We start from the raw sequence: 354,778 nt of genomic DNA, 5'->3' as shown, positions 1-354,778 counted from the left end.
TCACTTTATGGGGCCGAAACGTTTGGCTTCATTGTTTTGCTGCTCGTTGTTCAGTTTTCAAGGAGCTCTCATCCAGTGCTTTAAAACTTTATCACATCGGCTCTGTCATTGCAAGTATTATTTTTCAAATTCATGCAGCTTTTTGTCGATGTTGCCGCTTGTTTTGGCGGCGAAATCTAATTTATCATGTTTTGCCAAAGAAAACAAGAGTAATTAAGTGCCTAATTTGTGACATAACCGTTTCGTTCCAAGTCCCATTTCGCCAGCGTTCGCAGCCGCAGTCGTTATTCATCGAGTTATGCGCTCGCCCGGGAAATGAACATTTCCCTTTCTTCATTTCCCAATTGTATCGATTACATAAACAAGCAAAATCATGACGCCCCCGCCAACAGCCGAACTGATCAGATTCACCGCATCGTTGTTCATCCACCTCCACCCGCGGATCAGAACAGTATTGCGGGAGCAATGGCGGCGCCCTTCCACCTCAAGCCCGCACGCCGGACAACGGTACAGTGCTTGAAGGCTGGCCCCAAGCAATGAATCCGCATTGGAGGCAATCCAGCCTGCAATCATCGCTGCCGGAATGACAGCCCAGCCATATGCTCCTTCCCCAGCCCCCCACGGCCCTGGCGCGGAAACAAATACAGCCAGAACCATGCCTAGAGCGCCGATAAACAGCCCGCCGGCCAAAGATGCTGCCCAGCCTAATCCGCTGACGGCGCCGGAGGTGCCTGTGCTGACCTTTCTGCCAGTCAGAATCGAACGGGGAAGCTGCTTGCTCAAGCCGCCTATTTCGGTAGCCCAGGTATCCGCCGTGACAGCCGCCATGACGCCAATAAACGCTGCCGGCCAGATCCACATATCCGGCTGCCATGCAGCCAACAGACACAATAGCGCCCCCAAACCTCCGTTTGCGGCAACCTGTCCACCGTCGCGCCGGCCTGATTTTTCATATTTGTGTTCCGCTTGCTCCTTCTTGTGCCTCTTCCACTTAGTCAATGCCGAAGAGGAAACGAAGAACCCGATCATCAGTCCGAACCATGGCAAGCTTCCCAACGCATAGAGAACCGTACCGATGCCAACGGCCGCAATTGCCCCGGAGAGAGACAAGGATTTCTTCCAGTAAGCCGCAGCCGCAACCAGAATGCTCCCGGCCAGCCCAAGCAACCAGCCCATCAGCTTCGTCCCCCCAGTCCCCCCAAGCGCTTCCCGGGCGCGGCCGTCAAAAATATAGCTTTTGACAAAAGCGGCAAGCTCCCGGGTATAGGCCTTGGGCACTGTAAATTCCGGAGTCCGCGAGGAGTATCCGGTTACTTTGAAGCCGGCCCGTTTGGCCAGCATTTTGGCCCGGAGCATATGAAAATCATTGGTAATCACAGTTACGGAAACTGCATTCAGGTCCACACCCTGTTCATTCAGAACTTCTTTGCTGAACCACATATTCTCATAGGTATCCGTAGAATATTGCTCCAGAATAAGCCGATTCTCCGCAATCCCGCGGCCAACCATATACCTTCTCATGGTTTCCGCCTCTGTCATTTCCTCTCCTGGGCCTTGGCCTCCGGATAATACTGCCTTGGCCTCCGGGTAGCGGTTCATATACTCGACTCCACGGTCAAGGCGGCTTTTTAAAGACAGGGTAACCGTCTCTCCCTTGACCCTTGCCCCGAGAATAAGCAAATAATCCGACTTCACCGGCTCCTGGGTCCGTCCGGTGATCCAAATGGCGGCCAGCAGAACGGCGCAGGCCAACCCGCCCGCAACCACCGCTGTCTGTGAAAGGCGCAGCAAAATCAATGCCTTGCCGGTCCACTTCCGGTATCGCCAGCGGAAAATCCAGTATCCGATCCCGGCCATAACCAGTCCGGCCAATACCTGAAGCAAATTCCAGGCATCCCGCTCCCAGCCGCGAGTGAATCCCCAAATATAATAGAGACTATGGAACAAACCTGCGGCAATAATGACCCAACCGGCAATTGCAAGAAAAGCGGCTCTCCGATTTTGGCGTACCATGAACGTGTTCCTCCAACTAAACATAATGTCATTTAATTAATCACATAAATCATTAATTCCATAAACACAATGCCGCATCAACTGCAAGAAAAGACGGCACAACGCAAGGCTACTTAACCAGTATAGAAAAACCTGGTGGACTAGGCAACCTCCTTCTTTCGGCACAGCGGCCAATGCAATGAAAAAGAAGGGCGGATAGCCACCTCGCGGCCAATCGTCCTTCTTCACCAGGCAAGCATTATAAGACAAAGACAATCAATATACAACCTCCGGACAAGTCCGTTCCAGCAATCCCTTCAAATAAGCGCTGACAAGCCCGTAATTGGTGAAAGGCACATGTTGGGCTTCCGATTTGGCCATCCGCGCCATAAGCTGCTTGCGGCTGAAGGAGCATGCATTGCAGTGCAGAATCATCTTGTAGGGCGTCAAGTCCACGGGAAAATCCAGGCCGGAAACAACGTCGATCAACAAATCCCCTCCCGCTTTCCGCTGAAGCTGCTCCGGCAGCAGGCCCCGAACAGATTCCCCCTGGGATTCGTGGGCTTTGCATGCCTCGGCAATGAGAACACGGTCCCCGGGCTTTAAGGCGTCCACCGCTTTGGCCCCTTTGATCAGCAGCTCCAGATTGCCCTTGTGCCTGGCCAGCAAAAGTGAAAAGGTTGTCACCATACTGGATGCCGGAACAGCCGCGCAGACGGCCTCCAGAAGCTCGGGATCGGTAATGATCAGATCCGGCGCCCGGTTCAGATAACCCAGGGTGTGAACAAGCTCTTTTTCCGTAACACACAGAGAGGAAGCCCCTTGGTCGAGGATGTCCCGGACTATCTGGCCGTGAATGTTGGGCAGGCGGAACCGCGGCGCTTTAAGCTCCTCGGGAGTCACCAAAAGAACCAAATCCCGCGGCTTAATCAGATCGCCGACAATGGTGGCGCGCTCGAACTCAAGGGGAGCCGTCCGCCGGATGGATTGTCTGACCCGGTTAATATTGACCCGGTTGGAGGCGCTGATTTTGACCAGCGGTATTTCGTCGAATTGAACCCGAATGGGTTCGGCATCCACATACCGGTCATCAATCCGGTTGATGATTCCCAAAACAGGGATATGACGGCTGGTCAATTCCTTGTACCAGCGTTTCTCCAATGAATAGTCTTCATTGGTATCCATAAACATCAACAGCGCCAGGTCGGTCTGATCCATAACCTCCAACAGCCTCTGACCGCGGAGCTCCCCCAGCTCAGAATGCTCATGATCTTCAAATCCGGCAGTATCGATGAGTACAACGGGACCTACAGAATCAAGCTCCATCGGATAAAACAAGGGTTCCCGGGTGGTGCCCGGAGAATCGGCAACTGCAGAAGCATTCACTCCTGCAAGCGCATTCAATAATGTGGACTTGCCGATGTTCTTCCGGCCAAACAAGGCAACATGCAGCCGATTGCCTGAGGGCGTCATACTCATAACTCTCACTCCTTATCTGGGATAAAATCAACAGCTCACCGACAGGATTCGTGAATGTTTTCACATTCAGGAGTGCAAAATCCGCCGTGAATTGTAAACGGGGCAATTGCTCAGATTGCCAACCGCCCCGTGTTCCACTTCCGTTAATAAGCTAAAATCTCAAATCCCGCTCTCCCGCCTCAATGCGCTCCATACGGGATAAAGCCGCCTTCCGGGCCGCTTCCTTGGGGATGCCCTTCAGGCTTTCTTCAATGACCCGGTTGCCCAGCTCCTTGGCTTCCTCATCGCCGTAATCGATCAGAAACTCCTTAAAGGTCAATAAGGCATTGGGCTCGCAGACATTCTGGATCTGCCCGGTTTTGGCCAAACGCATGAACCGGTCCCCAGTACGCCCCTCTCTGTAGCAGGCGGTGCAATAGCTGGGCAGATAACCGCCTTGGCACAGGCTCTTCACAATCTCCATAGGCGAACGGTGGTCGCCGATTTCAAACTGGGGCTTCTCGTCCTGGTTATGCAGCCTGTACTCCTCCACATAGCCGCCAACTCCCGTACAGGAGCCGGCGCTGATTTGGGAAACGCCCAAGGCCAGCACCTCATCCCGGAAGGCCGACTCCTCTCTGGTGGAGAGAATCATGCCGGCATAAGGGACGGCAAGCCGGAGGACAGCGACGATCTGCTTAAACTCTTCATCGGACACCAGATGGGGATACGTATCCAGATTGACCCCTTCCGCAGCGCGCATCCGTGGCACTGATACAGTATGCGGCCCAACGCCGAAGGATGCCTCCAAATGCTCGGCATGCATCAGCATAGCGATGGTTTCATATTTATAGTCGTACAACCCATACAGAACGCCGACGCCTACATCGTCAATGCCGCCCTGCATCGCCCGGTGCATAGCGGTGGTATGCCAGTTGTAGTCATGCTTGGGTCCTTGGGGATGATGTTTTTCATAGGTTGGTTTATGGTAGGACTCTTGAAATAAGATATAGGTGCCGATTTCGGCGTCCCGCAGCTTCCGGTAGTCCTCCACTGTAGTAGCGGCAATATTCACGTTGATTCTGCGGATGCTTCCATTGTTGACCTTCACGGAATAGATTTTGCGGATACATTCCAGGATATACTCCATGGAGCAATTCTTCGGGTCCTCCCCTACCTCCAGGGCAATCCGCTTATGGCCCAGAGATTGGAGCACCTCCACTTCCTTCTCCAGCTCCTCCATGGTCAGCTTGCGCCGTTTGAAGTCGGTATTGGAATGCTTGTAGCCACAATAATCGCAGTTGTTGACACAGTAATTGCTCACATACAGGGGCGCAAAAATAACGATGCGCTTGCCGTAAATCTTCTCTTTGATTTCCTTGGCCGCCGCAAAAATACGGCTCCAGATCTCTTCATCCTGCACATGCAGCAGCACGGCCGCCTCTTGATGGCTCAAGCCGGTACAGCTGCTGGCCTTTTCCAATAGCCGGTTGATATAAGCGCTGTCGGCGGCAAGCGCCGAACCCTTTTCGATGGCATCCGCAATCTCGTGGTCACGGATTACTTCATCGGCGTGAAAAACACGCAGCTCTTCCGTTTTTGCCTCTCCCATTTAAAACCCTCCCGTCTATAAAGAAACACACTCCGCCTTTTTCAACAAACGCCTTGTGGGAACAATGTGACGGTGGACAACCTGCTATAGCTTATTCATAACCGACTTGACATTGATGCCTTCAATTTTGCCCAGCTTGCCGGTTAATGAACTGATCTCGTCTGATGTCGCATCCACAACAAGGGTGATGACGGCGGAAATACCGCGTTCTTTATAGGGAAGGCCCAGTCTGCCGATGATAACGTCCATACTGTCATGCAGAATGGCATTGACCTTGGCAACCCCATCAAATTCCTGAACAATGATATTTATGACACCGATTCTCTTGCTCATGCAAGAACCTCCCCCTCATGCTTAGACTCATCCTTGCAATTAGGTATGAACTTATCCGCCGGCCCCGGAATGCTCCAGGACCGGCCGATGATCAAACTTGGGTATTAATGCTTCGCCCGCTTCACATAGTGGGTGTGCAGCAGCTCATGGGCCAGATGTCCGTTCGGCTTGCCCAAAAATTCGGAGTACAGCATTTGGATATACGGATTCTTATGGGATTTGCGGAATTGCAGGGATTGATCCTCTTCGTAGATGGCCTTGGCGCGCTCCTGCTTCACATTGACGGCAGTCTGCGTCTTGGCGTTCACAATGGGCTGTCCGCCGCCGGTGACACAGCCGCCGGGGCAAGCCATCACTTCGATAAAATCATAATGCTTCTCGCCGGATTGGATCAGCTCCATCACCTGGCGGGCATTGCCCAAGCCGTGGATAACGGCGGTTTTGATCTTCTTGCCGTTAGGCAGCTCCAGCTCGTTCTCCTTGATGCCGTCCAGACCGCGGACTGCGGAATATTCGATGGCGTCCAGATCCTTGCCGGCCAGAACCTCATAAACGGTACGCAGAGCCGCTTCGGCTACGCCGCCGGTTGCGCCGAAGATAGCGCCTGCGCCGGAACCAAGGCCCAGCGGGTTATCGAAGTTGTCTCCGGCCAGATTGCGGAAGTCGATGCCGGCTTCCTTGATCATTTGGGCCAGCTCCCGGGTAGTCAGGACATAATCCACATCCTGCAAGCCCTCATTGGACATCTCCTCACGCTCGCCCTCGAATTTCTTGGCGGTGCAGGGCATGATGGATACGGTCACCATGGACTTGGGATCGATGCCTTCCTTTTGGGCAAAGTAGGACTTGATCATCGCCCCTTCCATCTGGTGGGGGGATTTGCAGGTGGACAGGTTATCCAGCATATCCGGGAAGTTATGCTCCATAAATTTCACCCAGCCCGGACAGCAGGAGGTCATCAAAGGCAGCTTCTCGCCGGAGGTTAACCGGGAGATCAGCTCGGTGCCTTCCTCCATGATGGTCAGGTCGGCGGCAAAGTTGGTATCGAATACCTTGTCGAAGCCCAGCTTGCGGAGAGCGGCCACCATTTTGCCGGTAACCCGGGTGCCCATGGGATAGCCGAATTCCTCACCCAGCGCCACGCGGATAGCAGGAGCAGCCTGAACCACCACATACTTGGTCGGGTCGGAGAGAGCTTTCCAGACATCGCGGGTATTGTCGCGCTCAGTCAACGCCCCTACAGGGCAAGCGGCGATGCATTGCCCGCAGTTGACGCAGCTGGTTTCCCCAATGGGACGATCATAAGCGGTGGTCACCTTGGTCTCAAAGCCGCGGTGGGTAAAGCCGATGGCATGTACGGTTTGGATATTGCTGCAGGCGCCGATACAGCGTCCGCAAAGGATGCACTTCTCGGAATCCCGGACAATGGACGCAGAGGAATGGTCAATGCCGGTTTTGGATTTTGCTCCTTCAAAGCGGATGGTACGGACGTTCAGGTCCTTGGATACGGATTGCAGCTCGCAGTTTTCGCTGCGGTTGCAGGTGGTGCATTCCCGGTTATGGTCGGAGAGCAAAAGCTCCACAACGGTTCTGCGGGCATCCCGCACCTTCTTGGTATTGGTTTGAATCTTCATGTTGGGTTCGGCCTTCAGCGTACAGGACGCGATGAGCCGTGGACCAACCTCCACCACGCAAACGCGGCAGCTGGAGGATTCGCAGACGCCCTTCAGGTGACAAAGGGTCGGAATTTCGATTCCTACGCCACGCGCCGCTTCCAGCACGGTTGTGCCTTTGTCCACTTCCATCTCGATGCCGTCTATTGTCAGTTTTACTTTTTCCACCATAGTCACCTCTTCCCTTCCTTATCCTCTCAGGATGGCTTTGAACTTACAGGAATCGAAGCAGAGTCCGCACTTGATACATACGGAAGCATCCAGCAGATACGGCTCCTTCACCTTGCCGGAAATAGCGCTCACCGGGCACTTTCTGGCGCAGAGGCTGCAGCCCTTGCACAGGTTGGGATCGATGGAGTAAGTCAGAAGATCCTTGCAGACGCCGGAAGGACATTTGTGATCCACTACGTGAGCCAGATATTCATTGCGGAAATATTTCAATGTGGAAATAACCGGGTTGGGAGCAGTGCCGCCCAAGGCGCACAAGGAAGCATTCTTGATATTCTCGGAGAGATCCTCGAGAATGACCAGATCATCCTCTGTCCCCTTGCCCTGAGTGATCTTCTCCAGGATTTCCAACAGACGTTTGGTGCCCACACGGCAGGGCGTACACTTGCCGCAGGATTCGTCCCGGGTGAAATCCAGATAGAAGCGGGCTACGTCCACCATACAGTTGTCTTCGTCCATGATGATCATGCCGCCGGAGCCCATCATGGAGCCTAGGCTGTTCAAGGTATCGAAGTCGATGGTGCAATCCAGATGCTCTTCCGTCAGACAGCCGCCGGAAGGTCCGCCGGTTTGGACAGCCTTGAACTTCTTGCCGTTGGGGATGCCACCGCCGATTTCGAAGATAACCTCCCGCAGGGTGATGCCCATGGGAACTTCCACAAGGCCGGTGTTGACAATTTTGCCGCCCAAAGCGAATACCTTGGTGCCCTTGGACTTCTCGGTGCCGATGCTGGAATACCATTCGGCGCCCTTCAGAATAATCATCGGGATGTTGGCGTAGGTTTCCACGTTGTTGATAACGGACGGCTTCTTCCACAGTCCCTCAACTGCCGGGAACGGAGGCTTCGGATTGGGCATGCCGCGCTTGCCTTCGATGGAGTTCATCAGTGCGGTTTCTTCGCCGCACACGAATGCGCCTGCGCCAAGGCGGACTTCAATATCAAAATCAAAGCCGGTTCCGAACAAATCCTTGCCCAGAAGACCATGCTTGCGGGCTTCATGAATGGCAACGAACAAGCGTTGGACCGCAATAGGGTACTCGGCGCGGACATAGATGAAGCCTTGGTTGGCCCCGATGGCATAACCGCCGATGGCCATCGCTTCCAGCACGCTGTGGGGGTCTCCCTCCAGAATGGAGCGGTCCATAAATGCGCCAGGGTCGCCTTCGTCGGCGTTGCAGATCATGTATTTCTGCTCATTGACCTGCTTGGCGGCAAATTCCCACTTCATACCGGTGGAGAAGCCGCCGCCCCCGCGTCCGCGAAGACCGGATTGCTTCATAGTGGCGATAACTTCTTCCGGAGTCATGGTGGACAGCACCTTGTGAAGCGCTTTATAACCGTCGCGGGCAATGTATTCCTCAATCTTCTCCGGGTCAATTACACCGCAGTTGCGCAGCGCAATCCGCATTTGCTTTTTGAAGAAATTTACATCGTTCAAGGGTTTGATGCTGCCGTCCTTCTCCAATGCTTCCTTGTATACCAGACGCTTCAGCACGTTGCCCTTCAGCAGATGCTCCTCTACCAGCTCCGGAACATCCTTGATTTCAACCCGGGCATAAAAAGCGCCCTCGGGATATACGATCACGACCGGGCCCAACTCGCAAAGACCGAAGCAGCCGGTACGGACAATTTCGATTTCATTTTCGATGCCGTGATTTTTCAGCTCCTGCTCAATCGCATGCAGAATCGGCATGGAATCAGAAGAGGTACAGCCTGTGCCGCCGCAAATCATGACGCTCTTGCGGGTAACGCTGGAACCGCCGTTTTCCTGACGCTGGCCGACGCGGGCGATCGTATTGTCACGGATAAGCTCCAGTTCTTGAATGGATTTCATACGATTCCCTCCTTATTTGTACTCCTTGAGAATTTTCGGCACGTCAACAGCGGAAACCTTGCCGTACACCTTCTCCCCAATGGTCAGAACAGGGGCAAGGCCGCAAGCGCCCAGACAGCGGGTGGCCTCCAGGGTGAACTTGCCGTCTTCCGTAGTTTTGTTAACCTCCACCTTAAGCTCCTTGGCGAAGGTGTCCACAATCGCTTGGGCGCCTTTGATGTAGCAGGCGGTCCCCATGCAGATGCGGATGATGTGCTCGCCCTTGGGCTCCAGCGAGAAGAAGTGGTAGAAGGAAGCCACACCGTAGATTTCGGAGAGCGGAATATTCAATTCGTCGGAGACAATCTCCAGAACATGCTCCGGCAGATAGCCGTAGGAATCCTGCACCTCATGCAGCACCGGGATCAAAGCGCCCTTCATGGGCTTGAAGGTTTCAATGGTCTGCTTGATTTTCTCTAACCGCTCGTCGGCAACCGCAGCACCGCCGCAACAGCATTTTTCTCCCATAGTCGATCCTCCTAATCGTTATCATGAAAGTAAGTTAAAGCTATCTTTGTTATTGTAAGCGTATAGATAGATTCGTGCTAAGCCCAACATCTATTTCGCTCAATCCATTATTTTAAGGGGGCTCCCCCAAAAGTAATCGGAATTTCCTTCGGAGCTTCTCTTCACTTTTGGGGGAAGTTGTTACAGGAGCGGATTTTCGTGTCTAGCCTTCAGGCGCTGCCATCTGCGTTCCACTTCGGCCTCGAATTCAGCCAGCAATTCCTCTTCCTTGGCCAGGTGCTTGGATTTGCCCATGGACTTCAGCCAGTCAAGCACTGGCACCTTGGTTCCCTTGGCTTCGGGATCATACGTAATATTGGTTACGCCGTTTTCGATCTCATACAGCGGGAAGAAGCAGGAATCCACGGCAGTCTTGACAATTTTTTGGCCAAGACGGTCTTCGGTTTTCCAGTTCAGCGGGCAAGTGATGAGAATCTTGCCGTAGGCACAGCCGACGTTTTGAGCATACCAGTGAGCCTTGGCAGCCTTTTGGATCAGGTCCATCGGATAGGCCTCGGAGCCGGTGAACACATAAGGAATATTACATGCAGCCATAATCTGCGGAGTATCCTTGTGATGGTAGCCCTTGCCCTTTTGAGCCTTGCCTACGCCCGAGGTGGAGGTCATATGGCCCAGCGGCGTGGAATAGGACAATTGGGAGCCGGTGTTCATGTAGCCTTCGTTGTCATACTCCAGCATGATCATCTTATGATTCCGCAGCGCTGCGCCGATAGCGGCGCCCATGCCGATGTCCATGCCGCCGTCGCCGGTGACCATTACAAAGGTGATGTTGTCGGAGACATTCACTTCCCCGCGGCGCTTCAGCTCCAGGAAACCCTCCACCATACCGGCTACTGTTGCCCCGCCGTTCTGGAACAGGTTGTGGACAAAGGATTGCTTATGCGAAGTATACGGATAAGATGTGGTGACGACGTATGCGCAGCCGGTTTGGAACAGGGCGACAATATCGCCTTCGATTCCCTTGAAGAACAGCTCCAGAGCAGGCAGTACGCCGCAGCCGGGACATGCGCCATGGCCGGGGGCAAACCGCTTGGGCTTCTTGGTCAAGCTGCGGAGCGGCGGAACCTTGGCCTTCACCTTGCCGGTGGCTTCGTCTACCGTTACCGTAATCAGGCCGGTGTTGTAGGATTCGCCGTGCAGCGGCTCGATGACAACTTGCTCGGCGGCATGGCCCTTCACACCCGGATTATGGCCGAAGTAGTCGAAAGGCTTCTCGGCATATCCCTTGTTGGCCGCATCAATAGCCAGCTTGAAGAATTCTTCCGCATCCTCGGCGTAGAAGTCCTTGCCGCCCAGGCCGTAGATCCGGCTCAGGATGATGGTTTTGTTGTCTTGGTCAACCTGCAGGGCGGAACGGACCTCGTGGGTCATGTTGCCGCCGTGGGCTCCATAAGAGTCGGCGCGTTCGCCAACCAGAAGGGCCTTCACATTCTTCAGCGCCTTGCGGAGCTGCTCGGCCGGGAACGGACGGATAATATTGGGACGGATTACGCCGGCCTTGATGCCTTGGGCGCGGAGCTTATCCACTACGTCCTTGGCGGCTTCGCCTGCGGAGTTGAGCAGGAACAAGGCTACCTCGGCGTCATCCATGCGGTATAGATCAAGAGTCGGGTATTCACGGCCGGACAAGGCGGCATATTCAGCTTGCAGCTGCTCGAATACTTCGCCGGCTTTGTACAGGGATTCGGATTGCTGATAGTGGTTGTTGATCAGGTCGTCGCCGTTCATGTGCGCCCCGACGGAGACAGGATTGCGCGGGTCGCTTATATCCGGGAAGCCGGTGGGGCGTTCGCCTACATAAGCTTGAACCACCTTGCGGTCCTTGAAGAGGCTGACCTTCTTCTTTTGGTGGGAGGTGAAGAAGCCGTCATAAGCCACAATAACCGGCAGGCGGACTTCGGAATGCTCAGCCAGACGGAGAGCCATGATGTTCATGTCGTATACAGCCTGCGGCGTGGAGGCGGTCAGCACTACCCAGCCGGTGTTCAGGGTATAATAGAGGTCGGAGTGGTCGCCGCGGATATCCAGAGGACCGCTGACGGCGCGGCACACCAGGTTCAGCACCATGGGGAAGCGGGTGCCGGCTTGGTTCGGAAGCTGCTCCAGCATGTACAGAAGGCCTTGGGAGCTGGTGGCGTTCAGAACCCGTGCACCGGCTACAGCCGCGCCGTAGCAGATGCCGGCAGCGCCATGCTCGCCGTCGCCTGCAATAAGCTGGATGTCATGCTCGCCGCGGGTTTTCATTTGATCCAGATATTGGGCAACTTCCGTGGAAGGGGTAATCGGGAAATATCCCATAATGTGATAGTTGATTTGCGCAGCGGCGGTTGCCGCCATTTCGTTGCCGGACTCAAAGGTGGTAATCTGCTCGGCGGCAGAATGCTTCAATTCATTCTCCAGAATAGCCATGACTCAAGCTCCTCCCAGTACGAAATTAAATCTGGACGGCACGCGGTGCGCCTCGGCATAGCCCACTTCTTCGCGGAGATCCTGCAGAGCGCCCGTCGGGCAAGCATCCACACATTTCAGACAGCCTTTGCAATATTGATAATCGATTCCCTTCAGCACCATTTGCATAATGCCGCGTTTGTTGGGCTCTTCCTCCCAGACAAAGCACATATCGCCGCACACCACGTCGCACTGGGCGCAGCTGATGCACTTCTCGGCATTGAATTCGGGGATAAAGCCCTGGCGGGAGCCGCTCATATCCTTGAGAATCGTGTTGGCTTGGGCCAGAATCACGCCGCCCAGGGGCTGGGATTCGTAGCCGTACACGGTAACGGAGCGCTTGAAGGCTTTACCTTCCGCATCCGCAGGCACTTCATAGGTCTTAAACTTCACTTCATTATATCCGCGGTCGAAGGTGCGGATGTTCGGCTCTACCAGATGCGGATATTTCTTGCCGAAGGTGTTGCGGATGGTATTGCGCATATCCTCCGGGTCAAGGAAGTCGCAAATGCGGTACAAAGCGCCCAGCATGGACGTATTGACCTTGGTCTTCTCTTCCACGGCAATGCCCATTCCGTCCACTACGGCAAGCGTGCCGTATTCCAGCTTCAGGTCGCGGCGGATTTCATCGAAATCCCGCGTGGAGTTCACCAGTACAATGCCGTCGGCGGGCAAGCCGCTTACAACATTGACGGTTTTGTAAAGCTCTTCATGGAAAATAGCGACAACATGAGGCACCTCAATGGGACTATGATCGCGGATTTCCACTTCCGGGTCGGTGAAGCGAATGAAAGTCTTGATGGGCGAACCCTTCTTCTCGGAGCCGTACGAAGAAAAGTTGGAGCCGTTCAGGCCCATTCCCAATACTCCCGCTTCGGCAAGCATCTTTCCTGCAAGGTTGGCGCCAAGGCCGCCGATGGATTCGAGACGGATCTCAAAAAATCCAAGCTCATTTTTCTTAGGTAAGGTAGACATCTGGTTCCCTCCTATTTATTAATAACAGCCGACAAGACCCGGATGTAAGAAAGCTGGCTGAAATCGTCCGTCCGCTGGTATTGGAGTGCATGCTGCGTTCGCTGTTTCATCTTTGCGCGCGCCTGTAATACCGTTTACATTTCCTTGTGAAATGCTTTGTCCGTTGCTGTGAGAGGGCCTGACCACGGGTTAAAACAACATGATTTCGACATAAAGTCTACACAAATCTTCCACATTCCTGTTTTCAATTCCTATTATAAGATCCAATAGTGAATGATTTCACATGAATTTTGACAATCTGTTGAACTGCCCCAAAAACCTGTTATATTGGTGAAAAATATATGGACTTAGAGAACTGTTCTCAATTATAATTGAATACTTTATGAATCTGGATAATGATTCTCAATGAGAACGCAATCATTTCCTGCCACACATTTGTCACAAACAAAAAGAGAACTCTTACAAAAAGAGTTCTTGTCCGGTGCAAGCCAATTTGATTCCCTCCGGCAGCTCCGGCGGATGATCCAGATCAATGTCGTGGGACATGTGGGTGAAGAGCGTTTCCCCCGGCGCCAGCTCCTTCACCAGCCCGCAGGCCTCTACCATATCGTACACGGACCGGGTATGGAAATCCGCCTCTTCCTTATAAAAGCTGGTTCCCAGGATCAGCAGCCGCAAATCCCGCATATGCCCCTTCTCCCTCTCCCCGAGCGCGATGGAATCGGGACAATATACCCAGCCTGTCTCTTTCCGCTGAAACCGGTAGCCGTAGGAATAGCCGTTTTTGCCGTGGTTGACCCGGAACGGGGTAATCCTCCAGCCCAGCAGCTCCATACCCGGCTTCGCTTCAGTGAAGATCAGCCTGCCCTCCACCCAGGGAAATTGGCGTCGGATGACGGCCAACACCTCTTCGGGCGCGTACAAAACCGGTTGGACGCCTGTCCATCTGCATAGATCCGCCAGCTCCGGAAGCCCGCCGATATGATCAAAGTGGGCGTGGGTGATCAGCACATTGCCAACGGTGCGTTTGCCCAGCCTCTCCATCTGCTCCCGCCAATCGGCGCCGCAGTCCACCAGCAGCTCCTCCTCCCCCCTCCGCAAAAGCAGGGACGAACGCCATCTGCGGTTGCTGCCGGTGGTGCGCGCCTCTTCGCAAACCCTGCAGCCGCAATATACTCGGGGCACCCCCATGGAATCCCCCGTGCCTAAAAAGTGAATGGATGTTTTGACGTTGTGCATGATGCAACCCCCATAGGATGACAATCGCATAACCCTGCCCAGCGGCCCGGATTCGCCATGAAGGCGTTCGCAGGCTGACGAACAGATGCGTTTACGCTATAATGAATCGGTAGACCGGAGAGTCAGAGAAACCTGCTAAGGAGTGTTTTCCATGTATAAGCTGATTGCCGTTGATTTGGACGATACCTTGCTGAACGACCATTTGGATATTTCCGCGGAAACCCGCAAAGCCATCTATGCCGCAATAGAGCAGGGCGCCGTTTTTACCATTGCCACAGGCCGGATGTTCGCCTCCGCCCGCAAAATTGCCGCCAAGCTGGGGCTGGAGGTGCCGCTGATCACCTATCAGGGCGCGCTGGTGAAGCACGCCTCCGACGAAACTGTCATTTATGAGCGGAATGTGCCGCCGGAGGTGGTCCGTTATGTATTCGAATATGCCGCCAAGCACGGCCTGCACCTTCAGGCCTATCACAACGATACGCTGTTGGCCAAGGAAGAAAATGAAAGGCTGATTGACTACGCAAAGCTGAACAACATTGCCTATGAAATCGAACCCGACTTTGACCGGCTGGCCGAAAAAACCGCTCCCAAGCTTCTGATGATCGACGAGCCGGAGACCCTGGACCGTGTGCTGGCAGAGCTGAAGGCTGCCGTAGGGGACAAGGCGCATATCACCAAATCCAAACCCAACTTTCTGGAGATCATGCATCCCGAAGGAACCAAGGGCCACGCCCTGCTCCGGCTGGCGGAGCATTACGGCATCAAGCAGGAGGAAACCATCGGAATCGGCGACAGCTGGAACGACCATGAGCTGGTGGAGCAGGCCGGATTGGGCGTCGCCATGGAAAATGCCGTGGACTCCCTGAAGCAGGTGGCGGACTATGTGACGCGGAGCAACAATGAGGACGGCGTGCGCCATGTTATCGAAAAATTCGTGCTGGATCAGACGGAGTGAGAGCCGGATTTTCCGTCTGTGGCGGAATTGTAATACCGGAGCCAATCGATAAAGTGGTACATCTTCAGAATGTAGTCCGCGGCGCAGGCTGACGGGTCATAAGTGCGGACCAGCCCGTCAATCTCCTGCTCCAGATCCCAGGAGAGCCGGTACAGCTGCTTCAGGAACTCCGCCTCGGTCCGGGGCTTGTACAGGTCGGTTCCGTGGGAAAGCTCCACATTCTCCAGTATGAAGCCTTTATAGTAAGGCAGAATATTCACATAAGTGCCATGGTCGCGGTAGCATAGGCCTGTGTACTCATATGGCAGCCAGAACAGGTGATTTTCCTTGTCCGGGAGCATGACGGTATAAGCGAGGTTTACGTTCAGCGCCACCGGATACGGGGCATTCTGAATCAATCCACGCCGTATATGTTCCCAAATGTTTTCCAAAAAGCTCATTTTGCACCTTCCGATCAATGGTATGTCATCATCCGTTTATAGCATAAGGCGTACATAGGATAGAATCAAGCACAAGAGCCAAAAGGATTTAATAATTTTGGGACAAAAGGAGTGATTTTGTTTATGAAGGAACATATTTTTGCCACCATTGACCGATTGTCCGCCGTTTTGAAGGAAACCTCATTATTCATTGGACGGAATCCGGAGCTGGGCCATGAGGAGTTTAAGGCGGCGGAGAAGCTGACCGGGCTGTTGGCCCAGCTGGGCTTCGATGTGGAGCGGGGCGTATTGGACATCCCCACCTCCTTTATTGCCCGCTACACGTCGCCCAAGCCGGGTCCGGTGATTGCCTTTATGGCGGAATATGATGCCTTGCCGGATATCGGCCATGCCTGCGGCCACCACTTGATCTGCACCATGAGCATCGCGGCGGCCGCAGGGCTGAAGGCTGTCATTGATGAAGCAGGCGGGGAAATCCGTGTTTACGGAACCCCCGCGGAGGAAACCAAGGGCGCCAAGGTGCCTATGTCCAAGGCGGGATTATTCGACGATGTGGATGCCGCGCTGATGGCCCACCCGTATCACACCTATGAGCATTCCGGCACCTCGCTGGCCATGGATGCGGTGCAGTTCGAATATTTTGGCAAAGCCGCCCATGCCGCCGCCAGTCCTCACGAAGGGATCAACGCCCTGGACGCCGTCCTCCAGCTGTTCAACTCCATCAATGCCCTGCGGCAGCAGCTGGAAAGCCATGTGCGCATCCACGGCATCATTACGGAGGGCGGCACGGCGCCCAACATTATTCCCGAATATGCCGTCGCCCAGTTCTATGTCCGTTCGGGCAACCGTCCCTATACGGATGAAACCGTCCGCAAGGTGATCCGCTGCGCCGAAGGAGCCGCCCTCCAGACGGGAGCCAAGCTGACCGTCACCAACTATGAATATTCCTACGATGAGCTGTTGACCAACCAAGAGCTGTCGGACACCTATACCAAAAATCTCGCAGCATTGGGCGTTGATCCGGAAGCAATCGAAACCGGCAAGGATCATGGCTCCCTTGATCTGGGCAATGTCTCCCGCCGCTGTCCGGCCATCCACCCCTACGTGAAGGTGATCGACCGGAAGCACTTGCTGCATACGGTGGAATTCCGCGACCTTGCTCTGGAGGACAGAGCGCTGGATGGTATGCTGCTGGGAGCCAAAGCCCTGGCCGCCACCGCTTATGATGTGCTCACCGTTCCCGGACTGGCGGACAGCATCCGCCAAAGCTTCCGGATGGCGGTGGAGGATAAACGGCTGTCGGCGTCCTTCAAGCAAGAGGGAGACGGACAGTCTTGATAATGGCGCCGATCCGCCTGTAGAGCGTCGGATCGTCATGATCCCGGAACAGCTTGTATTGGGGGCGGGTATTGGCCTCGATGAGCCAAAGCTTCAACTCCTCGTCAATGCCGATATCCAGCCCCAATTCGGCTACAAGGGGATAACGCTTGTTCAGGGCGGCGGCTATTAGCCGGGAAAGCCGCTCTATCCGCTTCTCCAGCTCCCGAATCTCCTCCGGCTGCAGTTCTCTGCTCTCCTTCAAGGCCTCGGCAAAGGTAAGCGAGCTGCCGCCGCGGCAGTGGTTGGTCACAATTTGGTCGCGGACGGCCAGCTTCCCCATTACTCCCATGTAGCGCCATGTTCTGCCTGGCCGGAGCAGCAGGGTCCGGAAGTCTATGGGCCTGTCATCTATCCGGATCAGGGACACTCCCTGCTGCACAATATATTGCTTCGGACCCAGGAAGCTCTTGACCGCGGCGTAGGCTTGCGGGATTTCCGTTTCCACACGGGTTTCGGTGGTTTGAATTTCCACGCGCCCCTCCTCTATGACCGATATTCTGACAACCCCCCTGCCTCCTCCGCCGCAGCTGGGTTTTGCGAACACAACGGGATACCGGCTTAAAAAATCAATCAGGGTCTCTTCCTTCAAAACGGCCGTATCCGGCAAAAACTCCCGAAGAACAGGCTCGCGGGCCAGCACGAGATGCTTTTGCCATTTGCTCCAAGGATATTTTCGTGACAATAAACTCATGGATGCTGCCTCCATTTCAGGTGTGACCTTGCGCCTGCTTCATAGTATGCGTTCACCTAAAAGGCGGTATGGACAAATGCCCCCGCAAAAAAAAGCCGCCGGTCCTGCCAGCCAAACGGCTTCAGGCTCCAACGGCTTTATGCGCTTGCAGTCCCTTATTTCCAGCTTCTGTCGGTCAATTCCGAAATATGCCCCACACCCAGCTTGTCCAACCATTCGCCCAAACCGCCGATAATAGCGGGGCAAGCATAAGGATCAACAAAATTGGCGGTTCCCACCATAACGGCGTCGGCGCCGGCCATGTAGAACTCGATGACATCCTCCGCGCTCATAATCCCGCCCATCCCGACGATGGGAATGCTTACAGCCTGGCTGACCTGGTAGATCATCCGGATGGCCACCGGCTTTACTGCAGGACCGGACAAACCTCCGGTTTTATTGGCCAGAACCGGTTTTCCGGTCTTCAGATCAATGCGCATGCCCAACAGCGTATTGATCATGGTAATGCCGTCTGCTCCCGCTTGCTCCACCGCCTTGGCCATCTCCACAATATCCGTCACATTGGGGGACAGCTTCACATAAACCGGAACCGCGGAGGCGTCCTTCACCTTGCGGGTCAGCTCGGCGGCCGTTTCGGGCACCGTGCCGAAGGCAATGCCCCCGCATTTCACATTGGGACAGGAAATATTCAGCTCTATGGCCTTCACATTGGGCGCGGTGGATATCTTCCGGGCAACCTCTACATATTCCTCGGTGACAGAGCCGGCCACATTGGCGATAATCGGCAGGTCAAACTGCTCCAGCCACGGCAGCTCATGCCGGAGAATTCCGTCAACGCCGGGGTTTTGCAGGCCGATGGCGTTAAGCATCCCCGCCGGTGTCTCCGCTACCCGCGGAGTGGGATTGCCGTAACGGGGCTCGCCGGTGGCCGCTTTAATCGCAATGGACCCCAGCAGATTCAAATCAAAATAATCGGCAAATTCCTTCCCGAAGCCGAAGCAGCCGGATGCCGGAATAATCGGGTTTTTCAGCTTGAGCCCGGGAAGCTCCACTGCCAGCCTGGGATCGGTGGCAGCTGCAAGATTGGCCATCGCGCTCACAGGACCACCTCCCCGATAGGAAAGACCGGACCGTCGCTGCAGATTTTATGATACTTGGTGCCGGTTTCGTCTCCCTGCACCTTGCACACGCAGGCATAGCATGCGCCGATTCCGCAGCCCATCCGCTCCTCCAGGGACAAAAAGCCCTTATGGTCCCGGTACGCCGTATCCAGCGCCTTCAGCATGGGGGTAGGCCCGCAGGCGTACAGCACCTGGAAGGACAAACCATGGCGGAGAATCACATCGGTCACAAAGCCCTGTTCGCCTGCGCTTCCGTCGGCTGTGGCCAGATATGTTTCCCCCAACGCCTCAAACTCTTCTTTATAGAACACATCCGCGCGAGACGCAAAACCCAGGACGTGAATGACCCGCACTCCTTTGGCCAGCAGCTGCTTGGACAGATAATAAAGCGGAGGTACGCCGATCCCGCCGCCCACCAGCAGGGCCGTATCGCCGGGATTGGCCTCATGCACAGGGAAGCCATGGCCCAATGGGCCCACAATATCCACAACCTGTCCGGCCTGCTTGCCGGCCAGCTGCAGCGTTCCCTTCCCTTCCGCCCTGTAAATCATGGTAAACCGGCCCTTCTCCACATCCGCCTCGCAGATGCTGATCGGCCGCCGCAGCAGAGGATCGTTGCCGATTTCCGCCTTCACGTGAACGAACCGTCCGGGCTCGGCCATATCCCGGGCCAGCTCTCCCTCCAGCACCAGCTCGTATACATGGCGCGCCAACTGCCGCTGGCTCACGACGCGCATCATTTCCTTGCCCATTTGTCTCTTCCGCCTTCCCGTTGGCAATATGCCAAGATATCCTGAACATTATAGCACCTGCATACAAGGCGAGTCCATACAGAGGAAGCCATTTTTCCAATATAAAGACCCATTTCCGCCAATTCTTCATTACAGCCAGATTACAGCGGGTTTACATTTTGCGACGGAGATTGACGCCGTTAGACCATCGGATTCATACTATAGATATAGATAGCCGCGACGCTGATACAACCCGTAAGAGGTCAGATTGCTAGCAGACAGCCAAGGGAGGGAACTCACATGAGGGTTATGTCATCCGTTCATACAGCAAGAGGCATTGTAAGCGTTCCCATAAAAAGGCGGAGCATCCTCGCCCGCCCCCGGTTCTGGCTGGCGCTCCTCCTGTCCTTGACGGCGTCGGTTCTCGCCTTGACCGTTGCCTTCCATGCTTACATCGCGTGGCTCCTCGCCCGGCCGATTATTACGCCGCTCTCCTCTAACCCGTTGGAAGCCATCGGCGTTCCCTATGAAGACGTAACCTTTCCCAGCATCAACCAGGCCTCCAAGCTGGACGGGTGGTACTTGCCTGCTGAAGGAGCTACCCGCACCATCATCTTCTCCCATGGCTACGGGGCCAACCGGGAGGAAAGCTGGGTGCCCATGTATGATCTGGCCAAGGCCGCCCATATGCAGAATTTCAACGTCCTGATGTTCGATTACGGCTTTGTCCATCCGGAGCAGATTGTGACCGGCGGCGTACAGGAGACCTTCGAGCTGTTGGGAGCCATCGACTTCATTAAGCAAAAGAACGCCAAGCAAATCTTCATCTGGGGCTTCTCCATGGGAGCCGGGACGGCGCTTGGAGCCGCCCTGCAAAGCGAGGACATTACTGGCATGATCCTGGACAGCGCCTTCATTCTGTCACCGGACACCCTTTATCACAATATCCGGCAGCATGCCGATTTGCCCCGTTTTCCCTCCCTGTCGCTGATCCGGATGTTCTTCCCGGTGATGAACGGAGTGAATATGAACCAGATACCCTACGAGAAAATTCTGCAAAACACCTATAAAATCCCGATGTTTATGATTCATGGCATGATGGACGAAAAAGCGCCTTATGAGCAAGCCCAGAAAATTATGGACAATCAAACCGCCCAGCCCCAGTCCAAGCTTTGGCTGCTGCCCCAGGGCCATCATGAGCTGATCTACAGCGTCAACAAGCGGGAATACCTGCAGAAGACCCTTTCCTTCCTGGAGCAGGTCTCCCGGACCCGCATCCCCCCCGTCCAAAAATAACCTTGTGCAATAAAAAAGCGTACGGCAGGAATTTTCCCGCGGTACGTTTTTTTGTTGCCGGAATATGTTTCAAAGCTTTGCTTCACTTTTGGGGGTTAAATTACGCATAGGAGACCAGGATGCCGCCCTTGCCTGCGTAGGTGCCGATAACCGGTCCCATCTCCGTCACAATAACCTCCTTGAAGGGATACCGCTTCAGAATCATTTCCATCACTTCATGCGCCCGCTCCTCACAATTGCTGTGGGCAATGGCAAGAATTTTCTTCTCGAAATCATGTCCCGCCTCGCCGATCCGTTCAATCAGCTTCTTGATGGCATTTTGGGTGCCGCGGACCTTTTCCACCACTTCCAGAGTGCCTTCCTCACTGGCGCACATCAGGAGCTTGATGTTCAAGACGGAAGCAATGGCTCCGCGGACACGGTCCAGCCGCCCGCCTTTGATCACATTCTCCAGCGTATCCAGCACAAAGTAATTTTTGACCTCGGTGATGCTCCGCTTCATGGTCTGCACCAGCTCATGCATGCTGTGCCCTTCTTTAGCCATGCGGGCCGCCTTGTACACCAGAAGACCCAGCCCCAGAGAAGCATTCTTGCTGTCCAGCACCTCAATGGAAGGCCGCTGGGGATGCTCCTCCTCCACCATCGCTTTGCCCATCATCGCGTGATTGTAAGTGCTGCTGAGTCCCGAGGACAACGAAATGCACAGAATCTCTTCATGTGGCTCCGCACTTAAGAACTTATTGAAGAAGGTGCTGGGCGAAGGACTGCAGGTTTTGGGAAGCGCGCTTACCGAAGCAAGTTTATGGTAAAAGAGCTCCAAATCCATGTTGGAATCGAACTGCTCATCCTCAAAATGAACCGGCAAGGGAATCTGGACGATGCCCAACTGCTCCAGAATGCGCTTTGGCAAATCTGAGCTTCCGTCGGTAAAAATTCGAATAGCCATGTATTCACTCATTTCTAAGAGAGATGCAAGGAATAGCTTTAGTATAACGGAATTTTGGGGAAAATAGAAGGAATTTGTCGAAATATACCGAAATTCGCGAAATTAATCCCACGAGGCATAGTAGTGATGAACCGCTGTTATTTCTCCCTCCCGAATCTCCATGATCCCGTAGGAATAAAGAAGCTGCCTGCGTTTGTCCGTGGGGGAGCCGGGATTAAACAGAAGAATACCCGCTTTCCGCTCCAAGTAGGGGATATGGGAATGGCCGAACACAATGGCCTGGACATCCTGCCCTTCAAAAGCGTCAAAGGCGCGGCGCTCTGTGGTTTTGCCATAACCGTCGCCGTGAATGAGCCCGATGCGCACGCCGGCGGCCTCTACAATCTTTTTGTACCCGAAGCGGCTGACAATGTCCATCCCGTCATTATTCCCCGCTATTCCTTCCACAGGGGCAAGCTTCTCCAGCTCCTCCGCTACCCGCGGAGAAATCCAGTCTCCGGCATGGAGGATCAGCTCCACTCCGGATAAACCTCCCAGCAGCTCTTGGGGAAGCCGAATTTCCCGGCGGTCCGACAAGTGAGTATCTGAAACAACACCGATTTTCATTCCATCACTCCATGCATATGTCTCATATATATGATTATGATGGATGCGGAAGGCAATTTCAACTGTCTCCAGGTGGAGGCAACAGCCCCCTCCGGACGGAAAAACCCGTCCTTCCCGGGACGGGTTTTTGAACAACATTACAGCACCTTGCTGAGGAATTCCCGGGTGCGGGGATGTTTGGGCTCAGCAAACACCTCTGCCGGTACCCCCTCCTCGGCGATGGTTCCTTTATCCATGAAGATAAGCCGGCTCCCCACCTCGCGGGCAAAGCCCATCTCATGGGTCACCACCACCATGGTCATGCCTTCTGCGGCAAGCCGCTTCATAACATCCAGCACCTCGCCTACCATCTCCGGGTCCAGGGCTGAGGTGGGCTCGTCAAACAGGAGCACATCGGGCTGCATAGCCAGCGCCCGGGCAATGGCAATCCGCTGCTTCTGCCCCCCGGACAGCTGCGCCGGGTAACTGGTTGCCTTATCCTCCAGACCGACGGTCCGGAGCAGCTCCATAGCCAGCTTGTCCGCATCCTGCTGGCTCACTCCCTTCAGCTTCCGCGGAGCCAGAGTGATATTCTTCAAAACAGTCAGGTGCGGGAACAGGTTGAATTGCTGAAAGACCATTCCCATCTTCTGCCGGAGGATGTTGATATCCGTCTTCTTATCGGTAATGTTCACGTCCTCAAAAATAACCTCGCCGCTGGATGGCTCCTCCAGAAGGTTCAGACAGCGCAAAAAGGTGCTTTTGCCCGATCCGGACGGGCCGATGACCACCACAACCTCGCCTTTTCCGATATGGATGTTCACATCGTTCAACACATGGTTCTTGCCGAAGCTTTTGTGCAGTTGATTGACCTTGATCATTGGGCGGACAGCCTCCTTTCAACCAGACTGAGGACCTTGGAGAGCGGGAATGTCAATGTAAAGTAAATGACGGCGGCTACCAGGAGCGGCTCCATGGAAAGGTAGGTGGCGCCGCGGATCAGGTTGGCGCTGTACATCAGCTCGGCCATGCCGATAACCATCACCTGGGACGACTCCTTAATAATCACGACAAACTCATTGCCCAGCGCCGGAAGAATGTTGCGGATGGCCTGGGGCAAAATGATATGGGTCATGGCCATGCGCTTGGTCATCCCCAGAGAGCGGGCCGCTTCCATCTGGCCTTTGTCCACCGCCTGGATGCCTGCGCGGAAAATCTCCGCCACATAAGCGGCGCTGTTGATGGACAAGGCAATGACGCAATAAGCAAAATCGGGGAGCGCCAGAAGATCCCCGGGAAGGCCCGTCTTCACCAGCAGCCATTCCACTCCGTTGGGAAGGCTGTAATATACGATAAGCAGCTGCACCAAAAGCGGGGTGCCGCGGATGATTTCAATGTAAGCGGATGCCAAAAAACGGACAAGGCGTTGACCGGACAAACGCATCAAGGCAATAAACATGCCCAGAATGCCGCCGCAAATCACCGTGAAAAAGGCCAGCTTGACGGTTGTCCAAGCGCCTGTCAGATAGTAGCTTCCATATTCGTTCATAAAAGAAAAATTCATGGCCAAAAATCCGGTGCTCATTTTATCCCTCCATATCCTCCCTGGTGGCATGGCGAAGGGGAAAACAGCGAAACAACAGCCGCCGTTTTCCCCCGTTGTTAACCTATTGCATTATTTCTCCGACAATTGGAAAGCTTCATCCACCAGTTTGTCAATGGTCTTGTCTTTGATCAATTTGTCAAGGGACTTGTTGATCTCGGCAGTCAGAGTGTCATTGCCTTTCTTGACGGCAATGGCGGAGCCGGCTTCCTCGGCCTCAGGCTTCACGCTGCTGATCACCAGATCCTTGTTCTTGGTTACATAACCGTTGGCTACGGGAGATTCCATAATGATGGCATCAATCTTCTTGTTCTTCAGCTCCAGAGCCAGATCAGTGATCTTGGCGATGGATTTGATCTTGGCGCCTTGCAGCTGCTCCTTGGCGATGTCTTCCTGGATGGAAGCCGTTTGTACGCCAACAGTGGCTTTCTTCAGATCGTCCATGGACTTGAACTTGTCCTTGTCATCGGCACGGACCATAATAACCTGCTGGGCGGTGTAGTAGATCTTGGAGAAGTCTACGCTCTCCAGACGTTCCTTATTGGGGGTCATGCCGGAAATAACGAAGTCCACCTTGCCGGCGTTCAGAGCAGGCAGCAGGCCGTCAAAACCGATGTCCTTGATCTCCAGCTTCACACCCAGATCAGCGGCGATGGCTTTGGCGATTTCGATATCGAAGCCGACAATGGTGTCCTTGCCGTCAATATTCTTGTGGAACTCATACGGCGCGTAGTCAGCGCTGGTTCCCATGATGACGGTGCCGGCCTTCTTGATATCAGCAAGCTTGTCGGTGGTTGCGGCTGCCGGGGATGCCGGAGCCACGGAAGCTGCGGCGCTAGCTGCTGCAGGAGCGGAAGCGCCCTGGGTTTTGTCGGTTTCCTTGTTTTTCTCGCCGCAGGCGGCTAACATGGCCAGCATCATGACCGCTGCCAGGAGAACTGTCAATTTCTTCATTCGGATATGCACCTCTTCTGTATATTCATTCACTATGCGACTTGTCTAGTATAAGAGGTATTCGCGTAATTGACAACCGGTTAAACGTGACACTTTTATGGAAATCGCGCAGCTTGCCGGCAAATAAACAGCCCTCCTTCCATTTTGCGGAAGAAGGGCACGAGGATTTAAGGGAGAGGAAGTTCGCTGCCGGATAACACCGCCGGGCTGATGATGGAAACCTCCACCCGCCGGTTTTTGGCGCGGCCTTCCGCCGTATCGTTGCTGGCAATAGGCTTGAATTCGCCAAAGCCGGTAGAGCTGAACCGCTGCTGGTTCACATTGGCGTTGCGGAATAGCTCCTTCATAAAGCTCAAGGACCGGGCAGTGCTCAAATCCCAGTTGGAGCTGTAGGTTTTGGTGGTAATGGGCACATTATCCGTATGGCCGGAAACCGTTACCTGATACTCCGGGTAATTGGTGAGAATGGCGGAGATGGCATCGGCCAGCTGCTTCGCCTCCGGCTTCACCTCCGCGCTTCCCGAAGCGAATATCGCCTGGTCGCGGATCGTGATCATGACGTAATGGGAACCCAGCGTCGTGTCCAACTGAGTGCTGAGATTATTCTCTGAAATAAAGGAGTCCATTTGCTGCTTCATTTCATTGAGGCTTTTCTGTTCCTTCAGAGCTTCCTCTGCCTTGGCCGCCTGTTCGGCCTGCTCTTCGGCGCTTTGGCCGCTTTCGCTTTCCTCTTCGCTCCGGTCCGGCTGCTTGTACGCTCCGGAGGTGTCCGCGGGGGTTGTATTCTTCGATTCCGTATCCGCATTGCGCGACGGTTGAACAATCCCGAAGAATTCCATAAACCCCTTGCCGCCGTTAAAGGCGCCCGACATGGATTTGGCCAGCTGATCCAGCTTCTTCTGGTCAGTCTGGGCGGTGGCGAACAAAACGATAAACAAAGCAAGAAGCAGGGTCATCAGGTCGGCATAAGGAATTAGCCAAGACTCATCCGCATGCTCCTCATGCTCCTCATGCCTTTGCTTCTTTGCCAATGGCTGCTACCTCCCCCTTGGAGGATTCCCTGTTCTCCAAATTCCGCTTGTCCGCAGGCAAGAACACCAACAGCTTCTGGCGGATCGAGTTGGCCGAGCCGCCCAAGCCGAAGGTAATGAGACCCTCCACCATCATCAGCTTGATCTCCACTTCCTTCTTGGACATCCGCTTAAGCTTATTGGCAATGGGATGCCACAACACATAGCCGGAGAAGATTCCGAACAAAGTAGCGACAAAAGCGGCCGCCACGGAGTGGCCCAGCTTATCGATATCCTTCAGGTTTCCCAAGGCGGCGATCAGACCGACAACAGCGCCAAGCACACCCAGGGTCGGGGCGTACATGCCTGCCTGGGAAAACAACTGCGCCCCAACCTTGTGACGCTCTTCCATGGCATGTATATCCTCCAGCATGACATCACGGACGAATTCGCTGTCGCTGCCGTCAATCAGCATCTTCATGCCGTTTTTGAGGAAGGGGTCCTCCACACTTTCCGCCGTTGCCTCCAGAGCCAGCAAACCTTCACGGCGGGCGATGGTGCCCCATTCGACAAACTTCAGAATCAGCTCCTCTTTCTCCATGAGCTTGGGTTGCGTGAAGATCAGCTTGAACAGGCCGGGCAGCTTCTTTACATCCGACATGGGGAAGGCCATGGCTACCGCAGCGAAGGTTCCTACGAAAATAATCAGCAGCGCTGCAGGATTCCAAAGCGCCACCGGGCTTACACCCTTCAGGACCATCCCGACTCCGACACCGAATACGGCGCAGACCAATCCCAAAAGCGTTGACTTTTCCATCGTTCCAACTCCCAGCATGTTTTCTTTAGTCTTTAGCTTATATCGGAAAAAACAAAGCAAATGTTGAGGCTTAAAGAGAAAAACACGATTTGTGTCGAATCCATTGTAACCGCGGCGTATCTATAGTATCATATTTAGAATCTCGTTTTTCTAAAAAAACGAGAAGAATTTGTTCAAACAGGAGGCGTTGTTTCGAATGAACGTGCATGAGGCCATTTCACAGCACTCCCGCAAGCAGCACGAGCATCTGCAGGCATTTGAGCAGTTGGACCAACTGCGGGAAGAGCTGATCCAAGAAGCGGTTGACCTCTGTCTGAAAGGAGAAGCTTTCTCCACGGAAGCAATCAACCAGGTTACGGCACGTATTATCGAGCATGCCAAGAACGGCATTTCACCGCTCCGCCAGTTTGTCAATGAGGATATGGTCAGAGATTATGTCGAACAGCTGAAGAGGGAGAAGCTGTAGCCCCTCCCCTCATCACATGTAAGCCCCGCAGAAGCCGGAATGGCCTGCGGGGCTTTGTTTGCTGTTCTGTACAACGGGGAACGCCAGCCTATCTGTCGCCGTCCAGCAAATTGCCCAACCCGCCCAGAATGCTTCCTTCCTCCTTGCGGCCTGCCGCTCCCGCTCCAGAAATCACCCGGTCGGCCAGCCGGCTGAAGGGCAAGGATTGCACCCATACCTTGCCGGGCCCGCGCAGGGTGGCGAAGAACAGACCCTCCCCGCCGAATACGGCGGACTTGATTCCCTTCACGAACTCGATATCGTATTGGACATCGCGGGTCATGGCGACCAGACAGCCGGTGTCCAGCCGGATCAGCTCGCCGGGCTGAAGAATTTTCTCATAGACCATTCCCCCGGCATGGACGAATGCCAGGCCGTCTCCCTCCACCTTCTGCATAATAAAACCCTCGCCGCCGAAGAAACCGGCTCCCAGCCGCCGCTGGAACTCGATGCCTACGGACACGCCTTTGGCTGCGCAGAGGAAGGAATCCTTCTGGCAGATGATTTTTCCGTCCAGCTCGCTTAAGTCCAAGGGAATAATTTTGCCCGGGTAAGGCGAAGCGAAGGAAACCTGCTTCTTGCCGTACCCCGCATTGGTAAACACCGTCATAAACAGGCTTTCCCCCGTCAAAAGCCGCTTGCCCGCCCCCATCAGCTTGCCCATGAAGCCGCGTTGTTCGCCGGACCCGTCGCCGAAAATCGTCTGCATCTGGATGCTGTCATCCATCATCATGAAGCTGCCCGCTTCCGCTACCACACTTTCCTGGGGGTCCAGCTCAATTTGCACAAACTGCATTTCACTGCCGATAATCTGATAATCGATTTCGTGGGCGTTCATGACAAGCCTCCTTGTGGGGAATCAAGATGGGTCTTCCGTTATTGGCTAATCGATTGTTCAATCCGGGAAGCCAGCAGGGTGACGGCGATTTCATTCTCGCCGCCTTCGGGCACAATCAGATCGGCATACCGCTTGGACGGCTCAATAAAAGCCTCGTGCATAGGCTTGACCGTATTCAGATATTGGGCAAACACGGAATCGAAGGTTCTCCCCCGCTCCCGCATATCCCGGTTGATCCGGCGCAGCACCCGCACATCCGCATCCGTATCCACAAACACCTTAATGTCCATTTCCTTGCGGAGCGGCTCATCCGCCAACACCAGAATCCCCTCCAGCACAACCACCGGCGTAGGGGCAAGGGCGATGGTTTTGTCCGTCCGGATATGCTCGGAGAAGGAATAAACCGGAACCCGGATGCTCTCTCCCCGGCGGAGCGCCTGCAGATGCTCAATCAACAGCTCGTTGTCGAAGGAGTTGGGATGGTCGTAATTGACCTGCGCCCGCTCCTCCTTGGTCAGATGCGGCTGGTGTTTGTAGTATGAATCCTGTGATATCAATGCAACATGCTCTGTGCCGATCCGTTTCAGAAGGCGACGGGCGACGGTGGTTTTTCCGGAGCCTGTGCCTCCTGCAATGCCGATGACTAGCATGACTGGCCTCCTCAGAATACAATGTCCTTCTCCCGCTGTGTAAGCTTGCGCGCGGCAATGTCCAGCACGATTTTTCCTCCGGATACTCCCCAGATGCGGCTGGCGTAGCGCTCTGCATGCTCCAGACTGCTGATGGCGCAGATCACGGTAACCTGGTCCCGCTTGCACACATTCCGCAAATCCTCCATCACCCGGTTTTGCGCCTCCGGCTGCAGTCCCTTCAGCGGCTCATCGGCAAAAATCACCTTGGCCCCTTTAATCAGCGACTTGGCAATCCCGACCCGCTGCTTTTCCCCGCCGGACAGCTTGGATACAGGCTCCCTGGCCTTGTCCAAAAGCCCAACCTTCTCCAGAAAATCCATGGCGTACACATGCTCGTCCTGGGACTCCTTGCGGAAAATCCGCCTGACCAGGGACATATGCTGGTAGCGGCTGTCCAATACATTCTTCAATGCGTTTTTGGACGGGTTCACATCCGGATTTTCAGTGAGAAAGCCCCATTCCCTCCGGAGGGCGTACGCCTGAAGGGGGTTCAGCCCGGTAATATCCCGGCTGTTATAGATGTATTGGCCCTGATCCCACTTTTCCTTCAGGGACAGGCAGTTCAGAAGCGTCGTTTTACCGCTGCCGCTGGCCCCGATAACGGCGATAAATTCGCCGTCGTCCACCTGAAAGCTCACCTTATTCAAAATTTCCGTGCCGTCTTTCCACTTCTTCGAAAGATTGCGAACGGTAAGCATGTGCGGTTTTTCCACCTTTCTATCAGTAGCTTGCCTCTCCTTCTTGCCTTCTCCAAATTATAGCACACTTCAAAACGTTCCCCCAAAACAGTCCCCGGATGAAGAGGCGCAACGACGCCTTTTCACAGAAAAAGGGGTAACTGCTCAGCTATTGCCCGTAACACCCCAACTGTCTTGAGCGCTGCGGCATAAGCAATACATTTCCCACCCGCGCTCACCATCGGGCTTGCGGCAAGGACTGGTGTTAGTTCATGGCAGACGATCCCGACATCTTCCAATGCTATCATACAAAAGTGCAGTTACTTTGGGCCGTGAGCCCACTTTTTCGCTCCGATCATGCATAAGTGCAGTTATTTTCGTATAAAACCGCCAAAAAGCTGAAATCCGCGTGAAATAGATGCACTTTTGCATGATGACCCTCCGTTCCAGCAGCTGACTCATGAAATAAATGCACTTTTACATTATGGACACTCCACATCCTTCCATATGCCCAACAACCCATCCGCCAGTTGACATAATAGGAGCTGTTGTCACTAAAAGCAGGCAATTTGGAATCGGGAGCGGAAGGAAGGGGAGCTAAGGCTTCGCTGTCACCCGGCCGTCTCCGGTAATCGGGATTTTGTCCCCCAGGTCCGGCGGCTCCGGCTTCCAGATGCGGGAGAGGAAAAAATCCTTGTTCCGGGCAAGCACCTCCCGCAGCCTGTATTTGTCCATATCCCGGTAAGCGCGTTTATCCGCGGCCACTCCATAGGCGTCCAGTCCCAGGCTGCGGCCCACAAAGACGGCCCGACTGACATGATACTGCTGAGTCACGATAATCACCCGGTCCACATCGAATACCGCCTTGGCCCGGTACATGCTTTCGTAGGTGGAGAAGCCGGCATGATCCATAAAAATGGCGGAAGCGGGAACCTTCCGGTCTGTCAGATACCGCTTCATGGTCCCTACCTCGTCATAATCCACATTGCCATGGTCGCCGCTGACCAGTATCCGGCTGGCCTTCTTGTCCCGGTAGAGCTCCAGCGCCGTATCCAGGCGGTCCTTCAGAATATCCGATACCTGGCCATTGCCGAAGACGGATGCCCCCAGGACCAGGATGGCGGTGGCATCCGGCGCCTCGTCGGATTTCACAATCCTTGATTTGACGCTTATGACTACGAATCTGTCAATGAACAGAACAATCGCCGCGGCAGCGGCCATTATGGCAACAAGAGCGATACCGATTCTGCGGAGCCACTTGAGCATAGGCGGCCTATTCCAGCATCAGCTGGTAAAACAGCACATCCTGCCAAACTCCGAACTTCTTGCCCACTTCACGGAAATTTCCGATATAATCGAAGGAAAATTGCTCATGCAAACGGACGCTTACCTCGTTGCCTGCCGTAATTCCGCTGATGACCGTATGAAAGCCGTTTTGTTTGGCCAGCTTGAGAATTTCCGCCATCAGCGCCTTGCCCAGCCCGCGGCCGCGGCAATCCGGCGCAATATACAAGGACAGCTCCACAGTGGACTTGTAGGCTTCCTTTTCGCGGAATTGGGACAAGGAGCTGTATCCGGCCACCTTGCCGTCCAACTCGGCCACGATAAGGGGATGGGCGCCGCCATAATGGCTGAACCACTCCATTCGTTCCTCCAGCGTCTTCTCCTCCAAATCGAAGGTGGCGGCCAGATTCCGGACGGCATCATTATAAATCTCCAAGATTCCAGGCACATCCGCTTGAACAGCATCCCGAATAATCAACATGGTACATACTCCTTTTTATGCGAAAATAAACGCCTGCCGCCGTCACTCGACGCCGTGCGTTTGTTGTGAAGCTTACGCCTCTTCGGCCTGCTCAACCTTGTAACGGACCTCCGAGCGGTTGCGGATCAATAGCCGCTCCTCCAGCACTTCCTGCGTCCCGGGGTCCAGAACCAGCCGCCAGATTTCATTTTTTCGGTACCACCGCTCCCCTTCCTGCTCGAAGCGGTGGTGACGCTCCTCGATCCGGTACTGCCGGTCCATGGGCCGGGAGCTGCGGATATCCCCCTCCAGAAACTTCTCGGAGAGCCACAGCCGGATCTGAAACTCCATATCCGTGGGGTTATAAAACCGGAGGTCCAGATAATTGTAAAAAATCGTGGTCCCGCTGCCGAAAGGAAGGGTCCGCTGGTTGTCCGGGAACAGGTCAAAGCTGTGGTGATGGCGCTCCGCCACCTCCAAAGGCGTGTGGAGGCCCAGCCAGAAGATCAGGTTTGCCAACTGGCATAACCCGCCTCCGGTTCCCGACCCTACGTTTCCGCCCGATATGGTCAATCCTTCCAGATAGCCTTTGCGGGCCGTAGGCCGACCCACCAGCTTCCACAGGGAAAAGGTTTCCCCCGGCCGGATCACCACTCCGTCAATTTGCTTGATGCTGATGCCCAAATTAACAGCTTTGTTATGCTGCAATTGCGGATCGGTACCCGCCAACGGACGGAAAATCAGGGACTTGTGCTTGAGAATCCGGTGGGAAAATTCGTGCCCGGCACGCTCCCGGGCAAAGCGTATACCCTGGCGCCAATCATTGATGTTTCTCGCCCATTGCAGCTGTCTCGTGCGCAGGGGAGTGACCAGGGGGATGCGGCGAAGGCGTTGCTTCAACCAAACTTGCATCCGATTTGTCTCCTTAGCTTACAGATTGGGAATGGCCCAGTCGATCTCTTCGATTCCCTTGGAACGGAGGAAGGCATTGGTCCGGGAAAAGGGCCTGCTGCCGAAAAAGCCTCTGTTGGCCGCAAAGGGGCTGGGATGGGCGGACTGAATAATCAAATGCCGCGGATTGGTAATAAGCGTCAGCTTTTCCTGGGCGTTTTTGCCCCACAGGATAAAAACAACCGGCTCCTCCCGTTCATTCAGCACGGAAATCACCTTGCCCGTAAACTCCTCCCAGCCGATGCCCCGGTGGGAATTGGGACTACCTTCACGCACCGTAAGGACGGCGTTCAGCATCAATACCCCTTCCTTGGCCCAATGGACCAGATGCCCGTGGTTGGGAATGGGGCAGCCGATATCGTCGTAAAGCTCCTTGTGGATGTTCTGCAGAGAAGGCGGAACGGCGATGCCCGGCTTGACGGAAAAGCTGAGCCCATGGGCTTGTCCGGGACCGTGATAGGGGTCCTGCCCAAGAATCACCGCCTTCACCTGGCTGTAATCCGTCAAGTGAAAGGCGGAATAAATATCGTACATATCGGGATACACAATGGTTCTGCGGTATTCCTCCGCCAGAAACTTCCTCAGCGACAGATAGTAAGGCTTTTCAAATTCCTGCTCCAGCACAGGAAGCCAGTCGTTATGTAATATGGCCACTTGCTTGCACTCCTTTGTCCATTGCTCCTTCTATCTTACATGAAACCGGATGAAATGGCATTAACAATCGAAAACGGGCCGGTACCGCTCCATCAGCGCCCGCGCATCCCGTTCCCGGTGTCGGAAGCCGCCTTCAGAGGGGTTGTTCATCTCTGCAAAAGTGCGAAGCCTCCGGGTGAAATCCTCCAGCTCCGCTATGTCCAGCGGCAGCTCTGCCCGGTTCTGCTGGTCCGCTTCCGGATACTGCTCCCCCAAGGAGGGCCGGATTATATAAGCATCCTGCAGGCTTTGCAGCAGCTCTTCCCTGCGCCGGTCGCATAAGACCAGCACTTCTTCCATAATCCCTTCATCCAGACGCAGTACCGGCGCAAAGGCCAGCAGCGCTTGCCGTGAACCCGAGCATATCCGCAAATACCGGGGCTTCCCGCCAAACTCGCGGCAATGACCGGGATACCACTCCTTGGCGAAATACCGGAAGATGCGCTCTTCGGCGGTTTCTTTGAGCCTTATGCCCAAGAAGCGGGCAATTGTCTCCATGCTCCGGTCCGCGTCGCCAGGGCTCCAGAGCCGGGCAAGCCAAGCCTTCAAGCCGGGAACCCAATCCTTGTCCCGGATCAGGCTGGAGGATGCGCCATCGGTATTTCCTGTTCCGCATGAGTAAGTACCAAACAGACAGCCTGCCGCATACGCCAACAAGGATTCAGCCGCCTCCTTCAAGCTTGGCTGCTTCCTTGCCTCTTGCTCCCCGGCCAGTCCGCCGGAAAGTGGCTTCAGGCCGTAATGGCTGTGAATCAGCCGGTCGATGGTTTCTTCCAGCCGCTTCATCTCCGCCCCCCGCCGGCGGCGCAGCTCCAGGTAATGCCGGAGACTGGCCTCCACTGTTTCCTCCCGGCAAGAATGGGCTGCCGGATGTCCGGCATAATCCCAGGAGCGCTCCGTTTCATCCCACTCCGCCTTGGCCAGCCGCAGACAGGCTTCGCCCAGCTCCTGCAGGCGGGGATGAAGCAGCAGCGCCTCATCCGCCGGAAGCCGTGCCACATCACCCGGCTGAATATTCAGCGTGGGATTCATTTGGGAGAGCAGCACGGCGGCGAATGCCGAGTTGAGGTAAGCCAGCAGCGCAGGAAGCGTCTCCTCCTTCCCCTCCTCCGGAAACAGGCAGGAGCCGCCGTTGTCGAAGAGAAATCCCCTCTCCAGCAGCCGAAAGCCCGGCCTGCCTGTGGAAACCGTGGACCAAGTGATGCCGGGGCGGCCAAAATAGGAGAAATTGCGGAGATTGGAGCGGCTGTCCCTGCGAATCGCTTCGCCGTTATTTTGCCAGAAGATCACATAATAATGGTTGCCGTACCACTTTTGCGGGCCGCCGCCTTTGGCATAGGGAAACCAATGGGCCTGGGACGGCTCGGGGCTGCGGAAGCTTAAGTTCTCAGGGGGCACCTCATGCCACAGCCGGACATAACGCTCATTGCAGCCGGTATCCATGCCTTTTTTCACCGCATAGAACCGATCTAAGGTTGGAAATTTCCGGAACAGCTGCGCCCATTCATCCGGCAGCTCATAAGCAAGCCTCATGCCGGGAATATGGCTGAACATGGCCTGGGGAACACGGTATGGAGCAGGGTCTGCGCTGTGGACACGCTTGTAGGCTTGCTGCTTTTGCCCGGATGCTCCCTCCGTCAGCTTCCAGAAGCTGCCCACAGTCTTGGGTCCCGGCGCCGTTTTGCACAGAATAAAGCTTGCTGTCTGCACAACCTGACCATTGTTATCCTCAAACGCCCTTGCTCCCAAATGCAGAAGACTGATGATGGTTTCACAGGTCAAAATGCCGGTGCGCAGCTCCTCAAATCCGGAAAGAAACATCCATGATTGGGGAGTAATGGCGCCGAAATACCCGTACGGACGCAAAAAATCCAGGCAGCGCTCCAGGAAAGCGGCGAACAAATCGGCGGAGGCCCGGGGATAATTTTGATCCAAAAAATCCCCCAGCTCCTTATCCATGTTTCGCCTTCCCAGATAAGGAGGATTGGTGATTACCGCATGATATTGCCGGGATAACAATACGCTTGGGTCTGTTTGGCCGGGAAGTCCGGCCGTTTCGGAGGCTGCCGCTTCCTGCTCTATTCTGTCCAAGCTGCCGAAGCGGACGCCGGTTTCACGGGTCAGCGCGGCAATCCCCCACTCCACCGCTTCATGAGCGATGGCAGGAGCAACGGCAGCAGCCTTCAGAAGCAGCACAAACCGGCAGATGCGCACCGCAGCGGGATCAATATCCAGCCCGTACAAATGACGGTTCAGAATGGCCCGGGCCGCCTGACCCGGCTCCGCTCCTGCCTCCCGGTACATATCCATCCATACGTCGAAGGCGGCGGCCAGCAGATGCCCGCAGCCGCAGGCCGGATCAAGGACAGTCCAATCCTCCGGCGGGCCGGGGACGGAAGACGCTGCCGCCGGTTCGGCGCTATGGTCATAATAGCTCCATCGGCGATGAAGCCCGGTCTCCGGATAATGATGGCTCCACAGCCTTCCCAGTGTATTCTCCGCCAGATAACGGGCAATCCAATCCGGCGTAAAAAGCTGGGTCACGGCGGGAATGTCGCCGTGGGAGGCCTTGGCTCCGCTTTTGAACCTGCGGAACAGCTGATCCTTTTGGGGGATAAGCCAATATTGATATAACCAGCCCGGCAGCTGCGGGTCCAGACGCCAATCCTGCCGGGGAATCTCATTCAGCAGTTCCAGGGCCGCTTCCTTTAGGCCAGGGGGATACACATGGGGAAAAGCGGGCTGCAGGCTGCTCCACACCGACCATTCGCCTACCGGGAGGTCCGCCGCCCGGGAAGCCGCCTCCATCACAAGGTGGATGAAGGCGTCGGCGGCCAATGCGGGAGGCGCACGCTCTCCATCCTCCAAGAGCCCGCGGATATCGTAAACGACTCTGCGGTGCAGCAGCCTGTTCATAATTCAATGCCCTCGCCCCAAACAGCCTGTCCCAAGGTTTGGCCGATAGGCTCCCGGATCACAAGCTGGGCAAGCCGGTCATACGGCGTTTCGGTTTTGTTGATCAGCACCAGCCTGCTTCCGCGGTAATATTGCACCAGACCGGCGGCAGGATTGACGGTTAGGGAGGTGCCGCCGACAATAAGCAGGTCCGCCTGCCGAATGGCATGTACCGCCTGATGCAGAATATCCGAATCCAATTGCTCCTCATAAAGCACAACATCAGGCTTGATTAGGCCGCCGCAAGCCTTGCAGCGGGGAACGATTCCCGGAATAGCCAACAGTTCCGTCAGGGTATAGCCTGCGCCGCAGAACAAACAACCGTTCCGGTGAACAGAGCCGTGAAGCTCCAGCACCCGTTTACTGCCCCCCAATTGATGCAAGCCGTCAATATTCTGGGTGATCACCGCCTGCAGCTTGCCCCGTCTCTCCAGCTCGGCCAGCGCCTTATGCGCAAGATTGGGCTTGGCCTCCGGATACAGCATCTTGGTTTTATAGAAGGTGTAGAAATCCTCCGGATGGGTGTAGAAAAAGCTTTTGGACAGCATTTCCTCCGGCGAATAGGCCTGCCGGCCTTCCGTATGATACAGGCCCGTAGCCGACCGGAAATCGGGAATCTGGCTCTCCGTAGAGGTGCCTGCCCCGCCAAAAAACACAATCCGGCTGCTTAAGCTGATCCATTCACGCAGAATCTCCAACGTTTGTTTTTCTTCCGGCATGCTGATTCTCCTCCCTGTCCACATATCCAAAGATTGCTATTATTATAGCATAGACTTCCAGCAAAGCGTCTAAAGGCTTTTGCAGGCGCAAATGAAAAACCGCCTTGGCATCAACGGATGTACTCCGTTGCACAAGGCGGTTGTTAAAGGCGCTCCTTAGGATACGCTGGCTGCTGCGGCAAATCCAGATTGAAGCTGATACATGCCGAAGTATTTTCCCTCCAGCGCCATCAGTTGGTCATGATTGCCGCGCTCCGCAATCCTCCCGTGATCCAGCACCAGAATCTGATCCGCTTGCCGGATGGTGGACAGCCGATGGGCAATCACAAAGGTGGTTCTTCCCTGTTTGACCACATCAAGCGCCTTCTGGATCAGGCTTTCCGTCTCCGAATCGATGCTTGCCGTGGCTTCATCCAGGATCAGAATGGCCGGATTAAAGGCCAGCGCCCGGGCAAAGGAAATCAATTGCCGCTGCCCCAGGGACAATGTGCTTCCTTTCTCTACAACCGGCTCGTCAATGCCTTGGGGAAACTTCATGAACATATCGTAAGCGCCCACATCCTTCAACGCCTGAACAACGCTCTCGCGGCTGATGGAAGGGTCATCCAGACTGACATTGGAGGCGATGGTGCCGGTGAACATAAACGGGTCCTGAAGCACAATTCCCATATGGGCCCGCAAATGCTGCCTGGGCCATTCCCGGATGTCCCGGCCGTCGATGGTAATGCTTCCCTGCTGGACATCATAAAACCGGAAAAGCAGATTCATAATGGAGCTTTTCCCCGAGCCCGTATGGCCCACCAACGCCACTGTTTCTCCCTGGGCCGCCTGGAAGCGGATATCCTGCAGCACCCATTCTTGATCCTTGTAGGCAAAGAACACATTGTGGAAGGCCACCTCTCCCTTATACCGGGGAATGGTTCCCTCCGCCACCTCATCCCCTTCTTCGTCCAGCAGCTGAAATACACGCTCCGCGGACACTCTGGCCGATTCCAGATTGGTCAGCTGGTTGACGATGCCCACAATGGGCTGGAACATCCGGTTCATGTAGTCGATAAAGGCATAAAGCACACCCACCGTGACCCCTGTGCCAAAGGAACCGTTCCAGAACGTCAGAATAAGCACCAGAAACAGCACATTCCGCACACAGTTCACCAGATTATGCGTGGTGAAGGCATTCAGATTCAGGAGCTTGCTCTGGTAGGTATACAGCTCTCCGTTATGGGACTCGAACTCCCCGTTAATCGAGGGCTCCCGCCGGAAAGCCTTAATAATCGCCATTCCCTGGATGGATTCGTTAATCATGCCGTTGATGTCGGAAATTTTGGAGCGGATGGCCTTATTGTACCGGCCTGCATAACGGCGGTACAAAGCGATCCAAATGATCAGTATGGGCACAATGGGCAATGCAATCAGCGCCAGCCGCACGTTCAGCAGGAACAAGGCGGTGAGAATGGCCGCAATGTAAATAATCCCGGTAAAAAAGTTCGCCAGCACCGCCACGAACAGCTCCCGGACCGCCTCCGTATCATTGGTGGCTCTGGAGACGATCTTGCCTGCGGGCAGACGGTCAAAGTAGCTGACCGGCAGCCGCTGCAGCCGGGCAAATACATCATCCCGCATCCGCTTGACGATCTTGTTGGCGCTGGTCTGGAGAAACAGCCGCTGGCCGTAGGCGAAGCCTGCGCCAATCAGCAGAAGGCCAAAGTAGGCGGCCGCCGACAGAAGAAGAGCGGGAAACTCCGGGCGGTAGAACGGGTACAGCTCCGCAGCGGACAAGGCTTTTGCCGGATAGCTGGCGCTGCCCCAGTCCCCTTCGACGGTGACGGAACCGGCGGCCGCCGTCCTGCGGCCGTCTGTGCGCACCTGGCCGTCCAGCCAATAGTAGGTCCTGCCGATTTGCAGAATATGCCCGGCAGCCCCCTTGGCTTCCCCTTCTGCAGCATGATCCTGCCGCTTATAATGGGCTCCGTTGTATTCGGCGGTATATGCCCCTGGTCCAGACACCTGATACCAGGTGTTTTCAATGCCCATAATATGGGTATCGATCATCCGTTTGGCGATGATCGGCCCGGCCATTTCCGTGCTTACCGCCAAGGCCAGAAACACGAGGGCCAGAATGATCATTTTCTTATATAGCAGCGCATAACCCAACAATCGCCTGCCTGTGGACTGCATGGAGACTCACCTTCCCGAAAAATTTCCTGGTCCGTGCCGTTACCTTGCCTTGATCCGCAATCTTACCGTGATCGGCAATTCTTACCGTGATCTGCAATCAAACCGCTTCTCCACCGAGAGCCTCCTCCAGCTTCTGGCGGTCAAATTGCTCCTTGTACCATCCGCCCAGCTGAACCAGCTGGTCATGGGTTCCCTCTTCAATCACACAACCGTCCTCCAAAACCAGAATACGGTCGGCATGCTGCACCGCAGACAGCCGGTGCGTGGTGATAAGCGTGGTTTTGCCCCGGCGCTCCTGGCGGATGCCCTCGATAATTTCCGCCTCGGTCCGCCCGTCCACTGCCGAAAGCGCGTCATCCAAAAGCAGAATCTCGGGGTCGGCGATCAGCGCCCGGGCAATGCTTACCCGCTGCTTCTGTCCGCCGGACAAAGCCACCCCTTTTTCCCCCACCAGAGTATCCAGCCCCTGGGGCAAAAACCGGATATCCTTGGCAAAGGATGCCCTGGCCAGTGCCCGTTCCAGAGTTTCTTCCGTGGCGTGCTCCGCTCCGAACAGAATGTTCTCGCGGATGGTTTTGGAGAACAGGATGGGCTCCTGGGACACATAGCCGATCCACCCCAGCAGAGCGGAAAGCCCGATGCGCTGAATCGGCACTCCGGATATGGAAATCTCGCCGTCCCCTGCCGGGTACTCCCGCAGCAGCTGCTTCAGCAGGGTGGTTTTGCCGCTGCCGGTTTTTCCGACGATGCCAAGGGTTTCGCCGGGACGCAGAGAAAAGGTGATCTCCTGCAAATTATCCACAGCCGATGAAGGGTAGCGGAAGGTCACCTTGCGGAATTCGATGGTATCCGGCTTGCTTACTTGATCGGGAGCATCGGCCTCCCGGACATCCGGCGCGTACCCCAGCGTTTCATTGACCCGGTCCAGGGAGGCATTGCCCCGCTGCATAATGTTGATCAGCTCGCCGATGGCAAACATCGGCCAGATGAGCATGCCGAGAAATACGTTGAAGGAAACCAGCTCGCCCAGAGTGATTTCGTTTTTGAACACGAGGAAGCCCCCGTAGCAAATTCCGATGATATAGCTTAGCCCTACCAGAATCTTCAGCGTAGGCTCAAACATGGCGTCAATCCTGGCTACGGCAATGTTCTTATCCAGAACCTCCCCGGTTTTGTCCCGGAAACGGCGGACATCGGCCCCCTCCTGAACGAAGGCGCGGACCACCCGCACTCCCGAGACCGATTCCAGCACCTGATCATTCAACTGGCCGAAGGCATCCTGGGCCTTCATATAACGCTCGTGAATCAGTTTGCCGTAATGCTTCATGGCCCAAGCGATAAACGGCAGCGGCAAAAGCGCCGCCAGAGTCAGCTTCCAGCTGATGACCGCCACCATCATCACCAGAATGGTGCTCATGTAGATGGTGGCGTCCGACAGAGTGAGGATGCCAAAGCCAACGGTGGTGGACACCGCCTTCAAATCGTTGGTGGCCCGGGCCATCAAATCTCCTGTGCGGTTCCGTTCGTAGAAGGTGGGGGTCATTTTTAGAAAATGGCCCATCAGCCTGCTCCGCAGCGTCCGCTCCAGCACGAAGGCCCCGCCGAATAGCTTATACTGCCAGGTGTAGTTCATCCCATATCCGATCACCGTAACGGCCACCCACAACCCGATCATGGAGAAAAACCTGCTTGCGGAGAGGGTCCCCTGCTGGATGCCGTCAATGAACAGGCCGATGAGCCTGGGCGGCAAAACATCCGTCACTCCGGCGAAAGCCAGGATGACAAGGGCAATTGTATATCGCTTCCATTCCAGCCGGAAGAACCAGCCAAGCTTGCGCAGCACAGAAAACATTGTGTGAAGCACCCCGTTTATCCATGTTCGCCTACCGTTCATGCGAACACTTATTCTCTTTTTGAATCTTACCATGAGGCAGGATTTTGCGCAATCCCCATATGAAGGAAAGGAGCGCCTCACGGAACAACAAGTTGAACTCTACCATGCCGGCTGCAAAAGGGTCAACGGAATTGCCCGCTATAATCGTTTTTTCCTGGAGTCTATCGCCTATCCCTGTTCCTCGGAAGAGCAAACGGAACTTAGTTCCGTTAACCGAAAACAGCCGAAAGCCTTCTTTACCTACAGGGCAGATAGCGGAAACAAACTTTCCGCTAATCGTGCTGATGGCCAGGAGGCCAGTCAATAGCGGAAGGGCATTGTCCGCTATTGCCCAATCCAAATACAAGTTAGCTCCTTCTATCCAATCGCCGCCCCTCCCATCCGCCCCCCGATGCTCCCCCAACAAAAAATCCCGCCCGGACAGAGCTTTCGCTCCTCCAAAACGGGATTTCACCTGCTATTCTCCAATATTCTCCGAGGCAGCCAGCGCAGAGTGGGCGGCAATCTCGGGAAGGGTTAACCTGCCGACTGCCCAAACGGCTCGTCAGATCTCGATGCTTTCGCCGGGCAGAAGCGGCGCACAGCGGATGCCTGCTGCTTCGCACGCGGCGGCGAAAGCGTGGCGGTCCTGCCGGATGCCCGGAAACGTATCGTAATGGGCGGGGATGACCACGCCCGGACAAATCCATTGAGCGGCAAGCACAGCCTCCTCCGGCCCCATGGTGTAATTGTCCCCAATGGGCAGAGCCGCGGCATCGATCCGGTGCAGCTCCCCGGCGTACAGCAGCTGGCCGCCGGTGGATACGGAGCTGCTGTGCAGCGCAGGGGTCAGCTTGACGGAGTACCCTTCCGTCCGGCAGGTGCCTCCCAGATTCATGCCGTGGGCGGCCACTCCCTTGCCGGCGCAGAAATGCGCCAGCTCATGAATCGCAATCACCGGGCAGCCGCACCGGGAGGCAATCTCCAGCGCATCGCCGAAATGATCGTCATGGCCATGGGTGAGAATCACAGCGTCCACCTGAACCTGATCCGGCTTCAGCCCCGCGGCCGGATTGCCGGAAAGAAACGGATCAATGATGAGCCGCACTCCATCATGCTCCACCGTAAAGCAGAAATGTCCATAAAATATGATCTTCATGCTCCATTCCTCCCATTTGAACATCATCCCGGCCCCGCTACGGCCGCCGCAGCTGCCTTTCCATATCCGCCGCGGCATGAAGAGCCGCCTGAAAGACGGCCTGTGTATCCGCCGATTTCCCGGACGACATAAATTCCAACCGGCCGCTTCCGCCGCCCGCCAGGCCCGCCTTCTCCAGCGTCGCCCTCAGGTGGCGGACAGTCCCCTCCGCCCCGTCGATGAGATCGGTTCCGGCGGGCAAAAGCTCGGCAAACACAGGGCGAAACAGCGGAAAATGGGTGCAGCCCAGCACAGCCGTGCCATAACGGCCAAGGTCGAAGGGGGCCAGCGCCCTCCGGAGATAGCCCTCCGCCTCCGGGCCGCTGAAGATTCCCCGCTCCGCCAGCTCCACCAGCCCGGGAAGGGCCAAATGGTCGACGATATGACGCTGGTCCACGGCGGACACCAGCTGCTGGAACTTGGCCTCCTTCAGCGTCAGGCTGGTGGCAAACACCAGCACCCGCTTCTCGCTCCCCGCAGTGCGCATTACCGCCGGCTTAACCGCCGGCTCCATGCCGATAATCGGGAAGGAATATCGCTCGCGCAGCTCCTTGGCGGCAATGCTCGTTGCCGTATTGCAGGCAATGACCAGCGCTTTAATGCCTTCGTCCACCATTTGCGCCACCGCATCAAAAATATGGCCCCGCACCTCCTCCTTCGGTTTTTCGCCGTAGGGGACATGCAGGGTGTCCGCATAATACAAAAAGTCCTCTTCGGGCATAGAGCCGAGCGCCTTGGCCAGAACCGTCGCGCCGCCCACACCCGAGTCAAAAAAACCGATGCGCATGTTATCCCACCTGGCTTATTTCAATCACGCAACAACCGTTACTGTTGTGACTGTTTGTTGAGTTGACCACAGTTTTTCTCATTGTAACAGGTTTTTCCCGAAAAAACTATGAATGGAACGGAGCGCCGCCTTGTATGCGCCGCGTATTCGTATTACAATTAGCACGTATTCTTGCATAAATTATTTGAATTTGGAAAGTTAGGTGTCCTCTTGTATGAATGTTATCGTGTATGATCTGGAGTTTACCGTGATCCGCAGGCAGGAATGGCTGGCCGAGATTATAGAGATCGGCGCCGTCCGCGTCCGGGAAGCGGAAGGGCAGCTGAAAATAACGGATTCCTTCCAAACCTTTGTCAAGCCCCTGCGGGACGCATCCTTCAACCAGCACACCACCGCTTTTACCGGCATCACCTACCAGGATATCCAGAATGCGCCGCCGCTTGGCGCAGCCATCGAAGCTTTCCGCAGCTGGATCGGCGCCGAGCCGTACTATATGTGCGCCTGGGGGCCCGATGACAAATACCAGCTGGTAAAAAGCTGCAACGAGCACAAGATTCCGCTGGACTGGATTCGCAACCACAACGATATTCAAAAGCAATTCTCCCGCAAACGCAGCGGCGACGGCACCTACCGCCAGATTGGCCTGAAGAAGGCGCTGGAATTGCTGGAGATCGGTTTTGAAGGCTCCCACCACCGGGCTGTGGACGATGCCGCCAATACCGCCAAGGTGTTTATTGCCGCTTACGGCGATTTTGAGCTGGCGGAGAACAATGCCGCCGACGAATCCATCTATACCACCCATACCGTCTATGAAACCGGCGATTCGGAGCCCAATCTGCCTCTGGGCAATTTGGCGGAGCTGTTGAAGGCAATGCAAAAAAAGGGTTAGGGAGCCATGCTCCTTAACCCTTTTCCTTTTGGGCCATGCCCGCTTCGATCAATGGCTCCACCCATACCCGGAAGAAAATCCACGATGCGGCCAGCATAATTCCGCCGCCCAGGAAGGGCAAGGCATAATTCTTGCCGGCCAGCAGAATGCCTGCCGTATAGATGGCGGCGGAGGCGCCAATGCTGCGGGTGACCTGGCGGATGCCCGCATAAGCATTGCGCTCCGCTTCGGAGGTGACGGACATGGTGTGGGTAAGCACCAGGTTATTGGTGACAATGGAGGCTCCGCCCCGGATCAGCAGCAGAACCGAGAAGGCCGCGGCCGGAACCGCCGCCGCCAGCAGCAGGGTGCCCAGCAGAGTGGTCAGAAACACCAGCCGGTATGTCCGCCGGATGCCGAGCCGCTCCAGCAGGACAGGCATCAGAAACGAGCCGATGAATTGGGCCAGCCCGTTTAGGGTAAGGAGCAGAGAGACCATTCCGTCCGGCCACTCCAGCCGGAATTTGATAATGACATTCAGAAACGGCTCTACAAAACTGGCGAAGGCGGCCAAAAGCAAATTCATCCCGCAAAAAATCCACACCGCCTTGCCGGGAAGCTTCAGCCGGCCGCGGCCCCCGCCGCTTCCGGAGGCAGCCGACTTCTTCCGGGATGCGGCAGGCGGCGCCTGCTCCCGGGGGAAAACCGCCAGCCGGAGGACGCTGCAGGCCAGAATGCACAAGCCGGCCGCCAAGAGCGACCATTGGTAATCCGTCCGGGCGCCGCCCAAGAGCCGGGGCAAAAATCCGCCTGCCAAGGTGCCCACGCCCGTAAATAAGGTGAACACCGCAAACAACATGCTGAAGCCGCGGGTCTCCTCCTGCCGGGAGGTGCTGTAGGAATACAGCAGTTGAATTTCGGTGGTGACCAGAAGGCTCATCCCCACAGATTGCATGATCTGCGCCAGGAACAACAGCCACAGCTCATTTGCGAAGGCAAATCCCCCGTACCCGATCCCCATCAGCCCAACTCCCAGCACCAGCAGCTTCTTGCGGCCGAACCGGTTGGCCAGGAGCCCGCAGGGAATGGAGACTGCGCCCATGCAAATACTGCCCGCCGATGAAATGGCGCCCAACTGTGTTTCCGTCAACCCAAGCGCCAGAAGATGCAGATTGAGCAGCAAGGTGGCCATGCCCAATCCGATCCCCAGCAGTGTCTCCGTCATGAGAAACCGGCGGACGCCGGGGGAAAACTGCAGCATATCCGTTATGTATGTTTTCATAAATCCTCAAAACCTGCCCTTTCTTGATCCGATTCCATGATGGGGGCTGTTATCTGCTGCAGCAACAAACAGCCCGTCCGCTCCCCGGCAGCCGGAGAATGAACGGGCTTGATCAACGAAAGATAAGAACGGGGCTTATGTTACGCGAAAGCAACCTCGGCAACCTTGATGCAGCTGGTGGGACAGCTTTCCACTGCTTCGTCCAGAGCTTCAACCAAGTCGCCTTCGATGGCGGTTACACCCTTGTTGTTGTCGCCTTCATATACCACTTCAGCCAGACCCTCTGCATCAAAGTCGAAAATTTCGGGAGCAGTTGCTCCGCAGGAACCGCAAGCGATGCACTCGCCTTTTTCAACAACTGTATATTTTGCCATTCTGTAACACTCCCTTTTCCAATAGTTATCCTCCACCTAAGTGTATATCATAAAATCGAAAAAAAAATCCCCCTTGACAGGAGGAAGTGTGGCTAAAATGTGTCCAAGCTCTGTATATATTATGATAGTTGAAATCGATTATCAAACAGCCAGGAACAGGTCCAAATCCTCTTGAACGCTGCCGATTCCGGCGATGCCGAAGGTGTTCACCAGGACGTTGGCCACGTTCGGCGACAGGAATGCCGGCAGTGTCGGTCCCAGGTGGATGTTCTTCACGCCCAGGTACAGGAGGGCCAGCAGCACGATGACTGCTTTTTGCTCATACCAGGCAATGTTGTAGGAAATGGGAAGCTCGTTGATGTCATTCAGCTCGAAGACTTCCTTCAGCTTAAGGGCAATCACGGCCAGGGAGTAGGAGTCGTTGCATTGGCCGGCGTCCAGTACCCGCGGAATGCCTCCGATGTCGCCCAGCTCCAGCTTGTTGTACTTGTACTTGGCGCAGCCGGCGGTCAGAATCACCGTATCCTGGGGCAGCGCGGCGGCGAACTCAGTGTAATAGTCGCGGCTCTTCATGCGGCCGTCGCAGCCTGCCATAACGAAGAAACGCTTGATGGCGCCGGATTTCACGGCTCCTACTACAGTGTCCGCCAGGCTCAGCACCGTTTCGTGGGCGAAGCCGCCGACAATCTCGCCGGTTTCGATTTCAACGGGAGGCTGGCAGGTCTTGGCTTGCTCGATCAGCGCGGAGAAATCCTTGGCGCCGCCTTCCTCGCGGTCAGCGATATGCTTCACGCCGGGGAAACCGGCTTGACCGGTGGTGTAAATGCGGTCCTTGTAGCTTTCCTTCGGCGGAACAATGCAGTTGGTGGTCATGAGGATCGGACCGTTGAAGCTATCGAACTCCTTGTCCTGCTTCCACCAGGCGTTGCCGTAGTTGCCGACGAAGTGCTTGTATTTTTTGAAGGCGGGATAGTAGTGGGCTGGCAGCATTTCGCTGTGGGTGTATACATCCACGCCGGTGCCTTCCGTTTGCTTCAGCAGGTCTTCCATATCGCGGAGATCGTGGCCGGAAATCAGGATGCCGGGGTTTTTGCCTGCGCCGATATTGACCTTGGTGATTTCGGGATGGCCGTAGGTGCTGGTGTTGGCGGTGTCAAGAAGGGCCATGACGGATACGCCCACTTGACCGGCTTCCATGTTCAGGGCAATCAGCTCTTCCGCGCCCAGGGTGTCATCCAGCGTTGCCGCCAGCCCCTTGGTGGTGAAGGCAAATACAGCGTTGTCCGTAAACCCAAGCTGGTAGGCATGCTCGGCATAAGCCGCCATCCCCTTCAAGCCGTAGGTCAGCAGCTCGCGGAGGGAACGCACATCCTCGTTGCCGGTGGCCAGCACGCCTACAGTGGCAGCCTTGGCTTCCAGCTCGGCCTCTTCATAAGCCGACCATACGGCAGCTTCCGGAAGCTCGACCGGAAATATGACGCCTGCCGCTTCCGCAGCCTGCTTCACCTCTTGACGCAGCTCCAGCGCCTTGCGAATCCGGTTAATGAATACTTCGCGGTCAAAGTTGGCGTTGGTGATGGTGGCAAACAGGCCGTCCAAAATGGCCTTGTCAGCAGCCTCCAGGTTGACGCCCGCTTTGCGGGCCTTCACGCTATAATAGGAGATTCCCTTCAGCACAAACAGCAGCAGATCCTGAAGATTGGCTACATCGCTGGTTTTGCCGCACACCCCTTGAATGGTGCAGCCTGTACCCTTTGCAGCTTCCTGGCATTGATAACAGAACATATTGGACATTTTCCTGCTCCTCTCAACCTCTGTTTATATTTTACTTTCACTTGCATCGGTTTGGGGATGATTCTGGGTTTAGATCTTCGGGGGCTCCCCCAAAAGTACCCGGAATACACTTCAAAGCTTGGCTTCACTTTTGGGGGTACTTTTAAGATATCAGCTGGCCGTCGATGCCGACGGTGACTTCCCGGTAAGGCACAATGGTCTGGCTCGCCAGCATGGCCTGCTTCACCGCTTGCACAATGCCGCCGCAGCAAGGGACGGACATGCGGACCACGGTGATGCTTTGGATGTTGTTCTGCTTGAGAATAACCGCCAGCTTCTCCGCATAATACGCATTGTCATCCAGCTTGGGACAGCCGATAACGGTAATTCTGCCGCGGATAAAATCCTGATGGAACCGGGCATACGCAAAAGCGGTGCAATCCGCAGCCACCAGAAGGTGAGCGTCCTGGAAGAAGGAGGCGGACGGGTTCACCAGGGAGATTTGAACCGGCCATTGCTGGAGCTCGGAAGCCGGACCTCCTCCCGCTTCAACGGCCTCGGCCTTGGGGGCCTCCTGAACCGGCGTCGAAGCCGGCCGTTCGATCTTCCTCGCCATGGACCCCGGGCAGCCGCCCATCCCCTGGTGACCGTGGTGGTGGGCGTGATGGCCCGCATGTTCATGGTGGCCGTGATGACCACCCGGAGCCATGGCTCCGCGGCTATCGGTCTGCTGCTTCAGCGTTTCCTCCCGCTTCATTCGGGCCAACCGTTCCTCCACCGCCGCCTCGTCAAACGCCTCCGCTTCCCGCTCCAGAATTTCGATGGCGCCTGTAGGGCAGTTGGGAAGGCAGGCCCCCAATCCGTCGCAGTAGATGTCGCTGATCAGCACCGCTTTGCCGTTCACGATTTCAATAGCGCCTTCATGACAGGCATCCACACATAACGCGCAGCCGTTGCACAGCTCTTCATGAATATGAATAATACTCCGCTTCATCGTCGTCACCCTTTCCGGATTCTGCCCGTCTCTCTTTTCAGGCAGACATCTTGTCGTTGCATGTATTACATTCAGTATAGTAGACTGTTTCTAAACAGACGGTAACGGATGTTACCGCTATATTCTTTGTCACAGAGGTGTCACAATTATGAATCCCCATGCCGCCGCTTTGCGGAAGAACATGCTGTTCCGCAACAAAACAGAGCAGGAAATCACCGACATTTTAGCCCGGATCAACCCTTCGGTAAGCAGTTACTCCCGCAATGAGCAGATCGTCCGGGAGGGCGAGCCTGCCGACCGGATAGGCATTGTCATCACCGGAATTATCGAGGTGCAGAAAATGTACTCCACAGGCAAGGTAGTGACGGTATCCCGTTTTTCCACCGGCAGCACCTTCGGGGAAGCGGTGATTTTCTCCAAGACCAATATCTACCCGGCCACCGTGATTGCCGCGGAGTCCGCCAGCATTCTCATGTTCACCAAAAAGGAGCTGTTGGCCCTGTTTGCGCTGGACACGGAAATTATGGCGCTATTTATGCAGAACATGTCCGAGCGGCTTGTTCTGTTGAACCAGCGCATTGAAATTCTCTCCCTGGGAACCCTCCGCCAGCGGATCGCCCATTTCCTGATCAAGGAAATGAAACAGCAAAAAACGGAACGCATTCGCATTCCGTTCAATAAGCGGGTATGGGCGGAGCATCTGAACAGCGCCAGACCCTCCCTGTCACGGGAGCTGTGCTACATGCGGGACCAGGGCTGGATTGCCTTCGACGATGCCACGGTGGACATTCTGAAGGTTGGGGAGCTGGAGGGACTGCTTCAATAGTCCCTGCCATTCCGCCTCCAGCTCCTCGGTTGCATCCCACTCCGCCGCCTCTGCCCCGCTTGTATGGATGACCTCTCCCGTAATCCGGTCCATCCGGTACTCCTCTCCCCAGGTGCGGCCGTGCCGGGCAATGTCCCGGACCGCCCTGCCGATGGCGTCAACCTCTTCTTCCGACATGGCGGGATGAAGGGAAATCCGCACCCAGCCCGGCTTCCATTCCAAATTGCCGCTCAAAATCTGATGGTGGATATAATCCGAAGCATCCGGACCGATGCCGTATAAATAATGGCCGTAGCTGCCCGAGCAGGAGCAGCCGCCTCTGGCCTGAATGCCGAACTTGTCATTTAGGAGCCGCGTCACCAGTTTGTAATGAAGTCCTTCTATATGAAAGGAAACAATGCCAAGCCTGCAGCGGTGCCTTCCTTCCAGCACATGAAGGCCGGGACAGCTGTCCAAATAGGGCCAGAGCCGCTCAAGCAGCCGTTCCTCCCGCCGAAGCATTGCCCCGGTTCCCAGCTCCTCCTTCAGCTTGATGCACAATGCCGCCCGGATCGCCTGCAAAAATCCCGGCGTCCCCCCGTCCTCCCGCTCCTCCGCATTCCCCAGATAGGTCCGCTTTCCCCATGGGTCCGTCCAGATCACTGTCCCTCCGCCCGGTTCATCCGGCACAGAACTGCCCAGCAGTCTGCCGTGCATCACCAGCACGCCGCTGGTGCCCGGCCCCCCCAGGAATTTGTGGGGCGAGAAGTACAGCGCATCCAGCCAGCCTCCCGGCAGCGGCGGATACATATCCATATCCACATAAGGCGCAGACGCGCTGTAATCCGCGAAGGCCAGGCCGCCGTGCCGGTGCATCACTGCCGCCAGCTCGGCAATGGGCGTCATGAGCCCGGTTACATTGGAGCAGGCGGTAAACGCGCCGATCTTAAGCGGCCGGTCCCCATAGCAGGACACCACGCGATCCAGCACTTCCGGACTGACCAGACCCTGTTCGTCCGGAGGCACCATCACCACCTCGCCGGTGGTCTCCAGCCATGAGATATGGTTGGAATGATGCTCCATATGGGTGATGAAAATAACCGGGCGCTCCTCCGCGGGCAGGCATAATCGATCCTGCAGCCCTTTGGGGGCGCGGATTTGCAGAAGCCGCTGGAGCTTGTTCACCGCTCCCGTCATCCCTGTTCCGCAGAACATCAGCACATCCCGGGGCGACGCATGGACGTGGCGCCTGATGATGCTTCCCGCCAGGGAATATGCCATGGTCATGGACGCCCCGGTGGCATTGGAACCCGTATGGGTATTGCCGACCAGCGGCCCTATGTAATGCTTCATGTAATCCTCGATAGGCCCATAGAGTCTTCCGCTTGCGCACCAGTCCGCATAAATCATTTTCCTCGGACCGCCGGGTGTGCGGATGATCCGGTCTCCGCCGATAATATTCCGTCTGACAGCGGCAAATGCAGCCTCTTCATCCTTTATCCCATACGGTATCCCGCCTATGTTCAGCATATGCGACCTTCCTTCCGCTCAAGTCGTTGCCGTAGCCTTCTTCACTTTATGCAGGAAGGAGCAAATGGGCACATGCATAGTCGGGGCAAATGTCAAGACATTTTGACAGTGGAATTCTCATGAGATTCTAATAAACGCTTTCAATCCCAGTGGCGGCAAGGTTTTGCCGGGTCTTTGCCAAATTCATGAAATTTCAGTTCTGGTATACTGGCGTTAGCCCGGTAAGCCAAGGCATTATATCGCTTTCATTACCATCCGGTCCGGACCGCCATTTTTATCGCCTTATCCGGCTCTCGGGCACAAATTCAATCAACAGGAGGCATCATCATGACTATACGTACTCGCATTCTCCGACCTGTGGCTGTTGTAGGACTCAGCTTAGGCCTCGCTTGGACAGGCCTTGGCCTGGCGCATCCGTCCCAGGCCTTCGCAGCCTCCAGCTCCGTGACAATGGAGACGGAAGCGGCGGCCTCCATTTCGGCTACGAAGGCGGATAACGTCATCTCCATCGGCAGACGCTATCTCGGAACTCCATATAAATTCGGATCGCCCTCAGGCGTAACCTCTACCTTCGACTGTTCGTCCTTCACCCAATATGTCTTCAAAAAAGTGGGCATCTCCCTGCCGCGGGAATCCCAGAGCCAAGCCAAGGTCGGCACCTATGTGTCCAAAAGCAATCTTCGCAAAGGAGACCTGGTGTTCTTCTCCACCAGCAAGTCCGGGGGCAAAATCGCCCATGTGGGCATTTATGCCGGCAACGGACAAATCCTGCACACCTACGGCGCAGGCGGAGTCAAATACTCAAGCCTGAACTCCTCCTGGTGGAGCTCCCATTACATTACCGCCCGCCGGGTAATAAAATAATCTCCCCGCCATCTACAGACCGCCCTGCTCCTCAGGGCGGTCTTCTATATGGGACGGCAGCCTGACTGCGGCTGTGGTGCCTTTTCCCCGCTGGCTCTTAAGCTCCACTGTTCCGCCGTGCTCCTTCACAATCCGTTCCACAATGGACAGGCCCAGCCCGCTTCCTCCGGTGCTGCGGGTCCTGGCTTCATCCACCCGGTAAAAGCGCTCGAAAATCCTGGAGAGATGATGCGGCTCAATTCCATCGCCCTGGTCCCGGATATCAAGCATGATCCAACGGCCATCCTGCTCCAAATGGACCTCAACCGGCAGGCTGCTGTATTTGATGGCATTGTCCAGCAGATTGATCAGCATCTGCTTCAGCTGCTGCCCGCTGCCGTACACAAGGAAGGAGACATCCGGCTGGGCGTGCAGAATAATGTCCCGATCAAAGGACAGGCTCATCTCCTCCGCCGTTTTCCCTGCAAGCTCCAGCAAATCCACCTCCGTGTGCGGGGCAGCCCGTTGGCCTCCTTGACTGTCCGCATCCGCCGATTGGAGAAGTCCGGCCACCAGCTCCTTCAGCCTGTCCGCTTCCGCTTGAATGGCGGCCACCGCTTCCCGGCGGATGGCAGGATTCTCGCTTCCCCAACGGTGGAGCATCCCGGCATAGCTCTGGATCACGGTCAGAGGTGTGCGCAGCTCATGGGACGCATCCTCCACAAAATCCCGCTGCCGCCGGTAATTTTCCTCCAGCCTGTCCATCATCCGGTTGAAGGTGCCGCCAAGCCGGCCAAACTCGTCATCCCCTTCCGCAAACAATGGGTCCAGCCGGGTAAAGCTGCCGCTTCGTTCAATTTGCTCCATGGTTTCCGCCAATGCCTCCACAGGCTTGTAAATCCATTTCACATAAAAAAATGCGGCGCAAACGGCCACCAGGATTCCCACCAGGCTTCCGGAGGCTAACGTGATCAGCAGAATGCGCAAATAGCCTCTGGCCAAATGAAAGGATTTGGCCAGCTCCAATACCCCGACCTGGCGTTTGCCCTGCACGGTCAAAATGGGCACCTGGATATAAATCCGCCGTTCAGCCCAAACGGCAACCACCCGCGTATGGTAGGAGGTTCGGTACACGGGGGCAAGGGAGGCCAGCGCCGGATCGCTTACAATCTGGGAGCGGACAATGCCGGCCGGGTCAATGATGCGGATCATCATCCGCTCGCTCAAAAATTCCTGAAGTAGCTCCGGCTCCTGCCAATCCTTCGCATTCCGCACCTCCGGCTTGCGGAGAATGGTCTGGGCTCTGGTCCACAGCAATCTTAATTCGGCGTTGGTGCTGAAGCGGACAAAAAACACATAGATCAAAAGGCTGAAAAAAACCAGGATACAGACCAGTCCGCCGATGGTATACATACGGATTTTCGTTTTCAGCTTCATGGCTTACGGCTCCTGAATGCTGTAGCCCACACCCCGGACTGTGGCGATCAGCTTCTTTTTAAAGCCCTGGTCGATTTTCTGGCGGAGGTAGCGGATATAGACATCCACCAGATTGGTCTGTCCGGCGAAGTCGAAGCCCCAGACCTCGGACAGCAGAGCCTCCCTCCCTACCGGCTGGCCCTTGTGCTTGAGAAGATACGCCAGCAGATCAAACTCCCGGGGGGTTAAATCGATGAGCTTCCCCTCCCGCCGGACCTGTCTGGTTTTCAGGTCGGCAGTCAGCGCATCCAGCTTCAGCAAATCCTCTTCGGCAGGCGCTTCCTCCCTTTGCCTGGCGCGGATCTGGGAGCGGATGCGGGCGGAGAGCTCCAAGAATTCAAAAGGCTTGGTCACATAATCATTGGCTCCCAGATCCAGCCCCTTCACCTTATCCTCCACCGCCTCCCTGGCGGTTAGAATCAGCACCGGCGTCCGGGAATCCTGCTTCCTGATTCCCTCCAGCACCTGAAAGCCGCTTTGCCCCGGCAATTGCAGGTCCAGCAGGATGCAGCTCCATTCCTCCTGAATTGCTCTGGCCAGTCCTTGGACGCCGTCTGCAGCCAGTTCCACGATATACCCCTCATTGATCAGCTCCAGCTCCAGAATTCTGGCAATCCGCTGCTCGTCCTCGATAATCAAAATCCGGCGGTTCATCCCCTTGTCCGCCCTCCGGTTTCTGCGCGGCATATGGCGCTTCGCTTGTTACCCCTAGTGTGTCACCGCCGCGGACAAAAAAAACAGCCCCGCCGAAATGATTTCGACGGGGGCTGTATGCTGATTTGATTATGCTTCCTGTTGGGAAGACCGGTCTTCTCCCTCTTCTTCCGGCGGCGCTTCCTCGTTCCGGGAAACGCCTGTTTTATGCTCCAGCTCGGCAATCTTGGCTTTTATCTCTTCATGGGTAACGGTGCTGAGCAGGGAGGTGGGGTAACCCAAGGCTTTCTCCATCTGCTCCAGCGCTTCCTCTGAACGCCCGAGAGCCTCCAGCACCAGACCGTAGTTATAATAGGCTTCGGGGAAAGTAGGCTTCTGGCCGGCCAACTCCTCGTACATCGCCAGCGCCTCTTCATACTCCCCGCGGAGCAGCCGGGTCTGACCCAGATTGTCGGCAATCACCGCGCTTTTGTTGTTGTAGTCAAAGGCTTCCTGATTATAAGCCAAAGCCTTGTCCAAGTCCCCGGATAAAATATAGAAATACCCCAGGCTTCCATACAGGTTGGTATTCTTGTATTCGCTTTGGGCTTCCTCCAGCATGACTGTCGCTTCATCCAGCCTGCCCTGCTTCCATAACAGCAGCGAGGCATTGGTCAGGTAGGCCATCTTCTCCTCCCGGCTGAGAGACATCCGTTCGGCGCGCACCAGAATCTCCTGGGCCTGCTCCAGCTTGCCCAGCCGCAGCAGAAGGAAGCTGAAGCCCAACAGATGCATCGCCTTGCAGTTTTTCTCGGCAGCGGCCTTATTCAGCCACATCAGAGCTTCCTGCTGCTTGCCCTGCTGGTAGTTCATGTTGCCCAAATAGGCAAAAAATGCGGATTTGTTGCGGATGAAGAAATACACCACGATAGCTACAGCCGCGGCAATTCCCAAGAGGATGTGAACCTTCAGCAAGAGAAAGATCACAACCAGGGGCAAAGCGATTTTAAGCAGACTCGTTACCAGCTTCATGTTACACGGTGCCTCCTAATCGAATGACAATATCTTTTCTTTCGTACGGGGTTCCCCCAAAAAGTACCCGGAATCTGCGTCGCAGCCTGCCGTAACTTTTGGGGCATGACTTTATCATAGCACAATTAGGGAGGCGGAACATCCTTATGGTTCAGGCCTTCAATTGGCGGTGGAGCCAGTAGGAATAGACCGTGGGGATCACCACTATGACAGCGATGGTGGACAAGGTCAGGGGCAGCGACCAGCTGCCCGGGACAAACGCGCCCACAACCATAACAACGCCTGCGGCCATCCAGATCGGCCCGGCCATCCGGTGAGTTTTGCGCCACACTTCCTCATTGGACAGCGTCCATGGGGTCCGGATGCCGAAGGTGTAATTGAAGCGGATTTTGCCCATCACGTTCCCCAGGATCAAAAACAGCAGACCGATGAGCGGGCTGGTGAACAGCTTCACGTTCAAGTCATAGCCCAAATTGTACATCACCAGGAACAGGCCCACCGTCATCATAAAAATGGACATCACCCAGCGGAACATTTCGTAAACGCCCTCGAATTTGGCATAATTGCCTGCCTTGGGATCAACCTTGCGGGCCACCTTCAACAGCAAAGGGACGCCCACCCCCAAAAAAAGAAGCATAACAACCGCCACAGGGCGGGCCATAAAGCCGTCCACCTCATTATTGGCATTAAAGTGAGTGGCCATTTGCGATGGGAGCTTGCTGTAATTGAGTAAAGCAACGATAGCCGGAATCAGCCCGATAAGCAGCATGGCAACATCTTTCCGGTTCCATTTCATACATTGTCCCCTCCTGATTCGTCTGTATTTTCTTTGCCCAGCAGATCCAGAAACCAGCCCATCACTTCCTGGAGCACCGATGTGTTGATGGAATAGATAATATGCTGCCCTTGGCGCTCATCCAGCACCAGTCCGGCCTGCTTCAAGGCATTGAGATGATGGGAAATGCTGGGTTTGGTCATATTGAAAAAGTCGGCAATTTCGCCTGCGGTACGGTCCTTCTCCCGGAGCAGCCGGAGAATCTGGCGCCGGGTCGGATCGGATAAGGCTTTAAAGGAATCGTTCATCCCGGGATTCTCCTTAATTTAATATTTAGCCAATCATCTAAATGTTATTCTGTCTTTATCATAATGTCCTTCGCCGTCTTTGTCAATGCGCCCTCCTCCATCCACAATGCCAAAATAGGATACAAACTGCGCCAGAATGAAAATATCTTTTGAAAGCCACTTTTCATATAATGACTGTGAGCTTGAAACAACAGGACTCTTTCAACCTTAACGAAACAGGGTGTGAACGGCGATGAAGACATATGGCATCATCTTGGTAGGGTGCGGTTACATGGGAGCCGTACATCTGGACAGCCTGTACAGGCACAATCGCGCCCGCATTGTCGGCGTGGCCGATTTGCGGCCGGAGAAGGCGCAGGAATTTGCCCTCAAGTATGGAGCTGAGACCTGGGACACCGATTACCGCAATCTCCTGAAACGGGAAGACGTGGATATCGTCATCATCGCTACATATCCTTCCACCCATCTGGAAATCGCCCGGGCCTCCATTGCGGCAGGCAAACATATTCTCTGCGAGAAGCCCATCGCAGGCAGCATGAAGGAAACCGAGGAATTCATCCGGCTGGCCGGTTCAGCCAAAACCAAGGTGCTGGTGGGGCATATCCTCCGGCATAACTCCACCTATCAGAAGGTGGCGGACATGATCCGCTCCGGAGCCATCGGCGCGCCCCTTGCCATGCGCATGTCCCAGGTCAAGCGCACCCACAATTGGGAGACCCATCTGGCGCTGCTGCATGACGCCTCCCCCATCGTGGACTGCGGCGTCCATTACATCGATGTTATGCGCTGGGTCACAGGAGCGGAAGTGGAATCGGTAAGCGGCGTCGGCCAGCGGCTGGATGCGGGCGTGCCGGAGAACACCTACAATTATGGCATGATCACCATGAAGTTTACCGACGGCTCCATCGGTTATTATGAAGCCGGCTGGGGACATACCATGCCCAGCGATAATCTGAAGGAATTTATCGGCCCCAAGGGCCGTATCCGGATCATCTATAAGGACCAGCGCCCCAAGAGCGAGCAGCATCTGGGCAATCTGATCCAGTTCGAGCATTATCCCAGCGGCACCCGCGAGGAGATCAACGTGGAATATACGCTGAAGCCCACAGGGGTCCAGTTCGAGCATTTCATCGGCATGATCGAAGGAACCAAAACGGCCACGCCTACGCTGGAGGACGTCTACAAGGCCATGCAGATTACCCTGCTGGCGGACCGGGCCATCCACGAAGGACGCACCCTCTCCTTTGCGCAGCCGCCGATTTACGCAGTGAAATAGCAGTGCAAGAGCAAAAGCCGTGCCACAGGGCACGGCTTTTTTGCGGCCGGATTTATACAAAAAATAGGGTGCCATACCCGGCATTTTCGTCTCTGGCGGCGCCATGGCGGGGCTGTGGAGATTCTAACGGCGGCCGGAGCCGCTATTTGCCCCGGATACCCCGGATAAGTGTAACGGAACTATGCGACTCTTGCACCCCTTTTTTCAGCGGATTTGCATTTTAGCGGAACTAAGAAGCGCTTAATCGGAGCCACCAGCCTGATTTCGCCCCATCTCCCCCGAATGGGGGCACATAAGCGTCGCACAGTTCCTTTAACCACCCACATTCCTGTTTTTGCCCCTGTAAGGGTCGCTGGGTTCCGTTGCGATTAAGAAGATTCGTTCAGACTGGCGGCGAGCCGTTCCTCCTCCTCTTGGATGCGGGAGGGATCGATCCGCTGGAACAGCAGCTCCACAGGGCCGATTGAACGCCCTGCCTCAACCCTCTGCACCTGCCACTGCGGAGCGGTCAGAGACAGCATATTCCGCAGCCGGGCGCAGCTGAAGGGCAGAAACGGCTCCAGCAGATTGGCAAAATTGGCAATCCACTGGACACAGACATAGAGTGTTTCCGAGCAATGGTCAGGGTTTTCCTTTAGAGCCGCCCAAGGCTTGCGTCCGTCAAAATATTTGTTAGCCTCCCTAATGCCAGCGAATAAACCCTCCAGCGCCTCCTTCAGCCTGCCCTCTTCCAGACGCTCCCCGGTGATGGCATAGAGCCGTCCCGTCTCCTCCTTCCAGTCATCGGGCAACTCTCCAGGGGGAACCCTGCCGCCGAAGGACTTGGCAATAAACGCCAAGGTCCGGTTGACGAAATTGCCCCAGGCTCCCAGCAGCTCCCCGTTATGGCTGTGGATGAACTCCCGCCAGGTGAAGTTGGCGTCCCGCTTTTCCGGTCCGTTGGCGATAAGATAATAGCGGATGGAATCGGGATCATACCGCTTCAGCAGATCCGGCACCCACACTGCCCAATTGCTGCTGGTGGAGAATTTGCGGCCTTCCAGAGTCAGGTACTCCGATGCAATGATCCTGTCGGGCAAATGCAGCCCACCCGCTCCCAGCAGCAAGGCGGGCCAGATCAACGTGTGAAAAGGCACATTGTCCTTGCCGTGGACGTAGTAGGCCCCATCCGGTCCCGCGCCGTCTGCTTCCGCCCCATCCAGCCAGAAATCCTCCCAGCGTCCGCCTGTCTCCTCCGCCCACTGCCTGCTGGCCGTCCAATACCCGCTGACCGCTTCAATCCAGACATAGATTTTTTTGCCTGCCGTACCGGGCAGGGGCACATCTACTCCCCAATCCAAATCCCGGGTAGCCGCCCTGTCCTGCAGCCCCTCCGTCAGATACCGCCGGGTCAGGCAGACCGCATTTTCCCGCCAATCGGTGCTTTTTGCTGCTGTATATGCCTCCAGCTGTGTCTGAAATTTGGACAAGGCCAGGAAATAATGCTCCGTCTGCCTCCATTGCACCCCCTGACCGCACAGCTTGCAGACAGGCTCCAGCAGCTCCGCCGGGTCCAGCAGGGCGGAGCATTGCTCGCATTGATCCCCTCTGGCTTTGGCGCCGCACACAGGACATCTGCCTTCCACATAACGGTCGGGCAAAAACCGTTGGTCCGCGACGCAATAGGCCTGACTGACGGTTTGGGGATAGAGGTACCCGTTTTCCAGCAGGCGCAGGAACAGCTCCTGTACGCCCTTGTGATGAAAGGCCTGGTCTGTCCGGGTGTACCAATCATAGGAAAATCCCAATTGGCGGAAGCATTCCGCAAATTCCGCGTGGAACCGCCCCGCCACCTCTTCCGGGGCAACCCCCTCCTGCGCCGCCGAAACCGCCACAGGCGTTCCATGGCAATCGCTGCCGGATACATACAGCACCCGGTCCCCCTTTGCCCGATGATACCGGGCCAAAACATCTCCCGGCAGAATGCCGGCTACCCTTCCCAGATGCAGCGAGCCGTTGGCGTAGGGCCATGCCCCGCCGATAAAAATCTGAGCCATGCCAATTCCTCCTTTTAATAGAAATTTCAAGGAAAGCAAAAAAGCCCTTATCCCACAAAGGGACGAGAGCTATGGCTCACGCGGTACCACCCAATTTTCACGAATGCCTCGCGGCACTCACCTTTTCGGGTACGGCGCAAACCATGCGAGTATACCCTAGCACTTGTAACGGATGCAGGCTCCGGCGCAGTCTAATGCCGCATGAGGCTTCGGTGCGCAGCTTCGAGACCATGTTCCCCCGGTTGTTCCATACCCCTTCTCATCTGACGGGGCTCTCTGTAAAAGACGTGACCGCGGTACTCTTTCTCTTCACAGCTGTTCGGTTATGAAATTATTTGAATTATAGAGCGCTGCTCAGTCCGTGTCAAGAGGCGGTGTTAGATCGGTATCGGCATCGGGCAGAGCGGGTTCTTGGTGATGTGTAGTCGAAATTTCATATACAATTTGTTGCGGAACGCTGATTTCGGTGGATAGATATGAAAATTCATACACAATTACCTTACCTATGCCGTTTCCGGGAATTTATACTCCATATTTCATATACAAACCCTTGTTTGCCGCAAATTCCGGAAATTATAATTGAAATTTCATATACGAAGCTCCCGCCGCGCCACTCTGCACTCCTGCCCTGTACTATCCTGCACTTCCCAGAATTCCGGCCAGCTCTGTAAAGGAACGCACCGTATAATCCGGCTTCGGCTCCAGCTCCCAGGACTGCCCGCCGCGGTTGATCCAGCATGCGGCAATCCCTTCCCGCTTGGCGCCCAGGACATCCGCTTTGGAATCGCCGATGTGCAGGATCTCGCCTGGAGGAACCTGGTAATGGCGGATCAAGTCCTTGAATATTTTGTTGCCGCTGTCATTTTTGTAGGAGAGGCATTGTTCGGAGGTGAACAGCCTGGCGCCGTAGCTGCGGTAAAAATCCGGGATCATGGCATCGTCGGCGTCACTTGTGATGCACAGTTGGTATTTCCCCGCAACAGAGGCCAGAAAATCCTGGGTATCCTCGTAAAAATGGGCCAGGCGATGCTCCCGGAACAGAATCTCCGCCGCCTCCCGGTGGCTGCATACAATCCCCCGCTCCCGGAACAGCTGCTCGAAGCTCCTGCCGTAAATCTCCCGCAGCAAAATAAAGGCTGCCGTGTCTCTTGAACGGCTCCACTCCTCCATAAAACGCGCCAGCAAATCAGCCGCATGCCTCCCCGCCGCCTCCGAATGGAAGCGGTCCGCCAGAATCGGCTGCCAGATCTGATCGATTCTGCTGTTCACATTCACAAGAGTCTGGAACATATCCAGACTGATCACCTGAAATCCCACGGCCCTTCCCCCTCATCCTATTCCGTCAATGGGCGGAAGCTGCCGATTGCCGTAAGCATTCCGCCGTCACCGTAGTTCCCCGCTCCATCATCTCCACGGGCGTCCCGGCAAACAACACCTGCCCGCCGTTCCGTCCGCCCTCCGGCCCCAGATCAATGATCCAGTCCGAATCCCGGATCACCTGTTCGTTATGCTCCACCACAATGATCGTGCTTCCCGCATCCACCATTCTATTCAGCAGCTTCAAAAAATTCCCCACATCCGCCGGATGCAGGCCGGTGGTGGGTTCATCCATCAGATAAAGCACCGATTTGCCCTTGTTGGAAATCAGCTCATTGGCCAGCTTCAACCGCTGTCCTTCCCCGCCGGACAGGGTGGTCAAGGTTTGACCCAGCTCCAGATAGTCCAGCCCTACCTCGCAAAGCAGCTTCAGCATAGTTTCCAAACCTGTATGCCCGGCAAACACCTCCAGCGCCTCTTCAACGGACAGGTGAAGCACCTCATTCACATTCAGACCCTTATACTGCACCGACAGTACCTCTTCGTTAAACCGGGCGCCGCCGCATACGGGGCAAGTCACTTCAATATTTTCAAAAAACAGCATATTGCTGGTGATCACGCCAAGACCCTCGCAATTTTCGCAGCGGCCGCCCTTGGTATTGAAGGAAAAATGCTTGGCCGCCAGCCCCTTGGCCTTGGCATCCGGCAATCCGCCGAACAAGCTGCGGATATCCGTGTACATGTCGGTGTAGGTAGCCACGTTGGAGCGCTTCATCCGGGTAATGGCCCCTTGTTCGATGGTAATCATCTGGTCAAAATGGTCCAGTCCGGCTGCCGCCGCATCCCCTACCCGCTCCTTCTCCCACAGCTTGGCCAGCACATCAAAAACCAGGGTAGACTTGCCCGAGCCCGACACGCCCGTTACCGTCACCAAACAGCCTGCCGGGAACCGGACCTCCACATCCTGCAAATTATGCAGGGAGGCATGGCGGATATGGATGTGCGCGCCGCTCCCGGGACGGACCCGGTGGCGGAGGACGCGCTTTTCCTTCAGGAACCTGCCGGTGACAGAATGCTCATTGTCCAATAGCTCCGCCAATGTGCCCAAGGCGATGATTTCGCCGCCGTGTTTGCCCGAGCCGGGGCCGATATCCACAATAAAATCCGCCTCTGCCATCACATCCGGGTCATGCTCAATCACCAGCACCGTATTTCCCAAGTCCCGCAGCTTTTTGAGGACGCTGATCATACCGCGGGTATCCTTGGGATGAAGGCCCACGGTAGGCTCATCCAGAATATAGATGACGCCGGTCAGGTCGGAATCCAGGGCGGCCGCCAGCTTGATCCGCTGCATTTCGCCGCCGGACAGGGTGATGATCTGGCGGTCCAGTGAAAGATAGCCCAGGCCTGTATTGACAATCCGCCGGATTTTGGTGTGAATGTCCGACAGATACAGCTCCGCAAGCCGGTGGTTGGCTGCGCTTAGAGACGCCTCCAGCCCGGCAATCCAGTCATCCAGCTCCTCCAGGGACAGCACCGTCAGCTCCGGCAGCCGAACCCCGTTCACAGTGGCCGATCTGCTTAACGGCCCCAGTCGTTCCCCTTTGCAATCCGGGCAGGTATCCGAGTGGAAGAAGCCATTTAAATTTTTCGCCTCCCCGCCCTTCTCCGACATGCGTCTCCACAGGGTGGACAGAACTCCCTCGAATTTTCCAAGGGCCACTGTTTTGGGCGGGGCTGCATCGGGATAAGCCTCTTTGATTGCATCGCATTCCGAACCATACAGAAGAACGGCCCGCTGCAGCGGCGGATAATCCTTCACCGGCACATTCTCCGGAACCGGCAGCCCATAGTGGCGGAGGGCCTGATACACAGCTGCAGTCTGATATTCCTTGTAGCCCTGGTTCCAATACTCCACGGCTCCCTCCTCCAGGGAGAGCTCCTCATGCAAGGTTGCCTTCATGTTAATTTGCAGCATCTGGCCAAGGCCCTGGCAGGTGGGACATCCCCCTTCCCGGGTGTTGTAGGAAAAGTGGGTTCGGGTCAGTTTGTCCATTTTGTGCCCGCAGAGATGGCAGTACATATACACGTGGAAAACGTTGTCCTTCTTCTCCGTTTCCTCCCGGCAGTCTGCGGCGGATATCGGCTGCCCGCAGTGGGGGCACAGGCGGGTGCTGAGCTTCTCGTATACCATCCGCAGCCCGGTGTACATATCCGTAAGGGTGCCGACGGTGGAGCGGGGGTTGCGGTTGGATTCCGATTGGGTAATCCGGATGGCGGGAGACACATTGCGGATGGAGCCTACGTTCGGCTTGCGGATGCCCTGGTACCCGATGGCCTCCAGATACTGCCGCTGGCATTCCTGATAAAGCACATCCATGGCCAAAGTGGATTTGCCCGAACCCGACAGCCCGGTGAGCACCACCAGCCTGTCCCGCGGAATTTCCAGGGATACATGCTTCAAATTGCCCTCATGCGCATCGATAATGATCATATTCCCCATATATAGCCTCCCGGATATTGGTCTTCTTTTCCAATCTCAATCAAGATGCTTGCGAAAGCCTTCCGCGCCTTCGTCCCGGTAGCCCAGGCTCTCATATAAGCGGTGGGCCTCCACCCGGTGCTTCCCGGATACCAGAATAATGTAATAACAGTTCCGCTTCCTCGCCTGCTCCTCCATAGCCAGCATCAGTTGCCGGCCCAGCCCCAATTTGCGGCGGTTGGCGGACACCACCACATTTTCCACCACCATAAAAGGCCGGCAAGCACCGGTTAGATCCATACAAACAATCCCCATGGCCGTTCCTGCCAGCTCCCCGTTATGGTAAGCGCCAAACAGCACATAATGCTCATTTCGTTGGATCATGCGGAAGGTCCGTTCAAAAACAGCAGGGTCCGCCTTAGCGCCGGTCAGCTCCTCCAGCAGTCTAGACAGCTGCAGCTGGTGCTCCGCTTCAATGGGCTTAATGGCAGTCATCGGCTTTCACTCCTCTCCGGCAAAAAAACCGCGCAGCTCCCCAACGGTTTTCACATAATGCGTAGGCTGGGCCGCCATAAGCTCGGTCTCGCTGCCGTAACCGTATCCCACAGCAATGGAATCCACTCCGTTGGCTTGGGCACCGATAATGTCAAATTTCCGGTCGCCGATCATTACGGTTGTGTGCGGGGCCAACTGATGCTGCTCCAGAATGTGAGCGATGATCTCCCCTTTTTCGGAGAGGGTTCCATCCAGATTGCTGCCGACAATCTCATCAAAGTACGATGCGATCTCGAAGTGCTCCAGAATGGTTTTGGAAAAAACGGTAGGTTTGGAGGTGGCGACAACGAGCTTCCGCCCCTGCGCCCGGAGCAGCTCCAGAAGCTCCCGGATGCCGTCGTACAGGAGATTTTCATAAAGGCCGGTTACGGAATAGTATTCCCGGTAAGCCGCCACCGCAGCCTGCGCATCCGTATCGGAGAAGCCGTAAAATTCGCAGAAAGAGGTCGCCAGCGGCGGTCCGATAAAACACTCCAGCGAATCCAAGTCGTCAACGGAAATCTGCGCTTTGGCCAAGGCATATTGCACGCCTTTGGCAATACCTATCTTCGGGTCGGTCAAGGTGCCGTCTAAATCGAACAGAACGGTGGAATAGCGTGAGCTTGACATGATGCTTTCTCCTTATCTGATGATGTAGTGCATAACCGCTGTGGAGGATTTGAAGGAAACGGTTTTTCTGGGCGGAGACGCCGTTATGCAGGATGACGTGCTTATCCCTACCGTCTCAAGAATGTTCCGCGAGCCTGATTTCAAGCCGGTATGACTGAGGCAGCCAGACTGTGGCTTCCACTGTCCGCAAAGCTGCGCCAGAGGCTCCAGGGTAAGACTGGCCCGTTGGTAGGGGCTGGAGTAAAAGGCTTCGATGCCCTCACCACGCAGATGCTCCGCAATCCGCCGGGCGTCGGCTATCCCTTTTTCCGTTAATCCCCGGTTGCGTTCGCTCCCTTCTTTTTTGGGAGACTGGCCGTGCCTGATCAAATAAACGCTGGTATCCATGCTTCCTCCCGTTCTAGCCTAATTTCATGTACCAGTCTATCACAAAATTCCAGTGTAGCACAGAACAGTTGTTCCTTGGGGGTTGACATTCGCTGGAATTGGATTATAATTCATGTAAACTGTAAGTTTACTTTAATGCACAGCAATGCAATATAAGGCGGTGTGGAATAATGGGCAGTGCGGACCGCAAGGAGCGGGAGAAGGAAATCCGCCGGACGGATATTATTGAAGCGGCGGAGCGGATTATTTTTGCCAAAGGATATGATGCCGCAACCATGGATGATGTGGCCAAGGAGGCCCAGTTCAGCAAACGGACGGTCTACATCTATTTCAACAGCAAGGAGCAAATCTACTTTGAGATTATGGCCCGGGGGTACCGGCGGCTGCTGGAGCTTTTGGAGCAGGATGGCACCGGGTCCCCGGCAGGGAGCGCCCCGGAGGAAATCCGGCGGATCGGATGGCTTTTTTACCGGTTCGGCATTGAATTTCCGGATTATTTTCAAGCCATTATGGAGTATGAGAACGGGGAAATGGATTTTCTCAAGGGTGTTCCCGACTCTTCCAGGGAGGAATGCTACGCGCTGGGGGAAAAAATCATGGAGCGGCTGATTTCCATCTTGGACCGGGGACTGGCGGAGGAAACTCTCCGCTTTGAGGGCGATTCCCGCCGGACCGCGCTGGTGCTGTGGGCTTCCATTGTGGGCATTTTCAATATGGCCCGCAGGAAAAAGCATTATCTGGAGCACTATTACCAAACCACCGGGGAGCAGTTGATTTCGGAGGCGTTTGATCTGCTGCTCCGCTCTATTGCCAGGCCCGCAGGGGGGGAATTCCAATGAAAACAGGGAAGGTGAAGCGAATGTTATGGATGTCGGCGGCAGCCATCGGCAGTATTATCCTGCTTCTGACCGGAGTGCTGTTGGGTGTCAGCGGCATATTCCGTTCTCCCGCTTATTTGGAGCCTTGGGAGAAGGAGTACGCCCGCCAGTTTCAGGACCCGCGGCTTCAGGCGGCGGCGCATGGCTTATTGGCAGCCAACGGCCATAATATGCAGCCTTGGAAAATCCGGTTGGACCGCGGGAACGCCAATGTTTTTTACTTGTACGCCGATTCCTCGCGGCTCACCCCGGAGGTGGACCCGCTGAACCGGCAAATGATGGTCACGCAAGGGGCTTTTCTTGAGTATGTGCGGACCGCCGGCGCAGAGCTTGGATATGCCGTGGACATCGGGCTTTTTCCCAACGGCCCTTATGATGAAGAGAAATTGGCAGAGAGCATGGATCTCAAGGCGGTTGCCAAAATCACCCTCCGCAAGGAAGCCTCCTCTCCTTCACCCTTGTATTCCTTCATGTTCCGGCCGGATACTAACCGGGGGCCTTACCGGGAGGCTGCTTTGACGGACCGTCAAGCTGAGTCGCTGGGTTCGTTGGGAACCGAAAAGCTCGCGGTGGAAGTATTCCGGGATGAGGACAATCTGCGCAGGCTGAGCGGATACGTGATGGAGGCCGCCCAAGCAGAGGCAGGCGTCTCCCGAGTCATGGAGGAGTCGGAGCGGATCTTCCGGGCCAACGAATACGAGAAAAACCGCTACCGCTACGGCTTTTCCATGGAGGGGCAAGGCACAACCGGCTTTTTGAAGCATGTCATGCAGGGCATCGTCACTCTCTTCCCCTCCATGAACCGGGGCCAGGCGGCTTCGGACCGTTTTGTGCAGTCCGCTCAAGCCGCAGCCGACCATACGCCCGCTTACGCCGTCATCCGCAGCCGGGACAACAGCCGGGAGAGTCAGGTGGAGAGCGGCATGCTGTACAGCCGCCTGGTGCTGCAAGCCCATGAACTGGGGTTGGCCGTTCAGCCCCTCAGCCAAGCGCTGGAGGAATACCCGGAAATGGCCGCCGTCTACCAGGCCATCCACCGGGACTACGCGCCGCAAGGAAGCATCTTGCAGATGCTGGTGCGGGTAGGCCAGCCCGTCAAGGAGGCGCCCCTTAGCATGAGGCGGGATGTAACCGAGCTGTTGGGCGAGGATTTGTAGGGAACAGACGCTTGAACGAACAGGCGCATCTGCACGGAACGCCATCGCTGGAGACGCCTGCTGTGTCCGCAGCACCGCGATTGCCATCCGGACCGACGTTCCGTTATTTTCCGAAAATGCGCACTTTTGAGTTTTTCGCGGACACACGATTCGTTATCTGGCCTAATCGCCCATGAAATCGGCTGAACTTTGCCGGATAACGGATTCTCAGTCCGCCTGGATAGGAAAATGCCGTTTTTCCGCAAAATAACGGAACCTGTGTCCGGCTATTTTCGGACAGATGGAACGAGAAACCGATACTCCGCGATGACTAAAACCGCCAGCTTGTTTTCTTCGTCAAACGTTTACCGCCCGGAAAACCCGATGACGCACTTGACTCGCTTTTTTCCTTTTGTCATGCGCTTCACGCCTTCTTTGGCGTCCCAAATCAACACCTTATGCCCTATCCAGATCCGCAGGTACACGGACTCTGCGGCGAAGGGTTTGGCTATGCCCTTGCATTCCTCTTCCGAACCGTCGGGATACTCAATTTCCGTGCGGACAAACCAGCGGTTGCCAAACCCGATTTCCACGTACTTTTTCACCTGCGCGCTTCCGTTTCCCATTCGTCCCTTCTCCGCCTCCATCCGCTACCGGTCCATTACATCCGCATAAAGCTGCGCCTGCTCGTTTTCCTTCCCGGCATAGATGCCCAAATAATCGAATACGGCAAAGGCATAGTCCACAAAAGCCCGGCCTTGGGCTGTGATCACATGACCGTCCCGAACCACACGCTTGTCCAAAAAGTTGGCCCGCGGAAATGGGTCCGCTACCCCCAGCTTGCCGATCCGCTCCGCCGAGCAGGAGGTGGTGAAGCTCCTTTTGTCCAGAATGCCCGACCGTCCCAAATATTGCGGCCCGTTGCAAATGGCGGCAAGCAGCTTTTTCTCCCCATCCAGCTTGCGGATCAGCGCTGTCAGCTCGTTGCGCTGCTCCCGGATAGGTCCTCCCGGAATCAGCAAACCTTCCACATCCTCCAGCTCCATAGCCTCGGCCATTGTCACATCCGGCAGATAGGTCAGCCCGGATTCGCTGGTGACCGCCTGCTTGTCGTAACCGACCGTCAGAATCCTCCGCTTGCCCACATTCCTGATTTTATGCAGCGCCAAAGTTATCTCGAAATCGGCGAAATCCTCCGTGATCAAACATAGAATACTTGCCACTTTTGAACCTCCTTCATCTCTCCCATGTTCTATCCTTGCAGCGGCTTGCTTCCTACAAACAAACCATGGTTGCTTGTGCCCAGAGCGGAAGGCGCCGTGCAGGTCCTCAAATGATAATCCACCCACAGCGCAAACTCATCCGGGGAGAAATCATTTACCGTCTCATCCGCAAAGTCTCCCCCTCATGAAACGGGCCGCGCAGCCGCACATGCTCAAACGGCAAAAGCGGGTTGGCGATGCGCCGCAGCATCAGCTCTGCCGCCCGCTCCCCTGTCTCCCGTTGGAACAGAATCGGCCGGGACAGGTCGGGCAAATGGGGAACCGCCGCATTTTCGATGGAGACCAGGGAAAAATCCTCCGGGATGGAAAGCCCCCGGGATGCCGCGGCCATATACACCCAGGTGGCGGAATCGGGGATGGCGCTCAGAACCGCCGTGAAGGAGCCGGAGCCAAGCAGCTCCCCCAATTCACTCAGCCACCGGGCATGATCCTTGTCCTTCCCGAACAAATTCCCCATATCTCCGGCCACAGTCATACCCAGCCGGTTGGCAGCGGCCAGAAACGCTTGCCAGCGGAGCCGGAACCCCCTGTGCGGGCCTTTGTTGCCCATGTACAGCACACTGCGGTGCCCGTTCCGGTACAATGCCTCCATGGATTGATGCACTGCATGCTCCACATCCCAAATCACACTGTCCACCAAACCCGCATCCGGCGGATAGTTCAACAAAACCTTGGGCAAGGGCGAATCCATCAGCGGCTTCTCCATCCATTCCGGCAGTGTGGCGGTCAGAAAAATCCCGTCCATATACGGCACTCCGCTGGCGGCCAGCCATTGCTCCAATCCTGCCTCCTCCTTCAGCTCCGGCGGAACCAGCAAGGGATGCAAGGCACAGCCCAATTCGTTCAGCCGCTTCTGCGCCCCTTCCAATTGATGACGGTGAAAGCTCAGCGTACCGTCCAATACCATGCCGAAGCGCCGGGGAGGTCCGGCCACCCAGGGCAGACGTTCCGCGGTCAACCCCGCCTCCTGGGCTTTGGTGCGGTAGCCCAGCTCCCGGGCGCGGAGAAAAACCGCCTCCCGGGTTTCTTCAGACATGCCCGGAAGCCCCCGCAGCGCCTTGGAAACGGTATGCACCGTCAGGCCCAAATCCGCTGCCAGCTCCCGCAGCGTCACCTTCTTCTTGCGCGGCATTGCGCCCCTCCCCTCACCCCTGTTCAATAAGATAAATGTAACAAAAATGAAGCTATAATGAAACTGTTTCATTTCATATAATGAGGCTGAAATCAACGGGGAGGGATCAGTAATGACGAATTCGACGATTGGATTGGAACGCCAGGTGCCGCTGTATGCCGAGGCTGAGATACTTGTAGTAGGCGGCGGACCGGCCGGAACGGCGGCGGCCATCAGCGCGGCCAGATGCGGGAAGAAAACCATCCTGCTGGAGCGTTCGGGCCAATTGGGCGGGATGAGCACCTTGGGCAACGTAAGCATTTATATGCCGGTTGGCAATGTAACCGGAATTTACCGGGAGATTGTGGCGGATACGGTGCCCGACTCGCTTCCGGAAACCCATGGCACCTCCATTGCCCCGCAATATTCGCCTTTTGAGCTGCGGCATTATTTGAACAGCCGGCTGGAACGGGAAGGGGTGGAGGTGTTTTACCATACCTCCTTCATCGCCGCGATAAAGGAAGGAGACCGGGTGACCGGCGTGATCGCCCATACCCGGGAGGGGCTGAAGGCTTTTGCCGCCCAAGTGGTGATCGACTGTACAGGCGATGCCGCGGTAGCCATGGAGGCAGGCGTGCCCATCAAAAGCGGCCGGGACGAAGACGGCATGACCCAGCCGATGACGCTGATGTTCATGATGCAGAACACCGGCCAGCCGGTCAAGCCATATTTGCCGGAGGATTGCTACTACTACGAAGCGGTGGCTGATCTGCCCCAGGGGCGGCACTTGTACTGGGAGCGGTGCGGCAACGGAACGCTGTTGGTGAACATGACCCGGGTGAAGGGCAACGGCGGCCTGATCCGGGATACCAACTACGCGGAGAAGGAAGCGCTGAAGCAGGTCTTCTCGGTTGCCAACTACTTGCAGCGCAACGGATTCGAGAACTATATTCTCTCCCATGTGGCAGGACAGACAGGCGTGCGGGAGTCCAACCAGATCGAGGGTTTGTATACCCTGACCGAAGATGACCTGCTGAACGGACGCCGCTTCGCGGATGTGGTGGCACAGACCAATTATGAGATCGACATCCACAGCCCCGACGGCAAAAAAGGAACCGACGAACGCCACATCGACGGCTACGATATCCCCTACCGCTGCATGGTGCCGGTAAATGTGAAGGGCCTGCTGGTGGCCGGACGCTCCATTTCCGCTACCCATGTGGCCATGTCCTCCATGCGGGTGCAGCCCACCTGCTTCGCCCTGGGCCAAGCCGCCGGCATCGCCGCTTCCCTCGCGGTGGAGGAAAAGCTGCCCATTGCCGATATCCCCATGGACGCGCTTCATGAGCGGTTGGCCGGACAAGGCGTGGTATTCCAGAAGTAGCTGTTGGCAAGACATAGAAGCCGCCCGTTGTCCGGGTGGCTTTTAGTTTTGCGCTGGCTTGTATCCAGCTAGGCTCAAGGCATTTCCTACAAATCCGCCACCGGCGGCTCCCCATACAGCCACTTCCATTCGCTGTCATACAAGAATAAATTCGGCCACCTGCGCCCGGTGGTATTCCATTGGCTGAATTCGTCCACCGCCGAATGAAACGCCTCCACCTCGGCCAAGCCTTTCTTCTCCATCAGAGCGTCCAGCTTCTCCATCAGCTGATCGGGCTTCTCCCCGCAGCTGTCCAGCACCCGCAAAAACCATTTTTGATAAGGAAACAGCTTCTCATTGTACGCCAGAATCAGCCTGCCTCCGAACAGGACCAAATTGGAAACCGCATAATCCAGCAGATAGGGATTCCCCTTCTTCAAGGCGTCCTTGCAGTACCAATGCCAGGCCTTGAACTGGCCGTAGAACCGGTTGATCTTGTCCTGCTTCTGCTCCAGGGGATAGGCTTGCGCTTGGGCAAGCAGCTCCTCCAGCCCCTCCACCCGGGAAAAAGTCACGAAAGCGCCTTCAAAAGAGTACCGGGTCGCTTCATTGCCGGAAGCAATCACCTTGCGGATAAACTCCAGACTGATATACTTGCCGTCCACATGAAAAGCCTTATCAAGAAACTGAATCTCCCCGGCCTCCAGCCGCCGCTCAAACTCCTCCTCCGGCACAACCAGCATCACATCAATGTCCGACTTCTCCGTGGCATATCCGTGGGCAATGGAGCCGCCGATGATGACGGCCAGCACCCCGCTGTTCCGGCTGGCTTCCGCCGTGTATTGCCTGATATTTTCCTGGTGGGACAGAAACATTGCAGCACCCCCGCTTTATCGATTCGTTATTGGGCCTATGCCCTCATATTACCTGTTTCCGGGAAAAATGCCAGATGAAAATAAAAAGGGAGCAGAAGACGCCGAACGCCTCATACTCCCCTCCAATCTTATCGGTGAATCCGGAAAACCGTCACCGACTGCCCCGGAAACTTATAGTCGAAGCAGCCTTCCTGAACGTCGAAGCGATGTTCCCGGGGTTTAATCAGCTCCGGCTCCGCGAAGCTGTTCTCAGCCGCAAGCGCATAACCCGCCAGTTCATACACTTGGGCAACGGCAGGCTTTCCGCCGAACCCGTCCAGCACCACACGGGTGCTTACCGCCTGCTCCCGCACATTCACCGCTTTTACAATTACATCCCCGGTGCCATGCTCCCGGCTGGCGGTCAAGTACAGCGGCTCCACAGAGGGAAGACGGTCCTCCGTTTCATGGTCCGGCTGCCCATTCATATACGACCGGATTTTCCGGCCCCGTACCTCCAGCACCAGCTCATAGTCCTTTTGCGTTTCCAGGGTAAAAATATTCTGCGCCAGACAGCTGGAACGCCCGTTCACCCGCGCGCCGATAATGGAGTCCTGGTTCTGCCAGCCGCCCACTTCCCAATAGAGGAAGTTGTCCGCATCGGTTTTGCCGAAGCGGATCACAAAGCCCTTCCGTCCGGCCAGCTTCCTGCACGTGAGACGGAGCGTATAGGCGCTCCAGCCTGTTTCGCCCAAATCCAGCGTACCGGAAAGTCCCTCCGCCTGCGCCCCCGGCAGATTGGACAGCCGTCCGCAGAGATGGTCCAGCTCCAGAACCTCGCCGGTATTGTCATTGGTCAGACTGATGCGGCTGAACATCATGTCCGCCTGATCCGTGACCAACGCCAAGCCGCCGCTGACCGGCTTATCCTCCGGCTTCTCCGGCTGGCCCAGCCCGTCTGCCGCCACTCCCAGCAATTCGTCCCCCTGGTGGTTCATAAACAGCTTTTGCACATAATAATTGGCTGTGCCATAAGCCTGATGATTGTTGAACCAGATCATATCCGGCTTCCAGTTGACATAATCCGCATTGCACAGCATCGGGGCGTAGCAGGCCAGCCCCACCGCATGGGCGTTGCGCTCCAGCCGGGTCATGAAAGCGGCCTCCACCAAAGCATTGTAGTAGGTATTGCCCCATGTGGCGTATTCCCCCAGGAATACCTTGGGCTCATCCGCCTTGAAGCTGTCATACCGGTCCATATTGGCCAGGAACCATTCCGGCGACTGGTAATAATGCTCATCCACCAGATCCGAGCCGTTCTCCCGGGCGGATTTCCATCCGCGGTCATACTCGCTGCCGGCGGCAAAGGGGCCGCTGCTGTTGATGATTTTGATCTCTGGATACCGCTCCCGGATGGCCTCGTGGAAATACTTGTACCGCTCAAAAAAGGCTTCCCCTACCTCTTCGTTGCCGATGGCCAGATATTCCAAGCCGAAGGGCTCCGGATGGCCAAGTGACGCCCGGACGGCGCCCCATTCCGTATCCGCCGCGCCGTTGGCAAATTCGATCAGATCCAGGGCGTCATCAATCCACGGCCCCAGCTCGTCCAGAGGAACCGCAGCCTGATGATGGGGATCATAGCCCGCCGGAAGCACCGGAAGGGGTTTGGCCCCGATATCCTCGCAGAACAGGAAATACTCGTAATAGCCCAAACCCAAGGTCTGGTTGTACCGCCAATTGTTCCGCCTGGCAGGGCGCTGGGCCACATCTCCCAACGTATTTTTCCAACGGTACATGGAATCCCGGTCCTCTGCATTCAGCGAACCATCATGAATCAGACAGCCTCCGGGGAAGCGCATGAACTTCGGTCTCATATCCGCCAGCAGTTGGGCAATATCCGCTCTCATGCCGTTCTCGCGGCCAAGGAAGGTATTCACCGGGAACAGGGACACCATATCCAGATACAGTCTGCCCTCCCCCTCCGCAACAATGGCCAGTCTGCCGCTGAAGTCGGTGGCGTTTGCCTCGAGCACAGTTTCGTACTTCTCCCATCCGGCTCCGGCAACGGCGATTTGCGCCTGGGCGTATACCTCTCCCGCGGCGGATTCCAGCGAAACCGTTACCCGCTCTCCAAGAGCGCCTTCCCTTCTGGCGTAAAAAGAAAACCGGTATTGCTCTCCTTCGCGGACCGGTATTCCGCTGTTAAAGCCTGCGTTTAACAGGCCGCCCGCTCCCGGGCCCTTCAGCTCCAGCACCGCGTAATGGGGATTTCGCCGGTTCAGGGGCTCCACATTTTCCACGGCAAGCTCTACCTGGCCTCCGCGCTCCAATTTCTCCCAAGCAGTCAAGGAATGGTAGGACGGATGATCGATAGGGTCGAACTCGAAGGAACGGTTCTGCACCAGCTCGGCGTACAGCCCCCCGTCGGCGGCATGGTTCAGGTCCTCAAAAAAAATGCCGAACAGATCGTTCAGCGGTGTAAGCGGAGCTCCGCAATCAATACGCAATTCAGGCTTAGACGACATTGGGTTATCCATCTCCTTTTCTCCATTCTATGAAGAGGCCTCCCCCAAAACAATGGTCTATCATGGTCAATTCCTGACCGATTGTGCTTTTTGCTTTAATCGCGCATATGGTTCCGGGCCGATCTGTATTTAAGGGGAGTGACGCCCATCACCTTCCTGAACAAATGGATGAAATAGGAGGGATTATCGTAGCCGATGGCATCGGCGATCATGCCGACCGACAGGTCTGTTGTCTCCAGCAGCCGGCAGGCCTGTTTGATCCGCCTGGCCGTGATGTAATCGCTGATGCTGCCCCCTGTCTCCTCCCGGAAGATCCGGGAAATATAATTGTTGGACAGATGCAGCGCTTCCGCCAATTGGTCCATGGAAATTTTCTCATGATAATGCGCTTCGATCCAGCTCATCACCCGCTCCGAATAGCGGGTTCCCCGCAATGGTTTGGACGGGTTGGCAAGGCTGTTGCCCGCAAAAGCCGCATCAGGCAGATGCTGGAGAAACTGCAGAAAAAACAGGGTCAGCTCCTCCACATCCTCTCCCTTGCCGGTGGAATGGGCATGATGGTAGGTGTCGAACACCCATTCCATCCGCTCCCCCTCCTGCTTGAGATCATAGGCATGGGGATGGCTGCGATCCCGGCATAGAGCTTCGAATCTGGCCCGCCGTGTGGGGAAGGCACGCAGCAGCTCCTCCACCGCCAAAGGGTCCACATAAAAAATCGACCGCTCATACGGCTCCTCCGGGGACACCTCCACATATACCTGATGAAGCTGGTACGGCTGAAAAAAGAAGAGCATCCCTTTGCGCAGCCGGTAGGTCTGCCGGTTAAGGACCACGGTGCCCCTCCCTTCATGGACAAGCATACATTCGCAGCATTGATGCCAATGGTAATACCCTTTGAAATGCTTCTCAATCCTGATCCGGTAATCCCAGAACATGGTGGAATGGTCAAAATAGACAGGCTCAAACAGCTTGTTCATCGCAAACCTCAGATGGATAGAATAGTGATATTTTTTCATAGTATGCCACAATTTCCGCCAATACGGCAATGATATAATCGGGATAAATCCGGTTATTCTACATTCGATAAATGAGGTGTCCATATGGAAAAAGTGGCAAACGGCATTTGGAAAATGAGCTTTGGCGAACCTGAGCCGCATACGCCTGTCCGGTACCGCAGCGCTCCGGCCAAGGAAGCGGCCCTTGACGGCCTGGCTTGCCCCGGCAAAGCCCCCTTTACGGAGGAAGAGGTTTCCATCCGGGCAACGCCCCGGGGAGTCCTCATCGAGCTGCCTTTGGGCGGGGAGGAGCATATTTACGGCTTTGGCCTGCAGCTTCATGCGGTGGATCATACGGGCCGCAAAAAGGTGATCCGGGTCAACAGCGATCCGGTAGCCGATACCGGGGACAGTCATGCGCCCGTTCCCTTTTATGTGTCCACCAAAGGCTACGGGGTGCTGGTGGATACCAACCGGTATGCCGCCTTTTATTGCGGAACGAACCTTCGCAAGGGGGAATCCGAGCACAAGAAGCTGGAGCAGAAGGCCGTTGGCACCTCGGAAATCGAGCTGTACGGCTACCAGAAGTCGGAGGGCAACCGGACGGTCGCTGTGGATGTGCCCGTGGCCCAGGGCATCGAGGTTTATTTCTTCGAGGGCCCCGGTCTCCGGGAAGCGGTGCAGCGCTACAATCTGTTCTCCGGAGGCGGCGCGCTTCCGCCCATGTGGGGCCTGGGCATGTGGTACCGGGCATACAGCGCCGCCAAGAAGGAGGATGTGATGCGGCTGGCCCGCACCTTCCGGGAGGACAACATGCCGGTGGATGTGTTCGGCTTTGAGCCGGGTTGGCAGACCAAGGCCTATTCCTGCTCATTTGTTTGGGATGAAGGGCGTTTTCCCGACCATGAGGCCATGCTCGGGGAGCTGTACGACATGGATTACCGGGTGAACCTGTGGGAGCATCTGTTTGTGCATCCCTCCTCTCCCATGTACGGGGACTTGAAGCCCCATTCCGGGGATTACGAGGTATGGGAAGGGCTGGTGCCCGATTTGTCCGTTGGGGAAGCCCGCGAAACGTTCGCCGGACATCACAGGAAGGCTTTTGTGGACAAGGGCATCGCCGGGTTCAAGCTGGACGAGTGCGACAGCTCCGATTATGTCCATTCCAACTGGTCCTTCCCGGATATCGCCCGGTTCCCCTCCGGCATGGACGGCGAGCAAATGCATAACCAGTTGGGCGCTCTCTACCAGCAAACCATTCTGGCCCCCTTCGAGGAAGCAGGCAAACGGACCCTGTCCCAGGTCAGAGCCTCCGGCGCCATGGCGGCTCCCCTGCCCTTTGTGCTGTACAGCGATTTGTATAACCACAAGGTATTTATCCGCGGCGTTGTCAACTGCGGCTTCTCCGGCTTGTTGTGGTCTCCCGAGGTGCGCCAGGCGGAATCCCCGGAGGATCTGATCCGCCGGATTCAGACCGCCGTCTTTTCACCCATGGCCCTGCTGAACTGCTGGCGGATTCCCAATCCGCCCTGGATGCAGGTGGACCGGGACAAGAATGTGGCCGGGGAGTTCCTGGACAATTATGCGGAGATCCGCGAGCTGTGCCGCTCTCTTTTCCAAACCCGGATGTCTCTGATCCCCTATCTGTATACGGCATACGCCCGCTACAGCGAGGAAGGCTTGCCGCCGTTCCGCGCTTTGGTCATGGACTACCCGGACGATCCCCACACCTACGGCATCGATGACGCCTATATGATGGGGGATTCCCTTCTGGTAGCCCCGATCATTACAGGCACTGCGGAGCGCCAGGTTTATTTGCCGAAGGGCGTCTGGCATTGCTTCTGGACCGGCCGGATCTATGAAGGGAGTCAAAGCTACTTGCTTGCTCCCGGCTTGGAGCAGATTCCCGTATTCGTCAAGGACGGCACCCTTCTGCCGCTGGCCAAACCCCTGCCGTTTGTGGCCGATGATGCGGTGTTCCAGGTGGAGCTGCATCCGTTTGGCGCGGAGGCCCGGAATTGCGTCCTGTATGAGGATGACGGCATATCCTATGGATACCGGGAGGGCCGGCATAATTGGGTCAAGGCGGAGCTGGACAGCCAAAACGGCGTCCGCGTGGAGCGCACGGGGAATTTTCCGGCGCACCGCTACCTGTTCGCAGCCGCCCCCGCCCGGCCATAACGAACAGGCTGCCGTTCCCGCCGCTTAAAAACATTGAACCCCCGAAACCGCCGTCCTGGGACGGTATTTCGGGGGTTTTAGGTGTTAGGAGCGGAGCGCCAGCGGGCTGTTCTGAACCGTCTCGATCCATACCCGGGAGATCAGCTCATGGCCTGCGGCCGTAGGGTGTACGCCGTCGCCTGTCCAGAAGGTTGCCGCGGTCCGTTTGGCCGCTTCGTCGAAGGCCTTCTGCAGCGGAACGAAAACCGCTCCATTTTCCTCAGCCAGCTGCTTCACCACCGTCTGATAAGTCTCGATCAGGCTTTTCCAGCCCTCCCACTGCTCCTGGGTAGCGCCGCAATTCAGAATAAACGGCTCCATCAGGATCAGTCCGGTATCGGGCAAATACTCCTTGGTGATCTGCAGCAAATGGCGGTAGGAGCTTTCGAAACGGTCTCCTGCGCCTTCAGGCAGCCGGTTCATGATCCGCCACGCGTCGTTCACGCCGATCAGAATGCTGAGGCGCTTCGGATTCAGATAGATGGCATCCTCGTTCCAACGGGCGTACAAATCGGAAACCCGGTTGCCGCTGATTCCCCGGTTCAGGAAAAGCGGTGCGGACTCCGCCAGCTCATACCCCAGCTTGCCGCTTATCCGGGCGGCATACCCGTGGCCAAGGCTGTACGTGTCGGCCCGGTTCCGGCCGGTATCGGTAATGGAATCTCCCTGAAACAAAACATCGACCTTTTGTTCAAAACGCATTTTTGGGCTCCCCTTTTACAATGAAATGAGACGAGATTGAGATAAGATCGTACCGGTTTCCATTAGAGTGAGTTACCGGTAACACACAGGGATTATACCACAAGTTGCCGCCAAGGGGGTACAATCTTTCACAATGTTTGGGCCATTATTCCTGCTGTTTGGCGCGCCAGGCGGCAATTTTTTCCAGCCATTCCTTTACCCGGGCCTCGTTGCCCTGCGTGGTGGGCCGGTAATACTGCCGGTCCTGCAGGGATTCGGGCAGGCACTCCATCATGGTCAGCTTGTCCTCCGTATCATGGGCGTACTCGTAGCCCTCCCCGTAGCGAAGCTCCTTCATCAGCTTGGTGGGAGCATTGCGCAGATGCAGCGGCACCGGCTCCGCCAGCATATGGAGGGCATCCTCCTTGGCTTTGCCGTAGGCTTCATACAGCGCGTTGGACTTGGGGGCCAGGGAAAGATGGGTTACCGCATGGGTCAAATGGACGGTGCATTCGGGCATGCCGATAAAATGGCTGGCCTGGTAGGTGCTGACGGCGATGTCCAGCGCTCTGCTGTCGGCCATGCCGATATCCTCGCTGGCAAAGCGGATCAGCCGTCTGGCTACATAGAGGGGGTCCTCCCCCGCCTCCAGCATCCGCGCCAGCCAATAAATGGCCGCGTTCACATCGCTGTTGCGCATGGATTTGTGCAAGGCGGAAATCAGATTGTAATGCTCCTCGCCGTTTTTGTCGTAGAGCAGGGACTTCTTGCTGATGCACTGCTCGATGATTTCCTTGGTGACGGTGATTTTCCCGGCAGCCTGCACGCCATTCAGCACAACCATTTCCAATGTGTTCAAGGCCGTCCGGGCATCCCCGTTGGCAAAGTTGGCAATGAGCAGCAGCAGTTCCTCAGTGATGTCCAGTTGGGTCCAGCCAAAGCCACGGGGATCGGCAACGGCCTGCTTAAGAAGCAGCAGCACATCGGCGGCGGCCAGGGCCTGCATGACAAATACCTTGCAGCGGGACAAAAGCGCCGCGTTGATCTCGAAGGAAGGATTCTCTGTGGTAGCGCCGATGAGGATAATGCTGCCTTTTTCCACGAATGGCAAAAATGCGTCCTGCTGGGCCTTATTGAACCGGTGGATTTCGTCCACGAACAGGATGGTTTTTTCTCCCATCAGCCGGTTATGCTCCGCCCGGGTCATCACTTCCTTGATTTCCTTGATTCCGCTGGTGACTGCGCTGAAATCCACAAAATGAGCCTTGGTCTTATGGGCAATAATCCGCGCCAGGGTTGTTTTTCCCACACCGGGAGGGCCCCAGAAGATCATGGAGGGCACAATATCCTGCTCCACCATCTGCCGGAGCACCATTCCTTCCCCCAGCAAGTGCTGCTGCCCCACATAACCGGACAAGCTGTCCGGCCGCAGCCGGCTGGCCAGGGGGCTGCTCCAGGCCCGGTCGTCAAACAGGGATTGCTCGTCCATCGTCGCCTTCCTCTCTTGCTTCAGACTTCCGTTATTCCATGAGGTACATTCTCTATTGTACAACCTCTGCCGGGCCAGTCAACCGGAGCTTGAGTCGGATTAATGACCGGGGGACGATGCATCTGTTGGAGGATGCGTCTGTTGAGGGATGACCTGCGGAGATACGTCTGTTGGAGGATGCGTCTGCCGGACGTAGCGGAACTGAGCGGCTCTTAAAGCCGTTTTTGCGGCTTATTTCTGTTTTAACGGAAATGAGAAGCGCCTATAGCCCGCAGCAGCCTCATTTTGCCTCCATTTTCGTCGCGCAAGGGTGCGTAAGAGCGTCTTAGTTCCGTAAAACCTACAAATTCCCGTTTTTGCCGCCATAAGAGTCGCTGAGTTCCGCAGCAGAAGGCTTCCCCGCCAAAACGCACCCGCTGCTGCCACAAGTCCGCTGTTTCACCCACCGCCCAATCCCGCCACCATTCTGGTTGCAGGTATCGCATCCTCCCCACAAACTATTGCCCTCCGCAACCAACCATCAATGAAACATCGGTACCGCACATGACAGCCGCATCATGGAAATCTAATATAACAAAGAAAAATACCGCTCCCGGAACCTGCTTTTTCCAAGGAACGGTATGGTTTCAAATCCGCATTCGAGCATCATTCTTCCGCTTTGTACTCCAATATATCGCCGGGCTGGCAGTCCAGCGCCTTGCAAATCGCCTCCAGTGTGGAAAAGCGGATTGCCTTTGCCTTCCCGTTTTTCAAAATGGATAGATTCGCCATAGTAATGCCTACTTGCTCCGAAAGCTCTGTAACGCTCATTTTCCTCTTGGCCAGCATAACATCAATATTGATAATTATCGCCATATGCGTCACCTCAGACCGTTAAATCATTTTCGGATTTTATATCTATGGCGTTTTTCAGCAGCTTTTGGAGGACGGCGGCAAAAACTGCGATCACCGCGGAGGCAAAGATAAAGGCCAGGTTAATCAAAATCACGCCAGGGGCGTCATCCTGCTCCGCCAGCATGTAAAAGAACGGCAGACCAACCACAAACAATATACTGATGACGGCTGCGCAAACTTTGATCCTCTTCAGGGCGTTAACCGATAATTCCGAGAAGGCGTTGTTCTTGTCGATATAGCCAAGCAGCCGCAAGGCTTGGTACAGCGCATAAAAAAACGGTACGGCGGTGGCATACAAATCAATCACAATCGCGTAGACCAAATAAGCCGGATAATGCTCTAACGCTTCCTTTGCAAACAAGGGCAATCCCAAGATGTATACAGCCAGTATCAGAAGCCCGATCAGAACAATCGTGGTCTTCAGGAAAAGTGTTTTTCCCCGTTCCATGACACATTCACTCCAATCCGTTAATGTCATGTTGAGAGTAACATACAATTTATCGTTTATCAATATATATTTTTCGTTTTTAGATATTTTTTTATTCTTATCTCAAATAAAAAACTCTACCCGGAGGTCTTTCGGAAACAGAGGGGGTGTGCCTGCTGCGCGCCCCTCAACGGACAACCCCCAGGCCTCTCTGCATCAAACGTCTCATTAGCCGGACCGTGGTTCCGTTATTTCTCGAAAATCGGCCCTTCTTTCTCCTGAGCGGACCGTGGTTCCGTTAAGTGCGAATAAACGGGGGAGTTCCGTGCTTCTGGAGCGAAATAAAGGATCGTCTGTCCGCGAAAATCCAGAAAAGGGGCAAACGGGGAAAATAGCGGATCGTCTGTCCTCGACCATCAGCCGTTCCGTCTGCTCCCCCTCTGCCCTCGACCATCCGCCGTTCCATCTGCCCTCCTCTGCCCGCGACCCATCAGCCGCTCTGTCTGCCCCCCTCTGTCCGCATACAAAAGGCAGAGTGCCCCTTGAGACACTCTGCCCGGCTATTATTCAATTCCCATGATGCGCGCGATCAACACGGCAGCCTCGGCCCTGGTTGTGCCGGCCTTCGGCGCAAACAACTCTCCCTCCCGGCCTTGAATAACCCCGGCCTCCGTCAAAGCCCTTACCGCATCCGCCGCATAACCGGCAATTTGGGCCGCATCCCGGAACGCCGCTGACGGGCCGCTGTCGGCTTTCGGAAGCTCCATATCCGCGGCTGCCAGAATGCGCATCAGCAGCACCGCCATTTCTTCCCGGGTAATGGATTGCTCCAGCCCGAAGCGGCCGTCCTCATACCCGTCGACAATATGGAGCGCCTGCGCCGTGGCAACAGCGTCGGAATACCACTCGTCCGGCTGCACGTCTGTGAAGGTGGAGACATATCCTTCGTCCACCAAGCCAAAAGCCTCCATCCCCATCTTCAGGAACCCGGCCCGGCTGACGGCAAAACCGGGAGCAAACCGGTCCGTGCTGACTCCGTCGATAATTTGCCGGGCAAACAAAGCGTCTATGCTGTTCCGGGCCCAGGTGTAAGGCTCCAGGTCCGTGAAGGCCGCCGGATTGGAGACCACCCCATATGTGCCGAAATGCCGGACATAAAAGACAAGCTCATTTGTTCCGGCCTCATACCTGGAATTGCGCACTATGACTAACCGGCCTGAATCGTCTGCGTATGCCGCTACCAAACCATACTGGGACTCTCCGGCCCGGCGTGTGTAAGGAATGCGCACCTCCGCCTCCTTGCCTGCCCCGAAGTCTTTCACCGGTTTTCCGTCAACCGCAAGAGCCAGCTCCAACATAGGTTTGTTATTGCCCGCACCGCTGAAAGAGGCGGGCCATTGGGAGGCATCCAGCAACCTTATGGTCAATAGCAGTTCCCCTTGATCTGACAGATCCGGGACAGCATCCATTGGAATTTTCAGGGAGACAAGACCTGTTTCCACCGCGATAGCCTTTATCCCCTCATTTCGGGCTTTGATCCAGGCCTTCGCCGGAAGCTCCAGAGAAATGGAGGAAGCTGGGTCATCCGACCTCAGATGAACCGCCAGCAGCTTCTCCTTATCCTGCGCTGCATTGGCAATCGCCTTGCTCAAGCTTTCTGCGCTCAACGCCGCCTGAGCCATCCCGTCCTTCACGGTGAGCTTCGCCTGAATTCGGGCTCCGTCTACAACCTGCTCCGGTTCTATGGCCGGCACGGCTTCTTCCGCAGCGCCGGACCAGCCTCCAGCAGAGCCGTTTGAGGATGATTCCGTCTTGGCTGTAAAATCGGCGCTTGCTGTCCGGTTCCCCGCCTCGTCAAAGGCAGCCACCTTGAATGTATACGCTGTATCGGGGGCCAGGCCGGTAAAGCTGTAGCTATAGGTTGAGCCGGTTAAGCCGGTTACGGTGCCTGCCAGCAATCCATCCCGGAAAACATCATATCCGGTTACCGCCACATTGTCCGTGGATGCACTCCAGTTCAGCACCAGAGAGGAAGAGGTGATATCGGACGCGCGCAGATTCATGGGAGGCGACGGCGCATCCGGGTCTACAACCGTAACATTGGCGGCAGCCGGAAGCGGTGATCCGTACACCGCGCCTGTGACACTGAAGCTGCCGGGAGCGCTGTACAGGATGGGGTCAACCTCATTCCAGACTACTGCCACCGGCAAAACCGTCCCGTTACTGTAAACGGCCTCGACAACCGTCGGCAATTCAGGAGGGATTCCCACCGCTGTCCACACCTCCACCGGCTTCAGGGCTTCAATGTGCAGCTTGCGCTCCAATTGCTCCAAGGCTTGCCGCAAGCTCCCGGCGGCTTCGTCAATCTGCTGCTGGGTGCTGGAGGCAGCCTCCAGCCGCTCTTGCGCAGAGGCAACTGCAGCCTGTAGAACCGTCCAGGTAGCTTCCGTATAATCCTCCGGGACCGGCAGCGCCGCCGCTTCCGCCAAGAACAGCTCCAGCAGGGAGTTATCCCGCCATATCCCATTGCCACTGTAAAGCGAGAAAATTTCATCGGCGCTCAAGGCCCGGTTGTAAACGGCAAAATCATCAAGCCTGCCATTAAACAACGGGTCCGCAGCAAATTGGCTTTTTCCAATATAATGGATGGCGGGTTTGAAATCCTTCGGTTTGATGGTAACGGGAGCGGAGGCCTTCTCCACCCCATCCACAAACAGCTTGGCGCTGCCGCCGCCAAGGGTTGCCGCCACATGCACCCATTGGTTCAAGGGCAGCTGATCGGTATTTACCGCCTGCTCCGAGCCGCCGTTCTTGATGGCAAACCGCAGAGTGTTATCCCCCGAACGAGGGGTCAGGAACAGGTATTGGGCAGTGCCGTTGCCAAAGTCGAAGATGCGCTGCCACTGGCTGTTGGCGCTCCAATTTACCCACATGGCCACCGTGATTTCATCGTAACCGCCCAGGGCATGATCCTGCGGCAGCTGCACATATTGATTATTCGCCCCGCTCAATTGAATGGCCTGGCCGTTCCTTCCCTCCGCATAAGCAGGGGAGCCGAAAGCGGTTGCGGAAGCTTCGCCGAAGGTATTATTCAGATTCCCCTCAAAGGCATAAACCGACAAGGGATTGGACACCAGCGCCCCTTCAGCCGAAGCCAGCTCCGCCAGCAGCTGCTGCCTGTTTGCTTCCGGCTTGACGATTTCCGCCGCAATCCGCTCCGCTTCTTTTTGGTACACATAGTAGCTGCCTCTGGTGAAATCTCCCGGCGGGAAAAGCTGAAGCCCCACCTGCAAATGCAAGGTTTGGCTGGATGAATATTTCCCGTTGCTGACCACAAAGGTTACGGCATGGCTTCCGTAATCCCCCTGCGCAGGCTTCCAGGTAAACAGGCCGCTGGCCGGATCAAACACCGCCCCCTGGGGCAAATGAACTGCCTGATAAACCAAGGGCTGGCCTGCCGGATCTGAAGCGGCTACCTGATAGGTGTACACCTGTCTGGCCGTCAGCTCCGCCCTTGCCTCCGGTTCAAGCAGCGGCGCTCCCTTCACCGTAATGATAACCGTACCGGAGGCGGAAAAGCCGCCTGCCGTTACAGTAAAGATCAGGCTGTATACACCGCCCTGCTCCCGGGACGGCGTCCAGACAAACTCCCCAGTGGACGAATCTAACGAAGCTCCTGCCGGAAGCGGACTGACGGAATACACGGCGCCTGTCACACTGTTCAGAGTTTGAACCGTAAAGCTGATGCGGGTTTCCGCATCGGCCGTCACATCCGGAAGCGGCGCAAGCAGCGGCACGCCGGTTTTGTATTGAAGCTGGCCCTTGGCCGCCTGCAGCTCCGCAACCGCCTGGTCAACCTCCGCCTGGGTGTGCCCGTTGCCGCTGTTCATGTCAATACCGGCTTCCAGAGCCTGATGAAACGGCAGCAGACTTGAATCTGTATACAATTCGGGGTTCAGCTCCCCGGCCTGCTCAAGCAAATAGGCCAGCAGTGTCTTGTCAACGGTATTCCCGTAATAAAATTCCAGCTCCGCTACATTGGCCCCTCCCGCCGCCGAATAATAGCGCAAATAGCGGAACGGCGCGCTGTTGGCCAGAGGGACTGTATACCATTCCAGAGCGCTGGCGCCGCTTATCGTATGCAAATTGACGTAGGTTATTCTGTCTGCGGAGCCTTGCAGCACCGCCCCGTTGACCCGGCTGACATATTCATTGGCCGGTTTGCCCGATCTGCCTGGCCGCGGATAGAACTTGAAGCCGGTCAACGCCTTCTCATTGCCTGAACCCAGATCCACATCAATCCAGCCGGGATTGCCGTCATTGTCCGTATAGGTGGCCGTGTTCCCGTCGAAGGCCCTCCAGCCGTTTACGGCCCGGTTGTCTGTTGAGCTGCCGTAGGATTTATGGGATGCGGTTACCATATCCGCGGTAAGGGACACCTTTTCCACCGATTCCACCGGCAGGGTTGCCCTGGATACCAGCAGCTTCTCCGCCTCCTTCAGCTCATTTCGCAGCATCAGCTTGTTGGCTCCCGGCTGACTGAAGGCTTCCACAATCCGGTCAGCCGTCTGTTTGTACAGATAATAGCTGAGTCTGGTGTACCCGTCAGGTCCCGGCACCATGGAGGCGATATCCGAAATGTCATATGCGCCGTACAGCTCCGCCTCCGCGATGTTGCCGCTCCATGCCCCGCTGTTGGAAATGCGGAGATAGCGGTACCCGCTGCCATCTCTGATCTGCTCCCCGCCGATGTACGTCCAGGTATTGTCCGCCGCCCCGGATACGGCCGGGGTCAGGTCGGTCCAGGTCGCATTGTCGTTTGAGCCCTTCACCACAACGCCGTTCATCCGCCCGGCATAACCGCTTCGCGGCATCAGGGTCACGCCGCTTAGCCTGACTGACGCGCCCTCCCCAAAGTCTATTGTGTAGAAAGCGCCGGTGCCCGAGGCAAGATCGCCAAAGGTAGCCGTATTGCCGTCAAACAGCAGATAGCCCACCTGATCGGCCGGCAGCCCGCCGCTGCCGTATCCGGCGCTGGAGGCAACCACTGCGGCCAGCTTGGAAACATCCAGGAAAGTGGAACGGTTCATATAATCCAGCGATGAATTGTCCGTGGTAAACATGACCGTATCCGCAGCTATGCCTCCCGCGGTTTTATAATCAATGGCAAACCGGACCTTGCCCGTGGGCATTGCGCCGTCCATGGTCACAAATGCGGTCCAGGTCTGCTGATCCGGCGAAACCGCTGCCGCCTGCCGCCCCTGTATGGTCACCTGCACATCGGAAATCGGCTCGGTGGACTTGAAGGATACGGATACCATATCCCCGGTGTTGACCCGCCCCTGGATACTTTGGGGAGAACGGATGGAGACCGACTCCAGCCTGTTATGGGTTTCATGGCGCTGGCCGTAAATCCGCAGCTCCGACAGCTCAAACATGGTGCTGGTGGGCTCATCATTCATATGCAGTCTCAGAAACCGGTATGGCTTATGCTGCAGCTCTTCGCTGACCTTCAGCTCCTGCATCTCATCGGCTGCAGTTGTCCGTTCCGGCGTGAGGCGGGTCCAATTTTCCTTGTCATTGGAGCCGTACACGGCAGCCCCGCCGATCCGCTCCGGGAACCCGGCTCTGACCTGAAGCTTGACGGCAGTGGCGGACACCTTGTAGTCCGCGCCGAAGTCGAGAATAAAGCTCCGGTCCCCGGTCAGGTAATAACCGGCAAAGCTGTCCGGCGCATTATCCGCCAGATTGGCAATTTGTGTGCCGAAGGTTGAGGTAATGCCCAGGCTGACATAATCCATGCTTCCGTCTTCCATAAGCGGCGTCAGCAGCCGGAGCCCTTGAACCGCGCTGTTCAATTCGGATAATTTGCGGTAGAACTCCTCATCCGTCGCTGTGGGCACCATTTGGAGCGTTTCCGCGTATTTCGCCTGAAAAGCATCCCGTGACGCGGAAATATAAATCGTCTGCGGGTTATACGGCGCAATGGCCGCCGCTACCGCTTCCTGCCGGTCATTGCCCACAGTAATGCTTACCGCCCTGGCGGACACAGAGGTTCCGTCGGTGGCGCTGACCACAATGGAGTACGTCCCCGCCTGCGCCGGTTTCCAGGAGAAGACCCCTGTGCTTTCATCGAACAAGGCTCCCTCCGGCTTGCTGTCGATCTGATAGGCGATATGCTCCCCCATTCCCGCATCCGTTGCCGAGAAATCATAGCTGAGAGTAGCCTGGGAGCCCGTATAAGCATACAGATTCAGGGAAGAGCCTCCGGCTGCAAATACGGGAGGCGTCAGCTGCGCCGCCCCATCCAGAAGAATATGGTCAATGTCCACAAGCGTCCCCTTGCCCGTCACCTTGAAATAAATCAGATCACCCAGACCTTGATATTCATTTATAGTGAGAACGGCATATTTCCACTGGCCCTTGGTATCGGGCAGCACCAGCTCATTATTCTTCCAGCCGTTGATCTCCAGCCGGGCCGTTCCGTTGGTGCGGAATTTCAACCCGACGGTCTTTAAGGCCGTGCCGGAGGCAACCAGGGATACCCGGCTTCCCTCCTCCGCAGCCTGAATCCGGACATAAGAGGTTCCGTCCCCGTCTGTCCCGGCGGCCGCATTGGCCAGACCGTTCAGATCGGTGGCAGTCCGGTACTCCATCTCCTGCAAGCCGCTTGCCGACACCTTCGGCAATGTGGACGCCCCTTCGGCTGCCGCTTCCTGGGGGATAAAGAGCCAATAATCGGCCCCTCCATCCGGCGATTCCCACCAGAACATATGGCGCTTCCTGAACATGTCGGCATAATACGGCGCCGCCTGCTCCACATCCACTCCCATATTGTACTTGTAAAAATAATATTGCCCGTAGACATTGCCGCCGATCCGCCCCCGGTAGTTGCCGGAGAGGATCTGGTAGATCACCGGTACTCCATTGTCGTAACGTGCGATGACAGGTGTCCAGGGGGTATCATGCCCCAGCATGAAACGGGCGAAATAATCGGAGGCGTCCAGAATCCGGTTGCCCAGAAACTGGTAAGCGGATACGGCATTCACCGCTGTGGAAACGGTTCCATATTGCGGATCAACTTTGGTCCCCTGTGCCTCCAGCAGCCGGGCCAAAATCTCCGCGTTGGTGAGATCGCCGGCGCCATGGGCTTGATCCCGTCCCATCTCCACATGCTGGACTCGCGGAGTCTCCAGCGGTTCTCCGGTTGCCTCATTATGCGTCACCAGCCTGAACAGACGTTGGATGGAGCCGTTCTGTCCCTGGTCCGGCGCAGTTTTATTCACCGTAAACCACTCCACGCCCTCCGCATACCGCTCCGTGCTATTCATGAAGATATAGCCGGAAACAGCGCCGATTAGCGGATAAAGATGCTGGTTCATGAATTTATCATTATAATAACAATAGGTGGCAATCATTGGCTTGATCAGATTTTCGGTAAACTGAACGGTATCCGCATCCGTCCACGCCCATTGCGGGTCCTCCCCGTCGGCGCCGGAATAACGCAGAATTTCCGCCGCAGTGACAATTCTGTTCAACGGAATGCCCATATGGATATGGGAGTCGGTGAAGTAAGCATATTGGTTCGGGTCCATCTGGGACCACAACCGGATAATGCGCATGGCATTGGCCCGGTACACCTCCTCCCCGGTAAAATAGTACATCAGAGCTTGCGTATACGCTCTTAATCCGTCGGCAACAAACTCGCCTTTGCTGTTTACGTTGCGCTTCTTCGGATTATCCGTCCCGTCCCCATTAGCGCTGGCGAATATATTGGCGGAGAATGCACTGGACGCATAACCGGATTGGCTCATGGCAGCGTAATAGGTATACCACGGCTCCTGCTTGGCCATAACCTGCGCCCGGGCATTTTCCAGAACCTCCTTGGTCAAGCCGATGCCCGGATGGGTGAAGCCTTCCTCAGAGATGACAGGCGTGATGGTCACCCTGTCCGAGCCGGCAGGTACTCCGGCTGCTGCCACGTCCGCCGCCTCCGCCTTATTTTGCCCAAACGGCAAATATGCTGCAAGTAGAGCTGCAATCAGCAAAGCACTCCATATTTTATTAAAAAGTACATTACGGTTGCTTCTCATCCAAATCCTCCTATTCCTCAAATACAACATGATGCACATGCCTGCCGATGACAAAATGGCCTTCGTCAGGTGTGCGGACCGGCTGCCCGTTCATTCGCAGATTGCGGAATACAACGCCGTCCACTGTACGGGTTTCGTCATACCCCTCAATTACCGAAGGGTTGGAGCATTCGCCTTGGAAGCTGATGGTGTCAAACTCAATATTCCGCACCGCCCGGCCAGGATGGGGATTGTACTTCTCGTTTTGCAGCACACGAATATCGATGGGCCGCCCCAGCTCGAAGGGCTCTACCCGGATATTGCGGAAGCTTGCGTTGCGCACCGTGTTTTTATCCCCAACATTGATGGACATACAGCCCCAATAGCCGTCCTGCGGCTCATGATGCTCCAGAATATCAATCTGGTCAAAATGGATGTCCTCGATCACATCCCCTTCGCCCTCATGATCACCGTGGCAGCCGATATTAATGGGATGGGCCACATCCGCCCACAGAATGGAATTGCGCACCGTAACAGTCCGTGTATCCCCCTTGAACACCCCTCTGCTGCCGTAAATGGCAATGCAGTCGTCGGAGGTGCGCAGGAACACATCGTCAATATGGATGTCTCTGCAGGACATCATGTCGATGCCGTCGCACCAGCCCCGGGTGCTGAAGGATTTGAAATTGCGGATCGCCACCTGCTCCGACTGGCCCAGATGAATGCTGTAATGAGGCGGATCGACGGATATAATATCCTCCACCCTGATGTTCCTGGAGAAGTCGATCTGGACGCTGCGCCAATAGGTGGTTTTCTCTATATCCCGCAAAAAGATGATTCCGCGACCGCGTATGGTGACGTCCTCCACATGTTTGCACAGCAGGGAGCCAACCACCATGGCGCCTCCCGCAAGGTATACCGTTTTCCCCGAAGGAATAGGCAGCAGCCCCTCCTCCAGCCGGTGAAAGCCCGGGGCAAAATAGAGCACGTCAGCAGGCTCCGCTCCATTGTCCCCTCCCTCACCCAGTCTTTGCACCAGATCGGCGCTTTTGTGGGTTCCCGGCATGATGAGAGCAACATTGCTGTCCTCCGGCCGGGGAGCATCCTGCTCCATACTGTTGGCGAAAACATGGAGATTATGGAACCGGTCCCCATCCGCCTCCAAACTCAGCTTGCAGGGGCGGTCCAGCCGGAACAAAACCCGGTCGCCTTCTATCCGGGGGAGAATCCCCAGCGCCTTGGGCCTGATCTCCACATGCCGGGGATTCCCCCGCCTGCAAACTGCCTCTACCTCCACAACCCCCTCAAAATCAAAGGTCACCATAGAGGAATTTCGCACATGATGCATATCCACACGAACCTCATACGTAAACAGCTCCTGCCATTCCCCGTCCGCCAATCTGACCCGTACAGCATAATCCGGATTGGCGGCGGCCTCCGCCGGAGCGGAATAAACCTTCAATTGCCCCTTCATCGCATCCATCCTACCTTCCTTGTGATGTCTGTATACAGGAAGGACCGGAACATCATGCTTATGCTCCAGTCCCTCTGTCTGTGTTATCCTTATTTTTTCTTGCGTTCTTCGTACACCTTGGTTACTTCATTGGTTACCTCTTGGCCGCCGGATTTCAGCCAGTTGGCCTTGTAGGTGTCAAAATCGCCGTCCGTATTGGCCTCGCCCGTAATCGCTTTGATAAAATAGCTGTCCTGCAGCGTCTGCAGATTGGTCCAATATTTCGGTTTGCTGGTTAAAGCAGTGGGTCCAATCAGATCGGTGATCAGCTTAACGTTCAAATCCGTATAATACTTTTTATTCAGGTCCAATATTTCTTTGCGGGTATTGTACTTTTTCTTCGCCATATCTATCCCGCCGAGCATGTTGTAATAACCGGAGGCTCCTGCCTTTGTTCCCGCTTTATTGGGATCTGTGCTTCCAATCGCCAAGCCGGTAGCGGCATCAATGTCATAATTGACGCCCGGCTCGCCATATTGAGTCAACAGCCAGCCTTCGTCATTGGTTGAAACATAATCCAAAAGCTGCATAATTTTGATCCGCTTCGCCTCATCCTTGGCAACCTGGGCGCCAAGCAGAATGGGCTCCTGGCGGGCACCGTATGCAACGGCATAACGATTGCCATCAGTAGCGACCAACGGGCTTGACACATAGCTTAAGCCCTTCTCAAAAGCCGGCTTCCCTACATATCCCCCGGTTTGATAGGTATCACCCGGTTTTACATTGTCCATAACGCCAATTTTCTGATTCGCTATCTTCACATTATTCTCATTGTTATCGGAGGTAATAAACTCCGGATCAATATAGCCTGCTTTATACCATTTGGCCAGAAGCTTCAGCGTAGCGCGGGCCTCCTCGGATACCCCGCCATATTCAGCCTTTCCGTCAGCCCCAAGCTTGAATTGGTAAGGAGCAACCTTGTGTGCGGCGAAGATACTGGGGAACAGCTGGTTGGTCAGCTTGCCTCTGCCTCCCAAGGCATAAGTATCCTTCTTGCCGTTTCCGTCGGGATCATTATTAACGAATTTGTTGAGCACATCTTCAAATTCCGTTAATGTTTTGGGGGGAGTGGTATACCCGATTTTTTGCAGCCATTGTTCATTAATGGCGGGAAGGAATCCGTCCAAACCTCCCGGATATACTCTGGGAATCCCGTAGTTTTGGTTTTTGTAAAGACCGATCTCCCATGCAGTATTGTCTACAGACTCCAATGCTTTTACATAATTGGGCATATACTTCTTGATTTCATCAACCGAGATAGGAGCAATAATGCCTTGATCCGCCCATTGAACCATGTCGGTGATGGTCACATCTACCGGAAACAGATCGGGAATCTCGCCGGAGGCCAGCAAAACACTAAATTTTTCCCGCCAGCTGGAGCGTTCATACTTGATGTTCTTAATTTTGATATTGAACTTTTCCTCCAGCTTCTTCTGGACATAGTTGTCATCCGTCTCCGGAGCATTGTAGTTGTTGGCAATGACAATCTCAATCGGTTTTTCGGTTCCTGCCGTGGAGCCGGGGGCTTGGGATGCGGCTGAATTTTTTTCCCCGCCGCAGCCTGCCATAAGGGATGCCGACAGCAGCACAGCCGTAGTAGCGATTGCATATTTTTTGCTTTGACCCATTGTGTTTGTTCCTCCCGTTTTGAATGCAAGTTTATTTAGACGGGCGTCCATGGAGAGACGCGCCGCTTAAACCGAAAACCGGGAATTATCCCTTAAGCGAACCCACCATAACCCCTTTGACAAAATACCGCTGAAGGAAGGGATACAGGATCAGAATCGGCAAAGCCGTAAACATAATGACCGCCGCCTTTACCGTTTCCGGTTCCATATCCGGTGTGCGGAGGGGCAGAATCGGGTCCCCCTCGGATGTAATCACCAACCGCCGGAGATAAGTTTGCAGCACAATCTTGTCCGGGTCCTGGAGATAGATCAAGGCGTCGAACCAGGCATTCCAATGTCCCACCGCGGACCAGAGCGCCAGAGTGGCCAATACCGGCTTGGAGAGAGGGATAATAACGCTGAACAGAATGCGGATATCATTGGCGCCGTCGATCTTGGCGGAATCCTCCAGCTCGGAGGGGATGCCCATATAGAAATTGCGCAGAATAAACATGGAATAGGTGCTGACGAGACCGGGAATGATGAGCACCCAACGGGAATCCACCAGGCCCAGGGACTTGATCAGCAGATAGCTGGGAATCAGCCCTCCGCTGAAAAACATGGTAATAATAATAAATGTCATATAGATGCTGCGGTGAGGCAGGTACTTGCGGGAAAGCGGATAAGCGGCCAGAGACATGGCAATCAGGGACAGAACCGTGCCGACCACCGTCCGGAAAACCGTATTGCCGAAGGCCAGCCAGACTGTATCGGTGGTAAACACCTTTTTCCAGGCAAACAGCGAGATTTCATGGGGATAAAAATGCAGTCCCATCCGCAGCGCCTCCTTGGCGGTGCTTAAGGAAATGGAGAGAACATGCAAAAACGGATAAACCATGGCTACACACAATACGGTAAAAAACAGGATCAGAAAAAATTGAAACAGCTTTTCTCCTGCCGTCATTTTCATCGTGTCCACACCCTTCTTCCGCTCATTACAGAAGCCCTTCCTGTCCCATTTTTTTGATCACGAAATTGGTGGACAGAACCAGCGCCAGCCCGATGACATTCTTGAACAAGCCTACGGCTGTGGTCATGCCGAATTGCATGCCCTGCAGGCCGACCCGGTACACATAGGTGTCCAGCACATCGGCAACGCCGTAAACCGCCGGTGAATAGAGAGTATAAATCTGATCGAAGCCGGCGTCCAGAATACCGCCTACCCGCATGATCAGAAGAATGGCAATGGTGGGCAAAAGAGCGGGAATGGTGACATGCAGCGTTTGCTTCCAACGGTTGGCTCCATCCAATACGGCCGCCTCATACAATTGGGAATCAACTCCCGCCAAGGCCGCCAGGTAGATGATGGTGCCCCATCCGACCTCTTTCCAGATGGCCGAGGTGACCAGGGTAAAGCGGAAATATTTCTCCTGCCCCAAAAAATAAATGGGATCAAAGCCCAGCATCTTGATGAAATAGTTAATGACGCCGGTGCCCGGGGACAATAAGGAAATCAGAATGCCGCCGATGACGATCCAGGATAAAAAGTGCGGCAAATAGGAGATGGTCTGGGCAATTTTTTTAAACAAGGGAAAGCGGATTTCATTCAGCAAAAGCGCCAGTATAATGGGGGCCGGAAAGCCAAAGATAATGTGATAAGCGCTTATAATCAGCGTATTGCCGATAATATGCCAGAAATCCGGGGACAGGGAAAACAGATATTCGAAATGCTTCAGCCCGACCCAGGGGCTTCCCCATATTCCGTCTCGGATCATATAATCCTTAAAAGCCAATTGAATGCCGTACATGGGACCGTAAGCGAATACCCCATACCAGACCAATATGGGAAACAACATCATGAACAAATATCTGTTCCGCACATATTGTGACCATGTTCCGCCTGTTTTTTTGGATATTTTCTGCTTTGTGGCCCCTTCGATGCTGCCTGCTCCTGTTGCATGCTCCGGGTTCATGCTTCCATTCTCCTTTCAATCCTTTGTGTATGGTTTTACGTTGCCTTCACTCCTCGCTCCTAAATATACAAACGTGAAAGCGTTTTTTCAATTGCAAAACCATTCAAATCATTGCGTTTTCTTTTAATCGGGCTTGCAATTTCTTTTAAATTTCCCGGAGAGGCAGTATAAAGGCCGTTTATAACCGCATTTTCCCTGTAATTTCCAACGCTTAGCCCTTCATGGCCTGCCGGTACTGCACCGGTGTGACCCCATATTTCTGTTTGAACTTGTTATGGAAATACTGCACGTTCTTGTAGCCCACCTGTCCGGCAATTTCGGTTACGGACAGCTCCGTATTCTCCCGCAGCATAGCAGCGGCTTTGTCCAGTCTGACCCGGGTGACATAATCGGTGAAGGACTCCTTCATCACCTCGCCGAACAGTGTGGATACATAGGCGGGGGCAAGCGAAGCCACATCGGATAAAATGTTCAGAGACAGGTTTTCCTCCAGATGCTCGTCAATATAGGTCTTCAGCTTTTGCACAACCTCCGCGTGGGCCTGATTGCCGGTTTCCTTCACATGCGCCGCGATTTGGACAGAGAGGGTGCGGATGTTGTCTACAGTCGCATCCAGCGTATCCTTCTTCAGATCGTCAAACAGATTGGACGGAGGAAGCAGCAGCTGCAGCTCCAGCTCAATCACAACCTGATAAATCGCGGAAGAAATCTGCAATAGCGCCAGCTCCACCGTTTCCAGCTGCATATTCTGCTTTAAGGTTTCCGCGAAGCCGTCAATGAACCGGTTGGTGCCGTTGATGTCCCCTGCCTTGAGAATGTGCTGATATTGCTCGAAGGAAAATATCAGCGGGCGGGGAGTGTAATCCTGCAGGGAGGCATAATGAATGATGGCGTCGGTTCCGAAGAAAAAGCAATAACGGTAAGCCATCCGGGCCGATTGGTAGGACAGCGGAATATTCTCCACCGATTCCACCCAGCTTCCCGTTGCGCCGCCGAACCGGATGTCTCCGCGTATCTCCTGCTGAAGCTGCCGGAGCTCCCCGAGAATCGCCGCAGCATCGTCATGGTCCACGCCGTGATTTTCCCTCGCGTAATAAATAATGGCCGCCTCCGTCTGGTTCAGGGCAATAAAAATGCCGGGAACCGGATGCTCCATCTGCTCATACACCTCTCCCAAAAGCTCGGGACTGCCCTCCAAAATCCGTATATACCCCATCGAATAGCTGTATCCGGCAGGCAGCATGTCCATCTGCTCCAGCTCCATGGGGGCTCCAAGCACCAGATTGCGCAGCTCGCTCCGTTTTGTTTTGGCCTCCAGCACACCGATTTTTTCATCCATATTCTTCAGGGCATTGCTGATGTAAGCGTATTCATTCACCCAGCCCTGAGTTTGTCCTGAACCGGAATGCGGATAGAAGCCGCGAATGTATTGAATCAATCCCTTCAAGGGAGTGTACAGCTGTCTGGACATGAAATACGACATGATAAATCCGAACACCAGAACGGCAAGACCGCAGGCAAAAAGCTGAGTCTGAAACTCCTTGGTAGACAGCGAAAAGGCATTTAGCGGCCTGACTATGACATAGGTCCAGTCATTCTTCGGACTCTGGAGGTGAGCCATCACATACCGGTCATCCCCATTGGAAAATTCATTAACCGGCTTTCCCGAATGCAAGGCAGTGCGGATCATGCTCCATTCCTCTTCGCCGGTGCCGTTGAATACGGGAGCCCCATTCTTGTCCAGGATATACAGCTTGCCCGACGAGTTCATGATCCGGGTGACGGCGTTGTACACATAATCCCGCTCCACATCGATGAAGATATATCCTGCGGGAGGCTCCTTGAGGGTGTAATAAGGGAGCTTGACCGCATAGGTCATCACTTCCTTGCTGTCGCTAAGCGTCCTGTTCAGCCAGACGCCCGCAGGCAGCTCTCCGGCCTGGGCCTGGAGCATGAACTCCTTGTCCGGAGAATTCTCCACTGTAGTATAAAAACTATTGCTGTCCACCACATAATCCCGGTTGCTGAAATAGACGGTTACTGCCGCCGCCCCTTCCAGGGATTGCTTCAGGTACAGAAGCTCCTCCCGGAACTGGAAGATCCGGAACAGATTATTTTCCCACCCATTTTCCAAAAACATGTTCAAATCCGATTTGCCGACAAAATAGTAGGTGGACTTCGCTTTGTTCTCCACACTCTCCTCATATTGGCGGAGCAGCGTCTCCTCGGCATACCTCTGGACGGCCTGGAGCCGGTTGTCGCTTTCCTTGGCGATCTCCTCCAGCATCAGGCGGTTGGCCCTGGAATACAGATATCCTCCAGCCATGCCCACAAGAATAATCGAAAAAACCGTGTACGAAAGAATAAGCCTTGTGAAAACGGTATTGCGATAACGTTTCAACAGCTGCATACCCATCCCCCTTGCAAGATCATTCGGCTGTTCCGCAGTTCCGCCAAAAAACAACCATAAAACGCAAAAAAGCGAGAACTCCTCCTCTCCGCTTCCGATTGTCTACTAAATTATACCATCGCCTTCGCAAATCTACCAGATGAACAGAAAACATAGGAGAGGCATGATGGTGCAGCCTCTCCTTCCTTGCTCCGCGGCTAGGCCTTTGGTCCGCCCTGGGCTTTATATTCCTGAGGCAGCTTGCCGAAGTGCTTTTTGAACATGTCGCTGAATTGCCTGGAGTTGTTATACCCCACCCTCTCGGCGATTTCGTACACCATCAGGTCCGTTTGAAGCAGCAGCTTCACCGCCTCCTTCATCCGGATTTCCGTCAAATACTGCTTGAAATTCATATGGGTATGCTTTTTGAAGAAGCTGCTGAAATAATACGGGTTCATATAGATTTTCGAGGCGACGCCCTCCAGCGTAATGTTCTCCATATAGTGGTTTTCTATATACGTCTTGACGGTCACCAGCTGCTGGGCTTCCTTGCCGCTTCCCGCCGACTCCATCCGCCGGATAATCTGCTCCGCAATATGTCTGATGTACCCCTTCAGCTCCTCATACCGGCGGGCATTGCGCATGGCATTCAGATGCCGCTGCATCTCCGCCTCCCCCTGCTCCAGGGATACGCCAAACCCCTCCAGCTTTTCCACCCATTCCACGATGGTGGCATAACCGGCCATTACGGCCTTGTCCTTGCTGCCGCCGGCATATCTCTCCGTTCGTTCAAATAGAATGTCAAGCCCCGCTTCCAGACGCTCCTGGTCCTTGGTCAGGAAACCCTGCAGCGTTTCCTGCCGCGCATCCGTCATCTCCCGTTCCGAGACACCGTTTTTGTCTGCGTCCTCCCCATCCCAGAGCACCGCTCCTCCCCCTTCACTGGCGAAGAAAATCCGGCTCAGCGCCTCTGCCGCCGTCCGGAAGGAAGCCTTGATTCCCTCGGGGCCGGTGTACTCCCGGCCGATCCCCACGGACAGGTTCACCTTGAGATACTTGGCCGCGTTGCGGATCATATCCCGGGCCAGCGCCGTCAGGCTGGTCCCCTGGGGATGGTTGACGACGGCGCATAACCGGTCCCCCTTGCGGACAACGATGCCCGCCCCCTCCCGGCGCACCAGCTCCTCCGCCATATTGCCTACGGCAAACAGCAGCAGCCGCTTCTCATGCTCACCCCAGCGGGTATCCTCCGCCGGCAGCTCCGACTCCAGCAGAAGCACGGTGTAAGCGTCATGAATGCAGCCCGCATCCAGACTGCGCAGCTTGTCTTCCGCTTCCTCCCTGCGGATATCCCCGTCAAGAAGCCGGTCGAACAGCTCCTCCAGCTGGGTTTTCCTGTCCTTGTGCTCATATACGGCCAGCTTGCTTTTGGAGCGGAGTCCCTCGGATTCCTCCTCCAGCGCGGCTATGGCCCGCTCCACCGCCGCCAGCAGCAGCCCCTTCTCAATGGGCTTCACCAGATAGTCCACCGCCCCCAGTGCCAGCGCATCCTTGGCATAAGAAAACTCCTGGTAGGCGCTGATAAAAATCACCTTGGTCTTGAGCCCGCGGCGCCCGATTTCCTTCAGCACATCAATGCCGGAGCCGTCAGGCATGCTGATATCGGTGATGATCAGGTCCGGCTCCTCCTTCTCCATCAGCTCCAGCAGCCCGCGCCCGGTCCATGCTTCTCCAATCACCCGGATGCCATGCTTCTCCCAGGGGATCAGCTTCTTCAGCCCTTTGATGATTATCGGTTCGTCATCCGCCAGCAATGCCGTTATCACTGTTTGCCGCCTCCTTCTGATAGGGTAGAATCATCCGCACGGATGTACCGATATTAGGTGTGCTGTTGATCCGTATTCCATATTCCGGGCCGTACAGGGCAGTAATCCGGTCATGCACATTCTTGACCCCGATGCCTCCGCCGCCGCTCTGCTCCGCCGGAGCCCGTCCTTTCAACTTATCCCGGAGCTGCTCCAGCCGCTCCTCCGTCATGCCGATACCGTCGTCATCCACGGTGATCACCAGCCTGTCCTCTTCCCGCTCCGCCGTTATGCGGATGGTGCCCTTGCCCGTTTTGGGCATGATCCCGTGATAAATGGCATTTTCCACCAGAGGCTGGAGGGACAGCTTGGGCAGCAGGCAGGCAAGGGCTTCTCCTTCCATCCGCATGTCCATGGCCAGCCGGTGTTCGCCGTAACGCAGCTCCATCAGCCGGTAGTATTGCTCGATATTGGTCTTTTCCTCCAGCAGCGTAACCGTTTCTTCCCCGTAATCCAGCACATACTTCAGCTGACGGGACAAGGCGATGATCATATCCGCCACCTCCTCGTCATCGTTAGCCACTGCGCTCATCCGGATCACTTCCAGGGTATTGTACAAATAATGGGGGCGGATCTGGCTTTTGAGTGCGGTCAGCTCCGCCTGCTTCTGCTTGATCTGGGCCACGTACACCTCATCGATGTAGCTTTGGAGGCGGTCGGTCATTTTGTTGAAGCCTCTGGCCAGCATCCCGATTTCGTCCGCCGTCCGCACCTGCACCTGGGTGTCGAAATCGCCGGATTCCACCCGCGCCATGTGACGGATGATGGTCCGGATGGGGTTGGACAGGTTATTGGAGAACCAGACGGCTACCACCACCAGGGAAAGAATGCAAAGCCCGATTACAATGGCAATGGTGCTTTTGATGGCATTGATCCGGCCGAACAGCTCATTCTTGTTGACCTCCCCCACCACACTCCACGCGGAATTGGGCATCAGATGCCGCACGTAGTGGTATTCCTCCGAGTCGGGAACCGGCTGGAACATCCGGCCGATGGATTCGTGCTTATTGCTGTAGAGAATGCGCCCCGACTCATCCATCACATACATGCCATCCTTCTGGCCGAGGGTCAGGTATTGAAAAATTTCATCAAATGCGCTTAAGGATATATCCATATACAAGCTGCCGACGACAATTCCGTCCAGTCCGGGGCTGCCCACCACATCAATCAGATTGCGGGCAAAGGTCATCACCTGCACTCCGGAGCTCGAATAATAGTCCTGCTGGTGGGTGGGAAACATGCTCAGCTGCTTGGGATTGGCGGCCAGCGTCTCCGCCCAGTCGCGCGGCGGAAATTGGGAGCGGAAATCAATCCGGCTCCCGTCCCGGCTTATATCCTGGTAGCTGCCGTCGGGGAACACAAACGCCGCGCTGCGGATATGGACATCCGTCGCCACCACCGTGTGGAGGAAATCGTCCAAGGTTGCGGTTAGCTGGTAGTCCTTTTGCGTCCCCTGCTCGGCGATCAATCTGCCGAACTGGCCGTAGGTGCCCTGCTGGCCGAAGGTATACATCAGCTTGGAGATATTATTGTATTTGGTGTAAAAGTCATCCACATTTTTGCCCGCATACAGCACCATCTGCTCGAAGCTGTTGATGGAGTAGCGCTCCATGTAATTGCCGAAGGTGTTCAGCGCGAAAAAGCTGAGCACAAGGAGCGGGATCAGGCCAACGGTAATAAAGGAAAAGGCGAATTTGGCAAATATGCTTTTGCGCAAACGGGAAAACCGGAGTGTGTTCAACGTAAGCCCCTCCACAGCAGATGAGTGGTGAGTCGCCTTGCTTGGTAATATCATATCAGGTTGTCGGGCGAAAACCTACCCTGGCGGGTGTGCAAGCGGCGGGTCAGGCCAATTGGCGGCGGATGCACGTGCCGTAGGAGGCCGGGCTAACCGCTGTCAGGCTGGTCGGCAGGCGCTGGCTTCCGACGGGGGTAGCTGGCTGCTGTCAGGCGGCATGTAAGCGCCAACAATTGTACGGAGGCGGCAGGTGCAAGCTTAGCGGAAGGTTTTTTTCCGCTATTGCTTGAGCTGGCGGGCAAACCGGCCAATAGCGGAAGGCGATCTTCCGCTATTGGCCCCTTTTGCCCTGCTCATCCCTGCAATATGCAACAATAGTGGAAAGCAGGCTTCCGCTATCCGGCTGCCGCCTCAGCCCCCGCCCTCGGGGCTCATCGGCCGCAGCCACAAGGCTTGGCCGCCGCTGGGGGCCAGCTGCATCAGCAGCACTGTGTCCGCGTTGACCTCCTTCACCGTCACCGAAACCTGGGTCCGCGAGGCGGTGTTCCACAGATCATCGGCATACACCGACGCAAGATACCGGACGCCCGGCTGGAGGAAATCCAGCCGAACCGCCAGCTCCCGGATCCGCTCATTGGTGATGGCCCCCACAAACCATTGCTCCTCCCGCCGCCGCGCAATCGCCGCCAGCTCCCCGATCTCGCCGGCCAATACCCGGGTATCGCTCCACACAGTAGGCAGCACCCGGAAGAATTCCAGCTCCGGCTCGCCCTGGGCATCCGCCGGCACATCGTACCAGCCGATGGATTGCAGCGGGCTGTAGGCAATGACGGACATAGCCAGCTGGTGGGCATGTGTGGTCCTCAGCCGTTTGTCGAAGTAGCAGATGGTATAGTCCCCGCATCCCGCCAGATAACGGGTGAAGGGCAGGGTGGCATTATGCCGGGCCGTGGGAAAATGCTCATTGCCCCGGATGCCCTCCACCGTCAGCAAATTGGGGTAGGTCCGGCTGTAGCCCGTCGTCCGGTAGGCGTCATGGACATTGACGAACAGCCTATACTCCGCGCATTTGCGGATGCATTCATGCAGCCAACGGGTCCACCGCTGCGGCCCCGTATTGACAAAGCCGAACTTCAACCCGGCGATGCCCCACTCCCGGAACACCGGCAAAAACTCGTCGATCTGCGTCTCCACCGCCCGGCGGTCCAGATACAGAATGATCCCGATGCCCCGTTCCGCCGCATATTGCACCAGCTCCGGCACAGAGAGGGTATGGTTGCCGCTATGCTTGCTGTAGAACCAAACCTCCCCCTCCGGCCGGGTGCACAGGGAGGCATCATCGAAGGGATCGCCGTACCAGCCCCAGTCCAGCATCACATACTGCAAGCCCATGCACGCGGCATAATCCACACATCGGCGGCCGCCTTCCTGCGAGAGGGTCATCTCCCGGATCAGCTTGCCGGGCCGGACCCAGGACACATCCTCAATCCGGCAAGGGGCGTTGAGATTCAATACCAGATCATTGCGCTCCAGCAATTGCCCCGGATTCTCCCCAACAAGCGCCAGCCGCCAGGGAGTGGCGAAGGGAGCTTTGCCAACGGCCCGGTGGCTTTTTTCCTCCTCCGGCAGCCCTTCATCCATCAAGCCGTAGCCGACAAAGCCTGTCAAGAGGCCGCTTAAGGCCGTTTCCACAATCCAGGGCTGCTCCGGATTTACCGTAAACAGCGTCCGCGGATAGTCATCCACCCCCGCCTCAAGGAGCGCCGCATAATAACCGCCGGGATACACCACCGTTAAGGGGCGCTCGCAATCCGGCTTCATATCCTTGATCAAAACCTGGGTGTACTCCCCTTCCGCTCCATGCTCCTCATAAGCCCGGCAGCCTTCGGGAAGATGAAACTGCGACGCCTCCCGCTCAATGGTGAAGCGCTCCAGCCCCGCCTGCTCCGGTATCACATAGCGGAAAGCCAAACCGCCGGCATATGCCCGAAACTCCAGCACCAGACGGCGGCCGGCTTCATCCTGCTGCACCAGTTCTACCTTCAGCGACCGGTAATGGTCCGTAATCTGCTCCCGTTCCCCATATACCGGCCTCCACTCCTCATAGCTCTCCTCTGTCTCCACATGATTGACCCGGAATCCCTCCATCAGCGGAGGGGCGTCCGTCAGCACCAAACCCAGTGCGGATTCCAGCAGCAACGGCCGGTCGCCATAACGCAGCGAATAGAACGGCCGCCCCCGCTCCGTAAGCCCAAAAGCAAGCCTCAGCTGCCCATCCGGCGAATCCAGAAGCCCTTCTGCCGTCCGGCATCCATGTTCGCTCATTCGGTTCCCTCCGCTTGCAGCCGACTGAAGGCAACATTGAAGGCAAAGCCGTTCAGCTCAAAATTCCCCTGTTCCGCTTCGGTAATCTCTGTACCGTTAATGTACAAACCGCAAAACTGCACCCCCGTCACTGTCCGTTCCGCATCAAAGCCGAGAATCCGGCTGGGCAGGCGGTTGGCCCCGTTATAGACAATCCTTTCAAAGCGGATGTCCTCAATCCGTCTGCCGGGCACCGGATTATAGTCCTTGTTCCAGACCACCCGGATATCCACCAGCCGCCCCAGCTCAAAATCCTCCACCCGGATATTCCGGTACACCACCCGGCGCACCGTGTTTTTGTCCCCGGCATTGATGGCCATGGCCCCCATATAATTGGGCTGGGGCTCATGATGCTCCAGAATATCGATATTTTCAAAAAGCACATCCTCGATCATATCCCCGTCATTGCCATGGTCGCCGTGGGTTCCGATCATCAGCGGATGGGCCACATCCGCCCAGAGCACCGAATTGCGCACGGTGACAAACCGGGTATCCCCCGCATAATCCCACCGGGTGCCGTATATGGCGATGCAATCATCCGAAGTGCGGAGGAAAACATCGTCGATCTCAATATCCGAACAGGCCATCATATCAATGCCGTCCGACCAGCCGCGGGTGCTGAAGGACTTGAAGTTGCGGATGCGGACATGATCGGATTTCCCCAGGTAAATGCTGTAATGGGGAGGATCGACAGTGATAATGCCTTCCACCTCCACATTCCGGGAAAAAACAATCCGGACGCCGCGGAGAGCGGAAAACCGGTGGTAATCCGACAGATACAGAATGCCGCGCCCGCGGATTGTCACATCCTGCACCCGCTCGCAGACGAAGGAGCCTGCCACAACGGCTCCCCCCGCCACATACACGGTGGTGCCGGAAGGAATGCGCAGAAGCCCCTCCTCCAGCCAATGGAAGCCGGGACCAAAATAGAGAGTGTCCGGAGTTGTGCCCTCCGCTCCCTTGGGAGTCCCCGCCAACCGGTAAATATCCTCCGTCCGGTGGATAGCCGGCTTCAGGAACAGCACATGATCCCCATCAGGATCGGGCGCATCCGTCTCCAGGGGGTTGGCAAACAAATGCAGATTGGAAAACCGCTGCCCGTTGATTTCAATGGACAGCTTCCGGGGACGGTCCAGACGGAAGCTGATCCGGTTCCCGTCCCGCCGGCACGCCATCTCCGCCGACAACGGCCGGATTACCACCTGCCCCACAGGCTCCGACAGGCGGCTTTCCACCTCTACCTCCACCGTTCCCTCCATATCAAAGTACACCATGGATGCGGGACGCACTTCATGCATATCCACCTTAACCTCGTACACGAATACATCCTGCCATTCTCCTCCGGGCACACGGACACGCACGGCAAAATCCTCCCGCCCAACCGCTCCTTTGGGAGCATCGTACACAACCACTTTGTTCATCGAATCGGTTCCTCTCTCTATAGGGTAAAGGCTTCAACCTATTTTACCTTCCGGCGGAACGGCCATCAGGACGCTTTTTTTAACGATCCCCCCAAATTTTCATGCAGATGGGAGAAAAGCCGCCCCTGAACAGTCCAGAAGCGGCTTATGCGGGTCAACCTTTTGTGGCGCCGGCGGCAATGCCTTTGACAAAATACTTTTGCAGCGCGACAAAAACAATCAGCACCGGGACAATGGACATCGTGGTTCCCGCAAACACCATATCCCATTGGGAGGCCAGCTCCCCCACAAACTTGAAGATTTCCACAATCATCGTCCGTTTATCCGAATGAAGGATCAGACTGGGCATCAGGAAGTCGTTCCAGATTCCAAGCCCCTGCAGCACAACCATACTGGCCGTACACGGACCCAATAGCGGAAACACAATTTGCCAGAAAATCCGGAACCGGGAGCAGCCGTCAATGGCCGCCGCCTCCTCGATTTCAGCGGGGATGCCCTTAATGAAGCTGGTGAATAACAGAACCCCCATCCCCACCGAGCCGGAAATGTAGATCAGAATGGGCGCGGTCAAGCTGCCGTACAAACCCAAGGCCCGCATTTCTTTAAAAAGGGGAATCATATAAACCTGAAACGGAATCATCATGCCTGCCAAATAGTAAACGTAGATGGCGTTCGTCCACTTCCGCTTCGTTCGTTCAATGGCGTATGCGGCCATGGGGATAAGCAGAATCATAAAGGCAATAGACACCACCGTTAATATTAGACTGTTTAGCATAGCTCTTGGAAAATCTGTTTCTGTTAACAGGTATTTAAAGCTTTCCAGATACAAGCCCGAGGGCAATGCTATGGCATCCCGCAAAATTTCACCGTTGGATTTGAAGGCCGAGATCAAGCTGAAGTATACCGGGAAGAAAAAGAAGATGCCCAAAACAACCGCCGCAGCCAACAATGCAATATCAAACCATTTTTGAGTTTTGTACATCTTACATTTGCACCTCCCGTTTCCGCAGCAGCTTGATTTGGATCAGCGATACAACCAGGATCAGGACAAACAGAACCAGAGACAATGCAGTGCCATAGCCCTGCCGCAGCTCGCCGAAGCCAACCTTGTACACGATATACGTCAGTGTTTCCGTAGCAAAACCCGGTCCGCCATCGGTCATGACGGCGATCTGGTCGAAGATTTTCAGCGCACTGATCATGGAGAGCATGATACACACAGTCATAGCGCCTGCCAAAAGCGGGAAGGTCACATGGCGGAACTGCTGCCAGCGGTTGGCTCCATCGATAGCCGCCGCTTCATGCAGCTCCGGCGGAATGCCTTGCAGGCCGGCCAGGTAAATAATCATATAATACCCTGCGCCTTTCCAGACCGTGGTAATGATAATCGCCAGCAAGGCATATTTCGGGCTGCCCAGCCAATCGATCTTCAGGCTTTCCAGCCCAATCCGGTCCAGAAGCTGGTTGATAACGCCAAAGTTGTAGTTGAAAATAATCGCCCATACGAAGCCCATGACAATACCGCTCAATAACACCGGGAAGTAAAAAATGCTGCGGAACAAATTTTTCAGCCACCTGACCTGATCCACCAGCATAGCCAGCAGGATGGCCAGAATATTCTCCAGCACAACCAGAGAGAAGGAAATAATCAATGTATTTTTCAACGCATTATATACACGCTCACTGTGGAACATCTCCACAAAATTGTCGAAGCCGATGTAATGAATGGTGTCGCTTACACCATCCCAGTTGGTGAAGCTGAGATTAAAGCTGTTTAAGGTGGGATAAATCACGAACAAGGTATACAAGATAAAGGAAGGCAGAATAAACAATATCGAAAAAGCAGGCCATTTTTTCTTTTTTGATAACGCCTTGCTTTTGGTTGCAGCTTGAATGGTCTCTGTATTTGCCATACCCTCACTCCTAAGAACAGCAATTTAAGGAAAGGGCAGCCTCGTTCGCCCGGATTCATGCTTGGAAGGCTGCCCCATTCCCTGTTCAGCTTATTTTCCTGCTGCGTTTGCCTTAATGTTGGCATCCCATTCGGCATCGGCCTTCTTCATGTATTCCACGCTGAAGTCGCCTTTGGTCAGCCATTCCTGAGCCATCTTGTAGAACCAGTTGCGCCATTGGGGCGGCATTTGATTTTCTCCCCAGAAGGAGTTGATCTGCAGGCTCTTGATGGTTTTGCTGTCGTTCATAACCTCCAGCACCCGCTGCATTTGCGGACCGGCTTCATACGTAATGGCCTCTTTCGTAGTCGGAATGCCGTTGACGGACTTCATGAACTTGGTATATTGATCCTTGGAGAAGAAGAATTTGATAAATTCGCTGATGGCTGCCTTCTTGTCTGCATCGGCATTGGCTTTGGTAGAGATGGACCAGCCCTGCAGGCTGTTCAGTCCATTGACGATAACTCTGCCCTTGCGGTCCGGCACCGGATACCAGCCATATTCAAACTTGGGATCAGCCTGGCTGATCTGGGAGAACATCCACGGACCGGAGAACAGCTGGGCGGCTTTGCCGGTGACCAGCATGGAGGCAGTCTGGTTGTCAGCCGTGCTCAGGAAGCCTTTTTCCACATAACCCTTGGTGAACAGCTCCGTAAAATCCTGCATAGCCTGCATCGGCCCTGCATCCGTGAAGCTGGCCTGACCCTTGGTGCGCTTGGAGTTCCAATTGGGATCATCCGCCAGCATACCGTCCATAAAGAACTTGTTGATCCAGAAGCCCCAGTGGAAGATATCCTTGCCGCCGAAGGTCAGCGGGGTAATTCCCTTTGTCTTCAGCTTTTCCTGAATCGCCAGAAATTCATCATAGGTTTTGGGCTCTGCGGTCACCCCTGCATCGGCGTATGCTTTCTTGCTGTAGATAATGCCTTGCGGGGCGGTGCCGACAATCGGAGCCGTCCAGTTCTTGCCGTTCAGCTTGGGCGCATCCGAGAATAGGCTCAGCCATTCGGCGGGAAGCTCGGCGATTTTGCCTGCTTCAGAGAACAGCTGGGTATCCCGCATTTCCACCAGATCGGGGAATTCGCCAACGGCGTCCTTGGTCTTCAGCCAGTCCAGATAAGAGGCCATGCCGCCTTCCGACAGGTCGGTAATTTTGATATTGGGATTGGCTTTAGTGAAAGCCGCTACTGCATCGGCCATGGCTTGTTTGGTGGCGGGGTCGCCGGTGGCGTAGCCGATGGTGAAGCTTACATTCTTCTTCGGTGCTGTGCTTGCCGCCGCCGTTGCCGTTGCTCCTGTTGACGCAGCCGGGCTGGCGTCCGAGCCGGAGGATTTGTCGCCGCCGCAAGCGGTTAGAACCAGTGAAAGCGCCATTGCTCCCGATACGGATACTGCTAAAGCCTTTTTGGTAAGTGCCATTTGTATTTAGCCTCCCCTTAAATAATTAAGCTTGCTTCCGGAGAACGCCGCCGGGTTTGCAGCGCCGGTTCTCCTTCCGTGATTTAAGACTATCATACCCCCAAAATTTTTAGTATGCGGTTTTTTCAGTTTGATATGCGGGATTTTAAGAAGTTATATTTGCAAATACAAGAACTTACGTTCGTTATCGCCCAGGCAGAAAAAGAAAACCGGAACCCAAACATGCATGGGATTCCGGTTTTTTACCGATTCGAATATCCATAATGGTGCTGACGTTCAGGCAACGTCTCTTACTCGTCGGCAATCAGGATGCCGTTGAAGTTCTCCGGTCCAACCCGGATCGTGCCCAGCAGATTGGACGAAACAAAGGCGGTATACACCAGCAACGGTGTAACCGGCGGATTATAATCGGCAGCGGTGAAGGTAATGACTTGCGGTGCAAGAACGGAGAGATTGAATGTCGTGGTTGCGGAATAGACGATCGGATCGGTAGGCAGGGTGCCTCTCACGACGGTGATGGTGATGCCCACCAGCGCCAAAGGAAGCTGCACGGACATGGTGCCGGTCATAATCACACGCGGAATACCGGTGGCATCAAACGCGTTCAGCCCGATCTGACCGAATAATTGGGGCGTATCAATAACAAGAATCGGAATGGCAATGGAGTTTGCGGTGCTGGCATTCTGAGATGTTCTCCCGTCTATAAACAGACTCATTGCAATCACCTCCCGCTGTGGTTTCGAGAATATTATATTCAAAGGTGTACAAACGGTGAGCAAAGAACGGCGGATGCAAGGGCAGCCCCGCTGAAATTCCGCATGTGTGCAGAAAAATGGATGGCAACCCCCGTTTCATTCGCACAAGCCCGGAATAATATAAGGATAACGGAGTTTTTTCGGCTGCGGATATGGGAGGGATTGTCAGCGAAGCAGCGGGAAGGAGAGTGTTGGGAATGCCGCCAAAGGTAACGGTTTTGATCCCTTTCTATAATTGTCCCTACGTGGACAGGGCAATCGAAAGCGCTCTTCAGCAAACCTATCCCAATGTGGAGATTATCGTGATTGACGACGGCTCCACTGAGCATACGACCCTGATCCAGCCTTATTCCAAGCATGTGCGCTGCCTTCGCAAGCCAAACGGCGGAACGGCCAGCGCCCTCAATATGGGGATACGCCACGCAGGAGGGAAATTCATCGCTTGGCTCAGCTCCGATGACTTGTATTATGCCGACAAGCTGGAAAGCCAGGTGGCATTCATGGAGGAGCACAAGGCGGAGGCCAGCTTTACCGACTTTGACCTGATTGATGAAGCCGGGCAGTTGACCAAAGAATCCGCCGCGGCCAGATTTTCCTCCAAGCTGGATTTTTTCCGCCATCTCCTGTGGGGCAATCCCATTAACGGCTGCACCGTTGCCATCACAAAGGATCTCCTGGTAAAGCTCGGACTGTTTGACGAAATGCTTCCGTTTACGCATGACTTCGATATGTGGTACCGGGTTCTATTGTCGGGAACGGATTTTCATTTTATGGATAAAAGCACAGTGCAATACCGGAAGCATGACCGTTCCGGCAGCGTCCGCCATCTGGAGCAAATGGAGCGGGAAATCGCGTTTACCAAAGCACGGTATGAGCCGCAGGTGATAGCGCGCATAATAGAGCTTCAATAGCAAAGATGTACTATGCCTCTCTACCGCCTGCTGCGGAGCTGCGGATAACCAGCTCGCATGCCAGGCTGATTTTCTCAAAAGGCTTGTCCGGCTCCCTGGCCCGCTCCAGCAAAGCGGCGACAGCCCGTTCCCCCAGCTGCACCTTCTTGACATGGACAGTGGTCAGCGGAACACTGGCCTGCTGGCTTTCCCCGATATTATCAAATCCGGTGACGGACACCTCTCCCGGGACACTGATTCCCTTCTCCTCCAGCACCGCCAAGGCGGCCAAGGCAATCTCGTCATTGGCGCATACCCATGCTGTAGGCCAGGACAGCCGCTCTGCCGCAAGTTCGTCCAGCTTCCTCTCCAGAAAGCGGATATTGCCCTCCCGGTCCGTACCCGACAGCGGCAGTCTGTCCGTTAAGAGATTCACCGCAATGCCCTGCTCCTCCAGCGTTTTGCGGAAGCCCAGCCATCTGTCGGCGAAGCTTCGGGAGAAGCCCACATCCCCCAGAAACCAGAAGGAACGGTGGCCCAGGGCCAACAAATGTCCGGTCAAGGCGGCCATGCTGTCCATATTGGAGGCAAAGATGGCATCGGACGGCACCAGAGGGTCCTCATGATCCGTCAATACGAAGGGCAGCCCCAACCGCTGCACCTCCAGAAGCATCGGGGTGGAGATTTCCCCTACGCCGATGACCCCGATCAGCCGCTCCGGCTTTAGCAGCGTTTCCAGATGCTCCGCCGTTTGCTCCGTTAGAATCAGCATTCCCAGGTTCAGCCGCGACAAGGCGTAGCCGATGCCGTTTACAATCACACTCCAAAACCCGGACTCCATATTTTGCAGCCTAACGTTAGGCATCAGCACAGCCACCACCGCCCTGTCTCCCGCCTCAAATCCATGGCCTGTCCCGGCCGAAGCTGCGGCGCTTGGTTTTGGCTTCTCCCCTGCGCTCCTCTTCGCCTTCTGCTGCTTGAAGTAGCCCAGCTGGGTAGCGGTCTCGATAATCCGCTCCCTGGTTTTGGCGCTGACCCCGCCTTTCCCCGCCAATGCTTTGGATACAGCATATTTGGACAGGCCCACCATATCCGCAATCTGCTGCATGCTGACTTTTTTGCCCATGGTTAACCCCTCCATTATCCCGTGCTCATTTCCATATCCCCTATACTAACGGATGGGGAACCCGTTTACAAGACATTTTGTTAGCATAAAAAGAGTTGACGTTAGTATTTTGTTTGGTTTACAATTGCTTGAGTTGGCTAACAAAATGGAGGTGTGACTATTATGCAATCCTCGCAGCTCGCGCATGAAATGTCTCTGGAACTGGACCGTATTTTGCAATTTTGGCTCACGCATACGCAAGACCATACCAACGGCGGATTTATCGGCCGGATTGACTGCGACATGACCGTTCACCCGCAAGCCCCCAAGGGCCTTGTCTTAAACGCCCGGATTCTCTGGACCTTCGCCCGGGCCTATCGGCATGACCCCCGCCCGGAATACTTGGCAATGGCCGACAGGGCGCTTCATTATTTGGAGAGCTGCTTTCAGGACCGGGAGCATCCCGGCTATTTCTGGATGGTGGATGATTTGGGCCGGCCTCTGGAAACCAAGAAACAGATGTACGGCCAGGCCTTTTATTTGTATGGCATTACGGAGTACATTCTGGCTACCAGGCGGGAGGAGGTGCTTGACCTGGCGGAAAAAGTATTCGCCGTGGTGGAGAGAAGCTATGACCCTGTTCACGGCGGTTATCTGGACGTCTTCACCAGAGACTGGAAAGTAGACGATAGTCTGCGGCTCTCCGAGCTGGACCAGAACGTCAAAAAAACCATGAACACCCATCTGCACATTCTGGAGGCGTACACCAATTATTTCCGGGTGCGCAAGGATGCCAAGCTGGAAGCCCAACTCAGGCAGCTTCTGGAGGTTACGCTTCAGCACATTATCGACGGGGAGAACGGGCATTTTCTCCTGTATTTCAACGAAGATTGGACCAGCACCTCCGATATCATCTCCTACGGCCATGATATTGAAGGAAGCTGGCTGATCATGGAAGCGGCGGAGGTGCTGGGAGATGAGGAGCTGCTGGACCGCGCCCGGCAAATTGCCCTGCGGATGGCAGAGGCTGTGCTGCAGGAAGGCGTGGACCCGGACGGCGCTGTCATGTGGGAGGGCAACGCGGACGGTGTGCTGGATGGGGATAAGCATTGGTGGGGCCAGGCGGAGGCGATTGTCGGTTTTGTGAATGCCTGGCAGATGACCGGGGAACAGCGGTATTGGCAGGCGGCTGCGGATTGCTGGAGGTTTACCCGGGAGCATATCGTGGACCGGGTGAACGGGGAATGGTTCTGGAAGACGGACAGAGCCGGCGCCCCCGCCTTGGACGAAGCCAAGGTCAATGAATGGAAATGCCCCTACCATAACAGCAGAGCCTGTTTTGAGATTATAAGCCGGTTGGGTTCCGGCGGTTGACCCTTTTTGCGCCCGAACCAATATCCCTTAAGAAGGTTGTGATCTGATGAGCAGCTTGTTTGAACAGCGTAAGCAAATCATTGCGGACCGGCATGAAGCGCTGATTAAGCGCAGGAATGAACCCCTGTTTTCCGAAAACGGCATCTTTGAGCGTTATACCTATCCGGTGCTGACCGGCGCCCATGCCCCCTTGGTCTGGCGGTATGATTTCAACCCGGAGACCAATCCTTACTTCATGGAGCGGATCGGCGTCAACGCCGCCTTCAATCCGGGAGCTATTGAGCTGAACGGCAAATTTTATCTGGTGGCCCGTATGGAGGGGGTTGACCGCAAGTCCTTCTTTGCCGTGGCGGAGAGCGATTCGCCGGTGGACGGCTTCCGCTTGTGGGATCATCCGGTGGTGATACCGGAGACGGAGGAGCCGGACACCAACATCTACGACATGCGCTTGACCCGCCATGAGGACGGCTGGATTTACGGGATTTTCTGCACGGAGCGCAAGGACCCGGATGCCGCTCCGGGGGATCTGTCCAGCGCCGTAGCCCAAGCCGGCATCGCCCGGACCCGGGATCTGAAAACCTGGGAACGGCTGCCCGACCTGCAAACCGGCTCCGCCCAGCAGCGGAATGTAGTGCTGCATCCCGAATTCGTAGACGGCCAATACGCCTTCTACACCCGTCCCCAGGACGGCTTCATTGACGCCGGCTCCGGCGGCGGCATCGGCTGGGGCCTGTCGGAGAGCATGAATCCCGCCGTTATCACCTCCGAAGCCATTATAGACCGCCGCTATTATCATACCATTAAGGAAGTCAAAAACGGCCAAGGCCCCGCCCCCATCAAAACTGCCAAGGGCTGGCTGCACATCGCCCACGGGGTACGCAATACCGCGGCAGGACTTCGTTATGTGGTTTACGCTTTCCTGACCGATCTGGCGGACCCGTCCAAGCTGCTTCACGCTCCCGCGGGACATCTCATCGCTCCCGAAGGGGAGGAACGGATCGGCGATGTCTCCAATGTGGTCTTTATCAACGGCCTGATCGCCCGGGATAACGGGGATGTGTTCCTGTATTACGCCTCCTCCGACACCCGCTGCCATGTAGCTTCCACCACCGTGGACAGACTGCTGGATTATGTGCTCCATACCCCGGAGGACCCGCTCCGCTCCTACGCCTGTGTGCAGCAGCGGATCGCTCTGGTGGACCGGAATCTGGATTATCTCCGGGCGGAGCCACAATCCTAATTTTATGGCACAATTAAACCGGCCCTGCGCGATGCCTGGCGGGCCGGTTTTGCTGTGATGGCTCTATATGCATATAAGCTTTCATTTATTCATTGCCCCTTTAAACGGAAGTTAGTTCTGACACTCCGGATTGATGCTTCCAAGGGCCTCGCTTGTTTTAACCTCCACCACCACACGGATTCCCTTGCTCTCTGCCAGTTCGAGTCTGTCATTGATGGGAACCTGACCGGATAGAGGCGGGCATGATCCTGCATCCCGTCATAATCATGCAGATGCATATGCTTCAACCGTTCCAGGTAACCCGCAATAACCGACTCCTCCGCAAAGTTTGAGTTTGGCGGACTGTGGTTCCGCTATTTCACTAAAATCTGCCTTTTTTTCTCCCCCGCGGACTCACGATCCGTTAAATCTGAAAACGGATCACATTCGAAAAATAGCGGATTCTCTGTCCGCCCAACTGTGGCGAGGATAAACGCCTATCGGCCTCCTTTGACAACCTGCGTTTGTCAAGAAGTCGAGCCGCTTCCCGCAGGGCAATCGCATTAGTCCAAGGTAGAGGAAGCGCAGAAACCGGATTTTCATATCCAGCTTTTGTGTGCGTCGGAAGGACAAAACCTTCCCGCATGTCCGTTGGAAAGTGGACATTGCGGCTATAGCGGTCGCTCCAGGATACACGTCTAAATATAGTTGTTGAACGTCGTTTGTTTCNTTCCCGCATGTCCGTTGGAAAGTGGACATTGCGGCTATAGCGGTCGCTCCAGGATACACGTCTAAATATAGTTGTTGAACGTCGTTTGTTTCCCGTATATTGTGTTTTGTGAGCAAAGTAGGGGAGGAGAGAGCTACTCTGCTCATGTCCACTGTATGAAAGACAAAATTCACAAAATGTCTACTGTGAGGGAACAAAACCACAGCACAACCACGTTAGAAACGCATAGGGGCATGTTTCGTACAAAGTCTAATGCAATTGCCCTGCCGCTTCCGATATATACTTTCTGTGACTTTGAGAAAGGGGTCTGGCCGGTAATCTCCGGATTGCAGACCGGCAAACTCAACAAGCATCGGCATTCCCAGCTTCATGCTTCTCCCCTCCGTCAGCAGGTAATCCAGATATAATGCCTATCCTCTGTTGAACGGGTAATGGTCCCGTTGTTCTTCAAAGCTACGTTGATGGAGCCCTGATTCCCCGGCCATACCGTCACCAATACCTGGCCGAGCCTCATGAGCCGGGCTTCGTCCAGCACCTTGCTTAACAGGATGGTGCCGTAGCCCTTGTTCCGTTGGCCGGGCCGGATGGCATACCCGATATTGCCGCCGTCCTCCCTCAGCCGGTCCGTCAGATGATGGCGCAGCTTGGCAAATCCAACCGGATATCCGTCGACATACAGCCAATAGGTTGTGCTCGGCACCATCCAATCCGCCAATCCCTCCCCACGGGATGCGGCATCCTGACGGGCCAGCCATTGCCGGAACTCCTCTTGGGTGCAACCATGCCCGCCGTTGATGAAGCCGTTCTCCGCTTTGGGAATTTCCTGCAGCATGTCGTAGATATCCTGTCCGTCCGTTACGGACAGCTTCCGCAGCTCAAAGTCCATTGCCTGCCCCTCCCGTCTTCTACAAGTCCTTCCCCATACAAACGCTGTCTTCCCTGTATTCAAAATAATCAAAGTCGGCAGGTCTCCCGAAGCCCGTCAGATCCTGGCAGCACAGGCCTACGAACGCTCCGGTAAACCAGCCCTCCCGGCAGGCTTCGTCGGACAAGGTGCTGGCATCCAATATCGGCCCAACCGGAATATAGCCGTCCTCCCCTGTTGCCGAATAGAAAAATTGCAGCTTGTCACGATCCACCGCCGCACGCAGCCATATCCGCTCCGCTTCCTCCGGCAGGGAGATGTAACCCGCAGGCTCCGCATACACATTGTTCACGGCGGACAGAATGCAGAGGCAGCGGCCGTAATCGTCATGGTGAGTAATATGGAGATAATAATAATTTTCCGTATCGTACATGCAAATCAGACCGGCCAATTGCTTGTAGATGACGGGACGGAACTCCACACAAGTGCTGGCGGTGAAAACGAAGGACTCCCAGCGGCGGGCAATAAGGCTCTGCCGGTATTTGGAGCCCAGTCCTTCTCTGCCATACAAGCGCAGGTACCCCTTGCGTTCCGTCAGCGAATAGAAGGTCTCATCCAGCGGAACACGCAGGGACTGGAAGTGAATATCCAGCTTTTCCCCGTCAAAATCATCCCTTGCCGGTTTCGCCGGGAACGGATGCAGCGGCAGCCCCGGGCCCTCCACCTCCACATCCGGCAAGCCGGTGCCGTTGGCCAGCCTGAGCCAGCCGTCCTCCGTCCACTCCATCTTCTGGAGGGCAGTTTCCCGGCCCAGCGTATATTTGCGGTCTCCCTTTTCCGTCCGGTTCTCCAGCGCCCTTCCGCAGAGATGGGCCATGTACCACTGGCCTGTTTGGGTTTCCACCAGATCGCCGTGGCCGGATTTTTGCAGCAAGAGCTCGGGATGGTTTCGGGCGGTCATGATGGAATTGCCCTCATACGCCTCGTACGGCCCATACAGCTCACGGGAGCGCAGAATGGATTGGCCATGGCCCTCCCCCGTCCCCGTATCGGCGGCAAACAGATAATAGTACCCGTTGCGCTTGTAAATATGCGGCCCTTCAAAGAAACCCTCGTGACTGGCATAAATGGTCCGTGCCTCCCCCAGCATCCTCTGCTCCGCCGGAGAATATTCCTGGAGCACCAGATGCCCCTTGTATTGCTTGGTTACCCGGTGGTCCGTTACCATGCTGACAATATATTTCCGGCCGTCGTCGTCATGAAACAGGGACGGGTCGAAGCCATAGCTATTCAGATAAACCGGCTCCGACCAGTCGCCCAGGATATCCGTGGCGGTGACCAGATAATTATGGGTATCGTACATTTTGCAATAAAAGGAATTGACGACCGTGTACACCAGATAAAATATGCCGTTGTCATAGGTCAGGCAAGGCGCCCATACCCCCTGGGAAGCGCCTACGCCGTGCAGGTCCAGCTGGGATACCCGGTTCAGGGGACGGGCAACCAGCTCCCAATGGATCAAATCCCGGGAATGGTGAATCTGCACACCGGGAAACCACTCGAAGGTGGAGGTGGCGATATAATAATCATCGCCCGCCCGGATAATCGACGGGTCCGGATTACAGCCTTTCAGAATCGGATTCTGGATTGTGTTCATCATAGTTTTCCTCCTTGGTTGCCAATAGGTTACAATTGCTCCGCTTTGCTGCCCAGCTTGCCCCGGAGCCAATCTACACTGCTCCTTCCGGAAATTTCATGGCCTCCCGGATGAATATCCCAACCGAATTGCCCGGGGACGCCCCAAGCCGCATAAAGCTCCTCCAGATATGCAATGGCCTGGCGGGTATGCTCCACGGGAAAAATCGGGTCCTGTTGGCCGGACTCCACAAACAATGCCCGCGGGGCAATCAATCCGGCCAGCTCCGGCTGCTCCGCATCCAGGAGAAGGCCGGGCAAATAATTGTCAATGCAATGATGCATGGCCAGGGTGCTGCCCCGGAAGGTGTTGGTCCAGCCGCATAACACGGTTGCCTGCACCCGCTCATCCAGCCCTGCGGTAAACGCGGCGATAAGCCCTCCCCCAGAAAAGCCGAACAGCCCCAGCCGCGTCCCGTCCACATCCGGCCTCGACGCCATATAGTCCAGTCCCCGCATGGCTTCATACACTCTCATGCCCGCCAATGTCCGGCCGTACATCAGCAGCTGGGAGGCCAATGTGCCGCAGGAGCTGTAATTGGGATTGGCCTTCAGCTCCTCCGCCATCCGCCGGACGCCGAAGCCCATGATCTCCGGGATCACCACCACCATCCCCTTGCGGACCAGCCGGACGGCGAAGCGGTTGTGAATCCCCGGGTCCTCCAGCTCCCGGCCCTGCTCATCCAGGCCGGCTGCATCCCGCTGGCCATTGCCGTGGCCGTGGCAGGCCAGCGCCGCCGGCCACGGACCCTGCCCTGCCTTCGGGATCAGCACCATAACCGGCACGCGGGCAGCCTCCATGGTGGTATAGGCCGCACGCTCCAGGATAAAATCACCGTAATCGGCTCGCTCCAGCACCCGGGCCTCAAGAGGAGGAGCAGGGTCGGGAAACCTCCCCAAAGCAAGCCTCAGCCTGCCCCGGAGCCATTCCCGGTATTCCGGGGTTCCGCTGTTCCGCCGGTTCTCCTGCCTTTGGCCATCCGTGCCGGCGTACAGCTCCTGCAAACATGCATCCGTCGTCCAGTCCATACCCACTCTCTCTCCTTCGCGTCCGCTCTATTGCAAAAAGAAGCTTTGTTTCATTGTAGCGCTGCTTCCACCCTGCCGGACATGCTGTTTTTGCAGTTTGTTATGCGGTTTTTTAAGCTGTACGTTAACTATTGAGGCGGCCCTGGAGCTTGTTAGCCGCCGGTCTTTTCCTTCCGCACCAGCTGCTCTCCCTGCCATTCCTCCAGTTCCAGCTCCACTTGCCCGTCTGCCGAATCCAGTCCCCGGATGGCCAGCTCCTGCCTTCTGCCGTCAGCCAGATGGACGGTGAGATGCCCGGCGTCCCTCGCTTCCGCCCGGATTACCATAGGCCGCCCCTCATGCAGCTCCAGCAGCGTCACAAACCATGCCGTGCTTCCGCAGCTGCGGAAGCCGACGGTTTTGCGGCGGGCCGGGTCGTCGCCCACGGGATAATCCCCGCCGATGGCGCCCTCGAAGGCAACGGCCCCCAATCCCCGCAGGTCGAACACCGCTTCCGCCGGGCGGCGGTTGTCCAAAGGCTCGAAGGGCAGCGCCCCGACGGCCGGTTCTCCCTCCAGATGCACGGGTCCTCCCTCATAATCCACGCCGATGCCATGTCCCGGGTCCACATTGCGGTAAACGCCGGACAGCTCCGCAAGATGCAGCCTGCGGCCATCCTCCAGAATAACGGAGGGATCATCCCAGAATACAGTTTTCAAGGCAGGCCGGTCCGTCTGAACCCGAAGGGTCAGCCCCTGCACGTCCTGCAAGGACACGCGAACACGGCGTTTGCCCAGAATCCACGCGCCGAATTGGTCTTCAGCCAGCAGCCTCCCGTCTCCCAGCACCTCATAATGGAGGGTTTTGTTCACGTTGGAGCCCTCCGCATACCAGCCGGTAACCACCGTCGGCTGAGGCGGCCAGAGCAGATGAAGCGCCGTATCCATCCGCCCCTCTTCGTTGTGGAGCATATGACGGCCGTCCCGATCATCGGTATTCCGGTCATACATATGCGAGAAACGGGCGGCAACGGGGGCCTGGCACTCATACCAATGGCAATCGCTGATGAACTGGCCTGCCCCATAGGGATCGTCACTGAGCCTGCCGGTATGGCGGATGAGGGTTTTCCCCTGGGCCTCCAGACCCTGAAAGCCCTGAAAATGATAAAGGCAATCGAAGGTATGCTGCTCCTCTCCTTGCAGATAATCGGCAACGAGCACATAATCGTCGGTTACCGCCGCCAGCCGCCTTTGCAGAATAGGCTCCGAATACTCTCCGGTGTCTCCTTGCGCCCGGGGAAGGGCAGGACGCGGCATGTCCCGGCCTTCGGCCAAACCCCGCTCCTCCGGGAAGCTCTCCGGATAAGGGGTTTGCCCGCCGTAGGGCGGGTCCATCCAGCGGGCGCGGGTTTCCACGGCGCAAGCCTGGACCATACCGCCGCTGTGGAACAGGAGCCGTCTGGACTCCACCGGCTCCTGCATCCGCTGGTCCACCACCGTCATCATGTGGGACATGGAGGCCTGCACCCACATTTTGAACATGAAGGAATGGTAGCCGAACCAGGAAGCCAGCGGGCCATAGGCATTCTTGCCGTACCGCTTCACAGACGCCAGCCCCGTCCGGTCGAAATGCCCGTGGTAGCCTCCATGGGAGCCGTATTTCAGCACCACTTGAAGCTGCTCCCCCGGCTGCCGCCCCGGCGTGCGGGAGCGCAGCACGGCCAGTCCGGCATTGTCGGCATAAGCGGAGGCGGCAAAGTGATCCTCCGGCGGTTCAGGCAGCTCCCCGACGCCGTACAGCAGATCCCGCCTGCTCCCTCGGCGGATCACCGAGACATACCGGGGGTCCCGCCACAGATAATAGGCCAGATCATAGGCCTGAGCCATATCCTTGTCCGTGGAGTCATTGATGCCGGGCAGAATCCCCCGTTCATCCGTAAAGGGCAGCATAGCATCCCAAACATCCTTGATGGAGCGGAAATTGCGGCGGACCGGGCCGAATTTGGCAAACGACATGCCCAAAAACGGCTTTTCCCGGGGCAATGACCAAGGAGCCAGCATGGCATCCTTCCGGTAGGAGGGCGGCACCTGCAGATGCTTCAGGTTCATTCCCCAGGGCTCCGCCGCCTGGGCCAGCCGGGCGAACATATCCGCGAACAGCAGGACATAGTTGCTGGCCCCTTCGAAATACCAGCCGTCATCCATAATCCCGGTCCGCATCATATCGGCGACGCCTCCGGGGCCTTCGATGAACCGCTTGATCCAATGCATATCCTGAAGCGCCATGCTGCACAGCAAGGCCCCAACCATGCCTCCGGAAGGGATATTGTTGGTATCTCCGTCCCGGATCATCCAATCCGCCTTGTCCATGTAAATCCGGAAAGCCTGCTCCATCCGGGCGTGATCCTCCGGCGTCCACAGGTCGGCATCATAAAGGAGATCATAGCAGGAGGATACCGTCAGCATAAACTCCCCTTCATGGATCAGGCCGCCGGTGCATACCTTGGGCCCGCGCGGGGTAGGAAGCTTCATCTCCTCCGAAGAGGCGTAAATATGGAGATACGGCGCATCCGTGGCCGGATAACCCTTCGCCGGATCGGCAAACCGGCGCAGGAGCAGCACTGCCTTCTCCAGCAAATCCCGCCTGCCCGTCAGCTTCCAGGCTACAGCGGCGGCGTGGAGATTGAAGCGCTGGTTCAGCTCAAAGGCATAAGGCTTGCCCGCCCCCTCCGCTTCCGGCACGGTCCAGGCCTCCGCCTGGGCGGTGAGGCGGGCCAGCTCCTCCTTGGCCCAATCATAGCGCTCCACATTCCGCCGGACCCCCTCCCAGCCCTCCTCGGTATGGAGGATATAGGGATGGGGCAGCCTTCGGACTGTGCGCAAAACCAGCTGCCGCGTCTCCCCGGAATCGCCGTTGGGCACAGCGCGGAGAACCGTATCCTCATAGCCGCCTGCCGCCATGCCGTCATGAAGCTGCACCGACAGGCAGACCTGCCCCTCCTCACCCGGGCCCAGCACAAGACAATCCGGCTCCACCCTCGGCTGCAGGGATTCAAAGCCGTAGGCCGCCGGATGAAGCGCTACGGCCTGGGGCAGCTCCGTCAAATTGGCTACCGTGATCCCGTATTCCAGGGTATCGCCGGGCTCCCCCGCCTTGGACAGACGATCCGCCTCCATAACAATCCGCCCCAGCTTCTTCAGCCGGACATGGCGGATGGGCAGTTCCTCTCCTTCGGCGCCGTCGGAAAGCCGGACTGTCAGCCCTACCCGCATAACCAGCCGCCACAAGGCGGAGGTAAACTCCATGGCATTGAAATCGCGGAAGGCCAGCACCGCCTCCGTCCATCCGCTTCCCGCCACCCATACCTTGGCTGAGGTGTCTGCCACATATTCCGGCCTTCCGAAGGACAAAGGCTCCACTCTCGCCGCAATTTCCGCCGTTTTCCCCTCCGGTATCCAGATTTCCACAGCCAGGGCGTCGTAATCCCGCCAATCCCGGAGTTCGCCGCATTCGTAAACCAGCTCCCGGCCGGACAGCAGAACTCCCTGCTCACATAACACTTCCGCCTGCTTCATGGTTCCCCTCTCCCTCTGCATGATGAGGCGTAGCACAAACAAAAGCCGGCCGGCCGAAGGCATCCCCCCGGCGGCCAGCTCTTGCCCGGCGCCACTTCCCGTTATTTAACGTTGGCATCCAAATAAGCTTGAACCTGCTTTTTAACCTCTGCACGGACTTTTTCCCGTCCCAAACCATCCTGCTCCTTAGCCAGCTTCAGCAGCTCGGTCTCCCAATCCTTCATTTGACCGGCCTTCAGCGTCTGGGTGAACGGATCGGTTTTGGAGGTAATATTGGCAACCTCGCCCTTTACATTGGTAGGATCGAACACAAATCTGGACAATACCCCTGCATAATAAGTATCTGCCTTGGCGGAGTATTCAAAATACTTTTTGGCCGTCTCATCCAGGTCTGCAGGCAAACGGATCATGTTCGGATTCCAGCTAAACTCATAACCCGGGAAGTTGTAGTTCTTCGAATCATCCAGCAGCTTCAATTGGTTATCGCCAACAGGCTCCCAGTGTTTGCCTTGGATGCCGTATTCGAACAGATCGTGATTTTCCCGGCTTTGGAACAACCAGTCGAAGAACTTCATTGTTCTGTCAATATTTTTCGAGGAAGCCGGAATGGCAATGGAGTTATTGGCTTTATAGTTGGTCGGGATCGCCTTCGGCTCCATATTGCGCATTCTTTCGCGGAATACGAAGAACTCCAGATCGGCCCCTTGAATGGTATTCTGCAGCTTCTTCTTTTCCGTAGCATAGCCCGAAAGTACGCCATAATAAGAGGCCGCTTTGCCGGACATGAAATATGCGCCGTGATCCTTTTGGCTCAGCACATCCTTCTCCAGATACTTGCTCCATTCCGCCCATTTGTCATATTGGACAAAATAGCTTTTCATGGAGTTGTACGGGGCCGGCAGCTTCGCCCATTCGGACTCCGGATCGCCGGGGATCACAATATTTTTGATCTGCTTCAGATCATCTGTCAGATGAACAATGTAAGGTCCGCCGGCAGCAGACACACTTTGCAGGGTAGGCAGGTCCGGCCGGTCAGGATTCAGAATATCCTGGTAGCCGCTGACCCCCTTCAGCGCCAGAGGCGTCATGCCCTTTTCCGTTGCCAGCACCTTCTCATAAAATTGCTGCAGCTCGTCGTAGCTGGAGATGGGCTTGGTGAAGCCCAGCTTTTCCCGCAAGTCCTTGCGGATGAAGATCACGGGAATATCGTAGAAATATTGCGTGAACGGAATGGTGTACAGGTGGTCATCATAACGTTTGTTCATGTCCACAAACTCTTTGGAGAATGCCTTCTTCAATCCCGGATAAGCGTCGTTATTGAAGTATTTGTCCAATTGCGCGTAAGCGCCCTGGGGAACAAGGTCCTTCAGGTTTTGGAATTCGGCGTCGAAGACAAAGTCCACTGTTTCGCCGGCCGCCATCATCAGCTTTACCTTTTGCTTGTGGTCGTTAATCGGATTCCATTGAATGTCCAGCTTGATGTTCAGCGTATCCTTGGTGCGCTTCTCGAACTCCTCCAGCACCAATTTAAAATCCTTGGGCTCATCCCCAAACAGCATGCCTTTCAGGGTAACCGGAGGGGGAGCGGCGGAAGCTGTTCCGGCAGAAGCTCCGGGACTGCTTGTGCTTGCCGCTTCCTTGTCGTCATTGCCGCAGGCTGCCAATGTGGAGCCGGCCAGAACGACGGATAATAATGCAGTTGCCATACGTGTCGCTTTCATGTTCTTCCTCCCTTTTTATGAGTGCCTATATACTAAACCGCCATGCGGATTTAGCCTTTCACTGCGCCTACCATCAGGCCCTTCACGAAATATTTCTGTAGGAACGGATAGAGGAATACAATCGGTCCGATGGTGACCACAGTGGTGGCCAGGCGGACGGTCATGGCGGGTGTAATAAAGTTGGGAATATTCACCTCAGCCGAAATGGAGGTCACATAATCCAGATTGTTCATAATCCGCTGGATCAGATATTGCAGCGGGTAAAGCTTCTTGTCGTTGATATACAGAAGAGCGTCGAACCACTTGTTCCAATAGCCCAAGGCGTAGAACAGGCCGATGGTGGCCATGGCCGGCATGGAGATGGGCAGAATGATCCGGAACAGAATGTATGCGTCATTGGCGCCGTCGATTTTGGCCGATTCGGCTATGGATTCATCAATGGAGGCGAAAAAGTTCCGCAGCAGGAACATATTCCAGGCGCTGACCATGCTGGGGATAATCAGAACCCAGATGGTATCCTTCATCCCCAGGTATTTGGAGATCAGCAGATAGGAGGCTACCAGACCGCCATGGAACAACATGGTGAAGTAAACATAAAATGCCATATGATTGCGGTATTTCACGGATTTTACCGAAAGCGCATAAGCCAAAGCGCTGGTCAGAAGCATGGACATGGTGGTGCCCACCAGGGTGATGAAGGTGGTAACACCGTATGACCGGTAAATGGTATTATCCTGGAAAATCAGCTTGTAGGCTTCCAGACTGAAGTCCTTGGGCCAAAAGGTATAACCGTCTCTGATCACGGACGCTTCGCTGGCAAAGGAGCTGGCCACCACCGACCAGAAGGGAAGCAAACAATAGACAGAGAACAGTGCCAGGGCGGCATAAAATACAGCTTTCAGCAAACGGTCGGACAAGCTTTCCTTAATCACTCGTATCACTTCCTTATTGGTATCGGTTTAGAAAATGGCGGATTCCGGCGCAAGCTTCCGGGCAATATAGTTGACGCTCAGAACAAGGATAAAGCCGATCAGCGATTGCATGAAGCCGATGGCCGCGGACATGCTCATATCCCCCAGGTCCATCATGGCGCGGAACAAATAGGTATCAATGACATCCGTGGTCGGATATAACGGAGGGTTGCGGCCAATGATGGCATAGATCATGCCGAAGTTGCCGTTGAAGATGCCCCCTACCGCAAGGATGAGCAGAAGCACCACTGTCGGCTTCAGCAAAGGCAGAGTAATGAAGCGGATTTTCTGGAAGCGGCTGGCTCCGTCGATGGAGGCCGATTCATAAATCTCGGGATTGATGCCCGTAATCGTCGCCATATATACAATGGAACCGAAGCCTGCTCCATGCCATATATTCAGAAGCACCAGAATCGGCCGCCAATATTGGGGCGAAGACAAGAATTGGACCGGCTCGACGCCGAACAGCGACAGAAATTGGTTGATGAACCCGCCGTCTGTGGCGACGAAGGCCATGACGAACATGGCTACCACTGTCCATGACAGAAAGTGGGGGAAAATCATCACCGACTGGGCAATTTTCTTAAACCACTTGCCGCTTAATTCCGTAACCATGATGGCAATGGCTACGGCGGCAATCATATTGAAGGCAATAAACAGCGCGTTCAAAAACAAGGTGTTGCTCACAATCCGCACCCAATCGCCGGACTGGAAGAAAAACTTGAAGTTTCTCAGGCCGACAAATTCGCTGCCGGTGATTCCCTTCATGGCCTTGAAATCCTGGAAGGCAATAACGATGCCGCCCATGGGCAGATAAGCAAAGATAAAAAACCAGATCATACCCGGCAGCGCCAGAAAGTACAGAAATTTGTTTTTGGCCAGTTCAAAGAAAAACGATCCCAACGCGCCCCGTTTCTTTCTATAGGGCTGCTCCAGTTGCCCCGGCCGGCTAACAGCGGTTTCACTCATTACGGATTCTCCTCCTAGACATGTCATTCATGAAGCTCTTCACGCTGCCACTATACCGTGCCCGGGCATTATCGGAACAGCCCAAAAACCGGATAAAAAGCATGATTTTCGCGCATGAGCCGGGTGCAAAATCCAATCATCGGATTAAAAAGTACCGATAACTCCCCTTCCGGAGTCATTCCCCAAACTCGCCGCTGCTTTTGCGGAAGTGGTCCGGGGTTTTGCCGCTGTACTTTTTGAAGGAAATATAGAAGTATTTGGTGTTGTCGAAGCCTACCATTTCGCCGATTTTATTGGCCGGCAGGTCTGTGGTCAGGAGCAATGACTTGGCTTTGTCAAACCGGTATTCGCTGATATATTGGTTCAGGGAAATCCCGGCAATGTCCTTGAACACCTTGCGCATATAATTTACCGACAGGCCGGCAATCTCCGCCAGCAGCTCCACCGTCAGATTGGGGTCGGTGTAGTTGTCCTGGATATGCTGCTTCAGCCGCTCCACAATCAGCACATTCTTCTGCGAGGATTGTTTGTCCCTCATGCTGACCGCGGTATCGATAAGACCAGCGAACCATTCCTCCGTCTGGGCCAAGGTTTCCCACTTGAACAATTGCTGGCCCAAAGCGCCAATGTCCGTGCTGACGCCGCTTAAATCCCCCGACGCCATAGTTTTGGAGGTGCGGGTGACGGTGAAGAGCAGCTGATTCAAGAGCAGCATCATCTCATCGAAGGAGGTTCTGCGGATCTGGGTGAAATAATCCTTCAGCACCTGAATGGCCTTGGCCCCGTCGCCCAATCTCATGCAATCCGCCACCTGCTTCTCCATGGAGGCCGACAGGGAATCGGAGACAGACTCCCGGCTGTCTTCAATATCTGCGGGAATCAGGCACTGCCAGCCGAACACCAGCCGGTAGCGGGAGGCATTGTACGCCGATTGCCAGGATTGGGGAACCTGCTGCAGCCCGGGGGCGAACAGCCCGATGGAGGCGGAGACGGACAGCTTCAGATAACGCTTCGTGTTCTCCTGCATCTCCCTTACCACATGCGCAAGCTCGGGCTCCATGCCCGGCGGCTTCAGGAACAGGATCACAATCCGGTCCTCCCCGCCGTCAAAGCTGTATGTCCGGAAAAAAGCCGCCCCAATCTCTTCGGCGATATTGGTAATGGCGTATTTCAGCAGCAGCAGGTCGCTTGTACTGTATTCCTCGGAAAGCTGCTCGAAGGAATCCAGGCGCAGCATACAAACCTGATAGCCGGGAGCGGCGGGATCAATCCCCGACTGGTTCAGCTTCCGCACCATTTCCCCCTCGCTGGCCCAGCCTCCCGTGGTCAGCCGCTGGAGCGCTTCTCTTTTTTCCGTATACCGGTAGCCCGCCACACTGGTCTGCAGATCCTGCACCCTGCCCTCCAGGTAGCGGAACGCGCCGGACAGCAGATCAAATTCGCTGGCCGCATCCGACGGCTTTCCCTGCCCCGGGGTTTTGCTGATATTTTTCACCAGCCTCTGGATCGGGGCGTAAATCATCCGCGTGAAGAATACGCCGCTTAAGGCCACAATGGCCAGCAGCGCCGCGGTTACCGTCAGAATGTACCGTTTGATGGCATTCACCTGGCCCAGCAGGCTGTCATAGTTCACATCGCCAATGAATACCCAGCCCAGGCTGTCCGCCTTGATATAAAACATGCGGTGAGCCTTGCCGTCCACCTCCGCATCCAGCACTCCCCTAAGGGCTGGAGATTCCATGATGCGCGGCACCGCCCCGGACTCCGACAGATTGGCGCCGATCATCCCCCGGTCCGTATGGGAGATAACCTGGCCCTGCCGGTTCAGGATCATGGACTGGAAGGATTTGCTGCCGGCTCCGTTCATCATCATCTCCTGGAGCACCTGCTGATCCAGATTGAGGATCAGGGCGCCGTTCATAAACTTCTCATCCCGGGTGGAGGTATAGGCAACGGTGATCAAATTGCCGTCGAAGGGTTTGGTGTCGTAAACAAAAGATGTATTTCTGGGAATAAAAATGCTGCCGTTCAGCGCCAGGCTGTTCTCCATCAGCTCCAGAATCTGGCGGTCGTAGAACTCGTCAAAGGAACGCACGGTAGTCAGCGACGAAAATACCAGCTCATGCCGCTTGTTCACCAAATAAACGGAATGGACCATGGGATTGACATTGGCCAAATCCGTCAGCTTGGTTCCGATTCTTCCCATAAGCTCGGAATCGAATATATTGGCATACAGACCCGCCTGTATATCCAACGAGCTGTATGCGCTGGCAAATTGCTGATAGGTGGAATTAAGCATCAGATTAGCCGTGTTGTAGGATTGCTCCAGCGCCCTGTCCGTGGAAAAGGTCAGCTCCCCCTTCAAGTTTTGCGATACCTTGGAGGTAATGGCCATGGTCAATACGCCAATCACCAGCAAGCCTACAAACAGATAAGAAAGAATAATGCGGACCAACAGGCTTTTTCGCAGCAAAAACGCCCGGATTGCTTTCATTGTCTTCTCCCCAGTCCCAAAAGTGTCTTTTCATTATAGTAAAAATAGCCGGTTTCAACATGGCGGTTTTTTAAGCTTCGTGTGCGGTTTTTTAGTGGATGCCCGCGGGGACAAAAAACGGCATGAAGCCTGGGCTTCATGCCGCGAAAGTTGCATTGGCTTCAGCGGGCCGCTTCCTCATTGCGCTCCATTCTGAGCAGAGCTGCCCCGTACGGGCCGGAAGCGGCATTGAGGTAAACCGTATACCCGTCTGTCCGCAGGGTTATGCTGCCGTCCGGCCGGATGCCGGCTTGAAGTCTGGCCGCTTCCTTCTCCTTGGGGTGGAGCACCGTCAGGAACCCGTGTTTGGCATCGGCTACAGCCCGCACATAATCCATCATGGAAACGGCGTCCCGGCGGCTGCCGAAAAAGGGAGTGGAGCGACCTTGCTCCAAACGGACGGCTTCCACCGGGGAGAGGAACACTGTCTCCAGATCTACGCCATACGCCCCTTCCGAATATACCCGGCTGCCGTCTGCGACAGAATGCCGCGACGCTACGGGAAGGCTGAACAGCACCTTGCCGGTGAAGTCCTCCACCGTGTCCCGGATCAGATACAGATCGGGCTCCCTGATATAGGTGACATGGCGGATATGGCGGCCGCTCCCTTCCGGGTTGGCGATTTCGATGGTGATGCTGTCCGTCTCCCCGCCCAGCGCAACGTCCAGCACCCTGCTCTCCCGGGGCACATCCACCCAGCCCCGCTCCAGACTGTAGGTTCCCGCAGACAAATTGATGGCTCCGCCGCCGCTGTCCCCGGGAACAGGCCGCCGGACGGCGGCAAACTGCAGGCAAGCATGGGAATAGGAGCTGATATGCCAATTGGTGCTGCTGTCGAAATACCCTTCAATGCCGGAATCCATCACCAGGGGAACGGAATTTTTGTACAGGATGAAGGAGCCCTGGTCCAGATGCCCATGGCCGACGGGCCTGGGACTGGACATGATGGCAAAGTAGCTCTCCTTGCCGCTGCCGAAGCCCTTGCGGAAAATGTAGATGCCTGCATCGAGAAAAGCCTTGGTGGAGACCAGCCTGAAGGGCGCGGACGGCTTATAGCTGTCCCCCTGGCCCAGAATGTTCTCCAGGGCAATGCCCTCCCCCCACAGCCGCTTGAAGGGTTTGCCCGCCGCCGTCCAGGTATGATGCATCCGGTCGGCCAACCTCCGGTCCATTCGGGCCGCATCCGCCAGATACGTGGCAAAAAAGCCGAACTCCCCGCCGCCGCTTAGGGCATGGTCTCCGAAGGGCGGCGTGCCGATCCGCCCGTCAAAGTAGGCGTATCCCGGGGTTTGCACGGCGGCGCTGTATCCGAACATCCGCAGAAGCGGCGTGGCGGCAAACCAGTTCTCCCCCAGCACATTATCCGCCGCCTTGGCATAACCGGCGAAGCGCTCCAGAGCGGCATGATGGTAGCGGATGGACTCCGGCCAGGAGGAATCGGGGTTTACGTTCAATTCCAATTGGGCCTTCAGCATAAAATCCGCATTGTTCAGCCACGTATGCCGGTTGGGGAAATCCGTCAGCGCCATCATCATAAACCCGGTTCCGGCGCACATATCGGTCTGCCAGTTGGTGCAGCCCTCCTGGGCCTCTCTGTCCGTCCATTCGGTCCGGTCCCGAAGGTCCAGCATGTAGCGCAGCAGATATTCCGTCATACCGTAGAAGCGCTCCTTCTCCTCTTGGGAGAACACCTGCGCCGTTCTGATGAAGGAATAGCTGACCGCCGCTGCGCATAACAGCCTCCCGCCCTGCACCGCCCCGTAGCTGTCGCTGCCCTCGGGGCGCAGGTTGGTCGCCAGCCAGTGCTCCGCTCCCTGGCAGAAGTCATTGAACATAAACAATAGCTGATTCTTGACCTTGCGGGCATACAATGGCTCTCCCGTCAGCGCGTACTGGATGGCGTCGCACTGCATGGGCAGCAGGAACCGGCCGCCGGGGATGGAGGACTTGCGGTTGAACGCATATTCAAACTGGCCCACCGTCCGTCCCGTCTCATCCGCAAAGACCAGCACGGCCTTCAGCCCCCGCTTGAGCTTTCCGTCCAGCTTGGCCTGGAAGGTCAGAGTATACGAGCCGCCGCTTTCCACCGCAATTTCTTCCGTGCATGTCCACGCCCCTTCATCCCCGCCGGTGGGGTTCATGATAAACAGGGAATGTCTGGCAGTACCTTCTTTATAGCGGGTGTTCACCTGGGATGACGGATTGGCAGACTCCTGTTGGCGTCTGTCCCCGCCCCCGCAGAACGGGTATTTGTCCTCCCAGCTTAGAACGGGCCGGCCTTTCCGCGCTTCGCAGATTGTCGATCCACACATGGCCCAGGCCGTCCTCCTCGTTCTCCTCCGCAGGCAGCACGAAGGAAATGGCAGCCTTCGCCGCTCCTTCCGGCGCCTTGAAGTTCACGATCTTATCCGTGGAGCTCCACAGATAAAAATGCCGGTTCAACTCCTCATAGCTGCCGTTGCCGTTCATGATCAGGGAAACGGCCTGTTGGATATCCTCCTCGCTATAGTGTCCGGCGATCCGGGCAATGTTGGCGTACTGCTCCTTCAGGAGGGGGTCCGAGGCAATATTGGCCTTCACCTGCTCCAGCCCTTCCCGGGTCAGGTACAGCGACGCCTCCGGGTCTATGTCCGTCCGCAGCACCCGGGAATGGCGGAGCTCCTTAAGGCTGTTGAAGCAGGCGACAGTCGCCCCGGCCAGTTCCTCCAAACCGCCGTTATGGCCGCCGTCCAATGCGGCCTCCAGCTTGAGCACGGTGTCCTTCAATTGTTGAGCAGCCGTCCCGCTGAAGCATCCCGTCTCTTCTCCAAACCCGGCATTGCGCAGCAGCTCTTCCGCCTTGGCCTTTGCCAATGCCGCCTTCTCCCTCAGCTTCTCCATGCCGCCGCGGCGGATATCCTGCTCCTCGAACCATTCCAAGGCCTGCTTCAGTCCGTAATGGGTGTATACCTTTCCTGCCCCCTGAAAAGGAGGCACCATGGTAAAACGCTCCATGGCGAACAGCACCGCTTCCTCCTCCCGCGGGCGGTAAAATTCCCGGTTGCGGACAAAAGGAGGCTTGTCTCCCTCCGACAATGCCTTTTTCGCTTTTTCCAGCATGTCCGCAAGCGCCAGCTTGGCTCCTTCCGTATGAAACGGGCTATTGCCCTCCAGCAGCTTTTCGGCTCTATGTACCAATGCTTCCAACTGATCCCGGTTTGCCGACATCTTCTATGGTCATCCTTCCTGTATGGTCCGGTTTATGCGGGCGCAAGATTTCTCCGTAAAGTGTACAATGGTCCCCCTGAAACCAAAAGGCGCTTTTTTTGACGATCCCCCCGTTTTTTAATTCTCCGCCATTTTTCAATGGGATCATTAGATTTTGGCCTTACTGGCGGACACCCCGTCCATTATCTTAAAAAAGGGCCATTATCCCTGAAAAAACTTCATTCCAACGCACAGGCCCATGCACTAGAATGAGGGCAAACAACAGAAAGTGGGGAAGAAACCATGCTGCAGCAACAGGACCGCCAATGGGTGGAGAGCGTCATCCGGAAGTTCACAACCAAGTTGGATAGGGTCAGCGAAAAATCCAAGTATAAAATCCCCTATATGTCCATTAACGGGACCCATGACGACCGGGCAACGGAAAATCCCAGCGGGGCGGAGGCGGACGGCATCTGCTGGTGGACCAACGGCTTTTGGGGCGGCTTGATGTGGCTTTTGCACCATGAAACCGGCGAGGAAAAATATGCGGAGATCGCCAATATCTCGGAGGGCTATCTGGACCGGGGCTTCCAGGAGTTCTACGGACTGCACCATGATGTGGGCTTTATGTGGCTGCCGACCAGCGTTGCCAACTACCGTGTCACCAAAAATCCCGAGTCCCGCAAAAGAGCCCTTCATGCCGCCAATCTGCTGGCAGGCCGGTTCAATCTGGCCGGCCGCTTCATCCGCGCGTGGAATGATCTGGACGAAGGGGATACCCGGGGCTGGGCGATTATCGACTGCATGTTCAACATCCCCCTGCTCTACTGGGCTACGGAGGAAACCGGCGACCCCCGGTACAAGCAGATCGCCATGGCCCATGCGGATACGGCTATGACCGCATTTGTGCGGCCGGACGGTTCGGTGAATCATATTGTGGAGTTTGATCCCTTCCACGGCGGAGTGGTGCGGACCCACGGCGGACAAGGCTACGGGGAAGGCTCCTCTTGGACCCGGGGGCAAACCTGGGCGCTCTACGGCTATATGATGAGCTACATCCATACAGGGAAGGACGAATATCTGCAAACGGCCAAGCGGGTAGCCCATTATTTTATGGCCAATATTCCGGAGAGCGGGGTTATTCCGGTGGATTTCCGGCAGCCTGCGGAGCCGGCGCTGGAGGACGATACCGCGGCAGCCATTGCCGCCTGCGGGCTGATTGAGATTGCCAAGGCCGTGCCTGAAGCGGAGCGGGGCATGTATCTCAGCGCCGCGCTGAAGCTCCTGCGGGCCCTGGAGCCGCGGTGCGATTGGACAGAGGAAAACGACAGCATTGTGCTGCTTGGGTCCGAGGCGTATTTCCGGAACCGGCACCATCACCCGATTATTTACGGGGACTATTATTTCCTGGAGGCCCTGTTGAAGCTGAAGGGCAATGATTTGTACCTGTGGTAAACTTCGAATCTTCAGGGAGGGTCAGATGATGCGCGATCTATTCGATGTAAAAGCATTCGGAGCCGCCGGTGACGGCGTTACGGCGGATACCAAGGCCATCCAGCAGGCCATTGACCATTGCTTCAGCCAAGGCGGCGGTTATGTGGTATTGGCGGGCGGCACATTTTTGACGGGAACCATTATTCTGAAATCCAATGTGTACCTTCAGGTGAACCCGTCGGCGACCCTGCTGGCCAATCCTGACATCGGCGACTATCCGGACGGAACCCACTATAACCGATATGTCAATGAGAAGGATATGGACAAATGTCTGATTTACGCCGAGGATGCCGTGAATATCGGGGTTATCGGCGGGGGTGGGATCAATGGCAATGCGGAGGCTTTCCCCAACGAAGGCAGCATTTACCGCCCGATGATGATGCGGTTTTTGCGCTGCTCCCACATTCATGTGAAGGGGCTGCGGCTCCATAATTCCGCCGCGTGGACCACCGCTTTTCTGGACAGCGAGAATATCTGGTGCCAGGACCTGGATATCCGCAATGACCGCCGGTACAATGGAGACGGATTGGACTATGACGGCTGCCGGAATGTGTTTGTTTCCAATTGCAGCATCCTGGGCACCGACGATAATCTTTGCCTCCAGGCCAGCAGCAAGGACTATCCCATGAAAAACGTCCATATCGCCAACTGCCGCTTCACCTCCATCTGCGCCGGCATCCGCATCGGCCTGAAGTCGGTGGGGGACATCTCCAATGTAACCATCCATAACTGCACCTTCGAGAATGTGTGGCGGGAAGGGATCAAAATCGAATGCACCGAGGGCGGCAGCATCACCGATATTGTCGCCCAGGGCCTGGTGATGCGCAATGTGACGCGGCCTATCTTTATTCTGCTGAACAACCGTCTGGACAAAATCGGTTCCTCCATCGGCCTGGAAACAATGCCGGAGATCGGCGCGCTGGAGCGGGTGACGCTGGCGGACATCATTGCCGCCGACGATGAGGAAATGCACAACCCCCATTACCGCTTCACCGACGATGTAATGGGCTCCCCCTCCTTCAACGGAATCCGGGTGGACGCCTGCGAAGGCTATCCCATCCGCGACCTGACTCTGCACAATATCAGCTATACCTGTGCCGGGGGCGTGCAAAAGGAAGACCTTCCGGCGGCTTACCCGAAGGTATGGGATATGCGGTACGAGCATCCGGCGGAGGTGTCGGAGAATTATTACCCCACCTGGAGCCGGGCCACCTACCTGGATGTGCGGAATGTACAGGGCCTGACCTTGGACGGCTTAAGGCTCCGCACCTTAAGGCCGGATACCCGGGAATCGGTTGTGATCGAGGGCTGCAGCATTTTGAAAGAGGATATTGCGGAGCTGGAATAAAACGGGTGGGGGACGCCAATGAGAATGATGCCGTTTGAGGTGCCGGAACAGAAGCAAATCCGGGTTATTATCAACGCCGACGCCGGATGCGAGGCGGATGACCAATATGCCATCGTTCACGCTCTTTTGTCTCCGCGGCTGCAAATCAAGGGTTTGATCGGCGTCCATTTTGGCTTGCGGAGCGCTGCCGGAGCGGCGGAATCCTGCCGGGAGATTCAGCATGTGCTGGAGCTGACGGGGATGTCCGGACGTTATCCTGTCGTTGAAGGAGCCAATCGCAAAATCCCCGGCATCGGGACTCCCTCCCCTTCGGAGGGTTCCCGGCTGATCATCGAGGAGGCCTTAAAGGATGACCCGCTGCCATTGTTTGTTATCTTCCAGGGCCCATTGACCGACTTGGCATCGGCGTACCTGCAGGAGCCGCGGATTGCGGAACGGCTCACCGCCGTATGGATCGGCGGCGGCCCTTATCCCGAAGGGGGGCCCGAGTTTAACCTGTCCAATGATGTTGAGGCGGCACAGGCGGTGTTCCGCTCCCCCATACCCCTATGGCAGGTGCCGAAGAATGCATATGATATGGTCCGCGTCGGCTTGGCAGAGCTGGCCGTCAAGGTCAGGCCCTGCGGCGGAATCGGCCGTTATCTGTACGAATCGGTTATATCGCTGAATATGAAATATGCCAACCGGCCGGAATGGCCCAAGGGCGAGGTTTGGGTATTGGGCGATTCCCCTGCCGTATCGCTGCTGCTGGATGACCAGGCCTTCGACTTCGATCTGGCGGAGGCGCCGGCAATTGCTGCGGACATGGCATACAAGCCACAGCCGGGAAACCGCAAAATCCGGGTCTACCGCAGTGTGGATACGCGGTTTATGCTGGAGGATTTTTACGCGAAGCTTGCCCTTTTTTCTTTAAGCGAAAGGTAAGACCACTTGCTGTTGCAGCCCCCAAAGCCCCCCTTCCGGGTTATACCGGAGTGGAGATGAGGCTTGGGGGATTTTTTATGGCGGGAGGTTTACCCGTGTACTTTCTGGGTCATAAGCTCCTCCAGGGTTTTTTCGATGATCTGCTTCACATCCTCCTCCGTCACTCCCAGAGCCACGGAAAATTCGTTGTACAGCAGATCCTCGGCCCGCTTCAAATACTTCAGATCGGTTTCGTTCAGCTTTTTCCGGCTTAGGATCACTTCGCAATTTTTCATGCAGATGGATTTGATCAGCTTCATCAGCGTTTCGCAGGTGTAATCCTGCAGGGAGGATTCATAGGCATTGGCCAGCCACTTGGTGTTGCAGGTGCTGTAATCCTCCTCCTGCAGCTGCGGAAGCTGCCCGATCAGCGTTTGGGCTTCCGTGGAGGAAATCACCGTCCGCATCAATACTTTTGTATCCACAGGGGTATAGATGGTTTCCGTGCTGTGCAACGGGGATAAGGTATAGTATGATTTGGCATTTTCACCTGTGGAGAATCCGGGAACCCCCACCTCTTTGATTTGACATACCCCGCTGTTGCCGTAAATGACAAGCTCTCCTGCCTGAAACATTCGATATCCTCCTGTCCCTGGAATATAAGGCTTGCTAAATGTCGCGCATAACTCAATTGTACCACATGTATGTCAAGACTTTTCATCACACTCCAGAAAGTTTAATTTCGTCAAAGCGCTAAAGTGCGACAAGAAGGGCTGTCCGAGAGAAAAGGATTGTCCAAATCTGACATTCAAGGTAAACTAGACAAGTCCGTATTTTCAAAAAAATCAGGGGGCTTGTCAACTGTGAGTGGAAATGATGCAGCATTGCAAAAAAAGCTCCGGCCACGGCATATCAGCTTTATGGCCATGGGCGGAGTTATCGGTACGGGGATTTTCAAGGGAAGTGCGGAAACCATCGGCATCGCCGGACCCGGCATTGTCCTGTCCTACGTGTTTGCAGGGCTTTTATTGCTGGTGGTGATGGGAGCCATTGCGGAAATGGCCACTGTTTATGCCAATAAAAACATGAAGGATTTTATCCGCGACGCTTTTGGCGAACGGCTGTCCTTTATTGTCGGATGGCTGTATTGCTTCATGTGGCTTACGGTTTGTGTAATCGAAGTGCTGGCGGCGGGGAGCTTTCTCCAGTATTGGCTGCCGGATATGCCCTTGTGGCTGTTGACTCTGGCCAGTGCGGCGCTGATCCTTATCATTAATATGATGAGTGTGGGCGGCTTCGGGGAAACGGAATTTTGGCTGGCCGGCATCAAGATCGGCATGATCATTCTGTTTATCGTGCTGGGCGCGGGCATCCTGTTCGGCATCATTCCCGTGGCCGACGCCCCTTCCCTGACGCGGAACTTTACGGAGTATGGCGGCTTTTTCCCGCAGGGCTTTACCGCTATTTTCTCGGGCTTGCTGGTGGTCATGTTTTCCTATGGGGGCTCGGAGCTGATCGGACTGACCCTGACGGAAGCGCAGGATGCGGAGAAGGTACTGCCTCGTGTAGTCAAAAACTTCATTCTCCGGGTGATCCTGTTCTACACCCTGCCCATTCTTATTATCTGCGGCCTGATTCCCTGGAATCAGCTGGACGGGCATACCAGCCCCTTCGTTCAGGTGCTGGCATCCATCGGTCTGCAGGGCTCCGCGCACCTGATGAATTTCATCCTCATCACCGCGGTTCTGTCAGCTGCCAACTCCGGCATCTACGGCGCCACCCGGATGCTGCACTCCATGGCTGCCCAAGGAGAAGCGCCGACGGCTTTGGCCCGTACCTCACGCAAAGGCGTACCGGTAAACAGCCTGAAGCTATGCGCCGCTATCCTGGGCGTGGGAGCTATGCTGGCTTATTTCTTCCAGGACAGCCTGTTCCGGATTCTGATGGCGGTTCCGGGCTTCGTGGTGCTGCTGGTCTGGATCAGCATCTGCCTCTCCCAGCTGAAGCTGCGCAAAAGCTACCCCAAGGAGCCCGGCTTTAAGGTATGGGGCTACCCGTATATCACCATGCTGACCATCGGATGTTTGGCGGTGATTGCCTCCCTGTTCCTGGTGGATGCCCAGAACCGGGTCAGCATCGGCGCTTGTCTGGCCGTGGTTGCCTTGTTGACCGTCTGGTCCTTCGTCAAGTTCAAGGGCAAGCCGTCAAAGTCTAATTGAAATATTCCAATAAGAGGTTGGAGGATTCGCGTACGCGGCAGGTGTGTGTATGAGCGTGTATGCGAAATTTCGAGTATAATTTCGTGAAAAGCAGCAAATTCCGCAATTGTATATGAAATTTCCAGCACAATCTCATGAAATGAAGCAAATGCGGCGAAATGTGTATGAAATATCGAGTACAATTCCACAAAACAGGACAAAAGCGGCAATGTGTATGCGAAAATTTCGAGTACAATTGCTTGAAAAAGTGTGGAAAGGCAATTTGCAAGTGACTTTTGCAAAATGAATATAAAAAGAGCATGGCGGCCGCCCTATGAGGGGTCGTCATGCTCTTTTTTGCATACCCGCGGGATGGCACATCTGTTGACGCGGCGGTGCTCGGCAAGCTGCTAGGCCGTGTTTGCAAACCCGCCTTAGGCCCTTCCGGCTTATTCCGCCAGCAAGGCGGCGGCTGTCTGGGCGTACCAGCGGCTCAGGAAATCATTGGGGTGATTGGTCTGGTTGCCGGTCATATCCCAATAGGCTTTGTGCTGCAGGAGCCAGCCATGGACGGAGGTCATGTCCAGCAGGGCACAGCCCGGCGCGGCGGCCAATTCCTCCAGAACAGGCTTGTAGTTCAATTGCTCGCCGAAGAAGCTTTTTTCCGGCTCGTCGGGCAGCGCGGCCAGAGGATTGGGAAGCATCGGAGCGATCAGGATAAATTCCGTATCCGGCCACCGTCTGCGGATGCAGGTCATCATGTTCAGGATACGCTCCCCGAATTGCTTCGGAGGCACCCTGCCCGTTCCGTCATTCATGCCGAAGCCCAGGATGACGAGATCCCGCCGCTCATTGGCGACCAGCTCCTCCACATGGTCCAGCCCCCAGTCGGCGGACTTTCCGCCGACGGAGGGATTATGCAGCTGAACGCCGCCCGGATAGATATGGCGGAGCCATTCCGCCAGCAGCCGCCCCCAAGCCGGCTGGTACGGAGGCAGCTCCAGCATGCTGCTGCAATCGTACCCGGCAGAGATGCTGTCCCCGTACAGAGCAACAGACACCGGCTGCCCGCCCTTCAGCCGGCCAATGGTGCAGGGCAGCCGATCCCCTGCAAATACCGGCACCGGTCCGCCCCATTCCCGGCCGGAGTGGATGTAGGTCACGGCAAGCCGGCGGCTGTGGAGCACCGCCTTGTCCGTGAGAATAAAGCCGCCTCCCGGCCGCGGGCAGCTGCTGCCCTCCCTTGGAGGAACAGCCGGATGCAGCTCAGCCTCCGTCATCCAAGGGATGGAGGAGCCCGCAGACAGGAGCAGCTCCTTGCCCCGGCAGAGCCAGTCCCGCCCCTCCCCGTATTCCGCCTCCAAGGAGGCGCTTTTCACGGAAATGATCCGCAGAGGAGTGAAGAGCAGACGGCCTGTGGCAACGCCGCCGTCTTCCCCTGCAACCATCAGCACAGCTTCCTCCGTCATCCGATCCGAGGCCCAATAGGATCTCATCAGCTCCTCCAGGCGGTCATCAGCCACTGACTCCTTCAACCGCAATCACCACTCCTCCTAAATATTTCCAAATTTTAACTAAACGGTGTGGAAACCGTCAATACGCCGGTAGCTCTATGCACGGCAATCGCTGTTCCCCATGGGGTTTCCGTCAGCTCCCAGTCCAAGGCATCTCCCACCTGAAAGGGATGGGAGGAGTTCAGCAGCAGCTCGGTCCGGTGCCCGTATCCGGTCTCGGGAAGAATAAGCAACTCCGCATCAATCAGGCCGGACACCTGGAAACGGCGCTTCATCTCATAGCTCGTGGAGCATATTTCCTTGCAGGCCAGCACAGCGGACTTCTCCTGTTTAATGAACACCCGGCATTCCCCATGCCAGGCCCGGGGGAGACGGTAGAGGGAACTGCCCTGCTCCAGTCTGGTTTCCCAGCCCATCAAGAGAGGAGCGCCCCAAGGATAGCGGAGACTCAGCTCAGCTGTGGTATCGGGCACATAGCAGGAGAAGAAAAGAGCTCCGTTGCTCCGGTGGGCCATGACCACCGGCCTCCGGGCGTTCGGCGCCAACCCCCGGAAGCTGATTGCTGTGCCCAACTCGGCCAATACATGGCGCATCAGTGCTTCCGCCGGAAAATAACGGGCAGGGTCATCCGGAACCAGCAGATGGCTGCCCTTGCGGAAGCTGCTGGCAACCGTTCCCCGGACCCAGGCCACTCCACCGCTCCCCCAGGCGGGAAGCCTGCGTACCAAGGCGGCAGTCCGGCTTCCGCCCTGCTCCGGGCTTCCCGCTTCCGCTGCCAACCAGGTAAACGGGTCATGGGCGTCCAGCAGAATAGTATCGATCCCTCCGTCACACAGCACAGCGCGGTGGCAAATTTGCTCCGGCCAAGAGCCGCAGACCGGCTCATCCGCCTTCAGATGAAGCCGGAAATCCAGCTCCCCCTCCAGCGGCTCCGCCAGCGACAGATTGAGCAGGAACAAGAGGCGCGGACTGGCCTCCCGCACGGAGCCATACAGGATGGCCTGGCCGCCGCTCTCAATCCATCCGCACAGCGCCTCCTCCCAACGGCTTCCCGCAAGCGGCACCGGGGAGACCGGAATGGAGCCGGCATATAGTCCGGGCTTCCTCTCCAGGGTGGCGGCAAAATGATCGGTCGAGACCACCGAGGACAAGGGAAGGCCTTGGTTGATGGCCCCGCGGATGAACCAATCCTCGAAGAAGGGCCGCCGGATATTCATGCCCCCCTCCTGCCCAATCCCGTGATACTCCCGGAAGGGATACACCCATACCAGCGGGGCCGGGGCATCGGGCAGCCGTTCATAAGCCTTCAGCAGATGCGGAATGATTTCATTGGGACACTGGTCAGGCATGTCTCCCAGCGAATTGTCCACCGTAAGCAGGCTGAGATGGCTGGGATGCGCCGCCTCTCCCTCCCCATTGATTCTGGATATGGAAAGCGGCAGATAAATATCATGGGGCTGCCCCTCGTAGCGGTCCAGCCAGGGACTGTTCATCCACCACGGATCATGAACATAGAAGCGGTAAAGGAAATCTCCCCGGGCATCCGCCGGAAGCTCCGCCATACGGGACATGTATCCCGTCAGCTCCAGTCCGAAATCCCCGTCCAGAGCGGCCCAGGGGGAGTTGGGAGGGGACAGCAGCTGAAAGCCCCCTTCATAAATATCCTTCAATGGCACTCCGTCGGTAGCTAAATCTATCCCTGCACTCAGATTGGTGCCCCGGGTTTCCACCGGCAGCTCCGGGCATTCCAGGCGGAACAGCCGCCAGAACTCCAGAATGCGCTCCGTGGTTTCTCCCATCCGGCTCCCATTGAAGGCTGCGCCGTCGAACAATGCCCCTGTTGTGCCCCAGGTTTCCGTACCGAAGCCAAAGCCGTTGGACAGCCACACATAATCAAATTCCAGATCCCGGGCAAAGGCGCGGCATTGGCGGCCGAAGAAGGTCCCGAAGGGTGTCCCCTCGGGAATGCCCTCCGGAAACCCGGCGTAAACTTCACTGTCCGCGTGGAGCACGGAATAACAGCACACAAAGCTTTTGTTGCCCATGGTATTGCCCATGCAAATTTCCTCATGCCGCTCATACTTGAAGCTGGACTTGGCGAATTCCGGTCCCGGGTCGAAGGTCGCTCCTACCCGGATCGGCTGTCCGGTATATTCCGCTCCCACCCGCTTAATGGTCTTGACAATATTGCCCAGAAGCCTGTAAGTCAGCACAGGAGGCTCCTCCATGTACAGATACGGACGGGTATGCAGCCCCACGCCCCGCGGATCAGTCTCGCGGTTCCAGTCCGTACGGGGATTGGCTCCGCCGATGTATTTGGCCCACTCCACCTCATCCTCCAGCCTTCCCCTGTAATCCAGAATTTCCGAGCCGTCGGAGGTCCACAGAAGCACCGACACCCGGCTTGTATGCCGGAGCAAGCCGTCCCACTGGCGGAACAGCTTGCGGCATATCTGCTCTACATAGGCAGGCTCCATGCTTTTAAACGGCTTCAGGCTCATCTCCAGCGTAACATTCTTCAGCGGCTTCATATGGGCGCAGCTCCCTTTGGTTGTTGATTTACGCTTTTACAATAACGCTGTCGATCCCCAATGCCCCAGCCAGCTTTTCCAGCGTTCCGGCATGATGGCCTACTCCCAGGGCAAAATGATGCGTCGGCCCCTCCATCACCCAAGCCTTTACAAAAGCCTTGGTATTGGGCTCGAAGAAGCCCCGGGTATTGGTGTTGCCGGTAGGGGGAATCGGTCCTTTCCTGGAAATGCCCTCTCCGATGACAAATTTGAAGCGGCCGTCGGCTTTTTGCGTGATGCCCAGCATGGTGATGGGACCTTCCTTGATTTTAAATTCCACAGAGGCGCCGCTGCCCGGCTTTCCATGGTACTTGCACAAGCTGCGCAGGACCGGCTTGCCCTCGGCAATGGCAAGATGATGGGGGCCGTCATGCCCCACCAGAATGAAATCCTCCCGGAAGTCAAAGGGATGAAACTCCGCGAAGCTGCCGCCGATGCCCAGGCGGTCCATCATCAGCATGGCCAGACAGGTCTTGATGTCGTATTCGCCGCACATGGGGAAGCCTTGGGCATTGAGCATGGAGTTGCCTGCAATAAAGGAGCCGGTCAGCTTCCGGTGCAGGGAATCCTCCAGCCCTTCATAGTAGTAGGCCAGTCCCGTGAGCCTGTAGGTCTCGATCAGCTTATCCAGCGTGACGGCGGAATGGGCGGCCTGATGCAGGTCGGCCTCCGTCAGCTTGGTGGTCACCGGGTCGCTGACCGGCTCGGGCGTATCGAATTCGGCCAGAATCAGCTTCTTCTTATCGGCAATTTCCTGCTCCGTTACAGTATGGTACAGGCGGATGGCGTCATCCGGTTCCAGCAGGGGCACGTGGACACCGAAGGCCGCCGAGATGGCTGTGGGATCGGCATGCATATCGTACATGGCCTCCAGCACATGGCCCATCAGTCCCATCCGCGCGCCCTTCAGGTCGTGCAGCACCTTGGCAATGCCGCACCACTCCCGAAGCCCGGCAACAGCCTCTTCATCCTCATAGAGGGTTCCGATGATCACATCGGCCACCCGTTTGCCCAGACGGACCGCAACACTGGTGAATTCCGGCACAGAGCAGATGTTGTCATTTTCCAGTTGCATATACGTGCTGGCTCTGGAGTAATCCATCCCCCGGAGCGGCTGCAGAGCAACCAGCACCATGGGAGCATCCAGTCCCCGGATCATGGGAGCGAAGGTGGAGGAGGTGGCATAGGTAACCATGTTGCAAAACACAAGATCCAATCTGTCGCCCTTCATCCGCTCCAATACCTCGTAGCCCTTCTCGCTGCTGTCCACCATGCCGTAATCCACAATCCGGACCCCGTTGCCCTCCAGAATTTCTTTAAGCACCCGGTGATAGCCCATCAGGCTGTCCAGAAGCCCCTCGAACTGGCCCCAATAGGTATCATGCCCGACGGCAAAAAAGCCGATATTGGCCGTTCTCTCCTTCAATCTGTGCAGCATGCCGCTTTCCTCCCTATGTGCAAATAACCAAAATAAACCTGCCCTTATCCATTTGCATCTTGATTATAGTGCAATACGAAAGCTACAATATAGATAGAAAGCAAACCTCAATAGGGAGAAAATAAACTTCACATTAAGGTCAACAAAAAGTTGGACGAAGACCCGGTTGGAGGGGAGTCCCATGTCCGCTGCCGCATTTTCCTTTGAACAGATTGATCCGTTCATCCGTTATCCCCATGTCCACATCCAGCCGCCCGGCTCAATGCTTGCCCCCCGGGCAGCTTATGATTACCGGATGATGTATATCTGCGGGGGAAGCGGAAAAATGATTATACAAGGCATTTCCTATGAAGCCGTTCAAGGCTGCTTCTTCTTATGGAAGCCTGGTGCAGTATACGGGATTGCCGCCGATGAAGGCGGGGAGCTGCGCATTCTCAGTGTGAACTTTGACTTCACCAAAAGCTTCAGCCATATCGGGTATCCTATCCCGCCGGAGGATATCGGAATATTCCAGCCGGACAGGATTACAGAATGCCTTCATTTCTCCGATATGCCGGAGTTAAATGATACTGTGTTTCTACGGAATATGCAGGCCGTTGAACCGCTGCTTCTGGAGATTGTGAGAGAATACACCGTCCGGAAGCGGTTTTTTATGACCAGGATCACGGGCTGCTTTCTCCAGCTGCTGGGGGATATGGCCAGACATATCACCTCCACCTTCGATGATCCGGAGGGAGCAAGCCACAAGGCGGACCTGATTCTGAGCTATATCCGCGAGCATTACAGGGAACCTCTGTCCAATCGGGATATTGCCCGGCATTTCAGCTTCCATCCCGTCTATCTGAACCGGCTGCTGGTGAAGCATACAGGCACCTCCCTTCACCAATATCTGATCCGGTACCGCCTCTCCCTGGCCATAAGCCTGCTCCAGAATTCCGGCACATCGGTGACGGAGGCGGCGTTGGAATCGGGCTTTACGGATGTGAACTACTTTTCCAAGTGCTTCCGCAAAGCGGTGGGGCTGAGTCCCGCCCATTATGCCCGCACCAACCGGCATTCCCGGGAGGCAGCCAAGCCGGAGCCCGGGGAACCGCGGTGAGTTTTGATGAGAAAAACTCTTATCGGAGTATTTCGAGGATGAGCGACCGCGTTTAGCGGAAGTTTTTATCGCCAATCAGAATGTTTACCTTACGCGCTTTAGCGCTGTAAAGAACTTAAACATTCTGATGTGGTAAAAAAGAAGAGACAGGCCGGAAAAACCGGTCCTGTCTCTTTCTCCGAGCACAACTGGATATGCTGTTGTCCATTACCCTGCTTCATTCGCGCCCTCCAGCTCCCCTTCCAGCTCCATATAGCGGCTGCGCAGCTGCTCCAGTTCCTTCTCCGATGCGTCCCAATACCGGCGCTGATGGCTTTCCAGCAAGCTTTCCAGCACCTGATGGTACGCAAAGCGGTTATTTTCCTCCATTTGCCTGCTTCTTTCCTCATCCGCCACATACGCCTGGTGAAGCTCGGAAAACATCCAGGAATCCACCTGACCGGTAGTGGCCGCCAGACCCACCATGTTTCCGAAGCGTTCGGCGATCTTCTGCGCGCCGTGGTACGGATGCTCCAGGAGGCCGTTGATCCACTTGGGATTCAAAAGCCGGGTGCGGAGACCTCTGCCGATGGAAGCCGCAGCGTCTTCCGTGCGCGGGCGCTCCCCGGTGGTATCCGAAATGTAGATATCCGCGTCGGTTCCTTTCAGCATACTGACCGATTTGGCCAAGCCGCCGAAAAATTCATAAAAATGGTCCAGGTCGGTCACCTCATGCTCGTGATCGCTGCGGACCTGGGCGACCAGCTCTACCGAGCCGAGCCGGGAGGCGAACAGCTCTCCTGCCTCGCGTCCCCTGCTGGCTCCGCTGTACACATACTTGAGGCTGTTCAGATACGATTCGCCCAGCTCGGATTCCTGCGTCCAGGCCTTGGTTTCCACCAGCTTGGTCAGATTGGTGCCATACTCCGCCGCGGCAGGCCCGAAGATACGGGCGCAGGCCAGATCCCAGGCCTCCGCCTCTTCATACCCGTCTGCCAGCAGCTTGCGGTACTGCGTCATGGTATGCTCCTTAAACCGGTTCTCCTCTCCCGTCTCATCAAGCCCGGACACCTGACGGAACAAGTCATTCAGCACCTCCAGCAAATTCGGGAACATATCCCGGAAGAACCCGCAGATATTCGCCACCACATTGATCCGGGGCCGGCCCAGCTCCCACAGGGGAATCATCTCGTAAACCGGCTGGTTGAACCGGCTTCTTCCGGCAATTCGGACCCCCATCAGCCGCAGAATCTGGCCGAAGGTTTCCCCTTGGGTGCGGGAGGTTTCCAAGCCCCACATCACCAGCGCTATGGTATCCGGCGTTTTCCCGTGGCGCTCCCGGTATAACTCCACCAGATTGTCGGCAATGGCCGCCCCCCGCCCTGCGGCAGTGTCGCTGGGAACCGACCGGCAATCGAATTGGTAAAGATTGTATCCCGTCGGTAAAATATCCGGATGCCGGATGGCGTCGCCGGCCAGCCGGGCAGGCGAATATTCCCCGTCCAAAAGCCGGATGAGCTGCCCCAGCTCCTGGTTGGAGGAAGCCAGGCGGAAAGCCTCCTGGCCGAACTGCCAGGTTTTGATCCAGACCTCTTGCAGAGCAGCGTCGGCGGCGGAAGCAAACGGCGGAATCTCGCCTGTCTCGGCATATTGATTGACCAACCGGGACACTTGGGCGTCCAAACGCTGCAATTCCGCCGTGTTGTTATCGGCCGACAGCCGTTCATAGTCCAATCCCTCTCCATCGGCTACCAGTCCTTGCAGGGAGCGGACCCCGTGGCGGTCATGGCGCAGGACGAATTTCATATAGGAGGCGGCCTCCTCCTGGTCATAACCTTCCCCCAGGACATGCAGACCTGTGGGAATCAGCGAACGCCGCATCCGGTAAATTTCATCCTCGATATCCTCCGCATCCCCGGCCTCCAGGTGAAGCTCCGCAGCCTTCCGGCTGATCCGCGTCCAGATATCCGGGCATTGGGCGGGATTCAGCTTTTCCGCCTGGCGGTAATCGTTTAAGAGAGCATCCAGCAAGGTGTATTCGCCGTAAAGCTCGCTTTCCACAAAAGGGGGCGACTGGTAGCTCATCAAGACCGCATGGCTGCGGCGCTTGGCCACCATGGCCTCGGCGGGATTGCCCACATAATAATAATACAGATGGGGCAGCTCCCCGGTCAGCTCATCCGGCAGGCAATCGCCGGACATGCCTGCTTCCTTGCCCGCCATAAATTCCAGAGTGCCGTGAGTCCCTACGTGAAGGATGGCGTCCGCCCGGAACTCCTCCTTGATATAATGGTAGAAGGCCTGATATTGATAAGGCGGGAGCACCGTCCGGTCATGGTAGGCCTTTTCGGCCTGCTCATGGATTCCTCTGGCCGGCTGCAGCCCGATGAACACATTGCCGTTCACCAGCCCCGGAATCAGATAGCCGGTTTCGTCGGTCATGATTTCCCCCGGCGCCTCCCCCCATTGCACCGCCATTTCCGTCCGGTACGGCGACGAGCGGAAATACGCCTCACACCGGGCATGGGGATAGCGCAGCATAGCGGCGGAGCGGCCGCCGTCGCTCCATTGGGCAGAATTCACCAATCCCCCCTGCAAAAAAGCCTCCCGCAGCTCTGCCGCCGACATCTCCTTGACCGTGTATCCTTCTTCCTTCAGCTTGGAGAGCAGCCGGGAAACCGATTCGAAGGTATCAATAAAAGAACCTCCGAAAAGATGGGCTTCTCCAGGCGGATAATTGTAGCAAATAATGGAGAGCCGCTTTTCCTGCCGGGACTTCGTTTGCAAAACCAGCCAACGCCGGATTTTGGCTGCCAGCCGGTCCGCCCGCTCTTCGATCAGGGACAGGTTCCGCCACTTGATGTTCAGCTCCTCGTGGAAAACCTCCTCATCCATGGCCGCAATGGGGAACAGCTCAATGGCTCCGTCCAGCTCCGGCAGCATCATCTGCACCAGAAATTCTCCCGGCGACAGCCCCTCGGTCGACTCTTCCCATTCCGTGCGCAGGCGCTTGGACAGGAACACCGGGTGCAGGAGGGGAGCCTTCAGCTCCTCAAGCATTGTCAGAATAGCCGCCGAATCCCCGCCTACCGGGCCTGAGCCAAGACGGAATGGGATAAAATTGACCACCATGCCGACGGCTTTTCCCGCTGGGGCTCCAAACAGCAGCAGCTCCCGCAGTTGGGCCGCATCCACCCCGGTGATGGAGCCGAAGGCAATCGGCAGCACATTGGCGAACCCCTGAATCCGTTCCATGATTCCGGCCACTACAGGATGGAGATCAACCGGGTAGGTGCTGCCCATGAACAAAACGGCTACTGTAGGAGCATCGGGGTTATGAAGTGTCTCGTTCCAGCGGTCCTGCAGCGTTTGGTGGCATTTGCGGGTGGCGGGATCAAACAGGGAGAGCCCGTGAAGAGCCAACGGCTCCTCGGGAAGCGGCCAGCCCGCGCGCTCCCCTTCTCCGCACAGGTGAACCACCTGCAAAAGCAGATTGCGCATATTCTCCAGACCGCCGGACTGCCAGTAGGCCCGCAGCTTCAGCAGCAGCTCATAATCCTTTTGCTGGGCGGGAGAAAGACGGGATGTGGCGGTGGCCTGAGCAGGTGACTGCTGCTGTGCCATGTTCGCTGCCTGTGCCTCCAAATCACGTCCTGTCAGGCTGCCCAGCCGTAGAAGTCTGCCCAATCTTCCGCTGTCGCCGCCTACTGTAACCTGCTGCGCCCCGCTTGCGGGACAATGGTCCAGCAGATGTTTGGCCAGCGCATCCGGCATCCCGTGGGGATCGAGAATCACAAAATCCGCTTCCCGGACCGCTGCCTTCATCTGCTCCAAGGCTGATGGTTCGTAAATCTCCTCGGTATGGTAAAGAGAAAGCTTCAGCTCCCGCTTTTGCTCCGGGTCAAGGGAGGTATAAACAGCGGATAAATTCCGCAGCACATCATACGATGCGGTAAACACAATCAGCTTCATCATCAATCTCCTTTCACCATCTGCCGGATGGCTGCGGCCATTCCGGCCCCGTCCAGCTCCTCCAGGCGGCAATATCCCGCCCCCATGGCCTCCGCCAATTGGGCGGCCTGCTTCAGCCGGACAAAGCCCTGCTCCGTATCGATCACCAGCGCATGCAGTCCACTCTCCCGGAACGCCGCCGCCATTCGCAAGCATTCCTTCAGCAGCTCGGCCGGATTGCCGCCTGCGCTGCCGTCCAAGGCCTGATTGGCCCTGCCGTCGGTCACCAGGACCAGCGCCGGAATCAGCTCCTTGTCCTTGCGCCTGACCCGCTCCAGAATCTCCCACCCCTGCCGGATGGCCATGGCCAATGGCGTTTTTCCGCCGGTGGGCATTTCCTGAAGCAGCTTCATGGCCAGCTCCACGCTCCGGGTCAAAGGCAGAATTTCCTCCGCCGCCCCTGCGCGGAACGCCAAAAGACCGATGCGGTCCCGCTTCTGGTAAGCATCCTGCAAAAGGGACAGCACCGCGCCCTTGACCGCCGCCATCCGCTTCCTGGCGGCCATGGAGCCGCTGGCGTCCACCGCCAGCAGGATGGCTGTGCCGGTGCGGCGCTCCCTGACCTTCTGCCGGAGGTCCTCCGGCAGAATGGCCACACCTGCGCCGGGCCTGCGGCGGCGCACAGCCTGAAACGGCGCCGCCGCCCGGAGCGTGGCGTCCAGCGCAATATCCGCCGCCTGCGCCGCTACGGGCAGGCGGAAGCCCACATACCGCCCCTGCCGGGTGCCCGAGCGGGTCAGATTGCGGCGGCCCGCCCCGCTGCGCAGCTGCCGGTCCCCCGGCTCGAAGGACATGGGGCGGATGGCATAGGGCTGGCCCGCCGCCTCCACCTTCTGCGGGGCTTGCCTGTTCCTGTCGGCGTCAGCCGGGGAAGCCTCCCCCGCGGCCGGCTCACCGGAGCCCGCCCCCGCGGCTCCCGGGGCTTCCGCCGGTTCACCGGCCCCTCCGGCAGAGCGGCCCTGGTCCGACTCCTCTGGGGGCGGAGCAGGTGTCGCCTCCCCCGCCCGGTCCGGCGGGGCTTCCTGCCGCGTTGGCTGCGGCTGCCCGGCGGCTCTCCCCCACGGCTTCACAGCCCATTCCGACACCCGGAGGACGTCCGCTTCCGTACACAACAACCGCCCTTCCCAGGCGGCCAACGCCCTGGCTGCCTCCACAGCGAACAGCTCCCGCCGCTGGCCCTGGCAGCGGGCCTCCGCCGCCAGCTCGGTGGCCAGGCGGATGGCCTCCTCCCGGGGCGCCACCCGGGGCAGCCTCTGCCGGGCTTCGGCGATGCGCAGACGCAAGGCGGCGGAGGCTTCCGCATACTGCTGCACGAATGCGGCCGGGTCCTGCTCAAAGTCCAGCTGCCGCCGGATAATTTCCTTGCGTTCCGCTATATCCTCCACATGGCGCATATTTACATAAAGCCCGAAGATATCGAGAAGTCCGGCGGACAGCTCTCCCTCCTCTGGCTGAACAGCGGCAAACAAACGGAACTTCGCCGGAACGCAAGCCGAAAATCCCTCCCGCTCCAGACGCAGCCAGCCGGATTTGGCCCCCTCCGCAATGGAATGGGCAAATCCGGCGGGAAGCAAATTATAATGGTCCGCCAGAAGCGTCCGCCCATTGGCTTCGGCCAGCAGGCCGGGTTGAAGCCGCCTTTTGCCGGAATGGAGCATTGCCCGCAGGTCGAGGCTGCCCAACAGCCGGTCCTCCGTAACCCCCAGGGGAATCTCCACCGGACCCGTTTCGTCCGCCAGCCGGGCGATTCCCCGGAGCAGCACCGATTTGGCCGTCCCGCTGCCTCCCGACAGCAGCACCCCGCCCAAGCCTTGGTGCACGGCATGAAGCATCAGAGCCAGCTTGGCTTCCTCCTGCCCCACCACTGCCGCAAATGGATAGAAATTGCCCATATTTCCGGTCATGCCAGCTTCAGCCTGCCCAGGGTCTCGCTGATGGCTTCCATCCGGTGATCCGCGGCAGCAAACGGGGTGCGCTTCATCCGGTGGGGCAGCACCATGGCGGCAGCCTCGCTCAGGTGAGAGGCTTCGATTGAGGCTGCGCCTTGGTATGCCGCCAGGGCGGCAGCCGTTTTCACCAGGGTAATATCCGAGCGGTGCCCATCCACCTTCATGGCGATGGAAATCTGCGCCGCCTGGGCCAGAATAGCATCGGAATAGTCCATGGCGGCCAAGCGCCGCCGGGAGGCCTCAATCTGCGCCGTCAGCTCCGCCTGCTCCTCGCGGTAGCACTCCATAAACGCCGCCGGGTCAGCCTCAAAAGCCAGCCGCCGCCGGATCACCTCCATGCGCTGGTTGACCTCCGTCTCGCCGGCCACCTCCACAAACAGGCCAAACCGGTCCAGCAGCTGGGGCCGCAGGTCCCCCTCCTCCGGATTCATCGTCCCCACCAGGATAAAGCGCGACGGATGGGAATGGGAGATGCCTTCCCGCTCCACCGTGTTCACACCTGAAGCCGCCGCATCCAGCAGCACATCCACGATGTGGTCATCCAACAGATTGATCTCATCCACATAGAGAATGTTTCCGTCCGCCTGGGCCAGCAGCCCCGGCTCAAACCGCTTTTCCCCCGCGGCCAGGGCATGCTGGATGTCCAAGGTTCCCACCACCCGGTCCTCGGTGGCGCTGACAGGAAGATTAACCACATCCACACCGGGCAAAAGTTGGGCCGCCGCCCGGACCGCCGTGGACTTGGCCGTTCCCTTCTCTCCTTGGATCAGCACGCCGCCCAGCCTGGGATTGATCAGATTTAGGATCAGCGCCGTTTTCATCCGCTCTTGGCCGACAATGGCACTAAACGGATAGCTCGCTTGTTTGTTTGTCATGAATGTCCTTCTCTCCTCATCCGGTAATTTTGCCCTGAATCCGGCAAAACGGTTTTCCTGAATCTCCATCCTCGTTAACCAGCGCCCTGACCTGAAAAACCTCCTGCAGGAGCTCCGGCGTCATCACCTGCCGCGGCTCTCCCTGGGCATGGATCGCTCCCGCCTTCATCACAATGATTTCGTCGGAAAACTGGCAGGCCTGGTTCATATCGTGCAGCACCATCAGAATGGTCATGCCGTACTCCCGGTTCAGATGCTGAAGCAGCTCCAGCACCTCCATCTGGTGGCAGATGTCCAGATATGTAGTGGGCTCATCCAGCAGCAGCATTTCCGGCCGCTGGGCCAAGGCCATGGCAATCCAGACCCGCTGCCGCTCGCCTCCGCTTAAGGTGGCCACATCCCGTTCCGCCATGGCCGCAACCGAGGTCGCCTCCATCGCCCAGGCTACAATAGTCTGGTCCTCCCGGGTAGGGCGGGGTTGGCCCAAGGAGCGGTAGGGCGTCCGTCCGTACCCCACCAGATCCTTCACCTTCATCTCCACCTTCTCCTGGCCCTGGGCCAGAAAAGACAGCTTCCGGGCCGCCTCCTTGGGCGGAGTCCGGAACAGATTTTTCCCCTCCAGCAGCACCTGCCCCCGGTCGGGCTTCAGCTGCCGGGAGAGGGCCCGCAGCAGGGTGCTTTTGCCGCAGCCGTTGGGCCCGATAATGCTGTACACCTTGCCCTTGGGCAGGTACAGGGACATTCCGTTGACGATTGCCCGGCCGTTGCCGTATACAAGCCGCAAATCCGCAGTTTCCAGCATGCTCACATGGTTTGCCTCCTTAATAAATACAGAAAAAACGGCGCCCCGACAGCTCCCATAATGATGCCCACCGGCAGCTCCATAGGCGCCCAGAGCAGTCTGGCCAGCGTATCGCAGAAGGTGACCACGGCAGCCCCCAACAAGGCCGAGGCAGGCAGCAGCAAGCGGTAGTCGTTGCCGATCACCAGCCTGGTGGCGTGGGGAACGATCAAGCCCACAAAGCCCAACAGCCCCGCCACACTTACAGAGCTTGCCGCAAGCAGGGTGGCGACTGCCGTCATGGACAGGCGGACCCATTCCACACGGACGCCCAGATTGCGGGCGGCCGCATCACCCAGCATCAGCAGATTCATCCGCCCGGCCCCTATTCCGGCCAGAAGCAGGCCCGCTACGGCATAAGGGGCAATAATCTGGACGTGGGGCCAGCTTTTGGCGGACAAGCCCCCTACCATAAAGATCAGCGCGCCGTGAACCCGGTCACTGTAAAAAATCATCAGCCCCGAAATTCCCGCCCCCAAAAAAGCGGACACCGCCGCCCCGGCCAGCACGATCCGGACGGGATGAATCCCGTCCTTCCAGGCCAACAGGTAAATCAGGACAGCGGCCAGGGTGGCTCCCGCAAATGCAGCCAGCGGAAGCAAATATTCAAGCTCCTGGAATACGATCAGGATCAGAATGCTGAACAGCCCCGCGCCGCTGGATACCCCGATAATCTGCGGGTCGGCCAAGGGATTGCGCATTACTCCCTGCAGCAATGCTCCCGAAACGGCAAGGCTGGCGCCCACAAGCGCTCCAACAATGGCCCGGGGAATCCGGATATTCCACACGATGGCCCGGAAGGGCCCTTCATAGGAGGCGTCCAGGATGTACCGGCTGATGTCCCCCAACGGAACCTTGACGGCGCCACTGTAGATGCTGAACAGGACGGAGGCGATGACGGAGCAGGCGAGTACGGCCAGCACGAGCAGCCCCCACGCCGGTCTGTCCCGCAGCGGAACGGCTTCCGCTGACCGCACGGTTTTATCCGGTTTGTTTTCCAATGCCATGCCCATATTACTGCGCCTTGCCTGCAGCCTGCGGCTCTCCGAAGCTGGCGGGATACACGTATTGCCCCAGATACGTCATGGACTCATCGTATTTCAGCCCCGGATTGGTCAAGAACAGGTCGGAGGGCATGACAATCACCTTTTTCTCCTTGACGGCCTTCAGTGAGGACCAGGCAGGGTTGCTCTCCATTTCGGTTTTGATTTTCTTCTCCCCCGCCTCCTTGCTGCCGTGGATAATGAGGAAGATATAATCGGGGTTTTTCTCGATCAGCTTCTCCAGACTGTAGGGCAGCGTGCTGGCGTCCGGCTTATCTGTAGGCAGACTCTCCGCCACATTGACCAGATTCATCTTTTGGGCAATCTCCAGCCCGGCCATGTCCGTCCGCTGAATGGAAACAACGCCGGGGGTCACATTCAAATTGACAAAGGTGGGCTTCTCGGCGGGAAGCTTCTTCAGCACCTGCTCCACCCGGCTGTCCAGCTCAGCAAGCGCCTTCTTGGCTTCCGCTTCCTTGCCGATGATCTGCCCCAGCAGCTCGGTTTTGGCATGAACGTCCTCCAGCGAGCCCAGCTTGAGGAAGGCAACGGGAATGCCGCTGGCGGTCAACGTTTGTTCAAAATCCTTGTGAAACACAGGCTGTCCGATTACCAGGTCCGGCTTCAAGGCCAACACCTGCTCCAAACTCACCTGCCTCATCTGTCCTACGGCCGGAACACCCTCCGCTCCTTTGGGCGGTGTTATGCCATCAGCCTCTGCCCGTCCCGCCGCTGTTCCGCCGATGGCATACATCAGCTCCAGCATCTCGGGCGACAGCACCACAATCCGCTCGGGCTTTTTCTCCAGCACCACCGTGCGCTTCAGGTCATCCACCAGCGTAAGCTTGGCCGCCGCCTGGGGAGATGGCGATTGAACGGCAGCGGACGGGGATGCCTTCGCTGATGAATCCGTTGCTGTATTTGGCGATGCCCCTTGTGTTGCATCACTTTGTGCCGCACATCCTGCCAGCGCGGCTCCAATCACTAGGCTGATGGATAGAACTGCAATCCGCTTTTTCTTCATAAACAATCCTGCCTCCGGTTTCTCTCTTGTATTATCGTAATTATTACTATTATAATTCTCTTATAACTGTAAATATTACTATTTAATTTGTCAATATAAAATTGCATCCTTTGCTGAATAAACCTCCCGGATTTCCGGGAATAGGGCTGGTCAATAGGGACAAGCTGGCTTGGGAGCACGAGGGCGGGAAGTCAGGAGCGAACAGGAGAAATTAAGAACAAACAGGAGAAGTCAAGAGCGGCAGAAGGAGGGACCCAGAACAAACAAGAGAAATCAAGAGTGAGCAGGAGAAATTAAGAACAAACAGAAGAAACCAAGAACGGGCAGGAGAAATCCGGACGAACGGAGTTTCCAGAGAAAGAACCTTATCGTGTAAGCGCCAACAAATATTCGCTATTTCAGAAATCAGACCAATTTTCTCTAAATAGCATACCTAAAATGTATGTTATTGCTCCATTTTTCACCTAAAACGTCCTGAATCAGGAGCTTAGCATACAAAACATGTTCGCTATTCCGCAAAAAACCGCGTCGTTTCCTCAATAGCGCTCATTTGTTGTACGCTATCATTTGCAGCGATAATCATGCTGCGATGCTGCGATAATCATCCGGCGGCAGTCAAACTCCTCCACCAGCTACCTTCCCTGAAATCACTTTATGGCGATCAGAGAGAGGCCTTTTACTCTACCATCCCCTCCCCATGTCCTGGCGGCACAAAAAAACGTCCCTCTTCAGTTGCGAAGAGGAACGGTTCGGCATGTTTTTCTATTGCCCGCCGCCGGAAGCAGAAACAAATTCGGCATCCGTCTTTGGCCGGAGCAAGCGGGAGATCACCCCATGCCTGGGCGAGAGCAGGAAGCTGGCCAGGAACAATAGCCCGGTGGCAAACGCCATGGAGCCGGAGATGGAGGTGTCCAGCCAGACGGCCAGATAATACCCGGCCACGGCGGAGATCACCCCAAAGGCGCCGCTCAGGACCATCATCACGGACAAGCGGTTGGTCCAGAGATAGGCCGCAGAGGCCGGCGTAACCAGCATGGCCACCACCATGATGGCCCCTACGGCGTCGAAGGAAGCAACCGTCGTGACAGACACCAGCGACATAAACACATAATGCATGGCCATCACCGGCAATCCCAGACTGGCTGCCAGGGCAGGATCGAAGGAGGTCAGCTTCCATTCCTTAAAAAAGAGGACGATTACCGCCGCCACCACTGCCAGCACCGCCGAAAGCATCACCACCGCCTCCGGCAGGGCACCCACCCCGGGAAGCTCCACCGTCTCCCAGGGGATGAAGGTGATTTCCCCCATCAGCGCATGCTTTACATCCAAATGGGCGTTCCCCACCCCGGTGGCAATCAGCACCACCCCCAGAGCAAACATGGTGGTAAACACAATCCCGATGGAGGCCTCCTGCTGCACGCCTCTGCCATGAAACCACTGCACCAGCACCGCCGTCACAAGACCCGCCACCACCGATCCGATAAGCATATGGATGCCGCTAAGCTCCCGGGTGATCAGAAACGCGGTTACAATGCCCAGCAATACCGTATGGCTGATGGCATCGGCCATCATCGCCATTCTGCGGAGGATCAGCAGCACGCCGATAAAGCCGCAGGATAACCCCACAAGGGAAGCGGTCAGAATAATCCAGCCGCTGTAGCTCATGATCCCATCCCCTCCTTCAGCGCATGGGGCTCGGCCGTCTCCCGGACCAGCCGTCTCCGCTGGCTCCGCTGCTCCAGATACAAAACCAGCAGCCCCTTGCGGTACCCAAAAACCAGCGAGACCATAAACAGGCCGGAGGCCACCAGCACAATGAACGGTCCTGTAGGCCAGCCCTTTCCCATGGTGCTGATAAGGGTGCCCAGCATCCCAGCCCCGCCGCCAAGCCCTCCCGCCAGCACCACCATCCGGCCGAAGGAATGAGTCCAATAGCGTGCGCTTACCGGCGGAATAATCAGCAGCGCCGACATGAGAATGACGCCCACGGATTGAATCCCAATGACGATGACCAGCACCAGCACCGCCATATACAGGCTGTTCATCCACCGCCCGGACAGCCCCAGCCCTTGGCCGAAGGCCCCGTCGAACAAAAACAGCTTCCATTCCTTAAACCCGGCGGCAGCCACCAGAATGACAAGCAGCGCCAAGGCCGTCATGGTCCACACATCCTGCTTCACCATGGAAGCGGCTTGACCGAAGATGAAGCTGTCCAGCCCGCTTTGGTTGCCGCTGGCCGAGCGGCTGGCGAAGGTAACCAGCATGATGCCCAAGCCGAAGAATACGGATAACACAATGCCCATGGCCGCATCCTCCTTCACCCTGGAGCTGGTGCGTATCCAGTGGATAAGGGCCGCTCCCAGCAGCGCGCTGACGGCAGCCCCGCCGATCATGGCAGGCAGGCTTTTGACGCCAACCGCCAAAAACCCCACCGCCACACCGGGCAGCGCCGCATGGGACAAGGCGTCGCTCATGAGGCTTTGCCGCTTCCAATAGGCGAAGCAGCCGATAATGCCTGCGGCAATGCCGAGAATCAGGGTGCTGAGCAGCACCCATTGCGCATTATGCGAAAGCTGCATCATCCCGACCTCGCCCCCATCCAGCGCAGAATGCCTCCATAAGTGTCGGAGATCCTTTCCTTGGTAAAAACCTCTCCGGTAGGGCCATGGGCCACAACCGAACGGTTCAACAGAAGCAGGTGGTCGAAGTAATCCTCCACCGTCTGCAGATCATGATGCACCACCAGCACTGTTTTCCCCTTTTCCTTCAACGTCTTCAAGGTCTGCATAATGGCCCGCTCCGTTGCCGCATCCACACCTGCCAGCGGTTCATCCAGGAAATACAGCTCCGCCTCCTGAGCCAGCGCCCTGGCCAGAAACACCCGCTGCTGCTGGCCTCCGGACAGCTGGCTGATCTGGCGTCCGGCGTAATCCGCCATACCCATCTCCTCCAGCGCCGCCAGAGCCTTTTCCCGGTGCTGCCGCTTGGGCCATTTCAGCCAGCCAATCCGGCCGTACAGCCCCATCATCACCACATCCAGCGCATCCGTGGGAAAATCCCAGTCCACCGATCCCCGTTGGGGCACGTAGCCGATACGCGATTTGACCTGACTGTACGCGGAACCAAAAAAGGATACCTCTCCCGCAAGCCGGGGGTGGAGATTCAGCATCACCTTCAAGAGCGTGGACTTCCCCGCTCCGTTGGGTCCCACAATGCCGGTCATCGTGCCGGGACGCACCTCAAAATCCACTGTGTCCAGCACCTTGTTGCGATGGTAGGACGCGCTTAACCCCTTGACACTGAGTACCGGAAGCACCGCTACTCCCCCTTCCCGCTTAAAGCCTTGTAAATGGTATCCACATTATGCCGGTACATGCCGATGTAGGTTCCCTCCGGGGTTCCTGCCGCTCCCATAGCATCGGAAAACAGCTCTCCACCCTGCTTCACATCCAGTCCTTTTTTCTTGGCCCCTTCAATCACCGCCTGGATAGATGCCGGGTTGATGCTGCTTTCCACGAATACGGCCGGAACCTTATAGTTCGTCAACAGCTTCACCGTATCCTCAATATCCGTCAGCCCTACCTCATCCTCGGTGCTCAAGCCCTGAAGGCCGATGACCTCCAGCCCCAGCATCCGGCCGAAGTAGCCGAAGGCATCGTGGGCGGTAATCAGCACCCGTTTGTCCTTGGGAATCTCCCCCAGCTTCGTGACGGACTCCTTCTTCAGCGCATCCAGCTCGGCAAAATATTTCATCTTGTTGGCCTCGAAATAGTCTGCATGTTCACCGGCGTGCTCCTTCAGCTTCTCCGTGGCAGCGGCAAGCCCCTGCTTCCACAGCTCAATGTCGAACCAGATATGGGGGTCGGTATTGCCCTCCTCATCCTTGAGCAGCTGATCCTTGGGCAAGGTCTCCCCGATTCCCAGCGTCGGCTTCTTCTTGCCTATTTCCTCGAACACCCGGACCATATTGGCCTCCAGATGCAGGCCGCTGTAGAAGATCATATCGCTGTTCTCCAGCTTGCCGATATCCCCTTGGGTGGCATTGTACAGATGGGGATCGACCCCTGGACCCATCAGGCTTTGCACACTAACCTTGTCGCCGCCGATAACCGACAGAGGCTCGGCGATCTGCGCTATGGTAGTGACAATCCGGATTTTCTTCCCGTCCTCTGCCGCTCCGTCCGCGTTGCTCCCTGCGCCCCCGCAGGCCGTCATTACCGTGATCGCAGCCGCCACCGCCGCCACTCCCCAAAATTTGCGCAAGCTGTTAAAGCAGGTTCTCATCGTTCCATCCTCCTGTTTCCTTTGGTTAATAGTTTTTCCTTAAGGCAAATTATATTCTTTTATACAACATAATTTCTCCGGGGTTGTTTTGTCAAGTGAAATGAAAAACATTCTCAATTTATTTTTTGGGGAGGCAGGCAAAATAAAAGCTCCTCTCTGCCGCATTTCCGGCAAAAAGGAGCCTGATTCCCGCTTTTATACAACGCCTGAACAGCCCACCGCGCCTGCCGCTAACGAACCCGGCCTGCTTCTCTTTCCATGGTCAATTGCCGGATAAGGAGGAAGGCCGCCTTGCGGCCTTCTGCTTTCCCCCGGCAGGGCGCGCGGCTGCCCGGACGGCAGGAGGCAGCAGCCCCTCCAGCTGGTTGACCATTTCCTGCATTTTGGTCCGGGATATGCCCTCTCCCATCAGGACAAGCACATCATCCAGCTTTCTTGTGCTCTGAATGTCGACGAAGGAGATTTCCCGGAACGCGTATTGGAACAGCTGCTGCTTGCTTTCGCCTTCAAACGTAACGATGCCCTTGGCCCGGTATACCTGAGACGAAAGGGCGGCTATAAACCGCATGAATTTCGCTTCATTGACAGGGCCGCGAAGCCGCCGGGTAAACACCGTAACATGGTCGTGGAGAGGCTTGCCGGGAGGCGGCCCCTCCTCCGCGGACGGGATACTTTGGCTTTCCTCCCGCCCTTCCGCCGTATGCCTCCGGGTGCCTGAGCCTGTGTTCCCCGCCCCGGAGTCCCCTTCGTCAAACCCCAGCAAGGCTCCCACATCCACCCGGGAATATTGGGCAGTAAAGATGCGCGCCCTGCGGTTCCATTGGGCAAGCTGCTCCTCCGCCTGCCGCAGCGCCCCGGCTTCAAGCAGATCCGTTCTGTTCAAGATCAATGTGTCCGACGCATTCACCTGATCCAGGAGAAGCGCCAGGGTTTCCGGCGAGGCGCCCGCTTCCTCCCCTCCGGTCATGGCAACAAAGAAGTCGGCCGCCACTACAGTCACAACGGATCTCAGCTCCGTATTCAGGACAAGGGAGGTGTCGGTGAGGGCCTCCACGATTTCCGACGGGTGGGCGAGGCCGGTGGCCTCCACAATGATTCCATCCGGATCATATTGCTCCACAAGCAGCTTCACCGACGCAGAAAGCTCGCCGCGGACGCTGCAGCAGATGCAGCCGTCCATAATTTCCGCCATGGGCACATCCCCGGGCATTTGGACACCGTCCAGGCTTACCTCCCCGATCTCATTCATCAGCACCGCCGGTGTAAGCCCCCGCTGCTTCATATCTTCAAGAATACGAAGCAATAACGTCGTTTTACCGCTGCCCAAAAAACCCGACAGCACAATAATCGGCACCTGCTTCACGCCAGCTCCCGCTTGCTCCTTCATGGTTCCTTCTCTCCCTTCCCGATTCGATTTCCATTGCTTCAGCCGCCGATTGCTTCCGCCATACCGCGGCTTATTTCACCCGCCAGCCCTCCATATCCTGCTGCAGGCTCCACAGATGGGCATACAGCCCGTCTTCTTCCAGCAGCTCCTCATGGGTTCCCTGCTCCACCAATTGCCCTTGATCCAATACGAGAATCTTGTCCGCATTCTGAATGGTCTTCAGCCGGTGGGCAATGAGAATCACGGTTTTATCCGCGACCAGGGCGTTGATGGCCTGCTGGACAGCAGACTCATTCTCCGGGTCCAGTGAGGCGGTGGCTTCATCCAGCAGCACAATGGAGGCGTCCTTGAGCAAAGCCCGGGCAATGGAGATGCGCTGCTTCTCTCCTCCCGACAGGGTGGACCCGCCCTCTCCCACCGGAGTGTCGTAGCCTTGCGGAAGCTGGCTGATAAACTCGTGGCAGCACGCCTTTTTCGCCGCCGCTTCGATTTCCTCCTGGGTGGCGTCCATTTTTCCGATGCGGATATTGTTGGCGATGGTATCCTGGAACAGATAGACATCCTGGAATACCATGGAGATGTCCTTCATCAGCAGCTCGGGATCGGCCTCCCCAATCCGCTGGCCCCCGATCAGAATCGAACCCTCCTGGATATCCCAAAAACGGGCAATCAGGCGGGTTACCGTGCTTTTTCCGCTGCCTGAGGGCCCCACCAATGCGGCAATCGTGTTGGGCGCCACGGTAAAGGACAGACCTTTAAGCACCGGCTTGCCGGCATCGTAGCCGAAGGTCACACCGTCGAAGACAATGCTCTGCCGGGGCATTACGGGCTTGGCGCCTTGCAGCGGCTCCTCCTGCTGCACGTCCATAATCCGCTGGGCGCTGAAGGCGGAGTAGCGCATCTCCCCGTAGTTCGTCAGCACAACCGTCAGGGGATCGAATACCTTGGTGCCCACCAGAAGGAACAGGAGAAATACGGGAAGGGTGAGATTGCCCCCAGCCAGGAGATAGCTTCCCGTAAAAATCATCAGCGTCATGCCGGAGCGGGCCAAAAGCATCGCTCCCATAATCAACGGGCCCATAATCCCTTCCAGGCGGATGGATTCCCGCATCAGGCGGTCGAAGGATGCCCGGAGCCGCAGGAATCTGGCCCCGCCTACGTTGTGGGCTTTAATCTCGCGGATTCCCGAGAGATACTCCTGCAGCCGGCTGGCGGCCTCATTTTTTGCCTGCACATGCTTTTCACTCAGATTGGCCTGAATGGAATCCGTCAGCCACAGCAGCGCCGCTCCAAGGGGAATGGCGGCGAACATCGCCAGCGCCATCCGCCAGTCGAGAACAGCCAGCCCGCAGAAGGCCAGCACCGGCAGCACAACCCCGCTGATCAATTGGGGCACATTATGGGAGATGGTCTGCTCCACCTGCCCGTAGTCGCTGAGGAGCAGATTGGTGATGTCCCCCGGGTCCCGCTTGCCGAAAAAGCCCAGGGACAACCGGCGGATATGCTCCGCCAGCTTCAGCCGCCCGGAGGCGGCCAGGCTGTATGCGACCTTGTACGTTTTGTCATACAAGGAGGCGTATGCGGCGTATTCCACCCCAAGCCACAGCACCAGGACAAGGCTGACTCCCCACATGCGGCCAAGCTGAAGCCCCCGCTCCGGTTCGGCAAAGGATAGGTAAAGGGTGTTGAAAATATCCACCAACAGCGCCGCGGGCAGCACCTTGGCAATGCCGTCCAGAATGGCGGCCAAGCCCGAGGACCACAGACTGCGGATATCTCCCCCGGAAATATTGTAAAAGTATCGGTTCATCCACGGTTTCCTCCTTCCGCCGAAGCCGCCTGCGCCGGGCGCTTCCGGTCTCCCAGCCGCCAGGAGGCGGCGCTCATATGGGCCTGCCACATCTGCTCGTAGATACCCTTGGCAAGACGCAATTGCTCATGGGTTCCCCGCTCCGCAATACGGCCCTGCTTGACTACAAGAATCTGCTCCGCCGCCTGAATGGTGGAGAGGCGGTGGGCGATAATCAGCACCGTCTTTCCCTTGACCAGCTCCGCCAGCCCTTGCTGGATCTTCCGTTCATTATCCGCGTCGGCATAGGCTGTGGCTTCATCCAGCACAAGAATCGGGGCGTTCTTCAGCACCGCCCGGGCAATGGCAATGCGCTGGGCTTCCCCTCCCGACAAGGAGGTACCGCCTTCGCCGATTTTCGTGGCATAACCCTGCTCCAGCCTCTCAATAAATTCATGGCAGCAGGCGGTCTTGGCGGCGGCGATGACCTCTGCCTTGGAGGCCGCCGTGTTGCCCATGCGGATGTTCTCTTCGATGGTATCGTAGAACAGATGTACATCCTGGAAAACAAAGGAGACCATTTCCATCAGCGCTTCTGTCCCAATTTCCTGGATGGGTATGCCTCCAATGGTAATGCTGCCCTCCTGCACATCCCAGAACCGCAGAAGCAAATTGGCAATGGTGGATTTCCCGCCGCCTGAGGGCCCCACCAGCGCCGTCATCTGACCGGCGGGAGCCGTAAACCCCACATGCTCCAGCACCGGCTTGAAGTCCTTGCTCTCCCGCTTCTCGTAGGCAAAGGACACATCCCTGAACTCAATGTCGTAGAAAGCGGGAACGCGGGGAGCCGGAGGCTCCGTTGTCGCCGGTTCGGCCAGTACGGCCTGAATCCGCTTGTTGCCCTCCACAATTTCCCGTAATCCCCCGCCCAAGTACATCAGCTTCAGCAGGGGCGCAGACAGGCTGGGCACCACCAGCAGAAAGAGAATAAAGGTAATGGCGAAGGCCTGCCCCTGCGATCCCCCCCTGATGGCCAGCAGGCCAACGGGAACAATAAATACAAACAGAGAGCTGATGATGACAAAAAACAGGCTGTAGGAGGTTTTGCACAGGTTGGTGATGCCCAGCGAAATATCCCGGTAGCGGGTCACCGCCTTCTTGAAGGTCAGGAAGGACTCTGCGGTTATGCCGAAGATTTTTACGGCAGGCATTCCCCTGACATATTCCACCCCGGTGGCATTCATCTCCTCCACCGCGTACTGAAATTCCCGGTAAGCCTTGCGCCCGTCCTCGCTGGCATACACCCGGGCCTGAAGCCAGAAGCCCAGCACTACCGGAACCAGAGTCGCCAGGGCCAGCCGCCAGTCCAGATAGAACAGATACCCCAGCAATACCAGCGGAATCACCACGGCGCTCACCATATCGGGAAGCTGGTGGGCAATGAATTTCTCGATTTTTTCCACGCTGGTCTCGATAATCTTCTTCAGCTCGCCGGTTGCCGTTTTGGTATGGTAGCCCATGGGGATCTTCGCCACATGCTCCGCCAGCTTCATCCTAAGCTCATACAGAATGCGGAATGCGGCAATGTGGGAGCACATGCCGCCGACATACAGCATCACAAGCGACAGAATCAGCGTTCCCAGAGCGGCGATGCCCCAGAATGTAACCAGCCCCTTATCCACACCCGCATAATCCCCGGCATGGCGGAACAGCTCCTCCACAATTTTGTACACGGCCACAAAAGGCGCGACTTGCAGCAGACTGGCCAAGGCAGAGAAAATCCCTGCCGCAATCAGCAATCCCTTCTTCCCGCCGGCAATCTCCAGCAAGGCGGACAATTCCGAATTGGCTTTCATCTCAACCCGTCCTCCTACAGTTTAGTTAAGCTTGATTCCGGCAACATCCACATTGGACGGCTGTCCGTTAAAGGTATAGGAGGCAATTTTTCCGTTATTGAAAAGCGCCAGCTCCTTCATGTAGGAAATCGGCACAAACACGGCGTTGTCATGGATTTCCCGGAGAATGAAATCATAGGCTTCCTGAATCTTCTTCTCATCCGCAGCGCTGTTCAGCGCTTCAATCCGGGCATCTCCATTGTCTGTCAGCGCCAGAGCCTTGGCAGCCACCATATCCTTCTTCAGCTTGGAATTCATATTGTTGATAAAGGTGTACGGATCATAGGAAACCCCGTAGGTTTCATTCAGGGAAACAGTGAAATCATCCTTCATGGTTTCCGCATAGTAGGCCATCATCTCCATACCCTTCACCTTGATCTCCATGCCCACATCCTTGAATTGGGCCGACAGCGCCAGAGCCAGATCATCTCTCATGGATGCTCCGGTCATATAAATAATTTCCCCCGACAGCCGCACTCCGTTCTTTTCCCGGATGCCGTCGCCGTCGGAGTCTACCCAGCCGCTCTCCTGAAGGAGCGCTTTGGCTTTTTCCTTGCTGAATTCATAGGGCTTCAGATCCACCTTGGAATAGGGCAGCTCCGGGTCAAACAGGCTGTCCGCCTTGGACTCGATGCCGGAGAATAAGCCGCTGACAAGAGCATTCTTGTCCACCGCATAGTTGGCCGCCAGCCTGACATTCCGGTCATTGAAGGGAGCCTTGTTCACATTGAGGCCCAGTAGCCGGGTGGTGGTGGCCGTCTTGGAGACAATTGCCGAATATCCCTTGGCCGCCTTCATTTCATTAAAAGCATCGTAAGAGATTTTGGAGGCGCCCAGGATCAGATCAATTTCGCCGCTGCGCAGAGCCAGCAGCCGGGCGTCGGCATCGGGAATCACCTTCACATGGAAGCTCTCCACCTGGGGCTTCTCCCCCGCATAGTTGGGATTTCCCACGAAGGTGTAGGTGGTTCCGTCTGTCGCGCCATTGTACATATATGGGCCTGTGCCCAATGTGGCGGTCATCAGAGTATCCTTGACCGTGCCATCCGGGTTAAAGGCATTGGGAGATACCATGGCCATCGGGTTCAGCATGGTAAAGTCCTTGAGGGCTCCGTAATAGGGGGTCTTCAGATGCACCTCTACAGTGGAGGAATCCACCTCCACAACCTTATTGATAATGGCGGATACAGTGCCGTAGCTTCCGTTGTAGCTGCCCAGGTTGACGGGGATAGCCTCCAGGTTTTTCTTCACCGCCTGGGTGTTAAATTCGGCGCCGTCGGAGAATTTGATATTCTTCTTCAGATGAAAGGTATAGACAAGGCCGTCCTCCGAGATATCCCAGGACTCCGCAAGACCGGGAACGAATTTGCCGTCCCGGTAGTTGACCAGCGTTTCATAAAAATTGGCCGCATACAGGTAAAAGCCATAGGTCGTGCTGCGCTCCGGGGTCAGCACCGGATAGAAGCCGCTGGAGAAGTCCCAGCCTTCAGTCAGCGTCACTTCCCGGCTGCCGCTATCGGCGGAACCGGAATCGGAGCAGCCGGCAAAGGCGGTGAGCATAACGGCTGACAGCAGCAGCAAGCAGATCATTTTTCTAAGCATGTTCATTCCCCTTTTAACATTAAAATGATGTGCGGATTTTGGGAGGCAGAGCCTCAATAAGCGTGCGGGAATATTCGTGGGTAAAGTCGGAATACGACCCGGCATGGACAATATGCTCCACGATGCTCCCTTCCTTCATGACAAAAATATTCTCGGCCATATACAGCGCTACGTCGATATCATGGGTAATAAAGAGGAAGATGCAACGCTCCTCCCGCTTGAGCCGCAGAATCAGGTCCAGAATCTGCTTGCGTACCGTGACGTCAAGCCCGCTGACCGATTCATCAAAAATGATGAACTGGGGGGAGACGCTAAGCGCCCTGGCAATGCACACCCGCTGCTGCTGGCCCCCGCTCAGCTCATGGGGAAGCCTGTCCAGAAGCGCCGCCGGCAGCTGCACCTTTTCCGCCAGCTCCAGAATGGCCTCCCGCTCCTTCTGCTTGCCCAGAGGCATCAGGCAGCGGATGGGCTCGGCCATAGATTCGTAAACCGTTCTTCGCGGATCAAGGGCGCTCCGGGAATTTTGCAGCACCATCTGGAAATCGGCTCTGGCCAGGCGAAGCGCTCTTCCCTTCAGGGCCGCCAAATTTCTGTCCCCCAGCCAAATCTCGCCGCCGGAGGGGCGTTCAATTCCCGCCAGCATCCGGGCAAGCGTGCTTTTGCCGCTGCCGCTCTCCCCCACCAGCGCATACCCTGTGCCGTCGGCAAGGGTGAAGGATACCTGGCGAACCGCTTCCAGTATGGCTTTACGGCCGTTGGCCTCCCTAATGGTATACCGCTTGGACAGCTCTTTGACCTGAATCATGCGTTTCCTCCCTGACCAGGATGCTCGCCGCCAGCAGCTCCCGGGTATACGCCTCCTGCGGCGAGGCAAATACCTGCTGCAGCGGACCTGCTTCTACTGCGCGCCCTTCCTTCATCACGATAACGTCATCCGCCAGGCGGGCGGCAACGGCAAAATCATGGGTAATGAGAATCAGGCCAATGCCCGTGCTCTTCAATTGGGCCAACTCATCCAGAATGATCCCCTGGTTGCGGACATCCAGAGCGGTGGTGGCCTCATCGGCAATGATCAAATCGGGCTTCTGCATCAGCGCCATGGCGACGATAATCCGCTGCAGCATCCCTCCGCTCAGGGCATGGGGATAGCTGTTCATCAGCTGCCTGGGGCGTGGCAGGTTTGTTTTCTCCAAAGCGGCGGCGGCAGCCTCCAACGCCTCCCTTCTTGGGATTTTCAGATGCGCCCGCAGAGTCTCCGCCATCTGATTGCCGATCTTGGCTGAGGGATCAAGGGCTGTCATGGGATTCTGCACAATCATCGCCAGCTTGCTGCCGCACAGGGAGCGGACCGCTTTATCGTCCATGTCCAGCAATTCCCTTCCCCTGTAGCGGATGCTGCCGGATACGGCAAAGCTTCTCCTGCTTAGCAGCTGCATCACTGCCTTGCAAATCAGGGTTTTGCCGCTGCCGCTTTCCCCCACAACCGCCAGCGCCCTTCCCTCCCGCACCTTAAAGCCCGCCTGGCTTACCAGCAGCTTCCCTTCTTGGCGCAAGCGGATGTCCAACCGGTTCACCTCAAGCAAGTCGCTCATTGGCTGGCCTCCTCCGGCGACAGAATATCCCGCAGGGCCTCTCCGAATAAATTAAACCCGGCGGCCGTAAGCAAAATAAACAGGCCCGGATAAAGGACCAGCCGCGGATGGGAATAAAACACGGACCTGGCCTCCCCCAGCATGGCGCCCCATTCGGGAGTGCCTGCGGGAAAGCCCAGCCCCAGAAAGGAAAAGCCGGAGATCATGAGAATCAGCGAGGCGACCCCTGTGCTCATGTAAACAATAAACGGGCCCCAGATATTGGGGATAATATGATAGCAGATGATCCGCAGATTGCTGCAGCCGGCAATTTTGGCCGCCGTGATGTAGTCCTTGTTCTTCTCGATTGCGGCATAGGTGCGGACCACTTTAGCGAACCAGGCCCACATGGAAAATACAACCGCCGCCAGAATATTGGCGATCCCCTGGCCAAGAGCGCCAATCATGGAGAGCACAATCACAAGGGGCGGAAACGCCATGAAAATATCGCAGACAATCAGCATAAGACGCTCCGGCCAGCCACCCAGGTAAGCGGCAGCCGTGCCCACGGCGATGCCCGCCGCCCCCAGCACCAGCAGGGTAGGAATGGCAATGCCCAGGGAATAGCGGGCTCCGCAAATCAGTCTGGACAGCACGCAGCGTCCCAATTGGTCCGTTCCCAGAGGATATTCCCAGCTGGAGGGAAGAAATTTTCGGGATACTTCAATCTGGTTGGGATCATGCGGCATGAGCACGGAGGCAAAAACGGCCATTCCCCCCATCAGCAGGATCAGGACAAGCCCCGCCAAGGCCTGCTTGCTGTGCATGGCTTGTCTAAGCATACGCTTCCTCCTCTCCTTCCCTCATCCGCGGATTCAGCCACAGGTTGATCAAGTCCGCCGCCAAACCGCAAGCCACAAACATCAGGGCAATCACCAGAACGCAGCCATTGATAGTGGGCAGGTCCCTTCCGACAATGGCGCTGATAAGATGAAGCCCCAGCCCTTTCCGCGAAAAGATGCTTTCGACTATGGCGCTTCCCGCAATCATATAGCCCATGTATTGGCTGAACATGGTCACCATCGGAGGAAGTGAATTCCTCAGCACATGCCCCCAGATAATCCGGCTGTCCGACAAGCCTCTGGCCTTGGCATACATCACATAATCCTTGTTCAGATTGGAGAGAAGGGTAGCCCGGAACAGCCGGATGGACGCAGAGGCAATAGGCAGCGCCATGGTGAGGGAGGGAAGAATCAGCCCCTGCAGCCCGCCGGCATTCACCACCTGAAAAACAGGAAAGACAACGGCAAAAAGGAGCAGCAGCAGGAAGCCCAGCCAGAAATTCGGCACGGATATCCCCGCAAGGGTCAGCACGCTCACAATCCGGTCGAAAAGGCTGTCCTTCTTCAGAGCCGCCAGGACGCTTACCGGCACTGAAATAAGCACAATCCACATCATGGACGCCAGCACCAATTCCAGCGTTACCGGCAGCTTGCGGGCAATATCGGCAGCCACCGGATTCCGGGTCGTGAGCGAGGTGCCCAAATCCCCCTTCAGGCTGTTGGCCATCCAGTGAAAGTATTGCCGGTACAGGGGTTGGTCCAACCCCATCTCCCGGCGGACCTCGGCAATCTTCTCCGGGGTAGGCTGCAGCAGACTCCGTCTGGCGAAGGCCTCGGCGGGATCAACGGACGAGATGGCGGACAGGCCAAAGGAAAGCAAAGTGACCCCGGCGAGAACCAGCAAAAGCCCCACCAACCGCTTTTTTGCAAAAGCACCCATAAACTGTTCCTTTCTTATTGAGATTGATTATCATTATCATATAAATGCTGGCGATTCTTGTCAATCAATCTTTTCTTCTTTTTAATACGTAAATATTACTATTTAATTAGATGGACTGTCAATGACTTCCTCCTATAAGAAAAACGCCTGCGGCGTCCTTTGGAGCTGCGCGTTGATCAAGACGGTTGAGTTTGACGGACTGTGTTTCCTCTATTTCGCCAAAATCCGCCTTTTTTTCTCCCCCGCGGACTCACGATCCGTTAAATCTGAAAAAGCGGGGGATTCCATGCCTTCTGGAGCAAAATAGCGGAACGTCTGTCCGTGTAAATCTGAAAACGGATCACATTCGGAAAATAACGGATTCTCTGTCCGCCCAACTGTGACGAGGAAAAACGCCTACCGGCATCCTTTGACAACCTGCGTTTGTCAAGAAGTCGAGCCGCTTCCCGCCGGGCAATCGCATCAGGCCAGGGTAGAGGAAGCGCAGAAACCAGTCGCTCCGGGATAGATGTCTATATATAGTGGTTGAACAGCGTTCGTTTCCGTATATTGTGCTTTATATGCAAAGTAAGGGAGGGGAGAGCTACTCTGCTCATGTCCACTGTATGAAAGACAAAATTCGCAAAATGTCTACTGTGAAGGAACAAAACCACAGCACAACCACGTTAGAAACGCACAGGGGCATGTTTCGTACTGGCTTCGTAAGCATCAACGGCGGAAGCTTATTATGCCCTCCAAGAATTTAGTTTTCGGCATGGCCGAAGCTTATACATTCTTTAGGCAGAGAGTGTACCATCCGACGCAATCTCCCCATCCTGCGCCGCTACATTGCCTGGTTCCACTGCCCTGAAGCATTCGGCTTCAAGCGGCGAAGCTGGCGGAACTCTTTGCGCACCATAATAATAGTCCACACGACGATCACCGCATCTATGGCGAAGGAGCCCACATAGATTCCCGATACCCCCATAACCCGAGGCAGCAGCAGCATCACCGGCACGTAGAATACCAATTGCCGGGCAATCCCGATCAGGGCTGCAGGCTTTCCCTTGTCGATGGACGGGAACAGGGTCATCGCCATGAAGATAAACGACAGCACCGGCAGAATCGCCATATAAATCCGGAACTGGCCAAGCTGCTCCCCGCTGAAAAGCTGATCCTTCAGCATCAGCCCCAGCACAGGCTCGGGGACAACCATGGACACAATCCAGAAGGGCAGCGTCAGCAGCATGGACGCCACCGCAAAAATATGATAGGACCGGATCACCCGCTCATACTCCCCCGCCCCATAATTGATGCCGATTACAGGCTGCAGGGCCCGCATCAGCCCGAAAATAGGCGTCAGCAGGAAGGTGAAAATCCGGTAAACCACTCCGTAAAACGCCACATCGGCGGTTGTCCCGTGTTTGGACAGGGCGTTAAAGACAAATACGGCCTGCACCAGGCTCATGACGCTCATAATAAGGGAGGACAAACCCAGCCGCAGCACGGAGCTGCCAATATCCTTGTCCCACCGCACGGAAGCCAGCTTGGAGCGGAAGGACGGGGCATTGCCGCCAAAGTAAAGCCAGCCCAAGAGGGTGTATGTCACCATCCCGATATTGGTGGCCCAGGCCGCGCCTTCCACTCCCCAGCCCAGCAGGCCCACAAACAGATACTTGAAGGCCGCATCAACACCCAGGCCCACACCCATCATCCATGCCGCCGTTTTCATCTTGCCTTCGGCGCGGATAATCATATTGCCGGCCAGCCCGTAAATCCAGAAGAACGCCCCCAGGATCGTTATGCGGAAATAACGGTCCCCCAGAACAAGCGCCTCCTCCTTGCCACCCATCATCTCCGTCAGCTCTCGGGAGAACAGCAAACCCAGCACGATATAAACCGCGGCGGCTATAATGGACAGAAAGTTTACGTTGCCCAGGAGCCGCTTCTGCACCAGCCCGTTCCGGGCGCCGATGGCGATGCTCAGCACCGAGCCTGCTCCCACACCTATGAGAGAGCCCAGCGCCACACTGATCTGGGACAGGGGATACACCACCGACACCCCGGCCAAGGCCGCTTCTCCCACATACCGTCCTACAAAAAAACCATCCAGCATGGCATTCATGCCATACAGCACCATAGCCACAATGGCCGGCCAGGATAAATCCGCCATAACCCTCCACAGATTTCCGGTCAGAATAAACTGCTTCTGCCGTTCCTTTTGCACCTGCTCCGTCTCTTCGCCGTTCATATGTATGCTCCTCTCGTCATTTTCCCCCCGAATATAGACCCTATTCTAACAAAAGAAACACAGACGCAAATAACCCGAAACGGATTATTTGCACCCCGTTCGGGATCATTTCTTCACTATGGGCCCTTGCGCTCCGGACCTACCCTGAAAACAGAAGATTCAACGAGATTACGGCAGGTGCGCCTATAATACAGCCCCCTCTATTCAAAAAATCCGCTAAAACCGCTAGTTTTCCACCAAAACGACGGATTTCGCCTTTTTACAATTGGAGGGAATCCGGTTATGATCTTCATTGTGCGTTTGGACTATTAGAGGAGGTGCAGCGGTTGGATAACGGCAAATTGACAGGAATGGAGCTTTTCGCTTTTCCCGCCCGGCCTTCGTTTTTATATAAACCGGTCCGTTCGGGCTGCTGGTATGTAATGCTCAAGCTTTCGTACGGGGACAAAGCAGGCTATGGCGGCTGCGAGGTTGCGGTGAACGGGAAGGAAATCAATTTAATCAAGTGGGGCGCTTGTCTGAAAGCTATCCGCTCCCGCTCTGTGGAGGAGCTGGCCGAAGCATTGGAGCAGTTGGGAAAAGAATGGCCGATCCAGCAGCAAACCGTGCTGCAAACGGCTTTATACGATCTGCTGGAGGTCGGCAGCCATCATGCAAAAATTGCCGCGGGAGCCGCGGGGCTTGAAAGCTACCGGATTCCCGCTGTGAGAAGCACGTCCTTTCCGCAGGCTTCCCTGGCCATGGACCGCTCCGCCCTGTATGAGGAATCGACGGCGTATTATTCCATTTTGCGCTAATTACCTATAGCCGCAGTGGCTAAAGGTACTTTTTAAAACCCTTGCTGACTTGACCGTCATACCCTTCTCTTTCAAAAAAACGGTGAGCTCTAATACGGGTAGCTTTGCTTAACAGCATGATGCGATGGCAGTGGATGGAATTGCAATATTCCTCCACATGCCGAAACAATTGCTGGCCGATGTTTTTGCTGCGGTGATCCTCATGAACAATGACGTTCTCCACAATGGCATATGGCTGCTCCCCATGCAAAGCCTGCATACAAATGTTCAGGGTCAAGCTGCCCAGGAGCTCACCTTGTTCTTCATAAACAAAGATAAAATTCATCGGATCGGTCCGGATTTTCCCGATCTGCTCTGCTTGCACATTCATTTTTTTGCTGTTCGGCACCAGCATCCGGTACAATCGGCTCAATTGCTCCTGATCTCTGCCTTCCGCTTCCCGTATCAACGTCCTCACTCCATTCCGCCCCTCTTGCGGCCTTGTTTTATAGCCACATGTAGCCATGTTCAGGCTTTTCAATCATCATCAATTGCTTTTTGAAATCCTCAATGGGCTCAATATTTTCTACAAAGTGCCATCTATTTCTGCTGTCCTGCCAATAGATCTTCCATTTGCCTTCCTCCAGCCTGAACTGGCAGATCGGCAGCTCCACCCTTTGACCCGGCTGATAGGAAGGAATTTCCTGGGACAGGGTGATGGTGTTGCCTCTGAAGGTATACAAAATTCTGTATTCCTCCTTAAATTCCTCCGGAATCTTGGCTTCAATATACGCATCAAGAATTTTCCCGAGCCGCTTCTTCGTAAAATCATCCAACGCCATAGCCATCCCCCTTACATATGCAATGTGTACCCCGGAACGTTCGAGACTGTTAATTCATACCTCTCTATTGACAGGCTTAAATCCGGCGCTGCAGCTTCAATTCAAACTGCGGTTTGGTAACGTACTCCATATAGTCAACCCCACCGGTAAAATCCAAATATGCTTTGAATTTTGCTATGGAATCGGGCGCCGTAAGCTGCTCCAATACACGATCCTTGGAAACCCACATACATTCGGTTGTTTCATCGGATTCACGGAATGTTCCGCCCAGATAACGGCATGTAAATCCCATCATCACTTTGCTGGGAACGGTGCCATATCCGTTGTACCCTTGATACGTGCAGGTGTTGGACGCAACACTGAACAGTTGATTGACCGCAATATCCATATTGCTTTCTTCCTTGGCTTCCCGGATTAAAGCATCCATCAAGTTCTCGCCAACCTCCACTTGCCCTCCCGGAAACATCCAAACCTGACGGTGGCGTCCCTTTAACAGCAGGATTTCACCCTGATCATTTTCCACAATTCCATAAACAGCCACAATATGTGTGGGAAATTGCTTCATCTTGGCACCCCTCTTTAGTATGTAGGAATGAAATTAATTATGGTAGATCACTTCCTCACTGCCATTTTACTTCTTTCTTCCCCGTGCTGCTCCAAATTCCAAAACCCTCGGAGTATGCTTTATCGAAGAACATCGGCAATCTTTCTCTTAGCCCCTCCGCCAGCGGAAGAAAGGGTAATTCCTCTTTGTTCACCCAATACAGCTTCCCTTCATCCGTTTCTTGCAGCAGCTCCCCGGAGAAGGTTTGCGTCCGGTAACTGAACACCATAAATTTATCCTTGGTTTCCTCATGAAACCAATACACAATCCCGCATAACTCCAAATTGGAAATGACCAGTCCGGTTTCTTCCCTGACCTCACGGATGGTGGAATCGATAATGCTTTCACCGTCTTCAATATGCCCACCGGGAAAGGCAAGCCCCTTCCACGATTTGATCCGGTCCTGGACAAGGACTTGATTGGTCTTTTCATCATAAATCATGCACATATTGGTGAGCCTTACGCTGGACAATGGAAACACTCCTACTCGTTCTTGTTTTCTTGCCATTCCTTTTCAAGCTCTTCTTCGATTTCCTCATTGGACAGGTTAAAATCATCCTTCTCCACAATGCCCAGCTTTTCCTTAATCTTTTGGAGGTCATCGGCCATTTGTTTGTTTTGTTGATATAGCTTAAGAACCATTACCGTGGTTATCGCCAGCAGTACAATCCCTCCAAACGGTGCCAGCACGATGGAAAACACAACAACCAGAATAATGGCTATGATTGTTCCCAATATGTTCATATCCGGTTCCCCCTGGCATTTTACCGCCGCGTCATATGAAAAAGAGAGAGCATCATAGTCTCTCTCACATTCCTGCTTACCCGCAGGGTTGATGACATTATATACATCTTATCCCATTTGGCCAAGATTTTGAATGCTTTTTTTATTAATGGGGATGTCTTATGAATGGCTTTGCCAATCATTTTTATGAAGGGTAAAATGATGATACTTTTGATTTTCTATTTCGATATCACCAAGAAGTGTAAATCCACTTTTTTGAATAACTTTAATTGAACGAATGTTCTGTGTTAAAGCTATGGCGTTTATAACTTCTAGATTGGTTTGGTCGAACAAAAAATGAAGCAGTGCTCTAACAGCCTTTGTTGTGTAGCCTTTATTTCGATAATCCTTCGATATGGCATAGGCAATTTCCCTGTTTGGCTCAGGCAATTCCTCTTTGATGCCTGTGCTTACAAAACCAATCATCCTGTTGGTTTCCTTATGTATAATCGCTAGCTTCAGTAAGCTATAGAGTGAGCTCAGCCCTTCAATATTAGGTAATGAGGCTAAAAATCCTTTATTGGAGGGAATCTCATACTTTGTTACAAAGTATAAACGTTTTTCTTTTGTTGTTCTCCAGTCGGGAAGAAACTCGTAGACTTCAGGCTGCGAAGTGATTTCATAAATCGCGTCAGAATCTTCAACCCTAAACTCCTGAAGATAGATTTCTCCGCAGTCTATGGTAAATAACTTTTCCATACACACCCTCCAATGTTTTTGTTTAGAAAAGGTTCAAATAAATGATCCCATGGGAGGGTTGAAACTTCAACGGGGGATTTTTTTTATATTCAAAATTTGCTGCTTATTCGACATTGCGGCCACGGTCGCTAGAAGGATAGAAAGACAATAGTGGAAGGAGATTTTCCGCTATTGCCGGCTATATGGGGGGGGAAGGCGGGATAACGGAAGGTTCTTTTCCGCTATTCCACCTTTTCTTCTCCGGCTGGGGCTCGCCGCGGCGCGTTAGCGGACAATGGGTGGCCGCTATTTCCGTGAAACCGGCGGCACGGCTCAATTAGCGGAAACTGACCTTCCGCTATTTTCAATTGGCGGGCCCCTATGCCGCCGCCATGGCCGAGCCCCCGGAAGATAGCGGAAGCCTTTTTCCGCTATCCTTCGGGAGTGACCGCTTCAGCCTGAAATAGCGGAAGCAATCTTCCGCTATTCCTGCTTGGCATCCGTTTTTTTCGGGGATGCGGAAGCATAGCGGAAATCCCTTTCCGTTATTAGCCTCCGCGGCCCACCAGAAGAACCATAACGGAAAGCTTCTTCCGCTATGGCTGCACTTTGCTGTGCTTTATATGATAAGCTTTCATATAAAGACCGCTATACCCGCCACATCACCGCCACAAACCTGAAGGAGGCCCTGCCTTGACGCACTCGCGCTCGTACTTACACTCGAACTCACATTCAGCCCCAGACTCTCACCCATACTCAGGCTCAGATCCGCACCCGCATTCAGACTCACACTCTCCCCCACACTCGCTCCCTGACTCCCACTCCGACTCTCCCGCACATTCCCATGACGACAGCGGCATCTGCCCCCTCTGCGGCGGGCCCAACGGATGCGCCGTCCCGGCGGGCGAAGACCCGTACAGCTGCTGGTGCATGACCGCCCGGATTCCCCAGGGCTTGAGAGATCGGGTGCCTGCAGACCGCCGCGGCAAAGCCTGCATTTGCCGGAGCTGCCTGGACGCTTAGCTGAAGGAAGGCCCCCGCAACTCATAAGCTCCCATCGCCCATGCCGCCCATGCCAAAAAGCACCGGCAACAGCCAACGCTGCCGGTGCTTTGCTCATAACAAGAAGCTTCCTACAGCTTGTTGAAAATCCGGTACATGATTACCGCCGTTTCCGCGCGAGTGGCCTTGTCCAGGGGCGCAAGAGTATCCCCTCTGCCGGTGACAATCCCGGCCTCCACCATGGCCGCAATGCTCTCCGACGCATAAGAGGCAACATCCGCCGCGTCATGGAATGCCGCAAGCTCCGCGGCGCCGCCACTTTGCTTGCCGATAAGATGAGCCTGCTGAAGCGCTCTGGCGCTCAGCACCATCAGATCCTGGCGGGTGATGGGAGCTTGGGGATGGAAAGCGTCGCCGTCCGCCCCTTCGCTGATCCCCAGCTTTTTCGCAACGCCCAGCGCCTCATAATAATAGTCGGAAGGGCTGGTATCGCTGAAGTTGCCGGTGAAATCCGCCGTTAACCCCAAGGTGCGCACCAGAAGCACCAGGAAATCCGCCCTTGAGATATTGTCCGCAGGGGAAAATTGCGTGTCCGAGGTACCCTCAATAATGCCCTTGGAGGCCAATACCCCAATCGCATGTTCTGCCCACGGATAATTGCCGCCATCGGTGAAGCTCTTCACTTCGTAGGTCAGGGCGAATTGGCCGAATTGGGCTGTGGTAAAAGTAACCGCCCCAGCGCCCGCATCATATTTGGTATTGGCAATTTTCCGGACATTCCCTGCCCCATCCACATATTGGACCACAAGATGCTCCGGATTTCTCTGTTCCCCGGAATTGAGCTTGTAAGGGAAGGAAACCTTGACCTGTGGTCCCTTTCCGTCCAAAGCTACAGCCTTGCCGTCAGCCTTCAAGCCCAGCTCCAGCACCGGTCTGTCTCCTGCCGCTGCCTTCAAGGCCGGGTCCCGAAGCCCGGATGCCCCGATAGCACTCATCGAAATGGAGAGTGACCCGCTCCCTCCCGCCTGTTCAGGCCGCAGCAGATTGCCGGGCAGCTCTACGCTTCCCACCGGGGTAGTCACCTTGATCACCTGGTTGGAGTTGCCGTTGGTCAAAGCGCTTGCCGGGAGCTCCGGCTCATAAGCCTTAGCCCCTGTTACCTCGTCGATGATGATTTCTACCCGTTTGATCCCCTTGCTGTCAGCCGCCGCCTCGGAAAACGCGCTGTTGATAACGGCTGCTGCAACTTCCACTTTAGCAGTTGTGCCGTCAAGAGTGGCGGAGGCCTTAATAACCGGCGCTGCCCCCGGCGAAGCCGATGGTGTTGGCTTCGGGGTCGGCGCGGCTCCTCCGGAGGAGGAATCATCCTCTCCCGAAGAGTCCGTCGGCGTCGGTTGCGGCGTTTCTCCGCTGACAATCAGCTTCAGCGCCACCCTCTCCGCCGTTCCGTTCACCACACCGGAGAGGGTGAATTCACCCGGGGTTTCCGTTCCCGGCGCGTCCGGCCATTGGACCCCAACCTCCCGGTTGGCCCCGCTGTCAAAAACCGCGATAACGGAGCTTGGCAGAACGGCCCGGGCGCCTTTTGCGACGGCTACAGCCTTCAACGCTTTAAATCCGGTAATCTTTTCTTCCTTCTCAATGCTGAAATCCTGAAGCAAAACCTTGGCCGCACCCGGGGCGCTTACATATCCGGTATACTCGCCCTTGGGCAGCAAGGTGGAGAAGCGCGCCTCTCCCCCCGCTGCAGCCGTCTGATCCATATACACGATAGACTTGGTTCCCTTTTGCATAACCAGAATGGATACCGGTGTGCCCCCGCCCGGAGCGCCTTTTACGGAAAATACAGCCAAATTATGGTCCACGGTTTGGCTGACGGTCATGGCTGCTTCCGCCGCCTGCAGCATACCTCCACTGGCAAATACCATTGCCCAAACCAGCATTGCTGCAAAAGTCCGCATGATTACCCGATTCATTTTCTTCATACGCCCGCTCCTATCTGGTCACCTCATTGGAAATGACCATCATCTGTTCCACCTTGTTCACCACAAAGGCCTTTACCTTAAGCCCCTCCACATTCAAGGGTGTGCTGAAGCCCGCTTTGACGGTTTTGGTCTGGCCAAGGGTAAACTTGGACTGCACATAGGTGGTGCCCAGCACCTGATCATTGGCATCGCAAAGCTGAATAGCGATAGCCGCTTCCTCCAAAGCCGCGGTATGATTCTTCACGGTGACTGCCGCCACAGCATTCAAGCCCGGCGCGAGCCTCTCCACCTCATTGCCCAGCGCGTCTGTCAGCTTCAGCCCGGTTACCGTAAAGGAATTGGCCAGCTCGATATGGGTAAAGGTCGCCGTATTATAATACACATCCGAATTTTGCGGCTGAGTGGCATCCACTGCAAATCCGATGTAGGCGTCTGTTCCCATGGCAAAAGGCTTTCTGGCAAGCTCCCTCCATTCCGTACCGTCGTAGGAGGTATAGGCCGCGATGGTATCGTCCACTCTTTCGATTTTCAGCCACAGAGGCAGGGTGTTATCCGGCAGAGCCGGCAGCCGGTCCTGGGGATAGTCAGTTGTGCCCAGGGTCAGCGCATCGCCGCCCTTTTTGACCCTGGAGGAGAAAAAGGTGGCATAGAAGGTATCGTCCTTGTCCCCATTGCCGTTCTCATCCTTGTCCGCCTTGATAATGGAGGTGCTGATGAGGGCAAATGAGGCATCCGGCTCCAGACTCTCCCGGATCATCAGACCCGATATGGCGTTATTGTCCAATAAAGCGATGGAATCCAGCCTTGCCGTGAGAGAGGCATTGCCCTTGATGGGCTGATACAGGTAGTGGAAGCTGTCCGCTACACCCGTAATCTTGCCGGAGCCCTTCACTGTCAATGTCCCGGAGTCATCCAGGCTGCCGCTGCCCTTCACAAGGGTATTGCCGATATCCGCAGATTGCCAGGGGGCTCCTATCTCCGGCCCGTTGACATGCACCGGCATGGAGGTGGATTGGGTGGCATTGCCCTTCCCGTCATACGCTTTGGCGGAGATAAAGAACGTCCCCGGCTTCAGATTATCCAGCGTCAAGCTGTAGGGCGCTTCCGCAGCCTCTCCGACAAGCTCGTCATTCCGGAAAAATTGCACCTTGGCAATGCCGTCTGCATCAGCGGCCTCCGCTTCAATGTACATGGACCCGCCTTGCTCAAAAAGTCCGTTATAGGCAGGGGTAGTCAGCTTGACCACCGGATTCTCCGGCGCAAAAGACATGTCGGCCAGACTGTTCAGGTACAGCTCCAAATTGCTGTAGCCGCTTGCCGTAATGGCTTTTCCGTCTGCCGGATTATGCTTGTCGAGTCCCTTGGCATCCTCCCAGGCATCCGGCATGCCGTCATGATCCGAATCCGCCGGCGGCTCCGCCGATTTCAGCTCCGGGTAACCGCCTACCTCGAATTCCCGGTTAATGATTCTCCCGGTGCCGTTGCGGACATCCTCCACCAGCCGGGCATCCACGGCGTCTCTTCTGGGCAGGACCGCCCCCGCCTTGTTCAGCACCTCCAGATAGGCCGTTTGCGCATCCTCAATGGCCACGTTCTGATAGCTGCCGTTCTCGAAGGGCGTTGCGGACAGGATGGCAGTGGGCGACTGGTCTTGAATGCCCTTGCTGTTGTCCGCCGTCACCTCCGGGCTGCCGTACATGTAGTTGCCGTTGACATAAAACTCCCCGTCGCCGGGATTGATAATCCGTTCCATGACCGATCTGAGTGTGGAGGGCCCCGGCTTGTAGTAATTGTTCACCACATTGGATTGCAGCGTGTTTAACCCGCCGTAGGTGTTGTTAAAGCCCCAGTTGTAGATGACATTGTTGGACATGGTAATATTGCCCGGCGTAGTGCCGTTGCCGATTCTGGGCATCCGGCTGGTATGGGTGGTCAGCAGATTATGGTGGTAGGTGGTGGCTTTGCCTCCCCAGATGCCGCCATAGCCGTGTCTGCCCTTCACATGGCCGGATAAGGTAAGACTTTCATTAATAATGCTCCACTGCACCGTGACATTCTCATTTTCATAAAAAGACATGGACTCATCCGTGGACCAGCCGGCCGATACATGGTCGATCATCAGGTATTTGGAGCCGCGGCCGCCGATGGCGTCAGGCTCCTTGGAGATATTGGCGGAGCCGGGGCGGAACCTCAGATACCGGACAATGATATTGGAGGAGTTGCTGATATCCGTATTAAAGCCCGCAATGCATATCCCGTCTCCCGGAGCCGTCTGGCCGGCAATGGTAATATTCTTCCGGCCGTTGATGCTTAAGGAGCTGGACAGTTGAATGGTGCCGGATACGCGGAACACTACCATCCGGTTGTCCGCGCTGACTGCATCCCGCAGCGATCCGGAGCCGGAGTCGTTCAGATTGGTCACTTCATAGACATCATAGCCGCGGCCGCCGCTGGCATACATGCCGCCGCCCTCCGCTCCCGGAAAGGCCGGAATGGCAGCAGGCGCTTCCGCCGCCTGGACGGGCAGGGCCGGAGCCAGCAACGAGCCGCTTAACAGAGCGCCCATCATGGCTGATATGATCTTTTTTCGCATAGTGGTTCCTCCCGAAATAAGCCTTACTTCAATACGATGACATCGGATATGGGCTGCGCGTCTGATAAATTATTCCAGATGTACGCCTTAACCGTATATCCCTCCACTTCCTCCGGCAGCCACAGCTTGGCATAGAGGGTATCGGATGTTCCGTTGGGCAGGGTTTCGGCGCTGAAGATGAATTTCACCAGGTTGTTATGCGCGTCGTACAGACCGATCACCAGTATGGCATCCCGCTGGGCGTCGATGTAGTTTTCCACCGCAGCCTTGACGATAAGCTCCTGGCCCGCAGCCAATCCGCTTGCCGCCGTCCCGTCTGCCTGATAGAAGCCGATCTGGGCCGCTTTGTACGTATAGACTACCGTGTACTTCACCGAAGACATATTGCCGTAGGTGTCCAGCGCCTTAATCTCGATTTCATTCGTTCCCTCAGTCAAAATCAGGGTTGTGCTGAAGGCTCCGCCTTTGGTTAAAGAGAGGCTGTCATGGATTCCGTCCGGCTTGACGGTCTTTCCGTTATTGGTAATGGTCAGGGTGCTGTCCTTGTCCACCGAACCGCTTATCGGCACCAAGGCGCTGAACACTTCACTTGCCGGCGCAGGCGAGGTCATGGTAATGACCGGCGGCATCACAACGGAGGCGGAGGGGGTCACGCTCACCACCTCCGAAGCAACACCCTCACCGCTGGCATTGCTTGCCGTCACAACAAAATAGTAGGTCTTTTCATTTTCCAGACCGGTAATCATCGCCTGATAAACAGAGCCGCTGACGGTTTGCGCTTCTGAGAACGGCCCGTTTGCGCTGGCGCTCTGCTTCACGGTGTAGGAGGTTGCGGTGGACAGCGGCTCCCAGGAGATCAGCGCACTCTTATCGTAGGGCTTGGAGGCCACATTCTTCGGGGCAACCGGCTTCCCTTCATTGGAATCAAATACTACTGTGCCGTCCGTCATCACAATCCTGACATCCTCAAAATTGGCGGTCAGGGCCGTGGTCGAGTTGCCGGAGCTTACCATCAGACCCGCGTAAAGCTCCTTGGGATTTCCGTCGGCGTCAAGTCCCAGCTGCTTGGCTGTCGCTGTGCTGATAGCCAGGGTTTCCGATGCCACCGGATTTTCCGGTATGGGAGCGGAGCTGATGATCGAGGTGATCTTGTCTCCGACCTTGATGAGCTTCACGTAGGCGGTTCCGTTTATCGGCAAAGCCGTATTGGAGCCGTTGGCAGATCCGCTGTAGCGGAACATTCTTCTTCCGCCTGTGCTGATGGCGGCCTGGGTGTAATGGAAGCTGTTGGGATCAAGACTTTCTCTGATGGTTACCCCCATAAAGCCCAGCAGCCCGCTGCTGTATGTGACCTTGGCGCTGATGGAATAGTCGCCCTTCAGTTTGACCGCCTTCATGTAGAGCTGGTCCAGGCCGTCGATTGTTTTGTTAATCCCGGTTCCGGCGCCGGTAAGGGTGAATACGTTGGTTTCGTCATTGAAGCTTGATGAGCCTGCTTTATCCGGATTGCCAACATCCATTCCGATGAAATCCTCCGGTGTGAATGTGCCCTTTTGCCTGGGAACAACCGACACAGTATTGGAGTTGGCACTTTCCCCGTTTGCGTTGGAGGCGGTAACCACAAACTGATACGCGGTGCCGTTCACCAGATTGGAATAGGTGTAGGAGGTTACCGTAGGGCCGGAAACGCTGTACACCATGTCATAGACGGTATTGCCCGCCTTCATGCCCTTTACGGTGTAATAGGTGGCGCCGGTTACGGTGCCCCAGTTGATGGTGGCGCTGCTGTCCCCCGGCGTTGCCGTTATCACCGGAGCGGCAGGAATGCTCTGGCTCATTTCGGTGGTGAGCTGCACTACCGAGCTGGCTGCGGTATTGCCGGCCGTATTGACGGCCATTACCTGGAAGCTGTACGTGGTGGCCGGAGCCAGGTTGTCTACGGTAAAGGCCGGCTCTGTGGTGGTCCCCACCTTCTGGCCGTCCTGATGTACGGTATAGATGACGGAGCCGATGCTGCTTGCCGCAGGCTGCCAGCTCAGATAGGCCTGGAAGGGACTTGTGCCGATGGCCGGGTTCAATACGGGGGCGGTCACTGTTCCTTCCGTGTAATAGACCGGTGTCCAATCGCTCCCGAAATATTGGCGCACATCGGTTACTGCCGCTTCGCCGCTGAGCACATATCTGCTTCTGGCGGAGGTGTCTGCCGGCGCTCCGTTATAGGTGGTATTGTATTCATAGAAGCGGGCATTTTCCGGCGCATTGTTGCTCATTCCGGACCAGCCTTGAAGAACGATCACGGACGGGTCCTGAAGCTTGGAGTCCAGGAATTTGGCCCCTGCATCGGTTCTCCATGGCCGTCCGAAAAAGCCCTGGGCCTTAAAGCTGCCGTGACTGGTTCCCGTGATCATGCTGTCGCGGAACAAATATCCCTTGCGGGAAGGGTCCGTGCTCGCCGCTGTAATATACCCCGACGAATCCTGATCGCTGTACCCGGCAAAGTTCAGAGTGCAGTTATCGAATACCACATTGCCGTCGCCGAAAATATAGTCCGTATTTCCTTCAATAAAGCAATCCTTGAAATACATCCGGGTGCCGCCGGTATACAAGGTGTCCTGGTTGGACAGAAACTTGCTTTTGTAAAATTCGACCCGGTCCGCTTCAATGGCGATGGCGGCCGCTCTTTCCGTGGCCGCCCTGGAGGTGGCGTCCAGACTCATGGTTCTGACCGTGAGGTTGGTGGGATTCACCGGGTCCACTTCAACACCGTCGTCAATCTCCTCTTGGGTGATATATTTGTTGAAGGAGTTTTCAAACACAATGTTTTCCGCCCGGAAGCCGGTGGCTTTGTTGGTTACATAGACGGTGGGCCCCCATTTATCCACGCTGCCCTTGGCAAATTTGTCAAAGGCATGGTCCTCGCTGTAATAGCCTTTATTGGCGCTGTAATACACATAACCGACGCCATAATACCAGGTGATTTTTACCTCCCCTTGTCCCGGCGCGGCATTCACCAGACTGATGTAGGGGGTTTCGATTCTAAGCTGGGCCCGGTAGACGCCCGGGGCAATATGGATGGTAATCCGCTCCTGCTCGCTTTTGGGATTCATCCGGGCAGCGGCGGCAAGGGCTTCTTTTACCGTGGCATAGTTGTTTTCCTTGGAGCTGTCGCCCACATACAAATCCTGCACAAGAGGAAGGGACGGCAGCGGCGTTGTGCTGGAGAACTTGATATCCTTTACCGTATCGCTTCCGCTCACGACTACATGGCCCACGGTGGTATAGGCGGAATCCGAGGTTACCGCCTTCACGGCATAAGCGCCGTCCCGCAGACTTGCGGCGTACCCTCCGGCTTGCACCGTACCGGGATAGACATATCCGTCCTCCACGTTGGCAAAGCTGATGCCGGAAACCGTTACAGTCGCAGGCAGACCGATAAAGGAGCCGGTTGCCGTGTGCAGCGCTCTTTTGACCACTGTAATATCCTGTACGGTATCCGCGGTGATCTGGACATTGGCTCCGCCGGTAAGCTCATAATCATTCACGCCGGATATGGTCAGGATATACGGGATTCCCGCTCTCACATCGGCCGAATAGGTCATGGCCGGCTTATCCACTGCAGCTTCCACAACCGGCGCGAGACTGTCCTCCGGAGGCGTCAGGGTTACCTTCAATGCGCTGAGATCGTAGCCGCTGTCAAATCCTGTCAATTGTCCGCTGACTTTGGCCATGGCAATCTGGGCCACATCCAGTGTGATGTTCCCGATTCCATCGGGAATATCCGCAAGAGTGGTAACCACCGTTTTGGACTGGTCGGAAATGGAGTATTCCGCGCTGACGTTCAGAAGCGCAGCCGTATAGGTATAGCCTGCAGGCAGCGTCACATCAAAGGAGCTGTCGGCATTCAGGACAGCGGAATGGATGCCGCCTGTTGTCTCATTTTGAAAAACCAGAGAATGTCCTGCCAGCGCATACCCGTTCAGGTTCAGGATGCCGTTCACCTTGACGCCGGGGGTTCTGGTGATCCGGGCCACATTGGGCTTCCAGGAGCCTGTATTAGTGAAATAGATCTTCAACGAGCCTGTATCCGTGGCCAAAAAGGTAAAGATTTGCCCGTTTGCCGTTAGGATGTCGGTATTTTGCAGAATCGTTTTCCCGGGGGTTTGTCCGGTTAAAGCAAAATTAATTAAGGGGCTTTCTGTGCCGGAGGTATTGGTGGAGAATCCGTAAAGGCTGATGATGTCGCCTGCCTGCACATTGTCGATCCGGATGTACTTGCCTGTGTCGTCGCCTGTGCCGGCGTTGTAGATCGATCCGGTATTCTCATAACCATCGGGAAATTTCTTGGTAGTCGGGCTTCCATAGGTTAATGTCCCGGTGTAATAGAGCCGATGGTAATTTCCCGGCGTCACCACCGTCAGATCGCCAAAGGTTGTGTTCTTGCTAAACCAGCCTTTTTGCACATTCTCGGTTAATCCGTTGAGCGTATCCACCGTAATCTGATTGGTATAATTGCTCCCCGCTGCTTGTACACCGCCGAAATCCCACACATCCGTTTTTCGGCTGTTGGCGGTATCCCCTGCCGCCAGCACACCGGCGCTTCCGGTGCCGAACAAGGAGGCAACCAGCATCACAAGGGCCATAAGCTTGCATATAGTCGGTTTGCATCGTTGGTACATCTGCGTCTCCCCTAACGTTTATAAAATCCTTTCGTCAAGATGTTAACCCGCCGCCCGGTCGAGGCGGCTTTTGCTTGGTGCATTGGGTATGCGCGCTTCGTTATGCTGCTTTCACCGCCTCCTTCCATATTCCAGGATTTTCCCTTTTGATTATAAAAGCCGGGTATCCGGTCGGTATATAATCCTGGCAACACATTTGCGCGATTTCCGCAAGAATGTTATCTGGAGCACATCGGTTGCAACGGCTTGAGGTGGTCGGCGGCGCTGTCACGACTGGTTGAGCGGCCGCTTCCGTTCGTCAATCCGCCTATCGGGCCCCCGCGTTTCACCACCCGCTGCTCATCGGACTGCTTCTGCCCCCGTTTGCCCGTTGGACCAGCCTACGCCCCCTGCTGAGCCCCCGCGTACCACCATTCGCTCATCAGCAGCCCCCATCTCCCCGCTATCCGGACCGACGTTCCGTTATTTCTCACAAATAAGCTCTTTTGCAAATTTCACGGACACACGGTACGCTATCTCTCCGAAAACACCATCACACCGGCTGTTTTGGCCCACATAACGGATTCTCTGTCCGCATAAAAGAAAAAACGCCGATTTTCCGAAAAATAACGGAACCTCTGTCCGGCTGGATCACCATCGTCGTCGGGGACGCCCCCCATGCGTGCAAAAAACAAGCCGCCAATCGCTTGGCAGCTTGTTGTTCAACCATATGAGGTTATCCCCGAAGCACCGTAACTCCCTCCGGCGCTTCAATCTCCGAACGGACTGACCCGTCCGGCTGCTTCGTATGCTTCACCCTGACGATGCCATGCGGCGTGGGAAACGTCCCCTCCGCCCATTCCAGATCGCCTAGCCTGGGCGCAACGCGGATGGTCCTGCAGCCCGGCTCCACCGGGCGGATGCCCAGCACGTACTCCGACAGCCAGGCCGTTGGGCCCGATGCCCAGCCATGGCACAGACTGTGCCGGTACCCCTGGTAGCAATAGCCGCCGTAGGAGCCGTGCACATCCACTTTGCCTGCCGGTGTCAGCTCATCGATCCGGGCCGCATTTTCCAGCCAGCCAATATCGAAATCCTCCCAGAAGGTGGTGGCCCCCAGAGACAACATGCCGCCCCAATAGGACCGGATGCTGTCCAGGCTGCCCCGGATATCCCCCGCCTCGCCGCGGGCCTTCAGAATATAATACCCGTAGAAGGTGGAGTAGCCCTTGGGCGAATCCGGCGCAATCACCTCATCATTGGTTTTCCCGGAGTCAAGCAGCCCCACCAAGGCCATCAGGGCAGCCGCCTGCTTGCTCTTATTGTGACCGGGTGTCACCGTGCGCAGCTTGGCGGCGCTCCTCCGGCACAGCTCCGCCGTTTCCGGCTCATCCATCCACCCGCATAGCTTCACTCCCGCCTCCATACACCAGATGAATAAAGCATGCGCCCCTGCCCGCACCCCTTCCGGGTTGGTGGAGGAGGGCCAGTCCAGGAACGGATTGGGGATGTCCACCGTGCCGTCCTCCCGGATGCAGCCGGCCAACTGGCGGAGAAGCCCTGTCATATATGCCCGCTGCTCCAGCAAGTAGCTTAAGTCTCCGTTATGCATGTACCAATCGTGGTGAATCAGAACCCACCAGATGGAATAGGTGGGAAAGGTGGTCATCCAGCCCGGCAGCGGGCTTTCGTTCCGGATAAAATCCAGGCTCCGCGGCACCACCTCATGATACCCGAACACTGCCTGCAGGGTGGAGGTCTCCGGATGCATGTCCCCTGTCCACACCAGCCGGTCCCGCTTGATGCCGTCCCACAAATAATCCTGCATATTCAGATGCACAGTGTACGCCCCGGTGTCCCATACCCGGTTCAGCAGCCCGTCATTGCAGCGGAAGCTGCCTTTGTATTCCGCATCATGCATAACCGCAACGGCACGGACGCTGAGCAGCTGCACAAAATGGCCCTCATCCAAAAAATCAATGCGCACAAACCGGAACCCGCTGTTCCCGATTTCCTCCGCCCCCATAAAGCTGACCTCGAAAATCCCGTCCCGCACCGCATGATTATTCGTTGCATTCGTCACCCCGCCCAGCTCGCTCATGGCCTCCATGGCGGATTCCCCGAAGCGGACGCGGAACCTTGCCGTTCTCCTCTCCTTATTGCTGCCGCCGACAATGCAAATTTGCACGCCGCCATGAAGCTCTGTGCCAAAATCCAGCAGAAATCCCGGGGCGCTGCCTTTATGGCTTACAATACACACCTGATCCATGGCCGCACTCAGCAAGGACTGGCCGTCCCGCCCGGACAGCAGCAGCTCAGGACGTTCCAAAACAGCCCCCGGCTCCGCCGATTGCCAGACAATACGGGCGGGATTGAGATAATAGCGGGTACGCGGTTCCGGCTGAACCGTTAGATTTTTCCAGGAAGGAATCATAGCCGCTGCACTCCCATCATGAGATTTTCCCTCAAGCAACCTTCACACTGCGGCGGCTCCCTCTCCCCTTGCGGGATTGCCGCCTCACCTTTTCCTGTACCGGGGAAGTCTGTTCAGAGGCGCCTCAATAGGCTGGACTGCCGGCCCTTCCACCACACTTCCGTCCTCCCCCTCCCATACGCCTGCGGGAAACCGGACTGTTCTGCTCCGCATGCCTTGGGTGACAACTGGGGCCACCAGCACACTGTCCCCCAGCATGAATTGATCCAGAACCGTTTCCATGCCCTCATTGGGAAATACATAGGCCATATGCCGCAAAATCGGCTCCCCGGTTTGGGCGGACTCTCTGGCCAGCTCCAGAATTTCCGGCCCGAATTGGGCATGGAGCTGTGCGGCTTCCACACAATATTGCCGGTGCTCCTCATCCAAAACCCGCCAAGGCGCCGCCGAAAATTGCATCATGGGAAACAATGCGGAGCACTGGGCCGAGCGAACAAACAGCTCCTGATCCAGCTTGGCGGAGGTGAAGCTGGAGAACTCCCCGCCGCCGATCATATCCGGGCATGTGTAGGCATACCCAAGCAAACCTTGGGCCAGGCCGTCCGGGATCAACGCATCCAATCCGTTGCCTTGCCATTCGTGGCGTTTGTCCTTCAGGCGCTGAACCAGAGGCTGCCCGGCTAGCTTCCAGCAAGCCCGGTATTCATTCAGCTTGTATCTGAGCCCGACCCGGGCCCATGCCTCGCATTGTCCGCTGGGGGTTGTCCCTGCCGCATAGGCCATATCGTCGGGTTCATAGAAATCCACATCCCCGGCATCCAGCTTGAAGCCATCCACCCCATATTCCCTTTGCAAAAAATCCAACTGTCCGTGAATCCACTGTACTGCGCCGGGATTCGTGCAATCCAGCACCGCGCTGTACCCGTTCCACCATTTGCGCAGAGCCGTTCTGCCATTCCGGTCCTTCAGCAGAACCCCGGCAGGCTCCAGCTTGCGGAAGACCTGGGAATCCGGACTGATAAACGGGCATACCCACAGCATAACCTGAAAGCCCATGGCATGGAGCTTATCGATCATCCTCTTGGGGTCAGGAAAACGCCCGGAATGGAAGGTCCAGGTTCCGTAGGGCTCATGCCAGTTGTCGTCGATCATGATCACACCGGGGGGCATCCCATGGGCCAATACCTTTTCCGCGTATTCCAGCACCTTCTCCTGGGTAGGCTCATAGAGCAGCTCGATCCATAGATTGTATTGGGGCGCGGTGAACAGCAGCTCTTCGGGAAGAACCGGCACAGGCGGGAAAAAGCTGCGGGACACATGCCGGTAAGCCCCGCGCAAGGTCTTATGCCCCTCTCCCAGCAGCAGCTCCTGCTCCTGATCCCCGGTAACCAGCAGCTCCCCATCCCCAAATTGAAAAGCAAAGGGCTCCTCGCTCCATACATATCTCCCTTTGCTGGAGAGGAGCAGGGGGCAAGCCTGATTGCCGCCATGGTTAACGGCCAAATCCGCCTGGAACAACGCCATAGCGCCATACGGCATCCTGCGCCCGTCCGCCGCACGCCCTCCCCACCAGTATTCGTCAGGCAGCAGCTTAATCCTCAATTCCTGCTTTTCCATCCTCAGATCACTCCTTTGTCTACACCGATCTTACCCCTGGGCGAGAGGGATGACAATCTTAAAGTTGTGATCTATACTATAACAAAATTGATCTTATGAGCCCGGAGTGATCTTCCATGCTAAAGCCCGCTTCTTTTGCATTCCGCAATGATGATACATCGATCTTGACACTGGATTCCATAGGGTGGCAAAAGGTTTCCAGTCCGGAATACAGCTTCTCCGGAGACAGCAGGCCGGACTGCGGCCATGTGATTTTTCAATATACCTTAAGCGGCCAAGGCTTTATTGAATTGGAGCAGCAGCCGCCCGTCCCCTTGCCCCAAGGCACCGGGTTCCTGGTCAAAGTCCCCAGCAAACACCGGTATTACTACGAGGCGTGCGGGGAGCCCTGGGAAATCATCTGGCTCAATTTGCGGGGCGCCGAGGCCAGCCGGATTTGGGACTTGGTGGCGGAGCAGGAGGGCCAGGTGATTCGTCGGGACCCTCAATCTCCCCTTGTCCTGCAATTTTGGAAGCTCATGCATGCCATTACCGACGAAAAGGTTACGGATAAATACGCCTTGTCCGCTCTGGTTTATGAATGGATGCTCACCCTGGTCCGGACCAGCAGGGAGCAATGCAAGGAGGTCAGCGCCAATTCAAGCAGCCTGATCCGGAAGGCCAAGCAATTCATGCGGGAGCGGTACGCAGAGCCCCTGACACTGGATATGCTTTCCGCACATTGCGGTGTCAACAAGCATCACCTGTGCCGGTTGTTTCAGAAGTCGGAGCAAACCTCACCGTTGGCTTACCTAAGGGACCGGCGGATGGAAGCAGCCCTTGCTTTGCTTCGGACGACAGATACGCCGATTCAGGAGATCGGGCGGCAATGCGGCTTCGACAGTCCCAGCTACTTCGGCAAGATTTTCCGCGAGTACATGTCCATGACCCCGAAGGAATACCGCATGAAGATCCTGGAATTCCCGTACAGCGCCATTTATTATGAATGATCTCAGAAAATCAGCGGGTCCTTCAACAAGGCCCATTGGATAAAAGGCTCCCCTTCCGCACTGATGGCGATGGTACCGACCTTCACGTCAGTACTGCCGGGATGTTGAAAATAATCCTCCAGCATCAGCCGGTTATTGGTGGACAGATGCAGCTTCAGCAGCTCCTCTTGCTTGATCCAGGACAATTCCCCTTCGTCGGAGGTTATGTACTCTTTCCGGCTTGTCCGCCCGAAATACACATATTGCTGCCTGATCTCATCCTCCTTCAAACGAAGCAGGATGTAGCGCAGGGAAAAATCGGCAATATCATGGGGCTCCAATCCGGATTCTTCCCGGATTTCCCTCAGACAGGCCTCCAGCGGATGGTTAATCTCTTCCGGCTCCATATGGCCGCCAATCCCGCTCCAAAATTCAAACTGAAACAACCGGTTGGAGCTGCGCTTCATCATCAGCACGCGATCATCATGAAAAATAAAGGCCGTAGCCATCTGTCTCAAGTGCATGTCCATGCTCCTCTCCGTTTAGCGGGGCTCGTAGTAGCGGAGCCCGGCTCCATCCGCTTCCGCTGGAGTGCCGCCGTTTTTGAGGGTATAGCCCATTTGCAGCACCCTATCATGGGCATAATAAGTATATTCTACCTCTGGCTCTTCCTCGAACGTAACCACCACATAAAACGCAGGCAGCTTCACCCCCCAAACCCCTTTTACCGATTGAATCTCAGCTTTGCTGTAGTTCTTTTCCTTCACCAAATATTGGGTTACCCGGTTGGCGTAAATCCATTTATTGGCCTGTACATAAATGACCGGACTCAACAAAAGCACAATAATTATAATCAGCATTAGGGTTGACCATGTAGGCTTTCTCATTTTTGTGAGGCATCCTCCAAATGATTGGATTTGTGAAAATCAGGAACCTGTAATAGGGCTCTCAATTTCAAAATGAAGCGGAATTCTCCTCAGTTTAAAGTAAAAGCAGCAAAAATTCTATATTTTCTCAGAAGATTCGAACTGCGGAAGCATACGTCTGGGGACAAGCCGAATCTGGCTAACGAATCTCTCTCACGCTATTTCGCCAAAACGGGCATGATAAAAAATCTAACGAATCTATATCGCCTTATTCGCCTGGTTGAACGCCTTTCGGCGCACATTCGGACAAATAGCGATCCTACGATTCGTTAGATTTCAAACAGGCTCACCTATAGTCAAATAGCGATGCCTAGATTCGTTAGAGTTTTCGGACAGCCTCTTGTCCTTGGGGGAAGCGCCTTGATGATGCCCGTGCGGCATCAGTGAAGCCCCTTCAAGTCGGAAGCAGTACGGATGGTTCCCGGCCCCGGGCATACAACGGCAGAGAAATCCTCCTCCATCTGTACGCTGGCCGACGTCAGCAAACGGATTTCCTTGCGCTCCACCTCATTTTCCACCAGCACCATCTGCCCCTTCTGTTGAAAAACACATCCCGTCAATTGGATGGCGGTAGGCAGGTAATCCTCCATAGCCTTGTTGCCGGTAAACCGGATCACATTGTCCCGGAAGGCGGAATGGAGGATCGTCAACATGTCCACCGGCGTGTTGATCAGGAGAAACGGGGTTGGCCTGCTGTGCAGCACCCGGACCTGCTCGAACACCAGATGCTCCTGCCGGGGAACGGTCGCGCCTGGATAATAAGAGCGGCTGAACCGGTCGTTGTCAAAATGGACGGAAAAGGCTGGTCTGGCCTTATGCAGATAAATATTGCGGAAGGTAATGTTCCGGACTCCCGCTGTATACACGGGATCGCGCTGCACCATCGTCCAGGGAATGCCGTCCAGAACGACTGTGCCCTTCTCATGAACCGGCCTGATCATGGATATGTAGCTTTTTCCGTCGGGATCTGCCTTAACCCGGTAGAGACGCCCCTCCGATACCACCGTGTCGGACTTCTGCACCTCCATGCCTTCCCGCCAATCCGTCCAGGCTCCTGCCAGAATGCGGCAGAAATAGCCAACGCACGGCTTGGATTCCCCATCCCCGGACAAATCATAACAATGCTCGATGGTTCCCTCCTCAATCCACCCCAGCTCCGGATTTCCCACATCATAGTCATGGCCGTTCAAGGCTACAGCATCGTCGTAGGTGTCAAACCTGCCGTCGCTGATCCGGAATCTCCTGCCCCGTCCGAGATGGACGCCGTCCTTTTTCCCTTTGATAATGACATCCTGTATCAGTAAATCCTCAAAGGTGCAGATGTGGACGCCATATTGGGCCGTCCCTACATCCATGCAGCGGAAGCCAAGAATCCTCACGTCCCTGGCATAGAAGAGAGCAAGCTGGCCATGCAAGCCAAACACGTCATGGAACGTCCGGACATCCATGCCGTTTACTTGGATATGGAGATTTTCGATGGAAATATGCTCATCCCAGGTCCGGGTCAATGCGCCTTTGTTCAGCAGCACATGGGAGAACGGACCGGTTTCATCCACCTTTTGCACCTTGATCCCGTTCCCGAAGCTTAGGGTGGTGTTGCTGCCAATATACACTGTCCGCGCCAGCTTATATATTCCAGGGCGGGTGACGGATACGGTTCCTCCCCTGTCCAGCGCTTCCTGCAGGGCCCTGGCGTTTTCTAATCCTGTGGCTTCCGGAAGAAAGCCGAAATCTGCGGCGTCTGCCCATCCGTTCATACAGTCGAACCCCTTTCTTGGTAAAAAATCTGCGCAGCCTGGCATTCCTTTCTGCAGCAGGGTGGAAGGAGATAGCGGAAGGAGGGCTCCCGCTATTCCATTGCCATACTTGGAGCTCCCCAGGTAATTTCCACGCCTGTGTCTCCGCGGCCCACTCAGCCCTTCCCCGGCAGCAGTTCCTCGCCGGACAGCATCATGATACGGTCATCCAGCCGCAGCGTGCCCGGTGCTCCCGCAAAAAAGTTGCCCGCCGCCTCCACCTGGCCGCAGGCCCGCAGCTCCAGGGATTGAACCTCGCCCCCATGAGACGGATAGGTGCCTGACGGCTCCGCACGGTTATCCCGGAATACCAGCCTGGCAACGGAGTGTCCCCGCACCAGCCCCCGGTCGAAGGTGCGGAAACGGTTGCCCTCAATGAGGATTTCCCCGTGGTAATATCCGTGCTGCGGGTCAAGATTTTTAACCACGGGGTCAATGTCGATGACCGCCTTGCCCCAGCTGGGATAGGCGTAATTGCAATCGCCGAAGCGGTTGTTGCGGATGACAACCCGGCGTGTGGCCCCCGACTCGAACCAGAAATTCACGTCGCCGGATATCTTGATGCCCGCACCGGGGGCGCTGATGTCATTGTCCTCCACCAGCACAGAGCCGGGAGTGGTCAAAAGCAGCCCCCGGGCCCGGTTCCTGCGGACCGTGCAGCCCCGGATCACCACATCCGCCGAACGCTCCAGATTCTCTACCGCGTCCCCCGGCTGAACCTCCTCCGGAATCTCTCCGGCAAAAACGAGCACCATATACTCCGCGTTGACACGTTCAACAGACGCCAGCTTCAGGGAGCCGCAGGCTTGCAGCGTCTTCCCGCTGACAAAGCTGAGACACTCTCCCGTCTCCGCAATTCCGATGCCCTGCTGCTGCCCATGCACCAGCCGGACCAGAAGCGCATCTGGCGCCAACCGCCGGACAATGCTGCCATAAATGCCGTGAATATTGCACGGGTCATCCAACTGGTACTCCAGCAGACAGTCGGTCAACGACACGGTTCCGCTGCAATACACAAAGTGGGTGGCATCCGCCTTTGTGCTGAATACCCGTTCGGTTCCCGGCCGCAGGGTAACATGAAACCGGTGCAGGCGGACATCCCTGCTGTTCTGGGCGATCACCCCCATACCCAGGGCATGATGCACCGTCACATCCTCCACTACCGTATTGGTACAGTCGGATATAGCGATGGCCGGATGATCCCGCAGCCCGCAGCGGAAGATGATCTTGTTCCCGTCCGCCGGGCGCCGCGCCGACCGGTTGCCTGTATACCGGATGACTCCCGGCGACCGCTCCTCCGCCCTCAAGTCACGGAAGCTGTCATAGCTCCATTGGTCCGCGCTGCCGTAAGCCGTCGCTTGAGTGACCGGATCGAATTCCAGCAGCCCCCAGACCTGCCGGTCCCATCCCTCGCCGAGAAAAACCACCCTTCCGTCCTCCACCCGACAGCGGTAGCCTTCATCAATAGCAATGTCGAACCAGTCCGCCTCCGATGCCAGCACGGTTCCCTGGCCCATCATGGGCACTTCCCAGTCCACCCGGAAGCCCGACAGCCGGATATTCTCGGAGCCCTCCACCCAGAAAGGAATCATAAGCGAGTGGAAAATAAACTCCGCTCCCGCAGCCTCCAAGGTGAAGTCCTTCATGCCCGTCAATGGAAACGCCACATGGCGGCTTCCTTCATTGTCATGATTGGAAATATAGAAGAAGCCCTCATAGGCCAGCTCCGGCCAGAAATCATACCGCCCCGGCGGAAATTGCAGAACGGCTCCCGGTATGGAGCGGCAATGCTGTATAGCCCGGTACACCGCCAGGGACTGGTCCTCCCCGCTGTCCGGCCGGACGCCGAAGGCCGTAATATCTATCACGCCGGACGCCTCCGACGCAGATGGCTTGTTAATCATGTCCGCCAACTCATTTCCTCCTTTATCCGCACCAATCGTTTTTTCTCATCCCCTTCTTACTATAACCCGGATAAGCGGGTGTTCACCTGTATGAAATTTATGCGGACTTGTATGAATTTTCAGGAATGGTGCAAAAAAGCGTTGTTTGTCGCACGGCAAAAAAGGATTTTAACCAATTATAATATGCCGCTTTAAAGTAACGGAGCGAATTTTTCATACTTTCTGGTATACTTTTCATAGAGCATGATCATGTTTTTTAAGACAATTTCAAGGAGACGTTGCACATGAATACCAGCGAAAAGCTGAGTCAATTGAGAACATGGATGGAGAAGGTTGGCATCGACGCCTGTCTGGTGCCCAGCGCTGACGCTCATATGAGCGAATATGTAGGGGAGTATTGGAAAAGCAGACAATGGATCAGCGGCTTCACCGGCTCGGCCGGAACCGCCGTTATTGCCCGGGAGGATGCGGGACTGTGGACAGACGGCAGATACTTTATCCAGGCTGCGAACCAGCTGGAGGGCAGCGGCATCAGGCTCTTCAAAATGGGCGAGCTTGGCGTGCCCGGCCATGAGGAATGGCTGGCGGAGATTCTTCCTCAAGGCGGCTGCCTGGCTGTGGACGGCAGAAGCCTGTCCGTCAGCGCCTTCAACAAGCTGTCTGCCCTTTTGGCGGACAAGTCGGTGAGCATTCGGACCGATCTGGACCCGGTTGGAGCGGTCTGGAAAGACCGGCCGGCCATTCCCGGGGACAAGCTGTACCTGCATGAGGCTGTTTATGCCGGCAAAACCCGGACCGAGAAGCTGGCGGAGGTGCGGAAAGCCATGAAAGCCCGCCACGCCAACTTTTATCTGCTGCCGGTGCTGGATGAAATCTGCTGGCTGTTCAATATCCGGGGCAACGATATCCCCCACAATCCTTATGTGACCTCTTATGCCGTCATTGGAGAAAACGAGGCTTATCTCTTCGTCGATCCCCACAAGGTAGATGAGGCGGAACGGAAGCTTCTTGCCGAGGATGGCGTTCAGCTTCAGGCATACGGACAGATTTACGCATTTCTGGCTAAGCTGGACAGCGGTGATTCCATCCTGTTGGACCCGGAGAAAACCAATGCCGGTCTGTACCGCTCCATCTCTGCATCTGCCCGAAAAATCCTCTCGGAGGGCCTGGTCACGCCGTTGAAGGCCATCAAAAACGAAGTGGAAATCCCCAATATCCGGGATTCGTACATCAAGGATGCTGTGGCGCTGGTAAAGCTGTTCAAATGGCTGAAGGACACCGTTCCGCATCAGGCAGTTACCGAGATTGACGCAGACCTGAAGGGTCTGGAGTTCCGCAAGGAGCTGCCCCTGTTCGTGGACCTGAGCTTTTCTACCATTTCCGCCTACGGCGACCATGCCGCCATGATGCATTACAGAGCGCTCCCGGATTTCCAATATACCCTGAAGAGTGAGGGTTTCTACCTGCTGGATTCAGGCTCCCACTTCCTGAACGGCACCACAGATATTACCCGGACGTTGGCTTTAGGCAATTTGACCGAGGAACAAAAGAAAGACTTCACCCTGGTGCTGAAATCCGTCATCGCCCTCTCCACAGCCAAGTTCCTCTACGGCACTACCGGCTCCCATCTGGATGTGCTGGCCCGAAAGCCCATGTGGGACAAGGGCCTGGATTACAAATGCGGCACCGGCCATGGAGTGGGATACTTTTCCAATGTTCATGAAGAGCCCCACCGGTTCAATCAAAAGCTGCTGAACGTCCGGCTGGAGCCCGGCATGACCATCACTGTCGAGCCCGGTGTGTACAAGGAAGGCCGCCACGGCATCCGCACGGAGAACACGCTGCTGGTCATCCGGGACGAAACAACGGAATTCGGCTCCTTCCTGCGATTTGAAACCCTATGCTTCCTGCCCATCGACCGCAACGCCATTGACCCGGCCCTCCTCTCCCCCTTCGAGCTGGACTGGATCAACGAGTATCACCAACAAGTGTATGACAAGTTGTCCGTCCATCTGGACGATGCCCATAAAGAATGGCTGAAGCAGGAAACCGCCAAGCTGTAATTGCGCGCCGCGGGCATTCCTGCAACTCAAAAAGAGGCTGTCCGAAAAGTCAAATGGGATGATAAATATTCAGCAAGCTGCAATCTCTCCCGGAAAAGGGCTGTCTTGAAAGCTTCAAAAATGGGAGAAGCTCTAACGAATCCAGGTATCGCTATTTGCCTATAGGTGAGCCTGTTTGAAATCTAACGAATCGTAGGAACGCTATTTGTCCGAATGTGCGCCGAAAGGCGTTCAAACCGGCGAATAACGCGATATAGATTCGTTAGATTTTTTATCATGCCCGTTTTCACGAAATAGCGTGAGAGAGATTCGTTAGCCAGATTCGGCTTGTTTGCTCTTCTGTATTGGAACCCCAAAATGTATATCGGGTTACCTCCTCATCGCAGCAGTACGCAATTTCCAGCTGGGTATATGAAATTTTCATACGCGAAACAGCCTGCTCTTCTTAGAACGAAGAACAGGCTGTCGACGTTAGCGGGGGGATTTAAGACAATGGATTAATATTGGGTATTCCCGGACTGGCTTGTTTTGCCGCTGGCAAAGCCCTTGAACAGGGTGGGAACATTATGGTAGCGGGTATTGGTAATTTTGGCGGAGCTGGAGCTGCTGTCCGTCCGGAAGATGGAATCCTTCACATCGGATATATCCGAGTTATCCAGCGTAAACACCACTGTATAGGAAGTGCCGCCATTTTGCCGGGCCAGCTTGCCGATATCGTTTGCCTTGAAGTTCTTAATGTTAATGGTGCCGGACGCATTCATCTGGAATACCTTGTCATAGGCCTTATATGCTCCACCGCCTGTAATGTTGACCGTGCCGGAGGATTTCAGCGTAAGGGCATCCTCCCCTACGTCCAGCCACGTAACGTTGGAGATAGTGGCGTTTCCATATACATGGACGCCATCGGCGCCCGGCGCGCCAATATTGACATTCTTCAGGGTTGCGTTATTTTCCAGACGAAAAATGGGTTTTTGGTTTTCAGCCTGGCTGCCGTCCCCTAAGGTGCTGGGATTGGCCACATACGTTTGGCCCTTGCCGTCAAAGGTAGTGCCGGCCTTCACCAGAATTGTGCTGTCTACTACAATCGGGGCGGCACTTGCGGATTGGACCCCGATGCTGAGAAAAACCAAACTTGCCGATAACATCATGACTAACCACTTTTTCAATGGACATTCCTGCCTTTCAATCCGATTTTCTGATTCACGTGTGCATAGGGCGAGTCGTTCCCACCCATGCGGCAGCCGCAAAATGTGCACCTTTTACGCTGCTGATTCATACTTATTCCTTTCCGGAATTTTACAGAACATATTTTTATATAAATTTGATACATATCCCCTAAAAAAGATTAAAACTTTTATTTATTTGTTTAAATCTGGCCCAAAATAAAAATCAGTGCTTGACGGAGGGTTTACCTTTTCTTTCTAACGGCGGTGAGAGCCTCTATTTGCCCTAAAACGGGGGGCTGCCAAATCTAACGGAAGCAGGAGCCCTTATTGGGCTAAAAAAGGGTCTGCAGCGGAGTAATCGGCCCCAATAGCGGCTGTGGCCGCCGTTAGAGGTTCGGAAGCAGTGTTTTTGCCGAAATAAGGGCTCTCCCTGCCGTTAGCTTCAGACCAGGGCATGGTCGCACGGCTAACAACCATCCGTCCGCGGCGTCAAGCACTGATTTTGGCGTAGAGCCTTAAATCCTTCCAACTTCTGGGCAAACACAAAAAACAGACCGACTGCGGACGGTCTGTTTCGTTCAGCTATTATTCTTACTGCTTCTTTATTCATCTGGTATCTTCATGGGAACCCCGTTTACCTGATCCTATTCCTCTTGGTAATATCTGTGCAAAATCTCTTTTGGCTGAGTTCCGGAGGGGGCCAGAATATACCGGGAAAACACCTCCGTTCCGGAATCTATCGTCTCTTCCGTCAGTTCAAAGAGATCAACCACTTTTATAAACCTCCAATGCACCTCCTCGTTATATATATTCATGTAGCTTGATTCCTCGTTTTTTCCATTGACAGCAGCAATCTGATAAGCCTCTTCTTTATTCACAGCCTTAATTAAAACAATGGATTCCTCATAGGTCTCTGTGTCGTATTCCGCTGAATTCCTTGCCACCTCGGATTGAAACAGCAATTGGGCGCTGAACCAGATCGGTTGCTCCATGGAAGCACATCCTATCCTTTATATGAGCACAAGCGGCTTCTTCATGCTCACATTATACCGCATCTGGGGAATTGGAAAAACGATTATGTTCCGGTTCCTGTTCACGATAAAGCTTCCATCCCTCTGCCTGCTCCCGGATCGAGATGAAATGGCCATAGATTCCTTCTTTCCGGATTAACTGCTCATGGGTGCCTCTTTGGGCGATGCGGCCATTGTCCAGCACGATGATCTGATCGGCGTTTTCGATGGTGGCCAGCCGGTGGGCGATGACGATAATCGTTTTGCCCCGGGTCAAGGCACTGATGGCTTCCTGCACATGATGCTCATTCTCCGGGTCCACGCTGGCGGTAGCCTCATCCAGAATGATGATCGGCGCTTTTTTGAGCAGCGCTCTGGCAATGGAAATCCGCTGCTTCTCCCCGCCCGACAAGGAGGAGCCGCCTTCCCCGACAACCGTGTTGTACCCATCCGGCAGCGCCGCAATAAATTCATGGCAGCGCGCCTGCTTGGCCGCTTCCATAATCTCCTCGATCCCGGCATCGGGACGTCCAAACTTGATATTATTCAGAATCGTGTCATGAAAAAGATACACATTCTGGAATACCATACTGATGTTCGCGAGCAGGCTGTCACCGGTAAGCTGGCGGATATCTGTTCCGCCAATGGCAATGCTGCCCGAATCCACATCATAAAACCGGGCTATCAGATTGCAGATGGTGGTTTTGCCGGAGCCGGAAGGACCGACAATGGCTGTGGTGGTCTGCTGCGGAATGGTGAAGCTGACTCCGTCCAAGACCCGCCGCGTATCATAAGCAAAGGTGACGTCCTTGAACTCAATATCAAAGCGGTCCAGCTTTTTATCCGTTCCATGCTCATCCATAAATTCGGTTTCCTTGATCCCGTCCAGCTTGTCCAATATCGGGCCAATCACCTGGATCACATGGGTGGCATTGTTGATTTGCTCCACCTGCCCGAAGATGACAAATGAAAACATAGCCAGCATCAAAAAAACGGAAACGGATAAATCCTCGCGCAAAACCAGAATGGCAGGCGCCGCGGCAATGAACACGGAGGATGCCTTCAGCGCCATCAGGTGCAGGCAATTGGCGGGAACGTATCCCAGCTCAATCTTCACATTGATGCGGCGGCGCTCCCGGTAAGCCTTGCGGATGCCTTCGATGGCCGCGCCCTCCTGCCCATACGCCTTGACAACCGGTATTCCCCGGATGTATTCCAAGGTAGCCGCGATGATGTCATTTTGCGCTTTTTGGTGAACGGGAGCGTTTCGGCGGCTGTAATGCCCCATTAGCCGCAAGGCCAATGCGGACAAAACAAGTCCCAGCAAAGCAATGGCCGCCGCTTGCCAGCTGTAGAATGAGAGGCAAAGTATCATAACGGCTGCGCCAATATATCCGCCGATCACATTATCGATCATTTTCATGGCAAACATTTCCACAAAGGCCATATCCGTGGTTACTGCCCCCAGCAGGCCGCCGGTTTGGTTGCGGTCAAAAAAGCCAAGGGATACTCTTTTTAGAATATCGCCGATTTTGATCCGCTCCTCTGCCGTCACTTCATGGCCAATGCTCTCCTGGCTGACCGCCCGCAAATACGAAAACAGAAACCGGCCCGCGATCATGACAATCATAAAAAGAAGCATATACAGCGCCCACACAGAGGTGAGCCTCCCCTGCCCCGCCTGATCCTCCAGAATCAGGTTAAGGGCATAAGCGGCTCCCATAATCGGCATAGCAGTAAACATCGCCTGCAAAAAGGACCATAAAAAGCCCCAATACAATCTGCTTCTATAAGGCCCGGTCCAATGCAGGATACGCCTCATGATATTAAGCACGGACTATCCCTCCTTCTTTCCGGCTGGAGGCGGCCCATGCCTTGGCTCCCACATGAGCGTTCCACATATCGCGATAAAGCGGGCTTTCCGCCAGCAACTCCGCCTGGGTTCCTTTGGCCGCAATTCTCCCCTGATCCAACAGCACGATCTGATCCGCGTCCTTGATGGTGGACAGCCGGTGGGCAATGACCAGCAAGGTTTTGCCCTTGGTCAAGGCAGCGATGGATTTTTGCAGCTGCTCCTCATTTTCCGGATCGGTGAAGGCGGTGGCCTCATCCAAAATGACAACCGGAGCGTTCTTCAGAATAGCTCTGGCAATGGCGATCCGTTGCCGTTCCCCGCCGGACAGCCTGCTTCCCGCTTCCCCTGCCAGGGTATTCCAGCCCTGCTCCAGCCGGGAGATAAATTCCTCGCACCGGGCGGCGCGGGCGGCAGCATATACCTCTTCATCGGAGGCGGTTGGTTTGCCCAAGCGGATATTTTCCAACAGGGAGCAATCAAACAGGAAATTGTCCTGGGCCACATAGCTGATCATCCCGGAAAGCTGCTTTAGGGGAATATCGCGGATATTGACGCCTCCGATGAGAATCTCTCCCCCGGCAACATCCCAGAACCGGGCGATCAGCCGGGCCACTGTAGATTTGCCGCTGCCTGACGGGCCCACCAGGGCGGTAAAGCTATTGGCGGGAAGCTCCAGATTGATGGAATGGAGCACGTCGCCTCCTTTATCATGATAGCGGAAGCGAACATTTTGGAGCTGAACATCATAACCAACCGGATTGGCAGGCTTGGAAGCATCCGGCAGCACAGGCATGGCCAGCAGTTCACTGGCGTCATTTATCGCGTATTGAATGGATTTCCAATCGTTCACCGCCACTGTAAACCAGCTTACGGGAGCGATGATGCTCATGGAAAGAATGATGCTCATGGCCAGCTCCGCAGGGGTCAAGCTGCCATTCAGATACAGGAACATGCCGGCGGGCAGAATCCCCAGCAGAGTGGACGGCAGAATAGCTCCCCCGAGATTCATCAGCTTCCAAGTGCTATGAAACCATGCCAGGGTAAAATCCTTAAAGGAATGGATCGCTGCCGAAAATTTTTCGTATGAGCTGGAGGATTGGTTAAAGGCCTTGATGACCTCTATTCCCTCCACATATTCCACCATGACGCTGTTCACTTGGTTGCCCGCCTCCATGTATGCAGCGTATTGGCTGTTGAAATTCCGCATCATCACCGCATAGACCATTGCGCCCAAAGGAATGCAGATCAAGGAAGCAAGAGCAAGGCGCCAATCCAGGACCAGCATATAGGCAAACACCGAAAGCGGCAGCAGCAGGTTGGAAATGCCCTCCGGGATCAAATGGGCCAACGGCAGCTCAATGGTTTCCACCCGGTCCACAATAATATTCTTCAGCTTCCCGGCTGTGTTGCCCAGAACATGGCCAAGAGGGGCTTCCATCAGCCGCCGCGTCATGGCCAGACGCAGGCTTTCCAGAATTTGATAAGCGGAACGATGCGATAAGGTGGTAGAAATGCCGTAGAAAAGCAGCTTGACGAAATAGCCGGCTATGCAGACTCCCGCCCACATCCAGACAGCCGCCTCTGTAGCTTTTCCTTCCATGAAGAGCAGTATAATCCGGTATATCCCCCAATAAGGGACCAATCCCCCGGCCACGCTAATGATGGCGCATAACACAGAGGCCAACATTACCCCTCTGCATTCCTGGGCAAAATCATAAATGGTGCGAAAGGTTCCACGGTTCTTCATTTCCTCTTCCCTCCAAAAAAAATAAAGGTGATTTGTCCGGCGCAAACCACCTTTATTATAGGATGCCCCCGGCAAAACCACCGCTCCAAAAACGGACCGGCTAATCCATTTGACTAACCGATTTGCGGTAATCCGACGGCGTTTGCCCCAGCACGGATTTGAAAGCAGCGGAAAACTTGCCGGCATTCTCGTAACCGGTCTGAAGAGCAATGGCTGTAATGCTGTCCTTTGTCTTGCGGAGCTTCATTGCCGCCGCATTGATCCGATACGTCTTCATGTAAGCATAGATAGGGGTTCCGTATACGCCTTTAAAACATTTGGTCATGGAGGCCACCGGGAACTGAAAACGGGCGGACAGCTCTTCCAGCGTGTAGTGCTTCTCCGGGGCGGAGGTGATCAAGGCCATAATGGCCTTGGTCTTTTCTACCTGCTCCTTGCCAAAATAGACATATTCCTCCGCATGAGGAGGAACCTCCATGGCGCTCAAAAAAAGCAGCAGCTCCAATACCTTAATCTTGAGGAACGGTCCTCTGATTTCCTCCGGCACCGCGTACAGCTCGGCGAAGATATGCTCAATATGAAGTCTGGCGCGTATGACAAAAGGCCGGATGCTGCGACAAAATTTCGCCCGCAAGGCATGGATATCCACGTTGAAGCCATCCAGCACATTGGACAAAGGCCCGGACGCCTCTGCCGTAAAAATCGAAACGGTGATTCCCCGGTAATAGCCCAAGGGCAATTGAAACATGCCCCCATGCCGGGCGCGGGAGTTGAGCTGCATATCCCCCGCTCCCATAAAGAAGCTGCTGCCGTCGCTCATCTCCCATTCCAGCCGCCCGTCCCGGCAATGATCAATGCAGAAAACAGGCGCGATTGGCTTAAAATGGGAATAGCAGCGGTCCATGCGGAAATCGTGGTACAGCAGGTGCACACCGGGAAAAACCTCATAATGGGTCATCCTGCCCTCCCCCGTGGCATCCTGCAGCAGATATACGGAACCCTCGGTGCTCCGGCTGATCAGGGAAACATTCTCCCCTAAATGGATAGACTCATGCAGTCCGATACTTCATCCTCCTCCAATCCCTCCTGGCCGCTCCCTGCCTTGGCGGTATCGAGAAAAAACCGGACCATATTGTCTGCGCCGGCGGAATCAAGGGGAGCGTTGGCAATCACCTTGCCTTTTTCCAATTGGAGAAAATGGGTGCAGCAGGAAAGAATGAATTCGGGATCATGGGTGATCACAAATAAGGTGTTGCCTTGCGCCGCCAATTGCTTCAGGCTTGCGGCAACCTCCTTCATATGCCGGAGGTCCAGGCCGCTGGTGGGCTCGTCGAACACGAGGATATCCCGTTTGCTGGCGATGGCGCTGGCAATGGCTACCCGCTGCTTTTGCCCTCCGGACAGAGACATAGGATGCCTCTCCTTCTGCTGCAGCAAATCCAACCCGTCCAGGATGTCGGCTGCCCGGTTGTCGTCCTCCTCCTCCATGCCGAGCAGCACCTCATCCAGCACACTCTCGGTGAACAGCTGGTGGTTCACATCCTGCATCACCATATAGCATTTTTTTACCCGGTGCTTGTTCCCGAAATGAAAAGAACGGAAGTGGACCTCGCCCCGCCCCTTCCGCTCCAGGCCGCAGAGGCAGCGGGCGAAGGTGGATTTCCCTGCTCCGTTATGTCCGATGACCGCGATAATTCCCCCTTCCGGCACCTGCAAGCGGTCAATCTCCAGGGCAGGCGCCGAGGCTTTGCTGCGGCACAGGTAGAAACTCTTCATCACCAGCTCGCGCTCTTGCTCACGGGGGGCGGAACGGATTTTCGGCAGCTGCTGAAGCGATATAGGGCGCAGCCCCATGGAATCAAGCTCGTGAGGAGGAAGCGCTCTAAGCTCCCTTGCACTGAATATGCGCTCAATCCGCCCTTGCTTCATGTAAATGGCCCGGTCCATCAGCTCACGCAGAAAATACAGCCGGTGCTCCGCCACAATAACCGTCTTGCCACGGCGCTTCCAGAGGCCGATGGCTTGCCGGACATCCTCAATGGCCTGGGCGTCCAGATTGGAGGTGGGCTCATCCAAAACAATTACCGGCGGATCGCATACGGAAATGGAGGCACAGGCGATTTTTTGCTTTTCGCCCCCCGAGAGGTGGAAGATGCTTCTTCCCATCAAATGCCCGATCCGGTATTCCCTGACGGTTTCCCGGATTCTTCGCTTGATTTCTTCAGCCGGAAGCCCCATATTTTCCGCACCGAAGGCCAGCTCGCTTTCCGTTTCCACATTAAAGAACTGGGAGCGGGGATTCTGGAACACCGATCCTACCAGACTTGCGGTTTCATGCAAGGGCAGCCGGGAAATGTCTTTGCCGCCGATGAGCACCTGCCCCTCCAGCTGGCCTTCATAATAATGGGGAATCAGCCCATTCACCAACCGGGTGAGAGTGGTTTTCCCGCAGCCGGATTCTCCGCACAGCAGGATTACCTCCCCTTTGCCAATGGTCAGGTTAATATCCGCTAAATTATTCTGTTCTTCTCCGGCAGCATATGAAAATGAAACATTCCTGAATTCAATCACGCGCTATCCCTCGTTCCTATAAAACAATCATGACGGCGGCTGCAGCAATGGCAACGAACGCCAAAACGGCATCCAGCCATCCGAAGCCGATCCTGCAAATATTGGTGCGTTTCATGGAGCTGCTCAGCCCCCGGGTCAAGGCAGCAGCGGAAAGCTCCTCGCCGATCTTGACCACACAGACCATCAGCGGAACCAGCCGGTATTCCAACGCCAGAACCGGCTTCTTCAATATGGCCATGCCGCCAAGCCCGCGCATTCGCATGGAATCGGATATGGCGCTTGCCTCCTCCATAACCGTCGGGAAAAAACGGAACATGACAGAAAGCGGAATGACGATTTTGGGAGTAACGCGCATCCGTTCCATAGATGCCGTAAACTCGCTGACGGTTGTGGTTGTCACCACATAATATCCCATCACAAGTCCGGGCAGAAACCGGGAGATCAAACCCGAAGCAATAACCGTGAGCAGGTTGGCCAATCCTTCTGTCCGGGGAACCAGATAGCTTTCGCCGAAGGAGGCAAAAGCAAACAAAACCAGGCAAATGACCGCTGCCTTGACGCGGCCCCCTGAGAAAAGAAGCAAAAAAGGGATCAGCGCCAAAGCCGGCCGGACGATCATCGCGGGGCCTGCGATTCCTCCGCCCATCATGACAATATTCAGCACAATCAGGATCAGCAGTTTGGTTCTGGGGTCCAGCCGCAGCCTGTCAGCTGCCGATCCGGCCATCAGCACACGGCTCATACGGCAATGCCTGCACGCTTAAAGTGCTTTTTCAAGGCTGATTTCCCCAGATACGCTCCGATGATCGCTCCGATGGCAATCAGGATGATCATGACGGGAAAGACCCAGGGTGGCGTGAAGCGGAGCAGTGCATCCGTATACGCATCGCCATACCCTGCGCGGATTTCGGCGAAATAACTATCCCGCATAAAAAACAATGCCAGGAGAGAGCCGACAATCCATTGGCTGAATACCACATAGCCCGCAACAGAAGTTTTCCAGCCGCTGTACCGTCCCAACTTCAAAATCACATCAGCCAGGAACCCGCATACGGGGCCAAGAACCAACGCAGGCCATGGATGTCCCATTACAAACATGAACAGTCCCAACAATGTCGCCATAATCGTGACCATGCCGAACGTCTTCACTCTCGTCAGGAACAGCATGAAGGGAATACCCGTTACAATCGGGCACAACAAAGGGATAAACACCATCATAATCGGGATATAACCAACCATTCCCGTGGCGAAAAATAAAACGAAATAGATTGCTGTAAAAATGCCCACGTTGATTAAATCTTTGACAGACAGCTTCTTATTCATATGAAGACCTCCATATTTTCTGTATTCCTTCTTCTTTTTTGGCTTCATCCCGTTCCTATTTCACCCACCAGCTCTCCGTGCCTTGCTGCAGCTTCTTTTGTTCATTCCATCTCTCCTTTGCCGGATTATAGTTATTCTGAAAAAACAGTAATTGATATTGATTATCATTATCATATTTAAGTTGTCAATTGGTGTCAATGACCATTTTCACTTTATGGAAGATGTATACAGGGTTAATCCGTAATTTTTACGATAATAAAAATATGATACCACAAGCTTTACTCTTGTCAATCCATGAAAAAAACCAAACCATCCGATTTCCGGCAGTTTGGTTTTTATTCTACCCCAGCGACAACAGCGCGCCGATTGCGCCGCTGTACTCCCCATTGTTTAGCAGGAAGGGTGTTGCCCCCGCAAAATGGTGTAATCCTTTGAGAACAGGGTCGCGGGGTTACTTGCAGTCTGATCCATATACCGTTATGATGGCTAATGTGAATTGGTCTCCAAACAATAGTTCTGGTGGGAAATATTATTTTTCCGGAAATGACCCAATGATTGTTTATCCAAGCAAAATTGCCAATGCCTTTGGTAAAAATTTCTACGTCTTTAATTAGTTTATCGGGTACAGTGGATCAAAAAACTAATAATCTAGCTACGACAATTCGAAAAGGATTGCTTGGCTTCTCCTATTACATCCAAAAAGGAAGGGTCATGTTGAAATTCATTCCAGTCATTCCCTTGCTATTTCTCCTGTTCACCATGTTGAACGGGTGCAATTCTAGTGAACCGGACGTAGCCGCAAATACCAAGGAGCAGACTCCTTCTCCCTCAGTGGTAACAACCGCTAACGGAACCGCTGTACAGACTCCAACTGCTGCGCCTACTCCCGCTGAGATAGCGGTTGGGTGCAGCCAGCCTGTCGCATCAGAGCAAACGAAGAACCTGTTCCGGTTTCGCCAAGACGGAAAATGGGGGTATTTTCAAGCTGACGGAACTACTGTTATTCCTCCCAAGTATGATTATGCAACCGATTTTTCCGATGAGTTGGCAACTGTGTATATCAATAATAAGCTGCAGCTTATCAATGTCCGTGGGGACATAGTTGTGGAGCGAGATGGAAATAAGGAAAATGTAGGGCCCTTCCATAACGGAATGGCTATTCTTTCGACGGGAATATGGATGACTTACATGAATACCAAAGGAGAGCAGGTACTGAATCAAGTCACCAAAGAAGCAGCCTTGCTGCAAGATTTTTATGAGGGCATGGCTTTGGTAGAACTCTTTAGTGGAAAAAGCGGATATATCAATGTAAACGGGGAATGGATCGTACCACCGGTGTACGAAAAGGGCACCTACTTTTCACTAGGTATGGCTGCCGTAAAGAAGGAAGGGAAATGGGGGTTTATTGCTAAAGACGGCAGTATGAAAATTCCATTCCAATATGAGGATGCAGCCAGCTTCCAAGAATGTCTTGCAAGTGTAAAAGATACAGGCGGATTTGGCTTCATCGATCTGGAAGGCCGGGTGGTTATCCCGACGCAATTTGAATTTGCCGAGTCCTTCTCGAATGGTCTTGCTCTGGTTCGCCAGGATGGAAAATACGGTTTTATCCTTCCCAACGGAGAAATCAAGCTTCCTATTACTATGGCTTTTGCCACCTCCTTCAAGGAGGGTCTCTCCTTCGCAGAACAAAACGGCCGGTACGGATTTATAAATCAAGACGGCAACTGGGTGATCGAACCCCAGTATGACTATTCTACCTTATCTGAATTCCGCGGGGGCCTGGCCATTGTCCAGAAAAACGGAGTTTGGACTTATATTGACCGGTCCGGCAAAATAGTCCGGGAGACAGAAGCTCTGGATTCTATCTAGGCAGTATACTTATCTTCAATCCCAAAAATAAGGGAAGATCGGTTCCGAAGGACGAGAATCCTCCAGAAGCTGGATCGGCTGTTCGGCCATATAAATCAGCGGGATTTCAGGATCGTAGGGTAGGGCACAAGTCTCAAAATATCCTGCATTCGAGCAACAAAAAGCTTTATTCTTGTCAATCCATGAAAAAAACCAAACCGCCGATTTCCGGCAGTTTGGTTTATGTTCTACGCCAATGACAACAGGCGCCGATTGCGCTGGCTCTTTATTGAATCGAATCGACTTGGATAAAGATCGGCCGTTCGCTGACGTTCACGCTTACCTTGCCGCCGGAGATGGTCAGCGCCGAGGAGACGCCGTCCGTATCCCCGTCCGCCATCTCGATCTTCGTTGCATTCCCCGGCCTGCCCTGCAGTGTCAGCTCATAGTTGTTCACGGTGGTCTGGCTGCTGGTTGGCGCCCATACAACATACGCGCCGCCGCCTGCAGCATTCTTGAATTTATACACCTTTACGTTGGCGTTGCCAGACGCTTGCTCGCCGAGGAACGTCATGCCGGAGAGCGCATTTTTTAGCGTATAGACGTAATACCACGACGTCTTTGGCGTCCATTCACCGTATTTCGTGACCAGGCCGGAGGATGAATATTGCGTTGCCAATTCGCCGTCAACGTCGCGCAGCATGTACATCGTCGCGCGGTCAACGCCGGCCGCGGCGATCTCAAGGAAGGAGCGGACCAGCCACTGACCCTGCACCTCTTCGGCAGAGAATGATCCAATCGCTGGAGCGCGCTGCGGAGAGCCGGGATTCGTATCATAGCCGAATTCGGAGAGCCATACCTCCTTGCCCGGCATATACCGGTTCCGGTAATCGACAAGCTCCGCGAGCCTTCCCTTCAAATTGAACTGCTCAGGACTGATACCGCCGTTGCTGCCCCGCGCATATGTGTGCACATTGATGACGTCAAACGGCACATCCCCGCCGCGGTTCAGATCGGACCAGAGCTTAATGCCCCGGATATAATCGAGATCAATGCCGGCAAGACCGCCCATCACCATCTTGGCGTTGGGATCAGCATTCTTCAGTCCGTGCGTGCCGCTGAGCGCGCCCATATGGCCATCGTACGAAGCGCTCGCCATCGCAGCGTATTCGAAGGGCTTGAAGTACCCGCTTCTTCCTTCCCACGTCTTGTCCTGCTCATTCCAGTTCTCGAAATATTCGATAAGCCCAAGTCCCGTCAGCGGCTGCTGGCCGGAAGCTAACTTAAGATTGGAGGCCGGCACCCCCGTGCTGCCATATCGGGCCGCGAATTGATACATATAGTCCCCACGTTCTGCGTAGGAGAGCGGGTCCTCAGGATCTTCGCCCGCGAACACCGGCTTGCCCTCTCTATGAAATGCTCCATTGCTGATCCAATACACGTTCTCCTTCAGAGCGGGAAAAACGTCGATCTCCGCGTCGTTCAGCGTGTCGTAGTAAGCGTCGAAGTTCCATCCGCCGCCCGCATAACTCGGATTAAACTTGTGATCTGTATCGGGATAAGCCGGACCGCCGCCCGCGTCCCAGATCCAGTTGTGGTACTCCCGAACCGTACCGGCGACCTGCATTTTGTCCAACGGGTCGTCAACGAATGCGTTGATGCCGATCAGCTTATCCATCGTTACCGTTGGCACATGCGGCACCGGATTCGGCACAATCGGCGTGCCAAGTGCGTATCCATAAACGACCATTTCCTTCGCGATTGCGCCTGCGGTGATCATAGTAACCCGCAAATACCGGGTTTGCGTATTGACGGTATGCCGCTTCCAAGCATTATAGCTCCCCATGTTATCGGTGAACAGCTCGGTCCATTGGCCGTTCTCCCAGCTCTCGACCTTGAAGCTGCCGGAGTTGTTCGCATCGTACAAGTAGATATCCGTAATGACATGGCCGACACCGAGATCGATAACCGCATCGGCGGGATAGAACCAGCTGGTATAACCTGGAGCCCATGGCGTTGCCGGACTGCCGCCCGAACCGGCCCGCGGATCGCCCGCCGCCGACTGCTCGTCGAACAGCGCTGAGGCGCTGCCTGTGCCGATCATGTCGATAATCGTGGCGCCCGCCAGACTGAGCTTGGCGGAAACCGGGCTGGATGCCGTCGAGGCGGACACCACGTTGGACAAGCCCGATTCGTTCCCTGCTTCGTCCTTCGTCTTTACAGCGAAATAATATGTCGTGTTGGGAAGCAGGCCCGTCACGGCGAAGCTCTCCGCGCTACCCGCTGCCTGCGGAGCCGGTTCTCCAACGGCCTGCAGCGCCAACGTCCAGTTGGCAGACGTAATCGCCGAGGTACTGTAGCGGACGTCGTACGCATCAGCGGTCCCGGACGTCCCGTCATCGCCCGGCGCCGTCCAGCTCAGCGCAACAGAGCCGGCTGTCAGCGGCACGGCGGACAGGTCCGCGATATCCGCCGGCGCTATGGTATCTCCCGCTCCACCGGCCGGGTTGCCATACAGCACGATCTCGGCCACATTCGCGGTGGCGCCTGTCATCGTCACCCGGATATACCGTGTCTGCACCGACACGGGATGAGCCTTCCAGCTATTGTATTGCTTCAGCTCATCGGTGAACAGATGCGTCCAAACGTCCGGACTGCCGGCTTCGACAATGAAGTTATTGATGCCGTTGGCGTCATACAGATAAATATCCGTAATGTCATACGGCTGTCCCAGGTCAATATAGGCGCTTGCCGGGTAAGAGCTGGAATTCCAGCCGGGGAACCACTTCGTGGTCGGATTGCCTCCGGCGCCGTTCTTCGGATCACCAGCCGCCGTCTGCTCATCGACGAGCATTCCGGCGTCGCCGTTCCCGCCCTCGTTCACCACCATGGCCGTTGTCAGCGCGATTTTTCCTCCTGACGCATACGAGACGTACGGTTTTACCATTCCTTGCCCAATGAGGCATACACCGGCAAGCATCGCTGCGGCCACCAACATGGAAACCTTCTTCAGCAAATCATTCTCCTCCATTTCATCATGGAATGAAACTTATCCTTTCACACTGCCGATCGTCAGCCCTTTTACAAAGTATTTCTGGAAGAAGGGAAAGACGAACAGCAGCGGTCCCGCCGCCACAATCGCCATGGCGAAGCGAACTGTTTCCGTTGGAATCTTGAAGTTTTCCCCGTATCCCGCCGGCATGACATCCGCCATCTGTTCAATGAATTCCGCTTGCATCAAGATACGCTGCAGCAAATACTGAAGCGTATACAGCTCCTCGTCCCGGATATATACCAGCGCCCGAAACCATTCGTTCCACCGGCCCAATACGCCGAGCAAGGACAATGTAGCGAGCACCGGCTTTGACAGCGGCAGGATGAGCTGCCAATAAATGCGAAACTCATTCGCGCCGTCCATCTTGGCGGATTCGACGATTTCATAAGGCAGGCCTTGGAAGAACGTCCGGAAAATAATGATATGAAAGGCGCTCGCCAGCCCGGGTATGACATACACCCAGAACGTATTGCCCATATGCAAATATTGCGTGATCAAGATGTAGGAAGGAATCAAGCCGCCGCTGAACAACATCGTAAAAAAAATGTAAAACGAAATCGGCGATCTCCACCGGAACGCTGTCCGTGATAAAGGATACGCGCACATGGACATCACCAGCACGCTCAGAAATGTGCCGAGGAACGCCTGTGCCCCGGTAATCATATAAGAGTTTAAAATTTGATCCGGATTTTCAAACACGATGCGGTAAGCGGTAAAGTCAAAGTGCTCCGGGATCAAGCGGTAGCCGAGCCTCATAATGTCTTCCTCGTTGGACAGGGAAATCGCGATGATCAACAGGAACGGGAGCACGAACAGCAGGGAAAACAAAATAAAGAAGATATGAAACGCAATGACCGCTTTATTGGATTGCAAGCGAGTGGCCTCCTTAGAACAACGCATTCTCTTTGTTGATCATTCGCACCAGCGTGTTGGCTGAGATAATAAGAACGAGCCCGACGGCTGACTGAAGCAATCCAACCGCAGCTGTCATCCCGATGTTTCCGTTCCGAAGTCCACGGAATACGTACGTTTCGACAATATCTGTCGTCGAGTACAGCATGCCGACATCCCGCGGGATTTGATAGAACAACCCGAAATCCCCGCCCAAAATATCGCCGATGGCCAGGATGGTCAAAATGGTGATGATGGGAGTGAGGGCAGGCAAAGAGATACGCAGCATCTGCTGCCAACGATTGGCGCCGTCGATCTTGGCAGCCTCGTACATTTCCTGGTCAACGCCCATTAAAGCGGCATAGTAGATGACACTCCCCAGTCCGACCCCCTTCCACAGGTTCGCGAACGTCAGAATGAACGGCCATACCCCGGGGCTCGCATACCAATTGATTTTCTCCATTCCAAAGAAGGTAATGACTTGATTCAATATCCCCAGACTCGGATTGAACAGCGAATAACTAATATATCCGACAAGCACCCAGGATACGAATGTAGGAAAAATCATTGTCGTCTGATAATACTTCATCGCAAAGCGGTTGCGAATTTCAAACAACAAGAGGGAGATCAAGAGCTGCGCCGTGGTTCCAACAATAATAAAGAGAACGCTGTAGCCAACCGTATTTCGTGTAATTCTCCATGCGTCAAGGGAAGTCATGAAAAATTCGAAATTCTTTAGACCAATCCACTCGCTCCCCAGAATGCCAAGATGGTATTTATAATCCTTGAAGGCCAGAATGACGCCAAACATGGGGAGATAGTTAAAAATGAAAAAATAGAGGAGCGCCGGCAAAGCGAGCAGGAACAGCAGCCTGTTATCCCTGGCGATATGCTTGCCCCGGTTTGTCCACCGGCGCACGCCGGAGGCTGGAATTCGAGCCGTCGTCGTTTCGTGTCTTTGCATGTGATTCTCTCCTTCTGATCGTTCCTCCCCGATAAAGAGACAGCCGGCTCTCACCGGCTATCTTCTTGGAAGGCTCTATCCGTTTATCGGGCCGGAACGGCAATGCCCTTGGATTTCAAATATTCATCCACTTGCCGTTGCAGCTCCCGCTTCACTTTCTCCGCCCCGGACGCATACATCTTGTTGATCATTTCCTTATAGAGCACCTCGTGATTCGGCAACGCGCCGAGTGCCAGTCCGCTGTATTCCGAGTAGATCGCGTTGACCTGAGCGAGCTCCGTGCTGATCTTGCCGGTGTCCACCTTCATGCCGACGAGCGGATGAACGATGGCGGTGCCGTTGACTTCATTCTTGATGTAGCTGCTGAAGCCTTCGAGATCCGAAGTCGTGTCGTACGTAATCAGCATGTTCCCCGGGATAAACCGGTCAAGGCGGTAATTGACAGCCCCGTCCCCTCCCCTCAACAGTTCAATACGGTTCTCCCCAATTTTGTTATAATGGACACCTTCGATTCCATGAACGAGCAAATTCATCAGGTCCTTGCCCCGCTCCGTGTTCATCAGGTTGATCAGCATCATCGCCCGCTCCGGATGCTTCGCCGTTCTCGGGATAACCGTAGCCGAGCTCGCGTTCAACGTGCTGATCCGCCAATCCTTCTCCACGGGAATCACTTCGATAGGGAAGCCCGCCACTGCGGTTTCCTTCTCGGACTGCCCTTTGAAGTTGGTCTGGAACCATAGCGTGTAGCCATCTACCCTGCCTTCGTCCTGCCGTCTGTTCTTATTGCTGAGCACATCCTCGCGGACATACCCTTTGGCAAACCAATCCGCCATCTTGTCAAAATACAGCTTCGCACCCGGAGTTTCCTGCCGTATGTTTACCGTATATGTTTCATCTTCATGCAATACGGAGAATTGTCCTCCAAGATTAATGCCTAAAACCATGGAGTATAAATTCACATCGCTGATCCCTTTGCGCAATTCACCGGCTTCCTTCAGCCTGGCCATATACCCTTCGAGGATGTCGTAATCTTCCTCTCGAAGCACGCGGTCTTCCCGCGAGAAAAATACTTTCTCCGCCTTCTCATAATCCCAGTACTTTTCCGCAAGCTCTTTATGGGTTCTCATGCCGATTTTCAGATCGACCATGTCCTTATAACTTGGCACGGAGTATGTCCGGCCGCCCACCTTGCCAAGATCGAGAACGTACTCGGGCACCTCCCCCAGGATATCTTTTCCGTATTTCCCAATCAGATCGTCCAGCGCCAAGTATGCGCCTTTATTCACTTCCTCGGTGAATGAGACCAGCCATCCCGTCCAGGCAATATCCACCTGTTCGCCCGATGCGGCAATCAATTGCCACTTCTCCTTATACTCCGAAGAAGGAACATACTCGAATTCCACTGTTGTATTCGGCAAATAGGCTTGCAGCTGCTTGTTAAACTCCTTCCACACCAATGCCGAGTCTTTCATTTTGTCTCCCGGCAGAAGCCACTTCAAGGTGGCCGGCTCCAGCTTCGGCGCATCGTCTTTTGCCGGTTGTCCCGAATTTACCGGCGCAGCAGAATTGGAAATTCCCTGCGACGATTCACCTGCGCAACCAGTCAGAAGCAAAGCAACCACCAGACATAACCCAACCCCGGATTTCCATCCCCATCTGTTCATCAATGTTGGTTATCCCCTCTCTTAATCGGTTTCATCCGTATTATAACCCGGTCTGAAAGCGATTTCAGTCCTACAATTTCAACATTCCCCCCCTTGTTGCAACTTGTTGTGAAAGAAGAGGGGCACGATATGAAGAATGGAAACTTATTTTAACTTTTTGGCCGCAGGCCCTACAACGCCATCGGCAGCCAGATGGTCACCGTCGTCCCTGTTTGCCCGTCGCTTGCAATCGTCACACCATAGTTGCTGCCGAAGATGAGCCGAATGCGGTGGTTTACATTACGAAGGCCGATATGCTGCCCTGTCAAGGTAGCTTCCTCATGGAGGTCGCGGTTCAAGCGCTCTACGACATCGGGGGGAATGCCTGCACCATCGTCCCGCACTTCAATGATCAGATTCGAGCCGATGCTCTTCGCCTCGATCCAGATATTGCCGGTATGCCGCTTTGGCTTCATGCCGTGCCGCACCGCATTTTCGATCAGCGGCTGCAGCGTCAACTGAACGACCTTGCATTCAAGCAGCGGTTCGGGCAAGTTCCAATGCACCTGTATTTTATCACGGTACCGATGGCGGAGGATGTCGAGATACTTGCCGGCATGCTCGGTTTCCTGCCGCAGCGGTACCAAATGGCCGTCTCCGCTCATGCTCAGGCGCATCAACTCGGACAGCAAGGACACCATACGGGATACCTCGTTGTCCCCCTTGGTCAGCCGAATGGCCATCCATTTCACCGTGTCCAGCGTATTGAACAGAAAATGCGGATTGATTTGCGATTGCAGTGCCACGGAACGCGCCTGATTCAACAAATCGATACGGCGTTCCAATTCATTTTCAAGCTCCTTCTTGGTAAATAAATATTTGGAAATATGTCCGAGTATATAACGTATTTCAGCATGATTCTGCTCCTCCGGGAGCTTGCTCTGCGGGTCATCGAAGGCCGACATGATCATTCGCACCGGCGCAAACGTCCGGACGGACAAGACGAACGTAACGGCCAGAATGACCACGATGCCGGCAAGTCCGAAGGCGATCATGAAGCGGTGCAAATCCTCCGTCTTTTCGCGGTAATGCTGAATCGGAAGCATCGAAATATACACCCAGTCAAACATATGCGAGCGGGCGGCGGACATGATGTACTCCTGTCCGTCAACGCGGAGCGGGCGGCTTCCTTCGGTCAGTTCCACATTCCGCAACAGCAGCCTTGTATGATAAGGCTCCATGAAGTCACTCGGGTAATCGCTTAACAGTATCGTCCCGCTGCCATCCACGATGAAGAATCTGCCTTCCTTGTCATCCCGCTTGCGCATGATCGTCTTGGCGAATTCCTCCATGTCGATATTGACGAGAACGGCGCCTTTGCGCTCTTCGTCGTAAATATACATGGGTCTGACCAATGTGATATAGAATGGGTATTTGTCCTCGAACTTTCGGGGGATGACGAATGGGTTGTTGTTCTGTCGCAGGGCGAGATGGGGAAGCCAGGTTTGATCCTTTAGCTGTGAAACCGGCAATCCGGTTTGTCCGGTGACAACATATCCGTTGCGCTCCGAATAAAGATAGATGGAATCGATATAATCATAGATGCTTGTCATCATGGAGAGATGCACCAGGATGGAATTGTATACATTGCGGAACGTCTCTTCGGGCTCCGACGAATAGATCAGCCGCTCCGTACCTGGAAGCAGGCTCAGCTTGGTCGCCATCAGATCAGTCTGTTCGATCGACGTGTCAACCACGTCCCGCACCCGATGCAGGGAGCTTAAGTTGGCCGCGCTGATCTCTTCCTGCACGATCTCATTCATCTGCTGGAAGACGACAATAGCGGTGCCGGCAAAGGGGAGAACCGTCAGCAAAAAAATCAACCCTAAATTTCGGATAAACAAACTCTGAAACCGGTAGTTCCGGATAAAATATAACAGTCTGCGTTTGTTCATAGGCGATCCTTCCCCAAGAGGGCTTCCTGTCTCACGTAGTCTCGCGGCGTCATGCCGGTGACCTGCTTGAATACGCGGTTAAAATATTTGGCGTTCCCATATCCGACCCGTTGGCCTGCCTCGTAGACCTTCAAATTTCCCTCCCGAAGCAGCTCCATGGCCCGTTCTATCCGCAGTCGCATCAAATAATCCGAGAAATTCATGCCCGTACATTGCTTAAACAGACGGCTAAAGTAAACGGGATGCAAGAACACTTGATCCGCAACTTGTTCGAGGGACAGATCAAGATGGTATTGCCCGCTCATAAACTGTTGAGCTTTTTCGACCAGCGCCATCGAAGACACACTCTTATGGGGAACCGTCTCCCTCCCAACCTCCTCAAGCGTGTGACGGCCCAAGCTTCGGATTTCTTCCGGTTCGGCAAGCTCCGTGATTGGCTTAACGGACTCCCGATAAGAACGCAGCCGAGAACTGGAGCGTGCCAGCTCGGCAAGGTCTCCATAGACGGATTGGCCCACGGCGCGGAGCCTCACATTAAAGATCGCAGCCGCTGATTTCCTGATCTTTTCCAGTTGAGCTTGAACTGCCGGCAGCAGCTCCTTCATGTCGCTTCCGGGGGCGAAGACACCTACGATCTTATAGCCCATATAGCTATTCAAAACCGGGTACATCCGGGAATGCTCCATCCTGGCTCCAAGCACCCATTTGCGCAATCCGGCAACGAACGACTCCCAGCCGTTGTCAGACCACTCTTCAGCTTCGAGCTCCAGTTCTATGACACAACAGCCTCCTGCTTCAGCATACGGCAGCTGTATCAACTTACTTCTCCGCAGCATCTCCTCGGAGTTCCAGAGTGCTCCCATAAGCAGATCGGAGAAGAACTGCTCTTGCAGCAAGGGAAGCAGTTCATGGGAACGGCGTTTTTCCTCCATCGCTTCGTGTTCCTCATCCAGCTCCTGCTTCAACTGGTGAAGGACGCGCCTCAGTTCATCTAATTCCATCGGCTTCAACAAATAATGCTTGACGTTGCATTGGATGGCTTGCTGCGCGAATTCAAATTCCTTATATCCGCTGAGGATCGCCATTTTCGTGCGGGGATGGTGCTGGCAGACGTATTCCGCAAGCTCAAGCCCGCTAACTTCTGCCATCATGATGTCGGACAGGATAACGTCAACCGAATTATGATCCAAATAGGCAATGGCATCCTTTCCATCCTCGAACGTTGCGACCAAGTCAAAGCCCAGCTCGCTCCATGGAATGAAATCGACCAGACCTTCCCGAATGATTTCCTCGTCGTCTAACAGGATGATTCTATACACAACCGTCCGCCCCTCTTTCCTTGAGGATTTATTGAAGTAAGCGCTTTCCCATATACAGAGGGATTCGCCGGAACATCTACAAATCCTTTTCTGTAGCACCAACCAAGGAAACCGAATTAAAAAACCAAACCATCCGATTTCCGGCGGTTTGGTTTATGTTCTACGCCAATGATAACAGCGCGCCGATTGCGCCGCTGTACTCCCCATTGTTTAGCAGGAAGGGGGTTGCCCCCCGCAAGATGGTGTAATCCTCCACCACCTTCTTCAACAGCTCATTCCCGATGAAGGATGACCCGATATAGACGATGGAAGAAATTCCATACTGCATGGCAGCATGAACGCTCACCGTTGTGACCGTTTCCCCAACCAGCCCGATTACAGAGGCCAGCAGGTCGGAGGGTTGGAGCTCCTCCGGATTATGGGGAATATGGCCGAAATTGCTGGCCGTCAAATCGCCGGGAATAGGCGGCTCTGCGCCTTCATAGATATGGCTGACCTTTAAGTCCACTTTCTCCCGCAATCCCTCGGGCGCAAATTGCACAATCTCGCCGAACTCCCCGGTGCCTGCAAGAAGCTTGGATAAACCAAGCATGGTTCCGCCTCCCACTCCGGTGCCGCCGATCCTAAAGTGTTCGTCTTGTTTGACAATATGTATGGAGGTGCCGGTTCCCACATTGGTCAGGACAAATTCCGATGGCCGGTCTTCAATGTCCTGCAGCAATTGAAGCACCCCTTTGCAGGTTGCTTCAAATTCAACGATTTGCTTCACGGGCTGCTCCAGCCGCTTCTGGAGCACCTCGCTTTTGCCTCCGGTAACGCAATATTCCGCTTGGGGAAAATGCTGCTTTAACCAGGCCACCGCATGGGCCATTTGTTTGGTAGGGAACTTCATCAGCTCCAATTTTCCATGCTCTATGTAGGCAATCTTGATTAAGGTTCCCCCTGCATCAATCCCAATTCGAGTAAAAGCATCCAAGAAAAATCCCTCCTGATGTCGTAGAAGCTGAAGAGCCGCGGCAGCGACAAACGCCCCGAATCTATTAGTAACTATAAACCAATCGTCCCCCGATTGGTATATAAAATATACGGGCGCTTGATTAAGAGTGGCCGTTGACAGCCTTTTTGCCCAAAATCCAGTGGACTGCCTCCAAAATATCTGCTGCGATATAATCAGGCTCGGTTTCCGACCATTTCTCCCGGAAGGTTGTTAAGGAGCCCTCGCCCCAGCCGGTTCGGACCAGAATTTTGATTGCGCCGACTGCATGAGCGGCCAGCATATCGGTATCGCCTACATCGCCGATCACCACACATTTCCTCAGGTCCAAGCTGTGTTGCCTGGCAGCCTCAAGCAGCATTCCCGGCTTTGGCTTCCTGCAATTGCATTCTTCTTCGTGGGGACATATGTAGGATTCGTCAAAACCAAAATGTGTAAACTGATCTTCAAACTCCTGAACGGTCGCTTGCCCCCGGGAAATCCGGTACTGATTCGTGAAAGCAAAAACCCGAATCCCGTTGGATTTTAGCAGATGAATGGCTTCTTGCGCCATAGGAAACAGGACAAAGTCTCTGGGATGTATAAAATGCCCCGTGCCTCCAATTGTCCCGTCCCGATCCACAAACACAGCTTGAACATTCAGATTCCCTTCACTCATACCAACACAGCCTCCTTAGAATTAGGAAATATTCCGCCAGCCTATTCTTGTACAATGGAAGTGACACTGACTTCATTAGGGTTGCCCAGAACATACTCTCGAATAAAATATGTATGTGTTTCATACCGCTCCGTAATTTTCATGTTCCCTGATACAATTTCATATTGGTCGGGCTCGTTGTCGTTTACAATTTCACGCTAAACGTTAAAGAATTTCACCTTTTCCTTTTCGATAAGCTTTATTTTATAATGTTTTTGCAGATATCTCCCAAGGGGGAGGCCTTGTTTGTTTCTGCACGAGGATAAGGAAGTGAAGGTCGAGCTGTCCTTCAATATAAATCTGTATGTGTCCTCAGAAAATCCCTTGCCAATTTGAATATATACCTCCCCGAATTTCTTCGTTGTAATGGCTTCAATACACTCGATCTTCCTGATTTCAATCCTGCAAACTTCTCTGAAAAATATATATTGGAAGAGGATGTTTTCCTCAAGTATCCCATAATACCCAAGCTGATAAATAACTACACCCAATAAAAAAACCAAGGAAAAAACAACTATCTTGAGAACAAACCCAGTAAATAATTGAATCAAAATCAGAAAAACTAACACGGCTATTGTGGAATACAGGATCGCCTTTTTATGATGAAAATACATGGATTCCCTCCAAACAAACTCTCTCATCCGTGGATGACGGACTGGTCCAACTTCCCAGTTACCTGCCAGATTTTTTGCAACGTTTTTCCACTAGAAAATCCACGATAGAAAAGAGGCTCTAACCATAAATCAGTGCTTGACCGCGCCTCTGCCTATTTGTCTGTTCATAAGCAGTTTAGCGCAGAACATACCCCGATTTCTAACGGCGGTGAGAGCCTCTATTTGCTCCAAAACGGGGGGCTGCCAAATCTAACGGAAGCAGGAGCCCTTATTGGGCTAAAAAAGGGCTTGCAGCGGAGCAATCGGTCCCAATAGCGGCTGTTGCCGCCGTTAGATTTTCTAAAACGGTGTTTTTGCAGAAATAAGAGCTCCCACTGCCGTTAGCATCAGACCATGGCATGGTCTAACAGCCATCAGTCCGTGGCGTCAAACACTGATTTTGGCGTAGAGCCAGAAAAGATAATGATTAATCCACCAATAAAAAAATATCCTGCTACCCTTGAAAAATTAAAGTGATCAATGATCCAAAATGCCGGTATTCCAAAACAAGTATAAATCATTGAAACAATTAAACTCTCAACAAAGCCTTTTCGCTGTAAGAACATGCCCGACATGTTAGAACCAGAACAAGAATTATCCAAACCGGCAATCCACTTCACTGCCTTCAGCTCCATTTTTCATGACTGCTTCCTAATGGTTATCGATTACTTTAATTTCTTGCTGTGATAAACCGTTTTCGATTAATATGTTGTGACGCTTTAATCTTTCGATAGCATCTGCAGAGTTCAAATTTGAGGCCCCTTCCAAATCATTTTTTCATGATGAACCAATGAAACATTTTCTGTTTCATCTGCAATGCTAGCTTTTCGTCCCTCTGCATGATCCATCTCATTAATGGTCCTTCAATAAAGTCGATTAGATCTTGCTGAACACACCCAAGTCCGTCCAACATTTCTTCATATGTGAATGGAATACTAAACGTCTCATCCTTTACTTTAGATGGATCATCCGGCCAAACCAGAATACGATCATCTTCATATGTGATTGATGGGAATGGATCATGCCCTAACCATGGACTTTTTTTATTCAAAATTGAGGCTTCAACCTCTCTCCATTGCTCAAGACCGCAGCAACAACTTGGCCCAATTAGCGTGGTTTCATCTTTAAAAAATGCAATACCTCCGCTAATCGCTACCTCATCTTTGCTTAATAATTCTTCAAATGATTCAGTAAAAGATTTCCCTGGGGCGATGCGGCCGAATCCGAATAAATGCAACAAAAATAATTCAACATCATGCGTACTGCTATTCTGGGATAAAAAAGTGTTTTCGTTTCTGGTTATTTCATTCTCTATCCAAACGGGACAATCGTAATAAGGATCACAAATTACCGGCTTTATATAGGCCATTTCTGGTTCTCAATCCTCTCGTTACTATCCTAATGGATTATCCCCAAACCGTTTCCACAACTTCGGATATAGCCTTTTCAAATCATTTTCATCCTCCCAATCAAATTCTATATCTTGTCGGTTTGGTTTATATCCAAATTGCTCCAGGGCTTCTAAAAACGAATGGTAAAGCTCGTCCTTCTTCTTCATAAGCTTTGGGGATTAGCTTGGCTAAGATTTCCGGGTTTTGAATTGTTTCTTTATAGATATTTTCACCTTGCGAGATTAACCACGCCCGAAAGTAGTCGAATGAGTCGTCAGAACATCCGCCCAGGATGATGTAAGCCGCTCCCCAGAGTCCGGAAGTATAAGACGATTCGTATGCTTGTAGAAAATGCAACTCATAGTGAATTACATCCGTGGCGGAGTGGTTACTCAAGGAATGGACAAGCCATTCAACCGGGTTCTCCTCGTATTTAGCTTTTTCGATTAAATCCCAAAAATAACGATTATTCATATTTCCTCCATTAAAACCGAGGCAGCGCCGCGGCTAGTGTTTGAATATGCCACTTAATGGGTCTTTCTGTTCCTTTTCGAATATCATCCTTGGGTTCTGGAAAGAGCATCTCTGAAAAGTCTTCACGAAGCAGATGAACGTTTAATCTCATTAATAATCTCTTGATGGGTTGGCAAAATGTCAGTCGGTAAAGATTCCAACTCAAAAAATCTAGTTTTTATAGATTCTTCGCTCTCCGTTATCTCTTCAAGCTTGCTCTTCCATCCATTCTATTTCCTCGATTTTAACAAGAGGCTCATTCTGGAACTGCAAGTGAATGATATACGGCATACGGTCAATGATGGTCCAGAAGCTGTGGAAGTCGAAGGTCGGATCATAATAATTGATCATGGTGCTTAGTGCTGTGCCATGGGTTCCGATTACCAAATTCATTCCCTTGTATTTTTCCCTCACATGCAGAAGGGCGGCAATATTTCGCTCCTGCACCTCCCGCAATGACTCCCCGCCCTCCAGCTTAAAATCAAAGTTTTCCCATTGTTTTCTGCTGAAATCCTTGAAATCATCCACCCATCCGCCTACATGTTGTTCACGAAAATCCTCTATTGCTTCAACGGGTTGTCCAATGCTATCGGCGAGATGTTTTACCGTATCTACCGTCCTTGGGTACGGGCTTGAAAGAACTTTATCTATTTTCATACTTTTTAATACGGTTGTGACCTTTTGGGCGTCTACCATTCCTTTGGCGGTCAAAGGCCGGAGCTCATCTTCCCTAACACGGTGATCGGATTGGGCATGCCTTACCAAATAAATGTTTGTTGTAAACAAGTCTGTCACTCTCCCTGAATACATAGGTTCCCTGGGGTGTACTTGCAGAACAAGCCGCGGGATATTCCAAATCTCCCTTCAGTATAAAGGGATATCCATTTTTTGCATATAACAAAAAAAGCCGCTTACTCCATCAAGGAATAAACGGCCCTTCATGATTCCAGCAGCAGCCAACCGATGGCTAGGCACTCTGGCTATACATCTCAAATTCGGAAGCATCCTCAAGCTGCGCCGGTTTTTCCATGGGAAAATCAATGGACAACCGGTTGACCTTCAATTTGCCCGTATTGGCAAACATGCTGGCTCTTAGGGTGAAATTATAGGAGGCCCACTCCTCTTCATTATAGAACGTGTACACCAGCTTTCCCGGGCCGGCCATGGAGGTATCCAGCGTTTTTTTGCCCAGCCGTTCGGGATTCTGCTCCGCGTCCAGATACAAGGTGAGCTCCTCCCCTTCAGCGGGATTCATCCATTCGTAATCCATGGTAATGGTTACATACGACCGGGCCGGGAGCGTGAGATATTGTCCGCCGGTAATGGAGAAATATTCCCCCCACCCTGCTTCAAACTGCTTGTCGCTAATAATCACCAGCTCTTGGTAAGGATCAATCAGGGATTGGTTCAGATATTGTTTGTACATGGTCAGACTCAGCTTCATGTTGCTGTCCGAGACCCGGGTACGGGTATAATCCTTAGCAAACAGCTGGCCGTTGGCGGAATGGATGGCATACAGCCGGTTACGGTTGTCCAGTTGAAAAACTTCTCCCTTGGCAGCCGTGTAGAAAACATCCCCGCTGTAATGGCTGGCGAACAGGATCGGCTCCTCTCCCTGGTAAGCCCGGAAGATGCTTCGGCCCAAACCATCCGAATCCTTCTCCTGATCCACATAATCCAGAATGGAGCCCTTCAAATCCTTGAGTCCATATGTGCCTTCATTGACAATCTCCCCGGAGATGGAGGGGGAATAAACCAGACATAACCCCCAGTTTGAACCGTACGGCTGGCCGGCAACGCCATGGGATTCGTCAGAGGTGAAAATAACCAGCGTATTTTTGCCCATATCCGAGGTTTGCAGATAGTCAATGAACCGGGACAGGGATTCGTCCAGGTAACGAACCGCGGCTTCTTTCCGGTCCGGGTACGCGGCCTCCAGTTCCGCCGGAATAGCGTAGGGATGATGGGTTCCCACCGTAAGCAAAGTGGCAAACCACGGGCTTTCGCCCTGATCGAGCTTCTCCAAATAAGCGGGAATCTGATCGAAGAAGGCCCCGTCATCAATGCCCCAGCCGAAGGGGATGGACGATTGGAACCCCTCCGAGCCGATAATCGTATCGAAGCCGGCCGTGCTCATAAACTGGTCCTTGGACATATAATCCAGCGGCGCCGCTTGAATGAACGCCGTTTGATAGCCTCTCGCCTTCAATTCCTGGGGAAGCATGCTCACGCTTTGCGGATTCTGAAGGTATTCGTAAGCATCGGGGGTGGAAGCGTCCAGCTTGGGATACCCCCCGCTCAAGAGAGAATACAGCCCGCGGATGGTCTGGTTGTTATGCGTCAGAAAATTGGGCACCACCAGCGTATGGTCTCTGATCCGCTCCAGACTTTCCAGCCGAATTTTATGGTCTGCGTCAAAAAACTGCTGGTTCGCCTCCAGATACGCCCCCGGTATTCCTTCCATGGCAACTACTAAGATATTTTGGGGTTGATCCGCTTCCGGAGGCAGCAGAGAAGCCCCATCCTTGATCTGCGAAACCCCGTATACTTGATTGTCGATATCGCTGGGAAACTCGGAGAATACAATCTCCTCCCGGTAAAATAAATCGATCATGCCATTATGGAGGGAGGCTTGGCTAAAGCTGACCTTCTCCCAATTGTTCCCCATCAGAAAAATGAAGCCCGTTTCCACCGTCAGCAAAACAACTCCATACAAAATAAGCTGCTTGAGCGTCGCTCTGTACGAGCGGAATACGATTTTGCGCCGGTCCACCGACACAATCAGGAAGATGAGACTTGCCGGAAGCAGCACGCTGTATACGGGAAAGCTGATATGGGACAAGGTTCCCTGCACAAATTGGGCATCCGCGGCCTGGAACAGATCCCGCAGATTAATCACATCGCCCATGGCGTAGATATATTCCATATTGGCCAAATAAAGCAGCGCAAGAGGCAATGTCAGCACATAAGGAAGCGCCCTGTTCACTTTCTTCGTTACATACACCAAGGCAATAATGAAAAGCCCAAAGAGCAGATCCGAGCCCACTGCCAAAAGCAGATTCCCGTTTACATGAAGCAGTTGGCTCTCCTGAAGCAGCAGAAACCTCCCCGCGGCCAACACGACAATGAATACCACACTGGATAAAAGAAAACGTTTCGCCTTCATAGCACTCCTTTCCTGGTTGCTCCGGTTAAGATGAATTTCAATATACCATCAGAACCTTAAAGAAAGCTTAATTTTCCATATAAAAGAAAATAACCCCGGAATCCACATTCCAATGGATTGAGGTCATTTTGAAGGCTTCGGGACATAAATAAGGGAACGCATTTTCCGTTATTTCGCGCCGCTGCCTATTCAGGAGCGGATAACGGAAGCCGTTTTCCGCTAACTCCCTATTCCTGGGCCGCGAAAGCTATAGGCAGCCGCGCGCCGGCCCCATCCCGCAAAAACAGCGGAATTTGCTCCAGAGGCGCATCCACAGTGATCCGTTGTCCGCCTTCCCATGTTTCCCCGCTGAAGGCATGGGTCCATTGGGCCCCCGCAGGCAAATAAACCCCGCGGCTCCGCTGTCCCTCCACCACGACCGGAGCAACCAGAAGCTCCGGGCCAAACATATATTGGTCCTCTGTCTCCCACGCCAGCCTGTCCTGGGGGAAATCGTAGAATAACGGACGCATGGGCGGAGTGCCTCTCTCGTGGGCTTCCTGCATAAGGCCCGCAATATACGGCCGCAGCCGCTCCCGGATCAGCATATACGTTTTCATAATCCCATAGGCCTCTTCCCCGTAGCTCCACACCTCGTTATCGGAACCGCTGCCGCAAACACCTCCGCCTTTGGCGCCGGTGGGCGGAATAAAAGGCTGACGGTCTCCATGAAGCCGGAACACCGGACAGAAGGCCCCATACTGGAACCAGCGCACAACACACTCCCGGAAGGAAGAGTCCTCCGGATTGCCGCCGTGAAAGCCACCGATGTCCGTCGTCCACCAGGGGATGCCGGCAATGGCCATGTTCAAACTGGCCTTTACCTGAATGGCCAATGTGTCGAAGCTGGAATGAATATCCCCGGACCAGACCAGCGCGCCGTAACGCTGGCTTCCTGCCCAGGCGCAACGCACCAGGTTGATGATATGGGCTTGCCCCTCGGAAGCCATTCCCTCATAAAAGGTCTGGCTGTATTTCACCGGATAGATATTGCCGATCTGTTGGCTTGAGCCCATATGGTAGCGGTAAATATCATGGTCGTACACGCTTAGCTCCGGCTCCGCCTCATCCAGCCAAAACACCCGGATGCCCTTGTCATAATAATTCCGTTTGATCAGCCCCCACAGAAATTGACGGGCCTCCGGATTGGTTGCGTCAAAAATCGCATTCTGCCCGAGAAACTGGAACTGGGTGCGCACTCCCCGGTCGGAACGCAGCAGGTAGCCCTTCTCCAGCATCTCCCGGTAATTCCCGCTCTCTGTCTGCACCGTGGGCCATACGGAAACCATCAGCTCAATACCCAGCTTCTGCAGCTCCTGCACCATTCCCTCCGGGTCCGGCCAATATTCCGGATCGAACTGCCAATCCCCCTGATTGGTCCAGTGAAAGAAATCGATGACAATCACGTCGATGGGCAGTTGGCGGCGCTTATACTCCCGCGCAACGGTCAACAGCTCCTCCTGGGTGCGGTAACGGAGCTTGCACTGCCAGAAGCCCAGCCCGTAATCCGGCATCATGGGAGCCTTGCCCGTGGCAAGTGCGTAGGATTCTTCGATTTCCGCGGGAGTGTCCCCGGCCGTAATCCAGTAGTCCAGCTGCTTGGTGGAGGGGGCGCTCCACTCCGTAACATTCAGGCTGAAATGAACCTGCCCCACGGCCGGATTATGCCAGAGAAAGCCGTAGCCGGCGCTGGAGAGAACAAAGGGCACGCTGATTTGACTGTTCCGGTGGGTCAACTCCAAGGAGCATCCCTTCAGATTAAGGAAAGCATGCTGGTATTGCCCCATCCCAAACAGCTTTTCGTCCGGGTCGGCCTCCAAACGCAGCTTGAGGGAATAATCGCTGCCGCCGGGATATGCCTTAAACTCCCGTCCCCCGTACTTCAACTGGTAGGTATGCCGCGTTTCTTGAAGCAACCGTTTGCCATGCTGATTATAGAAGCAAATTTGGCCTTCCTTTGTGATTTCCGCCTTTATTTTGCCGTTGATAATAGTAGCCTTGTGTTCATCCATCAGGATTTCGGCCTTCTTCTCTGTAACGGGAAGCAATGCCCATTCGTCATCCGTTATCTCTAAATACGATGCGCGGACCCGCAAGGCATCCCGCCCCCAAGGCTCAATCCACACCTTCTCATGGTCATATTCCCGCACTAATCTTCCCTTCTCCAACCGAAACATGGCAGCAGACCTCCATTAGCGTTAAAATGAATGTATGCCTCCATTATAGCCGGGAGAAGACGGCGGAACGATCCGGAGGATTACGGTATTCTCATACGATATTACGTTTTTGATGGGGAGGAATACACCATTCACCCGTTGGATGACAGCCTCTATTCATGGAAAAAAGAGCATACGGAAATACCGGACCTTACGTTTCCGGTAAATGTGTTCCATATCCGTTTTCCGGACATGCTTATGATACCGCCGCATTGGCATGAGCATATGGAATGGATTCTGGTGACCAAAGGCAGCTTTCAGGTTCAGGTAGGCGCCCAGTCCAAGGAATGCTGTGCGGGAGAAGTCGTTTGGGTCAACCGGAACCGGATTCACGCCGCTTATCCGGCTGACCAGGGCAGTGAGTTGTTTGCCATCGTATATAACGAGGCTATTCTAAGGGGCGGGCAGGATTCTGCAGAGGCCCGATACATCCGTCCGCTTCTGGCGGAAGAAATCCGCCTTCCGGCCTTTTATGGGAAGGAAACGCAGATAAGCGGCGCAATCCGAAGCTGCCTGGAGCGCGTTCTCCAGGACTTTCCCCGCAAGGGTACGGCGTTTGAGCTGAGGGTCAAGGGGGAGCTGTTCTCCGCTTTGGGTCAGGCCCTTCAATTGGCGGAGCAAATGCCCAAGCCCAAGCAGAACGGTCATTCCGACAAAGGCATCGAGCAGCTGCTTGTTCATCTGGGCAGCCACTTCCGGGAGCCGATTACGGTGGAGGAGGCCTCCCGCATGTGCTGTCTTACCCCTACCTATTTTTGTTTCCTCTTCAAAAAAACTACGGGCAAGACCCTGGTTGAATACCTCCACATCCTGCGGGTCCATGAAGCAACACACCTGCTCCGGCTGCACCGCTGCTCCATACAGGCTGTGGCCGAGCAAACCGGCTTTTCCAGTCAGACCTACTTTGGACGGGTATTCAAGGAGATAACCGGTATGACGCCAAGTCAATACGCAGACCGGTTCCCATTCACGCCATAAATTTGAACTATTCAATAATAAAAAAGGCTCTAACCACAAATCAGTGCTTGACCGCGCCTCTGCCTATTTGTCTGTTCATAAGCAGTTTAGCGCAGAACATGCCCCGATTCCTAACGGCGGTGAGAGCCTCTATTTGCTCCAAAACGGGGGGCTGCCAAATCTAACGGAAGCAGGAGCCCTTATTGGGCTAAAAAAGGGCTTGCAGCGGAGCAATCGGTCCCAATAGCGGCTGTTGCCGCCGTTAGATTTTCTAAAACGGTGTTTTTGCAGAAATAAGAGCTCCCACTGCCGTTAGCGTCAGACCATGGCATGGTCTAACAGCCCTCAGTCCGTGGCGTCAAGCACTGATTTTGGCGTAGAGCCATAAAAAAGCCGTAAACCGGATTTACACCCGGCTTACGGCTTTTTTGGCTGCTGGTTTATTGCCTACTTCCTTCTCCCGCCAACAATCTCCTTGATTTGCTCCACCGGAACCTTGGGAACCCGGTCATAAGTCAATAAGCCGTTGATTTCCTGCTCCACATCGGTCAACTGCGTGTAGCAAAAGCCCTGGGCATGAGGCGATTGCAGCAGCGGCTCCACCACAGCCGCCAGCTTGGCGAGGAAATCCTCGTCGTTGTCCGCGCCGGAATAGCCCCAGCCCTCCCACTCGCTTTTCTTGTAAGCAATGCCGCCGAACTCGGTCACCAGCACCGGCTGCCCCGCATAAGCGGTACCGCCTACCAGCAGCTCCTTGCGGCTGGGCTTGAAGCCAAGAATCCCCTCCATGGTGCTGTAGCGCTCCGTCAGCGTCTCCCGTCTCCATTCGTAATCATGGATGGTGAGCAGGTCCGTGGTCATCTGCTCCCAGCCGTCGTTGGAGATGACGAGCCGGGTGTCATCCAGGGATTTGGTCAGGTAGTACATGGCCATGGCATGGCGCTGCTGCCGCTTGTCAATGAGGATGTTGGGCACGCCCCAGCTTTCATTCAGGGGAACCCACACCACCAGCGCCGGATGGTTGTAATCCCGCTCCACCGCCTCCTGCCATTCCGCCGTCACCTTGTGCACATATTCCTCCGAATAGGCGTACGCATTGGCCATCTCGCCCCAGACCAGGTACCCCAGCCGATCCGCCCAGTACAGGTAGCGGGGATCTTCAATCTTCTGGTGCTTGCGGGCGCCGTTAAAGCCCATTTGCTTGGCCAGCTCAATGTCCCGCTTCAAAGCCTCGTCGCTGGGCGCGGTCAGAATCCCCTCCGGGAAATAACCCTGATCCAGCACCAGCCGCATAAAATAAAAACGGTTGTTCAGCATCAGCCTGCCGGCTTCCACTGCAATCTTGCGCATACCGAAGTAGCTTTCCGCCTTGTCGGCCTCCACCCCGTCCACCAGCAGCGTAACCGTCACCTCGTACAGATTCGGGCGCTCCGGAGACCACCAGCGTCCCAGCCCGTGATCGTTAAAATCATGGAGACCGATGGTACGGCTTTCCTCCGCATGGTTCACAGAGAAGGTGGTTACCGCCTGATATTCATCCTTGAAGCGGATGTCGACGCGAACCTCCGCCTTGGAGCCAACGGGAGCCTGATTCAAAAAGGTGCGGATTTGGATCTCATTGCGGTCAATATCCGGCTTGAACTTCAGCTTCTTGATATGAAGCTCCGATACGGGCTCCAGCCATACGGTCTGCCAGATTCCGGTGGTCCGGGTATAGAAGATGGAGGCGGAATCCTCCTTCCAGTATTGCTTCCCCCGCGGCAGAGTCACATCCTTGCTGAAGTCCTCCGCCCGCACCACCACTGTATTGTCCCCATCCTGCAGCGCCGGGGTAATATCCGCCTGGAACGGCGTATGGCCGCCTTCGTGATAGGCTACCTGCTGTCCGTTTACCCAAACGGTGGCCTGATAATCCACTGCGCCGAAGTGCAGGATCACCCGCTTGCCGGCCCATTCCGCCGGAATTGTGAAGCTGCGCCTGTACCACACCAGATCGTGGAAGCCGGTTTCACCGATTCCGCTTAACCGGCTCTGATAGGTAAACGGGACTTGAATCTGACGGGTGAAGGCCTGATTGCCGCTGCCCCATTTTCCTGCGTCGCCAATCCGCTGATCATCAAATTCAAACTCCCATGTTCCGTTTAAATGCTGCCAGTCTGTTCTGACGAATTGAGGCCGGGGATATTCCGTCCGCAGTGCAGGTTGTGCCATAGCTTATATTCCCTCCGATTACGTAATTATAAAATTAACTTCATCACCTTACAGTTAATATAATAAACAGACCCTCTCTTTATGTCAACATTTAAGTTGATTATTTAACTTTTAGGTTATATAATTGAAGCCATCAGGAGGAGTGACATCATGAAGCTGGATGTAACCACAGCCAACATGCGGATTCTGGAATGCTTTTCTTCGGAAACCCGGGTCCGCATCATTGAGCTATTGAATGAGAAGCCGTATAATATCGGGGAATTGGCGGAGGCGCTTGGTCTCTCCTCGGCCATTATCACCAAGCATATTCAGAAGCTGGAGGAAGCCGGAATTGTGGCCACGGAGAATGCGGTAGGCAAACGGGGCACCCAGAAGCGCTGCACCCTGAAGCTGGAGCAATTGACCCTGATTCTGCGGACAAGCGCCGCGGAGGAAGAGCCTGACCGGAACAGCTTTATCGTTGATCTGCCGATAGGGCAATACAGCGCTTACGAGGTCCATCCCACCTGCGGGCTGGCTTCGCCGGAGAAGCGGATCGGCATGATGGACGATCCCCGCTACTTCGATGATCCCGAGCATACCAAGGCCGAACATCTGTGGTTTGCCAGCGGCTTTGTGGAATACCGCATTCCCAACTATCTGGTGGGGAACCAGACCGTCTCCAGCCTTGCCGTTTCCCTGGAAATTTGCTCCGAGGCTCCCCGCTACAACGAAAATTGGCCGTCGGACATTACCTTCTCCGTCAACGGCCTGGATGTGGCCACCTGGACCTGCCCCGGCGACTTCGGAGCGAGACGGGGGCTGTACACCCCTTCCTGGTGGGTAGATACCCAATATGGGCTGCATAAAACCTTATCCATAACGGACAGCGGCACCTTCATCGACGGCGTACAATGCTCCGGCATCCGGATCGGCCAATTGAATATCCGGGCCGGACAGGAGCTGCGCCTGCGCATTTCCTGCCCGGAAACCGCGGTCCATTGCGGAGGCGTCAGCCTGTTCGGCAAGGGGTTTGGCAACTATCCCCAAGACATCCGGGTGACTATTACAGTGTAGCGGTCCCCTTCCCCCGGCAGAGAGAACGCAATTTCCCGCTATTCTTCCGCAGGTTCGGGGGCGTTTAGCAGCATCGGAATTTTGAGCGTCACCGTTGTGCCATAACCAAGCCGGCTTTCAATGGTGAGCCCGTATCCTTCCCCAAACAGCAGCCGGAGCCTGTTGTGGATATTGGATAGTCCCATGCCGCTCCGCGACTGGCCGTCCGGCGCCCGCTCCGGGTACTCCATGCCCAGCTTGGCCTGGAGAGCGGCCAGCTGCTCCGGCTCCATTCCCCTGCCGGTATCCGTGATTTGGAAGCAAACATCTCCATGCGCATCCATGCTCCCGGCCACCTGAAGCCGCCCCCCTTGATCCATCCGCTCCAGCCCATGATAGACCGCATTCTCCACGATGGGCTGGAGAATCATCTTGGGGGTTTTCATCTCCAGCAGCCCGTCCTCCACATCGAGGTCCATGGAAAATTTATTCCCATACCGGATGGAGATAATTTTCATATAAGCCTGAATGCAGTCTATTTCCTCCCGGATCTGTACAAGCTCATCCCTTTTGATGCTGTACCTGAAGATTTTCGACATACACGACGTAATTTGCGCAATCTCCCTGCTTCCATATTCCAGACCAATGCTGCTGATGCAATTTAACGTATTATAAAGAAAGTGGGGATTGATCTTGCTTTGCAAAGCGGCAAACTCCGCCTGCTTCTGAATCAGCTCGGCTTCGTACAATCTGGTTTGGATATTGATCATATCCTTTGCCATTTCCTCCATTTCATCTATCATCCGGTTGATGTCATAGGCCAGCAAGCCGACTTCATTGGTAGACCGGACTTTAATGCGGAAGCCCATGTCCCGCCTTCCCACCTTCTTCATGTCCATCACAAGTCCCATTACCGGGCGCATCAGATTGTTGATAAAGAGGCTTCCGGTTATGATCATGCTGAGAATAATCCCAATCCCCACGATCGTGCTGACCCGCCGCAAAGGGTTCATATCCGAAGTCAGCTCATGCAGCGGAATCATGCTGACAACCCGCCACCCGTCCGCTTCCTCCAAATCCTTGACATGGACAAGAATCTGTTCCCCGTCGATAGTGGCTTCCATGCCATTAAGCAGGCTGCCCTTATCCATGGACAGAATCTCCCGGAACAACGTGCTCCGGGCATTGGAATTGGTAGACGCAACCACTTCATTCTGGTTGTTCAGAATATACAGACTGGAGTTGGGTGTCATCTCCATATTTTCAATAAAACCATCAATATTATCCTTATTAACCACAATAGAGCAGTAACCGACGATTTGGGAAAAATAGATTCCCCCTCTCGCTTCCACAATCGGCGCTATATAAAAGAACTGTTCTGTTCCCGCTTTTTCATCCGTTAAGATAGTGGTGAACATTCCCCCTTTTTGCCGAAGCGAAGAATCCTCCTTGTATCTCTGGATAAAAACCTCATAACGGTCGGCGAAAAAAATGTCGCCGCTTGCCGACGCCAGACTGTACAGCCGCCTTCCCTGCATGTCATTCAACACAATTCCGCTCACATATGAATTAAAAGACCGCACATATTCCATAAGATCCATCACATAAAGACCGGCATCAAACACTCTTTTGTAAGCATCCTCCGCTACGGAAAATTCCTGAACGAGCTTGTTATTGACCACAATTCCAGTGCTGACCCTGATATCCTTAAAGGCGGAATCAATCTTCCGGCGGGTTTGTTCAATCATCTGGTTGCCGTAATTGGCCGCTCTTTTTTGGGTAAGATCGGAAAAACTATAGAACAAATAAAGCTCCATGACGGTGAAAACGATGATGGCGAATGAAAAAATAAGCCATATCTGATGCTTCAGCTTCAGTTTGCTGATCTTCATGCTTCCCCGCTCCGATCACATCAGCTTTTTCCTGAATTTAGTGGGCGTCGTCCCGCATTCCTTCTTGAACACCTTATTGAAATAGTAATAATCCGCAAATCCGGTTCCAATGGCAATCTCCTCAATGGACATGGCAGTCTGCTCCAGAAGCTCGCAAGCTTTCCTGATCCGCAGCTCCGTCACATATTCCGAGAAGGTTTTCCCCAGATTCTTCTTGAACAATTGGCAGCAATATACCTGGTTAATAAAGAATTGGGCGGACAAATCCTTCAGATACAATTTCTGCTCAAAGTGTTGGTCAATATAGGCGATCAGCCGGTTGAAGCAGGATTGGATATCCCCTTCCTGCAAGGAACGGTTGCTCCTTTGCCTGATGTAGGCAAGAACATCCTGCAAAAAACTGCACAGCGACTCAAAATTCTCGAACCGCTCCTTAATTTCGGAATAGTTCAGAAACTCCAGCTCCATATCCTTTACTTCCTCATAATAGGAGCCAACCAGCAAGCTGACCGACTGATTCCACAAATAGACCACTTCATCCATCCCCAGCCGGTGTTTCTTGAAATAGGCGGTCAGGTCGGCCATAACCTCTCCCGTTCCCTCCAACGCCCTCCTCTGAACGATGCTCTGAATCCCTTCAAGGCAGGGCTTCACCAGATGAAGCTTCGGCTCATACTGAAAAAGCTCCGCTTCTCCCCCGATAAAAAAATGCGAGGCCGCCAGATCCGCTTCCTTGATCAGCTTGCCGATATGCTCATATTGGCTGGAGACGCCGCTCATTCCCGCCGCGCTGATGCCTGATCCTTGCAGGGCTATGCCCTCGCAGCGCATCTCCACCTCTGTGCGCTCTTCCGCCTTCAGAACATACAGGATCTTCCGGGGCCCTGATTCAACCTTCAAGGCATATACCGGCCTGTCCTCCAAACAGCCCAGTCCGCGGAAATCCTTGCTCTCATGGTCAAAATAGAGAACCAGGACGCGGTAATAGCATTCATTCGCACAGTCGAACAGCTGCGGAACCAGACTCCTTAACTCCCCCTGATCCGACGAAGTTAGCGCTTCCAGAAGCAGATTGTTGCGGGCGTCCCTTTTCTTGGAAAAGTAGAGGGCCAGCTTCCCGATTAACTGGTCGGCCAGGTCAATATCCACAGGCTTCAGGAAATAATCCAGCGCGCCGTAGCGCAAGGCTTCCTGGGCATATTCAAACTCCGCAAAGCCGCTTACGATGACAAATTCCACATCCAGACCTTGCTCCTTGGTCTTCTTGATCAGATCAAGTCCGGACATGCCCGGCATCCTGATATCGGTGAACACCAAATCCGGTTTCTCTGCACATATGGACTCCCATGCCTTTGAAGAGCTTGTAAATTGCCCCGTTATTTCAAAACCGTATTTTTCCCAGTCAAAGGCATTGCGGATTCCTCTAATCGCCCATAACTCATCATCCACAATCATGACCTTGTACATGGGGATTCCTCCTGACCACATAGATTCCTTCAAATCATAGCGAAACTTTTCGGGAATAGCAATACGGATAAGCCCCGATGAACAACCATCGCCGGCTTATCCGTATGCGGATCATGGGATGTACATACGATGCGCAAATTATTTCTTCTGTCTCGAGGCGATTACGGCTCTGTAGTTCTTGATGTTTTCCTCCTGAATCGCCTTGCCGCCGGCGTTCATGTACTCTTTCACCAGACTGTCATACAGGGCATCGAACTCTGCCGGCTTGCATACAATCAGCCGCTCCATCATTTGCTTGTCCAGATCGCCCACTGTTCTGCCTAGCTTGAGGTTGGCTTCGTTCGGAATGCCATAGTAGAAGTTCACATACCCGTCTGTCGTATTGATCTTATAGGAATCCACCGCCAGCTTCTCATAGCTCGAATCTCCGCCTGACAAAGCTGCCGCATAGGCCTTGATGTTCTTCTCCAGATCGCCCATCTCCGCGCCGTTTACAACCAGGGTATAATCCAGATTCAGATTGCTCATTTGCATATTGTCGCCGGTTTGCTGAATCCCTTGGGGAATGCCGTTCACCATTTTGTGGTTGACGCCCTCCTGGCCGTATTGCAGGAAGAACAGCACTTCCGGGTCCGCCATCCAGTTCAGGTACTTGACAGCCAGCTCGGCATTTTTACTGGTCTTCGGAATGAAAGAGAATACGCCGTTGGCATCGTAGACCACCTTCGGATATTTGCCTTCCGCGTTTTTGAAGGTATCCACCGGGACAAAGTTGGCGTCCGGCGCATTTTGCTTCAAGCCATCACGTATTTTTTGCGTCAGCAGGTAGTCCCAGTTGGCGCCAAAGAAGCCTGCCTTGCCAGTCGTCACATCGGCATCCGCTTGCTTCAGCGTCTTATCCAGCGCAAAGTCCGGGCTAATCAGCTTCTCGTTGTACAGCTTGTTGATCCACTTGAGTCCATCCTTGTAGCCAGGCTTTAGCCACTTGGGGGTGGTAGCGAATTCCTCCTCCGACATGGGAGCCAGGAAGGAGTCTGTCAGGTTGCCGAAGCTGTAGTTCATCCCGATGCTCCCGGTTACCCACGGAACAACGCCCTTCACATTGCCGGGATTCTTATCGCGGAAGGCAACCAGCGTGTTATACAATTCATCCCGGTTGGTGGGAACCGGCATACCCAGCTTATCCAGCCAATCCTTGCGGATGAACAAACCGTTCCAGGCAACCAGCGTCCGTTTGGCCGGAATGGAGATTTGCTTGCCGTCGCTCTTTCCGTAGGCCAGAACCTCTTCACCCAGATAGGCCTTCAATTGCTTGCCGTGCTTCTCCAGCAGCTCATCCAGAACATACAATCCGTCGGATCTGGCATAGCGGGTTACTGTCGTGCCGTCATAGGTGAAGGAAATATCCGGCGCTTCCCCGGCGGCCATCATCACGTTCAGCTTTTCTACTTCCTGGGAGCGGGGCACAGGCACAAATTTTACAATGGCATTGTTGGGCTTGCCGAATTTCTCATTGACATACCGGGTCCAGGTATTGTTATTCAAGTCAGGCTGTCCCTGAACCCCTCTGTCAAACACTTCCACCGTCAAGGTGACAGGGGGACCGGAGGGTGCTGCCGATGCAGCGGTTGACGCCCCCGGGGATGCCGTCTCTCCATTCTTCTTGTCATCACTTCCACAGCCTGCCACCACACTGCTCAAGAGAGCGGAACCCAGCACAATTACTGCAGCTTTTTTCATGTTTGTGTTCATGTTTACCCACCTTTTCAAGTTGAATTCACAGAAATTTTCCATGCCGTAAATTCCTTGCTTCATTAACATCCCTTGTCTGCCAGCCTGGCAACCACCCCCCTTCATCATCGCCTTTCTCCCATCAGCCCTTGATTGCTCCTGTCATCACGCCATCCACGAAGTACTTCTGCAGTTTGGGATAAACCAGCAGAATCGGGACGGTGGTGAACATGACGCTGGCCGCCTTAAGCGATTCGGGCACAATGAAGGCGCTGGCGCCGCCCTCTCCCCCTTGCTGGCTGTCCAACTGCTGATTGGCCGAAATAATCTGATACAGCTTCAACTGCATGGGATACAGATTTTTCTTCGTGATGTAGAACAGCGCATCCTGGAAGCCATTCCATCTGTCTACGGCGTAGAAAAGGCTCAATGTGGCGATGGAAGGCAGCGAGAGGGGAAGCACAATCTTGATGAGAATGCCCAGATCCGAACACCCGTCAATGGCAGCCGATTCCTCCAGACTCTCCGGAAGATTGGTGAAGAAGGTCTTCAGGATGATCATGTTGAACACGCTCATGGCGCCAGGCAGAATCAGACTCCACACCGTATTCATCATACCCAAATTTTTAATCAGCATATAGGAAGGAATCAGGCCGCCGCTGAAATACATGGTGAAGACCAGCACCGACAAAAAAAAGTTTCTCCCCATCAGCCGTTTCTTCGTTAACGGATACGCCGCGCAAATGGTCAGGAACATACACAGCAACGTATAGGAAATCGTCAGCACAATACTGTAGCCAAGGGTATACAGCATTTCCACATCGGTCAAAATGGTTTTGTAGGTTAAGGTTGTGAATCCTACCGGCCACAATCCTACCAACTGGGCCACAATCGCTTCGTTGGAGCTAAGGGAAAGCGCAATCATATGCAGAAACGGAACAATACATGTGAAGCATAATGCTACAATGAAGGCAATAATCAGGATATCCGCGACACTTATCTTTTTTCGCTTGCGCATCGTTTTCGCCATAGTCACCATATCCCATCCTCACCCAGTTTTTTGGCAACAAAGTTGGCGGCGATCAACAGGACGAGACCAACCACAGATTGGAACAGGCCCACCGCTGTCGCCTGGGAGAAATCTCCCGAGCCAATACCGATTCGGTATACATAGGTACTGATTACATCTGAATATTCGCCGACCAGGGAATTCCCCAATACATAGGGGCGGTCGAATCCGATGGACACCATCCGGCCAATCTGGAGAATCAAGAGAATTACAATGGTTTGCCTGATGCCGGGCAGCGTAATATGCCACATTTTGCGGATTCGGGTACAGCCGTCAATATCGGAGGCCTCATATAATTCCCTGTTGATTCCGGTCATGGCCGCCAGATAGATGATCGTGCCCCAGCCGATGCCATGCCATATGCCAACGCCGATATAAGTGACGAGCCAAGGCACCTTCTGCGACAAAAAGCCGATCCTCTCCATGCCGAGGCTCTCCAGGAGGTTGTTGACCATACCAATGTTGGAGAACATCAGATAGACCATACCGCCGACAATAACCCAAGACAGAAAGTGAGGCAGATACAGCACCGTTTGCGTCATTTTCTTGAATTTGGCCTGCTTCAATTCGTTGAGCAAAAGCGCCAGCAGAATCGGCGCCGGGAATCCGGCAATCAGGTCCAGCAGATTCAGCACCAGCGTGTTCTTCAGGGCGCGGTAGAAGGCGTTTTGCGCGAAGATAAACTGGAATACCTCCATTCCTACCCACTTGCTGCCGCTGATCCCCTTGAAAATATTGTAATCCTGGAAAGCCATCAACAAGCCATAGATGGGAGCATATTTGAAAATGGCAATATACGCCAGAGGCAGCAGCAGCAGAGCATACAAAAGTGCATCTCTTTTCAGATTCTGGACAAAACGCCTCTTTTTTTTCACTCTCTCCAGCCCTCCCGGGCTGCTTAAAACCGTTTTCATTCCCTCATCTCCCTGTTGTAATGATCTTTCTCTTCTGTTGTCTTCATTTTATCCTGACCCGTATCCAAAAAAAATGTACTATCTTAAATTATTTTTGTAACCGTTTTATTTTTGCTGGGGAGCAGCGACGAAAAAAAAGCACCGCCCATAGCGGTACTTGAAGGTGAAGGGAATGAGGCGGGTTTATGATTTCACTGTGCAGAGAAGTCTCTTTCGGAACTCCTTGGGAGAGCATTTATTATATTTATGGAAAATTTTATAAAAATTTGTCATATTCGGCATACCCACCAGAGAAGCCGTTTCCAAAACAGACACATCCCGGGTCAACAGAATCAGCTCCGCGTTGGCAATTCTTCTGGAATTCACATGCTCGATGAAGGTTTTCCCCATGATCCTCTTAAAAACCTTGCCAAAGTAGAAATAATCCAGGTTCATCATTTGAGCCGCTTCCTTCATATCTATCCTGCCGCTGATGTTTTTTTCTATGTAGTCCAGAACAGGCACCAGCTTCGCCCTCTGCCCGTCATTCTCAGCGTCCGGCGGGAAGCTGGCGTCATTGCGCAGCAGCACCAGAATAATTCTGCAAATCAGGCTGTGAATGGCAATTTCATAGCCTTTTTGCCTTCGGGTATACTCCGCGGCAATTTCATGGATATGGGCGAACACCTGATTTTTGACCTCCGGATTTGCCGCAAAAACAGAGTTGAGCTTGCTGTACAAGCGTCCGGCTTCTGTGAAATATTTCATATACGGCACCATATCCTGGCCCAGAAACTTGAAGATGTCGAACTGCAGCACGATATACTCCATCACCCCTTCCTCCTTGAAGGAATGATGCGGCTCGAAGGAGCCGATAATGGCTACATCCCCGGCGGATAAATGGAATACCTTGTCCTTGGTGTAAATACTGAATTCACCCCGGACAATGGCGATCAGCTCCAATTCATGGTGATAATGCCATTCTCCCGCCACCCGCTCATTCCGGAATTCATGCAGCACCCTGACCGGCTGCAGAGGATTCCCATATACAATATGCTCGCTCCTGTGCTCGGCCATGGACTCCGGCTCCTTTCCTCCCGCAATTTCTTAGGCTTTGGGCTTCGTCTGCTGGGTAGGGCCGTAATTGGCCGCGCCGGTAAAGCTCACATCCTCCGCAGACGGGTAGAACTTGGGCTGGCGCAAGTCCCGCTGGTACAGCCGCAGATGCTCCCCCCGCGGGAAAATATCGACCACATCGCAGCCTCTCCACGAGACGGAATATTCCTCGCCCCGCACAACCTCTTTTGCCACCACAGTCTCCAAGGGATGCTCCAGCTCAATGAGGGTCCCCGCCGCTACATTGCGGAATACGGCCAGATCGCCCTCCATCCGTGGGACACATGCCTTCCCGTCCATTGTCGCCCGCAGCTGCTTCCCCATCCAAGGATAGGTCCGGATGGCCACATGACAATCCTGCTTCGCCGTAACCGTGATGCGGCCTGACTGGGGATAATCCATCGTCACCGCAGCCTGCTCCAGCTCCTTATCCACCGGCATATTGACAAAAACCGTCCCCGAACGGAACTCCACCGAGCGGTTCCAGACGATTTCCAGCGCTACCGGAGCCATACCGACGCAGCAGCCGGCAATGGAGCGGAACTTGGACAGGGAAATCGAGTTAACCAGGGAGCCTCCGGTAAAGCCGCCGATCATTCTTTTGTCAATCTCTCTGTAGGTGATGCCCGCATCGCTGTCGTCAGGCCGGGTATTGTCCGTAACCACATACGAGGAAACCTTGACCTGATTTTCCACCAGCTGATTGCGGGCAAACAGGGTCATATCCTGCCAGTATTCCTCATATCCGGCCAGAATCAATTCATTGGCACATTCAATCATATCCTTAATGCAGCAGGTTTCGCAATGCTCCTCATGCACCGGATGCCATTGGGCATATTCGGGAACCCAGCCGAAGGAGGAGGACAAGGAACGGATATAATCATAAATCCCTTTGCCTGCGGTGATGTAGCGTTTGCTGCCGGTAACCCGGCCAAGCCGCACCAGACCGGACGCCACCCAGCCGGCAGAGTGAACATGGCCGAAGAAGGCCATCTGGTAATTGAAGTAACGCGCCGGCCCCAGCAGATGGTTGGCCAGGCCAACCGCCAGATCAAGAGCAACCTCGTCGCAGGCAATTTCATATCTTCTCACCAGAGAATGGAGCATGATGGCATTGCGGATGGCTTGTTCACCCCGGCCGGTATGTCTCGTCAGATCGAAGCCGCCCTCTTGCAGATAAACATCATTGGGAAATTCGTAGATGGGCTCCTTCTCTTCATAATCCCCTGACCAGAAGGTTCTGACCTTCCGTTCGATGACCAGTGAACGCAGCCCTCTGACCAGCTCGGAGGCCCGTTTTTCCGCTTCGGCATCGCCGGGATCACGCTCTACCATCCGGTTCAAGGCCGGAAGAATATAGCCCATCTCGTGAAAAGAGCTATGCATGGTATGCGTCCACGGATAGGGCTCATGAAAGCGCAAGCCGTGCTCGCCCCAGGATTTCAAAACATGCCTGCGGAAGGAGTTCTGAACCGCCGCGCCCTCCTCTGTGTCCAGCATGGTGCGGACGGCGTCAATGGCCTCGTACCAGGAGCCTACCAGCTCTGCGTCATCCACCCGGCAATGGGCCGCTTCAGCCGGTTTTTTATGGGGCAAAATAAGCCAATAGGGCAGGTTGTCGATTTTCCCGTCCACCATCGACGTCAAATAGCCCAGCACCAGCCGGGCGTTTGTTAGCGGCTCGAATTTTTCATATGCCGATTCAGACATATTGATCCCTCCAGCGGTATCATCAATTTTGTTTTCCCACAGGTTTACAAATTGATCATACCCTTTCGGGAGCCCGGAAAAAAATCGGGCTTTTGGTGAGCTTTATACGCTTTTTTGTCTTTTCGCGATTTATCATCTTGGCCGTGGCCCACTTAGGCCAGAAATTTATAACCCGAGCCCCACACGGTTCCGATGTACTGGGGTTTGGAGGGATTTTCCTCGATTTTGTCCCGGATACGGGCGATATGGACGGTCACCGTAGAGATATCCCCGGTGGCGTCCAAGCCCCAGATCCGCTCGAACAGCTCCTCCTTGCTGAATACCCGGCCGGGATGCTGGAACAGAAACAACAGCAGCTCGAACTCCTTCTGGGGCAAAAGAATTTCGCGGCCGTTCATCAGCACTCTGCGGGCTTCCTTCTCAATCTCCAGCCCCCGGATTTGCAGGCTCCGCTTCTCCGCTTCATTCCCGAACCTTTCCTTCATCCGTTCAAACTTCTGGATATGAGCCTTCACCCGGGCGACCAGTTCGCCGGAGCTGAAGGGTTTGGTGATATAATCATCCGCTCCCAGCCCCAGCCCTTTGATCTTGTACAGCTCCTCCCCCCTGGCGGATACCAGAAGGACAGGAAGCAGCTCCTGCTCCCGGATGGTCTTAAGCACCTCGAAGCCGTCCATCCCCGGCAGCATAATATCCAGGATAACCAGATGGAAATCTGTCTTCTCCATTGCCTTAAGCCCCTCCGGGCCGTTGCCTGCAACCGTCACCGTATATCCGGAGATTTCCAGATAATCCTTCTGCAGCTGGGCAATGCTCTGATCGTCTTCAATGATAAGAATGTTTTTCGTTGCCGTATCCATGTCAGCCTCCTGAGAGTTTTTGCGCCTGCAAAAACTGGCATCGTAAGCTTCAGCTCTTCTTCAGGGAAATCATCATGCGGGTGCCTTGCCCGGGCTGGCTCCGGGCCCAGAGGCTGCCTTCATGACCCTCTACAATCTGTTTGGCAATGGCCAAGCCGAGGCCGCTGCCGCTTGCATTCTTGCGGGAAGCATCCACCCGGTAGAACCGGTCAAACACATAAGGCAAATCCTCCTCCGGTATCCCCCTGCCGTTATCCTGGATTTCGATAATGGCGGAGGTCCGGGTTTCTCTAAGGACAACCGCTACCTGCCCGTCGGGTTTGTCCATATATTTCAAGGCATTGTCCATAATATTCTGGATCACTCTTTTGAACCGCTCCCGGTCCATCCGCACCTTCGCCGGCTGCTCCAATTCCACCGCCAGCGACAGGCGCACTCCCGCCCGTTGAAATTCATACTGATTGTCGGCTATGCAATCCTCGAAGTAACGAACCAGATCCGTCTCTTCAAAATGATACGGCAATTGGTTCAAATCCAGCGACGAATACAACAGCAGATCATCCATTAATGTATTGACCAGCTCCGCCTTGGAGCGGGCCGTTTCCAGATACTCCTGCATCTTCTCCGGCGTCCGGGCCACCCCGTCCAGAATCCCTTCAATATAGCCCTTGATGGACGTAACCGGCGTTTTCAGATCATGGGAGATGCTCGAAACCAGAAATTTGCGGTTCTCATCATATTTCTGCTGCAGGTCAACCGATTCCTTCAGCCGGATTCGCATGATCTCCAGGGTCCGCCCCAGCTCCCGGACCTCGCCCTCCCCCTCCTCGGCAATCCCGCCGTCCAAATCCCCTTCGCTGATCTTCGCCGCGGCGTCCTTCAGCCGGAAAACCGGACGGATAACAGCCCTGGAGAAGCGCCAGGACACCCAGGCATTCAACAGCAGAAGGCTCAGCACAAAAACCGCCGCCGCGAACAGTCCCAGGGTTTTGTAGAAGCCCATGTTCAACCGCACAGGCGCAAGCAGCAATAAGGCGCCGCCGGAGCCGGGCGCCAAGGAGTAGGAAATCCGTTCATAGAAATACGTTTTCTCCTCCAGCTGGAAGGTCTGGTCCGGTGAGCTGTCCGTCAGGAGCAATAGCCTGGCCGCATCCATGGAGTTGACAAGCATGGTGGCATACAAAACCTCATTGTTTTTGACCAGGACGGCCTCGCCGCCGGAAGCCAGAACACGCGTACGGAGCTGCTGCTGGACCGCCGGACTGGACAACTGGTCGAAGGTATAGGTCTGCATGTCGTTTTTCAGCTCATGGAGTCCTTGCCTCACCTCGTAGGCCTTGGCCATTCCGTCCAGATAGGTCTCCCGCCCAAGAATCTTGGTATACACTGCCACATACATGACCGCCGCCAGGATGGTCAGCCCAACCGCTCCCAGCATCGTCAACAGGTTCAACACATAGAAGCGCTTGGTTAAGTTCATGGAGGAATCCACTAAATCTCCTTCCTGTCAAAACAATAAAAGCCTGCGGTAAACAGCATTATACCACATCCCGCCAGAATCAGGGCCTGCCGCAGGATTTTGGACAGATTCAGCGCATCTGAAATCCACAGGGTATACCAATCGAACATGGAGATAATAAAAAAGCTGGAATAAGCGGAAAAAACAGCACCCAGCACCCATAAGGCCGCGAAGGAGATCACCGACAGAAAAAAGACCGCCAGCCCGCCGCGGATCACGTTCCCCAGACAAACCACCAATAAGGAAAAAACGAATATAGGCAAAAAGGTGACCGCATAGGATACTATGACCCGCACAAGGCCCATGAAGCTGAAGGCGGTCATATTGAACAGGAACCCGGCCAGAAGCGACAGCACCATAACCAAAACCAGATTGGCCGCAATGAACAAAGCCAGATTGGCCACCTTGGCGCAAAACACGCTGAACCGGGAGACCGGACGAAGCAGGGTCAGCTTCATGGTGTTGGCCGTAAATTCGCCGTTGAACATATCAATCGCCACAAAGGTGGCAAACAGCGGCAGAACGGTGTAGGTAATCAGGGAAAGGGCCACCAGCGGAAACTCGGTGCTCCCCACCACCCGCAGCCCCAAACCATGCTTGATGGAGGTCACCGCCACTTGCCCGATTAATACCACCAAAACAGAGAGAATAACAGCGGCCACGATCTTTTTCTTTTTGGCCAGCTTAACCAGTTCATTCAATAAGGTTGCCTTAAATCCGTCCATTGCGCTCCACCTCACTGACGAAGTAATTTTCCAGAGATGAATAATCGGACAGGATGGTGTCGGTGTATTCCACATGGACCAGCTTCCCGTTGTACACAACCCCGATCCGGTTGCATGTCAGCTCCACATCATGAATCAGGTGGCTGGAGATCAGGAAGGTGGTGCCCTCCTCCGCCAGATGCTTGATCAGCTTGCGCATGGCCAGCATTCCTTCCACATCCAGCCCGTTTAAGGGCTCGTCCAGAATCAACAGCTTCGGCCGGGAAAGAATGGCCGCGGCTATCCCCAGCCGCTGCTTCATGCCAAGGGAGAATTTCCCCGCCTTCTCATGTTTGTATTTGATGAGCCCGGTCCATTCCAGACATTCGTCGATTCTGGACTGGTCCACCTCCGGGTAATACCGGGCGAACTGCTTCATATTGTCGTTGGCCGACAGATACGGAAAGGATTCGGCGGTTTCAATGATGCAGCCCACATGCTTCATGGCCTGGACCATGTTTTCCTGCACATTGGCGCCGAATATGCTCACCTCTCCCCGATCCGGCTTCAGCAGGCCGGTAATCAGCTTCATGGCCGTGGTTTTGCCCGCGCCGTTGGGCCCCAGCAGTCCGAAGATATCCCCTTGATGAATGGTCAGATTCATATCCTGGATTCCCCGGCCATTCTTGTACATTTTCGTTAATCCGGCAGTTTCCATAACAGGCTGCATATGCGGCAATCTCTCCTCCAAAAAGCATAATCAGGAAGCTGCCGCAGCAGCTTCCTTTGGTCCCGGCTGACGTCTTGCAAGCCAGCCTTATTCAAATATGCGGATAAACTCTCCGTTAAACGTATCCATCCGCTTATCCCAGACAGATACCTCCAGGCCGGGATTCAGCTTGCCGCGGACAGTTGCATCCTGATAGATGTTCATATAGACCTTGGCTAAGCCGTTGGGGAAGAGCTGAATGGTTCCCTTTTCTCCGCTGGACAGGGTGTAGGCAAAGGAGGGGCCTTTCTCCCGGTCAGGCTCTTGAGTAAACGTAAAGCTTAACGGTTCTCCCAGCTCCGCTTCAAAACCGGGGATTACGGTTTCGGTATACGTGCCGGCCATGTGGTCGCGCTCCACACTGGTAATCTCCAGCAGCCGCTCGCCTGCCTTGACGAATTGGCCGTTCTTCTCCAAAACAATGTCATTCTTATACTTGCCCACATATTTCGTGCTGAACCCATAGTCGGATTCCTCCGCCTTGGTCACGCTGGCATTGGTCAGGTCGGGAAGAACAATCTTCGTCTCTCCTACGGCGGTCAATCTTACCGTCACCGAGACGGACAGATCATGGACGCTGCCGTCCTTGGCCTTGCCAGACAGAACAAGCTCGCCGGTCATATTCTCCAACACGCCGTCCTTCTGCTGGGAGGCTACTCCCGTCATTTTTTTCACATAAATATCGCTGTCCATCTGGGGAATGCTCACTTCCCGGTTGGAGCGGCCTTCATCCGTCAGAAGCTGCTTGAATCCAAAGGAAGCGATGGCGTTTACCAAAGCGGGCACCTGGGCCTCGGACAAGCTGGCCGTATATGTTTTGCCGCCGTCCGTCCGGTTTTCCGCCTGGACATAATCCTTCAGATTGCCGACTACGGCGTCAAACACCTTCTCCAGCTCCGCCGCTCCCTGCTCCTTAAAGGGGTCCTGGTACGGGTTCCCCTTGGCCCGGGGCTGTGCATACTCGGTTACATAGTAAGTATCGTCCTGGTTGCCTTTCCAGATGGAGCGGGTTGTGTCCGAATAAGAGTACTGCTGGATAGGCTCGCCCTTGGCATATTGGGTGACGGTGGTATTCTCTGTGGCCTGGGCGGCGTTGTCAAACTTCGTCCGTTGGGACACCTCCATGAACGTCTCTCCGTTATCCTTCATGGCGTACATGGCTTCCATGGTATAGTTGGAGAGCCCCGCTTCCATTTGGGAGGAAGTGGTTTTGATGCTGCTCTTCAGCTGATCATACCCGGAGCCGATCAGGGCGTCGGCGAAGGCTGTGGACAGAAACAGGGTCGCCCCCAGCGTAAACGACAGCACGGTTACCGTTTTTTTGTTAAACTTCATATCGAGTCTCCTTTGGCGCAAAATGGGGAAACGTTTCCTTACCTTTTATTGTATAGGAGAGGTATTGAATCCTTCTAAATGAAGTATTAACAAAATATTAATTCTGCAGGAAGGATCAGAGTTTGCGGCTGTATTCCCGTCTGTCCCCCGCTCCTCGCCCAACACATTTCCGTCTGCCCCCGCGCTAACGGAACTTTTCGACTCTTACGGCGGCATATTCGGCCGTTCGCTCCCATTGCGGAACTGAGAAGCTCTTATGGGGGAGAAAAGGGGAAAAAATCCCCCTTTGGCCGCTTTTTCTCCTCGCAACGGTTTTTCAGTTCCGTTAAAACGGAAATCAGCCGATTTTGCGCCTATAAGAGCTTCTCAGTTCCGTTGAACCTGGAAGCGGCCGTTTTCGTTCCTCTCCGGGCGCCGCAGCCTGCAAAAATGAAGAAACTCCCTCCTATTTGCGCCAACACGCAGATAAAAGGGAGTTTCAGTTTCATTTGTACGGACCCTCTGTCCGCAACAGTCTTTGGCAGGAACCCGGGAGAGCCTCCGGTTTTAGTTGCCCATCTTCTTCTTGAAGGATGCCTCCAGCTCGCTCAAAATTTGCGTACCGCCTTGAGACTTCCATTTTTCCACAAACTCATCGAACTTCTTGATATCTCCGCCCATAATAATTTGGGTAAATACGGAGTCCCGAGTAGTATTAAGCTCCACCAGCTTGGTAATTTTAGTGGGAGAATCCAGATAGTTGGAGGCGTCGGAAATTTGGAACTTGTTATTAATGGCCACATCCAGCGCCTTGGCCGGCCGCAACGGCAGAGATTCCAGATAGCGGGGCCAGCCGTTCAGACCGGGAGCAAACAGATAGCTTTGGATGGAGCGGTAATTTCCGTTGGCATCCTGCAGGGTTTTCGGGTCCACCAAGGTAGTATTCACCGTCATCTTGCCGTTTTCAATCTTGTAATCCTGACCTTCGACTCCCCAAACCGTCAGCATCTGATTTTCCGGGGACAAGGAATCCTCGATAATTTTCAGCACCTTGGCAGGGTCCTTGGTCTTAACGCTAATCGCGTGCATCTGGCCAAAAGGAGCGCCTGCCGGAGCAACCGCCTTGCCGTCTGCGCCAACAAGGGAATCCGTCAGCGTCAGATACTTGTACGGGGAGCCGGATTGGTCAGGCAATTTGCCGTCCGCTGCCAGCTGGCCGGTCTTCTTCAGCTCATTGGTTTCAATTTGGGTGTCATAGTCGTTGGCGGTGGACCACCAGCCCATCCAGGAGAACAGCTTGCCGCTGTACAGCTTTGTCCGCAGCTGCTCCTCCTTAATGGTGGCGAATTCCTTGTCGATCAGCCCCTCCGCATACATCTTTTGGAGGTACAGCAGGGCATCCTTCATTCTCGGATCAATATCATAATTGCTGAACTTGCCGTCCTTTTCCGTAAAAAAGCCCGGTGTTACGCCGAACGCGCCAAAGATATGGTCGAAGGAATTATTGGCGTACTTTTGCTGGCCAACCTGGGCGGTATAACCTCCAAGGGGAATCACGTCCGGCTTTTCCGACTTGACCTTCTTCAGCAGGTTGTAATATTCGTCCAGAGTCTTCGGCACCGGTGTGCTGCCCAGGTAATCCGTGCGCATCACCAGATTCCAGCGGTAGCCTGCTCCCGGTCCCCCTTGATAGGGAATGCCGTAAATTTTCCCGTTGACCTTTGCTTGCTCGAATACCTCCTTCGGCACCTCCTTCAGGATATTCGGGGTGTCCTTTTCGTTGATCATGCCGGTCAAGTCAACAAAGGCTCCTTGCTGGGCATACTTCTGGAAGTCGTCGGCAAAGTCGATTCTCACCACATCGGGAATATCGCCGCTGGACATTTTCAGATTGAGCTTGGTTTTATACTGCTGAACATCCACCATTTCGGGGATAATTTTGATGTTCAGCTTTTTCTCAATCTCATGCATAATCGCATCCTTGGACGGATCATACGGCTTGGAAATATCCTGGGACTTTAACCACTTTAGCTCATAGGGCTGTGCAGGCTGAGCCGATGCCGCCGCCGTTGCTCCTCCGGTTGACGGCGCCGGTGAAGAGGCGGAATCCTCGGTTTTGCTGCATCCCGCAGCTGTGACCATCCCGGCCAGCAGCGCAGCGGTTACACCGTAAGTCAGCATGTTTCTTTGTTTGGACATTTGCAAAAGACCTCCTTGATTGATCGATTTCACTGAAGCACACTCTGTCGGTCCGCTATAAGAAAGTGCTTACAATAGCACCTTAACGAAAATCGGTCGTTTGGAAAACCGGAGAGAAGGACGATAATACCGGGGAAAAGTCCGCATCTACAGAAATGTATTGCGGTATTCCGTCGGCGTCAGACCATATTGCTTTTTGAAGCTTTCCCGGAAATAGTCCTGGTCGGTATACCCGATTTGGTCGCAAATCTCATATATCTTGATGGCCGGGTCCTTCATCAGATTGGCAGCCTTCTCCATCCGCAGCCTGATGATGGTATGATTCAGCGTAGTGCCTGTCACTTCCTTAAAAATCTGGTTCAAATACTTCTCGCTTAACCCCACGTGGGAGGAGATATCGGCCAGCGTCAGGTCCCGCCTGGAATAATGGGCCAGCACATACTCCAGCGCCTGGTCCACCAGCCGCTTCTTCTTGATATTCCCCCCTGTTTCATTCACCGGGATTTGCCCTGTCAGGCTGGGCAAATGCTCCTTCACCGCCTGCTCCGCCATGACCCGTCCGATCCGCTCCCCTTCCTCCCGCTTCAGCTCGGAAACGGCAAGGCCAATAACCCTGGAGATTTCCGCCGGGTCCACCGGCTTCAGAACGTAGTCCAGCACATTCAAGGTGATGGCCTGGCGGGCATGCTCAAATTCGCTTAGCCCCGACAGAATAATGCACTTCATCTCCGGAGATCTTTGGCGCACCTGGGCAATCAGCTCAACGCCATTCATTTTCGGCATGCCGATATCGGTGAGCAGAATATGCGGCTGAAGCAATTCCAATTGCTTCAAGGCCTCCTCCCCATTGCTCAATGCGCCGATAACCTCCACCCCCAGCGCTCCCCAGTCAATGGATTTGACGATGGCTTCCCGGACGGTTTTCACATCTTCCACCACTAATAATTTATACATCGTTCATCCCCCGTCCCTCACAGGCAATTCCGGCTGCAAAGGCAGCACCGCTTCCACACAGGTTCCCGAGGAAACCGCAATGTAGCGCAGCCCGTATCTCCCTCTGCAGTGGAGGCGGATTCTCCGGTGAACATTCAAGGTGCCATAGCCGCTGCCGCCGGTATCCTCTTCCTGGGAAGCCCCGGCAAGCCTGGCGTTCAGCAGCTCAGGGTCCGCGCCCTTGCCGTTATCCTCCACCCGCAGCACCAGGCTGCCCCGTTCAATCCGGGTGGAGATGGAGATTCGGCAGCCGCTGGTTTTATCCGCAAACCCGTGAACAATGCAGTTTTCACCAATGGCTGCAAAATCAGGTGAACCACCTGAACATCCGCCAATTCATCCAGCAGCCGGATGTCCACAGACAGATCATCCAGCATCATCTTTTGAATGTCCAGATAAGCCTCCACCTGCCGGATTTCATCCTGCAGCGGAATCCATGTTTTCCCCTTATTCAGGCCGTACCGGAATACATTGGCCAACGAACGGACAATGAGGCTGGTTTCCTTGTCGCCGGATATCAGCGCCCTGCAATTAATCAAATCCAGTGTGTTGTACAAAAAATGCGGATTAATCTGGGCCTGCATCAGCTCAAGCTGCAGCTGCCGCCTCTCAATTTCCTCGTTGAAGCTTTTCTCGATGAGCTGCCGGATCATCACCAGCATGGAGGCAAACTTTTGGTTCAATTCATCAATTTCATAAATGCCTGAGGCAAATGTAGGCAATGGCTCATGAAACTCCAGCACCTCCCGCCGGTGCATGGCGTTTACCAGCCGGGAGATGGGCACGGTTACCCGCACCACAATGGACCGCAGCCAGAAGCTGAAGATAAACAGCGCGGTGGCTCCAATAGCGGCCCCCACCGCCGATATGGCGAAGGTATAGCGGCTGAAGTGGCTTTCCGGAACAATGGAGAGAAGCTTCCAGCCGTTGTCGAAGGAATCATACATAATCCGGAACGCTTCATTCCCGATGCTGGCTTTGACCGTTCCGCTGGTTCCCTGCAGCTTCTCTATATAGTCAAACCCGCTCAAGTCCTCCATAAAGCTGTACCGGTCACTGTAAATGACCTTATTCCGGTCATCCAGCAAAAGATGATACCCCTTGTCAATGGGAGCGTTGCCAATAACCCCGTGAATGCTCCTGGTATCCGCGCCTATGATTACAGTCCCCATCATCCGCCCGTCCTTATGTCCCAGCTTCCGGCTGGCCGTATAAATCATATCGTTGGCCCCGTTGCTCTGGCTCCACCAGACTGCGCCGCTTTCATGAAGCGTCAGCCGTTTAAACCATTCCTGCCTCTTCAGATCATTGGCCTGAATAATTCCAGTTCCCAGGAAAATTTCGGCGGGCGAAACGGCGTACAAGCTGCTTGTGGGCTCCAGCGCCATGGTTACGGTATATGTGGTTTGCGCGATATTGGCGGGAACAAAATCATGAAGCAGGGACAACAGGGACAGATTTTGCAAATTGGTCTGCAAGTCGAAGAAATCCCCGATGGCCTCGAAATCATTCTCATATTCCTGATCCACCAGGTTATCGATAAAGGAGTTGGACAGCACGAAGGCGCTGACATTCTTCATCGTATCGAACTGGTACCATACATTGCGGTATACAAATTTCATGGATTGCTCCGCCATCTTCAACGCATGGTCATTCTGAACCCGAATCAGGATATAGCTGGCCGCCGTTGTAAACAAAGCAATAAAAGCCACAATCAGCCCCAGCATCGGAACGCTCAGTCTGTAGAATAAACGGGAGGGTTTTCGTGAAACGGCCGTTTTCATTCTTTCATCCCCTATAGGCATTGCCGTCATTTTTCTTCCTTCCCTACCTTATTCAACGGTGAAGAGCACCTCCCCTGCCTGGCGAAACGGCTGTGCAGCATGGATCTCCCCGTATCAGCCCTTCACAGAGCCCACCATCATCCCCTGCTCAAAATATTTTTGCACAAACGGGTAAATGATCAGCATCGGCAGCGCTACAATCACAATGGCGGCCATCTGGATGCCGATGGTAGGCGGAGGCGTTCTTCCCGCAGTTTCCAGCAGCTCGGGCGGAAGGCTGGAGTTGGCGATAATGGTCCGCAGCACCAATTGAACAGGCGCTTTGTTCCAGTCATTTACATATAGCATGGCATTAAAGAAGTCGTTCCAATACACTACCAGATACATCAAGCCGATGGAGGCCATAACCGGCATGGACAGGGGCAGGACAATCTGCCACAGGATGCGGAACTCCGAAGCGCCGTCGATGGCGGCGGACTCCTTCAAACTTTCGGGAATCCCCTCGAAGAAGGTCTTCATAATAATCATGTAAAAAGTGCTGTAGGCCATGATCAGAATCAGCACATAGCTGGTATTCAGGAGCCCCAGCTGCTTGATGGTGATATAGGTGGGGATCATCCCGCCCTTGAACAGCATGGTAAAAACAAAGTATAGAATCAGAATCCTTCGCGCCGGCAGCTTCCTTTCGGAGAGGGCGTAAGCCGCGGAGGCTGTGAGAATCAGCGCCAGCAGCACACCTCCAATGGTATTCTTCAGCGTATTGGCGTAAGCCTGATAGATCAGGGAGCCCTCTTCCAGCAGATACTTGTAGAAATCCAGACTGAAGGAGGAGGGGAACAGGACCATGCCGTTTTGGGCGCTGAAAATATGGTAAGGGGTTATGGATACGGTAATGACGTACCAGAAGGGCAGCACAATAATAATGGTCATCAGGGACAGCAGGATATAATTGACGGTGACAAATGTTTTTTCGCTGGCAGTCAGCTTCATAAACTCGCTTCCTCCTTCCTAGAAAATGCCCGAATCATTGATTCGTTTGGCAACCTGATTGGTGATCAGAACCATGGCCAGGCCGATAATTCCCTTGATCGCATCGGCCGCAGCTGCAAGGCTGACATTGAATTGCTCGATTCCCACCCGGTAAATATAAGTGTCGAGTATGTCGCCCACCGACAGAACCATGGGATTGTACAGGTTGATGATTTGGTCCAGACCGGCGCTCATGATATAACCGACCCGGAGAATAAACATCACCACGATTGTGCCCGAGATCCCCGGCAGCGTCACATGAAGAATCCGTTGGAAGCGGGTCGCCCCGTCCACAACCGCCGCCTCATACACCTCCGGATTCAGCCCGGCGATGGCCGCGATGTAGATGATGGCCGCCCAGCCCATTTCCTTCATGGCGTCGGTCACCACCAGAATAAAGCGGAAATAACCGGGCTCGGCCAACAAATAGGCCGGATGCCCTCCAAACCATTCGATTGCCTTGTTAATCAGGCCTGTTTCCGGGGAAAGCAGCAGGGTAATGATTCCGCCGTATACCACCCACGAGACAAACCGCGGCAGATAAACGGCGGTTTGCAGCGTCTTCTTAAACCATTTGACCCGGATTTCATTCAGGGCCAGCGCCAGCAGAATTGGGCAGGCAAAGCCGCTGACCATCTTGTACATATTGATGATCAGCGTATTCTTGAAGGCGGTAAGGAACATATCCGACTCAAACAATGCCTGGAAATACTTGAGCCCCGCCCATTCGCTGCCGCTCATGCCCTTGATGAAGTTGTAATCCATAAAGGCCACGCTGATGCCGTAAACCGGCAAATAATCGAAAATGAATACCCATATACATGCGGGCAGAAGAAGCAAATACATCAGCTTGTATTTCCACACCCGATGCAGCACCCTTCTCTCCTTCGGCGCCTGGGCTGCGCGGACTCCTATCTGCAAATGCTTATACTCACTCTCCATCTTTTGTTTGTCCTCCTTGCAATGAATTCGCAACCGATTCGAAAGGGCTTACACTCTTGATGATAGCGGAATCCGTCCCGCCGGAAAACCGGGCAGAACAGAAGTCTTGCCGGGGAAAAGTCGGATTGGGGAATTCCCTCCAAACAACAGGCCCCGCTATTAGCTGCAATAGCGGGACCCTGAATTTTTACTGTATATGATCTCTTCACCCTTGTTTCCGCCGCCTTTCATCGATGAGCACCTTGAGCAGGAGCAAATTGCCGTAGGTGAGTGTCCGGTCCTTCACGGCCTGAACCCATTTCCAGTCGCTGATGATTTTGTCGTTGTAGGCCTGCCCCAGCCACTGGTCCAGCTCCTGCCAGGCCCAATCCTCGTAGGCCAGCACTTTGTCCATGTCGTCCTCCTCCTCTTCTGCCGGATTCAGCCCGGTCCAGCGGGCGTACAGCATCCTGCGGTCCTCCAGCCCGTTGTATCCGCCGTTGACCCGCCGGGTCACCTGCTCCACAGTTGCGCCCCCGTCAATCAGGGCGTTCATCCCGGCGTTGAACCACCAAAAGCCTGCGGACAACCACGGATACCTGACGGCTACATAATCCACCCCCTGCATCACACTGGGATCTCCGATGGCATTGGCAAATGCCTGGTAATTGCTTCTCCCCGTCATCTGGAGATACCCGGCGCCCTTGAACCTGGGACCGTCTCCGGGTTGAGTGTTGCCCAAGTCCCTCCGTCCCTCATAAGCGGTTCCGCTGGCCAGCTCCCTGGTATAAAGCCCCAACCCCGACTCATGACCGCATTGGGAGATAAAATGGGCAATCCTGGCGTAGGTGGTAATGTCATACCGCTCCAGGGTTTGGTTCAAATCCGCCAGATTGGCGTCTGTTATGCCGCGCCAGCCAAAAGCCGCAAGCTGGTTATAGCTGATCCATTGTTGGCTCATGCCGCCTCCCCCCTTTGTCCGGTTTGATATAACCAGCATATTCAAACAGCGCCGGCGCTGGCCCGGCCATTCGTGGAGATGGGGATTATGAAAAAAAACGCGGCAACCGCGAGGTTTCGTTCAGCTTCATGAATGGATCAGATGCCTTTTTCAAGTCACAATTCCGTCCCTGTCAATTCCCCATTGATCCAAAAACAATTCCGTTGTATGCAAATTGGAAACGATGGAAAAAGGATGCATCCGATCCTTGGCATCCACATCCGCCCATTGCATGTACAGCGTTACCAAGGGAAAGTGGGAGCGGATATCCTCCATATACTTCCGGTTGTCGATGAATCGCGCCTTTTCCGTTCCGATTTCCCCCCAGCCAAGCACCTTTCCATAGCTCGGTTTGCTAAATTCCTGATACAACCGGGAATCAGGCTGGGATTCAGGTGATGAATAGTACAAATCCGGCGCGATAATATCGACGTAGCGGTTGCCGGGATATTGTTGAAGGGGCCGGTCCCCATCCGCTCTCGCGTCAGGGCAAAACATCCATAACAGGTGGTTAAGCCCGCGAGTTCCGGTTAAATATTCATGCATATGGCACCACAGCCGACGGTACTGCTCCTCCTCTCCGGTTCCCCACCAAAACCACCTTCCGTTCATTTCATGCAGCGGTCCCCACAGGACAGGAATGCGCTGCTCACCATACCATGCCAGGCAATCGGCCAGCTCGGAAAGCCACCCGTTCCATCTGTCATAAGCATCATTTCCGGGGGTGTACAGCTCTGCCAATTGATGGCCTTCCGGAACAGATGACCATGAGGTTTCGTTTGTCCAGGGATTCGCGGCGTGCCACATCAGCCTGAGCATGCCGCCTCGGCGGGCATGCTCCGCGGCATACTCCCGCCAGTTGCAATCAGAGGGACTGTTTTCGCCGCCTGCTCCGTCCACGCTCCGTTGGCTGAAGCAAAATCCGGCGAGACCGGGATACTTTCCCGTTTGCTCCCCGACCTTTAAATAGAAATGCTCCCAGGAGGAAGCTGCCGTATGCTGGTTGGAATTATTCGCGTTGCGGGCAACATACTGGCCAATTACGACTCTGCGCTCCTCTTTGCCCGGCAAATCATGGAGCCAGTCAAGCAATCGCCGGGCTTCCGGCGTCAAATTAAGATTGCCGGGTTCCTGCTTCTTTTTCATAATGAAGTTCCACCTCGTCAATAGATTGATTTCATGATAATTTGACAAGCCGCTCCGAGAGCAGCCTGACAGCCCCCGGGACGGCTTGCTTAGTGCCTACTGGCCTTCCTGCTCCTAATTGGAGGGAAGGGTAATGATGACCTGCGCTCCATCCGCTCCCAAACTGTTAGCCGCTGCCTTGAGCGAACCCGCTGCTGCAGTTCCGACCGGAACCGACATAAGAATGCTCCCATCATAACCGCTTCGGATCTGCCCGGCGAAAAGAATCTGATTGTTCGCATCCATAATGACAAGCGATACTTGCTGGCCGGCTCCCGAGGATACGGTGCCCTTGGCAATAACCCTGCCTTGATCCGCATGATAAACGGCATCCAGAGTAAGATTAGCCATATGCGTCGCAGCTGTGGCCGGCTGACTGTGCTGAGACAAAAACCCTGCCAAGTCCAATGCCTGAACGGTAAATGAGTACGTTGCATTGGGATTCAGGCCCGTGACGGTGAAGGAGGTATCTGCCGTTTCCCCGATTTTGATATTGTTTACGAAAACCAGATAGCGCTTTATGCCGAAGTTGTCTGCAGCCGCCGTCCAGGACAAATCCGCCGAGGTTTCGGACAGTCCCGTAACCAGAAGGCCGGTGGGGGATGATGGAGGTACACTATCTCCGTCCGCACCGTAATATTCGATTTCAGTCACAAATGCGTTGACACCGGGTTTCACGGCCAAAAATCTGAAGTAGCGGAAGCTCTTCACATCATCAATCCGGATTTCATTCCAGCCTTGCCGGATGCCGGAGCGAATGGTATAGAGGTTGGCATAACCCGAGTCCTGTTCCAGCGAGGCTTGAAATTGTCCTCCTGTCACTGTTGCCAGATTGTTTACATAGAAGCGCAGCTTGGTCAGCCGCTTGAATTGGTTTTCGCCCAGATCAATGCCGAGATACCCCTGGGCTTGGGAGCCAAAGGTCTCTCCCGCCAGCAGCGCATGGGGAGCATCGGTGACAAGTGACACTTGATTGCTGCTCTCCGATACATTGCCCCCTCCGTCACGTGCCTTTACCGTAAAGGTGTACGCCGCAGAAGGCTCAAGCTCCAAGATTCTGCATGAGGTTTGACTGCCGGAGATGATGGTATACAGCTCTCCATTCATATAAATCTCATATGCGGTCACAGCAACATTGTCTGTTGAGGGCCCCCAGGCCAACGCTGCCATTCGGTCGGTTTTGGAGGTCAGCCTCAGATTTCCGGGTATTGCGGGAGGTGCCGAATCAGGGTCCGAATAACCGGAATACGTAATACTGTCCACCCAAAACTCCGATTGGCCGGAAGCGAAAATATTCATCCCCAGTCTCGGACTCGGCGAATCGCCGTTGGCATAGCTAATCTCAATGGTGTTCCATTCTCCCTTAACCAGATTGTTGATTTCTACATACTTTCCATTAAAGGCCCACCCCGTTCCGAAGATAAACGGCTGGATCGCAGTCAGCAGGGTATCCTCTGGAACATATACCTGGAAGGTTACGGTTGTTCCTTTTTTGAACATGGGATCAGGATTGTCAATCGCTATTCCCGTCGTTCCTGCAGTGGGTGTGACCTTCATGGATGCAGCGCCTTTATAGGCAACACTGGTATCCAATGCAACCTGGACAGTTCCACTTATCGCCTTAAAGCCATGCAGCTGCCCATTCTCAAAGTTATAGCGGTTGAAATCCTCCGGCGCCACTGTAGATGCGGTAAAGAAATCACTGTCCAGCGATTCATTCCCTTGATAGTCGACGGCCCTGGCGGTGAAATGATAGGTCGTGACCGGACGCAGGTTGGCAATCTCCACTGAAGTACCTTCTGTTTCAGCTGCCAGTTCTCCCATGTTATAAACCCGGTAACCTTTTACTCCCACATTGTCTGTAGCGCCGCCCAATTCCAGAACAACAGTTTCTCCCGTCTGCTCCACCACTGTGAATTGAGTAGGAGGGGTGGGCGGCGTATAGTCCATTTCAGCCAGAGTGACGGCATGGAAGGTTGTGCCCAGCCGTATTTCATCCAAAGACGACTCACCATGGGGATTTCCTCCATAAAATACTATACTCTTGAAGGAAAGATCGCTGGCGGTTGAAGCTGTAACATTCGGCTCTTCCGGTATGCCTTCGCTTAAGTCAGGGTTTACATACATGCTGACAGTGGTGGTAGGTCCATATTCAATCTTGCCCACCAGCAAAGCGGTTTCTCCCACTACGATCGGTGCATCACTAAGATAATTCTGACCATCCAGAGTGAGGGTCCAGTAAGGGACCCCGTCAACATTGGCGGCCGCGCCGGGGTAGCCGAATCGCAAGCGGCGCGAGGACCACTCGCTGCCAACATAGAAATTGGTGTTGTTAGCTTTCTCCTTCCTTATTAATGCACTGAACCAAAGGGTGGTGCCATGCTTGCCAATGGACTGGACGGTGTTCAAATAAGGAGCAATCAAAGCAGATGCTCTGTCAAGCTGTCGGTAGGCTGCAAGGTATCCCGTTCCTCCCGTGGAGTAGTTCCCGTCCGCTGCAATACCGGGATAAGACAACGGCGACGCATTGTTAATGCTGAAGCCCGGCAGTGCAGTGCTATTGTTCTGGACGACCCATGGCGCACTCCATCCTGTTCCCCCGGCTTTTCCATGAAGTGTTCCCGGCTCAGCAGCAAAAGGCTCTATGGCGAAAATCGCACCAGGCTCAAGAGGAGCCAGCGCTCCGGCAGTGGTCAGAGTAAACGGAGCACTCGCCGCGGATTCATTTCCCTGGGCATCAAAAGCACGGATGGCAATGGTATATAAGGTGAGAGGCTCCAGACCGGTAAGCTCCACTGTCTCCTCTTCCGTCGTTGCCGTCAGCACCCCATCTACATACACGTTGTATCCTGTCACGCCCACATTATCCGTTGCTCCGCTCCAAACCAGGCTGACAGATTGCTGCCGCACCTGCACCGCTTCGATCAGAGTGGGCGGGGATGGAGGGATGGCGTCATAGCTGTACGAGGTTACAGCATGGAAGCCGGTGCCGATTTTCAGCTCGTCGATGGCTCCCTGGCCAGTGCTGTTGCTGGTGCCGAATACCATGTAGCGAAAGGACAGGTTGCTGTAGGTGACAGCCGTTACACTGGGACTCTCCGGCAAGCCCTGACTCAAGTCAGGGTTGACATAGAGGCTGACGGTGGTCTCCGGACCATATTCCACCTTGCCCACCAAAAGAGCCGTCTGTCCTGCGGTCATCTGCACATTGCTGCGGTAGACTTGCCCGTCCAGGTTCATCGACCAGTAGCGTACTCCGTTGGCATCATTGGAGGAGGCGCCGGTGTAGCCGAACTGCAGCCGGCGCGCCGTCCAGTCATTCCCGAAGAAAACCGGCTCGTTGTTGTTCGCTTCCTTCCGGAGCAAGGCGCTGAACCAGAGGGTGACGCCATGTTTGCCCACATAATTGTTCCCGGTGAGGTAAGGGGCAAAGGGGCCGCTGGCGGAAATGTCCACCGCACGGTATGCGGTCAGATAGACACGTCCTCCGACAGCATAATTGCCCCCGGTAAGGACGCCGGGATAGGTCAATGGCGCTGCATTGGCAATGGCGTAGCCCGGCATAGCAGTATCATTATTCTGCGTGATCCACGGCTGCTTCCAGCCCAAACCCCCGCTGGCCCCATGCAGCACTCCCGGTTCGCCGGCGAAGGAGTCCTGGGCCAGAAGAACTCCCGGCTCCGCTGTCGTCGTCACCGTCGTTGCTGTCGTATCGATGGGCTGGCCGCCCTCCTCCTCCCCGCCCGCCGCAGCGGGAGCTGAAAAAGAAGGAACGGCAAGAGCCACCACACATAATGAGAGCAGAAGGCGCTTCATCCACCTTTTGGACATATAGATTCCTCCTTTATTTGCGATAATCATCTATATTGAGTCCTTCGTAAATCCTGGAGCCCTTCAGTTTAAACAAAGACTCCAGGGACAACTCCTCATGGGCCACAGCATGTGCCTCCGTAATGGCGCCGCTGCGGTACAGCCAGGAGAATACCGGTGATTGACCCAGCATGCCCGGAGTGGAAACCGGCCATTTTTGCACCGTAGTGTCCCAGTTGGCGCTGGAAGCAAAGAGGACAACGCCGTCTATCCCCTGCAGGGCGCTGTAAGCCGACAGGAAGAACATGCCCTCCGCCGTGTAAGGAGTGGGATTGGTCCAGGTGATCTCTGAAATCATCGAGGGATGATCCTCATTGTGAATGAACTTCACCGGCAGTTTGTCTGGATTCTGCACAGCGGAAACGGGCTTGTAGGTATCTCCTGCCGTAACGCTATAGGTTGTAGCCCCCTTATGACCGGCATCATAGTAGGCATGACGGTCGATCCAGTCCGCAGGCTCATAGGTGTATCGTTCCAATGCCTCCATCTTCTGCGGACTGGCGGTAATCCAGTTACTGGCGCTGGTTAATCCTCCGTAGCCGATATCCTCCCGAACAAAGCGGATCATTTCGGAGTAGAAGTCCTGGCTTAATTCCACCAGGAAGCGGAAAGTGTCCCGGCGCCGCAATGCCGTGCTATCAGTGCCGGTAGCTCCCGCCAATGAGCCGATTCCTTCAACCTGCATCAGCAGCTGCTCCGGATCATCTGTCCAGGTTTTGGCGGCAATACCCCAAGCATCATATGCGGCGTCAATGGAGCCGTACTCTTTGACCAGCCACTGGCCAAATTTACCATACAACTCCTTGAGCACCTTGGCGGGATAGCGGGAAGGATTGAAGGTATGGAACAGGAAGCTGTCCTCGTTCTGAATTTCGATATTGACGATGGCAGGCTCCTGGGCAAGCGGGCGGCCATTCTCATAAGGATTGGGTGTGTTCAGCATACGGCTTACTCCCTGTTTATACATCTGCTGCTGTTGCTCACTGAACAGCAATAAACCAAAAGGCTGCTTATACGCATCTGAAAATTCGGTTCCCGGTTCATCATTGTACCATTCGGATTTCGTTATATCTGACCAAAGCACGAAATAATGACTTATATTGGTATAGATCCCATACTTCTTGAAAGTAGATACCATGTAGTGGAGCCGGTCCAGTCTATCATCCGGAATATTGCCGTTGTCATCAAACACCATGCCGTGAAGTCTGAACATATTGACACCGTATTTGGCCAATTTCCGGGCATAATTGTCAAGCTGGGACTGACTCATGTTAATGGTATCAAGCCCTCCGTTTACCCCCCAGAATCGGACCTCCCGGCCGTCTCCCAGAACCATCCGCTCCCCGTCGCGGCGAACGAAGCCGGATTGGCCGGCGCTCTCCTCATTCATCCAGCTCATGTCAATATAGCTTCGCCTCTCCGAGCTCCAATCCACAACATCCGGCTCGAAGGCCCAGAACCCCGTATCTGCATAGCCCAGTTTTTCTCCGGGACGCATTAAGCTGCTGGGTACGAAGGCATCCTTGGTAAGGAGGAAGGCGTCAATGGCAGAGGCTGTGCGTTTGTCCGGCTCCATCGTCAGCTTGATCTCGAAGGTGTGGGTGCCTGCCGTCAGTGCCACATTGTCCTGGGCAATCCAGTTAACGGACAGATATTGCCTGATGGCAACGGAGTCCAGCAGCACATAAGAACCCAGATCTTTCCATTCCCCCTCATCAAATCTCCATTGGAATGGGCCATGCTTCCAGAATTTCCGAATGAAGAAGGAGTAGTCTCCATCCTCCGGAACGTCGATGATATACTTGGCGTAAGGCTCGGCCCCTTCAACAATCTGCTGCTGCCCAAAGGCAAGCCAATCCTCGCCAGATAACAAATTACGGTTTTCAGGAAAGGTATTGGCATCGAACTCGGAGGTTGCCGGGAAGTTCTCCCGCACAACCGTGTCCTCCCCTTCCCACCATACATACACAGGCTCCTTCACAGGTACTTCCTCATGCACGTAAGGGTCCGGAATGCCGTCCCGTTCTACAAGGGTGTAAAGCGTATTGGCAGGAAGCTGAATGGTGTAACTGCCGTTGGCTTCTGTTCCGGCAATTTCCTCCCGCACATAGCCGTTGACATCCAGAGCATACACCTTGCTTACATCGGCAATCTCCTTCAGCGTAACCTTGGCGTCAATATTGCGCACATTCATGGGAGCCCCGCCCATGGCGGTGATCTTCTTGGTGCCGTCAGCCTGATCCTCAGGGCGGAAGCCATAGGGGTAATTTTCGGTAAAGGCTTGAATCAGCAGCTTCCTGGAGGTGGCGATGGGAGCGCCGTCCAATGAAATGACCGCCACCGTACCGAAGGCATTCCCGGATTCAATCTGCACATTCTGCAGATCAATGCTGGCTGCGGCGTTCAGCACACCGGTAACCGCCTGTCCACGGTCTGTATTAAGACGATTCAGACCGATTCCATAATCCCAGCTCAATTCCCCTGTAATACTGTTGATGGTCTTGGCTTCCAGATCAATGTACTGGTATACATCAACTGTGACAGCTTTGGCCTCTGCCTGGGAGTCAGTGAAGCCTCTAGTCACCTTGCCCACGAACATAAGATACGGATTGAGCTTCTCCTCATTGGTTACCGACCGTTCATAAGGATTAACTTCCTTGACGGCGGACAGAGGCTGCCTGGACTGAAGATTGTCCCAGACTAACAGCTTGATGGTATGAAGATTGGGGTCTGGCTGAACGGTAAAAGACAAATGGAATGAATGCGGTGTCGTTCCGTTCAGCTCGAAGGTTTCCGTTGACAGGGCTACCATCTTGCCGGAACGTTCATACAACGCAGCCAGCAGCACTCCCTGAAGGGGATCAGATCCAGCGCTTAAAATGTTACCGCTTACAGTTTTCGCTAAACTGTCATACGCCTCCTCCTGAATTTCCACTTTCTCTCCTCCAACGCGAAAACCCTCCCCGGCATGAGCAACGGGGAGAATTGTCGTGAAGGAGAAGACCAAAAGCAGCAACATGACCAACTGTTTCCTGCAGTACATAAACCAGTCTCCTTCCAAAATAAATTTATTCCTTGACCGAACCAACCGTGATGCCTGAAATGAAGTAGCCCTGCAGCAGGGGGTAGATAAGGATAATGGGTATTATCGATAACACCAGCTTGGCTGATGGCAAGGTCACACCAGTTAGATCTGAAAGAGCAGCCATTTCCTCGGTGGTCTGGGTTGTGGGATCAATTTCAACCACCATCTGCTGCAAGTAGGTTTGCAAAGGCAGGATACTCCTATCCGTAATGTAAATCATCGCCTGGAAATATTCGTTCCAGACCGCAACAATCCGGAAGAGCGTAATCGTCGCCAGTACAGGAAGACACATGGGAGCATAGACATAAACAAGCTTCGTCCACGGCCCCGCGCCATCCATATTCGAGCAATCATCCAGTTCCTTGGGCAGATTCCGGATAAAGTTCATGACCAGAATACAGTTGAATACATTGCCCAGGCCGGGAAGGATCAGCACCCAGAAGCTATTCACAAGTCCATAGGAGGTAATGGCCAGGTAGGTGGGGATGAGGCCGCCATTGAACAGCATGACGAAAATCATAAACCACATGACAATATTCCGGCCCTTGAAATCCTCCACTTCTCTTGATAAGGGAAAAGCCATTAACAAGGAGTTAAGCACACTAAGGGAAACTCCGATAAACACCCGCTTGATCGAAACCCAGGTAGATACGAAGAATTGCTTGTCTTCCATCACCTTGGCAAAGGCATCCAGAGTAAATCCCTTTGGCCAAAAAGTAACGAACCCTGCATTGGCCTGGGCAGCATCGCTAAAAGCGATAGCAATCGTGTGAGCCAATGGCGCTACGGAAACAAGAGAGATAATCACCATTCCGAAATATAAGCAGTAATCAAATATGCGCGATCCCCATGTGCGGTCGTTGACCATTTGGGTTTACCCCCTTACCAAATCCGATATTTAAACAGCTTGTAAGCCAGCCAATAGGTAAATGAGATCAGTATGAAACCAAACAGCGACTTGGCCAATCCGATGGCTGTTGCCACCTCATACTGATAGGAGACAAGTCCCGCTCGAAACACATAGGTATCGATAATATCGGCGGTTCGATAAACCAGCACATTGTACAGATTGAAGATCTGGTCAAACCCGGCATTGAGAATATCGTCCAGACTGAGGGTTGCCAGCAGGACAAAGGTCATTCGAACCCCGGGAAGCGCAATATGCCAGATTCTTCTCAAACGGCTGGCTCCGTCAATGGCTGCCGCCTCATATAAGGCTGGGTTAATGCTGGTAAGTGCTGCCAGATAAATAATCGTGGAGAAGCCAAATTCTTTCCAGACGTGGGTAGCAATCAGAATTGGCCGAAACCATTCATTACTGCCAAGAAACATGATGGGATCCAGACCGAACAAGTTCCCCAAAGCATTGTTGATCAAGCCGTCCAGGGAAAGCATCTCCCGCATAATACCGGCGATCACAACCCAGGAGAGAAAATGGGGCAAATAGACTATGGTTTGAACGGTTCTTTTGAACCATATTTTCCGCAGCTCATTCAGCAAAACAGCGAAGGTAACCGGTATAATCTGCATGGTGACAATCTTCAACACGGCGATGTAAACGGTATTGAACAGAATCTGCTTGCTTTGCGGATTGTAGAAGATATAGCGGAAGTGCTCCAGACCTGCCCATGGAGAGCCCCAGATGCCCAGCGAAGGATTAAAGTTCTTGAAGGCAAGTGCGACACCATACAAGGGTACAATATGGAACATAATGGTCAGGATAATTCCCGGCGCCAGCATCAGCATGTAATGAAAAGAGTTGGCGTGCCACAGCTTTTTCATGCCGTTTCCCTCCAGATGAATAGAAGGCCGGAGTCTGGGAGTGACTTGGGGAGACTCCGGCCAAATCTTTATTTTTGATTCAGCTTCTGGTAGGCTTCGTTCACTTCTTTCGTGATTTCAGCGCCGCCCTGATTATTCCATTGTTTCACAAAAGAATCAAAACTATCCATGCTCGCTGTTCCCAAGATGATGTTATAGTAGGCTTGAAGCTGCGTATCCTTCAGCGCTGCCCACTTGGTGTTCATCGTAGGAGTGATATCAACAAATTTATTGTTTACCCACTTGACATTAACTTTGCTGCTGGCATTAATACCCTCGATATATTGCGTATAAACCTGATGAGGGTACAGAGCTTCCGCAGTCAGCGGTGTTCCTGCCTTCTGGCGCGCTACATCCTTCTCGATATTCTCATATATACCGAGTTCAGCGTCATCAAGAATATCCTTGGAAGCCGCTCCTGCCATGATGTCCGTGAATTTCTTAGCGGTACGAGCTACCGTATCCTTATAGGCGATGTTAAAGCCAAGACCGAACAAATCCTTTGTATATTTCTTTTCCGTGTATTCTTTATTGATCGCCTTTAAATTCAAATCATCAGCATATCCATTGCTGGCGTACTTTCTCCGGAAGTTATTCACCTTCACAGCCAGCTCCGGATGGGCATACCCCTTGCGCACAACCAGATATTGTTGGGTGGTGTAAGCAGAGCCTTGGACGGATACTCCTTCTTTATTCTGAATGACATACGCTTTCCAGCGGGTATTCAGATCATTCTTCCAGGAGTCTCCCATGGGCCACACAGCATTGGTCCATCTGCCGAAGAACATGCCGGCCCGGCCGCTTGCAAGATCGGGAGTCAGCTCATTGCCTCCCTTAAGCGGAAATTCCTTCTCAATCAACCCTTGCTTGAACATGTCGGCCAGGAAGGCCAGTCCCTCCTTGACCTCCGGCTGAATGCCGCCGTACACAAGATTCCCATCTTTATCCGGCACCCAGTAATACGGAAATGCATTGAGGTTGAAGAATATGGAGCTGGTATCAAAAGTGCCGCCAATCAGATCCTTGTAAACAGCAAGCCCCAGATTTTTGGCCCCCTTGGCCTTGAACGCCTTGGCCACCGTGACCACATCCTCCAGCGTCTTCGGCGCAGGCAAACCCAGCTCATCCAGCCAGTCCTGTCTTACCCAAAGGAGAGATGTATCACCTGCAGTATCAGTCACACTCGGCAGGGCCATCAATTTGCCGTTATACGTGGCATCCTTCAGGGCGTCGCCATTGATGGAGTTGTGAATATCCTTGATTTCATCAGAAGCATATGTCTCGTATACCTTGGTCAGATCCTCAATCATGTCATGCTCCACCAGCCGGTTCAGCATTACCTTGGCCGACATGGCAGCATTTGAGTTTAGTATGAATACGTCAGGCAACTGATTGCTGGCAATCATCAGATTGAACCGGTTGTTATAGGTTTCCCCGGCAGGAGCAGACCAAGCGGGTTGAATCTTGATATTGAACTGCTGCTCCAGAAAGGTCTTATGGGGGTTGTTCTCATAGCTTTCCCCTTCCTTGAACTTGTGCTGGGCGTTGGTCTGGAACGGTGTCGTTACGGTGACGGGTTCGCTGTACTTGGCCCAAATGTCCACTTTCTCGGATGTGGCTGTTGTTGGAGCGGCAGACTGCCCCGGAGATGCCGACGGTGAAGTGCTGTCATTGTTGTCGGAGCAAGCCGTGGACAGCATCGCCAGGGACAAAGCCAATGGCACTAATAATTTCCCTTTCCTTGTCAAATTGATCCCCTTCTTTCGTATAAGATGAACTCTACTGCTTGCTTCTTCATTATAAATAGCAGGGTAAAGAAACCGATAGAAAGGGCTTCATCCGATATACCGTTTTTGTAAGCGGTTTTTTGAAAAATTGGAGCCGCCTGCAGCAAAGATGACAAAAGTTGTATGCCGTCTAACGATAATCCGATGGCAGCCGGCCCGTGCTTTCTCTGAACACTCTGCTGAAGTAGCTTTCATCCTGAAACCCCGTCTGTTCGGCAATCCAGTAAATCGGCTTGCCCGGATGCTCCTTCAACAATTTTTGGGCAATGGATATCCGCATATCCCGGACAAACTCATTGAAGGTTTTTCCCATAATATCCTTAAACACACCGCTGAAATAGCCGCGGCTAATGTTCACTCTCCCGGCAATATCCGCCTGATTGGCTCCGAATGCCAGCTCCTCGCGCAAGATCAGCACAGAGCGAAGGACACTGGTGAACACTTCTCTGGAGCAGCCGGATTGATGGAAAACAAGCAGCCATATCCTGCGCAGCTCCGCCAGCCATTGCCGCAAATCAAACCAGCAGGAAAATTCCGTTTGCTTCAATTGATGCTTCAATTCGGGATAAGCTTCAATGTGCCGCCAACCTTCAAGAGAACCAAGCATAAAGGGAATCAATTCTTCCGCGGCAAAACGTTTCTCCAAGGTCAGCTCCGCCAGCCTGCTCCATTCGGCTTCATCCGCCATCCAGGCAAGCTGATTCCAGGCCTTGATCCAGTCCTCGGTAATCCCGTACCCGGCTCCGCAGCAATCCGCTCTTAATTCCTTGGCGGACATCCTGACGTATAATTGCTCCGGATGCCATTCATAGAACAGCCTCCGCTTCATTTCCCGAAGCTTGTCATCTGATAATTGCAGGTTCTTCCCGGCCTCCACCCCGGCAACCAGCAATACCAGCCATTGCTCCCGGGACAATTGCTTCAGCAAGGGGCGGATATCCGCATCTCCCTGCCCGTCGGCAAAGGATACGAACCAGCTGCCCTTGCCAAGCTCTGTAGTCCGGGCCGGATGAGCCCAGGGCATAGCCTCGATGCTGTGGGAGGCGCCGTTCCTTGCGCACAGCAGCACTCCCCATTCTCCCTGTCCCGAGGCATTCATGCCATGCCGTTTTCCGGAGTGCATCTCCCGGTCATGCTCAATCCGCCGCGAAATCCTCCCCAGCACATTTTCCACCGATTCCTTCTCCAACTGCGTCTTCAATACATAATCAATAGCCCCCAGCCGAAGAGCTTCCTGAATATAGTCAAAATCACTGTGGCAGGTCAGGACCGCTATAAAAACATGGGGATGAGCAGAGCGGACCCGCTGCATCAGCTCGAAGCCCGACATAACCGGCATGGTCAGGTCCGTCAGCAGCAGATCTACATGATGCTTGTCCAACAGCTCCAGGGCCGTCTCCCCATTATCCGCTTCCCCTACGATCTCCATCTGGAATTGCTGCCACGGGAACGAATAGATCAAGCCCTTTCGCACCAAATGCTCATCGTCTACAATCAGTGTTCTAATCATGCTCCGCCCTCCCCTTGAGCTTGTTCTGCCTCCTCCTCGCAAAGCGGCGGCAGCAGCAGGGACATGGCCGTTCCCTTGCCGGGCTGGCTGCTTACTTGCAAGCCATGCTCCTCCCCATAGTGCATACGAATCACATTATTGATGAAGCGAAGGCCGATTCCCAGCCCGGCCTTGCGCTGCTGCTGCTGCTGATCGTCGAACAGGCGGTCTATTTCCTCCGGCGTCATGCCGGCGCCGTTATCCGCTACCTCAATCAGAAGCTTGCCGTCGGTTATCCTGCCTGTTACCGTAATGATCCCGTCATTGTTTTTGAAGCCGTGGTAAAGCGAGTTTTCCACAAGAGGCTGGAGAATAAATCTGGGAATTCTCCATTGCAGAACCTCCTCCTCCACCTCAATCTCCACATGAAATTTGTAATTATAGCGGATCTGCTGCAGCTTGATGTAATCCCGCAGCACCTCCACCTCTTCATACAGGTGCACAATTCGTCCTTCTTTGCCCAGATTATAATTTAGCAGCCGCGTGAAAGCGGCGATCAGCTTGACAATTTCATCCTGCTGGTTCAGCATGGCAATCCATTGTACAGTGTTCAGCGTATTATGGATAAAATGCGGGTTGATCTGGTACATCAGCTTCTCTACCTCAAGATGGCGCTTTTTCCGCTCCTTCTGCTCGATTTCGTCCATCAACTCCACAATCCGCAAGCGCATATGATCGAATTTGATCAGTACATCATCAAATTCCTTCATCCCCGGCAAATTGATCGGTTCATGGAAATGGGATTGGGATACCTTTTTAATCTCCTCCTTCAGCTTGATGAGGGGACCATAAATCATCCTCCAGACTCCCCAGCTGATCAAAAGCGCAAGCAGAAGACACAGCACGGAGGCCGGAATCGCAATCCGCAGCCATGACTGTTTTTCCCGGTTATAATCTTCAGGATCAATCAGAATCGACAAGGTCCAGCCCATTTCACTTTGCTCCGAAAATATATGCGGATTCTTTATATCGGTTTTCTCCGAATAAACCAGCTTGCCGTCCGCGCCGTACAGCCGGTGGGCGGCGGACATACTGAAGGTTTCCACATTGAATAATTCCGAAAAAACCTTGAAGTTGGTTTCCACATAAACGGCGACAGGCAGGTTTTGCCCGTACTGGCCCACGCTGCGGACAATCGAGAAAACATTGTTCTGACTGTTGATATAAAGCGAACGGTATGGTCCGTAAAAGGTGTAATTATTGCCTTTTGCCAGAACCGGAAAAGCGTTTTCATCAATCCTCTTGCTGCTATAGCTGTTGTAAGGCGTGATCATTTCATGCGTATTGCTGAGAAAATATTCAATCATGCCAAGCTGCGGATTCGTATAGCTGATTAAGGTGATATATTTGTCGATATCCTTATACATATTCGATTTTTGGATGGCATCATCCAGGCTGAGGTAATCCCGCAGATTGCTCCCGATAGACCCCTCGAAAACCAATTGCTTGGATGCCATATCCAGATTGGACAGCATAACCTCCAGATTGGTTACCTTCTGCTTCAATGCCGTCTGCACTCCCCGTTCCACCTTATTCTGCAGGATGAAATAGATGGAGCCATAGGACAGCCCGCCGATCAGGAGCAAGGGCAGCAAGGCTGCCAGCAGAGTGAAAATGATGATGCGGCTATGCAGGGCATAAGGAATCAATCTTCTATAACGCGAAGGGAGACCGTCGGCTTTGAGCAAGTTATATCCCTTCCTTTCGCTTCACTTCAGGCGCCGGAGGACCGGACGGCCTGCAGTAACTACTTGTATAATAACATAAGAATATGAAACTGAAGTCATTTACTGGAAAAAACGAAAAACGGTGAGGATAAAGGCTGCACCCACAATGGATGGTTCATAGCCCTCCTCCTCACCCGGTTCTATCATGAAAGCAGCTCCGCCGCCTCCACATAGGTGACAGGCCGGATGCCGCTCTCCCTTACGTAATCAAGCAGTCTTCCGTCTGACAGCATGAGTCTGTCGCCGTTCCGTTCAGCGGCGATTCTCCCGCCTGCGAAGACCTCATTGCCGAATGCCCGCGTCTCCTCGTCATCATAAGCCGGATGGGTAACCAGCGTGTACAGCCCGGGACTTGCCACTTCCAGCCTGGCAATGAGGCGCTCTACGGGATTGGCATAGAGAGACGCCTCCGCTTCGGGAAGCGTACGCCGCTGCACGGAGCGGTACGAAATCACCCCTTCCTGCAAGCACCATTCGTCGAACATCCGGGCAAAACCCTCCGCCACCCATTCAAAACCCATATGCGTGTCCGCATACCGGATCTCGAAGCCCAGCTGCCGGGCCAGCTCAAGCTGCGCCTGAAGCTCGGCCAGCATATGCTCCGGCTTGGGCGCCTGCTCCCGCAGCTCCGCACCATCCTTGCAAAAGGTGCCGTCCTTCCGCACCAGACTGGATACCTGCTCCGCAGGCAGTACCGGTCCCCAGCGCACCCGATCCCATTCGCTGGTGAGCGTTGCGTGCAGGCCGAAAACCAGGCCAGGCGTCTTCGCATATTTAACCGCTGCCTCGCGGACCGCCGGGCAGGTCACCATAACGGAGGCATTGCGAAGAAGTCCACAGCGGTGGGCAGCCATGATCGCTTCGCTGCTGGAGCGCGAGTTGCCGAAATCGTCGCCGCGCACAAGAATGTATTTGTTTGTCATGGTATCCTCACCTTTTCCTCAATATTGCCGCAGCACTTATATGAACGAAGAGTGCCGTCCGGCAGCCTGAGCGTCGCCGGAATATTCGCCGGTCCCTTGACTTCAATATGGAACATCCCCTTGGTGTATTCCCACCGAACCCGCACCGGCCCTTGCGCTGTAGCGGCAGTTCCTTCCGCCCACAAAAGCGGCCCCGGCTTCGGCTCAATCCGAATGCTTGCGAATCCGGGGGCTCCCGGCTTCACACCCAACACCTCAGCCGGGAACTCGTGCAGCGGCAGCGCACCCCAGGCGTGGCAATCGCTACGGTTGCCTACCGGACTTTCCGCCCAAGTGGTAAGGCGCAGGTTCACCATCTCATGCCACGGCTGCCAAAGACGGTATACCTCATCATACAAGTCTGCCGCCGAAAGCGCCCGGAACAGGAAATGCATCATTGGATAAGATGCCTGAGCCAAGCTTTGATCACCCAGGGTTTGTTTCATCAGCCGTTTGGCGGCCTCCCCTTCCATCAGCCCGGACAGCACGCTCCATAGCTGGGTGTGCTGACTGTATGCTTCCACATCCGGCCCATCGCGGAACAGCTGCCGCTCCTCCGACCAGCAGGTGCGTCTGACCGCTTCATTCAGCCGGTTGGACAGCGCCCGGTACTCCGCAGCAGTCGCCGCTCTCCCCACCGCCTCATTCAGCTCCGCCGCCTGATTCAGCGCAGCGGCGAACAGCAGGCTATGTACGGCCATCGGTCCTTGGTCATTGGCGGTTGGTACGCCGTTGGGCCATTCCGCAACCCAGTCGATGAACGACCAGTAGTGCGGATCAGCCGGCTCCACCAGGCCCTCCTCTCCCATATGGCGGCGGAACCATTCCAGTACGCCGTCCGCTGTCGGCAGGTACATTCTGATAAACCCGGCGTCGCCGAAAAACCGGTAATGGTCATGCAGCATTCCGATCCAGTACAGCGAAAACCCGGGAATCACCTGAGGCTCCACAGAGGGAAATCTGCTTTGCAGCATCCCGTCGGGCAGCCGCGAGCAGTGGTAATCGTGAATTGCCTTTCGGGCAAGACGGTCGTCTCCGCTGATGCTGTACGTAAATAGCGCCTGCAGCGCCGTATCCATCGCATATTGGAGCTGCTCGTAATAGGGGCAGTCTTCATATGTTTCATGCATGCACCGCCGCAGCGTGCGCACGCTTATATCCCACAGCGGCCTGAATTCCGGAGCGGAACAGCGGAAGTCCGCTTCAATCTGAAGCGGGTAGCCGGTTTCCCGGTAATTCACATGGATAATGACCAACGGCTCATCGGCAGCAGTCCATTCAAGACGCACATACCGAAAGGTGCGAAACCAGAAAGGCTCATACTGTTCCGGCTGCTCTTTTGTACCGCGACCCGAGACGAGATAAGTATCGGCATCCCCGCACAGCATTTGCCCAGGGGTCGTCCAATCATCCCGCAGTCCTTTTTTCCGTTTTCCCTCCGCTGTTCTGCTCTCGTAGCATTCGGCATACCGGATGCGGACGGTTGCACCCCGGCCTCCGGCAAACGCTATACCCACATAGCCGGTTGTCAGCTCACCGGCGTCCAGTTCGATCCAGCCCGTGCTGCCCGGCGCCGCGCCAACCGGAAATGCCCCCGCTGTATCCGTTTCCAGAGACGAGCGAAGAATATTGGAGAACGCCGCCGGTGTCTCGGGCAGCCCGGGTATGGTCCGCGCCGTAAGCGGGAATGTTGTCAGAACACCATACTTGTTCATTGGCTTAAGGAAGCATACGGCCGGTTCCCAGTCTGCATCTTCATACGTTGCCCGCTCCGCACCCGATAAAGCAGTCATGCCGTTCACATGCTCCATTCCGCCCAGCCAACCGGCCGACATCCAGGAATCGTGCACAAGGGCATAGGAATGATCCTGCTTGCACCTCCAGCGTTCATCCGTATGCAGCAGCTCAATCGTCTCTCCCTCTGCGCTTGCCAGCTCGCCGTCCAGTATGAACGCTCCCCAGGGGGAGCGCCAAACCGAGCTGGGCCCCGACATGGTCATCGGCCCGCCCATGCCGTAGTGAAGCACCTTGGCGGCGATCACATTCATTCCCGGGCGCAGGAGCTGCGTTACGTCATACGTTTCAAAATATTGCCGGCCGGCATCGCCTTTGCATGGCCCCACTCCCACACTTCTGCCGTTAACGAACAGCCGGTAGCGGCTGTCGGCAGACACATGCACCACCAGCCTGCAATCTCCGTCGGGAACCGCAAATTTCCTGCGAAACCATACTAACCCGGTACCGCTTCCTTGCCCCTGCGGAGCTTCTGTCCAAATCCAAATTCCCTTCCATATCCTTTTTCCCGCCGTCTGGTTCACTGAATTTCCTCCCGGTTGTACCATAATAATACATTATACAAAAAAAGGCTCCCGCCCTAAACAGACAATGGTCCGATAAAGGGTGAAATTTGTCCGCTCTATGGTCTCATTTAATGAAAGAACGCTATGATCTGAACTTGTACAGGGAGGACCTGGAAAAGCCCGTTTTTCAGAGCTTGCTGGCCGTTCTCCGTTCCCGGGAATTCAAGGACGAAGTGAGTGGATTGGGCGGGTATGATACCTCCAGAACCGGAGAAATAGTCGGGGAGCTCTAGCGGCTGCCAGCCTTCAAGAACAGAAAGAGCCCTTGTTCTACAGGGCTCTTCTCCACAGGGGAACTAGCATATTTCAAACCTGACTTAAAGCCACGCATTGAATTTCTTTTACATGCTCCAACCGGACATCATTGGTGATAAACAATTCTGCGCCAGCAGTGATTGCTGTGGCCACAATTAGCGCATCGGGAGTCTTGATATTGTAAGTTCCACGTAAATAAGCAGCCCTTTCTGCAACACCGTTATCTACGGGTACAATACTTAAATTAGGAAAATGGGTAAACAAGAGTTTATATTGTTTTTCTAAGCCCCTGTTCCCTTCGCGAATTGGCTTCACCAAAATCTCTGTCAAAGAAACAGAAGATGCCACAGCAGAGAACATTCCAGTTTCAACTTGTTCTAATATTGTTTTAGCCTTCTCCCCAAAATCAGAGGATTGTTCGAATACATAAATGAACACATTTGTGTCTAGCGCAATTTTCTTAACGCTGGGTGGAACAAAAGAATTCACCACTTTTCCCTCTCATTTCGAACATAATCATCTGCAGATTCATTTTTCCATAATTCTTTTCCTAATCCCCATAATTTGTCCGAGAATGATTTAGGCTTTGGCATTACAATGATTTCTTGCTGCATCTCATCATATTGCCAAATTAATGTATCTCCGATGTGCAGATTGGCTTTTTTGCGTATATCATCTGGTATTGTAATTTGAAATTTTGTTCTAATTTCACTTTCCGTTTTAACAATATGCTCCACAGTATCACCCTTTCGCATTCCGGTGTGACTATATGCTATTTTAGCATACAATTTGTTATTTTGTCTAACCAGCTAAGCGTTTCGGGTTGGCGATTATGGTATGTGCCTTTAGCTATTTCATTCTTAAAAATGCCGTGTCACAGCTAAAAGTTAGAAACTGAGAACAATCAAAAATTGCATACGACATACTTACACTTCACAAAAATGAAGATCTATACTTCCCATTAGCATGTGAGTCGCTTCCAAATCTCTTAAATTGTCCTCCAGGAGTCCCCATATTATTATTCACATATCCACATAATGGCAGCCTCATCCCCGCCATCCAGGGCCGATGTCAGTTCATCCAGCAGCAGAATGTCCGTCTTCTTCACTAACGCTCTGGCAATGGCGATCCGCAGTCTCTGACCACCCGAAAGACTACCTCCACCTTCGGCAATCACGGTCTGATATCCTTGCAAACTGCAGGCCGGATACGACGACCACAGTCCCCCAGTTGGTCAGTCCTTTTTGCACCATAAGCGCGCCGATGATCATGATGCCGAAGGTTGACAAACCGTTCATCATGCCGACGATTGCATTTACCTCTGCCTGCCGTCGGGAAAGCCCGATTTGACAGTCGGCCTCGTCTTTTGTTGCATGAGCCAGCTTTTGTCCCATGAGAGCAGCCAGACTGAACAGCTTGATGGTGCGGAGCCCTTTCAGAATATCCAGGAATACCGTTGTCGTCTTTTCCGCGTTCTCCTGCAGCCGGGAGCCCATACGGCCTAACGGGACACTGTAGTGATCCGTTATCCAGATGGAGCCGAATCTGAGAACTGAAGCCACGATGCCCAATCTCCAATCAATCACAAAGCTTCACAACCCCGGTAAGCCTCTGGAGAAGTTCTCCAGAGTTTTGTATAGCTGCCCATCGTATATGCTCTCCAGGCACTCGAGACCATTGAATAAAAGCGACAGCAGTTCCCCCTTCGAATGGACATCGCAGTAGGAATAGGGCAACCTCAGCAGATGCCCGGCAAGCCGGCTGCGAACCCGAAGCGTGGCCCTTTTGCTTGCCCATGCGATAACATAGTCCGGCCGGTATAAACCTTTCTGTAAAACAGCAGCGTGGTTTTGCCGCTTCCCACAATCGCCGTAATATCCGGCCCCTCTATGGTGTTCCGGCATGATAAGCAAAATGCACATCTTCCAGCACCACCGAAGGATCACCGCCAGCGGCTTCATCTTCCCCTTGCATGGATTCGATAGCCGGTCCCGGCAGGTTCATCATTTTCGATCCTTTTCATGGACGTCGCAGCCTGATTGACATGGTTCAGCATAAAAGGAAGCATGACAGTAGGCGGAATAATGTAGCCGAGAAGCTGAATTATGGCGATATAGCTCCAAGCTCCAATTGTCCCGATAAAGCCAGCGCCCGCCGGCAACCGTAAAGATCAGATTGGGAGTGTTGGCCACAGAGAGGCAGGCTGCAGCAGAGAATCCGAGTCATCGCCATAAATCTATATTGGAAAAGAAAAGGGAACGATCGGATGGTTGGTGTAGCATTCCACTTACAGCATTTCTATGAAAATCCGCATTCTAATTATCACGTAAAATACTATGTTTCATACTCTAGTGCTAGGAGAGGTTTAATATTCCAGAGAAGCATAGAGGATATCTATCTCTCCGACATACTAAAAATTGGGAGGGCATCACTCATGGCGATTAATCATGTATTCAAGGAAACCGATGATTTCTATACCATAGTAACACCGGTCTCCAACATTACAACAAGGAAGATTGGGAATAACATTTCGGCGGTTGACGATTATGGTATTAATGGAGGATTCTTTAACTCTTCTAACGGCTACAGTAATCCACCAACAGAAGCCCTATCTATTGGCTGGAGCAGCATATACGGTGATCATGGATCGACAAATGCATACGGAAATAAATCCCGCGGGACAGTTGTTATTTTTGAAGATTACTTTGATAACTATAAGTTAAAAGGAGGAATTCTTCGAGCAACATCCATTACGGATGTCAAAAATCAACTAGGTCAAAACCACCGTTATAAAGCCATGATCGGTGGCGGCAGCCTATCCCTTGGTATCAGTTCGAACTCCACTTGGAAGGACAGCGTTTTTTCAGATGAGGATTGGAGCGGACTATATCCCAATCTAGCCCTGACAAACAGAACTTGCCTTGGCCTAAAAAATAGCGGTTCAGAAACCTATGCATTTCTTGCAATATCTAGAGGATGGAAGAGCTTATATGCGTGCAGAGATTATCTGAAAAGTGAAGGATGCTTTGACGGTATTTTCCTTGATGGCAGTGGATCTTCACAGATGCGCTGCTTGACGAACAATAATGTAAATATTTATGTTAATAACGGCGATGGTCGTAAGATTTGGAACATCGTTACCTTGATTAGCAAGTCGTAAGCATTAGGAAACAAAAAACTACCCTAAACTAAAACTATGGGGAGTTTTCTATTCCTACGGTGCAATGTTTAGCAGGATATATGCTAAGATCAGTAATCCTAAAAGGATAGGTGCAGTAATTAATCCCGAGACAAAGCCCTTTATCCAGGTCGAGTTTGTTTTTTGCCACCATCCAATTGCTATCCCAACCGGAATACTAATCACGATGGTCACCATCATCTTCGCAATAAACTGTATGTGTCCCTCTGCATTTTGAATCGAGTCCCACCAACGTACTGGATCAATATAGACAATAGGTAGAATGAAATATAGCAGTATTACAGTAATGGATGCGATTAAGAAGCCTCTTTTAAACAGAGGATTCACCTCCCACATTATGTATAACTATACAAACGAAATATTCAACTAAAAGTTGCTATATATTCGGCAAAAAACAATTAGAATTGCAAATATAAGCGTTCCACAGTAGCGGAGGGTGTTCGTTAATATGGCAAATGAAACCTTGAACGGCTTTGCGGATTTTTTGAACCGAATCGAAAAGCACATTGTAAATGACCGATGACTTCATCCAGCCCCATAGTTCTTCAATCATGTTCAGATTTGGACTGTAGGGCGGAAGATACATCAACAAAACGGCTGAATGAGTTCGGCGCGATGAATCTTCGCGTTATCCAAAATCATCACGATCCGATTTCCTTCATATTTCACTAGCACCTGTGTTATAGTAGTGGCAGGGCAGCAGTTCAAGCTGAAAGTCCATGAAAATGCACCTCGCGTATGGTTAATATGGTTGTAGTCGCACTTCCATTTTACCATTTTCGCATAGGTGCATTTTTGTTTCTATCCGTTTTTCGGGGCTTTTTGAACAGGCTCTATATATATTCCGTCACAGTGGACAGGGGTTCTTCAAGCTTGTGCCGCTCGTCGTTCATGGCGAAGACATTAATCGTCCGATCCGGGTTGATGCGCAATCGGGTAATACCGCAATTGCCATGATGAAAATAAATGCCCGAATGCGACATGCCGAAAAAACGCTTCAATAGTGCATTCCCTGAATTTCCGTGAATAATGACGGCAATGATCGCTTCCGGCTCAGCTTGAGCCATAGCAAAAAACGCTTCGGCAATGCCGCCCATACGCTCTAGCACTTCCTCTTCCGTTTCATCGTTTTTGAAAGCGGCCCAGCCTTCTTCCGTCGCTTCCGCAGGAAACTCGAACATGGGAAATCGCTGACACAGCGCCGAACGTCCATGTCCAGGTTCATCCCAGCAAAAGTGAGACTCCGCCAGGTCCCGCCAAAAGATGCAGGGAGCCTGCAAGATGCCGCTAATCACTTCCGCCGTTTCCAATGCCCGGTGTACCAAGCTGCTGTATATACGCTGAATATTCTCACCGCGCAGCGCCTCTCCAGTCTGGCGCGCCTGTACGATTCCGCGGGGGGAGAGCAGGCTGTCCTTCAGTGAACTTGCACCGATATTGTGAAGCGACTCTCCGTGACGTATCAGTAACAGTTCCAATCCTAACCCAACCTCCTTCATATATCCTTTGAAATCTGCTTCGTGGAGCAGATCCACTGGTCTCATTCACGGCTGCCGGAGGCGTATTGCCCCATACAAACGTCAAAAACCGGTCTGGACGGCTGGATCAAAGCATCCTCGCAACGGCATTTCCACTGTACATTAGGGTCAAACCGCCCATCCGCAATGCCATCGATAGTGTCGTCATTCTTTAAGGAGTCATTGTTTTTGAAAATATAAGCAGCGACAGTGTACGCATGATTCACCACCCAGTTCGGGTCCATGCTATGAAAATGGTACTGAAGGTCCGGCAAAAGCAACGTACTCATGCCAACGGTATCCACGAGCATGTCCTCTGTGCCCTGAATGTTAAAAAAACGGGCGTTAACCGCAAAGTGTATGAAGCGGTCCTCCCGCGGAATCTGATGGTTCCGAATCTCCCCGGCAGGGAACAGCTTTCCGGAGGTATGCAGATAAACCGCTTCGCACTGCGGAAACAGCTCCACCAGCGCCTCCATGAAGTCCATATCCAGCTCCGCCCGTTCCTCGACCGGAAGCGTCGCCGCCAGCATATCCGTGGCCATCACCTGATACCGGCATTCCTCCAGTATCCTGTCCCGCTCCCCCATACAGTTCCACATCTGGCTTTTCTGAAACACATCAATATGATCCGCCTCAAAAGAAGAGCAGGGCATAATCATCAACTGCGGCGGGACAGATGCATCCTTAAACTCCGCCAGATACTTGTTGGCCGAAAAACCTGCACCTTTTTCATTGTGCCAGAAGCACTCCACCTCCGAAAGATGCCGCGCCATGACCGCTTCCATCTGCGCTTTCTCCGGCAGCTCAACCGGCTCCTTCATTAAGAGCTGGATCATAAAGACTCCTCCGGGGCGTTCCTCCTTGCTTAGATCCTGCTTAAAAACCTCGTTTTGATTCTCCATTTTTTCTCCTTCCTGAAATCGAGGCAGGAATGGATTACACACTAAACCCTTTGATTTCATTAATGTTGGTTTCCAGCTTATCTAGGACTTCATTTATGGCGGCCTTCATATTGGCAACGTCAAGATTCTCCGTTTCTTGAGCCCTATGAGATTCCAGGCTATAATGATGCGCCTTTATGGTTTGTCTGTACCTGTTCTGCAGCCTCTCCAATTCGGAATAGGATTCAAACATACACTTTTCCAGCGGTGCCGGCAGCAATACATGGAAAGAAGAACCGCTCAGATGCTTAAATGAGAAAAAGGAGAACGAATCCACATAAGCGGCTCCCCATTCCAGCACATCAACTCCTGGATTGTTGCTTTGCTGAAGAACCCGCTTCAACTCCATAATGATTTCCAAATTCCTCTTTAGCTCCTCATGAATGCGGTGAACATTTTCCTTCAGCAGAACTTGCTTCTTTCGATTTAGAATGATCTCGTTAGCTTCAAATTGCCATCTGGCAATGGTATAAGCAATTAAACCGCCAATCGCGACGCCGAGTATGTGGACAGCAAGGTCTTTTATAAAATCCATCATTGGAAATCCCTCCCTTACATTCACTTTACATCCCGGTTTCACAGAATGCAACGTTAAATGTGCTCAGCTTCCCCAATCATCTTTTAGCAGCTTAGCCCCTGAGAACCCGAAAAAATGCGCGGATGTCATCGGCCAGATGCTCCGGGTCTTCCATGGCAGTAAAATGTCCGCCGCGCCGCATGGGAGTCCACCGGGTTATATTCAAGCTGCGCCTGGCCCAATCTTGGGGAGGGGGCAAAATGTCGGCCGGGAACAGCGCAACTCCCGTTGGCACCTCAATGCGTCCCAGCGGCGGCAGCGAATGGGCATTTTCATAGTACATATGGGCTGAGGAGCCTATCGTGTTGGTAACCCAATAGATCATAATATTGGTGAGCAGCTCATCCGCACTGAAGGCTTGCAGAAGATCACCGCCGCAACCGCTCCAGCTGCGGAATTTCTCCATGATCCAGCCGGCCAACCCCACCGGCGAATCGGAAAGCCCGTAAGCCAGGGTTTGAGGCTTGGTGGATTGGATGGACATATAGGCTCCCTCGCGGGAAATCCAGTCCTGCGCCTCTCTTTTGTAGCGCTGCTCCTCCTCCGAAAGCTCCTGATCCGGCGCAGCCATAAGCCCGCGAATAATCCCGATATCGGTTAGATGGATGCCGATCAGCAGCTCGGGATGGTTCGCCGCAAGGTACCGGGTGACTCCGGAGCCAATATCTCCGCCTGCAGCAGCGAATGTGGCGTAGCCGAGCTTTTCTGTCATGAGCTTGGCCCATATCCCGGCAACACCGCAATTGCTTATGCTGCTCCCTTCAGAACAGCTGGAGAAGCCGAAGCCAGGGACTGAAGGGACAATAACATCAAAGGCATCCTCTGGATTGCCGCCGTAGCGGGCTGGGTCAGTAAGAAGCGGAATGATCTTCCGGTAGCGCAGGAAGCTGTCCGGCCATCCATGGGTTAAAATAATCGGGATAGGATGAGGCCCCTTCCCCCGCTCATGAATGAAGTGCACCTCAACACCATCGACAGTACACCGAAAATGGGAAAATTGATTCAGCTCGGATTCGTGCACCCGCCAATCGTAATGGTCCCGCCAGTACGCAACCAGCGCTTGCAGTTCAGCCAATTCGGTTCCCCGCTCCCAGCCGGATTCCTTTGGCTGCTCCGGCCAACGGACACGGTTCAACCGCTCTTGCAGATCCAGAAGGACTTCATCGGATACATGGATATGAAAACGTTCAACGGGCAAATGAATCTCTCCTTTTTTAATTTGCTGACTAAACCAATAGCTTTTCATCCTCTGGCTTTTCGTCTCTGCGGGTTTGTTTTTTTCTTTCCTGAAGGAATGTCTTGCCTCCATCCCAGGCCATAAACCCTATCCCGATGATGCACAGCAGCAAAGCAACAATAAATTCCGCCTTCCCGCCGACTTCCTCAAGTGCCGTTCCGAACCTTCCAGGAGGTATAGACCACCCTTTTACCTCTGTCATAAAAATTACAGTTGAAATGTGGATTCCAATGTATAATAAGATTCCGGAAACAAATAAAAACCCGCCGATCAATACTTTTTTCATTTAATCTTCCCCCGGTTTCATCACTTCGCAGTTAACGTAAAGTTTTCCTTCTTGCTCTGCCATTCCACACCAATCTCAATCCTGGAATCCTTCCTTTCAAACGCGCCATTGCCTCTGGAAAACGGCTTATCACATCCTTGCTTTCAGGAGGAACGCTTAAATACCTCAGTGCCGCCTCCTCCAGTGAAAGTACCCTTGAAAGAATACGATAGCTCCTTCAGCTCCGATAACTCGAATAAGGTCGGCCTTAGTGGAAATGTGGTGTTAGGCGAAGTTGATGGCATCTTGAGACTCCTCATTGTTCAATCTTTTTATATTGTATTCCAGTATTTGTATTTGGGAGATAAGTAATTTTATATTTCTGTCCTCTTTCAATTTTTGATGAAATTAAGAAGCTTATTGATCTTCCATTAACAACAACGTACTCATTAAAGTCCTTTCTTTTGTGATATTCTTTTGAGATATACCCCTCCGTATAATAGAAATTTTGCGTTACTATTGTGGGAGCATCTTTCCAATAAGGTATAGTGAAATACTTCATAAAAAAAACTAAAAATATGACAGCAACTATCTTTCCTATAACTTCAGTTAGTATTTGTATGACCTCTTTGATATCATTCCGTCGCCAACGCCACAAACTTCTATTAAAAAGGATTATTGCTGCTATCCCTAAAGTAAATAAAGTGTAAAAAATACATATTAAAACAAAAAAAGTAACATAGAATATCTGCAACGATTTCACCCACAAGAAAATGATAGTTTTTTGTTTAAATAGGTTTTCATCAATTTTTCCTAACGTTATTGTATTCACGAAATGACCCAGCCCTAAATAGCTCTCATTTCAGGCTGGGTCGTTTGTCGTCTGAGTTTCTTCCATAATTATACACCTGATAATCGAGGAACGATAGTCCTGATGCATAAACCAATAATCTAACATAAGGATCTTGTTCCATTTCTTCTTGAGTATAATGTTCAAATAGATATTCTGTATTGTATGTAGGCTTTAAATTAATACCAATTTCCTTAAGCCATTTAAACATCATGATTCTTCCCCCGATAAGCTAGCTCCCGACTGGCCGCAGCTGCGGTTAGATTCGCAGGGTTGTCTGCTGATTCCACTTTCTCGAAAATGCCTTATGCAAGCCAAGGGGGCTTGTCCCCCGCCGCGTGAATACATGTCAGTTGAAGTCATCTCTTCATTGAAAATTATCGCGATATCATTCAAGAAGTCGTTGATCTATCATCATTACTCCATTTTTTTCTGCAGTTTCTATTACAATTGATTCCTTTATTCCCTTTAAATTCTTGAATATCTTTTTATCAACTATGCTTATTGGATTTGTGGATGGCTGTATCCCTGCTTTAATCTTATCTGTATTAATAGGTCCACCATCCATTTCCAAACAGGACTGTAGAGTTTCAATTGAACTCTTAACCCATATCCACTCACAAAAATCCTTGATTTCATCAAAACATTTTCCGGAAAATTTCCATACATCTTCATCAACTAGAACATCAAACTCTGGTATTAGGATAGTTCCCCGTATTTCATTCCTGCTGTAGCTCCAGAAATGCCTTAGCTCTGAGAAAGTGTCACTCATTAAGAGAATTTGCTTATAATTATTTTTGACGTGTTCATCAAAACCAAGAACAAACTTGTTCTCAAGAAGTTGTTGATTCCATTTGATAATTTCTTCGATGGTATTAGATTTACTATTCCAAAAACCTGACTTATAGGGATATTTAGAAAACAACGTTGAATAGAAATCCCTTACAAATGAACTGGTCAATGATCTATACGGAAAAGTCAATTCAATAGAGAAATACGGTGGCATTGAATTCTCCTTTATTGTTTTATAAAAACCCTTCAGATGATTACACCCAACGTTCTTGTATTTAGCTTTAATATTTCATCCATCGTCTCTGATACAGTCAAATTGGTTGTGTTAATCCTTGGGTAATCATAATCCTCATATATATGTCTTGTGTTCTTTAAGGCTCTTTCAATTCGTATCTCATCTCTATTATCGTTTCGCATCCTACTAATGTTCTCGTTAACATCACATTCTAGAATTATTGGATGAAACTCATAGCATATGCCATTTAATCTCAGTTCCTGTATCACATCATCAAATATTTGTTTTCGCGGCCCGTGAAATCCGTAAGGAAATATCACCGTCTCGATAAAATCGCATTGGAAACTATTAATCATTAAGGCACTAAGGTTTTGTTTGATCAGTCGGATGGTTTGATTATTAAATTCAAAGGGGTTCATGCTGCAACAATACTCACTATCAATATATACTGAGTTCGCAAGACGATTGTTCAGAGCTTTACTTACTGTTGATTTACCAACACCATTAGCGCCACATATGAAAATTAGTTTTTTCATTTAATTCATTCTCCTTAGAATTTCTTACAACAATTGCTTTACGATAATTTCCTATAACGTTGCTGTATTCACGAACCCAAGAGGCTTAAGGCCCGCCGCGTAAATACGGTGTTATATGAGTAACCGCCTTTATACTAACCCAAAAGTATTTCATTTAGGATTAATATCCATTTTTTAACATTACTATCCCCTTACAGCTCTTTATTCCAATTGCTTTTTATCTCATTTGCAATTTTCTTCAGCGGCGTTTCGAATTCTGCAAGGACCAGATAAATCACACCCGCTATAAAAGCTATCCGGCTAAACATGATCGGCCCTTCACCCACACTATTTAACATTACTTTAAAAAGATCGGACCCCCAAGATGACACATTGGAGCCAAAGATTGCCGCCGATATGTAACGTACTCCATACAAAAACGCAGCTATACCCAGCAATACTATTCCAGCAGTTCTTCTTTGCATTCCGAATTTTGCCTCCCTCACTTAATTTAATCTTTAAATCATCCCAAGAATATCTGGTCTATTCTTTCCCTATCGTAATCCAATAAACTGTTTGCCTGTTCATTTTGCCGTATATCACAACGGTTGCAATTGAAACAAGAATAATCGCCGCATTTGCGGCAATGGTTCCCGCCCAAGTTTTAGTCATACCGCCAAAGATGGGGGATGCCGCATTGAACATGGTGTGGAATAAAACACACATAAACACACGGCCTTTTCCCGATATGGTGTAAATGGCCCCATTGAAAAACCGAAACGACAAAAGTTGAACTGCAAACATCCCAAAGTTAATGAGCCCCTCTCCGTGATTCGTCCCCGGAATGAAGAAAAGAGGAATATGCCATAAAGTCCAAATAAATGCAGCGAAAATAGACGATAAAACAAATCCGTATTTTTTGTAAAGCCCAGGCTGCAGGATGTACATCCAACCGGCTTCCTCCAGGCCCCCGATAATAAGATTACCCGGCAGGGAAAGGAAGAACGTATAAAAGGGAAGCCCCATTTCGAACCGGCCTGAAACTGCAAGATGGATCAAAAAATACAGCGTCAGCCCTCCAACAACGAACAAATAGAGAGAGAGTTTATTTTTGGCGTAAAAAACAGTTTTCAACCATTCCTTAAAACCTGCTATTTTATTATTTTTCTTCAGAACGATATAGGAAGCAATAGCAGGAGACAAAATATAGATTGCGAAAGGAACATTCATCGCGAGCTGCTGCAGCGAGTAAACCCAATTGTGAACCGAATACCCAAATGGCCCCAGAGCAATTAAAGTCCCTGACACAAGATAAGCTATGCAAAATGTCAGAACCGTAAATTGTACTATGGTTTTTTTGTCTGTCACGATTTCCCCACCCCGAATTTGAAAAATATGATGATCACTTCGCTGTTAAATAAAAGGTTTCCTTTTTACCCTGCCATTCCACTGTAACCTCAATCTTTGATTCTTTCCTCTCAAATGCACCATTGCCGCTGGAGGACCTGCTTATAACCTCCTTGCTTTTAGGTGGCACGGTTAATGCTTCAGTTCCGCTCTCACTACCGGCATTACCCTTAAACGAGTATGATATTTCCTTAAGCTCCGATAACTCGGTCAACTCTCTGCTGTAAATGAGCTTAATTTCACTTGTCGAATTTGAACTATATTCCGTTCGGTTATTCTTTTCATGAAAGAATTCCTTGGCAGTCACTGTATATTCCGCAGTCCAATACTCTCCCGCCCCAACAAATACATAATTATGATTGATGATTTCCTTACCTCTCCCGACAAAATATCCCACTGCGGAGACAAGAACAAGCAGCAACAATGTTCCGGCCACTATTTTTTTCTTCATAGGTATACCTCCTTATCTGCAAGTTATGGATTCAATGATCCTCCAATATGGATCGTATCTTGATTTTCTTCGTCTTTATGGCCCCAAATTATTTGTATATTCATTCCATCTATTGCTACAGCTCCAAATAGATCTGTGCTGTCATCTTCAATGAAAGAATACGCAATCGTGAACTCAGTGGTTTATGACCTGTACCTCAGGGTTAATACATACTTTCCAGTGTTGGCCGTATCCCTCGAATACAATGGGGTCTTTTTGTTCATTAGAGCAAGCTGAAGTAAAAGCAACGAGTCTATGATTCTCCCGAATTCTTCACCTGGCGGTGCTGCAAACGAAGAATCGTAAATGCCTGCCGCGGGAAATGATGTGATGCTCTTCACCAATTGTCTCTAACTTCTTTACCGCACTTTGGACAATACTTGTATGTTTGTTCAATTACCTTGCTCCCGCAATAGGGACAGTAATTAATATTACGATCTGTAGTAGAATTGATTTCAGAAATTGTATGGTTACTTCTTGTTCGTTGGTTAAAATAATTGTCCAATGGATCGGGTTCTTCCTGATTTTCTGTTATATCAAAAACCGACATCCGGTTTTCCCCCGTTGCATTCTTGAAATGATAAATGCCTATCATAACTGCAAATCCTACAAAAACAATACCAAAAAACACAAAAAATATGGGAGCTCCCATATTTGCTGCGCCAATGGTCCAGATGACCCCAAACAACCCTATGGCAACACTCCCAATTGCCCCCATCGCAGATGGACCACGGCCGGGTTTAATGCTTTTCATCTATGAATACACCCTTTCCAAAAAGAATTGCGGTTCCCTATAATATTCCATTCTGTCAACTCATTGTCCTGTGTGCAATTCAAATTTATGTCCATCTGAGTCTATAAAATAAATCGAGTCTGTATCATCCCATTCCCTTCCTGGTAATATATTGGCGTCACATTTGCATCCATGTTTCTCCTTACTTATTTTTATTAAAATGATGCTTTATTTCCTCCAGTTCTTTTCTTATGAGAACTATTTCTCTTGTAAGCTTTGAATTATCTATGGAATAGCGAATCACCAATGAAATAACGGCTAACAGCACAATAATAAATAGTAAAGATATGAACAATCCCATTGGAGCAAACCCGGTCAGTTCCATCTTAACCTCCCAATTATCACTATAGCTTAAGATTTCATTTTCCCTTAACGATTAAATAAAGCTGCGCAGCGATGGCGGGCGACGGACTTTGTGATGTTGTTCAAAGGCATAAGCTAGCGAGATCAACACCGGCTCTTCATACGCCCTGGCGGCAAAAGCAACGCCGAATGGCACACCTGCCGAGGTATAGCCGGCGGGAACAACGATGGACGGATAGCCTGCACGTGAAGTGATCCTGGCGCCGAAATCGGCCGGGAACAGCAGGGCATCCAGCCCGTGCTCCCGCATCGTGGCATCAATGCCCTGCTCCTTGCAGAGGCGCAGGTCGGTGAGCCGGTCGCGCAAATACTGCGGCTCCGTAAACGTTCCGGAGGTAGTGTATTCGGCATCGATCAGCGTCGTTTGCCCGTAGCGCAGCGTCTGCACGGGATAGGCATGGTTGAAATCGATAATATCCTTAAGCGATCGTATTTTGGCACCAGGACCAAGTTTGGCAAGATAAGCACCAAGTGAGGCCTTGAATTCATTGAGGACCACGGACGAATATTTGATCGCGCGCGCTGTTCTGATGTCGGCCGGATCAATGATTGTTGCACCCAGTCCGCGCATCATGTCCAGTGTGCTGTTGAAGATGGCAAGCTGCTCATCCGTCAGCTCCTCAAAATAGTAATCGCGGGGAATGCCGATACGTGCTCCTTGCAGTCCATCAGCGTTAAGGAATACCGTGTAATCCGTATGCCGCTTCCCGGCGGCTGTACGGGTAGCGGCATCTTCGCCGTCTTCCCCTGCCAAGGCATTCAGCAGCAACACGGCGTCCCTCACCGTGCGGGCCATTGGGCCGGCGGTATCCTGGGTGTTCGACAACGGCAGAATGCCAGAGCGGCTGATGAGACCTACAGTCGGCTTGAAGCCGACAATGCCACCAAGATTGGCAGGATTGAGGATTGAGCCGGAGGTTTCCGTGCCCACGGACACGGTGCAGAAATTGCAGGCTACAGCCACAGCCGAGCCGGCGCTGGAGCCTCCCGTTGGAGTGGAAATGTTATACGGATTAAGCACCTGACCGCCGCGTGAGCTGTAGCCCGAAGGCATGCCGGTGGTCATGAAGTTGGCGAACTCCGTCATATTCGCTTTACCCATGATAATTGCTCCAGCTTCGCGCAGTCTGGCCACCAGGAAGGCATCCTCTACCGCATACGAATCGGCCAAAGCCAGCGAGCCTGCACTGGTATGCATTTTGTCACCGGTATTAATATTGTCCTTTAACAGCACGGGAATGCCATGCAGGGGACCGCGTGGGCCCCACGCAGCACGCTCCACATCCAGCGCTTCCGCGATGAACAGCGCATCCGGATTGAGCTCCAGCACCGAATTGACGGTCAGACCGTTCTTATCATGATCGGCAATCCGTTCGTAATACTCAAGAACCAGCTGTTTTGCGGTCAATTCGCCGGACTCCATCGCCGCCTGGATTTGCGGAATAGTGGCTTCCACAAGCTCAAAACCCATGGGCATCACGCCTCTTTTCTGCTTCGTATGAGTTTAATGCATACGCCTTCATCTAATTAGCCATCCACTGGCCGGATTGTGATTAACTGTTTTAATCTCTGCTTTATACTTGTCATGGGGTAGGCGGTTTGCGGAAACAATGAGGCTATTGCAGATGAAAGTATGCGGCTGCTGGGGAGTCTATCGTCACCGCGGTACAGGGTGAGAATACTATTCGTGGAGATGGCGGTCGAAGATTAGGAGTTGAAATACAAAACGCCCAGGAGGTCGAGCTGCCTCAGACGCCAAAGGCCTGCCCGGTCGGTGCAGCAGATCGTGCAGGCCACATTGATGTGCCGATTCAGGATGAGAGGCTGATGGATTACTCCCCAGCGCGGACAAAACCTTCCTCTGCCAGGTACTCCTCCGCTTCCGGCAGCGTCTCGAAGGCCATCTCCAGGTTCACTCCGGCATAGAGATACCACATGTCATCCTCGCATTTCAGCTCCAGCCCGTTTCCGTCCGCATCGGTCCAGCGGCTGTTTTGCGTTTTCCGCTTCTTTCGATTGGGGGAGGGAACCAAGGGTTCATAGGCCGCCAGCGCAGCCATCGTGGCATTCAACAATGTCCGCAGCCCGTCTTCGGAATAATCGCGGATATTGACAAACCCTTTGTCGTCCACGGGATAACCCTTCAGCAATCCTGCATATACAAAGCCATTGCCGTTCGGGTGTAAATGGTAGGCAATGGTTTTTTTGTCGTGGCGGCTCCCCTCAAAATGATAGTTCACCCGGCCAAGTGACACACTCTTGCGTTCAAGCTCGGGATAGGAATCCAGTACAGCCAGTTTCTGTTCAAAAGTCAGCATATCTCGCCTCCGGTTTACGGTTGTCAGTTCAAGTATCCCATTATACCACGGAGATATCACCTTTGTTATTAAATTACCTATTCATATACGGTGGGTATTGGAGATAGGAAGGAACGTTTTGCCTCTTGGAATATCAATTTTGTGGGTATTCTTGCTTATCTCAAAAGTTGTTATTTCCCTGCGCCACTACAAACCCAAAAATAATGGGCTTCTTGCAAGGGCAATATGGCTAAATATGTTTCTCTTTTATTTTATGCTCTTCTATCTCACGGCAATACTTAGAAAGCCTATTCCGCAATCAAATCATGAAAGCTGATTCTGGGCTCGTGGTATAAGTAGTGAACGCGATTGTGAAACCAGGAAGAGGCGTTCAAGATAGATCAGCCAAACGCAAAAAGCCGCAGAGCCTGGCGGAACGGTCCGGGCAAATAACAGAATACTCTGCTTCTTCTCTTCCGTCAACTGCTGGATGAGCTTTCTGGAAAGACAGACTTTCTTCATGAATAGCGCGTTCGCCATGCTTTTTCGCTAAAATCCACCTTTTTTTCTCCCCCGCGGACTCACGATCCGTTAAATCTGAAAAAGCGGGGGATTCCAGACTTCTGGAGCAAAATAGCGGAACGTCTAGCCGCTTCCCGCAGGGCAATCGCATTAGTCCAAGGTAGAGGAAGCGCAGAAACCGGATTTTCATATCCAGCTTTTGTGTGCGTCAGAAGGACAAAACCTTCCCGAATGTCCGTTGGAAAGTGGACATTGCGGCTATAGCGGTCACTCCAGGATACACGTCTATATATAGTTGTTGAACATCGTTTGTTTCCCGTATATTGTGTTTTATGAGCAAAGTAGGGGAGTAGAGAGCTACTCTGCTCATGTCCACTGTATGAAAGACAAAATTCGCAAAATGTCTACTGTGAAGGAACAAAACCACAGCACAACCACGTTAGAAACGCATAGGGGCATGTTTCGTACAAAGTCTAATGCAATTGCCCTGCCGCTTCCGATATATACTTTCTGTGACTTTGAGAAAGGGCTCTCCTTCCTCCGAATTATATACTGATATGTCAAAAAAAGAAATGACATAGGTTCATGTCATTTCTCCAGAATAAATACGAAAGCTTCATAACTTCCGTCAAATCAGAATCGGCAGCGCTTGGCCGTGAGTCATGGGTCCCTATGAGAAGCCTGCGGGGAAGGGAATGATCTATGATGCAAGCTGCGGCAACTTGTGCCCATCAGCCTTCCGCCCCGGACGGATGCCAGCCCTCCTTACGGTACCTGCGGAGCTCCAATGTACACCTCCGTTATGGAGTTCCATAATGAAGAATCGTTGCCGTAGCCCACGATCCTGACATACCGTGCCGACACTTCCGGAATCATCTGGAATTCGAGCTGCTCGGTCTGTCCACTGCTCGCTCCATTGAACATCTCCACCCAGCTCTCGCCATCGGTGGACACCTCAAGCTTATAATAGCTCCTGCGGGATTTGCCCTGATACCAGGCAATCCCCACTGCATTAATTACCGTTTCCCCGCCGAGATCGAAGCGAATCCATTTCCCCAGTCCTTCGGCGGACCATCTGTTTTCGGGGACGATTTCACCGTCAATGGTATAATACGGATTGGTTGTATCATCATCGGTTGAGATGACCTCCATCACCTCCAGCTGCCGTACATGCTCCCCCGGTGTGGTCACAGGCAGCGGAGTCAGTATCACCTTTTGCGCATAATAGTTCCACGTATAGCTGAAGCCGAGTTTTTGTGCCACATCCCGCAGAGGCACATACAACTGATCTGCGGCAAAGTATGGGGCGGCTTCCAACCCATAAGCTCCATCATGGGCAACCGCCGCTGCCGAGCCAGGCGTCATCGCAACAAAACTGCCTCCCCTGACTGCAGTCCATGTTTGGGTTGCCATATCCCAATTAGTGGTTATTCCCATTGCTGCAAATACACTTTGGTCTGCTGCCATGATGGCATCTCCTTGCCGCTGCGGCTTTACAGCCTGCGGCAGAATATCCCCATCCACTTCTATAGCAACCGTCACATCTGGTACAGATTCCGGCGTATCACCGGCAGGAGGCTCAGGCAACGGCAATGTCCGTTGTCCGGAGCGGCGGATGACGTAATCGCCCTCATCCGCTTCAAAATACAGCGTCCCGCTCTCCACAGCCACCTCGTACTCCACTTCCCCTTCCACTCCATTGCGGTCGATCCGCCAATAGCCCGCGGGCATATCCGTGAGCAATACCTTCCATTTGGCATCCGCAACAAAACCGTCCGTCTCTCCTCCTGCCGTATCGTAGACACTGCCGTATACACTGAGGGACACCGTATCGCCAAGGAGCTGACCCGAACGGGAGAAATAAACCAGCCGGTCCGCGATGCGCGCCCCGACCATGCCGTCCGTCAGCAACCGCTGTGCAGAGAGCTCCCCGGTAGAGCCTGCGTCCGCTACCTGCATCACATTGAGAAACTCATCCGTGGCCGATGGAGCAACAGGAGAAGCTTGGATGCGCCAGCCCTTGCCTTCATCGGAGGTCAGTCCTGCATAATAGGGACTTTCATCGAAGTTCTGGCCGAATACGAAAAACTCCTGCCCTGGTCCGCCTATCTTCTCCATTTGCAGATTGCCGGCCTCGGGCAGCAGCGTTTCATTGATCAATCGTCCCCCGTAATCCTGCGTCGTCCGCTCAACAACCGTCTTCCCGTTGTTCACCTGAGGTTCCTCTACACTGTGCAGCAGCCAATATTTACGGAAATCGGGATTCGCTGCGGTAATCGTGTCATATACCACAAGGGCGGCAGGATGGCCGGGCTGGTCCAAATTGAGGAATACGAAGGACCGTTTGTAATCCTCGACCTTCTCCGAATAAGCCTGTGTCAGATCCCCCTTTAAATAACTGTATAAGGGGCGCGCAGGGTCGGGGCCAAAGCCGTAAGCATCCACTTCCGCGGTTTGGTAACCCTTTGTTTCCAGAATCTGCTGGGTCTTAGGCTCCACCCGGTTGTTCGGCAACCTTTGCCCGCCGTCATTGACAACCTGCTGTCCCGAACCGCCCATCAGAAATTGCTCATTCGGGTCATACACAAGCACGGAATTATGGGCAATCGTCCGCTTGTTATAGTTATTGTCATGGGCCGAGCCATAACCGCCGCCCACTCCCTGGTAGATGCCGGAGTCATTCGCAAGAATCCCCTTGTAATATAATTGGAAATGGCCTGCGTCCAGATGCTGGTGATTGGAGTAGTTGTACACCCCAACCTTCATCTCGGCCACAACCGCCGGGGACTCCACGCCCCCGCCCCAGCCGGTGCGGGCCAGCATCACCCCTGCCGGTTCAGCGAAGTAGCGGGTTAACGGCAAATCCTCCAGGGATTGGCCCTTCAGCTCGGGATCATTGAATAGAATGAACCAGATGGGGCTGATGGGCGTAATCGTAGTCCCATTAAGAGGATACTGGCGCATTAACTCCCCTTTCAGATAAGGGTCCTGATAATAATTGGCGCTTAGGAGCAGAGCCAGAGGATACGTCCAATACTGGCCGAAGCGGAAGTCCCGGCTGTAATTGGAATCTCCGTCACGCAGCAGCTGTCCGTCCGGGCGGCGCGAGTACAAGTAACTGTACAGCGTATACTGCTGCTCCCGGCTGAACAGATCTCCATAGCCCATACGGTTATAAATCCAGGAGGCGAACATTTCCCAGGTATACCGGTAATGGCCGTAGGAATCCCCCTGCGGAGCATAATGGGACGGATAGAGGAAGTTGCGGGCATCAATGAATTCGGAGAAAATCCTTCCTGCGGCCATCTCATACATGCGCGGCTGTTCGTCGTAGATCGCCACCCCCGCCCCCAGCAAATCCCTTAATATCTGTGCCTCACTGCTATGGGAGGTCAAGGCTCCGTCCCGGACAGGCGGATATCCCGCTTCCATTTTTGTTGCAAACCTCTCCATCTTGTCGATAATCGCCTGTTTATCCTCCTGGCTCAGCAAGCTGTAGCACCAGTCATAGACAATCCCCGCTGTGATGATGATTTCCCCGAAATTGCGGGTTGCGCCCGCTTCATTGGCAAAGGAAACAGTGGCCAACACATTGCGGGCCATCGCGATGGCCTCGCGGCCCGTCTGGCTGTTCCCTCCCAGCAGATAGAGCAGCGCCTTCGCTTGAATAGCACGGATTACCGCCGCATTGTAGTTAGTGCCCTGGGGCGCAGGCTCCGGCAGAATGCCATTCGTCGGATACTCCGCATCGTCGAGAATCTGCTGCCAGGCAGCGGCCATCTCCGGCTTGGCCAGATTGGCCTGTATAAGCGGCACATGCTGTCCGCGGACGAACAGTCGCGGATGTTCCGGAGGAGGGGTAACAGAAGGCGCCGGATAAGGATTGACCAATTCTCCGATGGGAGCTGTGGCCTCGTCAACGAGCAGGAAATAATGGAATTTCACCCCGATTTCCCGATGCTTGATGCCGATGCTGTGCTCGCCTGCCCCCAATTGGTAGGTTTTTACCGTTTGCAGCACCCACTCGGATGAAACAACCGCATTCACAGCCTGCTCCGGCCCCCCATCCAGTGAGACATAGTACGAGTTTTGTCCTCCTGATGGTGTAATGACTCTCGCTTTAAGCACATATTTGCCGGGAACCGAAATATTCACCCGGTATTTGGCCGTTGGCTGACTCAATTGGGACGGATCGTCCAGCCGTGGCGTTCCCGCAGGAGTCACAATATAAGCCTCTGCCGATGCGGCCGGATCACTCATGACCCGCATGGGCAATCTTATGGTTCCCTCCTCCGCCTCCAGCTTCAGCTCCCCTGCTTCCGGCATCTCATGAACAGGGGGCCGAGGAGGCTCAGGAGTGGGCAACGGCTCCATCAATCCCGGCTCCACTGTGACAAAATCAATATGCCAGATTCCGCTGTTCTTGCCCGTATCGAACCGGAGCTTATTGATCTGGCTTCCGTTAAAGCCTTCATACAAGGGAAGCCCGCTCATGCGGTACTGATCCCGCTCCAGCACTCCGTTATATGAGGGATTGATTCCCGATATGCCCTCGAAGAGATCCGCTTGCAGCACCACATCATAGGTTCTGGCATCCATATTGACCAGCATCGTCACTTTGTACCACACTTCGGGCTGCACATAATACCCGGTCTTCGGTACCGGCAGATTCGTTGAACCGTTGATGCCAATGGCCATCTGTCCGCTGGTGCCGGAAGCGAGCTTCGCGGCAATATCGCTGCCCCCGTACAGCATCATATTAAAGGTGTTGTAGCCTGTACCTACAGGTGTCCATTTGAAGCGCGAGCTGACGGTAAAGCTATCCGTCTGCGGGGTGAAGCTGCGAACGGCAACAGGCCCCCGGGATATGGAGCTGTCCGCGTAGGTATCCTCCAGCCGCAAGCTGCGGTTGCCGCCGCCGGGGACATCGGCAACGGTGATTGTTCCTGTGTTTTCCCCGTTCACAGCCGTCGTCATCTGCCATCCGCCGCCACTCTCTTTTATACCCGCCGGTTCATTGTCGAACAGGTCATAAACCAACGGCGCCGCCGCCCCATTGGCAAGGGCATAGCCTGGATGCACCGGTACAGCAGCAATTCCTGTTAGCAAGGCAACAGCTGCCCATAAAGCCAGCATGCGTTTTGCAATCGCTTTCATAATTCTTCCCCTTTCATGCTATAGTTTCAGCCTGCCGGGAGCGGTTGCTCCCGGCAGGCCGGTAAAACCTGATCTGCTACCCTGAAATAACACTGGTCCTTGCCGCAGGCCGGATGGTGTTATGGAAGCCTCGAAACCGGCAAAGCCGGTTTGAGGGCCTCTCCGACATTTCATCGGTCTAAAGGTGCGGCGGGAAACGCAGCATGGATCGCTATTTGGCAAAACGCCCATAGGCATCGTTGTATGCCTTCAGCACCTCGTCCATTCCCATCTCCTTTAACCGGGCAATATAATTAGCGAAATTGGGCTCCACCAGTTCGGCTCCCATAATCCATCTTTGTTCCGTCTCCTTGATATACGTATCAATCGAGGCCCACTTTTGCGTGACAATCTTCTGCTCTTCCTCTGTGAAGGTGAGTTGCGGGAATTGGGGCACAATATACTGATTGTCCACATACATCTTGGTGCCTTCACGGGCTATGGGATTCATCCATTGGTAATTGTTATCCAGGCTGTTCAGCACACCAATTTGAATCTGGGCGCCAACATCCTCCATCTGCTTATTGACCGGAACGGGATTGTTCAGCACGGCGTCGGTAATAACCGGCTTGCCGTCCTTCATGGTGTAATGCTGGCCCTCCAGTCCAAAGTTGTTCAGTCTGCGGCCTTCCTCCGTAAACCAGAAGTCAAAATACTTGATGGTCTCCACCGGATGCTTGTTGGCGGCCGATATGCCCCAGCCGATGCCGGCCAGCGGGTAAACACCCGATTCCTCCATCACCTTGCCGTTGACATTGGCGGGTGGAGCAAAGGGCAGCAGTTGAATGCCCGGCACCTTCTCCTTCAGCGAATCGTTGTAGGAGGCCGTACTGCCAAAATAATCGTGAATCGAGCCGCCGACATCGCTTCCGAGCAGCGCTTCTCTGGCATTGCTTCCCCGGGTGAAAATTTCCTTGTCGATCAGACCCTCCTTGTACCACTTGGCAATTTGGGTCATCCCGTAGCCGTATTCCTTCTCGTACTTGCCGTAGTGCACCTTGCCGTCCTTCTCGTACCAACCGCTCCGGGCACCGAATAATGGAAGCAAGTCCATGGCTCCATAATTGCCGCGGTTGAAAAACGGCACCTCGTCTGCCTTGCCGTTGCCGTTCGGGTCCTGCTCCTTGAACGCCTTGAGCACCCGGTAATACTCGTCAACGGTTTTGGGATAATCCAGGCCCAGCTTATCAAGCCAATCCTTGCGGATAAAATAGCCCTTCGCCGCAATCAGCTCACTGACATATGGCACGAAATAAAGCTTGCCGTCCGCCGCCTCCGATCCCTTCTTTACCCAAGGATTATCCTGGATGTACTGCTTCAAATGGGGAGCATGCTTGTCAATCAGATCGTCCAGCGCTATGAAGGCTCCGTCAAGCGCCGCTTTATTGATATCTGCCTTCTGCCCGTGAATGATGTCCGGCAGATTGCCCGAGGCCAGCATGATGTTGAATACTTCCTTGCTCTTCGTCGCGCTTTGCGGAGCCTTGCCCTTCAATTTAATATTGGTCAGATCTGCGGCCTTTTGGAAGATGGGCCACTCATCCTTGAATGCGAGTAGATCGAAATAGTGCAAATGAATTGACAGCTCCAGCGGTTCATCCACAATCCGGAAGGGATGCCCGGCAGCGGAACTGGGACTTACTCCGGGCTGGGTTGCCGCAGCCTCTTCCTTTCCCCCCGAGCAGCCTGCTGCGGTGACGGCCAGAAGAGCGGCCAATGTAGCCATCGTCCATTTCTGTGCATGTTTCATGTGTGAAAACCTCCCCAATGTATAATTCAGCTTCCTGCTCTGATCCAACTTTATCGGCCTCCAAGACAATCACAACTACTCCTTGATTGCCCCTACAATCATTCCTTTTACAAAATATCCCTGGATAAACGGATACACCAGCACCACCGGCAGAATAGATACAATAATCGTGGCATAGATAATCGTTTCCTTCGAGATCCCGGCGGCAATATCTCCCACGTTCAGCATCTCCTCAGTCAGCTTCATCTCCACAATCAGCTTGCGAAGCAACACCTGAAGCGGCAGCTTCGACTCATCCTGCAGCATAATCATTGACCAGAAGTAGGAATTCCACCGGCCCACCGCATAGAACAACCCGATGGTCGTCAGCGATGGAACCGAGAGGGGCAGATAGATCCGCCACAGCACCTGCCAATCGTTTGCCCCATCCACCTTGGCCGCTTCTTCAAGAGCCTCCGGCACCGACTGGAAGAAGGTCCTCATCAGGAAGACATAGAAGGTGGAGACAGCAAAAGCAATAATGACGCCCAGGCGTGAATCCAGCAGCCCGAAATCCCTCAGATTCAGGTAAAAGGGGATCATCCCGAACGAGCCGGACATATTGATAAACAAGGTAACGGCAATCAGCATACTGACCGCTCCGCCCAAAGCCAGTCTTCTCTTGGACAAGGGATAGGCGCCCAACACGGTGAACAGCAGATTAACCAGCGTACCCACAAGGGTATAAAATACCGTATTGGCATAGGCCAGCCATATTCCTTTCTGTGAAATTACCTTTTGGTACGCGTTAAGGGTCATTTCCTTGGGCAGAAGCACCACTTCCCCTGAAGCAACGGCCGCAGAAGAACTCAACGACGCGGACAATACGTATACAAACGGATACAGCGTCAACAACGCCAGAATGGCGAGGAATCCATAATTCACAATGCGGAATTGCTTCTCTCCTCTGGATATATTCATCTTCTCTCACCTACCACAATCCGGATTGGGTAAATCTTCTGCTGAGCTTATTGGCCCCGTAGACGAGGATCAAGCCGATAGCCGCATTGAACACCCCTACTGCAGTTGCCAGATCATAACGTCCCTCCTGCATGCCGGCGCGGTACACGTAGGTGCTGATTACATCTGCGGTCGCATATGTTGCCGGCTGGTACAGCAGAATAATATTTTCGTAGCTTACATCCATCAGATGTCCGATCTTCAGCAGCAGCATAATGATTACAGTGGGCAGAATGCCCGGCAGCGTAATATGCAGCGTCTGCTTCCAGCGGTTTGCCCCGTCAATGACAGCGGCTTCATAAAGTTGTCCGTTAATGCCAGACAGCGCCGCCAGATAAATGATGGAATCGAAGCCCGCCTCCTTCCAGATGTCGAAGGACAGGACATAGATGGTCCGAAAGTAATCCGGAATCGTAAGGAAATAGGTCTTCTCTCCGCCCATTCTCTCGATCAGCAAATTAATGAGTCCATGCTCAGGCGCAAGAAAATTGGTCACGATTCCCGCCACAATAACGCTGGAAATAAAGTGAGGCAGATACGTGAAGGTCTGCACGATTTTGCGGAACAAAAGATGCTTTGCTTCATTCAGCAGCAGCGCCAGTATAATGGGAGCGGGGAAGGCAAACAGCAGTCCGTATACATTGAGTATCACTGTATTCTTCAAATTGCGGATAAAATAAGGACTGGTTAGAAACTCCCGAAAATGAGCAAGCCCCATCCATTCGCTGGCGTGAATGCCACGGTACAAGCTGTAATCCTTGAAAGCGATCTGCAAGCCGTACATGGGCTTGAATTGAAACAAAAAGAACCACAGGATAAAAGGAATGAGCATGAGATACAGGTGCTTCTCTTTCACCGCATCATGCTTCATGACAGACCACCAAACCGCTTTCCGTGGCTGGGCAATCTGCTTCGCAGATTTGGAAGATATCATTTTCAGCATGCTTGAGCCCCCCAGATGAGTGATATTGCAGCTCTAATGTATCAGCCGCGGGGGGCGTAATATACAGACATCTTCTACGAAATGACAGACAAATTCACCACTTGCATCAAAATCTACACTTCCCGCCAACCGATTCCCTTACTGCTTCTTGGTGTATTGCCCCGGTGGAATATTCTCGTATTTTTTGAACGCCCGCGTAAAGGTGATCGTGTTATTGCAGCCTACCAGCCGGGCCACCTCGCCTACCGTAAGATCAGGATTAATGTGCATATATTCCTTGGCCCTGCTGACCCTGTATTGATTGAGATAATCCCGGAAATTGCTGCCTGTATAATTCTTGAAGATGGTGCTGATGTAATTCGGAGTAAGCTGGAAGGCTTCGGACAAATCGGTCAGGGAAATATCCTGGGCGTAATGGTCATGGATGTAACTGACCATCCGCTCGACAATGGGCTCATCCGTGCGGTGGACATCTTGTCCAATAGCGTCGGCCAGCCTTTCGAAGCAGCTGAGTATTGGCCCAAACTCTGTTGGGGGGCCCTCCGGTTCCGGTCTCGCCAATTCATCGGGAGAGCAGTCCCCGCCGTATATTTCATCCCACTTCTTGTTGACCGCATGAAGCGTCCGCAGAACCGTTCCCAAGAGCAGCGTCCGCAGCTCTGCCAGAGCCACCTCGCTCAAGCGCTTCTCCTTCAGATTGAATTCCAGCACTTGCCTCAGCCTATTGATTGCCTCCTCCTTCCGGCCCTCGACCAGCATGCCGATAATCTGGCGTTCCGTCTCCAGGGAATAGCTAAGGGAGCCTTCGGCCTGTGATTGGGCTTCCGCTGAGGTAATGATGCTTTTGCCGGCAAACAGATGCCGCAGCTCCAATACATGCACCGCAGAGCGGTATGAGACCTCCAATTGGTCGAGATCATCCACCGCCTTGCCGAAGGCCGCTCTAACCGGCAATTCCAGCTCCTGCTTGATTGCAACAATGGCCTGTTGAACCAACGGCTGCAATTGCGCATCCTCCGCCTGCCGGACGATGACACAATACCGGTTATAGTCCAATTCCAGCAATCCTATCCGCAATTCCCTGTCAATATGCTTCTCCAGCAGTTCCATAATGCGGTGGCGAATAGCCGGAACAGCATCCTTCTTGTATAAGCTCATAATCGCGTCGGGAACAATCTCTGCCAGAAGAACGGCTGCGCCGCTCTCGGACGGTGCCAGCCCCAGCTCATGCTTGATCTTGTCAGGAGGAGGACGATGAGCGCCAAGCAGCAGATCCTGCATATACTTGTCTCTTAACGGAAGCCGGTATTGCTCTATGGTCAGCTGCAACTTCTCATTGGTCTGCAGCATCTTTGCCAGCTCCCGTTCAATAAAGGCAAATTCATCCCGCGACTCTGCGGCCTGGCCTGCTTTAAACAACGTAATCATCCGCCGGACCGGGTTATAGCTCGCCTTGGCGGCATATACGGCCAGCAGCAAGCCTGCCAGAGCAAGCGCGCCATAAACCAGCAGGGCTTCCCGGAGCAGCTTGCCGAAGGGCAATCTCTCCTCGGGAACCGCATATACGTACTGCCAGTCCTTCAATGCTTCCGAATAAAGACGGTGAATCGTATACCCGTTATGCCGGACCGTCTCCAATACACCATTGGCCTGTTCATCCCCGAACCGCCATCTCTGGTCGTCTCCTCCCGCATTCCCGTCCGTCTCCAATGAATCATGGTCTTCGGCAAGGTAGCTCTGGCTCTTCCTGGTCATGATCTCCTGAATGGACGATATTCCCTTATCCGATGCCGCGCCGGTGCTTGCCAGAAGCCACCCTCCATGAACGATGGCGAACGCTTCTCCCCCGGATTCCAACCATACCGGGAGCAACTGCCGTTCATAGAAGGAGACAAAGAAGAGCATCTCCTGATTCTCCACCCACTCCCGCCTGATAATGGTGAATACCGGCTGATCGGACTGAAGGCCTTCACTGGACAGAACGACGAACAACGTGCTGAAGGCACGGTCGCTTGCGACATAGCGTTGGAATCTCGCTGCCTCCTCGCCAACCAGACCGATTTGCTTAAAGAAATTTTCCTTGCTCTCCGTCCGGAGGGGAGTAATCACCATATCCTCCCCTGATTTGGCAACGCTTACAGTAAAGCCGAAATTAAAAAACGCGCTTGCGTCCTTCCTGAGCTGCGTGAATACTTGGGTAATCGGATAATGGCTGTTGGACGCATCCCTGGCATATGCAGCCAGCTTGTCATCCTCCTTCAACCGGTTAATCATGTCGAGAGAGACGTATAACGGCGTGTCAAGCTTCTCCTTCATTTGCCTCATAAACACCTGCTCCTTATGAGATCTGTCCAGGGCGGCCAACTCGCTGCTCTTGTAGATGAATATGCCTCCGGCAACCAGCGTATAGGTGAAAATGACGGCCAGGAAAATAATGAAGAGCTTCAAGTAATATTTGCTTCTGCGCATGATTGGTCTCCCTTGCCCAGGCTGGCAAGCCCCTTAAATCCTCAATTAAGGGGCTTGCAGTACAATAGAATGCGGCTTTATTGCCAATTGTCCTCCCTCATGCTGTATCCGCGGATTTGCGCCTTGGGAGCATCATCGACAATATAACTGACAATATAGATTTCCCCGTCATCAAACTGAATCCAGCCCGAGTATCCCAGGTCTGCCTCAGGATGCCTGTCGTAATCAATCGGAAAGATGCGGGCGGACTGCTGCTTCCGCTCTTTTGCCTTGAGCGAGTCCTGGGTGAGGAACGCTCCAAAGAAATTTTGTGCAGCGGTTCCGAACGTTCCGTCCCCCCCTTGCAGAAACCGGTATGTAACCAGCACTTGCCCGCTGTGCAGCAAACCGGCGGAAGGACGGTGGCATCCAGGCAGGGTCATGGGGTAAGGCCCCTCCCAGGTAAGCCCCTGGTCGCGGGACAAGCACTTGTAGGCATCCTTTCCGACGCCGGAGTTTTCTCTCATAATAGCCGCAATCACCCCATCCGGCAAGGGAAGAAGCGAAATTTCACATAGGTTAAGACCGGGCTCGCTTGCCACCGTCACCGGCCCCTTCCACGTTGCGCCGCTATTGTCCGAATACCAGAGCCGCTGCTCCAAATATCCGTGCCCGGGACTATACCAGTGAGCGCTGAGCAGCCAACGGCCGGAAGGAAGCTCACACAGCTTATCGGGGACAATGCCGCTGACCGGCGTTTCCACCGGACCCTCCCAGACCTCTCCCTCGGAATCCCCCAACCACAATACCACTTCTCCTTCCCTGGAGGCCAGACGGCGGTCAACCGCAATAACCAGCCGGCCGTCCCCCAGCTTGGAAATCCGTGCGCAGTTCCAGTACGGATACCCGTCTGTGCCTGCCGTCAATGGCCGCTTCGGCATCCAGGTTCTTCCCCTGTCCCCGCTGTCGGCAAGCATAATTCTTGTATAGGAGCGGTCATGATGATGCGTACATTCCGAAAACACGGCCACCAGCTTCCCGCTGTCTGTGAGCACCACATCAGGCCATGCCTCATAGATGGTATCATCGCGGCTCACGATAAAGGTTTCCAACTTGCTGATCATTGCTGATTCCCCCGTCTCATATCTGTCCTTTAAGTGAAATTCACTGTCACTATAGCACGGGGTCCCGGCAGGTGAAAACCGACTTTTTCTTCGATAAAGATAACAAAATCTCTAAACCGGCCCCTGATACCCGGAACGAGCACACTGAGCCTGGATTAGATAGCAATAACTTCCTCTTAATAAATGGAATATAACCAAAAAAACGCACAGCTCGATGCCGTGCGCTTCTCTTGCAATTATTCTCTTCCGCAAGCGGACACGGCTCCCTGCCTGCCAGAACCTACACTATTCACAACAGCTGCCGTCAAACTCCAGCTTGAGAACCATCACCTCGTCCTGCACCTCATTGACCGGAATGCCACGGATGCGCAGGTAAGGCTTTTCTCGCCAATACCAGGGGATCATCTCCACCTTCGCTTCAAGCGGAAGACCGTTATTCAACAAGGTGACGCTGGCCGGGAGGATATCCAGTGGCCTGAGAATCACCGCAGAGCTCTCCGGGTCCCGCCAGAGATGCACATAGACGGTATTGCCCCTTCGGGTGAGCAGCACCTGGTCCCGCTCTATCTTGCCCTGGGTTTCATCCATGAGGATTTCATCCTTGTGCACCATATCCGAGGCGGGGACTGTGTCTTGAAAGGCTTCCTTGACCTTATGATACCATGCCCCGATGCGGCGGAGGGTCTTCGCATTCTCTTCGGCGATGGAGCCATCCGGCTTGGGCCCTGCATTAAGCAGATAATTGCCCCCCATGGCCAGAATCTTGTCGATGCTCTGCATCAGGAACTTATCGGAGTAATAATCCTCATCTTGCTTATAGCCCCAGCTCTCCCGTCCGAGAGATTGGCAAGCCTCCGTCGGCTTCCTGAAGGCGCCTCCCGGGGGAACATGGCGCTCCGGGGTACTGTAATCTCCCGGTCCGGGGCCGCGGTCATTGATCAGAATGCCCGGCTGCAGGCTGCGAATCAGCTCATTGATTTCCGGGTCCTCATGCTCCGCCACATTCACATCCCAGAAAAATTGGTAGATGGGGCCGTAATTCGTACACAGCTCGCGGACCTGCTCCTTGACAAATTCGTAATACTTGTCCAGGTCCGGCTCGTCGCCGGGTCTCGGCCCGAACATCTCGTGATGCCGCCCCTGATTGGGATAGTGGGGATGATGCCAATCGGGGCATGAATAGTACAGGCTTAGCGGGAAGCTCCGTCTCCGGCAAGCCTCCGCCAATTCCTTCAGCACGTCTCTGCCGTACGGCGTATTCATCACGTTGTAGGCGGTCTGCCGCGTATTCCACATGCAGAAGCCGTCATGATGCTTGGTGGTGAAGCACAGATACTGCATGCCCGCCTCCTGCGCCAGATCCAGCCAGGCATCCGGATCGAAGCGCTCCGGATTGAATTGGTGCGCCAGCAACTCATAATCGGAGCGCTTCACCCCGCCACGCCACAGGATCTGCTCATGCCAGCCGGGGATAGCATAGAGTCCCCAGTGGATAAACAGCCCCAGCCTGCGTTCGAAGAACACATCTCTTGCATCCTTAAACCTCTTCATGCTTCCACTCCTTTGCTACACCTGCCATTAGTATAGCCAACAACCGGATGAACCGAAAGATTCAAAATCGACACTGGATAGCACAAAATCTACTTTCCTTTCCTATCCCGTTACATCTTTTTTTATCGGCCAAAATATCATTACCCAGTATGGAATTGGATAACCCTGCCCCATCGGCACAACGTGCAAAAAAACCAGACCGCTATTGCGCGATCTGGTTTTTGATGCTTTGCAGTATTTTCTTTTCCAGCCGCGAGACCTGGACCTGGGAGATGCCCAGGCGGGTGGCCACCTCGGACTGGGTCTGGTCCCGGTAGTACCGGAGGTAGACGATGAGCCGCTCCCGTTCGGACAGGCCGCCGATGGCCTCGTTCAGCGCCAGCTTCTCGAACCATTTCTCCTGGGTTTCGTCGGCGATCTGGTCCATCAGGGTGATGGGGTCCCCATCGTTCTCAAACACGGTCTCATGAATGGAGGATGGCGGCTTGTTGGCCTCTTGGGCAAAAACCACCTCTTCAGGCGTGATTCCCAGCTCATCCGCCACTTCCTTGACGGTGGGCAGCCGGCCGATGGTCTTGGACAGCTCATCCTTGATCTTGCGCACCTTATTGGCCAGCTCCTTCAGGGAGCGGCTGACCTTAAGAGTGCCGTCGTCCCGCAGGAAACGCTGGATTTCCCCGATGATCATGGGGACCGCGTAGGTAGAGAATTTCACGTCGTAGGACAAATCGAATTTGTCCACGGATTTCAGCAGCCCGATGCAGCCGATCTGAAACAGATCCTCCGCCTCGTAGCCCCGGTTCAGGAAGCGCTGCACCACGGACCAGACCAGACGGATGTTGCAGCTGACCAGGGTGTCCCGGGCAATGGTATCTCCGGACTGGCTCAAGGCGATGAGCCGTTTGACCTCACTGTCATCCAGATAAGTATGGGAGGCGTTCTTCAAATCCACATCCATAGATCAAACTCCCTAGTTGAACAAAGCTTTTTTGGATTCGATCCGCTTTGTCATAGTCACTGTCGTACCCTGGTTCACAATGGTTTCGACTTCCATTTGATCCATAAAATTCTCCATGATGGTAAAGCCCATCCCCGACCGCTCCAGCTCCGGCTTGGAGGTGTACAAGGGCTGCCGGGCCTGCTCCAGATCGGCAATGCCCGCCCCGCGGTCAGATACAGTAATGCGCACCATATCTCCATTGATTTCCGCGGAGATGGTCACCACCCCGTTGGGATCATTGTCGTAGCCGTGGATAATGGCATTGGTAACCGCTTCGGACACGACGGTCTTAATATCCGTCAGCTCATCCAGCGTCGGGTCCAGCTGCGAGACGAAGGCGGCAACCACAACCCGGGCGAAGCCCTCATTTTCCGAAATGCTGGCAAATTCAATCTTCATATGGTTGTGGAACTCGCTCATGATACGACCTCCAGACTGGAGATCGCTTGACGCTCGTTCTCCTTCACCGCCAGAATCTTGAACAGCCCGGACATTTCGAACAGCCGGTAGACGGAGGGGCTTACCTCGCAAAGCACCATCTTGCCGCCCTTCCCGGTTACCTGCTTGTAGCGTCCCAGAATGACGCCCAGGCCGGAGCTGTCCATAAACTTCAGGTCGCGGAGATTGACCACCACATGACTGGCATTCCCCCGGTTGATTGCCTCTTCCATCCGGTGCTTCACTGCATCAGCCGTATGGTGATCCAGCTCACCCTTGAGCCGGACAATAAGCGCCTTGCTGCCCTGCTCCATTTCCACATGTAGACTCATTATGTGCTCACTCCTCTATCTGGCATGTGAGACACATTCTACACCCAAGAAATGGATTCCTGCCTGCCGACAAAACTAGAAGAAAACAGTCAGAAAGCGCAACTGCCTTCTCCAAAAACAGGCAGGATTTGCGAAAGGACGGAAGACGGAGCAACTGCTAATCCAGGAAAAACAATCGGCCGGCCGTACGTTTCAGCATATCCCAGAACCCGGCCTCCGGTATATCCATAGGGGCCTCCACCGGGAATTCCGTCAGCTTCTGGTCGCCCTTGTAGACGATAATCTTGCCGATGGGGGTGCCTGCCGCAATAGGCGCCTTCAAGCCTTCATCCAGTTGCAGCTCGTGGCGGATGTCCTGGCCGGCTTCACCCTTTTTCAACAGCACGCTGTATTGATGCTGGGCGGTCAGCGGGAAGGTTTCCGGCTTGCCCTTTTTCACCCTTACATCGCCTAAAGCATCGCCGGTTTTAACGATCAGCTGGTTGGTGTATTGGGAGAAGGCGTAGTCAAAAAGCTTGGTGACCTCCGCATTGCGTGTTTTGGTATCCGGCTCCCCAAGAACCACTGATACCACGCGGAAATTCTCCCGTTTGGCCGTAGCGGACAGGCAGAACTTCGCCTCGCTGGTATAGCCGGTTTTCAAACCGTCGGCCCCCGGATAAAACCGCACCAGCTTGTTGGTGTTCACCAGCCAGAAGGGCTTTGCCGTATCCTTGCGGAGATAGTCCTGGTATTGGCTTGTAAATTGGGTAATGGCTTCATGCTTCAGCAGCTCCCGGGACATAATAGCGATATCCCGCGCCGTAGTGTAGTGATTCTCCGCAGGCAGTCCGTTGGGGTTGACGAAATGGGTGTTGTTCATCCCCAGCTCCTTGGCCCTGTCGTTCATCATCTGCACAAAGCCTTCCTCGGAGCCGCCGATTTTCTCGGCTACGGCCACAGAGGCGTCATTGCCGGAGGCCATGGCGATGCCCTTCAGCATATCCCGGACGGTCATTTCCTCCCCAACCTCGAGGAAAATCTGGGAGCCGCCCATAGAAGCGGCATATTCGCTGGTTCGCACCTTGTCATCCATGCCCAGCTTGCCCTGATCGATGGCTTCCATGGTCAGCAGCATGGTCATGATCTTGGTAATGCTGGCGGGTGGCAGCTTTTCGTCGGCATTCTTCTCAAAAATAACGGTGCCCGTATCCGCATCCATCAGAATGGAGGAGCGGGCATTGGGGCTAAGATCTACCGGGGCGGCCTGTTTCTCCTCGGCAAAAGCGTAAGGCATCATGATTCCAGCCAAAAGCAGACATACAAGTGTGGTCAAACCTATCTTTCTTGGCATCGGTTCTCAATTCCCTCCTAAAAAATGGTGCTTAAGCCTATCCTACTTACCAGTATCCCCCATTTCCGTGGAAGATATTCTCAATCTGCAAAATGCCGGCGGCAAAGTTGCACAATCCCCGGCAATGAATTACGATTAGTCGTATCGGATAACTTTATAAGGAGGCTTTTGCATGAGCTTGCTGTTTTCTCCCGCCATTGTGGGCGGAGTTGAGCTTAAGAACCGGATTGTCATGTCCCCCATGTGTATGTATTCCGTCACTGCGGAGGACGGCGTGGTCACCCCTTGGCATATCACTCATTATGCCAGCCGGGCCGTTGGCCAGGCAGGGCTGATCATCCTGGAGGCCACCGCCGTGCTGCCGGAGGGCCGCATCAGCCCCCGGGACCTGGGAATTTGGGACGATAGCCAGGTGCCCGGACTAACGGAGCTGGTTGCAGCGATCCATAGCTCCGGCGCCAAAGCGGGCATCCAGTTGGGCCATGCCGGCCGCAAAACCATGGCGGCGGACAAGGGTGTCGCCCCCTCTCCGCTGCCCTTCCCGGACATGCCTGTTCCGGAGGAGCTGACGGCCGAGGGAATTGCCGGAGTGATTGATGCTTTTGCCGCAGCGGCCCGAAGAGCGGTGCTGGCGGGTTTTGATGTGGTGGAGCTGCACGCCGCCCACGGGTATCTGTTGAGCGAGTTTTTGTCGCCGCTGGCCAACCACAGGCAGGACCACTATGGCGGCTCGAGGGAAAACCGGTTTGCCCTGCTCCGTCAGGTGATTGAGGCCGTGAAGCAGGAAAAGCCCGGGGCGCTGTTTGTGCGCATCTCCGCAGAGGAATATGCGCCGGGCGGCAATACCCGGGAGGACATTCTGTACTTCGCCCGGGAAATGAAGGCCTCGGGCGTAGATCTTATCGACACCAGTACAGGCGGAGTGGTGCTGGCGGATATCCGCTATTATCCGGGCTACCAGGTGCCGTATGCCGCCGATATCCGCAAGGAGACCGGCATTGCCACCGGGGCGGTGGGGCTGATCACTACCGGAACCCAGGCCGAGGAAATTCTGGCTGCCGGGCAAAGCGACCTGATTTTTATCGGCCGCAGCTTTTTGCGGGACCCCTATTGGCCCCGGACCGCTGCCGTGGAGCTGGGCCATAACATTCAGGCTCCCGCCCAATACGAACGGGGCTGGCACACAAGGGCATAAGCACCAGTGGAAGAATAGGCAGGCTGCGGCGCATGTTTTTGGGATAGCGGACAGGGATTGTCCGCTATTGGTGCGGGAGCCGGAGGGTTGCGGCCATAGCGGAAGGTCCCTTTCCGCTATGAGCGGCCCCAAAGCTGCCACGCTCCCTACCACCCGAAGACTCCTTATGCCCCCACCTATCTCCCCCCTACCACCCGAAAGCTATCTACGCCCCAGCTATCTTCCCTGTACTCGGAAGAACGTAGCGGAACTGAGCGACTCTTAAAGCGGCTTTTGCAGCTTATTTCCGCTCCAGCGGAACTGAGAAGCGCTTATCCCCCCGCCGCTGCCTTATTCCCTCCCCATTTTCGCTGCGTAAGGGACATAACGGCTTCTAAGTTCCGTTAATCATCCAAACTCCCGTTTTCACCCCCATAAGAGTCTCTGAGTTCCGCAACGGAAGACTGCCTACCTCGTCAGCAACCTACCAGCGCAAGAAAGTGCGAATCCAGTCCAAACCGCAGCAAGAAATGAAGATTGCCGGAAAAGGGTAAAACGGCTACATTGTAATGGAGGAATTGGATCAAGTTATGTACAGGTAGACAGGAGGCGAGGCACATTGGAGGATGCACTGTTCAAAAATCCCGGCAACGGGTTCCGGATTATGCCGTTTTGGTTTTGGAACGGCAAGATGGAGGATGCGGAGATCGAGAGACAAATCCGGGAGATGGCCGATAAGGGAGTAGGCGGCTTTTTTATCTGCCCGCGCCAAGGGCTGCAGATTCCGTACCTCTCGGAGAGCTGGTTCGGGAAGGTGCGGACGGCCATTGACGCCGCCAAAAGAGCCGGGCTGCAGGTTTGGCTCTATGACGAGTATCCCTACCCCAGCGGCATTGCCGGCGGAGAAGTAACCCTTCTTCATCCGGACGCCAAGCACAAAACCCTGGTATTGAACCAGACCCGCGCCGACAGTGGAGAACAGGTAAAACTGGAGCTGCCCTGGGCCAAGGTGCTGTCCGCCAAGGCTGTTCCCCTTGCGGATGACGGCGGATACAGATGGGAGGCCGCCGCCGATATTTCCAGCTGCATCGGCAATATCCAGACGGAGCCCATCTTCCAAAAAACCGGACTGACCACGTACAACCAGAAGCGTTTTTTTACATACAACACCAAATACGCTCTGGACTGGCAAGCGCCTGAAGACAGCGGCTCTTGGGAGATCCTGGTTTACCAGGAGCAGGAAATCGAGGACTTCAAATATTACGGCACCTATGTGGACCCTTGCCACCGGGAAGCGATGGCAACCTTTATCCGGCTCACCCATGAGCGGTATGCGAAGCATTTTGGAGATGAATTCGGAGCTACGGTCAAGGGCATGTTCACCGATGAGGTGGGACTATTGGGCAGCATCCCCTGGTCGCCGCAGCTGGAGGAGTCCTTCCGGGAACGCAACGGCTATTCCCTCGTTGCCCATCTTCCGGCGCTTACCCATGAAGCCTATCCCGATGCGCCGCGTATCCGCTATGACTATTACCAGACAGTCCATGAGCTGATGACGGGCTCCTACCACAAGCAGGTCTATGACTGGTGCCAGGAGCATGGGCTTCAATATGTGGCCGAGGTGCCTTCCTTCCGGATGACCACCCAGCGGTTCAGCCATATTCCCGGCGGCGACAGCGCCCACGAAAAGCTGGGGCGTTCCCTGCCTTGGGTGCTGCGCCGGTATGCCGCCAGCTTCCGGGACAATCCGAAGATGGCCAGCTCCATTGCCCGCCAGTTGGGCAGAGAGCGCTGTCTGGATGAATGCTTCCACAGCGTAGGCTGGTCGATGAATCTCCAGGATGCCAAATGGATGATTGACCGAATGGCTGCGTTGGGCACCAATATGTTTACGTTCCATGCTTTTTTCTATACGGTGGACGGGCTGACCCAGCATGACGCGCCTCCCTCCCAGTTTTATCAGAATCCCTATTGGCCCTATTTCAAGGGGCTGGCGGATTATGCCGCACGGCTCAGCTACACGATGGCGACGGGTACAGCGGATATCCGCATCGCCTTGCTTGACCCGACCACATCCATGTGGACGCACCGCTCCAACCCCTTGCATCATTTTGAATACGCCGGAACAAGTCCTCTGGAGAAAAAAGCCATGGAGCGGCTCAAGGAGGCTTGGACGCAGCTGTCCTGCCACCTGCTGCAAACCCGGCGGGATTTCGACCATCTGGACCCGGAGATATTGGCGGAAGCGTCTGTTGAGAGCGGCCGTCTGGTCATCGGCAAGGCCGGCTATTCCGTGCTGGTGGTGCCTCCGGTGACCAATCTGGAGGCGGCGGCATGGGCCAAGCTGAAGCAATTTGCGGAAGCAGGCGGCACGGTTATTGCCATGGGAAGCTTGCCGGAGGAGATGATTCAGGCGGACAGCCCTGTGCCTGAGGAAGCGGTGGCGCTGTTTCAAGCGCAGGTGGCGTCGGTGGAGGAGGCAAACCGGCTCGCTGCCGCCGGAAGCTGCTTCATCCCCTATGGGGCGGCGGATTCAGACGGGCTCCCGTTGTTGGTGCTTGATGCGCTGCTGGACAAGCTTTTGCCCAGAGCCGTTACCGTGGACTTCGGCGGAGAAGAGGCTCCATTCCTTCTGCAAAGCCGCTATATGCCAGGCGGCGAATATGTGGTGTTTGCCGCCAATCAGGAGGGGCAACCCCATAGCTGCACCGTCCGGCTGGACCCTGCCCGGATTTGGGAAGATGGGCTGAACCGGGGGTTAGTGCGGGTGGAGCTGATGGATCTGGAAACGGGCGATGTGCAAACCTTGTCTCTGGAAGAAACCTCCGCGGAGATTTCCGTAGCCCGGGAGGTTGCCCCTTATGGCTCCTTCCTGCTCCGGCTTCGCCCGGCCGGGCCCGAAGCGGCTCCGGTTTCCGGACAAGGCGGAGAAGCCTGCGCTGAATCTGCGGCAGCCGCTACGCAGACCTGGAGTCTCAGCCTCGGAGCCGAAGGACCCTGGCAGCAAGCGGCTCTTGGCCCCAATGCTCTGCGCCTGGAGTTTTTCCGGCTGTCTATAAACGGCTCCGCTGAAGAGGCGCAGGTGGCCGCCAAGACATTTATCGACCAATGTGAGGATTTGGCCCGGGAGGAACGGATTCCCGTCTCCTTCTCGCAGATTTTCGGAACCCCCAAGAAGCTGGGAGTGGCGTATCCGTTGGCCTGCACCTATAAAGCCCGGTTCTATGTTTCCCGCACACCGGCCGAATGCAGCATATTAATGGATGAATCGGCGATCCGCGGCGGCTGGACCTTGAGTCTGAACGGGCATTCTTTTGGCAAAGGGGACTTCCGGCCTGCGCTCATCTACGATAACGCCAATATTATCTGCCCGGCGGCAGGGGTTCTTGTGGAGGGCTGGAACGAGCTGACTGTTTATGTCGAGGTGGCTCATGACTGGGATGGCGTTACGGATGCGCTGTATTTGTACGGCGATTTTGGTATAACCTTCGGTGAAGAAGGGCTTCCTGTATTGGGGGAAGCTCCGGCTTCGGCGGAAACATTGGCTGCGGATACGTATTATCCGGGCTACCCCTACTATGCGGGAGCCTGGTCCTTCAAGCGTATTCTTGAGCTGGACGAGCTCCCGGCAGCAGATCGCCTTATCCTAAGCTTCCGCGACTGGTCCCCTCATGATCCTGTGGAGGTGCTGCTGAACGGCCGGCCTTTGGGAGTCCGGCTTTGGTCCCCTTACACGTGGGAGGCCGACGCGGCGCTTCTTCGGCAAGGAGCCAATGAGCTGGAGGTGAGGGTCACCAGTACCCTGATTGGCCTCTTGGAAGGCAAATATTTCGACTATACAGAACATAAGGTGGAGCCGGTCTGATTCCGCCTGATTCCGGGCCCGCCTGCATCTAAGACAACCTGCTTACACATCCCAAGGAGGCTATTGGACAAATGATTAACATCAAGGATTTCGGCGCAATCGGAGACGGAGCCACCCTCTCCACCGCCAGCATACAAAAGGCCATCGACACCTGCGCAGAGCAAGGAGGCGGCACCGTTCTGGTTCCTGCCGGGGCGTTTCTCACCGGTACCCTGATGCTCCGCTCCTATGTGGAGCTGCATTTGGCTCCGGCGGCGCGGCTGGTAAGCAGCATGGAGGAGGCGGACTTTGCCGCACCGGAGGGTGAAGCCGGGCAATTCCTAAGCGAAGGCCAGGGCAACCGCGCTTTGCTCTGCGCCCGTCATGCGGTGAACATTGCCGTCACCGGTCTGGGCACTATCGACGGGCGGGGCGAGCAATTCCTGGCCCCGGAGGATGAGGGCTCGGATACGGTGTTGGAGATCATCCGCCCATTCCGCCCCAAGCTCATCGATCTGGAGGGCTGCGTCAATGTGGTGTTCCGGGATGTAACCCTGTACCACGCCTCTTCCTGGGGCATGCACATGACCGGCTGCCGCCAGGTGACGGTCACCGGCGTCAAGATTCTCGGCCAGGTCCGTGGCCCCAACAATGACGGCATCGACCCGGACAGCTGCCAGGACGTGCATATTTCCAACTGCCACATCGAAACCGGGGACGACTGCATCGTGGTCAAAGCCACCAAATACGGTGCTGAACGCTACGGGGCCTGTGAAAACATAACGGTCACCAACTGCACCCTGCAATCCCATGATTCCGCCATCAAAATCGGCACGGAAACCCACGGGGACATCCGCAACATCGCCGTGTCCAACTGTGTGATCCGCAACTCCAACCGGGGCGTGGGCATCTGGGTCCGGGACGGAGCCACCATGGAAAACATGCTGTTTTCCAACCTGTTTATCGAAACCCGCCTGTTCAGCAACGAGGAAGACACCAACCGGCGCCATGGGGGCTGGTGGGGCAAGTCGGAGCCGATCTTTATGACGGCCGAACGCCGGAACAAACCCGACGCCCCGGCCCCGGGGAAAATCCGCAATATCCGGTTCGAGCAGCTGCTGATTGAGTCCGAAGGGGGCATGTTTATCGGCGGCTCCGCGGAAAGCGTGATCGAGGGCATTTCCATCCGCAACGTGAAGCAGACCATGCGGGTGATGAGCGGCTACCCCGGCGGCGTATTCGATACCCAGCCTTCCAACCGGGGCATCTTCCCCCATCCGGTGCCGGCCATGTATCTGAACCATGCCAAGGATGTGGCCTTGAGCGATGTGGAGATTCATTGGCAGGGCGAGCCCAACCGCCATTGGACGCAAGCCTTGGCAGCCGAGGATGTAGAGGATCTGCGAGTCCGCGGCTTCCGCGGCAACGCTGCCAAGCCCGAGCTGAGCGTGCTGGAGATGACCCGGGTCCGCGGTCTGAGGCTCTCCGACAGCACGGCGCTGCCGGGGACAGAGGTCTACCTGACCCTGGCAGAAACGAAACTCTCCCGGCAAGAGCTGGAGCGCAATGATCTGTCGGCTGCAGCGGTTCCGGTCCGGAACCTGGGTTAACTGGGTTAATACAAGCAGGCGTCGGGAATTGTTCCCGGCGTCTGCTTGTTGTCTGCCCGCTTACACGGTCCTCTCTATACCCGGAAGCGGCTCAACGGAACTCAGCGGCTCTTACGGAGGGATTTTGCGGACATTTTCCTCGCTTACGGAAATGAGCAGCTGTTAATCCGCGGAAATTGGCGGAAATACCGCCAACTCCCCTCCTGACTGCACAACCAAACGTTGCCCAATCAGCTTCTCAAGTCGATCCAGAACCGTTTGGTCACTCCGTCCGCATCCCCATTCCCGTCTCCGTCCCTATCTTCATGCCCACGCTCATTCCCATTCCCTCTCCTGGCGGTTGGGATGTCCTCCACTCCGCCGTTGCGCCGGATGGTCCGTTCAGAAGCGGTATTAGTCGCATCGCAGGTAACCAGAACCCGTTCCAACCCCAGCTTTTTGGCCTCCGGCAGGGCCAAGGCCAGCATCCTCACGGCATAACCCTTGCCCCGCTCAGCCGGACGGATTCCGTAACCGATGTGCCCCCCGATATGGTTCAAAAATGAGTTGAGCCTGTGCCGGATGGTAACGACCCCCAATATCCTGCCGCCTCCACTGACAAGCCAATAGGTGGAATACGGCACCCATCCGTCAGGCAAACCCGCCCCTTGCTCCGCGGCTTCCAGCCTGGCAACCAGCGCCGCAAAATCACTGGCATCCTCTTGAAGGACGGTAGGCATATTCGCTTCTCCCTTATCCAGCCATTCCTGCCGAAACCCAACATAGGCTTCTTCCATGCCGACATCCGGCTTGATCAGCCGCAGCTCCTGCAATCCCATTGCCCACTGCCTCCTTTTGTTATGAATATGTATGTCCTCCATTCTACCTATCCCCTTCCCCTCTGAAAAGACCTTTTTGCCCCGGCCAAATGCGGCCCTTCCCGAAAAATTGCCTTCCCTTCAAGGGTCATGAATCCACCATACCGGGGCATGCTGAATATATGACCAAAGTGAATGGGAGTGAATGGATTGAACAGATGGATTCCCTTTTGCGCAGCATTTTTGCTGCTCCTAAGCGGCTGCTTTGGCGGAGCCAGGGAAAAAACCGTCAGCCCCCTGTCTGAGCCAGCCCCGTCCGGGTCGTTGACCGAGCCGGCTCCGGTTCTTCCCAACCCGGCTGCAGCCGCAGATTCTGTGCTTCCTTCCGCCCCGCCTGCAGCTCCTGTCATCCCGATTCCGTCTCCATCGGCTTCGGCGCCTGCGGAAACTCCTGCAGCTTCGCCCAGCCCGGAGGCTAAATCTTCCGCCGCTCCCGCCGCGGCCAAAAAAGCGGCTCCCAAAAAAGACAAACCTGCCGGCGCCCGCAAGGCGGAGCAAGCGGCAGGCCGAAGCAAAGCGCAATCCGGGGCTGGAGCGGCGGCAAAGGTTTATTCGCTGACCGAACTGCGCCAAAAATATGCGGACAGCTTTATTTTCCGCGGAAGCAGCGCCAAGCAGCAGATCGCCCTGACCTTCGACGATGCTCCGGATACCCTCTACACCCCCAAGGTGCTGGATATCCTGAAGAAGCATAATGTGAAAGCCACCTTTTTTGTTATCGGAAAGCTGGCGGAGCAGCACCCCGATATGGTCAGACGGATCGCCCGGGAAGGCCATGTGCTGGGCAACCACACGTACAATCATGCCCAATTGAAAAAACTGAGCATGGACAAATTTATCGAGGATATTGAGAAATCGGAAGCCGCCCTCTCCCCTCTGGCAGGGTATGCCCCCCGGCTGATCCGTCCGCCCTATGGAGCGGTAACGGATGATGAGCTGGCCTGGCTGAAGGAGGCGGGGTATCTGACCGTCAACTGGAATGTGGACCCCGAGGATTGGCGGGGCGTATCAGGGGAGCAGGTGCTCAAACGGTCCATGGAAGCGGCCAAGCCGGGAGCCATTATCCTCATGCACTGCGCCACCGGTCCGGACGGGAGCCTCCAGGGGACCATCGACGCGTTGCCCGAGCTGATTACAGGCCTTCAGGCCAAAGGTTATGAGCTGGTCACCGTGCCGCAGCTGCTGGAGACCACAAAGGGCAAATAGCTGCCATGCTGCTTGTGCAGAAAGCACCGATGAAGGTCTCCTTAGCCGCCGGTACGGCATTCCGATCAATGTTGGAGTCGAAAAACCGAATACATTTTCGCCCTTTTGGCCGCTGAGCCTTGTTGGATTCGAAATATCATATACAATAGCCCTCTCTCCTAACATTCGGCCCAAATAAACTCGAAAAATCGAGTATAACCGCCCAATTTTCAACCAAAAGGCGATATAGACTCGAAATTTCAAATACATTCGCATATTCGCAACAAAAGAGCATGAGCTGCCGCCCCCTTGCAGGCAGCTCTGCTTTATTTCACGAAAATGAGTGATTACTCACTTTACAAACCCCCAACAAGGGAGTATACTCTAGATGTGAGTGATTACTCACTTTCGAGGTCGCGAAGGTTTCTGCATGCTTATGCTTACGATGCAGGCTTTCCTTCGGAAAGCCCGGATTATGCTTATGATGCAAGTTTTGCTGACGCAAAACTTTTAGGAGGAATCACAATGAGAACAGATCAAGACATCTGCCTCCGCGCCGAAGGAGTTGTCCGGCGGTTTCAGGACAAAGAGGTGCTCCATGGCATCAGCCTGGAAGTATTCCGCAAGGAAATATTCGGCTTGCTGGGGCCCTCCGGCTCCGGCAAAACCACCCTGGTGAAAATTTTGGCGGGAATCGATGAAGCCACAAGCGGCACCGTCACGGTGCTGGGCACAACCATGCCCAAGCTGGAGATGCTCACCAGCATCGGCTATATGGCCCAGTCGGATGCCATGTACAGCGAGCTGTCGGCCAAGGAAAATATGGAGTTTTTCGGCTCCCTGTTCGGACTTCGGGGGCCCCGGCTGGACAAGCGGATGGCCGAGGTGATGGAGCTGGTGAATTTGACGGAGCATATGAAGAAGCCCGTGGGCTCCTATTCCGGCGGCATGAAGCGCCGCTTGTCCCTGGCCATCGCGTTGATGCACCAGCCGGAGGTGCTGATTCTGGATGAGCCCACCGTGGGCATCGACCCAGTGCTGCGCAAATCCATCTGGGATGAGCTTGACAACCTGAGCCGCGGCGGAACCACCATCCTGGTGACCACCCATGTGATGGACGAGGCGGACAAATGCCACCGGCTGGGCATGGTCCGGGAGGGCAGCCTGATAGCCGTCGGCACACCCGAAGCGCTGAAGGATGAAACCGGAAGCGGCACCATTGAGGAAGCATTCCTGTATTACGGAGGTATCCGCTCATGAGAATCCGGGCTCTGATTATCCGCATTCTGCGGCAATTTATCCGCGACAAACGGACTATGGCATTAATGATCGCCGCTCCCCTGCTTATTTTGACCCTGATGTATTTGGTTTTTAACGGCGACACCTATGTGCCCAAAATCGGGACAGTGAACATCCCTTCCAATCTGGCGGCGGCTGTAGTCCAGAATGGGGCGACCGTAACGGAATATGCTTCCGCAGCCGATGCCGAAGCGGCTCTGAGTGACAGAAAAGCGGACGCCTATCTGGTTCTGGAGAATCAAACGCCCCAGGTTAAGCTGGAGGGCAGCGATCCCTCCAAGAACCGCGCGGTGATGCTCCTGCTTCAGAAGACCTTCCAGGCGCAGGCTGCCGCCCTGGCTCCCTCCGGCGCCGCGGCACAGGCCGCTCCCGTGTTCAACTACTTGCACGGCTCGGCAAATATGGCTTCCTTTGACAGCTTCGGCCCGGTGCTGATCGGCGTCTTCGCCTTTTTCTTCGTCTTCCTGATTGCCGGCATCTCCTTCCTGAAGGAGCGCACCAGCGGCACCCTGGAAAGACTGCTGGCTACCCCTCTCCGCCGTTGGGAGATTGTCGCCGGGTACATTGCCGGCTTCGGCATTTTCACCCTGCTGCAGGCTGTTCTGATCGCCTGGTATTGCATCCATGTCCTGGGGATGATGATGGTCGGCTCCTTCTGGTACGTGCTGCTGATCACGCTGCTTTTGTCCATAACCGCTTTAAGCTTCGGCACCTTCCTGTCGGCCTTTGCCAACACCGAGTTTCAAATGGTCCAGTTTATCCCGCTGGTCATTGTGCCCCAGATTTTCTTCTCCGGCCTGTTCGATCTGGACAGCATGTCGGAGTGGCTGCGCTGGCTGGCCCATCTGATGCCGCTGAAGTACGGCGCGGAGGCCCTGCGCAATGTAATGATCCGCGGACAGGGCTGGGACGGGATCGCCCTGGATGTGTATGTGCTGCTGGGACTGTCTCTGTTCTTCATGGCCGCCAATGTGCTGGCATTGCGCAAACACCGGAAAATATAGTAAGGTAGTGCAAGAATACGGTTTCTTTCACGGAGGAGATGACAGTGGAACAGAATACTGAGCAATGGCTGGCGGATATGCTGCAGCTTATGGAAGGGGACGACAGCAAAAAAACGGAAAAGCAGCTGAAGATCATCCAGGCTGCCACTGAAATCTTTTCCGAAAAGGGCTATTCGGCCGCCTCCACCAGTGAAATCGCCCAGCGGGCAGGAGTCGCCGAGGGCACCATATTCCGCCATTACAAGACCAAAAAGGATCTGCTCCTGTCCATTGTGGGGCCCATCCTGGCCAAAACCGTCGCTCCTCTGTTCATGAGGGATTTTGCCAAGCTGCTGGACCAGCCTTATACGCAAATCGAGGATTTCTACAGGGCTGTGCTCCGGGACCGGCTGGACTTCGCCCGGAAGAATGCGAAAATTCTGCGGATCGTTATCCAGGAGCTGCCCTTTCAGCCGGAATTGCTTGCACAGGTGAAAATTCTGTTCAGCGAGCATGTATTTGCGCGGATCAGCCGGATATACGCCCACTTTCAGGCGCAGGGCCAGATTATGGAGGCGCCCAGCTTCCGCGTCCTCCGCTTCAGCGTCACCACCATCGTCGGTATGGTGCTCACCCATGCCATATTAATGCCGGAAATTTCTATCGACGACGAAGAAGAAATCAACTGGACCATCGACGCCCTGCTGCATGGGATTGGCAAACGCTCCTGATGCACAAAACCTGCTGGCTTCGGCCGCAGGTTTTTTACACGTAACGCTTATTTTATTCTTCAACTCCCGGTTGGGAAAAAAGCGGTCCGACTTCTATGCGGATACATGGTTTCTTGCCGCAGACTTCCTGATAATATGCAGTAGCTGCTCCTCCTCTACCGGAACGGCGGCGCCATATTTATTTGAAGGAGCTGGTTTCATGCTAAGTGCGGAAAAAATCGGCGGACGGATTGCCCTTCTCCGCAAGGAAAAGCGTCTGTCCCAGGAACGGTTGGCGGAAAAATTGAACGTCAGTCCCCAGGCAGTATCCAAGTGGGAAACGGGAAAATCAATTCCCGAAACAGCCACCCTGCCGCTTTTGTCCCGCGTGCTGGGGCACTCTATTGACAGCATTCTGCTGCCCCGGCAGCTGATGGTGCTTTCGGCGACTTACACCGATGGCGAGGAGCAGGAGGATGTGACGCAGCGGGTAAACGCTTTTGTCAGCGGGGACAGCCTGAAGCTTCGGGTTCAGCACGAAGAGTTGGCCGCAGCTGCAGAGGCCGATGACCGGATCAGGCTGCTTCTCGTTAAGCTGGAAACGCCCTCCGGCATATTTTTTGCTTGCGCCTGTGAAGGAGAAGTGATGGAAATCCGGCTGGCCAACGGAGCTCCGGAGGGCACACCCGTTTATACAGCCTGTTCCGGAGAACTGCAATTTATCCAGGGGTTTTACGGAAACAGACGCCACTCCCGGGACGTTATGGACAAGCTGGCCCATTACCGGTATTTCCGCTGGAACGGGTTTAAGGCCAACCATGAGCAATTCCCCAGCCTTACGGAAAATGAAGGTCCGGATTATTTGCTTCTGATCTATTTGAACGGGGATGGGATTCATGCTGTCAGCTGCCGGGAGGGCGAGCGGATTTGCTACAGTCCGGACAGAACAAGGTTGTACCGGGAAACAGGCAGCCTGGACTCTTACATTGTGACAGGGGTGGAACCGCTGGCTTTTGGGAAAGGGAAGGATTGCTCTTGGGCAGGCGCCCTTCTCCTTTCGCTGCGGACCATGGGAATAGAAACCTCGTATGAGACCGTCATGGGAGTGTCCGGCTCCTGCTGGCGGGTGGCGTTTGCACCCGTGTGGGATTTCAGCGCCGCTGATGCTCTTGTGGCCTGCGACTGCGCGGCCCCCGCTTTTAAAGCCTACGGGATCAAGCCGGTTTGGGCGGACAGGATTAGCAAGGAGGAGCGGAAGCGGGTGAAGGAGCAGATCGTTGCCGATTTGGAAGCCCATCGGCTGCCGGTTGCCATCAATCTGCGGGTAGCGCCTGAATGGGGCGTTATCACCGGGTATGCGGACCAGGGCAACATTTTCTTTTGCCGGACCTATTTTGATGAGGAAACCTTCGAGCAGCATGAGCACGACCCTGTCTTTCAGGAGGATATGGCCCGTACAGGAGGTTATTTGTATGTAGACAACTGGCCTTTCGCCTTGGTCAGGATGGAGGGGAGAATTGAAGCGCCGCAGGCGGTTGACAGCCTGCTTGCCTCCCTCCGGCTCAGGATGGAAACCATGGCAATGAGTGAAAACCGGGGCTACAAGCTGGGATACGCTGCTCTGGAGGCGTGGCGTCAAGGATTGGCCGACGAGGCATGGTACCAAGCAGCCCAAGGGGAGGATGTGAAACGCCGGTATTTGGTAAACCGTTTTTGTCTGGCAGCAATGGCGGATGCCCGCAGAAGCGCGGCGGCTTATCTTGCTTCAAGCCGGATGTTGCTGCCGGCAGGCAATGGAAGAGAGCAGCTTGACAGGTTAGCCGGATTGTATGCCGGCATGGCAGAGCGTCTGGAAGCAGTATTGGCGCTTTTACCGCTTTTGCCGGACAAGGAGCCTGCGCCGGGAGCCCTCTGCGGAGCGTACTGGCCGCAGCAAGCCAGACAAGCCCAAGCAGAGCTGCTGCTGTGGGCTTCCGAGCGGGAAAGGGAGGCGGATCAATGGACCGCGTCCATTCTGGATACCGCCGAATAGCCGGTCAGGTTGGAGGCAGGGCGGATTCGCTGCATGTGATGTAAAGGGTGAATTCCGTCCGGATCACCATCAGGTTCATGGTTTCGCCCATATTCTTCCGAATTCAACAAAAAAAACAGCTAAAAACCGAAAATTTCTGTGTCCTGACCCTCTTTCGGGACAAAAATCAGCCAAAATGCAAAATTCATGCTTGCATCCTAGTTGCGATTTGATATACTCATTTTGTTTGATTTTTTCGCGACGAATTCGCAAGAGAGGAAGGGATGTTCTGATGGATCACCTGCAAGCCCCTTTATTCTCCACATTGCTTCGACATGCGGGGAATAATCCAGTCCAATTCCATATACCCGGCCACAAAAAAGGAGTTGGCATGGACCCTGAATTCCGGAATTTTATCGGTGACAATGCCTTGTCCATCGATTTAATCAATATAGCCCCGCTGGATGATCTTCACCAGCCGACGGCGGTAATCCGGGAAGCCCAGCGGCTTGCGGCGGACGCTTTTAAAGCGGACTACACAATCTTTTCCGTACAGGGCACAAGTACAGTCATTATGACTATGATCATGGCCGTGTGCAATGAAGGCGACAAAATTATCGTACCGCGGAACGCTCACAAGTCTGTGCTCTCCGCCATCATTCTGGCGGGAGCCAAGCCGATCTTTCTGAAGCCCTTCCGCGATCCCATATATGGCATCGACCACGGAGTGTCCACCCGCTCCGTCCGCCGGGCGCTGGAGAAGCATCCGGACGCCAAGGCGGTTCTGGTCATCAACCCCACCTACTTCGGCATCTCGGCCAATCTCCGGGAAATCGTCGAAGTGGTGCACAGCTACGATATTCCTGTTTTGGTGGATGAAGCCCACGGAGCGCTTATCGGATTCAGCGACAAGCTGCCCTTGTCGGCTATGGAAGCCGGAGCGGATATGGCCGCCACCAGCATGCACAAGCTGGGCGGCTCCATGACCCAAAGCTCCATATTGAACATGCGGGGCAACCGGATCAACTTTAAGCGGGTGCAGACCCTGTTCAGCATGCTGACCACCACCTCCACCTCCTACATCCTGCTGGCCTCTCTGGACGCCGCGCGGCGGAATCTGGCGCTTCACGGGGCAGCTATGGCGGATGAGGCCATCCGTCTCAGCGATTATGCCCGGGAGCGGATCAATGAGATTCCCGGCCTGCGCTGCTTCGGTCGGGAGATTCTGGGTGAAGGCGCCACCTATGATCTGGACCCTACCAAGCTGACCATCCATGTCCGGGAGCTGGGCCTTACCGGCTTCGATGTGGAGAACTGGCTGCGGGAGCACCACAATATCGAGGTGGAGATGTCCGATCTGTACAACATTCTCTGCTTTATTACCCCGGGGGACAATGTGGGGACCGTGAAGCTGCTTCTGGCCGCTCTCCGGGAGCTGTCCGAGGAGAACTACAATATCCGCCAGGCCATGGAGCTGGTGGTGCTGGAGACGCCTCCTATCCCCCAGTTGACCCTGTCGCCGCGCGACGCCTTCTATGGCGACACCGAGCTGATCCCCTTCCGGGAATCGGCGGACCGGATTATTGCCGAATTCATTTATGCCTATCCTCCAGGCATTCCCATCCTGCTTCCGGGCGAGGTTATCTCCCAGGAGAATATCGATTATATCGTGGACCATGTGGAAGTGGGTCTGCCGGTCAAGGGACCGGAGGACCGGACTCTGGAATACGTCAAGGTTATTGTGGAGACGTCGGCGATCTTTTGATGCCCCTCCAAAGACAGAGCATCCCGCAGGCCTCAGCCGAGGCTTGCGGGATGTTTTTTTGGGTTTTGCGGATTCTATAAAATCAGTTGCCGGGCAGCCGGATGCCGCACAGGCCGTTTACCTCACATTGGCCATATTTATTATCGCCCACAGCCGCCACTGTGCCGTCGGATCGAAGCGCAACAGTATGACGGCGGCCCGCCGCTATGGCAGCTTTAGGCCATCGGCTCACCGTTAACGCTGCTTCTTTCGGTGTAATGCAATCCATATTTTACCTCCTCAAAAAACAAGACCTGACTCCTCATGGAAAGTCTCCCAGGACCATATTTTTTTCAAACTGATTTGTCAGGCCCACCGGGGAATGATATGATACAAGTGACGAAATTGTGAAGGTACCGCTGCTGACGGAGGGATTGTTTATGAGCCAGAATGCTTATATCAAGCTGGTGGAGGGATCTGCGGTGCCGTCCGTATCCCTGGAGGAGCTGCGGGAGCTCCTGACCGCCTACCGGGGCCAACTGGAGCTGACGGGACGGCAATTGGACTGGGAATACGATGACAAGGGCTTTCCGTATACCATTGAAACCGCACCCAAAGGCAAGGACACCTGGTTTTATCTAAAAGGCAACCACCACGCTTACCGGTATATTGTCACCGGAGTAGGCACGGAAAGCCGCGATGGCCAGGAGCGCCATTATATCCAGGTAAGCCTGCCTGACGGAGCCACCCACGGGGACAAGTCCAAGGCCAATGAGTTCTGCAAGCATCTGGCCCGGAAGCTGAAGGCCGAGTTGCATCTGTTCAACGGCCGGGTTATGTATTACAACCCCCGCAAATAGGCGGTATGCGCCCAGTATCCTTTTGGCCTGATCGCTGCCGCAGAGCGTATTACCCAAAAAGACCCGTCCCTTCCCGGAACGGGTCTTCTGTTCTTTCACTGCCAACATCCTTTATTGTTGTTCGTTAGCGACAATTTCGTCATAGGCGGCAACAACCTTCTGCCACTCCTCATCGTTCTCGATGTTGACCAGGTAAGCATCCTCGCCTTCCTGTTCAATACGGAAGATGACGCCGTCGGATTCCGGATTGTTCCGGTCAAGCAATACAGCGTATACGTTCTCGTCGCATTCGAAGGAATAAACCATTACCATTTCGCGTTCGACGCCTTCTTCATCGGCAATCAAGAAGACTTCTTCTTCGTGATCATGGTCATGATCATGCCCGCAACCGCAATCGTGGTTGTGTTCGGTCATTTAGGAAAACCTCATTTCATGTGATGTACGTGCTTCTTGTATCGTAACATTTTCCCAGAGGCAGGTCAATGAAGCGCCGCAAGGAACGGCAAGGAAGGTCCGTCAGTCTCCCTGCACTACCAGCAAATTGACGATTTTCTGCATCCGCAAATATTCATTCTTCTTCAAATCCTTGCGGAAATAGGCATACAGATAAGCCGCCTCGGGAAAAGTCAGCCCGGGATAGCAGGCGATTCCATCGTTGGTGTAGGGATTGTTCATGACGATTTGCCATTCCCCTTCCCGCTCCGGCACCGCTATGGCAGACATCGCCTCCAGCTTAAAGGTAATATAGCGGTCGAAATCATCCCATACGGTTTCCCAGGACGGACTGATGGCTCCGGGATCGGGAACCATGCTCCTGCCCTTTTTCACCAGTTCCTTCAGTTGCGGGATTTGCTCCTCCTCCGCCGCGGCCAAATGCCGGCGCAAGCCGTCCAGCAGGTCGCTGAAAGCGGAATAGCCTCCGCGGGCCAGTTCGCCGCCAACAACCGGATCGCTCTCGCCGGCATTGGCGAAACGGTCGAACCATGAATTGCCACTGTTATGATTCATCAGTCATTCACCTTCTTCAATCAGCATCTGGTTTATCGGGATATCGTACAAGAAAAGAGCCACCTGACGGCGACTCTTTTCAATGTAACATAATCGTTTTGTTTTTGGAAGGCGACCTGAGGCTTGCGCGTCTACTCCGAGACGATCAGCTTCTCGCCTACGGTTACGAATTCCCCATCGACCTTGAGGGCGAACCGGACGGTGTAATTCCCGGCTTCGGAGAACTTGATATTGAAGGCGGCATTGGACCACAGGTAATCATAGATGGATTCCGAGGAAACCCGCTTATCCAGCTCATTGCCGCTGGGGTCAAGCACGCTGATCTTAAAGCCGTCCACAGTGGTTTTAAGAGAATCCATCTGGACGAAGACAAAAAAACTGATATTATAGCCCGATGGCGCCTTGAAGAAGGGCTTGGGGACACCGGTTACGGCTCCCTTCTTGTCAACATCCAGCTCCTGAGACACAACCATGTTCACATTGGGTCTGTAGATATTGGCCGTCTGGTTGCCGTCATCCCACTTGATAAAGGAATTCAGCGCCGTCGCAGTCTCCCGCAAGGGCAGCATAGTCGCGCCATTCATCATAATCGCGGGAACCGCGCTGTTAATTGTTGTTCCATTGGCATTCACCTGGACCTTGGAATATCCTTCATAGGAGCCCCATCGGGAACCGGCAATCGCCGCTCCTCCGGCCACCAGGAAGAAGGCCAGAGTCAAAGCAGCCACTCTTCTGAACCTCGCCATGTATGTACCCTCCGCATGCTGATGTGTTTGATACCAAGTTATACTCGGACAAACGGAAAGAGTTGCGAAGCAAGTTAATTTTTTCTTGAAAAAATCTTTTCACTCATTCCCGGGCCCCGGATTGGCTTTGTGTCAGGTTCCTGCTACAATATGGAGTAGCCAATAACAAGTTTTCATGAAGGAGCAGCCACGTAACCATGACGAACCACATCGTAACCAGATTTGCCCCAAGCCCAACCGGATACATGCATATCGGGAACCTGAGAACCGCTTTATACGCCTATTTGCTGGCCAAATCCAAGGAAGGCACCTTCATTCTGCGGATTGAGGATACGGACCGTGAACGGCTGGTGGACCAAGCTGTCCAGGTCATCTACGATACCCTGAAGCTGGCGGGACTGCACCATGATGAAGGCCCCGATATCGGAGGCAGCCGCGGGCCCTACGTACAGAGCGAACGCAAAGAGATTTATCTGGAGCAGGCGCGGAAGCTGGTGGAGAACGGCCATGCGTACTACTGCTTCTGCGATAAAGAACGTCTCTCCTCCCTTCAGGGAGAAAAGGCTGTCGGCGGTTATGACCGCCACTGCCGGAACCTGTCCCAGGCGGAGGTGGAAGCCAAGCTGGCGGCAGGATTGCCGTATGTCATCCGTCAGAAGAATCCTCTGACCGGCACGACCTCCTACACGGATACGGTGTTCGGGGAAATCTCCATTGACAACGCGGAGCTTCAGGATGCGGTTCTGATCAAGGCCGACGGCTACCCTACCTACAATCTGGCCAATGTGGTGGATGACCATCTGATGGATATCACCCATGTGGTGCGCGGATCGGAGTATGTGACCTCCACTCCCCTGTATGTGCAGCTGTACAGCATGTTTGGCTGGGAAACCCCGGTTTTTGTGCATCTGCCGCTGATTATGGGACGGAATGAGGACGGTTCGGTGTCCAAGCTGTCCAAGCGCCATGGCTCTGTCAGCTTCCAGGACCTGGTGGATGACGGATATTTGCCGGAGGCCATTATCAACTACATTGCGCTGTTGGGATGGAGCCCCGGGAATACCAACGAAGAGTTTTTCACTCTGGAGGAGCTGGCCCGGGTGTTCAGCGTGGACACCATCAACAAGTCCCCTGCCGTATTCGACTATGACAAGCTTCTGTGGTTCAACAGCGCCTATATCCGCAAGCTGCCTGCCGAGGAGTTCCGCAGGCTGGCCGCTCCTTACCTGGACAAAGCCATCACAAAGCCGGAAATCAACAAGGATAAAGTCCTTCTCCTGATCCAATCCCGGCTGGAGAAGCTGTCGCAGATTCCGGAGCTGGCGGCTTTCTTCGAAACCATGCCGGAGCTGGACACTGAGCTTTTTGCCAACAAGAAAAACAAGGTTACCGCCGAGCTGGCCAAGCAGCTTCTCCCGGCCATCATCGAATCGCTGGAGGCAGCGGATGTATGGGAGAACGACGCCCTGTTCGAGCGGCTGAAAAATCTGGGCGAAGCCGCCGGCGTTAAAGCCGGAGCCATTATGTGGGTCGCCCGGGTAGCCGTTTCCGGTCTGATGAACACGCCGGGAGGCGCCACCGACATTCTGGAGATCATCGGCAAAAATGAAGCCTTGAGCCGGCTGAAGGCCAGCCTGGAGCGGCTTTAATTCGCGAACACCACAACAGCACCCCGCGGGGTGCTGTTTTTGATCCCGAAGATCATTTTCTTATCCCAAAAGACCTTTGCGGTTCAGAATGGTCAGAAGGCGGTAGAAATCAAAGGAGCCGCCCTGGGGGGTATCGATCAGCCCCTGGGCCACCGCTTTGTTCACGGCGTCCTGGGCCCAGTCGGGTATGCCGGGAAGATGCTCCACAGCCTCCAGCGCCGCCACTCTTGCCTCCAACTGCGCCTTCTGCGCCTCCAATGCCGCCAAGCGGGCCAGCAACTCTTCCATTTCCTCATCTCCTATCTCCGGCTCAGCCAAGGTCTTATACAGCCGGGCCCAAGGGAATTTCGGCCCGGGACAGTCCGGCTTCTGGACCGGATTGATTTGGTAATGCCCCAAGACATGATACGTGTCCAGCGGGAAGTCCTTCTGCCAGATATCCCGCACAATCTTGCGGATATGCCGGTGCAGCCAGACGGACGACTGAAACTGGGCCTCCGTCAAGTCCCCATCCGTCCCCTCATGCTCAATGGAAACGGTATATAGATTCGGGTTCATATTCATATCATGAACCACCTGGGCGGTGGCTTTGGCGAATTGCTCCTGGGAGATTCCGTTGGCCCAGGCCATCCGGTCAACTGCCACATACTGATGAATGCGGCCGTCTCTGGCCACCCCGTAATGGGCGGAGGAAACCTGGTTGCCGGGATCGGTAAACCAGTTGTCCATGCTGCTCATGGTGCCCGCCGAAATATGGTTAACGATGACAAAAGGGACAATCCCGTTGCGCGGGCTGGAATTGGTGTATTGATTTCCTTTCCAGACAATCTCCATGCCAATCCCCCTTTCGGCTTTTACTGACATGATATTCGGAAAAAGCGGATTATGCCCGGGCTTCCAGCAACAACCGATTGATCTGCCGGACACATTTCCGTTACAATTAAAGCGATCAGCGTACACACTCTGCCAAAAGCCGCTTTCGTGGAGGACAACAATGCCTATTCCAACCAACCTTGATGTTGAAATCTGCGAACTAAAGAAGCTGCTGGTCCATCTCGTCGAACAGAGCCAGTTTAATTTCCTGGATCCCCGGGTGCTTGCCCTGAGCCAGCGTCTGGACATTCTGATTCTGCAGGAGATGAAGCAGCAGCGGACGGGGCTTACATAGGAAATACAGTTTTTGCGGGCCGCCTGAGGGCGGCTTTTTGCGCGCCTGGGCGAACCGGTTATTTGTAGCCTTTGCCCCGGGTCAAAATGCAGGGTACGCCTTTGCCGACGGAGCCGGGTTCGTTCATATGCGCAACATACCTCATGCCGCGGGAGCAAGGCGTTTTGCAGGACCGGCAGGTGTCGGAGGTGACCACCTTCATATTAAACCGGTTGCGGTCAAGACTCGAGGGCGGATCATTCTTTTTGGCGGTTTTATTCTTGGACATACTCATCCACCGACCTTTCTTGGGGTGCCTTCACGAGGCATAAGCGTAGAATACTATATGCCTATCCGTGTCCGGTGGTTCAAGGGTTTGCGGGGGTTTTCGCCTAAAAAAATCCGCCTACGTCCCCGGAATGGGAAGCGCAGGCGGATTTTGTTGCGAAGTGCCGAGTAGCAGAATCGAACTGCTAATTGTGCATTACGAGTGCACTGTTATACCATTTAACTAACTCGGCAAAACAACGACAAAAACGATTATAGTACAACAATCCCGATTTTTCAATGGTTGCTTTAAAAGAATTTTACCGATGAGTCTGAAGCATCCGAGGCCTTTATGTATGAATTTTCGATCATAATTACCCGGGAGGGGCCCATTTCAGTTGGTTGTATTTGATTTTTCAAGCATAATCCGGTGGGTTGGGACCAAAACACGGTTTTATATCTGAATTTTCAGATACAATGACCGGATTTGGGCTTCTGCGAGTATTTATATATGATTTTTGGAGTATAATGATTAGGCTAAAATCCTGGGCTAAAATTCCGGACCGCCTTGCGGAAGCAATAGGTTGCTGCTATAATGAATCCCATATTTTCAATATCTGTGAAATGGAAGAGTAGCTTTTGGGCAGGCAGTCCCAGCGAGCCGGAGATGGTGGAACCCGGTACGCCGCCCTGAACGCGAACGGGCCCATGAGATGGATTCCCCCTAGCGGAATCCCGGTAAATCCGTTATCTTTGTTCGAGTGGCTTCCCCATGTTCGGGAGGCAATAAGAGTGGTACCGCGAATGCGCCAGCTTTCGTCTCTTAATGGGAGACGGGGGCTGTTTTTTTTGTGCAGATAACAGGTGTGACTATTGATGGAGGTGGCGGTATGGGCATGGGTATGTTGGGTCAACAGGTCAGAACGTCTGTGGAAAATGGGGTGATTGCGCTGCTGCGGGAGGTTGGAGACGGAAGCTTAACCGGCATGGAAGAGCTGCGGCTTACTGTGGAACAGCCCGGACAGCTGCGGCATGGGGATTATGCAACCAATGCTCCGCTCCAATTGACCAAGCGGCTGCGCCTTCCTCCGATGAAGCTGGCGGAGCAATTGGCCCGCATCCTGCAGCGGGACCCCTGGCTTGGTGCCATTATGGCCCGGATCGAAACCGCTCCTCCCGGGTTTGTCAATTTTTATATCGACTGGAGAGAATGGGCCTGCTGCTCCTTCACCCTGCCCCCTGCTCCATCAGGCAAGGTAATTATTGAACACACCTCAATTAATCCGAATAAAAGCTCCCACGTGGGCCATCTCCGCAACTCCTGCATTGGGGATACCCTAGGCAGGCTGCTGAAACGGCTGGGCTACAAGGTGGAAATCCACAATTACATTGATGACTTGGGCAACCAGTTGGCGGACACGGTGGTTGGGCTTCTGAATCTGCCCGTGAAGGGCAAGCATCAGCGCTTCGGTGATTATTGCTGGGATTTGTATGCGGCAGTGAACCGCAGATATGAGGAGGAACCGGAGCTGGCAGGAGAACGGAGCCGCGTGCTCCATGCCCTGGAGGAGGGCGGCAGCAACCTGGCCTGGCTGGGAACCTTAACCGCAGAGCGGATTGTCAGAGAGCACCTGGAGGAAATGGCCGGTTTCCAAATCGGCTATGATCTTCTGGTATGGGAGAGCAATATTGTCAGAGAGGGATTCTGGGATGCGGCTGCCCAACTGCTTGCGACTACGGGGCTTTTCGTTCAGGTGGAGGAAGGCAAGTTGGCCGGGTGCCGGATTCTGAAGCAAAACGAGGAGGAAACTCCGGCGGATTCCGAATATGTGGCTGACAAGGTGCTGGTGAGGTCCAACGGAATCCTCACGTATACGGCCAAGGACATCGCCTACCACCTCTGGAAATTCGGGCTGCTGGGCCGGGATTTCCGTTATAAGCCTTGGGGCGGCGGACTTTGGACCACGGCGGAGGAAGGCGAAGCCGCCCTTCCCTTCGGCAGCGGCGATATGGTTATCAATGTTATTGACCAGCGCCAGGAATACCCGCAGGCTGTGGTGAAGCAGGCGCTGGCCGCCCTTGGCTTCCGCCAGCAGGCCGATCGTCTGCGCCATGTGGCCTACGGCGTGGTTTCCCTAAGCCCTGCTTCGGCGGCAGAGCTGGGGGTTGACACAAGTGCCGGAAAAGCCTCCTACGCCATGTCCGGCAGACAGGGCATCGGCATCCGCAGCCTTACCCTGCTCTCCAGAATGGAAGAGATTATCTGCAGCAAATCGGCGAACAAGGAAGGCATCTCCAGCCAGGCGCTGGCCGCCGCTGCCATCCGCTATTATCTTTTGCGCTACAATCTCCAGACCGAGGTGGTGTTCGATCTGGAGCAGGCCACGGAGGTAACGGGCAATACAGGCATTTACCTGATGTATGCCTACGCCCGCTCCTGCAATGTCCTGGGCAAAGCAAAAGAAGCCTCCGGCCCTGTGGCGGCCACAGTACCGGAAAGCTTCCCGCTGCTTGCGGAGGAAGAGCATGCCCTTTTGCGCCACCTCTCCGGCTGGCAGGAAACTCTTGCCGCGGCGGGGGCGGAGCTGGCCCCGCATCTGATCGCCAATTATGCCTATGAGCTGGCGGCGCTGTTTAACCAGTTTTACGCCCATTGCCCCATTCTGAAAGCTGGTGAGGAGACCTTGCTTCGCTTCCGTCTTTGGCTGACGGACCGTTTCCGCGAGACGCTGGGGGACGCCTTGCAGGTGCTTGGCCTGCCCGCTCCGGAGAGCATGTAACCGGACCGGCATTGCTCAACAAGCTTACAGCTCCTTCACCATCCGTACATGGAGAATACCGGCATCCAAGAAGGGCTCTGTGGAGATGGTTTGGTACCCCTGCTTCTTGTAAAAGCCCTCGGCGTGGCACTGCCCATCCAGGATCGCCCGCTTCATCCCGGCCTGGCGGGCGCTGTCCTCCAGGGCTTCCATCAGCAGCCGCCCGGTGCCTCCGCCGCGGTATTCCTTCAGCACCGCGATCCGCTGCAGCTTGGCGGTACCGTCTTCGTAGACCTTCCATCTGCCGGTGGCTACAGGCTTGTCCCCGTCCGTCATCAGCACATGATGGCATGCCTCCGGCGAAACATCATATTCGTCCAGCTCCTCTTCAAAAGGAACCTGCTGCTCGTTGACGAATACCTCCATACGGATAGCCAGGCAGGCATCCAGCTCCTGGCGGGTTGCAACTGGAATAATGATCATGGATCGGACTCCTATCTAAATTGGATAGGATTTATCATAGCCTGTCCGCTTTCATTCGTCAAACCCGGATCAGTCGTTTGGTCCGGGAAATCCAGTCTTGGGTTGCCCCTTTGCAAGCGGAAGCAGACGCAGTTTTCTCCCATTCCCGGAAAAAGCTGATGGCCCCGATGCCGATGCCCAGCACTGTGCCGGCAGCCACTTCAATGGGCAAATGGCCCAGCTTTTCCTGAAGCTCGGCGGCGGGGCGTCTGCGGCGCATGCTTGGCGGTTTGCCGGACAGCCCCTCCACCCGCTGGCCCAGAGCATTGACCTCAACGGCAATCTCGCCGGCATGGCGCCGCACCCCCATGGCATCCGCCATGACGATCAGGCCATAGAGGGCACTGATGGCAAATTCCATGGAGTGGGTGCCTTTTTTGAGGGCCGTATAAGCGGCCAACGCGGCTGCCCCCGCGGAATGGGAGCTGGGCATTCCCCCGGATTCCGTAAGCGCCGACCATCTCCATTGTCCGGTTTTGGCAAAAGATATGGGCACCTTCAAAAATTGCGCGGCGCCTACGCTTGCTAATGCCGTTCCCAATGCACGATTCATCCGCTTGTTCACTCCTCGCTTCATTAGCTGTTTGCCTTTATAGGATGAGCGGGCAGATTTTTTCTATGCGGGAACAGCAAGCGGGACATTCCGGCAAGAGCTCTTAGCGTATGCTTACGACGCAAGCTTTCCTCACGGAAAGCTCTTGAGTATCATCCTGCCGCAACTTCTGATACAATGAGAATGGGACTGATAATTGTTTGATAAGGAGTCAGCCAATAATGAATATTGCCTTTTTTCTCCTGCCCAAGCAGGAAGTCGTCTGTTTGTCCACCCACTCCACCCTCCGCCAGACTCTGGAAAAGATGGAGTTCCACCGGTATACGGCTGTGCCGATCCTGAAGGAAAACGGCGCTTATGCCGGTACGGTGACAGAAGGAGACCTGCTTTGGTTCTTTAAGTCCAAGCAAGACCTGGTTTTTGAAACCGCCCACCACTTCACCCTCGCCGACGTGCCACTGCGCACCAAGCACGAAACAGTGCGGATCGACTCCAATATGGAGGATCTGCTCCGGCTGGCCAAGGTCCAGAATTTCGTGCCGGTGGTGGATGATAACGGCATCTTCATCGGGATTGTGCGGCGCGGCGAAATTATTGAGTATTCTGCCAAAAGTCTGTTGGGCAACAGTGTGAAATAGCACAAAAGCCATCCCCAGTTTTTCCGGGTTATTAACCGGAGCGGGGATGGCTTTTTATCTGCGCACATTTGAGGCAAGTCTTAATCCTGTGCAATCCGTTTGAGGCTGGGAAGCAGCATTCTTCCTCTGCTGACCACAGCCTCCGCCAGCTCCGCGGCAACCCCCGCCACCCCCAGCATCAGGAAGGGCAGCATGCCGTACAAATACCGGTCCACCGGGATAAACAGCTGATGCACTCCCCAAAATACGGCCAGCCCTGCCAGCAGAATCCCATACGGCAATCTGCCCCGCAGCGCCATCATCGGCAGCACGGCCAATCCGGTATACACCAAGGCAAAATGAAGCTTGTTCAGCAGATAGAAGTACCACTCCGGCACGGAAAACGGATAGGCCCCCACCCACAGCGTTCGGAAAAACACCCGGAACTTGCCGACGGTAAACCAGCCGATCCAGAGCAGCGGGTCCTGGACAAGCCCCTCCCGGATTCTCCGCAAGCCCTCCTGAAACTGTCCCTCCTCGCCCACGGCGGTCCAATCAATGGTTCCCCGGAAATACGGATCGGTCCCGCCCAGGAACGGATTGCCCGCTTCTCCCTTGGCAATGGGGATAAATTCATGGAAGGTGATCCAGTTGCGTATCCACCAGGGCAGCATGATGACGCTGAAGGAGACGACCGCCCTTACGATCATGAGCCAGGGCAGCTTTTTCCCCCTAATCCATAAAAACAGATACGGCACCACACCTAAAGGCAGCGCATTGGGGCGGATAAGCACCGTCACGGCCAGCATCACTCCGGCCAGAATATGATCAGCCGGGCGGTTTTCCTGGATGATCCGGACCTGCAAGAACAGCAGCACGCAAAAAGATGAAAGGAAGATCACCTCCGTCAAAATCAGCGAAGAGGACCAGACATAGGACGGATAAACAGCGGCAAACATTGCGGCCAGCACACCCGCTCCAGGCGAAAACAGCCGGCAGCCGGTCCGGTACAAAAACCAGACGGCAATCAGCGGGATGAAGCATTGAAGCTCTCTCACCAGCATCAAGGCAGCCTCGGGACGGTCATATCCGAACACCCGGAAAATCAGCGCCAGAAAAGCAGGAAATCCCGGCGTTACCAGCGTATTGGGCGCCGTGTCCCGGTAGGCATACACCCCCGTCTCCAGCCATTGCAGAGCCATCCTGGTGTAGTTCAGTTGATCCCACTCCAAGGGCTCCAATTGCCCGTTCCGCAAAAAGTGAAGCCGCAAAAACAATGCCAACCCCAACACCGGAATCATCAGCATCTCCCAAATGCGGCGGGAACTAACCATGGGCAGCGCCTCCTTTGGCCGGAAGGATTGGAGCTGTTGCCGCTCCCTCCAGTTCTTCCTTCAGAATCGCCACCTCCTGGGCCAGGCGGACCATTCTCCGGTGCATCCGGGACATGACAATGGTCAGGTGCATAATAAAAGCCAGAGAAAACAACAGTCCCAGCAGAAACAGCAGGGAAGGGGCATAATGCACTTGCAGCAGCCGGGAGAGCCTCTCCAGCAAGCCTGGAGCAAAGCTGAACAGCGCTATTGCCAATCCCAGCAGAAGCCACAGTAGCGCATAGCGCTCCTCGATTTTCCGCCGTCTGATCAACTCCCCCGTCAACAGCAGAAAGCCAAACCCGGCGGCAGCGGAAATCTGGTATACACTCATCCGGTTTTCTCCGCTCCTCTCAGCCGGGTCATCACTACCGCCAACGATACCTTTGCCATATAATACAAGGATTTCGCCGGGGTAATGGAGGAGCTTCCCCCTTGGCGGCAATGCATCATAACCGGCACTTCGGATACGGTCAGTCCTTTTCGCAGCAGCAAGGCAATGGCCTCCACCTCCGGGTAATCATCGGGATAATATCCGGCAAATACCTGGATTCCCTCCCTCCCCACCGCCCGGAAGCCGGAAGTAGGATCGGTGAGACGGCTCTTCATAGTGGAACGGATCATCCAGGCAAAATACCGGATGCCGAACCGCCGGAACAATGTGGAGCGGTAACCCCGCTTCTCCAAAAACCGGCTGCCGATGCAGCAATCCGCTGCCCCTTCCCTGATGGGAGAGAGAATCCTCTCCAGCTCCGCCGGGTCATGCTGCCCGTCGGCGTCAATCTGCACCGCGAGATCATAGTTCTTTTTGCAGGCATACCGGTAGCCCGCCTGTACTGCTCCGCCGATGCCCAGATTAAAGGGAAGCTCCAGGACGGAGGCTGCGCCTGCCAGGCGCGCCGCTTCACTTGTATGGTCCGCGGAGCCGTCATTCACAACCAGAATGTCCACGGACGGCTGATGCTTTTTGATGCTTCGGATCACGTCCCCGATGGTTCCGGCTTCGTTGTATGCGGGAATAATGGCTAACAGCTTCAAAAGAGAAACACTCCTTTTCTTGGGGCTATTATCCACTATTCCCGCGGCAGAGAAGGACTAAACCTATATGAAGGGGAACCTGGCTCTGCTCCCGTACAAAATAATCCGTAAAAAAACACCCCTGCCTCCAAGCTTCCGGCGTATAAGCCTTCAACAATGGACACGGGGTGCTCAGCCAACCTTTTAAAACAAGGGCCTATTGCCGTACAACATTCTCCGCTCCTCCGCCAGCTTCCGCAGCTTGGCCTGGTAGGCGGCGGTTTCCGAGGGCTGCCGAGGCACGCCGATAAAATGGCATACCCGCTCTTCCTCAAAATGCTCCGAGTCTATATAGAGAGCTTCAGGCTGCTCCTCCGCCGGATTATACAAAACCCGGATGTCCCAGGGTCCCCGCAGATGGGCCTGCTCATACCACCGGTAGCGGAGCGCCAATCTGCATGTATAGCGTCCGTCCCGGAAAAGAATGCCCTCCCGCGTAATCCGTGCTGTTGCCGCTTCCAATTGCCCTTGATTTCCCATCCCGCTGCGCGCTCCTTCTTCTGCTGGCCTCCTGCCGGAAAAGCCTTATCCTTTACAACCATCCCTATCCATTTTAGCAGGAGCTTGGGTCCACAGTCAGCGGGAAATTGGTGGAAAAGCTCCAGAGGACGGCTCCTGTCTCCCGGTCCAGCACCTGCATCCCGTCCCCGCTCTCCCGGAATACCGGAGGCGTGCTCCAAGAGGCTTGTCCTTCCCCTTCGCAGGGAACGCCCAGTATAGCGGCTGCAAGCCAATGCTCGCCCTTCGGGAATGTACCGTGGAGAGTAGGCAGCACAGTGCGCGGATGCATCAGGTTGGTATTGGCCTCGCAGGGAATAATCTCCGCCCGGCGGACCTGCCGCAGGTCCACGATACCGCTGGCGCCCCAGCTGAAGGAAGCCAACGCGTCATGAGGTCCGGTGCGCAAATGCGTTCCGGCCTCCTCGGGCACCCGGTGCTCCCAGCGGATGGCGAAGCCCCCTTCCGCACCTGTCAGATCACGTCCGGCGGCTAATCGGTGCACCCGCACATGCCAGTGACCGGCGGGAATCAGCCAGGTTTCCACAGTCACATCGGCCCACGGCTTCCAGCGGGAATAAATCCATCCCGCTTCTACCGTTGCCTCCTCGCATCGCTGCCGGACCTTGTACCAGTCATCCCCCTCGCTTAGAGCCAGCATGGAGTCATACGCCCCCTGGGCCAGTCCCGTATGTCCTTTGGGCACGCTGAAGGCAAAGGCATTGGAATAAGCGAACTTGGCGTATTTGGCGGTTGTGTGGGCCGGCTCGAACCCGGCATATTGGCCCGATGTCAGCGCCGTCACATGATTGCCGGTATGGCTGACCAGCATCCGCGCATGCTTTTGCACGGACAGCGGCGCCAAGGCGGGAAGCGGTTTTTCCTCCGCCTGCCATAAGGGGTGCTCCTCTCCCAATGCCAGCGGCAGAAATGCCTTAAAGGCCCAGTATGGGGACCCGGGAGCGTTATAGCCCTCTGCCATAATCAGATTGGGGTAGGCATATCCAATGGACAAGCAACCGTCAGGGGTAAAAATCGGCTGGCGAAACCACCAGCGCAGGTTCCGCAGCAGGAGCCCCTTCACAACGCCCCAATCCAGCGTATCCACACCGGCATAGGCCAAGGCGCCCCAGAAGCCCGCTTGGGCGAAGCGGTAGGTCAGGCTGCGGCCATAGGCCAATGCCGATCCGTCCTCGGCAAACCAGTAGATGAAATCATGGGCAAACCGGGCCGCCCGTTCCTTGTACATCCTGCAGCGCTCCGGGTCTTCCCCGCCCATCATCCCGGCGTAGATCAGCCCGTAAAAATGCATGGCAAACGGAATATAATAATCCCGCTGGTCAGTCAAGCCGTCGGAATACCAGCCGTCGCCCAGATAGAAGGTATCCAAAAGCGCCAGCGCCCCGTCCACCGACTCCTGGCTGTATTCCCCTCCGGCCCGTTTCAGGCCCAGATTGGCCAGCACAATGAAGAACCGCCAATTGTTGGGGGGCAACTCAAACCGGTTGATTTGCAACAGCCAGCGGTTCAGATTGCCCCGTTCCGTCTGGGTCAGCGGTCCCCAAATCCGGTCCGGGCACAGGCACAGCGCCAGGCCGATGGCCGCCATCTCCACAAAACGCTGGTCCACGTGGCCCGTATCCCCCCAGTATTCCTCATGCTGCGGATCGGTGCCATGACGGATGCCCTCCATATATGTATCCCACAGGTCCGAATCTCCTCCGCCTGCGGCCAGGGGCACCAGCCCCCACAGCGGGCGGGCAAACGCCTCCATCTGGGCGGTGCGCTCCTCGTACACCGCTCCCGTATTTCCCAACTGGAGCAGGGCCCCGCCCTTGCTGAAATAAGGCTTGAGCGGCTCTGTCAGCTGCCGGACGGCTTCCTGCACGTCGGCTCTGGTTTGAAGCGGATTCCTGGTAATGGGCAGATCGTACTTAACCATAAGATGATGTTCTCCTCCGGAAGTTGCCGCGCGCCCCTTCTGGGCTGTCCGCGGGACTCACACAAAAGGCAGCCCTTCGGGGCTGCCCCTTACCTACTTATGCGCTTATGTTTTCCAGCCATTCGGCTTTGGTCTGCGGCTCCTTGCCTTCCTTCTCGCAATCCTTCACATACATCTGGTACAAGGTGTCCATGTAATCCTCCGGCAGCTCTACAGGAATATCGCAGGAAATGCCGTCTCCGCAACAGTTATGGGTTTTCATACATATACGCCTCCTTGGATATCTCTATTTTACCCCATTACCCGGCTTCGTGCACCTTCCGAAGGAATTGTGAACATATTGTCATATTTATATGGCCCCCAGACTACTCTGCTGTGAATTTGAAACCCTTTACAAAAACCGTTGACAGCAGCAGGCAGACTTGGTAAAATTCAAATTACCGCATTACCATATGTGACTTGCTAGCTCAGCTGGGAGAGCACCATCTTGACAGGGTGGGGGTCAGTGGTTCGAGCCCACTGCAGGTCATCCAGAAAAACCCTTGTGTATCAAGGGTTTTTTGCTGTTTATAGGGCTGTGTCTACCCTAAGATAAACGAAAAAAGGGCTGACTGGTCAAGAATCATTTTTAATGTACAGGCCGCAAAGAGCGGACTTCTTCTTCGGATAATCCCGTAGCTTTGGCAATAATGGCGATTTCAAACCCCATATCCAGCATGTTGAGGGCTGTTTCCATTTTCCCTTTTCGCTCACCTTCGCTTAATCCCTCTGCCTTGGCCCCTTCCAGCTTGGAAACTTCATCCCGCAGCGCCTTCATCCGGGCCTCATAAGCCTCGCGGGTAGCGGCATCCTGACTCAGGAATTCCAATGTGTTCATGGCCTTTTTCAGCATCGGCTCATTCATCGCCAGCACCTCCCAGCTTGATTTGTCTACTCCCTTTAAGAACAGCAGCCAGTTGATCAATCCGCCTTCCTCCACAGGATGCGGGTATTCATCCAGCTTCCCTAACTCCATCGTATGAATCTCCAGGTCATCATTCAGCGGAATGCCTGTATGATCCTCCTGCAGATGAAAGATATTATGGACTCGCTCATTGGGCAGGAAGGAGTAATTGAGAATGTTAATAGCAACACACTTCTTCAGCAGATTATAATTCTTGCCTTCCTTCAATTGATGATAATACATGGCACTCCAATAGAACAGCATCCGCTTTTCCATGTTGTAGGGATTGCCCATTTGCATTTCGATATTAACTGAAGCAGTTTTCCGCTACCCTGAAATAACACTGGTCCTTGCCGCAGGCCGGATGGTGTTATGGAAGCCTCGAAACCGGCAAAGCCGTTTGAGGGACATCTTCGACATTTCATCGGTTTAAAGGTGCGGCGGGAAACGCAGCATGGATGGCTATCTGCCGGATTGGTGAAATCCCTTCCGAATAAGGACAGGCTGTTTCCGCTATTGCAGCCGGTTGCCTCGAAGCACGGCACGAACAAGGAGATTAACGGAAAACAGCTTCCGCTATCTCCAATCCAGTCCCCTCTTCTTCCCCCGGGCTCCAGTTGGCCGCAGCCCCCCCCCCGTCGGCGTAGACCGCCATTCCGACGCTTCCCCTACTTGCTATGCCGATCCAGCCACTCCCGGGTAAGGCGGATGGCCTCAAGGAATGCCTCCGTGTCCCCCTCATAAGGATGCACCGTGTTGAACCGGTGGTCTCCATGAGGCACCATGAGCCATTCCAGCTCCGGCTGCGCCTCCTTCAGCCAGGCTGAACCGGCCAGCAGATGCTTGCCATCCCGTTCCCCCTGGATCAGCGCCGCGGGAACGCGAAGGCCGCCGATCCGGCCGACGAGATTGAACCGCTCTGCATTGGCCTCCAGATCCTCCAAAATCACCCGGTCCAGGGGCATCTGCTGCTTGGTCCGGGCATTCACCGTAAAGGCCCTGCCCGCCTCGCGCATCAGCCGCTTCTCTTCCTCGGAATACAGATCGAAGCTGGAAATTCCGTTCCAGCTGATCACCCCGTCCACCAGCTCCGGGTGGTCCAGCCCGAACAATAAGGCCCCGCCTCCGCCCTTGCTGTGGCCAAGCAAAAACAACCGGTCCGCCCTTGGCTGCTCCCCGCCACCCACGGACAGCGTACCGCCTGCAACTGCCTCAACCAATGCCAGCAAATCCTCCTGCTCCAGCGAGCAGGTATTGCGGGCGAATTTCTCCAGCTCCGTAAACTCCGTCAGCTCCTCCCCCACGCCGTTATGGCTGAAATTAAACACGACAGCATCGTAGCTTTCCGACAGCAGCTCGCCAATCCGCGGAAACATGCCGTAATTCTTGAAGCCTTTGTAGCCATGGGCAACCAAAACTGTTCCTTGAGAAGCCGCGCCCAACGGACGGTACCAATCCGCCCGGATGGTCCGCTCGGCGGAGGGAGTGAGTTGAAAGGATGCGAAATAGGACAAGAACGAAGCACCTCCATTTTATAGAAAACATGTTTATACCGGTTTTACCATATCCCCGCCCCTCCCGCAAATCTCCTGCCCATACTCTCTTCCCCTCTGACACAGTTGCGGACAATTCAGTTGGCAAACAAATTCCCCATTGATTGTTCCATGGAAAATGTTCACAATGGAGAAAACGCTATCTTTCCATTTTCCGGAATAAGGAGTTTATGATGAAAAAACAAGGCGGGGTTTTCCCCAATAACCTCTTCATTCTGAAGCTGGTTTTTCGCATCTGCCCGGGCAGAATCGCGGCGGAATTCCTGATCAAGGCCATAGGCTATGCCGCATGGGTGTTTTACAGTATTGTGCTGGTCAAATATGTGCTTCACGCCATGGAAACCGGCCAAGATTTCGGGCAGATCGCCTGCTTTATTTTGGCAAGCGCGCTGATTTTCGGCGCCTGCAATTGGTTTGAGCAGTGGGTTCAGACCAGCTACAAGCCAAAAACCGACGCCCTGCTCTTCGAGAAGCTGAACGTGCAGCTGTATGACAAAGCGGCCCAGGTGGAGCTGGCCTGCTACGAGGATGCGGATTTTTACAACCGCTACACCATGGCCGTCAAGGAAACGGAAACCCGGGTTTCATCCGTGCTGGAGACAACAGCCGACACCATCTGCGCCGTACTGGCCGGCATTGGGGTAATGGCCAACATGTATATGATCGACCATTGGGTGGTCCTGTTTGTCCTGTCCCCTTTTGCAGGCAAGTTTCTGTTCGGCAGATGGCATAACCGCCTGTTGTATGCCCGGGATCAGGAAAGTGTTTCCCACCGGCGGAAGCTGGATTACGTGAACCGTGTTGTGTACCTGCAGGATTATGCCAAGGAAATTCGCATGTCGGGGATTTTTCGCGTGCTGAAAAAAACCTATGAGGAAGGTTATTCGGGCATCGGCGCCGTTGTCCGGAGATTCGCTCCGCAGGTGGCAAGGGTTCATTTTTGGCAAAATATCTTTACCTTCCTGGTGATCTTCCAGGGTGTGCTGCTGTACAGCCTGTACCGGACCCTGGTATCCCGCACGCTGGAGGTCAGCGAGTTTGCCGTTCTCACCAGCGCCATGGTCAGCGCCAGCTGGATTCTTATCGGTTTGTCGGAAAGTCTGATCCAGGTGTTCCAGAACAGTCTGTATATCGAGAATTTGCGGGGCTTCCTGGCTTACGAAATCCGGATGAAGGACGATCCGCAAGGGGCTGCCCCCGAAAAGCCCGTCCATTCCCTGGAGCTTAAACATGTGAGCTTCACCTATCCGGGTGCAAGCAGTCCTGTGCTGCGGGATATTAGCCTCCGTATTGAAGGCACCGAAAAAATCGCCCTGGTGGGCCACAACGGCGCAGGCAAAACCACCCTGGTGAAGCTGCTGATGCGGCTGTACGACCCCAGTCAAGGCGAAGTGCTGCTTAACGGAAAAGACATTCAGGAATACCGCTTGGGCTCCTACCGCGCCCTGTTCGGGAGCGCCTTTCAGGATTTCAGGATTTTTGCCATGACGGTGGCCGAAAATGTGCTGATGCGCCGGCCGGTGACGGCGGCCGACTACCACAGAGTGCGGGATGCGCTTATAAAAAGCGGCGTCTACGAAAAAGTCGCTTCTTTGCCAAAGGGCATGGACACGGTGCTGACCCGGGAGTTTGACGAGGACGGCGCTGTCCTCTCCGGCGGCGAATACCAAAAAATCGCTGTAGCCAGAGCCTTTGCCAAAGAGTTTGATATTGCCGTGTTCGATGAACCCTCCAGCGCTCTTGATCCGGTGGCGGAATACTTAATCTATCAAAGCATGCTGGCGGCCTGCCGGGGAAAACCTGTATTTTTCATCTCCCACCGTTTGTCCATGGCGACTCTGGCCGACCGGATTTATATGCTGGAAAACGGCGCGGTCATCGAAACGGGCACCCACGACCAACTGATGGCGCTAAACGGGAAGTATGCGGACATGTTCCGCAAGCAGGCGGAGAAATATGCGGAGGAGCAGTCGGAGGTGGGAGCATGAAGCATAAACCGGGACATGTGGTGTCCAACCATTTGTATATGCTGCGGCTGGCATTCCGGCATACGCCGGGGTATGTAATCAATATTTGTCTGCTGGCCGTTTATTCCTCGGTGGAGGTATTCTTCGAGTTTGCTTATTGCACCAAGTACATGATCGACCTGATTCAGTATAACGGGGAATTCGCCGATGCTTTGCGGTATATGGCTTTTATTTCGGCGGCCATTGTGGCGAAGCTGATCTGGTCAGCGGTGAATGAAGCCTATTTCGTCCCCTTGGCCAAAGAAAAGCTGTACCGGGCCATGCAGCTGGAGCTGTTCCGGAAAGCGGCGGCTATGGATCTGGCCTGTTATGACCAGCCGCAGTTCTACAATGAATTTGTGGTCAGTGTGGGGGAAGCCAAAAAACGGATGGACGAATCTCTGGAGATTGTCCGGCAGCTGTGCGGGAGAGGCGCTACCATCGCCGCGGCGGGAACCTTCTTCCTGGTGCTGGACCGGGGCGGACTGCTGTTTATTGCGGCCAGCCTGCTGGTCACCCTGGCGGTGAATGCCGTTTTGGCCAGGCTGAGCTTCAGGATGGAGCTTGCGCTTAAGCCGCTCCAGCGGAAGCGGGCCTATATCAGCCGGATTTTCTATCTGGCGGACTATGCCAAGGAAATCAGGCTTAACCCTATAGCCGGAAAGCTGAAAGGAGATCTGCAACAGGCCACCCAGGCCATGCGGCATACGATCCAGGCGGATGCATCCAAACGGATTGCCCTGGGCTTCATCGGCAGCTTTGCCGCCCACAGCCTGCTTCTGGACGCCCTGTACCTGATCTATCTGTTGTACCGGACCCTGGTCCTGCAGGCTCTCAGCTATGGGAGCATGCTCTCCCTGTTCAACTCCGCCGGGTCGCTGAAAAACAGTCTGCGGGATATTGCCGCTCTCCTGCCCCGGGCGCAGCAAAACAGCCTGTACATTGATAAAATCCGGGCTTTTGCAGATGCCGCCCCGGCTGTCGGCAGTTCTGCGGATGCCCTGTCCGTTCCGTCCGCCCCGCAGGCGCTGGAGCTGCGCAAGGTGTCCTTTGCCTATGATGAGAGCGCCGGCCCCATTCTGCGGGACATTAGCCTGACCATCCGGCAAGGGGAAAAAATCGCCTTCGTCGGATACAACGGCGCAGGCAAAACCACCCTGACCAAGCTATTGATGCGGCTGTATGATGTTTCGGAGGGAGCTATTTTGCTGGATGGCGTCAATATTAAGGAGTATGAGCTTTCCGCGTACCGCAGCAGCTTCGGCAGCGTCTTCCAGGACTACCGGCTGTATGCCGCCAGCATCGCGGATAATGTGATGATGGACCAGGCGGACGATCAAGCCATGCCGGTGGTCCGGGATGCTCTGGGCCAAAGCGGACTGCTGGACCGGGTAAACCGGATGGACGAAGGCGTCGGCACCATGGTGACCCGGGAATTCAGCGCCGCCGGAACCGAGCTGTCCGGAGGCGAGGCGCAGAAGCTGGCCATTGCCCGGGTGTTCGCCCGCCCTTATCCCTTCATTATTCTGGATGAACCCTCCAGCGCCCTTGATCCCATCAGCGAGTACCAATTCAACCAGACGGTTTTGGAGGCATCCCGGAACAAAACGGTAATCTTCATCTCCCACCGTCTGTCCAGCACCCGGATGGCCGACCGGATCTACATGCTGGAAGACGGCCGCATCATCGAGCAGGGCAGCCATGACGAGCTCATGGCCCAAAACGGCCAATACGCCCGGATGTTCCGGATGCAGGCCTGCATGTATCAATCAACGCCCGCCTGAAGCCGCGGGCTACTTATGCGAGATATGATGCAGAGCCTGCAGGAACAGGCCCTCCACGTGCTGATCGTCGATGGAATAATACATCATTTTGCCTTCCTTGCGCCGCTTGACAATGCGCAGATTGCGCAGCACCCGCAGCTGGTGGGAGACGGCGGATTGCTGCATGCCCAGCACATCGCACAGATCGCAAACGCACAGCTCCCGGTTCAACAGGGAGTGGATAATCCGCAGCCGGGTATGATCGGCCAGTGCCTTGAACAGCTCCGCCAGATCATTCAGGCGGTCAAGCCCCACTGCCTCCCGCTTCACCTGCTCCACCACATCCGCATGGGCGCAGTCTATATCGCAGTGGTCGGTGACATCCGCATTTTCCCCCGGCCCGCCTTCTTCAAGCTCCAATTCATTGCCTTTTTTGGTCAGCATAATCCGCCCCCCTTGCTTAACAATTGGTCATGCCTCTATTGTATCGAACGGGAAAGCATTTGTCACTTTCAGGCCAACCAGGGATTTCCTTGATTGAAGAAAGGAATGGCGGAGCACACTTTCTAGAAAAAGCGTTCATACAGGGAGTGTGTCCAACGTGAAGGGCAAGCTGCTCACGGTTACTGCTTTATGGTTCATGCTTATGTCCGGGAATATGGTCAAAGCCGATCCCTCCCCCGCCGGAAGCGAAGATCAGATCGAGCTGTCCCTGCGCTCCTCCCCTGCCGCGGAATACAAAACCTCTGTTTTCATATCCTCGCCGAAATGGAAAAAATGGATACGAGCGCTGGAGCAGGACAATAAGCCGCTGCAGCCGGCCCCCTCCTATTCCGTTATGGAGCTGTCCGTGCCCGAAGCAAACGGCGCCCGCGCTACATACCGGGTAACCTCCCATGAAGCCGGACTCACGCTGTACCGGCCGGATACCCGAACGGCCTTTCAGGTGCCGGACCATATGAAGGCGGAGCTTAACGAACTCCGGCAGGAATTGGCCGACAAGCACTTTGGGCAAGCCTTGACCTGGGCCGAGGCGAACAAGCTGATGCCCAAAGGAACCGTCCTGTCCATCACCGACCTGGAAACAGGGCTCACCTTCCGGGGGCAGCGGAGAGCCGGTTCCGCCCATATGGATGTGCAGCCCCTGACCAAAGAGGACACCGCCATCATGAAAACCATCTACGGAGGCCGCTGGAGCTGGCAGCGGAAGGCTGTGCTGGTGGGAACCTCCGGTAAAGTGGCCGGAGCCTCCATGCATGGAATGCCCCATGGCGGGGACGGGATTCCCGACAATGATTTCAACGGCCATTTCTGCATCCACTTCGCAGGCTCCATTACCCATGGCTCCGCCCATTCGGACCCTGCCCATCAGGCCATGGCCCAAAAAGCGTCGGGGCGCCTGGAGGATTACCATAAAAGCCTCAGCCCGACGGATACGGTGCAGCTGTTTTTGGTAGCCGTCAACCAGAAGGACCGCCATCTGCTGGAGCTGCTTTTGCATACAAGCACAGATGCGGGACTGGCCGCGGAATGGCTGGACGACAGCATCCTGACGGCCCGGCCCATCGGGGAATCCCCGTCTTCTCCTTCTGTTCCAGACGATGGGCTAACAGCCCGCTTCAAGATGCGTGTGGCTATTTCCCGTAAAGGCGGTCGTCCTCAGGGCATATGGTTCTGGTGGAGTCTGACCCGGACTAACCCCGCAGGAGCGTGGTTTATTGCCGACATTCAGCCGGAAGCCGTGATCCGGTAAGCCGAAGCCGGCATCAGGCGGGGGAGGATTGGGCGCGGCGGCGTTTGGACAGCCATGCGATGACCCAGAGCACGCAGATCAGTCCGCATGCCGCTGCCCCATATGGGTAGTAGCGCCGCAAAAAATCCATCAGCTCCAGATAGTTGTCAAAAACCAGCAAGCCGGAAGCCCCCAATAGGATAGACAGGGCCAGATTGACCCAGCGGTAGCTTTTGAGATTCAACAGCTGCGCCGTCGCCACACAGGCTCCATAATGGAGCAAGGCCAAACGCAGCAGGGCAGATACCGTCATGATGGTCAGCCCGTACAGATCGAACCGTTCGATAAACCCCACACTGATCAGCCTGACGGTGCTTTCTACGGGAAAAGCCAAAAGCTTGGCCTGATCCTCACCGAAGATAGCCACCGGCCCTGCGGTAGTGGAGGGAAAAATGAAGAAGCAGGATATAAACAGCATAAAGTATGCTTTCCAATTGGTGCCGGAGTCCTTTTCCGCATGGACCTGCACCATCAGCATGACAATCAGCTCGCCAAATACCGCGAGAATCAGCATAATAACCGGCAAAAGCGGCGCGGGCCCATGCTGGAGAATCGGAAGCAGCTTTTCATAATGCTTTTCCCGGTGAAGGGCAAGGGAAACCAGCATTCCCGATACCATGTTGTACAGGATGATCCATTCGCTGACCCGGGCGATAACCTCCACCCCTTTGTGCACCATATAGGCCATGGCCAGGGTAAAGCTTACCGTAATGACCCAACGGGGGTGGTCCGGCAGGAAAATGGACGAGATAAAAATGGAAAAACCGTAAAGCGTCACCAGCGATAATACAAAAAAGTAGAGGATGAGCGGCACGGCCAAGGCTTTGCCGGCCCACGGACCCAGCCACTTGTCCAGCTTTTCCACCAGGGTTTTCCCCTCCATCAGCGCATGCAGCCGCCCCATAGCCAGAAAAATCACCGCCCCGGCAATAAAGCCGGCGATTACTCCCAGCCAGGCATCCCGGCCTGCAAAGCGCAAATAGAGGGGCACCAGAAAGAAATGGCCCATGATCACCAGAAGCGGAGTGGAAACGAAATAGGCCTGCCTGGAGGACAGCGGTGTTTTTTGCACGAGTTAGCCACCTACCTTGCGCTGACGGATTCCGTCAGTCCAAAATCATGCAGCGATGCCTTTACGGATATATCCACCGGAAGCTTGCTGAAAATGGACTCCCACTGCTCCTTATGCTCCTGCCAATATTTTGGATACTTTCTTTCCACCGCTGAGCCAAAGCCGAAAATATCCGCCTTATAAGCAGGTTGTACCGCTGCCAAGGCCTCCTTTACCTCACTGGCGATCTCCTTCTCCGCACCTTGCCGAATTTTCTCCAATCCGGCCTGGTCCATGCGGAGGTAGCCCATAATTTCCCCGACGGACAGCTTCACCTTTATGTTCAGGGACATGCTCAGCTCCCCGTCCCGGAGCACAGGCTTCATTTCCACCTTGCTGCATTTTTTGATTACCAGGGAGGCGGTGGCCTTCTTCAACGAAACATTCAGAATACCGCCCTCCACCTCATGGCGCACCCACAGAACCCCTCTGGTTTCCCGCTCCCCCAACTCGCCGATCCATTTCCCGTTTTTGATCACCGCCATACCTGATACCTGAGAAAATGATCCCTTATCCTGGCTCATCTTGCGGATCAGCGCCATGTAGCCTGTACTGCCCGGGGCGTACATCATCTCGTTCAGCTGGAACAGCTGCACCCTGGGCGCCAGGGACAGCCTGGACTGGTTGATCAGCTGCTGCTCCACAATAACGGTGTTCAGCGCCGGGAGCAGGGACTGAATGCGGACAATTTCCTCCGCCGGAATCTTCGAGAGAATCACATAAGGATTGGGCTGGATTTCATTGTTCCGGTTGAAATAATCCAATACCGGGATAATATCCTTCTTGGAAACGGAAGGGCCCAGCACAATCACTTTGATATACGGCCATAACGGCTGGTTGCCGATGATTTGAATAAATTTGCGGGAGGCGTCAAACAAGGTTTCCCCGTCCACGGAATAGACGGTAATGGCATCCGGTGTCTCCTTGTTGTGAGTGGCGATAATCCCCAGGGTCAGCCGCACCGTATGATCCTTATTGGCGTCAATTCCCACCATGGATACCAGCGAACGCTCGTTCAGCTCCGTTGGTATGCAGCCGGCAGCCAGCAGCAGTACAAGGACCGGCGGAAGCAAACGCCTGAGCCACCGTTTATTACTTTTTTTGCGGTTCGCCATCCGCCTCGCCTCCCCGCTTTTGCCGTATGGTATCCTCCGGCCTCAAAACAGCCGGCCGCTTCCACTGCAGGCGCAAGGGCATCCGGAGGATGGTATCTTTCCAGTCGGCCCATTTGATAGGAAACAGCGGCGCCGCATATGGAATGCCGAAGGAACGGAGGGACGCCAAATGGGTTACCACAATCATGCCCAAGAGGAGTATGCCGTAAATCCCCAATGACGCGCCTGCAATAGCGAAGATTAGTCTCAGAATGCTGATGGGCTCCACCAGGGAGTTTACCAAAAAGGTGGAAATGCCGGCGAAGGCCACCACCACAACCACCGGCAGCCCCACCAGCCCCGCCTCCACCGCCGCCTGGCCGAGAATAATGGCGCCGACGATACTGATGGCCTGCCCGATGGGCCTGGGCATCCGGATGCCCGCCTCACGGATCACCTCAAACACCAGAATCATCACAATAACCTCGATGTACAGCTGGAAGGGCACGCCCTCCCTTGCTTTGGCCAGGCTCACCAGCAGGGAATACGGAATCAGGATGGGATGGTAATACTGCACCGCCAGAAACAGCCCGGGGAGCATAATGGTGGTGAAAAAGCTCAGAATCCGCAGGAGCCGCATCAGACTGGCATAAAAGGGCCGGGCATAGTAATCCTCGGATACCTGGAAATGGCTGATCAATAAATCGGGAGCAGTCATCACAATGGGGGTGCCATCCACAAAAATGGCCACCCGCCCCTCCAGAATCCGGGCGGCTACAATGTCCGGCTTCTCGGTGTTGGCTATGGTCGGGAAGAGGGAAAACGGCGCGTCCTCAATGTATTGCTCGATATAGCCGGTCTCCAGAATCGCATCCACCTTAATTCCCGCCAGCCGCCTGCGCATCTCTTCCAGAATGTCTTCGTTCATAATGCCCTGGATGTAAGCCAGAACAATCCGGGTCTGAGTCATGGTCCCCAGGACGACGGTCTCCATGTGCAGCATGGGATGATGGATTCTTCGCCGCAGCAAGGACAGATTGGTGTGCAGATCCTCCACAAAAGAATCGCGCGGCCCGCGAATCACCGTTTCGGACAGCGGCTGCTCGATGGCTCTGGTTTTCCAGGCGGCCGCCGGGATCAGCAGGGCTTCTTCCTCCCCTTCAATAAACAGCGCCGCGTTTCCTTGAAGCATGGCTTCTGTAACAAGCTGCATGTGGCGGGTTGCCTGGATATCCACTACCGCCAACACGGAATCCTGCAAAAAAGCCGTTGTTCCGTCTCCCGGCTGCGGCAGCTCCGTATTCATCAGCGGTCCGATAACCAGCTCGTTCAGCACCGCCTTGTCCACAATGCCGCTGACCGCCACCACCATAACTCCCCGTTTGGCCTGCCTTCCCGCCTGAAAACGCCGGAACAGCACACTGTCATGGTTGCCGGCCATTCCCCGCAGGGCCTCTTCATTGGCCGCAAGGGTGGATTGCACTGTCTCCGGAGTGCCGGAAGGCAAATCCAGCCGTTCCGAAACATGGGCCAAATCCGTTCTCGGTTTGGCGGATGAATCGGCCGGCTGAGTGGAATTCGGCGAAGGGATGCTGTTCCGCGGCTTTTTTTGCTGCCCGCGGATTTTCGCATATCGGGCTTGTTTGCCGATCCATTGAAACACAGGCCATCCCTCCTGATCGGTTGGGGAAACTAACTCCCGCACCCCTGAAGCTTCCAACGCAGGAATGAAGTGCTACCTGTATTATGTTCAGCACGCCAATTGGATTATGCAGAAAAGATGCTATTTCCTGCCGAAATCCGCCCGGATTTCCCCCCACTCCTCGGTGTTCCACTTCACTACCTTGTTCTCGTACGTGTTGGTATTGACCCACTGGAGAGCTCTGTCGGCCATTTCCCAAATCTTCGCAGTAGCGGGGCTGCGCACCAGGGTAGAGGCAATTTTGCGGTTTTTCAGCCAGCTCAAGGCAGTCCGGGAATCCGTATAAATGGTCTTATTGCTGCCCAGCTTCTTGAGATAGGCCAGCCCGTGCACAATGGCAATAAACTCTCCCAGATTGTTGGTGCCGTTCTCGATAGGGCCCACATAGAACAGGATTTCCCCCGTTCGGGTGTCCACCCCTTTGTACTCCACCGGACCGGGATTGCCCCGGGTGCCCACATCCACGGAAATGCTGTCGTAATCGATTTCCGCCGCCGCTCCTGTTCCCTTGGAGGCGGCCTTGGCCCCTGATTGGACAGAGGCCTTGCCCCTGCCCCAGCTTTTGTTGGCACCGGCCTTCAGCGCCGCTTCCGCCTCCTGAAGGGATTCATAGGATTTATAGCGGGCATTGGCCACTCCGTCCACCTGGGCCTTGCATTCATTCCACGTGCTATAGATGCCGGGGGTTTTGCCTTCCCACACCACATAATATTTCTGCTTCGCCATCGTTTCGCCGCCACCTTTTGTTATACTTTACTGTAGCTTGAAAAAAGCACCCCGACGGGTGCTTTTTGTCATGAGCCGGATATTCGGCTCCTTATTCTTTGCGGCGCTTCATTCGCCCAAATCCACGTTGTGGTACACCTGCTGCACATCCTCCAGGTCCTCCAGCACATCAATCAGCTTCTCGAACTGGGCTTGGACATCCCCGTCGAGGGTAACATCATTCTGGGCCAGCATGGTCAGCTCGGCAACGGTAAACTCGGTTACGCCAACAGCGCGGAGGGCGTCCTGAACAGCGTTGAACTGCTCCGGCGCGGCGTAGATGATCACGGATTCCTCTTCCTGGGCAATGTCCCGGGCATCCACATCCGCTTCCATCAGAATCTCCAGCACTTCTTCCTCGGTTTTGTCGGCTACGCCGATTACCGCCGCGGAATCGAACATATAGCTGACGGAGCCGCTGACGCCCAGGCTGCCGCCATTCTTGGTGAAGGCCGAACGAACCTCGGCCGCCGTCCGGTTCACATTGTTGGTCAGGGCATCCACAATCACCATGGAGCCGTTGGGACCGAAGCCTTCGTACCGCAGTTCCTCGTAGGTTTCATCGGAGTTGCCGCGGGCCTTCTCCAGCGCACGGTCGATGATGGCCTTGGGCACATTGTAGGTTTTGGCCCGTTCCAGCACCACCTTCAAGGCGCGGTTGGATTCCGGATCAGGCTCGCCCTGCTTGGCCACCACGTAAATTTCACGGCCAAACTTGGCGTAAACCCGGCTGGTGTTTTTGTCCTTGGAGGCTTTCTTTTCCTTAATATTATTCCACTTACGACCCATAACGTTTAATCGCTCTCTTTCGTGGCTAATCTGTTAAACCCGCAGGCGGGCTTAAAAACTAGGGCGTGTCTGATAACTCCGAGGGGAGCATATTTTGCCGAATTTTCGTTCCAGGCAAGGCACTTTCGTGAAGGCGTACCCGGGGGTACGTCAAGCGGAAGTAACGAAGTATGGGGCGAAAAGGCGGTGAAAGATGCCCTCAAGCGGGTTTTCAGACACGCCCTAACAATCCCATCTATTATATCCCGGAAAGCGGAGCGGAGTAAACCTTATGAATCCGTTTTTTGGAAGACACGCGAGATTGGCGGCATAAAATCCACTGCCAGGCCAATATCAATAAGTAAGCGGAGTTCACCAGACGGCAACCCGGACTTTTAGTTTTCCCTAGCCAGGACTATCCCAAACCGGAAATCAGTAGTAAGATAAAAATTGTAGTCATTTTTTGCATCGGCAAAAAGGAGTGAGACCATGAGCATTCCCGTTCTGATCCTAAGCGGTTTTCTGGGCAGCGGCAAAACCACTCTCCTGCTGGAGCTTCTGGCTGAAGCGCATTCCCGGGACTTGCGGCCCGGCATTCTGATGAATGAGCTGGGCAAGATGGATGTGGATGGCGAAATCGTCGGCGAAGCCTCCCGGGTATCCGTAGCCAAATTGCTGGACGGGTGCGTCTGCTGCAGCAAAAAAAGCGAGCTGTCCGCCAGCATTCAGGAGCTGCTGCGCCAAAAGCCGGATGTGCTGCTGGTGGAGCTTACGGGAGTGGCCAATCCCGAGGAAGTGGTAGATGCCCTTACGGAGCCGGCGCTTCTCGGGCGTGTGCGCCTCAAGCAAATCGTCACCGTGCTGGATGCGGAATATACGCTGGAGTACAACAGCATTTTTTCCTCGGACAAGGATCTGGTCCGGACGCTGCGGCGGCAGATGGAGGTGGCCGACCTGATTCTGGTCAACAAGACCGATCTGGTGGATGCCCATACCCTCCAGAAGATTGAGAAAACCGTCCGCAAGCATAATCCCCTGGCTCCCTTGCTGTATACCCAGCGGAGCAGGCTGGACCCGGACATTCTGCTTCGCGGGATTGAGCGGGCTCCCGAAGGGACAGCGCCGGCGCGCCAGCCCTTCCGGGTTGTAAAAGGGGTAGCGGCCGGTTCCCGCATAAAGGAATCTGCCCCGGAGGAAGCAGCCCACCGGCATCAGGCCTCCTTCTCCCGGGTCCGGACCTTCACCCTCCGTCCGCCTGCGGACCTTTGCCTCCCCCAGGCCTTGCTGGAGCAATTCCTCGGCCAATGGGGCAGCCGGCTGCTCAGGGCCAAGGGTTATCTGGCGCAGCCCGGCAATTCCTCCCGCAGGCTTATGCAGTATGCCGGCAAACGTATCACCTGGTCCTCCAGCACCTATCAGGGAGAGCCTTATCTGGTGCTCATCGGCATGGATCTGGAGGAGAGCGAGCTGCTGATGGAGTGGGAGGAGCTGCTGCCCGGAACCCAGCTTCCTTCAGGCAGGAAAAGATAAGGCGAGGGGGCTTTATCCTTGCCCGGCAGGAGTTTGACAAAACCGCTCCGGGCATTTTATACTTCACCTATTAGTAAAATTTACTGGAAGATGGTCTTATTGATGAATTTTTTGCAATCTGTGGACATCCAGTCCTTTAAGACGGTTTTTCTCTCCATTGTGCTGGAGGCTTCGCCCTTTCTTATTGCCGGAGTGCTGGTTTCGTCTCTGCTCCAGGCCTGGCTTTCGGAGAAGCTGCTCCGGCGGATTATCCCCCGCAATCCCCTGGTGGGGCTGCTGGCGGTTTCCCTGCTTGGCGTGCTGTTTCCGGTATGCGAATGCGGCATTGTTCCGGTAGTCCGCCGGCTCATCAAAAAAGGAATGCCCGCTTATCTGGGCATTGCCTTCATGCTGGCGACGCCGGTGGTAAATCCGGTGGTTTACGCCGCCACCTTTGCCGCTTTCCGGACCAGGCCGGAAATGGCTTTTATGCGGATGGGCCTGGCCTATGCGGTAGCCGTTCTGGCAGGACTGTTCATCTATCTCCTGGCGGACGGGAATCCGCTGAAGCGGCGCCGGGAGGATTTGGCGGGGGATGCTTCGGCGGAAAGCAAAATGACCTGGTCAGGCCGGGGCGAGCATTTGCTGAACGAGTTTTTTGACATGTCCAAGTATCTGCTGTTCGGCGCCTTCCTGGCCGCCTCTCTCCAGGTTCTGGTTCCCCGGGGTGTGCTGGTGGATATTGGCTCGGACTCCCTTCTGGCCTATCCGTTTATGATGGGACTGGCCTTTGTGATGTCCTTATGCTCCACCTCGGACGCTTTTGTGGCTGCTTCCTTCAGCAATGTGTTCGCCAAAGGGCCGCTGCTGGCGTTTATGGTCCTGGGCCCCATGCTGGATTTCAAATCCACTCTGATGCTGCTGTCCTCCTTCCGGACCCGGTTTGTCCTGCTGCTGGTTGTGCTGCTTCTGGTATTGGTCTGGTTGGGTTCGGCTGTCACCGGATCACTATAACGGATAGGAGGGACGAGCTATGAGCACCCGCAAACTGGGAATTCATTATTTTCTGCGGACAGGCATACTGGCGTTTTTCGCCTACTATATTCTCCGGCTTGTCAAGCATAACCAATTAATCATCTACATCGGGCCGCGGATGCAATTCTACGTGAAGCTGGCGGCAATCGGCTTCTACCTGCTGGCTGTGCTGCAGCTGCTTCTCGCTTTCCGCGCCTGGTGGGGGGCACGGAGACAGGACCCCTCCTGCGAATGCGGCAGCTGCTCCCCCGCTTCCATGTCGGCGGCCGGGCACAGCTTCTTTTATGCGCTGTTCGCCGTGCCACTGCTTCTGGTTCTGCTCTTGCCGGACCAAGCCTTGGGCAGCAGCCTGGTGGACAAAAAAGGGATCACCCTCACCGGCGCAATTGCCGGCAATACGGCGGGAACCTCCGGCGGCGCGGGAGCGGCTGCGGCGAATAAGGCGGCTTCCGATGCTGCTCCCTCCGCTTCTCCCGGGCAGACGCCCGGCGCCGGCAGTGCAGCTGCGCCTGCCCCTGCCGCGGTTGCGGCGGGCGATCCACTGGACGCGCTTTTTCCCTATGACGAGTATTCCGAGGATCTGGCCATTCTGGCCAAGAAGCTGTACAAGAAGGACAGCATCTCCATCAAGGACAAGGGCTTTATGGAGACAGTCACCTCTATTGATTTTTATATGAATAATTTTGTGGGCAAAAAGGTGGAAATCAGCGGCTTCGTCTACCGGGAGGAGGGCATGACGGAGGACCAGTTCGTGGTATCCCGCTTCGCGGTGCAATGCTGCTCCGCCGATGCGGCTCCCTTCGGGTTTATGGTGGAGGGCTCCTTGGGCAAAAACCTGAAAAAGGACACCTGGGTCAATGTCTCCGGCACCCTGGGCACCACCATGTACGGCGGCAATGAAATCCTCAAAATCGACGCCACCCGCATCCAACGGATCGAAGCCCCGGCCACGCCCTACGTGTTTCCGGATATGGATTATTTCAAGACAGATCCTTGATTGAAGCAAGGAAAGCTCGCAAAAAAGCGCCCGCCAGCGGACCAAATCCGCAGACGGGCGCTTTTTGACGGTCGGGCACCAAATACGCCCTAATTCATTTCGGCTATCGCTTGATACGAGACTTCAATTTCCTGCTGGAGCTTTGTCGCTTCTGCGGCTTGCTGCGTCCTCCCATTGGCCTCACAAGCCACTCGGGTCATTTCTTGTTCGTACCATTGGGCCGACAAATTCCGGAGCCGTTGTTCCTTCAGTTGAGTTTTCAGGGTTGCATCAATTTCAATAGACATAAGTACTACCTCCATGGTTTAGTATATTGAATTCAAGCTGCTGACCAGTCCGTTGAGTTGGGAAGCATAGATGGTTTGGCCGGAATAAACGGTGCCGGGTGGTGCCATAGGTGGATTCATGGCGCTTATTGCCGATACTGCTTGGTTAAAATAAAATGCCTCATAAATTACTCCGCTGTATGCTGTCGTAAAGTAATAAATGCCCAATCCCTTGTAACTTCTGAAGGCGTTTATGCTTGACGCTAAGGCGTTCCATTCACCGGCTGAAACATAAAAATCGCCTCCTTTTTCTTTTGCACTCCACCAGCTAAAGTTTGACGGCCTTGCTCGCTGCATGGTAAATGTGCTTGATCCGGCGTTGTACCAAAGCCCATTTGCCGCTTGCGCAAATGCGTAAGCGGTATAAGTCTGGCCCGGACTAAATCCGCTTGCAGTCTCCCACGGCGTTGAATAACTGTTTCCCGACGTGGGAGGCCATACACTACTCCACTGCACAGGAGCAGATGCTTGTCCATCAGCAACAGGCGTTGGTCCAATTCCGGCTTTCAGATAATTAGATGACCGCCATGTGTTGCCTAATCCTGTTATATACCACTGAAACCCCGTTTGACCGATGGAGGTAACGACTAAGGATGCCATCTCATCGCTCCCTTTCTGAAGAAAATCTCACACCCTCTATTCCAAACAGGACGCGTAATGTTATATACTGGATAAAAACGGAGCTGATCATTTTATGAAAAAGTTTATCGCCGGGCTTTTGTGTGGAGCAGCATTAATGCTGTCTACCTCTGCATTGGCTGATGGTGTTTTACAACAAATAACCGCCTATCTTACACCAGATATATCAGTAGAGATAGACGGCCAGAAGATTGAATTGCAGAATGTTCCGGTGAATTATGCTGACAACATCTATCTGCCGGTGCGCGAGTTGGCCGGTGCAATCGGTTTGGTTGTTGGTTGGGACAACGAAACACGAACAGCAAAATTGCATACCCCAATAATCGCCGACGTAATACATGAAGTCAAAATTGAGGAAGATTTCGACTACTATAAAGGCTCCTCCGGACTTCCTTCCTTGATTATCGGAGAAAATAGGTATCTCCCATCAAGAGATGGAGCAGAAAAATATGGATTTTGGCCAGGTATTACTTATGATTCCGACTCAAAGACAGTTTTACTAAAAGAAGGATGGCCGCTTATTCATATTGATTCAATAGAAGCCAATAACCCTGAGGCCTTCATATATTTAGGAACAACATACATTCGAGAGGATCTTTTTCTATCGAACTAAGCAAATTTTGGTGTTAGTCCTGTAACGTTAGCACTAGCAAAACTCCATGAACCCATGGCATATACCACTCCAACATTGGCGTTACCCAACCTTAAGCCATTTGCAGGGCTCCAAATCGCTGCGCTGTCCATGGCATCATAGATTTTAAGAACGTTAGTGCTTCCATTATATAGATTTATATCAGCAAAATTTGACGACATTTCAACGCGTGTACCAGATGGAGCAGTTTTTATTGTTCCATAAAAATTTCCATTCTGAGCAAACACATTTCCTGCCATATTTACCCTAAACGGAGCAGATGAAAAAGAGGCATTTCCTAAGTAAATGCCGTTTTCGTCTGCTTTAAATATGTTATTGCCTGATCCGATAGCAATATTACCACCTTGAATGGATGGGCTTGCTATCAAGGTTTGACTGATGTAGGTGGACTGAAGGTAGGAAGGGTTATACACATTCCCCGGGATATTGGTGACATTCCCCCAGGCAATGTACGCATTTGGCCCCATCTGGACATTGGAGCCGACAGTCAGCGTTTCAATTTGCGCCGCAGTAATTCTCCCGGTAGCCACATCAATCTGGCTTGCCTTGATGGAGTCAATGAGAGCTGATCCGATTTTAGCGGTACCGGCAATGATTTGGTTTGTCGTGACTTGACCCGTATAAATCCCTGTGCCGGTAAGCAATGTTGTCTTGGCGTTCCAGACGGATGCTCCTGCTACTTGTGCGTTGGGTAGACCTCCGCTAATCTCAATCGCTCCGCCATCCACCCATAATCCGTATTTACCTGCGCCGTACTGTCCGAGTCTGACACGTTCGCTACCGGACGAATCCGTTACTTTCATGCCTAGTCCGTCCACCAGGGTCAAACTATCGTCATATTTAACCCCTTTGAGTATGGCATTGTTTGAAGTATAGGATATCGCCTTTTTTGACGCTACGGTCGCTTGGAAGATGTAATCTGCGGCCTTCATTTCACGGAAGTTGGCGAGAACCACGCGGCCGCGTTTCGGTTCAAACGGATAATACTCGTATTCAATCGCACGCGCATCAAACGTATACCCGAGTATATCGTCAATAACCGTTACCGTGTCGCCAGCCTCAACAATTTTCAGCGTCTCGTATATGCGGTCGATTTTTTCGAGTTGAACGAAATCAATATCGTAGGATAGCGCTGGCAGCTCGTACTTCACGAGGTGCCTTTGCATCTCCGCAAGCAGCGCCGCTTGGGATTCAATCTCCGAAAACTCCGCCTTCGCCTCGTAAACGTTGTTCGCATCCAGGTACGGAGAATCGATATACTTCGTTGTGCGTCCGCCATAACCTTCGATGGTTAGTCCATTTTTACCGTAACCATAAAGCCGCGTGATCCGCTCCATGTCGTGTGTGTTACGCTGGATTCCGATCAGGTTTTGATTGTATCGCAGAGTTGTTCCGCGGTTAGCGCCTTTGCGCGACGTCAGCGTAATCTCGCAGTTATCAAACGCTATTTCTGCGTTGTACAGTTGGCGTAGCTTCTGGAGCAGGTTATAGCGAGTATCTTCGCCCCACTCGAATATATCCTGCGCCGCGAAGCTTCCTTGAACTGCGAATGAGTACGGAGTGTCAGCGCCAAGCAGTGCAAGCATTTCCGGTAACGTTTTCGCGGCGGCAAAATCGATATACCCGTCATAGTAATATTGTCCAAGGCCGAATGCAATGTGGTGCGCCTCTACCGCCTTGTATATACGCCGTCCTTTGCGGATTTCCGTCACCTTACGCACCTTGAAGCGCTGTCCACGGGCAACTCCGTCGGGAAAACGCAGCTCTACGCCAACAGCAAGCATAGGATATCGCGGGTCGTCTTGTACGAGTAAATAATCGAAGCTGGCATAATACTCTCCGTTAACAACTTCGCGAACTCTTATATCGCACGCATATTCGAGGACGAATCGGCCAGATTCCGTCCATAGTTCGAGGTTTTCCGTTACTTCCACTGACGATGCGCCTCCTTATAAATACCGGTCACGATAGGTAATGCGGATTAGTATGTTGCGTCCGGACACCACATCCTTATACGCCACAATATTTTCTCCGGGATGCAGATACGGGATATTTCCAGTATGCCCAATAGGTATCCCGCTTTTTATTGCTAAATTGCGGTCAGCGTCAAGAACAACACGTTCGCCCGGAGCGATAGGCGCATCAATAGCGAAAATGTCTGCGTGAGTATGACGCACAAAAACGCGCAACTCCGCGTTCCCGGAGAGATGCGCTGTGTATTCGATCCAGCGCGCGTAATCCATCGTCAACCTCGCGATTGCGGCCAATGTTATAGGCGTGCCTGTGATATCGCGCATATATGCCGCAGTTAGCCCAGAGTTCCCATTTATTGCAGTCGTCACCATAGCATCTACGGAAGTTAATACTGTCATCCTGCCGTCTCCCCGAAGCACCGATGCTATGGAAATTATGGAGATGATGGTAAATGGACAGTTAAATGGTAAGCGTCAAATACGGACCACCTAGCAAAGCTGTCAAATCTATGAGATGCTGGCATTAGGACGAA

281 protein-coding genes, 2 tRNA genes, 6 pseudogenes and 1 other annotated feature are annotated in these 354,778 nt (G+C 54.5%); of the genes and pseudogenes, 51 read left to right on the top strand and 238 right to left on the bottom strand.

The annotated features are described in order from the left end of the window. Window positions 1-333: 333 nt before the first annotated feature. The 10 genes from DQG13_RS31720 to DQG13_RS03400 form a co-directional block, all read right to left on the bottom strand. Window positions 334-2,013, bottom strand: a complete 1,680-nt coding sequence (locus tag DQG13_RS31720) for a DUF92 domain-containing protein (RefSeq protein WP_181592546.1) — start codon at window positions 2,011-2,013, stop codon at window positions 334-336. A 255-nt stretch (window positions 2,014-2,268) separates the two neighbouring features. Next, a complete protein-coding gene (hydF, locus tag DQG13_RS03440; RefSeq protein WP_113018257.1) occupies window positions 2,269-3,471 on the bottom strand; it encodes a [FeFe] hydrogenase H-cluster maturation GTPase HydF in 1,203 nt (400 codons plus the stop codon). Window positions 3,472-3,622: 151 nt separating this feature from the next. Beyond that, window positions 3,623-5,062, bottom strand: coding sequence for a [FeFe] hydrogenase H-cluster radical SAM maturase HydG (gene hydG, locus DQG13_RS03435; protein WP_113018256.1), 1,440 nt, complete (start codon window positions 5,060-5,062; stop codon window positions 3,623-3,625). 84 nt (window positions 5,063-5,146) lie between these two features. Further along, entirely contained in the window at window positions 5,147-5,395 is a 249-nt protein-coding gene (locus DQG13_RS03430; protein WP_113018254.1) for a TM1266 family iron-only hydrogenase system putative regulator, read from the bottom strand. A gap of 104 nt (window positions 5,396-5,499) precedes the next feature. Next, window positions 5,500-7,239 carry an NADH-dependent [FeFe] hydrogenase, group A6 gene (locus DQG13_RS03425; RefSeq protein WP_220094322.1) on the bottom strand — a complete coding sequence of 580 codons (1,740 nt, stop codon included), beginning with the start codon at window positions 7,237-7,239 and terminating at the stop codon, window positions 5,500-5,502. An 18-nt stretch (window positions 7,240-7,257) separates the two neighbouring features. Beyond that, a complete protein-coding gene (gene nuoF, locus DQG13_RS03420; protein WP_113018252.1) occupies window positions 7,258-9,132 on the bottom strand; it encodes an NADH-quinone oxidoreductase subunit NuoF in 1,875 nt (624 codons plus the stop codon). Between the two features lie 12 nt (window positions 9,133-9,144). Next, on the bottom strand, window positions 9,145-9,639 hold the full coding sequence (gene nuoE, locus DQG13_RS03415) for an NADH-quinone oxidoreductase subunit NuoE (protein WP_113018250.1): 495 nt from the start codon (window positions 9,637-9,639) through the stop codon (window positions 9,145-9,147). Between the two features lie 180 nt (window positions 9,640-9,819). After that, complete coding sequence (locus DQG13_RS03410) at window positions 9,820-12,108, bottom strand: thiamine pyrophosphate-dependent enzyme (protein WP_113018248.1); 2,289 nt, start codon at window positions 12,106-12,108, stop codon at window positions 9,820-9,822. Between the two features lie 3 nt (window positions 12,109-12,111). Then, the gene (locus DQG13_RS03405) at window positions 12,112-13,122 is read right to left on the bottom strand and encodes a 2-oxoacid:acceptor oxidoreductase family protein (RefSeq protein ID WP_113018247.1); all 1,011 of its coding nucleotides are present in this window, start codon (window positions 13,120-13,122) and stop codon (window positions 12,112-12,114) included. A gap of 459 nt (window positions 13,123-13,581) precedes the next feature. Next, window positions 13,582-14,361 carry an MBL fold metallo-hydrolase gene (locus DQG13_RS03400; protein WP_113018245.1) on the bottom strand — a complete coding sequence of 260 codons (780 nt, stop codon included), beginning with the start codon at window positions 14,359-14,361 and terminating at the stop codon, window positions 13,582-13,584. Window positions 14,362-14,512: 151 nt separating this feature from the next. Here DQG13_RS03400 and DQG13_RS03395 point away from each other — a divergent pair, with 151 nt between their 5' ends. Continuing rightward, window positions 14,513-15,316 (top strand): Cof-type HAD-IIB family hydrolase, encoded by an 804-nt coding sequence (locus DQG13_RS03395; protein WP_113018243.1) that lies wholly within the window; start codon window positions 14,513-14,515, stop codon window positions 15,314-15,316. Here the strand turns inward: DQG13_RS03395 and DQG13_RS03390 are convergent. Then, window positions 15,304-15,756, bottom strand: coding sequence for a hypothetical protein (locus DQG13_RS03390; protein WP_113018241.1), 453 nt, complete (start codon window positions 15,754-15,756; stop codon window positions 15,304-15,306). The two genes, DQG13_RS03395 and DQG13_RS03390, sit on opposite strands and share 13 nt — an antisense overlap. A gap of 123 nt (window positions 15,757-15,879) precedes the next feature. On the opposite strand from DQG13_RS03390, the gene DQG13_RS03385 reads away from it, so the two are divergent. Continuing rightward, on the top strand, window positions 15,880-17,094 hold the full coding sequence (locus DQG13_RS03385; RefSeq protein WP_113018239.1) for a M20 family metallopeptidase: 1,215 nt from the start codon (window positions 15,880-15,882) through the stop codon (window positions 17,092-17,094). Here DQG13_RS03385 and DQG13_RS03380 read toward each other — a convergent pair. From DQG13_RS03380 to DQG13_RS03370, 3 genes are all read right to left on the bottom strand, one after another. Next, window positions 17,066-17,827 carry a YheC/YheD family protein gene (locus DQG13_RS03380; RefSeq protein ID WP_181592545.1) on the bottom strand — a complete coding sequence of 254 codons (762 nt, stop codon included), beginning with the start codon at window positions 17,825-17,827 and terminating at the stop codon, window positions 17,066-17,068. The genes DQG13_RS03385 and DQG13_RS03380 overlap by 29 nt on opposite strands. Before the next feature lie 155 nt (window positions 17,828-17,982). Continuing rightward, window positions 17,983-18,918, bottom strand: coding sequence for a dihydroorotate dehydrogenase (locus tag DQG13_RS03375; RefSeq protein ID WP_113018290.1), 936 nt, complete (start codon window positions 18,916-18,918; stop codon window positions 17,983-17,985). Between the two features lie 5 nt (window positions 18,919-18,923). After that, window positions 18,924-19,700, bottom strand: a complete 777-nt coding sequence (locus tag DQG13_RS03370; RefSeq protein WP_113018235.1) for a dihydroorotate dehydrogenase electron transfer subunit — start codon at window positions 19,698-19,700, stop codon at window positions 18,924-18,926. Between the two features lie 279 nt (window positions 19,701-19,979). Between DQG13_RS03370 and DQG13_RS03365 the strand changes: the two genes are divergently transcribed. Next, window positions 19,980-20,975: an alpha/beta hydrolase gene (locus tag DQG13_RS03365; RefSeq protein ID WP_113018233.1), complete on the top strand. Its 996-nt coding sequence runs from the start codon at window positions 19,980-19,982 to the stop codon at window positions 20,973-20,975. A 100-nt stretch (window positions 20,976-21,075) separates the two neighbouring features. Here the strand turns inward: DQG13_RS03365 and DQG13_RS03360 are convergent, their stop codons facing one another. The 7 genes from DQG13_RS03360 to motA all read right to left on the bottom strand — a co-directional run bounded on the left by DQG13_RS03360 (window position 21,076) and on the right by motA (window position 26,890). Further along, the gene (locus tag DQG13_RS03360) at window positions 21,076-21,921 is read right to left on the bottom strand and encodes a DegV family protein (protein WP_113018231.1); all 846 of its coding nucleotides are present in this window, start codon (window positions 21,919-21,921) and stop codon (window positions 21,076-21,078) included. Between the two features lie 102 nt (window positions 21,922-22,023). Next, window positions 22,024-22,527, bottom strand: coding sequence for a metallophosphoesterase family protein (locus DQG13_RS03355; protein WP_113018289.1), 504 nt, complete (start codon window positions 22,525-22,527; stop codon window positions 22,024-22,026). 137 nt (window positions 22,528-22,664) lie between these two features. Further along, window positions 22,665-23,387 (bottom strand): amino acid ABC transporter ATP-binding protein, encoded by a 723-nt coding sequence (locus DQG13_RS03350; RefSeq protein ID WP_113018229.1) that lies wholly within the window; start codon window positions 23,385-23,387, stop codon window positions 22,665-22,667. After that, a complete protein-coding gene (locus DQG13_RS03345) occupies window positions 23,384-24,091 on the bottom strand; it encodes an amino acid ABC transporter permease (protein WP_309472217.1) in 708 nt (235 codons plus the stop codon). The genes DQG13_RS03350 and DQG13_RS03345 overlap by 4 nt, the downstream gene beginning before the upstream one ends. 90 nt (window positions 24,092-24,181) lie before the next feature. After that, window positions 24,182-25,063 carry a transporter substrate-binding domain-containing protein gene (locus tag DQG13_RS03340; RefSeq protein ID WP_113018227.1) on the bottom strand — a complete coding sequence of 294 codons (882 nt, stop codon included), beginning with the start codon at window positions 25,061-25,063 and terminating at the stop codon, window positions 24,182-24,184. A gap of 167 nt (window positions 25,064-25,230) precedes the next feature. Then, the gene (locus tag DQG13_RS03335) at window positions 25,231-26,094 is read right to left on the bottom strand and encodes a flagellar motor protein MotB (protein ID WP_113018225.1); all 864 of its coding nucleotides are present in this window, start codon (window positions 26,092-26,094) and stop codon (window positions 25,231-25,233) included. Continuing rightward, entirely contained in the window at window positions 26,072-26,890 is an 819-nt protein-coding gene (motA, locus tag DQG13_RS03330) for a flagellar motor stator protein MotA (protein ID WP_113018223.1), read from the bottom strand. Before motA ends, DQG13_RS03335 begins: the two co-directional genes overlap by 23 nt. A gap of 196 nt (window positions 26,891-27,086) precedes the next feature. On the opposite strand from motA, the gene DQG13_RS03325 reads away from it, so the two are divergent. Next, window positions 27,087-27,356, top strand: a complete 270-nt coding sequence (locus DQG13_RS03325; RefSeq protein WP_113018221.1) for a DUF2533 family protein — start codon at window positions 27,087-27,089, stop codon at window positions 27,354-27,356. Window positions 27,357-27,444: 88 nt separating this feature from the next. Here the strand turns inward: DQG13_RS03325 and DQG13_RS03320 are convergent, their stop codons facing one another. From DQG13_RS03320 to murI, 14 genes are all read right to left on the bottom strand, one after another. Beyond that, window positions 27,445-28,233: a TIGR00266 family protein gene (locus tag DQG13_RS03320; RefSeq protein WP_113018219.1), complete on the bottom strand. Its 789-nt coding sequence runs from the start codon at window positions 28,231-28,233 to the stop codon at window positions 27,445-27,447. A gap of 38 nt (window positions 28,234-28,271) precedes the next feature. Beyond that, window positions 28,272-28,883, bottom strand: coding sequence for a uridine kinase (udk, locus tag DQG13_RS03315; protein WP_113018217.1), 612 nt, complete (start codon window positions 28,881-28,883; stop codon window positions 28,272-28,274). A gap of 11 nt (window positions 28,884-28,894) precedes the next feature. After that, entirely contained in the window at window positions 28,895-29,623 is a 729-nt protein-coding gene (locus tag DQG13_RS03310) for a phosphonate ABC transporter ATP-binding protein (protein WP_113018215.1), read from the bottom strand. A 576-nt stretch (window positions 29,624-30,199) separates the two neighbouring features. Further along, a complete protein-coding gene (locus DQG13_RS03305) occupies window positions 30,200-30,868 on the bottom strand; it encodes a SanA/YdcF family protein (protein ID WP_113018213.1) in 669 nt (222 codons plus the stop codon). 7 nt (window positions 30,869-30,875) lie between these two features. Beyond that, complete coding sequence (locus tag DQG13_RS03300) at window positions 30,876-31,367, bottom strand: GNAT family N-acetyltransferase (RefSeq protein ID WP_113018212.1); 492 nt, start codon at window positions 31,365-31,367, stop codon at window positions 30,876-30,878. Window positions 31,368-31,439: 72 nt separating this feature from the next. Then, a complete protein-coding gene (locus DQG13_RS03295; RefSeq protein ID WP_113018211.1) occupies window positions 31,440-32,258 on the bottom strand; it encodes a VanW family protein in 819 nt (272 codons plus the stop codon). An 18-nt stretch (window positions 32,259-32,276) separates the two neighbouring features. Continuing rightward, window positions 32,277-32,951: a uracil-DNA glycosylase gene (locus DQG13_RS03290; RefSeq protein WP_113018209.1), complete on the bottom strand. Its 675-nt coding sequence runs from the start codon at window positions 32,949-32,951 to the stop codon at window positions 32,277-32,279. 60 nt (window positions 32,952-33,011) lie between these two features. Continuing rightward, a complete protein-coding gene (locus tag DQG13_RS03285) occupies window positions 33,012-35,906 on the bottom strand; it encodes an Eco57I restriction-modification methylase domain-containing protein (protein WP_113018206.1) in 2,895 nt (964 codons plus the stop codon). Further along, window positions 35,903-36,664, bottom strand: a complete 762-nt coding sequence (locus tag DQG13_RS03280) for an NAD-dependent protein deacylase (RefSeq protein ID WP_113018204.1) — start codon at window positions 36,662-36,664, stop codon at window positions 35,903-35,905. The genes DQG13_RS03285 and DQG13_RS03280 overlap by 4 nt, the downstream gene beginning before the upstream one ends. Before the next feature lie 156 nt (window positions 36,665-36,820). Next, window positions 36,821-38,842: an ABC transporter ATP-binding protein gene (locus DQG13_RS03275; protein WP_113018203.1), complete on the bottom strand. Its 2,022-nt coding sequence runs from the start codon at window positions 38,840-38,842 to the stop codon at window positions 36,821-36,823. A gap of 97 nt (window positions 38,843-38,939) precedes the next feature. Further along, a complete protein-coding gene (locus DQG13_RS03270; protein ID WP_113018201.1) occupies window positions 38,940-40,694 on the bottom strand; it encodes an ABC transporter ATP-binding protein in 1,755 nt (584 codons plus the stop codon). A gap of 31 nt (window positions 40,695-40,725) precedes the next feature. Next, window positions 40,726-41,190, bottom strand: coding sequence for a hypothetical protein (locus DQG13_RS03265; protein ID WP_113018199.1), 465 nt, complete (start codon window positions 41,188-41,190; stop codon window positions 40,726-40,728). 90 nt (window positions 41,191-41,280) lie between these two features. Beyond that, a complete protein-coding gene (locus DQG13_RS03260; RefSeq protein WP_113018286.1) occupies window positions 41,281-41,874 on the bottom strand; it encodes an MBL fold metallo-hydrolase in 594 nt (197 codons plus the stop codon). 37 nt (window positions 41,875-41,911) lie between these two features. Further along, a complete protein-coding gene (murI, locus tag DQG13_RS03255) occupies window positions 41,912-42,700 on the bottom strand; it encodes a glutamate racemase (RefSeq protein ID WP_113018197.1) in 789 nt (262 codons plus the stop codon). A 214-nt stretch (window positions 42,701-42,914) separates the two neighbouring features. On the opposite strand from murI, the gene DQG13_RS03250 reads away from it, so the two are divergent. Further along, window positions 42,915-43,589 carry a 3'-5' exonuclease gene (locus tag DQG13_RS03250; protein WP_113018195.1) on the top strand — a complete coding sequence of 225 codons (675 nt, stop codon included), beginning with the start codon at window positions 42,915-42,917 and terminating at the stop codon, window positions 43,587-43,589. 13 nt (window positions 43,590-43,602) lie between these two features. Here DQG13_RS03250 and DQG13_RS03245 read toward each other — a convergent pair whose 3' ends face one another. The 4 genes from DQG13_RS03245 to DQG13_RS03230 all read right to left on the bottom strand — a co-directional run bounded on the left by DQG13_RS03245 (window position 43,603) and on the right by DQG13_RS03230 (window position 47,991). Then, a complete protein-coding gene (locus tag DQG13_RS03245) occupies window positions 43,603-44,850 on the bottom strand; it encodes an MFS transporter (RefSeq protein ID WP_113018193.1) in 1,248 nt (415 codons plus the stop codon). A gap of 140 nt (window positions 44,851-44,990) precedes the next feature. Continuing rightward, window positions 44,991-45,224 (bottom strand): ferredoxin, encoded by a 234-nt coding sequence (locus DQG13_RS03240; protein ID WP_113018191.1) that lies wholly within the window; start codon window positions 45,222-45,224, stop codon window positions 44,991-44,993. A gap of 141 nt (window positions 45,225-45,365) precedes the next feature. Continuing rightward, complete coding sequence (gene hcp / locus DQG13_RS03235; RefSeq protein WP_113018189.1) at window positions 45,366-47,018, bottom strand: hydroxylamine reductase; 1,653 nt, start codon at window positions 47,016-47,018, stop codon at window positions 45,366-45,368. Window positions 47,019-47,160: 142 nt separating this feature from the next. Next, entirely contained in the window at window positions 47,161-47,991 is an 831-nt protein-coding gene (locus DQG13_RS03230) for an ATP-binding protein (RefSeq protein WP_113018188.1), read from the bottom strand. Window positions 47,992-48,139: 148 nt separating this feature from the next. Between DQG13_RS03230 and DQG13_RS03225 the strand changes: the two genes are divergently transcribed. Beyond that, the gene (locus DQG13_RS03225) at window positions 48,140-48,817 is read left to right on the top strand and encodes a Crp/Fnr family transcriptional regulator (RefSeq protein ID WP_113018186.1); all 678 of its coding nucleotides are present in this window, start codon (window positions 48,140-48,142) and stop codon (window positions 48,815-48,817) included. Here the strand turns inward: DQG13_RS03225 and DQG13_RS03220 are convergent. Beyond that, window positions 48,716-50,326 (bottom strand): aminotransferase class V-fold PLP-dependent enzyme, encoded by a 1,611-nt coding sequence (locus DQG13_RS03220; RefSeq protein ID WP_113018184.1) that lies wholly within the window; start codon window positions 50,324-50,326, stop codon window positions 48,716-48,718. The two genes, DQG13_RS03225 and DQG13_RS03220, sit on opposite strands and share 102 nt — an antisense overlap. Before the next feature lie 327 nt (window positions 50,327-50,653). Between DQG13_RS03220 and DQG13_RS03215 the strand changes: the two genes are divergently transcribed. After that, on the top strand, window positions 50,654-51,190 hold the full coding sequence (locus DQG13_RS03215) for a C40 family peptidase (RefSeq protein ID WP_113018182.1): 537 nt from the start codon (window positions 50,654-50,656) through the stop codon (window positions 51,188-51,190). Between the two features lie 12 nt (window positions 51,191-51,202). Here the strand turns inward: DQG13_RS03215 and DQG13_RS03210 are convergent, their stop codons facing one another. The 5 genes from DQG13_RS03210 to DQG13_RS03190 form a co-directional block, all read right to left on the bottom strand. Next, a complete protein-coding gene (locus DQG13_RS03210) occupies window positions 51,203-52,606 on the bottom strand; it encodes a sensor histidine kinase (RefSeq protein WP_113018181.1) in 1,404 nt (467 codons plus the stop codon). A 3-nt stretch (window positions 52,607-52,609) separates the two neighbouring features. Next, complete coding sequence (locus DQG13_RS03205) at window positions 52,610-53,299, bottom strand: response regulator transcription factor (protein WP_113018180.1); 690 nt, start codon at window positions 53,297-53,299, stop codon at window positions 52,610-52,612. Between the two features lie 129 nt (window positions 53,300-53,428). Then, the gene (locus DQG13_RS03200) at window positions 53,429-54,310 is read right to left on the bottom strand and encodes a tetratricopeptide repeat protein (protein ID WP_113018178.1); all 882 of its coding nucleotides are present in this window, start codon (window positions 54,308-54,310) and stop codon (window positions 53,429-53,431) included. 151 nt (window positions 54,311-54,461) lie between these two features. Further along, a complete protein-coding gene (locus DQG13_RS03195) occupies window positions 54,462-55,106 on the bottom strand; it encodes an SdpI family protein (protein WP_113018175.1) in 645 nt (214 codons plus the stop codon). After that, a complete protein-coding gene (locus DQG13_RS03190; RefSeq protein WP_113018173.1) occupies window positions 55,103-55,393 on the bottom strand; it encodes an autorepressor SdpR family transcription factor in 291 nt (96 codons plus the stop codon). The genes DQG13_RS03195 and DQG13_RS03190 overlap by 4 nt, the downstream gene beginning before the upstream one ends. A 232-nt stretch (window positions 55,394-55,625) precedes the next feature. Here DQG13_RS03190 and DQG13_RS03185 point away from each other — a divergent pair, with 232 nt between their 5' ends. Further along, on the top strand, window positions 55,626-56,669 hold the full coding sequence (locus tag DQG13_RS03185; RefSeq protein ID WP_113018171.1) for a Gfo/Idh/MocA family protein: 1,044 nt from the start codon (window positions 55,626-55,628) through the stop codon (window positions 56,667-56,669). A 368-nt stretch (window positions 56,670-57,037) separates the two neighbouring features. Here the strand turns inward: DQG13_RS03185 and metG are convergent, their stop codons facing one another. The 6 genes and pseudogenes from metG to DQG13_RS31355 all read right to left on the bottom strand — a co-directional run. Further along, on the bottom strand, window positions 57,038-58,705 hold the full coding sequence (gene metG / locus DQG13_RS03180; RefSeq protein ID WP_113018169.1) for a methionine--tRNA ligase: 1,668 nt from the start codon (window positions 58,703-58,705) through the stop codon (window positions 57,038-57,040). A 633-nt stretch (window positions 58,706-59,338) separates the two neighbouring features. After that, window positions 59,339-60,022, bottom strand: coding sequence for an HAD family hydrolase (locus DQG13_RS03175; RefSeq protein ID WP_113018167.1), 684 nt, complete (start codon window positions 60,020-60,022; stop codon window positions 59,339-59,341). A 25-nt stretch (window positions 60,023-60,047) separates the two neighbouring features. Then, window positions 60,048-62,525, bottom strand: a complete 2,478-nt coding sequence (locus DQG13_RS03170) for an excinuclease ABC subunit UvrA (protein WP_113018165.1) — start codon at window positions 62,523-62,525, stop codon at window positions 60,048-60,050. Window positions 62,526-62,561: 36 nt separating this feature from the next. After that, the gene (locus DQG13_RS03165) at window positions 62,562-62,999 is read right to left on the bottom strand and encodes a GNAT family N-acetyltransferase (RefSeq protein WP_113018163.1); all 438 of its coding nucleotides are present in this window, start codon (window positions 62,997-62,999) and stop codon (window positions 62,562-62,564) included. Window positions 63,000-63,005: 6 nt separating this feature from the next. Continuing rightward, window positions 63,006-63,668 (bottom strand): HAD family hydrolase, encoded by a 663-nt coding sequence (locus DQG13_RS03160; RefSeq protein WP_113018161.1) that lies wholly within the window; start codon window positions 63,666-63,668, stop codon window positions 63,006-63,008. A 180-nt stretch (window positions 63,669-63,848) separates the two neighbouring features. Further along, window positions 63,849-64,055, bottom strand: a pseudogene (locus DQG13_RS31355) (histidine phosphatase family protein); the annotation flags it as partial. Window positions 64,056-64,225: 170 nt separating this feature from the next. Here DQG13_RS31355 and DQG13_RS03150 point away from each other — a divergent pair. Further along, window positions 64,226-64,894, top strand: a complete 669-nt coding sequence (locus DQG13_RS03150) for a TetR/AcrR family transcriptional regulator (protein ID WP_113018157.1) — start codon at window positions 64,226-64,228, stop codon at window positions 64,892-64,894. Then, window positions 64,891-66,090: an Acg family FMN-binding oxidoreductase gene (locus tag DQG13_RS03145; protein ID WP_113018155.1), complete on the top strand. Its 1,200-nt coding sequence runs from the start codon at window positions 64,891-64,893 to the stop codon at window positions 66,088-66,090. The genes DQG13_RS03150 and DQG13_RS03145 overlap by 4 nt, the downstream gene beginning before the upstream one ends. Before the next feature lie 344 nt (window positions 66,091-66,434). Here DQG13_RS03145 and DQG13_RS03140 read toward each other — a convergent pair whose 3' ends face one another. From DQG13_RS03140 to DQG13_RS30500, 3 genes are all read right to left on the bottom strand, one after another. After that, window positions 66,435-66,695 (bottom strand): DUF3977 family protein, encoded by a 261-nt coding sequence (locus DQG13_RS03140; protein ID WP_113018153.1) that lies wholly within the window; start codon window positions 66,693-66,695, stop codon window positions 66,435-66,437. 24 nt (window positions 66,696-66,719) lie between these two features. Further along, on the bottom strand, window positions 66,720-67,292 hold the full coding sequence (locus tag DQG13_RS03135) for a DJ-1/PfpI family protein (RefSeq protein ID WP_181592543.1): 573 nt from the start codon (window positions 67,290-67,292) through the stop codon (window positions 66,720-66,722). Between the two features lie 154 nt (window positions 67,293-67,446). Continuing rightward, entirely contained in the window at window positions 67,447-68,484 is a 1,038-nt protein-coding gene (locus DQG13_RS30500) for a LacI family DNA-binding transcriptional regulator (RefSeq protein WP_181592542.1), read from the bottom strand. Window positions 68,485-68,596: 112 nt separating this feature from the next. On the opposite strand from DQG13_RS30500, the gene DQG13_RS03115 reads away from it, so the two are divergent. Continuing rightward, complete coding sequence (locus tag DQG13_RS03115; protein ID WP_113018146.1) at window positions 68,597-69,847, top strand: FAD-dependent oxidoreductase; 1,251 nt, start codon at window positions 68,597-68,599, stop codon at window positions 69,845-69,847. An 86-nt stretch (window positions 69,848-69,933) separates the two neighbouring features. On the opposite strand, the gene DQG13_RS03110 is transcribed toward DQG13_RS03115, so the two are convergent. The 3 genes from DQG13_RS03110 to DQG13_RS30495 form a co-directional block, all read right to left on the bottom strand. Further along, on the bottom strand, window positions 69,934-70,701 hold the full coding sequence (locus DQG13_RS03110) for a nucleotidyltransferase domain-containing protein (RefSeq protein WP_113018143.1): 768 nt from the start codon (window positions 70,699-70,701) through the stop codon (window positions 69,934-69,936). A gap of 128 nt (window positions 70,702-70,829) precedes the next feature. Beyond that, window positions 70,830-73,205 carry an alpha-L-arabinofuranosidase C-terminal domain-containing protein gene (locus tag DQG13_RS03105; RefSeq protein ID WP_113018140.1) on the bottom strand — a complete coding sequence of 792 codons (2,376 nt, stop codon included), beginning with the start codon at window positions 73,203-73,205 and terminating at the stop codon, window positions 70,830-70,832. 95 nt (window positions 73,206-73,300) lie between these two features. After that, window positions 73,301-74,182: an AraC family transcriptional regulator gene (locus DQG13_RS30495; protein ID WP_181592541.1), complete on the bottom strand. Its 882-nt coding sequence runs from the start codon at window positions 74,180-74,182 to the stop codon at window positions 73,301-73,303. 123 nt (window positions 74,183-74,305) lie between these two features. On the opposite strand from DQG13_RS30495, the gene DQG13_RS03090 reads away from it, so the two are divergent. Further along, window positions 74,306-76,381 carry a glycoside hydrolase family 31 protein gene (locus DQG13_RS03090; protein ID WP_113018138.1) on the top strand — a complete coding sequence of 692 codons (2,076 nt, stop codon included), beginning with the start codon at window positions 74,306-74,308 and terminating at the stop codon, window positions 76,379-76,381. A gap of 84 nt (window positions 76,382-76,465) precedes the next feature. Here DQG13_RS03090 and DQG13_RS03085 read toward each other — a convergent pair whose 3' ends face one another. The 18 genes from DQG13_RS03085 to DQG13_RS03000 form a co-directional block, all read right to left on the bottom strand. Continuing rightward, on the bottom strand, window positions 76,466-77,122 hold the full coding sequence (locus tag DQG13_RS03085) for an SGNH/GDSL hydrolase family protein (protein ID WP_113018136.1): 657 nt from the start codon (window positions 77,120-77,122) through the stop codon (window positions 76,466-76,468). 145 nt (window positions 77,123-77,267) lie between these two features. Then, window positions 77,268-78,590 carry a replication-associated recombination protein A gene (locus DQG13_RS03080; RefSeq protein ID WP_113018134.1) on the bottom strand — a complete coding sequence of 441 codons (1,323 nt, stop codon included), beginning with the start codon at window positions 78,588-78,590 and terminating at the stop codon, window positions 77,268-77,270. A gap of 645 nt (window positions 78,591-79,235) precedes the next feature. Beyond that, window positions 79,236-79,445 carry a helix-turn-helix domain-containing protein gene (locus tag DQG13_RS03075; RefSeq protein ID WP_113018132.1) on the bottom strand — a complete coding sequence of 70 codons (210 nt, stop codon included), beginning with the start codon at window positions 79,443-79,445 and terminating at the stop codon, window positions 79,236-79,238. Between the two features lie 10 nt (window positions 79,446-79,455). Next, a complete protein-coding gene (locus DQG13_RS03070) occupies window positions 79,456-79,932 on the bottom strand; it encodes a DUF2975 domain-containing protein (protein WP_113018130.1) in 477 nt (158 codons plus the stop codon). 542 nt (window positions 79,933-80,474) lie between these two features. After that, window positions 80,475-87,893 carry a LamG-like jellyroll fold domain-containing protein gene (locus DQG13_RS03065; RefSeq protein ID WP_181592540.1) on the bottom strand — a complete coding sequence of 2,473 codons (7,419 nt, stop codon included), beginning with the start codon at window positions 87,891-87,893 and terminating at the stop codon, window positions 80,475-80,477. Window positions 87,894-88,014: 121 nt separating this feature from the next. Further along, window positions 88,015-89,466, bottom strand: coding sequence for a glycosyl hydrolase family 28 protein (locus DQG13_RS03060; RefSeq protein ID WP_258525426.1), 1,452 nt, complete (start codon window positions 89,464-89,466; stop codon window positions 88,015-88,017). An 80-nt stretch (window positions 89,467-89,546) separates the two neighbouring features. Then, window positions 89,547-91,124 (bottom strand): extracellular solute-binding protein, encoded by a 1,578-nt coding sequence (locus DQG13_RS03055; RefSeq protein WP_181592539.1) that lies wholly within the window; start codon window positions 91,122-91,124, stop codon window positions 89,547-89,549. Window positions 91,125-91,209: 85 nt separating this feature from the next. Further along, on the bottom strand, window positions 91,210-92,073 hold the full coding sequence (locus tag DQG13_RS03050; RefSeq protein ID WP_113018124.1) for a carbohydrate ABC transporter permease: 864 nt from the start codon (window positions 92,071-92,073) through the stop codon (window positions 91,210-91,212). Between the two features lie 25 nt (window positions 92,074-92,098). Beyond that, complete coding sequence (locus tag DQG13_RS03045; protein ID WP_113018122.1) at window positions 92,099-93,076, bottom strand: ABC transporter permease; 978 nt, start codon at window positions 93,074-93,076, stop codon at window positions 92,099-92,101. Window positions 93,077-93,287: 211 nt separating this feature from the next. Beyond that, complete coding sequence (locus tag DQG13_RS03040) at window positions 93,288-95,486, bottom strand: AraC family transcriptional regulator (protein WP_181592538.1); 2,199 nt, start codon at window positions 95,484-95,486, stop codon at window positions 93,288-93,290. A 197-nt stretch (window positions 95,487-95,683) separates the two neighbouring features. Next, window positions 95,684-97,291: a response regulator gene (locus DQG13_RS03035; RefSeq protein ID WP_113018118.1), complete on the bottom strand. Its 1,608-nt coding sequence runs from the start codon at window positions 97,289-97,291 to the stop codon at window positions 95,684-95,686. Next, on the bottom strand, window positions 97,266-99,071 hold the full coding sequence (locus DQG13_RS03030) for a cache domain-containing sensor histidine kinase (RefSeq protein ID WP_258525425.1): 1,806 nt from the start codon (window positions 99,069-99,071) through the stop codon (window positions 97,266-97,268). The genes DQG13_RS03035 and DQG13_RS03030 overlap by 26 nt, the downstream gene beginning before the upstream one ends. Window positions 99,072-99,479: 408 nt before the next feature. Further along, window positions 99,480-101,393 carry a glycoside hydrolase family 97 protein gene (locus DQG13_RS03025; RefSeq protein WP_113018114.1) on the bottom strand — a complete coding sequence of 638 codons (1,914 nt, stop codon included), beginning with the start codon at window positions 101,391-101,393 and terminating at the stop codon, window positions 99,480-99,482. Continuing rightward, window positions 101,390-102,853 (bottom strand): glycosyl hydrolase family 28 protein, encoded by a 1,464-nt coding sequence (locus DQG13_RS03020; protein WP_113018112.1) that lies wholly within the window; start codon window positions 102,851-102,853, stop codon window positions 101,390-101,392. Before DQG13_RS03020 ends, DQG13_RS03025 begins: the two co-directional genes overlap by 4 nt. Window positions 102,854-103,007: 154 nt before the next feature. Then, window positions 103,008-103,835 carry a carbohydrate ABC transporter permease gene (locus DQG13_RS03015; protein ID WP_113018110.1) on the bottom strand — a complete coding sequence of 276 codons (828 nt, stop codon included), beginning with the start codon at window positions 103,833-103,835 and terminating at the stop codon, window positions 103,008-103,010. Between the two features lies 1 nt (window position 103,836). Then, window positions 103,837-104,766, bottom strand: a complete 930-nt coding sequence (locus DQG13_RS03010) for a carbohydrate ABC transporter permease (RefSeq protein ID WP_113018108.1) — start codon at window positions 104,764-104,766, stop codon at window positions 103,837-103,839. A 90-nt stretch (window positions 104,767-104,856) separates the two neighbouring features. Further along, the gene (locus DQG13_RS03005) at window positions 104,857-106,224 is read right to left on the bottom strand and encodes an ABC transporter substrate-binding protein (RefSeq protein WP_113018106.1); all 1,368 of its coding nucleotides are present in this window, start codon (window positions 106,222-106,224) and stop codon (window positions 104,857-104,859) included. A gap of 290 nt (window positions 106,225-106,514) precedes the next feature. After that, window positions 106,515-106,940 carry a hypothetical protein gene (locus DQG13_RS03000; protein WP_113018104.1) on the bottom strand — a complete coding sequence of 142 codons (426 nt, stop codon included), beginning with the start codon at window positions 106,938-106,940 and terminating at the stop codon, window positions 106,515-106,517. A 236-nt stretch (window positions 106,941-107,176) separates the two neighbouring features. On the opposite strand from DQG13_RS03000, the gene DQG13_RS02995 reads away from it, so the two are divergent. Then, window positions 107,177-107,890, top strand: coding sequence for a glycosyltransferase (locus DQG13_RS02995; protein WP_113018102.1), 714 nt, complete (start codon window positions 107,177-107,179; stop codon window positions 107,888-107,890). A gap of 10 nt (window positions 107,891-107,900) precedes the next feature. On the opposite strand, the gene DQG13_RS02990 is transcribed toward DQG13_RS02995, so the two are convergent. Then, window positions 107,901-108,995 carry a LacI family DNA-binding transcriptional regulator gene (locus tag DQG13_RS02990; protein WP_113018100.1) on the bottom strand — a complete coding sequence of 365 codons (1,095 nt, stop codon included), beginning with the start codon at window positions 108,993-108,995 and terminating at the stop codon, window positions 107,901-107,903. A 162-nt stretch (window positions 108,996-109,157) separates the two neighbouring features. Between DQG13_RS02990 and DQG13_RS02985 the strand changes: the two genes are divergently transcribed. Together DQG13_RS02985 and DQG13_RS02980 are read left to right on the top strand one after the other, a co-directional pair. Next, window positions 109,158-110,348 (top strand): AGE family epimerase/isomerase, encoded by a 1,191-nt coding sequence (locus DQG13_RS02985; RefSeq protein WP_113018098.1) that lies wholly within the window; start codon window positions 109,158-109,160, stop codon window positions 110,346-110,348. Window positions 110,349-110,394: 46 nt separating this feature from the next. Continuing rightward, on the top strand, window positions 110,395-111,588 hold the full coding sequence (locus DQG13_RS02980) for a glycoside hydrolase family 130 protein (RefSeq protein ID WP_113018096.1): 1,194 nt from the start codon (window positions 110,395-110,397) through the stop codon (window positions 111,586-111,588). Window positions 111,589-112,682: 1,094 nt separating this feature from the next. On the opposite strand, the gene DQG13_RS02975 is transcribed toward DQG13_RS02980, so the two are convergent. From DQG13_RS02975 to DQG13_RS31345, 10 genes are all read right to left on the bottom strand, one after another. Next, window positions 112,683-113,183 carry a GNAT family N-acetyltransferase gene (locus DQG13_RS02975; RefSeq protein WP_113018094.1) on the bottom strand — a complete coding sequence of 167 codons (501 nt, stop codon included), beginning with the start codon at window positions 113,181-113,183 and terminating at the stop codon, window positions 112,683-112,685. Window positions 113,184-113,202: 19 nt separating this feature from the next. Then, window positions 113,203-114,819 (bottom strand): glycoside hydrolase family 43 protein, encoded by a 1,617-nt coding sequence (locus tag DQG13_RS02970; RefSeq protein ID WP_113018280.1) that lies wholly within the window; start codon window positions 114,817-114,819, stop codon window positions 113,203-113,205. Window positions 114,820-114,848: 29 nt separating this feature from the next. Then, entirely contained in the window at window positions 114,849-115,886 is a 1,038-nt protein-coding gene (locus DQG13_RS02965; protein ID WP_113018092.1) for an alpha/beta hydrolase family protein, read from the bottom strand. Between the two features lie 152 nt (window positions 115,887-116,038). Then, window positions 116,039-119,440 (bottom strand): COG1470 family protein, encoded by a 3,402-nt coding sequence (locus DQG13_RS02960; RefSeq protein WP_113018091.1) that lies wholly within the window; start codon window positions 119,438-119,440, stop codon window positions 116,039-116,041. 101 nt (window positions 119,441-119,541) lie between these two features. Further along, the gene (locus DQG13_RS02955) at window positions 119,542-121,161 is read right to left on the bottom strand and encodes an ABC transporter substrate-binding protein (protein ID WP_113018089.1); all 1,620 of its coding nucleotides are present in this window, start codon (window positions 121,159-121,161) and stop codon (window positions 119,542-119,544) included. Window positions 121,162-121,211: 50 nt separating this feature from the next. After that, window positions 121,212-122,093, bottom strand: a complete 882-nt coding sequence (locus DQG13_RS02950) for a carbohydrate ABC transporter permease (protein WP_113018087.1) — start codon at window positions 122,091-122,093, stop codon at window positions 121,212-121,214. Window positions 122,094-122,120: 27 nt separating this feature from the next. Next, window positions 122,121-123,101, bottom strand: a complete 981-nt coding sequence (locus tag DQG13_RS02945; protein WP_113018085.1) for an ABC transporter permease — start codon at window positions 123,099-123,101, stop codon at window positions 122,121-122,123. A gap of 175 nt (window positions 123,102-123,276) precedes the next feature. Next, window positions 123,277-125,595, bottom strand: coding sequence for a helix-turn-helix domain-containing protein (locus tag DQG13_RS02940; protein ID WP_113018083.1), 2,319 nt, complete (start codon window positions 125,593-125,595; stop codon window positions 123,277-123,279). A 161-nt stretch (window positions 125,596-125,756) separates the two neighbouring features. Beyond that, on the bottom strand, window positions 125,757-126,782 hold the full coding sequence (locus DQG13_RS31350) for a heparinase II/III-family protein (RefSeq protein ID WP_258525433.1): 1,026 nt from the start codon (window positions 126,780-126,782) through the stop codon (window positions 125,757-125,759). A gap of 1,024 nt (window positions 126,783-127,806) precedes the next feature. Further along, entirely contained in the window at window positions 127,807-128,841 is a 1,035-nt protein-coding gene (locus DQG13_RS31345; RefSeq protein WP_258525424.1) for a hypothetical protein, read from the bottom strand. 282 nt (window positions 128,842-129,123) lie between these two features. Here DQG13_RS31345 and DQG13_RS02930 point away from each other — a divergent pair, with 282 nt between their 5' ends. The 3 genes from DQG13_RS02930 to DQG13_RS02920 are packed head-to-tail and all read left to right on the top strand — an operon-like array spanning window position 129,124 to window position 132,586. Further along, on the top strand, window positions 129,124-130,275 hold the full coding sequence (locus tag DQG13_RS02930) for a glycoside hydrolase family protein (RefSeq protein ID WP_113018081.1): 1,152 nt from the start codon (window positions 129,124-129,126) through the stop codon (window positions 130,273-130,275). A 25-nt stretch (window positions 130,276-130,300) separates the two neighbouring features. Then, a complete protein-coding gene (locus tag DQG13_RS02925) occupies window positions 130,301-131,662 on the top strand; it encodes a glycoside hydrolase family 28 protein (RefSeq protein WP_258525423.1) in 1,362 nt (453 codons plus the stop codon). Window positions 131,663-131,680: 18 nt separating this feature from the next. Continuing rightward, window positions 131,681-132,586, top strand: coding sequence for a nucleoside hydrolase (locus tag DQG13_RS02920; RefSeq protein WP_258525422.1), 906 nt, complete (start codon window positions 131,681-131,683; stop codon window positions 132,584-132,586). A gap of 89 nt (window positions 132,587-132,675) precedes the next feature. Here DQG13_RS02920 and DQG13_RS02915 read toward each other — a convergent pair whose 3' ends face one another. Then, a complete protein-coding gene (locus DQG13_RS02915) occupies window positions 132,676-133,200 on the bottom strand; it encodes a CarD family transcriptional regulator (RefSeq protein ID WP_113018077.1) in 525 nt (174 codons plus the stop codon). 228 nt (window positions 133,201-133,428) lie between these two features. Between DQG13_RS02915 and DQG13_RS02910 the strand changes: the two genes are divergently transcribed. Continuing rightward, complete coding sequence (locus DQG13_RS02910; RefSeq protein ID WP_113018076.1) at window positions 133,429-134,784, top strand: amino acid permease; 1,356 nt, start codon at window positions 133,429-133,431, stop codon at window positions 134,782-134,784. A gap of 428 nt (window positions 134,785-135,212) precedes the next feature. On the opposite strand, the gene DQG13_RS02905 is transcribed toward DQG13_RS02910, so the two are convergent. The 3 genes from DQG13_RS02905 to DQG13_RS02895 are packed head-to-tail and all read right to left on the bottom strand — an operon-like array spanning window position 135,213 to window position 140,285. After that, entirely contained in the window at window positions 135,213-136,304 is a 1,092-nt protein-coding gene (locus tag DQG13_RS02905) for an SGNH/GDSL hydrolase family protein (RefSeq protein WP_113018074.1), read from the bottom strand. Between the two features lie 29 nt (window positions 136,305-136,333). Continuing rightward, window positions 136,334-138,808: a hypothetical protein gene (locus DQG13_RS02900; RefSeq protein ID WP_113018072.1), complete on the bottom strand. Its 2,475-nt coding sequence runs from the start codon at window positions 138,806-138,808 to the stop codon at window positions 136,334-136,336. Between the two features lie 28 nt (window positions 138,809-138,836). Beyond that, a complete protein-coding gene (locus tag DQG13_RS02895) occupies window positions 138,837-140,285 on the bottom strand; it encodes an L-fucose/L-arabinose isomerase family protein (protein WP_113018070.1) in 1,449 nt (482 codons plus the stop codon). A 181-nt stretch (window positions 140,286-140,466) separates the two neighbouring features. Here DQG13_RS02895 and DQG13_RS02890 point away from each other — a divergent pair, with 181 nt between their 5' ends. Beyond that, window positions 140,467-141,384, top strand: a complete 918-nt coding sequence (locus DQG13_RS02890; RefSeq protein WP_113018068.1) for a helix-turn-helix transcriptional regulator — start codon at window positions 140,467-140,469, stop codon at window positions 141,382-141,384. A 207-nt stretch (window positions 141,385-141,591) separates the two neighbouring features. Here the strand turns inward: DQG13_RS02890 and DQG13_RS02885 are convergent, their stop codons facing one another. The 19 genes from DQG13_RS02885 to DQG13_RS02795 all read right to left on the bottom strand — a co-directional run bounded on the left by DQG13_RS02885 (window position 141,592) and on the right by DQG13_RS02795 (window position 167,646). Next, window positions 141,592-145,338 (bottom strand): cobaltochelatase subunit CobN, encoded by a 3,747-nt coding sequence (locus DQG13_RS02885; RefSeq protein ID WP_181592537.1) that lies wholly within the window; start codon window positions 145,336-145,338, stop codon window positions 141,592-141,594. Next, the gene (locus DQG13_RS02880; protein ID WP_113018063.1) at window positions 145,338-147,278 is read right to left on the bottom strand and encodes a VWA domain-containing protein; all 1,941 of its coding nucleotides are present in this window, start codon (window positions 147,276-147,278) and stop codon (window positions 145,338-145,340) included. The genes DQG13_RS02885 and DQG13_RS02880 overlap by 1 nt, the downstream gene beginning before the upstream one ends. After that, the gene (locus DQG13_RS02875; protein ID WP_113018061.1) at window positions 147,275-148,198 is read right to left on the bottom strand and encodes a magnesium chelatase ATPase subunit I; all 924 of its coding nucleotides are present in this window, start codon (window positions 148,196-148,198) and stop codon (window positions 147,275-147,277) included. Before DQG13_RS02875 ends, DQG13_RS02880 begins: the two co-directional genes overlap by 4 nt. Before the next feature lie 16 nt (window positions 148,199-148,214). Beyond that, window positions 148,215-149,006: an ABC transporter ATP-binding protein gene (locus DQG13_RS02870; protein WP_397333920.1), complete on the bottom strand. Its 792-nt coding sequence runs from the start codon at window positions 149,004-149,006 to the stop codon at window positions 148,215-148,217. Further along, window positions 149,003-150,052 (bottom strand): FecCD family ABC transporter permease, encoded by a 1,050-nt coding sequence (locus DQG13_RS02865; protein ID WP_258525421.1) that lies wholly within the window; start codon window positions 150,050-150,052, stop codon window positions 149,003-149,005. Before DQG13_RS02865 ends, DQG13_RS02870 begins: the two co-directional genes overlap by 4 nt. Window position 150,053: 1 nt before the next feature. Further along, the gene (locus DQG13_RS02860; RefSeq protein ID WP_113018059.1) at window positions 150,054-151,106 is read right to left on the bottom strand and encodes an ABC transporter substrate-binding protein; all 1,053 of its coding nucleotides are present in this window, start codon (window positions 151,104-151,106) and stop codon (window positions 150,054-150,056) included. 762 nt (window positions 151,107-151,868) lie between these two features. Beyond that, on the bottom strand, window positions 151,869-152,771 hold the full coding sequence (locus DQG13_RS02855; RefSeq protein WP_113018057.1) for a metal ABC transporter permease: 903 nt from the start codon (window positions 152,769-152,771) through the stop codon (window positions 151,869-151,871). After that, on the bottom strand, window positions 152,768-153,688 hold the full coding sequence (locus DQG13_RS02850; RefSeq protein WP_113018055.1) for a metal ABC transporter permease: 921 nt from the start codon (window positions 153,686-153,688) through the stop codon (window positions 152,768-152,770). Before DQG13_RS02850 ends, DQG13_RS02855 begins: the two co-directional genes overlap by 4 nt. Continuing rightward, complete coding sequence (locus DQG13_RS02845) at window positions 153,685-154,422, bottom strand: metal ABC transporter ATP-binding protein (protein ID WP_113018053.1); 738 nt, start codon at window positions 154,420-154,422, stop codon at window positions 153,685-153,687. The genes DQG13_RS02850 and DQG13_RS02845 overlap by 4 nt, the downstream gene beginning before the upstream one ends. Before the next feature lie 2 nt (window positions 154,423-154,424). Next, a complete protein-coding gene (locus DQG13_RS02840) occupies window positions 154,425-155,390 on the bottom strand; it encodes a metal ABC transporter solute-binding protein, Zn/Mn family (protein WP_113018051.1) in 966 nt (321 codons plus the stop codon). A gap of 262 nt (window positions 155,391-155,652) precedes the next feature. Further along, the gene (locus tag DQG13_RS02835) at window positions 155,653-156,777 is read right to left on the bottom strand and encodes a CobW family GTP-binding protein (RefSeq protein WP_113018049.1); all 1,125 of its coding nucleotides are present in this window, start codon (window positions 156,775-156,777) and stop codon (window positions 155,653-155,655) included. Window positions 156,778-156,847: 70 nt separating this feature from the next. Then, a complete protein-coding gene (locus tag DQG13_RS02830) occupies window positions 156,848-158,587 on the bottom strand; it encodes an ABC transporter ATP-binding protein (protein ID WP_113018047.1) in 1,740 nt (579 codons plus the stop codon). Continuing rightward, the gene (locus DQG13_RS02825) at window positions 158,584-160,422 is read right to left on the bottom strand and encodes an ABC transporter ATP-binding protein (RefSeq protein WP_113018045.1); all 1,839 of its coding nucleotides are present in this window, start codon (window positions 160,420-160,422) and stop codon (window positions 158,584-158,586) included. Before DQG13_RS02825 ends, DQG13_RS02830 begins: the two co-directional genes overlap by 4 nt. Before the next feature lie 21 nt (window positions 160,423-160,443). Further along, a complete protein-coding gene (gene nikA, locus DQG13_RS02820; RefSeq protein WP_181592536.1) occupies window positions 160,444-162,063 on the bottom strand; it encodes a nickel ABC transporter substrate-binding protein in 1,620 nt (539 codons plus the stop codon). A 19-nt stretch (window positions 162,064-162,082) separates the two neighbouring features. Then, window positions 162,083-162,868: an ABC transporter ATP-binding protein gene (locus DQG13_RS02815; RefSeq protein WP_113018041.1), complete on the bottom strand. Its 786-nt coding sequence runs from the start codon at window positions 162,866-162,868 to the stop codon at window positions 162,083-162,085. Continuing rightward, window positions 162,828-163,655: an ATP-binding cassette domain-containing protein gene (locus DQG13_RS02810; RefSeq protein ID WP_113018039.1), complete on the bottom strand. Its 828-nt coding sequence runs from the start codon at window positions 163,653-163,655 to the stop codon at window positions 162,828-162,830. The genes DQG13_RS02815 and DQG13_RS02810 overlap by 41 nt, the downstream gene beginning before the upstream one ends. Next, complete coding sequence (locus DQG13_RS02805; protein WP_113018037.1) at window positions 163,652-164,476, bottom strand: ABC transporter permease; 825 nt, start codon at window positions 164,474-164,476, stop codon at window positions 163,652-163,654. The genes DQG13_RS02810 and DQG13_RS02805 overlap by 4 nt, the downstream gene beginning before the upstream one ends. Then, on the bottom strand, window positions 164,469-165,416 hold the full coding sequence (locus tag DQG13_RS02800; RefSeq protein ID WP_220094321.1) for an ABC transporter permease: 948 nt from the start codon (window positions 165,414-165,416) through the stop codon (window positions 164,469-164,471). The genes DQG13_RS02805 and DQG13_RS02800 overlap by 8 nt, the downstream gene beginning before the upstream one ends. Before the next feature lie 823 nt (window positions 165,417-166,239). Further along, window positions 166,240-167,646, bottom strand: a complete 1,407-nt coding sequence (locus DQG13_RS02795; protein ID WP_113018035.1) for an MATE family efflux transporter — start codon at window positions 167,644-167,646, stop codon at window positions 166,240-166,242. Between the two features lie 326 nt (window positions 167,647-167,972). On the opposite strand from DQG13_RS02795, the gene DQG13_RS02790 reads away from it, so the two are divergent. Then, a complete protein-coding gene (locus DQG13_RS02790) occupies window positions 167,973-168,443 on the top strand; it encodes a hypothetical protein (protein WP_113018033.1) in 471 nt (156 codons plus the stop codon). Between the two features lie 19 nt (window positions 168,444-168,462). Here the strand turns inward: DQG13_RS02790 and DQG13_RS02785 are convergent, their stop codons facing one another. The 6 genes from DQG13_RS02785 to DQG13_RS02760 all read right to left on the bottom strand — a co-directional run bounded on the left by DQG13_RS02785 (window position 168,463) and on the right by DQG13_RS02760 (window position 171,350). Next, window positions 168,463-168,900, bottom strand: coding sequence for a GNAT family N-acetyltransferase (locus DQG13_RS02785; protein WP_181592535.1), 438 nt, complete (start codon window positions 168,898-168,900; stop codon window positions 168,463-168,465). Between the two features lie 28 nt (window positions 168,901-168,928). Then, a complete protein-coding gene (locus DQG13_RS02780) occupies window positions 168,929-169,264 on the bottom strand; it encodes a DUF3024 domain-containing protein (protein ID WP_113018029.1) in 336 nt (111 codons plus the stop codon). 76 nt (window positions 169,265-169,340) lie between these two features. Continuing rightward, complete coding sequence (locus tag DQG13_RS02775) at window positions 169,341-169,829, bottom strand: NUDIX hydrolase (protein WP_113018027.1); 489 nt, start codon at window positions 169,827-169,829, stop codon at window positions 169,341-169,343. Window positions 169,830-169,884: 55 nt separating this feature from the next. Continuing rightward, window positions 169,885-170,349: an 8-oxo-dGTP diphosphatase gene (locus tag DQG13_RS02770; protein WP_258525431.1), complete on the bottom strand. Its 465-nt coding sequence runs from the start codon at window positions 170,347-170,349 to the stop codon at window positions 169,885-169,887. A gap of 2 nt (window positions 170,350-170,351) precedes the next feature. Continuing rightward, window positions 170,352-170,612, bottom strand: coding sequence for a hypothetical protein (locus DQG13_RS02765; protein ID WP_113018023.1), 261 nt, complete (start codon window positions 170,610-170,612; stop codon window positions 170,352-170,354). Between the two features lie 159 nt (window positions 170,613-170,771). Beyond that, window positions 170,772-171,350 carry a GNAT family N-acetyltransferase gene (locus tag DQG13_RS02760; RefSeq protein WP_113018021.1) on the bottom strand — a complete coding sequence of 193 codons (579 nt, stop codon included), beginning with the start codon at window positions 171,348-171,350 and terminating at the stop codon, window positions 170,772-170,774. Between the two features lie 672 nt (window positions 171,351-172,022). Between DQG13_RS02760 and DQG13_RS31340 the strand changes: the two genes are divergently transcribed. Further along, a complete protein-coding gene (locus tag DQG13_RS31340; RefSeq protein ID WP_258525420.1) occupies window positions 172,023-172,352 on the top strand; it encodes a cysteine-rich CWC family protein in 330 nt (109 codons plus the stop codon). 110 nt (window positions 172,353-172,462) lie between these two features. Here DQG13_RS31340 and DQG13_RS02750 read toward each other — a convergent pair whose 3' ends face one another. The 5 genes from DQG13_RS02750 to DQG13_RS02730 all read right to left on the bottom strand — a co-directional run bounded on the left by DQG13_RS02750 (window position 172,463) and on the right by DQG13_RS02730 (window position 185,615). Further along, entirely contained in the window at window positions 172,463-174,316 is a 1,854-nt protein-coding gene (locus tag DQG13_RS02750; protein WP_113018019.1) for an S-layer homology domain-containing protein, read from the bottom strand. Window positions 174,317-174,326: 10 nt separating this feature from the next. Further along, window positions 174,327-176,909: an Ig-like domain-containing protein gene (locus DQG13_RS02745; protein ID WP_181592534.1), complete on the bottom strand. Its 2,583-nt coding sequence runs from the start codon at window positions 176,907-176,909 to the stop codon at window positions 174,327-174,329. Between the two features lie 23 nt (window positions 176,910-176,932). After that, window positions 176,933-181,585, bottom strand: coding sequence for a pectinesterase family protein (locus DQG13_RS02740; protein WP_113018017.1), 4,653 nt, complete (start codon window positions 181,583-181,585; stop codon window positions 176,933-176,935). A gap of 715 nt (window positions 181,586-182,300) precedes the next feature. Continuing rightward, window positions 182,301-183,998, bottom strand: coding sequence for an alpha-L-rhamnosidase-related protein (locus DQG13_RS02735; RefSeq protein WP_113018015.1), 1,698 nt, complete (start codon window positions 183,996-183,998; stop codon window positions 182,301-182,303). 84 nt (window positions 183,999-184,082) lie between these two features. Then, on the bottom strand, window positions 184,083-185,615 hold the full coding sequence (locus tag DQG13_RS02730) for a glycoside hydrolase family 31 protein (RefSeq protein ID WP_113018013.1): 1,533 nt from the start codon (window positions 185,613-185,615) through the stop codon (window positions 184,083-184,085). Between the two features lie 116 nt (window positions 185,616-185,731). Between DQG13_RS02730 and DQG13_RS02725 the strand changes: the two genes are divergently transcribed. Continuing rightward, window positions 185,732-186,604, top strand: a complete 873-nt coding sequence (locus DQG13_RS02725; protein WP_113018011.1) for an AraC family transcriptional regulator — start codon at window positions 185,732-185,734, stop codon at window positions 186,602-186,604. A gap of 2 nt (window positions 186,605-186,606) precedes the next feature. Here the strand turns inward: DQG13_RS02725 and DQG13_RS02720 are convergent, their stop codons facing one another. From DQG13_RS02720 to DQG13_RS02705, 4 genes are all read right to left on the bottom strand, one after another. Beyond that, window positions 186,607-187,107 carry an NUDIX domain-containing protein gene (locus tag DQG13_RS02720; RefSeq protein ID WP_181592533.1) on the bottom strand — a complete coding sequence of 167 codons (501 nt, stop codon included), beginning with the start codon at window positions 187,105-187,107 and terminating at the stop codon, window positions 186,607-186,609. 18 nt (window positions 187,108-187,125) lie between these two features. Next, window positions 187,126-187,470 carry a DUF3139 domain-containing protein gene (locus DQG13_RS02715; protein WP_113018007.1) on the bottom strand — a complete coding sequence of 115 codons (345 nt, stop codon included), beginning with the start codon at window positions 187,468-187,470 and terminating at the stop codon, window positions 187,126-187,128. A gap of 419 nt (window positions 187,471-187,889) precedes the next feature. After that, on the bottom strand, window positions 187,890-189,266 hold the full coding sequence (locus tag DQG13_RS02710) for a glycoside hydrolase family protein (protein WP_113018006.1): 1,377 nt from the start codon (window positions 189,264-189,266) through the stop codon (window positions 187,890-187,892). Window positions 189,267-189,421: 155 nt separating this feature from the next. After that, window positions 189,422-191,209, bottom strand: a complete 1,788-nt coding sequence (locus DQG13_RS02705) for a right-handed parallel beta-helix repeat-containing protein (RefSeq protein WP_258525430.1) — start codon at window positions 191,207-191,209, stop codon at window positions 189,422-189,424. A gap of 284 nt (window positions 191,210-191,493) precedes the next feature. Between DQG13_RS02705 and DQG13_RS02700 the strand changes: the two genes are divergently transcribed. After that, window positions 191,494-193,272, top strand: coding sequence for an aminopeptidase P family protein (locus DQG13_RS02700; protein ID WP_113018003.1), 1,779 nt, complete (start codon window positions 191,494-191,496; stop codon window positions 193,270-193,272). Between the two features lie 497 nt (window positions 193,273-193,769). Here DQG13_RS02700 and DQG13_RS02695 read toward each other — a convergent pair whose 3' ends face one another. The 8 genes from DQG13_RS02695 to DQG13_RS02660 form a co-directional block, all read right to left on the bottom strand. Then, a complete protein-coding gene (locus DQG13_RS02695; RefSeq protein ID WP_113018001.1) occupies window positions 193,770-194,420 on the bottom strand; it encodes a pectate lyase in 651 nt (216 codons plus the stop codon). Between the two features lie 662 nt (window positions 194,421-195,082). Then, window positions 195,083-195,430: a DUF4288 domain-containing protein gene (locus tag DQG13_RS02690; protein ID WP_113017999.1), complete on the bottom strand. Its 348-nt coding sequence runs from the start codon at window positions 195,428-195,430 to the stop codon at window positions 195,083-195,085. A 52-nt stretch (window positions 195,431-195,482) separates the two neighbouring features. Further along, a complete protein-coding gene (locus tag DQG13_RS02685; RefSeq protein WP_113017997.1) occupies window positions 195,483-197,282 on the bottom strand; it encodes an ABC transporter ATP-binding protein in 1,800 nt (599 codons plus the stop codon). After that, window positions 197,275-199,050 carry an ABC transporter ATP-binding protein gene (locus tag DQG13_RS02680; RefSeq protein WP_113017995.1) on the bottom strand — a complete coding sequence of 592 codons (1,776 nt, stop codon included), beginning with the start codon at window positions 199,048-199,050 and terminating at the stop codon, window positions 197,275-197,277. The genes DQG13_RS02685 and DQG13_RS02680 overlap by 8 nt, the downstream gene beginning before the upstream one ends. 100 nt (window positions 199,051-199,150) lie before the next feature. Then, window positions 199,151-200,008 carry a helix-turn-helix domain-containing protein gene (locus DQG13_RS02675; protein WP_220094320.1) on the bottom strand — a complete coding sequence of 286 codons (858 nt, stop codon included), beginning with the start codon at window positions 200,006-200,008 and terminating at the stop codon, window positions 199,151-199,153. Window positions 200,009-200,085: 77 nt separating this feature from the next. After that, window positions 200,086-201,621, bottom strand: a complete 1,536-nt coding sequence (locus DQG13_RS02670; RefSeq protein ID WP_113017991.1) for an ABC transporter ATP-binding protein — start codon at window positions 201,619-201,621, stop codon at window positions 200,086-200,088. Window positions 201,622-201,637: 16 nt separating this feature from the next. After that, window positions 201,638-202,363 carry an energy-coupling factor transporter transmembrane component T gene (locus DQG13_RS02665; RefSeq protein WP_113017989.1) on the bottom strand — a complete coding sequence of 242 codons (726 nt, stop codon included), beginning with the start codon at window positions 202,361-202,363 and terminating at the stop codon, window positions 201,638-201,640. Beyond that, the gene (locus DQG13_RS02660; RefSeq protein ID WP_113017987.1) at window positions 202,360-202,944 is read right to left on the bottom strand and encodes an MptD family putative ECF transporter S component; all 585 of its coding nucleotides are present in this window, start codon (window positions 202,942-202,944) and stop codon (window positions 202,360-202,362) included. Before DQG13_RS02660 ends, DQG13_RS02665 begins: the two co-directional genes overlap by 4 nt. Before the next feature lie 191 nt (window positions 202,945-203,135). Here DQG13_RS02660 and DQG13_RS30645 point away from each other — a divergent pair, with 191 nt between their 5' ends. Both DQG13_RS30645 and DQG13_RS02655 read left to right on the top strand, forming a co-directional pair. Next, complete coding sequence (locus tag DQG13_RS30645; RefSeq protein ID WP_181592532.1) at window positions 203,136-203,558, top strand: hypothetical protein; 423 nt, start codon at window positions 203,136-203,138, stop codon at window positions 203,556-203,558. Between the two features lie 97 nt (window positions 203,559-203,655). Continuing rightward, complete coding sequence (locus DQG13_RS02655; RefSeq protein WP_181592531.1) at window positions 203,656-204,816, top strand: WG repeat-containing protein; 1,161 nt, start codon at window positions 203,656-203,658, stop codon at window positions 204,814-204,816. Between the two features lie 265 nt (window positions 204,817-205,081). Here the strand turns inward: DQG13_RS02655 and DQG13_RS02650 are convergent, their stop codons facing one another. From DQG13_RS02650 to DQG13_RS02580, 15 genes are all read right to left on the bottom strand, one after another. Beyond that, window positions 205,082-207,742, bottom strand: coding sequence for a discoidin domain-containing protein (locus DQG13_RS02650; protein ID WP_181592530.1), 2,661 nt, complete (start codon window positions 207,740-207,742; stop codon window positions 205,082-205,084). A gap of 102 nt (window positions 207,743-207,844) precedes the next feature. Continuing rightward, entirely contained in the window at window positions 207,845-208,723 is an 879-nt protein-coding gene (locus tag DQG13_RS02645; RefSeq protein WP_258525419.1) for a carbohydrate ABC transporter permease, read from the bottom strand. A 13-nt stretch (window positions 208,724-208,736) separates the two neighbouring features. Next, window positions 208,737-209,705, bottom strand: a complete 969-nt coding sequence (locus DQG13_RS02640) for an ABC transporter permease (RefSeq protein WP_113017979.1) — start codon at window positions 209,703-209,705, stop codon at window positions 208,737-208,739. Window positions 209,706-209,788: 83 nt separating this feature from the next. Next, a complete protein-coding gene (locus DQG13_RS02635) occupies window positions 209,789-211,369 on the bottom strand; it encodes an ABC transporter substrate-binding protein (RefSeq protein ID WP_113017977.1) in 1,581 nt (526 codons plus the stop codon). Between the two features lie 170 nt (window positions 211,370-211,539). After that, a complete protein-coding gene (locus DQG13_RS02630; protein ID WP_113017976.1) occupies window positions 211,540-213,303 on the bottom strand; it encodes a sensor histidine kinase in 1,764 nt (587 codons plus the stop codon). Then, on the bottom strand, window positions 213,300-214,622 hold the full coding sequence (locus tag DQG13_RS02625) for a response regulator transcription factor (protein WP_146767088.1): 1,323 nt from the start codon (window positions 214,620-214,622) through the stop codon (window positions 213,300-213,302). The genes DQG13_RS02630 and DQG13_RS02625 overlap by 4 nt, the downstream gene beginning before the upstream one ends. 160 nt (window positions 214,623-214,782) lie before the next feature. After that, window positions 214,783-215,598, bottom strand: a complete 816-nt coding sequence (coaW, locus tag DQG13_RS02620; protein ID WP_113017972.1) for a type II pantothenate kinase — start codon at window positions 215,596-215,598, stop codon at window positions 214,783-214,785. A 121-nt stretch (window positions 215,599-215,719) separates the two neighbouring features. Next, window positions 215,720-216,274 (bottom strand): HAD-IIIA family hydrolase, encoded by a 555-nt coding sequence (locus tag DQG13_RS02615; RefSeq protein WP_113017970.1) that lies wholly within the window; start codon window positions 216,272-216,274, stop codon window positions 215,720-215,722. Between the two features lie 197 nt (window positions 216,275-216,471). Then, window positions 216,472-216,927: a hypothetical protein gene (locus DQG13_RS02610; RefSeq protein ID WP_113017968.1), complete on the bottom strand. Its 456-nt coding sequence runs from the start codon at window positions 216,925-216,927 to the stop codon at window positions 216,472-216,474. 413 nt (window positions 216,928-217,340) lie between these two features. Next, window positions 217,341-217,601 (bottom strand): hypothetical protein, encoded by a 261-nt coding sequence (locus tag DQG13_RS02605; RefSeq protein ID WP_113017966.1) that lies wholly within the window; start codon window positions 217,599-217,601, stop codon window positions 217,341-217,343. Between the two features lie 134 nt (window positions 217,602-217,735). Beyond that, window positions 217,736-218,335, bottom strand: coding sequence for a hypothetical protein (locus DQG13_RS02600; RefSeq protein ID WP_113017964.1), 600 nt, complete (start codon window positions 218,333-218,335; stop codon window positions 217,736-217,738). Window positions 218,336-218,462: 127 nt separating this feature from the next. Then, window positions 218,463-218,831, bottom strand: coding sequence for a DUF4240 domain-containing protein (locus tag DQG13_RS02595; RefSeq protein WP_258525418.1), 369 nt, complete (start codon window positions 218,829-218,831; stop codon window positions 218,463-218,465). Between the two features lie 246 nt (window positions 218,832-219,077). Beyond that, entirely contained in the window at window positions 219,078-219,656 is a 579-nt protein-coding gene (locus tag DQG13_RS02590) for a histidine phosphatase family protein (protein ID WP_220094319.1), read from the bottom strand. 181 nt (window positions 219,657-219,837) lie between these two features. After that, the gene (locus DQG13_RS02585; RefSeq protein WP_113017960.1) at window positions 219,838-222,036 is read right to left on the bottom strand and encodes an LTA synthase family protein; all 2,199 of its coding nucleotides are present in this window, start codon (window positions 222,034-222,036) and stop codon (window positions 219,838-219,840) included. Between the two features lie 227 nt (window positions 222,037-222,263). Beyond that, window positions 222,264-224,252 carry a glycoside hydrolase family 31 protein gene (locus tag DQG13_RS02580; protein WP_113017958.1) on the bottom strand — a complete coding sequence of 663 codons (1,989 nt, stop codon included), beginning with the start codon at window positions 224,250-224,252 and terminating at the stop codon, window positions 222,264-222,266. A 30-nt stretch (window positions 224,253-224,282) separates the two neighbouring features. On the opposite strand from DQG13_RS02580, the gene DQG13_RS02575 reads away from it, so the two are divergent. Continuing rightward, complete coding sequence (locus DQG13_RS02575) at window positions 224,283-225,269, top strand: helix-turn-helix domain-containing protein (protein WP_113017956.1); 987 nt, start codon at window positions 224,283-224,285, stop codon at window positions 225,267-225,269. A gap of 426 nt (window positions 225,270-225,695) precedes the next feature. On the opposite strand, the gene DQG13_RS02570 is transcribed toward DQG13_RS02575, so the two are convergent. Next, window positions 225,696-227,459 carry a glycoside hydrolase family 2 protein gene (locus tag DQG13_RS02570; RefSeq protein WP_113017954.1) on the bottom strand — a complete coding sequence of 588 codons (1,764 nt, stop codon included), beginning with the start codon at window positions 227,457-227,459 and terminating at the stop codon, window positions 225,696-225,698. Window positions 227,460-227,609: 150 nt separating this feature from the next. On the opposite strand from DQG13_RS02570, the gene DQG13_RS02565 reads away from it, so the two are divergent. Continuing rightward, on the top strand, window positions 227,610-228,515 hold the full coding sequence (locus DQG13_RS02565; RefSeq protein WP_113017952.1) for an ArsR/SmtB family transcription factor: 906 nt from the start codon (window positions 227,610-227,612) through the stop codon (window positions 228,513-228,515). A gap of 38 nt (window positions 228,516-228,553) precedes the next feature. Here the strand turns inward: DQG13_RS02565 and DQG13_RS02560 are convergent, their stop codons facing one another. The 33 genes and pseudogenes from DQG13_RS02560 to DQG13_RS31785 all read right to left on the bottom strand — a co-directional run bounded on the left by DQG13_RS02560 (window position 228,554) and on the right by DQG13_RS31785 (window position 271,969). After that, a complete protein-coding gene (locus DQG13_RS02560) occupies window positions 228,554-230,386 on the bottom strand; it encodes a cache domain-containing sensor histidine kinase (RefSeq protein WP_113017950.1) in 1,833 nt (610 codons plus the stop codon). A 15-nt stretch (window positions 230,387-230,401) separates the two neighbouring features. After that, window positions 230,402-231,853: a response regulator transcription factor gene (locus tag DQG13_RS02555; protein ID WP_113017948.1), complete on the bottom strand. Its 1,452-nt coding sequence runs from the start codon at window positions 231,851-231,853 to the stop codon at window positions 230,402-230,404. Window positions 231,854-231,991: 138 nt separating this feature from the next. Then, window positions 231,992-233,605 carry an extracellular solute-binding protein gene (locus DQG13_RS02550; RefSeq protein WP_113018268.1) on the bottom strand — a complete coding sequence of 538 codons (1,614 nt, stop codon included), beginning with the start codon at window positions 233,603-233,605 and terminating at the stop codon, window positions 231,992-231,994. 121 nt (window positions 233,606-233,726) lie between these two features. Then, window positions 233,727-234,614 (bottom strand): carbohydrate ABC transporter permease, encoded by an 888-nt coding sequence (locus DQG13_RS02545; RefSeq protein ID WP_397333919.1) that lies wholly within the window; start codon window positions 234,612-234,614, stop codon window positions 233,727-233,729. A gap of 2 nt (window positions 234,615-234,616) precedes the next feature. Then, window positions 234,617-235,567, bottom strand: a complete 951-nt coding sequence (locus DQG13_RS02540) for an ABC transporter permease (RefSeq protein ID WP_113017944.1) — start codon at window positions 235,565-235,567, stop codon at window positions 234,617-234,619. Window positions 235,568-235,750: 183 nt separating this feature from the next. Continuing rightward, window positions 235,751-236,623 carry a helix-turn-helix transcriptional regulator gene (locus DQG13_RS02535; RefSeq protein ID WP_113017942.1) on the bottom strand — a complete coding sequence of 291 codons (873 nt, stop codon included), beginning with the start codon at window positions 236,621-236,623 and terminating at the stop codon, window positions 235,751-235,753. A gap of 30 nt (window positions 236,624-236,653) precedes the next feature. Beyond that, window positions 236,654-238,372 carry a glycoside hydrolase family protein gene (locus DQG13_RS02530; RefSeq protein ID WP_113017940.1) on the bottom strand — a complete coding sequence of 573 codons (1,719 nt, stop codon included), beginning with the start codon at window positions 238,370-238,372 and terminating at the stop codon, window positions 236,654-236,656. 152 nt (window positions 238,373-238,524) lie between these two features. Next, on the bottom strand, window positions 238,525-239,232 hold the full coding sequence (locus tag DQG13_RS02525; RefSeq protein WP_113017937.1) for a response regulator transcription factor: 708 nt from the start codon (window positions 239,230-239,232) through the stop codon (window positions 238,525-238,527). A gap of 49 nt (window positions 239,233-239,281) precedes the next feature. Beyond that, on the bottom strand, window positions 239,282-240,712 hold the full coding sequence (locus DQG13_RS02520) for a sensor histidine kinase (protein WP_113018266.1): 1,431 nt from the start codon (window positions 240,710-240,712) through the stop codon (window positions 239,282-239,284). Window positions 240,713-240,723: 11 nt separating this feature from the next. After that, window positions 240,724-241,476: an ABC transporter permease gene (locus DQG13_RS02515; protein WP_113017936.1), complete on the bottom strand. Its 753-nt coding sequence runs from the start codon at window positions 241,474-241,476 to the stop codon at window positions 240,724-240,726. After that, window positions 241,463-242,185: an ABC transporter ATP-binding protein gene (locus DQG13_RS02510; RefSeq protein WP_113017934.1), complete on the bottom strand. Its 723-nt coding sequence runs from the start codon at window positions 242,183-242,185 to the stop codon at window positions 241,463-241,465. Before DQG13_RS02510 ends, DQG13_RS02515 begins: the two co-directional genes overlap by 14 nt. Window positions 242,186-242,272: 87 nt before the next feature. Further along, window positions 242,273-243,559, bottom strand: coding sequence for a hypothetical protein (locus DQG13_RS02505; protein WP_113017932.1), 1,287 nt, complete (start codon window positions 243,557-243,559; stop codon window positions 242,273-242,275). Between the two features lie 546 nt (window positions 243,560-244,105). Then, entirely contained in the window at window positions 244,106-245,737 is a 1,632-nt protein-coding gene (locus DQG13_RS02500; protein WP_113017930.1) for an extracellular solute-binding protein, read from the bottom strand. A 147-nt stretch (window positions 245,738-245,884) separates the two neighbouring features. Then, window positions 245,885-246,691: a response regulator transcription factor gene (locus DQG13_RS02495; protein ID WP_113017928.1), complete on the bottom strand. Its 807-nt coding sequence runs from the start codon at window positions 246,689-246,691 to the stop codon at window positions 245,885-245,887. A gap of 3 nt (window positions 246,692-246,694) precedes the next feature. Further along, window positions 246,695-246,967 (bottom strand): sensor histidine kinase, encoded by a 273-nt coding sequence (locus tag DQG13_RS02490; RefSeq protein WP_258525429.1) that lies wholly within the window; start codon window positions 246,965-246,967, stop codon window positions 246,695-246,697. Then, window positions 246,889-248,514, bottom strand: a complete 1,626-nt coding sequence (locus DQG13_RS02485; protein ID WP_181592528.1) for a cache domain-containing sensor histidine kinase — start codon at window positions 248,512-248,514, stop codon at window positions 246,889-246,891. The genes DQG13_RS02490 and DQG13_RS02485 overlap by 79 nt, the downstream gene beginning before the upstream one ends. A 114-nt stretch (window positions 248,515-248,628) precedes the next feature. Then, window positions 248,629-249,504, bottom strand: coding sequence for a carbohydrate ABC transporter permease (locus DQG13_RS02480; RefSeq protein WP_113017922.1), 876 nt, complete (start codon window positions 249,502-249,504; stop codon window positions 248,629-248,631). Window positions 249,505-249,522: 18 nt separating this feature from the next. Next, window positions 249,523-250,485: an ABC transporter permease gene (locus DQG13_RS02475; protein WP_113017920.1), complete on the bottom strand. Its 963-nt coding sequence runs from the start codon at window positions 250,483-250,485 to the stop codon at window positions 249,523-249,525. Window positions 250,486-250,690: 205 nt separating this feature from the next. Then, on the bottom strand, window positions 250,691-251,425 hold the full coding sequence (locus tag DQG13_RS02470) for a glycoside hydrolase family 19 protein (RefSeq protein WP_181592527.1): 735 nt from the start codon (window positions 251,423-251,425) through the stop codon (window positions 250,691-250,693). Window positions 251,426-251,575: 150 nt separating this feature from the next. After that, the gene (locus tag DQG13_RS02465) at window positions 251,576-252,610 is read right to left on the bottom strand and encodes a glycosyl hydrolase (protein WP_113017918.1); all 1,035 of its coding nucleotides are present in this window, start codon (window positions 252,608-252,610) and stop codon (window positions 251,576-251,578) included. 114 nt (window positions 252,611-252,724) lie between these two features. Then, window positions 252,725-256,480, bottom strand: a complete 3,756-nt coding sequence (locus tag DQG13_RS02460; RefSeq protein WP_181592526.1) for a fibronectin type III domain-containing protein — start codon at window positions 256,478-256,480, stop codon at window positions 252,725-252,727. A gap of 13 nt (window positions 256,481-256,493) precedes the next feature. Further along, window positions 256,494-259,454, bottom strand: coding sequence for a hypothetical protein (locus DQG13_RS02455; RefSeq protein ID WP_146767087.1), 2,961 nt, complete (start codon window positions 259,452-259,454; stop codon window positions 256,494-256,496). A 133-nt stretch (window positions 259,455-259,587) separates the two neighbouring features. Further along, window positions 259,588-260,472, bottom strand: coding sequence for a carbohydrate ABC transporter permease (locus DQG13_RS02450; protein WP_113017912.1), 885 nt, complete (start codon window positions 260,470-260,472; stop codon window positions 259,588-259,590). 14 nt (window positions 260,473-260,486) lie between these two features. Further along, the gene (locus tag DQG13_RS02445; RefSeq protein WP_113017910.1) at window positions 260,487-261,386 is read right to left on the bottom strand and encodes an ABC transporter permease; all 900 of its coding nucleotides are present in this window, start codon (window positions 261,384-261,386) and stop codon (window positions 260,487-260,489) included. 68 nt (window positions 261,387-261,454) lie between these two features. Continuing rightward, window positions 261,455-263,173, bottom strand: a complete 1,719-nt coding sequence (locus DQG13_RS02440) for a type 2 periplasmic-binding domain-containing protein (RefSeq protein WP_146767086.1) — start codon at window positions 263,171-263,173, stop codon at window positions 261,455-261,457. A 169-nt stretch (window positions 263,174-263,342) separates the two neighbouring features. Further along, complete coding sequence (locus DQG13_RS02435) at window positions 263,343-264,722, bottom strand: response regulator transcription factor (protein WP_113017905.1); 1,380 nt, start codon at window positions 264,720-264,722, stop codon at window positions 263,343-263,345. Continuing rightward, window positions 264,719-266,449: a sensor histidine kinase gene (locus DQG13_RS02430; protein WP_113017903.1), complete on the bottom strand. Its 1,731-nt coding sequence runs from the start codon at window positions 266,447-266,449 to the stop codon at window positions 264,719-264,721. Before DQG13_RS02430 ends, DQG13_RS02435 begins: the two co-directional genes overlap by 4 nt. A gap of 182 nt (window positions 266,450-266,631) precedes the next feature. After that, window positions 266,632-267,411 carry a ChbG/HpnK family deacetylase gene (locus DQG13_RS02425; RefSeq protein WP_113017901.1) on the bottom strand — a complete coding sequence of 260 codons (780 nt, stop codon included), beginning with the start codon at window positions 267,409-267,411 and terminating at the stop codon, window positions 266,632-266,634. Beyond that, a complete protein-coding gene (locus DQG13_RS02420) occupies window positions 267,408-269,768 on the bottom strand; it encodes a family 78 glycoside hydrolase catalytic domain (protein ID WP_181592525.1) in 2,361 nt (786 codons plus the stop codon). Before DQG13_RS02420 ends, DQG13_RS02425 begins: the two co-directional genes overlap by 4 nt. Window positions 269,769-270,116: 348 nt before the next feature. Further along, window positions 270,117-270,554 (bottom strand): type II toxin-antitoxin system VapC family toxin, encoded by a 438-nt coding sequence (locus tag DQG13_RS02415; protein ID WP_181592524.1) that lies wholly within the window; start codon window positions 270,552-270,554, stop codon window positions 270,117-270,119. Beyond that, window positions 270,551-270,802, bottom strand: a complete 252-nt coding sequence (locus DQG13_RS02410; protein WP_181592523.1) for an AbrB/MazE/SpoVT family DNA-binding domain-containing protein — start codon at window positions 270,800-270,802, stop codon at window positions 270,551-270,553. The genes DQG13_RS02415 and DQG13_RS02410 overlap by 4 nt, the downstream gene beginning before the upstream one ends. Before the next feature lie 281 nt (window positions 270,803-271,083). Beyond that, complete coding sequence (locus DQG13_RS02405) at window positions 271,084-271,242, bottom strand: ATP-binding cassette domain-containing protein (protein ID WP_309472216.1); 159 nt, start codon at window positions 271,240-271,242, stop codon at window positions 271,084-271,086. Continuing rightward, window positions 271,220-271,969, bottom strand: a pseudogene (locus tag DQG13_RS31785) (ABC transporter transmembrane domain-containing protein). The gene DQG13_RS02405 and the pseudogene DQG13_RS31785 overlap by 23 nt, the downstream one beginning before the upstream one ends. A 530-nt stretch (window positions 271,970-272,499) precedes the next feature. On the opposite strand from DQG13_RS31785, the gene DQG13_RS02390 reads away from it, so the two are divergent. Beyond that, the gene (locus tag DQG13_RS02390; protein ID WP_181592521.1) at window positions 272,500-273,225 is read left to right on the top strand and encodes a phosphodiester glycosidase family protein; all 726 of its coding nucleotides are present in this window, start codon (window positions 272,500-272,502) and stop codon (window positions 273,223-273,225) included. Between the two features lie 437 nt (window positions 273,226-273,662). Here the strand turns inward: DQG13_RS02390 and DQG13_RS31335 are convergent. The 29 genes and pseudogenes from DQG13_RS31335 to DQG13_RS02245 all read right to left on the bottom strand — a co-directional run. Next, window positions 273,663-273,939: pseudogene (locus DQG13_RS31335) on the bottom strand (transposase); the annotation flags it as partial. Window positions 273,940-274,097: 158 nt separating this feature from the next. Further along, window positions 274,098-274,742 carry a histidine phosphatase family protein gene (locus DQG13_RS02380; RefSeq protein ID WP_181592519.1) on the bottom strand — a complete coding sequence of 215 codons (645 nt, stop codon included), beginning with the start codon at window positions 274,740-274,742 and terminating at the stop codon, window positions 274,098-274,100. Between the two features lie 62 nt (window positions 274,743-274,804). Further along, window positions 274,805-275,686, bottom strand: a complete 882-nt coding sequence (locus tag DQG13_RS02375) for a DUF4261 domain-containing protein (RefSeq protein ID WP_113017882.1) — start codon at window positions 275,684-275,686, stop codon at window positions 274,805-274,807. Between the two features lie 34 nt (window positions 275,687-275,720). Then, on the bottom strand, window positions 275,721-276,263 hold the full coding sequence (locus DQG13_RS02370) for a hypothetical protein (protein WP_113017881.1): 543 nt from the start codon (window positions 276,261-276,263) through the stop codon (window positions 275,721-275,723). A gap of 91 nt (window positions 276,264-276,354) precedes the next feature. Continuing rightward, window positions 276,355-277,500: an epoxide hydrolase family protein gene (locus DQG13_RS02365; RefSeq protein ID WP_113017880.1), complete on the bottom strand. Its 1,146-nt coding sequence runs from the start codon at window positions 277,498-277,500 to the stop codon at window positions 276,355-276,357. A 28-nt stretch (window positions 277,501-277,528) separates the two neighbouring features. After that, window positions 277,529-277,825: a hypothetical protein gene (locus tag DQG13_RS02360; protein WP_113017878.1), complete on the bottom strand. Its 297-nt coding sequence runs from the start codon at window positions 277,823-277,825 to the stop codon at window positions 277,529-277,531. 295 nt (window positions 277,826-278,120) lie between these two features. Further along, window positions 278,121-278,636, bottom strand: coding sequence for a hypothetical protein (locus tag DQG13_RS02355; RefSeq protein ID WP_113017876.1), 516 nt, complete (start codon window positions 278,634-278,636; stop codon window positions 278,121-278,123). A 25-nt stretch (window positions 278,637-278,661) separates the two neighbouring features. After that, window positions 278,662-278,868 (bottom strand): hypothetical protein, encoded by a 207-nt coding sequence (locus DQG13_RS30490; RefSeq protein WP_146767085.1) that lies wholly within the window; start codon window positions 278,866-278,868, stop codon window positions 278,662-278,664. Window positions 278,869-279,042: 174 nt separating this feature from the next. Then, complete coding sequence (locus DQG13_RS02350) at window positions 279,043-279,660, bottom strand: hypothetical protein (RefSeq protein ID WP_113017874.1); 618 nt, start codon at window positions 279,658-279,660, stop codon at window positions 279,043-279,045. Between the two features lie 32 nt (window positions 279,661-279,692). Beyond that, window positions 279,693-280,217, bottom strand: coding sequence for an AAA family ATPase (locus DQG13_RS02345; RefSeq protein ID WP_113017872.1), 525 nt, complete (start codon window positions 280,215-280,217; stop codon window positions 279,693-279,695). 191 nt (window positions 280,218-280,408) lie between these two features. Beyond that, window positions 280,409-280,681: a hypothetical protein gene (locus tag DQG13_RS02340; protein ID WP_113017870.1), complete on the bottom strand. Its 273-nt coding sequence runs from the start codon at window positions 280,679-280,681 to the stop codon at window positions 280,409-280,411. Between the two features lie 58 nt (window positions 280,682-280,739). Continuing rightward, window positions 280,740-281,564, bottom strand: coding sequence for a CPBP family intramembrane glutamic endopeptidase (locus tag DQG13_RS02335; protein WP_113017868.1), 825 nt, complete (start codon window positions 281,562-281,564; stop codon window positions 280,740-280,742). 34 nt (window positions 281,565-281,598) lie between these two features. Then, window positions 281,599-282,054, bottom strand: a complete 456-nt coding sequence (locus tag DQG13_RS02330; protein ID WP_113017865.1) for a hypothetical protein — start codon at window positions 282,052-282,054, stop codon at window positions 281,599-281,601. A 376-nt stretch (window positions 282,055-282,430) separates the two neighbouring features. Further along, a complete protein-coding gene (locus tag DQG13_RS02325) occupies window positions 282,431-282,847 on the bottom strand; it encodes a zinc ribbon domain-containing protein (RefSeq protein WP_113017863.1) in 417 nt (138 codons plus the stop codon). Window positions 282,848-282,907: 60 nt separating this feature from the next. Further along, window positions 282,908-283,000 (bottom strand): annotated as a pseudogene (locus DQG13_RS02320) (metallothiol transferase FosB); the annotation flags it as partial. 28 nt (window positions 283,001-283,028) lie between these two features. After that, window positions 283,029-283,211, bottom strand: coding sequence for a hypothetical protein (locus DQG13_RS02315; protein ID WP_113017861.1), 183 nt, complete (start codon window positions 283,209-283,211; stop codon window positions 283,029-283,031). A 51-nt stretch (window positions 283,212-283,262) separates the two neighbouring features. Further along, complete coding sequence (locus DQG13_RS02310; RefSeq protein WP_113017859.1) at window positions 283,263-284,720, bottom strand: amidase family protein; 1,458 nt, start codon at window positions 284,718-284,720, stop codon at window positions 283,263-283,265. A gap of 361 nt (window positions 284,721-285,081) precedes the next feature. Further along, complete coding sequence (locus DQG13_RS02305) at window positions 285,082-285,567, bottom strand: hypothetical protein (RefSeq protein WP_113017857.1); 486 nt, start codon at window positions 285,565-285,567, stop codon at window positions 285,082-285,084. 1,266 nt (window positions 285,568-286,833) lie between these two features. Continuing rightward, window positions 286,834-291,225: a heparin/heparin-sulfate lyase HepB gene (gene hepB, locus DQG13_RS02295; RefSeq protein ID WP_113017852.1), complete on the bottom strand. Its 4,392-nt coding sequence runs from the start codon at window positions 291,223-291,225 to the stop codon at window positions 286,834-286,836. A 211-nt stretch (window positions 291,226-291,436) separates the two neighbouring features. Further along, window positions 291,437-293,014, bottom strand: coding sequence for a type 2 periplasmic-binding domain-containing protein (locus DQG13_RS02290; protein WP_113017850.1), 1,578 nt, complete (start codon window positions 293,012-293,014; stop codon window positions 291,437-291,439). Window positions 293,015-293,089: 75 nt separating this feature from the next. Further along, window positions 293,090-293,974: a carbohydrate ABC transporter permease gene (locus tag DQG13_RS02285; RefSeq protein ID WP_113017847.1), complete on the bottom strand. Its 885-nt coding sequence runs from the start codon at window positions 293,972-293,974 to the stop codon at window positions 293,090-293,092. A 10-nt stretch (window positions 293,975-293,984) separates the two neighbouring features. Next, the gene (locus DQG13_RS02280; protein ID WP_258525416.1) at window positions 293,985-294,956 is read right to left on the bottom strand and encodes an ABC transporter permease; all 972 of its coding nucleotides are present in this window, start codon (window positions 294,954-294,956) and stop codon (window positions 293,985-293,987) included. A 138-nt stretch (window positions 294,957-295,094) separates the two neighbouring features. Further along, complete coding sequence (locus DQG13_RS02275; RefSeq protein ID WP_113017845.1) at window positions 295,095-297,425, bottom strand: helix-turn-helix domain-containing protein; 2,331 nt, start codon at window positions 297,423-297,425, stop codon at window positions 295,095-295,097. A 77-nt stretch (window positions 297,426-297,502) separates the two neighbouring features. After that, window positions 297,503-298,528: a sialidase family protein gene (locus tag DQG13_RS02270; RefSeq protein WP_113017843.1), complete on the bottom strand. Its 1,026-nt coding sequence runs from the start codon at window positions 298,526-298,528 to the stop codon at window positions 297,503-297,505. A gap of 285 nt (window positions 298,529-298,813) precedes the next feature. Then, window positions 298,814-300,079: an alpha-L-fucosidase gene (locus tag DQG13_RS02265; protein WP_113017841.1), complete on the bottom strand. Its 1,266-nt coding sequence runs from the start codon at window positions 300,077-300,079 to the stop codon at window positions 298,814-298,816. A gap of 202 nt (window positions 300,080-300,281) precedes the next feature. Continuing rightward, window positions 300,282-301,037 (bottom strand): RNA polymerase sporulation sigma factor SigF, encoded by a 756-nt coding sequence (sigF, locus tag DQG13_RS02260; RefSeq protein ID WP_113017839.1) that lies wholly within the window; start codon window positions 301,035-301,037, stop codon window positions 300,282-300,284. 12 nt (window positions 301,038-301,049) lie between these two features. Continuing rightward, window positions 301,050-301,499, bottom strand: coding sequence for an anti-sigma F factor (spoIIAB, locus tag DQG13_RS02255; protein WP_113017837.1), 450 nt, complete (start codon window positions 301,497-301,499; stop codon window positions 301,050-301,052). After that, window positions 301,496-301,849, bottom strand: a complete 354-nt coding sequence (gene spoIIAA, locus DQG13_RS02250) for an anti-sigma F factor antagonist (protein ID WP_113017835.1) — start codon at window positions 301,847-301,849, stop codon at window positions 301,496-301,498. Before spoIIAA ends, spoIIAB begins: the two co-directional genes overlap by 4 nt. Before the next feature lie 157 nt (window positions 301,850-302,006). After that, window positions 302,007-303,182 (bottom strand): D-alanyl-D-alanine carboxypeptidase family protein, encoded by a 1,176-nt coding sequence (locus tag DQG13_RS02245; RefSeq protein ID WP_113017833.1) that lies wholly within the window; start codon window positions 303,180-303,182, stop codon window positions 302,007-302,009. A gap of 172 nt (window positions 303,183-303,354) precedes the next feature. Between DQG13_RS02245 and namA the strand changes: the two genes are divergently transcribed. The 3 genes from namA (at window position 303,355) to DQG13_RS02230 (ending at window position 309,810) form a co-directional block, all read left to right on the top strand. Beyond that, on the top strand, window positions 303,355-304,377 hold the full coding sequence (namA, locus tag DQG13_RS02240; RefSeq protein WP_113017831.1) for an NADPH dehydrogenase NamA: 1,023 nt from the start codon (window positions 303,355-303,357) through the stop codon (window positions 304,375-304,377). A 598-nt stretch (window positions 304,378-304,975) separates the two neighbouring features. Continuing rightward, window positions 304,976-308,221, top strand: a complete 3,246-nt coding sequence (locus DQG13_RS02235; protein WP_113017829.1) for a glycosyl hydrolase — start codon at window positions 304,976-304,978, stop codon at window positions 308,219-308,221. Between the two features lie 71 nt (window positions 308,222-308,292). Then, on the top strand, window positions 308,293-309,810 hold the full coding sequence (locus tag DQG13_RS02230; RefSeq protein WP_113017826.1) for a glycoside hydrolase family 28 protein: 1,518 nt from the start codon (window positions 308,293-308,295) through the stop codon (window positions 309,808-309,810). 230 nt (window positions 309,811-310,040) lie between these two features. Here the strand turns inward: DQG13_RS02230 and DQG13_RS02225 are convergent, their stop codons facing one another. Beyond that, a complete protein-coding gene (locus tag DQG13_RS02225) occupies window positions 310,041-310,628 on the bottom strand; it encodes a GNAT family N-acetyltransferase (RefSeq protein ID WP_258525415.1) in 588 nt (195 codons plus the stop codon). Window positions 310,629-310,817: 189 nt separating this feature from the next. Here DQG13_RS02225 and DQG13_RS02220 point away from each other — a divergent pair, with 189 nt between their 5' ends. The 6 genes from DQG13_RS02220 (at window position 310,818) to DQG13_RS02195 (ending at window position 318,620) form a co-directional block, all read left to right on the top strand. Then, a complete protein-coding gene (locus DQG13_RS02220; protein ID WP_181592518.1) occupies window positions 310,818-311,873 on the top strand; it encodes a polysaccharide deacetylase family protein in 1,056 nt (351 codons plus the stop codon). Between the two features lie 504 nt (window positions 311,874-312,377). Continuing rightward, window positions 312,378-313,112 (top strand): ABC transporter ATP-binding protein, encoded by a 735-nt coding sequence (locus tag DQG13_RS02215; RefSeq protein ID WP_113017822.1) that lies wholly within the window; start codon window positions 312,378-312,380, stop codon window positions 313,110-313,112. Continuing rightward, complete coding sequence (locus tag DQG13_RS02210; RefSeq protein ID WP_113017820.1) at window positions 313,109-314,155, top strand: ABC transporter permease; 1,047 nt, start codon at window positions 313,109-313,111, stop codon at window positions 314,153-314,155. The genes DQG13_RS02215 and DQG13_RS02210 overlap by 4 nt, the downstream gene beginning before the upstream one ends. Before the next feature lie 38 nt (window positions 314,156-314,193). Then, window positions 314,194-314,865, top strand: coding sequence for a TetR/AcrR family transcriptional regulator (locus DQG13_RS02205; RefSeq protein ID WP_113017818.1), 672 nt, complete (start codon window positions 314,194-314,196; stop codon window positions 314,863-314,865). Between the two features lie 199 nt (window positions 314,866-315,064). Continuing rightward, the gene (locus DQG13_RS02200) at window positions 315,065-316,876 is read left to right on the top strand and encodes a helix-turn-helix domain-containing protein (RefSeq protein WP_113017816.1); all 1,812 of its coding nucleotides are present in this window, start codon (window positions 315,065-315,067) and stop codon (window positions 316,874-316,876) included. A 271-nt stretch (window positions 316,877-317,147) separates the two neighbouring features. Continuing rightward, on the top strand, window positions 317,148-318,620 hold the full coding sequence (locus DQG13_RS02195) for an aminotransferase class I/II-fold pyridoxal phosphate-dependent enzyme (protein WP_113017814.1): 1,473 nt from the start codon (window positions 317,148-317,150) through the stop codon (window positions 318,618-318,620). Window positions 318,621-318,732: 112 nt separating this feature from the next. On the opposite strand, the pseudogene DQG13_RS02190 reads toward DQG13_RS02195, so the two are convergent. Further along, window positions 318,733-318,888: pseudogene (locus tag DQG13_RS02190) on the bottom strand (RCC1-like domain-containing protein); the annotation flags it as partial. A gap of 151 nt (window positions 318,889-319,039) precedes the next feature. On the opposite strand from DQG13_RS02190, the gene DQG13_RS02185 reads away from it, so the two are divergent. After that, window positions 319,040-319,459 (top strand): DUF1885 family protein, encoded by a 420-nt coding sequence (locus DQG13_RS02185; RefSeq protein ID WP_113017810.1) that lies wholly within the window; start codon window positions 319,040-319,042, stop codon window positions 319,457-319,459. Between the two features lie 111 nt (window positions 319,460-319,570). On the opposite strand, the gene DQG13_RS02180 is transcribed toward DQG13_RS02185, so the two are convergent. From DQG13_RS02180 to DQG13_RS02170, 3 genes are all read right to left on the bottom strand, one after another. Next, on the bottom strand, window positions 319,571-319,873 hold the full coding sequence (locus DQG13_RS02180) for a DUF1292 domain-containing protein (RefSeq protein WP_113017808.1): 303 nt from the start codon (window positions 319,871-319,873) through the stop codon (window positions 319,571-319,573). A 102-nt stretch (window positions 319,874-319,975) separates the two neighbouring features. Then, window positions 319,976-320,467, bottom strand: coding sequence for a hypothetical protein (locus tag DQG13_RS02175; RefSeq protein WP_113017806.1), 492 nt, complete (start codon window positions 320,465-320,467; stop codon window positions 319,976-319,978). 131 nt (window positions 320,468-320,598) lie between these two features. Then, window positions 320,599-321,213, bottom strand: coding sequence for a stalk domain-containing protein (locus DQG13_RS02170; protein ID WP_113017804.1), 615 nt, complete (start codon window positions 321,211-321,213; stop codon window positions 320,599-320,601). Window positions 321,214-321,410: 197 nt separating this feature from the next. Between DQG13_RS02170 and gltX the strand changes: the two genes are divergently transcribed. Then, window positions 321,411-322,862, top strand: a complete 1,452-nt coding sequence (gene gltX, locus DQG13_RS02165) for a glutamate--tRNA ligase (protein WP_113017801.1) — start codon at window positions 321,411-321,413, stop codon at window positions 322,860-322,862. Between the two features lie 60 nt (window positions 322,863-322,922). On the opposite strand, the gene DQG13_RS02160 is transcribed toward gltX, so the two are convergent. Continuing rightward, the gene (locus tag DQG13_RS02160) at window positions 322,923-323,696 is read right to left on the bottom strand and encodes an N-acetylmuramoyl-L-alanine amidase (protein WP_220094317.1); all 774 of its coding nucleotides are present in this window, start codon (window positions 323,694-323,696) and stop codon (window positions 322,923-322,925) included. A gap of 160 nt (window positions 323,697-323,856) precedes the next feature. On the opposite strand from DQG13_RS02160, the gene DQG13_RS30640 reads away from it, so the two are divergent. After that, window positions 323,857-324,030, top strand: a complete 174-nt coding sequence (locus DQG13_RS30640) for an aspartyl-phosphate phosphatase Spo0E family protein (protein WP_181592517.1) — start codon at window positions 323,857-323,859, stop codon at window positions 324,028-324,030. A gap of 58 nt (window positions 324,031-324,088) precedes the next feature. Here the strand turns inward: DQG13_RS30640 and DQG13_RS02150 are convergent, their stop codons facing one another. Beyond that, the gene (locus DQG13_RS02150) at window positions 324,089-324,298 is read right to left on the bottom strand and encodes a hypothetical protein (protein ID WP_181592516.1); all 210 of its coding nucleotides are present in this window, start codon (window positions 324,296-324,298) and stop codon (window positions 324,089-324,091) included. A 161-nt stretch (window positions 324,299-324,459) separates the two neighbouring features. Beyond that, window positions 324,460-324,530: transfer RNA gene (locus DQG13_RS02145), tRNA-Thr, on the bottom strand. A 356-nt stretch (window positions 324,531-324,886) separates the two neighbouring features. Next, window positions 324,887-325,103, top strand: a binding site (T-box leader). 63 nt (window positions 325,104-325,166) lie between these two features. On the opposite strand from DQG13_RS02145, the gene DQG13_RS02140 reads away from it, so the two are divergent. Further along, entirely contained in the window at window positions 325,167-327,056 is a 1,890-nt protein-coding gene (locus DQG13_RS02140; RefSeq protein ID WP_113017794.1) for an arginine--tRNA ligase, read from the top strand. A 24-nt stretch (window positions 327,057-327,080) separates the two neighbouring features. Here the strand turns inward: DQG13_RS02140 and DQG13_RS02135 are convergent, their stop codons facing one another. Continuing rightward, complete coding sequence (locus tag DQG13_RS02135; RefSeq protein WP_113017792.1) at window positions 327,081-327,518, bottom strand: GNAT family N-acetyltransferase; 438 nt, start codon at window positions 327,516-327,518, stop codon at window positions 327,081-327,083. 58 nt (window positions 327,519-327,576) lie between these two features. Continuing rightward, on the bottom strand, window positions 327,577-328,110 hold the full coding sequence (locus DQG13_RS02130) for a divergent PAP2 family protein (protein WP_113017790.1): 534 nt from the start codon (window positions 328,108-328,110) through the stop codon (window positions 327,577-327,579). Between the two features lie 221 nt (window positions 328,111-328,331). Here DQG13_RS02130 and DQG13_RS02125 point away from each other — a divergent pair, with 221 nt between their 5' ends. Beyond that, window positions 328,332-328,748, top strand: coding sequence for a CBS domain-containing protein (locus DQG13_RS02125; protein ID WP_113017788.1), 417 nt, complete (start codon window positions 328,332-328,334; stop codon window positions 328,746-328,748). A gap of 80 nt (window positions 328,749-328,828) precedes the next feature. Here the strand turns inward: DQG13_RS02125 and DQG13_RS02120 are convergent, their stop codons facing one another. The 6 genes from DQG13_RS02120 to DQG13_RS30635 form a co-directional block, all read right to left on the bottom strand. Further along, window positions 328,829-330,061 (bottom strand): ArnT family glycosyltransferase, encoded by a 1,233-nt coding sequence (locus DQG13_RS02120; protein ID WP_113017786.1) that lies wholly within the window; start codon window positions 330,059-330,061, stop codon window positions 328,829-328,831. Further along, a complete protein-coding gene (locus tag DQG13_RS02115) occupies window positions 330,054-330,434 on the bottom strand; it encodes a DUF2304 domain-containing protein (RefSeq protein WP_113017784.1) in 381 nt (126 codons plus the stop codon). Before DQG13_RS02115 ends, DQG13_RS02120 begins: the two co-directional genes overlap by 8 nt. Next, window positions 330,431-331,138: a glycosyltransferase family 2 protein gene (locus DQG13_RS02110; RefSeq protein WP_113017782.1), complete on the bottom strand. Its 708-nt coding sequence runs from the start codon at window positions 331,136-331,138 to the stop codon at window positions 330,431-330,433. Before DQG13_RS02110 ends, DQG13_RS02115 begins: the two co-directional genes overlap by 4 nt. A 183-nt stretch (window positions 331,139-331,321) precedes the next feature. Then, a complete protein-coding gene (locus tag DQG13_RS02105; RefSeq protein WP_113017780.1) occupies window positions 331,322-331,657 on the bottom strand; it encodes a hypothetical protein in 336 nt (111 codons plus the stop codon). Between the two features lie 73 nt (window positions 331,658-331,730). Next, window positions 331,731-333,617, bottom strand: a complete 1,887-nt coding sequence (locus DQG13_RS02100) for a DUF2264 domain-containing protein (protein ID WP_113017778.1) — start codon at window positions 333,615-333,617, stop codon at window positions 331,731-331,733. A gap of 97 nt (window positions 333,618-333,714) precedes the next feature. Continuing rightward, window positions 333,715-333,879 (bottom strand): hypothetical protein, encoded by a 165-nt coding sequence (locus DQG13_RS30635; protein WP_181592515.1) that lies wholly within the window; start codon window positions 333,877-333,879, stop codon window positions 333,715-333,717. 193 nt (window positions 333,880-334,072) lie between these two features. Here DQG13_RS30635 and DQG13_RS02095 point away from each other — a divergent pair. Next, a tRNA-Val gene (locus DQG13_RS02095) sits at window positions 334,073-334,150 on the top strand. A 95-nt stretch (window positions 334,151-334,245) separates the two neighbouring features. On the opposite strand, the pseudogene DQG13_RS02090 reads toward DQG13_RS02095, so the two are convergent. Both DQG13_RS02090 and DQG13_RS02085 read right to left on the bottom strand, forming a co-directional pair. Next, window positions 334,246-334,872: pseudogene (locus tag DQG13_RS02090) on the bottom strand (Rpn family recombination-promoting nuclease/putative transposase); the annotation flags it as partial. A gap of 356 nt (window positions 334,873-335,228) precedes the next feature. Then, on the bottom strand, window positions 335,229-336,074 hold the full coding sequence (locus tag DQG13_RS02085; RefSeq protein WP_113017774.1) for an alpha/beta hydrolase family protein: 846 nt from the start codon (window positions 336,072-336,074) through the stop codon (window positions 335,229-335,231). A 209-nt stretch (window positions 336,075-336,283) separates the two neighbouring features. Here DQG13_RS02085 and DQG13_RS02080 point away from each other — a divergent pair, with 209 nt between their 5' ends. Both DQG13_RS02080 and DQG13_RS02075 read left to right on the top strand, forming a co-directional pair. Continuing rightward, on the top strand, window positions 336,284-338,101 hold the full coding sequence (locus tag DQG13_RS02080; RefSeq protein WP_113017772.1) for an ABC transporter ATP-binding protein: 1,818 nt from the start codon (window positions 336,284-336,286) through the stop codon (window positions 338,099-338,101). After that, a complete protein-coding gene (locus DQG13_RS02075; protein ID WP_113017770.1) occupies window positions 338,098-339,903 on the top strand; it encodes an ABC transporter ATP-binding protein in 1,806 nt (601 codons plus the stop codon). Before DQG13_RS02080 ends, DQG13_RS02075 begins: the two co-directional genes overlap by 4 nt. A 9-nt stretch (window positions 339,904-339,912) precedes the next feature. Here DQG13_RS02075 and DQG13_RS02070 read toward each other — a convergent pair whose 3' ends face one another. Continuing rightward, window positions 339,913-340,326, bottom strand: a complete 414-nt coding sequence (locus DQG13_RS02070; RefSeq protein ID WP_113017768.1) for an ArsR/SmtB family transcription factor — start codon at window positions 340,324-340,326, stop codon at window positions 339,913-339,915. A 157-nt stretch (window positions 340,327-340,483) separates the two neighbouring features. Between DQG13_RS02070 and DQG13_RS02065 the strand changes: the two genes are divergently transcribed. After that, the gene (locus DQG13_RS02065; protein ID WP_113017766.1) at window positions 340,484-341,635 is read left to right on the top strand and encodes a hypothetical protein; all 1,152 of its coding nucleotides are present in this window, start codon (window positions 340,484-340,486) and stop codon (window positions 341,633-341,635) included. Window positions 341,636-341,648: 13 nt separating this feature from the next. On the opposite strand, the gene DQG13_RS02060 is transcribed toward DQG13_RS02065, so the two are convergent. From DQG13_RS02060 to DQG13_RS02040, 5 genes are all read right to left on the bottom strand, one after another. Continuing rightward, window positions 341,649-342,746 carry a GerAB/ArcD/ProY family transporter gene (locus DQG13_RS02060; protein WP_113017764.1) on the bottom strand — a complete coding sequence of 366 codons (1,098 nt, stop codon included), beginning with the start codon at window positions 342,744-342,746 and terminating at the stop codon, window positions 341,649-341,651. A gap of 11 nt (window positions 342,747-342,757) precedes the next feature. Continuing rightward, entirely contained in the window at window positions 342,758-343,900 is a 1,143-nt protein-coding gene (locus DQG13_RS02055; protein WP_113017762.1) for a Ger(x)C family spore germination protein, read from the bottom strand. Next, window positions 343,878-345,542, bottom strand: coding sequence for a spore germination protein (locus tag DQG13_RS02050; RefSeq protein ID WP_113017760.1), 1,665 nt, complete (start codon window positions 345,540-345,542; stop codon window positions 343,878-343,880). Before DQG13_RS02050 ends, DQG13_RS02055 begins: the two co-directional genes overlap by 23 nt. Before the next feature lie 120 nt (window positions 345,543-345,662). Continuing rightward, complete coding sequence (gene rnhA / locus DQG13_RS02045; protein ID WP_113017758.1) at window positions 345,663-346,307, bottom strand: ribonuclease H; 645 nt, start codon at window positions 346,305-346,307, stop codon at window positions 345,663-345,665. A gap of 108 nt (window positions 346,308-346,415) precedes the next feature. Further along, window positions 346,416-347,135: a YebC/PmpR family DNA-binding transcriptional regulator gene (locus DQG13_RS02040; protein WP_113017756.1), complete on the bottom strand. Its 720-nt coding sequence runs from the start codon at window positions 347,133-347,135 to the stop codon at window positions 346,416-346,418. 468 nt (window positions 347,136-347,603) lie between these two features. Here DQG13_RS02040 and DQG13_RS02035 point away from each other — a divergent pair, with 468 nt between their 5' ends. From DQG13_RS02035 to DQG13_RS02025, 3 genes are all read left to right on the top strand, one after another. Further along, a complete protein-coding gene (locus DQG13_RS02035) occupies window positions 347,604-348,644 on the top strand; it encodes a CobW family GTP-binding protein (protein ID WP_113017754.1) in 1,041 nt (346 codons plus the stop codon). 102 nt (window positions 348,645-348,746) lie between these two features. After that, a complete protein-coding gene (locus DQG13_RS02030) occupies window positions 348,747-349,637 on the top strand; it encodes a permease (RefSeq protein WP_258525414.1) in 891 nt (296 codons plus the stop codon). A gap of 19 nt (window positions 349,638-349,656) precedes the next feature. Continuing rightward, window positions 349,657-350,655 carry a TIGR03943 family putative permease subunit gene (locus tag DQG13_RS02025; RefSeq protein WP_113017750.1) on the top strand — a complete coding sequence of 333 codons (999 nt, stop codon included), beginning with the start codon at window positions 349,657-349,659 and terminating at the stop codon, window positions 350,653-350,655. 89 nt (window positions 350,656-350,744) lie between these two features. Here the strand turns inward: DQG13_RS02025 and DQG13_RS02020 are convergent, their stop codons facing one another. Both DQG13_RS02020 and DQG13_RS30485 read right to left on the bottom strand, forming a co-directional pair. Then, window positions 350,745-350,942: a hypothetical protein gene (locus DQG13_RS02020; protein ID WP_113017748.1), complete on the bottom strand. Its 198-nt coding sequence runs from the start codon at window positions 350,940-350,942 to the stop codon at window positions 350,745-350,747. 18 nt (window positions 350,943-350,960) lie between these two features. Next, complete coding sequence (locus DQG13_RS30485) at window positions 350,961-351,581, bottom strand: hypothetical protein (protein WP_146767084.1); 621 nt, start codon at window positions 351,579-351,581, stop codon at window positions 350,961-350,963. A 94-nt stretch (window positions 351,582-351,675) separates the two neighbouring features. Here DQG13_RS30485 and DQG13_RS02015 point away from each other — a divergent pair, with 94 nt between their 5' ends. Beyond that, the gene (locus DQG13_RS02015) at window positions 351,676-352,233 is read left to right on the top strand and encodes a stalk domain-containing protein (protein WP_113017746.1); all 558 of its coding nucleotides are present in this window, start codon (window positions 351,676-351,678) and stop codon (window positions 352,231-352,233) included. Here the strand turns inward: DQG13_RS02015 and DQG13_RS02010 are convergent. Then, window positions 352,230-354,206 (bottom strand): phage tail protein, encoded by a 1,977-nt coding sequence (locus tag DQG13_RS02010; protein ID WP_113017744.1) that lies wholly within the window; start codon window positions 354,204-354,206, stop codon window positions 352,230-352,232. The two genes, DQG13_RS02015 and DQG13_RS02010, sit on opposite strands and share 4 nt — an antisense overlap. A gap of 15 nt (window positions 354,207-354,221) precedes the next feature. Then, window positions 354,222-354,644, bottom strand: a complete 423-nt coding sequence (locus DQG13_RS02005) for a phage tail family protein (RefSeq protein ID WP_113017742.1) — start codon at window positions 354,642-354,644, stop codon at window positions 354,222-354,224. Window positions 354,645-354,778: the final 134 nt, after the last annotated feature.

This window comes from Paenibacillus sp. YN15 (assembly GCF_003285005.1).
Taxonomy (GTDB): domain Bacteria; phylum Bacillota; class Bacilli; order Paenibacillales; family NBRC-103111; genus Paenibacillus_AR.
This window is presented reverse-complemented; position numbering and strand designations above follow the sequence as displayed.

What these genes read in the sequence shown, in the direction of transcription:
- DQG13_RS31720 (WP_181592546.1), bottom strand. Translation starts at nt 2,013, where the DNA reads ATGGTACGCCAAAATCGGAGAGCCGCTTTTCTTGCAATTGCCGGTTGG.
- hydF (WP_113018257.1), bottom strand. Translation starts at nt 3,471, where the DNA reads ATGAGTATGACGCCCTCAGGCAATCGGCTGCATGTTGCCTTGTTTGGC.
- hydG (WP_113018256.1), bottom strand. Translation starts at nt 5,062, where the DNA reads ATGGGAGAGGCAAAAACGGAAGAGCTGCGTGTTTTTCACGCCGATGAA.
- DQG13_RS03430 (WP_113018254.1), bottom strand. Translation starts at nt 5,395, where the DNA reads ATGAGCAAGAGAATCGGTGTCATAAATATCATTGTTCAGGAATTTGAT.
- DQG13_RS03425 (WP_220094322.1), bottom strand. Translation starts at nt 7,239, where the DNA reads ATGGTGGAAAAAGTAAAACTGACAATAGACGGCATCGAGATGGAAGTG.
- nuoF (WP_113018252.1), bottom strand. Translation starts at nt 9,132, where the DNA reads ATGAAATCCATTCAAGAACTGGAGCTTATCCGTGACAATACGATCGCC.
- nuoE (WP_113018250.1), bottom strand. Translation starts at nt 9,639, where the DNA reads ATGGGAGAAAAATGCTGTTGCGGCGGTGCTGCGGTTGCCGACGAGCGG.
- DQG13_RS03410 (WP_113018248.1), bottom strand. Translation starts at nt 12,108, where the DNA reads ATGGCTATTCTGGAGAATGAATTGAAGCATTCTGCCGCCGAGCAGATT.
- DQG13_RS03405 (WP_113018247.1), bottom strand. Translation starts at nt 13,122, where the DNA reads ATGTCTACCTTACCTAAGAAAAATGAGCTTGGATTTTTTGAGATCCGT.
- DQG13_RS03400 (WP_113018245.1), bottom strand. Translation starts at nt 14,361, where the DNA reads ATGCACAACGTCAAAACATCCATTCACTTTTTAGGCACGGGGGATTCC.
- DQG13_RS03395 (WP_113018243.1), top strand. Translation starts at nt 14,513, where the DNA reads ATGTATAAGCTGATTGCCGTTGATTTGGACGATACCTTGCTGAACGAC.
- DQG13_RS03390 (WP_113018241.1), bottom strand. Translation starts at nt 15,756, where the DNA reads ATGAGCTTTTTGGAAAACATTTGGGAACATATACGGCGTGGATTGATT.
- DQG13_RS03385 (WP_113018239.1), top strand. Translation starts at nt 15,880, where the DNA reads ATGAAGGAACATATTTTTGCCACCATTGACCGATTGTCCGCCGTTTTG.
- DQG13_RS03380 (WP_181592545.1), bottom strand. Translation starts at nt 17,827, where the DNA reads ATGAGTTTATTGTCACGAAAATATCCTTGGAGCAAATGGCAAAAGCAT.
- DQG13_RS03375 (WP_113018290.1), bottom strand. Translation starts at nt 18,918, where the DNA reads ATGGCCAATCTTGCAGCTGCCACCGATCCCAGGCTGGCAGTGGAGCTT.
- DQG13_RS03370 (WP_113018235.1), bottom strand. Translation starts at nt 19,700, where the DNA reads ATGGGCAAGGAAATGATGCGCGTCGTGAGCCAGCGGCAGTTGGCGCGC.
- DQG13_RS03365 (WP_113018233.1), top strand. Translation starts at nt 19,980, where the DNA reads ATGAGGGTTATGTCATCCGTTCATACAGCAAGAGGCATTGTAAGCGTT.
- DQG13_RS03360 (WP_113018231.1), bottom strand. Translation starts at nt 21,921, where the DNA reads ATGGCTATTCGAATTTTTACCGACGGAAGCTCAGATTTGCCAAAGCGC.
- DQG13_RS03355 (WP_113018289.1), bottom strand. Translation starts at nt 22,527, where the DNA reads ATGAAAATCGGTGTTGTTTCAGATACTCACTTGTCGGACCGCCGGGAA.
- DQG13_RS03350 (WP_113018229.1), bottom strand. Translation starts at nt 23,387, where the DNA reads ATGATCAAGGTCAATCAACTGCACAAAAGCTTCGGCAAGAACCATGTG.
- DQG13_RS03345 (WP_309472217.1), bottom strand. Translation starts at nt 24,091, where the DNA reads ATGAGCACCGGATTTTTGGCCATGAATTTTTCTTTTATGAACGAATAT.
- DQG13_RS03340 (WP_113018227.1), bottom strand. Translation starts at nt 25,063, where the DNA reads ATGAAGAAATTGACAGTTCTCCTGGCAGCGGTCATGATGCTGGCCATG.
- motA (WP_113018223.1), bottom strand. Translation starts at nt 26,890, where the DNA reads ATGGAAAAGTCAACGCTTTTGGGATTGGTCTGCGCCGTATTCGGTGTC.
- DQG13_RS03325 (WP_113018221.1), top strand. Translation starts at nt 27,087, where the DNA reads ATGAACGTGCATGAGGCCATTTCACAGCACTCCCGCAAGCAGCACGAG.
- DQG13_RS03320 (WP_113018219.1), bottom strand. Translation starts at nt 28,233, where the DNA reads ATGAACGCCCACGAAATCGATTATCAGATTATCGGCAGTGAAATGCAG.
- udk (WP_113018217.1), bottom strand. Translation starts at nt 28,883, where the DNA reads ATGCTAGTCATCGGCATTGCAGGAGGCACAGGCTCCGGAAAAACCACC.
- DQG13_RS03310 (WP_113018215.1), bottom strand. Translation starts at nt 29,623, where the DNA reads ATGCTTACCGTTCGCAATCTTTCGAAGAAGTGGAAAGACGGCACGGAA.
- DQG13_RS03305 (WP_113018213.1), bottom strand. Translation starts at nt 30,868, where the DNA reads ATGCTCAAGTGGCTCCGCAGAATCGGTATCGCTCTTGTTGCCATAATG.
- DQG13_RS03300 (WP_113018212.1), bottom strand. Translation starts at nt 31,367, where the DNA reads ATGTTGATTATTCGGGATGCTGTTCAAGCGGATGTGCCTGGAATCTTG.
- DQG13_RS03295 (WP_113018211.1), bottom strand. Translation starts at nt 32,258, where the DNA reads ATGCAAGTTTGGTTGAAGCAACGCCTTCGCCGCATCCCCCTGGTCACT.
- DQG13_RS03285 (WP_113018206.1), bottom strand. Translation starts at nt 35,906, where the DNA reads ATGAACAGGCTGCTGCACCGCAGAGTCGTTTACGATATCCGCGGGCTC.
- DQG13_RS03280 (WP_113018204.1), bottom strand. Translation starts at nt 36,664, where the DNA reads ATGCCGGAAGAAAAACAAACGTTGGAGATTCTGCGTGAATGGATCAGC.
- DQG13_RS03275 (WP_113018203.1), bottom strand. Translation starts at nt 38,842, where the DNA reads ATGCAGTCCACAGGCAGGCGATTGTTGGGTTATGCGCTGCTATATAAG.
- DQG13_RS03270 (WP_113018201.1), bottom strand. Translation starts at nt 40,694, where the DNA reads ATGTTTTCTGTGCTGCGCAAGCTTGGCTGGTTCTTCCGGCTGGAATGG.
- DQG13_RS03260 (WP_113018286.1), bottom strand. Translation starts at nt 41,874, where the DNA reads ATGAAGATCATATTTTATGGACATTTCTGCTTTACGGTGGAGCATGAT.
- murI (WP_113018197.1), bottom strand. Translation starts at nt 42,700, where the DNA reads ATGCGCATCGGTTTTTTTGACTCGGGTGTGGGCGGCGCGACGGTTCTG.
- DQG13_RS03250 (WP_113018195.1), top strand. Translation starts at nt 42,915, where the DNA reads ATGAATGTTATCGTGTATGATCTGGAGTTTACCGTGATCCGCAGGCAG.
- DQG13_RS03245 (WP_113018193.1), bottom strand. Translation starts at nt 44,850, where the DNA reads ATGAAAACATACATAACGGATATGCTGCAGTTTTCCCCCGGCGTCCGC.
- DQG13_RS03240 (WP_113018191.1), bottom strand. Translation starts at nt 45,224, where the DNA reads ATGGCAAAATATACAGTTGTTGAAAAAGGCGAGTGCATCGCTTGCGGT.
- hcp (WP_113018189.1), bottom strand. Translation starts at nt 47,018, where the DNA reads ATGTCCAATATGTTCTGTTATCAATGCCAGGAAGCTGCAAAGGGTACA.
- DQG13_RS03230 (WP_113018188.1), bottom strand. Translation starts at nt 47,991, where the DNA reads ATGAAGCGGAGTATTATTCATATTCATGAAGAGCTGTGCAACGGCTGC.
- DQG13_RS03225 (WP_113018186.1), top strand. Translation starts at nt 48,140, where the DNA reads ATGAATCCCCATGCCGCCGCTTTGCGGAAGAACATGCTGTTCCGCAAC.
- DQG13_RS03220 (WP_113018184.1), bottom strand. Translation starts at nt 50,326, where the DNA reads ATGCTGAACATAGGCGGGATACCGTATGGGATAAAGGATGAAGAGGCT.
- DQG13_RS03215 (WP_113018182.1), top strand. Translation starts at nt 50,654, where the DNA reads ATGACTATACGTACTCGCATTCTCCGACCTGTGGCTGTTGTAGGACTC.
- DQG13_RS03210 (WP_113018181.1), bottom strand. Translation starts at nt 52,606, where the DNA reads ATGAAGCTGAAAACGAAAATCCGTATGTATACCATCGGCGGACTGGTC.
- DQG13_RS03205 (WP_113018180.1), bottom strand. Translation starts at nt 53,299, where the DNA reads ATGAACCGCCGGATTTTGATTATCGAGGACGAGCAGCGGATTGCCAGA.
- DQG13_RS03200 (WP_113018178.1), bottom strand. Translation starts at nt 54,310, where the DNA reads ATGAAGCTGGTAACGAGTCTGCTTAAAATCGCTTTGCCCCTGGTTGTG.
- DQG13_RS03195 (WP_113018175.1), bottom strand. Translation starts at nt 55,106, where the DNA reads ATGAAATGGAACCGGAAAGATGTTGCCATGCTGCTTATCGGGCTGATT.
- DQG13_RS03190 (WP_113018173.1), bottom strand. Translation starts at nt 55,393, where the DNA reads ATGAACGATTCCTTTAAAGCCTTATCCGATCCGACCCGGCGCCAGATT.
- DQG13_RS03185 (WP_113018171.1), top strand. Translation starts at nt 55,626, where the DNA reads ATGAAGACATATGGCATCATCTTGGTAGGGTGCGGTTACATGGGAGCC.
- metG (WP_113018169.1), bottom strand. Translation starts at nt 58,705, where the DNA reads ATGGCTCAGATTTTTATCGGCGGGGCATGGCCCTACGCCAACGGCTCG.
- DQG13_RS03170 (WP_113018165.1), bottom strand. Translation starts at nt 62,525, where the DNA reads ATGGGGAATATGATCATTATCGATGCGCATGAGGGCAATTTGAAGCAT.
- DQG13_RS03165 (WP_113018163.1), bottom strand. Translation starts at nt 62,999, where the DNA reads ATGACTGCCATTAAGCCCATTGAAGCGGAGCACCAGCTGCAGCTGTCT.
- DQG13_RS03160 (WP_113018161.1), bottom strand. Translation starts at nt 63,668, where the DNA reads ATGTCAAGCTCACGCTATTCCACCGTTCTGTTCGATTTAGACGGCACC.
- DQG13_RS03150 (WP_113018157.1), top strand. Translation starts at nt 64,226, where the DNA reads ATGGGCAGTGCGGACCGCAAGGAGCGGGAGAAGGAAATCCGCCGGACG.
- DQG13_RS03145 (WP_113018155.1), top strand. Translation starts at nt 64,891, where the DNA reads ATGAAAACAGGGAAGGTGAAGCGAATGTTATGGATGTCGGCGGCAGCC.
- DQG13_RS03140 (WP_113018153.1), bottom strand. Translation starts at nt 66,695, where the DNA reads ATGGGAAACGGAAGCGCGCAGGTGAAAAAGTACGTGGAAATCGGGTTT.
- DQG13_RS30500 (WP_181592542.1), bottom strand. Translation starts at nt 68,484, where the DNA reads ATGCCGCGCAAGAAGAAGGTGACGCTGCGGGAGCTGGCAGCGGATTTG.
- DQG13_RS03115 (WP_113018146.1), top strand. Translation starts at nt 68,597, where the DNA reads ATGACGAATTCGACGATTGGATTGGAACGCCAGGTGCCGCTGTATGCC.
- DQG13_RS03110 (WP_113018143.1), bottom strand. Translation starts at nt 70,701, where the DNA reads ATGTTTCTGTCCCACCAGGAAAATATCAGGCAATACACGGCGGAAGCC.
- DQG13_RS03105 (WP_113018140.1), bottom strand. Translation starts at nt 73,205, where the DNA reads ATGTCGTCTAAGCCTGAATTGCGTATTGATTGCGGAGCTCCGCTTACA.
- DQG13_RS30495 (WP_181592541.1), bottom strand. Translation starts at nt 74,182, where the DNA reads ATGAACAAGCTGTTTGAGCCTGTCTATTTTGACCATTCCACCATGTTC.
- DQG13_RS03090 (WP_113018138.1), top strand. Translation starts at nt 74,306, where the DNA reads ATGGAAAAAGTGGCAAACGGCATTTGGAAAATGAGCTTTGGCGAACCT.
- DQG13_RS03085 (WP_113018136.1), bottom strand. Translation starts at nt 77,122, where the DNA reads ATGCGTTTTGAACAAAAGGTCGATGTTTTGTTTCAGGGAGATTCCATT.
- DQG13_RS03080 (WP_113018134.1), bottom strand. Translation starts at nt 78,590, where the DNA reads ATGGACGAGCAATCCCTGTTTGACGACCGGGCCTGGAGCAGCCCCCTG.
- DQG13_RS03075 (WP_113018132.1), bottom strand. Translation starts at nt 79,445, where the DNA reads ATGGCGATAATTATCAATATTGATGTTATGCTGGCCAAGAGGAAAATG.
- DQG13_RS03070 (WP_113018130.1), bottom strand. Translation starts at nt 79,932, where the DNA reads ATGGAACGGGGAAAAACACTTTTCCTGAAGACCACGATTGTTCTGATC.
- DQG13_RS03060 (WP_258525426.1), bottom strand. Translation starts at nt 89,466, where the DNA reads ATGGATGCGATGAAGGGGCAATTGAAGGTTTATTCCGCTCCGGCGGAG.
- DQG13_RS03055 (WP_181592539.1), bottom strand. Translation starts at nt 91,124, where the DNA reads ATGGGTCAAAGCAAAAAATATGCAATCGCTACTACGGCTGTGCTGCTG.
- DQG13_RS03050 (WP_113018124.1), bottom strand. Translation starts at nt 92,073, where the DNA reads ATGAAAATGACGGCAGGAGAAAAGCTGTTTCAATTTTTTCTGATCCTG.
- DQG13_RS03045 (WP_113018122.1), bottom strand. Translation starts at nt 93,076, where the DNA reads ATGAACCCGGAGCATGCAACAGGAGCAGGCAGCATCGAAGGGGCCACA.
- DQG13_RS03040 (WP_181592538.1), bottom strand. Translation starts at nt 95,486, where the DNA reads ATGCAGCTGTTGAAACGTTATCGCAATACCGTTTTCACAAGGCTTATT.
- DQG13_RS03025 (WP_113018114.1), bottom strand. Translation starts at nt 101,393, where the DNA reads ATGAGCGAACATGGATGCCGGACGGCAGAAGGGCTTCTGGATTCGCCG.
- DQG13_RS03020 (WP_113018112.1), bottom strand. Translation starts at nt 102,853, where the DNA reads ATGAACAAAGTGGTTGTGTACGATGCTCCCAAAGGAGCGGTTGGGCGG.
- DQG13_RS03015 (WP_113018110.1), bottom strand. Translation starts at nt 103,835, where the DNA reads ATGTACAAAACTCAAAAATGGTTTGATATTGCATTGTTGGCTGCGGCG.
- DQG13_RS03010 (WP_113018108.1), bottom strand. Translation starts at nt 104,766, where the DNA reads ATGGCAAATACAGAGACCATTCAAGCTGCAACCAAAAGCAAGGCGTTA.
- DQG13_RS03005 (WP_113018106.1), bottom strand. Translation starts at nt 106,224, where the DNA reads ATGGCACTTACCAAAAAGGCTTTAGCAGTATCCGTATCGGGAGCAATG.
- DQG13_RS03000 (WP_113018104.1), bottom strand. Translation starts at nt 106,940, where the DNA reads ATGAGTCTGTTTATAGACGGGAGAACATCTCAGAATGCCAGCACCGCA.
- DQG13_RS02995 (WP_113018102.1), top strand. Translation starts at nt 107,177, where the DNA reads ATGCCGCCAAAGGTAACGGTTTTGATCCCTTTCTATAATTGTCCCTAC.
- DQG13_RS02990 (WP_113018100.1), bottom strand. Translation starts at nt 108,995, where the DNA reads ATGGGCAAAAAAGTCAGCATGCAGCAGATTGCGGATATGGTGGGCCTG.
- DQG13_RS02985 (WP_113018098.1), top strand. Translation starts at nt 109,158, where the DNA reads ATGCAATCCTCGCAGCTCGCGCATGAAATGTCTCTGGAACTGGACCGT.
- DQG13_RS02980 (WP_113018096.1), top strand. Translation starts at nt 110,395, where the DNA reads ATGAGCAGCTTGTTTGAACAGCGTAAGCAAATCATTGCGGACCGGCAT.
- DQG13_RS02975 (WP_113018094.1), bottom strand. Translation starts at nt 113,183, where the DNA reads ATGGACTTTGAGCTGCGGAAGCTGTCCGTAACGGACGGACAGGATATC.
- DQG13_RS02970 (WP_113018280.1), bottom strand. Translation starts at nt 114,819, where the DNA reads ATGAACACAATCCAGAATCCGATTCTGAAAGGCTGTAATCCGGACCCG.
- DQG13_RS02965 (WP_113018092.1), bottom strand. Translation starts at nt 115,886, where the DNA reads ATGGACTGGACGACGGATGCATGTTTGCAGGAGCTGTACGCCGGCACG.
- DQG13_RS02960 (WP_113018091.1), bottom strand. Translation starts at nt 119,440, where the DNA reads ATGAAGCAGGCGGAAGTGTTATGTGAGCAGGGAGTTCTGCTGTCCGGC.
- DQG13_RS02955 (WP_113018089.1), bottom strand. Translation starts at nt 121,161, where the DNA reads ATGAAAGCGACACGTATGGCAACTGCATTATTATCCGTCGTTCTGGCC.
- DQG13_RS02945 (WP_113018085.1), bottom strand. Translation starts at nt 123,101, where the DNA reads ATGAGTGAAACCGCTGTTAGCCGGCCGGGGCAACTGGAGCAGCCCTAT.
- DQG13_RS02940 (WP_113018083.1), bottom strand. Translation starts at nt 125,595, where the DNA reads ATGAAAGCAATCCGGGCGTTTTTGCTGCGAAAAAGCCTGTTGGTCCGC.
- DQG13_RS31350 (WP_258525433.1), bottom strand. Translation starts at nt 126,782, where the DNA reads ATGCATCATACCTGGACGGCGGCGGGCAAACCCTTCAAGCGGCTGTGG.
- DQG13_RS31345 (WP_258525424.1), bottom strand. Translation starts at nt 128,841, where the DNA reads ATGTCGGCAAACCGGGATCAGTTGGAAGCATTGGTACATAGAGCCGAA.
- DQG13_RS02930 (WP_113018081.1), top strand. Translation starts at nt 129,124, where the DNA reads ATGCTGCAGCAACAGGACCGCCAATGGGTGGAGAGCGTCATCCGGAAG.
- DQG13_RS02925 (WP_258525423.1), top strand. Translation starts at nt 130,301, where the DNA reads ATGATGCGCGATCTATTCGATGTAAAAGCATTCGGAGCCGCCGGTGAC.
- DQG13_RS02920 (WP_258525422.1), top strand. Translation starts at nt 131,681, where the DNA reads ATGAGAATGATGCCGTTTGAGGTGCCGGAACAGAAGCAAATCCGGGTT.
- DQG13_RS02915 (WP_113018077.1), bottom strand. Translation starts at nt 133,200, where the DNA reads ATGTTTCAGGCAGGAGAGCTTGTCATTTACGGCAACAGCGGGGTATGT.
- DQG13_RS02900 (WP_113018072.1), bottom strand. Translation starts at nt 138,808, where the DNA reads ATGAAGCCGCTGAAGAATGTTACGCTGGAGATGAGCCTGAAGCCGTTT.
- DQG13_RS02895 (WP_113018070.1), bottom strand. Translation starts at nt 140,285, where the DNA reads ATGCTGCACAGATTGAAGGAGAGAACGGCCAATATCGGCTTTTTTGCC.
- DQG13_RS02890 (WP_113018068.1), top strand. Translation starts at nt 140,467, where the DNA reads ATGTCCGCTGCCGCATTTTCCTTTGAACAGATTGATCCGTTCATCCGT.
- DQG13_RS02885 (WP_181592537.1), bottom strand. Translation starts at nt 145,338, where the DNA reads ATGATGAAGCTGATTGTGTTTACCGCATCGTATGATGTGCTGCGGAAT.
- DQG13_RS02880 (WP_113018063.1), bottom strand. Translation starts at nt 147,278, where the DNA reads ATGACCGGAAATATGGGCAATTTCTATCCATTTGCGGCAGTGGTGGGG.
- DQG13_RS02875 (WP_113018061.1), bottom strand. Translation starts at nt 148,198, where the DNA reads ATGACAAACAAACAAGCGAGCTATCCGTTTAGTGCCATTGTCGGCCAA.
- DQG13_RS02865 (WP_258525421.1), bottom strand. Translation starts at nt 150,052, where the DNA reads ATGGGCATGGCATTGGAAAACAAACCGGATAAAACCGTGCGGTCAGCG.
- DQG13_RS02860 (WP_113018059.1), bottom strand. Translation starts at nt 151,106, where the DNA reads ATGAAGAAAAAGCGGATTGCAGTTCTATCCATCAGCCTAGTGATTGGA.
- DQG13_RS02855 (WP_113018057.1), bottom strand. Translation starts at nt 152,771, where the DNA reads ATGAGCTACAGCGGCTGGATTATTCTGACCGCTTCCCTTGTGGGGTTA.
- DQG13_RS02850 (WP_113018055.1), bottom strand. Translation starts at nt 153,688, where the DNA reads ATGATGCAGCTTTCGCATAATGCGCAATGGGTGCTGCTCAGCACCCTG.
- DQG13_RS02840 (WP_113018051.1), bottom strand. Translation starts at nt 155,390, where the DNA reads ATGAGAACCTGCTTTAACAGCTTGCGCAAATTTTGGGGAGTGGCGGCG.
- DQG13_RS02835 (WP_113018049.1), bottom strand. Translation starts at nt 156,777, where the DNA reads ATGAAGGAGCAAGCGGGAGCTGGCGTGAAGCAGGTGCCGATTATTGTG.
- DQG13_RS02830 (WP_113018047.1), bottom strand. Translation starts at nt 158,587, where the DNA reads ATGAACCGATACTTTTACAATATTTCCGGGGGAGATATCCGCAGTCTG.
- DQG13_RS02825 (WP_113018045.1), bottom strand. Translation starts at nt 160,422, where the DNA reads ATGAAAGCCAATTCGGAATTGTCCGCCTTGCTGGAGATTGCCGGCGGG.
- nikA (WP_181592536.1), bottom strand. Translation starts at nt 162,063, where the DNA reads ATGCTTAGAAAAATGATCTGCTTGCTGCTGCTGTCAGCCGTTATGCTC.
- DQG13_RS02815 (WP_113018041.1), bottom strand. Translation starts at nt 162,868, where the DNA reads ATGATTCAGGTCAAAGAGCTGTCCAAGCGGTATACCATTAGGGAGGCC.
- DQG13_RS02810 (WP_113018039.1), bottom strand. Translation starts at nt 163,655, where the DNA reads ATGAGCGACTTGCTTGAGGTGAACCGGTTGGACATCCGCTTGCGCCAA.
- DQG13_RS02805 (WP_113018037.1), bottom strand. Translation starts at nt 164,476, where the DNA reads ATGCTTAGACAAGCCATGCACAGCAAGCAGGCCTTGGCGGGGCTTGTC.
- DQG13_RS02800 (WP_220094321.1), bottom strand. Translation starts at nt 165,416, where the DNA reads ATGGGTGCTTTTGCAAAAAAGCGGTTGGTGGGGCTTTTGCTGGTTCTC.
- DQG13_RS02795 (WP_113018035.1), bottom strand. Translation starts at nt 167,646, where the DNA reads ATGAACGGCGAAGAGACGGAGCAGGTGCAAAAGGAACGGCAGAAGCAG.
- DQG13_RS02780 (WP_113018029.1), bottom strand. Translation starts at nt 169,264, where the DNA reads ATGGCGTTGGATGATTTTACGAAGAAGCGGCTCGGGAAAATTCTTGAT.
- DQG13_RS02775 (WP_113018027.1), bottom strand. Translation starts at nt 169,829, where the DNA reads ATGAAGCAATTTCCCACACATATTGTGGCTGTTTATGGAATTGTGGAA.
- DQG13_RS02765 (WP_113018023.1), bottom strand. Translation starts at nt 170,612, where the DNA reads ATGAACATATTGGGAACAATCATAGCCATTATTCTGGTTGTTGTGTTT.
- DQG13_RS02760 (WP_113018021.1), bottom strand. Translation starts at nt 171,350, where the DNA reads ATGGAAAAGTTATTTACCATAGACTGCGGAGAAATCTATCTTCAGGAG.
- DQG13_RS02750 (WP_113018019.1), bottom strand. Translation starts at nt 174,316, where the DNA reads ATGAAGAAAATGAATCGGGTAATCATGCGGACTTTTGCAGCAATGCTG.
- DQG13_RS02745 (WP_181592534.1), bottom strand. Translation starts at nt 176,909, where the DNA reads ATGCGAAAAAAGATCATATCAGCCATGATGGGCGCTCTGTTAAGCGGC.
- DQG13_RS02740 (WP_113018017.1), bottom strand. Translation starts at nt 181,585, where the DNA reads ATGTACCAACGATGCAAACCGACTATATGCAAGCTTATGGCCCTTGTG.
- DQG13_RS02735 (WP_113018015.1), bottom strand. Translation starts at nt 183,998, where the DNA reads ATGATTCCTTCCTGGAAAAATCTAACGGTTCAGCCGGAACCGCGTACC.
- DQG13_RS02730 (WP_113018013.1), bottom strand. Translation starts at nt 185,615, where the DNA reads ATGGAAAAGCAGGAATTGAGGATTAAGCTGCTGCCTGACGAATACTGG.
- DQG13_RS02725 (WP_113018011.1), top strand. Translation starts at nt 185,732, where the DNA reads ATGCTAAAGCCCGCTTCTTTTGCATTCCGCAATGATGATACATCGATC.
- DQG13_RS02720 (WP_181592533.1), bottom strand. Translation starts at nt 187,107, where the DNA reads ATGCACTTGAGACAGATGGCTACGGCCTTTATTTTTCATGATGATCGC.
- DQG13_RS02715 (WP_113018007.1), bottom strand. Translation starts at nt 187,470, where the DNA reads ATGAGAAAGCCTACATGGTCAACCCTAATGCTGATTATAATTATTGTG.
- DQG13_RS02710 (WP_113018006.1), bottom strand. Translation starts at nt 189,266, where the DNA reads ATGAACGGATGGGCAGACGCCGCAGATTTCGGCTTTCTTCCGGAAGCC.
- DQG13_RS02705 (WP_258525430.1), bottom strand. Translation starts at nt 191,209, where the DNA reads ATGATTAACAAGCCATCTGCGTCGGAGGCGTCCGGCGTGATAGATATT.
- DQG13_RS02700 (WP_113018003.1), top strand. Translation starts at nt 191,494, where the DNA reads ATGAATACCAGCGAAAAGCTGAGTCAATTGAGAACATGGATGGAGAAG.
- DQG13_RS02695 (WP_113018001.1), bottom strand. Translation starts at nt 194,420, where the DNA reads ATGATGTTATCGGCAAGTTTGGTTTTTCTCAGCATCGGGGTCCAATCC.
- DQG13_RS02690 (WP_113017999.1), bottom strand. Translation starts at nt 195,430, where the DNA reads ATGGAGCAACCGATCTGGTTCAGCGCCCAATTGCTGTTTCAATCCGAG.
- DQG13_RS02680 (WP_113017995.1), bottom strand. Translation starts at nt 199,050, where the DNA reads ATGAAGAACCGTGGAACCTTTCGCACCATTTATGATTTTGCCCAGGAA.
- DQG13_RS02675 (WP_220094320.1), bottom strand. Translation starts at nt 200,008, where the DNA reads ATGACCCATTATGAGGTTTTTCCCGGTGTGCACCTGCTGTACCACGAT.
- DQG13_RS02665 (WP_113017989.1), bottom strand. Translation starts at nt 202,363, where the DNA reads ATGAGCCGTGTGCTGATGGCCGGATCGGCAGCTGACAGGCTGCGGCTG.
- DQG13_RS02660 (WP_113017987.1), bottom strand. Translation starts at nt 202,944, where the DNA reads ATGAATAAGAAGCTGTCTGTCAAAGATTTAATCAACGTGGGCATTTTT.
- DQG13_RS02655 (WP_181592531.1), top strand. Translation starts at nt 203,656, where the DNA reads ATGTTGAAATTCATTCCAGTCATTCCCTTGCTATTTCTCCTGTTCACC.
- DQG13_RS02650 (WP_181592530.1), bottom strand. Translation starts at nt 207,742, where the DNA reads ATGGTAAAACCGTACGTCTCGTATGCGTCAGGAGGAAAAATCGCGCTG.
- DQG13_RS02640 (WP_113017979.1), bottom strand. Translation starts at nt 209,705, where the DNA reads ATGCAAAGACACGAAACGACGACGGCTCGAATTCCAGCCTCCGGCGTG.
- DQG13_RS02635 (WP_113017977.1), bottom strand. Translation starts at nt 211,369, where the DNA reads ATGAACAGATGGGGATGGAAATCCGGGGTTGGGTTATGTCTGGTGGTT.
- DQG13_RS02630 (WP_113017976.1), bottom strand. Translation starts at nt 213,303, where the DNA reads ATGAACAAACGCAGACTGTTATATTTTATCCGGAACTACCGGTTTCAG.
- DQG13_RS02615 (WP_113017970.1), bottom strand. Translation starts at nt 216,274, where the DNA reads ATGAGTGAAGGGAATCTGAATGTTCAAGCTGTGTTTGTGGATCGGGAC.
- DQG13_RS02610 (WP_113017968.1), bottom strand. Translation starts at nt 216,927, where the DNA reads ATGTATTTTCATCATAAAAAGGCGATCCTGTATTCCACAATAGCCGTG.
- DQG13_RS02605 (WP_113017966.1), bottom strand. Translation starts at nt 217,601, where the DNA reads ATGGAGCTGAAGGCAGTGAAGTGGATTGCCGGTTTGGATAATTCTTGT.
- DQG13_RS02600 (WP_113017964.1), bottom strand. Translation starts at nt 218,335, where the DNA reads ATGGCCTATATAAAGCCGGTAATTTGTGATCCTTATTACGATTGTCCC.
- DQG13_RS02595 (WP_258525418.1), bottom strand. Translation starts at nt 218,831, where the DNA reads ATGAATAATCGTTATTTTTGGGATTTAATCGAAAAAGCTAAATACGAG.
- DQG13_RS02585 (WP_113017960.1), bottom strand. Translation starts at nt 222,036, where the DNA reads ATGAAGGCGAAACGTTTTCTTTTATCCAGTGTGGTATTCATTGTCGTG.
- DQG13_RS02580 (WP_113017958.1), bottom strand. Translation starts at nt 224,252, where the DNA reads ATGTTTCGGTTGGAGAAGGGAAGATTAGTGCGGGAATATGACCATGAG.
- DQG13_RS02575 (WP_113017956.1), top strand. Translation starts at nt 224,283, where the DNA reads ATGTATGCCTCCATTATAGCCGGGAGAAGACGGCGGAACGATCCGGAG.
- DQG13_RS02570 (WP_113017954.1), bottom strand. Translation starts at nt 227,459, where the DNA reads ATGGCACAACCTGCACTGCGGACGGAATATCCCCGGCCTCAATTCGTC.
- DQG13_RS02565 (WP_113017952.1), top strand. Translation starts at nt 227,610, where the DNA reads ATGAAGCTGGATGTAACCACAGCCAACATGCGGATTCTGGAATGCTTT.
- DQG13_RS02560 (WP_113017950.1), bottom strand. Translation starts at nt 230,386, where the DNA reads ATGAAGATCAGCAAACTGAAGCTGAAGCATCAGATATGGCTTATTTTT.
- DQG13_RS02555 (WP_113017948.1), bottom strand. Translation starts at nt 231,853, where the DNA reads ATGTACAAGGTCATGATTGTGGATGATGAGTTATGGGCGATTAGAGGA.
- DQG13_RS02550 (WP_113018268.1), bottom strand. Translation starts at nt 233,605, where the DNA reads ATGAACACAAACATGAAAAAAGCTGCAGTAATTGTGCTGGGTTCCGCT.
- DQG13_RS02545 (WP_397333919.1), bottom strand. Translation starts at nt 234,614, where the DNA reads ATGGCGAAAACGATGCGCAAGCGAAAAAAGATAAGTGTCGCGGATATC.
- DQG13_RS02540 (WP_113017944.1), bottom strand. Translation starts at nt 235,567, where the DNA reads ATGAAAACGGTTTTAAGCAGCCCGGGAGGGCTGGAGAGAGTGAAAAAA.
- DQG13_RS02535 (WP_113017942.1), bottom strand. Translation starts at nt 236,623, where the DNA reads ATGGCCGAGCACAGGAGCGAGCATATTGTATATGGGAATCCTCTGCAG.
- DQG13_RS02530 (WP_113017940.1), bottom strand. Translation starts at nt 238,372, where the DNA reads ATGTCTGAATCGGCATATGAAAAATTCGAGCCGCTAACAAACGCCCGG.
- DQG13_RS02525 (WP_113017937.1), bottom strand. Translation starts at nt 239,232, where the DNA reads ATGGATACGGCAACGAAAAACATTCTTATCATTGAAGACGATCAGAGC.
- DQG13_RS02520 (WP_113018266.1), bottom strand. Translation starts at nt 240,712, where the DNA reads ATGAACTTAACCAAGCGCTTCTATGTGTTGAACCTGTTGACGATGCTG.
- DQG13_RS02515 (WP_113017936.1), bottom strand. Translation starts at nt 241,476, where the DNA reads ATGGACGGATTTAAGGCAACCTTATTGAATGAACTGGTTAAGCTGGCC.
- DQG13_RS02510 (WP_113017934.1), bottom strand. Translation starts at nt 242,185, where the DNA reads ATGCAGCCTGTTATGGAAACTGCCGGATTAACGAAAATGTACAAGAAT.
- DQG13_RS02505 (WP_113017932.1), bottom strand. Translation starts at nt 243,559, where the DNA reads ATGAAGTTTAACAAAAAAACGGTAACCGTGCTGTCGTTTACGCTGGGG.
- DQG13_RS02500 (WP_113017930.1), bottom strand. Translation starts at nt 245,737, where the DNA reads ATGTCCAAACAAAGAAACATGCTGACTTACGGTGTAACCGCTGCGCTG.
- DQG13_RS02495 (WP_113017928.1), bottom strand. Translation starts at nt 246,691, where the DNA reads ATGTATAAATTATTAGTGGTGGAAGATGTGAAAACCGTCCGGGAAGCC.
- DQG13_RS02485 (WP_181592528.1), bottom strand. Translation starts at nt 248,514, where the DNA reads ATGAAAACGGCCGTTTCACGAAAACCCTCCCGTTTATTCTACAGACTG.
- DQG13_RS02480 (WP_113017922.1), bottom strand. Translation starts at nt 249,504, where the DNA reads ATGAAGCTGACTGCCAGCGAAAAAACATTTGTCACCGTCAATTATATC.
- DQG13_RS02475 (WP_113017920.1), bottom strand. Translation starts at nt 250,485, where the DNA reads ATGGAGAGTGAGTATAAGCATTTGCAGATAGGAGTCCGCGCAGCCCAG.
- DQG13_RS02470 (WP_181592527.1), bottom strand. Translation starts at nt 251,425, where the DNA reads ATGAGCCAACAATGGATCAGCTATAACCAGCTTGCGGCTTTTGGCTGG.
- DQG13_RS02465 (WP_113017918.1), bottom strand. Translation starts at nt 252,610, where the DNA reads ATGAAAAAGAAGCAGGAACCCGGCAATCTTAATTTGACGCCGGAAGCC.
- DQG13_RS02460 (WP_181592526.1), bottom strand. Translation starts at nt 256,480, where the DNA reads ATGTCCAAAAGGTGGATGAAGCGCCTTCTGCTCTCATTATGTGTGGTG.
- DQG13_RS02450 (WP_113017912.1), bottom strand. Translation starts at nt 260,472, where the DNA reads ATGGTCAACGACCGCACATGGGGATCGCGCATATTTGATTACTGCTTA.
- DQG13_RS02445 (WP_113017910.1), bottom strand. Translation starts at nt 261,386, where the DNA reads ATGAAAAAGCTGTGGCACGCCAACTCTTTTCATTACATGCTGATGCTG.
- DQG13_RS02435 (WP_113017905.1), bottom strand. Translation starts at nt 264,722, where the DNA reads ATGATTAGAACACTGATTGTAGACGATGAGCATTTGGTGCGAAAGGGC.
- DQG13_RS02425 (WP_113017901.1), bottom strand. Translation starts at nt 267,411, where the DNA reads ATGACAAACAAATACATTCTTGTGCGCGGCGACGATTTCGGCAACTCG.
- DQG13_RS02390 (WP_181592521.1), top strand. Translation starts at nt 272,500, where the DNA reads ATGGCGATTAATCATGTATTCAAGGAAACCGATGATTTCTATACCATA.
- DQG13_RS02375 (WP_113017882.1), bottom strand. Translation starts at nt 275,686, where the DNA reads ATGGAGAATCAAAACGAGGTTTTTAAGCAGGATCTAAGCAAGGAGGAA.
- DQG13_RS02370 (WP_113017881.1), bottom strand. Translation starts at nt 276,263, where the DNA reads ATGATGGATTTTATAAAAGACCTTGCTGTCCACATACTCGGCGTCGCG.
- DQG13_RS02360 (WP_113017878.1), bottom strand. Translation starts at nt 277,825, where the DNA reads ATGAAAAAAGTATTGATCGGCGGGTTTTTATTTGTTTCCGGAATCTTA.
- DQG13_RS30490 (WP_146767085.1), bottom strand. Translation starts at nt 278,868, where the DNA reads ATGATGTTTAAATGGCTTAAGGAAATTGGTATTAATTTAAAGCCTACA.
- DQG13_RS02350 (WP_113017874.1), bottom strand. Translation starts at nt 279,660, where the DNA reads ATGCCACCGTATTTCTCTATTGAATTGACTTTTCCGTATAGATCATTG.
- DQG13_RS02345 (WP_113017872.1), bottom strand. Translation starts at nt 280,217, where the DNA reads ATGAAAAAACTAATTTTCATATGTGGCGCTAATGGTGTTGGTAAATCA.
- DQG13_RS02340 (WP_113017870.1), bottom strand. Translation starts at nt 280,681, where the DNA reads ATGCAAAGAAGAACTGCTGGAATAGTATTGCTGGGTATAGCTGCGTTT.
- DQG13_RS02330 (WP_113017865.1), bottom strand. Translation starts at nt 282,054, where the DNA reads ATGAAGAAAAAAATAGTGGCCGGAACATTGTTGCTGCTTGTTCTTGTC.
- DQG13_RS02325 (WP_113017863.1), bottom strand. Translation starts at nt 282,847, where the DNA reads ATGAAAAGCATTAAACCCGGCCGTGGTCCATCTGCGATGGGGGCAATT.
- DQG13_RS02315 (WP_113017861.1), bottom strand. Translation starts at nt 283,211, where the DNA reads ATGGAACTGACCGGGTTTGCTCCAATGGGATTGTTCATATCTTTACTA.
- DQG13_RS02310 (WP_113017859.1), bottom strand. Translation starts at nt 284,720, where the DNA reads ATGGGTTTTGAGCTTGTGGAAGCCACTATTCCGCAAATCCAGGCGGCG.
- DQG13_RS02305 (WP_113017857.1), bottom strand. Translation starts at nt 285,567, where the DNA reads ATGCTGACTTTTGAACAGAAACTGGCTGTACTGGATTCCTATCCCGAG.
- hepB (WP_113017852.1), bottom strand. Translation starts at nt 291,225, where the DNA reads ATGAAAGCGATTGCAAAACGCATGCTGGCTTTATGGGCAGCTGTTGCC.
- DQG13_RS02290 (WP_113017850.1), bottom strand. Translation starts at nt 293,014, where the DNA reads ATGAAACATGCACAGAAATGGACGATGGCTACATTGGCCGCTCTTCTG.
- DQG13_RS02285 (WP_113017847.1), bottom strand. Translation starts at nt 293,974, where the DNA reads ATGAATATATCCAGAGGAGAGAAGCAATTCCGCATTGTGAATTATGGA.
- DQG13_RS02280 (WP_258525416.1), bottom strand. Translation starts at nt 294,956, where the DNA reads ATGCTGAAAATGATATCTTCCAAATCTGCGAAGCAGATTGCCCAGCCA.
- DQG13_RS02275 (WP_113017845.1), bottom strand. Translation starts at nt 297,425, where the DNA reads ATGCGCAGAAGCAAATATTACTTGAAGCTCTTCATTATTTTCCTGGCC.
- DQG13_RS02270 (WP_113017843.1), bottom strand. Translation starts at nt 298,528, where the DNA reads ATGATCAGCAAGTTGGAAACCTTTATCGTGAGCCGCGATGATACCATC.
- DQG13_RS02265 (WP_113017841.1), bottom strand. Translation starts at nt 300,079, where the DNA reads ATGAAGAGGTTTAAGGATGCAAGAGATGTGTTCTTCGAACGCAGGCTG.
- sigF (WP_113017839.1), bottom strand. Translation starts at nt 301,037, where the DNA reads ATGGATGTGGATTTGAAGAACGCCTCCCATACTTATCTGGATGACAGT.
- spoIIAB (WP_113017837.1), bottom strand. Translation starts at nt 301,499, where the DNA reads ATGAGCGAGTTCCACAACCATATGAAGATTGAATTTGCCAGCATTTCG.
- spoIIAA (WP_113017835.1), bottom strand. Translation starts at nt 301,849, where the DNA reads ATGAGTCTACATGTGGAAATGGAGCAGGGCAGCAAGGCGCTTATTGTC.
- DQG13_RS02245 (WP_113017833.1), bottom strand. Translation starts at nt 303,182, where the DNA reads ATGCCAAGAAAGATAGGTTTGACCACACTTGTATGTCTGCTTTTGGCT.
- namA (WP_113017831.1), top strand. Translation starts at nt 303,355, where the DNA reads ATGAGCTTGCTGTTTTCTCCCGCCATTGTGGGCGGAGTTGAGCTTAAG.
- DQG13_RS02230 (WP_113017826.1), top strand. Translation starts at nt 308,293, where the DNA reads ATGATTAACATCAAGGATTTCGGCGCAATCGGAGACGGAGCCACCCTC.
- DQG13_RS02225 (WP_258525415.1), bottom strand. Translation starts at nt 310,628, where the DNA reads ATGGGATTGCAGGAGCTGCGGCTGATCAAGCCGGATGTCGGCATGGAA.
- DQG13_RS02215 (WP_113017822.1), top strand. Translation starts at nt 312,378, where the DNA reads ATGAGAACAGATCAAGACATCTGCCTCCGCGCCGAAGGAGTTGTCCGG.
- DQG13_RS02210 (WP_113017820.1), top strand. Translation starts at nt 313,109, where the DNA reads ATGAGAATCCGGGCTCTGATTATCCGCATTCTGCGGCAATTTATCCGC.
- DQG13_RS02205 (WP_113017818.1), top strand. Translation starts at nt 314,194, where the DNA reads ATGACAGTGGAACAGAATACTGAGCAATGGCTGGCGGATATGCTGCAG.
- DQG13_RS02200 (WP_113017816.1), top strand. Translation starts at nt 315,065, where the DNA reads ATGCTAAGTGCGGAAAAAATCGGCGGACGGATTGCCCTTCTCCGCAAG.
- DQG13_RS02195 (WP_113017814.1), top strand. Translation starts at nt 317,148, where the DNA reads ATGGATCACCTGCAAGCCCCTTTATTCTCCACATTGCTTCGACATGCG.
- DQG13_RS02185 (WP_113017810.1), top strand. Translation starts at nt 319,040, where the DNA reads ATGAGCCAGAATGCTTATATCAAGCTGGTGGAGGGATCTGCGGTGCCG.
- DQG13_RS02180 (WP_113017808.1), bottom strand. Translation starts at nt 319,873, where the DNA reads ATGACCGAACACAACCACGATTGCGGTTGCGGGCATGATCATGACCAT.
- DQG13_RS02175 (WP_113017806.1), bottom strand. Translation starts at nt 320,467, where the DNA reads ATGAATCATAACAGTGGCAATTCATGGTTCGACCGTTTCGCCAATGCC.
- DQG13_RS02170 (WP_113017804.1), bottom strand. Translation starts at nt 321,213, where the DNA reads ATGGCGAGGTTCAGAAGAGTGGCTGCTTTGACTCTGGCCTTCTTCCTG.
- gltX (WP_113017801.1), top strand. Translation starts at nt 321,411, where the DNA reads ATGACGAACCACATCGTAACCAGATTTGCCCCAAGCCCAACCGGATAC.
- DQG13_RS02160 (WP_220094317.1), bottom strand. Translation starts at nt 323,696, where the DNA reads ATGGAGATTGTCTGGAAAGGAAATCAATACACCAATTCCAGCCCGCGC.
- DQG13_RS30640 (WP_181592517.1), top strand. Translation starts at nt 323,857, where the DNA reads ATGCCTATTCCAACCAACCTTGATGTTGAAATCTGCGAACTAAAGAAG.
- DQG13_RS02150 (WP_181592516.1), bottom strand. Translation starts at nt 324,298, where the DNA reads ATGTCCAAGAATAAAACCGCCAAAAAGAATGATCCGCCCTCGAGTCTT.
- DQG13_RS02140 (WP_113017794.1), top strand. Translation starts at nt 325,167, where the DNA reads ATGGGCATGGGTATGTTGGGTCAACAGGTCAGAACGTCTGTGGAAAAT.
- DQG13_RS02135 (WP_113017792.1), bottom strand. Translation starts at nt 327,518, where the DNA reads ATGATCATTATTCCAGTTGCAACCCGCCAGGAGCTGGATGCCTGCCTG.
- DQG13_RS02130 (WP_113017790.1), bottom strand. Translation starts at nt 328,110, where the DNA reads ATGAATCGTGCATTGGGAACGGCATTAGCAAGCGTAGGCGCCGCGCAA.
- DQG13_RS02125 (WP_113017788.1), top strand. Translation starts at nt 328,332, where the DNA reads ATGAATATTGCCTTTTTTCTCCTGCCCAAGCAGGAAGTCGTCTGTTTG.
- DQG13_RS02120 (WP_113017786.1), bottom strand. Translation starts at nt 330,061, where the DNA reads ATGGTTAGTTCCCGCCGCATTTGGGAGATGCTGATGATTCCGGTGTTG.
- DQG13_RS02115 (WP_113017784.1), bottom strand. Translation starts at nt 330,434, where the DNA reads ATGAGTGTATACCAGATTTCCGCTGCCGCCGGGTTTGGCTTTCTGCTG.
- DQG13_RS02105 (WP_113017780.1), bottom strand. Translation starts at nt 331,657, where the DNA reads ATGGGAAATCAAGGGCAATTGGAAGCGGCAACAGCACGGATTACGCGG.
- DQG13_RS02100 (WP_113017778.1), bottom strand. Translation starts at nt 333,617, where the DNA reads ATGGTTAAGTACGATCTGCCCATTACCAGGAATCCGCTTCAAACCAGA.
- DQG13_RS30635 (WP_181592515.1), bottom strand. Translation starts at nt 333,879, where the DNA reads ATGAAAACCCATAACTGTTGCGGAGACGGCATTTCCTGCGATATTCCT.
- DQG13_RS02080 (WP_113017772.1), top strand. Translation starts at nt 336,284, where the DNA reads ATGATGAAAAAACAAGGCGGGGTTTTCCCCAATAACCTCTTCATTCTG.
- DQG13_RS02075 (WP_113017770.1), top strand. Translation starts at nt 338,098, where the DNA reads ATGAAGCATAAACCGGGACATGTGGTGTCCAACCATTTGTATATGCTG.
- DQG13_RS02070 (WP_113017768.1), bottom strand. Translation starts at nt 340,326, where the DNA reads ATGCTGACCAAAAAAGGCAATGAATTGGAGCTTGAAGAAGGCGGGCCG.
- DQG13_RS02055 (WP_113017762.1), bottom strand. Translation starts at nt 343,900, where the DNA reads ATGGCGAACCGCAAAAAAAGTAATAAACGGTGGCTCAGGCGTTTGCTT.
- rnhA (WP_113017758.1), bottom strand. Translation starts at nt 346,307, where the DNA reads ATGGCGAAGCAGAAATATTATGTGGTGTGGGAAGGCAAAACCCCCGGC.
- DQG13_RS02040 (WP_113017756.1), bottom strand. Translation starts at nt 347,135, where the DNA reads ATGGGTCGTAAGTGGAATAATATTAAGGAAAAGAAAGCCTCCAAGGAC.
- DQG13_RS02035 (WP_113017754.1), top strand. Translation starts at nt 347,604, where the DNA reads ATGAGCATTCCCGTTCTGATCCTAAGCGGTTTTCTGGGCAGCGGCAAA.
- DQG13_RS02030 (WP_258525414.1), top strand. Translation starts at nt 348,747, where the DNA reads ATGAATTTTTTGCAATCTGTGGACATCCAGTCCTTTAAGACGGTTTTT.
- DQG13_RS02025 (WP_113017750.1), top strand. Translation starts at nt 349,657, where the DNA reads ATGAGCACCCGCAAACTGGGAATTCATTATTTTCTGCGGACAGGCATA.
- DQG13_RS02020 (WP_113017748.1), bottom strand. Translation starts at nt 350,942, where the DNA reads ATGTCTATTGAAATTGATGCAACCCTGAAAACTCAACTGAAGGAACAA.
- DQG13_RS30485 (WP_146767084.1), bottom strand. Translation starts at nt 351,581, where the DNA reads ATGGCATCCTTAGTCGTTACCTCCATCGGTCAAACGGGGTTTCAGTGG.
- DQG13_RS02015 (WP_113017746.1), top strand. Translation starts at nt 351,676, where the DNA reads ATGAAAAAGTTTATCGCCGGGCTTTTGTGTGGAGCAGCATTAATGCTG.
- DQG13_RS02005 (WP_113017742.1), bottom strand. Translation starts at nt 354,644, where the DNA reads ATGACAGTATTAACTTCCGTAGATGCTATGGTGACGACTGCAATAAAT.